The sequence below is a fragment of the Paraburkholderia caribensis genome, from assembly GCF_002902945.1.
GTDB classification, from domain to species: domain Bacteria; phylum Pseudomonadota; class Gammaproteobacteria; order Burkholderiales; family Burkholderiaceae; genus Paraburkholderia; species Paraburkholderia caribensis.
The window spans coordinates 461,373-922,745 of the sequence record NZ_CP026101.1 but is presented as its reverse complement, the minus strand read 5'-3'; the positions used below and the strand labels follow the sequence as shown (position 1 = coordinate 922,745).

Sequence of the window (461,373 nt, the reverse complement as noted above, 5' to 3'; positions counted from 1 at the left end):
GACCACGCATGCGATGGCGCCGTCGGCCTCGAATCGGTGTATTGCCTCGGTCAATGCGCGCTGTCGCCAGCAATGATGATCAACGGCGAGTTGCACGCCAAAGTGACGCCGCAGAAGTTCGACGCGCTGCTCGCAGCGGCGATGAAACGTGTGGAGGAAACGGTATGACGCGCATCTACGTTCCCCGCGATTCGTCGGCGCTGGCGCTCGGCGCGGACGCACTTGCCACGGCCATCGTCGCTGAAGCGAAAGCACGCGGCATCGAAATCGAACTCGTGCGTAATGGATCGCGCGGGCTGCTGTATCTCGAACCGCTCGTCGAAGTGCAGACAAGCGAAGGCCGTATCGGCTACGCGAATGTCGAAGCCGACGATGTGAAGTCGCTGTTCGACGCGGGCTTTATCGAAGGCAAGGCGACGCACGCGAAGCATGTCGGCGTCGTCGACGAGATTCCGTATCTGAAGAAGCAGCAGCGCCTGACGTTCGCGCGCATCGGTATCACCGACCCGCTTTCGACCGACGACTACATCGCCAACGGCGGCATCGTCGGCCTGTACAACGCACTCGCGATGTCCGGCGACGCCGCCGTCGACGCGCTGATCGAATCCGGCCTGCGCGGCCGCGGCGGCGCCGCGTTCCCGGCCGGCATCAAGTGGCGCACGGTGCGCGCCGCCAGGGCCGACCAGAAATACATCGTCTGCAACGCGGACGAAGGCGATTCGGGCACGTTCTCCGACCGCCTCGTGATGGAAAGCGATCCGTTCGTGCTGATCGAGGGGATGATCATCGCGGGCATCGTGGCGGGCGCAACCGTCGGCCATATCTACGTGCGCAGCGAATATCCGCATTCGATCGCCACGCTCGAAGCCGCTATCGCCAAGGCGCGCGCAGCCGGCTGGCTGGGCGACAGCGTGCTCGGCTCGGAACATCGCTTCGAGCTGTTCGTCGCGAAGGGCGCGGGCGCCTATGTGTGCGGCGAGGAAACGGCGCTGCTCGAATCGCTCGAAGGCAAGCGCGGCATCGTGCGCGCGAAGCCGCCGCTGCCTGCGCTCGAAGGCCTGTTCGGCAAGCCGACCGTGATCAACAACGTGATCACGCTCGCCACGGTGCCGATCATCTTCGCGAAGGGCGCGGCGTTCTACAAGGACTTCGGCATGGGCCGCTCGCGCGGCACGCTGCCGTTCCAGGTCGCGGGCAACGTGAAGCGCGGCGGTCTGGTCGAACTCGCGTTCGGCTGCACGCTGCGCGAACTGATGTTCGACTACGGCGGCGGCACGGCAAGCGGCCGTCCGGCGCGCGCGGTGCAGGTGGGCGGCCCGCTCGGCACGTATTTGCCCGAGAGCCAGTGGGACATCCCGCTTGACTACGAGGAATACGCGAAGGTCGGCGCCGTCGTCGGTCACGGCGGCTTGGTGATTCACGACGACACATCGAATCTCGCCGATCTCGCGCAATACGCGATGCACTTCTGCGCGCTCGAATCGTGCGGCAAATGCACGCCATGCCGGATCGGCTCGACGCGCGGCGTCGAAGTGATCCAGCGGATTCGCAATGGCGACACGTCGACGAAGCAGGTGCAACTGCTGCGCGATCTGTGCGACACGATGGTGTCGGGTTCGCTGTGCGCAATGGGCGGCATGACGCCGTTCCCTGTCGTCTCCGCCCTCGACCATTTCCCCGAAGACTTCGGTCTCGAAACCGCCATTCCGAAAGCGGCAGCTTGACCACGGAGCCCAACATGTCCGATCCGATCACCTTCAAATCCGGCGGCTGCGGCTCCGGCAACTGTGCCTGCAAGGCGGGCGCGCTGCGCAACGAACGCGGCCCGATGGACGATACCGATTACGGCACGCCGCTGCGTCATTCCGACGTCGACGTGACGCTCGAAATCGACGGCCAGACGATCTCGGTGCCCGCGGGCACGTCGGTGATGCGCGCCGCCGCCGAGGCCGGCGTCAACATCCCGAAACTGTGCGCAACCGATTCGCTCGAACCGTTCGGCTCGTGCCGTCTGTGTCTCGTCGAGATCGAAGGACGGCGCGGTTATCCCGCGTCGTGCACGACGCCCGTCGAAGCGGGCATGAAGGTCCGCACGCAAACGGACCGTTTGCAGGGCCTGCGCCGCAACGTGATGGAGCTGTACATCTCCGATCACCCGCTCGACTGCCTCACCTGCCCTGCCAACGGCAATTGCGAACTGCAGGACATGGCGGGCGTGACGGGCCTGCGGGAAGTGCGCTATGGCTTCGACGGCGCGAACCACCTGAAGGACAAGAAGGACGAGTCGAACCCGTACTTCACGTACGACCCATCGAAGTGCATCGTCTGTAACCGCTGCGTGCGCGCCTGTGAAGAGACGCAAGGCACGTTCGCGCTGACCATCTCCGGACGCGGCTTCGAATCGCGCGTCGCCGCCAGCGAAAGCCAGCCGTTCATGGACTCGGAATGCGTGTCGTGCGGCGCCTGCGTCGCCGCGTGCCCGACCGCGACGCTGTCGGAAAAGAGCATCGTGATGCTGGGCCAGGCCGAGCATTCCGTCGTGACGACCTGCGCGTACTGCGGCGTCGGCTGCTCGTTCAAGGCCGAGATGAAGGGCAACACCGTGGTGCGGATGGTGCCGCACAAGAACGGCCAGGCGAACGAAGGCCATGCGTGCGTGAAGGGCCGCTTCGCATGGGGCTACGCGACGCACAAGGACCGCATCAAGAAGCCGATGATCCGCGCGAAGATCACCGATCCGTGGCGCGAAGTCAGCTGGGAAGAAGCGCTGAGCTACGCGGCGTCGGAATTCCGCCGCATCCAGGAGAAGTACGGCCGCGATTCGATCGGCGGCATCACGTCGTCGCGCTGCACGAACGAAGAAACGTATCTGGTGCAGAAGCTGGTGCGCGCCGCGTTCGGCAACAACAACGTCGACACCTGCGCGCGCGTCTGCCACTCGCCGACGGGCTACGGCCTGAAGACAACGCTCGGCGAATCCGCCGGCACGCAGACGTTCGCTTCCGTCGATAAATCCGACGTCATCATCGTGATCGGCGCGAACCCGAGCGACGGCCACCCGGTGTTCGGCTCGCGCCTGAAGCGGCGTGTGCGGCAGGGCGCGAAACTGATCGTCGTCGATCCGCGCCGCATCGACATCGTCGATACCGCGCACGTGAAGGCCACGCATCACCTGCAACTGCGTCCGGGCACGAACGTCGCGCTGGTCACGTCGCTCGCGCATGTGCTCGTCTCGGAAGGCCTGCTCAACGAGGCGTTCATCGCGGAGCGCTGCGAGACGCGCGCATTCCAGCACTGGCGGGATTTCGTCGCGCTGCCGGAGAATTCGCCGGAGATGATGGAAAGCGTGACGGGCGTGCCGGCGCAACAGGTGCGCGAAGCCGCGCGCCTCTACGCGACGGGCGGCAACGCGGCGATCTACTACGGCCTCGGCGTGACGGAACACGCGCAGGGGTCGACCACCGTGATGGGCATCGCGAACCTCGCGATGGCGACGGGCAACATCGGCCGCGAAGGTGTGGGCGTGAACCCGCTGCGCGGCCAGAACAACGTGCAGGGCTCGTGCGACATGGGTTCGTTCCCGCACGAACTGCCGGGCTATCGCCATATCAGCGATACGGTGACGCGCACGCTCTTCGAAGGCGAATGGGGCGTGACGCTGCAGCCGGAACCGGGCCTGCGCATCCCGAACATGTTCGATGCGGCGCTGCACGGCAGCTTCATGGGCCTGTATTGCCAGGGCGAAGACATCGTGCAGTCGGACCCGAACACGCAGCATGTGGGCGCGGCGCTGTCGTCGATGGAATGCATCGTCGTGCAGGACATCTTCCTGAACGAAACGGCGAAGTATGCGCACGTGCTGCTGCCGGGCTCGACCTTCCTTGAAAAGGACGGCACGTTCACCAACGCCGAACGCCGCATCTCGCGCGTGCGCAAGGTGATGCCGCCGCTCGCCGGCTACTCGGATTGGGAAGTGACGATCCTGCTTGCCCGCGCGCTCGGCTACGAGATGAACTACACGCATCCGTCGCAGATCATGGACGAGATCGCGCGTCTCACGCCGACTTTCCACGGCGTGTCGTACGAGAAGCTCGACAAGCTGGGCAGCATCCAGTGGCCGTGCAACGAGAACGCGCCGGAAGGCACGCCGACCATGCACATCGACGAGTTCGTGCGCGGCAAGGGCAAGTTCGTGATCACGAAGTACGTCGCGACGCCGGAGAAGGTCAACCAGAAGTTCCCGCTGATCCTGACCACGGGCCGTATTCTGTCGCAGTACAACGTCGGCGCGCAGACGCGGCGTACGGAGAACTCGCTGTGGCACGACGAGGATCGTCTGGAGATTCATCCGCACGACGCCGAAGATCGGGGTATCAAGGACGACGACTGGGTCGGCATCGAATCGCGCGCGGGTTACACGGTGTTGCGCGCGAAGGTGGCGGACCGGATGCAGCCGGGCGTCGTCTACACGACGTTCCACTTCCCTGAGTCCGGTGCGAACGTGATTACGACGGACAGTTCCGACTGGGCGACCAACTGCCCCGAGTACAAGGTAACGGCCGTGCAGGTGATGCCCGTCGAGCAGCCGTCGCAATGGCAGAAGGAATACTCGCGCTTCAACGACGAGCAGTTGGAGCATCTTCGCAAGCGCGAACTGGCTACGACTTCCGGTAAATGAGGCAACGCAATGGACGCACATAACCTGGTCGACATGGCGAACCGCATTGGCGATTTCTTTGAGTCGATGCCGGACCGCGATGAGGCAATCGACAGTATTGCCGATCATATCCGGCGGTTTTGGGAGCCGCGGATGCGGCGCTCGATTCTGGCGACGCTTCACGCGAATCCTGAAGGTGTCGAGCTGGAACTGCACGAAATGGTGCGTGAGGCGCTGGTGAGGCATCGCGAGGATTTGACGCCGAAGGCGGCGGCGGCCGCTTGAGGGGCGGTGTTTGCCGGTGCCGGGCGGCGGGGTTCACGTTGTAGCAACAGCAGTTGGGCGTTCGTGTCGGGAGCGATGCGGACGCTTTTTTTCGTTCATCTGTTTGGGTTTGGGTTTGGGTTTGGGTTTGGGGGTTGCTGGCGGTGGCTTTGCGCTGGCATCCGCGATTCGTTAGCTTGCTTCACGCGTCGCCCCTGTGCGGGGCGGCACCTACTTTTCTTTGCCGCCGCAAAGAAAAGTAGGCAAAAGAAAGCGGCTCACACCGCCAGCGCTAGTTCTTGCCTGAGGGCCCCCAAAGGTTCTTACGCTTCACACGGCAATCACGTCATTCGTGTTCGTTGCAAGCGCGCTGAATGAGCGCCTCACCCGCTTCACACTCCCGCGTCGCAGCACGCCGCGCCAGACAGCCCACCGCCGCCCAGGTGGCAAACTGTGTGTCGGCCTTCGGTGCTCCACACGCTTCACTCCGGACCGATAGCGCACGCGTCCCACCCGGTAAGAGCGCCACCCTTTACGACGCGACAACCTACACACAGTTTGCCACCTGGGCGGCACATACCATTCGCTGCCGCCTGCACGAGTGCGGGTAATTGAAGCGGGTGAGGCGTTCATTCGAAGCGTTGGCAACGGGCAGCAACCGGGGCGCTGGCGTGCGAAGTGTGGGGACGTTGGGGGCCCGTGGGCAAACGTCAAGAATTGGCGGTGTGAGCCGCTTTCTTTTGCCTACTTTTCTTTGCGGCGGCAAAGAAAAGTAGGTGCCGCCCCGCACAGGGGCGACGCTTGAAGCTAGATAACGAATCGCGGATGCCAGCGCAAACACTAGCAAACCAAAACCGTCCGCCCCAAAAGTCACAACGCAAACACCGCCACAAAAGCAAATCACGATACCAACCAGTACAACAACAAAAACAAAAACAAAAACCCATCACCCCCCCGCCGGCTCAACCGGCGCACCCTTCGCGAACCACGCTTCACAATGCCGCAACAGCCCGTTCAGATCAGAACCAGGCCTACCGCGCGCACACACATATCCATCCGGCCGCACCAGATAAAACGAAGGCCGCGTACGCCCGAACGATTCGCTCAGCGACGGCCCGCCGCCCTCGCCGTTCGCATCCGACACCCGCCACACGCGCACCGCGCCCGGCAGCAACTCTTCGACAGCGGCAGCAAAACGCTCGAGATCCGCAGCACGCACAGGCTTGCGATGCAATGACAACATTTTGCCGTTGCCCATGCCCGGTTCCTCCGGCGGATCGACGAGCAGAAACAGCGAGAAGAACGCCGGGTCGTGCAAATCGAAAATACAGCCGATCCCCGGCGCGCGTCCCAACGGTCCATCGACGACATGCACGAGCGCATCGGGTGCACGTTCGCCCGCACGCGGCCCGCCGTCGAGTATGCGTTCCAAAGTCAGAGGCGAGCGCCGGTATTGAATCGACAGTTCGCTGACAGTGAGACGCGCGGCATCGCGCAACGGCCCCAGTGCGGCAAGCACCGGCATCACGCGCTCGCGCAGCAATTTCAGCGGCCCGTGGTCCGCTTCCGCCATGTGCGTAACGAAACTCGTCTGCCGCAGCACGTCGCGCTCGATCGGGTGACGTTCGAGATGGTACGTGTCGAGCAGCCGGTCAGGCGCGTCGCCCTTCAGCACCCGCGCGATTTTCCAGCCGAGATTGAACGCTTCCTGAATGCCCGTATTCATTCCCTGCGCGCCCGCAGGGCTGTGCACGTGCGCAGCGTCGCCCGCGAGGAACACGCGCTGCGCGCGCAGTTGCTCGACCATGCGGCTGTTCAGGTGAAAGTACCCGGACCAGGAAAGGCTGCTCAGTTCGACGGGATGATGAATGCGGCTCTTCGCAATCAGCCGGCATTCGTCAAGCGTGGGCGCGGGAATCGACGCGAGTGGCGCCAGATCGCCGCGCGGCGCGGCCTCGGCCGGTTCGCGGTCCGGCATCGCGGGATGATCGGCAATCAGCCGATGCCGGCCCTTGCCCATCGGAAAGAGCGCCGCCAGGCCCGCGCCCGACGCGAAGATATGAAACTCGTCTTCGGACCAGCCGGTATCCGCTTCGATGTCGGCAAGCAGGAAGGTCTGCTCGAAGGTCTTGCCCGCGAAGCTCATGCCGAGCCGGTGACGAATCGCACTGTGCGCGCCGTCGGCGGCGATCATGTACGACGGATGCAGCGTCTCGATATGACCGTCCGCGCGTTGCAGCGTTGCGTTGATGCCCGCCGAGCCTTGCGCGAACATCGTCAGCTCGACGCCGCGTTCGACCTGCACGCCAAACGTCGCGAGATGCTCGGTCAGCAGGCGCTCGGTCACGGACTGATCGAGAAACAGCAGATACGGATAGCGCGTTTGCAGCGGATCGAAATCGAGCCGCGTCAGCCGCTGCCCGTTCGAATACAGATTCGCGGTGCGCGCGCGATGACCAAGTTCAAGAAACCGTTCGACGAGGCGATGTTGCTCCAGCAGTTCGAGCGTGCGCGCCTGAATGCCGATCGCGCGCGAATGCGGGTCGGGTTGCGGCGCCTTGTCGATGAGCCGCACGGGCACCTGGGCGCGCGCAAGACTCATGGCTGCCGCCAGCCCCGTCGGCCCCGCGCCGACGATCAGCACGGGCGGTACGTCGAAGGAAGCACCCGTCATGCAGACCTCCGCAGTCGGACATGCTCGCTAGTGTACGCCGAGCGTTCCGCTCGCAGCCGTGCGGCCGACGACGCGCCGCATCAATCCCGCATCGCCCGAGCGGCATATCGCTCAGTGCGCGTGCGGCGAATGATCGAGCGAACAGCGGTGCTGCGTCGTGCCGATGTCGACCTGCAGCGTCGCGTGGTGCATGTCGAACTCCGCGCGCAGCGTGCCGACGATTCCGTCGATCACCTTGTCGCCGGGATGGCCGTCCGGAATCACGAGATGCACGGACAACGCGTTGCCCGTCGTCGACAGCGCCCACACGTGCAGGTCGTGCACGTCGGTAACGCCCGGCTGCGCGGCGAGGTACTCGCGAATCTTCTGCAGGTCGACGCCGGGCGGCACGCCGTTGAGCGCGAGCTTGAGGGAATCGCGCAACAGGCCCCACGTGCCGTAGACGATCACGGCAACCACCACGATGCTCATCACCGGGTCGAGCCACGTCCAGCCGCTGAAAAGGATCACAAGGCCGCTGATTGCGACGGCGGCCGAGACGGCCGCGTCGGCAACCATATGCAGAAACGCGCCGCGAATGTTCAGGTCGCTTTCCTGGCCGCGCATGAAAAGCCACGCCGAGAAACCGTTCACGAGCATCCCGACGAGCGCGACGATGAACACGTCGAGGCCCGCGACAGGCGACGGATGAATCAGCCTCCCGACCGCTTCCGCGACGATCACGCCGCACGCGAACAGCAGCAGCCCGGCATTGAGCAGGCTGGCGAGAATCGACGAGCCGCCCAGGCCGAACGTGTAGCGCGCGGAAGGCCGACGCGTCGCGAGCCAGGTGGCGCCCCAGGCGAGCAGCAGGCCAAGCACGTCGGAGAGATTGTGTCCGGCGTCGGCGAGCAGCGCGGTCGAATTGGCCAGCACGCCGTAGATCGCCTGCACGACGACGATCGTGATGTTGAGCGCGACGGCAAGCGCGAACGCGCGTCCATGGCCCGACGCGGGCGCGTGATGGTGATGATGACCATGCCCGTGATGATGGTCGTGCGCTGCCTTGCGGCTCGCCTCGGGCGCGTGGTCGTGGTCGTGGTCGTGCGCCGGGTGATCGCACGCGTCCGTGTGCACATGCGCGCCGGACTTCGGCTGATGCTGCGCCGTCGTTTCGCTGGTCTGATGGGCGGTGTATTTCATGCGTGGTCCTGCGTGAGGTCGGCGGCGGATTCGCTGACGGGCTCCGCGACGTGCTCGAGCATGTCGGTCAGCATGCCGCTGATGTGGCCGTCGGCGGCGACGTAGAAAACCTGCTTGCCCTGCCGCTCCGCGCGTACGATGCGCGCCGCGCGCAACAGCCGCAGATGATGGCTGACGAGCGAAGGCGACAGACTCAGCGATTCGGCGATCGCGCCCACCGCGCGCCGCTCGTCCACGCACGCGAGCACGATGCGCAGGCGAGTCGGGTCGCCCAGCAGGCGGAACAGATCGGCGATCTGTACGACACGGTCGTCGGCATTCAAAGAGAGCACGGTAGACATGGAGGGCACCCGTATCGACGCAGCGTCGATACACACATATGAACAGATGTTCATATGTTATTGAGCAACACTGCCCGCGTCAAGTCGGGGGGCATGCGCCGAGTATGGGAAAATGCGGGTTTTCCTGCATCACACCCTCGCCTGCGTCATGCATCCAGTTTTCGACCGCGCCTACAGCGCGCATCGCGATGGACGGCTCGCCGACGCCGAGCGCGACTATCGCGCCACGCTCGAACTCGATCCCGTCCACGTCGATGCGCTGCATCTGCTTGGCGTGCTGCGCCATCAGCAAGGCCAGCACGAAGAAGCGGCCGACCTCGTGCGCCGCGCCGCGGATTTGCGCCCGCAGGACGCCGCGCTGCAACTGAACCTCGGCAACGCGCTGAAGGCGCTCGGCCGGCTCGACCAGGCAATCGAACGCTTTCGCAATGCGCTGACGCTCGCGCCGACGTTTCCGATGGCGCATTACAACCTCGGCAATGCGTACGCGCTCGCCGGGCGCCACGAAGACGCCGTCGACGCGTTCCAGAAATCACTGCGCCTGCAGCCGATGGACGCGTCGTCGCACGTCAATCTCGGCAATGCGCTGCACGCGCTCGGCCGGCACCGCGAAGCCGTCGATTCGTTCCGGCGCGCACTCGAACTGCGGCCCGGCCATGCCGGCGCGCACAACAACATCGGCATGGCGCTCAATGCGCTCGGCTCGACCAAGGAGGCAATCGCGCATTTCCGGGCGGCGCTCAAGATCGAGCCGCGCTTCGTCGCCGCCCGCTTCAACCTGGGCAATACGCTGGACGCGACGGGACAGCACCATGAGGCCGTTGCGGAGTTCGAAGCCGTCCTCGCACTGCAGGCGAACCTGCCGCCCGCGCTATTCGGCCTCGGCAACGCGCTCGCCTCGCTCGGCCGTCACGAAGAAGCGCGGCCGCGTTTCGAACTCGCCGTGGGTCACGACCCGAACTTCGCGCTCGCGTGGCTGAGCCTCGGCGCCGCCCATCATGCCCTCGGCGCGTACGACGCCGCCCTGCGCGCGTTCGAACAGGCGCTGCGGCTGCGGCCCGATCTGCCGATGGCGCATATGAATCGCGGCGTGACGCTGCTCACGCTCGGCGACTTCAAGCGCGGTCTGCCCGAATACGAATGGCGGCTGGAAACCGCGCCGCTTCCGCCGGACGCGACGCCGCTGCCGCGCTGGAACGGCGAGCCGATTGCCGGGCGTACGCTGCTCGTGCACGCCGAACAGGGTTTCGGCGACACGCTGCAATTCGTGCGTTTCGTCGAGGTGGTGGCCCAGCGCGCCGCGCGCGTCGTGCTCGAAGTGCAGCCACAGCTACTGTCGCTGCTCGGACCGACGGCGCAACAATGGCGCGTCACGCTGATTGCGCAAGGCGCGCCGCGGCCCCGCGCCGACCTGCAATGCCCGCTGTTGAGCCTGCCGCTCGCGCTCGGCACCGAACTGGACACGATTCCGGCGCGCACGCCGTACCTGAATGCGCCTGCCGCATCGCGCCGCGCCTGGCGAGGCTCGCTCGGCGGCCACGCGAAGCGCAAGATCGGCCTTGCGTGGTCGGGACGCGCACAGCGTCAGGAAAACCGCTCGCTGCCGCTGGCCGCGCTCGAACCGCTGTTCGCGCTCGACGGCATCGACTGGATCGTGCTGCAGCCCGCACTCGGCGACGACGAACGCGCCGCGCTCGACGCCCATCCGCGCGCGAAGAACATTCATCGCTTCGATGAGCGTATCCGCGACTTCGCGGATACGGCGGCGATCATCGAGCGACTCGACGCCGTGGTGTCGGTCGACACGGCCATCGCCCACCTGGCGGGCGCGCTCGACAAGCCGCTCTGGCTGATGCTGCCGTTCGCCGCCGACTGGCGCTGGTTCACGCGCGAAGCGCGCAGCCCGTGGTATCCGTCGGCGCGGCTCGTGCGGCAGCCGCGGCCCGGTGCGTGGAAGGAAGTCGTCGAAGAGGTTGCGGCGGCGCTGCGCAGCTGAGCGCCGGACTTCGTCGAAGCCGTCGGTCAAACAAAAAACCCCCGCACACATGCGGGGGTTTTCATTTTCAGCTTCGGAACCGGACGAGGCCGGCGCCAGGCGCAACGCCCCTTACGCCGTCCGATACTGGTTACGCGCTTCCGGCGTGCGATACAGCACGAGCGTCGCGATCAGGCCGCACACGGCCGCCACGCTCATCCACAGGCCGGGCGCTGCCTTGTTGCCCGTCGAGTGGATCAGGTACGTCGCGATCGCGGGCGTGAAGCCGCCGATCGTCGTCGCGAGGCTGTATGCCAGCGAGAAGCCCGCCGTGCGCACGTCGGCTGGCATCACCTCCGTCAGCGCGACGACCATGCCGCCGTTGTAGCAGCCGTACAGGAACGAGAGCCACAGCTCGACCATCAGGAGGCGCGCGAACGACGGATCGGCGACGAGCCATTGCACGGCCGGATACGACGTCAGGATCGTGAGGATCGTGAACGTCAGCAGCACGGGACGGCGGCCGACGCGATCCGAAATCGCGCCCGACACAGGCAGCCAGATCAGGTTCGATACGCCGATGCAAACCGTGACGATCAGCGTGTCGATCGACGAAAGTTTCAGCACTTCCTTGCCGAAGGTCGGCGTGTACGCCGTGATCATGTAGAACGACACCGTCGTCATGATGACCATGCCCATGCCGCCCAGCACGACGCCCCAGTTCTGCAGCATCGACGAAAAAATCTCGCTGACGGAGGGACGATGCTTCTTCGCCAGGAACTCTTCCGTTTCCTTCAGCGAGCGGCGAATGATGAACAGGAACGGCACGATCAGACAGCCGATCAGGAACGGCACGCGCCAGCCCCATGACGTCATCTGGTCGGCGGGCAGTATGCGGTTCAGCACCACGCCGATCAGCGCGGCGAACACGACGGCCACTTGCTGGCTGCCCGATTGCCACGAGCAATAGAAGCCCTTGTTGCCCTTGGTCGCGATCTCCGACAGATAGACCGACACGCCGCCCAGCTCCACACCCGCCGAGAAGCCTTGCAACAGACGCCCGATCAGCACGAGCACGGGCGCGAGCACGCCGATCGTCGCGTAGCCCGGGATCGACGCGACGGTGAGCGTGCCAAGCGCCATCAGCGCGAGCGTCAAGATCAGCCCCTTGCGGCGGCCGTGGTGATCGATGTACGCGCCGAGCACGATCGCGCCGAGCGGACGCATCAGGAACCCTGCGCCGAACACCGACAGCGACAGCATCAGCGATGCGAATTCATTGCCGCTCGGAAAATACGTCTTCGCGATCGCAGCGGCGTAATAGCCGTAGACCATGAAGTCGTACATTTCCAGGAAGTTGCCGCTGACGACGCGGAATACCGTACGAACCTTGGATTCGTCCGTCGCTACTTGAGCATGGGATGCAGTTGCCATGACTTTCTCGAAATGGGCCCGCTGACTGCAGGAACAGACAGCGCTGGGCAGTTCAAACGATCCGCCGGAATGGCGCGGATGCCCGGTCCGGCTCGGCCGGGTCGCGTCTGCGCCCGTCAGGACGCGGCGCTTTACGTGGGCGCGGTATTCTCATGCGGCAGATGCTGTCGAGATATCAGGGTAAACGTGATATTTCACTTACAACATGCGCCTGCCGTGATAATAACGTTACTCTGGAGGGTGCGCATTTAATACAATTTGCTTACGATAGCCCTCTTCCAAGAAAATTCTTCCGACGCGGTTTTCGACTGGCAAGCCGCGCCAGGTGACGCCGGGCGACATGCGCCGTATCGTGACTCTCTTGCCGCGTGCTGGCGGCCGATCCGTTGCTTTCTACCGCGCCATACCGCCGCAATGTCCGATTCCGCTTCACTGCCCACGCTTTCGCCCCTCACGCTGCGCCCCGCGACCGAGGCCGACGCCGATCTCATCGCCGCCATCCATAGCGCGAGCTGGCAGGCGACCTATCGCGGGCTGCTGCCGGACGCGTTTCTGAACGGCGAGGTCGCGCAGGAGCGAGCGTCGTACTGGCGCGCGCGGATGTCCGCGCCGGGCGCCGAACGGCGGATCGTGCTGGTCGCGGTGCGGGCGGGCGAGCCGATCGGCTTCGTGTGCGTCGAACGTCAGCCGGATTCGCCATGGGGTGTGCTGCTCGACAATCTGCACACGCTGCCCGCGCATCAGGGGATCGGTGCAGGCAAGCTGCTGATGCGCGCCGCGCAGGACTGGGCCCGCGAGCATGGCGAGGCGCAGCTGTATCTGTATGTGCTGGAAGGCAATGCTCCTGCAATCGCATTTTACGAACGGCAGGGCTGGCAGTTCTCGGGCGCCGAGCCTGATCATATGGGCGGCGTCGATATCACTGCATTGAGATATGTCTATCGACTGGATCGCGAATCGACACATTATTAAGATTACTAAATATTTAGGATTTATCTGATCGTTGAGTCGGCAACCGTCTGCCACGATAACGCGACCCAACGCCTCGACCGGGCCGTGAACGTGCGTTGCGTTCACATCTGCTGTCGTCCGCCGCTTCGAGGCCAAACACGCGAACAAGAACGAGGCGAAGACCGTGTCGACATCCCCACTCACACTCGTAGTCGGCGAAATAAGAATGCCGCGCCTTCGCCCACTTGAGCTGGTATCTCGCTCGCTTGGCCGCGAATGGTCGCTGCTGCCGCCCAATGTCAGCTTCCGTACCGAACTGAAGGCGCTGTACGCCGCGATGCTGCGCACGTTCTGCCTGAGTTCCGACGCGATCCGCGCCCTGTGCCGCTGGGATCCGCAAAGTCTGCGGCAGCAACCCGATATCAAGGCTGGTCCGGGTCCTGCCGGCAAGCCCAGCCCGACTCCACTGGGCATGCGCCATCCGACCCGCGCGCCGGCTCGGCAGGGCCGTCAACCGAGCACGCTTGCGGCTGGCGCATGCGTGATCGGTGGCGTGGCCGCGATTGCGTGGCTGATGGCGAACCATCCACGACAGCCTGCGTCGCCAACCCTCGCCGCCGCGCCCGATGTAACGCTCCACGCCGCCGCGGATCATGATGGAAGCGTGCACAGCCGTTCCGGCAATATCGGACGCCAGGCGGATGCGCCCGTCGCGTGGAATCGCGCGCGCGGCGATCTGACGGCGCGTAAGCCGGGCGCAAGCGCGGCGATCGCCACGTCGGGCAATGACGCGGGGCGCGCCTCCTCCCCTCCCGCCGTGCCCGCAACGACGGCGACCTCGAGAGCTTCCGCTTCGCCCGCTGCCAGCCACGACACGCCTGCTATACAAGCGTCGCGAACCACCGCTGAACGCGCGATGCCCATCGCTCCGCGCGCTGTCGATGCCTATGCAAGCGTCCCGCCGAAGAGCGCAAAGCCATCCCGCGCCGATCATGCTGAGCGAGACATACGCAAAGCTAACTCCACGAAGCGCGAGCGCAACGAGTTCGTCGCTACGAGCGCGCGCCGCCTTCCCCATGCGGTCGCGCACACGCTGGACATCGCGCCGCCTCACGGCTCGCATGCGACTTCGGACTGGCATGCACCGTCGGAAACACGGCTTTCGGCGGGATATCGCGCGCGTCCCTTGCCCTCTGTTGCAGGTGACTACTCTCCTCTCGCGCCCTCGGCGCGCCTGAGCGGCGACTATGATTCCGTCACGATGTCGGCGGGCACGCATGTGCGGGACGCCGCACCCGTCGCGGTCCGCCAGGACCGCGTGAACACCAACAGCACCGAGTGGATGAACCACATATCCCAGCGGCGCGTGACCGAAGTGCCCGATAGCTTTTCAAAGTAAGTCCGCGAGCGTCGGGCAATCCGAATCAGTCTCAAACAAAAGGGCTGAGTTCAGTGAAATCCTGGACTCAGCCCTTTTCTCATTCCCTTCAAACCACAACGCCGCGTTGCCCTCGCGACCCGGCGAACGCGATCACCGGGCCGGCAGCCCTGCCTCCGCCTGACGCTGCAACTGCAGCACCTGCTGCTGCAACTGACGCAATTGCACCTGGGCCTTGTCCTTTTCGTCACGCAACGCGAGCGTCTCGTCCTGCGTCTGCCGCTGATAGTCCGCGACCTTCGCTTCCTGCGCACGCGCCACTTCGATATCCGCTTGCAGCCGTTGCGCACGCGCCTGCGACTCGCCGATCACCCGCTCGATCGATGCCTTCTGCGCCTGCAACTGAGCCCGGCGAATCTCGACGTCCGCGAGTTGGGCCGTTTGCCGCACGAAGCCGGTATAGATGGATTCGGCCCGCGCCTGGTCGGATGTCCTGATGACGCGCCAGAAGTGCTTCTCCTGAAACAGCGCGACGTAGTACGTCATGCTCTGCGCGTGGAAGAACATCGAAGCGCCATAGCCGCCGTTATACGTGGTGCGCATTTCCGTCAGACCGCCGTCGTGGATCAGTTGCATCAGATCGGCGACATCGCCTTGTACGCTGCCGCTTGCGTCGAGGTTCGCGTCGAGTCCGGGTGCACTGCCCGCAGTGTCGGCGGAGCCGGCATCGTTTTGGGCGTCCGGCGTTCCGGCGGGTGCGCCTTTCGCCGCGCCCGCGCGCACGACGCCCGCTCCCACTGCCGCCTTGCCGGCCGCCTGTGCAACGCCGCCATGCATGAGCGCGCAAGCAAGCGTGAGCAATACCGTGCGGCGCAGATCCAAGGGGTACTTCATACGTCGATACTCCATGCGTATCCAGAAACAGCCTCGGATTATCGCGCGGAATACGCCCTTTCTGACGCGCTACGACAGGACTTTAAATCGAGATGAACGGACAACTAAGCAATACAACACGCAACCGCAAAAGTTCGTAAAAACGACTGTTGTTTTCTCATGCGATTGGGTTCGCAACCAGGTGCCGCGCAGCCTTGCGACAAACAGAAACGAAAAACGCGAGCGAGCCATCAGCGGCCCGCTCGCGTCAGATCGAAGGCGTGGCAATCAGAAACGCGTTTCGCGCGCGACCCGCAGGAACGTATCGAGCAACGGCGTGCAATCGAGCAGTTCGGGACCGCCCGCGCGGTGGAACTCGGGGTGCCACTGCACACCCATCACGAACGGCGCGCGCCGGTAGCGCACGGCTTCGATGATGCCGTCGTTCCCCGACACCGCCTCGATGTTCAGATCGCGTCCCAGCTGGTTGACCGCCTGGTGGTGGATCGAATTGACGATCGCTTCGCGCCGTCCGGGGAACATGTTGACGAGCGTCGAGCCTTCGGGGAAATGAATCGAATGTCGATGCTGGTCGTAATGCTCGTTGACGTGGATACCCGCCGTCGGCACATCCGTCGCGATGTCCTGATACAGCGTGCCGCCGAACGCGACGTTGATCAATTGGCAACCGCGGCACACGCCGAGCACCGGCTTGCCCGACTCGATGAACTCGTGCAGCAGTTCGAGTTCGTACATGTCGCGCACGCGATCGCCGGGCCATTCGGGACGCGTCGCCACCTCAGCGTACGACTGCGGCGACACATCGGCGCCGCCTTGCAGCAACAGACCGTCCAGATGCTTCGCATAGTCGCGCAGGCGGATGTTGCTCGGATGCAGCATCCCCTGATGGCCGACCGTCGGAATCATGAAGACGAGCACGTCGCGCGACATCACCCAATGCGCGATCGACTCCTCCAGATATTGCAGCGTCTTGCCGCGCAGGCCTTTCGCACCCGGCTCCGGGTGAAAGATCCGCGCCGACACGCCGATGCGCAACGTGCGCTGCGTGATCCGGCGGCCCGCGCGGTCGAAAATCTGCCGCGCGCGCGCCGCGACGATGCGTCCGAATACGGACCACGCGGAGTCGTTGTGCTTCAGATAGGCAGGCGGCCCCGGCGGATACGCACTGGCCGGTGGCGGATTGGACGCGCCGAAATCCGGCGCCGAGCCGAAGCCCGGGGGCGGAGCGCCGCCGGTTTTACCCGACGCGCCAAGCGTGCCATCGGGCTCGCCGTACGGCTCGCCGCCCGCAGGCGCCTTGGCGGCAGCGTCCGCCGCGCCAGACGCCGCGCTCGCGGCAGGTGCGCCAGCCGTCGCTGCCGTCGCCGCCGCCCGCTCCGCATTCGACACCACCGATTGCACCCGCGCCGCCGCTTCCTGTTGCGCGGCGGCCTGCGCAGCGGCGTTCGTGCGCGCCTGCTCCGCGTCGCTTCGCTGCGCGGCGGCCGCGTTCTCGGGCGTCACGTTGGAGGCGCTTTCGGGGGAGTCGGTGGAAGCGGCTTCTTTGGCTTCCCGTGCGGGAGTGGGCGTCGGCGCGGGGGCCGAGGGCGTCGATGAAGGGGCCGGTGACGATGGCGACCCGGCTGCGCCGGGTTGGCTCGTCGAAGGAGAGGGTGTGCCGGGTGTACCGGCGTTATCGGAGTTGTTCTCGCTCATGACTGTTTGACAGACGCGTCTTCGCGCGTGAACGATTAGACATATCTCATTATCCGCCTCGCGCCCCGCATGGGCAAACCAGCACACAATTCGTCACATCAGGACACAACATGCAACCTTGCGCGAACGTGTCTCAATCGGCGTGACGCGGACGTGCGGCATCATGGATCGGGCTGCTCGTCGAAGGTTTCGCGCAGCGCGATCTGCATCGTCGCGTGAATCCGCACGCACCAGCGCCACAGCAAGGTCAGCAGCAGCGCGGCGACGACCAGCACGGCGACCAGCAGGCCCGTCGGCGGCAGGATCGTGCTCGACAGTGCCGCGACGAGCAGAAACACGCCTAGCATCGAAACGACAGGCACGAGGTCCGAAATGGCGTAGCGGATCGCGCTCGTGAAGCGCCCCGCCTTGGCCGGCTGTACGCTGATTTCAGCCAGCAACAGCGCAAGCGACTTGGTCTTCCGGTAGACGGCAACAAGAAACGGCAGCGAGACGAGCAGCGCCGCGCTCCACAGCACGACGCGCTGCATCGGCTCGGACGGCAGCCATTTCTCAATGAATCCACTTCCGTAAGGCGCTCCATAGGATGCGCCCAGAAAAATCGCAGCGACGATCGCGAGATTGACCGCGATTTGCAGAATGATCCGCCTCGTGAGGCCGAACACGGTCGGCTCGCCCGAAGCCGGCCGCAGACTGCCGAGCCATTGCCCGTACATGCCGAACACGTTGGCGAGCGTGCGCGGCATCGCGCGGCCCAGGCGCTGCGTGAGCGGGTCGGCGGCGCGGATCAGGTACGGCGTGAAGAGCGTCGTCAGCGCGGAGACGGCGACGGCAATCGGATAGAGGAACGCGCTCGTCACTTTCAGCGTGAGACCGAGCGACGCGATGATGAACGAGAACTCGCCGATCTGCGACACCGTCATGCCGACGCGCATCGCCGTGCGCCCGTCCTTGCCCGCGAGGAAGGTGCCGAGCCCGCACGAGACGATCTTGCCGAGAATCACCGCGATCGTGATGACGGCGATCGGCCATGCGTAGTCGACCAGCACGGCGGGGTTGAGCATCAGCCCGATCGTCACGAAGAAGATCGCCGAGAATGCATCGCGCAGCGGCGCGATCAGATGCTCGATGCGGTGCAGGTGGCGCGACTCGGCCATGATCGCGCCGATCAGGAACGCGCCGAGCGCGATGCTGTAGTCGAGCTTGACGACCAGCAGACAGAACGCGAAGCAGAAACCGAGCACGGAGACGAGCAGCATCTCGTCGCTTTGCGACTTTGCGACGTAGTTGAGCGCGCGCGGCACGACCAGAATGCCGACCACCAGCGACACCGTCATGAACAGCAGCAGTTTGCCGAGCGTGACGAACGCGACGCCCGCCGACAGCTCGCCCGTCTGAGCGATGCCCGACAGCAGCACCAGCATCGCGATGGCGAGAATGTCCTCGACGATCAGAATGCCGAACACCAGTTGCGCGAAGCTCTCGCGCTTGAGACCCAGCTCGGAGAGCGCCTTGACGATGATGGTGGTGGACGAAATAGCGAGAATCGCGCCGAGAAACAGCGAGTCCATCGAACTCCAGCCGAACGCGCTGCCGATCTCATAGCCGATCCATAGCATCAGCACGATCTCCGACAGCGCGGCGACGATGGCCGTCGCGCCGACCTTGAACAGCTTGCGCAAGCTGAACTCGAGCCCGAGCGAGAACATCAGGAACACGACGCCGAGTTCGCCGAGCGTCTGGATGGTCTGCTCGTCGTGAATCAGCTGGAAGGGTGGCGTGTAAGGCCCGATGATCACGCCCGCGGCAATATAGCCGAGCACCACCGGCTGTTTCAGGCGATGGAACAGCACGGTGACGACGCCGGCGAGCGCCATCACGACTGCCAGATCCTGAATGAAGCCGATACCGTGGTGCATAGTCTTGTTCCTTACAAAAAGTAATCCAGAACGCGATGGTAACGCACGAACGGTTAAAAACCATTTAGCGAAGCACGAAGAACGAATACCAGCCCAGGCGTTCGGCGAAACTCGCGCCGCGTCGTTCGCTTTTGATCCATTCACGCCGATCGCGCCCGACGCGTCACAATACGGTTCTCGACTGCCCACCTTCGATCTCACGCCATGACCACCGCCACGTCACCCGCCGCGTCACCCGATTCAACGCCCTTCCCGCCGCTCGCCCAGCTCGCCGCCGATCTTGCCGCCGGCCGCACCACCAGCCGCGCGCTCGTCGAAGCGGCGCTCGAACGCATCGCCGATCCCGCCGGCCAGGGCGCCGCCGTTTTCGTGCGGGTCGACGCCAGCAACGCACGAGCCACGGCCGACGCGCACGACCGTCTGCGCGCGGCGGGCACCGTACTGTCGCCGCTCGCGGGCATTCCCGTGTCGGTGAAGGATCTGTTCGACATCGAAGGACAGGTGACGCGCGCCGGCTCGAAAGTGCTCGCGGATGCCGCGCCCGCGACCTCGGACGCCCCTGCCGTCGCGCGGCTCAAGCGCGCGGGCGCGGTGATCGTCGGACGCACGAACATGAGCGAATTCGCGTTCTCCGGCATCGGCCTCAACCCGCACTACGGCAATCCGCTGTCGCCGTACCGGCGCGGCGTGAAGGGCGACGAACGGGTGTCGGGCGGATCGTCGTCGGGCGCGGCGGCGTCGGTGGCGGACGGCATGGCGGCCGTCGCGCTCGGCAGCGACACGGGGGGCTCACTGCGCATTCCTGCCGCCCTGTGCGGCCTGACCGGCTTCAAGCCGACCGCCGACCGCGTGCCGAAGCAAGGCGGCGTGCCGCTCTCGCCGACGCTCGACGCCTTCGGTCCGATCGGCGCGACGGTCGCATGCTGCGCGCTCGTCGACCGGATTCTCGCCGGGCTGGAGCCGGTCGTCCCGGCTGCGCGGCGGCTGGAAGGCGTGCGTCTCGGCGTGCTGAACCATTTCGTGACGGACGATCTCGAGCCGGAAGTCGCGCAGGCCTACGACGCCGCGCTGAAGCATCTGGAGGCGGCGGGCGCGATCGTCAGCGACGTGCGCTTTGCGCCGCTCGACCGTCTCGCCGCGATCAACCGCTTCGGCTTTTCGCCGATCGAAGCTTACGCGTGGCACCGGCCGCTACTCGAAGCGCAGCGCGACGCGTACGATCCGCGCGTGCTCGCGCGCATCCTGAAGGGCCAGCCGGCGACAGCCGCCGACTATCTCGACCTGCTGGCCGAGCGCGCCGCCGTACTGGCCGAAGCGCATGCGATGTGGCAGCGCTTCGACGCCGTCGTCGCGCCGACGGTGCCGATCGTGCCGCCGCGCGTCGCGGGCCTGGTCGACGACGACGAAGCGTTCTTCCGCGCCAACGGCCTCGTGCTGCGCAACCCGAGTGCGTTCAATTTTCTGGACGCTTGCGCGATCTCGCTGCCCTGCCATCCGCGTGGCGGCGCGCCTGTCGGGCTGATGCTGGCCGCCGCGCCGCACGCGGACGACGCGTTGCTGGGAACAGGACGGGCCGTCGAAGCGGTACTGAATACGATTCGCTGAGATTTGTTGACATGGGCGGCGCCACATGCGGGGGCATCGGCATGCGCCGCGTGCTTCGGCTAGAATCGCCGCACCTTTTACCGAACTTCCACCGCTAGCAGGATCATGATTATCGACAACGTTACATTGCGCCGCGAGCGCAGTCTGCTCGTTCTACTCGGTTTGGTCTGTCTCGCGCTCGTTGGGGGCGCGCTTTATCTTCAGTTCGTCGAGCATGAAGATCCTTGCCCATTGTGCATTATCCAGCGCTATTTCTATCTGCTGATCGCGATCTTCGCGTTTCTCGGCGCGCGGATTCGCGGCTGGACGGGCGTGAGGCTGCTCGAACTGCTGGCGCTTTTGTCGGCGCTCGGCGGGCTGGTGACGGCCGCCCGGCACGTGTATGTGCAGTCGCATCCGAACTTCAGCTGCGGGTTCGACGCGTTGCAGCCGATCGTCGATGGTCTGCCGCCCGCTCACTGGCTGCCTGGCGTGTTCAAGGTCGCGGGGCTGTGTGAAACGCCGTATCCGCCGATTCTCGGGATTTCCCTGCCCGGCTGGTCGCTGATCGGGTTTGTGGTGGCGTTTGTTGCGCTTGCTTTTAGTCTTTGGCGGAATCGCCGGGCACGGTAGAGGGTGTCTTTCGGTTGGAGTTGTTGTGGTGCGGGCGTTGCCGGGTGGTGTTTCGGTTTTTGCGCTCGCATCCGCGATTTGCTTTTACTTTCGCTGGCATCCGCGAATTGTTAGCGTTGTTTCACGCGGCGCTGTGCGGGGCGTTCGCCTTTGCGCTGGCGTCCGCGTTTTGTTAGCGCGCTTCAGGCGTCGCCGGTCGGTGTTTTGGGCTTTGCGCTGGCATCCGCGATTCGTTAGCTTGCTTCACGCGTCGCCCCTGTGCGGGGCGGCACCTACTTTTCTTTGCCGCCGCAAAGAAAAGTAGGCAAAAGAAAGCGGCTCACACCGCCAGCCCTTGTTCTTGCCTGAGGGCCCCCAAAGGTTCTTACGCTTCACACGGCAATCACGTCATTCGTGTTCGTTGCAAGCGCTCTGAATGAGCGCCTCACCCGCTTCACACTCCCGCGTCGCAGCACGCCGCGCCAGACAGCCCACCGCCGCCCGGGTGGCAAACTGTGTCTAGGCTTTCGCGCCATACGCGCACCACTCCGGACCGATAGCGCACGCATCCCACCTTGTAAGAGCGCCGAGCCATACGACGCGACAACCTACACACAGTTTGCCACCTGGGCGGCGCATACCATTCGCTACCGCTGGCCCGGGTACGGGTAATTGAAGCGGGTGAGGCGTTTGTTCGAAGCGTTGGCAACGGGCAACAACCGGGGCGCTGGCGTGTGAAGTGTGGGGACGTTGGGGGCCCGTGGGCAAACGTCAAGAATTGGCGGTGTGAGCCGCTTTCTTTTGCCTACTTTTCTTTGCGGCGGCAAAGAAAAGTAGGTGCCGCCCCGCACAGGGGCGACGCTTGAAGCACGCTAACAATACGCGGATGCCATCCGCAAACACCAGCAAACCAAAACCAAACCAAAACCAAACCACAACTACTTACACACTTCAAACCCCCGCCCCACAAGGCTCCGCACGGAAATTCCCACATTCACAGGGCACCACGCCCGCCCCCTTCATGACGACCACCGAATAACCCCCATTCACCCGGGGAAATATTTTTAGGACAAAGTGGTGTTATGTTCGAGCATGGATGGCGATCTACGTGCGCGAGGCCGGCTACGGCGCGACCCCATGCGTAACGCGCGCCCGGTCCGCAATGTCTTCAGGATTCGCCGTGACAACGCAAACCATCCGCTTCTATCACCAGGGAACCGTCCGCGAAATCAGCGGCGCGCCCGCTTCGCGCACCGTGCTCCAGCACCTGCGTGAAGACCTGCGCTGCACAGGCACCAAGGAAGGCTGCGCGGAAGGCGATTGCGGCGCTTGCACGGTCGTCGTCGGCGAACTGGATTCGCGCGGACAACTCGCGCTCAAAGCCGTCAACGCGTGCATCCAGTTCCTGCCAACCCTCGACGGCAAGGCGCTCTTCACGGTCGAAGAGCTGCGCGCCGCGAGCGGCACACTGCATCCCGTTCAGGAAGCGCTGGTCGACTGCCACGGCTCGCAGTGCGGGTTCTGTACGCCCGGCTTCGCAATGTCGATGTGGGCGCTGTACGAGAACCACCCCGCAGGCGCCGGCCTGCCGACCCGCGACGAAATCAACACCGCCCTCTCCGGCAACCTGTGCCGCTGCACCGGCTACCGCCCGATCGTCGAAGCGTCGCAGAAAATGTTCGACGAGCAGCAGTATCCGCGCGTCGCGCTGGACCGCGCCGCCGTCGTCGAGGCGTTGCAATCGATCCAGCGAAACGACACCTTCGAATACCGCGCGCCCGACACGCGCGGCACCGACTACGGCACGCCCGCTTTCTTCGCCCCCGTCACGCTCGACGCGTTCGCCGCGCTGCGCGCGCAGCATCTGCATGCGCGGCTGCTGGCGGGCAGCACCGACGTCGGCCTGTGGGTCACGAAACAGTTCCGCGATCTGGGCGACATCCTGTATATCGGCAATGTCACCGAGCTGAAGACGATCGAACGCGACGCGCAGACGCTGACAATCGGCGCGGCCGTGTCGCTGGAAGACGCGTATGCCGCGCTGACAGCCGACTATCCCGAACTCGCCGAATTGTGGACACGCTTCGCGTCGCTGCCGATCCGCAATGCGGGTACGCTCGGCGGCAACGTCGCGAACGGTTCGCCGATCGGCGATTCGATGCCGGCGCTGATGGCGCTCAATGCGCTCGTCGTGCTGCAGCGCGAGCGCAAGACGCGCACATTGCCGCTCGACGCGTTCTACGTCGGCTACCAGAAGACGGCGCTCGAACCCGGCGAGTTCGTCGCGGCGATCCGCGTGCCGCGCCCCGCGCCGGATCTGCGCTTTCGCACCTACAAGGTCGCGAAGCGCTACGACCAGGACATCTCGGCCGTGTGCGGCGCGTTTGCGCTGCGCATCGTCGATGGCGCGATCGCCGATGCGCGCATCGCATTCGGCGGCGTGGCCGCGACGCCGAAGCGCGCGCAGCACGCCGAAGCCGCGCTCAAAGGCGCGGCGTGGGACGCCGCCACCACGCAACGCGCGATGGACGCGCTCGCCGCCGACTATCAGCCGCTCACCGACATGCGCGCGACCAGCGCCTATCGACTGAAAGTGGCGCGCAATCTGCTGTGGCGCTTCCATCTGGAAACACGCGACGCCAATCCGCTCGCGCTGTGCGACGTCAATGCGTTCGCATTCGACACAGCCGCGATGCCGGCCGCGGGCGCACAGGAGCAGAGGCCATGAACAAGCAGACGGAAGCCTTCGTTCATCACGCGTCGCTTGCCGCACACGACGCACAGGCTGCCATCGGCGTGCCGCTGCCGCATGAATCGGCGACGCTGCACGTGAGCGGCGAAGCGACCTACACCGACGACATCCCCGAGCTGGCGCAGACGCTGCATGCGGCGCTCGGCTTGTCGCGGCACGCACATGCGCGCATCGTGTCGCTCGATCTCGATGCCGTGCGCGCGGCACCCGGCGTCGTCGCCGTGCTGAGCGCCGACGACATTCCCGGCGAAAACAACTGCGGCCCCGTGCTGCACGACGACCCGATTCTCGCCGACGGCGAAGTGCTTTATCTCGGCCAGCCCGTCTTCATCGTCGTGGCGCAAAGCCATGAACTCGCGCGGCGCGCGGCGGCATTGGCGAAAAGCGACGACGTCGTGCGCTACGAGCCGCTCGAAGCCGTGCTTACTGCCGCCGAAGCGAAGGCGAAGAAGCAGTACGTGCTGCCGCCGCTGCATCTGAAGCGCGGTGCGCCTGCGGAGAGGATCGCGCAGGCACCGCACCGGATCGCAGGCACGTTCGAAGTCGGCGGCCAGGAGCAGTTCTATCTCGAAGGCCAGGTCGCGTATGCCGTGCCAAAGGAAATGGACGGCATGCTCGTCTATAGCTCGACGCAGCATCCGAGCGAGATGCAGCACGTGGTCGCGCATATGTTCGGCTGGCCGACGCATAGCGTGATGTGCGAATGCCGGCGCATGGGCGGCGGCTTCGGGGGCAAGGAATCGCAGTCGGCGCTGTTTGCGTGCGCGGCGTCGCTGGCCGCGCACCGCTTGCGTCGCCCCGTGAAACTGCGCGCCGATCGCGACGACGACTTCATGATCACGGGCAAGCGTCACGACGCGATCTACGAATACGAAGCCGGCTTCGACGAGGACGGCCGTATTCTCGGCGCCCGCGTCGAGATCGCGTTGCGCGCGGGGTTTTCGGCGGACCTGTCGGGCGCCGTCGCGACGCGCGCCGTGTGCCACTTCGATAACGCGTACTACCTGTCGGACGTGGACATCGTCGCGCTGCCGTGCAAGACGAACACGCAGTCGAACACCGCGTTTCGCGGCTTCGGCGGCCCTCAGGGCGCGCTCGTCATGGAAGTGATGATGGACGGCATCGCGCGCGAACTGAAGCGCGATCCCCTCGAGGTGCGCCGCGCGAATTTCTATGGCATCGACACGCGCAACGTGACGCCATACGGCCAGACCGTCGAAGACAACGTGATCGCGCCGCTGACGGATGAACTGATCGAGTCGAGCGACTACACAGCGCGGCGCGCGGCGATTGCCGCGTTCAACGCCTCGAGCCCCGTGCTCAAGCGCGGCCTCGCGTACTCGCCGGTGAAATTCGGCATCTCGTTCAACGTGCCGTTCCTGAATCAGGCGGGCGCGCTCGTGCACGTCTACAAGGACGGCTCAGCGCTCGTGAATCACGGCGGCACCGAAATGGGCCAGGGACTGAACACGAAGGTCGCGCAAGTGGTCGCGAACGCATTCGGCCTGCCGCTCTCGCGCGTGCGCGTGACGGCGACGGATACATCGAAAGTGGCGAACACATCGGCCACCGCCGCGTCCACAGGCAGCGACCTGAACGGCAAGGCGGCCGAAGCCGCCGCGCACGCCATCCGGGAGCGCCTCGCGGTGCTGGCCGCGAAAGAACTCGGCGGCGAAGCGAAGGACGTGACCTTCGAAAACGGTGAAGTACGCGCGAACGGTGCGGCGATGCCGTTTGCACAACTGGTCGGCGCAGCGTATCTCGCGCGCATCCAGTTGTGGTCCGACGGTTTCTATGCAACGCCGAAAGTGCATTGGGATGCGAAGACGCTGACGGGCCATCCGTTCTACTACTTCGCTTATGGTGCGGCGGTATCCGAAGTCGTGATCGATACGTTGACGGGCGAATGGAAGCTCGTGCGCGCCGACGTGCTGCACGACGCAGGGCAGTCGATCAATCCCGCCATCGACCTCGGCCAGGTGGAAGGCGCATTCATCCAGGGCATGGGCTGGCTCACGACGGAAGAACTCTGGTGGAACCGCGACGGCCGTCTGATGACGCACGCGCCGTCGACGTACAAGATCCCCGCCGTCAGCGACACACCCGCCGCGTTCAACGTGAAGCTGTACCACAACCCGAACGCGGAGCCGACCGTGTTCCGCTCGAAGGCCGTCGGCGAGCCGCCGCTGTTGCTGCCGTTCTCCGTGTTTCTCGCGATCCGCGATGCCGTCGCGGCCACCGCGCCCGATGCACCGCACGCGCCTGCACTGCGCGCGCCCGCGACGCCCGAGGCCATCCTCGATGCGATCGATGCGCTGAACACAAGCGCGCCTGTTGCAACAATCGCCGCAGTGGCCAGTCCAACTTCGCAGGAACCTGCGGGCGCGGGCACGACCGCCTAGCAATACACATGTGTGGAAGTGCCCGCGCGGCACGACCGCAACGCACACAAGATCAACCGGCTGCGCGGCCAACCCGCGCGGCCCCGTATGGAGAATTGCCGGATGCATGCCTGGCTCACCGATCTGCAGCAACTGCTCGCGCATGGCGACGCCGTCGTGCTCGTGACGGTCGCTCGCGCCGAAGGTTCGGCGCCGCGCGATGCCGGCACGAAGATGATCGTCACGCGCGATTCCGCGCGCCATACGATCGGCGGCGGGCATCTCGAATGGAAAGCGATCGAAAGCGCGCGACGGGTGTTGCGCGACGGCATGCGCGCGCCGAACATGCGGCGGCTCGAACGCTTCGCACTCGGACCGAGCCTCGGCCAGTGCTGCGGCGGCGCTGTCGTGCTCGCGTTCGAGCGGCTCGACATCGGCGACCTCGGTTGGGTGACGTCGCTGGCCAAACGCGTGGCGGCAGGCCAATCGACAGTGCGTAGCGTATCATTCGGCCCCGCACCCGATGCGGTGATGCTGTCCGATCCGGAACCGGGCGTCGAAAGCGCCGACTGTCTGCTGTGGGACGGCGCGGGATTCGACGACAGCAGCGCGCTGCTCACCGAAACCATCGCGCCGCGCGACTTCCCGGTGGTACTGTTCGGCGCGGGGCACGTGGGCGCCGCGCTCGTGCGCGTGCTAGCAACGCTGCCCTGCCACGTGCACTGGGTCGACGAACGCGATGCGCAGTTCCCGGCGCCCGATACGCTCGGCGCGACGAACGTGACGATCGAAGCGAACGACGCACCCGACGAAGCGATCGACAAGGCTGCGCCGCACACGTACTTCATCGTGATGACGCACAACCACGCGCTCGATCTCGATCTGGCCGAGCGCATCCTGCGGCGCGGCGACTTCGCGTTCTTCGGCATGATCGGCTCGCATACCAAGCGCAAGCAGTTCGAGCACCGGCTTGCCGCGCGCGGGTTCGATCCTGCCGCGATTGCGCGGATGAAATGTCCGCTCGGCGTGGACGGCATCGTCGACAAGTCGCCGGAAATCATTGCGATTTCGGCGGCGGCGCAACTGCTGCAGGCTGTCGAGGCCAACGCGGCACACGCGGCGCAGACGGCCTGAACGTCGAACATGCATCGAACGCATTGGGGGACGTCCGACCAGCCATCGGGCGTTGAATACATCAACCGATAACCCGAATCATTGACCGACCATGACGACAACCACACTTTCCCCGCTAGCTCACAAGACGAACGGCGCACCGAAGGCCGAGCTGCACATTCATATTGAAGGCTCGCTCGAACCCGAATTGATCTTCAAGCTTGCCGAACGCAACGGCGTGAAGCTCGCGTACGACTCGATCGAAGCGCTGCGCGCCGCGTACGCGTTCACCGATCTGCAGTCGTTTCTCGACATCTACTATGCGGGCGCGAGCGTGCTGCTGAAGGAAGAAGACTTCTACGACATGACGATGGCCTACGTCGAGCGCGCGCTCGCGGACAACGTCGTGCATACGGAAATCTTCTTCGATCCGCAAACGCATACGGAACGCGGCGTGCCGATTGCGACCGTGGTCGCGGGCATCGAGCGTGCGCTGGCTGAAGCGGAAACACGCGGTCTGACGAGCAAGCTGATTCTGTGCTTCCTGCGGCACCTGTCGGAAGAAGATGCGCTGGCAACCTTCGACGAAGCGCTGCCGTTGTTCGACCAATACAAACACCGGCTGATCGGCGTCGGTCTCGATTCGTCGGAGCGCGGCCATCCGCCGTCGAAGTTCGAGCGCGTGTTCGCCAGGGCTCGCGACAAGGGCCTGAAGCTCGTCGCGCACGCGGGCGAAGAAGGCCCGCCGTCGTACATCTACGAAGCGCTCGACCTGCTGAAAGTGGACCGCGTCGATCATGGTGTGCGCAGCATCGAAGACCCGGCGCTCGTCACGCGGCTTGCCGACACGCGGGTCGCGCTGACGGTGTGCCCGCTGTCGAACCTGAAGCTGTGCGTGTTCGACGATCTGACCAAACACACATTGAAGGCGCTGCTCGACAAGGGCGTTGCCGTCACCGTGAATTCCGACGATCCCGCCTATTTCGGCGGCTACGTCAACGAAAACTACCTTGCGACGATCGATGCTCTCAAGCTCGACGACAGCGAGGTGTACACGATCATCCGCAACAGCTTCGAAGCGTCGTTCGTGACGCCTGCGGAGCGCGACGCGATGATCGCCAGACTCGATGCGCACTGGCGCGCATCCGCTTGATCCCCGCTTGATCTTATAGTTCGGAGACGGTTTCACCATGACTCAAACAGCTTATCGCGCGCAACTGCTGACGTTCAACGGCGACCCTGCGCAATCGTCCCATGCTGCCGTGTTCAACGAAGACGGCCTTCTGATCGTCGAAGACGGACATGTCGTCGCGGCGGGCGCGTATGCGTCCGTCGCTGCGCAGCTCGCGCCCGCCACGCAGGTGATCGAGATGCGCGACAAGCTGATCGTCCCCGGTTTCATCGATACGCACATTCATTATCCGCAGACGGACATGATCGCGTCGCCCGCGCCGGGGCTGTTGCCGTGGCTCGACACGTACACGTTCCCGACCGAGCGCGGTTTCAGCGACGCCGGCGTTGCGCAGGACACAGCGCGCTTTTTCATCGACGAACTGCTTGCGTGCGGCACGACGACGGCACTCGTTTACTGCACGGTGCACAAGCAATCGGCGGATGCCTTGTTTACTGAAGCGCAGCGGCGCAATGTGCGGATGATCGGCGGCAAGGTGCTGATGGACCGCAACTGCCCGGAGTTTCTGCGCGACACGGCGCAATCGGGCTATGACGACAGTGCCGAGCTGATTGCGCGCTGGCACAACAAGGGACGTCAGATGTACGCGCTGACCCCGCGTTTTGCTCCGACATCGACGCAAGCGCAACTCGAAGCGACGGGTGCGCTGGCGAAGCTGCATCCCGATGTGTTCATTCAGAGCCATGTTGCGGAGAATCATGACGAAGTGAAGTGGGTGGCGAGTCTTTTTCCTGGCCATCGCAGCTATCTCGACATCTACGATCACTATGGGCTGTTGCGCCCGCGTGCCGTGTATGGGCACTGTATTCATCTCGATGCTGAGGACCGCCGGCGGATGGCCGAGACGCGTGCCGTTGCGGCGCATTGCCCGACGTCGAATCTGTTTCTTGGAAGCGGCCTTTTTGATTTCGACAAGGCTGGGGAATCGGGTATGCCTGTAGCGCTGGCGACCGACGTCGGCGGGGGTACGTCGTTCTCCATGCTGCAGACCATGAATGAAGCGCATAAGGTTGCGCGGTTGGGTGGGCATCATTTGACCGCTACGCGGATGTTCTGGTTGGCTACTGCTGGCGCGGCAGAAGCGCTTGATCTTGCCGATCGGGTCGGGACGTTGAGGCCTCGGGCTGAGGCGGATTTTGTGGTGCTTGATCCTAAGGCTACGCCGTTGTTGGCGCGTAGGACTGCGCGGACTGAGTCGCTGGAGGAGCTGTTGTTTGCGTTTGCCCTGCTTGGGGATGATCGCGCTGTGTTTGAGACTTATGCCGCTGGGCAGTGTGTGCATCGGCGTGATGATGGCCGGCAGCATGTGGCTGGGAAAGCGCGTATCGCAGCTTGAGGTTTTTTTTGTCTGCGACGCTTTGGGTGGTCTGGCTGTTTTTTGCGCTGGTGTCTGCGGTTTGCTTTTGCTTTTGTTTTTGCTTTCGCTTTCGCTTTCGCTTTTGCTTTTGCTTTTGCTTTTGCTTTTGCTTTCGCTTTCGCTTTCGCTTTCGCTTTCGCTTTCGCTGGCATCCGCGATTCGTTAGCTCGCTTCAAGCGTCGCCCCTGTGCGGGGCGGCACCTACTTTTCTTTGCCGCCGCAAAGAAAAGTAGGCAAAAGAAAGCGGCTCACACCGCCAGTGCTAATTCTCGCCTGAGGGCCCCCAAAGGTTCTTACACTTCACACGGCATCCACATGACCCACGTTCGTTGCTAACGCTCCTGCCGTGCGCCTCACCCACTTCACGTTCCCGCGTCACGGCACGCCTTGCCGCGCAGTCCACCGCCGCCCAGGTGGCAAACTGTGTGTCGGCTTTCGCGCCATACGCGCACCACTCCAGACCAATAGCGCCTGCGTCCCACCCTGTAAGAGCGCCAAGCCATACGACGCGACAACCTACACACAGTTTGCCACCTGGGCGGCACATACCATTCGCTGCCGCCTGACCGGGTACGGGTAATCGAAGCGGGTGAGGCGCGCATTCAGCGCGCTGGCAACGCACACAAACAAGGGCGTTGCCGTGCGAAGTGTGGGGACGTTGGGGGCCCGTGGGCAAACGTCAAGAATTGGCGGTGTGAGCCGCTTTCTTTTGCCTACTTTTCTTTGCGGCGGCAAAGAAAAGTAGGTGCCGCCCCGCACAGGGGCGACGCGTGAAGCACGCTAACAATTCGCGGATGCCAGCGCAAAGACTAAAAACACCAAACCGCGACGCGCGAAGCACACTAACAATTCGCGGATGCGAGCGAAAAGTCAAACGCCCAACGTCGCCAGACAAAAACCAAACCAAACCCAAACCCTAAACCTTGCACACCTCATGCAACGCATTCAACCTACGCCCAGGATCAGCAACAAAAGGATTCGTCTCATCCCACGCATACCCGGCCAGCACGGCGCTGATCATGCGCCGAATCCCTGGCGTCTGTTCGGGATAGAAGATGATGTCCTGCAACTCGCCCGTATACCAGCGCTCGACGAAAGCCCGAAACGTATCGATCCCCTTACGCAGCGGAACATCATAAGCAGACTGCCAGTCAACACACTCGCCAGCAAACTGACGCACAAGCGTCCCAACCGCAAGATGCGCGGAGCGCAAAGCAATCGTCACGCCCGATGAAAACACCGGGTCCAAAAACTCACCCGCATTCCCGAGCAATGCAAACCCCGGCCCATGCAGCCGCTCGACATTCGCCGAATACCCGCCAATATGCCGCACAGGCATCAAAAACGGCGCATTGCCGATCAGGCGATTCAAAGTAGGCTCACTCTGGATCAACGCCCGCAGCTTCCCCTCACGCTCGGCCTCGGGCAAATCGAGAAACGCAGCCTCCGACACGCATCCCACCGACGAGCGCCCGTTCGCCAACGGAATCATCCAGTACCACACATCGCGATGCTCGGGATGCACGGCCACCGTGATCTTGTTGCGGTCGTGCGCGTCGACAGGAATGCCATCGCGCACATGCGTGAAGATGGCCGCACGCGTCGGCATGCGCGTCGGCGCCTCGAGATTCAACAACCGCGGCAGCACGCGCCCAAAGCCGCTGGCGTCGAGTACGAAGCGCGCCTGCACCCGATACGCGTTGCCCGCTTCGTCAGATACATCCAGCACGGGCGCATCGCCCGTCTTCATCGCGTGCACCGTGTGGCCAAAGCGCACGTCGGCACCTTGCTGCACCGCGCAGCGGATCAGCAGATCGTCGAACGTCGCGCGCTCCACCTGGTAGGTCGTGCCCCAGCCTTCCGAATGCTTGTCGCGAAAGTCGTAAGCGCACGACTGGTCGCGATACACGAAGTGCGCGCCGTTCTTGTACTGAAAGCCCGCTTCGACAACGGCCTGAAGCATGCCCGCCTCTTCGAGGTAAGCCATGCTCTGCGGCAACAGGCTTTCGCCAATCGAGAAACGCGGAAAGTGCTGGCGCTCGAGCACGAGCACGGAACGCCCCGCCTTGCGCAACAGCGCCGCCGCAACGGCACCCGACGGCCCCGCTCCGACGATCGCCACGTCCACCGACGCATTCATCGACGAATCCATATTCATTGATCTTCCTTCACATAACGTATTGCGCACGCAACGCTTTCCATCCTTACCAGCGATTACAATGTCGCACAAATATCCAGATCAAAAACCAGCTAAAGACCATCACCGACCGGGGAATAACGTGCAGTCCACCGAATCATCCAGCGTGACGGGCCGCGTAGCGAACAACGTACCGCACGGCGTACCCTTCGTACCGGAAACAGCGTTCGGCGTCTGGTTCCTGCGCACCCATACGTGGGAGCATCACGTGCTGCGCGTCGCAATCAACGACCTCAAACGCCTGATCGATACGCCACTACCCGCTACACCCGTCATCGTCGACGTCGGCTGCGGACAGGGCATTTCGTTCCGGCTGCTCGCGCAAGCGTTCAAGCCGCAACACATCATCGGTATCGATTTTCATGAGCCGTCGCTCGAACTGGCCAGGCAGGCCGCGCAAGTTTGCCGGCAGCATGCCGACACCCGCGCCACCGCAATCGACGTGCTGCACGGCGACTGCGCGAACCTGCCGCTGCCCGACGCGAGCGCCGACATCGTGTTCTGCCATCAAACCTTCCATCATCTCGTCGAGCAGGAACGCGCGCTCGGCGAGTTCCGCCGGGTCCTGAAACCGGGCGGCGTGCTGCTGTTCGCCGAATCGACGGATGCGTACATCAAGTCGTGGGTGATCCGCCTGCTGTTCCGTCATCCGATGCATGTGCAGAAAAGCGCCGACGGCTACCTCGACATGATCCGCCGCAGCGGCTTCACGTTCGGCGCGCACAACGTCTCGCTGCCGTATTTGTGGTGGAGCCGCGCCCGAGACTTCGGCCTGCTCGAACGTCTGCACATCTACACGCCGAAGCCCGGCAAGCGGCGCGAAACGCTCGTCAACGTCGCCGCCGTCAAAAACGATTGACGGCATCGGGCGGCTGCATCGCAGATCGGCGCTGCAACCGCCCACAGCATCTAAACCGTTACTTCTTCAGCGTCACCACATCACCCTTCAACGCAACGCCAGCAATCACCGCGCCCGCACCGCAGGTGAACTCCGTTGCGCTCTCGCGCACTTCGTTCTTGTAGTTGCTCTTGATGTTGATGACGGCGTTGCCGCCTTCCTTGCGCGCGCGATCCTGCAGTTCGATCACGGCCGACAGGAACACGTGCTGGCATGCCGTCTCGTCGCTCTTGCCGAACGCGTTGGTCTTCTTGTTCGTCGCGAACTCGCCGAAACTCTTCACGACGCCCGGATGCTTCTGCCCCGCGAAATACAGCGGGATATCGTCGCCGACTTTGCCCGGCTCGCTCGCAAGCGCGGCGGCGACGGGATAGCTCTCGACGCTGTCGCGCGCAAAAGCGTGCGAGGCGACGCAGGCAACGACAGATGCACAGATCAGGTGACGCTTCATGGTGATTCCCCTCGTGGTTGGAATTGTTATTGCGTTTCGAGCATCACGACATCGCCGCGCACCGCGAGCGTCGATCCATTCAGGCTCGCGCCGCAGGTGAACTCGGTCGAAGAGGCCGATTCGTTATGCTGAAAGCGCGTCCTGATGTCGACGACGGCGTTCGCGTGTTGCGTGCGCGCATAGTCACGCAGTTCCTGCACGGCCTTTTCCAGCGCAATACTGCAGTTGGCCTCCGGGCTGTTTTCCACTTTGCGCAGCACGCGTACGGCAAATTCCTTGTTGCCGAACGACTGCTTGACGGGCGCATGCGCCTGGTCGCCGAAGTAAAGCGCGACGTCTTGTCCGTTCTGCGTCTTGACCGCGGCCGGCATCGGCAGCGATTTGATTTTGGTCGTGCAACCCGCCTGCGTGAGCACGACGGCCGCCACCAACCCCAGTGCGATTTTCGTTTTCATTGTTCGAATTCCCTTTTTAATGTTTATTCTGCGTACTACTGCTTGCTTCGCTTGTCTGCTTGCCTGTAATTGAGCCCGACAGGCGGCGGTCAAATCCTTGCGAACATCAGGCTCGCGCAACTGCCGCCAAAACCGAACGACATCGACAACGCACTATTCACGTGCGCTTCGCGCGTCGCCTGCACGAGCGGCATGGACTGCGCGAGCGGTTCGAGATGCTCGACGCCCGCCGTCCCTGCGATAAAGCCGTCACGCATCATCAGCAGCGTGTAGATCGCTTCGTGCGCGCCGCATGCGCCGAGCGGATGCCCCGTCAAACCCTTCGTCGACGAAAACGGCGGCACGTCATCACCGAACACCGCTCGTAGCGCGCGCAGTTCTTCGACATCGCCGAGCGGTGTCGATGGTGCGTGCGCGTTCAGGTAGTCCGGGCGCGTCTCCGCCTCGTCTAGCGCCGCCTGCATCGCACGCGCGATGCCGTGCGCGTGCGGCGTCACCATGCCCGCGCCATCGGTGCCGTGGCCAAAGCCCGTCACCTCCGCGTAGATGCGCGCGCCGCGCGCCAGCGCATGGTCGAGCGCTTCGAGCACGAGCACGCCGCCGCCCGATGCGATCACGAAGCCGTCGCGCGCGGTATCGTACGGACGCGACGCGCGCGCGGGCGTATCGTTGAAATGGCGCGACAACGCGTGCATCGCGTCGAACATCAGCGTCATGTTGTCGTGCAGGCATTCGCTGCCGCCCGCGAGAACGATCTGTTGACGCCCCGTCTGAATCAGCTGCATTGCCTGGCCGATCGCGAGTGCCGACGTCGTGCAAGCCGACGACGGCGAATACGTGACGCCCTCGATGCCGAACACCTGCGCGACATTCGCCGACGCCGTGCTGCTCATCGCCTGCGGCACCGTGTACGGCGGCGTTTTCTCGACGCCGCGCACATGCGCGACTGCCATCGCCTCGTCGTACGCCGACATCGTGCCAACGCCCGAGCCGATCACGGCGCCGACGTCCGGCGAGCGCAGCAACGCGAGATCGAGGCCCGCGTCGTCAATCGCCTTGCGTGCCGCGTGACAGGCAAAGCGCGCCGTGTCGCCCATGAAGCGTTCGAGCTTGCGTTCGAACGGCGGCTCCCCCGCCACCGACGCCACGCCCGCGACCTGCGTGCCGAATCCGCGCTCACGCCACGCGTCGATGCGCGTGATGCCGCTGCGCCCCGCGCGCAACGCGTCGCTCACGTCGTCGAGCGTATTGCCGATGCACGACACGATGCCCATGCCCGTGACGACCACCCGCTGCAAGCCTCGCGACCCTGGCAAACGCCTCATCGGATGCGCCTGAAAATCAGCGACGTATTGATGCCGCCAAACGCGAAGTTGTTGCTCATCACATAGTCGGCGTCGATGCTGCGCGCTTCGCCCCGGATGTAATCGAGCGGCGCGCACGCAGGATCGACTTCCGTGAGATTGAGCGTCGGCGCGTACCAGTTGCGCTTCATCATCTCGATCGTCCACCACGCTTCGAGCGCGCCGCACGCGCCGAGCGTATGGCCGACGTAACTCTTCAGCGACGAAATCGGCATGCGCTCGCCAAAGGTTTGCGCCGTCGCCTGGCTTTCCGCGACGTCGCCGCGATCCGTCGACGTGCCGTGCGCATTCACATAAGCAATCGCGTGCGCGTCGAGCTTTGCGTCTTCCAGCGCGAGCTGCATCGCGCGCGCCATCGTGGCCGCCGTCGGCTGCGTCATATGCGCGCCGTCCGAATTGCAGCCAAAGCCGACGATCTCCGCATGAATCGTCGCGCCACGTGCCTTCGCATGTTCGTACTCTTCGAGCACGAGCGTCGCCGCGCCCTCGCCGACCACCAGACCGTCGCGCTTCGCATCGAACGGACGCGGCGTCAGATGCGGCTCGTCGTTGCGCGTGCTGGTCGCATAGAGCGTATCGAACACAGCCACAGCGGGCCCCGACAGTTCTTCCGCGCCGCCCGCGAGCATCAGTGTCTGCTTGCCCGTCGCGATCGCTTCATACGCGTAGCCGATCGCCTGACTGCCCGACGCGCACGCCGACGAGGTCGGCACGATGCGGCCTTTCAGGTCCCAGAACAGGCTCACGTTGACGGCCGTGGTGTGCGGCATCATCTGCACGTAGCTGTTCGATGTGACGTTGGACATCGAGCCCGTTTCGAGCATCGTGCCGAAGGCGCGGATCGGTTCGACCGAACCCGACGACGAACCGTACGCGACGCCCATGCGGCCGTCCTTGATCGATTCATCGTTCGCGAGGCCCGCGTCGGCGAGCGCCAGTTCGCTCGCGCGCACCGCGTACATCGACACCGCGCCCATTGCGCGCGTCTTCTTGCGCGGCCAGTCGGCGGGTTGCACGAACGCGGGCAGCGGCGCCGCAAGACGCGTATGCAGCGACTCGAAGTAGTCCCATTCCGGCATGCGCCGCACTGCGTTGCGGCCCGCCTTCAGCGCGGCTTCGATCTCGTCCCAGCGGCTGCCGAGCGCCGTGACGCCACCCATGCCCGTAACGACGACGCGCTTCATCAGATCATCCCGCCATTGACGCCGATCACCTGGCGCGTCACGTACGACGCCGCATCCGACATCAGGAAGCTGACCGCCGCCGCGACTTCAGCCGGTTGCCCGACGCGGTTCATCGGCACGGTCTTCAATGCATGTTCGAGCGGCATGTCGTCGAGCATGCCCGTTTCGATCAGCCCCGGCGCCACGCAGTTGACCGTGATGCTGCGCGACGCGAGTTCGACGGCGAGCGCCTTGGTCGCGCCGATCAGCCCTGCTTTTGCCGCGCTGTAGTTGACCTGTCCGCGATTGCCCATCACGCCCGACACCGACGCGATCGTCACGATGCGGCCGCCCTTTTTCGCGCGGACCATCGGCATGGTCAACGGATGCACGACGTTATAGAACGCGTCGAGACCCGTTTCGATCACGACATCCCAGTCTTCGTCGGTGAGCGCGGGAAAGGCCGCGTCGCGCGTCACGCCCGCACTGCACACGATGCCGTAGTACGGGCCGTGTGCAGCGATATCCGCCTCGAGCACTTCCCGGCAGACGGCGCGCTCGCGCACGTCGAACTGCAGCACGCGCGCCGAGCCGCCCTGCGCCGCGATGCCCGCCGTGACGGCCTCGGCTTCCGTGCGGCCCGTGCGGCAATGAACGGACACCGCGAAACCATCCGCCGCCAGTTGATAGGCAATCGCGCGGCCGATGCCGCGGCTGGCGCCCGTAACCAGAACTCGCCGGCTCATGAACTGATACTCCCTTCGATGAACGTGTGAAAATCGCCCGGTTGATAGACCTTGATGACGGCGTCCGCGTAACGTGTGCCGTCGTGATCGATCGTGCATTCGTAGGCGCTGTGGCCTGCGTCGCTGCGCAGCACTTCCTGCACGTCGATCGTCAGCCGCGCGTCGCGCGCAAACGCACTCACATGCGCCTGGTAGCTGCGCGTGCCGAGCAGCACGCCGGGGCGCGCGCGGCCGCCCGCACGCATCGCCAGCAGCGCCACGTGCGCGGCCACGCCCTGCGCCATCAGCTCGATGCCGATCCATGCAGGCATCGCGCCGTCTTCGTCCGCGTACCATGCGTCGCCGCGCACGGTCGCGTACGCCGTCAATGCTTCGTCGCCGCACGCACTCACCCCGTCGACCAGCAGCATCGTGCCGCGATGCGGCAGGATCGTGTCGATGGGGGGAAAGGCTTCGCTGGTCTCAGGTGTGGCCGTCATATCGTTATGTTCGTTGCTGCGTGCGTTCGCGCGGTTCAGCGCGCCAGGATCAGGCTGACGTTGCTGCCGCCGAACGCGAACGAATTGCTCATCACGTAGTGCGCGCCGTCGCGTGGAATGCGCCGCTCGTCCTGCACGAGATCGAGTTCGGGCAACGCCGGATCGGCTTCGCCGTCCCATTGATGACGCGGCATCGCCACGTCGTCGCGGGCGAGCATCAGCCAAGCAAAGCCGAGCTCCGTGGCGCCCGCCGCGCCGAGCTGGTGCCCCGTGAGCGGCTTCGTGCCGCTCGCGGGCACGCCGTGCGCGAAGACGCGCGACATCAGATGCGCTTCCATGTCGTCGTTCTTGCGCGTGGCTGTCGCATGCAGATTCACATACGCAATCGCCGACGCCTCGACGCCCGCGTCCCGCAACGCCTCGCGCAGCGCCAGTTCGCCGCCGACGCCCTGCGGGTCCGGCGCGGACACATGATGCGCGTCGCTCGATTCGCCCGCGCCCGCCAGCCGCACTTCGCCTTCGTCGCGCGTCATCAGGAACACGGCTGCGCCCTCGCCGACGTTGATGCCGTTGCGGTTGCGGCTCATTGGATTGGTGCGCGTGACGCTGGTCGATTCGAGCGACGCGAAGCCCTGCACCGTCAACTCGCACAGCGTATCGACCCCGCCGACGATCATCGCGTCGCATACGCCCAGCTGCAGTAAACGGCGCGCCGACACGAATGCTTTAGCGCTCGACGTGCAGGCCGTCGAAATCGTGAACGCGGGCCCGAGCACATTCAGCGCGGCGGCTGCGAATGGCGCGGCTGTGCCGATCTCCATCTGCCGGTAGTTGAAGTCGTCGGGCAGCTCACCCGCTTGCGCCTGGTGCACGAAGGCGACCTCGGCCGCGTCGATACCCGACGTGCTCGTGCCGAGCACGACGCCGATGCGCTGCGAGCCATAACGCTCGCGCGCCGCCTCGATCTGCGGGCGAATCTGTTCGAGCGCCGCAAGCAGCATGCGGTTGTTGCGGCAATCGAAGCGTTTGAGCGCCGCGGGCGGTGCGATATCGAGCGGCGTCGACACGCGGCCGACGAACTGATCGCCGATGCCCGTGTGCATCAATCCCATGCCGGGCGATTGCGCGGCTTCGAGCGCGGGCACGATCGAAGCGACGTCGCCACCGAGCGCATTGACCATGCCGAGCGCATGCAGATAAACAGGGGGCAGCGTCATGCAACTCTCCTTCTTCCGGGCGGCATGCCGATCGGCGCAAGCAGCACCGATACGAGAATGCCGAGCGCCAGCGTGGCGCCAAAACTCTTCAATGCGGGCATCGCGCTCAAGCCGAGCATGCCGAACGACAGCAGCGTGGTCGCCGCCGACAGCAGCACGCCCGTCCACACCGCGCCGAGATCGGCGTGATCGCGCAGGCAGCCTTCGCGCAGGAATACCGCATAGTTTGCGCCGACGCCGAGCACGAGCATCAGCGCGAGGCAGTTGAACAGATTGAGCGGCACGCGCGCGTAGCCGAACGCGGCGAGCGTCACGCCGATGGCGAGCAGCACGGGCAGCGTCGTCGCGATGCCGCCGCGCGGCGTGTAGCGCACCATCAGCAGAATCAGCACGAGCAGCAGCGCGCCCGCGAGCCAGATGCCGCTGTCGATGCGATAGGCGCCGAACAGCTTCGACACGCTCGCGGCCTTGTCGACGAACACGACGCCATCGACGGAATGCGCAGCTTTGATCAACGCGGCGACGTTTTGCGGCGTCACGCGCTGCGGAATCACGATAGCGGCGTAACCATGCTCACCGCGCGCGTCCACGGCACCCAGCCACAAATGACGGTACGGTTGCGACCAGGGCGCGGCGAGCCAGCGCTCGACCGTCAAAGGCGCTGGATTCGATTTCGCGTAAGCCGCGAGCCAGGCATCGGCGACTTCGTCGCGAAAGCCCGCCTGCAGCAGCATCGAACGCAGCGCGGCGGGATCGTCGAATACGTGCTGCGCGAGCACGTTGCGCGCGCCGGCCTGGCGTTGCGCCGACGGCACGAATTGCGTCACCGATTGCCAGCCATTCACGGCCTGCGCGCCGCTCAACGCATCGAGCTTCGCGCCGAGCGCTTCCGCGCGCTGCAACACGGTTTCCTGCGACGGCCCGCGCACGACGAAGAACTGCGCGGTGTTGTCGACGCCGATCGCATTGCGCACCTGATCTTCCTGCGCGACCAGCGCGGGATCGCGCTGGATCAGCAGATGGATGTCGTCGTCACTGGTGAGGCGCAGCCAGCCGGGAATCGCGATCAGCACGAGCACGCCCGCGACGATCCACGCCCGCCGCCCGCCGATGACCGCGTGCCAGCGTTCGAGCAGTGTCGCGGCGCGCAGGAACAGGCGCCGCTGGGCGTGCTTCGGTCCCTTGACGAGCAGCACGGGCAGCAGCCACAGCACGGACGCGAATGCCGTGCAGATACCGGCGATCGCAAAGCACGCGATCTGCTTGAGCGCCGGGAACGGCACCCACGCGAGGATCGCGTAACCGAGCAGGCTCGTCGCAAGCGCAACGGTCAGCGCGGGCCGCACCGAGCGTGCGCCCTGCCGCGCGTTCCAGCCACGCTGTGCGCCGAGGTAGACGACGAAATATTGAATCGAGTAGTCGACAGCCTCGCCGATCAGGCTCGCGCCGAACACGAGCGTCAACAGATGCAGCTTGCCGAACACCAGCATCGTGACGGCGAGCGCGCAAACAATGCCGAGCGCCGTCGACACGAAACCGAACAGCAACAGTCGCGGCGAACGGAACACCCACAACATCAGCAGCGCGATGCCGCACGCGGACGCCACGCCGATCAGATGCACTTCGCGCTCCGACGCGCTGCGCGCCGATTCCGCGTAGAACACAGCGCCCGTGCGCGCAATGCTCGCATCGGGGTAACCCGTCTTCAGCGACGCTTGCGCCTGCGCAACGGCCGACAGCACCGCGCGCTGGGTTTGCGATTCGTACGCGGAACCGGGCAGGGTCGTGACGACGAGCACGCTCGTCAGGTCGCCGCGCTGCGCGACGAGCATGTTGTCTTCGAGATCGAGATTCGAGGTGGCGAGCGGCAAGCCGCTCAGGAAGTGTTCGAGCCAGCCGAAGGGATCGTCGGCGAGTTGCGTGGCGAGCGGGCCGCGCACCGGGTTGTAGAGGCGCTGCAGCAGCGCATCGTGCAGCGACGCCGTGTTACTGGCAATCGCGTCGCGATCTTCGCGCGTCAACAGGCCGAAGCGATACGGCATGTACAAGCCGCCGATCTGCGACATGTCGAACGGCGGCAACTCCGCCGTCACCGACGCGAACGCGCCGCTCTTCTGCAACGCCGCGCCGAATTGTTTCGCCGCCGCTTTTGCGCGCGCGTCGTCCTTGTCCGTCACCAGAAACACCGTGCGATCGCCGAGCGCGTTGGCGAGCGTATCGACGGCTTTTTCAGCGACGGGATCGGCTTCCGTCGCGGGCAGCAGCGCGAGCAGATTCGTCTCCAGCGGCGACGGCCCCATGAAACGGAAGACGCAGTACAGCGAAGCGACGAGCGCGAGCGCGAGCCATGCGGCCCGGATGCCCCACAACTGCGTCTTGGTCCACTGTCGCGCCATCAGCATCATTGTGCTCCAAGCAGCGTGCGCTCGCCGGGCGAGAGATCGTTGATCGCTTCGCTCTTCGCGAACTCGATCTGCGTGACGTCGCCGTTCGCCAGCGCGATACGCAGCGTCTGCAGGAACTCGCCGCCCGTCATCTGCAAGCCCTTGATGGACTGCGCAAGCTGCGGCTGGTTCGGCTTCAGTTCGAGCTTCCATTGCGACGGCGTGCCCTGCGCGTCGACATCGAACTGCGAATAGAGCGCGGAAAGATCGCCGCCCAGCATCGCGCGCATCATCTTCGAGACTTGCGCGACACCACGCACACCCTGTGCGCTCTTCATATTGACGCGCTTGCCGTTCGCGTCGACTTCGCTCACGCCTGCGTCGGTGATCACATACGTCGCCTTGTACGGCGTATCGACGCGCCAGATCACGCCGCGCTCCCGGAAGAAAACGAGCGTGCCCGTGCTCACCAAAGGCTGCTTCATGGCGGACAGCGTCTGCGTCTGCGTGAACTGCGCGCGTACACCCTTCGTTTGTGCGAGACGGGACGCGACCTGCGAAACGAGCGCGGCGTTGCTGTTCTGCGCCTGAGACTGCGTCTGCTGTGTCGCAGCGTATGAATTCACGCCCGCCACGGCAAGCAACGCAGCGATCAATGCGGCGCGTAGTGTCAACGTGACCATGCGTGCTCCAGCTTTTCGAACACGACAGGCGGCGACACGAACTGCGTTTCCTGCGTCGCGGCCTCGATCGCGACCTGGATCGTGTAGCCCTTCGTCAGCCGCGTGCCCGTGGCGCAATCGACGATTTCATAGCCTATTTTCAGGCGGTTTTCGAATTCGAGCAGCTCCGTGCGCACGTCGATGCGCTGCCCATACGTCGCGGGCCGTACGTACTTCAGATGTGCCTCGACGATCGGCCACAGATAACCCGACGCCTGCATCTCGCGGTAGTCGTAGTCGAATGCGCGCAACAACGCGGCGCGGCCGATCTCGAAGTACTTCAGATAATGGCCATGCCAGCAGACGTTCATCGCGTCGACATCATGAAACGGCACTTCGACGATTGCACTCGCCTTCAACGTCTTGCCCTGGTGGCGCTCATTCATGATGCGCGCCTCCTTCAACCAGCGCGCAATCGGCAATGCGCGCCGTCAACGCGCGCAGATCGCTTTCGAGCGCACGGTCTTCGTCGACGAACGGCGACATCGCGGCCACCTCTTGAGCGAATGCACGCAGCGGCGCGGGCACGTTCGTCTCACCGTTGATGCGCACGCGCAACTTCAGCGCCTGCACGGTGGCGAGCGTATGCGCGGCTGCGACCTGCTCCGTCAGTTCGAGCACGCGCAGGCAATCGCGCGCGGCGATCGTGCCCATGCTGACCTTGTCCTGGTTGTGCGCTTCCGTCGAACGCGAAAAAACGCTGGCGGGCATCGTATGTTTCAGCGCTTCCGCCGTCCACGCCGACGACGAAATCTGCACCGCCTTGAAACCGTGATTGATCGGCGCGCGCGCCGGGGTCGCCCCCGTCAGGTTGCGCGGCAAGCCGTTGTTGAACTTGTCGTCGACGATCAGCGCAAGCTGCCGGTCCATCAGATCCGCGAGATTGGCGACGGCCGTTTTCAACGCGTCCATCGCGAACGCGATATGGCCGCCGTAGAAGTTTCCGCCGTGCAACACGCGCTCGCCGTCCGGGTCGATCAGCGGATTGTCGTTCGCGCTGTTCAGTTCGTTCTCGACGTCGCGCCGAACCCACGACAACGCATCGACCGCCACGCCGATCACATGCGGTGCGCAGCGGATCGAATAGCGATCCTGCAGGCGATGGCCCGGCGTATCGTCGCGGCCCGCCAGGTCCGCGCGTATCCATGCAGCGGCTTCGGCCTGGCCTGCGTGCGGCTTCGCTTCGAAGATCATGGCGTCGAAATGCGCGGCGCGCCCATCGAGCGCAACCGTCGACAGCGCCGTCAAACGCGACGCAAGACGCGCGAGATGTCCGGCACGCGCAAACGCGAGACACGCGAGGCCCGTCATCACGGCCGTGCCGTTCATCAGCGCGAGACCTTCCTTCGGCGCGAGCGTCAGCGGCGCGTGGCCGAGCTGCGCCCACACGCCGGCGGCATCGCGCAGCGTGCCGTCGAACATCACCTCGCGTTCGCCGACGAGGGCAGCCGCCACATACGACAGCGGCGTCAGATCGCCGCTCGCGCCGACCGAGCCTTCCGAAGGAATACGCGGCAGCACGCGATGGTTGATCAGATCGGCGAGCCGTTCCAGCAGCACCGGCCGCACGCCCGAAAAGCCGTATGCCAGCGAGTTCAGACGCGCGGCGATCACGGCGAGCGCTTGCGCGTCGTCGAGATACGCGCCCATGCCGCAGCCGTGATAGCGCGTCAGTTGCAGCGGCAAGGCTTCGACGAGTTCCATCGGCACATCGACGACGCACGCATCGCCATAGCCCGTGTTCACGCCGTACACCGTTTCGCCCGCGGCGAGATGACGGCGCAGAAAATCCGCGCCGCGCTGAATGCGCGAACGCCACGCCGGGTCGCCGCTCAGCGCGACAGTGGCGCGCCCCTTCGCAATCGCGACGACCTCTTCGATCGACAGCTTGCGCCCGCCGACCACCACCGCACGCGGCGTTGCCGTGCGTGCGGCGCGCGCGTGCGTCTCGTCGATCAGATCATGTTCCGACATTCGCGTCTCCGTGCGGGATGCCACTCGTTATCGTCTTTCGGGGACGCGCCCAGAAATCGAAGAAATTGAACCATTGATAAGGCGCCTTGCGGCAATAGTGTTCGAGGCGCGACGCATAGCGCTGCGCCCAGGCCGCGATATGCTGCGCGCGTTCGCGGCGCGGCAGTTCGATGCGCTCGGCGAACGGCTCGAAGTACAGGCGGTAACGCTCGCGATTTCGCTCGTCGCGCTCTTTCAGGCAGAAGAACAGATACACCGGGCAGCCGAGCGCATGTGCGAGCACATACGGCCCTTGCGCGAACGGCGCCGTCGCGCCGAGAAATTGCGCGTCGGTGGTGCGGCCCGACTCGCGCGCGGGCACGCGGTCGCCGACGATCACCAGCAGTTCGCCCGCGTCGATGCGCTCTTGCATCATCATCGACGTCTCGGGTCCGAAGTCGCTGACCTGCACGAGCCGTTTCGCGAACTCGCTGTTCGCCGTCGAGAGCACGCTGTTGAAGCGCTTCGCGTGCTCGGTGTACACGATGGCCGTGACCTTCGCATGGCCGCCGTTCGCGGCGAGCGCGCGCGTCATTTCGAGGTTGCCCAGATGCGCGCCGATCACGAGCGCGCCGCGGCCGCTCGCGACCAGCGCATCGAACGCGGACGAATCGTCGAAGATCACGTCGTTGGAATCGATGCGGCCCGACCAGGCGGCGAGCTTGTCGAGACCCGATTGCGCGAAGGCCAGCATCTGCCGGTAAGCGGAACGCCAGCCCGGACGCGGCGTGCGCTCGCCTTGCGCAGCCTGTTCGAGATGCGTGAAATACGTGCGCGACGCAGAGCGCGCGGCGCGGCCCGTCATCAGAAAGTACGCGACGATGGGATGCAGCCACAATGCGGTGAAGCGCATGCCGAACAGTTTGCAACTGAGCGCAAGCAGCGTCATGCCGAGGCGGCTGCCGCGCTCGGCCATGCGCCACCATTTCGCGTTGTCGCCATTCCCATGCGAAGCGGCGGACTTGCGCGGCATGAACTTGTGCGCGAGCAGCAGCGGCAGACGCAACAGCATGCCGCATACGAGGCGCGTATGACTCGCGCTGATGCGCACGTTGTCCCACAACACGTCGAAGTGCGACACGCCGTCCATCGCGTACGTGACGCGCGTCGGAATGGCGCGGAACGCGAGACGCCGCCAGTACAGCCGCACGAGAATCTCGATGTCGAAGTCCATGCGGGTCGGCAGATCCACGCTGTCGATCAGCGCGCACGCCGCTGCGAGCGGATAGAGACGAAAGCCGCACATCGAATCGCGGATCGTCAGCGACAGCGTTTCGATCCACACCCAAACATGCGTCAGATAGCGGCCATAAAGACGCGACTTCGGCACGCTCTCGTCGTAGACCGGCCGCCCGAGAATCACGGCGCCCGGCTCGGCGCGCGCGGCAGCGAGGAAAAGCGGCACATCGTTGGCGTCGTGCTGACCGTCCGCGTCGATCTGCAACGCGTGTGTGTAGCCGGCGCGCTTCGCCGCGCGCAGTCCCGCCATCACGGCCGCGCCCTTGCCGCCGTTGACGGGCAGCCGCAGCAGCGTCATCTGCTCGCGACGCTGGCAAGCGAGCTCCGCGAGCACGGCTTGCGTCGCTTCATCGCTGCCGTCGTCGACGACGAAGATGGGCAGGCCGTGCACGGCCAGACGCTCGACCGTGCCGCCGATCGCGTCCTTGTGGTTGTAGATCGGAATGACGATGCACGCGCTGAAACCTGCGTCGCTCATGCGCGCTCCCGATACACGATCACGCCCGACGCACTGTCGCGGCCTTCGACGCGATACGCGAACTGCACGCGCCGCCGCGCGGCATCGTGCGACAGCTTCAGGTCGAGCACGGCGCCCGGCATCACGGGCGCGGTGAACTTCAGGCGGTCGACGGATTCGATCTCGCGCACGCCCGTCACGTGCGCGGCGGCAAGGCGGATCGCCCAGTCGAGCTGCACGACGCCGGGAAGAATCGGCAGGCCGGGAAAGTGGCCTTCGAAATGAACGAGTGTGGGCGGCACGCGCAGTTCGTAGTGGACGTCGTCACCGTTACGCGCTTCGGACAGCAGTTCGAAGCCGTCGTCGCGCGGCTCGAAAGCCGCGGCCACGGCTGCGGCGGGCAGCTTGCCGCGCGCGTCGAACGGCAACCCAATGCGAAAGCGCCAGTGACGCGGCAGCACGACCACGTCGAAGTAGGCGGCGAGATGGCGGCGCAAGGTCTTCGCGAGCGCGACGCGCCCCTCGTGGCGTAACGCCGCGCCGCCTGCATCGTTGAGCGCGACCACCGCGCCCAGACGTTCGCGCGACGCACCCGCGAGCGGCACCACGGCCGCCTGCGCGACGTACGGATGCAGCGCGAGACGCGCCTCGACTTCGGGCAGCGACACGCGCTTGCCATCGAGCTTGATCACGCGATCGAGGCGTCCTTGCAGCCGGAAGCGGCCGCCGTCGTCGAACACGATGGCGTCGTCGGTGCGATGCCAGGCGTCATGCCCCAGATGCGGCGAGCGCACCTTCAGCGCCCCGTCTTCACCGCGCTGAACGTCGACGCCATTCATAGGCTGCCATGCCGACGTCTCGTTCTGACGTCGCCACGCAATACCGCCCGTTTCCGTGCTGCCGTAGATTTCGACGGGCGCGCTGCCGAAAGCGGCCGCGTATTGCGCGGCCGCTTCTGCGGAAAGCGGTCCGCCCGACGAGAAGAACGCGCGCGGCACGGGCGTCAATGCCGCGAAGCCGGGCATCGCGGGCCAGCGCGACAATTGCGCGGGCGACGACACGACCACGGCCGCACCGCATTGCTCGATGCGCGACTGCACCTGCAGCGGCTCGATACAGACGGCGCGATCGAACGCGCGGCCGGCCGCGAGCGGCCACATGACGCGAAACAGCAAACCGTAGATGTGATGATGCGGGACGCTAGCGAGCATCGTCGCCTCGCCGGCCAGTCCGCCCCACTCGCGCTCCAGCGTCTGCACTTCGGCGTCGAACTGCGCGAGCGTCTTGTGGATCGGCTTCGGCGTGCCGCTGCTGCCCGACGTATAGAGCGTGAGCGGCGCGTCGGGATCGATGGTTAACGGCGTTTCGGCGCATGCCCGCGTGGCGGCATGCGCGCCGACGTCGGCGTCGGTGAGCACGGCGTCGTAGGCGTCGGCGAGATCGGCGAGATAGCCGGGTGTCGCGTTCGCCGGAATCACGGGCGTCTTGCCGCAGGCGAACAGCGCGAATAGCGCACAAGCGAAATCGAATGGATCGTCGATGCACAGCGCGTAGCGGTGCGCCCGCGTTTCACGCAGTTGCAAGGCGATGGCGAAAACGCGCGCGCGAAACGCGGCGAAATCGATGGTCCCGTTTGCCTCGTCGTCGCGACAGACGGGCACGTGCCCGGCGCGCTCGCACGACAGCAGTTCGTGCAGCGCGATCATGCCGCCTCCGAACGTCGCACGCGCGGCAGGATCACGAGATATCGCCACGCAATTTCACCCGCCAGCAGCAGACCGATCAGACCGTACGCGATCGCGCCGTTATACAGCGACCACGCTTCGCGCGGCCAGTAGAGCGCCGTGTAGAGAGAGAACACGCCATTCGCGAGGAAGAACGCGCACCAGATCTGCGTCACGCGGCGCGTGTGGCGGATCGCCGGCTCGCTCAGATCGGGCGTGCCGATGCGCGCGAATTTTTCGACCATCGTCGGGCCGTGCAGGAGCGTTACGCCGAACGCGATCAGCAAACCGAGATTCACCAGCGACGGGTAGATGCGCAGCAACAGTTCGCTATTGGTCCACACGATGGCCGCGGACGCGATGCTCAGCATGAAGGCCACGGCCCAGTCGACCCGCGTGAGCTTGCGCAGCGACGCACCGAACGCGCCCGTGCCGGCGCAGCGCTGCAGCCACAACAGCGCAAACAGCAGGCAGCCGACGAAGCGCGGCGCGTCCCAGAACCACGCACACAGAATCACGGCGGGATACGCGAGCTTGGCGAGCACACCCAGCGCGAAGCTTGCCCAGCTACGCGGGCGCTCGCCGTCGTTCGCTGGCTGCACGGCCGCTGGCATTGCAGCCTGCGCCTGACTTTCGTCCGGGGCGCCCGGCGCGTGCGAACGTTGCGCGTGCATCAGCCCTGCGCCGCGAGCAAGGACTCGACAGCCGCGATCACGTCGCCGACCGTGCGCACCGACTTGAACTCCTCGGGCTTGATCCGGCGGCCCGTCATCTCCTGCAGCTTGATCGCGAGATCGACGGCGTCGATGCTGTCCAGATCGAGTTCTTCGAACAGGTGCGCTTCAGGTGTCACGCGTTCGGGCTCGATGGCGAAGTTCTCTTTGAAGATGGCGCGGATGCGCTCAAGGATCTCGGTGTCGGTCACGGTCATTCCCCTTTCTTTGTGGTGTCGCCCGATTCATGCGCAAGCTCGCGCTGGCTCGCCACCAGCGCTGCAAGCGAATTGATCGAGCGGAAGTGCTCTCGCGTGCGTTCGTCATTCGCCGCGATCGTCAATTGGTAGTGTTTGCGCAGCACGATGCCGATTTCGAGCGCGTCGATCGAATCGAGACCGACGCCGTCGGTATCGAAGAGCGGCGCGTCGTCGTCGATGTCGGCGGGCGTCAGGTCTTCCAGATCGAGTGCTTCGATCAGAAGCTGTTTAATTTCAAGCTTTAAAGAATCCATAGTCGAACAGATGCTGGGTGATGTGTGCTTCGATGGCGCTCGTCACCGTGCGAGCAGCCAGCGCGGGCGGTTCGTCGTGCGCCGCGAGCGCATCTGCGCCGAGCGGCTCGAGCACGTTGACGCGCATGCGGAACGCACGCTCGGGCACGTTGTACCAGCGCATGCCCTTGGTAAATGCGGGTGGATCGCAATCCATCAGTACCGGCAGGATCGGCGCGCCGGACTTGAGCGCCATGTGCGCGAAACCGCGCGAAAACGCATGCATCCGGTTGCGCGCCGGGCTGCGCGTGCCTTCCGGAAAAATGATCATCGTGTAGCCGCGCTGCAGTTGCCGCGCGCCCGCTTCGACGAGATCGAGCGGATCGGCGTTGCTCACATATTCGGCCGCGCGCACGACGCCCCAGAAAAACGGGTTGCTCCAGTGCGCGCTCTTGACGACGCAGCACGCGCGCGGCGTCAGCGACAGCAGCACCATCACGTCGAGCCACGTCGGATGATTCGCGACCACGATGGCCGGCTCGTTGTGCTTGCGGCGCAGCGCAGCGACGCCGTGCGTGTCGAGCTCCATCACGCCGGCCCACTTCAGCACGGCGACGAGCGCGCGAAAGAACGCGTGAATGATCGCGGTGATCGCGCGCTGCTTCGACGTGCGATCCGGCCAGATCCACGCGATCGGAAACAGGATCAGCGAAAAGCCGAGTCCGCAGATGCCGAACGCCGTGAATGCAAGCGCCGTCGCGACGAGGCGCCAGTGATAGTCAAGCCACGGCTTCATCCCAGCTCCATTCCCAGACCGCGTATTCGCCACGCCATTGCGCAGCGGCATGCGTGTCGAGGCAGTGATGCACAGCCTGACTTTGAGTTGCAAAGAGAGTACCCGCGCCTTCGGGCGGCGCATTGCCGTCGGCCACGGCCGTGCGCGAGCAGGACAGACGGCCCGCCGCTGCTTCGTCCAGCAGGATCGCGACCGCGCCGCCCTGCACTTCCTCTTCGATCGTGCCGTAGCCGGGATCGGCCGGTTCATCGGCGTAGACGAGCAGCACGGGCGTCGAGGGATTGGTGGCGTATTGCGCGTGCGCTTCGAGCAGCGCGTAGCCGAGCGTCTCGGCACCGGCGGACAGCGCGCTCGCGGCCGTGCGGTCGCCGCGCGAAATGCCGAACACGCCCGTCATCGCGTTCAGCACGGAAAGACTGAATGCCGTCGGCGAGACGGGCTCGCCCGCGCTGATGTTGCGCAGAATGTCGGTGGTGCGGCGCAGCTCGCCGTGGCGCGACGCGAACACGATGCGCACGTTGGGCTGATCGGCGGCGCAGTCATGCGCGACTTTCAGCGCGATGCGCGACAGCGTGCTCAGGCGACGCCGCACCATCGGCTCGATAAAGCCAATATCGGGTGCGGCGGCTGCGACGGCAGGCCAGGAAGACCAGCGAGCAACCGGAATAGTCCAGTGCAGATCGGGCATATCGGTGTTCGCGCGTGAAGGCTGCTGACGCCAGAGGCGCGCTCGCCATCGACAGCACGTGAAGCGCGCTACTTCGAGGCGAGGCGCTACGCCAGTTCGGTGAGTCCACTTTTATTTTAAGGAGTCACCCAAATAACGGCACGCAGCGGTGATTATTTAGGGGCGGGACGCCAAAACGGGGTTTCGTCTGGTCATTACGTAGACCGCCCGAAATGATACCGAGCATTCTGGCCGAAATCAGCCGGAAAAGACGTATCTATCTGTATCCGTCTCTTGCACGCGACGGAAGCGTTCCCACACCTTCAGCGGCCCGTCCGGCCGGCCTCCGCCCAGCCCGAGCACCGGCTGGCATGCCAGAGATTCGCGCGGTTTGTAACGCTCCTGCGTGTCGGCAGCGCGCGACAAATCCGTTAAAAAGCGACAATCGCGCTTGATTTTGCAATGACTTGCTGCAAGCAATCCAAAGGGGTGCGTAAGTCACGCGAAATCTTCGCTTTCGCGCAAGCCTCCGTGCTATACTCCGCCCCTCATTGGGGAGTAGCCGCCCCGCGTCATGCCCGCGCTACGGTCCAGCTTCTGGCCGGCGAGCGCAGCGTGCGTGACCTGCGGGGGCGCCTGTCAACAGACTTGGCCGTATGGCCATGGCAGACGCAGCCTCTGGCCTGGCGAGACCGATGATCCACCACCGCCGCTTTAGGGCCCGGCGCGTTGTGGGTCGTCGCTCGCACACATCTCGGCCCGGGGAATCTATCAAAACGTGGAACAAGCCTTTCTGATCTCGACGGGCGCAGTCGCGCTGGCTGAAATCGGCGACAAGACCCAACTGCTGTCACTCGTCCTCGCCGCCCGCTACCGCAAGCCGCTGCCCATCATTCTCGGTGTCCTCGTCGCGACGCTGATCAATCATGCCGGCGCCGGCGCGCTCGGCGCATGGCTCGGCTCGCTCGTCACGCCGACCGTGATGCGCTGGGCGCTGGCGGCGTCGTTCATCGGCATGGGCTTGTGGATTCTCGTGCCCGACAAGCTCGACGACGCCGAAGCGAATACCAATCGCACGCACTTCGGCGTGTTCGGCGCAACCGTGGTCACGTTCTTCCTCGCTGAAATGGGCGACAAGACGCAGATCGCCACGGTCGCGCTGGCCGCACGCTTCCATGACTTCTTCGGCGTGGTCGCGGGCACGACACTCGGCATGATGCTCGCGAATGTGCCGGCGATCCTGCTCGGCGACCGCTTCGCGCACAAACTGCCGACCAGGCTCGTGCACGGCATCGCTGCCGTCATGTTCGTCGTGCTCGGCGCGATGGCGTTGATGGGTATCGGCGTCTGACCGTCGGCCGGGTCATCCGGCACTCGCCCCTGTCAAGGTAACGGCCGCATCGCTTGCGCGATGTGGCCGTTTTTTCATGGAAGGCGCTTCCTGGAAGCGCTTATTGAACGGTCTTGACACCCGAGGCCGGCACGGGCGGCGCGGCATTGCCCGCCGCCATTTCGTTCGAGATTCCGCCCTTTCCGTCGACGGGCAGCTTGACGGTGCGCACCACGCCGTTGCCCAACGGGAAATCGGACATCGCGCTGCGGGCAAGATACGGCATCGCGGCAATCAGCGAAGACTGCTCGTCCGTGTTGCGCGCGGTCACGTTGTAGAGTTCCTTGCCCGTCGCGCGATCCGTGATGCGGATGCCGAGCAGATGCGTGTACACGGGATAGCTCTGGTTCACATAGCCTCCCGAATACGGGCCCCACGGACCCCATGGACCCCACGGGTCGAACGGACGGCCCCAGTAGTAAGGACCGGGCCACGCGCTGTAGTAATAGGCGGGCTGCGAGACCGTCACGGTATCCGAGCGCATGCCATAGGCGAGCGCGACCAGATAGTGCGCTTCGCGCTCATCGGTCTGCCGGAACGCATGCGTGGCGAGTTCGTTTGCGACGATCTGTTCGTAGGTGGCCTGTTCGAGACTGTTCTTCTGCTCAGCCGTGCGCGAGAACGCGTAGGTGCGCGTCGCGTCGCTGCCGCTCCAGTCGGAAAAGGCCGTCACCTGCGACGTCACATAGGTCGTGCAGCCCGCCAGCAGCGTGGCGAACGCCGCGAGCACGAGTGCGGCGTGGCGGGTCAATCGGTCGAGCTTCATGGTCGTCCTCGTTGGTATCGTCGCTCGCGCCTGCCGCGCGAGCGGCCCGATAATACGCTGACCGGACAAGACGGTAAAAAGTTCTATCCGCACGATCGGCCGAGGCTTTGTACAATGGTCCGATCACCCGGCGCACCTCTGCCAGTATGTACATAACGCGCCGGCTTCGAGCTTATTCCCACACGACACCATGGCCGATACCGAAACGCCTCAAGTGATCCGCCGCGCCGACTACGCGCCGCCCGCTTTTCTCATCGATACCGTCGCGCTCGAGTTCGATCTCGTGCCCGAGCGTACCGTCGTCAGGAATACGATGCGCATCCGCCGCAATCCCGACGCGGTGCGCGCCACCCATCTCGAACTGATGGGCGAGGCACTGCAGTTCGTCGAAGCGTCGATCGACGGCAAGCCGTATGCCGATGTCCACGCGCACGAACACGGCCTCACCGTCGACAACGTGCCCGATTCGTTCGAGCTGACGCTGACGGGCATCTGCAATGCCGCGGCGAACACGACGCTGTCCGGCCTGTATGTATCGAGCGGCAACTTCTTCACGCAATGCGAGGCCGAAGGCTTCCGGCGCATCACGTGGTTCCTCGACCGCCCGGACGTGATGGCGACCTACACGGTCACGCTCCGCGCCGACAAGGCCGCGTACCCGGTGCTGCTGTCCAACGGCAACCTGCTCGAACAGGGCGACCTGCCCGACGGCCGCCACTTCGCGCGCTGGGAGGATCCGTTCAGGAAACCGAGCTATCTGTTCGCGCTCGTCGCGGGCAAGCTGGTCGCGCTGGAGGAACGCGTGAAGTCGAGCTCGGGCAAGGAAAAGCTGCTGCAGGTCTGGGTCGAGCCGCACGATCTCGACAAGACCCGTCACGCCATGGATTCCCTTATCCACTCGATCCGCTGGGACGAAGAGCGCTTCGGCCTGGAACTCGACCTGGACCGCTTCATGATCGTCGCCGTGAGCGACTTCAACATGGGCGCGATGGAGAACAAAGGCCTCAATATCTTCAACACGAAGTATGTGCTGGCCAATCCCGAAACCGCGACGGACACCGACTTCTCCAACATCGAAGCCGTGGTCGGCCACGAGTACTTCCATAACTGGACGGGCAACCGCGTCACCTGCCGCGACTGGTTCCAGCTGAGCCTGAAGGAAGGGCTAACCGTGTTCCGCGACCAGGAGTTTTCCGCCGACATGGCAAGCGGCGGCAGCGCGGTCGAGAATCAGGCGGCACGCGCGACCAAGCGTATCGAAGACGTGCGCGTGCTGCGTCAGATGCAGTTCGCCGAAGATGCCGGTCCGATGGCGCACCCGGTGCGTCCGGAGAGCTACGTCGAGATCAACAACTTCTACACGATGACCGTCTATGAAAAGGGCTCGGAAGTCGTGCGGATGTATCAGACGCTGTTCGGGCGCGAAGGCTTCCGGCGCGGCATGGACCTGTATTTCAAGCGCCACGACGGCCAGGCCGTCACCTGCGACGACTTCCGTCACGCAATGGCCGACGCGAACGGCCGCGACCTCGCGCAGTACGAGCGCTGGTACAGCCAGGCCGGCACGCCGCGCATCACGGTCGACACGCACTATGACGCATCGCAAAAGCGCTACACGGTGACGCTCACGCAGGGCTACGGCGATGCCGCCGCGGCCGCGCGCGAAACGCAAAAGGGCCCGCTGCTGATTCCGTTCGCGATCGGCCTGATCGGCGAGGACGGCAACGACATGCCGCTGCGCCTCGAAGGCGAGGCGTCGGCGTCGCCGCACACCACGCGCGTGCTCGAATTCACGGAGAAGGAACAGAGCTTCACGTTCGTCGATGTGGCCGAAAAACCGCTGCCGTCGCTGCTGCGCAATTTCTCGGCGCCCGTCGTCGTCGAATACGACTACACGGCCGACGAACTCGCGTTCCTGCTCGCGCACGACAGCGATCCGTTCAACCGCTGGGAAGCCGGCCAGCGCCTCGCGACGCGCGAGCTGCTGACGCTCGCCGAGCACGCGGCAACGGGCAAGGCGCTGGAGCTGGACGATACCGTCGTCGCTGCGTTCGGCCGCGTGCTGAACGACGAGACGCTGTCGCCCGCGTTCCGCGAGCTCGCGCTGATGCTGCCGTCGGAAGCGTATCTCGCCGAACAGATGGACGAATCGAATCCCGCCGCCGTACACAGCGCGCGGCAGTTCGTGCGCAAGCGTCTGGCGTCGGCGCTCAAAGGCGACTGGCTCGCGGTTTACGAACGGCATCAGACGCCGGGCGCCTACGAACCGACGCCTGAAGCAGGCGGCCACCGCGCGCTGAAGAATCTGGCGCTCGCCTATCTCGCCGAACTCGACGATCCCGCCGACGCCGTGCGTCTCGCGAAGGCGCAGTACGACGCGGCAAACAACATGACGGACCGGGCAGCGGCGCTATCCGCGTTGCTGACGGCGGCTGCGTCGAACGGCGGCGCGGCAGCCGCCGATGCGCTCGACGACTTCTATCGCCGCTTCGAGAACGAGCCGCTCGTGATCGACAAGTGGTTCGCGCTGCAGGCGATGCAACGCGGCACGAAAGCACGGCCTGTGATCGAGATCGTGCGCAAGCTGATGGCGCATCCCGCGTTCACGCTGAAGAACCCGAACCGCGCCCGCTCGCTGATCTTCAGCTTCTGCTCGGCGAACCCGGCGCAGTTCCACGCGGCGGACGGCTCGGGCTATGCGTTCTGGGCCGAACAGGTGATCGCGCTCGACGCGCTCAATCCGCAAGTCGCGGCGCGCCTTGCCCGCGCGCTGGAACTGTGGCGCCGCTTCACGCCTGCGCTGCGCGACCAGATGCGCGCGGCGCTGGAAAAAGTCGCCGCGCAGGCGAAATCCCGCGACGTGCGCGAAATTGTAGAGAAGGCTCTGGCCTGATCGTCTGGATGGTTCCGCTGCATGCAAAAGCCGGCACATGTGCCGGCTTTTTTTCGCCTGTTTGGCGCGATGCAATTTTTCCTACGCCATTCTGCCGACTAGTTGCACGTCGCTGTTGCGATCACACTGAACGTGTTCATCTGATGGTTTACGTTTAACATGACACGTTATACACTTCCCGTGATCTCTACCTTTAACGACAAAGAAACGGCGGCCGTCTTCAACGGCGTGTTCGCGCGGTCGCTGCCACCTGAAGTACAGATCTCCGCGCGCCGCAAGCTCCTGTTGATCGATGCCGCAGCGGACATCAACGACATGTTCGTGCCGCCCGGCAACCGGCTCGAACTGCTGCAAGGCGCGCGCAGCGGGCAATGGAGCATCCGCATCAACGCGCAGTGGCGCATCTGCTTCCAGTACATCAACGGTGACGCGCTCAATGTCGAGATCGTCGACTATCACTGAATCATGGGAAACCATCATGGCCATCAAACGCTCTGAACTCGACAAGCTCGACTTCTCCGACGTTTCCACCGGCGAACGCATGCCACAAGCAACGCCTGGCGACATCCTGCGCGAGGAGTTTCTCGAACCGCTCGGCATGTCGGCCCACGCGCTGTCCATTGCGCTGCGCGTGCCTGCGCCGCGCGTCAACGACATCGTGCGCGGCAAACGGGCCATTTCGTCGGAAACCGCCCTGCGACTGTCGTGCTTTTTCAACAATAGCCCGCTCTTCTGGCTCAATCTTCAGATCGCGTACGACCTGCGGGTTGCAATTGCAGAATCGGGCGAACAAATCAAGCGCGAAATCGAGCCGCTGCCGCCGTCGCGCCGGCCCAGGCATCCGCAGTTGTCGCGCGAGCAGCTCAAAGCCGCCGAAGACGCAGCGGCCGCGACGCGCAGGGTTGCGGCGTCGCGTTGACGCATTCGTCCCGTCAGGAAGCACGACGGGAGCGCGGCTTCGGGCGGCGATTTTTTAAAGTCACGGAACCCGCACATCGAAAGGTTAAAATCAGGGAATTCCCAAGCCTCTCCGGAGTACTGCAATGTCTTTGCAACGTCGTACCACCCTTACGAAGTACCTGATCGAGCAGCAGCGCGAGAACAACAATCTGCCTGCCGATCTGCGCCTGCTGATCGAAGTCGTTGCGCGCGCGTGCAAGGCCATCAGTTATCACGTCAGCAAGGGCGCCCTCGGCGATGCGCTGGGCACGGCCGGCAGCGAAAACGTGCAGGGCGAAGTACAGAAGAAGCTCGACATCCTGTCGAACGAAATCCTGCTCGAAGCCAACGAATGGGGCGGCAACCTGGCCGGCATGGCATCGGAAGAGATGGAACAGTTCTTCCCGATTCCCGCGAACTATCCGAAGGGCGAATACCTGCTCGTGTTCGACCCGCTCGACGGCTCGTCGAACATCGACGTCAACGTGTCGATCGGCACGATCTTCTCGGTGCTGCGCTGCCCTGACGGCCAGCAGCCCACGGAACAGTCGTTCCTGCAAAAGGGCACGCAGCAGGTCGCGGCGGGCTACGCGGTCTACGGCCCGCAAACCGTACTGGTGCTGACCACGGGCAACGGCGTGAACTGCTTCACGCTCGACCGCGAACTGGGCTCCTGGGTGCTCACGCAAAGCGACATGCGTATTCCTGTCGAGACGCGCGAATACGCAATCAATGCGTCGAACCAGCGTCACTGGCTCGAGCCCGTGCAGCAGTACATCGGCGAACTGAACGCAGGCAAGGACGGTCCGCGCCAGTCGGACTTCAACATGCGCTGGATCGCATCGATGGTCGCCGACGTGCACCGTATCCTGAACCGTGGCGGCATCTTCATGTATCCGGCCGACAAGCGTGACCCGTCGAAGCCCGGCAAGCTGCGCCTGATGTACGAAGCGAACCCGATGGCGTTCATCGTCGAGCAGGCTGGCGGCGCGGCAACCAATGGCGAGAAGCGCATTCTCGACATCCAGCCGAAGAGCCTGCATGAGCGCGTCGCGGTGTTCCTCGGCTCGAAGAACGAGGTCGATCGCGTGACCCGCTACCATCTCGAAAAGAAAAGTTGAGAAAAGCACTTGCGTGCCGATACAGAGCACTCTATAATCTTGCTTCTTCGTTGCTGACGAACTAAACGAAAGCAACAAAGGCGCCGGAATAGCTCAGACGGTAGAGCAGCGCATTCGTAATGCGAAGGTCGGGGGTTCGATTCCTCTTTCCGGCACCAGCAGATTCAACAAAAAGCCCAGTCCTCGTGACTGGGCTTTTTGCTTTTCTCCACCGCTCACATACGTCCGGCGTGCATCACGCCGTTCATCCCAATACCGACCGGGCAATCACCGTCCGCTGAATCTCGGACGACCCCTCGTAGATACGCAAGATCCGCGCATCGCGCACGTAACGCTCCAGTGGCATCTCGCGCGTGAAGCCGTATCCGCCATGCATCTGCAACGCGGCATCGGTGACGAACGCAACCATCTCCGACGCATAGAGCTTCGCCATCGACGCATCCTGTGTGAACGCCTCTCCCGCCGCGCGCTTCGCGGCGGCCTGCAAGGTCAGCAGCCACGCGGCTTCGAGCCGCGTCTTCATGTCCGCGATCGTCCATTGCAGACCTTGCCGGCCCGACAGCGGCTCGCCGCCGACCCGCCGCTCTTTCAGCCAGCCAGTCGCCGCCGACAACGCCGCTTCCGCAATCCCGATAGACGTTGCGGCCACGTCGAGCCGGCTGTTGTCCAGCACTTTCATCGCCGTACGAAAGCCGCTGCCCTCCACGCCGAGCCGGTTCACAGCAGGGACGAAGCAATCGAGCGCCACTTCGTGCGCCGGCGCGCCGCGAATGCCCATGAGCTTTTCGGCGGGCGCAACATCGACGCCGGGCATATGCCGGTCGACCACGAAAGCGCTGATACCGCGCGCGCCTGCGTCGGGATCGGTCTTCGCATACACGACGATGAAACCAGCCGCATCGGCGTTCGAGATGAAGTGCTTGACGCCCGTCAGCCGATAGCCGTCGCCTTCGCGCGTCGCGCGCGTCGCCATGTCGGCGGGGTTGGAACCGGCGCGCGGCTCGGTCAGCGCGAACGCGCCGAGCTTGTTGCCGCTGGCCGCGTCGGGCAGATAGCGATCGCGTAGCGCATCGTCGCCGCCGATCAGGATCGAGTCGGTTGCGAGGTAGTGCGCGCCGATCATCGACGAAGTCGACGCGCAGGCCTTCGCGATCTCCACCAGAGACAGCACGATTGCCACCGGCGACGCCTCGACGCCGCCCCATCGCTCCGGCAGATTCATGCCCATCACACCAAGTTCCGCGAGTTGCGCGACATAACGCGTGGTCGGCAGCTCGTCACGATCGACTTGCGCGGCGCGCGGCGCAAGTTCGCTTTGTGCGAAACGCGAGATCGCATCGGCAATCTCCAGGTCGCCGTCTTCGATGCCCAGCCGCTTACGCATGATCTTGCTCCTCGTTGCGATTCACATCACCCGCGCGGACCACAGGAACGCCGAACGCGCCGCGCTCGCGCAAGGACACGATGTCGTCGGCGTCATAGCCGAGTTGCCGCAGCAGCGCGTCCGCGTGTTCGCCGAGCCCCGGCGCAGGCGACACGCAATTGGCCCCGTACGCGGAGAACTTGACCGGCTGCGTCGGCACACGCTTCGTGTGTCCGTCTCGCCGTACCTCGGTCAGCAAACCACGATGCGCAGCGTGATCGCTTTCGAGCGCCTCATGAAGGTTGCGAATCGGCGCGACGGGAAGGCCTGCTGCGCCGAGCACGTGATTGACCTCATCGACGGTGAGCGCCGACGACCACGTCTCGATCGTCGCGCGCAAATCGGCTTCGTGACGGCAGCGCGACGCGTCGCTGGCGAAACGCGGATCGGCGGCGAGGTGCGGCGCGCCGATCGCGTGCGCGAAAGCCGAGAAGAGCTTGTTGTTCAACACCGCGACGACATAGAAGCCGTCGGCTGCGCGATACGCGCCGAACGGCGCCGACGACGGATGCCGGTTGCCCACGCGGCGCGGCGCGATTCCCGTCGCCGCGTAGCGCGCGACGAGCGTCGCGCTCAAGCCGAGCGTCGCGTCGAACATCGACACGTCGACATGCGTGCCCTTGCCGCTCTTCTCGCGCGCGAGCAATGCGGCGAGCACGCCCCACGACGCGAACAACCCGCTGACGACATCCGACACCGACTCGCCGATCATCGTCGGCGGTCCGTCCGGCGAGCCCGTGGCATCCATCAACCCGCACATTGCCTGCAGGATGATGTCGTAGGCAGGACGATGCGATTCGGGACCCGTCTGCCCGAAGCCCGACACGCTCGCATACACGAGCGACGGATTGGCAGCGCTCAAGTCCGCGTAGCCGATGCCCAACCTCTCCGCGACGCCCGGCCGGAAATTTTCAACGACGACATCGGCGTCCGCGCATAACGCGCGCGCGAGTTCACGGCCCGCGTCCGTTTTCAGATCGAGCACGATGCTGCGCTTGTTGCGGTTCATCGCGGCGAACAGGCCGCTCTCGCCGTCTGCCGCAAACGGGCCGACTGCACGATAGTCGTCGCCCGAAGGCGGCTCGATCTTGATCACATCGGCGCCGAGATCGCCGAGCAGCGCGGCGCAATAGGGGCCGGCCAGCACGCGCGAGAAGTCGATTACGCGCAGGCCTTCCAGCGGCAGATTCGAACGTTGCATCGAATGCTCCTTTCAGCAGAGATTGCAACGATTCTCGGCGGCCTAGCCTATCAAGTAAAATATGGAATCAAACTAGCACCTATAGGATTTCCTGATGCGTGTCTCGTTGCGGCTTCTGCGTTATTTCACGGCGGCGGCCGAGACGGGCAGCACCACGGCCGCGGCAAAACTGCTGAACGTATCGCAGCCGTCTATTTCCGTGGCGATTCGCGAACTCGAAGCGCTGTTCGACGACACGCTGTTCACCCGCGAATCGGGCGCGAAGATGACGTTGACACGCTTCGGCGTACGCAAGCTGGCGGAGGCGCATCAGTTGCTGAACGCCGCCGCGTCGTTCGAGGCCGACGACAGCGGCGACGCGGCAGCGGGCGAAGTGCAGATTGGCGTATTCAGCACGATCGCGCCTGTTTATCTACCCGAATTGCTGCGCATCGCGCGCGCACGCTTCCCGGATCTGTCGATACGCTTCATCGAAGGCGATCTCATGCAGCTCGAAGACGCGTTGCGCAGCAGCCGTATCGAACTTGCGTTGATGTACGACGTCGGCTTGCCCGCCGATATCGAGCGCGAATGTCTCGCGGAACTCCGCCCCTACGCGCTCGTGCCGGCGCAATCGAAGCTCGCGAAGAAAGCCGGCAGGCTATCGCTGCACGACCTCGCGAAAGAACCGCTCATCCTGATCGATCTGCCGCACAGCCGCGAGTTTCTGATGGCGCCGTTCTGGCAATGCGGGCTTGCGCCCGAAGTGCGCTATCGGGCGACATCGCTGGCACTCGTGCGTGGGATGGTGGCGAACGGGCTCGGCGTTTCGCTGCTGATTACCCAGGGCGACCAGACCATGGGGGCGGGCGCGATCGAGCGGCCCATCCGCGAAGAAACCATTCGCCAGCCGCTCGTGATTGCGCGGCCCGCGCGCGCGTCGCGCACGAAAGCGTCGGAACTCGTCGCGCAATGCATGCGCGACGCGGTCGACGCCGCGCTCGCCAGGCGCGCGGGACAAGGGAACAAAGCGGCGAGCAAGGCGGCAAGCTCGCGCCGCCGCGCGCCGTCGCTCAGATAGCGCACTAGCGATGCCACGCGTCGAGCGTCGCGGACTGCAACAACCCGCTCGACGCCTGACGCGCGCCATGCGCGTCGATCAGCAACGTGCGCGGCATCTCTCCACGCCAGTTGGGATCGAGCGCACGGCGCAGCTTCTCGGGAATCGCCTCGGCGTTCGCGTAAAGCACCGTCTGCGGCGGCAGCGGCAGCGTCGCGAGCACCTGAGACAGCGCGGCCGCGTTGTCGTCGATCGAATCCATCGCGATCATCGTCAGGCGCACGTCCCGATGCTTCTTCTGCCATTCGACGATGCGCGCCGTATTCTCGCGGCAATAGCTGCAATCGAGCGACCAGATTTCGACGATCTGCGGCCTGCCTCGAGATGCGGCAAGCACCGTATCGACGTCGGGTGCGCGCAGCGGCTTGAGATCGACGGCCTGCGCGTTGAAAGCCATCACACACGCCGCCAGCGCCATGAAGATTCGCTTCATTTACTTGGCCTCCTCGACGGGCACGAGCATGTAGCCGTCGTTCTGCGTGCGCCACGACAGATAGACGCGGCCGGCGTCGTCGAGCAACTGCGGGTTGTCGCTGCCGCCCGCCGTCTGCGCGAGCGTGCGCGCCGCGCTCCAGTGCGCGCCTTCGTCGTCGGAGCGGCGCAGCATCAGGCGCATCGTGTCGCCGTCGAAATCCTTCCACGCGAGCCACAGCGTCTTGCCTCGGGCGATCAACGCCGCGTGCGACGCCTGCCCGTCGGGCTTGCCCGTGTCGCCGAACGCCCACGGCTCTCCGAGCGGCTTGCCGTCGGCGGAAAGGCGCGAATAGTAGACATCGGCGCGTCCATTGACGACGCTGAACCACGCCATATGGCGCACGCCGTCCGGCGTGATCGCGAGCGCGGGGCCGTGATCGGGGCAGGCTTCCATATGCCATCCGGAGAACGTCGCGCGGATCGGCACGACGGGCTGCTGCGCGTCGGCGGGCAGCACGGCGAGTGCGTGATCGCGGATCTGGCCTTCGAACACGTTGCGCCACATGGCCTGCACGCGGCCTTCGCTGTCGAGCGCGAGCGCGATGCGGCAGCACTCGCACGTGTGGTCGGCGACCTTGCGTTCGGGCTGGAACGTCTGCCCGCCGTCCGTCGATACCGCGAAGTAGACAGCCGCGCCGTCGTACGGCTTGCCGGCCTGTTTCGCCAGCGTCAGATCACGCTTGTCGATCCACGAGACGAAGATGCGCCCTTGCCCGTCGACGATCAGCGAATCGAAGCGATGCGTGATCGGCTGCCGGTCGCCGTGCACGGTGGCAGGCACGCTCCACGTCGCGCCGCCGTCCGTCGAGCGCGAGAAGCGGACCATGCCTGTGTACGGCGCGTCGAGCGGCATCGACCAGGTCACGTAGATCGTCTTCGCGTCGGGGCTCGCGGCGATCTTCGGACGATTCTCGGCGCTCGTGTAGATCGGCTCCGGCATCGCGTTGACCGTGACGGGCGGCGACAGCGTGCGGCCCCGATCGTCCGAATGCGCGACGACGACGTGTTCTCCCTCCACCCACGCAACCCACAGGCGATGCTTCGCGTCGAACGCGGCGCCCGTCGCGAGCGGCGTTTTCGCGGGCCTGGCCGCGGCGGCATTCATGTTCATGCCGCCCATGCCGTCCTTACCGCCCTTACTGCCCTTACTGCCCGCCGTCTCCATCTGCACGCCGTGCGCGGCGTGTGCTTCGCCCGATGCGTCGTGCGCCATCAGCGGCTGCGTCAACGAGAAGCCAACGGCCCACACGGCCGCCCGCTTTCTTAAAGCATCCATTTGAGTTCTCCGTAGAAGGTGCGGCCCGGATACGGGTGAAAGACGTAGTAGCGGCGGTCCGTGACGTTGTCGATGCCAACCGACGCGAGCCAGTGCTTGCCGACCTGATAGCGCGCCTTCAGATCGATCACGAAGAACGAACTGGTGCCGCCGTAGACGTCGGGATTGATGTCGCTGTTGTCGAGCGTGTTGTACTGGCGGCCGGAGTAGCGCAGTCCCACGCTGCCCTGCCACTGCTGCGTGAAGTGGTAGTTCGCAAGCAGGTTGGCCCGCACCACGGGAATGCGCGGGAAACGCTTGCCGACATACGACGGGTTCGCGGCGTCGGCGAGAATCTTCGAGTGGGTCGCCGTCACGTTCGCGTCGAGATCGAGCCCGTGCAGCAGCACGTTTTGTCCGGAAAAAGCGAGTTCGACGCCGCGCACGCGCACGCGGTCGACGTTCGAGATGTTCGTGACCGTGGTCGAACCGCTGACGGTCGTCTGGCTATAGATCGAGTCGCGCAGGTCGCTCTGGAACACGCTCGCCCGCACCACACCCACGCCGACATCGCGTTCCGCCGTGAAGTCCCAGTCGATCGCCTTCTCCGGCTTCAGCCCAGGATTGTTATTGACGATCGCGTTGTTCGAGATCGTCCCCTGGAACAACTCGGCGACGCTCGGAAAGCGCGTGCCCGTCGCAAACGACAGACGGAACAGCCAGTCTTGCGTCGCCTGCCATTGCACCGACGCTTTCGGCGACAGCGCGTTCGCGCTGCGGTCCGCGTAGCCGAAGGTCGATGAGCCGTTGCCGAGCGCGCCGTCGTACGCGACCCAGCGCTCGTAGCGCAGGCCGAGCGTCGCGAGCCAGCCGGGCGCGAAACGCCATGCGTCCTGGCCGTACAGCGCCTGGGTGCGCGTGTCGCCGCGATAGGTGCTGGCGAGCGTCGACGGCGAGCCGTTCAGCCAGTCGGGCGTGTTGTACGTCTCGTTGCGCAAGAAGTAGTTGTCGAAGTGATAGCCGACCGTCAGCGCATGGCCCGCATACAAGGGCGACTCCGCTTTCAGGTCGAAGGTGCGCCAGCCGGTGCCGTCGCCGTAGAAGATCGTGCCGGGGCCGCCGCCGTATGCGGCGGGCGGCGCGGTCGTCGACGAACGCAGCGTATCGCGCGACACGTCGTACGCGGACACGATGCCCGAGAGCTTCCAGCCAGAATCGAGCCGTCCGTTCAGGCCGAGCGCGTAGAGCCAGTTCTCCTGATCGCCGTTGGCGGGCGAGAACGCGGTCGGCGAGATCGTGTAGTTCTTCCCGCCGATGGTCACGTTGCCCCCATAGACGGGGTTGCCCGCGGCATCCGTCAGGAACGTATCCGACCGATCCTTATAGTGGTTTTCCCAGTGCCCGAGCGTGAGCGTCGCGTCGACGTGGTCGGTGATCGCGTAGCCCATGCGCACGCTTTCGTTGATCTGCTCGGTGCGCTCCATCGTCTGGGCACCGACGATCACGCGCGGCTGACCGTTCGGGCCGATGTCGGTGGCCGCGCCCGTCACCGCGACGGGCGCGCCGAGCTTCGCGTTGTACGTGCTGCTCGGGCTCGCGTACTGCATCGGCTGGCTGTTGTTCTCGAGACGGTCGAGCGTCAGGGAATACCAGAAGCGGCCGACGCGGTCGGCGATATGCGCCGTCTGATGATTGCCGCCGAAGCTCTTCGAGAAGCCGTACGCGTCGTCGTAATGCTGCGTGAAAAGCTGAGTATCCAGCGACGCCTCGAGCTTCTCCGGCTTGCGCGTGGTGATCTGCACCGTCGAGCCGATCGAGTTGCCCGGATATAGCGCCGAGAACGGGCCGTACAGCACTTCGACCTGCCCGATGTCGTCAGGCGCGATCAGCGACCAGCGCGGCGGATACGCGTAGCTCGAACCCAGCAGGTTCGATAGCAGCAGTCCGTCGGCATAGACGAGGCCGCGCGCGCTCTGCAACTCGTTGAAATCGCGGCCGGCGAAGACCGCGTTGCGGTCACCCGTGAAGCGCTTGCGCACCATCACGTTCGGCGCGTACTTGAGCGCGTCTTCCGTGTTGACGATGTTGCGCGCGTCGATCTGCTCACGCGTGACGGTCTCCACGACGCCGGGCGTGCCGGGCGCGAATGCGGGCGCGGCGCGCGCGGCTGTCACGCTGACGGCCTGCAATGTGCTCACGGGTCCCGTCAACGAATTGGCGGAGTTGTTCGTTACAGAAGGATGGGAGACCGAAGTATCGGACGCCGGGCGGCCGATGATGGCACGATCGGTCGTACTTTCGTCGGCCCAGGCGGGTTGAACGGCGAACACTGCCGCGCACGCAAGCGATAGTCGCGTGCGTGCGGACAGCGCAGCGTAAACGATGCGCATATGAGTCCTGTGGACGTGATCGAAGGCGCCATGCCGGCCTGAATGTCGACGCGCTGCGCCGCGTGAGGAACACGGGCAGACAACGGTGCTCGGGACAGGAGGCGCGCATGGCGGCCCGCCGCCCGCTACGTCATGACGACGTCAGAGGCGGGCAAACGGGCTGGCTGAGACAGCTTCAGATCGACGGGACAGGGGTGGGGCGCGAGGTTGTGCGACGCGCACGCTGCGGCGCACAAAGACGGCTTCGGGCTCGATGGCTTGCGAGTAAGCAAGCGTGCGTGCGGAAGGGACGACGAACGGGACGCTGCCGCCCAGCGCGAAGTTGGCGGCAAAGCCCGGACAGTAGACACAGTGGGGAACGACGAGGTGCGTCTTCGACGTGTCGTCGTGCGAACCATCGAGATCGATGACGACGTTCTGCGCACCGGCTGCGTGACAGAGCTCGACAGACAGCGGGCCTTGCGCACCCGGAGCACGCGCATAGCCGATGACAGGCGACAGTACATTGAGTACCAGCGCCAGCCATACGAGACTGATCCAGCGTGTCGAACGTGTCATCGCTACTTGAAAAAGTGAGCGCGCAGTATAGCAAGCAGGCGGGAGACAGTCTTTAGACGTACTGCAATACAGACAATCGTCAAATTCTAAACAAGGCGCTTCAATCCCTGGGAGCGTGTGCCGTTAAAGCAACAAAGAGCGCGCCAAAACATCAGCTGTATGCGGCAGCGCTAGTGCACGACGCGCGCCGAGGGACATAATGAATTCGTAAAGGAGAACCATCATGGATAGCAGACCGCCAAAGATTCCGACCCCCGACAAGGTGTTCAGCCCGGATCCGGAACCTGCAGGCGTTGAGTTTCTGGGCGCGGAACTGCCCGAGCACGTTCGCGCGTTCTTTGACGAACAACGCAAGTTGTGCGAGCCGAAGTAACGATCGACCTGTGCATTGCAGCATCGGGACACGCAGGAATGCATGCGCAGTGCTGCTGAACGTCTACGCGCTTCCTTCATCGAGGCGCGGCGTCGGTGCGCGCCCGTGTTCTGTGTTGGCCCGCCGCTGATTTCGTTCTGCTGAGCGCCGTTGCCGATGCGTCATCGTGTCGCGCGTGCTCACGTTCCGTTCCACCTCGCCTCTCCTTCGCTCGGCCAGCGCGTGTTGCGCATGCATGGCGCATCTTTCCGCGCTTCGTCTATTCTTCTGTCTTTTCCCTTTCTCGAATGCGGCCGCGTGCTGCATCAAGCTCAATGACCCGTCCGAATTTCACCGGTGCGCTTGGCGCGATCCTGTTTGCTTCCGCCCTCGCCTTCACGCCGGGAGCCGCCCGCGCCGACGGCGACGACACCGCGCTGACGAATCTGATTGCACTGGCGTCGCAGCGCCTGGCGCTGGCCGAGCCTGTCGCGCGTTACAAGTGGGCGCATCATCAGCCGATCACCGATACGCCGCGCGAACAGGCCTTGCTCGCCGACGTCGAAAAGCGTGCAGCACGCGCGGGCGTAGACCCGGCGTTTGCGCATGAATTCTTCCAGGATCAGATCGATGCGAGCAAGGAAGTGCAGAACGCACTCTTCGACACGTGGCGCGCCAGCCGCCCGCCCGAAGGCGCGGCGCCGGATCTCGCGACGAGCCTCAGGCCGCAGCTGGACAAGTTGACGCAGTCGTTGATCACCGCGCTGGCGCGCGTTCAGACGCTGCGCGCGCAGGACGATTGCCCGACGCGCGTCGCGCGCGGCATCGACAACTGGAAGTCGCTCACCCGCTACGACAACACGCGCAACGCCGCGCTGACGCGCGCGCTCGGGCACGTGTGCGAATCGGGCGGCGTGGGAGCGACGGGCTAGGCTGCGTCGGCGGGCGCCGCTGCGGGGATCACGCTTGCAACGGTCTCCGCGGCCTGACGGCTGAGCGGCAACACACTCAGCCCGCGCGCGAGATGCGACTGCAAAACGCGCCACGTCGACAGCTCGAACGCGCCAACGACGCTCGCGGCGAGCAGCGTCGATGCCTCGGCCAGCGAGGGCGCGTGTCCGAGGTAGCGCCATTTATCCACCACATGGAACACGCGCGCGCCATCAGCCGCATCGCGCTCCTCGAACGCGATCGCACCGTCGTAAGGCCAGGGGGCGTCGGCGGGATCGGCGCGGCTCACGCGCGGCACGCGGTTATGCGGCGGGCGGAGCGCCGCGATCATTTGCGCTTCGGCAAGCAGCGCGCCGATTTCCCCGCCCGTGCCACGCCACTCGACGCGGCGCACCTGCTGCGCGAGCTTCAATTCTTTCGACGAACGGCGCTCGCCCGTCAGATGGGCACGCAGACGCTGGCGCACGCGCACACTTCGTCCGACGTAGAGCGGCGCGTCGTTCTCGTCAAAGAACGCGTAGACGCCGCAACCGGCGGGCGCGGTATCGAGCAGATCTTCCGTGATGTCGCCCGCGAGCCGGAACCGGCGCATGGTCTTATCGATTTGCGCGCGCAGCACGTCGACGGGAACGAGGCCGTGCAGCCGCTGCCAGAACTGCCAGAGCAGATCGGCGTCGGCAAGCGCGCGGTGCCGGTCCGACGGCACAAGCGCATGCCGTTCCACGAGCGCATCGAGGCCGTGACGCTTTTCGGCGGGAAAAAGCGCGCGCGACAGACGTACGGTGCACAACATGTCGGGATTGAACGCGTAGCCCGCGTGCTGGAACTCGCTGCGCAAAAAGCCTCGGTCGAAATTCGCGTTGTGCGCGATGAAGAGCTTGCCGTCGAGTCGCGCGAAAAGATCGGCAGCGATGGATTCGAAGGTGGGCGCGCCGCGCACCATCGCGTCGGTGATGCCCGTCAGCTGCTGGATGAAAGGCGGGATTGGCTGGCCAGGATCGACGAGCGTGGTCCAGGTGGATGCGCCATCCGGCCCCAGTTCGACAACGCCGATTTCGGTGATCCGATGAGCGCCGACGGAACCACCCGTCGTTTCCAGGTCGACAAAAACGATCGGCACATCGAGGGCCGGATCAGACAGAAGCAATTCAGACATGTGGGGAGACTGTGCAATGCATAACTCTGCACAAGTATGCACTATCGGCGGCGGGCGTTGCTCGGGCAATCTCAAGCAGTGGGATAGGACGGACCATCGGTAAAGCGGCCGGCGGGAATATGTTTATTCGATTGGACGATCATAAATAAATCATCAATCAGGGATTACACGAATATGACATATTGATGTCCAACCGAGGAAAACTCGCGGAAATTTTCGAACCGCATTTTTCCTCGCCCTACCGGAAGCGGATTAACTCCGAATTGCGGCAATAAAAAACCCTCGCGAACGAGGGTTTATCCTAAGAGCCAGCGGCTCAACCGCGCATTACAGCGGCTGGATGTTCGCAGCCTGCTTGCCCTTGGGCCCAGCCTTCACCTCGAACGACACGCGCTGGTTCTCCTTCAGCGACTTGAAGCCGTCTGCACGGATTTCCGAGAAATGCGCGAAGAGGTCCTCGCCGCCCGCATCGGACGTGATGAAGCCGAAGCCCTTAGCATCGTTGAACCATTTGACGATACCAGTTTCCATGTTCCACTTTCCCTCAATTTGATAAGACAGGCGATGCTCTTAATGCCGATTACGATTCACGATTCCGCAAACCGCAATATATGCACGATGCACAATCAGGGTTCCGCTATCGAAAATCCAGCAAGGCCATTTATAAAGGGAAGCCGATAGGGGCGTCAAGCGGTTTCAAATCAAAAACTGGATATACATCAAACGCGCTGTTAAAGCGGATATAGCGGCATCAATTATTCAGCCAATTCATAATTTTAACCGGTCTGAATTGCCGATCCGATTTGTCTAACAATAGCCTGTCAGAAATCTTTTCCTAAATGTAACAAAACGTGTCATTCGTAAGTGTTTCCACGACTTGTTAAGGTGATCTGTCAAACGCAACATTTCAACCAGCAGTTTGAAATCGGAGAAATGTCATGCTGTTTGATTCCCTTCGCCGTATCGCCGCACAACTGTTTCAATCAACGAAGGGTGCGCCGCCTTCCGAAACGCCTTCACAACGCCCGTCCCTGCTCGAGTTCGACCCGATGTGGCACGGCGATCACTGGCAGAACCTGCTGTCATCCCCAATGGACGCACGTCATTATGTGATCGAAGATTGGAGCCTGACGCCGGGACTCGAATTCGCTCCCGTCGGTCCGGATGGAAAGCTTCAATAAGCGAACCCGGAAGCAGGGCAAAAAAGGTAAAAAAAAAGCGCGACTCTTGTGAAGTCGCGCCGACAAAGGTTTGGAGATCTTTTTCGTCAACGAAAAAGTCTGCTTCGAAAAGCAGAGATTTCAGTATAGCGTTCGTTGTCGATTTGATTAGCTTCGACTCTCGCAATCTACTATTGCAGAGCTGACAACAATCGCTATTCAACGATTTTTGCGTTGTTTTCGCACGTCATTTCATGTCGTAATTGAACAACGCGCAAAGGTTGACACTTGGGGCTGGCACGAGCCAATCGGCCGCAAAGCCTTTATCAATAAGGCTTTCAGTCTCCATCCCGATAATTTCCTATCACGTAATACTTTATTGCTGATTTCGGAACGGCCAACGGGCGGGTCACGTCTCTACACTTTGCCTACCCGGAAACGAACGCACGTCGGTCACCGTGCGTTGTTCACGCGACTTTGCCTCTCGCAGCATTCGCGTGAAGTTTCCTTCAAGCCTGGGTTTCCAAAACCCATCCTGTTCTCGGAGTTACAAAGATGAAAAAGACTCTCATGGTCGCCGCCCTGTCGGGCGTATTTGCAACGGCAGCGCACGCACAGAGCAGCGTCACGCTGTACGGCCTGATCGACGCCGGTATCACCTACACGAACAACCAGCACGGCCACAGCAACTGGCAAATGACGAGCGGCTCGGTGAACGGCAGCCGTTTCGGCCTGCGCGGCGCTGAAGACCTCGGTGGCGGCCTGAAGGCGATCTTCACGTTGGAAAACGGCTTCGGCATCAATGACGGCACGATGAAGCAAGGCAGCCGTCTGTTCGGCCGTCAGGCATTCGTTGGCCTGGCAAGCGACCAGTTCGGCGCTGTGACCCTCGGCCGTCAATACGACAGCATGGTCGACTACGTTGGTCCGCTGTCGCTGACGGGCACGCAATACGGTGGCACGCAATTCGCACACCCGTTCGACAACGACAACCTGAACAACTCGTTCCGCGTCAACAACTCGGTCAAGTACCAGAGCGCGAACTACGCGGGCTTCAAGTTCGGCGCGTTGTACGGCTTCTCGAACCAGGCTGACGGCTTCGCGAACAACCGCGCATACAGCGCTGGCGCGTCGTACAGCTTCGCAGGCTTCAACCTCGCTGCTGCTTACCTGCAACTGAACAGCAACGGCGCAGCAAGCGGCGCGGCGTTCAACTCGGGTGGCGCAGTGTCGAGCGACAACACGTTCTTCGCTGGCCGCCAGCAAACGTGGGGTGCAGGCGCAAACTACACGTTCGGCCCGGCAACGGCTGGCCTCGTGTACACGCAAACGAACCTGTCGAGCCTGAACGGCATCGGCCAGGGCGCATCGGGCGTGTCGGGTGGTGTCGGCCTGAACGGCTCGAGCGCTCACTTCCAGAACTTCGAAGCGAACGCACGTTACGCGCTGACGCCGGCTCTGAGCATCGCTGGCTCGTACACGTACACGCGTGCAAGCCTGGAAGGCCAGCGTCCGCACTGGAACCAGTTCAACCTGCAAACGGCATACGCGCTGTCGAAGCGCACCGACGTGTACCTGCAAGGCGAATATCAGCAAGTCAGCGAAAACGGCTTGGGCATCAATGCCAACATCAACGGTCTGGGCGCGAGCTCGGGCAACGAGAAGCAAGTTGCTGTGACGGCTGGTCTGCGTCACCGCTTCTAAGCATCAGAAGTACTTGCAGCATGAAAAAGGCGCCGCTTGCGGCGCCTTTTTTTCGTCCGGACTCCGGCGTTCTGCCGGACTCGCTTCGCGCAGCATTCGCCTGCGCGTTCTTAGACGGTACAGGCCTCAGGCCTCCTCTTCCTCACGCGTCGGATACGCCACGTCGAGCACGTCGATCGGCTGCGGCCCGGCAGGCGTATGCAATATCACCTGATCGCCGACCTTCGCCTTCAGCAGCGCACGCGCAATGGGCGAAATCCAGCTCACGTGGCCTTCATCCAGATTCACCTCGTCGATGCCTACGATCCTCACCTTATGCGTCTCGCCGTCTTCCGTCGCGTATTCGACAGTCGCGCCGAAAAACACCTGATCGGTGTTTTCCTGCCGGCTGCTGTTCACCACTTCAGCGAGATCGATGCGCTTGGTGAGAAAGCGGATACGCCGGTCGATCTCGCGCAGCCTCCGCTTGCCGTAGATGTAATCGCCGTTCTCCGAGCGGTCGCCGTTCGACGCCGCCCACGACACCAGCTTCACGACTTCCGGCCGCGCCTCGTCGATCAGGTGCAGCAACTCGTCGCGCAGACGCCGATAGCCGGCGGGCGTGATGTAGTTCTTCGCGCCCGCCGGCATGTCGGGTTGCGCGGCTTCGAGATCGTCGTCGTTCTCGTCAGTTGATTCTTTGACAAAGGCTTTATTCATGGTGGTTCAGCGTTGAAGCGGACATCCGGATCTCCAGCCTACATGATACGGCTACTGTCACAAATTTCCCGGGCGCCCCTTCCCTTTTTCCGAGACCTTGCTATAATCTCATTTCTGCGTGCGGCTGTAGCTCAGTTGGATAGAGTACTTGGCTACGAACCAAGGGGTCGTGGGTTCGAATCCTGCCAGCCGCGCCACTTTTTTACGAGGGCCTTCCTCCGGGAAGGCCCTTTCGTTTCACCGAGGTGTACGCAAAGCGGTATGTGCGTCGCCCGAGCAGTTCAAGTTTAGCGTGCGGCTGTAGCTCAGTTGGATAGAGTACTTGGCTACGAACCAAGGGGTCGTGGGTTCGAATCCTGCCAGCCGCGCCACCCATGAAGGGCCTTCCATCCGGAAGGCCCTTTGTCTTTTCCCCTCCCGCTTTTCGTCTCTTCTCTTCGGCGGCGAACCTTCCAGGCGACACCGAACAGCCCGTTGCTTCAGCGCGGCGCCGACTTGATATCGCCAATCTCACCATCCGGTTTCGGCAGTTCGTTCTCGATGCCCAGCGGCGACGTCTGCTCGCCGATCGGCGTCGCCCGTGGGCCAAACAGCGACTGCGGCTGGCGGAGAACGTCGTCGACGGTATCGCCGAACTGGCTGAGGACAAACGCCCTCAGAAGCGCGATCCGCAACGATTCGCCATGCGCGGACACCGTGCGGTGGCCACCCTCGAAGTCCGCGACGCAATGTGCAGCGCCGTCGCGCGTGCGATCGCGCACTTCGAGCCGCTGCGCGCGCTCGAGCACGACGGCCGCCGCCTCCCATGATGTCGACGGCGTAAAGCGCCCATCCCACGGGCGGCCACGATCGTTGCCGCGAATCGAGACGACGCGCCCGCTGTCGGTAAAGTAGATTTCGCGCACGAAGTCGTGCAGGCTGCGGGCGACCCAGTAGTCGAGCGCCAGATCGGAGAGATCAGCTACGTTCATCGCGTTGTTCCTGTGGACAGGCAAAGGCGGAGCGTCATCGTGCCAACTATGTGCAAGCGACGCGCCCGCCTCTCAACTTCGATTTCAGTAATCGGCGCGCTCGCGGTCGATCCGCATGCCGCCGTCGTGATGACGATGCCCTTCTTCGCTCGGCCGTTCGCGCGCGATGCGCATCACGTCGAGATTGGTCCGCACGCGGCGCATCACGTTGGCCAGATGCACACGGTCGCTGACCTGGATGACGAAGCGCAACACCGTCGATTCCTGCGACTGATCTTCATCCATCGCAATGTGAACGATGTTCGCGTCGGCGGACGTGATATCCGCGGCAACGCGTGCGAACACGCCCTTCGTATTCTTGACCAGCACCTTGACCGCGACATCGAACAGGCGGCCGGGCTGCGGCGCCCATGCGACGTCGATCCAGCGGCCCGGGTCGCGCCGGTGAATGCGCTGCGCGACGCGGCAATCGGTGGTGTGGATGGCCATGCCGAGGCCGATGCCGATGTAGCCCATGATGTCGTCGCCGGGAATCGGGCGGCAGCAGGCCGACAACTGCACCGACATGCCTTCCGTGCCCGTGATGACCACGGGCGGCGCAGTCGACGTGCCATGTTCGCGCGGGTGATCGTCGTCGCCGTCGTGGCCCTCGCGACCGTTCATCAGCACTTCGATCCGCTTGGCCATCACAGCCGCCACACGCCTGCCCAGACCGATATCCGCGAAGATTTCCTGACGGTTTTTGTTGCCCGTCCACAGCACGAGCTTGTCCCACACTTCCGGCGTGACGTCGGAGAGCGCGAGGCCATAGCCCTTGAGCGACTGATCGACTAGACGTTCGCCCAACTGCACCGACTCGTTCAGGCGCATCGTCTTCAGATAGTGGCGAATCGCGGTGCGCGCCTTGCCGGTGCGCACGAAGCCGAGCCACGCAGGGTTTGGCTTCGAATACGGCGCCGTGATCACTTCGACGATATCGCCGCTCTTCAACTCGGTGCGCAGCGGCAGCAGTTCATTGTTGATCTTCACGGCGACGCACTGGTTGCCCAGGTCGCTGTGGATCGAATACGCGAAGTCGAGCGCCGTGGCGCCGCGCGGCAGCGCCATGATTTTCGACTTCGGCGTAAACACGTAGACGGCATCCGGGAACAGGTCGATCTTCACGTGTTCGAGGAATTCGCTCGAATCGCCGACTTCGCTCTGGATGTCGAGCAGCGACTTGAGCCACTGATGCGCGCGCTTTTGCACGTCGTTCAGATCGGCGCCGCCGTTCTTGTACAGCCAGTGCGCGGCGACGCCCGCTTCCGCGATCTCGTGCATCTTGCGCGTGCGCACCTGGAATTCAATGGGCGCGCCGAACGGGCCGACCAGCGTGGTATGCAGCGACTGATAGCCGTTGACCTTCGGGATCGCGATGTAGTCCTTGAACTTGCCCGGCACCGGCTTGTAGAGCGCATGCAACGCGCCAAGGCAGGTGTAGCACTCGAGCGGGTTCTCGACGACCACGCGGAAGCCGTACACGTCCAGCACCTGAGAGAACGACAACTGCTTGTCGCGCATCTTCTTGTAGATGCTGAAGATGGTTTTCTCGCGGCCCGTCACTTCGGCATCGAGCTTCGCGTCCGAGATGGCGCGCTGCACAGACTCGAGAATCTTGCCGACCACTTCGCGGCGATTGCCGCGCGCAGCCTTCACCGCTTTTTCGAGCGTCGCGTAACGGTGCGGATTGAAGTTCGCGAAGCTCAGGTCCTGCAGCTCGCGATAGGTATTGTTCAGGCCGAGCCGGTGCGCGATGGGCGCATAAATATCGAGCGTTTCGCGCGCGACGCGGCGGCGCTTTTCCGGCGGCACGGCGCCGAGCGTGCGCATGTTGTGCAGCCGGTCCGCGAGCTTAACGAGGATCACGCGCACATCACGCGCCATCGCGAGCAGCATCTTGCGGAAGTTCTCCGCCTGCGCTTCCTCGCGGCTGCGGAACTCCATCTTGTCCAGCTTCGACAACCCGTCGACCAGTTCCGCGACCTTCGGGCCGAACCGCTCCGCGAGTTCGGTCTTGGTCACGCCCTGGTCTTCCATCACGTCGTGCAGCAGCGCCGCCATGATCGACTGCGCGTCGAGCTTCCAGGCCGCGCACGTTTCCGCGACGGCAACCGGGTGCGTGATGTAGGGTTCGCCACTTTGACGGTATTGCCCGAGGTGGGCTTCGTCGCTGAAGTGGAAGGCCGCCTTGACCTCTTTGATCTCTTCCGGGCTCAGGTAGTCCGAAAGCGCAGTGGTCAGCTTGGCGATGGAGACGACGTCATGCCGGCGCGGCTGCTCCGGCGTGGCGGTCGGTCCGAACAGATGACGAAACGATTGTTCGAGGACCGCGTCGATGTACTTGCGTGCAGACGATGGCGAGTCGCTATCGTGTTCGTGGGCAGCGTGGTCCACTTCCGTGGCGGATGGCGAGGGGTCGGTGCTCATGGTCGCCTCCGTGTCGATAGTGCCGTCTGCACGCATGGGGTTGAGTTACATGACGATCAAACGTTGAAGCGCGCCTTAGACGGGCACCTTCTTCAGCATTTCGACGCCAACCTGGCCAGCCGCGATCTCACGCAACGCGACCACCGTGGGCTTGTCGCGGCTTTCGATTTTCGGCGTGTGGCCTTGAGCGAGCTGACGTGCGCGATAGGTCGCGGCAAGCGCCAGTTCGAAGCGATTCGGGATCTGTTTCAGACAGTCTTCGACGGTAATGCGGGCCATGTTGAAAATTCCTTCTCTGTATGTTGGTTATTCTACCTTATGTCCTTCCGACCTCGCCCGTATCACGCGTGCGGCAAGTGAATGCCGAGCTGCATGAAGAGGTCCGTGTGGCGCGCGTATTGCGATGCGAAGCGCGAGCGCGTCGCCGACACGAGGCATTGCAGTTCCGCGAGCGCGCGGTCGAAGTTTTCGTTGATCACGACGTACTCCGCTTCCGCCGCGTGCGCCATCTCGCTGCCCGCTGCGAGAAGGCGTCGCGTGATCACGTTCGGCTCGTCCTGGCCGCGCTTTTTCAGACGCTCTTCGAGCGCTTCGAGCGACGGCGGCAAGATGAAAATCTCCACAGCATTGCGGAACTGCTTCTTCACCTGCTGCGCGCCCTGCCAGTCGATTTCGAGCAGCACGTCATGGCCGCTTTTCATCTGCTCTTCGATCCACACGCGCGAGGTCGCGTAGTAGTTGCCGTGCACTTCCGCGCTTTCGAGAAACTCGCCCGCGTCGTGCCGTTGCAAGAAGTCTTCGACCGTCGTGAAGTGATAGTGCTCGCCGTCCTGCTCCTTCGGACGCGGCGGGCGCGTGGTGTACGAAATCGACAGACGGATCGCCGGGTCGCGCGCGAGCAGCGCGTTGACGAGCGTCGACTTGCCGGCGCCCGACGGCGCGACAACCATGAACAGGTTGCCGGGATAGACGCCTGCGTACGGATTGCGCGGCGCGCTGCTTTCGCGTTTGGTTTCGGTCATGCTGGTGAGACTCCCGTTACTCCAGGTTTTGTACTTGTTCGCGCATCTGTTCGATGAGCAGCTTGAGCGTCATCGACGAATCCGCGAGTTCCTTCGCGGCCGCTTTCGAGCCCAGCGTGTTCGCTTCGCGGTTCAGCTCCTGCATCATGAAGTCCAGACGCTTGCCGACCTTGCCGCCCTTTTGAATCACATGGCGCGTTTCGTTCAGATGCGCGGTGAGGCGCGACAGTTCTTCCGCGATGTCGATGCGAATGCCGTACATCGTCACTTCCTGACGGATGCGCTCGGCGATCTCTTCGCGCGACACGATCGTCGCCGACTGGTCCGGCGCGGCGATGCCGAGTGCTTCCTGCAACCGCTCGACGATCTTCTGCTGATGCCTGGCGATCAGTTCCGGCACGAGCGGCGTGATCTTCGTGACGATCGCTTCCATCTCGCTGACGTTGTTCAGCAGCATGGTCGCGAGTTGCGCGCCTTCGCGGCCGCGCACGTCGATCAGATCGCCGATTGCCTGTTTGCCGCATTCGAGCACGGCATCGCGCAGCACTTCCGGCGACACACCGCTCTCGGCGAGCACGCCAGGCCAGCGCAAAATTTCGCCCGTGCGCAGACGGCCCGCGTCCGGAAACGATTCGAGCACCGCGCGCTCCAGCGCAGCGAGTTGCGCGAGCGCGTCGCGATTGAGCGCGCCCGCGTTCGCCGACTGCTCGCTGCGCTGCAGGTTGATACGGATATCGACCTTGCCGCGCGACAGCTTGTTCATCAGCATTTCGCGCAGCGTCGGCTCGCAGACGCGCACGTCTTCCGGCATGCGGAAGTTGAGGTCGAGAAAGCGCGAGTTCACCGTGCGCAATTCGACGGACACGCTGATGCCGCCATTGCCCGTTGCCGCTGCGAGTTCGCGCGTGGCGCTCGCATAGCCAGTCATACTGTAGATCATGATGGGTCTCGCGATTGTGGCCGCGCGAACATCGCATCGCACGACCAGGGATTCGAGTCGCCCGGCGTTTACGAGACGCGAGGCGGAGAACGCGCATTATCCCATTTTTACCGGCGACACCTGCCGGAAGCGGCCTTCGGGTAAGCCCGGGCAAACGGCTTGCGCAACGCATTGGCCGGCGCGCTGGCAGTCAGCGCGCCCGGCGCGGCGCATCGGGTTGAGGCGCGCGGGCGGCGGCGGCGCGATCGGCGGTAAAATTGCGGTTTGCTTCCGCCTTCTCTTCCCCTCCATCCCCTTCAATTCCGACGATGAACGACACCACGAAACGCCCCAGCGGCCGCGCCGCCGATCAGCTGCGCGACGTGCGCATCACGCGCCATTACACGAAGCACGCGGAAGGCTCCGTGCTGGTCGAATTCGGCGATACCAAGGTGATCTGCACGGCGAGCGTCGCCGAAAGCGTGCCCGCGTTCCTGCGCGACCGCGGCCAGGGATGGCTGACGGCCGAATACGGCATGCTGCCGCGCGCGACGCACACGCGCAGCGACCGCGAAGCCGCGCGTGGCAAGCAGACGGGCCGCACGCAGGAAATCCAGCGTTTGATCGGCCGGGCGCTGCGCTCGGTGTTCGATCTCGAACGGCTCGGCGCGCGCACGATCAATATCGATTGCGATGTGATCCAGGCCGACGGGGGCACGCGCACGGCGAGCATCACGGGCGCCTTCGTCGCCGCGCACGACGCCGTCGCGAAGCTGCTCGCGACCGGCCGCATCGAAACCTCGCCGATCAACGATTACGTCGCGGCCATTTCCGTCGGCGTGTTCGACGGCCTGCCCGTGCTCGATCTCGACTACGACGAGGACTCGCAGTGCGACACCGACATGAACGTCGTGATGACGGGCGACGGCGGTTTCGTCGAGATTCAGGGCACGGCGGAAGGCGTGCCGTTTTCGCGCGACGAAATGAACAAGCTGCTCGATCTGGCGCAAAGCGGCATCAGGACGCTGATCGACAAGCAAAAGGAAGCACTGGAGTTGAAGGGTGACTGATCGAAAAGACAACGCGCTGGGCAGGATCGTGCTCGCGTCGAACAACGCGGGCAAGCTGCGCGAGTTCGCGGCGCTGTTCGGCACAGCGGGCATCGAGCTGATCCCGCAAGGCGCGCTGAACGTGCCGGAGGCGGAAGAGCCGCATCCGACCTTCGTCGAGAACGCGCTGACGAAGGCGCGTCATGCATCGAAGCTGACAGGTCTGCCCGCCATCGCCGACGATTCCGGCTTGTGCGTGCGCGCATTGCGCGGCGCGCCTGGCGTGTATTCGGCGCGTTACGCGCAACTTGCGGGCGGCGAGAAAAGCGACGCGGCGAACAATGCGCGCCTCGTCGAACAACTGAACGGCGTGAGCGATCGCCGCGCGTACTACTTCTGCGTGCTCGCGCTCGTGCGCCACGCCGACGACCCGGAGCCGCTGATCGCCGAAGGCCGCTGGCACGGCGAGATGCTCGATGCGCCGCGCGGCGCGCATGGCTTCGGCTACGATCCGTACTTCTTTTTGCCCGCGCTGAACGCGACGGCAGCCGAGCTCGCGCCCGCGTTGAAGAACGCGAGCAGCCACCGCGCGATGGCGTTGCAACAGCTGTTCGCGCGGCTGAAGGAGGAGCAGTGAGCCACGCATCCACGACGGCAGCCGGCGTGATCAAGGCCTTCACGTCGCCCGGCAGCATCCGTCTGACCTCGCTGCCGCCGCTCGCGCTTTATGTGCACTTTCCGTGGTGCGTGCGCAAGTGTCCGTACTGCGACTTCAACTCGCACGAGTCGAAAGGCGGCGCGTTTCCCGAGGATGATTACCTCGACGCGCTGCGCAGCGATCTCGAACAGGCGCTGCCGCTCGTGTGGGGACGGCAGGTGCATACGGTGTTCATCGGCGGCGGGACGCCGAGCCTGATGTCGGCGAAGGGGCTCGATCGTCTCCTGTCCGACGTGCGCGCGCTGCTGCCGCTCGATGCCGACGCCGAAATCACGCTCGAAGCGAACCCCGGCACGTTCGAAGCCGACAAGTTCGCGCAATTCCGCGCAAGCGGCGTGAACCGCCTGTCGGTCGGCATCCAGAGCTTCAACGAGACGCATCTGAAGGCGCTCGGCCGCATTCACGACGCGGCGCAGGCGCGCCATGCCGTCGAGGTGGCCGCGAACACATTCGACAACTTCAATCTCGACCTGATGTTCGCGCTGCCGAAGCAGACTCTCGCCGAATGCCAGGCCGACATCGAGACGGCGCTGTCGTTCGCGCCGCCGCATCTGTCGCTGTATCACCTGACGCTCGAGCCGAACACGTTGTTCGCGAAGTTTCCGCCGCCGCTCCCCGATGACGATTCGTCCGCCGACATGCAGGACTGGATTCACGAACGCACGCGCGAAGCGGGCTATGAGCGCTACGAGGTGTCGGCGTATGCGAAGCCCCATCGGCAGAGCAAGCACAACCTGAACTACTGGCGCTTTGGCGACTATCTCGGCATCGGCGCGGGTGCGCATACGAAGCTGTCGTTTCCGAACCGCATCCTGCGGCAGATGCGTTACAAGCATCCCGCGACGTTCATCGAAGAGGCGCGTTCGGGCAATGCCGTGCAGGAAGAGCATGAAGTCGGCGCACGCGATCTGCCGTTCGAATTCATGCTGAATGCGCTGCGGCTGGTGGAAGGGTTTCCGGTGCATCGGTTCATCGAGCGCACGGGTCTGCCGATGACATCGATCGAGCCGGCGTTGCTGGAAGCGGAGCGTCGCGGGCTGATCACGCGCGACTACGAAAAGATCGCGCCGACGCCGCTCGGCCAGGCATTCCTCAACGATCTTCAAGGGCTGTTTTTGAAGGATTCGTGAGCGGGCTCGTGGTTTGTTGCCCGACGGCGTGGCGTTCCAGGTTACAATTTCGGGCTCGGAGGGTTGGCAGAGCGGTTGAATGCACCGGTCTTGAAAACCGGCGAGGCTTTACGGCCTCCGTGGGTTCGAATCCCACACCCTCCGCCAGATACTTTCTTCAGCTTGCCTGCGACTCGATCTCTAACGAGTCAAACTCAACCGCAAGCTCCGCCCCGCACGTCGAGCAAACCTGCGCCACGACTCCCGGCTGCTTGTCGGTCCATCGTTCAGCCTTCGCGAGTCTGTGCTGCGCTTTCTCGAATCGCGGCATGCCTGGCGCGAGGATTTCGATCGCATAGACGATATTCTGAAACGCGAGATTTTCGAGCACGCATCGACGCGTCCCAACGAACGACACGGATGCGCGTCGATGTTGCAGAGTCAGGCCTAGCGTCAGCGTCTCCCGCTCTTTCGATAAGATTGTCCATGTGGAGATTTACGAAGCGGGAATCGAAACAGGTTCGCGCATTACCGCACCCCCTTTGCAAAATATCGTCAACGCGCTGCCCGCGCCAACGCCATGCCCCACGCATGCGCGCCACCGCTCACATCCGTAGCAACGCTCATTGAATCGCAACACGCATCGTCTACGATGAAGATACATCTCGCGTGCGAGTTATTGTGATGTCTACCCTCTCGCTTCCCGGCCGCATCAACCCAACATTCAGGCGAACAGCGGCACTCGCCTTCGCGCTGCTCTGCGCAGGCTGCAACTTCACCGTCACGCCGCCGGAGCGACCCGCGGTCGTCACGCCACCGCCCGCCGCGATCAACAGCCTGACACTCGATCAGTACCGCTCGGTCGTCGCGCAACGCATCATCGAACGCAATCCGTCGTATGTGCTGCGCGGCAATCCGCAGGCGATGCTACGCTCGCTCGTCGTCGTGTCGTTCATCGTGGATCGCAATGGACAGATCGTCGCATCGAACGTCTATCGCACGAACGGCGACGACGAAGCGGAGAGCACGGCGCTCGCGACCTTGCGACGCTCGGCGCCCTTGCCTCTGCCGCCGCCGAAGCTGCTGAACGCCAAGGGCCAGGTGGAAATGTTCGAAGACTGGCTCTTCAACGACAACGGCAAGTTCCAGTTGCGCACGTTCGCGTCGCCGCAGGCACAAACGATCGATTGAAAACTCGCCCGGTGCGCCAGGGGTTTCCGCGAAAGCAGCGGCTCGACCACCATTGTTCGGCTGCCTGCCGCGAGCGCAAATCGAAGCGAACCGAAGCGCATCTGAACGAAACGGAAGCGGACACAACCGCGAACCGAACCGCTCCTACGAAGCCGCAAGCAACAACACCCGGCGCGCGCCTTGCTGTGCGCCGCCCGCCCTCGCTATAATTTTTTAAATATCCGCCGGAATCTCCGGCCATCGCTGCGTGCCGCGCGCCCACCCGCCCGCCGCGCGCAGCGCGACCGTCACGTTGCCGCGCCACCCGCGCGCGCGTCCGCCCGGTTTGCATCGTGCCTCGCTTTCGCGCCGCTTCAGCCGTTCCGACGGCAACGCAACGCGCGCAATCCCGTCAGCACGTTGCAAGCTGTCGACTCGTTGCACACGCAACGTCTCGCGTAGCAGGTTCGCCCGCACCGCTGTTCGCCACGATGTGGGCACAATGGCGCGCGCACCCGCTTCGCCCCGCGCCTAGACGCATATACAGACGCACAAACGCACGCCGCCCGCCCCGCGGCTGCGTCACGACATTTGGAGACCCTGCATGTCCACATCGCCCCTTTCCAGCGCACAGCCCGGCGCAGACCGAAAGAGCAGCGCTTCGCGCGTGATCTTCGCGAGCTTCATCGGCACCGCGATCGAGTTCTACGACTTCTACGTCTACGCAACAGCCGCCGCGCTCGTCATCGGCCCGGTGTTTTTCCCGCACGGCTCGGCGACGGCGCAAGCCCTGTCGGCGTTCGTCACATTCGGCATCGCGTTCATCGCGCGGCCAATCGGCTCGTTCCTGTTCGGCCACTTCGGCGACCGCATCGGCCGCAAATCGACGCTCGTTGCGTCACTGCTGGTGATGGGCCTGTCGACGACGCTGATCGGCTTCGTCCCCGGCTACGACTCGATCGGAAGCCTCGCGCCGATCCTGTTGTGCGTACTGCGCTTCGGCCAGGGCATCGGCCTCGGCGGCGAATGGGGCGGCGCCGCCCTGCTCGCAACCGAGAACGCGCCGGCAGGCAAGCGCGGCTGGTTCGGCATGTTCCCGCAACTCGGGCCGTCGATCGGCTTTCTCGCCTCCAACGGCCTGTTCTTCGGCCTCGCGCTGTCGCTGTCCGACGAACAGTTCCGCAGTTGGGGCTGGCGCGTGCCGTTCATCGTCAGCGCGGTGCTGGTCGCGCTTGGCCTGTACGTGCGTCTGAAAATCGCGGAAACGCCGGCGTTCCAGGCAGCGATCGACCGTCAGGAGCGCGTGCGCGTGCCCGTGGCGACGCTGCTCAGCCGCCATCTCGGTCCCGTGCTGCTCGGCGCATTCGCAATGGTCGTCTGCTACACGCTGTTCTATATCTCGACGGTGTTCTCGCTGTCGTACGGCGTGTCTGCGCTGCATATCTCGCGTCAGAGCTTCCTCGGCATGCTGTGCGTCGCGGTCGTCTTCATGGCGCTCGCGACGCCGCTGTCCGCATGGGCCAGCGACCGCTTCGGGCGCAAGCCGGTGCTGATCGTCGGCTGTATCGCCGCGATCCTGTCGGGCTTCACGATGGCGCCCTTGCTCGGCAGCGGCTCGATGCCGCTCGTGCAACTGTTTCTCATCATCGAGCTGTTCCTGATGGGCGTCACGTTCGCACCGATGGGCGCGCTGCTGCCCGAACTGTTCCCGACCAACGTGCGCTACACGGGCGCCGGCGTCGCGTACAACCTGGGCGGGATTCTGGGCGCATCGGTGGCGCCCTACATCGCGCAGATGCTGGCGGCGAAGGGCGGCCTGTCGTGGGTGGGACTGTACGTGTCCGCTGCCGCCGTGGTGAGCATGGTCGGCGTGCTGTGCATGCGCGAAACGCGCGACACGCGGCTGATGTAATTCATCGGCTGCAGGCGTAAGCCGAAAGCGAAACGGCCCCGGCGCGATGCACTGCGCCGGGGCCGTTTTTATTTTGTGAGCCTGTTGGAGAAGCGTGAGTCCGTACGAACGAGAGCCGGGAAACTCCCGTGCTTGCCGCCGTTTTCACGTAATCATGCTGCACGGGGAGGCATCGATGAACTTTCGTTTAGGCGACGCGGATATCGTCATCATCGCGCTGGCGCTGCCTGGCTCGCTGCTGCTCGCGCTGCGCTTCAGGCCGGTGAGCTGGAAGGGATCGTCGTCGAAACGGTGGCCGCCAATCTGGCCGCGATCGCCGCTGTTGTCGCTTTCGAAGTGCTGATGGCCTGAGCGGCCACCAGCATCCATTGCCCGATCAGCGATAGTAGTAGCCGTGATGGTGATAGCCACCACCGTCCGGCACCACGATACAGCCGCTCAGCGATGCCGCCAGCAGCGCGCCCGTCGTCAAAGCCAGGATCAAGCGTTTCACGTTTTTTCTCCCTTTCGAGTCAGTATCGTTTTATTCGAGCGAACCCCGAATGACCTCGATTGAACACGAACCCGACGGCGGCGGCCGTTGCAATTTGTAAGCATCGGCTGTGCTTGTGTTACAGGCGGCGAGCGCCGCGCTGCGCCTCGAACGCACGCGATGACGGGCGCGCGGCACGAGAAGACGCCAGGCAAAACGCATGAAGGCCGCCTGGAGAGCCTTGGCGGGAGAAGCTACGACAGAATGGGAGTACGTTGCGACGCGAGGGCCGGCGAGGCGCGCGGCACGCGCCCCTGAAAGCAAAAAGAAAAGCGACAGTTTTAACAGGCGTGTAATACGCGCAATGACGATTGCGAGCGCATCGAGCGAATCTATCGTCAGATGCCGCCGGCAAACGGCCGACGCGAATCCCGCGCGAAGCATCGCCGCAAAATTCGAAAAAGATCGAAATTGGTTTGAACTTGTTCACATCCGCGCGGTCTCTACGAATGTTGTACAGGTTTGTTCTGCAGGTTTCCTCTCGGTCCGCGCGCTTCAGGCGCGGGCTTTTCAGAGGCGCCTCGCGACGGCGTCCGAAATTGGACGATTGCGCGTGCGCCTCTTTTCTTTTTTCTCTCCGCTCCGCCCGCTTTCCCTGCCGGCCTCAGGCCGCGGCGACCGATTGCCCCTGCCCGCCGAGACCGGGCGGGGCGGCGTGCACGTGATCGATGGCGGCCAGCGCCTCGGCGACGGGCGGCACCGAATTGCCGTCCCCAATCGAAACCGACCGGAACGGCACGTTGTTCTCAAATGTTTCCCGCGACGTGGCGATGAAGATCATCACCGTGCGCTTGCCGAGCGCGTGCGCCAGATGCACGAAGCCCGTATCGACGCCGATCACGAAGTCCGACGCAGCGATCACCTGGGCGATTTCGGTCACGCTTAGTTGCGGCAGCAGTTCCGCGCCTTCCACCTGATCGACGATCGCGAGCCCCTCGCTGCGCTCCGCCTGCGACCCCCACGGCACGACGACATGAAAGCCCCGCCGCACAAGGTCCCGCGCGATGGCGATCCAGTGCGCCGCCGGCCACTTCTTGTCGTCCTTGGATGCCGCGTGGAACAACATCGCCAGCGGGCGTCCGCCCGTATCGACGAGCGGCCTGGCCGGCGCGGGAATATGCAGGTTGTAGTCAGGGGGATTGTCGAGCGGATAACCGAGCGCCGTGCTGACGGTCTCGCGCATGCCGCTCCACGCATTGCGATCGCGCGGCGGCGCGAACCGGCCCGTATAGGCAAACGCGGCGCCGCGCTCGCCGAGATGCTGGTTGCCATATCCGAGGCGCTTTCGCGAACGGGACAGGAACGAGATGATCGCGCTCTTGTAGACGCCGTGGATATCCAGCGCGACATCGTAGCGATACGCACGCAGTTCGGCGATCGACTGCCAGATCGCCTTGAAATCCGACCAGCGGCGCGCCTTCTTGAAGCGGCGCAGCGGCGCGCACAGCACACGGTCGGTGCCGGGGTTCCAGCGGGCGATCTCGGCGAACGATTCGTCGACTGCCCAGTCGACCTCGACGCCGGGAAACGCGCGCTTCAGATCCGATACGATCGGCTGAGCCTGTATCACGTCGCCCATGGAGGTGACTTTGACGATGAGAATTCGCTTCATTGATGGCCCGTGTTGTGGCTGCTATGGCTGCTCGCTGGCAATCTGCAATTTTAGCCGACCGCTCCGACAATTGCCCGCAAAATGGGCAGCGTCGAATCTTGCCGGACCTGCGCCGTAGTTACCAGACGTTACTTCCCTTGACAGGCCGCCGCCCGCCGCCCGGTCGTTCGGGCAGACATCCGGCCCGTTTTCGCCGCGCCGCCGCCCGCGAGGCGACTATAATTTTGCCATTTCCCAGCCCGACTCCCCATGTCACGGACACCCCTGCTGTCCTCGAGCATCGGCCGGCGCGTACGGCGCCTGTGGCCTCAGTACGGCATCTTCTGGCTGGGCGCGATCGCCGTCGGCCTCACGGCCGTCTTCTACGCGCGGCTGATCGACTTCGGTTACAACGCTTTCCTTCATCTGCAAAACGAGCACCGGTGGCTCACGCTGTTTTTGACGCCCGCCGTCGCGGCGCTGTCCGTCTGGCTCACGCGACGCCTCTTTCGCGGCGCCGAAGGCAGCGGCATCCCGCAGGTCATTGCGACGCTGCATTCCAACACCAGCGCCGCCGGCATGCGGCTGCTCACGTTTCCCATTCTGCTCGGCAAGATTCTGGTGTCGTTTCTCGCGATACTCGGCGGCTTCACGATCGGACGCGAAGGACCGACCGTGCAGGTCGGCGCAGCGCTGATGTTCAACCTGCGCCGCCTCTACCCGCGCTCGAACGCGCTGATCGAACGCCAACTGGTGCTGGCGGGCGCGGCGGCCGGTTTGTCGGCGGCCTTCAACACGCCGCTCGCGGGCATCGTGTTCGCAATCGAGGAACTCACGCGCAGCTTCGAGGCTCGCGCCAGCGGCGTGCTGATCACGGCCATCATCATCGCCGGGATCATCGCGCTTGGGCTGAACGGCAACTACACGTACTTCGGCACGATCGACATCGGCACGCATTTCCCTGATTCGCTCGCGGTGGCCGTCGTCATCACGGGCATCGTGACGGGTATCGCGGGCGGCGTGTTCGGCTGGCTGCTGCTGAACACCGGGCGCTGGATGCCCGCGCCGCTGCTCAGCCTGAACAACGAGCGGCCTGTCGCGTTCGCGGCGCTGTGCGGACTGGCCATTGCGGTGATCGGTCTCGTGTCGGGCGGCACCACCTTCGGCAGCGGCTACGCGGAAGCGCGCGGGCTGCTGTACGGAACCGAGCATCTGTCGGTGTTCTATCCGCTGCTGAAGATGGCGTCGATGATCGGCTCGTATCTGCCGGGGATTCCGGGTGGCATCTTCGCGCCATCGCTGTCTATCGGGGCGGGCTTCGGCAACGTGCTGCACATGGCCTTCAGCGACATGCAGCTGCCGATGCTGATAGCGCTCGCCATGGTCGGCTATCTCGCGGCTGTCACGCAGTCGCCGATCACCTCGTTCGTGATCGTGATGGAGATGATCAACGGCCACGCGCTCGTCATCTCGCTGATGGCGACGGCGCTCATATCGAGCCGGATATCGAGCGTGTTCGCGCCGCCGTTGTACGAAGCGCTGGCGCAGCGCTATATGACGCCAATGACGCCCGCCGCTCCCGCGCCTGAGCCTTCCACTGCGGCGCCTTCAGTCGAAGAAGAGCGCCGTGACGAAGAACGGCCGGCCACGCGCAGCGAAGCAAAAGACTGAACTTGCGGCAGACTGGCTTTCGCCATTGCCGCCCGAAAAAATCGGGCGCGTCCCGCAGAGACGCGCCCGACCTCCCACAATCGTCAGTACACGACGACGCCGACCGGATGGTAATACACCGGACGTGCCGGTACGACGACGCAACCGGCCAACGTGACCGCCAGCACGGCGATCGCGAGCAAGGTCCTTTTTCTCATTTGACGACTCCCTTGATGGTTGCGATAAAGCGCGCTCTCGGGCGCGTTCGGAGAACGGGCGGATGGCCGCGCGCGATGCCGTCAACACGCGCCATCAGAGCCCGCTGGTTGGATTCACCCGGGCGTCACGCCCAGTGGCCTTGCACCCAGCGCCAGTTCGGACCATGCGCGACCCAGTGGCCCGGCACCCAGTGATAGCCGACCCGCTCGGCCTGCCAGTGACCCGGCACCCACACGTAGCGGCCGTGGTCCCAGCGCCAGTGGCCCTTGTCCCACGCATAGCCCACGCGCGGCGCGGGCACGGCTTCGAAGCGCTCGACAGGCGGCGCGGACGGCGCCACGACGATCACTTCCGCAGCCGACGCCGACCCCGCGGCGGACAGACCGGACACCACGAGCACAGCGGAAGCTGCGAGCAGACGAATCGACTTGTTCACGTTTTCACCTCTTGTGTCAGCACCGAATGACGGCGTTGTCCGTTCAATGCGCGAGGTGACGAAAGGGCTGACAGCGGAGGTGTTACCGCATGCCCTCAAGTGCAACGGATTATTTCGGGAGGAACGACGGGGAAGAATCCGCGGAGAGTGCGCAGCGAATGCGCGCACGAAAACCGATGGCACAGCAAGGCGCGCCACCCGACAACGGCGACGCGCGTCACGCTACAGAAGCTACAGACCGTTCAAGCCTGCGGAATCTCGATCTTGACCTCGAGCACTTCGAGGTCGTCGTGTCGTTCGAGATTGACGCGGATATCGTCGTCCGAAATCTTCACGTACTTCGAGATCACGGCGACGAGCTCACGTTGCAACGCGGGCAGATAATCGGCGGGCGCTTTGCCGCCTACGCGCTCGTGCGCGATGATCAGCTGCAGGCGCTCCTTCGCTATCGACGCGGACTTCTTCTTCTCGCCCAGCAAAAACGAAAGAATCGACATCACGTGCGCCCCCCTTACTTGGTGCCGAAGAGGCGCTGCAACAGGCCCGGCTTCTGGTAATCGGTAAAGCGAAGCGACTTCTGCTCGCCGAGGAAACGCGACACGACGTCTTTGTACGCTTCGGCGACATCGGTGCCGTCGAGGTGCACAGCAGGCAAGCCCTGGTTCGACGCATGCAGCACGGCTTCCGACTCCGGAATCACGCCGATCAGGTCGATGCGCAGGATTTCCTGAATATCGGTGAGCGACAGCATCTCGCCTTCGCTCACACGCTTCGGGTTGTAGCGCGTGATCAGCAGATGCTCCTTGATGGGCTCCTTGCCTTCGATCGCGCGCTTGGTCTTCGACGACAGAATGCCGAGAATACGGTCCGAGTCGCGCACCGACGAGACTTCCGGGTTAGTCACGATCAGCGCTTCGTCGGCGAAGTGCATGGCGAGCAACGCGCCCGACTCGATACCCGCCGGCGAATCGCAAACGATGTATTCGAAGTCCATCGCGATCAGGTCGTTGATGACCTTCTCGACGCCTTCCATCGTCAGCGCGTCTTTATCGCGCGTCTGCGATGCCGGCAGGATGAACAGGTTCTCGCACTTCTTGTCTTTGATCAGCGCCTGGTTCAGGTTGGCTTCGCCCTGGATCACGTTGATCAGGTCGTACACCACGCGGCGCTCGCAACCCATGATGAGATCGAGATTGCGCAGGCCCACGTCGAAATCGATCACTGCCGTTTTCGCACCACGCAACGCAAGCGCGGAAGCGAAACTCGCGCTCGTGGTCGTCTTGCCTACGCCACCCTTGCCCGAAGTCACCACAATGATTTTTGCCATTACCCTTTACCTTGTGTTCGTCTATTCGTCTATTGAGTCCGGCGGGAGTTCCATCGCGCAGCGCGCGCTCTGCATGCGCGGCGCACGCGTCAGGTGAGCCGCAGCGGTTCGATCATCAGCTTTTCATCTTCGAGCCAGATCTGCACCGGCTTGCCGTGAACGTCGGCAGGCAGCGGGTTCTCGGTCGTCCGGTAAATACCCGCGATCGAGATCAGTTCCGGTTCGAGACACGTGCAGAAGATGCGCGCGTCGTGATTGCCGTGCACGCCCGCCAGCGCGCGGCCGCGCAACGGCGCGTAAATATGGATGTTGCCTTCCGCGATCACTTCGGCGCCGTTGCTCACCATGCCGAGCACGACGAGATCGCCCTTCGCGTAAATGCGCTGACCTGAACGCAGCGGCTTGTCGACCACCATCGTCTGCGCCGAGGTGCCGATGCGTACGGGTTCCGCCGCAGCCGACCCGGCCTGCTCCGGCTCGCGCGCGGCAGCATCTGCAGCGGGCGCCGTGTCGGTCTTCGCCGTGGCCGCAGCCTTTGCTTGGTCGCCGCCTGCGTCCGGGTTGCTCTTGCTGACACGAGCGTCACGCGCGTCGCGCGCATCGAGCAGCGGCAGCCCGGCTTCGTTCGCCCACGCGTGCTGCGCGCTGTCGGCGACGACGCCGATGGGGCGCATGCGTACGCTGTCCAGCAGCTTCGCGATATCCGCGAGCGGCACGCGCTCGTTTTCCGCGAGACGGCGCACGTCGATTGCGACCGTGTCGTTCGCGAAGAATTCGGGCGTCGCCTCGAAGCGCCGGGTCAGCTCGGCACGCATCTCATCGAGGTTGGTCGTCTTGACGACAAACAGCAATGTGTCGACCGCGCCACTGCGCAGTTCAAAAAATGGCGATTTCTTCGGCGACATAGCGTTCGGCAAAAAATTTTGCGTATTTTACAGGCGTCCTGGCGAACGGTGAGCATTTTTGCCAATAAGTCTTCACGCGACAGGAAAATGCCGCGTGCGTGCTGGTCCAGGCCGGACGGATCGACAAAAAGTGGGAAGGATGCGGTCAGGACAGGCGCCCAGGAAACGCCCGAAAACGGCGAACGGCGAAGGAAGCGCTTAACCGGCCTGGCCGTTCGCCGCGTCGTCCGATGCCGTTTCTTGCGGCACGTGCCGCACGAGCAGCGTCTGGAACTGGTCCGGCGCGCGCGCAATACGCTCGTGCTCGCCCGTCGGGCCGAAGCCAAGGCGCTCGTAGAAGCGCATGGCGTTACGGTTCTCGTCGGCGATCCAGGCGTAGATTTCGGTGGCGCCCGCGCCCGCGAGCCACCCGCTCGCCGTGTTGACGAGCAGTTCGCCGCCGCGCAGATGCCGCACGGCGGGCGCGACCCACAACTCGCTGACGAACGCGCGATGCGAGGGCGCGTCCTCGAAGCAGGCGCCGATCAGACCGGCAGGATGCCCTTCCGTGTAAAGGATGAACGATGTCGAGGTGGCCGAGGCGGCGTGCCGCGCGGCCGTTTCTTCGAACGTGGACGCATCGGCCGACAGCGCTTCTTCCAGCGTCTCGCCGAATGCGTAAGGCGCTTCGCGCAGCGAGGCGGTACGAAGCTCGCGGAAGACGACGCCCTGATCGGCTGCGATACGGCGAACGGTCAGTGAAGGACTCATGCGTTCGAAAATCCCTTAAATCCCTTGTGTCATCCGGGTGAAGCGCTAGCGCGTAGCTTTAACCGAACCGACGCGTGAGTCAAATCTTTAATTCGGCGCAGTGCGACCCAGCGCGCATGGGTTGACAGGCGGCTGCAAAACCGGCACACGCGAGGCAGGGCATTTTGCATCGCATCCCTGCGCGAGCGGCCGCGAGCGCATTGAGCGCCGTCAGCTTGCTGGCCGCTCCGGCACGCCGTCGCGCTTCATGGCGGCGCTTCATGGCGGCGCTTCATGGTCGCGCTTCAGGGTGCCTCGTAGCGCCCCGTGCCGTCGGGCCACGGCGTGAGCAGTTCGTAGCCTTCATCGGTGACGGCGACCATGTGCTCCCACTGCGCGGACAGCGAGCGGTCCTTGGTCACGACCGTCCAGCCGTCGCGCATCACCGACGTGCCGGCGCGGCCCGCGTTGATCATCGGCTCGATCGTGAACACCATGCCCGGCTTCAGGCGCACGCCTTGCCCCGGCTGACCGTAGTGCAGCACCTGCGGGTCCTCGTGATAGACCTTGCCGATGCCGTGCCCGCAGTAATCGCGCACGATCGAAAAGCCTTCGCGCTGCGCGATCTTCTGGATTGCATGACCGACGTCGCCGAGCGTCGCGCCCGGCTTCACCTCGCGGATGCCCGCGAGCATCGCCTCATACGTCGTGTCGATCAGCTGCTGTGCGACCGTGCTCGGCTCGCCGACCGTGTACATGCGGCTCGTGTCGCCGAAATAGCCGTCCTTGATGACGGCCACGTCGATATTGATGATGTCGCCGTCCTTGAGGATCTCGCCGCGATCGGGGATGCCGTGACACACGACGGAATTGACCGACGTGCAGACCGTCTTCGGAAAACCCATGTAACCGACGTTCGCGGCAATCGCCTTCTGCGTGCCGACGATGTAGTCGTGGCAGATCGCGTCGAGTTCGCCCGTCGAGATGCCGGGCTTCACGTGCTCGCCGATCATGGCAAGCACGTCGGCGGCGAGCCGGCCTGAGATGCGCAGGCGCGCGATGTCTTCGGGAGTCTTGTAGGTGATGGCCATGTCGGTAAAGCGTTGGCAGCAGGCATGGCACGACATATCGTCGTGCGACGGGCGCATCTGGCGGGCATCGCGCGCATCCGGCGCAGTTCGCCCGGTACGCGATCGCCCTCGACGCAAGCCATGCAGCCGTGCGTGCGGTTGTCGATCAGGCCATTGTACAGAGTCTGCCCGCCCAGCCCGTTTAGACCCGCAGCGCGTCTGCTGTTCAAGCTGCGGCTCAACCCGGCGGCGCGCTCCGGATCGCCGCCGCGATGTCGCGGCTCACGGCGGCGAGCGCCCGGCTGTGCGCCGCGACGAGCGCGGCGTCGTCCGCGCCCTGCACCGGCTCGCGTATCGTCGAACGGCCTGTCAGCAATGCCGTGCGGCCCGTCACGCGCACGGTCCACAGCGCGTCGACGGCGACCGCCTCGCCGGGCATCGAATCGAACCGCAAGATGTCGACGCGTACCCGGCACGCTTCCGTGCCCGCCACCGTCTGCGACGACACGGAAACGCGCGGCGAGCCGAGCAGCCGCGTCAGGTCGGCGGCGATCACGGCGGCGACGCCGCTCCTGAGCGGCTCGCCCCAGCGCGCGAACTCGTTGAGCTTGACTTCGTTGCCCGACATGCGCGTGACGAGCTGTGGCCGGTCGACCAGATCCGGCACCGTCACGGGCCCGACCACGACCGACACCGGCATCGGCGCGCCCGCGCTTTCCAGCGTCGCGTCGGGGCTCAGCGTATAGAAGTTCGAGCGCGGCGAACTGCACGCGGCCAGCACGGTCATGGCGGCGGCGACGCAAACGCATGCGCCGGGCGGGAGCATCGATCGCTTCACTTTGCGTCCTCCTGTTTGCCTCGCAGCAGCGCTTCGGGATGGCGCTGCAAATAATCCGAGAGCGCGCGGAACGACGCCGCCGTGCGCGCGAGTTCGCGGATCGCGTCGCTCGTGTCCTGCTGCAGCGTCGAGTCCGGCGCAAGCGCGCTATTGGCCGAATTGAGCGTGGCCTGCGCCGCCGACAACGTGCTCTTCGCCTGCGGCACCACCTGCGTATTGAGACTCTGCATCAGCGTGCCCGCATCGGCGAGCGCCTGCTGGGTGTTCTTGCCGATCTGCTCGAGCGGCAGTTTGTCGATGCGCGCGACGATCCGGTTGATCGACTCCTGCAGCGATTGCAGGCCGCTCGGCTCAGTCGGCAGCTCGGCGGGCGTGCGGCTCCAGTCGACGCTCGCCTTCTGCGCATGCGGGAAGAAATCGAACGAGACGTACAACTGGCCTGTCAGCAGGCTGCCCGTTTTCAGCTGCCCGCGAAAACCGCGCGACACGAGGAAATCCGCGATCTCCTTCGGATCGCGCGCGGCGCGCCCTGCCCCGGACTTGCCGTCCGCATACCGCGACGTGAAGCGCTCGGGATAGAACTTGATCTCGACAGGAATGCTGATCTGTTTCGTGACGGGATCGAAGCGCGTGTAGATCGCCGACACTTCGCCGAGCACGATGCCGCGAAAATCGACGGGTGCGCCCACCGTCAGGCCGCGCACCGATTCCTTGAAGTTGAGCACATAGGTATCAACGATCCTGTCCTGCACCTTCATTGCATCGGCACGCGTCGCGAACAGCGTGAACGGCGTGCGCGTCGGCGCTTCGGGCTCCGACAGCGACGCCGCGGGCGTTTCGAACGCGAGCCCGCCGATCAGGATCGACACCAGCGACTGCGTGTTGATCTTCACGCCATCCGTGCCGAGCGCGACATCGATGCCGCCCGCTTCCCAGAAGCGCGAATCGCTCTTCACGTAGCGGTCGTACGGTGCGTTCACGAAGATATGCAAGGTGATGCCGCCGCCGTTCTTGTCGAGTTCGTACGACGTCACCTGCCCGACGCGCAGGCGGCGGAAATAGACGGGCGAACCGACATCGAGCGAAGCCAGATTCGACGCATTCAACACGAATTCGCGCCCGGGCACGTCGCTCGCGAACACGGGCGGCACTTCCAGCCCGGTGTAGTCGCGCCGCTCCTGCTTCCCACGTCCGACGTCCATGCCGATGAACGCGCCTGACAACAATGTGCTGATGCCCGACACGTTGCCGCCCGTCACGCGCGGCCGCTCGACCCAGAAGCGCGTGTCGTCGACGAGCATGTCGGTGGCGTCGCGCGTCAGTTCGGCCGTGGCGACCACCGTCTTGTAGTCCTTCGACAGCGCAACCCGCTTCACGACGCCGATGTCGACATCCTTGAACTTGATCTTGGTCTTGCCCGCTTCGAGCCCTTCGCCTGTCTTGAAGCTGATCGTGATGGTCGGCCCCTGCGACAGCACCGCCTGCACCGCGAGCCAGATGCCGACCAGCACGGCGACGACGGGCACCAGCCAGATCCACTGGATGTGCCAGCGCTTGCGCGGCACGGCGACGGCGTCGGGCAGGTCGGGCGGCCGGCTCATTCCGTTTTCCTCGCATCCCAGATGAGCCGCGGATCGAACGACATGGCGGCGAACATCGTCAGCACGACGACCGCGCCGAATGCGATCGCGGCAGGACCGGCGCGCACGGTGGCGAGCGCGTTGAACTGCACGAGCGCCGTGAGCACGGCGATCACGTAGATATCGAGCATCGACCACCGCCCGACCAGTTCGACGAGCCGGTAGATGCGCGCGCGCTGGTCCGGCTGCCAGGTGGAGCGGAAATTGGCGGAGATCGCCAGAAAGCCGATCGCGAGAATCTTCAGCATCGGCACCGCGATGCTCGCGATGAAGACCAGCACCGCGAGCGGCCACGAACCCGAGGTCCACAGATACACGACGCCGCTCATGATCGTGTCCTTCTGCGCACCGAACAGTGAGCTCGTGTCCATCACGGGCAGCACGTTCGCCGGGATGTACAGGATGATCGCCGCGATCAGGCAGGCCCACGTCCGCGCCAGGCTGTCGGGCTTGCGCAGATGCAGATGCGCGCCGCAGCGCGGGCAATGTGCGGCATGCGCCGGCAGGTGCACGGCGGCATGCACGTTCGCAGCGTCGCGCTCGTCACGGGTTTGCGCGGGCGCAGCGCGCGTCAGCAAGCCGCAGTCGTGGCAGACACACAGGCCGCACCCCGCCGCCGTCGCGGCAGGAAACGGCGTGTCGCTGTCGAACGCGGGGCCGGCATCGGGCACGCCTTGGAGGCGCGACCACAGATCGCGCGTATCGAACGCGGAAGCGGCCGCCGCGAGCAGTAGCATCAATGCGCCGAACGACCACAACGCGGGCCCCGTCACCACCGCCGCGATATGCGAGAGCTTCACCAGCGCGACGAGCAGGCCGAGGATCAGCACCTCCGTCATGCCCCACTCCTGCGCGACCCGCAGCAAGCGGAACACGGCATCGGCGTGATACGGCGTGCGCCCGAGCCGCAACGGCAACAGCAGCCACACGAGACCAAGCGCCTGGCACGCGGGCATCAGCATCGTCGTGATGAAGATCAACGCTGACAACGGCCACATGCCGTCCTGGTATAGCACGCGCACCGCGCCGAACATCGTCGTTTCGACGAGATCGCCGTTCACCGACAGACCGACGATGGGAAACGCGTTCGACACGATCCACAGCACGCAGGCGGCAAGCGCATAGGCGAGCGTGCGATCGAGGCTGTTCGCGTGACGCCGGTACAGCGTCGCGCGGCAACGGCAGCAGCGCAGCACGCCTTCGGGCGGCACGGTGCTTTCGCGCTGCAGCAGATCGCATTCGTGACAGGCGATCACCGGCGTGCGCGTCGCGTGGCCGAGATACGCGGACGCCGTCTCGCTCATTTCGCACCCTGCGCGGCCGCGTCGCCGCCATGCTGCGCGGCCTGGGTGGTCATGCTTTCGGCCGTGACGACCCAGCCGCCGCCCATCGCCTTGTACAGGTTCACATACGCCACCAGCACGCCCGCCTGCGTCTGCGTCTGGGTCAGCTGCGCGTTGAAGAGACTGCGCTCGGCATCGAGCACCTCGATATAGCTCGTATAGCCGCCTTCATAGCGCAGCCGCGCGAGGTGCGCATAGGTCGCCAGCGCCTCGACCTGCCGACCCTGCACGTCGAACTGTTCGCGCACCTTCTGCGACGAGATCAGCGCGTCGTTGACTTCCTGGAACGCGACCTGGATCGCCTTGCGGTACGCGTACAACGCCTGCTGCTGCACCGCCTCGGCCTGCTTCACCTGTCCGACGATCGCCCCGCCTTCGAAGATCGGCTGCGCGACCGAGCCCGCGAACGACCACACGCGCGCGGGCCCCGTAAAGAGCTTCGAGAACTGCCCGCTTTGCGTGCCGAACAGCCCCGTCAACGAAATCTGCGGGAAGTACAGCGCCTTGGCCGCGCCGATCTGCGCATTCGCCGCGACCAGATCCTGCTCGGCCTGCCGCAGATCGGGACGGCGCTCCAGCAGGTCCGAGGGCAGCCCCGCCGGCACGGCGGGCGCCGCGAGTTCGGCGAGCGCGCGCCCGCGCAGGATATCGCCCGGATTGCGCCCGAGCAGCACCGAGAGCGCGTCTTCCTGCTGCGCGATCTGCGCCTCGATCTGCGGAATCACCGCGCGCGACGCCTCATACTCGGACTGGCTCTGCGCGAGCTCCATCTGCGAGACCTCGCCGCCCTTGAAGCGCAGCTCGAACACATGCACGGATTCGGCGCGGCTCGCCGTGGTCGCCTTCGCGATCTCCAGCTGCCGGTCGAGACTGCGCAGGTTGATATACGACGACGCCACCGACGACACCAGCGTCAGCACCGTGCCGCGCTTCGCCTCTTCCGTGGACAGCAGGCTCGCGCGCGCCGATTCCGTCAGACGCCGGTTGCGGCCGAAGAGGTCGATTTCCCATGACGCCGAGAGCGCCGCCGTGTACGTGTTGAACACGGGGTTCTGCACGTTCGCGAGCAGCGGCGAGGATGACGTCGAGATCCGCTCGCGTCCGGCATCGAAGCCCGCGCCGACCTGCGGAAACAGCGCGGCGCGCGTCGTCACGAACTGGCCGAGGAACTGGTCGACGCGCGCGGCGGCGATCTTCACGTCGTTGTTGTTCGCCAGCGCGGTCGTGATCAGGTCGTCGAGCACCGGGTCGTCGAACTGCTTCCACCATTCGGTGTTGGCGATGTCCGCCGCATAGTTGTCGGGGAAGCGGTAGGTGGCGGGCACGTCGAGCGGCGGGCGCGAGTAGTCCGGCCCGAGCAGGCAACCGCTCAGGGCAAGCACGCAGGGCACACAGAGAACGAGGGCGCGGCGCATGTCAGTCATCCTCGCGCGGTGCGGACGGGTTCGTCGTCGGCCCACCGCCCACTGTGGGGCCGCCCGCCGACGGCGGCACCTTCGGCTCGCCCGACGTTGGCCCGGCGCCCGATCCCGGCGCAGAAGGCGGCGCATCGCCAGCCTTCTTGGCCTTCTTCTTCTCCGAGCGCTCCGACATGGTCTCCAGCACATAGAAGAACATCGGGATGAAGAACACGGCAATCGCCGTGGCCCCGAGCATCCCGCCGATCACCCCCGTGCCGATCGAATGCCGGCTGTTGGCCGACGCGCCCGTCGCGATCGCCAGCGGCACGCAGCCCAGGATGAACGCCAGCGACGTCATCACGATCGGCCGCAGCCGCTCCTCGGCCGCCGTCATCGTCGCGTCGAACACCGACTTGCCCGCCTCGCGGTTGAGCACCGCGAACTCGAAGATCAGGATCGCGTTCTTCGCCGCGAGCGCCACCAGCATCGTCAGACCGATCTGGAAATACACGTCGTTGTTCAGCCCGCGCAGCAGGATCGCCAGCAGCGCGCCGAACAGCGCGAACGGCACCGCCATCAGCACGCCGAACGGCAGGCTCCACTTCTCGTACTGCGCCGCGAGAATCAGGAACACCATGATCAGACCGAACACGAACACGAGGCCCGAGGTGCCGCCCGACTGCTTCGCCTCGAACGCCTCGCCGCTCCAGGCGATGCCGTACTCCGAGGGCATCTGCGCGCCCACCTCTTCGAGCGCGCTGATCACCTGGCCGGATGCGTAGCCGGGCGCCGCGTTGGCCGTGATCTTCACGGCCGGGAAGTTGTTGAAGCGCGTGATCAGGTCCGGCCCCGTCACGTAGCGCGAGGTCACCACCGACTTCAGCGGCACCATGCTGCCGTTCGCGCTGCGCACGAAGACCTGCGTCAGGTCGTCGGGCTTCAACCGGTACGACGGCTCGGCCTGCAGGATCACCTGCCACAGCCGGCTCGAACGGTTGAACTGCGACACGTACAGCGAGCCGAACATCGTCTGCATCGCGCTGTAGACGTCCTGGACGGGCACGCCGAGCGTCTCGGCCTTGTCGCGGTCCACGTCGACCAGCAGCTGCTGCGAGTTCGCATTGAAGGTCGACGTGACCCCCGTCAGCTCGGGGCGCTGCTTCGCCTTCGCGACGAAGTCGTCGACGACGGCGGCGAACTGCGCGATCGTCGCATCGCCCTTGCTCTGGATCCACATCTCCGTGCCGCCCGTGGTGCCCAGCCCCGGAATCGACGGCGGATTGAGCGGCACGACGATGCCCTCGCGGATCTGCGAGAGCGTCCTGTATGCATCGACGAGCACGGCGCGCGCGTTCTGGGTGCGGATATTGGCCGACGAATACCGGTCCTCGAAGCTCTTGAAGCCGACGAAGAACGTCGACGAGTTGTTCTTGTTCTGGCTGTCGAGAATGCTGAAGCCATCCACCGTCGTGATGCTGCCCACGGCCGGCTGCTTCATGAAGTACTCGGACACGCGGTCCGACACCTGGCCCGTGCGATCGAGCGACGCGGCATCGGGCATGATCACGGCGCCCAGCAGATAGCCCTGGTCCTCGGGCGGCAGGAACGCGGTGGGTATGTCGCGCATCATCACGACGGCCAGCGCGATCATGCCGGCGAACAGTAGCAGCGCGACCACGAAGCGCCTGATGATCAGGCGCACGGCGCGCGTATAGCCCGCCGTCATGCGCGCGAACTGGTTGTCGAACCAGCGGAAGAAGCCCTTCTTCTCGTGATGGCCGGGCTTGAGCAGCAGCGCCGCGAGCGCCGGCGAGAGCGTCAGCGCGACGATGCCCGAGATCACCACGGAGATCGCAATCGTGATCGCGAACTGCTTGTACATCTGGCCGGTGATGCCGCCGAGAAACGCCACGGGCACGAACACCGCGCACAGCACCAGCACGATCGCGACCACGGGGCCCGCCACTTCGTCCATCGCCTGCTTGGCGGCCGTCTTCGGATCGAGCCTGTTCACCGTCATGTTGCGCTCGACGTTCTCGATCACGACGATCGCGTCGTCGACCACGATGCCGATGGCGAGCACCATGCCGAACAGCGTGAGCATGTTGATCGAGAAACCGAGCGCCTCCATGCCCATGAAGGTGCCGACGATCGACACGGGCACGGCCAGCACGGGGATCAGGGTGGCGCGCAGGCTCTGCAGGAACACGAACACGACGATCACCACCAGCACGACGGCCTCGAAGAACGTGTGCACGACGTCCGTGATCGACGCGCGCGTGAACTCGGTGGTGTCCATCGCGATTTCGTAGTCGATGCCCTCGGGGAACGACTTCTTCATCTCGGCGAGCGTGGCGCGCACCTGCTTCGAGACATCGAGCGCATTCGCGCCCGGCTGCTGGTAGACGGCGATCACGGTGGCGGGCTTGCCCTGGAAGCGGCTGCGGATCGAGTAGTCCTTCTGCCCCAGTTCGGCACGGCCGATGTCCTTGAGCCGCACGATCGCCGCGCCGCCGCTCTGCGCGCGGATGATGATGTTCTCGAACTCGGAGGGCTCGGTGAGCCTGCCTGTGGTGGTGACCGCGAACGACTGTTCGACGGGATTGCCCGTGGGCGACTGGCCTAATCGTCCCACGGCGAATTGCTGGTTCTGGTTGGCCACCGCGCGCTGCACGTCGGCGGCCGTGATGCCCAGCTGCGCCATGCGGTCGGGGCGCAACCAGATGCGCATCGCGTAGTCGGGCGTGCCGAAGATGCTCGACTGGTTCGCGCCTGGGATGCGCTTGAGCGCATCGAGCACGTAGACGTTTGCGTAGTTGGCGATGTAGGTGGCGTCGTAGCGCTCGGTGGGCGAGTAGATCGCGATCACCATCATGAATGCCTGCGACTTCTTCTGCACCTGCACGCCCTGGTTGGTGACCGACTGCGGCAGTTGCGGCAGCGCGAGATTCACGCGGTTCTGCACGTCGACCTGGGCGAGTTCGGGGTTGGTGCCGATCTGGAAGTAGGCGTTGATCGTCAGGTTGCCGGTGGAGGAGCTCGACGAGCTCATGTAGATCATGTTGTCCGCGCCGTTGACCTGCTGCTCGATCGGCGCGGCGACGTTGTTGGCCACCACGTCGGCGCTCGCGCCGGGGTAGGTGGCGGAGATCGTGATCTGCGGCGGGGTGATGTCGGGGTACTGCGCAGTGGGCAGCGCGAGCATGCACAGCGCGCCGCCCAGTGTGATCACGATCGAGATGACCGAGGCGAAGATCGGCCGGTCGATGCAGAAATGGGAGATGTTCATCGGGTCGGGGTGCGCCGGATGGCGTCGGTCGTCATCGGGTCGTCGGGGCGGTCATGGGCTGGGGCGCGGCTGCGTCTGCGCCAATGTCGCGGCCGGTGCGGACGCGGCGGCGGCGCTCGCTGCGGGTGGCGCGGAGGCGGGCGTGCCAGGCGTGCCCGGCGCACCCGGCGCCGCGCTCACCACCTTGATGTGCGCATCCGACGACACACGGATCGCGCCATCGACCACCACGCGCTCGCCCGCCTTCAGCCCTTCGTTGACGAACCAGTCGTCGCCGTGCCAGTCGCCGACGTCGACCACGCGCTGATGCGGCTTCGAGTCCTGGTCGAGCACCCACACGAAGTGGCTCTTCGCGCCCTGCAGCACGGCGCGCTGCGGCACCAGCACCGCATTGGGCCGCACCGCCCCCGAGACCTTCGCGCGCACGAACTGGCCCGGCTTGAGCGTGCCCTTCGGATTGGCGAACACCGCGCGCACGAGGAAGGTGCCCGTCTGCTGGTTGAACGCGGGGTTCGCGAAGTCGATGCGGCCCTGCTGCGGATAGACCGAGCCGTCGGCCTCGATGATCGTCACGTCGAACTGGTTGTTGGCCGGAAAGCGCAGCAGGCCCTTCGCGATCTGGTCGCGGTAGCCCAGCAGTTCGTTCTCGGAGATGCTGAAGTTCACCCACATCGGGTCGAGCTGGTAGACGTAGGTGAGCAGGCCCGACTGGTTCGGCGTCACATAGCTGCCGTCCTGCACGCGCGCGAAGCTGGAGAGGCCCTTGAGGGGCGAACTGATCGTGCAGTAGCTCAGGTTCAGCTCGGCCGTGCGCACCTCGCCCTGCGCGGCGATCACGGCGGCTTCGGCCTGCTTCTCGTTGCCCGTGGCATCGTCGAGGTCTTTCTTGCTCAACGCGTTCTGCGCGGCCAGCGGAATCACGCGGGCGAGGTTCTGCTTGGTGACTAGCAGGCGCGCCTGCTGCTGCGCGAGCGCGCCCTTGGCCGACTGCAGCGCGGCCTCGAACGGCTTCTTGTCCATCACGAACAGCACCTGGCCTTCCTTGACCAGCGAGCCTTCCGTGTACATGCGCCGCTCGAGAAAACCGTCCACGCGGGCGCGGATTTCCACCTCGCGCGAGCTTTGTGTCTGCGCGGTGAACTCGAAGTCGACGGGGGTTTCCTGCTGATGCACCGTCACGACGGTGACCTCGATGGTCGGGCGTGGGGGCTCGGTGGGGGCTTTTTTGCAGGCGGTGAGGCACAGCGCGGATGCGAGCGCCGCCACCAGCGGCCAGCGTGACGCCCGCGACACAGCGCGGCCCCTATGCGGCATGGCAGCCGGACCCGCCCCGGACATGCCCACGTACGATCGACAATTCATCGCGCGGCTCCGTTCGATCGCCATGTCATTGCGCCGTATAGCCGCGTCCCGTCATGCAGGCAGCGACGGCGCGGTTCCACGTAGCCATCTGCTGCGATGCCTGCTGCTGCGTGGCCTGCTGCTGCTCCTGAGCAGCGGCAGCCTGACGGCGTTGCCGCGCGCCGCCCGCCATCGTGCCCGCGATCGCGCCCGCCGCCGCGCCTTTGCCCGCGTCGCCCGCGATCGCGCCGATTGCCGCGCCGCCCGCTGCACCGCGTGCCGCGCCACCCAGGCGCTGTCCCGACGGTCCCGGCGGCGGCGGCTGATTCGCGGCGTTCTGCGCGAGCGCGGCAGGATTGACGCCCGTGTTCTGCGTCGCCCAGTTGTGGCACTGCGCCGTGTCGTCAGACTGCTTCTGCTGGCTTTGTCCCTTGGCGGGATAGAAGATGGGTTGTTGTGCCGTTGCGGCATCGGCGAGCAGCAGCGTCGTAGCGAATATCAGCGTCTTTCTAAAGGCTTGTTTCATGATGAATCTTCCCAAGCGATACGGTTGCGTCCGTCGCGCTCTTATTGCGCGCATCGCGCGGCGGACAAATCCAGATGCGCGTCACCCGGCCTGGTGAGGCTGATGCGTCCAGTGTGGAATCCAGCCAGGTCGAAAACAATTGGACCTTGGTCCAATAAGCCATTCGGGGCAATGATCTTGCGCAAGCACATGGGCTCGCTCCCATGCCAGACTGTCCTGCTGGCTAGCGGCCGTTGCGTCATAGTGGCGCAGCGATGCCGAGCACGGCGCACACTGTCCTGATGAAGAGCACATCGTTGAAGGGCTTGCGCAGATAGGCCTTTGCGCCCGCCGCGAGCGCGGCTTCGCGCACGCCGGCATCGTCGTGGGCGGTGATGAAAATGACGGGCACGGCGCTGCCGGCCAGTCGGCGCTGCACCTCGATCCCGTTGGCGCCGGGCATCTGCACGTCGAGGATCGCGCAGTCGGGATGATACGAAGGCGTGGCCGACAGCACATCGAGAAACTCGTCGCCACTCGTGTACGTATCGGCTGCGATCCCGACGGAGCGCAACAGACGTCTGATCGCCCTGCCCACCGACGCATCGTCGTCAACCACGACGACGAATGGTTTGTCTGTGCCCATTCTGATTAGCCCATTGAGCCGCGACGCCCACGCAAACGGTGCGCGGACGTCTCAGCAATAGACTATGAGACTGCGGGCGTCGGTGGTATTGGACCTTGGTCCCGTATCCGGCCAGAGGCCGGCTTGCGCGCAGCGGCGGAGGAATCGGCTGGCAGCGGCTCGGCTAAATGGTTCGCCGTGCGGGCGTGGTGGGGGGGGTGGTGACGGCCACCTTGTCGGCGATGCGCACCAGTTCTGCGAGCGAACTCACTTCCATCTTCTGCATCACGCGCGCGCGATGCGCCTTGACGGTTTTCTCGACCGTACCGAGTTCGCAGGCCACTTGCTTGTTCAGGCGGCCGAGCACGACGAGATTCATCACTTCGCGCTCGCGCACCGTCAGGCGCCCGACGCGGCTGCGCAATTCTTCCAGTTCGTGGATCGACTTCGACACCTCGACGGAACGCGCCAGCGCCAGGTCGATCGCGCGCAACAGGTCGTCGTCGCGAACAGGCTTGGTGAGGAAATCGGTCGCGCCGGCCTTGATCGCGCCGACCGTCATCGCGATGTCGCCGTGGCCTGTCAGAAAGACGATAGGCAGACGGGCGTCGAGCTCGCGCTGCAACTCGAGTCCGCTCAGATCGGGCAATTGCACGTCGAGCACCACGCAAGCGGGCGTGCGCTCGCCACACGCATGCCCGAGGAATTCGCGCGCCGAGCCATACGCCTCGACCTCATGACCTGCCGACCTGACGAGCCGCGTGAGCGCGCGGCGCACGGACGGGTCGTCGTCGACGACGTAGACGAGTGCGGCCGCTTCGCTCATGACGCCGCCTGCGCCACGCCAGCGTTACTCGCATCGCGCGATGCGGGCAGCGCAACATAGAACGTCATGCCCTGGTCGAAATTGTTCTCGGCCCACAGGCGGCCGCCGTGTATCTGCACGATCGAGCGGCTGATCGACAGCCCGAGGCCCAGGCCTTGCGGCTTCGACGTGACGAACGGCTTGAAGATGCATTCGAGCTTGTCCGCCGTCTGCCCGTGTCCGCGGTCGCGCACGGCGATGCGCACCCGCCTTCGCCGTCGGGTCGCGCAAAGAGCGCCACCACGCGGTCGGACGCGCCGCACTCGCTGACGGCATCGAACGCGTTGAGCAGCAGGTTGAGTAGTACCTGCTGCAGTTGCACCTTGTCCCCGCGCACGGGCGGCAAGCCATCGTCGATCACGTGCGACACGTGGATGCCCCGCGCGACGGCATCGCCATGCACGAGGAGCGCGACGTCGCGCAGCAGTCCGCCGACATCGAGATTCGCCAGTTGCTGCTGCTCTTCCTTTTTCACGAAGGCGCGCATCCGGCGGATCACTTCGCTTGCGCGGCCGCTGTCATCGACGATGTCCTTCAGAATGTCGCGCACTTCGGCAAGGTCGATCGGCGCCTGGTCCATGAACCGCTGCGCGGCCTGGCCGTTGCTGAGGATCGCCGTCAGCGGCTGGTTCAGTTCGTGCGCGAGCGATGCGGCGAGCTCGCCCATCGTCGATATGCGCGTCAGATGCGCCAGCTCGCGCCGATTGCGTTCGAGTTCGAAGCGCTCCGTCATGTCGGTGATGAACGCGACAGTCGCGATGCGCCCTTCATAACGGATCGCGCTGGCGGCGATTTCGGCGGAAAACTCGCTGCCGTCACGGCGGCGGGCGCGCAGACTGCGCGTGCTCGTTCCGGCCGAACGGCCCGGGTGCGCGGCGCCCGCGCGGTGCTCGTGCGAAAGCGCCGGCGCAACGAGGCCGACACATGCGCCTGCCAGCACGCCGCGCGGGTAGTCGAAGAGACGTTCGGCCTGCGCGTTGGCGAGGACGATCACGCCATGTTCGTCGAACACGACAGACGCCACGGGCAGGCATTCGATGATTTCGGCTAGCTCGTTCGTCGCGCCGGGCCGCGGACGCACAAAACTGAAAAAAGCGCCTGCGCCTTGCAAGGTTCTGCTGCGCGCAATCTGATTCGTCACGCGATGGAGCATCGTCGATGCTGACGCGCCGTTGCGCATATGCACGAATGTCCCTGCGCGCTGCGGCGCGATACGGCGCGGATGCAGCGACCACCAGACAACGATTGCAGCCACCGCGACTGTCAAAGCAGAAATAGCGATGTGCATGGCTTACCGTTCCTCAAGACGTTCGCACTCGAACCGCGACGACCACGTGCGCGCGCCTTCATTGTTGTTAGCAACGCAACCGGGCGACGGCGCGCGAATCGGGCGCGCGACGCCTCTGCCTCTACGCATGAAACCGTGACAACGTCTTGTTGTGATGCATCTCGTCGACCGACGAGCTTAATGATGTGCTGCAAACAAAAGGCAATGTAATCGCCGTTGATAAAACAATGGAATCTTCATATGGACTGCGAATATTCAATATCATTTTTTCGTTAATTATCGCGGTCGATTCTTCACTCTTCCGCATCAACAGGAGGAAAAAAATGCAACTTCATCCTAGGCAGAAAGTAAGGCTTAGTAAAGCTTCACGGCGGTCATTAACGAAAAACTACTTGCAGTCGTCAGTTTTCGCATTGGCCTTGTCGGGCAATGCTTATTGAAGCAAGCGTTTTAATGGCAGGGTTTGATGCGCAACCCGAAATAATCCTAGGTGTATTTAATTATCTCGGGCTGCTTTGGGATCTGACGTCGCGCCTGGCGCTCAGGCAAAATCGGACGAGCCTGGCGGCGGAACGCCCGGCGGCGGGTCGTCGTCGCCTATCGGCTCGGCCGGATTCGTATCGTCTGTCTTTGGCTTTTCTGGCAATGGCTGATCGAGGCCTGGCTCGATGGGTGTGGGAATTGCATCGCCGATCGGCTTGTTGAGTTCGTTCGGCGGAATTTCGGCCGGGTCTCTCGGCTCGGTGGTCTCTTCTGCCTTGGGGTTCGTCATTGTGGACTCCATCATGGTTGACAGATGGTCCATACGGCGCAACAACCATACCAATGGAACGGCGGGCAAGGGTTGGAGAGTAGTCAGACGCCCGCGACGCTTGAGCGACGCTCCATGCGCGGGAGAACATGCGCCAATGCACCCGTGCAAAAGACGAAGCGCAAAGACGTGTGCGTAGCGCGAACGCGTTGTAAATTGCGACGCCCCGCTTCGCCTATTGACGATACCGGCTCTTAAAAGAACCGCCCAAACGAAAACAGGCCCCGAAGGGCCTGTTTTGCTTTGCATCTGGCGGAAAGGGTGGGATTCGAACCCACGGTACAGCATAACTGTACACCGGATTTCGAGTCCGGCGCATTCGACCACTCTGCCACCTTTCCAGATTCTTTGACTTACCAGCAAGTGGTCTTGTCACGTCACACTAAGCGGGTCGCTGCTTGCGTGAGACGAAGATTATAGAACAGCTGTTTTCGAATTCCAAGCCCTTTTTCGCAGAAACTTGAAGAGGACTTGGATCGATCCGAACAGACCAACTTCGCTCAGGCTGCCGCCTTCACTTCCAGGCGTTCGACGCCACCCAGATACGGCCGCAACGCCGCCGGCACGGTTACCGAGCCGTCCGCGTTCTGGAAGTTCTCCAGCACCGCGACGAGCGTCCGGCCGACCGCCAACCCGGAGCCGTTGAGCGTATGCACGAGCTCGGGCTTGCCCTGCGCATTGCGAAAGCGGGCCTGCATCCGGCGCGCCTGGAACGCTTCCGTGTTCGAACAGCTCGAAATCTCGCGATAGGTGTTCTGTGCCGGCAGCCACACTTCGAGGTCGTAGGTCTTCGTCGCCGAGAAGCCCATGTCGCCCGTGCACAGCGTGATCACGCGATACGGCAGTTCGAGCTTCTGCAGGATCGTCTCCGCGTGCGTGACCATCTGCTCCAGCGCGTCATACGACGTTTCCGGCGCAACCACCTGCACCATCTCGACCTTGTCGAACTGATGCTGACGGATCATGCCGCGCGTGTCGCGGCCGTACGACCCTGCTTCCGAGCGGAAACACGGCGAATGCGCCGTGAGCTTGATAGGCAGTTCGTTTGCATCGACGATGCTCTCGCGCACCGTGTTAGTCAGCGAGATTTCCGACGTCGAGATCAGATACTGCGTGACCGTGTTTTCGCCACCACCCTTTTCGACGCGGAACATGTCGTCGGCGAACTTGGGCAACTGGCCCGTGCCGAACAGGATTTCAGGATTGACGATGTACGGCGTGTAGATTTCCGTGTAGCCGTGCTGCTGCGTGTGCGTGTCGATCATGAACTGCGCAAGCGCACGGTGCAGACGCGCGATCTGTCCGCGCAACATCGTGAAGCGCGCGCCCGACAGCTTCGCGCCCGTCTCGAAATCGAGACCGAGCGGCGTGCCGACGTCGACGTGATCCTTCACCTCGAAATCGAACTCACGCGGCGTGCCCCAGCGGCGCACTTCGACGTTCCCCGCTTCGTCGTTGCCGACGGGAACGCTTTCGTGCGGCAGATTCGGCACGCCGAGCAGCAGGTCGGACAGACGCGTCTGGATGTCTTCCAGTTGCCCCGCCGACGCCTTCATCTCGTCGCCGAGTCCGCCCACTTCGGCCATCACCGCCGACGTGTCCTCGCCCCGCCCTTTCATCGCGCCGATCTGCTTCGACAGACTGTTGCGCTTTGCCTGCAGCTCTTCGGTACGGGTCTGGATGGCACGGCGTTCGGCTTCGAGCGCGGAGAAAGCCGCGACGTCGAGGGTGTAGCCGCGATCGGCGAGGCGTTTCGCGACGCCGTCGATGTCTTTGCGCAGCAGCTGGATGTCAAGCATGGGAAGGGGCGACAGTTCGTTGTATGAATGGGCGATTTTAGCGCACCGGCGCGGCTGGCCGGCGGCATTGTCGGGTCAGGCGCAACGCGCGGCTCAGCTTTTCTTCCGGTTCTCGCTGCGCCATTGCGCATCGAGGTCGGCAAGGCGCGACAGCTTCTCGCCGATCTTGCCTTCGAGCCCGCGCGGCGTCGGCTGATACCAGTTCGGATCGCGCATGCCATCGGGCAGATACGTTTCGCCCGCGGCGTAGGCGTCAGGTTCGTCGTGCGCGTAGCGGTATTCGTGGCCGTAGCCGAGTTCCTTCATCAATTTCGTCGGCGCGTTGCGCAGATGGACGGGCACGGCGCGCGACTGGTCCTTGCCGACAAAGCTGCGCGCCTGGTTGTAGGCGTTGTAGCCCGCGTTCGACTTCGGCGCGACAGCCAGATAGATCACTGCCTGCGCAAGCGCCAGTTCGCCTTCAGGCGTGCCGAGGCGTTCGTACGTTTCGGCGGCGTCGAGCGCGATGCGCGCGGCGCGCGGATCGGCAAGGCCAATGTCTTCCCACGCCATCCGCACGATGCGCCGCGCCAGGTAGCGCGCGTCGGCGCCGCCGTCGAGCATGCGGCAGAACCAGTACAGCGCGCCGTCTGGATTGCTGCCGCGCACCGACTTGTGCAAGGCGCTGATCTGGTCGTAGAACGCGTCGCCGCCTTTATCGAAGCGGCGCAGGTTTTCCGACAGCGCGCTGGCGAGCAGTTCGCCGTCGATGTCCGTCTTTTTCTGCTGCGCCGCCGCGCGCGCGACGATTTCCATATTGTTGAGCAGCTTGCGGCCGTCGCCGTCCGCGGAACCGATCAAGGCGTCGCGCGCTTCGTCCGTAAAGGTGAAGCCGCCCAGTTCCTTCTGCGCGCGGTCCAGCAGTTCGCGCTGCTCGTCGGCGTCGAGGCTCTTGAGCACGTAGACGGCGGCCCGCGACAACAACGCGCTGTTCACCTCGAACGAGGGATTTTCCGTGGTCGCGCCGACAAACACGAACAGCCCCGACTCGACGTGCGGCAAGAACGCGTCTTGCTGGCTCTTGTTGAAGCGATGCACCTCGTCGACGAACACGAGCGTCTGATGACCGTTGGCGCGATGGATCTGCGCGGTTTCAACGGCTTCGCGGATATCCTTCACGCCCGACAGCACCGCCGACAGCGCGATGAACTGTGCGTCGAACGCGTCGGCCATCAGCCGCGCGAGCGTGGTCTTGCCGACGCCCGGCGGGCCCCAGAGGATCATCGAGTGCGCTTCGCCTGACTCGAACGCGACGCGCAGCGGCTTGTTCGGGCCGAGCAGATGCTTTTGCCCGATGACATCATCTATGGTGCGGGGCCGCAGGCGCTCGGCGAGCGGAACATTGGCGCGGGTTTCTTCGAACATGGCGTTTTGAGGATAATCTCGGCTTTTCGGGTATAAACCGTCACGATGCATAGCATGCAGCACCGGGCGCGCGACGGCCTGGCCCTGAACGGCATGCAACCGCGCGAAACCGTCATCCGGCGGGCTGCGGCGCATGCAGAGTTGTGCATTATGACAGCCGCCGCGTGGCGAGGCCCGCGGCGAACGTTATAGGCTGTTTCTGATGGGCGGTCCGCAAGACGCGTACCGCACGAGCCGGACAAGAAGGCCGAACGCACGCACGGCCGACACGACAACGACAGACAGACAGACAGACAGGAAAATTTCGATGGTTCAGGATCCAATCGCCGGCGAGTCCGGTTCGACCTACGCGCCGCTCACGCCGGTGCCGGACTCGCGCCGCGCGTTCAAGACAGGCGACGCGTTCGCGCTATGGTTTTCGCTCGGCATCGGGTTGCTGGTCGCGCAGGCGGGCGCGCTGCTGGTGCCCGGCCTGTCGTTGCCGCACGCGTTGCTGGCGATCCTGATCGGCAGCGTGATCGGCGTCGTGCTGCTCGCGCTCGCGGGCGTGATCGGCACGGACACGGGGCTGGCCGCGATGTCGTCGCTGCGCCCGACGCTGGGCGTGCGCGGCGCGTCGATTCCCGCCGTGCTGAACATGATCCAGCTGGTCGGATGGGGCTCGTTCGAAGTGATCGTGATGCGCGATTCCGCCGATGCGCTGTCGAAGCAGGCGTTCGGCTTCTCGGCGCCGCTGATCTGGACGGTGATCTTCGGCGTGCTCGCCACGCTGCTCGCGATCAGCGGCCCGCTTTCGTTCGTGCGGCGCTTTCTGCGCTCGTGGGGCATCTGGCTGTTGCTGGCGGGCGCCGCGTGGCTCACCTATGCCGTTCTCGCGCAGCACGATCTCGGCGCGCTGATGCGCCGTCCGGGCAATGGCGAGATGCCGTTCGGCGGCGCCGTGGATCTGGTGGTCGCGATGCCGCTGTCATGGCTGCCGCTGATCGCCGACTACACGCGCTTCGGCCGTAAGGCGGGCGAGACGTTCCGCGGCACGATTCTCGGCTACGGCATTGCGAATATCTGGTTCTACGCGCTCGGCGCGGTGTACGGCCTTGCGGCGGGCGGCGGCGACGCGCTGCTGACGACGGCGCTCGCGCAGGCGGGCGGCGGCCTCGCGCTGCTGCTGGTGTTGATCGATGAAATCGACAATGCGTTTGCCGACGTGCACTCGGCGGCTGTCTCGACGGGTACGTTCTGGACGCGCGCGAGCGTGCCGCTGCTGTCCGCTGCGTTCGGCGCGCTGTGCACGCTGATCGCGCTGATCGTGCCGATGGCGAAGTACCAGAACTTCCTGCTGCTGATCGGTTCGGTGTTTGCGCCGCTGTTCGGCGTGGTGCTGGTCGATCACTTCATCGTGCGCAAGCGGCGCATCGAAGCCGCCGCGCTCGCCGATACGCAAGGCCGCTACGGCTTCTCGGGCGGTTGGCACGTGAGCGCATTCATCGCGTGGGCGGTCGGCATCGCCGCGTATCAGGCGATCAACCAGTGGCTGCCGAATCTCGGCGCGACGCTGCCGGCGTTGGTGATCGGCGCGCTCTGTTATCTCGCGCTGGTGTCGACGCGCAAGCAGGCCTACGCTTAAGCGCCTCGCTGCTTCAGGCCGGCGTGCGTTCGCGCGCCGGCCATTGCCCGAGCGCAATTCTCACGCGCTCTATCACTTCTTCCCAATTGCCTGGCTGCGTCTGACGGAACAGTCGCGTACGGGGATACCACGGCGTATCGTCGCGATCGTGCAGCCAGCGCCAGCAACCGTCGTAGCGCGACAGAATCCAGGTCGGCCTGTTCAGCGCGCCCGCCAGATGCGCGATCGATGTGTCGACGGTAATCACGAGGTCCAGTTGCTCGATGATCGCCGCCGTGTCGGCGAAATCCTGCACGTCGTGCATCGGATCGAGCGGACGCAGTTCAGGCGGCAGCGTGTCGATTTGCGGCTGCGTGGTCTTGCCTTTTTGCAGGCTCACGAACGTGATGCCTGGCACGCGCAGCAATGGCAGATAGGCGCGGGCATCGAGCGAACGGCGAGCGTCGACTTCGCTGGCGGAAGGCTGGTGTGGACGCGGATCGCCGGCCCATACGAGGCCGACTTTCGGACCTTCCGGCAACCGTCCTTCCCAGCGCGACCGGCAATTCGGCGGCACGCTCAGATACGGCAGCGACGCCGGAATGCTATCGAGCGTCGTGCCCATCCGATGCGGCAGGCTCATCGTCAGACACCAGTAATCATGAGGCGGCGTGACGTGCGGATCGTTCGGAATGCATGCATCCACGCCCGGCATCCGTTCGATCAGGCGCCGCATCCCCGGCTGGCACGCGACGGTCACTTTCGTGGCGCCGAGGCGCTTGAGCATCGGGAAATAGCGGCAAAACTGGAGCGTGTCGCCGTAACCCTGCTCTGGCCACACGACAATGGATTTCCCTTCGAGCGCTTCGCCTTGCCATTGCACGAACGGTAGCGCCGGGCGCCTGACGAAGTCGGCTTTCCATGCGTCGTCGTAACGGCATTCGAAAAGTTGCCAGCCTTCGACGAATTGCCCCGTCGCGAGCAACAGATGCGCGAGGTTCAACCTGGCTTCGAGCATCTCGGGCTTGCACTGAAGCGCTTGGCGATAAAGCCCTTCGGCCTCGCGATACTGCTTTTGCGTCTGAAGCACGATACCCAGGTTGAAGCATGCGTTAGGAAGATCAGGCTTGATGGCAAGCGAGCGCCGGTAGCACATCCCGGCTTCCGGCAGGCGGCCCTGAGCCTGGAGCATCGCGCCAAGATTGTTGTGCGTCTCGGCGTGGTCCGGATTGAGATCGAGGCCGCGTCGATAGGCAGCTTCCGCTTCGTCCACGCGCCCCAGCGACTCCAGCAACCGGGCGAGATTGATATACGCGCCCGCGTGCTCAGGGTCCGTCTCGATGGCTTGTTTGTGCGCCTGTTCCGCTTCGCCGGGACGACCGAGCTGGCGCAGCACGACGCCGAGGTTGTTGTACGCATCGGAATGCGTCGGATCTATCTGAATCGTGCGACGCAGATAAGCCTCTGCGTCGGATGCGCGGCCGAGTTCAAGCGAGCATCCGGCAGCGAGATTCATCATGCGCGCGTCGGGTCGATACGATTCGATCGACGGTTTCAGCAGCGCGAGGCCCGCTTCGAAGCGTTTGTTTTCATAGCAGTCGACGGCTGCCAGAAACCGTTCGTCCGACGTCGTCGTGCTTGCGGCTGCAGACTGCTCTGCAAAGAGTCTGAGTTGCTGCGCGACGCGTTCAATCACATCGTCCCATTGACCAGGACGCGTCTGACGAAACAGCCGCGCGTTCGGATACCAAGGCGTGTCGTCACGCTCATGCAACCAGCGCCAGCAACCGTCGTAGCGCGACAGAATCCACGTCGGCTTGTTCAGCGCGCCCGCCAGATGCGCGATCGATGTGTCGACGGTAATCACGAGGTCCAGTTGCTCGATCAGCGCCGCCGTGTCGGCGAAGTCTTGCACGGCGCACATCGGATCGAACGGGCGGAGTTCCGGCGGCAGCGCGTCGATTTGCGGTTGCGTCGTCCTGCCCTTTTGCAGGCTGATGAACGTAATGCCCGGCACGCGCAGCAAGGGCAGATACGCGCGGGCATCGAGAGAACGGCGGCGGTCGACCGCGTTGATTGCCGGTTGATCGGGGCGCGGATCGCCGGCCCATACGAGCCCTACCTTGACGTCGCCGCCGGGCACATGCCCCTGCCATCTCGCCGCACGCGCCGGCGGCACCCGCAGGTAAGGCGTCGCGCCCGGAATGGTCGCGAGCGTCGTGCCCAGACGATGCGGCAGGCTCATCATCAGACACACAAAATCGTGTGACGGAATGTCATGCTCATCGTCCAGCGGAATGCACGCGTCCACACCTTCGATCGTCTCGAACAGACTCTGCAACGCGGGCGAACACGCGATGCTCAGCTCGGCGAGCCCGCGCGCCTTGAGCATCGGCAGATAGCGGCAGAACTGGAGGCTGTCGCCGTGTCCCTGCTCGGGCCACACGAGCAACGACTTGCCAGCGAGCGGCTCGCCTTGCCAGATCGGAAATTCGACGGGCGGCGGAGCAATCTTGCGCTGCGGCCACGCGGGATCGTAACGCGTTTCGAACAGCGCCCACCCTTCTTCCAGACGCCCCACGTTGAGCAGCAGATGCGCGAGGTTGATCTTCACCTCGTAGTAATCAGGCTGAAGCGCGAGCGCTCGACGGTATGAGGCCTCTGCTTCGACGAAGCGATGCTGCATCTTGAGCACGACGCCCAGGTTGAAGTGCGCGCTGACGTCGTTCCGATTGGCAGCCAGCGCGCGTTTATACGCAGCCTCTGCTTCGGTAACGCGCATCTGATCCTGGTACAGCACGCCAAGATTCACATAAGCATCGCCGTTGCCAGGCTGAAGTTCGAGCGCATGCAGATAAGCGGATTCTGACTCGTGCGGACGGCCGAGTTCTGCATAGAGCCGCCCGAGGTTCACATAAGCACCCGCGTGCTTCGGAGAGATGGCCAGCGCGTTGCGAAAGCACGCCTCGGCTTCGTCCAGACGACCTAGTTCCTTGAGCGCGACGCCCAGGTTGTTGTGTGCATCGCAGTAATCCGGCTTGACGGCGATCGCGCGACGCCAATACGTCTGCGCATCGCCCAGACGATCCAGCGACAAGCAGCATGCGGCGGCCAGGTTGAGAAACTGCGGGTCAGCGGGTTGCATCGTCAACAGCGGTTCGAGCACAGCCAACGCTTCGTTGAACCTGGCCTTGCCGTACAGCGAGACCGCGGCTGAAAAGTGATCGACTGCGGCCTCGGAATTCTGAAAATCGCCGTACATGACTTGACCCTGCGAGAGACGTATTGAGATAAAGCACTCGGGGGGCGCGTCTTTACGATTTATCCAAGAATTTCGGTGGAAAGCGCGCCGGAACCCCTTGCAGCGTACCGTTGCGGGCAGTCAGTCTCTAGCTCACTAGTCTTAAAAATGCTGGCGGATCGCCGAATTGCGGCGCGCGGCGATCAGAAAGCACAACGCCCATAACGGACGTTATGGGCGTTGTCTTGTGCGATGCCGCGAACCCTCCTGCTGCTGCATGCGGCGCCATGCAGGCGCCTGAAAGCGGGATGACTTACCGCGTAGCCGGCCGGTATTCGACGCCCGGCAGCACACACAGCAGTTCAAACGCGAGATTCGCGCCAAGCAGCGCCGTGGTGCCGAACGGATCGTACGGCGGCGCGACTTCCACCAGATCGCAGCCGACGATATTCAGGCCGCGCGCGCCGCGAATGATTTCGAGCGCCTGCGGCACCGTCAGACCCGCGATCTCCGGCGTGCCCGTGCCCGGTGCGAAAGCGGGATCGATACCGTCGATATCGAACGTGATGTAGACGGGGCCGTCGCCCATCTGCTCGCGCACGCGCGACATCAGCGGCACCAGCGATTGATTCCAGCACGCCTCGGCCTGCACGACCTGGAAGCCTTGATCGCGGCACCAGTCGAAGTCCTCCGCCGCGTAACCCGTGCCGCGCAGACCGATCTGCACGACCCGGTCGCAATCCAGCAGGCCCTCTTCGACCGCACGGCGGAACGGCGTGCCGTGCGCGATCTTTTCGCCCATCATCGTGTCGTTGACGTCCGCGTGCGCGTCGACGTGAATCAGACCGACCTTGCCGTACTTGCGATGAATGGCGCGCAGGATCGGCAGCGCGATCGTGTGATCGCCGCCCAGCGTGATCGGCTTCGCGCCGTGTTGCAGGATTTCGTCGTAAGCGCGCTCAATCCGGCCGATCGAATCCAGCAGGTTATACGGATTGATCGCAACGTCTCCGATATCGGCCACGCGCAACGAGTCGAACGGCGCGGCGCGCGTCGCCATGTTGTACGGGCGCAGCAGCACCGATTCCGCGCGAATCTGACGCGGGCCGAAGCGCGCGCCCGTGCGGTTCGACGTCCCCAGATCGAACGGCACGCCGACGAAACACACGTCGAGCCCTTCCGCCGACCCGACATTGGGCAGCCGCATCATGGTGGCGATCCCGCCCGAGCGCGGCATCGCGTTGCCCGACAGAGGCTGCGGCCGCTCAGTGAGGTCCGGGGAAACGAAATTCGAAGAAGTATTCATCGTGGTTCGCCAATGAAAGGCACAGTGTCTTATAAAAGCGTTGGATCCAGCCGCCGCAAGGCGCGCGAGGCCGGGGCATTTCTTATTTTTGTGCAGTTCCGGCGAAGATAAAATGCCAACAGAAAAAACTTCACATCGATTCGCACCGATGTATTCTGCCGTATGTTCTCGCAACTCACCGATCTAGACCTTCGCCTGATCCGCGTATTCCTCGCCATCGTGGACGCGGGCGGGGTTTCGCCCGCGCAGGCTACCTTGAATGTAGGTCAATCTACGATCAGCACCCAACTATCGACGCTCGAAACCCGCCTGGGTTACCGGCTGTGCGAGCGCGGGCGCAGCGGATTTAGCCTGACCGCGCGAGGCGAACAGTTTGTCGAAGCGGCGCGCGCGCTGCTTTCCGCCGTCGATGCGTTCGGCGCGCAGGCGCGAAACGTCGGACGAAAGCTGGTCGGAACACTCGGAATCGGGATGATTGGACACACGCCGGTGTCGGAAAGCGCGCGAATCAGCGATGCAATCGCCCGCTTTCGCGCCCGGGACGAATCTGTGCGTTTCTCAATCCTCGTGCGCTCGCCGGGCGAACTCGAAGAATTGCTGCTGAGCGGACGGATTCAGATCGGCATCGGATACTTCTGGCATCGCGTGCCGTCGCTTGAATACACGGAGATTTTTTCCGAGGAGCAGCTTGCGTATTGCGCGAAGGGGCATCCGCTTTTCTCCCAGGCGGGCAATGTTTCCCCCGCCGACGCCGCGCAGCATGAATGGGCGTGGCGCAGTTATCCGCTGCCCGAAGCCGAAGCGTCGACGACGCCGCACAACGTCACCGCCGTTGCCGACAACATGGAAGCCGTCGCGATGCTCGTGCTGTCGGGACATCACCTCGGCTATCTGCCGGGGCATTTCGCCGCGCCGTATGTGAAGGAAGGTTTGCTCGCCGCGCTGAACCCGCAGCAGATGGGCTACCGCGTCGCGTTTCACATGGTCACGCGCATGCGGCAGCACCGGACGGAAATCGTCGATGCGTTTATCGACGATATGAAGGCCGCGCATCCGTCGCCCGGCCTTCAAGCGTGAACGAGACGCTTAGCCGTTGATTACGTCGGCGCCCTTCGGCACCGTGAACTTGAATGCGTCGGCGGGTAGCGGCGGGTTCTTCTGGATGTTCGAGAATTTCAGCAGCGTCACGTTGCCGAACACGTCGTGTAACTCCATTGCTTCGAGGTTGCCGTCACGAAAGCCGATGCCGACGCGCTGGAATTGCGTGTCCTTCGACTTCGGAATCAGTTCGAGCCAGTCGATGCCCGCCTTCACGCCCGCGTCCTTCAGGTTGAAGTTCTTGTCGAGATCGTTGCTGCCGAACAGGATCGCCGCCGGACTCGCGCCGAGCGCGCCGCCCAGCTTGCGCACGGTCACCTGGTTCAGGTCTTTGTCGTAGACGTAGAGCTTGTCGCCGTCGGCCTGCAGCAGTTGCGCGTACGGTTTCTCATACGCCCAGATGAATTTGCCCGGACGCGCGAACGTGAACGTGCCACTCGACACCTTGTTCTGCGACGCGCTCTGCGTCGACAGCACGCCGCTCGCCTGCTGCTGCGCGTTGCTCGGCGCCCGCACTTCCGTTTGCACGAATTCGCCGCGCGCCGAATGGACTTGCGACACGAACTGCTTAAGTTGGTCCGTACCGCCTGCGAATGCATGCGACGCGACGAGCATCGACGCGCCGAAAGCCAGCGTGCGCATCAGATTGCCAAGACGGGTCTTAGACCCAACGATTTGCAGCATATTGTTTTCTCCCTTAACCAGACCGAAGCGTGTGTGAATCAGAGCAGCGGCAGCGCTCGACGCGTGCCGCTGTCCGTCACCAGTCGCATGAATGGAGCGCCGGATATCAATCCGTCTCGCGCGCCGGCACCAGAATTTCGCGGTTGCCGTTCGACGACATCGCCGACACCAGCCCCGACTGCTCCATCTGTTCGAGCAGACGCGCGGCGCGGTTGTAGCCGATGCGCAGATGCCGCTGCACGAGCGAGATCGACGCGCGGCGGTTCTTGACGACGATTTCGACCGCCTGATCGTACAGAGGGTCGGACTCGCCGCCACCCGCGCCGGTTCCCGACGCGTCGGCCGAGCCTTCGTCGCCTTCGCCCGACACGCCGCCTTCGAGCAGCCCTTCGATATAGTTCGGCTCGCCCTGTTCCTTGAGTTTCTCGACGACGCGATGCACTTCGTCGTCGGACACGAACGCGCCATGCACGCGAACGGGCAGACCCGAGCCCGGCGGCAGATACAGCATGTCGCCCATGCCGAGCAGCGATTCCGCGCCCTGTTGATCGAGAATCGTGCGCGAGTCGATCTTCGACGACACCTGGAACGCCATCCGTGTGGGCACGTTGGCCTTGATGAGGCCGGTGATGACGTCGACGGACGGACGCTGTGTCGCGAGAATCAGGTGGATGCCCGCCGCGCGCGCCTTCTGGGCGATACGTGCGATCAGTTCTTCAACCTTCTTGCCGACCACCATCATCAGGTCAGCCAGTTCGTCGATCACGACGACGATATGCGGCAGACGCGACAGCGGTTCCGGTTCGTCCGGTGTCAGGCTGAACGGATTCGGAATCTTCTCCTCGCGCTTCGTGGCTTCGTCGATCTTGTTGTTGAAGCCCGCGAGGTTTCGCACGCCGAGCTTGCTCATCAGCTTGTAGCGTCGTTCCATTTCGGCGACGGTCCAGTTCAGCGCGTGACCGGCCTGACGCATGTCCGTGACGACAGGACACAGCAGATGCGGAATGCCCTCGTAGACGCTCATTTCGAGCATCTTCGGATCGATCAGGATCATTCGCACCTGATCCGCGCTCGCCTTATACAAGAGCGAGAGAATCATCGCGTTGATACCGACCGATTTGCCCGAACCCGTCGTACCCGCAACCAGCAAGTGCGGCATCTTCGCGAGGTCCGCGCACACCGGCTTGCCGCCGATGTCCTTGCCGAGACCCATCGTCAGCGGCGAGCCGGCGTCGGCGTAGACGGCCGAGCCGAGAATCTCAGACAGCCGCACGGTCTGACGACGCTGGTTCGGCAGTTCGAGCGCCATGAAATTCTTGCCCGGAATCGTTTCGACCACACGAATCGACGTTAGCGACAGCGAGCGCGCCAGGTCCTTCGCGAGGTTCACGATCTGGCTGCCCTTCACGCCGATAGCCGGTTCGATTTCGTAACGCGTGACCACAGGACCGGGATAAGCCGCAACCACGCTCACATCGACGCCGAAATCCTTCAGCTTCTTCTCAATGAGGCGCGAGGTGAATTCGAGCGTATCGGCGGAAATGGTTTCTTGCGACGCGGGCGCGGGATCGAGCAGCGAAATGGCCGGCAGCGTGGAATCGCCGGGCAAGCTGTCGAAGAGCGGCACCTGGCGTTCTTTCTCGACGCGCTCGGACTTCTCCGGTTTCGTCACGGGCGGCACGATCACGACGGGCTCGTGTTCTTCGATCTTCACGCGGCTCTGCACGACCTTGCCTTCGCGCTTCACGGCAGCCGCTTCGCCGAGCTTGCGGTCGCGGCCCGCTTCACGGCGCAGCTTGGCCAGCGTGACACCGTTGATGATCGAATCGCCAACCCGCTCGCACACCGACAACCACGAGAAGCGGAAGTACAGCGACAAGCCAATGCCCAGCGCGATCAGCAGCGCCAGCGTGCCGCCCGTGAAGCCGAGCGCATGCGAGACACCCTTCGCGACCGCCTCGCCGACCACGCCGCCCGGCGCGCGCGGCAACTGCACTTTCAGCGACCACATGCGCAGCGCCTCGATGCCGTCGCAGGCGAGCAGCACCAGTACGAACGCGAACACGTCTGCGAGCCAGCTGTGGTCGCGCGGCGCGTCTTCGTCGGGTTCTTCGTGACGCGTGATGCGCTTGTAATTCGCCGAAATGCGGCGCGCGATCAGCACGATCCACCACCAGGCGGACAGGCCGAAAAGCAGAAGGAAGATGTCGGAGGTCCAGGCGCCGACGCGGCCGGCCCAGTTCGAGATGTGATCGACCTGCGCTGCGTGTGTCCAGCTTGGGTCGCGGCGGCTGTAGCTGATCAGCGCCATCACGAGGAAAACGCCGAGCGCCACCTGAAGAATCCAGCGGATTTCGGTGAAAAGGCGCGACATGCGATGAGGCAATGCCTGCGCGTTCGCGGAATAGGGAGCTTTTGCCATTGAGCCTGTTGCGTGTGCGGCCTGCAGCGGTTTCAGGTGCCGGTCCTCTCGGGGCCGGTTCCCGTTGCCCTTCAATTCACCGTCGGGACCGATCCCGGTGCCGACGCGTTGAGCCGAATCCTGCCGGCAAGCCGCCTGTCGTTCGTCGGCGACTATTGTAAACGCACTGTTGCGCGCAAGGCTGTAAATGACAGTAACGTTGGCCGAACGGCCAGGAATGTCGTAATTCCCATACGTTTTGGGGCAAAACGCGGGCGTTTTGGGCCGGTTTTGGTGCTGAAACAGGGGTTAGGCGGTCGGCGTCGACTATCGGTTTGATCGTAAAGCTTCATGAAGCAGCCGCCAGCCCCGCCCTTTATAATACGGCGCTGATACCCATCTAACGTGTCAAGCAGGTTTTCCGGCTCGACGCCAGTACCGCCGGTCATGGCAGCCGTGTTTCAGCCGCCGACCGACGCTTTTTACGGATTTCGATCATGCCAGCTTCCCCGACCAAACACGCGAAGGTTCTGATTCTCGGTTCCGGCCCTGCCGGTTACACGGCGGCCGTCTATGCGGCGCGCGCCAACCTGTCGCCCGTGCTCGTCACGGGCCTCGCGCAAGGCGGCCAGCTGATGACCACGACGGACGTCGAAAACTGGCCCGCCGACGCCAACGGCGTGCAAGGTCCGGAACTGATGGCGCGCTTCCTCGAACACGCCGAGCGCTTCAACACCGAAATCATCTTCGACCACATCCACACGGCCAAGCTCAATGAGAAGCCGATCCGCCTGATCGGCGATTCGGGCGAGTACACGTGCGATTCGCTGATCATCGCGACGGGCGCGTCGGCGCAATATCTCGGCCTGCCGTCGGAAGAACTGTTCATGGGCCGCGGCGTGTCGGCATGCGCGACCTGCGACGGCTTCTTCTACAAGCAGCAGCACGTCGCCGTGGTCGGCGGCGGCAATACGGCGGTAGAAGAAGCGCTGTACCTCGCGGGCATCGCGAAGAAGGTCACGGTAATCCACCGCCGCGACAAGTTCCGCGCCGAGCCGATCCTGATCGACCGTCTGCTGGAGAAGGAAAAGGAAGGCGTCGTCGAGATCAAGTGGAACCACACGCTCGACGAAGTGAAGGGCGATGACGGCGGCGTCAACGGTCTGCGCATCAAGGATGTGAAGACGGGCGCGACCACGGATATCGAACTGCAAGGTCTGTTCGTCGCGATCGGCCACAAGCCGAATACGGATATCTTCGAAGGCCAGTTGGAGATGAAGAACGGCTACATCATCACGAACGGCGGCTTGACGGGCAATGCAACGGGCACGAGCGTGCCGGGCGTGTTCGCGGCAGGCGACGTGCAGGATCATGTGTACCGTCAGGCGATCACGAGCGCAGGCACGGGTTGTATGGCCGCGCTGGATGCGCAGCGTTATCTGGAAAGCATCCACGAGTCGATCGGCGAACGCGCGATGAGCGCTGAAGCCGAGCGTTGATCGTTGTTGACGCGTCCGGGTTTGCCGGGTTGTTTCAGCAGAACGGCGGACGCGGATCGGTAGAATAGCGGCAAACACCTGTTTGCCGCGGTTGTTGAGATTGTTTTGACGTTGGAAGGGCCGCGGCGGATGTCGGCGGCCCTTTTTGTTTTGTGTTCACACGGGTTGCCGTGGGTGATTGTCCGTTGTCCGCTTCGAATCATCGTCTGATCGCTATGCCTAAGAATCTGCCCCATCCGAGCGAACCGAAACGGCCGCGTATTGCGGCGGCTACTCCTGCTAACGATGATTCGTCGGCATTGTCTGGTGCTGGGTCGTCTTCGGCTTCGGCTTCATCGAAAAAGCCGTTGGTCGAGTCTGGTGCTGGCTTGGCTGGGCTTGGCGGTCTGCGCGACGCCTTGAAAGGCGCTTCTCAACGCGCTCAACGTCAAAAGGCGGCGGCAGCGCAAGCATCGCGTGAGGCGGCTGCCGATGCCGATATGTTCCGGCGTGAGATCGGCGAAGTCGCGCCGCTCGGCGCGAAACCGCGAGCGACTGTACCTCGTACGCCGCCCGCGCCTCTCCCCGTTCAGACGAAACTCGATGAAGAAGCCGTGCTGCATGAGGCGATCTCCGATGAGTTCGATCCTGAAGTCTTGCTCGACACCGATGAGTCGCTTTCTTATTGTCGGCCGGGCGTGAGCCAGGAAATCGTTAAGAAGCTTCGGCGCGGTGCCTGGATTGTGCAGGCGCAGCTTGATCTGCATGGGATGCGTCGCGAAGAAGCGCGTGAGGCGCTGTCCGAGTTCATTCGTGAATCGAGCAAGCGCGGGTTGCGGTGCTTGCGGGTGATTCATGGGAAAGGGCTTGGGTCGATTGGGAAAGAACCCGTGCTCAAGGGCAAGGTGCGCGCTTGGCTCGTGCAGAAGGAAGAAGTGATCGCGTTTTCTCAGGCGCGTGCGCATGATGGGGGCGCGGGTGCTGTGCTTGTGCTGTTGCAGCCTGGGTCGGTTGGTTCCGGGTCTTCCTCTTCGTCGTCTAGCAAAGTCTGAGAAGGCTTTTCAACGATGCATCCTCGTCTCACTCTCGCGCTTGCCATCATGGAAGCGCTGGCTATTTTCGCCTACGCAATCTCAGGGTTCATCGAAGCTCGTACCAGACGGCTCGATGCTGTTGGGACTTTTCTTGTGGCGATGGCGACGGCTTTTGGCGGTGGGACGGTTAGAGATATTTTGCTCGATCGGAGGCCGTTCTATTGGGTCGAGCATCAGTGGTATGCGATTCTGATTTTTGTTCTCTCGTTTTTTGCGCCGTTTGTGCTGAAGGCTTATACGCGGGTTTTCAATGAGCGCGTGTTGCTGGTCGCGGATGCGGTGGGGCTTGGGCTGTTTAGTATTTCGGGGACTTCGCTCGCGCTCGATGCACAGATGCCCTGGTTCGTGGCTTCGATGATGGGCGTCGCCACCGGCGTGTTCGGCGGGATTATTCGGGATGTGATTTGTAATGAGGTGCCGTTGATCTTGCGGGATTCCAGGCCGTATGCGACTTGTGCGTTGGTGGGGTGTTGGGTTTATCTGCTGCTTGATTACATCAACTTTGATACGGTCTACAGCGTTTTGATTGCTACGGGGTTCATTCTTGTGGCGCGGCTGGTGACGTTTAAGTTGGATGTGCGGTTGCCGCATTGAGAGAAACCGTACAGTTTGAGTCTTCGCGACGGACCACAAGTGAATGACGGCACTCGCGATGCGATGCCGTCTTCTGAAATCACTGTTATTGCGACTCCACATATTCTTGAAGAATCGCCGCTAACAAGAGAACCGCCCGACACTCGCTTCCAAACGGGTGAGCGGGCACATGACAAGGTTGGAAGACCGGAATCGCACACCGGCGAGCCTCGCGGCTCCCCTACCACGGCCCGCCCATAGACGTGCTGAGGCAAATGCTCGGACCCGCTTGCGCGGGCCTTTGCAGTGATGCGACTAGCAGGCTTCCAAACCCGGCCACCTTTGTTTAGGTAGCAATCCAAAGTATATGACTGCCTGCCAACCGCCATTTCACCTGCACAAGCTAAACCAGAGCCCCAAAAACCAGAAGGCCCCGAGCGCATCTTAAACGCTCGGGGCCTTCCCCAAAACAACTCAACTACAACAATTAACTTTAAGCAATCCGCGCTTCAGTCTTAGGATCAAACAGAACCGCCTTAGAAACATCGAACATCAGCGACATGCCTTGATCCGGTTGCGGATTTGCGCTCGGGTGGACGCGGCTAACGATACGCTTCCCATTCACCTGCGCAAACACCAACGTATCCGGTCCAGTCGGCTCGATCACATCGACCTTAACGTCGATCGCTTGCAGCTTGGCGTCGTCAGCGTTATGAGCATTGCGAGCATCGGTAATGCGTTCAGGGCGCAGACCCAAAATCACATCCTGCCCGATATGCGACTTCACAGCGCCATCGAAAGGCAGATTCAGCACCGATCGCTTCACACCCGTATCGAGTTCAAGCCCAACGCCCGAACCTTGCTCGACAACCTTACCTTGAATGAAGTTCATCGGCGGCGCACCGATAAACCCAGCCACAAACAGATTCGAAGGCGAATCATAGATCTCTTGCGGCGCCCCAAACTGCTGAACAACACCATCCTTCATGACGGCGATACGATCGCCCAAGGTCATAGCCTCGATCTGATCGTGCGTCACATAAACGATGGTCGTACCCAGGCGTTGATGCAGCAGCTTGATTTCCGAGCGCATCTCGATCCGCAGCTTGGCATCGAGGTTCGACAACGGCTCATCGAACAAGAACATAGCCGGATCGCGAGCCAAAGCCCGCCCCATCGCCACCCGCTGACGCTGGCCGCCTGACAACTGCCCAGGCTTCCGATCCAGCAAATGCTCGATCTGCAACAGCTTCGAAACACGAGCCACAATCTGATCCTGCTCGCCCTTCGCGACCTTCCGGATATTCAACCCGAAAGAAATATTCTCGCGCACCGTCATCGACGGATACAGCGCGTACGACTGAAACACCATCGCGATATCGCGATCTTTCGGCGACAGGTTGTTCACCGTCTTGCCGCCGATCTGAATATCACCCTTCGTCACGGTCTCGAGACCGGCGATCATGTTGAGCAGCGTCGACTTACCGCAGCCCGAGCCGCCGACGAGAATCAGGAACTGACCGTCTTCGATGTCGATATTGACACCCTTCAGGACAGGCACCCCGTTCGGGTAGGTCTTGTACACGTCACGGATGGAAAGGCTTGCCATGCTGTGAATCCTCTAGTCTCTGTACTGCGGATGCGTCGCTAGCTGGCGACGCGAGCCGGATACCGTTGAGCACCGCCGCCCACGCCAACGCGCAAGCAGCGGCCTACACAAAATTAACCCTTCACCGCGCCCGCCGTCAGGCCGCGCACGAAATAGCGGCCGGCGATCACGTAGACGAGCAGCGTCGGCAGTGCCGCGATGATCGCGCCCGCCATGTCGACGTTGTATTCCTTCACGCCCGTCGACGTATTCACGAGGTTGTTCAGCGCCACGGTGATCGGCATCGAATCGACGCCGGAGAACACGATACCGAACAGGAAGTCATTCCAGATCTGCGTGAATTGCCAGATCAGGCACACCATGAAGATAGGCAGCGAGATCGGCATCATGATCTTCGTGAAGATCATGAAGAACCCCGCACCGTCGATACGCGCCGCCTTCACCAGTTCCGCCGGCACGCTCACGTAGAAGTTGCGGAAGAACATCGTCGTGAACGCGATACCGTAGACCACGTGCACCAGCACCAGCCCGCCAATCGTGTTCGACAGGCCGAAGTAGCCTTGCACGCGCGCCATCGGCAGCAGGATCGCCTGGAACGGAATGAAGCAGCCGACCAGCAGCATCGTGAAGAACGCATCCGCGCCGCGGAAACGCCAGTGCGTCAGCACATAACCGTTGAACGCGCCGATGATCGACGACAACAGCACGGCCGGAATCACCATCTTCACCGAATTGAAGAAGAACGGCTGCATGCCTTCGCAACGCACGCCCGTACAGGCTTCGCTCCACGCTTTGATCCACGGCGCGAAGGTCCAGTGCGTGGGCGGCGTCAGCAGGTTGCCGCTGCGCAGCTGGTCGATATCCTTGAACGACGTCGACAGCATCACGTACAGCGGGAACAGGAAGTACAACGCAAACAGAATCAGCGCCGCATAGATGACAACGCGGCTGATGTTCATCTTAGGCTGCATTGCGCGTGCTCCTCGATTCAAGGTACATCAGCGGCACGAGCACGGCCACGACGGTTGCGAGCATCATCATCGACGACGCAGCGCCGACGCCGAGTTGCCCACGGTTGAACGAAAACGTGTACATGAACATCGCGGGCAGCGACGACGACGTGCCCGGACCGCCCGCCGTCAACGCGACGACGAGGTCGAAGGTCTTGATCGTGATGTGGCAGAGAATCAGCAGCACCGAGAAGAACACGGGGCGCATGCTTGGAATCACGATCTTGCGGTAGATAGTGGGCAGCGTCGCGCCATCCACCTGCGCAGCCTTGAAGATCTCGCTGTCCACACCACGCAAGCCGGCGAGGAACAGCGCCATCACAAAACCTGTGGATTGCCACACGGCCGCGATCACGACGCAGAAAATCGCCTTGTCGGGGTCGCCCAGCCAACCGAACGAGAAGCTCGTCCAGCCCCAGTCGTTCAGCACTTTCTGGAAGCCGAGATCGGGGTTCAGAATCCACTGCCAGGCCGTGCCCGTCACGATGAACGACAGCGCCATCGGATACAGGAACACCGCGCGCAATGCGCCTTCGTTGCGAATCTTCTGATCAAGCAGGATCGCGAGGAACAGACCCAGACCGACGCAGATCGCGATAAACGGAATACCGAACCAGCCAAGGTTCGCCGCCGACGTCCACCAGACGTCGTTATCGAACAGTTCGACGTACCGGTCGAAACCGGCGAAATCGTAACGCGGCATCAGTCGCGACGTAGACAGCGACAGATAACCCGTGATGAGAATAAAACCGTAGACAAAGACCAGGCTGATAACAATGCTGGGAGACAACACCAGCTTCGGCATCCAGCGGTCGGCCAATGCCGCCATCGGCGACACGCGTGCTGTTGACGCCGTGCCTTTTGCGTTTCCGCTAATAGAAGCAGTCACAACTTGACTCCTGGAACTGTGCCGTCAGGCATCAGGGGAAGACACCGGAACGGCAGAGGCGCGGTGATGCATTGCACCATGCATCGCACCATCGTCGTCCGGCGCGCATGGATCATTCAAGGCCATACGCGCCGGGCGTTCTGCTACAACTGTGCTACGACTGCCTTACTTGGTCTTCGCAGCCTTCGCGAGTGCAGCAACGGCCGTCTTGGAGTCCTGATTCGAGTTCATGAACTTCGTCACGACGTCCGAGATTGCGCCTGCTGCTGCGTCCGGCTGAGCCATGCCGTGAGCCAGCGACGGCACGTAGCCGCCCGACTTGATAGCCGTCTGTTCATCAGCGTAGGACTTCTTCGCGCAGTCGTCGAATTTATCCATCGACACACCCAGACGAACCGGGATCGAGCCCTTGTACAGGCTGAACTGTTCCTGGAATTCCGGGCTCATGATGGTCTTCGCGAGCGCGAGCTGGCCCGGCGTTGCTGCCTTTTGGCCCTTCTGCTGGAAGAACACGAACGAGTCGACGTTGAACGTGTACGACTTCTCCGTGCCCGGAACGGCTGCGCAGATGTAGTCCGAACCGGACTTCTTGTTCGCGTTCGCGAACTCGCCCTTCGCCCAGTCGCCCATGAACTGCATGCCGGCCTTGCCGTTGATGACCATTGCCGTTGCCAGGTTCCAGTCGCGGCCCGTGCGGCCGCTGTCGAAGTAACCCTGGATCTTGCGGACCGTGTCGAACACCTGGACCATCTTGTCCGAGGTCAGCGTCTTCTGGTCGAGGTCGACGAGCGCCTTCTTGTAGAAGTCCGCGCCTTCCGACAGCACGACGTCTTCCCACAGCGTCAGGTCTTGCCACGGCTGGCCGCCCATCGCGATCGGCTGGATGCCGGCTGCCTTCATCTTGTCGGCGACAGCGAAGAACTCGGTCCACGTGGTCGGCACCTTGCCGCCCGCCTTGTCGAGCGCTGCCTTGTTGATGTACAGCCAGTTGACGCGGTGCACCGAGAACGGCGCCGCGACGTAGTGGCCGTCTGCGTGAATGATCTTGTCGATTTCGGGCGGCAGGTTCTTCTTCCAGTCACCCGCGACGGAGTCGATGTTCACGAGCACGCCTTGCGATGCCCAGTCCTGGATCAGCGGACCCTTGATCTGAGCCGCGCTCGGCGCGTTGCCCGAGATCACCTGGGTCTTCAGTGCCGTCATGGCCGCTGCGCCCGCACCGCCTGCCACCGCGAAGTCCTTCCACGTGTAACCCTGCTTCTGCAGGTCGTCCTTCAGCACGCCGACAGCCTTCGATTCGCCGCCCGAGGTCCACCAGTGCAGCACTTCAACCGATTCGGCCGCCTGTGCCGTGGCGACGCCACACATCAGACCTGCGGCGCACAGGGCGCCCATGATCGCACGGAATTTCATTGCTTATCTCCTCCAGACACCTGAACTAAAAACGAGTGGCCCCTGATGTCACCAGGGTGTGATGGTTGGTCAAACAGGCAATGCGATGGACGGTCGAGCGTCGGGCAGGCACATGGTGATGTGGTTGTGCCGGCGTGCCGAGGTTCGGCCGCGTGACGCTCAAGAGATGAGTGATTTGCGATGCAAGAACTGTCTCCTCTTTTGATTTTTGCCTGCTCCGCCTTCTGACTGCGGCGCGTTGCAGACTCGAGGTGGTCCGCGCACGTCATTCGCTGAAAACGCCTGTCTCCGCCATGCTGCGCCGCACTCGGAGAGCACTCTGGCGCATGCCGGAACGCGTTGTCCATTAACATGCAGGGAAGCTACGTGCACCCGCGAAAAGGCGCTTGTTCACAAGCCCCGCACGCTTTTTTCATCGAATTCACGTTACCTCTTGATTTGGATTGTAGTTAAACTACAATTCAGTGTCAAAAAATATTTTATCGGACTACGGGCGCCTTACAGGCCCATCGGATATCCCACGGAGACGCATGCAAACCGACTCTAGCTTCACCTTCGTTCTCTTCGGCGGAACTGGCGATCTGTCGATGCGCAAGATTCTCCCTGCTCTGTATGAAGCGCACCGTGCAGGCATGCTCGCGGCGGGCGGCAAGATCGTTGCCGTTGCGCGTCATGAGGAAGACCGTGCGAGTTATCTGCAATGGGTCAATGAACACGTGAAGGCGCATGTCGCGAAGAGCGGCGTCGATGAAAACGCGTGGGCGAGCTTTGTCGATCGCATCGAGTACGTGAAGCTCGATCTCGGCCGCGCCGAAGACTTCGTCAAGCTGCGCGATGCGCTGCAAGATCACTCCGGTACGCGCGTGTTTTATCTGGCCACGGGCCCGTCGCTGTTCGTGCCGATCTGCCATGCGCTGGCGTCCGTCGGCTTGAACGAGAATGCGCGCATCGTGCTGGAAAAACCGCTTGGCTACGATCTGCGTTCGTCGAATGCGATCAACGACGCCGTCGGCGAGATCTTCAGCGAAGAGCAGATCTACCGTATCGACCACTATCTCGGCAAGGAGCCCGTGCAGAACCTGCTGGCGCTGCGCTTCGGCAATGCGCTGTTCGAGCCGTTGTGGCGCCGCGAGTGGGTCGAGAGCATCCAGATCACGATTGCTGAAGAACTCGGCGTCGAAGCGCGCGGCGACTTCTACGACAATACGGGCGCGTTGCGCGACATGGTGCAGAACCATTTGCTGCAACTGCTTTCGATCGTCGCGATGGAACCGCCGCATTCGATGGATTCCGATTCCGTCCGCGATGAAAAGCTGCGCGTGCTGCGCGCACTGAAGCCGATCGATCCGCGCGATATCAGCAAGGTCGCCGTGCGCGGCCAGTATCACGCGGGCGTCATTCGCGGCACGTCCGTGCCCGCGTATGCGACGGAACCCGGCGTAAAGCCGGACAGCACGACGGAAACGTTTGTCGCGCTGAAGGTGGAGATCGAAAACTGGCGCTGGGCGGGCGTGCCGTTCTTCCTGCGCACGGGCAAGCGGCTCGCTGATCGTGTCGCGGAGATCGTCGTGAATTTCCGCGCGGTGCCGCATTCTGCGCTCGGCGCGTCGGCGTTGCGCGCGGGCGCGAACCGTCTGGTGATCCGCCTGCAACCGAACGAAACCATTCGCCTCTATTGCCTCGCGAAGAAGCCGGGCGAAGGGATGAACCTGTCGAGCGTCCACCTCGACCTCGCCTTCGACCAGTTCTTCAAGGAAGGCCAGATGGAGGCGTATCAACGTCTGCTGCTCGACGTGATCAACGGACGCCTTGCCCTCTTCGTGCGTCGCGACGAGCAGGAAGCGGCATGGAAGTGGGTCGAGCCGATCCTCAACGAATGGGCCGCGTCGGGCAAGCCGAAGCCTTACGCGGCGGGCACGTGGGGGCCTGCCGCCGCGAGCGCGATGCTTGCGCAGCACGGCACCTGCTGGCTCGAAGAAGAGAATTGAACCGGCGTAAGTGGCGTTTGAGCGGCGCGTTTTGTTTTGTCCTGCGATGATCGATGTCCGGTTCGTAGCGCGCCGTAGGAAGTATCGGTTGAACACAGCATGAATCGCCGCACTGGTCCTGGATCGAAGGACCGTTTGCGGCCGCAGCGGGACACGTCGACGCCGGCTTCTATCGGGAACCGCCGTCGCCCCGCAGCAATTCAGATCAAACAAAGAAAGCAGCATGGAGGAGAAGTGATCGAGCTTCACGCTTTCGACGACCCGCGCGCCCAATCCGACGCGCTGGCGAAGGCGGTCGGCGACGCGTTACATGCGTCGCTCGCCGCCCGTGCGAGCGCCACCCGCGCCCGCGCGACGACGCTTGCCGTGTCCGGCGGCACGAGTCCGCGTCCGTTTCTGCAAACCCTGTCCGCGCAGCCGTTCGACTGGAAGCGCATTGCGGTGACGCTCGTCGACGACCGCTGGGTGCCTGAAACCGACGCCGCCAGCAACGCCCGCCTCGTGCGCGAGACGCTGTTGCAGCATGCCGCGCGTGAGGCCGCCTTTCTTCCGCTCGTGGATACGACGCAATCGCTCGACGCCTGCGTTGCCGCGTTGAACGGCGAAGTCGCGAGCGGCGATCGTCAGCTGCCCGATATCGCCGTGCTCGGCATGGGCGAAGACGGCCACACGGCATCGATTTTCGCGGACGCGCCCGAATGGGATCACGCAATCTCGACGGCCGAGCCGTTCGTCGCCGTGCATCCCGGCGCCGCGCCGCATGCGCGCGTGAGCTGGTCGATGTCCGCCTTGAAGAAAATCGACCGGTTGTTTCTGTTGATCGCCGGTCAGAAAAAGCTCGACGTGCTCAATGCCGCCGCAGCCGCCCAACAAAAAAATGCCATCTCGACGTTGGCGAACGACAAGGGAGTGAGACTCGATGTCTACTGGTGTGCAAACTAAGACTGTCCCCGGCGCGGGCCAGCACGCCGACGGACCGAGGCTGCTTGCCGACATCGGCGGCACCAATGCGCGCTTCGCGCTTGAGACGGGTCCTGGCGAAATCACGCAGGTCCTGGTCTATCCCTGCGCGGACTATCCGGGTGTCGCAGAGGTCATCAAGAAGTATCTGAAGGACAGCAAGATCGGACGCGTGAATCATGCGGCGATTGCGATTGCGAACCCGGTCGATGGCGATCAGGTGAGCATGACCAATCACGACTGGACGTTTTCGATCGAAGCAACGCGCCGCGCGCTGGGCTTCGATACGCTGCTGGTCGTCAACGACTTCACGGCCTTGGCAATGGCACTGCCGGGTCTCACCGATGCGCAGCGCGTGCAGGTGGGCGGCGGCGCGCGTCGTCAGAACAGCGTGATCGGTTTGCTCGGGCCGGGCACGGGCATGGGCGTGTCGGGTTTGATTCCCGCTGATGACCGCTGGATCGCGCTCGGCAGCGAAGGCGGCCACGCAACGTTCGCGCCGATGGACGAGCGGGAAGACCTCGTGCTGCAGTACGCGCGCAAGAAGTGGCCGCATGTATCGTTCGAGCGTGTGGCGGCCGGCCCCGGTATCGAAGTGATTTATCGCGCGCTGGCTCAACGCGACAAGAAGCGCGTGCCCGCGACGCTCGAAGTATCGGAGATCGTGAAGAAAGGCCTTGATGGCGACGCGCTCGCGGCCGAAACGATCGATGTGTTCTGCGGCATTCTCGGCACCTTCGCCGGCAATATTGCGGTGACGCTTGGCGCACTGGGCGGCATCTATATCGGCGGCGGCGTCGTGCCGCGACTGGGCGAAGTGTTCGCGCGCTCGTCGTTCCGCCAGCGCTTCGAGGCGAAGGGCCGCTTCGAGGCGTATCTGAAGAACGTGCCGACTTATGTGATCACGGCGGAGTATCCGGCGTTTCTCGGTGTTTCGGCGATTCTCGCGGAGCAGTTGTCGAACCGTGCGGGTGGCAGTTCGTCAGCGGTGTTCGAACGGATTCGCCAGATGCGCGATGCGCTGACGCCCGCCGAGCGACGCGTCGCGGATCTCGCGTTGAATCATCCGCGTTCGATCATCAACGACCCGATCGTCGATATCGCGCGCAAGGCCGACGTGAGCCAGCCGACGGTGATCCGCTTCTGCCGTTCACTGGGCTGCCAGGGCTTGTCCGATTTCAAGCTGAAGCTGGCGACGGGTTTGACGGGTACGATTCCCGTCTCGCACAGCCAGGTTCATCTTGGCGATACGGCGACGGACTTCGGCGCGAAGGTGCTGGACAACACGGTGTCGGCGATTTTGCAGTTGCGCGAGCATCTGAACTTCGAGCACGTCGAGGCGGCGATCGATCTGCTGAACAGCGCGCGGCGCATCGAGTTCTATGGGCTCGGCAACTCGAATATCGTCGCGCAGGATGCGCACTATAAGTTCTTCCGGTTTGGCATTCCGACTATTGCCTACGGCGATCTTTATATGCAGGCGGCGTCGGCTGCATTGCTCGGTAAGGGTGATGTGATTGTCGCTGTGTCGAAGTCCGGACGTGCGCCGGAACTGCTGCGTGTTCTGGAAGTCGCCATGCAGGCGGGCGCCAAGGTGATTGCGATTACTTCGAGCAATACGCCGCTGGCGAAGCGCGCGACTGTTGCGCTGGAGACGGATCATATCGAGATTCGCGAGTCGCAACTGTCGATGATTTCGCGCGTTCTGCATCTGTTGATGATCGATATTCTTGCGGTTGGGGTGGCGATTCGCCGCGCCGCGCCGGCTTCTGAGGTCAGTGCTGCTGTGACTAAGGCCCGCAAGGGCTCGGATGAGGATACGTCGGCTGTGCTCGACTGGCTGAGTCATGGGGCGGCGGCTTCGCCGCGGGATTGAGGTTTTTGGTTTTTTTTGCCTGCGGCGCTGAGGGTTCGTTGTTGGGGGTTCTCGCGGTGTAGGCGGTTGGACCTTTTTGCTTTGGCGCAGGCATTTCGCGGTGCGTTCTCGTGGCGCGAGTGGTGCTTTTTTGCTGGCTCGGCCTTAGCGTGGGCATTGCGCGGTTTGTCGTGCCGAGGCGCGTGTTGTTCTTCGTTTTTTTGCCTTTTGCGCTGGCATCCGCGTTACGTTAGCGTGCTTCACGCGTCGCCCCTGTGCGGGGCGGCACCTACTTTTCTTTGCCGCCGCAAAGAAAAGTAGGCAAAAGAAAGCGGCTCACACCGCCAATTCTTGACGTTTGCCCACGGGCCCCCAACGTCCCCGCACTTCACATGGCAACGCACCGGTTCGCGTGCGTTGCCAACGTTCTCTCTGTACGTCTCACCCGCCTCATATACCCGCGTCACTGCACGCCGTTCCAGAAAGTCTGCCGCCGCCCAGGTGGCAAACTGTGTGTCGGCCTTCGCGCCATACGCGCATCACTCCGGACCGGGTAGCAGGATTGGTGTTTCTGATAAGAGCGCTAACGTGTGAGGGGCTACAACCTACACACGGTTTGCCACCTGGGCGGCACATACCATTCGCTGCCGCTTGCCCGGGTACGGGTGCCTGAAGCGGGTGAGGCATCTGTTCGAAGCGTTGGCAACGGGCACTACCAAGGGCACGGGCGTGTGAAGTGTGGGGACGTTGGGGGCCCGTGGATAAGAAAAAGCGCTGGCGGTGTGAGCCGCTTTCTTTTGCCTACTTTTCTTTGCGGCGGCAAAGAAAAGTAGGTGCCGCCCCGCACAGGGGCGACGCATGAAGCGAGATAACGTCACGCGGATGCCAGCGAAAGCAAAGACCGACACACCGAACGGCGACGCGCAAACCACAAAACACAGCAGATGCGCCAGAACACCAACCCAACCCGCGCCGCGAAAACCTCTCAACGCCGCGAATGCCACCTCAAAACCAACCCCCTCCCCACAAAACACAACGACCCAGCGACAGCAATCGTAACCCCCATCCCTTGCGGCGACCCGTCATGCCAAAGCCCAACGGCAAAACTGGACAAAGCCCCGAGTGCAAGCTGCATAGCGCCAAACACCGCCGCCGCCGCGCCGGCATTCCGCGGATAGCGATGCATGAGATCCGTCGTGCAATTAGCCGACAGCAAACCGACCACGCCGACCACAAAGAACAACCCGGCGACGATCGACCACAATCCGCCCCACCCTGTCAGACACATCAGCGCGACGAACAGCGACGCAACGAAGCTGATGGTCGCAGCCGCCGAAATAACAGGCAAAGGCCCAGTACGTCCGACAACCCGCGTGTTGATGAAATTCCCAAGCATGATGCCCACGATGTTCAGCCCGAACAGAAACCCGTAATGCTGCGCGGACACATGAAAGTATTCGATGTAAACAAACGGCGTAGCCGTGATGTAAGCGAACATCGACGCGAACGCCATGCCGCCGCACAGCATGTGCCCCCACGTGACGGGGTCTTTCAGCAACGTGCCGTACGCGGCGAATGATTGCAGCACCGCCCCATGTGCGCGCTTCTCGCGAGGCCACGTCTCGGGAACACGCAAGAACGCAGTAACGGCGCAGACCGCGCCAAAAATCGTCAGCGCGACGAAGACGACACGCCAGCCGCCAAGCAGCAACAATTGCCCGCCAATCAAAGGCGCCAGCAACGGCCCGATCGACGTGACGATAGCGAGCATCGACAAAACGCGCGCCGCGTCGCTCGGTCCATGCGCATCGCGGGCAATCGCGCGCGCCAGCACCGATGCCGCACCCGCACCGAGCGCCTGCAAGAAGCGGAAAGTAATGAGCGCGCCAATTGACAGCGACATCGCGCAGGCAATTGTAGCCAGCGTGTACATGATGATGCCGCCGAGCAGCACGGGACGCCGCCCATACGCATCGGACATCGGACCGTACAGCAACATGCCGATCGAGAAGCCCAGCATGAAGCTGGTCAGCGTGCTCTGCGCGGCGCCCACGCTGACGCTGAACGCCTGCGTGATGGACGGCAGGCTGGGCAGGTACATATCGATCGAAATCGGCCCGCACGCGGCAAGCGCGCCGAGCAACAGAATCAGCCGGGCATCCGGCCGGGATCTGACGTCCTGAGACATGGAATTCCATTGAGAAGCAGCGCACGATGACCGGCCGATGCTCGGCCCAACGGACCGCGCCGCGCTGCGGATACGGCCCCCGATTGTACCCGACGCCCGCCATCGCCCCGCCCGCCGCCCACGCCGGGCTTTCCTCGCCTGATCGGTTAAGCTGGCCGTCCGTTCCTTCGATACCGACATCCGACCCAGATGACTGCCTTTCTGCTGATCTGGAGCCCGAAGAAGTGGCCGTGGCCCGAGTTGCCGGACGTCGCCAGACGCGTCGCGGCCGGCGAAGCCGTCACCGACGTCTGGGGCTGCGGCTTCTCGCGCAGCATCCTGCCGGGCGACCGCGTGTTCATCCATCGCGTGACGCTGGAGCCGAAGGGCGTGTTCGCGTCGGGCTACGTGACCCGCGCGCCGTACGAAGTGCCCGACGCGACCAAAAAGCGCGGCTACCGGCTGTGCGTCGATTTCGTCTACGACTATCTGGTCGACGCACATCATGAAGTCGTGATCGCACGCGACGAATTGCGCAAGCATCCGTTCTCCGTGCAGATGTGGGACGCCCAAACCTCGGGCATCTCGATCAAGCCGATGGCCGAGGGCGCGCTCGAAAAACTCTGGATCGAACGCACCGGCAAACGTGCGCGGCCCGTAATCGCGCCGCACGCGGACGCGCCCGCCACGTCGACCAAAGAGCAAGCCTCGCACGCGTGGAGCGCGGCGAACAGAGCCGCTGCCGGCAAGCGCGCGGCGCGGGTCGCGATGTACTTCAGTTCGCCCAAACGGCCCAATAGCACGCCCGGCGACGGCGAAGGCAATGGCGGCGGCGACCCCGGCGACACCTGAGCGCAATACCCGGCGCGTCGCCGCACGGCACGGCTCGCGGCTGACCGCACACGACTCCGGTACAATTTCGTGAGGTCATTCCCAGGCTCGCGCGAATGCTGCGCGCTTCGCGGCAAGCCTTTGCACCGCATCGATATCGCCCTTGTACCGCATTCGCGCCCGTCATAGCCGCCCGACGCGCGAGCCCAACCCAAGCAGGTCCAACGCTCATGTCCAGCAATCAAGAACTCTTCGACCGCGCCCAGAAAACCATTCCGGGCGGCGTCAACTCGCCCGTGCGCGCCTTCCGTTCGGTCGGCGGCACGCCGCGTTTCATCGAGCGCGCGCAAGGCGCGTACTTCTGGGACGCCGAGGGCAAGCGCTATATCGACTACATCGGCTCCTGGGGACCGATGATCGTCGGCCACGTGCATCCCGAGGTGCTGGAAGCCGTGCAGCGCGTGCTGGTGAACGGCTTCTCGTTCGGCGCGCCGACTGAAGCCGAGATCGAGATAGCCGAGGAAATCTGCAAGCTGGTGCCTTCGATGGAACAGGTGCGGATGGTGTCGAGCGGCACGGAAGCGACCATGAGCGCGCTGCGCCTTGCGCGTGGCTTCACGAACCGCAGCCGCATCGTCAAGTTCGAAGGCTGCTATCACGGCCACGCGGACAGCCTGCTCGTGAAGGCTGGCTCCGGCTTGCTGACGTTCGGCAACCCGACCTCGGCGGGCGTGCCCGTCGATATCGCGAAGCACACCACCGTGCTCGAATACAACAACGTCGCCGCGCTCGAAGAAGCGTTCAAGGCATTCGGCAACGAGATCGCTTCCGTGATCGTCGAGCCGGTGGCGGGCAACATGAACCTCGTGCGCGCGACGCCGGAGTTCCTCGGCGCGCTGCGGCGCCTGTGCACCGAATACGGCGCAGTGCTGATCTTCGACGAAGTCATGTGCGGTTTCCGCGTCGCGCTGGGCGGCGCGCAAGAACTGTATGGCATCACGCCGGACCTCACCTGCCTCGGCAAGGTGATCGGCGGCGGCATGCCGGCGGCGGCCTTCGGCGGACGGCGCGACATCATGGCCCATCTCGCGCCGCTGGGCGGCGTGTATCAGGCGGGCACGCTGTCGGGCAACCCCATCGCCGTCGCTGCTGGCCTCAAGACGCTGCAACTGATCCAGGCGCCGGGCTTCTACGACGCGCTGTCGCGCCAGACCACCCGCCTCGTTCAAGGTCTCACGCAAGCCGCGCGCGAAGCCAAGGTGCCGTTCGCGGCGGATTCCGTAGGCGGCATGTTCGGCCTGTATTTCTCGGAATCGGTGCCGGGCAGCTTCGCGGAAATCTCGCGCTGCGACGTGCCGCGCTTCAACACGTTCTTCCACAAGATGCTGGATGCGGGCGTCTACTTCGCGCCGTCGGCGTATGAAGCAGGCTTTGTGTCGAGCGCGCATGACGACGCGATCGTCGACGCCACCATCGAAGCCGCGCGCGGCGCATTCAAGTCGCTCGCCTGAACCACTACGACGAAATACTGAACGGATAACCCGAAGCCGATGTTTTCGCAGAACGATTTCGTCCACATGGAACGCGCGCTGGCCCTCGCCTGGCGCGGCCTGTACACGACCGACCCGAATCCGCGCGTCGGTTGCGTGCTGGTGAAGAATGGCGAGGTGATCGGCGAAGGCTACACGCAGCCTGCCGGGCACGATCACGCGGAAATCCAGGCGCTCAAGGACGCGCGCAGCCGCGGCAACGATACGCGCGGCGCGACCGCCTACGTGACGCTCGAGCCGTGCAGCCACTTCGGCCGCACGCCGCCGTGCGCGAACGCGCTGATCGAGGCGAAGGTCGCGCGCGTGGTCGCCGCGATGGAAGATCCGAACCCGCGCGTGTCGGGACGCGGCCTGACGATGCTGCGCGAAGCAGGTATCGAAGTGCGCTGCGGCCTGCTCGAAACGGAAGCGCGCGAACTGAACATCGGTTTCGTCTCGCGGATGATGCGCGGCAGGCCGTGGGTGCGGATGAAGGTGGCAGCGTCGCTGGATGGCCGCACGGGTTTGCCGTCGGGCGAAAGCCAGTGGATCACGGGCGAAGCGGCGCGCAACGACGGGCATGCGTGGCGCGCCCGCGCGTCGGCGATCCTGACGGGCATCGGCACCGTGAAGGAAGACAATCCGCGCATGACCGTGCGCGCCGTCGATACACCCCGCCAGCCGCACCGCGTGTTGATCGACAGCCAGCTGGAAGTGCCGCCCGAAGCGCAGATTCTGGCCGGCGCGCCGACGCTGATTTTCTGCAGCACGCTCACGCCCCTGCTCGAAGAGCGCGCCGCCGTGCTGCACGACCGCGGCGCCGAGATCGTGCCGCTCGCGAACGAGAACGGCAAGGTCGATCTGCCGCGCATGCTCGAAGAGCTCGCGAAGCGCGAGGTCAACGAACTGCATGTCGAAGCCGGCTACAAGCTGAACGGCTCGCTGTTGCGCGAAGGCTGCGTCGACGAGTTGCTGGTTTATCTCGCGCCAAGCCTGCTCGGCAACGAATCGATGAGCATGTTCAATCTCGCCGCGCCCGGCTCGCTGGATGTGCGCACGCAACTCGAATTTCATGCCGTGGACCGGATTGGCAGTGACGTGCGGATTCTCGCGCGCCTGCTGCCGACGCCGCCTGCGCACTGACCGATAGATAGAGGACACGACACGATGTTTACGGGAATCGTCGCGGCTGTCGGCCGCATTGCAGCGATCAAGCCGCTCGGCAACGAACCGGACGCAGGCGTCCGCCTGACCGTCGAAGCGGGCGGCCTCGATCTCGACGACGTGCAACTGGGCGACAGCATCGCAATCCAGGGCGCGTGCATGACCGTGATCGACAAAACGCCGGCTTCTTTCGACGTCGACGTGTCACGCGAAAGCCTGAACCGCACGGTGGGCCTCGGCGACACGGGCGAAGTGAACCTCGAAAAGGCGCTGCGCTCGCACGATCGTCTTGGCGGCCATATCGTCTCGGGCCATGTGGACGGGCTCGGCACGGTGACGCGCTTCGCGCGCGTGGGCGAATCGCACGAACTGCGCGTGCTGGCGCCGCGCGAGATCGGCAAGTACCTCGCGTACAAAGGCTCGATCACCGTGAACGGCGTGAGCCTCACCGTGAACTCGGTGACGGACCGCGACGACGGCTGTGAATTTTCGATCAATCTGATTCCGCATACGGTTGAAGTGACCACGCTCAAGGCCTTGAAGGAAGGGACGAGGGTCAATCTGGAGATCGACCTGATCGCGCGGTACGTGGAGCGGATGCTCAACGCACCGAAGTAGTCTCGCGCCACTCTTCGCGGCTGAACATTCGTCCGGACGGCATATGCCGTTCGGACGGGCGACTTGCGGGGCGGCGTGGCGTAAAATACGCGCTTTCCCAAACTTCTCGCCAACATGACCCTCGCCTCCACCCTTGAAATCATCGCCGAGCTCAAAGCGGGCCGGATGGTGATTCTTGTCGACGAAGAAGATCGCGAAAACGAGGGCGACCTCGTCATCGCAGCGGAATTCATCACGCCGGAAGCGATCAACTTCATGGCGCGTTACGGCCGCGGCCTGATCTGTCTGACGCTCACGCAGGAACGCTGCAGGCTGCTCAACCTGCCGCTGATGACGCACCGCAACGGCACGCAGTACGGCACGGCGTTCACCGTCAGCATCGAGGCTGCAGAAGGCGTCACCACGGGCATTTCGGCGGCGGACCGCGCGCATACCATCGCCACGGCCGTTGCGGCAAACGCGCGCACCGAAGACATCGTCCAGCCGGGCCACGTGTTCCCGATCATGGCGCAGCCGGGCGGCGTGCTGGTGCGGGCGGGCCACACCGAGGCCGGATGCGATTTCACGGCGCTCGCGGGCCTCACGCCCGCTGCCGTGATCTGCGAAATCATCAAGGACGACGGCACGATGGCGCGCCTGCCCGACCTGCTGACGTTCGCCGAAGAACACGGCCTGAAGATCGGCACGATCGCCGACCTGATCCACTATCGCAGCCGCACGGAATCGATCGTCGAACGCGTCTGCGAACGCACCATGCAAACCGTGCACGGGCCGTTCCGCGCAGTGATGTATCTGGACCAGCCGAGCGGCCAGCCGCACATGGCGCTGGTGCGCGGCACGCCCACGCCGGACCGCGAAACCATGGTGCGCGTGCACGAGCCGCTCTCGGTGCTGGATCTGCTGGAAGTCGGCACGTCCACGCACTCTTGGACGCTCGACGCCGCCATGAAGGAAATCGCCGCGCGCGATCATGGTGTGATCGTGCTGCTGAACTGCGGCGACTCGAAGGAACACATGATCGACGTGTTCAAGGCATTCGACGAAAAGAGCCGGGCCGAGGCGCTCAAGCGCCGCCCGGTGGACTTCAAGACGTATGGCATCGGCGCGCAGATTTTGCGCGAACTCGGTGTCGGCAAGATGCAGGTGCTGTCGAACCCTCGCAAGCTGGGCAGCATGTCCGGCTATGGGCTCGAAGTCACCGGCTTCGTGCCGATGCCGGGCAGCGCGGCCGAAAAGCCGCAAAACTGCTGAACGCATCAACTGCTTTCACGACCAGTTTTCGCCCAGTTCCCGCGTATCTGCGCTCAACCAACACACTACGGATCTCACATGGAAATCGGACAATATCAACCGAATCTCGACGGCGACGGTCTGCGCATCGGCATCGTCCAGTCGCGCTTTAACGAACCCGTCTGCAACGGCCTCGCAGACGCATGCATCGAAGAACTCGAACGCCTCGGCGTGACGGGTGAAGACGTGCTGCTCGTCACCGTGCCGGGCGCGCTGGAAATCCCGCTCGCGCTGCAAAAGCTCGCTGAAAGCGGTCAGTTCGACGCGCTGATCGCGCTCGGCGCGGTCATCCGCGGCGAGACGTATCACTTCGAACTCGTGTCGAACGAAAGCGGCGCGGGCATTTCGCGCATTGCGCTCGACTTCGGCACGCCTATCGCAAACGCCGTGCTGACGACGGAAAGCGACGAGCAGGCGGTCGCCCGCATGACCGAAAAGGGTCGTGACGCGGCGCGCACCGCTGTCGAAATGGCAAACCTCGCGGTCGCGCTCGAACAGCTGGACGGCGGCGACGACGAGGAAGACGAAGACGAAGACGACGAAGAGGAACGGGCATGAAGAGCGCACGCCGACGCTCCCGCGAACTGGCCACGCAGGGGCTTTATCAGTGGCTGCTGTCGGGTTCGCCGGCAGGTGAAATCGACGCGCAGTTGCGCGGTGCCCAAGGTTACGACAAGGCCGACCACGAACATCTGGACGCGATCCTGCATGGCGTGATCCGCGATTCAGAAGCCTTGTCCGCGGACCTCACGCCCTGCCTCGACCGCCCGATCGACCAGCTGTCGCCCGTCGAGCGCGCCGTGCTGCTGGTGGCCGCGTACGAGCTGAAGAATCACGTCGACATTCCGTATCGCGTCGTCATCAACGAGGCAGTCGAACTCGCGAAGACCTTCGGCGGCTCCGACGGCTACAAGTACGTGAATGGCGTGCTCGACAAGCTGTCGGTGAAACTCCGCGAGGCGGAAACGCAGGCGGCCGGCCGCAAGCAGTAAGCGCGCCCAACGCGCGTAGCTGGCTTCAGATGTTGGCGATGCAGGCGGGTCCGGCGTTACGCGGGCCCGCCTTTGTTTTTTGCGCCGCTTTGCGCGCGCTTTTGTATTGAACTGGACTCATCGAATGAACAGCGTGACCGAACCTCTCGTGAAACTGGCCGCCCGCGTCGACGCCATCCAGCCGTTCTATGTGATGGAGCTGGCGAAGCAAGCGGCACTGCTGGAGCGCGCCGGGCGCGACATCATCCATATGGGCATCGGCGAGCCCGATTTCACCGCGCCGGAACCCGTGATCGAAGCCGCGACGCGGGCGCTGCGCAGCGGCGTCACGCAGTACACGAGCGCACTCGGCATTCACCCGCTGCGCGAGGCGATCGCCGGTCATTACAAGTACGCGTATGGTCTGGACATCGATCCCGCCCGAATCGTCGTGACGGCAGGGGCTTCGGCGGCGCTGTTGCTGGCGTGCGCGGCGCTCGTCGACCGCGACGACGAAGTGCTGATGCCCGACCCGAGCTATCCGTGCAACCGCCATTTCGTCGCCGCCGCCGAGGGCAAGCCTGTGCTGGTGCCAAGCGGCCCGGCCGAGCGCTTCCAGTTGACGGCCGATGACGTCGAGCGCCTGTGGAACGCGCGCACGCGCGGCGTGCTGCTCGCCTCGCCGTCGAATCCGACGGGCACGTCGATCGAGCCGGCAGAGCTGAAGCGCATCGTCGAAGCGGTCCGCGCGCGCGGCGGCTTCACGATCGTCGACGAGATTTATCAGGGCTTGAGTTATGACGCGCCGCCCGTGTCGGCGCTGTCGTTCGGCGAGGATGTCGTCACCGTCAACAGCTTTTCGAAGTACTTCAACATGACGGGTTGGCGGCTGGGCTGGCTCGTGGTGCCGCCCGCGCTCGTCGGCGCATTCGAGAAGCTCGCGCAGAATCTGTTCATCTGCGCGTCGGCGCTTGCGCAGCACGCGGCGCTCGCCTGCTTCGAGCCGGATACGCTCGCGATCTACGAAACGCGCCGGCTGGAGTTCAAGCGCCGCCGGGATTTCATCGCGCCCGCGCTCGAATCGCTGGGCTTCACGGTGCCCGTCATGCCGGACGGCGCCTTCTATGTCTATGCGGACTGCCGCAGCGTCGCGCATCCCGCCGCCGGGGACAGCGCCGCGCTGACGAGCGCGATGCTGCACGACGCGGGTATCGTGCTCGTGCCAGGCATGGACTTCGGTTCGTATCAGCCGCGCGAGTATATCCGGCTGTCATATGCGACGGCGTATTCGAAACTCGAAGAGGCTGTGGAGCATCTGCGGAAGCTGTTCGGCGGGTAAGTGCGCGGCGGCGGTGCCCGCGCACCGCTGAAAACTAGCCTCAAGGCGTAAGAAAACTCGCCATCGAACAAAAAGGGCACCCGAAGGTGCCCTTTTCTCTTATGCAACCAGCGTGTTCGAACTCGATCAGGCGCCCAGTTCAGGCTGCTGCGCCGCGTGCTTCGCCGCATTCGCGCTTGCGTCATCTTGTTCCGCGCCCGTCACGGGCGTTGCGGCGCTCAACGGGTGGCCGTCGAGCGTCATCTGCACGCGCTTGTTCGCACCGTTCGACGCGGCGGCTGCCGGCGACGAGGTCGAAGCCGTCACCGTCGACGGAGCCTGCGGAGAGTTGATCGGCACCTTGCGGCCACGCGCGATATCGCGCAAGCGCGTGCGCTCGGCCATCACCTTCGCGCCGTAACCGCCGTCGTCCTGGGACGTCGAGCCGACGTACAGGCGCAGACCGCCCGGCAGCGAGCCGCCACGCGCGATGCAATCCTTTAGCACGATCGCGCCGACCTTGATGTTCGCGAGCGGTTCGAGCGCCGCGCTCTGGCCGCCGAAGTAGCGGAACTTGTCCGAGTGAACCGTGGACATCACCTGCATGAGGCCCTTTGCGCCCACGCCGCTTTCCGCGTACGGGTTGAAGCCCGACTCGATCGCCATCACGGCGAGCAGCAGCAGCGGATCGAGGCCGACTTCGCGGCCGGTGTCGAATGCAGCCTTCACGAGTTCGCTGACGGGCTCCTGAGCGACGCGATAGCGCCGCGCGATGAAGGTCGCGACGAGGTCCTGCTCGCGGGTGGAAACCAGCACGCGGTCGTCGCGGGCGTCAGGCGACACGCGTTGCGACGGAATCATCGAAGCGATCGTGCCGACGCTGGGCAGCGTGCGCGGGTCGAGGCCGTTGAGCGCAGCCGAAGAAAGCCCGGTGCTCACGCCCGTACCGGACGGCGCCGTGAAGCTGCTGTTGTCGCTGGCGACGTTGTAGCCGGCGTCAGCGGCGGCAGCCGCCGTGTTGGGGTTGTCCGCCGGGCTCGACGAGATGGACGAGCTCGACAGCGTATCGTCTTGCGGCGCCGCGTTGCCGCGCTGTTGCGGCGCAAACGACGGCAGCGGGTTGCCCTGCAGCAGACGGGCGGGGCCAGCCTGCACGGCGGCCGTAATGAAGGGCATCAGCCGCGTTGCCAGCGTCAGGCGCCAGCTCGGCATCAGCCACAGCGTGAGCGCGAACAGGACTGCAAACCCGCCAACCACGCTGAAAAGATGATGACTTACACGCGTCCCTTGACGCAGCGCGCCGCGCATGACTTGCGCGATCCGCTCGTTGGGACGCCACGATAACCAGGCGTTCATTCAGATCTCCCATGTTGCTGGCTTTCGCGAACACCGAAAAAAAGACCGGCTGGACTACTGTTCGAAAGAGCCAAGACGCCGCCTGCTCTGGTTAAGGCGACAACGACGTCGGGAAAACGGCAAAAAGTACCGTTGGGGAGCCAAAACCTTAAAAAGGGCCGCCTGCATGCCGAAAAGGCACGCACACGATGGCTCCCACGCGAAAAACCAGCGTCGATATGCGCTGGTGGAGACTACATTTGACCGTCAATACCGAGCAGGGGCGGTAAGAGCGACGCGTAGCGTCTGAAGGACCGGGGGACGGTGGTAAAAACTATCAATTCCCTGCAACCAATGTGTCCGGATTCTAGCAGGGTTTTATAGATCGTCAACACTATAGAATGTCAAAACTATAACCAATTGTAATAATGAACACTGTTCAGACCGCCGAATCCCCCTGCGCAAGGGGCTTTCCGGCCGATTGGCAAATTCGGTATTCAACGTGCGCTTCCTAACGCAGGTAAAATCGACAATCCGTTCGGGCCGCTTGTTGGTCGGTTGATGTCACCGCGCCGCCCGCTTCGCCACCGTTTTCAGCCCTTGCATGGCCGCTTCACGGCTGCCAGACCGGACCGATGAAATACAAAGACCTGCGCGACTTCGCGAGCCGCCTCGAAACGCTCGGCGAACTGCGCCGAATCTCGCAAAACGTGTCGCCTATCCTGGAAATGACCGAGCTGTGCGATCGCGTGCTGCGCGCGGGCGGGCCCGCGCTGTTGTTCGAGTCGAAGCAGACTCATGCGTTCCCGGTGCTCGGCAATCTGTTCGGCACGCCACGGCGCGTCGCGCTCGGCATGGGCATCGATACCGCTGCGCAAGGCGCCGCCGACAGCGACAGCGCGGCGCTGGAGTCGCTGCGCGATGTCGGACGGCTGTTGTCCGCGCTGAAGGAGCCGGAGCCGCCCAAGGGCCTCAAGGACGCTGGCAAGCTGCTGTCGCTCGCGAAGGCCGTGTGGGACATGGCGCCGAAGACGGTGAGCGCGCCGCCCTGTCAGGAAATCGTCTGGGAAGGCAATGACGTCGATCTCGCGAAGCTGCCCATCCAGACCTGTTGGCCCGGCGACGCAGGACCGCTGATCACCTGGGGGCTGACCGTCACCCGCGGGCCGAACAAGACGCGGCAGAACCTCGGCATCTATCGTCAGCAGGTGATCGGGCGGAACAAGGTCATCATGCGCTGGCTCGCGCATCGCGGCGGCGCGCTGGACTTCCGCGAGTTCGCGCTGAAGCACCCCGGCAAGCCGTATCCCGTCGCCGTGGTGCTCGGCGCCGATCCCGCGACGATCCTCGGCGCGGTGACGCCCGTGCCCGACACGCTGTCCGAATACCAGTTCGCCGGCCTGCTGCGCGGCGGACGCACCGAGCTGGCGAAGTGCATCACGCCCGGCGTCGATACGCTGCAGGTACCCGCCCGCGCGGAGATCGTGCTGGAAGGCTTCATCTACCCGCAGGAAGGCGCGTTGGCGCCCGCGCCCGCAGGCGCGCCGCCGCGTCCGTCGAAAGGCGCGAGCGCCGCTTACGAGCACGCGCTCGAAGGGCCGTATGGCGATCACACCGGCTACTACAACGAGCAGGAGTGGTTCCCCGTCTTCACGATCGAGCGCATCACGATGCGCCGCGACGCGATCTATCACTCCACTTACACCGGCAAGCCGCCCGACGAGCCCGCCGTGCTTGGCGTCGCGCTGAACGAGGTGTTCGTGCCGCTGCTGCAGAAGCAGTTCACCGAGATCACCGACTTCTATCTGCCGCCCGAAGGCTGCAGCTACCGGATGGCCATCGTGCAGATGAAGAAGAGCTATCCGGGCCACGCAAAGCGCGTCATGTTCGGCGTGTGGAGCTTCCTGCGGCAGTTCATGTACACGAAGTTCATCGTGGTCGTCGACGAGGACGTGAACATCCGCGACTGGAAGGAAGTGATCTGGGCCATCACCACGCGCATCGACCCGACGCGCGATACCGTGCTGGTCGATCGCACGCCAATCGACTATCTGGATTTCGCGTCGCCCGTCGCGGGACTCGGCTCGAAGATGGGGCTCGACGCGACCAACAAATGGCCCGGCGAAACCGACCGCGAATGGGGTCGCCCAATCGTCATGGACGATGCCGTGAAAGCGCGCATCGACGGACTGTGGAGCGAACTCGGTCTGTGAGTCGAGCAAGGTTTCAATAACAACAAATCATCAACACGGTTGGACGGATGCATAGCTTGTCGATGTTGTCGGATGGTTTTTTTCTGTCGTTGTCGTTGTGCCTCGATATCGGTCTCGTCAACGTCGCGATCATCTCGCTGACGTTGTTACACGGCTTCAGACCGGGCTTCTGGCTCGGCCTCGGTTCCTGTTTCGGCGATCTCATCTACGCGGCCCTCGCGCTTGCGGGCATGGCAGCGCTGCTGCAATTCGAATCGGTGCGCTGGGTCGTATGGATCGGCGGCGCGGCGATCCTGCTGTTCCTTACGTGGAAGATGGCACGCGAGGCGCTGGTTCCCGCCTCGGCGCCGCCCGTCGAAGGCGAAGCCGATGCCGCCACGCCGCATCTCGATCCCGCGCGCGGCTTCCTGCGCGGCGTGCTGCTCGCCGTCTCGTCGCCCAGCGCGATCCTGTGGTTCGCAGCCGTCGGCGGGGCGCTGATCGCCAAGGCAGGCGCGACGACGGTGACGACCGCGCCGGTATTCCTCGGCGGCTTTTTTTTCGGCGGGCTGTGCTGGACGCTTTTCATCTGCGGACTGGCGAGCCACGGGCGCAAACGCGCGGGCACGGGTCTGCTGCGCATCTGTCACGTGCTATCCGCGCTGTTGTTTGCTTATTTTTCGTACAGCGTGATCGTCAATGGCTACCACGACCTGATCGTTCAGACTGCGCACGCAGCAAGCTGATAAGAAGCGTCATGGCCGCGAGGCGATCGGCCCGTGAAATGCAAACGGCGCAACGCGGCGATCAGCCGGCGTTGCGCCGTTTTTCCATTCGACTTGCGTAGCGCCGTTGGGCTACGCAGCCAGAACATCAATAGCGGTAATACGGACGGCCGTAATAGCCGTGACGGTAATAAGGCCGGTGGTAGCCGTAGTACCCGCCAACGACGACAGGCGGCGGCGCATAAACCACGGGCGGCGGCGCGTAGACCACCGGCGGCGGCGGAGGCGCGTAATACACAGGCGGCGGCGCGGCATACACGGGATACGCGGGCACACCGATGCCGATACCAACCGACACATGAGCCTGCGCCGCAGTGGCCATGCCCACCCCGAGTGCGGCAGCAGCGATAAACGGAATGATCTTCTTCACTTGTATTTCTCCTGGCGGCTCGGCTATCACTGCCGGGTCGCATGACGGACATGCTCTGAATTCAATGTATCGAAAAAGCCTGCATGGCGTTGTCTGCATTTGTTGCAAATTGCAATTACCGTAAAGCGGCCGGTCGGTCAGCGCCCTCTTTGTATTGGTCAGATGATGCAGATCATCGCGAAAATCAAGGGCTTGGCCGCCGGTTGGCGGCAGATCGGGCGTCCCCACCGTCCCTGCCAGTCGGGCCTCGCGCGCTTTGGTAATGTTTATTTACAAATTTACCAGTCTGCGTTGCGGGCACGCATCAGTCGCAGCTAAAAGGCCGGAAAGCGCCGCGCAAGCGAAAAACGCCCGGCGCGTGGCCGGGCGTTTCGTATGTTCGGCAATGAAATGAGCGTCAACCGACTTTCACATAAGTGAACTCGCGCGTGACGTTGGGCGGCACATAAGCGCCGCTGATCTTGACCCGAGGCGTAAGACGCTTCTTCTGATCCCACCAGCGACGGCGTTGGGAATGTGTGAGGAACCGCAAGTGCTTTCGGTAAGCAAAGATGCTCATCGTAACCTCCCGATTCTGACTGCGAGACATTGAAAACCAAGGTGACTGCCAATCCACTCCTACGGAAATCCTGAAGCAGTTTTCGCGCCTGTTTGCCCGTGCTGCCACGACCATGCGTGGCGAGCGCCCCTGAAAGCATCAGTTGACCGCGAAACGCGCGTCGGCATGCGCCCAAACCACCTGCGGAAACCGCCAGTTCGCGCCCTGGATTTATTGGAGCGCGATACTCGAGCTTCCTCGTTCAGTCCCGTCGGGAGCAGGAACCATGTCCCAGCCTTCCCTGCCGCGCCTCGGCTTCGTCGGCGCGGGCCGGATTGCGCGCTGCCTTGCGCCCGGCTTCGCACGCGCCGGATATCCCGTCACGGCCATTGCGAGCCGCTCGCCCGAATCGGCACGGCGACTCGCCAGTCAGATCGAATCCTGCGCCGCGTATGACGATCCTCAGCGGGTCGTCGAGTCGGCGGACATACTCTTTTTAACCGTCCCCGATGACAGCATCGGTTCGACAGCGAACACACTCGCGTTTCCCGCCCGCGCGGCGCCCGGCAAGGAAGCCTGGGCCGTCGTGCATTGCAGCGGTGCGTCGCCCGTCGAACTGCTTGCCCCGGCGCGGGACCAGGGCGCGTCGATCGGCGGTTTTCATCCACTTTACCTGTTCAGCGGCGATTTGACAGATGTCGATCGTATCGCCGGGTGCTCGGTGACGATCGAGGCCGACGGCGCGCTCAAGGACGCGCTGACGGCACTCGCCGCCGCATTGCGCTGCCATCCGCTGTCGATTCCCGCTGGCGGGCGGCTTCTGTACCACGCGGCGGCCCACTATGCGGCGAGTTTCGCCTTATGCAGTCTGGCTGAGAATGTGAATCTGTGGCGCAAGCTCGGCTTCGACGAACACGACGCGCTGCGCGCGTTGCTCCCGATGATGGCGGGCACGCTCGAAACGGCGCGCGACCGGGGCCTTGCCAACGCGCTCGCGGGACCGGTTTCGCGCGGCGACCTCGGCGTGGTGGAAAAGCAACTGTCGCTGATGGAGGAACTCGGCGGCGATCATGGCGTGCTGTTCGGACTGATGTCGCGACGCGCGGTCTCGCTCGCGCGCCAACGCGCGACGCCGCCCGCCGCCGTGGACGCCATCGGCGCGGCAGTCGAGCGCTCGCTGACCCGCACCCTCGAAGGCGCGGCGAAAGGTGCAAGCGCCGAGTAAGCCGTGATAATGTGACGTCCGGCATGAGCGGGCCGTCATGTCTGCCGTCCCTGACGGGGCGCGGCGGCACGGACGGCCCGCCGGCAACGCTGGACCACCACGCGGGCAACGGTACGCAGCAGGCGCACGACGCCTTCCTGCGCATCGCGACCAATCGACGAGAACGCACAATGATCAAGGTCAGCATCCTCTATCCGTATCGAGAAGGCGGACGTTTCGACGTCGACTATTACTGCGGCACGCACATGCCGCTCGCCGCGAAGCTGTTCGGCGCGGCGCTCAAGGGCTGGTCGGTCGATATCGGCATCAACGCCGGGCCGCCGGGCTCGCCGCCGCCGTTCGTGGCGGCAGGCCATTTTCTGTTCGATACGACAGACGCATTTTATGAAGTCTTCAAACCCGCCAGCGACACATTGCTCGCCGACATTCCGAATTACACGGACGGCGGCAACGGCAAGATCCTGATTAGCGAGGTCAAGGTCGCGGTCTAGCGCCGCGACGGGCGCGCACAGCCATTCTGACGAGGCGCGCAAAGCACGTCGCGCGCTCGATGTTTTCAGCCGTCCGCCGGCCCGCCGGCGCCATGCGTCCCGCCCCACGGGACGTTTTCTGAAGGAAAGGACCCACGATGTTCGGCGATATCGCCCGTTTTCTGCTCAATACCATTTTCACGCTGTTCGGCGCGGCGCTGCTGCTGCGCGCCTGGCTCCAGTTCATCCGCATGCAGCCGTACAACCCGGTGTCGAGCGCGGTGATGCAGGTGACCAACTGGCTCGTGCTGCCGCTGCGCAAGATTATTCCCAGCACGCGCGGGATCGACTGGGCGAGCATCGTCGCCACGCTGCTCACGTCGTTCGTGTATGTCGTGCTGATGGTGGCGATCGTCGGCGTCGATCCGCTCGGGCTGATGCCGTCGCTGCTGATCGTCGCGCTGCTGACCGTGATCAAATGGGCGCTGAACCTGCTGATCTGGCTGACCATCCTGATGGCGCTGCTGTCGTGGCTCAACCCGCGTTCGCCCGCCATGCCGATCCTGTATCAGTTGACGGCGCCGTTTCTCGATCCGCTGCGCAAGATCATGCCGCGCCTCGGCGGCATCGATCTTTCGCCGATCCTGCTGTTCGTGATCGTCCAGGTGTTGCTGATGGTCGTGACGCGCGCAGCGGTATCGCTGACGCTGTTCGGCATCTGAACGGGCCGGCGGCGCGCCGGGTGCGCTGCGCATCCGGCAATTTGCCCAAAGCCGCCGAAACCGCGTAAAATAGCGCGCTCTGCGGGCGTCGTATAATGGTAATACCCTAGCTTCCCAAGCTAGAGCCGTGGGTTCGATTCCCATCGCCCGCTCCACTTTCAGCCGCTCCCTCTGCCGCAGCACGCACTGGCGGAGAGATCAGGCGGAGAAGCCAGCGTGAGAGCCGCCTCCCTGAAGGCGGCTTTTTTATAGCGTGCGTCCTGCCGCGAATGTCAAACGACGCTCGAACGACGCGCCCTCACGCGCAGCCGTTTCCCGCCGCCACTCATGTCTTCATCACGATGATTCACGATCCGAACGAAGCCGGTCTGCCGCGCAATCCTTCCGGGCTTTCCAGCGACAACCCCACTGAACGGCCCGAAACCACCGACGCCACCGCGCCGGACAACGCGCTGCACCTGCGCCGCATCCGCAGCTTCGTGACGCGCGCCGGCCGCGTGTCGACGGGACAGCGCCGCGCGATGGACGAACTCGGCCCGCGCTTCGTCGTGCCCTACACGCCGGGGCAGCCTGATTGGGACGCCGTCTTCGGGCGCCGCGCGCCGCGCATTCTGGAGATCGGGTTCGGCATGGGCGCGACCACGGCCGAGATCGCGTCGCACCGCACCGGCGACGACTTTCTCGGCGTCGAAGTGCACGAGCCGGGTGTCGGCGCGCTGCTGAAGCTGATGGGCGACCAGAACCTGTCGAACATCCGCATCATCCAGCACGACGCCGTCGAGGTGCTCGAAAACATGATCGCGCCGCAGAGTCTGGACGGCGTGCACATCTTCTTTCCGGACCCGTGGCATAAGGCGCGTCACCACAAGCGCCGCCTGATCCAGCCGAAGTTCGTCGCGCTGCTGGTGTCGCGCATGAAGCCGGGCGCGTACATTCATTGCGCGACCGACTGGCAGAACTACGCGGAGCAGATGCTCGAAGTGCTCGGCGCCGAGCCCGCTTTGGAGAACACCGCCGATGGCTACGCACCCCGCCCCGACTATCGTCCTGTGACGAAGTTCGAGAAACGCGGCCTGCGCCTCGGGCATGGCGTGTGGGATCTGATTTACAAACGCCGCCCGAATAGCTGAAGCGCAACACCCGCTTCAGAAACAGAAACGGCCTGCGGTTCGCGAACCGCAGGCCGTTTTCACATCTGCCAGATACCCGGCAGAGCGGCAAGCACCTCAATCCGCCCAGCTCAACCCGCCGCTGTAGCCAATCAGCAGGATCAACAGGCCGAAGCCGATCCGATACCAGGCAAACGCGCTGAAATCGTGCGCCGCGATGTAGCGCAGCAGCCACCGCACGCATGCAAACGCGCTGACGAACGCCGCCAGAAAGCCGATCGAGAAAAGTCCGAGCGCATCCGTCGACAGTTCGTGCCAGCCCTTGTGCAGCTCGTAGACGGTCGCGCCGAAAATGATCGGGATCGCGAGGAAGAACGAGAACTCGGTCGCGACGCGCCGGTCGAGCCCGAACAGCATGCCGCCGATAATCGTCGAACCCGAGCGCGACATGCCGGGAATCAGCGCGAAGCATTGCGCGAGGCCGACCTTCAGCGCGTCGAGCGGGCTCATGTCGTCCACCGAATGCACGCGCGCCTGGACGTCGGGACGGTTGCGCTGCCGCGACTCGACCCAGAGAATCAGCACGCCGCCCACCACCAGCGCAAGCGCGACGGGCACGGGCGAGAACAGCACCGCCTTGATCGACTTCTCGAGCAGCAGACCCAGCACGATGGCCGGAATCGTCGCGATGATCACGTTGAGCGTGAAGCGGCGCGCCTCAGGCCGTGTCCCGAGCCCCGACACGACGTCGACGATGCGCTGACGGAACTCCCAGCACACGGCGAGAATCGCGCCCAGCTGGATCACGACATCGAAAGTCTTTTCCTGCGGCACATCGAAGTTCAGCACGCTGCCCGCGACGATCAGGTGACCCGTGCTCGAGACCGGCAGAAATTCGGTCAAGCCTTCCACGACGCCGAGAATCAGCGCCTTCAACGTGAGTATCCAGTCCATCCGTGGCCTTTTAGCTTGGAGTTGGTAGGCGATGCACAGCCGCGTCAGCAAGGCTGGTGCGGCCGTCCGGCCACGCGTATGTCACTTTTCGACGATCTGCACGCGTATGCCGTTTGTAAGGACCGTGATTGTACCGGGTTCGTAGTTCACTCCGGCAAATTGAAGCTGCTCGGGCTTGAATGTGTAGACGGGATAGTTGGCCAGCAGCTGGGTGGCCATCAGCGCCGCGGCCGCGTTGATCTGCTGCGCGTAGACCTGCGCGTTGCCGTCGACGCTGACGTTATCGACATTGGGTGAGCGCAGCACGACGGAACGGCTCTGCGGATCGTATTCGAGCTGGCTCGACAGCGTGAGCACACCGCTCACGGGTTGCTGCAGGAACGGACTGGCGAGCCGCGCATCGACCCGCACCGACACGCGGTTCGTATCGGGCAGCAAGCCGACGACTGGATTGCTCAACGCCACATCGAGCACCTGCGACACCGTGCGCTGATAGGGAAACTTGCGCTGGACGGCGTCCTGAACCTGCTTTTGCGAAAACGTGTAGTGATCCGGAATAAACGGAAACGTCGACGTGGCGCATGCGGCGAGCGGCGCCGTGATGCTCGCGGCCGCGCAGACGGACAGCGCGGAAATCAGAAAGCGGCGCCGTGCGGGCGCAGCGGTTTGGGTCATGCGGATTCTCCTGTCGGCCATGCGCGATGGCCGCTGTGAAACGGCGCGCGCCGCGTCGGTGTTGCCTGTTTTCCGGACCCGACCGGTCCGCGCCGGAGGCCGTACGGGACCGCGTCGGCGCACGGATTCGAGTGACTGTTTTCCGGCGGATGATCTGTGCCACAAGCCTGCGCCGCGATCACGGCCGCGTGTCGGCCTCCAGACGCGCGAGCCAGACGAGCGCCTCGTCGCGCGAGCCGCCGCACATTTCCGCCTGCGGCTGTAGACCCGAGCAGCAGGCCGGACGTTCCGGCTTGCCGAAAATCGCGCAGCGCAGATCGTCGCCGAGCTGCACGCAGCGCACGCCTGCGGGCTTGCCGTGCGGCATGCCCGGAATCGGGCTGGTGATCGACGGCGCGATACAGCACGCGCCGCAATCGGGGCGGCACGCGTGATCCGCGGTCGCGGACGGCGGTTGAGACAAAGGGACGGACACTACGCACTTCCTGAAACATGAACACGCTAAACAGCGGATCAATCGGTCGATAGCTTGACGCTGATCAAACCATCATTGTGCCATCTGCCGAGTGCGACCTTTTTACCCGATCTCGCGCGCACGTGCTCCCGTACACTCATTTGAGCTCAACCCACGCACGCGCGGCGCCTGCCCGGTTCGACCGGGCGTCACTGCGAGCCGCATCCAAAGCGGCTTGCGCATCGTCCGGCGGGCGTCTGGAGACCGATCCGATGAACACCGCTCCTTCCGGCCCACGCTTCCCCTCGGCGGATTCGCTGTTCCGCCCCGACCTGCTCGCCAAATACAGCGCGAACGGCCCGCGCTACACGTCCTATCCGACCGCCCTGCAGTTCCACGACGACTTCCCGCTCGACCACTATCGCCGCGCGGCCGCCGACAAAGGCGCGACGGAAACCGACCTGTCGCTGTACTTCCACATTCCGTTTTGCAACACCGTCTGCTTCTACTGCGGCTGCAACAAGGTCGTGACGAAGAACCGCGCGCGCTCGGCGCCATATCTCGCGCGGCTCAAGCGCGAAATCGCGTTGCAGGCGTCGCTGTTCGATACCGCGCGGCCCGTCTCGCAACTGCATTGGGGCGGCGGCACGCCGACGTTTCTGTCGCACGACGAAATGACGGAGCTGATGGCGACGACACACGAGCACTTCCTGCTGCGCAGCGACGCCGAAGGCGAGTTTTCGGTCGAAGTCGATCCGCGCGAAGCGTCGCCGAAGACCATCGTGCATTTGCGCAATCTCGGCTTCAACCGCCTGAGTCTGGGCGTGCAGGACTTCGATCCCGTCGTGCAGCGCGCGATCAACCGCATCCAGCCGCTCGAGATGACGGCCAGCGTGATGTGCGCCGCCCGCGCAACGGGCTTTCATTCGATCGGCGTCGATCTGATCTACGGGCTGCCGTATCAGACGGTCCGCAGCTTCAGCAGGACGCTCGACACGATGCTCGAACTCGCGCCCGACCGGCTTTCCGTGTTCGGCTACGCGCACATGCCGCAGCTCTTCAAGATGCAGCGGCAGATGGATGCGTCCGCGCTGCCCTCTCCCGCCGAGCGGCTCGCGCTGTTACGGCTCGTGGTCGAACGCCTGACGGGCGCGGGTTATGTCTACATCGGCATGGACCACTTCGCGCTGCCTACCGACGAACTCGCGCGCGCCCAGGCGCGACGCACGCTGCATCGGAATTTCCAGGGCTACAGCACGCGCGCCGAGTGCGATCTGATCGGCTTCGGGGCATCGTCGATCGGCAAGGTCGGCGATGTCTACGCGCAAAACGCGAAAGACCTGACGGGCTACGCGGCCGCCATCGACAAAGGCGAACTGGCGATCCAGCGCGGCGTGCGCCTGAGCGCCGACGACCGGCTGCGCCGCGACATCATCACGCAACTGATGTGCAATCTCGAACTGCGCTTCGACGAGTTCGAAGCTGCATACGGCATCCGCTTCCATGATGCGTTCGCGCCGGAACTGGAGCGGCTGCGCGCCTTCGAGGACGACGGTCTGGTGAAGATCGGCGCACGGCGGCTGGATGTGGAACTCGCCGGGCGGATGCTCGTGCGCAACATTGCGATGGTGTTCGACCGTTATCTCGGCCAGCAGGCGATGCAGCGCTTTTCGCGGACCGTCTGAACCGCATGGACGGGTCGGCTTGCCCGCTGACGGGTTTTCCGCCATAATCTGCGTCTTCGCTTGGCGTCAAAGCCGTGCGAGACAGCCTGCAAAGGCCGCAACACAAGCCCAGGTGGTGAAACAGGTAGACGCAGGGGACTCAAAATCCCCCGCCGCAAGGCGTGCCGGTTCGAGTCCGGCCCTGGGCACCAGAATTCAGCTTCACACGAACCCGCGTTCATCGTCAGATGCCGCGGGTTTTGTGTTTTCTGGCCGCGCGCCGTGCCCTTGTGCCCCGTGCTTGTAAAAAAGCCGGATCGCCTCACGGCCAATCCGGCTTCTGTCTGATCGGAAGCGTCAGGCGCGCGTCAGCGCCCGCCCGCCACGCCCGCCAACTGATGCGCAGCCGCACGCCTGCGTTTCACGACATAGCCGATCCACATCACGAAGAGCCACACTGGCACCAGCAGCACCGACACGTTGAGTCCTGGCGTCATCGCGAGAATGACGAGAATCATCGCCATGAACGCAAGACAGATCCAGTTGCCGACCGGGAACCATAGCGACCTGAACACGAGCGTCTCGCCCTGCGCGAGCATCGCGCGACGCGACTTCAGATGCGTGAGGCTGATCAGCGACCAGTTCAGCACCAGCGCGGCGACCACCAGCGCCATCAGCACGTCGAGCGCCTTCGCGGGAATCAGGTAATTGATGATCACGCAAGCAAACGTCGCCACCGCCGACAGGCCGATCGCCATGTACGGCACGCCCCGCCCGTCGACCCTGAGCAACGCGCGCGGCGCATTGCCCTGCTCGGCGAGACCGTACAGCATGCGGCTATTCGCGTAGACGCCGCTGTTGTACACGGACAATGCCGCCGTCAGCACGACCACGTTGAGCACGTTCGCCGTCAAACCCGCGCCGATCTGCGAAAAGATCATCACGAACGGGCTGCCGCCTTCCGCCACCTGATTCCACGGATACAGCGACAGCAATACCACCAGCGAGAGGATGTAGAAAATCAGAATTCGGTAGATCACCTGATTCACGGCCTTCGGAATGCTCTTTTGCGGATCGTCGGCTTCCGCGGCCGTGATGCCGATCAGTTCCAGCCCGCCGAACGAGAACATGATCACGGCGAGCATCATGAAGAGGCCGTGGAAACCGTACGGGAAGAAGCCGCCCTTGCTCCACAGGTTCGAGATCGATGCCTGCGGACCGCCATGCCCGCTCAGCAGCAGATAGCCGCCGAACACGATCATGCCGATCACGGCCACGACCTTGATGATGGCAAACCAGAACTCGGTCTCGCCGTACGCCTTTACGTTCGCGAGGTTGATCGCGTTGATGATGACGAAGCACACGAGCGCCGACACCCACGCCGGCACTTCCGGCCACCAGAAGTGCACGTAGGTGCCGACGGCCGTCAGTTCGGCCATGCTGACGAGCACATACAGCACCCAGTAGTTCCAGCCCGACAGGAAGCCGGGGAAATCGCCCCAGTACTTGTACGCGAAATGGCTGAACGAGCCCGCGACGGGTTCCTGCGCCACCATTTCGCCGAGCTGCCGCATGATCAGAAACGCGATGAAGCCGCCGATCGCGTAGCCGAGAATCATCGACGGCCCCGCCGACTTCAATACGCCCGCCGAGCCGAGAAAAAGCCCCGTGCCGATCGCGCCACCCAGCGCGATCAGCTGGATATGCCGGTTCTTCAGGCCACGCTTCAGGCCGTCATGCTGCTGTCCGTTGCTCAAGATGTCTCACTCCACTGCATTGAATACGCACTGCCCGGGCAGAACCCGTCCGGAAAAGCCGTAAATTGTACCCTTCGACGTAGTGCCCACCTATCGGGCAGACCCGGCGCGGTCCGCGTCGTGACGCGCTGCGCCTGCACTAGCGCCGCCGCGACAGATTTCCACGCAACCGCCAAACCGTTGCTCAACGTGTCCGAAAACTCCGTGTGATAGCGGTTGTCACCCTGACCCGCGTTCGGTATGTTCCCAGAATCCCGTCCAGCCGATGGAGTCGCCATGTCGCCGAAACGTCTGCTCTATGCCGTTCTCCTTGGCGCTTGCATCGCCACAACCGGCGTGTTCGCGCAGACGGGACAACCCGCGCCGCAAGCAGCGCCGGCGGCGGCGCCCGCCGCACCTGCGCCGGATATGCCGCCCGCTCCGCCCGCCCCCTCCGCCGCCGAGCCTGCACCGCCGCCGCCCGCAGCAGCGCCGGCCCCCGCGCCCCGCCCCGCCCCCGCCGCTGCCGCGCCGCCGAGCGGCCCGGTGCAGAACATCGTGCTGGTGCACGGCGCGTTCGTCGACGGTTCGAGCTGGAACGGTGTGATCGCGCGGTTGCAGAAGAAAGGCTATCGGGTTGCGTCGGTGCAGATTCCGCTGACGTCGCTCGCCGACGACCTCGCCGCGACGAAACGGGTGCTCGCCCAACTATCTGGTCCGACCGTGCTGGTCGGGCATTCGTGGGGCGGCGTGGTGATTACGGAGGCCGGCTCGGGACCGGACGCGTCGAAGGTGGTTGGCCTCGTCTACGTCTCGGCCATCGCGCCGGACGTCGGCGAGTCGGCCGTCGATATTTTGAAGCGCGGCCCGCAGATGCCCGCCAGCTCGGCAATGATCAAGGACAGCACCGGCTTTCTGTGGCTCGATCCCGCGCGATATCACAGCGATTTCGCCGCCGACGTGCCCGAAACCCTGACGCGCGTGCTGGTCGCCGCGCAGCAGCCAATCGCGGCCAAAGCCTTCGAGGAACGCGCAACGCAAGCCGCCTGGCGCTACAAACCGTCGTTCTACCTCGTGACGTCGCGCGACCGCGCCGTGTCGCCGGAAATCCAGCGCTGGATGGCGCACCGGATCGGCGCGACGATCGTCGAGACGCCGTCGAGCCATCTGGTGCCCGTCGCGCATGCGGGCGCGACGGCAGATGCAATCGACCGTGCAGCGAAGGAGTTCGGCAAGGAATGACGGCCGTGCGTCGCGAGCAGCGTCACGGCGACGGCACTGCGGCACAGTCGGGAATCCGCGCCAGCCGCGCCGCCGGCGAAATCACGATGATCCACGCCTGCACCGCAAAGCCGAGCGCGGCCGCGACCAGACAGGCGTCCATGCCGAAGCGGGCGCTGATCGTCGCGCCGAGCAGCGCGCCCACCGGCCGCGCGCCGTACGTCGCCGTGCTGTTGAGCGCCGACACACGGCCCATCATGCCCGCGGGCGTGATTGCCTGACGCAGCGTCGTCGAGCCGACCGTCCATAGAATCGGTCCCGCCCCCAGCAGAAAGAAGCTCGCCGCCGCGAGCCAGAACGACGGCGCGGCAAGCGTCGCGACCATCACGAGCGAAGCAGCCAGTCCGCAAAACGGCCCAACCAGCAACATGCGCCCGAACGTCATCCGCCGCGCGACGAAGGGCGCGGCGAGCGCCCCGCACACCATGCCGATGCCGAACGCGCCCAGCGTCGTGCCAATGGCCGACGCGCTCAAACCCAGCCGATGCACGGCATAAGGCACATACACCGCCTGCAGCGTGAAAAACCCGATGTTGAAGAACACGGCCGTCGCGAGCATCGGGCGCAGCAGTGAGTCGCCGAACACGAATCGCGCGCCGTCGCGCAACTCGACCATGAAATGACGCGTAGCCGTCGTCACGCGCGGCGGTTCATGCAGGCCGGCCAGCAACGCGGCCGCGAGCGTCGACAGGGCCGCCGCGCATCCGTAAGCCCAACCCGCGCCGATCCCGCCAACCAGCAGCCCGCCAAGCGCCGGCCCCGCCGAATACGCGACGCTGCGCGCCAGCTCGATGCGCCCATTCGCCACAGGAAGCGCAGCGCGCGACACGAGTGCAGGCACCAGCGCCGGCGCGGCGACGCTGTACGCCACCGTGCCCGTCGCCGCGAGAAAGCCGAGCACGGCGAGCAACGGCAGCGTCAACGCATGCGCCAGCACGAGCAGCAACACGCTCGCCATCGCCAGCGCGCGCACGCCTTCCGACACCGCCATCAACGCGCGGCGCGAGCGGCGGTCGGCGTAGACGCCGAGCGGTATCGACAGCAGCAGGAACGGCAGGGTCTGCGCCGTTTGCAACAGCCCGGTATCGCGCGCGGTCGCGCCGAGCGCGAATACGGCGACGAGCGGCGCGGCGGCAAGACTGATCTGCTCGGCGGATTGCGCGATCAGGTTGGACCACGCCAGCTGCTGGAACGGCGCGGGCAATAGCGCGCGGGATGAGAAAAACGGCAAGGGAAAGCGCATCGGCAGCCTCCGTGACGCGATGACGAAAAACCCATCGTCACGGTTTCAGCCGATCGTTACGCTCCGCTTCTTGCTCTGTGATTCCATCAGACAACGACGTGCCGCAGACGCGGATCAAGGCGCGTATGACGACGCCATGCCGCTTTCCAGCCCGTGATCGAGCGTCGTGCGGATCAGCGCGAGTCCGCGCGCGAGCGCATCGAGCGAGACCGCGCCGCTCATGCACACGCGGATCGCGTGCGGCGCGGCATTGCGGCCAATCACGAAGCTGTCGGCTGTTTTCACCAGCACCCCTTCCTGGCGCAGCGCCGCTGCGAATTCCGCCGCGCGCCACGGGTCGGGCAGCGGCAGCCACAGGTGCGAGCTGGTTGCCGCGCGCCGGTAAGCGACGCCTTCCAGCGCTTCGTCCGCGATCGCGTGCTCGGCGTCGATGCGCGCGCGCTGCAACGCGTTGAGCCGGTCCATCTCGCCGCTTTCGATCCAGCGCGACACGATCTCGGCCATCAGCGGTGCCGTCATCCAGCAGTCGCTGCGGATCACAGCGGCGACCTTCGAGCACCACGCGCTAGGCGCCTGCAGATAGCCGACCCGCAACCCCGGCGCAACCGACTTCGACAGCCCCGCGATCAGGAACGCCTGTTCCGGCATGCGCACGGCGAGCGGCTCGGGCGGCGCTTCCATCAGCATCGCGGGAACGATGTCCTCGATCAGCAGCACGCTGTGACGCTGCAGGATTTCCGCGACGGCGTCGCGCCGTTGTTCCGACATCGTCGCCGTCGTCGGATTGTGGATGGTCGGCACGCAGAAGATCGCGCGCGGATGCAGCGACTTGCACGCGAGTTCCAGCGCGCCGGGCACCAGCCCTTCCTGATCTATCTCGACGCCGACCAGATGCAGCCGCAGTTGCCGCGCGAGCGCGATGATGCCCGGATAGCTGACCACCTCGGCCAGCACGGTGTCGCCCGGACGCGTGACGGCGCGCAGCACCGACGCCAGTGCATGCTGCGCGCCCTGCGTGACGAGCACGCGAGCGGCGCTCGCCGGACTGCCCGCGCGGCCGAGCCAGGCGGCGCCCGCGAGCCGGTGGCGCATCGAGCCGGCTTCGGGCGCGTATTGCAGCAGTTCGGCTGCGAGGCGCTGGTCGGTGGCGATCCCGGCGAGCGTCGTGCACAGCGCCGCCGCCTCTTCCGTCGACTGCGGCACGTTCTGACCCAGGTCGATCAGCGGCGGCGCGCTGACCACGCCGGTACGCAGCGTCCCGTAGCCGCTGGCAGCGGGCGGCAACTCGCGCGAACGCGCCTGCGCGACATACGTGCCGTCGCCGACGCGCGCGTTCGCGAGGCCCTGCCGCTCCAGTTCGGCATAGGCGCGGCTGATCGTGCCCGTCGTCACCTTCAGTTCGCCCGCAAGCGAACGGTGCGGCGGCAACTTCTCGCCGGCGGGCAATTGCCCATTGAGGATGGCCTGCGCGAACGCGCGGGCAATGACCTGATATTTCGGTTCGCTGCCCGCCTCGATTCGTGGCAGCCAGGCATTCATCGCCATGTTGCGACGGTCTCCGGAAGTTCGTTGAGTTGTGTCACTCGATGATACGCAACGCATATCTCGGAATTGGATGCAGTCATTTACTTTTATTGAAGCGATTGAGTTGCCCGCGCCACATTCATAGCATGGCGTCATTCTTATCCCATTCGAGACGCATTGCGCAGCACATTGAATGCCGCACTGCGTCAATTCAGGAGGAGACGCCTGATGGATCGTGAAGCAAGCGAGGCCGTGAACCGCCTCGCGCAAACGGCCCGCATCACCCGGATCGACATAACGCAGCATCAGCTGGTGCTCGATCCGCCCTTCCCCGCCTCGTGGGATAGCCAGCCGCGCCGCAAATTTCCCGCCACGATCGTGCGCGTGCACGACGACGCCGGCCGGGTCGGCATCGGCTCCGGCGACGCGATGTACGGCTTCGCCGACTACCAGCATCTGTTCATCGGCAGCGATCCGCTCGACCTCGCGCGCCACAGCGCCGTGCTCGACAACATCGGCTTTCACGCCGGCCGTCCGTGGCCGCTCGATATCGCGCTGTGGGACCTCGCCGGAAAAATTCGCGGGCAGGCGTGCTGGCGGATGGCGGGCGGACGCAGCAACCGGATTCGCGCGTACGCGTCGAGCGGCGTGCATCGCCGCCCCGACGAGATGGCGCGCATGGCGCTGCATGTCGTCGAACGCGGCTTTCCGGCGCTCAAGATCCGCTTCGGGCGTCCGCAACTGAAAGACGATCTCGCCGTGCTCGCCGCCGTGCGCGAAGCCGTCGGCGACCGGCTCGAACTGATGGTCGACTGCAACCAGGGCTGGCGCATGCCGTGGGACACGGCGGCGCCGTGGACTTTCGACGAAGCGCTCGCTGTCGCGCGCGAACTGGAAAAGCACAATGTCTACTGGATGGAAGAGCCGCTGCATCGCGGCGACTACGACGGCATGGCGCGGCTGCGCAAGGCGGTGTCGCCGGCATTGCGCATGGCCGGCGGCGAGATGACACGCGAGCGCTACGAGTTCGATCAACTGCTCGCGCGCGATTGCCTCGATGTGTTCCAGCCGGACGTCGCGTGCTCGCTCGGCATGGAAGGGCTGCGCAAGCTCGCGCAAGCCGTCGAGGCGCACGGCAAGGTCTTCACGCCGCACACGTGGGGCAATGCCATCGGCCTCGCTGCGAACCTGCATCTGACGGCGGGCGCCGCGAGCGCGCCGTTCATCGAATTTCCGTACGACCCGCCCGAATGGTCGATCGCGCGCCGCGACTTCATGCTGAAAAGCCCGATCGATATCGACAGCGAAGGCTGGATCACGCTGTCCGACGCGCCGGGCCTCGGTCTTTCCATCGACGAAATGATCCTCGCCGCGACGCTCGGCTCCAGTAGCACATACGGCTGACGCCTCGGCCCAAAAGGCGCTCGACGACAGCGCCAGACATCCAATCACAATCGGAGACACACCATGCAGATCAGATCCCTGATGCGCACCGTCACGGTCGCGCTTGCCGCCGGCGCGTTATGGCCCGCCGCCGCTCACGCCGGCGCCTGGTGCTCGGCGGGCAAACCCGTGCGCTTTGCGGGCGTCACGTGGGAAAGCGGCTCGTTCACGTCGGAAGTGCTGCGCTTCATCACGGAGAAAGGCTACGGCTGCAAGACGGACACGATTCCAGGCAACACGGCCGCGACGGAAACGGCGCTGTCGCGCGACGACCTGCAAGTGTGGTCCGAACAGTGGACGGGCCGCTCGGAAATCATCGCGAAAGCGGTGAACGACGGCCGCGTGAAGCTGCTCGGCGACACGCTGCCGGGCGGCACCAACGAAGGCTGGTTCGTGCCCGAGTATGTCGTGAAGGGCGACGCGAAGCGCAACATCAAGCCCGTTGCGCCGAACCTCGCGTCCGTGACCGATCTGCCGAAGTACAAAGGCGTGTTCGAAGACGACGAAGAGCCCGGCAAAGGCCGCTTCCTGAACTGCCCGTCGGGCTGGGACTGCGAGCGCGTGAACCGGCGTCTGTTGAAGACGCTGAATCTCGACGATTCATACACCGACTTCCGCCCCGGCACGGGCGCCGCGCTCGATGCCGCGATCGAATCGGCATATCAGCGCGGCAAGCCGATCCTCTTCTACTACTGGGAACCCGCCGCGCTGATGGCGAAGTACAAGTTCGTCCAGCTGAAGATGCCCGCGTTCAACCAGAAGTGCTGGGACACACTGCGCGCGGATAACAGCACGTCGCAATGCGCGTCGTCGTATCTCGTGTCGCATCTGAAGGTCGGCGTATCGACGCCGTTCTATCAGGCCGAGCCGCAACTGATGGACACCTACTCGAAAGTCAGCTTCCCGATGGACTTCCTCAACAAGACCATCCTCGACATGACGAGCAAGAAGATCGACGGCCCGACGATGGCAAGGCAGTTCCTGCGCGATCACCCTGACATGTGGAGAGCATGGGTGCCCACCGACGTCGCGCAAAAGGTTCAGGCCGCGCTGGCTGGCTGATATCGACACCGACGCGTCATGACGCACGGGAGGGTTTCAACATGAATTCGATCTTTCTACATCTGTCGATCGCCGACTGGGTGAACGACCATGTGCAATCGTTCGTTGCCGCGTACGGCGACAGCTTCCACGACTTCAGCACGGCGCTGTTGCGCTACGTGCTGGTGCCGCTCGAAGGCGCGCTGCGCGCGACGCCCGCCTGGGCGATCCTGATCGCTGTCGGCCTGCTCACGCTGAACGCGACGCGGCGCATCGGCATTGCGGCCTTTTTCGTGCTGCTGCTGTATGTGATCGGCTGCTTCGGTCTGTGGGACAAGCTGATGCAGACGCTCGCGCTGATGCTGGTCGCGACCGTGCTGTCTGTCGCGCTCGGCGTGCCGCTTGGCATCTGGGCGTCGCGCAGCCCGTGGATGCGGCGCGTGCTGCTGCCCGTGCTCGACATCATGCAGACGCTGCCGAGCTTCGTGTATCTGATCCCCGTGCTGATGCTGTTCGGCCTCGGCAAGGTGCCCGCGATTCTCGCGACGATCATCTACGCGCTGCCGCCGCTGATCCGCCTGACCGATCTCGGCATCCGTCATGTGGATGCGGATGTCGTCGAAGCGGCGCGCGCCTTCGGCACGACGCGCTGGCAGTTGCTGGTCAACGTGCAGTTGCCGCTCGCGCGTCCCAGCATCATGGCGGGTATCAACCAGACCACGATGATGGCGCTGTCGATGGTGGTGATCGCGTCGATGATCGGCTCGCGCGGACTCGGCGAAGACGTGCTCGCCGGCATCCAGACGCTCGATATCGGCAAGGGCATGCAGGCGGGCATCGCGATCGTGATTCTCGCGATCGTCATCGACCGGATCAGTCAGGGCTACGGGCAGGACCGCCGCACGCGCAGGCTCGTCGCGCAGCGCCGCAAGGCGAAGGCGGCGTCGCGCGTTCCCTATCGGAACGCGGGCGCGCCGCGTGAAGACGGCGCGCCGGCGGCAGCCAACGAAAACGCCACGCAGCGCGGCCTCGAAGCCCGCACGGCGGACTGACGGAGGGCATGGACATGTCATCGATCGAAGTGAAGAACGTGTACAAGCTCTTTGGCCCGGAAGCCGGTCACCGGCGCGTGCTCGACCTGCTGAAGAGCGGCCGCAGCAAGGCTGAAGTGCTCGCGCAAACGGGCTGCAACGTCGGCCTGAACAACGTGAGCCTGCATATCGGTTCGGGCGAGATTTACGTGATCATGGGTTTGTCGGGTTCAGGCAAGTCGACGCTCGTGCGCCACTTCAACCGGCTGATCGAGCCGACGGCGGGCGAGATCGTGATCGACGGTTCGGACGTCATCAAGCTCGACCCGCACGGTCTGCGCGAATTGCGCCGCTACAAGGTCAGCATGGTGTTCCAGAACTTCGGCCTGCTGCCGCATCAGACCGTGCTCGACAACACCGCGTATGCACTGCGCACGCGCGGCGAGAGCAATGCGGAAGCGAACGAGAAGGCGCGCATGTGGCTCGGCAAGGTCGGGCTCGACGGGTACGGCGATCATTATCCCGATGAGCTGTCGGGCGGCATGCGGCAACGCGTCGGTCTGGCGCGCGCGCTCGCCGCCGATACCGACGTGCTGCTGATGGACGAAGCCTTCTCCGCGCTCGATCCGCTGATCCGCACGGAAATGCAGGACCAGCTTCTGCAACTGCAGGCGACGCTCAACAAGACCATCGTGTTCATCACGCACGATCTGGACGAAGCGCTGCGCATCGGCAACCGCATCGCGATTCTGCGCGACGGCACGCTGGTGCAGGAAGGCACGCCGAACGAGATCCTCACGAAGCCCGCCGACGATTACGTGGCGCGCTTCGTCGAGCGGCGCTCGGGCGCGCACTAAGTCTGGTCGTGCGCTGACGCTGGCGGGGCAAACCAGGGCGGCGGGTAAAATGCAGGCAATGACGGCGTCCTTCGCAACGAAGGACGCCGTCGACGTTTGATGCATCGCTGCTCGTGTCCGCCCTTCTGCCCGCTCCAATGAATCTCGAAAGCGTTCTCTTTTCCCAAGGTTTCGGTTCGCGCCGCCAGTGCCGCGCATTGATCGCGGACGGCCGCGTGTCGGTCGGCGGCGCGACGCTCGCCGATCCCGACGCCGACGTCGATACCAATGCGCTGGCGTTCGAAGTCGACGGCGCGGCCTGGCCTTATCGTGAGCGCGCATACATCCTGCTCAACAAGCCTGCGGGCTATGAATGCTCGCGCGATCCGCAGCATCATTTGAGCGTGTTCAATCTGTTGCCCGCGCAGTTTGCGACGCGCGGCGTCCAGTGCGTGGGCCGGCTCGATCAGGACACGACGGGCCTGCTGCTGCTCTCAGACGACGGCCAGTTCGTCCACGCGTACACGTCGCCGAAACGCAAAGTGCCCAAGGTCTACCTCGCGACGACCCGTCATCCGCTCGACGACGCGCAACTCACCGCATTGCGCGAAGGCGTGCTGCTGCACGGCGAAGCGAAGCCGATCGCGGCCGTCGCCGCTCATGCGCGCGGCGAACACGCGCTGGAACTCACCGTGCTGGAAGGCAAATACCATCAGGTGAAGCGGATGGTCGCGGCGGCGGGCAACCGTGTAGAGGCGCTGCATCGCGAGCGGGTCGGTGGGCTGGCGTTGCCGGCTTCGCTCGCTGAAGGCGCGTGGCAATGGCTCGATGAAGCCGACCTGGGCGCATTACGGAACGGGTAAACGATCAATGCCCGCCCCGCCTCGTCTCAAGCCATTGAGACTACGTGGGATTCCGAACAAAAGCGCCACAAAAACCTTGCAGAACGCTGCGCCGCAGCATGCTTGCTCCGAACGCCCGTCCTATACTCGGATCAACAAAGATTACAAAGCAGGCAAGGAGGCGCCATGGTCATCTACGGCAACCTGGCGGTTTCATACGCGATGATCGCGTTCATCGGGCTCGGGCTTTTGCTGATTGGCGGCGTGCTGGCCGTCATGCATCGTCGGCACAGGTACGAGCCGAATCTGCTCGCTGCGCTGATCGGCGCGTTCTTCTGCTTCCTGTTACTGGAAGCGCTACCTGCCCTCACCTGATCGCTGCGTTTTCCGTTATGGCTTGTCTGGGCGCGGCTGCGTGCGGCTCGGGCACGCCACCGTGCGCAGAAAGTCGTCGACGCTCGGATAGCGCAATCTGAAACGCAACTCGCGCTTCAGCCGCGTGTTGACGAGCCGGCGCGACTCGCGCATGAACGACAGCATCATCTCGCCGAGCTGCTGTTCTGCTTCGTCGCGTGCAATGCGCGGCGCGTGCTCGATGCCGAATGCATCCGCCACCCGGTCGAAGTACTCGCCCATTTTCAACGTCGTGTCGTCGGACGCGTGGATCACGCGCGACGGTCGAGCGTGCGTCGACATACGCAGCAGGATCGCGGCGAGATCGTCGGCGTGGATGTGGTTCGTGTAGACGTCGTCGGCATCGACGAGCGCTGGCGTGCGTTTTTCCAGCCGCGCGAGCGGCAGCCGGTTGCCCGCGTAGATGCCCGGAATGCGCGCGATGCTGGCCGTGATCGCACGTCGCGCCGCCGCGCGCCGCAATTGCGTCTCCGCCGACACGCGGCGTTTCGCGCGCTCGTTGGCGGGCGCGACAGGACGCGTTTCGTCGAGCCACGCGCCGCCGCAGTCGCCATAGACGCCCGTCGTGCTCGCATAGACCACGCGCGAACGCCGGCTCGGCCGATGCCCGGCCCGCGAAGCCGGACACCCCCCGTCGGGTACAATACTAGATGTTTTGCGCGCACGAATGCCGTGCTGCGCGCGCCGCAAGCGCCCCGTCGCCAGATGACGGGCACGCCGGGCACGCGGCGCAGTCAGCGTGGCGATCAGCGCGCGCGTGCGCGTGTCGGCCTCGCCCATTCTTTGCGGAGGCGCGAGATGCAGGACGGTCGGCGCGAGATGGGCAAGACGAGCCAGGCTCGCGCGCACGTCGAGATCGCCGACAATCGGCGTGACGCCCGCCGCGCGCAGTTCGTCGCGGCGCTCCGCGTGACTGGTGAGCGCACAGAGGCGTGCGCGTCCTTGCAGTTGCCGCACGCAGCGCATGCCGACATCGCCGCAACCGACGATCAGCACGCGCGGTCTGCGCAATTTTCGTGTCGCTTTCATCGTGGACGCATTGTAGCCGCGATCCACGACACGCATTGGTTACCGACTTTCTGTATTCGAAGACTGAACGACTTATGGCATTCAACGTAACGCTCCGGCAAAGCGGCCGGCAGTTTCAGGTGGAACCCGACGAACCCGTGCTGACAGCCGCCCTTCGCCAGGGTATCGGCCTGCCGTACGGCTGCAAGAACGGCGCATGCGGCTCGTGCAAGGGTGCGGTGGTCGGCGGCGAGGTCGAGCAGCGTGCGCATTCGTCGTCGGCGCTGTCGAACGATGAGAAGACACGCGGCCTCGCGCTGCTGTGTTGCGCGACCGCGTGCACCGACCTCGAGATCGACATCCGCGAAGTGACGGGCATCGGCGACGTGCAGATCAAGAAATTGCCGTGCCGTGTGAGCGCCATCGAGCGCAAGGCCGACGACGTCGTCGTGCTGAAACTGCAACTGCCCGCGAACGAGCGCCTGCAATATATGGCGGGCCAGTACCTGGAATTCATCCTGAAGGACGGCAAGCGCCGCAGCTATTCGATGGCGAGCGCGCCGCACGCGGACGGTCCCGTCGAACTGCATATCCGCCACATGCCGGGCGGCGCGTTCACGGACCACGTCTTCAACACGATGAAGGAGCGCGACATCCTGCGCTTCGAGGCGCCGCTCGGCACGTTCTTCCTGCGCGAAGAGTCGGACAAGCCGATCGTGCTGCTCGCGTCGGGCACGGGCTTCGCGCCGCTGAAGGCGATCGTCGAGCATGCGGTGTTCAAGAACATCACGCGCCCGATGACGCTCTACTGGGGCGCGCGTCGCAAGAAAGACCTGTACATGATGGAGCTCGCCGAGCAATGGGCGCGCGAGATTCCGAACTTCAAGTTCGTGCCGGTTCTCTCGGAACCGGATGCGGACGACGCATGGACGGGCCGCACTGGCTTCGTTCATCGGGCCGTCATCGAAGATCTGCCAGACTTGTCGGCGTATCAGGTGTATGCGTGCGGCGCGCCGGTGATGGTCGAGTCGGCGCAGCGCGATTTCACGCAGCATCATCGCCTGCCGGAAGACGAGTTCTATGCGGATTCGTTCACGAGCGCAGCCGATCTCGCGAACCCCGTCTGATCGTTGCGCCAGCACGCTTCACTTCTGAGAACGGCCGGCAGTGCGTAGAGACATGCAAATTGCAGGTTTACACGGGCGCCGGCATTGTCGTATTCTTTCGCGCATGAACCGCATCCAGTCCGAACTTCGACGTCGCCGCTCGCTGCTCCCTTAGGGGCGCCGCTGGCTTCGTCACGGATTCGCGCGAACAACGCGCACGCAGTTCGAATCATGAAAGCCACGGCATGCCGTGGCTTTTTGTATTTCTGCCTTACCCGTCGTGCTTTTTTCTTTCCGTTGCTGGGCCATGTTGTCCGAGGCGGTTTTTCATCCCTGTTTGCCTGGAGCCTGTAGCCATGAACTTCAATGAGTATCCGATCGATTCGCTGATGTACATCACGAACCGGCCCGAAATCGTTTTCACGCACGGCAAGGGCTCGTGGCTCTACGACAACACCGGCAAGCGATATCTGGATTTCATTCAGGGTTGGGCGGTCAACAGCCTGGGCCATTGCAACGACGGCGTGATCGAAGCGCTGACGCAGCAGGCGCGCACGCTGATCAATCCGTCGCCCGCGTTCTACAACGAACCGATGGCGAAGCTCGCGGGCCTGCTTACGCAGCACAGCTGCTTCGACAAGGTGTTCTTCACGAACAGCGGCGCCGAGGCAAACGAAGGCGCGATCAAGCTGGCGCGCAAGTGGGGCAAGAAGTTCAAGGGCGGCGCATACGAGATCATCACGTTCGATCACAGCTTCCACGGCCGCACGATCGCGACGATGTCCGCAAGCGGCAAGCCGGGCTGGGACACGATCTACGCACCGCAGGTGCCAGGCTTTCCAAAGGCTGACCTGAACGACATCGCGTCCGTCGAGAAGCTCATCAACGACAAGACCGTCGCCGTGATGCTGGAGCCGATCCAGGGCGAAGGCGGCGTGATCCCTGCATCGCGCGAGTTCATGCAGCAACTGCGCGCGCTGACAACGAAGCACAACCTGCTGCTGATCGTTGATGAAGTACAGAGCGGCTGTGGCCGTGCGGGCACGCTGTTCGCGTACGAGCTGTCGGGTATCGAGCCGGACGTGATGACGCTGGCGAAGGGTATCGGCAGCGGCGTGCCGCTTGGCGCGCTGTTGTGCAAGAAGCATGTCGAGGTGTTCGAAGCGGGCGACCAGGGCGGCACGTACAACGGCAATCCGCTGATGACGGCGGCCGGGTATTCGGTGATCTCGCAGTTGACGGCGCCTGGCTTTCTCGATGGCGTGAAGGCGCGTGGTGAATATCTGCGCACGAAGCTGCTGGAACTGTCTGCCGAGCGTGGCTTCGAGGGCGAGCGCGGCGAGGGTCTGCTGCGTGCGCTGCTGCTTGGGAAGGATATCGGCAACCAGATCGTCGAGAAGGCGCGTTTGATGCAGCCGGATGGGCTGCTGCTGAATGCCGCGCGTCCGAATCTGCTGCGTTTCATGCCTGCTTTGAACGTGACGACGGAAGAGATCGATCAGATGATGGCGATGTTGCGGTCGATTCTGGATACGCTGTGATTGACGCTTCGTCCATGTCGATTCGCGTGTTCGACGCGGGCGACACGGATGCCGTGATCGCGCTGTGGCTCGAAGCGTTTCCTGAGTATCAGGATGCGAGCCGGCCGCAGCGTAATCCGCATCTGTCGATCGCCAACAAGCTGGCTACGCAGCCTGAACTGTTCTTTGTCGCCGTGAAGGATGGGGGCATCGTTGGAACTGTGATGGCTGGGTATGATGGGCATCGGGGCTGGCTGTATTCGCTTGCGGTCGGGGCGGCGTCCAGGCGCCTTGGGATTGGCACTGCACTTGTGCGGCATGCGGAAGCGGCGCTCGCCGCGCGCGGGTGTCCTAAGGTCAATCTTCAGGTGCTGAGCGCAAAGGCTGATGTGCAGGCCTTTTATGAGTCGCTGGGGTATGTTGCTGATGCCGTGGTTAGTCTTGGGAAACGGTTGGGGGCGGTGGCTTAGGTTTGGGTTTTTTTGGGTTTTTTTGGGTTTTTTTGGCTTCGCCTTCGCTTCTTCTGGCAGCCGCGTTATGCCTTCGCGATTCACACGTCGCCGTTCGCCGTTCGGCGTTTCGGCCTTTGCGCTGGCATCCGCGTTACGTTAGCTCGCTTCACGCGTCGCCCCTGTGCGGGGCGGCACCTACTTTTCTTTGCCGCCGCAAAGAAAAGTAGGCAAAAGAAAGCGGCTCACACCGCCAGTGCTTGACGTTTACCCACGGGCCCCCAACGTCCCCATCCTTCACACACCAGCGCCTTGGTTGGTGCCCGTTGCCAACGCTTCGAACAAACGCCTCACCCGCTTCAATTACCCGTACCCGGGCCAGCGGCAGCGAATGGTATGTGCCGCCCAGGTGGCAAACTGTGTGTCGGCCTTCGCGCCATACGCGCACCACTCCGGACTGAAAAGCGGGGACGGTGTTTCTTGCAAGAACGCCGAGTTGTGCGGCGCGCCGACCTACACACAGTTTGCCACCTGGGCGACGGAGGACTGTCTGGCGTGGCGTGCTGTGACGCGGGTATATGAAGCGGGTGAGGCGTACATAGAGAGCGCTGGCAGCGAAGGCGAACAGATATGCTGCCGCGTGAAGTACGGGGACGTGGGGGGCCCGTGGGCAAACGTCAAGCACTGGCGGTGTGAGCCGCTTTCTTTTGCCTACTTTTCTTTGCGGCGGCAAAGAAAAGTAGGTGCCGCCCCGCACAGGGGCGACGCCTGAAGCACGCTAACGTAACGCGGATGCCAGCGCAAAGACCAAAACACCGAACGGCGACGTGTGAATCGCGAAGGCATAACGCGGACGCCAAAAGAAGCAAAGGCGAAGCCAAAACCAAAACCCAACCCCACGACAAAACAAAAAAGGCCACACGCCTGAACGTGCAGCCCTCCCTGCTAAAACAAAAAAAACCAACCGCGAAAGTTACTCGCCGAGATACGCGGCCCGCACCTTCGGATCATCGAGCATCTGCTTGGCGTCGCCAGACATCGTGACAGTACCTGAATCCATCACATAACCACGGTCAGCCGCCTGCAGCGCAAGCCGAGCATTCTGCTCAACGAGCATGACCGTGATGCCTTCCTTGGAAATCTCGCGCACCACTTCGAAGATCTTCTCGACCATGATCGGAGACAAACCCATCGACGGCTCGTCGAGCAGCAACAGCTTCGGCTTCGAGATAACAGCACGCGCCATCGCCAGCATCTGCTGTTCACCGCCGGAGAGCGTACCGGCCAGCTGAGTAGCACGTTCCTTCAGGCGAGGAAAGAACCCGAACATCCGCTCGACGTCCTTCTTGATGCCTTCGGTATCGCTGCGCAGATAAGCACCCATCTGCATGTTCTCGACAATCGACATGCGCGCGAAGATCCCGCGCCCTTCCGGCACCATCGCGAGGCCGCGCTTCAAAAGCTCATGCGGCGGCACGCCCTTGATCGACTGCCCCATGTACTCGATATCGCCAGCCGAGTACGGCTTCAGGCCCGTAATGGCCTTCATGGTCGTCGTCTTGCCCGCGCCATTCGCGCCGATCAGCGTCACGAGCTCGCCCTGCGCGATCTCCAGGTCGACACCCTTGACGGCCTGAATGCCGCCGTAGTTGACCTGCAGGCCCTTGATTTTCAACATTGCCGTAGCCATCAGTGGACCCCCGCACCCAGATAAGCCTCGATCACCTTCGGGTCCTTCTGCACGTCGTGCGGCAGACCTTCAGCGATCACCTTGCCATAGTCGAGCACTGTCATCCGGTTGCACAGGCCCATCACCAGTTTCACGTCGTGCTCGATCAGCAGGATCGTCTTGCCGTCCGCACGAATCTTGTCGAGCAGCTTCGTCAGTTCGACCTTCTCCGTGGCGTTCATGCCGGCGGCCGGTTCGTCGAGTGCGAGCAGCTTCGGATCGGTCGCCAGTGCGCGCGCGATCTCCAGACGGCGCTGGTGACCGTACGACAGGTTGCGCGACGTGTAGTCCGCATACTGCAGCACGCCCACGTATTCGAGCAGTTCCAGCGCGCGTTCCTTGATCTCGCGCTCTTCCTGGCGCTCAGCCGGCGTCTGGAACACGGCGCCAAGCAGGCCGTGCTTCGTGCGCACGTGACGGCCGACCATCACGTTTTCCAGCGCAGTCATCCCGCCGAACAGACGGATGTTCTGGAACGTACGCGCGATGCCCGCCTTCGCCACCTGATACACAGCCGTCGGCGTGTAAGGCGTGCCGTCGAGCTTGAACTCGCCCGAGTCCGGCGTGTAGAGACCGGTAATCACGTTGAAGAACGTGGTCTTGCCGGCGCCGTTCGGACCGATCAGACCGTAAATCGTGCCTTCCTCGATCTCGAGGCCGACATCCGACAGCGCCTGCAAACCGCCGAAGCGCTTGTTCACGCCCTTCACGGACAGACGGATTTTCTTGTCGCTCATGTTTTCTGCTCCCCTGTCGGTTAAGCGCGCACCGGCTTCTTGTTGCTGCGCTTCGCAATCTTCGCGATCTTGTCTTCGTGCTTCGGCGACGGCCACAGGCCTTCCGAGCGGTACAGCATGATCAGCACCATCGCGAGTGCGTACACGAGCTGACGAATCACTTCCGTATCGACGATTTCATGACCGAAGATCAGGTGTTGCAGCGGACCCATCGTCGAACGCAGGAATTCGGGCAGCACGGCGAGCAGCACCGCGCCAAGGATCACGCCCGGGATATGGCCCATGCCGCCCAGCACCACGCAGGCCAGCACGACGATCGATTCCGGCAGCGTGAACGATTCTGGCGACACGAAGCCCTGGAACGCGCCGAACATCGCGCCCGACAGGCCGCCGAACGACGCGCCCATCGCGAACGCCAGCAGCTTCACGTCACGCGTGTTGATGCCCATCGCCTTGGCGGCGATTTCGTCTTCGCGGATCGCCGCCCATGCACGGCCGATACGCGAGTGCTGCAAACGCGTACACACCCAGATCACGAACAGCGCGCACAGCACGAACAGGTAGTAGTACGAGTACACCGACGGAATCGTCAGGCCGAACAGCGAGTGCGTCTGCGAGAGGCTGAAATCGCCGACGTGAACGGGGTCGATGCCCGTGATGCCTTTCGGGCCGTTCGTGATGTTCGCCGGACGGTCGAGGTTGTTCAGGAAGATCCGCACGATTTCCCCGAAGCCCAACGTCACGATCGCGAGGTAGTCGCCGCGCAGACGCAAAGTCGGCGCACCGAGTATCACCCCGCAGATCGCGGCGACTGCCATCGCGCACGGCACGATAATCAGGAACGGCACGTGCAGGCCGCCCGGCGCGAGATGCGCGATCCATTCGAACTGCGACGACAGATGCGGCGAGCTCAGCAACGCTGCCGTGTACGCGCCGACCGCATAGAACGCGATGTAGCCCAAATCCAGCAGGCCGGCAAAGCCGACCACCACGTTCAGACCTAGCGCGAGCATCACATACAGCATCGCGAAGTCGAGCACGCGGACCCAGTAGTTGCCGCCGGCCGTGCCGATGACAAAGGGCGCTGCGATCACGAACACGGCGGTGATGATGCCCACCGTCAGCGTCTTCGTCAGGTTCCGTTCAGGGATGAGCGTCGTGGACGGCTCGATCGGTTGAATTGAGGTCATTATGTTTGCTCCTTACCCTTGCGCCCGTTAGGCACGATCCGCGACACGTTCGCCCAGCAGGCCCGACGGACGGAACACCAGCACGATGATCAGCACGATGAATGCGAACACGTCCTGGTAGTTACTGCCGAACACGCCACCCGTGAGGTTGCCGATATAGCCGGCGCCCAGCTGTTCGATCAGACCGAGAATCACGCCGCCCACCATCGCGCCGCCGAGATTGCCGATACCGCCCAGCACCGCTGCCGTGAACGCCTTCAGGCCGGGGATGAAGCCCATGTAGAAGTGCGCGTTGCCGTATTCCGACGCGATCATCACGCCCGCCAGCGCTGCGAGCGCCGAGCCGATCATGAAGGTCGCCGAGATCACGAAGTTCGGGTTCACGCCCATCAGGGAAGCGACGCCCGGGTTCTCGGCGATCGCGCGCATCGCGCGGCCGAGCTTGGTCTTGTGCACGAGGAGCAGCAGGCCCGCCATCACGAGGAACGCGACGACGATGATCACGATTTCAGTCATCGAGATCACGGCGCCAGGCGTCGTATCGGTGGCCTTGATCACGTTCAGCGGATCGGTCGGCAGCAGCTGCGGGAACGGCAGTGGGTTGCGCGACCAGATCATCATCGCGAGCGTCTGCAGCAGGATCGACACGCCGATCGCGGTGATCAGCGGGGCGAGACGCGGCGCCTTGCGCAACGGCCGGTACGCCACCCGCTCGATCGTGTAGCCCACTACCGCGCACACGACGGCCGCGATGACCAGCGCAATGCACAGCGTCGGCACGTTGCCGAGACCGGGGAAATGATTCTGCAACACGCCGATGGCCGAGAGCGCGACCATCGCGCCCACCATCAGCACGTCGCCGTGCGCGAAGTTGATGATGCCGAGAATGCCGTACACCATCGTGTAGCCCAGTGCGATGATGGCGTAGACGCTGCCAAGCACCAGTCCGTTGAGAACCTGCTGGATGAAAATATCCATTTAATGCTCCTTAGCCCGTGCGACTGGATTCACGCTCTTCATCTGCCGGTTGGCCCTGATGCTTCACGTAAATCGCAACGGCACTGCGGGTACTGATGTAAAAGACCGGTAAGGGTTATCTTCGTCGAGCGTCTGTAGCCACTGGGTTGCAGCGGCCCGCGCGCTCGACGCGGATGCAAAAACGGCACCGTCGGATGGTCCGGTGCCGTCAGGCTGTACGTCCCGTCATTACATCTTCACGACGTCGAGGACCGCTTTCTTGCCGTCCTTGAAGTCGTAAAGCGTAATCGCGCCTTCTTTCAGGTCGCCCTTGTCGTCGAATGCGATGTGACCGATTACACCTGTGTAGTCAGTCGAGGGCATCGCAGCGAGCACCTTGGGCGGCTCGATCGAATTGGCGCGCTTCATTGCGTCGACGACCACGTATACAGCGTCATACGTGAACGGCGCGTAAATCTGCACCGGCGTGTGGAAGCGTGCGTCGTACTTCTTTTCGAAGTCCGCTCCCCTTTCCATCTTCGAAAGCGCAAGTCCTGCTTCCGAACACACGAGGTTCTGGACGGCACTGCCCGCCAGTTCCCCCACCTTGTCGGTGCACACGCCGTCGCCGCCAAGGATTTTTGCCCTGATTCCGAGCGCCGCTGCCTGTTTTGTGAACGGCCCGCCCGTTGCATCCATGCCGCCGAACATGATGGCGTCCGGCTGGGCACTTTTAATCTTTGTGAGGATGGCCCGGAAATCCGTGGCCCGATCATTGGTCGCCTCGCGCGCAACGATCTTTGCGCCACCCGCTTCCGCCGTCTTCGCGAATTCGTCAGCAAGACCCTTGCCATACGCAGTCGCGTCGTCGACCACGGCGATCCGTTTCGCGCCGAGTGACTTCGTCGCGTAGTTCGCCAGCGCCGGACCTTGCTGCGCATCGGTCGCGACGACCCGGTAGGTCGTCTTGAAGCCTTGCTGCGTATAGGCCGGATTCGTCGAGGATGGCGATATCTGCACAATGCCCGCGTCGCTATATATCTTCGAGGCCGGAATCGACACACCGGAATTCAGGTGCCCGACTACGGCAACTACACGATCGTCCACCAGCTTCTGCGCGACCTGCGTGCCCGTTTTCGGATCGCCCGCATCGTCCTGCGCGTCGAGTTGCAGCTGGATCTTGCGGCCGTCGATGGTCAATCCCTGCGCGTTGATCTCTTCAATGGCGAGACGCGCCCCGTTTTCATTGTCCTTACCCAGATGCGCAATGCCGCCCGTCAATGGGGCCGCATGACCGATCTTCACGACAGTCACGTCGCTCGCGCTCGCCGCCGACACTGCCACCGCCGCCGATGCACTCTTGTCCGCCTCGCCTTCGTTCTTTTTGCTGCACGCGGTCAACATCGCAACCGCGGCCGCGATGGACACGGCACAAGCAAACTTGACTCGCATTAAATAGGTCTCCTGCGCCTTGCTAAATCTGGCGTTCCGAGGCGCTCAAGCCCTGAGAACGCGCGCATTGTAACTCCAATTTTGCGACGGGCAATATTGTTGGAAGCGCAGGGTTTTCCTGCATTGCAACCGTGCTGTGAGGCCCTTACCCGCCCATCATCGCAACCGGGTTGCGCCAGTTTTTCGTGCATCAGTTGCACCACCGCTGACGCCTTGCAGCATCAGATGTTGCAGACATTTCGCTGCGAGCCTGATGCTGCGGACTTCGGCACATCCTTCCGTCTCAATATTATGTTAGTCGGCAGATGCACCGTATTTGTGCGTACGTTTGCGGATTACGGCAATTGTCTGCAGTAAAACGGGGCGCGATCGGCGTTCAGCGTCCAAATTACGCCCCGGAAAACAAAAAGAATGTTCGCCCCGACACCGTCCCTTGATTGTTTTTCGATGATATGGCACCGTTTTTAAGGGTAGTTCTCGTGGGCAATGGCAATAAAAAAGCGCGCCCGCGGCGCGCTTTTTTAGTTGGGGACAGGTCGTCAGGCGGGCAAACCGAGCCCGCGCGGCAACGGAAACGCAATGTTTTCCTCGATGCCTTCCAGCGCACGCACGTTGCGCACGCCCAGTTCGCGCAGACGGCCGATCACGGCCTGCGCCAGTGCTTCCGGCGCCGACGCGCCCGCCGTCACGCCGATGCGGCGCTTGTCGGCGACCCACGCGGGATCGATCTGATCCGGCGAGTCAACCATATAGGCAGGCACGCCGAGCTTTTCGGCCAGCTCGCGCAGCCGGTTGGAGTTCGAACTGTTCGGGCTGCCGACGACGATCACCACATCGCATTGCGGCGCCATGAACTTGACGGCGTCCTGGCGGTTCTGCGTCGCGTAGCAAATGTCCTGCTTCTTCGGTTCCTTGACGTTCGGATACTTCGCCTTCAGCGCGGCAATGATCTGCGCGGCGTCATCCACGGACAGCGTGGTCTGCGTCACGTAGGCGATGCGCTCAGGGTCGGCGAGCTGAAGCGCCTGCACGTCCTCGATATCCTCGACGAGATACATGCCCTCGGCCGTCTGTCCCATTGTCCCTTCGACTTCGGGGTGGCCCTTGTGGCCGATCATCACGATGTCGAAGCCTTCCGCGCGCATCTTCGCCACTTCGATGTGCACCTTGGTGACGAGCGGGCAGGTCGCGTCGTACACGCGTAGACCGCGTTCATCGGCCTCAGCCCGCACGGCCTTCGACACGCCGTGCGCGCTGAAGATCACCGTGCTGCCCGACGGGACTTCTTCGAGTTGCTCGATGAAGATCGCGCCCTTCTTGCGCAGATCTTCGACGACATACGCGTTGTGAACGATTTCGTGACGCACGTAGATCGGCGAACCGTACAGCTTGATGGCGCGTTCGACGATCTCGATCGCCCGATCGACGCCGGCGCAGAATCCGCGCGGCTGCGCAAGCAGGATTTCAGCTTCGGCGAGTGTCGTGTCCGTGATGCTCATGTTTACAGGATCCCGATGATTTTGACTTCGAACGTCAGCGCCTGGCCGGCGAGCGGATGGTTGAAATCGAAGAGAGCCGAGGTTTCACCCACTTCCTTCAGCACGCCGGCGTAGCGACCGCCACCCGGCGCATTGAATTCGACGAGATCGCCCGGAGAAAAATCCTCGCCGATCATCGCGTTTTCGCGCAGCGTTGCCAGCGACACGCGCTGGATCAGCTCCGGATTGCGCGGGCCGAAACCCTGACCCGGCTCTAGCTGAAAGGTCGAGTGGTGGCCCACCTTCAATCCCAGCAGAATGTCTTCCAGCGGCGGCGCCAACTGGCCCGCGCCGAGCAGCAGCGTAGCGGGTTTGTCATTGAAGGTGCTGACGATCTCGGCGCCATCGGCAAGCGAAAGCCGGTAGTGAAGTGTGACGTGCGAACCGGGTTTCACTTCGGAGATGTCGATGATGCTCATGCGGTACTCGTTCGGTCGTGGCGCGCGGCGCACAAACGCAGCGGCGCGGGTCGCGCGCATGGCGGCGGGCCCGTGCCATGCCGGGGGCGCCGTGCGCAAAGGATCTATTGTAAGCCACATATCCCGAGCCGGCTGGAACGTTGCTGCGCAGCGCTTTGTCGCCGCGTCATCCGAATTTCGAAGGACATTGCCATGACCGACACGATAATCATGCCGCACTTTGCGGCAGAAAAGCCTCCGACACGCCGCCCGCAGCCGCCGTGGCCAACCCGCGACATGCCGCGCGAGCGGCTGCTCGAGGCAGGTCCGGCGGCGCTCTCCGACACCGAACTCGTCGCGCTCGTGCTGGGCTCCGGGCTTCCCGGCCACAACGTGTTCGACGTCGCGTGCTCGCTGCTGGAGCGCTTCGGCTCGTTGCGCGCGATGCTCGACGCGACGCCAGAAGATCTGGACGGCGTGCGCGGCGTGGGCCCGGCCAAGCGCGCGCAACTGCTGGCGATCATGGAGATGGCGCGGCGCGCGCTCGCGGAAAAGATGCGCGAGCGTCCGCTGATCGATTCCCCCGAATCCGTCGAGGACTATTTGCGGCTGTTGATCGGCTCGCGGCCTTACGAGGTGTTCATCTGCCTCTTTCTGGACACACGGCACCGGCTGATCCGCTCGGAAGAAAACTCGCGCGGGTCGCTCACGCGGATGGCCGTCTACCCGCGCGAGATCGTCCGGCGCACCCTGTCGGTCAATGCGGCAAGCCTGATCGTCGCGCACAATCACCCGTCCGGCGCCGTCAAGCCGAGCGCCAGCGACCGCCAGCTCACGCGCGTGCTGCGCGACACCCTTGCGCTGATCGACGTGCAACTGATCGACCATCTGGTGATCGGCGCGAACGAGACATTTTCTTTCGCCCGCGCGGGCTGGCCGTGAGCCGCTGCGCAACGCAGACGGCTGCGTTGCGCATCTGTCCTGTCCGTCGCAAATAAGGTTTGATAGTTCAGCTCTTTTTCTGCTAGAATTTCGGTTTGCCTCTTTCCAACCCCTGTTCCGAAGCCTCAAGGCCTTTCCGGAAAGCGAGAGATTAAGTCGGCTACGGCTTGGTTCTTATGTTTTCCCGGGAAACTTCACGGCGTTCCGAACTCAGAATTAGCGTATTAGGAGTGCTCTCATGGCACGCGTATGCCAAGTAACTGGGAAAGCGCCGATGAGCGGCAACAACGTTTCCCACGCGAACAACAAGACCAAGCGTCGTTTTCTCCCGAACCTGCAGAATCGCCGTTTCTGGGTTGAAAGCGAAAACCGTTGGGTGCGCCTGCGCGTCTCGAACGCCGGCCTGCGCCTGATCGACAAGAACGGTATCGACACCGTGCTCGCTGACCTGCGCGCACGTGGCGAAGCCTAAGGAGTAAATCATGGCCAAGGGCGCACGCGACAAGATCAAGCTGGAATCGACCGCTGGTACGGGTCACTTCTACACGACCACGAAGAACAAGCGCAACATGCCGGAAAAGATGGAGATCATGAAGTTCGATCCCGTCGCCCGCAAGCACGTGGCGTACAAGGAAACGAAGATCAAGTAATCTGGTCTTCTTCCTGTCGAAAAAGCCCCGCATCATGCGGGGCTTTTTGTTTTTCGGCTACCCGCTTCGCGGCTGCCCTGTTCACAATCCCCTCCTCTTCCGGCGCGCGCAATAGTCTAGGCCGTTCGGTCAGCTTTTCCTCGGCGGTCTCAACGCGTATGCTGTTCGGTTTCCCAATCGAACGGTCGTGGCGGCGCTCGCCGCACCGGCCGCGCAATACGACGGAGAGAGGAGATGAATTTCGATGTAGCGATTGTCGGCAGCGGACTCGCCGGATTGAGTGTCGCGTTGAATCTCGCGCAGACGCGGCGCGTCGCCGTGATCGCCAAGCGTTCGCTGACCGACGGCGCCAGCGACTGGGCGCAAGGCGGCATCGCCGCCGTGCTCGACTCGGCGGATAGCGTCGAGAATCACGTCGACGACACGTTGATCGCCGGCGGCGGCCTATGCGACGAAGCCGCGACGCGCTTTATCGTCGAGCACGGCCGCGAGGCGATCCAGTGGCTGATCGACCAGGGCGTGCCATTCACGAAAGACGACGCCGCGGAGCTCGGCTTTCACCTGACGCGGGAAGGCGGCCACAGCCATCGGCGCATCATCCATGCCGCCGACGCCACGGGCCACGCTGTCGTCGCAACGCTGAGCGAGCGCGTGCGGCAGCATCCGAACATCACGCTGCTCGAAGACCACTACGCGATCGACCTGATCACCTCGGACCGGCTCGGCCTGCCGGGACGTCGCTGTCACGGCCTGTACGCGCTCGATCTCGCAAGCGGCCGCACCGTCACCATCGAGGCGCCGCATACCGTGCTCGCGACGGGCGGCGCGGGCAAGGTGTACCTGTACACGACCAACCCCGACACCGCGACAGGCGACGGCATCGCAATGGCCTGGCGCGCGGGCTGTCGCGTGTCGAACATGGAGTTCATCCAGTTTCACCCGACATGTCTGTTTCACCCTTACGCCAAGTCCTTCCTGATCTCGGAAGCAGTCAGAGGAGAAGGCGGCATTCTTAAGCTGCCCGACGGCACGCGCTTTATGCCCGCTCACGACGAACGCGCCGAACTCGCGCCGCGCGATATCGTGGCGCGCGCGATCGACTTCGAGATCAAGAAGCGCGGTATCGACTGTGTGTATCTCGACATCAGCCATCAGCCGCCGGAATTCCTGCGCGAACACTTCCCGACCATTCTTGCGCGCTGCCTCGAGTTCGGCATCGACATCACGAAAGAGCCGATTCCCGTGGTGCCGGCGGCGCACTACACATGCGGCGGCGTCGTCACGGATCTCGCCGGGCGCACGGATCTGTCGGGGCTTTACGCCGTCGGTGAAACGTCGTGCACCGGCCTGCACGGCGCGAACCGGCTCGCGAGCAATTCGCTGCTGGAGTGCCTCGTGATCGGTCGCTCGGCCGCGCAGGCAATCGAAGACGAAGGTTTCGGCGCGGCCGTGCATGCGCCGCTGCCCGACTGGGATGAGAGCCGCGTGTCCGACCCCGACGAAGAAGTTGTCGTCGCGCACAACTGGGACGAACTGCGCCGCCTGATGTGGAATTACGTCGGTATCGTGCGGACGGACAAGCGGCTCGCGCGCGCGAAACACCGGCTGACCTTGCTGCGCGATGAAATCCACGAGTACTACGCGAACTTCAAGGTGAGCCGCGACCTGCTGGAACTGCGTAATCTGGTCGACGTCGCGTCGCTGATCGTCGAAAGCGCGCGTTCGCGTCGCGAAAGCCGCGGGCTGCACTACAGCCGCGACTGGCCGAACGCGCTGCCCAAAGCGCTGCCAACCGTGCTTTCGCCGGAGCGCGTGCCGAACCGCAACGTGTAGCCGTCGCACGTCGCGCATGAAAAAGGCCATCGCCGGTCCGACTGGCGATGGCCTTTTGCTTGAATCGTTCAGCCGCGGCGTATCAAACGATGCGCATCGAAAAATCTGTCGCCCGCACGTCCTTGGTCAACGAACCGACTGACACGCGATCGACGCCCGTCTCGGCAATCTGCCGGATCGTGTCGAAGTTCACGCCACCCGACACTTCGAGCACCGCGCGCCCTGCCGTGATGCGCACGGCGTCGCGCATCATGTCGAACGAGAAGTTGTCGAGCAGAATCGACTGTGCGCCATGCGCGAGCGCCGATTCCAGCTGATCGAGCGTTTCGACTTCGATCTGAATCGACACACCCGCGTTCAGCGCGAGCGCCGCCTGCATCGCCGCGCCGACGCCGCCCGCCGCCGCGATGTGATTCTCCTTGATCAGGATGCCGTCGTAGAGCGCGAGACGCTGGTTCGCGCCGCCGCCCACGCGCACCGCGTACTTCTGCGCCAGACGCAGTCCGGGCAGCGTCTTGCGCGTATCGAGCACGCGCGCGCGGGTATGCGCGATTGCGTCGGCGAATTTGCGCGTCGCGCTCGCCACGCCGGACAGCATCTGCAGGAAATTGAGGCCGTTGCGTTCAGCCGTCAGCAGCGCGCGCGCCGGGCCGCGCAGCGTGCACACCACGGAATCCGCGGCCATGCTGTCGCCCTCGCGATAACGCCATTGCACTTCTATGCGCTTATCGACGCGGCGCATCACTTCGTTGAACCACGGTACACCGCACAGCACGGCCTCCTCGCGCACGATGATGCGCGCGTCGCGCATTTCGTCGGCGGGCACGAGCAAGCCCGTCAGGTCACCGCTGCCGACGTCTTCCGCAAGCGCATCGCTGACGTTGCGCGCGATCGCGGCAGCAAACGCTTCACCGTACTGCGCCTCGATTTCCGCGAAGAGCGGCGAGACAGCGTCCTTCAACTCCAGTTGGTCGTTCGCGCCCATCAAGCGGCTCCAACGTTCGAGAACAGCGCCGTATCGCGCGCAAGATCGCCGCTTGCCTGCACGCGCTTCTTGTGACGCGCAGCGAAATCGAGCATCCGGTCGATCGGCAGACGCGCGCGCGCGCCGAGCGACGGGTCGACGAAGATTTCGTTGTGGCCGCGCTCCAGCACATCCGCGAGATTGCGCAAGCCGTTCATTGCCATCCACGGACAATGCGCGCAGCTCTTGCATGTCGCGCTGTTGCCCGCCGTAGGCGCTTCGATGAAGGTCTTGCCTGGCGCCGCGAGCTGCATCTTGTGCAGGATGCCGAGGTCCGTCGCGACAATGAAGTGCGTCGCGTTGCTGTTCTTCGCGGCGTCGATCAGTTGCGTCGTCGAGCCGACCACATCGGCCTGCGCGACCACGCTTTCCGGCGACTCGGGATGCACGAGCACCTTCGCGTCCGGATATTCGGCGCGCAGCAGATCGAGTTCGACGCCCTTGAATTCGTCATGGACCAGACACGAGCCTTGCCACAACAGCATGTCGGCGCCCGTCTTCTTCTGGATATAGCTGCCCAGGTGACGGTCCGGCGCCCAGATGATCTTTTCGCCGCGAGCGTGAAGATCCGCAACGATTTCCAGCCCGATCGACGACGTCACCATCCAGTCGGCTCGCGCCTTCACCGCTGCACTCGTATTCGCGTAGACGACGACCGTGCGGTCCGGATGCGCGTCGCAGAAAGCGGAAAATTCGTCGACAGGACAGCCGAGGTCGAGCGAACAGGTCGCGTCCAGATCGGGCATCAGAATGCGCTTGCTCGGGCTCAGAATCTTCGCGGTTTCGCCCATGAATCGCACGCCGGCAACGACCAGCGTCTGCGCGTCGTGATCGCGTCCGAAGCGCGCCATTTCAAGCGAATCGGCCACGCAACCGCCCGTTTCATCCGCAAGTTCCTGCAGTTCCGCGTCGACGTAATAGTGCGCGACGAGCACCGCCTTTTCACGCTTGAGCAAGCCGCGAATACGCTCCTTCAGCGCGAGCCGTTCCTGCGTCGACGGCGCGTCGGGCACCTTTGCCCAAGCCTGCCCCACACCGCAGGCCGCGCCTTGCGGACGGTCATACTCGACGCTCCTGATCGCCTGATTCATGATCTCCTCTGCCCTTCTGACTCCGCCGCCGACAGCCATTTCGGCGGCCCAAAAAGAAAAACCCCGCCAACGCGGGGTTTTGTGACGTAACGAAAGTTTAATGGATTTCGTCGCGTATCAGGCGTAGCGCCGCAGGCGCATCGCAAATTCCTGTAGGGCCTTGATGCCGCTTTGTTCCGCGCGGTGACACCAATCTTGCAATTGCACCAGCAGTTGTTCGCGCGATGCGTTCGAACGCTCCCACATGGCGGCCAGTTCATTGCGCAGTTCGATGTACGTGCGCAATTTCTGGCTGTTCGCGAAAATCTGCGGCAACTGGCGACGCTGCGGTTCGTCCAGACCCGCCTCTTCCTTGTGGAACCAGCCACGCGCGCCGCGCATCAATTGATACTTTTCGCGCGCGCCCACTTCCTTCAGATGCGCGAGTTCCTGACGGTAAGCGCGCTTGATCGCCTTCGCGTAAGTCGCCATTACTTCATAGCGGTTCGCGAGCACGGCTTGCAGCGTGTCCTGATCGAGCACGAGCTTGCCCGAGGTCAGACGCGGCGTCGGTGCGATCTTCTTCACCTTGGCAAGACGGAACGCCGACATGATACGGATATACATCCAGCCGATATCGAACTCGTACCACTTGTTCGACAGCTTCGCGGACGTCGCGTACGTGTGGTGATTGTTGTGCAGCTCTTCGCCGCCGATGATGATGCCCCACGGAATCAGGTTCGTGCTCGCATCCGACGAATTGAAGTTGCGATAACCCCAGAAGTGTCCGAGACCGTTGACGACGCCCGCCGCCCAGAAGGGAATCCAGATCATCTGCACAGCCCACACGCTCAGACCGACGATGCCGAACAGCGCGACGTCGATGACCATCATGATGCTCACGCCGAGGATCGGGTACTTCGTGTAGACGTTGCGCTCGATCCAGTCGTTCGGCGTGCCGTGGCTGAACTTGCGCATCGTTTCTTCGTTCTTCGCTTCCGTGCGATACAGCTCGGCGCCTTCGAGCAGCACCTTCCAGATGCCGCGCGTCTGCGGGCTGTGCGGATCTTCTTCGGTCTCGCATTTCGCGTGGTGCTTGCGGTGAATCGCAGCCCACTGACCCGTGAGCATGCCCGTGGTCATCCACAGCCAGAAGCGGAAGAAGTGGGCCGCAACGGGATGCAGATCGAGCGCGCGGTGCGCCTGGCAGCGGTGCAGATAGACAGTGACGCCGATAATCGTCACGTGCGTGACGGCGAGCGTCCACAACACGATTTGCCACCACGAGAAACGCAGTGCGCCATGGGCAAGGAAATCAAGCAAGGAATTCAACAAGGCCATTTACCTAGGAACGGAAGACATTCGCAGAAGGATACAACGGCGGATGTCAAGAAAGTGAAAGCAACCAGTTAGTTAGGACGATATTCTACGCGAACGGTTCCAAGTGTCTGTAACAAAAAAGGAAATTGTTGTGCTGCATCAACCGCTTGCCGCTGATAACGGGGCAGGATTCGCGTGAATTTGCCCGCCGGGCCCCCTTATCAGGCGGCCCCGCCAGATTCGGTCGCGGCGCGCCCGGTCATTGTTACCGCCTGCGACACGATGTCGCTGGAGCCTGCGACGATGCGCACTTCGCGCTGCGCATACGGAATCGCGATCCCATTCTCCGAAAAGAGCCGCCAGATGTTGCGGTTCACGTTCGAGCGCACGCCGGACGTGCCCGTCGCCGCGTCCTGAATCCAGTAGCCGAGTTCGAGATTGATGCCGTCCGGCCCGAAGCCGGCCAGATAAGGCGTCGGCGCCGGATCCTGCAGCACGCGGTCGACGTTTTGGGTGGCCTCGACGAGCAGCGCCATCGCCTTTTCGACGTCGGTCGAATACGAGATCTGGAGCGTCGCCTTGGCGTTGCCGCGCGTCAGGTATGACGATTGATTCTGTACGACATCGGTGATCAGCTTTTCGTTCGGAACCAGCGTTTCGATCCCATCGAGCCCGCGCACCACCGTATAGCGCGTACGGATCTGCGTGACCATGCCTTGCAGCCCGCTCACGTTGATCGTGTCGCCGATGCGCAGCGACCGGTCGATCAGGATGATGAAGCCCGACACGTAGTTGCTCGCGATCTTCTGCAGGCCGAAACCGAGACCCACACCGAGCGCGCCGCCGAATACGCCGAGCACCGTGATGTCGATGCCGACCAGCGACAGGCTGATCAGGACGGCCCCGAGTATCAGCAGCGCCCGGCCGACGCGCGACAGTACCACTTTCAGGTTCGCGTCGAGCGCGCCCGAGCGCATCAGCCGGTCTTCGAGCGCCGCGCCGAGCCACATCGCGACGATCATCGTCACGCAGACCCACAGCAGCCCGGACAGCAGCGACAGCAGCGTCACATGCGTATTGGCGATCCTGAACTGCACGCTCGCCATCCACTTGAGCACGTCGTTCTGGATACCCATCACGGTCAGCACCATGCCGACCCAGACGATCAGCGACACGACCTTTTCGACCAGCGACAGCCACGTATGCGCGTTGCCGTCGCGGCCGAACACGCGCCGCGCGAGATAGAACACGATGTAGATCAGCCCGATGCCGAACAACGGCACCAGCGCCAGATCGAGCAGCGAAGTGTGGATGAACTGCCCGACGATCGCCCGTGCGATCCACACGAGCACGCCGCCCAGCAGCGGAAAGAGCGCGCGGTTGAGCGCCTCGGCGCCGAAGCGCAGCGCGCCGTAGCGGGTTTCCCGCTTTGCATCGAGCGCGCGGCGCATGAGCCGCGCGAGCAGATACGCAAACGCGAGCGTGCCGAGCAGCACGCCGACCTGCCAAAGAATCACGGGCTGGCCGAAGTCGCGCACGACGTCGCCCAGCATGTGGAAGAAGAGATGGTTTTGCATGATGTTTCCAGCGGCTGGCGTTTCCAGCGGCCGGCGCGGCGCTCACAAGGCGCGCGCCGGCCGGACCAGCTCAAGCCCGGCCGTTCGCGTGGCGGCCCTTAGCCGCGGCGTTCCAGCACGGCCGCGAAGAAGCCGTCCGTCGCATGACGATGCGGCCAGAGCGACAGGTAATCGCCCATTTCCAGTTCGATGCGCTGTTCGGCGAGCACGTCGCGCGCAGGCACCAACGCGAAATCCGGGTGATCGGCGAGAAACTGCTGTACGACACCTTCGTTTTCCGCGTCGAGGATACTGCACGTCGCATAGACGAGGCGGCCGCCCTTCTTCACGAGACGCGCTGCGCTCGTCAGGATGGACAGCTGCTTCGGCGTCAGTTCAGCGATCGATTCCGGCGACTGGCGCCATTTCAGATCGGGGTTGCGGCGCAGCGTGCCGAGGCCGCTGCACGGCGCATCGACCAGCACGCGGTCGATCTTGCCCGCGAGCCGCTTGATCTTCGCGTCGTGTTCGCTGTCTATCAACACCGGGTTCACGTTCGACAGCCCGCTGCGCGCAAGGCGCGGCTTGAGTTTCGCGAGGCGCCGGTCGGAGATGTCGAATGCATAGAGACGGCCTGTCGAGCGCATCATCGCGCCGAGCGCCAGCGTCTTGCCGCCCGCGCCCGCGCAGAAGTCGACGATCATCTCACCGCGCTTGGGCGCGACCAGCGAGCACAGCAACTGGCTGCCCTCGTCCTGCACTTCGAGCCAGCCGTCCTGGAACGCATCGAGCTTCGTGAGCGGAGGCTTGCCGACCACGCGGATGCCGAACGGCGCGAACGGCGTCGCACCCGCCTCGATGCCCGCCCTCGACAGCGCGGACAGCACTTCGTCGCGGCTCGCCTTGATCGGGTTCGCGCGGAGATCGAGCGGTGCCGGGTAGTTCAACGAGGCGGCCAGGTGCGCGAGTTCCTCGGCTTCGAAGCGCTTGCTGAGCGCCTGGTAGATCCAGTCGGGAAGATTCAGGCGGGTGCGCAGCGGCAAGCTCTGCGGATCGATCTTCGACACGTGCTCGAGCCATGCGTTTTCCGCGTCCGACATGAACGGCTTCAACGCCGTGCGGCCCGCCGTCTGCATCAATCCGAGCAGCGTGAGGCGGCGAGTAGGACTGCCCGTGCCGCCTTCCGCCAGGTGCGCAAACTCCATCCGGCGACGCAGCACCGCGAATACCGCTTCCGCGATTACGCCGCGTTCGCCGTGACCGAGCTTCGGATGCGCTCGGAAAAAGCGGCTGGTCGCTGCATCGGCGGGGCCGGTGAATTTGAGAACGTCGGCGAGCAGCGTCTCGGTTTGTCCAATCAGGAATCCATGCAGTTTCATTCGCCCTCCCTGGCGGTGTTCTGGCTTGTTGTGTCAAGGAAGAGCCATTGAGGCTCAGGTGGCGTTACGGTGACGCGCAGGCCGTCGACGGCAATCCGCCCTTCGATGAACCAGCGCACTGCACGCGGATAAATGACATGTTCGGTTTCGAGCACGCGCGCGGCGAGCGTCGCGGCGTCGTCGCCGGCCAGCACGGGCACGGCCGACTGCAGGACGATCGGCCCGTGATCGAGCGTCGGCGTGACGAAATGGACCGACGCGCCGTGCAGCCGCACGCCGGCGTCGAGCGCCTGCTGGTGGGTCTTGAGGCCAGGAAAGCTCGGCAGCAGCGACGGATGCACGTTGATCATGCGCCCAGCATAACGATTGACGAACGCGTCGGTCAGCACGCGCATGAACCCGGCGAGCACGACGAGATCGGGCGCGAAACCGTCGATCTCGCGCGAGAGCGCGGCATCGAAGCTGTCGCGATCGGGAAACTGGCGATGGTCGACGACCTTCGTGGCAATACCTTGCGATGCCGCGAAATCGAGCCCGGCGGCATCGGGACGGTTGGCAATCACGGCGGCAACACGTGCCGGCCAGCCTTCGCTCGCGCAGGCGCGCACGATGGCTTCCATGTTGCTGCCCCGTCCGGAAATCAGAATGACGAGATTTTTCATTGGCGGATTTTATCATTCGGCCAGGCCCCGATCCGCGCGCCGGCGCCGTGTGGCGCCCTGTGCGTTTATAATCGATTGTTTTGCGGCATCCGGCCCGCTCAAATCCTTCGCCTCTATCGTGAGAGTCTTCCGCGGTCTTCCCAATGCCGAAAGCCGTGCGCCGTGCGCACTGACCATCGGCAACTTCGACGGTGTCCACCGCGGGCATCAGGCGCTGCTCGCCCGCGTTCGCGAGGCTGCAGACGCGCGCGGCCTGCCCGTCTGCGTGATGACCTTCGAGCCGCATCCGCGCGAGTTCTTCAATCCCGCCAGCGCGCCGCCGCGCATCGCGATGCTGCGCGACAAGCTCGAAGCGCTGCGCATGAACGGCGTCGACCGCGTGGTCGTCGAGCACTTCAACCATACGTTCGCCAGCCAGTCGCCGGATACGTTCGTCGAGCGGATCATCGTCAACGGCCTGCATGCGCGCTGGGTGATGATCGGCGACGACTTCCGCTACGGCGCGAAGCGCGTGGGCGATTTCGCGTCGCTGAAGGCGGCGGGCGAGCACTACGGCTTCGAGGTCGAGCAGATGGCCACGGTCGCCGATCCGTCCGGCGCACGCATCTCCAGCTCGGGCGTGCGCACGTCGCTGATCGCGGGCGACCTCGATTCGGCGCGCGCCGCGCTCGGCCGCGATTACCTGATCAGCGGCCACGTCGTGCACGGCCTGAAGCTCGGCCGCGACCTCGGCTTTCCCACACTGAACCTGCCCATCGCACACAAGCGTCCCGCGCTGTCGGGCATTTTCATCGTGCGCGTGCATGGCATCGCGGACCAGCCGCTGCCGGGTGTCGCGAGCCTCGGCTTGCGCCCCACTGTCGACGACTCCGGCCGCGTGTTGCTCGAAGTGCATCTGCTCGACTGGCATGGCGACGCGTACGGCAAGCTGGTGCGCGTCGAGTTCCTGAAGAAGCTGCGCGACGAAGAAAAGTTCGTCGATCTCGAAACGCTGACGGCCGCGATCGCGCGTGACGTCACGAACGCCCGCGCATGGTTCGAGGCAATCGGCGACGCGCCGGGCAGCCGTTCCACTGGCTTCGCCACGTCGGCCACCGATCGAATTAGATGACCGTCGCGGTACGTGCGCAGCGCTTGCGCGAACCACGTACCGTCCGCCGCGCATCGACGGGCGCCGCACGCAGCATGTGCAACGGCCCGCGTCGCGCGCGACGCAGGGCGCCGCACGGCGCCATCCAGGTCATCGCGCATGCCGCGCCCTAACACCGTATTCACCGCTACCTCACCATGAGCAACAAGAAAGCCGATTCGAAACCGCAGGCCCGCTATCCCGTCAACCTGCTGGACACGCCCTTCCCGATGCGCGGCGATCTGCCCAAACGCGAGCCGCAATGGGTCAAGGACTGGCAGGAGCGCAAGGTCTACGAGCAGATCCGCGCCGCCTCCAAAGGCCGCAAGAAGTTCATCCTGCACGACGGCCCGCCGTATGCGAACGGCGACATCCACCTCGGCCACGCGGTGAACAAGATCCTGAAGGACATGATCGTCAAGGCGCGCAACATGGCCGGCTTCGACGCCGTCTACGTGCCCGGCTGGGACTGCCACGGCATGCCGATCGAAATCCAGATCGAAAAGCAGTTCGGCAAGTCGCTGCCCGCCGCCGAAGTGATGCAGAAGGCGCGCGCCTACGCGACCGAGCAGATCGAGAAGCAGAAGGCGGGCTTCCGCCGTCTGGGCGTGCTCGGCGACTGGGACAACCCGTACAAGACGATGAACTTCGCGAACGAGGCGGGCGAAATCCGCGCACTCGCGAAGATCATCGAAAAGGGCTATGTGTTCCGCGGCCTGAAGCCGGTGAACTGGTGCTTCGACTGCGGCTCGGCGCTGGCGGAAGCGGAAGTCGAGTACAAGGACAAGACCGACCCGACCATCGACGTGCTGTTCACGTTCGCCGAGCCCGAGAAGACGGCGCAGGCGTTCGGCCTCGCGTCGCTGCCGCGCAACGAAGGCGGCATCGTGATCTGGACGACCACGCCGTGGACGATCCCCGCCAACCAGGCGCTCAACGTGCACCCGGAGATCGTGTACGCGCTCGTCGATACGCCGCGCGGCCTGCTGATCCTCGCTGAGGAGCGCGTCGAAGACTGCCTGAAGTCGTATGGCGTCGAAGGCAAGACCATCGCGACGGCACCGGGCGCGAAGCTCGCGAACCTGCGCTTCACGCATCCGCTCGCGTCCGCGCATCCGTCGTACAAGCGCACATCGCCCGTGTATCTCGGCGACTACGTGACGACGGAAACGGGCACGGGCATCGTGCACTCGTCGCCCGCATACGGCGTCGAAGACTTTATTTCGTGCAAGGCGCACGGCATGGCCGACTCGGACATCATCAGCCCGGTCATGGGCGATGGCCGCTATATCGAATCGCTCGCGCTGTTCGGCGGCCTGTCGATCTGGGACGCGAACCCGAAGATCGTCGAAGCACTCGACGAAGCAGACACGCTGCTGCGCACCGAAAAGTATCTGCACAGCTATATGCACTGCTGGCGCCACAAGACGCCGATCATCTATCGCGCCACGTCGCAGTGGTTCGCCGGCATGGACATCAAGCCGAACGACACCGACAAGACGCTGCGCGAAACGGCGCTCGAAGGCATCGAAGCGACGGCGTTCTATCCGTCGTGGGGCAAGCAGCGCCTGTTCGCGATGATCGCGAACCGTCCCGACTGGACGCTGTCGCGTCAGCGTCAATGGGGCGTGCCGATGGCGTTCTTCGTGCACAAGGAAACGGGTGAGTTGCATCCGCGCACACTCGAACTGCTCGAAGAAGTCGCGAAGCGCGTCGAAGTATCGGGCATCGAGGCATGGCAGACGCTCGATCCGCGCGAACTGATCGGCGACGACGCGAACCTGTACGAAAAGAACCGCGACACGCTCGACGTCTGGTTCGACTCGGGCACGACGCACTGGCACGTGCTGCGCGGCTCGCACAAGGACGAACTGCAGTTCCCGGCCGACCTGTACCTCGAAGGATCGGACCAGCATCGCGGCTGGTTCCACTCATCGCTGCTGACGGCGTCGATGCTCGACGGCCGCCCGCCGTACAACGCGCTGCTCACGCACGGCTTCACCGTCGACGGCGAAGGCCGCAAGATGTCGAAGTCGCTCGGCAACGGTATCGATCCGCATGAGGTCGCGAACCGGCTGGGCGCGGAAATCATCCGTCTGTGGATTGCATCGACCGACTATTCGGGCGAACTGGCAATCTCCGAAGAAATTCTCAAGCGCGTGACGGAAAGCTATCGACGCATCCGCAACACGCTGCGCTTCCTGCTCGCGAACCTGTCGGACTTCGACTTCGAGAAGAACGCGCGCCCGGTTAGCGAGTGGCTGGAGATCGACCGTTATGCGGTCGCGTTGACGGCCAATCTGCAAGCAGACGTCCTGTCGAACTACGACAAGTACGAGTTCCATCCGGTCGTCGCGAAACTGCAGACGTTCTGCTCGGAAGACCTGGGCGGCTTCTACCTCGACGTGCTGAAGGACCGCCTGTACACGACAGCGCCCGATTCGAACGCGCGCCGCTCGGCGCAGACCGCGCTGTACCACATCGCGCACGGCCTGCTGCGCCTGATGGCGCCGTTCATGTCGTTCACGGCCGAGGAAGCGTGGAAGGTGTTCCAGCCGAACAGCGAAACCATCTTCACTGAAACGTATCACGCCTATCCGGAAGTTCCGGAAGCAGCAACGCTGCTCGACAAGTGGACGCTCCTGCGCGCGGTGCGCAGCGACGTGACGAAGGCGCTGGAAGAAGCGCGCGTCGCGAATCAGATCGGTTCGTCGCTGCAGGCGGAGGTCGAAATCCGCGCGAGCGGCGCGCGTCATGACGCGCTCGCGAGCCTCGGCGCCGACCTGAAGTTCGTGCTGATCACGTCGGGCGCGACGGTCGTGAAGGTGGACAGCGAAGCGGAAGAAGGCGTCGACGTGATCACGTCGAAGTATCTGAAGTGCGAACGCTGCTGGCACTATCGCAAGGAAGTCGGCGAGAACGCCGAGCATCCCACGCTCTGCGGCCGCTGCATCAGCAATCTGTTCGGCAACGGCGAAACGAGGAGCGCGGCATAATGTCCAGAACGCTGTCGAAACCCGCGGGCGGCTCACTCGCGCCGTGGCTGGGCGTTGCGGTGATCGTGATCCTGTTCGACCAGTTGACGAAGATCGCGGTGGCGAAGGTGTTCGCGTACGGCTCGTCGCATGCCGTCACGCCGTTCTTCAACCTCGTGCTCGTCTACAACCGCGGCGCAGCCTTCAGCTTCCTCGCGATGGCGGGCGGCTGGCAGCGCTGGGCATTCACCGCGCTCGGCGTCGCGGCGGCGCTGCTGATCTGCTATCTGCTCAAGCGGCATGGCAATCAGAAGCTGTTCTGCACGGCGCTCGCGCTGATCATGGGCGGCGCGATCGGCAACGTAATCGACCGCCTCGTGTATGGACACGTGATCGACTTCCTCGATTTCCATGTCGGCACGTGGCACTGGCCGGCTTTCAACCTCGCCGACAGCGCGATCACGATCGGCGCGGCGTTGCTGGTGTTCGACGAACTGCGGCGCGTGCGCGGCGCGCGCTGACATAACAACACACGGTGTGCGGCGCAGTGATGGCCGCCTACGCCGCTCACGCAGTCTTGCAGTACGAAGCCGGCGCGCTTCACCGATGCGCCGGCCATCACGTCTTGTCGGAGGCATCAGTTGGCCACAGAACTCGCCGGAAAACACATCGTCCTCGGCATGACAGGCGGGATCGCCTGCTACAAGATCGCTGAACTCACGCGTCTGCTGGTCAAGGCGGGCGCGACCGTCCAGGTCGCGATGACGGAAGCAGCGACGCAATTCATCACCCCCGTCACGATGCAGGCGCTGTCCGGCCGCCCGGTCTACACGAGCCAGTGGGACGCGCGCATCGCGAACAACATGCCGCACATCGATCTGTCGCGCGAAGCCGACGCGATCGTAATCGCCCCCGCCTCCACCGATTTCCTCGCCAAACTCGCGCACGGACTGTGCGACGACCTGTTGTCCACGCTGTGCATCGCGCGGGATTGTCCGCTGCTCGTCGTGCCCGCCATGAACCGCCAGATGTGGATGAACCCGGCGACGCAGCGCAACGTCGCGCAGTTGCGCGCGGACGGTATCGAACTGCTCGGCCCGGACTCGGGCGCGCAGGCGTGCGGCGAAGTCGGCGACGGGCGCATGCTCGAACCGGAAGCCGTCTATGAGGCGATCGCGTCGTTCTTCACGCCCAAGGTGCTGGCCGGCCGCCGCGTGCTGCTGACGGCGGGCCCGACCTTCGAGCCGCTCGACCCCGTGCGCGGCATCACGAACCGTTCGAGCGGCAAGATGGGCTTCGCGCTCGCGCGCGCGGCGCAGCAAGCGGGCGCGGACGTGCACCTCGTCGCGGGCCCGGTCGGTCTGGACACGCCGTGGGGCGTCTATCGCGAGGACGTGCAGACGGCACAGCAGATGCACGACGCCGTGATGCGCGCGGTGCCCGACTACGACATCTTCATCGGCGTCGCCGCCGTCGCCGACTGGCGCGTCGATCACGTCGCCGAGCACAAGATCAAGAAGACAGCCGATCACGCGATTCCGTCGTTCGCGTTCGTCGAGAATCCGGACATTCTGGCTTCCGTCGCGAAGCTGCCGCACCCGCCGTTCTGCGTCGGCTTCGCGGCGGAAAGCGGCGATCTCGACGTGCACGGCGAACAGAAGCGCAAACGCAAGAACGTGCCGCTGCTGATCGGCAACCTCGGCCCGCAGACGTTCGGGCTCGACGACAACGAAGTCGTGCTGTTCGAAGCCGCCGGCACGACGAAGCTGCCACGCGCGGACAAGCAGACGCTCGCGCGTGCGCTGATCGCGGAAATCGCGAAGCGCCTGCCGGATGCGAGCGTGATCGGTTGAGTGCGTCGCGCGGATTGCCGCGCTTCGTCACAGTGGATCGCCGCGCTCGAATGCAATCTTTCAGCTAACGCCATGGTGCTGTCATGACCCTGCTCTCCGTCCTCGACCAGACACCCGTGATCGACGGGCATACCGTGGCCGACGCGATCGCCGCGACGGTCGAACTCGCGCAACTCGCCGACGACCTCGGCTACACGCGCTACTGGTGCGCCGAACATCACGGGCTGTACGGCGTGTCGAACCCCTGCCCGGAAGTGATGCTTGCTCGCCTCGGCAGCGTGACGAAACGTATCCGCATCGGGTCGGGCGGCATCATGCTGCCGTACTACAGCCCGTTCAAGGTCGCCGAGCAATTCCTGATGCTCGAAGCGCTGTTCCCCAACCGCGTCGATCTGGGCGTCGGCCGGGCGCCGGGCGGCGATATGCGCACCGCGCAGGCGGTCGCGGCGGGCGACTATAACCGCGGCGAACTGTTCCCGCAGCAGGTCGCCGACCTCGTCGCGCTGATGAGCGGCACGCTGCCGTCCGATCATCTCGCGCACGGCGTGCTGCTGCAGCCGCAAGTGGAGACTCGCCCGCAACTGTGGGTGCTGGGCTCCAGCGATTTCGGCGGGATGCTGGCCGCGCAATTGGGCATCCGCTTTTCATTCGCGCATTTCATCAATGCGCATTTCGGGCATGCTGTCGCGCACGCGTATCGCGAACGCTTCAAGCCGGGTCACGAGCAGAAGCCGTACCTCGCAGCCGCCGTGTTCGTGATCTGCGCAGACACGGAACAGCAAGCCGCCGACCTCGAAAAAGCCGTCGATCTGCGCCGCGTGCAGATGGCCTATGGGCTGAACGAGCGGGTTCCTTCCATCGCACAGGGTCTCGCGCAGGAATACGGCGAGCGCGAGCAGCTGATCATCGACCGGGAAAAACCGCGCAGCATCATCGGCACGCCGGAGTCCGTCACGCAACGGCTGCACGCATTGCAGGAACAGTTCGATGCCGATGAACTGATCGTGCTCTCGGTCACGGGCAGCTATCGCGCCCGGCTGCGCTCGTATGAACTGCTTGCCGAAGCGTTTGAACTCGGCAAGTCATGAATCGATCACAGCGGCCCGTCGTCATGATGCGCGCCGCTACTTCTTCAACCTCTCACGGAACTGCATGAAACTCGACCTGAAGATTCTCGACTCGCGCATGCGCGAACAACTTCCCGCCTACGCCACGCCGGGCAGCGCGGGTCTCGACCTGCGTGCGTGCCTCGATGCGCCGCTGACGCTCGAACCCGGTCAAACGGCGCTCGTGCCGACCGGCCTCGCGATCCACGTCGCCGATCCCGGCTACGCGGCGCTGATCCTGCCGCGCTCGGGTCTCGGCCATAAGCATGGCATCGTGCTCGGCAATCTGGTCGGCCTGATCGACTCGGACTACCAGGGCCAGTTGATGATCTCGACGTGGAACCGCGGCACGACCACGTTCACGCTGAATCCGATGGAACGGCTTGCGCAGCTGGTGATCGTGCCCGTCGTGCAGGCGACGTTCAATATCGTCGATGAGTTCGAGACGAGCGATCGTGGTGAGGGCGGCTTCGGCAGCACCGGCAAACACTGAGGCAGCGCTCAGTTTCCGTTGCGCGAGCATCAAAACAAAAACGGCGTGGGTTTTGAAACCCACGCCGTTCTTTTTTGCTTCGGACGATTCGACGCTTAGTCGACTTCCACCGCTTCCGGATTCGGATTGCGCGGCGGCGTGGAGTTCTCGTCGAACGTCAACTGGACCTTGTCGTCCGCATCGACGTCGACCGTCACGCGGCCACCGCTCATCAGCTTGCCGAACAGCAGTTCGTCGGCCAGCGCACGACGGATCGTGTCCTGGATCAGACGCTGCATCGGACGCGCGCCCATCAGCGGATCGAAGCCGTGCTTCGCGAGATGCTTGCGCAGCGCGTCGGTGAAGAGCGCGTCGACCTTCTTCTCGTGCAGCTGATCTTCCAGTTGCATCAGGAACTTGTCGACCACGCGCATGATGATTTCTTCATCGAGCGAGCGGAAGCTGATCGTCGCATCCAGACGGTTGCGGAATTCCGGCGTGAACATGCGCTTGATGTCGGCCATTTCGTCGCCCGACTCGCGGCGCGTCGTAAAGCCGATCACCGACTTGCCCATCGCTTCGGCGCCCGCATTCGTCGTCATGATGATGATGACGTTGCGGAAGTCCGCCTTGCGGCCGTTGTTATCCGTCAGCGTGCCGTGGTCCATCACCTGCAGCAGCACGTTGTAGATATCCGGATGCGCCTTCTCGATTTCGTCGAGCAGCAGCACGCAGTGCGGCTTCTTCGTCACGGCTTCCGTCAGCAGACCACCCTGGTCGAACCCGACGTATCCCGGCGGCGCGCCGATCAGCCGGCTCACCGCGTGACGCTCCATGTACTCCGACATGTCGAAGCGGATCAGCTCGATGCCCAGCGTGAACGCCAGTTGCCGCGCGACTTCCGTCTTGCCGACGCCCGTCGGGCCGGAGAACAGGAACGCGCCGATCGGCTTGTCCGTCTTGCCGAGGCCTGCGCGCGCCATCTTGATCGAAGCCGACAGTGCATCGATAGCGGGGTCCTGACCGAACACGACGGCCTTCAGATCGCGGTCGAGCGTCTGCAGCTTGCTGCGATCGTCCTGCGACACGCTCTGCGCCGGCACGCGCGCGATCTTCGAGATGATTTCCTCGATCTCGCTCTTGCCGATCGTCTTCTTCTGCTTCGACTTCGGCAGGATGCGTTGCGCCGCGCCCGCTTCGTCGATCACGTCGATCGCCTTGTCGGGCAAATGACGATCCGTGATGAAGCGCGCCGACAGCTCAGCCGCCGCCGACAGCGCACCCGACGAGTACTTCACGCCATGGTGCTCTTCGAAGCGCGACTTCAGGCCGCGCAGGATCGCCACCGTCTGCTCGACGGTCGGCTCGGTCACGTCGATCTTCTGGAAACGACGCGACAATGCTGCGTCTTTTTCGAAGATGCCGCGGAATTCCGTGAACGTGGTCGCGCCGATGCACTTGAGCGTGCCCGACGACAGCGCCGGCTTCAGCAGATTCGACGCGTCCAGCGTGCCGCCCGAAGCGGCGCCCGCGCCGATCAGCGTATGAATTTCGTCGATGAACAGGATCGCGTTAGGACGTTCCTTCAGTTCCTTCAGGACCGTCTTCAGGCGCTGTTCGAAATCGCCGCGATACTTGGTGCCGGCGAGCAGCGCGCCCATATCCAGCGAATAGACCTGCGCATCCACCAGAATGTCGGGCACTTCGCCGCGCGTGATGCGCCATGCGAGACCTTCGGCGATCGCCGTCTTGCCGACGCCGGCCTCACCGACCAGCAGCGGATTGTTCTTGCGGCGGCGGCACAACACCTGAACGACGCGCTCGACTTCCGGCTCGCGTCCGATCAGCGGATCGATCCGGCCGTCCTTCGCCATCTGGTTCAGGTTCTGCGTGAACTGCGCAAGCGGCGTTTCCTTTTGCGCAGCGGCTTCGTCCGATTCCGCGTTCGCATCCGTCGACTTCGCAGCTTCGGAGCTGTTGGTCTTCGCGATGCCATGCGAAATGAAATTGACGACGTCCAGACGCGTCACGCCCTGCTGCTGCAGGTAATACACCGCGTGGGAATCCTTCTCGCCGAAGATCGCCACGAGCACGTTCGCGCCCGTCACTTCCTTCTTGCCGTTCGACGTGGACTGGACGTGCATGATCGCGCGCTGGATCACACGCTGGAAACCCAGCGTGGGCTGCGTATCGACGTCGTCGGTGCCCGGAACGGTCGGCGTATTGTCGTGAATGAAGTTGCGCAGGTTCTGACGCAGGTCTTCGATGTTGGCCGCGCATGCGCGCAGCACTTCGGCCGCCGTCGGATTGTCCAACAGCGCCAGCAAAAGATGTTCGACCGTAATGAACTCATGCCGCGCCTGGCGCGCTTCCATGAACGCCATGTGCAGGCTGACTTCCAGTTCCTGGGCAATCATGCTTCCTCCATCACGCACTGCAGCGGATGCCCTGCCTGCCGCGCGTGGGTAACGACTTGCTCGACTTTGGTCGACGCGATGTCCCGCGTGTAGACCCCACAAACTCCCCTGCCTTCGCGATGGACCTTCAACATGATCTGCGTTGCGGTCTCACGATCTTTATTGAAATATTCCTGCACGACCATCACGACGAATTCCATCGGCGTGAAATCGTCATTCAACAACACCACCTTGAACATGGCGGGCGGTTTCAGCTTTTGATCCTGCCGCTCCAGTACGGTGTTGTCCTGCTTGTCCGGGATAATCGCCATACACCCATTCTAAACAACTCGGACAGGCCCGCAATCCTGTCAAAACCCGACCGGCTGGCCGGACATCGGTTCCCTCCGGCCCTGTGGAGCAGCCTCTCGTGGGTGCGCTCTGCGCCGGGCCGCGTGCGGTGGCGGCCCTCCGGTAATTCTGCATTGCAGCTTGATGACTGCAGTCGGATCGAGTATCGCACAACCCGGGCCAGCAAGCTGACGACACGCCAACCCTGCCATCCGCTGCTTCCCCACTGAACTGCATGTGAGTCGATTATGCGACTTTTCAAGACGCGCCGCTTGCGCCACCGCACATAAGAAAAGCGGGAGAAACCCTGGAAATTGGTTCTTTACAACGAAGAAATGGGCGTCTCAAAATTTTCTTGACACTCGAATAAAGAGACTCAACAATCAAGCTGGCACTTTTTTCAACAAGCCGTTTATACGAAAAAATGCCGTTGGTGAGCTTGTGAGGAGGGACGACTGCACTCCGTGGTCGTTGAGCTTTTCGAGGGCTCGTGGCAGCTTTTGAGTTACAGGGGAAGTTGGTATGGCAACTGGTACGGTCAAGTGGTTCAACGACGCGAAAGGTTTCGGATTCATTACGCCCGACGAAGGCGGTGAGGATCTGTTTGCACACTTTTCGGCTATCCAGATGAACGGTTTCAAGACCCTCAAGGAAGGCCAGAAAGTTAGCTTCGAGGTCGTTCAAGGCCCGAAGGGCAAACAGGCATCGAACATTCAGTCCGCAGCCTGATACGTTCGGTCCGCAGCCTTGAAAACCCGGCTCAATGCCGGGTTTTTTCGTTTCTGACGTGTGCAATGCCTCTATCGATAACTACGGCAGGAATCAGACGACCTTGAGGGTTGCCATCATGCCGAGATCCTCGTGTTCCAGTATGTGGCAATGGAACATCCGCTCGCCGGCGTCGTGCTGTACCGTCGCGATGCGCACGGTCTCGCCGGGCTGCACGTTGACGGTATCCCGCCATGCGAGAAACGGCTCACGCGTGCTCGTGCCGCCCCGCTCCCGCCCGATCACCTGAAACTGCGTGCCGTGCAGATGGAATGGATGATCCATGTCGGTGCGATTCTCGATCGACCAGACTTCGACTTCTCCGCGCCGGCTGGTGAGTGCGATGCGCGACGGGTCGAAAATCGCGCCGTTGATCATGAACTGCATGCCGGGCGGCATCGCCGACATCGCTGCGCCGGGACGGTGCATGGCCGCCATGTCCATAGCCTCGGTGAACACGACGGATTTTTGCGGAACTTTGTCGGCTGCGGCGTCAGCGGATAGCAACGGCGAGATTGGACGCAGCGTCGGCGGCACGGCGCGCGCCGCGGTGGGCGAGCCCGGCACGAAGCGCACGTCGGCGAGCGGCCTGGCGGGGTCGGCGGGCAGGCTTTTACCCTCCGTCATCGTCATCTTGCGACGGTCGTATGCGGCAGCGGTGAGAATCGCCGCCGACGCTGCCGCACCCGCGCGCACGATGATCTCGGCGCGTTCGCCCGGCGCGAGCAGCAGTTCCGTCAAGCCGTCGCGCGGCTGGTCGAGCAGACCGCCATCGGTGCCGACCTGCGTGAAGGTGTGCTCACCCTCGCCGCCCAGCGACAATCTCAGATAGCGCGCATTGCACCCGTTCCACAGACGCCAGCGCTCGTCCTGCGCGACCTCGATGCACGGACGGCGCGCGCCGTTCACCAGCACGAACTGCCCTTCGCGGCCGTTCATCCAGTCCATCATGTCGTTCGGCGCGATGGAGGCGTCGCTTGCCAGCTTCAGGTCCGAGAAGAACAGGTGCCGCTCGGGAAATGCGGCGAGCGGATCGTCCGCGGCACGCACGACGATCGGCCCGGCCAGCCCGCGAAACACCTGTTCCGCCGACATCATGTGCGGATGCGGGTGATACCAATAGGTGCCGGCGCTGCCTGGCGGCAGCGTGAATCGATAGACGTGCGACGCGCCCGGCGCGACAGGGTTGGTCGGATTGCCGTCCTGATCGGGCGGCACGGGCAGACCATGCCAGTGGATCGTGGACGGCTGCGGCAGACGGTTGACGAAGCGGATTTCGACGGTGTCGCCTTCGCGCGCCTCGATGAGCGGGCCGACGATCGGCCCTTGCGCGGCGTCGCCGTACAGCCATAGCGACGTCGAATGTCCCGGCATCAATTGACGGCGCACGGGTTGCGCGACGAGCGTGGCGCGAAACACGCCCGGCACGCTGCTCTCATTCGCGAGCTTGCGCAATGCGGCAAGCGGCGCGCCGGCGGGCAGCGCCGTTTCGGGCGCGAGCTTCGGGGTTGCGTGGGCGGCATGCGAGTTGGCGGCATGTGTCGACGACATGCCAGGCATGTCGTCCATATCGCTCATGCCGGACATGCCGTGCATCGAGTGCTGCGCGAAGACATTGCGCGCGAAAAGCGATGCGAGGGCAACGCTCAACGTGCGGGCGAGAAAATCCCTGCGGATCATGGATCGATTCCTTCTGATGCGGCGCGGCAATGCGGTTGCGGCGACGCATCGAACGTGTGACGGAAGCGAGCGTGACGGATTCAGTCACGCATCGGATGCTTGTGCGCTATTTGAATGAGCGCCGGCATGAAGCCGTCACGCGATGGGCGGCCGCACGGGCGGTGCGCGCGTGACGCCTGCGCGCGCGGGGTCGCTACCGGCGCCCGGCACATCCAATGACGCGACCCGCGTCGCCACGCCGACGTTCGACAGCAGTGCGCCGCAATGCACGCCGCACGCGCTCATGCAGCACAGCGAATGGCTGCGATGGCAAGAGGAATCCGAGTCGCGCGGGTTCGTCGACATAGCGCGATGCACCGCATTCGTATGCATGCTCATCACTGGCGGCGAGGCATCGTGATGATGCTCGCACGCCGACGCGCCCTGCATGCCGAGCAAGGCGAGCGTCAACACGATGAAGATACGCCACAACGATTTCATGCCTGTCTGTCGATGCGAACGGGTGCGAGGTGCAAAGGAAGTGAACCGATCATAACGCAGCCACGTTGCCGCGCGGATGACGAAAGCTCAAAACAAAACCCCGGCTTGCTCGCGCGCGCCGGGGTTGCGTTGAAGATGGATGCGCTACGCGGCGCTCACATGTTTTCGATCATCACCTGACCGAAGCCCGAGCACGACACCTGGGTCGCGCCTTCCATCAGGCGCGCGAAGTCATACGTCACGCGCTTGGACAGGATCGACTTTTCCATCGACTTCAGAATCGCATCCGCCGCCTCCGTCCAGCCCAGATGGCGCAGCATCATCTCCGCCGACAGAATCTCCGAACCCGGATTCACATAGTCCTTGCCCGCGTACTTCGGCGCCGTGCCGTGCGTGGCTTCGAACATCGCGACCGAGTCCGACATGTTCGCGCCCGGCGCAATGCCGATGCCGCCGACCTGCGCGGCCAGTGCGTCGGAGATGTAGTCGCCGTTCAGGTTCAGCGTCGCGATCACGTCATATTCGGCGGGACGCAGCAGGATCTGCTGAAGGAACGCATCGGCGATCACATCCTTCACGACGACGTCGTTGCCCGTCTTCGGATTCTTCACCTTCATCCACGGGCCGCCGTCGATCAGTTCCGCACCGAACTCCTTTTGCGCGAGCGCATAGCCGTAGTCACGGAATGCGCCTTCCGTGTACTTCATGATGTTGCCCTTGTGCACCAGCGTGACCGTGCGGCGATCGTTGTCGAGCGCATACTGGATCGCCTTGCGTACCAGACGCTCGGTGCCTTCGCGCGACACCGGCTTCACGCCGATACCCGACGAGTCCGGGAAGCGGATCTTCTTCACGCCCATTTCCTCGCGCAGGAACTGGATGACCTTCTTCGCCTCGGGCGAGCCCGCCGGCCATTCGATGCCCGCGTAGATGTCTTCCGAGTTCTCGCGGAAGATCACCATGTTGACCTTCTCCGGCTCGCGCAGCGGCGACGGCACGCCTTTGAAGTACTGCACGGGGCGCAGGCACACGTAGAGGTCCAGTTCCTGGCGCAGCGCAACGTTCAGCGAGCGGATGCCGCCGCCGACGGGCGTCGTGAGCGGACCCTTGATCGACACGATGTAGTCCTTCACCACCTGCAGCGTTTCTTCCGGCAGCCACACGTCGGGACCATACACTTTGGTCGCCTTCTCGCCCGCGAAGATTTCCATCCAGTGGATTTTCTTCTTGCCGCCGTAGGCCTTGGCGACGGCTGCATCGACGACCTTGATCATCACGGGCGTAATGTCGACGCCCGTGCCGTCTCCTTCGATGTACGGAATGATCGGCTGATCGGAAACGTTGAGCGAGAAATCCGGGTTGACGGTGATCTTGTCACCGTCAACCGGAACCGTGATGTGCTGATACGCCATGATCGGACTCCAGTGATAGCTGTACTGTGAGAACAGGTTGGAAATGCGAAACCGGGGCGCCCCTCTTGCGCGCGACGCGGTGCCGCGCCGATTCGAGTGCTGATGCCAGATACCGATGCAGCAAGCGGCCAGGCGGCTATTCTAGCCCACGTCGGCGCAAGGCCGCCCTCGGGACGTGCACGTATGCCGGCGCGCCGGCGGGATTGCGCGATAAGGCAGGCGTCATCTTATGTCTTATATAAGACATAAGACATGTTCAAACGCATTATGCTTTAAGATCTCGCCATTCGCTACCCGGCGCGGCCGTCGAGACTCGCAGCGCGCATCGACGCTCTGGCTGCGATCGCGCGGTTGACGCATCCGCCATTCGCCTCGTTCACGCATGACTCTGCTCGCTCTCAACAAACCCTTCGGCACGATCTGCCAGTTTTCCGCGCACGAAACGCGCGCGTCGCTGGCCGATTGGGTCAAGATGCCCGGCATCTATCCCGCAGGGCGACTCGACTCCGATAGCGAAGGGCTGCTGCTGCTCACCGACGACGGCGCATTGCAGGCGCGCATCGCGGAGCCGCGGCACAAGCTGGTGAAGCGATACTGGGCGCAAGTGGAAGGCGCACCGGCAGACAGCGATCTGAAGGCGCTCGCGCGCGGTGTCGATCTCGGCGACTATGTGACGCGCCCCTGCCGCGCGGAATTCGTCGAACCCGGCGAAGCGCTATGGGCTCGCACGCCCCCCATTCGATATCGCGCGGCCATTCCGACCACGTGGATCGAACTGTCGATCACTGAAGGCAAGAACCGCCAGGTGCGCCGCATGACGGCGGCCATCGGCTTTCCGACGTTGCGTCTAGTGCGCGTCGGCGTCGGTGCGCTCGACATTTTTTCGCTTGGATTGCAGCCGGGCGAAAACATCGAGCTACCTTCACGCGCGCCCTGGGAAGGTTTCACACGCTCGTGAATGCGTCCGCGAAAAACCGCTCGATATTCCGCTAAGCCGTTGTATCGGCATGCGTTTTTTATTCGATTGCGTCATTTGAAAAAAACGCGCGAAAAGCGCTGAAAAGCAGCAATCTGCGACGCGTTATCACATTCGCAAAAATTCCTGAAAATTTTCGTCAACCGCGTCGCGCGTTCATGCGTTAGTCGACGCAGATGCCGATGAAGCTGTCCGGCATTCAGCCTCAAGAGCCTTGGTACAAGCCGCTCCAACGACGTGTATGAAGGTGTCTGAACGCTCGCAGCCGCAAAGAAAAATTTCTTCGATGCGGATGTCAACCGAAAGGTGGACGGCACGTTTAACGACATGACTCAACCTGATCGGGTCATTGGGTTAATTAACTAAAGCTGAGGATTCGCAAAATGAACAAACTGATCGCCGCTCTGGTCGCTGGCCTCTTCGCAACGGCAGCATTCGCACAAGCTTCGGCACCGGAAGCAGCTTCGGCAGCTCCGGCAGCAGCAGCTTCGTCGCACAAGGCAACGAAGAAGGTTTCGCACAAGAAGTCGCACAAGAAGGCAGCAGCGCCGGCAGCAGCTTCGGCAGCTTCGGAATAAGTTTGTTGCAATAACGCAGTCAAGAATCAAGCAGTTTTGCCGTTCTTACGGCGTTGAAAGGCAGATGGCCATAAGGCTCTCTGCCTTTTTGTTTTTGACGCGCTCGCGTAACATGCGCGGATCATATTCAGCAAGGAGCCATGTCGTGCGATTTTCATTGCGCTCGTTGATCGCGCGCTTCGCGATTGCAGTTGCATTGCCTGTTGCCGCATTGTCGGCCGTGTCGCTCGCGGCCATGTCCGCGCAAGATGCGCATGCACAGCAGATGCCGCAGGGCGCAAAACAACCCGGCGACTTTCCGCGCGCCAGGCTCACGGCGGGCATGTTCGTCATCGACGCCGCCGTCGCTGCGAACGATGCGGACCGCGAGCAAGGTTTGATGTACCGCACGCAACTCGCACCGAACGAAGGCATGCTCTTCGTGTTCGGCGAGAACGCCGTGCATTGTTTCTGGATGAAAAACACGCTGATCCCGCTGTCGATCGCATTCATGCGCGCGGACGGCACGATCACCGACATCGATGAGATGCAGGCGGAGACCACCAACAACCATTGCCCGAAGAACAACGGCGTCTACGCGCTGGAGATGAGCAAGGGGTGGTTCACGTCGAAGGGCATCAAGCCCGGTATGAAGATGCAGGGACTGCCGGCGCCGCAATAGGCGAACCCGCCGCCACGCACGATCCGGATGGAAGCCGGCGCAGCCGCAAGGCGCGCCGGCTTGTTTTTTATCCTTCGCGCCGCAACGTATGGCGGGCGCCAGCTCCGGCGGCTTCTGGCAGGATTCCTGCAAAAGCCGGGGCGACACGCTATTCTTATAGTCTCACCAGCAGCACCGAGATCGTCCGGGCCGCGCAGCACAATGCCAGCAGAAGGCCCGGCGCCAGCCACCGGCGCGCCAACACATGGAGGTTCACGTGCCCCGCAAGACTCCTATCGAGCGATACCGGAACATCGGTATCAGTGCTCACATCGATGCCGGCAAGACCACCACCACCGAACGCATTCTTTTCTACACCGGCGTGACCCACAAGATCGGCGAGGTTCACGACGGCGCGGCGACGATGGACTGGATGGAACAGGAGCAGGAGCGCGGCATCACCATCACATCGGCGGCCACGACAGCCTTCTGGAAAGGCATGGCGGGCAATTATCCGGAGCACCGGATCAACATCATCGACACGCCGGGTCACGTCGACTTCACGATCGAAGTCGAACGCTCGATGCGCGTGCTCGACGGCGCGTGCATGGTCTACGACTCGGTCGGCGGCGTGCAGCCGCAGTCCGAAACGGTGTGGCGCCAGGCGAACAAGTACAAGGTGCCGCGCATCGCGTTCGTCAACAAGATGGACCGCGTCGGCGCCGACTTCTTCCGCGTGCAGCGCCAGATCGGCGACCGCCTGAAGGGCGTCGCGGTGCCGATCCAGATTCCCATCGGCGCGGAAGAGCATTTCCAGGGCGTCGTCGATCTGGTGAAGATGAAGGCGATCGTCTGGGATGACGAGAGCCAGGGCATCAAGTTCACGTACGAAGAGATCCCCGACAACCTCAAGGACCTCGCGCACGAGTGGCGGGAAAAGATGGTCGAGGCGGCGGCGGAATCGAGCGAAGAACTGCTCGAAAAGTACCTGACGGATCACGAGAGCCTGACGGAAGACGAGATCAAGGCGGGCTTGCGCAAACGCACGATCGCCAACGAAATCGTGCCGATGCTGTGCGGCAGCGCGTTCAAGAACAAGGGCGTGCAGGCGATGCTCGATGCCGTGATCGACTATCTGCCCTCGCCTGTCGACGTGCCCGCGATTCTCGGCCACACGGAAGACGACAAGGAAGCGGAGCGTCATCCGAGCGACGACGAGCCGTTCTCCGCGCTGGCGTTCAAGATCATGACGGACCCGTTCGTCGGTCAGCTGATTTTCTTCCGCGTGTATTCGGGCGTCGTGAATTCGGGCGACACCGTGTACAACCCGGTGAAGGAAAAGAAGGAGCGCCTCGGCCGCATTCTTCAGATGCACGCGAACGAGCGCAAGGAAATCAAGGAAGTGCGCGCGGGCGACATCGCGGCGGCAGTCGGTCTGAAGGAAGCGACCACGGGCGACACGCTGTGCGACCCGAACAACATCATCATTCTCGAACGGATGATTTTCCCGGAGCCGGTGATCTCGCAGGCTGTCGAGCCGAAGACGAAGGTCGACCAGGAAAAGATGGGCATTGCGCTGAACCGTCTCGCGCAGGAAGACCCGTCGTTCCGCGTGCAAACGGACGAAGAGTCTGGGCAGACGATTATTTCGGGCATGGGCGAACTGCACCTGGAAATTCTCGTCGACCGGATGAAGCGCGAGTTTGGCGTCGAGGCGACGGTGGGCAAGCCGCAGGTCGCGTATCGGGAGACGGTGCGCACCAAGGTTGAAGGTGTGGAAGGCAAGTTCGTGAAGCAGTCAGGCGGACGCGGGCAGTACGGGCATGCCGTTATCACGCTCGAGCCCGATCCGGGCAAGGGTTATGAGTTCGTCGATGCGATCAAGGGCGGCGTGATTCCGCGCGAATTCATTCCGGCTGTCGACAAGGGCATTCAGGAAACGCTCAAGGCAGGCGTGCTGGCGGGTTATCCCGTGGTGGACGTGAAGGTCACGTTGACCTTTGGTTCGTACCATGACGTCGACTCGAATGAAAACGCGTTCCGCATGGCTGGTTCGATGGCGTTCAAGGATGCGATGCGCAAGGCGAAGCCTGTGCTGCTTGAACCGATGATGGCGGTTGAAGTGGAGACGCCTGAGGACTTCATGGGCAATGTGATGGGCGATCTTTCTGGCCGGCGCGGCATCGTGCAGGGCATGGAGGATATTGCCGGCGGCGGCGGCAAGCTCGTGCGTGCCGAAGTGCCGCTTTCGGAGATGTTTGGGTATTCGACGTCGTTGCGGTCGCTTACGCAAGGGCGGGCTACCTATACGATGGAGTTCAAGCATTACGCTGAGACGCCGAATAATGTCTCGGAAGGGATTATTAATTCGAAGTCCAAGTAGCCGGTTTGGTTTGGTTCGCTCTGGCGCGAAGGCCTGTTCCTGTTGGGATGGGCCTTTTTTTTGCTGTTCGGTGACTTGGATTTGGTTTGGTTTGGCTTTTGCTCGCCGCCGCGTTGTGGTGTTTGTTCGTCGCCGGTCGTGTGTTTTGATCTTTTTGCTGGCATCCGCGATTTGTTAGCGTACTTCAGGCGTCGCCGTTCGTGTGTTTTGATCTTTTTGCTGGCATCCGCGAATTGTTAGCTCGCTTCACGCGTCGCCCCTGTGCGGGGCGGCACCTACTTTTCTTTGCCGCCGCAAAGAAAAGTAGGCAAAAGAAAGCGGCTCACACCGCCAATTCTTGACGTTTACCCACGGGCCCCCAACGTCCCCACACTTCACACACCAGTGGCCCTGGTTGGTGCCCGTTGCCAACGCTTCGAACAGGTGCCTCACCCGCTTCGATTACCCGTACCCGAGCAAACGGCAGCGAATGGTATGGGCCGCCCAGGTGGCAAACTGTGTGTAGGTTGTCGCGTCGTATGGCTTGGCGCTCTTACAGGGTGGGGCGCATGCGCTATCGGTCCGGAGTGAGGCGTGTGAGGCACTACGGCCTACACACAGTTTGCCACCTGGGCGGCGGTGGACTGTCTGACGCAGCATGCGGAAACGCAGGTGCGTGAAGCGGGTGAGGCGCGCATTCAGAGCGTTGGCAACGAACGTGGGTCACGTGATTGCCGTGTGAAGCGTAAGACCCTTTGGGGGCCCTCAGGCAAGAATTAGCGCTGGCGGTGTGAGCCGCTTTCTTTTGCCTACTTTTCTTTGCGGCGGCAAAGAAAAGTAGGTGCCGCCCCGCACAGGGGCGACGCGTGAAGCGAGCTAACAATTCGCGGATGCCAGCAAAAAGATCAAAACACACGACCGGCGACGGACAAACACCACAACGCGGCGGCGAGCAAAAAAAACCCTACGTCGCCAGCCGATCCCAAACCCCGTCCCCCACTCAAACTTTTGTCCATGCAAGAATAACTGATCGACCAGGAAGCAGAAAGCCGAAAGCAGGAAACAGAAAGCCCCGCAAGCGCCCGGCAAGGAGACAATCCATGAGCCACGACCACGACCACAACCACACCCCCCAACCCCCAATCAACTGGCGCGACCACGGCGTCAAAGTCATCAAGGGCGACCAGCTCGACACCAACACCCCGCAAACCCCCGGCATGAACCGCGCCGCCGCGATCAACGCCGCGCGCGCCGGCGCTCAGAAGCTATGGGCGGGCACCGTGACCATTCACCCGAATGCGAAAACGGGCGCCCACCACCACGGCGCGCTAGAAAGCGTGATCTACGTCGTCCGCGGTCACGCCCGCATGCGCTGGGGCGAGCATCTGGAATTCACCGCCGAAGCCGGCCCCGGCGACTTCATCTTCGTGCCGCCGTATGTCCCGCATCAGGAAATCAACGCCAGCACCGACGATCCCCTCGAATGCGTACTCGTGCGCAGCGACAACGAAGCCGTCGTCGTGAACCTGAACATCGACGCCGTCGAACAACCCGAAACGGTCTATTGGGTCGACCCGATCCACAAGCACCCGCACGATCATTGACCCACCGCAAACCCAGGTCCAACGCCCGTATGACGCCGACCCTTTCGCTGCGCCCCCGCCTCGTCACACTGTATGCCGCACTGGTGAGCGCCAACCTCGCCGCGTGGGCGTGGGCGCTCATCGCGTTTCGCGACTATCCGCTGCTGCTCGGCACCGCATTGCTCGCCTACGGCTTCGGCCTGCGGCATGCCGTCGACGCCGACCACATCGCCGCGATCGACACCGTCACACGCAAACTGATGCAGGAAGGCAAGCGGCCGCTCGGCGTCGGACTGGCATTTTCGCTCGGACATTCGACCATCGTGATCGTCGCCACCGTCGGCATCGCGTTGACCGCCCTGTCGCTGCATGGGCGCTTCGAGGCCTTTCATGCCGTGGGCGGGACGATCGGCACGATGGTGTCGTCGGTCTTTCTGCTCGTGCTCGCAGGCGTCAACCTGGTCATCCTGCGCGACGTGTGGCGCCGCTACCGGCACGTCCAGCAAGGCGGAGAACTGACGCACGAAGACGCCGCGCGCGGTGCGCCCGCCGGTCTGCTGTCGCGCGCGCTCAAGCCCCTGTTCCGGCTCGTCACGAAGAGCTGGCATATGTACCCCGTCGGCGTGCTGTTCGGCCTCGGCTTCGACACGGCGACGGAAATCGGCCTGCTCGCCATCGCCGCCGCCGAAGCAGGCAAAGGCCTGCCGCTCTACTCGATCCTCGTGTTTCCCGCGCTCTTCACGGCAGGCATGACGCTCGTCGATTCGACCGATAACGTGCTGATGGTCCACGCCTACAGCTGGGCCATGGACGACCCGAAGCGCAAGCTCTACTACAACGCGAGCATCACATTCGTGTCGGCCGTGGTCGCGATCGCGATCGGCGGCATCGAGGCACTCGGCTTGCTCTCTGACAAGCTCGGACTCAGCGGCGGCGCATGGGACGCGGTGGCCGCCGTCAACGAACGCTTCGGCATGCTGGGCTATGGCATCGTCAGCCTGTTCATGCTGTGCTGGGTCGGCTCGGTTTTGTTTCATCGCTGGCGCAAGCCCGCGCCGCTCGGCCAGTAACACCGCCGCCCGGGCGCCGGAACCGCCGCCCCAGCGCACCGCCCGTTGCAGGCATGCGCCGCGCCGTTGTGCGCACGACACAACTGCCGCCGGGAATCGTATGAAGGCAGGCGCGCGCGGCCGCGAATGCTCCCAATCCAGAGGCAATCGCTTACACTGAACCCGCATCAACGCCGCACTACCACCGCAGCGCCTCGCAACAGCACGCGTGGCGTCCCAACAGAACGGATCGGACCACCATCGATGAAGAATTCCGCGGACCCGCGTTTTGCGCCTCGCCCGGCAGAAGCACTCGATCTGGAGGCGGCACGCCGCAGCGCCGACGCCCACGGCAATCACGCCATCGACGAATTTCTCGCCGGCCGCCTGACGCGCCGCGAACTGCTGCGTTATGCGAGCGTGATCGGCATGTCGCTTGCGGGCGGCGGATTGCTCGCGCCGCGCGGCGCTCGGGCGCAAGGCGCGGCGGGCGCCAACGCGACGATCCGGGTCGCGCATCTCACGCCCACGGGCGCCGTCGATCCGATGACGGTCACCGACTCCGCGAGCCTCTGCCTGCTCAATCAGACCGGCGAATTCCTGATCGACGACGACGGCGAGAAGCAGACGCTCAAACCCGTGCTCGCGCTGTCGTGGAAGCCGAACGACAAGGGCGATGTGTGGACCTTCAAGCTGCGTGAGAACGTGAAGTTCCATGACGGCCAGCCCTTCACCGCGAAGGACGTCGCCGCAACCTTCGACCGCCTCGCCGACCCCGCCGCCGGCTCGGCCGCGCTTTCGACACTCAAGGGCGTGCTGTCGAAGGGCGGCACGAAAGTCGTCGACGATCACACGGTCGCATTCCATCTCGACGCGCCCAACGGCAACTTCCCGTACTACGTTTCGTCGGACAACTACAACGCCGTGATTCTGCCCGCGAACTATGCGGGCAACTACGAGAAAACCTTCATCGGCACCGGGCCGTTCAAGCTCGAAAAGTACCAGGCCAAAGTCGGCGTGTCGTTCGTGCGCAATCCCGACTACTGGGGCGAAAAAGCGCTGCCGCAGCGCGTGCAGTTCACCTTCTACGCGGACCAGCAGGCGCAGATTCTCGCGCTGCAAGGCCATCAGGCCGACGTGATGCCGACGTTCACGGTGCAGGGCGGCCAGGGGTTGATCAACAATCCCGAGTTCAAGGTGGTCGGCGTGAAGTCGAGCGCGCACCGGCAGATTCACATGCGCGTCGACAGCCCGCAGTTCAAGGACAAGCGCGTGCGCCAGGCGCTCGCGCTGTCGCTCGATCGCGACGTGATCGTCAAGGGACTCTTCAAGGGCCGCGCGCAGCCCGGCAACGACAGCCCGTTCGCGCCCGTGTTTCCGTCGTCGGATGCGGGCGCGCCGCAGCGCAAGATCGACGTCGCGAAGGCGAAGCAGCTGCTCGCGCAGGCGGGCGTGCCGAACGGTTTCGACGTGACGCTCACGACCGAGAAGTTCATGGAGATTCCCGACCTCGCCGTCGTCGTGCAGAACTATGCGAAGGCCGTGGGCATCCGCATCAACCTGAAGGTCGAGAGCCAGTCGCAGTACTACGGCTCGGGCACGCCTGGCAAATCGGACTGGCTCGACTCGCCGCTCGGCATCACCGATTACGGCAGCCGCGGCGTGCCGAACGTATTCCTCAATGCACCGTTGACGAGCACGGGCACATGGAACGCCGCGCACTTCAAGAACCCGCAGTACGACAAGCTGGTCGCCGATTATGTCGCCGCGCTCGATATCGCCGCACAGAAGAAAGTGTCCGCGCAGATCCAGACACTGCTGCTCGACGAGACGCCCGTGATCTTCCCGTTCTTCTACGACCAGTTGATCGCCGCGCGCAAGCAGTTGAACGGCGTGCGCTTCACGGCCATCGCGCAGCTGTATTTCGATCGCGCGACGCTCGCCTGATTGCGCACCACGCTGCGAGCAAGGAACATCGATGTCGACCACGGTTTCCGCTTCCATCGCTCGTGGCCCGCGCGGCAGCGCAATGCGCGTCTTGCGCTTCATCGGGACGCGTGTCGGGCTGTCGTTGATCACGCTGTGGCTGCTGTCGGTGATCGTGTTCGCGGGCGGCCAGCTGCTACCCGGCGATATCGGCCGCGCGATACTCGGCCCGCTCGCCGATGCGCGCGCAGTGGCCGCGCTCAATCATCAACTCGGCGCGGATCGTCCTCTGCTTACGCAATACACGCAGTGGATCACGCACTTCGTGCAAGGCGACATGGGCCTGTCGTACACGTATCGCGAGCCGGTCGCGTCGTTCGTCGGCAGTGCGCTGGCGAACTCGGCGAAGCTCGGATTTCTGGCGTTCATCGTGGTGGTGCCGCTCGGCATCGCGGGCGGCGTATGGGCCGCGATGCACGCGGGACGCTGGCTCGACCGCACGATCAGCATCGTCGGCCTGTCGGCTACCGTCGTGCCCGAGTTCGTGTCGTCGATCGTGCTGATACTCGTGTTCGGCGTGTGGCTGCAATGGCTGCCCATCGACGCAACGTATCCGCCCGACGCGGCCATCTTCACGCAACTGAAGCATCTCGTCCTGCCCGTCCTGCCGCTCGTGTTCGTGTTCTTCGGCTACATCGCGCGGATGGCGCGCGCGGGCACGGTCGAGGCGCTCGACGCCGACTACACGCGCACCGCGATCCTGAAGGGATTGCCGCCGCATATCGTGATCGGCCGGCACGTGCTGCGCAACGCCTTGCTGCCGACCATCACCGTCGCGGCGACGCAGCTCGGCTACATGATCGGCGGACTGGTCGTCGTGGAGACGCTGTTCCACTATCAGGGCATCGGCTCGCTGATCTACAACGCAGCGAAGTCCAAAGACTTCCCGATGCTCGAAGGCGGCGTGCTGACCATCGGCGTGGTCTACACGGTCGCCAATCTCGTCGCCGATGCGCTATACGTGCTGCTCAATCCGCGCTTGCGCGTAGGGAGCGCCGAATGAGCACGACGGCTTCGCCTCCGCCCTCGTCGAACACGCCCGCACCCGCCGCACCGCGCGCGCGAGACACACGCTACGACACGCTGCGCGTGCTGCTGCGCTCGCCGACCTTCGTCGTCGGCGCGGCGATCGTGCTGTGGTGGATCGTCTGCGCGATTGCGGGGACATGGGTCGCGCCGCTCGATCCCTACGCGTCCGATCCTCTGAATTCGCTCGCGCCGCCCGCGGCAGGCCACTGGTTCGGCACCGATCAGCTGGGCCGCGACGTGCTGTCGCGCGTGATCGTCGGCGCGCGGGACATTCTCACCATCGCGCCGCTCGCAACGCTGCTCGGCACGCTGGCGGGGACGGCGCTCGGCCTCACGGTCGGTTACTTCGACGGCTGGGTCGACAACGTGATCGGACGCGCGATCGATGCCGTGCTCGCGCTGCCGCTCGTGATCGTCGCGCTGCTCGCGCTGGCCGCGGTGGGCGCGTCGAACCTCACGGTGATCCTCGTGATCGGCATCACGTTCACGCCAATCACCGCTCGCACCGTGCGCGCGGCCGTGTTCGCCGAACGCCATCTCGACTATGTCGCTGCGGCCCAGCTGCGCGGCGAGAACGCGTTCTACATCATGTTCGCGGAAATCCTGCCGAACGTGCTGCCGCCCATCATCGTCGAAGCGACGGTGCGTCTCGGCTATGCGATCTTCGCGGTCGCCACGCTGTCGTTCCTCGGCTTCGGCATCCAGCCGCCTTCCGCCGACTGGGGCCTCGCGCTCTCCGAGTCGTACACGCTGATGGCGGGCGGCGCCTGGTGGACCGTCGTGTTCGACGCAGCCGCGATTGCGTCGCTGGTGGTCGGCGTGAACCTGATCGCCGATGCTGTCCAAGGAGCCGTCGACGGATGAACGGTCCCTCTTCGCCTGCGCCGCCCGCTTCGTTTCCCGCCTTCGATGTATCGAAGAGCGAGCGGGCCGACGCGCTCACTATCGTCGGGCTGACGGTCGCGTATCGCACGCGCGGACGCGAGCGCGAGGTGCTGCAAGACGTGTCGTTCCGCATCAGGCGCGGTGAATCGTATGGGCTTGTCGGCGAATCGGGCTGCGGCAAGTCGACGGTCGCGATGGCGACGCTGCGCTATCTGGCGCGCAATGGGCGTGTAAAGGCGGGACGCATTTCGATTGCGGGCAAGGAAGTGCATTCGCTCGACGCCGCCGCGTTGCGCGAATTGCGTGCGAACAGAATATCGATGGTCTATCAGGACCCGTCGCGCGCCCTCAATCCATCGCTGACGATCGCGCGCCAGGTGGCCGAAGCGTTCGAGGCATCCGGCGCGACTAGCGAAGATGCGCTGAAGCAAACGGCCGACATGCTGCGCAAGGTGCGCATCGCCGAGCCCGAGCGCGTGATGGACAGTTATCCGCATCAGCTGTCGGGCGGCATGCAGCAGCGCGGCGTGATTGCGATGGCGCTCGCGTCGAAACCCGCGCTGCTGATTCTCGACGAACCGACGACAGGCCTCGACGCGACGGTCGAAGCCGAAGTGCTCGATCTCGTCGCGCAACTGCGCGACGAGTTCCACACAGCCGTGCTGTTCATCAGCCACAACCTCGCGGTGATCGGCCGGATGTGCGAGCGCGTCGGCGTGCTGTACGCGGGCAAGCTCGTCGAAGAAGGCGCCACGCAAGACGTGTTCGCGCGGCCGCGCCATCCGTACACAGTCGGCCTGTTGCGCTGCCTGCCGACCGTCGGCCGCAGCAAGGACACTGACCGGCTCGACACGATTGCGGGCAGCCTGCCGCAGCCGGGTTCCGTCGCGCAGGGCTGCATCTACGCGGAGCGCTGCCGTCTCGCCGACGACCGCTGCCGGCGCGAAGCCCCGCCGCCGTATCGCGTGAGCGCGCGGCATGGCGATCAGATGTCGCGCTGCCACTACCACGAGCGCGCGATGGAACTGCCGCGCCTTACGTCCGTCGATGCGCCCGCTCAAGCTTTCGGCAACGCAGGACATGCAGCACGCGACGCCTCGCCCGTGCTGCGCGCGGAAAACGTCTCGAAGACATTCCACGTCGGGGGCGCGGCGCTGCGCGCTGTCCACGATGTATCGCTCGAACTCGCGAAGGGCGAGACGCTGGGTCTCGTCGGCGAATCGGGCAGCGGCAAGACGACGCTCGCGAAGTTGCTGCTCGGCCTCGTATCGCCCGATGCGGGCAGCGTGATCGAACTCGACGGCACGCCTTTGCCGGCACGCGTCACGCATCGCAACGACGAACAGGTGAAGTCGCTGCAGATCGTGTTCCAGAATCCCGACTCGGCGCTCAATCGCGCGCACTCGGTCAGACGGCTGATCGGGCGCGCGTTGTCGCGCCTGTCCGCGCTGCGCGGCGACGCGCGCGAGGAAAGACTGGCGTCGCTGGCGCAGGCTGTCAGGCTGCCCGACCGTTATCTGGGCTCGCGCACACGGCAACTGTCGGGCGGTCTGAAGCAGCGCGTCGCGATTGCGCGCGCGTTCGCGGGCGATCCGCGCATCGTCGTCTGCGACGAGCCGACTTCCGCGCTCGACGTGTCCGTGCAGGCCGCGATCCTCAATCTGCTCGCCGATCTGCAGCGCGATCGCAGCGTGAGCTATGTGTTTATCTCGCACGATCTGAATGTCGTGCGCTACCTGTCCGATCGCATCGCGGTGCTGTACGTCGGCCGCCTGCTGGAGATCGGGCCCGCGTCGGCCGTGTTCGGCGGCCCGCATCATCCTTATACGGAAGCGTTGTTGTCGTCGGTGCCCGCGCTCGACCCGCACGATAGCGAAGCACCGCATGGCGCGAAGCCGCAGCGCATCCGCCTTGCCGGCGAACTGCCGAGCCCCGCCGCGCCGCCTTCGGGTTGCGTGTTTCATACACGCTGTCCGCGCAAGCTGGGGGCGATCTGCGAGCAGCAGGACCCGCCCTGGGCCGATGCCGGCGACGCGCATCGCATCCGCTGCCACATCCCCGTCGACGAATTGCGCGTGCTTCAGCGCCGCAACTGATCCCCTGCCCCGGCGCCGCATGCTCGCGCGCTGAAACGAAAAATCGCGTGATTCGAGGCCTGCGTTTCAGGTCCGAAACGTTTTTTGCGCGTTTCGATGCGCGCGCAACGGAGCGGTCACGCGAATGCCACGCGCGGCGGGCGTTCGCGCCCAATGGCATGTTTATCGCTAAATCACGCTCACGCATGGGGTTGCGTCGGGATCGACAAACCCTCGGCAACGCTGCTTCGCGCCGTCACGACGAACGGCGAAACGGCGCGCAGAACGGACAGTCGATCCCGCGTCGGGCGGATGAAGCGTCAGCGCATCTGCCTGGCCATGTGGGGCTCGCACGCGGCCCGGCGCCGACAGTCAACGATAACAACGGGCGCCGGGCACATCAGAAGCCGCAGGCAGCGGATGACAGGCAGGGCGCATCGCGCGCGACATGACGTCGAAAACGGCGCGCGCCGCGAACCTGAAGAGCGACGAAAGCGCCGCCCGCCGCCGATCGGCTCAGCGCGTGCAATACGAACAAACGGGACAAGCGACAAGCAGTGAATAAGAAATGACGGCTTGCGGGGGTCGTCGTTTCCTCGGGAGAGGTGCGATGAAGAACAAATCATTTGATACGTACTACTACAAGGTTAAACGGGGTACGGCAACCTTCGTGGTTGGCGCGGGGACTTTGCTGGCGGCCCAGTTCGTTCAGGCCGCATCCGCGGACGACGTGATTCCGAAGTGGATCGTCACAGCCGATGCTCCGCTGCCTGCCAGCGGGGCGTCGGCTGCGATGCAACCGGCACAGGACGGTACGGCATCGACGGGCGTGGAGTCCGGCACGACCACGGCAGCCGACGATGCGGCGTCAGTGTTTCTGCTCAACACGTGTATTGGTAACGCTGGCAACTGCGCGCCCAACGGCGGACGTGGCAGCGGTGCAGGCGCGAGCGCGGGCGCGGCTGCCGCTGGGTCTTCGGGTTCGTCGGCTTCGGGCGGCGCGGCTTCGGGCGGCGGCGGGTTTGGAGCGGCAGCAGGCCCGAGCGGCAATTCGAGCGGCGGTGGGCATGGCGGTGGTAGCGGGAATGGTGGTGGCGGCGGTGGTGGCGGTGGTGGTGGTGGTGGTGGCGGTGGCGGTGGCGGTGGCGGTGGCGGTGGCGGTGGCGGTGGCGGTGGCGGTGGCGGTGGCGGTGGCGGTGGCGGTGGCGGTGGCGGTGGCGGTGGCGGTGGCGGTGGCGGTGGCGGTGGCGGTGGCGGTGGCGGTGGCGGTGGCGGTGGCGGTGGCGGTGGCGGTGGCGGTGGCGGTGGCGGTGGCGGTGGCGGTGGCGGTGGCAGCGGTGGCGGCGGTGGTAGTGGCAGCGGCGGTGGTAGTGGCGGTTGCGGTTGTGGTGGCGGCAGCGCCGGCGGCCCAGGTGGTGGTTTCGGCGGTGGTTTCGGTGGCGGCTTCGGCAGCGGCGGCTTCGGCAGCGGCGGCTTCGGTGGCGGCTTCGGCAGCGGCGGCTTCGGCAAAGGTGGCGGCTACGGCGGTGGATCAGGTTCAGGCGGCGGTCACGGCGGCGGCAACGGACACTGAGATCGAACGGACGGCGGGCCCCGCGCCGTCCCCATACGACGACAACCACGCCGCACGCCGACGCTTCCTGGCCGGCGTTGGCGGTGACGTTCCGATCCCCCGGTCGAACGTCACCGCTCGGGCAGGGAACGCCGTTGACGGTAACGCTGGCAAGGCGTTAGCGACACGAACCGACGCGTCGCCGAGCTCACGGCAAGCAGCAACGACAAGAGCGGTCCGGCAAAGCAGTCGGAAAACGCATCGGAACCAAACCGCCCTGCTCGCCTCATATCTATTCAACGTTCGATATGAGGCCTTCTACATGCAACGACACTTCCCCCGCCCCGTTGCACGCATTGCTTCGGGCGTGCTGCTAGCTGCGTTGATGGCTGGCGCATCGCTAGCCCATGCGCAGAATGCAACCCAAACGGCAGCGCAAGCCCAAACATCGCCTCCCGTCGACCCCACCTTCTCCGCGTGGTCGCTTGCGCAGTCCTGCCAGCAGAAGTCCGATAACGTCGCGCACGGCCAGTGTGTCGGCGCGATCCGCGGCATCATCCACGGCTACCAGTACGGCGTGCTGTTCCTCAGCCAGCGCACGTCGCTCGCAGCGAAAGAAACCCAGCGCGTGTCATTGTGTCTGCGCGACGTCCCCGTCTCGACGCTCGTCGACGAATTCGTGCAGGACGCGAGCCAGGTCAGCGCCGATTCGCTCAAGCGCACACCCGCTGAAGTTGCCGTGCTCGGCTCCGTGCACATGCATCACGCGTGCGACTGATCAGCCGATACAACCGCACAAGCGCCGCATGCTCACAGCATCTCGAGCGGCCGCTTGCTGCGGGGCGGACGAAAATGCGCATCGATAGCGGCAAGATCGTCAGGAGAGAGCTGCAGATCGAGCGTGCGGCGGTTGTCACGCACGTGCTCGATGCGCCCTGACTTCGGAATCGCGCACACATCGGGTTGCTGCAGCACCCACGCCAGCGCGACCTGAACCGCCGATACGCCATGCGCGCCAGCGATATCGTCGAGCGGCGAGCGCCTGGGCAGGCGCGCATGATCGACGGGGCTGTACGCCATGGCGGGCATCTTGCGGCCCGCGAGCCACGGCAGCAGATCGAACTCCGGCCCGCGCCGCGCAACGTTGTAGAGAATCTGGTCGGTCGCGCAGGCGTCGCCGTGCGGCACGCCGACCAGCTCTTCCATATCGTCGACATCGAAATTGCTCACGCCCCAGTGGCGTATCTTGCCGTCGCGGCGCAGCGCTTCGAAGCCCGCCACCGTTTCGTCGAGCGGCACCGAACCGCGCCAGTGCAGCAGATACAGATCGATGCGATCCGTATTCAGGCGCTGCAACGACTGTTCGCACGCATGCTGCACGCCGCGCTTGCTCGCGTTGTGCGGATAGACCTTGCTGACCAGAAACACGTCTTCGCGCAAACCCTGCAACGCTTCGCCCAGCAGCGATTCCGTCGCGCCTTCGCCGTACATTTCGGCCGTGTCGATCAGCGTCATGCCGAGCTCGATGCCGCCGCGCAACGCCTCGATTTCGGCCTTGCGGCGCGACGGATGCTCGCCCATCTCCCACGTGCCCTGCCCGAGTTTCGGAATGCGCTCGCCGTCAGGCAGCGTCACGCTGGGGATGTCCTTCGTCATGATTGCGTCCTCGCAGATGATGTCGTGAAGAAGCGCCGCGTCGCAGCGCCCAACGCGACGAGTGTAGCGCTTCGTCGCGGCGTGCATCGGCGTCCCGGCAAAACCCCGCTATAACGTGGGGCGCCGATGACATAGAATTGCCGCTTGCCCTACTTGCGTCCGTCACATGAACCCAGCCTCGGAAGACCGTTGGCGCGATCTGCGCCCGGACCCGGAAAACGATACGCCGCTGTATCTTCAGCTCGCCCGCAAGCTCGGCAGTGCGATCCACGAGAACCGCTGGAACGCAGGCGAAGCGCTGCCGTCGGAGCGCGTGTTGTCGGATGCGCTCGGCGTGTCGCGCATCACGGCACGCAAGGCAATCGCGCTGCTCGTCGAACAGGGCTTGATTCGCCGCTCGCAGGGCGCGGGCAGTTTCATCACGCCACGCTATGAAGATCCGCTGTCGCGTCTGTCGAGCTTCAGCGAAATGCTGCGCCGGCGCGGCTTCACGCCGAGCTCGCAATGGCTGTCGCGCGAAATCGTGCCCGCCAATCGCGATGAAGTGATCCAGCTTGGCCTGTCGCCTGCAGCTGCCGTCACGCGGTTGCGCCGCCTGCGTCTCGCGGACGGCATCGTGATGGCCGTCGAAAATTCGACGTTCCCCGCTTCCGTCATTCCCGACCCGCAGGCCATCGGCGATTCGCTGTACACGTATCTCGAACAGCGCGGCTTGACGATCGTGCGCGCGTTGCAGCATTTTCGCGCGGTCAACGCGAGCGACGAGATCGCGCAGCAGATGAGCATCGCGCCGAACGACGCGCTGCTGCTGATCACGCGCGTCGGCTACACGGCCGACCAGCGCGCCATCGAACTCACCGACACCTACTGCCGCAACGACTACTACGACTTCGTCGCCGAACTGCGCAAGTAGGCGCGAGCTTCAGTCCTCCCAGCGCGGGGCGTCGGAGCCAATGGGCACGGGCGGCCGCGCATAGAATGCGGGTGTCTGCGACATCCGCTCGGCAGGCGCCGCCGCCCGCACGCGGCCAAACGGCGAATCGACTTCGTGCAGACCGTCCTGCACGTCGTCGTACCTGACATCGGGCAGACGCCAGCCCGCTTCGATCTGTCCCATCGATTGCAGCCAGCGGCCCGTCTGTGCCAGCGACAGCCGCACATGCCAGCTGCCGCCCTCCTGCGCGCGCCGCGCCAGCGCAACCATCGCGCCGAATGCGGCGAGATAACCCGTCGCGTGATCGAGCGCCTGACACGGCAGGTGCTTCGGCCCGTCGACACCCGCCGCGCGGCTCTCCGTGTAGGCGATGCCGCTTGCCGACTGCACGAGACTGTCGAAACCGCGCCGCATCGCCCACGGTCCCGCGTGCCCATACGCCGAGATCGACACGCAGACGATGCCGGGCCGCAGCCGTGCCAGGGTTTCAGGATCGAAGCCGCGCGCGGCAAGCGAGCCGGGGCGATACGCCTGCAAGAACACGTCTGCTTGTGCGGCCAGCGCCTGCAATTGCCCGCGCGCCGCGGCGTCGCGCAGATCGAGCGTCGCGGAGCGCTTGCCCCGCCCGTTGTCGATCACGAGCGGCGCGATATTCGGCAGATGCGGGCCGTTGATCAGCAGCACGTCGGCGCCATGTTGCGCCAGCGCGCGCCCCGCGACGGGACCCGCGATGATTCTCGACAGATCGAGCACACGCGTGCCTGACAGCGGTCTCAGCGCGTCGCCGCGGCCTGGCGCTTCTGGCGGCGCATCGCCGATCCGCTCGATCTCGAACAGCGGCAGATTGGCAATCGCCTTCGCCTGATCGAGCGTCGCCCATTCGCGCGGCGAGCGGATCAGCGCGGCACACAAGCCGGCGTCGGCGAGTGTCTGATCGAGCTGCGCGCCGTCCCAGCCGCGAATCGCCTCCGCCACCGCGCCGGGATCGGCGTCGCAGCCGAGCACCTTCAACACGCCGTGCAGATGATGCGGAAAGTTCGTGTGCAACTGGACCCAGCGCCCGTCGCGCGTTGCGTAGAAGCCGGTGACGGGGTGGCGCAGTTCCGGCGGCAAGCCATCGTTCACGCGCAGATAGCGCTCGCTGCGAAATGCGATCAGCGCGCGCCGCACGCTCACGTCGACATGCTGCATGCGGCCCGTGCGCAGCCTGAAGCAATCGGCGGCGGCGAGCGCCATCGCCGCAATCGACGCACTCGCGAGCGTCCCGACGCGAAACACCGAGGGCAAGGCCGGGTCGTCGCCTTCGATCGACATGTAATCGAGCAAGGCCGGATCGCAACCGGCAACGGACCAGAGATGATCGAGAGCGAGCAGGGGCGTCATGATGGTCTGGCTTCCTGAAGGAGAAAGACGTGACCCAGTCTAGTTTTGCGCCTCGCCATGATCAATCTTGATTCATATAATCAATATATATTCATTTCTTTGGCTTTCCAGCGCCGATATGTCCAACGCAATATCCGCCCCACGCTATCTGTCCGCCGACGAGGCCGCCACGATGCTCGGCATCAGCGTCACGACGCTCTACGCCTACGTGAGCCGCGGCATGTTGCGCTCCGCGCCGGACGCAAACAGCAAGCGGCGGCGCTACGACGCGGACGAAGTACGCCGCCTCGCGCGCCGCAAGGAAGATGGCAAACGCGCGGGCAAAGTCGCACAAAAGGTGCTGGATTGGGGCGTGCCCGTGCTCGAATCGTCGATCACGCTGATCGCGGACGGCAAGCTGTTGTATCGCGGCCGCGATGCGATCGAACTCGCGCGCACGGCGACCCTCGAGGAAGTGGCGGCCTTGCTGTGGGAATGCAGCGCGCGGCGCATCGCCGATGCGCCCGCCGCGCCGCTTGGCGCCGCGCAATGGTCGGCGTGGCTCAAGCTGTGGAGCGACAGCGCGCCGCTCGATCGCGCGCTCGTGCTGCTGCCTGCCGCCGCTGCGCAGATGCCGCGTGTCTGGGCGCTCGGCCGCGATGCGCAGCTCGACAATGCCTGCGCGCTGATCCGGCTGATGGCGGGTGCGATGATTTCGACCGCGCCGTCGAACGAACCGCTGCACAAGCAGCTCGCCGCCGCGTGGGGCGTGCGCAACCGCGCGCAGATCAATCTGCTGCGCGCGGCGCTCGTCGCGTGCGCGGATCACGAGCTGAATGCGTCGACCTTTACGGTGCGGTGTATCACGTCGACGGGCACGCATCTGTTCGGCGCGGTCGCGGGCGGGCTCGCCGCGTTATCGGGACCGAGGCACGGCGGGGAAACGGCGCGCGTCGCCGCGTTGTTCGACGAAGCCGCGCGCGCCGCCGATCTCGACCGCTATCTGGCTACGCGGCTCGCGCAGCACGAGCAGAGCGCGCCGGGGCCCGTGATCTCCGGGTTTGGTCATCCGCTGTATCCGGACGGCGATCCGCGTGCCCGTCTGCTGCTGGAACTGCTCGATGAATGTGCGCCCGCCCGCTCGCCGTTCGCCGACGTGCAGCGGCTTGCGCGCGTCGTACGCGACACCACAGGCGCCGAGCCGACCGTCGACTACGCGCTCGCGGCCATCGAACGGGTGCTCGGCCTGCCCGCCGGCGCGGCTTTCACGCTCTTCGCGGTGGGCCGCGTGACGGGCTGGATCGCGCACGCCATGGAGCAGACCAGCGACGGCCGCCTGATCCGTCCGCGCGCCAGGTACATCGGCGCGTACGAAGTGGACTGATTCAACGACTCGCGCTTCAGGCGGTGAGCAGCCAGCGCGGCATCCACGTCCAGCGTGGCGCGCGCCGCCGCTCGACTTTCACCGTGTCGGCCGGGCCGCTCGCTACCGTCAGCGAGAGCCGCACGCCGTCCCGCCCCGCGCTCAGCCACGCGAGCGCGCCGCGCTTCAGTTCGAACGACTCGCCCGCTGCGAGCCAGTAATCCTCGGCGTCGCCTTCGACGGTCAGCCAGAGTTCGCCCGCCAGCACGTTCACGGCAAGCGGCTGCGCGACCCGCCAGGCGCTTGCCGGCTCGCCGTGTTCGAGTTCGAAAGTACGGATTTCACGCATCGCAGTGCTCCTTGAAGTGCTTTTTCGCTTGCATCCATTATTGTCGTGCGATGATGACTGTCACATGCACAGTGCTGAACAGTTTCAAAAGAACTGTACAGCCAGAAAACCTGACAGTTGTCGGCGCTTCGACCATGACAGACCGTGACGGACGGCTGGCGAAGCGCGCGAAAGAGGCGCGAACAAAAGCGCCAGGAAAGGCAAGCCATGAAACTCGACATTGAACTGAACCGCGAAAACGGCGTGCCGCTCACCGAGCAGATCGTCAGCGGCGTACAGGACTGGATACGCTCGCGCACCGCGCATCCCGGCGCGAAACTGCCGTCGATCCGCCAGTTCGCCACCGACAACGACATCAGCCGTTTCCCCGTGATCGAGGCCTACGACCGGCTCGTCTCGCTCGGTTATCTGGATTCGCGGCCGGGTTCCGGCTTTTACGTGGCCGAACGGCACCGCGCCGCAATGGGTTGTCAGGGTGCGTCCGACCCGCGCCGCGCCGAAGACGAATCGACCCACATCCTGCAACAGTTCAATCATCCGGGCGAATCGCTGAAGCTCGGCAGCGGCTTCATTCCCGAGGCATGGCGCGACATGGACAGCCTCGCGCAGGCGATCCGCCACGTGTCGCGCACCGACGGCGCCAGCATGATCGATTACGCGACGCCGCTCGGCAACGCGACACTGCGCGAACTGCTGCAAGGACGCATCGAGCAGCTCGGCATCGAGGCGCAGGCGTCGCAGATCCTGATCACGTTCGGCGCGAGCCAGGCGATGGACCTGCTGATGCGCTACCTGCTCAAGCCCGGCGACACGATCTTCGTCGAGGACCCGGGCTACTACAATTTCAACGGCCTGCTGAAGCTGCATGGCGTGAATCTCGTCGGCATTCCGCGCACGCGCACGGGCCCCGACCTCGACGCGATGCAAGCGCAGTTGCAGCAGCATCGCCCAAAGCTCTTCTTCATCAACTCGGTCTTTCACAACCCGACAGGCACGACGATCGCGCCGCCCATCGCGTTCCGCCTGCTGCAACTCGCGCGCGAGCACAACTTCAAGATCATCGAAGACGATATCTACGCCGACTTCCAGACCGAGCCCACCGACCGCCTCGCCACGCTCGATCAGCTGGAACACGTGATCTACATCGGCGGGCTGTCGAAGACCTTGTCGTCGTCGCTGCGCATCGGTTATGTGATCGCCGATCACGCCACCATCAAGGATCTCGCCGACATCAAGATGCTGACGAGCATCGGCGGCTCGCGCTTTGCGGAAGCCGTGACCGTCGCGTTGCTCGAACGCGGGATGTACCGCAAGCATCTGGAAAGATTGCGCCGGCGCATGCGCGATGCGCTCGGCGCGACCGTGCAGACGCTCGAAATGAGCGGCTGGCAGGTATTCGAGAATCCGCAGGGCGGCAAGTTCGTGTGGGCGCGCGTGCCGCATGTCGAGAATGCGGAGCGGCTTGTCGAGTGCGGCGCGCCGCTCGGCGTGACGGTGGCGCCCGGCAGCTACTTCCGGCCGAACGCGGAGCCGAGCCCATGGATACGCGTGAACGCCGCGTTCGCGAACGATCCGCGGGCGCGGGCGTTTTTCGAGGCAGCGGTTCAGTTGAAGCCGTAACGCAGCCGTCAGGCGCAACGCTCGCTGCCGATGCGGGCGGCGGCACCGTCCGCCGCGCTTTTTCCTTAGAATGTGGGCTCCCCCGCCCAGCCGCCCTGCCCTGTCTTCATGTCCGAATCGACCGAACCCGCATCGCCCGCCGCGAGCGCCCGCACCGCGACCACCGCGCCGACCGCCCGCTCGTTGACGGTGATGCTGTGGATAGTCGCGACGGGCTTCTTCATGCAGACGCTCGATTCGACGATCGTCAACACCGCGCTTCCCGCGATGGCGAAAAGCCTCGGCGAATTGCCGTTGCGCATGCAATCAGTCGTGATCGCGTACTCGCTGACGATGGCCGTGATGATTCCCGTGTCCGGCTGGCTCGCCGACAAGCTCGGCACGCGGCGCGTGTTCATGAGCGCGATCCTCGTCTTCACGGTCGGCTCGCTGCTGTGCGCGAATGCGCAGACGCTCACGCAACTGGTGACGTATCGCGTGCTGCAGGGCGTGGGCGGCGCGATGCTGCTGCCCGTCGGCCGCCTTGCCGTGCTGCGCGTGTTTCCCGCCGAACGTTATTTGCCCGCGCTGTCGTTTGTCGCAATTCCGGGGCTGATCGGTCCGCTGATCGGCCCGACGCTCGGCGGCTGGCTCGTCAAGATTGCATCGTGGCACTGGATCTTTCTGATCAACGTGCCCGTCGGCATCGCAGGCGTGATCGCGACGTTCATCTTTATGCCCGACAGCCGCAACCCCGATACCGCGAAGTTCGACATCAAAGGCTATGTGCTGCTGATCGTCGGCATGGTGTCGATCTCGATGGCGCTCGACGGGCAAACCGAATTCTCGATCCAGCACGCGACCATGCTGATGCTGCTGATCCTTTCGCTAGGCTGTTTCGTTGCCTACGGATTGCATGCGACGCGCGCGACCAACCCGATCTTCTCGCTCGAGCTGTTCAAGATCCACACCTTCAGCGTCGGCCTGCTCGGCAACCTGTTCGCGCGCATCGGCAGCGGCGCGATGCCGTATCTGATCCCGCTGCTTTTGCAGGTGAGCCTCGGCTACAGCGCGTTCGAAGCCGGGCTGATGATGCTGCCCGTCGCCGCGGCGGGCATGTCGTCGAAGCGCCTCGTCACGCGGCTCATCATGAAGTACGGCTACCGGCGCGTGCTCGTGTCGAACACGGTGCTGGTCGGCCTCGCGATGGCGAGCTTCTCGCTGACGAGCGAGCATCAGCCGCTGTGGCTGCGCCTCGTGCAGCTCGCCTTCTTCGGCGGCGTCAACTCGATGCAGTTCACCGCGATGAACACGCTGACGCTGAAAGACCTCGGCACGGGCGGCGCGAGCAGCGGCAACAGCCTGTTCTCGCTGGTGCAGATGCTCGCGATGAGCCTCGGCGTCACCGTCGCGGGCGCACTGCTGACTACCTTCACGGGCCTCATGCCGCGCGTCACGGCGGCCAACTCGCTGCCCGCCTTTCACGCGACCTTCCTGTGTGTCGGGCTGATCACGGCGGCGACGTCGTGGATCTTCGCGCAGCTGTCCGCCGATATCCGGCAGCCCGTGAGGCGCGCCGATCCGCAGGAGCGCACGTGACAGTGCAAGCCCGTCGTGCGGCGCGGGCGGAACCTTAACGGGGCGCGCGCCGCACCATCGATGTGCGCATCGCTCACTGCGCGCATGACAGCATCGGCTGTCCCGGCGCAAAATCGATGCAACAGCGGAGGGAACCGCGCAAAACCCGCCGCAATCCGCGCAATACAGGTCCAAGGCGGGCCAGGGCCCTGGCGCATCCTCATGCGCATGTTTCTTGCTGCCCTATCCTGTAAACTTGAAACTTTCGCGCAATTCGCGCGCCCCGCCTCGCTTCTCAACCGATGACCGACACGATGAGCATGATCGAACTCGATCCTCCCGGCTTCCAGCCTCCGCGCCCCGTAGCGGGCGACGAAGGCTCCCGCCGCACCGTCCGGTATGGCGGCTATACGGTTTTCAGCGTATTTCAGCCGGTTTTCTCGGTGTCGCACCGGCGCGCGATTGGCTATCACGCATCGCTGCGCGCGCATGACGAGAACGAAAAGCAGGTGCCGTCGGCCGAAGTCTTCACGCAGGCCGCGCGGCGCGGCGATCTGCTGGAACTCGGGCGCCTCGCCGAATCCTTGCACCTGGGCAACTTCAACGCGTTCGACAGTCACGACGAATGGCTCTTCCTCAGCCTGCATCCCGCCGCGCTGATGGACACGAGCTATGGCGACGCACTGCTCGCGGGCCTTAAGGCGCTCGGTCTGCCGCCGCAGCGCGTGGTGCTCGAAGTGTCCGAGCAGGCGGGCGGCGAAACGACGCGCTTCGCGGAGATCATCGACGCGCTGCGCAAGTCGGGCTTCCTGATCGCGCTCGACGGCTTCGGCGCGAAGCATTCGAACATCGACCGCGTGTGGAACCTGCGGCCCGATATCGTCACGCTCGACCGCTGCATCCTTGCGCAAGCCAGCGAGCACTCGCATATCGAGCGCGTGCTGCCCGGCATCGTGTCGATGCTGCATGAATCGGGGCAACTGGTGCTGATGGGCGGCCTCACGACGGAGCGCGACGCGCTGATCGCACTCGAATGCAATGTCGATTTCGTGCAAGGCACGTTTTTCGCGGCGCCGAGCGTCGAGCCCGTCGCGCGGCAGGCGACCGTGAGCCTGATGGATAAACTCTCGGCGGCACTGCGCGAACGCGTGGCCGCACGCGAGTGCGCGCAATCCGAGCGCCTCGCGCCGTTCGTGACAGCGCTGGAAACCGCTAGCGCACAGCTCGTCGATGGCCAGCCGATGGCCGAGGCGACCGCACCGCTGCTCGAACTGCGCGAAACCGCGCGTTGCTTCCTGCTAGACGGCTCGGGCCGCCAGATCGGCGACAACGTGCTGCCGCAAGGCCGCGCCTCGCAGCGCGCCAAGCGCTTCCGGCCGCTGTTGCATTCGGAAGGCGCGAGTTGGGAGCGCCGTCCGTATTTCATCCAGGCCGTGCGCGCGCCCGGTCAGGTGCATCTGACGCCGCCGTATCTATCGATCAATGAGGCGCACCTGTGCGTGACGGCGTCGATCGCGGCGGAAACCGCACGCGGCATGCAGGTGCTATGCGTCGATATCAACTGGGAAGTGGCCGCGCATCGTAATTGACGCGGCCTGGCTGCTGACGGGCCGCAGCAATTGCAGGACGGCCGCGCGTCCGAACACGCGCGCCGCGCTCGCCAGCCGCAGCGTGCCCGTCACGATGCGCAACGCAACGATGCGCTCGTCCTCGCCGATCGAAATGTCGAGCAGCGCGTCGATTTCGCCGTCGCGCATCAACGCCACGGCTCGCATCCCGTTCATCGTCACCGTCTCCATCTGGTCGCCGCGGCTGCGCATCGACAGCGTGGTCGCTGCCTGTTCCGCCGTCGCGACGGCGTCGACCGGTTCGGCCGCGTCGCTCATGACGCTCGGCACCTCGCAGAAGAGCCGCACCAGCCCCGCGCGATCCTGCGCCTCCATCGCCGCCCGCAGGCGCTCGACAATGCGTGCGTGCGCGGCGGGATCGGCGCGCTTCGCAGGCACGCCTTCGCGCTGCAAGCGCGCCCGCGCGCGATGCACCATCTGCCGGCAATTCGCGGGCGTCTTCGCAAGAACCTTCCCGATTTCCGCGTAGTCGCAATCGAAGGCCTCATGCAGCACGAATGCTGCGCGCTCCTCGGGCTTCAGCCGTTCGAGCAGCAGCATCACGCCATACGACATCTGCACGGCCTGCAAGGCGAGGTCTTCCGCCGACGGCGCGAGGCTTTCGATCCACGGTTCCGGCATCCACCCGCCCGAACGCGTCGCGCGCTCGATCTGCAGATGACGCAGCCGGTCGATCGCGAGATGTGTCGCGATGGTCGTGAGCCATGCGGCCGGCGAGCGCACTTCGCGTGGATCGGCGGCGTGCCACTTGAGCCACGCGTCCTGCACGATGTCTTCCGCTTCCGCCCGGCTGCCGAGCATCCGGTACGCGAGCGCGAAGAGCCTCGCGCGCATCGCCTCGAAATCCGCGGACTTCTCTCTGTTCATTTCCATGCGAGCCGCTCCTGTGGCGTTGGTGGCGTTGATGGCGTTGTCTCCCGGTTGACGGGCCAGCCGCCCGCGATGTGACACGTCGGCGCAAAAATTCTTTTGTCACGTCCTGCCGCGCGTTCGCGTCATGCGACTGGAACCCGCCTTGTGCGGGCCTTTCACGGGTCCTTTCAGTCCATCAGCGAGGAACGCATGCATCGACATTTCCCTTCCCCGTCCGCGTCCGGCTTCAATCTCGTGCCGACCGTCATCGAGCAATCGGGCCGCGGCGAGCGCGCCTACGACATCTATTCGCGCCTGTTGCGCGAGCGGATCGTGTTTCTGGTCGGCCCCGTCAACGACCAGTCGGCGAGCCTGATCGTCGCCCAGTTGCTGTTTCTCGAATCGGAGAACCCTGACAAGGATATTTCTTTTTACATCAACTCGCCGGGCGGCTCGGTCTACGACGGCCTCGCGATCTTCGACACCATGCAGTTCATCAAGCCCGACGTGTCGACGCTCTGCACGGGCTTCGCGGCCAGCATGGGCACCTTCCTGCTCGCGGCGGGCGCGCCCGGCAAGCGCTTTGCGTTGCCGAACGCGCGCATCATGATCCATCAGCCCTCGGGCGGCGGCCAGGGCACGGCGTCGGATGTCGAGATACAGGCGAAGGAAGTGCTGTATCTGCGCGAGCGCCTGAACAGCGTGCTCGCGGAAAGAACGGGCCAGAGCATCGCGCAGATCGAGAAGGACACGGATCGTGACAACTTCATGTCAGCGGACGCGGCGAAAACCTATGGCCTCGTCGACGACGTGCTGACGACGCGCGTGCCCGCTGTTGCCGAAGCGGCGCACGCCGCGACGTAGCGCTTTCTTCTCGCGCTCAACGCAGGCGCGAGGCGAGATACGACGAAACGACCAGCTTGTACTCGTCGACCAGCGCCTTGCGATCTTTCGGTTTCGCGGCCGCGTACAGCGGATTCAGGCTTTTCACGACCTGCAGCGCGACCTCGGCGACGCGAAACGCGTCGTCGTCCGATAACGACGGGCTGTAGCGCTGAAACAGCTCGGCGAACCGGCTGCGCAGGCGGTTGCGCGCCGCCGCGTCGCGCCGGAAGTTCAGCGTCACCGACAGCAGCGGCAGATACGCGGGCCGCGCGCCGATGAAGTCGATCATCAGCGCGAAAAGGCGTTCGACCAGTTCATCGACGCTCCATTCCTGCGCCGCTTCGCCCAGCGCGCTCCATTGCGCGTCCATTTCGTCGCCGTAGCGCGTGCGCAGCGCGAAAACGAGCGCATCCTTGTTCGGAAAGTATTGATAGACGGCACCAATGGACGCGCCCGCGCGTTCGGCGATCGCCGTCATCGTCGCGGCGTCGAAACCGCGCTCCGCGATCACGTCGCCTGCGGCGTCGAGCAGCGCATCGACACGCTTTGCCGCGCGCTCCTGCTGGGGAATGCGCCGCACTTTCGGATTATCTGAGGCGAGACTCATGTTTATCGCTTATCATGACATGAGGGCATCCTCACATATAGGTGACATATGGCGCAAGCGCTTTCCATCGATCCACGCAGCACGGCCATCGTGCTGATCGATCTGCAGCACAGCAACGTGGGGCGGCAACTGGTGCCGCATTCCGCCGCCGATGTCGTCGCGCGTTCCGTGCGCGCCGCCGATGCGCTGCGCGCAGCGGGCGGCACGGTCGTGTTCGTGCGCGTCGATGTCGCGCAACTGCTGTCGCTGCCCGCCGATGCGCCGCTGCGACCGCGCGACGCGCCCGCTCCGCCGCCGCAGGCATCGGACCTGGTGCCCGAGTGCAATATCCAGGCTGGCGATCTCGTGGTGACGAAACGTCAGTGGGGCGCGTTTTACGGCACCGATCTGGAACAGCAATTGCGACGCCGTCACATTCGCACGATGGCGCTGACGGGCATCGCGACGAACTTCGGCGTCGAGTCGACGGCGCGCGCGGCCTTCGACCAGGGCTACGAGCTGATCTTCATCGAAGACGCGATGTCGGGCCTGTCGGGCGACACACATGCGTTTCCCATCGAGCATATCTTCCCGCGCATGGGCTTCGTGCGCTCGACCGAGGAATTCGTCAGCGCCGTTGCCGAAACAGGGGCGTTCGGCGGCGCCTGAGCACGTTGCAGACCGATCGCCGCGCAAAACCTCGATTGACGCCGCGTTGTGTGAGACGATCGAGCCTGCACTTCATTGGAGAAGCATATGGCGTCATCCCAGGATACCGTCAGCATGGCGCTGTTCTGCGATTTCGAGAACGTCGCGCTCGGCGTGCGCGACGCGAAATACGAAAAATTCGACATCAAGCTCGTGCTCGAGCGGTTGCTGTTGAAAGGCAGCATCGTCGTGAAGAAAGCGTACTGCGACTGGGACCGCTACAAGGGCTTCAAGGCCGCGATGCACGAAGCGAACTTCGAGCTGATCGAGATTCCGCACGTGCGGCAATCGGGCAAGAATTCCGCAGACATTCGCCTCGTCGTCGATGCACTCGACCTCTGCTATACGAAATCGCACGTCAATACATTCGTCATCATCAGCGGCGATTCGGATTTTTCGCCGCTGGTGTCGAAGCTGCGCGAAAACGCGAAGCAGGTGATCGGCGTCGGTGTGCAACGCTCGACATCGGACCTGCTCACGGCCAACTGCGACGAGTTCATTTTCTACGACGATCTCGTGCGCGAGAACCAGCGCGCCGCGGCGAAGCGCGACAGCGCCAAGGCCGCGCAGCAGGCGGCGCAACAGGCAACGAAACGCGCATCCGACGGTGAAAAGCGCAAGGAAGACCTGGAAACCCGCAAAACGAAGGCGATCGAACTCGCTGTGCAGACCTTCGATGCACTCGCGTCGGAGCGCGGCGATAGCGGCAAGATCTGGGCATCGGTGCTGAAGAACGCGATCAAGCGCCGTAAGCCCGATTTCAACGAGACGTACTACGGTTTCCGCGCATTCGGCAATCTGCTCGAAGAAGCGCAGTCGCGCGGGCTGCTCGAAGTGGGCCGCGATGAGAAGTCGGGCACGTTCGTGTATCGCAGCGCGTCGTCCGGTGCCGCTGCGCCAGTGGAAATCGCGAGCCCGCGCGAGTCCGCCGATGAATGGGCAGCGATGCCCGCCGCCGCTGAGATCGTCGATCTTGAAGAAGCGGCTGTCACGGCTTCCGTCGAAGAGCTCGTCCCCGCAGACGAAGCGATCGAGGCTGTGCCGCCTGCTCACGCGGACAACGGCAAGAGCGACACGCGCCGCAAGGGACGCGGCACGCGCAAGCCCGCTGCAAAGCGTGCAAGGAAGAAGACGGACCACGCGGAAGCGGCCGATGGCGCAACGGATGCGCCGCCAGCTGCGGATACGCAGCACGTGGCGGAACCGGTCGCGGCATCGGCGGCACACGCGCCTGGGCCCGAAGCGGAACATCCCGCAACGGAGGCACCCGCCGCGAAGAAGAAGCCCTCGCGCAAATCGACGGCGCGCAGCCGCCGTCCGCGCAAAACCGAGTCAGCGAACGACGCGGAGTGAATGAGGCCTCAAGTGAAAAACGCCGCTCGTTCGAGCGGCGTTTTGCTTTGCGGACCTCACAGCACGCGTCACATGTTCGGATAGTTCGGACCGCCGCCGCCTTCGGGCGTGACCCACACGATGTTCTGCGTCGGGTCCTTGATATCGCAGGTCTTGCAGTGCAGGCAGTTCTGCGCGTTGATCTGCAGCCGGTCTTCGCCTTCTCCCGTCCTGATGAACTCGTACACGCCCGCCGGGCAGAAGCGCGCTTCCGGACCGGCGTAGGTTGGCAGATTTAGCATGATTGGAATGCTCGCGTCCTTGAGCATCAAATGCGCAGGCTGATTCTCTTCGTGATTCGTGTTCGAGATGAACACCGAGGAAAGACGATCGAACGTGAGCTTGCCATCTGGCTTCGGATACTCGATTGGCTTGCACTGCGAGGCCGGTTTCAGCATCTCGTGATCCCAGTGCTGGTGATGCAGCGTCCACGGCACGTTGCCGCCCAGCAGCTTCTGTTCGATGCCGACCATCAGCGTGCCGAGATACAGGCCCTTGCTCATCCACTGCTTGAAGTTGCGGGCTTTGTGCAACTCAGTGTGCAGCCATGATGTGCGGAACGACTCAGGATAAGCCGTCAGTTCGTCGCTTTGGCGACCTGCCTGTACGGCGTCGAAGGCGGCGTCGGCGGCGAGCATGCCGGTCTTGATCGCCGCGTGCGAACCCTTGATCCGCGATGCGTTCAGGAAACCCGCGTCGTCGCCGACCAGCGCGCCGCCGGGGAAAGCGAGCTTCGGCAGCGACAGCAAGCCGCCCGCCGTAATCGCCCGTGCGCCGTACGACACGCGCTTGCCGCCTTCGAGGAACGCACGAATCGACGGATGCGTCTTGTAGCGCTGAAATTCCTCGAACGGCGACAGATACGGATTCGAATAACCGAGGCCGACGACAAAACCCACCATCACCTGGTTATTGTCGATGTGATACAGGAACGAGCCGCCGTAGGTCTGCGTATCGAGCGGCCAGCCAGCCGTGTGGATCACCAGACCCGGCTTGTGCTTGGCCGGATCGATTTCCCACAGTTCCTTGATGCCAATACCGTAGACCTGCGGGTCGGCGCCGTCGCGCAGCTTGAACCTGTCCGACAGCTGGCGTCCGAGATGCCCGCGCGCGCCTTCGCAGAACAGCGTGTACTTCGCGTGCAGCTCCATGCCGAGCTGGAAGTTTTCGGTCGGCTCGCCGTCCTTGCCGATGCCGAGATTGCCCGTCGCGACGCCTTTGACGGAGCCGTCGTCGTTGTAAAGCACTTCAGCGGCCGGAAAGCCCGGAAAAATCTCGACGCCCAGCGCTTCGGCCTGCTGCCCGAGCCAGCGCGTAACGTTCGCGAGGCTGATCACGTAGTTGCCGTGATTCTTGAAATTGTCCGGCAGCGCCCAGTTCGGCACCGCTTTCGCGCCCGTTTCGGAGAGAAACAAAAAGCGGTCTTCCGTGACTTCGACGCTCAAAGGTGCGCCCTTGTCTTTCCAGTCGGGGAACAGTTCACCAAGCGCGCGCGGGTCCATCACCGCGCCCGACAGAATGTGCGCGCCAATCTCCGAACCCTTTTCGAGCACGCAGACGCCAATCTCGACGCCTTGCTCCACGGCTCGCTGCTTGAGCCTGATCGCAGCAGCCAGCCCTGCCGGGCCGCCGCCGACGATCACCACGTCGTATTCCATCGACTCGCGCGGACCCGCGAGTGCTTCATTCGGAAGAGTTTCGTTCGACACTGCGTCGCGTCTCCATATCGCTGTTATCGGCTCGGTTCAACACGCGCTGGCCCGACCAGACGCGAGCGTCCCGGGTGGACGCCGCCCGCGTCTTCACGTGCGCCAGCAACGCCCGAAAGTACGCGATCACAGCGGTTCGCATCCCACCTGTTTCGGGTGGTGCCGCCCGAGCGACGGCCGCCGTACTGTGACTGTCAATACGCTGCCGGCCGTCTTTCCCGAACGCGCCGCCAAGCACGACGAATCAAGGAGACAAACATGCTGATCTGGCAAACCTGCGTCCGGGGTCGCTCATGAACCATCCAACCGCCCTGCCGCCGCGCGCGGCCTGGACTCTGGCGCTCATGCTGGCCGGTCTCTACACGGTCAATTTCCTCGACAAGGTCGTGCTCGGCATGGTCGCCGTGCCGCTGATGGCCGAACTGCATCTGTCGCCAGCGGAATTCGGGGTGGTCGCGGGCAGCTTCTTCTGGCTCTTCTCCGTATCGACGATCGTCGTCGGCTTCGCATCCAACCGCATTTCGGCGCGCTGGCTGCTGCTGGCCATGGGCGTGAGCTGGGCCGTGATTCAGGTGCCTCAGGCACTCGCCACCAGCGCGCTCGCCATCCTCGTGTGCCGCGTGATACTCGGCGCCGCCGAAGGCCCCGCGTTCTCGACCTCGGTCCATGCAATCTGCAAGTGGTTCCCCGACCACAAGCGCAGCCTGCCCATCGCCGTCGTTAGCCAGGGCGCCGCGCTCGGGCTGCTGCTCGCCGGTCTGCTGATCCCGCTCGTCACGCGCAAATGGGGATGGCGGATGAATTTCTTCGTGCTCTGCGGTATCGGTCTGGTGTGGAGCATCGCGTGGCTCTATATGTCGCGCGAGCGCGGGCAACGCAACGCGGATACGCAGGCGGCCGCATCCGGAACGGCGCGCGAGGACGGCCACGCGCCCGCCCGCCTTCCCTACCGGACCATCCTCACCGATCCGTCCATTCTGTCGATCTTCCTGCTCGGCTTCGCCGCGTACTGGATGCTCGGCCAGAACCTGACCTGGCTGCCGAGCTACCTCGAAAAAGGACTGGGCTTCGACGGCATCGACGCGGGCCGCTGGTTTGCCGTCGTGATCGGTGTCGCGTCGCCCGTCAATATCGGCCTGAGCTGGCTGTCCGAGCGGATGCTGGCACGCGGCGCGACGACGCGCGTCGCGCGCGCGCAGTTGCTGAGCGTCGTGGCAATGGTCGCGGGCGCTCTGTTCTTCGCCGTATCGGCGCTCGATCTGCCGCCCGTCGGCAAAACGCTGCTGTTCGCGCTCGCCGGCGCGCTGCCGACGCTCTGCTTCCCGCTAGCGCCCGCCCTGCTCGCCGAAGTCGTGCCTGAAAGCCAGCGCGGCGCAGTCGTCGCGATCTACACGGCCCTCGCGAGCCTCGGCGCAGCGGTGGCGCCGGCTGTCATGGGCCGCTTCGTCCAGGGTGCCGGGCACGGGACCAGTCACGCATATGAGAACGGCTTCATGATCGGCGCGGCGCTGTTGTTCATCGCGGCGCTCGCAGCGTTGCGCTGGCTTCATCCCGAGCGCTCGAACCGCGCGCTGAGCCGCCAGCTCGAGCCCGTCTCCGCGTGACGCGATGGCTGCCGCGCAACGCCCTAGCAACGCTTCCCGTTCGAGAGCCCTGGCTCGCACGCGGCGGGGCGCTCAAGAATACCTGCCGCGATTTTGCGCGTCGTCGTGGGTGACGAAAGGCCCGCTCCGAGCCGATGCGAGATGAAACGAACGCGACGCAGCGACCAGAAGACCGCGAGCACCGCCGACAATTTCCCGCCGACTCACCTGCGGCGGCCAACGTTGCCGCCCGCATCGGCTACCCAGCAAGGAGACATCATATGCACGCAAACGTCCAGGCCGTCAGGCCGGCGCAAAACGAAGCAGCCAGCGAAGTCTGGCCGTTCGAAGTCGAGCGCTGCACGCCCACCATCGGCGCGGAAATCAGCGGCATCGACCTGCGCGAGCCGCTCGACGATGCAACCTGCGCGGCGCTGCGCCGCGCCGTGCTGAAACATAAGGTCATCTTCTTTCGCGACCAGAACATCACGGCCGCGCAACACGTTGCGTTCGCGCGCCGCTTCGGCCAACTGGAGATCCATCCCACGTTTCCGCATCACCCCGATCATCCCGAGCTCGTGATCCTCGGCCGTAACGACGCGAAGCGCGGCCGCGAAAACCTCTATCACAGCGACGTATCGTGGCGCGAAGTGCCTTCGATGGGTTCGATCCTGCGCTGCGTGCAATGCCCCGACGTAGGCGGCGACACGTTGTGGATCAACATGGTCGCGGCCTATGAAAACCTGCCCGACGACGTCAAAGAGTTGGTCCAGAATCTCGCAGCCGCGCATGAATTTTTGCCGCTGTTCGGCATCGTGGTGCCCGAAGACCAGCACGACGAGATGCGCAAGAAGTTTCCGCCGGCCATTCACCCTGTCGTGCGCACGCACCCGGAAACGGGCGAAAAGATCCTCTACGTGAACGAGGCGTTCACGACGCATATCGTGAACTACGGTCATCACACCGTTGCGCGCTATCGCTTCGGCTTCGACTTCAAGCTCGCAGAAATGGAACTGCTCCAGTATCTATACCGCCAGGCGCAGGCGCCGGAGTATCAGGTGCGTCTGCGCTGGAGAGCGAACACGATCGCGTTCTGGGACAACCGCTCGTGCCAGCACTACGCGGTGCAGGACTACTTCCCCGCCGTGCGGCACATGATGCGCGCGACGGTCGTCGGCGATCGCCCGGTTTGAAGCCTTGCAGGGAGAACAACAGATGAAGACACTCAACAGGTTCTATATCGATGGCCGCTGGGTCGAGCCATCCGAACGCGGCAAGGTGATGGACATCGTCAGTCCATCGCTGGAAACGACGATAGGCCAGCTCACGCTTGGCTGCGCGCACGACGCGGATCATGCCGTCGCCGCCGCGCGCGCCGCGTTTCCCGCGTGGTCGGAAAGCTCGCGCGAAACGCGCATTGCGTTGCTCGAACGCATTGCGTTCTGCTATCGCGAGCGGCTCGGGGAGCTCGCGCACGCGGTCTGCGAGGAAATCGGCGCGCCGGCAACGCTGTGCAAAACCTTGCAGGCGCCCATCGGCCTCGCGCATCTGCAGGCCACCATCGACACGCTGCGCCACTTCGAGTTCGAAAGCACGCGCGGCAAGAGCGTGGTGCGGCGCGAAGCGATCGGCGTCGCTGCGTTGATCACGCCATGGAACTGGCCGCTGAACCAGATCGTCGCGAAGGTCGCGCCTGCGCTCGCGGCGGGCTGCACCGTGGTGCTCAAGCCGTCCGAGCTTGCGCCGCTCGACGCCGTGATCTTCGCCGAAATCATGCACGACGCGGACACGCCCGCTGGCGTGTTCAACATGATCTTCGGCGAAGGGCGCGAAGTCGGCGCGCGGCTGTCGTCCCATCCGCATGTCGACATGGTGTCGATCACGGGTTCGACGCGCGCGGGCGTCGAGGTGGCCATCAGTGCGGCGCCGACCGTCAAGCGCGTCGCGCAGGAACTGGGCGGCAAGTCGCCCTTGCTGATTCTCGACGACGCCGATCTGCAAGCCGCCGTGACCACGGGCGTCGCGCAATGCATGGCAAACTCCGGGCAAACTTGCGTCGCACCGACGCGCATGCTCGTGCCGCGCGCGCGTTACGAAGAAGCGGTGACGATCGCCGCTGCTGTCGCGAATGCCATTCCCGTCGGCGATCCGTCCAACGAGGCGACGAAGATGGGCCCGCTCGCAAATCGCGCGCAGTTCGACAAGGTGCAGCGCATGATCGGCTTGGGCATCGAGGAAGGCGCGCGCGTCGCGGCGGGCGGCCCGGGTCGTCCGGCGGGCCTCGAACGCGGCTTTTACACGAAGCCGACCGTGTTCGCCGATGTGCGCAATCAGATGAAGATCGCGCGCGAAGAAATCTTCGGCCCGGTGCTGTGCGTCCTGCCTTATGACGACGAAGCCGATGCGATCGCGATCGCCAACGACAGCGACTATGGCCTTTCCGCCTATGTCGCTTCGAGCGATCTGGAACGCGCGCGGCGCGTCGCCACGAAACTGCGTGCTGGCTCCGTGCGCATCAACGGCGCGATGCTCGACGTCACCGTGCCGTTCGGCGGCTACAAGACCTCGGGTAACGGGCGCGAGTACGGCGCGGAAGGGCTCGCAGAATTTCTGGAGTGCAAGTCGGTGACGGCGTAAGCCGCCTGCACGTCCAGAACAGAACGGGAGATGACGTGATGCGCCATCTCCCGTTTTCGTTTTTTGCGACGCTTTTTACGACGCTTTTACGACGGAACGCGCCGGCCGACGGATCGACCGGCTGTAACGCCGACCTCAGAAGCGGTGCGTCATGCCCGCCACCCCGAGAATCTGCTTCGATCCATCCGCTGCCGAGACACCGGGCCAGCTCATGTTCGCAATGCCGTTGTTCTTCATATAGCCCGCGCGCATGTAGACGCTCGTGCGCTTGGACAGGCTGTGATCCGCGCCGACCTGGATGCCGAGCGTGTTGTCGTGCACGCCGCGCACATTGCGATAGATGCCTGCGACCTCGATCACGTCGGCGGATGTCGCCTGGATGGTCGTGCCCAGTTCCATGATGCTGTACGGATGCACCAGCGACGACAGCGCGCCTACCGGCCCGACGCCGGGCACCGTCACGATCTGGCCGCTGCTGGGCGTCTTGACCTGGTTGTATGCGTAGTTGAACTGCAGGTTGACGATACCGAAGCGGTATCCGAGCGCGCCCGTGTAGTGCGCCGTCGACACGAGGTTGAACGTGCTCGCCGGCAGCGGCAGCCCCGCGGCCGTCTGTCCGAGCGAGACCGCCTCCCGTCCGCCGTGCTGGAACTGGTACGCGAGCGCCGCATACAGCCCGGCGCCCTGATAGGTCAGCGCGATATCGAACATGTTGCCCGTCGTCATCGCGATCGGCTGGGACGTGGTGGCCTGGAACGCGTACATCGCGTAAAGCTTCATGCCCCACATTTCCGGCGACTGATACATGACCGAGTTGCTCTGCCGGCCCGACACGTATTGCGTCGCGAGCGTCGCGCGGTCGCGCACGCCGGCGAGGTCGGCGGCCGCGATCGGCGACAGCACTTCGTTGCCGCGAAACGGATCGGTCGGATAGACGGCCCAGAAGCTCGGCTGATACTGACGGCCGAACGTCAGTTGCCCGTAGTCGTCGTGCTTGAGCCCCACCCACGCCTGCCGGTAGAACAACGCCGTCGAATCCGCAAAGAAGGTGCCATTGTTGGCGTTGAAGCCGTTTTCGACGGTGAACGCCGCCTTTAGCCCGCCGCCCAGATCTTCGACGCCTTTCAAACCGAACTGCGAGCCCGCCGAGCCGCCGCTGCGCTCCGAAAACGAATGGTTGCCGGGCACGTAGGCCGAGCCCGGCCCGCTTTTGGTTCCCGCGCCGCTATTCAGGTACTGGCCGAACACGTCGACCACGCCGTAGAGCGTCACACTCGACTGCGCGGCGGCGCCGCCCGCGGCGAATGCCAGGGTGGCACCCAGCACCCCTTTACTGATGAAACGCATGCACTGTCTCCTCACATTGTCTCCGCATGTTGCGGACATGGTTCTGCACGATCGCGCCGAAGCCGGTTCTCCCGCCTGGCAGACCGAAACGATGGTTCGTTCGCTGGCTTGTCGCTGGCTCATGGTTGCAGGCGCCTGCGGACGTGGCGCCCACCCGAATCGAGTAGGAACGGGAATACCCCGACTGAAACGCCACCACCCAAACGAGGTGGCCGCGTGCGCGATGCGACCGTCTACGCTGAGGCGTCATCCTGTTCGCGGACTTTTCTGGTCCGCTTTTCTTGCCCACCTGCCGGGAGCCCAATCGCCATGAACGATCCAGCCGCGTGCAAACCCACCCGGCGTCTGCTGCACACGCGCCACATCGTCTGCAACGGATACGAGCGCAGCGACGGACTGTTCGACATCGAGGCGCGCCTCACGGACATCAAAACCGACACGGCTGACCTGCTCTACAAGCAGGTCCCCGCCGGCGAGCCGCTCCACGATCTGTGCATCACGCTCACCATCGACGCTGCGGGCCTGATCCGGCGCGCGAGCGCATCGACGGATACGGGCCCTTCGCCGTACTGCGCGCAGATCAACGCGGCCTATGAAAGTCTCGTGGGCGTGCGAATCGCGGCCGGTTTCAGGAAGCAGGTGAAAGAGCGCGTCGGCGGCAAGCACGGCTGCACGCATCTGACGGAGTTGCTCGGCCCGCTTGCGACCACCGCGCTGCAGACGCTGATGGGCGCACGTCCCGGCGCCAGCGACGCCGAAGCGCACATTGCGCAGATGATCGATACCTGCCACGCCTGGCGCGCCGACGGCGAAGTCGTGCGCTTCGTACGCGAACGCCGAAGCGAAGTTTCGGGCAACGGCGGATCGGCTATCGATGTAAAAAAGGCGGCAATCGTCGCACGGTCTCTTTCAGACGTGAAATGATATCGAGCAAAACATTCGCCGATTTATATTGAGATAGGAGACGCGGATCGCGCACTACCGCAACGCTGCGCGACCTCCTATCGGTATCGCCCCGAAGCGGCGCTTGATCTGCACTGCGATAGAATGACCCGTCATTTTTTGTCTTCCCAACGGCCATTACCGATGGCGCGGGAGACACGAGGCGCAGGTCGATATGCCGCAGAATTCCCGCTCTGTTTCCGCTTGCCGACGCGACGCCGGCACCGATGAATCCGGCGTCCACCTCCGCCTGCTTCCCCCGCGCAATGCGGCGCGTGTCGTCGCGCGCGAACGGCTGCTCGCCCAACTGCGCGACGCGCGCCGCATGCGCTGCATCGTCGTTCAGGGACCGGCCGGCTCGGGCAAGACGACGGCTCTCGTCGCCTGGCGCGAAGCGATGCTGCCGCTCGGCTTCGATATCGCGTGGCTGACTTTCACGTCGGACGACGACGATCCCGCCGTCTGCCTCGGCGATCTGGTCAGCAGCCTCAGCCAGGTGAATCCGTCGATCTGCAAGGAAGCCGCGCTGCTCGGCGGACGCGGAATGGACGAAGAAGCCGTCGAGCGCACGGTGATTGCGCTCGTCAACGGCATCGCGCGCCACCCCGCCGAACTCGTGCTCGTACTCGACGATGTGCATCATCTCGCCAACGCGCGCAACCATGAAGCGCTCCAATGGCTGCTCGATTACGCGCCCGCGAACCTGCATATCGTGTTCGCGTCGCGCACCATCCCGCCGCTGTCGTTGGGCAGGTTGCGCGACCAGGGTCTGGTGCTCGAAATCGACATGCGCGATTTGCGCTTCACTGCCCAGGAATCCGAAGCCTTTCTGAAAGCGCAGATCGGCGATATTTCCACGAAGGACGCGCGGCGCCTCCACGAACTCGCCGATGGCTGGGCGGCGGGACTGCAGCTATTCGCCATCCGCGCCAAGCGCAACCGGCAAGCGCCGGGCAACACCGCATCGGCGGACATGCAGGCGCAATTGCACCTTCACGATCCGCGCGCATTCGCCGATTACTTCGAGCGGGAAGTGTTGTCGCGGCTGTCGCCTTCCGAGGTCGAGCTGCTGATCCGCATGTCAGCGTGCGCGCGCATCTGCGGACCGCTGTGCGTCGCGCTGGTGGGGAGCGAGCAGAATCCCGCCGACGTGCTCGCGCTGCTCGCGCGGCTGGAGAGCGACAACCTGTTCGTCGCGCCCGTCGAGTCGCAGGACGCGGCAGTGTGGTACCGGCTCAATCCACTGTTTCGCGAAACGCTGCTCGAACGTTTCGGCGCGCGCAGTGAGCGTTACCAGCGCGACGTGCACCGCGCCGCATGGGCCTGGTTCCGCGCGCACGGCCACGCGGACGAAGCCGTGCGCCATGCGCTGCTGGCGGGCGAACCGGGCGCGGCCGCGGACCTCGTGCTCGCCGTTGCGCGCGAGTTGCAGGTTGGCGGCGAGTTGCGCAAGGTGGTCGCGCTGATCCGCATGCTGCCCGTCGCGGAAATTCAGGCGCGCCTCGGTCTGCGTCTGTGGATGGCGCATCTGCATCTGTACGCACGCGATTTCGCCGCCTGCGAGACGACGGTCGCGAGCCTGCAAGGCGACATCGGCCACGCCGATCCCTCGCTTCAATACCGGCTCACGCTGCTGCAGGCCGCGCTGGCCGTGCAGCGCGACGACACGGACGGCGCGATGTCGATCCTGCCGCGCCTGCTCGACGCGCCGGCCGAGGCGGACGGGCTGATCGTCGGCGCGCGCAACAATATTCTCTCGTGGCTGTACATGCATCGCGGCCAATATGCGGACGCGCGACGCATGCAACTCGACTCGCCGCCCATCCTGTTCGACGATGCGCCGCTTGTCGGCACGAGCGCGGGCACGTTGAACGGACGCTGCTTCGTCGGCTTCAGCTATGCGCTGGAAGGCAAGTTCGTCCAGGCCGAGCGCATCTGCCGCGACGTGCTGTTCGAAGCCGACTCGCGCGGCAGCCCGGCCGCCGAGGCGAGTTGCCTCGCGGCGGCGCTGCTCGGCGAAGTGCTGTACGAATTCAACGAGCCCGACGCGGCGCGCAAGCTGATCGAAGGCCGCGTCGACGTGCTGGAACGCGTATCGGTGCCCGATTCGGTGCTGCGCGTGCATACCGTGCTGGCGTCCGTGCACTGGCTGGCGGGTCATCATCTCGATGCCATGGCCTATCTCGAACGGCTCGACGAATACGCATCCCAGCACGGGCTGCTGCGCCTCGTCGCGCACGGCCTTGCCGAGCAGGTGCGCCATCATCTGTCCATCGATCATTTCGATGCCGCCGAAACCGCGCTCGCACGTCTCGATACGCTTGCCGCGCGGGTTCCGCCCGAGCGCGCGAGTACGCTGACGGCCGTGGCAGCGCTGACGGATCAGGCGCATGCCGACTGGTGCGTCGCGCACGAAGACTTCGAGGCGGCTGCCGTGCGGCTGCAACCGCTGATCGCGCTGTGCGAAGAGCGCGGCTGGCAACGCCATGCGGCGCGCTATGAGATGCAGGCGGCCGTCGTTGCGGCGCGCCTCGGACGCACGGCTGCGATGCATAAATTCGTGTTGTCGGCGTTGCGGCGCGGTCACCGCCTCGGCCTCGTGCGCACGCTGCTCGACGCGGACCGTGGCGCGCTGGACGTGATTCATGCCGTGCTCGACGCGACGCCGGAAGATCCCTTGCTGCGTTTCTACGCGTCGCGGCTGGATGCGGCGCATGAGGCCGCCGGGGCCGGGGCCGGACGGTGCGCCGCGCCTGTCGATGCGCGCGGCAATATGTCGACAGGCGCCGAACTGCTGAGCGAGCGTGAAGCAGAGGTCGTGCACCTGCTCGCGCAGGCGCTGCCGAACAAGAAGATCGCGCGCACGCTCGGTTTGTCGCCGGAAACCGTCAAATGGCATCTGAAGAATATCTACGGCAAGCTCGGCGTATCGAGCCGTGACGAAGCCGTAGCGCGGGTGCGCGACTTCGAGCTGGGACGCGCGTCGGCCGAGACCGTACGCTGACGGCGCAGCACGCGCGACCCGCCACCTGCTTGCGGGCCTTCATCCTTATCGACGCCGCCACCCGGCACGGGTGGTTTTGCACGTAGCGTCTGCCACTACGCTTGGATACAGGTCAGCCGCGCGTCGACACGCCGGCAACCTTCACGACAAAACGCGGATGCGCGGCGCTCATCACGCAGTCCAGCAACCATGTTGCACAAGGCAAGCGTAGGGCGCCAAAGCGCCCCGCCGGCCATCGCTGACATAGGAGACAAGGCGTCATGATGACGGTCACCCCTACTCAACCGGCGGCAGCGTCCTACCGTCCCGTTCGCATTCCCGAGCGGCGCACGGTGGTCGAACGTCGCGCGGACGGCACGCTGATACTGCGTTCGGCCACGCCGCCGCCCGACATCGCCGAAAAAAGCTTCGCGGATTTCATCCCCGCGTGGGCCGCCCAGCGTGGCAACAAACCCGCGTTCCGCGAACGCGACGCGCGCGGCGAGTGGCGTTCACTGAGTTGGGCCGAACTGTGGCGGCAGGTCCAGCTCGTCGGTGCGGCGCTGCTCGAGCTTGGCCTCGATCACGATCAGCCGCTGATGCTCCTGTCGGGCAACTCGATCGAGCAGGCGGTGCTGCTGCTCGCCGCCGAGTATGTCGGCGTGCCCACCGCGCCCGTCTCGCCCGCGTATTCGACCGTCAGCAAGGATTTCGCACGCCTCGCCGGCGTCGCGACACTCGTGCCGCCCGCCGCGCTGTTCGTACAGGACACGGCGCCGTATGAGCGCGCGCTTGCCGCCCTCAGCTCGGCTACGACGACCGTTATCACGGTTCGGGGCGTGCGCCCCGGCGTGATCGCCTGGGCAGACCTGATCGACGAAGATCTCACGCCGCTACAGATCGCCAAGGTCGCAGCCGCGCACGCGTCGATCCGCGCCGACGACACCGCCCGCGTGCTGTTCACTTCCGGTTCGACAGGCACGCCCAAAGGCGTCGCGCTGACGTACGGCAACTTCCGCGCGGTCGCCGCCTACTATGCCGACAACCTCGGCTGGCTGCGCGAGACCGAGCCCGTGTTTCTCGACTGGCTGCCGTGGCACCACGGGCTCGGCGGCGTGTTGAACCTCGGGCGTTCGATCCAGTTCGGCGCGGCCCATCATATCGACGACGGCCGGCCGCTGCCCGGCATGATCGAACGCACGGTGCGCAATCTGCGCGACGTGTCGCCCACTATCTTCACGAGCGTGCCGTCCGCGTGGACCGTGCTCGCAGGCGAACTCGAACGCGACCCGGCGCTTGCGCGCAAGCTGTTCGCGAATGTGCATTTCTTTGGCTACGGCGGCGCGAGCCTGCCCCGCGATATATGGGAGCGCATCCAGCGCGTCGCGGAGCAGACCATCGGGCAGCGTATCGCGTTCTGCACGGGCCTCGCCTGTACCGAAACGAGCGGCATGGGCACCTACTGCGGCCGCGCGAATGCGGAAAACGGCAATATCGGCACGCCCGTCCCTGGCGCCGAGGTGAAGCTCGTACCGCTCGAAGGCGACGACGCGCGCTACGAGATCCGCATGCGCGGACCGCACGTGTTCGGCGGCTATATCGCGCATCCGGAACTGACGGCGGCCGCCTTCGACGACGACGGCTTCTTCCGTCTCGGCGACGCCGTGCGTCTCGTGAATACCGACGATCCGTCGCAAGGCATGATGTTCGCCGGCCGCGTCGTCGAAGACTTCAAGCTGACCAACGGCACATGGGTGCGTACGGGCGCCGTCCGGCTCGCGCTGCTGGAGCGCTGCTCGCCGCTGCTGACGGATGCCGTGATCTGCGGACACGATCACGATTATCTCGCCGCGCTCGCCTGGCCCAATGTCGCCGCGTGCAGGAAGCTCGCGCCGGAACTCGCGACACTCGATGTCGCGGCGCTCGTGCAGCACCCCATCGTCGTCGACGCGCTGAGCGAGTGTCTGCGCGCGCAGGCAAGCAGCGGCTCGAGTCTGCGCATCGAGCGCGTGATGCTGATGGCCGAGCCGCCGTCCATCGACGCCAATGAGATCGCCGACAAGGGCTACGTCAACCAGTCGGTGACGCGCGCGCGACGCGCGCATTTCGTCGAACAGCTTTTTCAGACTCCGTCCGCCGGGCACATCGCCAGCGCGCAGTAACGATCCGCAAAAGGCCTACGCCTTCATTCGAACAGGAATATTTAGTCATGCAAATTACCAGAACCGTCTTCCGCGACGATCACGAAATGCTGCGCACCAGCGCGCGGCGCTTTCTCGAACGCGAATGCGTGCCGAAGCAGGCCGAGTGGGACAAGGCGGGCAAAGTCGACCGCGAAACGTGGCTCAAGGCGGGCCGCGAAGGTCTGCTGTGCCTCACCTTGCCGACGGAGTACGGCGGCGGCGGCGGCGACTTCGGCCACGCGGCCGTGCTCAATGAAGAGATCAACCGCTCGGGTGTCAGCGGCCTGGGCTTTTCGGTGCACTCCGACATCATCGCGCCGTATATCGCGCGGCTCGGCAATGAAGAACAGAAAGAACGCTGGCTGCCGAAAGTCTGCTCCGGCGAAGCCATTCTCGCGATCGGCATGACCGAGCCGGGCACGGGCAGCGACCTGAAAGCGATTCGCACGACGGCGATCCGCGACGGCGACGAGTACGTGATCAACGGCAGCAAGACTTTCATCAGCAACGGGCTGAATGCCGATCTCATCATCATGGTCTGCAAGACCGATCCGAACGCGGGCTCGAAGGGCGTGAGCCTGATCGTCGTCGAAGCGGACCGCGACGGCTTCCGGCGCGGCCGCAAGCTCGACAAGGTCGGCCAGCATGCGCAGGACACGGCAGAACTGTTCTTCGACAACGTGCGCGTGCCCGTGTCGAACCGTCTCGGCGAGGAAGGCAAGGGCTTCGCGTACCTGATGGCCGAACTGCCGCAAGAGCGTCTGTCCATTGCAATCGGCGCGGCTGCCAAGCTGGAAGTCTGTCTCGATCACACGATCAACTACGTGAAGGATCGCCGCGCGTTCAATCAGACCGTGTGGGACTTCCAGAACACCAAGTTCAAGCTGGCCGACATCAAGGCGCAGGCCTCGGCCGTGCGTCTGCTCGTCGACCACTATCTCGCGGAACACGTGCGCCGCCGCCTGACGCTCGAAGAAGCCGCGATCGCCAAGCTGTTCGCCACGGAAACGCTCGGCAAGGCGCTCGACGACATGGTGCAGCTGCACGGCGGCTACGGCTACATGCTCGAGTACCCCGTCGCCCGCGCGTTCGCCGATGCGCGCGTGATGCGTATCTATGGCGGCACGAGCGAGGTCATGCGCGACCTCATCTCCCGCAAGCTGTGATCCCACACGTCAATCGAACATCCATTCAGAAGGAGCAGTGACATGACTCGCAATGTCTTCGTCGCCGGTGTCGGCATGATTCCGTTCAAAAAGCCGGGCACCAGCGATACCTATGACGTGATGGGCGCGAACGCGGTGCGCGATGCGCTCGCCGATGCAGGTATCGGTTATGGCGACGTGCAGCAGGCCTACGCCGGTTACGTGTACGGCGATTCGACCTCCGGTCAGAAAGCGCTCTATCACGTCGGCATGACGGGCATTCCCGTCATCAACGTGAACAACAACTGCGCGACGGGCTCGTCGGCGCTGTTTCTCGCACGCCAGGCCGTCGCGAGCGGCGCGGTCGATTGCGCGCTCGCCGTTGGCTTCGAGTACATGGGGCCGGGCGCGCTCAAGTCCGTGTGGACCGATCGCGCCAGCGCGCTCGAACGCGCGCTCGACATGACGGATCAACTGGTCGGCCGCCCCGAAGGGCTGAGCAACGCGATTCGCCAGTTCGCGGGCGCCGGCATGGCGCACATGAAGAAGTACGGCACGAAGCTCGAAACGTTCGCGAAGATTCGCGCGAAGGCGAGCCAGCACGCGGCGCGTAATCCGTTCGCCGTGTTCCGCAACGTCGTGTCGACGGAAGACGTGCTGGCCTCGCCGATGCTGTGGGACGGCGTGCTGACGCGTCTGATGGCCTGTCCGCCGACCTGCGGCGCGGCTGCCGCGATCATCGTTTCCGAAGAATTCGCGCGCAAGCGCGGGCTGCATACCGACGTGACGATCGCGGGCCAGGCGCTCACCACGGATCTGCCGAGCACGTATGAGGCGCGCGACATGATCCGCGTGGTCGGTTTCGACATGACGCGCGACGCCGCGAAGAGCGCGTATGAGCAGGCGGGCATCGGCCCGCAAGACATCGACGTGATCGAACTGCACGACTGCTTCGCGCAGAACGAGCTGCTGACGTACGAAGGGCTCGGCCTGTGCGCGGAAGGCGACGGCGCGAAGCTCGTCAACGACGACGACAACACGTATGGCGGCAAATGGGTGGTCAATCCGTCGGGTGGTCTGCTGTCGAAGGGACATCCGTTGGGCGCGACAGGTCTTGCACAGTGTTTCGAGCTCACGCAGCAGTTGCGCGGCAAGGCGGATGCGCGCCAGGTCGAAGGCGCGCGGGTCGCGCTCGCGCACAACGTCGGGCTGGGCGGCGCGTGCGTCGTGACCGTCTACAAGGCGGCGCGCTGAGACCGCTTGAAGCGGCCGCCTTCACGGAGCATTCGACATGATCGACAAAAAATTTATCGGCAAGGTGTTGCCGCCGTTTTGCGCAGTCGCCGAAGCAGGTCAGTTGCGCCTCTTCGCAAAGGCGACGGGCGAGACCAATCCCGTGTATCTGGACGAATCGGCGGCGCGCGACCTGGGGCATCCCGCCCTGCCGTTGCCGCCTACGTTTCTGTTCTCGCTGGAGTTTCAGCAGCCGGATACGAGTTGGCGCGACGAGCTGGGTATCCAGATGTCGCGCGTCCTGCACGGCGAGCAGTCGTTCACGTACCACCGCCTTGCGCATGCGGGCGATGTGCTGCGCTTCGAAAGCCGCATCGCCGACATCTACGACAAAAAGAACGGCGCGCTCGAATTCGTCGTGCGCGAAACACGCGTGACGAACCAGCAAGGCGAGCATGTCGCCGATCTGCGCAGCGTGCTCGTGCAACGCAACGGCTAACGGAGAACGCCTATGAACAGCCGGAAATTCGACGACGTGAAGATCGGCGACACGCTGCCGCCGCTGACGCTCGAACCCGTCAACCGCACGACGCTTGCGCTCTTCGCGGGCGCGTCGGGCGATCACAACCGCGTGCATATCGATACCGACTACGCCCGCAAGGCGGGCATGCCCGACGTATTTGCGCACGGGATGCTGTCGATGGCTTATCTCGGCCGGCTGCTGACGCGCTGGGTCGATCAGCGGCAGTTGCGCGAGTTCGGTGTGCGCTTTGTCGGCATCACGCATCTGGGGCATCAGGTGACCTGCACGGGCCGCGTCGTCGACAAATTCGAAGCCGACGGCGAAGGGCGCGTGAAGCTGGAGATTCAGACGGCCAATCAATACGGCGAGCCGCGCGTAGTCGGTGAGGCCGTAATCGCGCTTTGATGCGGCGCTTTATGCAGCGCTTTGATGCAGCGCTTTGAGCAGCACTCGGACCCGCGCTTCGACGCGATCCGACCTACACAGGAGAACAGCAAATGGGAAAGCTTGACGGCAAGGTTGCCCTCGTCACGGGCTCGGGACGCGGCATCGGTCGCGCAATCGTCGAGAAGTTCGCGAACGAAGGCGCGCGCATCGTGGTCAACGACCTCGACGCCGATCCGGCGCACGAAACGGTCGAAGCCTTGAAGAAGATGGGCGTGGAAGCCGTAGCCTGCGTTGGCAACGTGACCGCGCCGGATTTCGCGGATCGCTTCGTCGGCACCGCGCTGAAGGCATTCAAGGGTATCGACATCATCGTCAACAACGCAGGCTATACGTGGGACGACGTGATCCAGAAGATGAGCGACGAGCAGTGGTACGCGATCATCGACTGTCATATGACGGCGCCGTTTCGCATCCTGCGCGCCGCGTATCCGCATGTGAAAGCGCTGCACGCCGCCGACAAGGAAGCGGGCCGCGAGGTGTATCGCAAGATCGTGAACATTTCGTCGGTGTCCGCACTGAACGGCAATGCTGGCCAGATGAACTATTCGTCGGCGAAAGCGGGCGTGATCGGCATGACGCGGGCATTGGCGCGCGAATGGGGGCGTTTCAACGTCAACGTCAACTGCGTGGCGTTCGGTCTGATCCACACGCGGATGACTTCGGCGGATGCGCATGCGGGCGCAACGGTCAATATCGACGGCCGCGATATTCGCGTGGGACTGAATCCCGACATGCTGAAGTCGCACGCGCAGCGCAATCCCCTCGGACGCGGCGGTACGCCGGAAGAAGCGGCTGGCGGCGTGTATCTGTTCTGTTCGCCCGAGTCCAATTACATCACGGGGCAAACCATCGCTGTGGCGGGAAATCTGCAGTAGCTGTGTTGCGTGGAAGCCCGGCCGTTCACCGGAACCGGCCGGGCTTTTTGAGGGCGTCTCCGTTGTGGAGACGCCTTTTTTTATTGCTTCGCTCCGTGAGCAGCCAGCGACGCGACAGCCGCCGCCGGCAACGCCTTTAGATCGACGAAACCAGCTTCGGCACCGCATCGAATAGATCGGCTTCGAGACCGTAGTCAGCGATGCTGAAAATCGGCGCTTCCGGGTCCTTGTTGATCGCGACGATCACCTTCGAGTCCTTCATCCCCGCCAGATGCTGGATCGCACCCGAGATGCCACAGGCGATATACAACTGCGGCGCGACGATCTTGCCCGTCTGTCCGACCTGCCAGTCATTCGGCGCGAAACCTGCATCCACCGCAGCGCGGCTCGCGCCGAGCGCGGCGCCCAGCCGGTCGGCGAGCGGCGTCAGCACTTCGTCGAAGCGCTCGCTGCTGCCGAGCGCACGGCCGCCGCTCACTACGATCTGCGCATCCGCGAGTTCGGGCCGCTCGCTCTTCGCCACCTGCCGCTCGACGAACGTCGAAAGGCCAGCGTCGCTCACGGCATCGATGGCTTCGATCTGCGCGCTGCCGCCTTGCGGCGACGCCGCGTCGAAGCTCGTCACGCGCACGGTCAAGACCTTGATGGCGTCGCCGGAGCGCACGGTCACGAGCGCATTGCCCGCGTAGATCGGGCGCTCGAACGTATCAGCGCTCACCACGCGCACGATGTCCGAAATCTGCGCGACGTCGAGTAGCGCCGCGACACGCGGCGCGACGCTCTTGCCCATACTCGTCGCAGGAAACAGGATGTGGCTGTAGCGCGCGGCGACGTGCATCACCTGCGCGCCCAGGTTCTCGGCGAGACCGTGGGCGAGTTGCGTTGCGTCAGCGACCAGCACGCGCGATACACCCTCGATGCGCGCCGCCGCGTTTGCCGCGTCCTGCACGCTGTGTCCCGCGACCAGCACATGCACGTCGGCGCCGCATTGCAGCGCGGCCGTCACGGTGCACAGCGTGGCGCTTCTGATCGATGCGTTGTCATGCTCGGCAACCACCAGCACGCTAGTACGTTCAGTCATATTTGTCTCCTCACAGTACCTTGGCTTCCGTTTTCAACTTCGCGACGAGCGCGGCGACGTCGGGCACTTTCACGCCCGCACCGCGTTGCGGCGGCTCGGCGGTCTTCAGCACCGTCAGCCGCGGCGCGATATCGATGCCGAGTTGTTCGGGCGTCGTCGTATCGAGCGGCTTCTTCTTCGCCTTCATGATGTTCGGCAACGTGGCGTAGCGGGGCTCGTTGAGTCGCAAGTCGGAGGTGACGACAGCGGGCAGCGCGAGACGCACGGTTTCCAGTCCCCCGTCGATCTCGCGCGTCACGATCGCGAACGAACCGGCGATCTCGAGCTTGCTTGCGCACGTTGCCTGTGGCAGGCCCGCAAGCGCAGCGAGCATTTGCCCCGTCTGGTTGCAATCGTTGTCGATTGCCTGCTTGCCGAACAACACGAGTTGCGGCTTTTCCCTGTCGACCAGCGCATTGAGCAGCTTCGCGACGGCGAGCGGTTCGAGTTCGGCATCCGTTTCGACGAGAATCCCGCGATCCGCGCCGATCGCCATTGCGGTGCGCAGCGTCTCCTGACACGCAGCCACGCCGCACGACACAGCGACGACCTCGCTCACGATGCCCCGCTCTTTCAGGCGGACGGCTTCTTCGACGGCGATTTCGTCGAACGGATTGATGCTCATCTTCACGTTGGCGAGATCGACGCCCGAACTGTCGGACTTCACACGCACTTTCACGTTGAAGTCCACCACGCGCTTGACCGCGACGAGTGCTTTCATCTGTTGTCTCCTGTCGTTCGATTAACCTGCCGATGCGTCAGACTCGAAACCGAGCCCGCAAGCCGCCATCCGTTCGATAGCGGCGGCGTCGAAGCCCCAGTCGCGCAAGGCGCGCAAGCCGCCCTGCCCGCGCTGCGGCGCGGGTCTGTCGATGCGCGACGGGGTGGCCGAAAAGCGCGGCGCAGGTGCGGGCTGCACGACGCCCGCCACTTCGACGAAGCTGCCGCGCGCACGATGCTGCGGGTGATCGGGCGCCTCGGAAAAGCCGAGCACGGGCGCGACGCATGCGTCGCTGCCATCGAATGCCGCGCACCATTCGTCGCGCGTGCGTGCAGCGAATGCCGCGGCGAAGGCTTCGCGCAGAACCGGCCAGCCGCTGCGATCGTGCTGCTTTGGAAGGCCGGCATCCGCGAGGCCGAGCTTGTCGAGCAGTTGCGCGTAGAAACGCGCTTCGACTGCGCCGACGGCCATGTAGTGGCCGTCGCGCGTGCGATAGCTGTCGTACCACGGCGTGCCGCCGTCGAGCAGATTGCTCGCGCGTTGCTCGCGCCAGTTGCCCGACGCGAGCAAGCCCCAGATCACCGCGCCGAGCTGCGCCGCGCCTTCCGTCATTGCCGCATCGACGACCTGGCCCGATCCGCCGCGCTGCACGCCGAGCAACGCCGACACGACGCCGAGCGCGAGCAGCATGCCGCCTCCGCCGTAATCGCCGACCAGATTCAGCGGCACGACGGGTGCGCCATCAGCCGGTCCGATGCCGGACAACACACCGGACAGCGCGATGTAGTTCAGATCGTGGCCGGCGCGCGCCGCGAGCGGGCCTGTTTGACCCCAGCCCGTCATGCGTCCATAGACGAGCTTCGGATTGCGCGCGAGGGCCTCGTCCGGGCCGAGTCCGAGCCGCTCCATCGTGCCGGGCCGATAGCCTTCGATCACGACATCAGCCCGCGCCATCAGATCGAGCGCCGCTGCCGCCGATGCAGGCTGCTTCAGATCGAGCGTGACCGAGCGGCGCCCGCGGCCTGTGACGTCGATGCGCTTGCCGTTGGTTTTTGGCCCGAGATCGTCGGGCGCAGCAGGCCTGTCGATGCGCAGCACGTCCGCGCCCATATCGGCGAGCAGCATCGCGCCGAAGGGCCCGGGACCGATCGCCTCGAATTCCAGCACTCTGATTCCGTTCAAAACGCCCATCGTCCATCTGTCTCCATGGAAATGCGGCCCGGCGACGGGTGCCGGCCGGGCCTTGCTGTCGATTTGTGAGTGTCGGGGCGGCAGAGTGCCCCTTGATCGTAGTAGGCCCTAGCGGGCAGCGGACAGGACCACCCCGAACGGGTGGCGAAGGGAGTGCGCGCTTTGCGAGCATTGCCGCAATTCATTAATTAATTCGGATGGCGAATTAATCGAAACCAAAAAGAAAAAGCCCTCACAAGTGAGGGCCTTTCTTTCATTCGCTCTACGCTTGCCGGTTTTTCAAACGCTTACCGGATTACGCAAAGACTTACGCGAAGTTCTTTTCCGCGAAGTCCCAGTTCACGATGTTCCAGAATGCTTCGACGAACTTCGGACGCGCATTGCGGTAGTCGATGTAGTACGCGTGTTCCCACACGTCGATCGTGAGGAGCGCCTTTGCGTCCGTGGTCAGCGGCGTCGCGGCGTTGCTCGTCGACACCAGATCCAGCGAACCGTCTGCCTTCTTCACGAGCCATGCCCAGCCCGAGCCGAACGTGCCGACTGCCGTCTTCGTGAATTCTTCCTTGAATTTGTCGAAGGAGCCCCACTTCGCGTTGATCGCTTCCGCGACCTTGCCCTTCGGCGCGCCACCACCTTGCGGCGACAGGCTGTTCCAGAAGAACGTGTGATTCCAGATCTGCGCGGAGTTGTTGAAGATACCGCCCGACGACTTCTTGACGATCTCTTCCAGCGGCAGGTTCTCGAACTCAGTGCCCTTGATCAGATTGTTCAGGTTGGTCACATAGGTCTGATGGTGCTTGCCGTAGTGAAACTCAAGCGTCTCTTCCGACATGTGCGGAGCGAGCGCGTTCTTCGCGAACGGCAGCGGCGGGAGCGTATGTTCCATGGTGCTATTCCTTTGTATCTGTTTATGGGGAGTCTGCGGATAACGCTGTGGGAGCACTCGATTGTAGGCGACTTGGAATAACCCCGCAAACGCAAGCCCTTTATGGTCTGCATTGCGAAAACGCGCTGCGCGGGCAGCGTAATTAATGCTCGCGCAGCGGCCTTTCACCTGTCGTATGAAGGTCAAAACTACTGTGCCCAACGGTGCTTCAGAACACGATTAAAAGCCATCCGTAAGACGCGGCTGAACATCCGACAGCGCGATATCCGCCGAGCCTTCAGCGAGGTGAACGGTCATGCGGCGGCCCGGTTTCAGTGCCGATGGCGCGCGCACTGCGCGGCCGTTTTGCGCATCGAGCAAGGCTGCGTAGCCGCGTTCGAGCGTGCGTTGCGGGCTCAGCACTTCGAGCCGCGCGGCAAGCGTTTCCACGCGCGCAATGTGTCTTTCATGTTGACGCAACAATGCGCGCTCGAGCCGCTCGGCAAGGCCGCTCACTTGCGAACGATGCAGCGAGAGATCGGGACGCCAGCGCTGCCAGCGCATCTGCACGAGCGCGAAACGACCACGCGCATCGCGCACGGGCCGCGCCCCCGCCGACGCGAGCCGCACGCTCAGCTGCTGCAAATGCGTGCGTTGCCGCGCGAGCCTTTCGGCCGGCGACACGAGACGCCGCGCGAGCCAGTCGAGCTGCTGCGCGCGCCGCTCCATCATGCGGCCGAAGCCGCGCGCAAGTGTGGCGTGACGATGATCGAGCTCGCGCAGCAGCAGCACGCGTTGCGGGCTGACGAGTTCGGCGGCGCCCGTGGGCGTGGGCGCGCGGACGTCGGCGGCGAAGTCGGCGATCGTGAAGTCGGTTTCGTGACCGACACCGCTCACGACGGGCACCTCGCTCGCCGCAATCGCACGAGCCAGCACTTCTTCGTTGAAAGCCCACAGGTCTTCGATCGAGCCGCCGCCGCGGCACACGATCAGCACGTCCACTTCACCGCGCCGGCTCGCCATCTCGACCATCGCGGCCAGCTTCGCGCTGACGCCCGCGCCCTGCACGGGCGCCGGATAGACGATCACGGGAATGTGCGGCGCGCGGCGCGCCAGGGTGGTCAGCACGTCGCGCAACGCGGCCGCCTGCAACGACGTGACAATGCCGATCGCGCGTGGATGCGCGGGCAGCGCGCGCTTGCGTTCCGCGTCGAACAGACCTTCCGCTTCGAGTTGCGCCTTCAGCCGCAGGAACGCTTCGTACAGACGACCCTGCCCCGTACGGCGCACGGCCTCGACATTCAGTTGCAGTTCGCCGCGCGGCTCGTACATCGTGACGAGCGCGCGCACTTCGATCTTGTCGCCTTCGCGCGGCGTGAACTCCGCGTATTGCGCGCGGCCGCGGAACATCACGCAGCGCATCTGCGCCTGCGCGTCCTTGATCGAGAAGTACCAGTGCCCGCTCGCGGCGCGCGTGAAGTTGGACACTTCGCCCGACACCCAGACGAGCGGGAACGAGCGTTCGAGCATCGTGCCGATCGCGCGGTTGAGTACCGAGACGGGAACGACGGCATCGCCGCCCGCGCCGGCGGACGACGAGAAAGGACTTTCGGAATTCATGCGAGGAATGGTTTAAACAGGCCGGACAGACGATAGACCGATCGGCCAGCCAGGTCCAGCGCGTTCTAAACCTCTTTCGCCGGATTGTTAAAAGTGTCCACATGTCGGGAGGGCCATCGAGAGCGCACTCAAAAGCGCCCCCAGAGCCCACTTAATACCATTTAACTCGTTGATTTTTATCATATTTTTACTTCTTAAAAGTTCCCATCTACCGAGCCGATGCTTGCGCGACGGCCCTCCCGACAAATTGCAAGGCACGTTCTCCACAAAGTTATCCACAGGCTATGGATAAAGCATTGGTCGTGCGAGATCGATGTGGGGTGGCCTTTCCGACTTGCAGCTAACGCCGCTCGCGCGCTAGAGTGCCGGGTTCTGGCGGAATCTGTCGGACGCGGCGAGCGCGCCTGCGCGAATGGATTTCGCCGTCGCGCTCATGCTGCTGACGGCCGTCGTCGTCCGCGTTCCATGGTTTCCCGTCGTTCCCCTGATCTTTCAACCGTCGGTGCGCAACCGACCGCCCGGAGATGCCTGCTGATGCTCGCCCTGTCCGTCCTGTCTGACGCACCGCGCACGCCGGCCGCCCGCCGATGAGCGAATTAGCTTCCCGTATCGAAGCGCGCATCGCGCGCGAGTGGCAGCAGCGCGGTCCGCTCGCGTGGGCGATGACGCCGTTCGCCTGCGTGTTCGGCGCGGTTGCGCTCGCGCGCCGCTCGGCGTTCAGGCTCGGCTGGCTGAAGTCGGTGCGTGTCCGCGTGCCCGTCGTGGTGGTCGGGAACGTGACGGTCGGCGGCACGGGCAAGACGCCGACGGTGATCGCGCTCGTACAGGCGCTGCGCAGCGCGGGCTTCACGCCGGGCGTGGTGTCGCGCGGCTACGGCGCGAAGATCACGCTGCCGACGCTGGTCACGCCGACGTCGAAGGCATCGCAGGCGGGCGACGAGCCGCTCCTGATCGCGCGCCGCACGGGTGCCCCCGTGTTCGTCTGCCCCGATCGCGTCGCCGCCGCGGAGGCGCTGTGCAAGGCGCATCGCAACGTCGACGTGATCGTCAGCGACGACGGCTTGCAGCACTACCGTCTGGAGCGCGACGCGGAGATCGTCGTGTTCGATCACCGGCTGGGCGGCAACGGCTTCCTGCTGCCCGCCGGTCCGTTGCGCGAGCCGCTGTCGCGCGAGCGCGACGCGACCCTGATCAACAATCCGTATGAACGCGCGCTGCCGCCCTGGCCGAATACCTTCTCGCTGGAACTCGCGCCCGGCGATGCGTGGCATCTCGACAATCCGCGCCTGCGCCGCCCGCTGGCGCAGTTTGCCGGCGAGCGCGTGCTTGCGGCGGCGGGCATCGGCGCGCCCGAGCGTTTCTTCGCGACGCTGCGCGCAGCGGGCCTTTCGCCGCAGACGCGCGCCCTGCCCGATCATTACGCGTTCAGCACGAATCCGTTCGTCGACGTCGACGCCGACGCGATCCTGATCACTGAAAAGGATGCGGTAAAATTAGGGTCCTGGCACGATGCGCGGCTCTGGGTCGTCCCCGTCGAAGCCACGCTCGATCATCGCCTCATTGCACTCGTTGTGGAGAAAGTCCGTGGACGCTCGCCTGCTTGAAATTCTCGTTTGCCCGATCTGCAAGGGCCCGCTCAGCTACGACCGCGCCGCGCAGGAGCTGATCTGCAACGCAGACAAGCTCGCCTATCCGATCCGCGACGGCATTCCCGTGATGCTGGTCGACGAAGCGCGGCAAACGGTCGAAGGCACGCCCGTCGATCTCAACCCGGGTTCCGTCGCCTGAGCGCCGCAGCGTGTACGCGGTGCGTCGAGCCGCGCGCTGCACGCCGCCACTGAACACCTACCCCGCGCCGCCGATCAGGCGGCGCGTCTTTCTCGGCCCGCACAAGGCCTGACGTCACGCTTCCGATGAACGACACCCTGCACACTCCGCCCTTCATCGCCGTCGTCCCGGCGCGCCTCGCGTCGACGCGCCTGCCGAACAAGCCGCTGGCCGATATCGGCGGCAAGCCGATGGTGGTGCGCGTCGCGGAACGCGCGCTCGAGTCCGGCGCGCAGCAGGTGCTGGTCGCGACCGACGCGCAATCGGTATTCGACGTCGCGCGCGCGCATGGCATCGACGCGATGATGACGCGCGCCGATCATCCGTCGGGCACGGACCGTCTCGCGGAAGTGGCGGCGCACTATGGCTGGAGCGACGACACGATCGTCGTCAACGTGCAGGGCGACGAGCCGCTGATCGATCCGGCGCTGGTGCGCGGCGTAGCGTCGCACCTCGCTTCGACGCAAGGCTGCGCGATCGCGACGGCTGCGCATCCGATCCACGAGCCCGCGGACGTGTTCAATCCGAACGTCGTCAAGGTCGTGCTCGATGCACGCGGCGTCGCGCTGTACTTCTCGCGCGCGCCGATTCCATGGGCGCGCGACGCCTACCAGCCGCATTGGCCAAATGTCGCGCGGATGCCCGCTCCGCCTGCACCCGCTGCCGTGTACCGGCATATCGGGCTGTATGCGTATCGCGCGAAGTTCCTCCGTACTTACCCGAGTCTGTCGATCTCGCCGATCGAGCAGGCCGAAGCGCTCGAGCAACTGCGGGCGATGTGGCACGGCGAGCGTATCGCGGTGCTCGTCACGCATGACGCGCCGCTGCCGGGCGTCGACACGCCTGACGATCTGGCCCGTGTACAGGCGTTTTTCGGGTCGTCGGCGTAAGAAGCCATGGCATAATCGATCGTTCGCGCGATTCACCCGATATCGATGCGCGTTGATCGATATCACTATTCGCCCGTTTTTTATCCGCCTGTTTTGCCGTTTGCTTCGCAGCGCCCTTCATTGCGTGCAGCGCGAAGCCGGCAGCGAAAAGCTGCCCGGCCATCACAGCGGCAACGAAGAATCAAGAGCGTCGGCCGCGGCATCCACTGACTCGCGGCGCGCCACACAGAATTGACATAGATCTGGAGATATCAAATGCGTTTGATCCTGTTGGGCGCACCTGGCGCGGGCAAGGGCACCCAAGCCAACTTCATCAAGGAAAAGTTCGGCATTCCGCAAATTTCGACGGGCGACATGCTGCGCGCCGCCGTCAAGGCAGGCACGCCGCTTGGCATCGAAGCGAAGCGCTACATGGATGCGGGCGAACTCGTCACGGATGAACTCATCATCAATCTCGTGAAGGAACGTCTGCAAGACTGCGATTGCGAGAACGGTTATCTGTTCGACGGCTTCCCGCGCACCATTCCACAAGCGGAAGCGATGAAGAACGCGGGCGTGGCCATCGACTACGTGCTGGAGATCGACGTGCCGTTCGACGAGATCATTACGCGCATGAGCGGGCGCCGCATGCACCCGGCGTCGGGCCGCACGTATCACGTGAAGTTCAATCCGCCGAAGGTCGAAGGTGTCGACGACGTGACGGGTGAGCCGCTGATCCAGCGGGACGACGACAAGGAAGAGACGGTGAAGAAGCGCCTCGACGTGTACGTTGCTCAGACCAAGCCGCTGATCGAGTACTACAACAACTGGGCGCAGAAAGGCGATCCGTCGTCGCCGCTCAAGGCGCCGCAATATCGGCGTATCTCGGGCTTGGGTTCCGTCGATGAAATTCGTGCGCGTGTGTTTGAGGCGCTGAAGTAAGTTTTTTTGTCTTGCGACGGTGGGGTGGGTTGCCGGTGTTTGCGCTGGCATCCGCGATGCGTTAGCTCACTTCACGCGTTGCCCCTGTGCGGGGCGGCACCTGCTCTTTGGTTGTCGGCGACGCCGGATTGTTTGCTCTTGTTTGCGCTGGCATCCGCGTGTTGTTAGCGTGCTTCACGCGTCGCCCCTGTGCGGGGCGGCACCTACTTTTCTTTGCCGCCGCAAAGAAAAGTAGGCAAAAGAAAGCGGCTCACACCGCCAGTTCTAGTTCTTGCCTGAGGGCCCCCACAGGGTCTTACGCTTCACACGGCAACTTGCTTGTTCATGCCCGTTGCCAGCGCTCTGAATGTGCGCCTCACCCGTTTCACACTCCCCCACAACAGCGTGCCGCGCCAGACAGTCCACCGCCGCCCAGGTGGTGTACTGTGTGTAGGTTGTCGCGTCGTATGCGTTAGCGCTCTTGCAGGGTGGAGCGCATGCGCGATCGGTCTGGAGTGGTGCGTGTGAAGTACAGGAAACCTACACACAGTACACCACCTGGGCGGCGCATACGATTCGCTGCCTCCCGCTGTGCTACGGGCGATCGAAGCGGGTGATGCCTCTCTTCGAAGCGTTGGCAACGGGCAATGACTCGTGCGTTGCCGTGTACAGGACGGGGCCGCTGGGGGCCCGTGGATGAGGACATGGGCTGGCGGTGTGAGCCGCTTTCTTTTGCCTACTTTTCTTTGCGGCGGCAAAGAAAAGTAGGTGCCGCCCCGCACAGGGGCGACGCTTGAAGCACGCTAACAACACGCGGATGCCAGCGCAAACACGAGTAAACGATCCGGCGTCGCCGACAACCAAAGAGTAGGTGCCGCCCCGCACAGGGGCAACGCGTGAAGCACGCCAACAACACGGCGATGCCACCGCAAACACGGCCAAACAATCCGGCGTCGCCGACAACCAAAGAGTAGTTGCCGCCCCGCACAGGGGCAACGCCTACGAACCAAAACCACATCGCGGATGCCACCGCAAAACAAAACACTACCAAACCCCAACCACCTGCGCCGTTTGACGCACAGAATCGACCCGTTAAAATCGTCCAGCGACAACTATTCCAATCACGCGATCAACGCATCCATCAAGGAGAAGACATGGACATCAAGAACAACGTGTTCCTGGTCACAGGCGGCGCGTCCGGCCTGGGCGCCGCAACAGCGCGCCTGTTCGCGCAGAACGGCGGCAAGGTCGTGCTCGCGGACCTGAACCACGAAACAGGCACGGCTCTCGCACAGGAACTCGGCGGCGTGTTCGTCAAATGTGACGTGAGCCGCGAAGACGACGCCGTGCTCGCCGTCGAAGCCGCGACGAAACTCGGCGCACTACGCGGTCTCGTCAATTGCGCGGGCGTCGCGCCCGCGATGAAGACGGTCGGCAAGGACGGCCCGCATCCGCTCCACTCGTTCGCGCGCACGGTGTCGATCAATCTCGTCGGCACGTTCAACATGATTCGCCTCGCGGCCGCCGAGATGGCGAAACTCGAACCGAATGCGCTCGGCGAACGCGGCGTGATCGTCAACACAGCGTCCGTCGCGGCGTTCGACGGACAGATTGGCCAGGCCGCGTACGCGGCGTCGAAGGCGGGCGTCGCCGGCATGACGCTGCCGATCGCGCGCGACCTGTCGCGCAACGCGATCCGCGTCATGACGATTGCGCCGGGCATCTTCGAAACGCCGATGCTGCTCGGCATGCCGCAGGAAGTGCAGGACGCGCTCGGCGCGATGGTGCCGTTTCCGCCGCGCCTGGGCAAGCCGGACGAGTATGCAATGCTCGTCAAGCAGATCTTCGACAACCCGATGCTCAACGGCGAAGTGATCCGTCTGGACGGCGCGATCCGCATGCAGCCGAAGTGAGCGCGGCTCGCGTCGTGAAGCGAGCGCGCACGACGCTCAAATGAAAAACGCCTGCGTATTCGACCACGCAGGCGTTTTTGTCTGAAGCAGCGGCTCGGACCCGCGTCAGTCGTGATCGTCGTGTTGCGTGCGCTGCCGCAACTCGTGCAACTGCGATTCGACGACGGTCGCATCGTCCGCATCCGGGCGGTCGCCGAGATACCGTTCGAGATCTTCGAGCGCCGGCCGCAGGTAATCGAGCCGCGCATACGCAAAGCCGCGATCGCGCACTTCCTCGATGCTTTCCGGCAGCAGGATCACGAGTCGCTGCTGCACGGCAAGCAGCCGCTGCCAGCGCTCGGTTTGCAGATACGTCGCCTTCAGGTTGCGCAGCATGCGCGCGACAATCTCGCGGCGAGTCGCCGGTTGCAGCAGCATGCGAAGCGCGCGGCTGACCGATTCGCCCGCCTTCGCCACATAAGGTTCGAGCATCTCCACCATCTCCGCTTCCGACAGCGGATGACCCGTGGTCGGATCGATCATCGCGTCGCCTTCGGGCAGCGTGACGCGCAGCAGAAAGTGCCCCGGAAACGATACGCCGCGCACGGGAATATCCACCTGCGATGCCATCTCAAGATACAGCACCGCCAGCGAGATCGGAATGCCGCGCCGGCGCTTGAGCACCATGTTCAGATGGCTGTTGTCGGGGTCGTAATAGTCGTTGACGTTCGCCGCGAAACCCAGTTCGCGAAAGAAGTAGCGGTTCAGAATGCCGACGCGCTGCTGGATGTCGGCGTCGTCGGGAATGCGGCGTTTGACGCGCAATGTGAGCTCGTCGATCTCGGCGAGCACGGCTTGCAGATCGAGGTCGGGATAGGCGTCTTGCGCGAGCGAGAGCGCCGCCTCCGTGAGTGGAAGGCCATCGTCCTCGGCGACAAGCGCGCTGAAATAGTCGAGAACCCGGGTCATCGTGATCACTTCGCTCGCCTTCTGAAGTACGCGTATTTGAAGCCCATCGCCCAAAGCATACCGAAATATAGCGCCGCGAACAGCACGAGGCACGCTGCAAGCAACACCATGCGCCGCAACGGCTCGACGTGCATGCCGATCCAGTCGAAGCTGATGGCGAACCAATGCATCACGCCCGCGAGCACGAGGCACGCGCCGACCAGTTGCACGAAAAACACCGACCAGCCCCGCGACGGCATGTAGATGCCGCGCCGCCTTAAGCCAATGAACAGACACAGCGCATTGACGCAGGCGCCAAGGCCGATCGACAGCGTCAGGCCCGCATGCGAGAAGATCGGCACGAACACATAGTTGCTCAACTGCGTGACGATCAGCACGCCGACGCCAATCTTCACGGGCGTCTTGATGTCCTGCTTCGCGTAAAAACCGGGCGCGAGAATCTTGATCAGGATGATGCCGATGAGCCCGATGCCGTATGCGGCCAGCGCGCGTCCCACCATCACCACGGCATTGCCGTCGAACTTGCCGTAGTGGAACAGCGTCGCCGTGAGCGGCTCGGCGAAGAAGAACAGCGCGACGGCGCTCGGCGCGGCGAGCAGGAACGTCACGCGCAAGCCCCAGTCGAGCAGCGCGGAGTATTCGTGCGTATCGGCGTCGACGTGCGCTTTCGACAGGCTTGGCAGGAGGATCGTGCCGAGCGCGACGCCGAGCAGCGCCGTCGGGAATTCCATCAGACGGTCGGCGTAGTTGATCCACGACACGGCGCCCGGACCGATGTGCGACGCGATATTCGTGTTGATGATCAGACTGATCTGCGCGACGGAGACTGCGAACATCGCCGGCAGCATCTTCGCGAGCACCCGTTTGACGCCGCGATGCGCGAGCGCCTTGAGCGGATTGAGGCCGATGCGCGGGATCATGTCGATCCGTTTAAGGCCCGGCAGTTGCACGACGAACTGTGCGATCCCGCCCGCGATCACCGCCCACGCGAGCGCGTACACCGGCACCTTCATCAGCGGCGCGAAGAACACGGCGGCGATGATGAACGCGACGTTCAGCAGCACGGGCGCGAACGCCGGCAGCGAGAAGTTCTTGTACGTATTCAGCACGCCCGACGCCAGCGACGTCAGCGAGATGAACACGATGTAAGGGAACATGATCCGCGTCATCGACACGGCGAGCGTGAACGCCTGGCCATCGCTGCGCAGCCCCGACGCGACCACCAGCACGACCCAGGTCGCACCCGCCACGCCGAGCAGCGACAGAACGGCGAGCGCCCACGCGAGCACGGTCGAGGTCGCGTCGACCAGCGCCTTCGTCGCGTCGTGGCCTTGCTGGTTCTTGAACTCGGCGAGGATCGGCACGAAAGCCTGCGAAAACGCGCCCTCCGCCGAAATGCGGCGCAACAGGTTGGGAATGCGGAACGCGACGTAGAACGCGTCGGTGTATTGGCTTGCGCCGAATGCGCGGGCGATCAGGGTCTCGCGGGCCAGACCGGTCACGCGCGAAAGCAACGTGAAGCCGCTGACCGTCAGCAGGGCTCGGAATAGATTCATGGGGCGCTTATTATACGGGGCCGTCCAGGGCGGTCAGCATGTCAGGGGCATGATTCGTGGCAATTCGAAGCGTTTGGGACCGATTTGCAGCAAAGACGTTCGATTTGACGACGAATTTGTGAAGAAATGTCTCGTCCGAAGGGGGCCGCTTGCACGCAATTCCCTGCCTTCACAGCGCTGCCCCAATGCAAATGCACACCCGCCGCGCCGCCTCGCGTGGACTCGCCTGAGGGCCGCCGCGCCGCGCGGTTGCCACGTGCCTGATTTTGTTGCTATAATCGCCGGTTTCGAAGCTCGCTCAGCCTTTTGCCTCACCTGCCTTGTTCGAATTCAGGGCAATCCGAGCCGGAACGAGCGGGATTTCAAGTAGTTCTCAGTCGTTTGTCTATTTTGCGCCCTTGAGCAATCGCTCTCAGGGGTTCGATCTAAAAGCAGCGCCTGCCTTCGTATGAAAGCGGGCACTGGAAACAGGAACAGGATAAGGAACCGTCATGGCTAACTCCGCACAAGCACGCAAGCGCGCCCGTCAAGCCGCCAAGGCAAACTCGCACAACTCGGCGCTGCGCTCGAAGTACCGCACGGCTGTCAAGGCTGTCCGCAAGGCAATCGAAGCCGGCGACGCAGCGCAAGCCGCTGAAATCTTCAAGGCATCGGCAAAGACGCTGGACATCATTGCCGACAAGAAAATTGTTCACAAGAACAAGGCAGCTCGCCATAAGAGCCGCCTCGCTGCAGCCGTCAAGGGTCTGCAAGCGCCCGCAGCGCAGTAAATTTACGAATCCGGCGGCTCGCTCACGCGGGCTGCTTCCTGTTTCCGCTGCGTCATGAAAGCCCGCTTTTGCGGGCTTTTTTGTTTCTGCGCGCAGCCTCAGATGCGCGGACGCAAACGCGGACGCAAAAAAACCCGCCGATGCGGGTTCCATTGTTCACTTCCCTGCCAATGCCGCGAAACGCGGCGCCCAACGAAAGCTACTTGGATTTGCGAGCCTCATGCTCCAGTGGAAGTTCGCAGGCCTCGGTGACGAGCAGGTCGTTGTCTTTTGCGAAGTTCATCACGAAGTCGAACGCCATCGGCTCGATGTCCCGCAACCGCGAATCCAGAATCACGACCTTCACGTCGCCGATCAACGTAGGGCGAACGTAATGTGAATACTGAAGGCGGGCATTCGGCCCTTTCGCGCCCGGACCGTAACACGACATCACGCCTGCCAGCCGCTCCGACCAGTCGCTTGGACGGAACTTTCGCCCACTCGACGTGATGCCTTGAATGAAATATTCGGTTGGGGGTGTGTCGGCCATGTACGAAACCCTGAGTGACTGCCCAGCGATCTGCCGGTAAAGAGCCCGCGAAGGATGTTGCCAGAAAACGCTGTCGGAATACGTATCGCGCCACGCGAACCGGCAGCAAGCCTGCTGTTCGTTTGTCGCGAAAAGCCAGCGAGGGCACCTTGGGCAGCAGCCATGACGGCACACTGCGCAGTGCGTACCAGAGGTACGCCAGCGCGTGCGCGAAAGCCGTGTCCTGCAAGCGTGGAGCCTGCCCGCCGGGCTTTGAGAAAACTCCGAGATTATAGCGCAGCGAGGGTTTTTCCGCACCGCACCCAAGCCCCCTGAAACAGTCCTTTGCAACTGCCGACAAGTCGGACACGCGTTCCGGCTGACTCGTCAAAACATTCAAAATCCTTTATGCTGGACCGAGTTACCACAAACAACGGCGGCCCAGTCCGGCACTTTCGCCCGGCTGAATCCGCCGTATTTGTTTCATGACCGCCAAGAAAATCCGCCACTATCTGCAGTTCAACGATTTCTCGCTGGATGACTACGAGTACGTGCTCGAACGCGCGCGCATCCTGAAGCGCAAGTTCAAGAACTACGAGACGTATCATCCGCTGCACGACCGCACGCTCGCGATGATCTTCGAGAAGAACTCGACGCGCACGCGCCTGTCGTTCGAAGCGGGCATCTTCCAGTTGGGCGGTCACGCCGTCTTCATGAGCACGCGCGACACGCAACTCGGCCGCGGCGAGCCGATCGAAGACGCCGCGCAGGTCATCTCGCGGATGGTCGACATCATCATGATCCGCACCTTCGGCCAGGACATCATCCAGCGCTTTGCGGAAAATTCGCGCGTCCCCGTCATCAACGGTCTGACGAACGAATATCACCCGTGCCAGGTACTGGCCGACATCTTCACGTTCTACGAGCATCGCGGGCCGATTCGCGGCAAGACGGTCGCGTGGGTCGGCGACGCGAACAACATGCTGTACACGTGGATCGAAGCAGCGCACATTCTCGGCTTCAAGCTGCGCCTGTCCACGCCGCCTGGCTACAAGCTCGACCGCGCGCTGGTAGCCGCCGAAAGCGCGCCGTTCTACGAAGAATTCGACGATCCGAACGAAGCCTGCAAGGGCGCCGACCTCGTCACCACGGACGTCTGGACCAGCATGGGCTTCGAGGCTGAAAACGAAGCACGCAAGAAGGCGTTTGCGGACTGGTGCGTCGACGCCGACATGATGTCGCGCGCGAACAAGGACGCCCTCTTCATGCACTGCCTGCCCGCGCATCGCGGCGAGGAAGTGAGCGCCGAGGTGATCGACGGGCCGCAGAGCGTCGTGTGGGACGAAGCGGAAAACCGTCTGCACGTGCAGAAAGCGCTGATGGAGTTCCTGCTGCTCGGCAAGCTGAATCACTAAGCTTTCCGACAGACCGATCAAACGACAATCGCCGGCTCGAAGCCGGCGATTGTCGTTTCAGGCGCGGCACAAACCGCTCACAGACAAACCGGCTCCGCTTCCAGGTCGACGCCGAACCGCTGCGCGACATCCTGCTGAATGGCCTTCGCAAGCGCCAGCACCTCTGTCCCGCTCGCGCCGCCGTGATTGACGAGCACGAGCGCCTGCCGCTCATGCACGCCCGCCGCGCCCATCGTGCGGCCTTTCCAGCCGCACCGGTCGATCAGCCAGCCAGCCGCGAGCTTCACGCGGCCATCCGCCTGACGATACGAGACGATCTCCGGCTCCTGCGCCTGCAACGCGTCGAACTGCGCCGCCTCCACGACGGGATTCTTGAAGAAGCTCCCCGCGTTGCCCAGCGCGAGCGGATCGGGCAGCTTCGCGCGCCGCACCGCGACGACGGCATCGAAGATCGCCTGGGGCGAAGGCGTCGAATCGCCGAGGCCGACGGCCGCAAGCTCGCGCGCGATGTCAGCATATCCCGCGCGCGGCACCCACGCCTTCGGCAGCCTGAACGTCACGGACACGATCACGAAGCGTTCGCGCCCTTCCTGCTTGAAGAAGCTGTCGCGATAGCCGAAACGGCAAGCGCCCGCATCGAGTTCGATGGCTTCGCCCGTGGCCAGTTCGATTGCGCGCAGCGACACGAAGCGCTCGCACATCTCCAAGCCGTATGCGCCGATGTTCTGGATCGGCGCCGCGCCTACCGTGCCCGGAATCAGCGCGAGATTTTCGAGGCCGGGCATGCCCTCTGCGAGCGTCCACGACACGAATTCGTGCCAGTTCTCGCCCGCGGCCGCTTCCACGTACCATGCATCGTCGTCTTCGCGGATCGACTTGCGGCCGCGCAAGCCGATCAGCAGCACGAGGCCGTCGAAATCGCCCGTCAACACGACGTTGCTGCCGCCACCCAGCACGAGCCGCCGCAAGCCCGCCGTGCGCGGATCGCGCACGGCCGCAAGCAGTTGCGCCTCGCTTTCGATACGGCATGCAAGCCGCGCGCGCACGTCGAAACCGAACGTGTTGTGCGGCTTCAGCGGGAAGTCGGGGATGAACGAAATGGGATCGGACTGGGACATCAGGCGTTCTGGCAAGCGCTCAGGAAACCCGCGCGGCGTGGACACGGTCCGCGCGAGCCTTGGGCAAATAGGGAAGGCGTCGGTAAAATGACACCGGTCCGTGATTATAGCGAGTGCGTCGTGCGCAGCCTTGCGCACCACACGCTTTGAAACAAATGGGAGAAAGCAATGCCATCGTTTGACGTCGTCTGCGAAGCCAACATGATCGAGGTGAAGAACGCCATCGAGCAATCCAACAAGGAAATCTCGACGCGCTTCGACTTCAAGGGCTCGGACGCTCGCGTCGAGCAGAAGGAACGCGAACTGACCGCGTTCGCCGACGACGAGTTCAAGCTCGGCCAGGTGAAAGACGTGCTGGTGTCGAAAATGGCCAAGCGCAACGTGGATGTGCGCTTCCTCGAGTACGGCAAGATCGAGAAGATCGGCGGTGACAAGGTCAAGCAGGTCGTCACCGTGAAGAAGGGTGTGTCCGGCGATCTCGCGAAGAAGATCGTCAAGCTCGTGAAGGACAGCAAGATCAAGGTTCAGGCGAGCATTCAGGGCGACGCGGTACGCGTGACGGGCACCAAGCGCGACGATCTGCAAAGCGTGATCGCGATGCTGCGCAAGGACGTGACCGACACGCCGCTCGACTTCAACAACTTCCGCGACTGATTCTCCCGCCCAGGTGCTCGCCGTCCTGCCCCGCCGAGAATGACAGCGGGGCAAGCAGCGTAGCTTCGCCGCCCCGCCCGCTGCGGGCTCAGTGCTTGTTCGAAGCCGCCCGCGCCGCCGCTTCCGCCTTCTTCTTGTCGCCGATGCGGCTCTCCTGCCCCGCGACGAGCTTGGCGATGTTCGCGCGGTGACGCCAGATCAACAGCGCGCTCATCGCGACGATCGCCACCGCGATCACGTTCGCGCCGAACAGAAAGCCGTCGAACAACGGCGCGAAGATCGCTGCGCACAGTGCAGCCAGCGACGAATAGCGCGTGAAGAACGCGACGATCAGCCAGGTTGCCAGCGTCGCGATGCCGAGGATGGGATTGATTGCGAGCAGCACGCCTGCTGCCGTCGCAACGCCCTTGCCGCCCTTGAAGCGGAAGAAGACGGGATACAGGTGGCCGACGAATACGGCAATTGCGGCAATTGCGACGGACGTGTCGTCGAGCCCGAAGTGCGCCGAGAAATGTCCCGTGAGCCACACGGCGAGCCAGCCCTTGAACGCGTCGCCGAGCAACGTGAGGATCGCGGCCTTCTTGTTACCGCTGCGCAGCACGTTCGTCGCGCCGGGGTTCTTCGAGCCGTACGAGCGCGGATCGGCGAGTCCCATCGCGGCGCTGACGATCACGGCAAACGATACCGAGCCGATCAGATAGGCCACGACGGCGACAATCAGGTTTTCCATGTTCGAACTCTTATCAATGTCGGAAAGCGTACCAGGCGACGCTGGTCTCCATGCGCCGCATGCGCAACACGCGCCAACGCAACGGCGCACATTCTACCGAACCCTTCAGCTGCCTCCACAGGTCGGTACAACGACGGCGCGCGTCATTCGACGATCGCGCATTGAACCGGCTTCGCGTGCAGCAGCGACGTCACCACGGCGGGCTCGATGCTGACCAGAAAGCCGCGCCGCCCGCCGTTGATGAAGATCCTGTCGAGTTCGAGTATGGTCGATTCGACGTACACGGGCATCGCCTTCTTCGTGCCGAACGGCGACGTGCCGCCGATCATGTAACCCGAATGACGGCTCGCCACTTCGGGCTTGCACGGCTCGACACGCTTCGCGCCGATCTGCCGCGCCAGGTTCTTGGTCGACACGGTGCGGTCGCCGTGCATCAGCACGATCAGTGGCTTCGCGCTTTCGTCTTCCATCACCAGCGTCTTGACGACCTGATGCTCGTCGACACCCAGCTGCCGCGCCGATTCGGCCGTGCCGCCGTGGTCGACGTAGTCGTACGGATGCTCGCCGAACGCGACCTTGTGGCGGCGCAGAAACTGCGTGGCGGGGGTCTCGGAAACGTGTCTGGATTTGCTCATCGGCGCATTGTAATGGCCGCGCGACACGACGGCCATTGGCCGAACGGCCAATTGCGCGGGCTCCGAGGCTATGGCACGATCGTTCGGAATTGTTCCGGTGCAATGGAATCCAACAGCGGCTCGCGTAGAGATCGCGTGCTTTGCAAGGGACGGGAGTAAGCGCTAAAGCGCTAACTCCCGTCGACAAAGGAGACATCGTTGAATCCTGGCCAACACTCGCATGACGGCGCGCAGCATGTCGACGTTGCCGCGCTGCTCGCCGCGCTCCCCGAACGCATCGCCGATATTCCCAGACTCATCGCCGGGCGTGATCCGCAACATGCCGCGCTGATCGAAGACGACCGGCAACTGACGCGCGCGCAACTCGTCGAAGCCGTCGATGCCGTCGCCGCCCTGCTCGCCGAACAAGGCGTGCGCGCCGGCGACCGCGTGATGATCGTCGCGGAGAACAGCGTCGTGCAGATCGTGCTGCTGTTCGCGGCGGCGAAGCTCGATGCCTGGGCGCTGGTGTCGAACGCCCGGCTGTCGGCGGCGGAACTCGATGCGATCCGCGCGCACGCGCAGCCGCGTCTGGTCGCGTATGCCGTCGAGGCATCGCCCGATGCGCGGCAGCACGCCGAGCGCCACGGCGCACAGCGGGCCCGGCAGGTCGCGGTGGACATCGGCGGTTGGTCATACGCGCTCGACGATGAAGCGCAAGTGGAGCCCGTCGAACCCGCCAGCGACCGCCAATGCGCCGCGCTGATCTACACGACGGGCACGACGGGCTCACCCAAAGGCGTGATGCTGTCGCACCGCAATCTGCTGTTCATCGCGGCGATGTCGAGCACGCTGCGGCGCGTCGATGCCGACGACGTCGTCTATGCGGTACTGCCCATCTCTCATGTGTACGGCCTGGCTTCCGTGTGCCTCGGCAGCCTGTATGCGGGCGCGACGCTCAGGCTCGCGGCGCGCTTCGCACCGGACGCCGTGCGCCGCGCGCTCGCCGAAGAACGGGTGTCGATCTTCCAGGGCGTGCCCGCGATGCATGCCAAGCTGCTCGAATATCTGCACGCGCAAGGCTCGCCGTGGTCCGCGCCGCGCCTGCGCTTCGCCTACTCCGGCGGCTCGCCGCTCGACGCCGCACTGAAGTCTCGCGTCGAAAGCGTGTATGGCGTCGCGCTGCACAACGGCTACGGGATGACCGAAAGCAGCCCCACCGTCTCCCAAACGATGATCGATGCACCGCGGACCGACTGTTCTGTCGGCCAGGCCATTCCTGGCATCGAAGTGCGGTTCGTCGGACTGGACGGCGTCGACGTCGCGCAAGGCGAAGTCGGCGAGCTGTGGGTACGCGGGCCGAACGTGATGCTCGGCTATTACCGCAATCCGCAGCAGACGCAGGCGGCCGTCACCGTGGACGGCTGGCTCAAGACAGGCGATCTCGCACGCCAGGACACGGACGGCGCGCTGCATATCGCCGGACGCAGCAAGGAACTGATCATCCGCTCGGGTTTCAACGTGTACCCAGCCGAAGTCGAGCATGTGCTGAATGCGCATCCCGAGGTCGTGCAGTCGGCCGTCATTGGCCGCGCGGTCGAAGGTAACGAGGAAGTGATCGCGTTCGTCGAACTGACGGGCGGCGCCAAGGTCACGCCTGTCGATCTCGCCGCCTGGTGCGAGGCGCGCCTCGCGCCCTACAAGCGGCCCGCCGAAATCAAGGTGCTCGCCGCGTTGCCGGCGGCGTCGACGGGCAAGATTCTCAAGCACCGCCTGCGCGATCTGGCGTGAGCGCGCACGCACAAGCCTGACGGTCAGCCGCGCGGATGATGCGCGGCGTGCAGCGTTCTGAGCCGCTCGCGCGCGACGTGCGTGTAGATTTGCGTAGTCGAGATATCGGTGTGGCCGAGCAGCAGTTGCACGACGCGCAGGTCCGCGCCGTGATTCAGCAGATGCGTCGCGAACGCATGACGCAGCGTATGCGGCGACAGCGGCGCATGCACGTGCGCCGTCATCGCGTGGCGCTTGATGATGTTCCAGAACTGCTGGCGCGTCATGCCTTCGGCACGCGCTGTGACGAACAGCGCGTCGGCGGCACGCTGGCCGAGCAACGCGGGGCGCGACTCGCGCAGATACCGCTCGATCCAGCCATGCGCCTCTTCGCCGAACGGAATCAGCCGCTCTTTCGAGCCCTTGCCCATCACGCGCACGACGCCCTCGTTCAGGCCCACTTCCACCGTCTTCAGCGTGACCAGCTCGCTGACGCGCAAGCCGCTTGCGTACATCAGCTCCAGCATCGTGCGGTCGCGCAGGCCCAACGGCGTCGTCACGTCGGGTGCGCCGAGCAGCGCTTCGACCTGCGCTTCCGTCAGCGTCGACGGAAAACGCGGCGGCTGTTTGGCCGAACGGATGCGCAAAGTCGGGTCCGCCGACGCCCGATGCTCGCGCACGGCCCATGCGTAATAACGCCGGAATACAGACAGACGCCGGTTCGCCGAGGTCGACTTGTCGGCCGAGCGTGCGGCGCTGTACGCCGTCAGATCGGCTTCGCGCGCCGTGTCGAGCGACGCGCCGCGCGCGCTCGCGAGCCATTCGGAGAACAGCCGCAGGTCGCGGCGGTACGCGTCGAGCGTGTTGCGCGCGAGGCCATGTTCGAGCCACAGCGCGTCGCAGAACGCGTCGATCGACGCGCCGCTCGTCAGCAGCAATGGCGACGCGGACTGCGCGTCATCGGTCAGCACATCAGTCATGCGTAGGGTACGCCCTCGTGTTTGAGTAGCCAGCGTTTGACGTTGCGATAGTAGCCGTCGCCGCCCGTATGCGCAAAGCCGCCGATGCCGCCCGCGCCGACCACGCGGTGACACGGAATCACAATCGGAAAGAAGTTCGATCCGCACGCCTGGCCGACCGCGCGCGGCACGCTGCCAATCTGCTTCGCCAGTTGCCCGTAGGTGAGCACGACACCGGGCGGAATCTCGCTGATCGCTTTCCACACGCGCCGCTGGAACGGCGTGCCGATGTCGGCGAGCGGCAGATCGAAGCTGGCGGACGCGTGCTCCAGATAATGTTCGATCTGCTCGACGGCCTGCCTGGCGAGCGCCGAATCCGGCGCGACGTTCGCAACCGAATCGGGCAGGTAGACGATCTCGCGCACCGCCGCTCCTTCCAGGCGCACGCCGATCTTGCCGAACGGTGCATCGATCACTGCGTTGAACATGATGTGTTCACTCCTCTCATTCGATCGGCGCGCTCACGCCGCTTCCAGTGCCCATTCGACATGCTCGCGCACGAGCGGCGAAGGGTCGCCGGCACGCTGGCGCAGCGCGTCGACGATGGCCGCGCGGGCATCGGCGGAAAGCGTGTCGCGCGCGGCACGCAACGCGTTGCCCATGCCGACGGCGAGATTGCGCAGCCAGCACTCGTAGCCGATCCGGCGGATCGCGCTGCCCTGCATGCGCGTGTCGAAGTCGCTTGCGGTCCAGCCGAACAACTCGACCAGCGACGCGCGATCCAGTCCGTGACGCACGTCGAAATCGGCGACGGGCGCGGCCTGCGCAAACTTGTTCCACGGACACACGAGCTGGCAATCGTCGCAGCCATACACACGATTACCGATCAGCGGCCGCAAATCCTGGGGAATGCTGCCCTTCAGTTCGATCGTCAGATAGGAGATGCAACGCCGCGCGTCGACCTGATAAGGCGCGACGATCGCCCCCGTCGGACACGCGCCGATGCAGCGCGTGCAGCTGCCGCAATGCGCGCCGGGCGTTTCGGGCGCGCTTTCGGGCGACGTGTCGGCATCCGTCGGCAGCGGCACGTCGACGAAGATTTCGCCGAGGAAGAACAGCGACCCCGCATCGCGCTGCAGCAGCAGCGTGTGCTTGCCGCGCCAACCCGTGCCCGCCTTTTGCGCAAGCTCCACTTCGAGCACGGGCGCCGAATCGGTGAACACGCGAAAGCCGTACGGCCCGATCTCCGCCTCGATCCGCTCAGCCAGTTGCTGCAAGCGGTTGCGCATGACCTTGTGATAGTCGCGGCCTCGCGCATAGATCGACACGACGGCCGCTGCCGGGTCGTCGAGACGCGTGCGTTCATCGAGACGCCAATCGTGTTGAACGTCGGCGACTGCACTTTCATCGCCCTTTCGGGCCCCTGAAGAAGCCGGCAAATAAGCCATGCGAACCGAGATCACGCGTCGCGTGCCGGCCACAAGCTCGGCCGGCCGCGCACGTTTCATCCCATGTTTGGCCATATAATCCATCTCGCCGTGGCAACCCGCGTCGAGCCAGGCTGCAAGGCCCGCTTCAGCGTGCGACAGATCGATATCGCTGATGCCGACCGCGCCGAAACCCAGTTCGCGTCCCCAGCCCTTGATACGCGAAGCAAGCGCAGCCAGTTGCGCTTCATCATAGTGACGCGTGGCGGGTGCTTCATCATTCGTCGTTTCGAGCGGCGAAAGTGGATCGCGATGTGGGTCCGACATGGAATGCTGCTGGCCTTGGTTCATTACGTCATTTTACGAGAATGCCCGATCACACCGGTCCCGCGAATCGACCTTCCGCTGCCGTCCTGCTCGAGCGCCAGTTTGCGCTGGCGGACGAAGCCGCGACGATGGCATTCGGCGAGCGCTTCGCGCATGCGATCGACGGCGTGCGCAGCGAAGCCGGCGCGACGGGCCATCACGCATTCAACGGTCTCCAGGTGCAACTGCACGGCGACCTGGGCGCCGGCAAAACGACGCTCGTGCGCGCCACCTTGCGCGCGCTCGGACATACGGGCCGCGTGCGCAGCCCGACCTATACGCTCGTCGAACCTTATGCGGTCGAACGGCCGGATGGGGAACTCGAGCTGTATCACTTCGATCTCTACCGTTTCACCGATCCGGCCGAATGGGCCGACGCAGGCTTTCGCGAATACTTCGACAGCGGCGCTATCTGCCTCGTCGAATGGCCGGAACGCGCGGGCAGTCTGCTGGGCGTGCCGGATCTCGTCTTCTCGCTCGACGTCGACGGCGATGGCCGCATGCTGATCGCCCGGGCGTATAGCGAACCAGGAAAGGCATGTCTCGAAAGATGTTGATCAAACCGTTCCGCTCGATCGAATCGGCGGCCACCGCGACGCATAACTGGCGCCGCCGGCAGATTCTTCGCGCGGGCGCTTCCACGCTCGTCCTTGGGCTTGTCGCACCGCGTCTGGCGTGGGCGCAGTCGGTGCTGGGCGTGCGCGTGTGGCCCGCGCGCGACTATACGCGTGTGACCATCGAGTCCGACCAGCCGCTGCAGAACACGCAGCAGTTGCTGCAAGGGCCCGACCGGCTGGTGGTCGATCTGAACGGGCTCGATCTGGATCAGGCGTTGAAGGACCTCGTCTCGAAGATTGCGCCGAACGATCCGCAGATTCAATCCGTGCGGGTCGGGCAATATCAGCCGCATGTCGTGCGGATGGTGTTCGATCTCAAGGGCTCGGTGAAGCCGCAGGTATTTACGCTGCCGCCCGTGGGCACGTACAAGTATCGTCTGGTGTTCGACCTGTATCCCGCCGTCGCGCCCGATCCGCTGATGGAACTGCTCGCCCAGTCGGAGCGCAAGCAGCAGCAGCTGGATGAAAACGCTGCGCCGAACGCCGCACCGCCCGCTGCCACGCTGAGCGGCCCGTCCGCGCCGCCTGCCGACAACACCGACGCGTTCTTCGAGAAGTACGCGCAGAACAACACGCCTACGTCGCCCTCGCCCGCGCCGCGTCCGCCCGTGCATACGGCGCCGGCGCCCGCGCCGCACATTCCGTCGAAGCCCACGCCGACACCTGTGCCGCCCGTCATCGCGCGCAACAACGACGCCGATGCGGACAACGACGGCGACAACGGCGACGACGCCTACAAGTTCACCAACCCGAAGAAGGGCGGCAACACGGTGCGCCTGTTGACGGTCGCAATCGACCCGGGCCACGGCGGCGAGGACCCTGGCGCGATCGGCGGCAGCGGCACGTATGAGAAGCACGTCGCGCTCGATATCGCGAAGAAACTGCGCGCGAAGATCGATGCGCAGCCGAACATGCGCGCGATGATGACGCGCGACGCCGACTTCTTCGTGCCGCTGAACGTGCGCGTGCAGAAGGCGCGGCGTGTCGGCGCGGACCTGTTCGTGTCGATTCACGCTGATGCGTTTACCACGCCGGAGGCGAGCGGCTCTTCGGTGTTTGCGCTGTCGGAGCATGGCGCGTCGAGCGCGGCCGCGCGCTGGATGGCGAACAAGGAGAACTCGTCGGATCAGATTGGCGGCATCAACATCAAGTCCGCCGATGCGAGCGTGAATCGCGCGTTATTCGATATGTCGACGACCGCGCAGATTCGCGATTCGATGCGGTATGGCACTTTCGTGTTGAAGGAGATTGGGGGGATCAACAGGTTGCATAAGGGGTCTGTTGAGCAGGCTGGCTTTGCCGTGTTGAAGGCGCCCGATATTCCGTCGATTCTTGTTGAGACTGCCTTTATCAGTAACCCGGATGAGGAGCGTCGTCTGAATGATGATGCGTATCGGGAGAAGATGGCTAGCGCGATTATGACCGGAATTAAACGGTATTTTGCGGCTAATCCGCCGCTGGCTAAGAATCGGATGACTTGAACTGGCGTTTCTTTTGTCTGCGACGCTGGGTGGCTTGCTAGTGTTTGCGCTGGCATCCGCGGTTCGTTATCGCGCTTCACACGTCGCCCCTGTGCGGGGCGGCACCTACTTTTCTTTGCCGCCGCAAAGAAAAGTAGGCAAAAGAAAGCGGCTCACACCGCCAGCCCATGTTCCTGCCTGAGGGCCCCCAAAGGGTCTTACGCTTCACACGGCAATCACGTGACCCACGTTCGTTGCCAACGCTCTGAATGCGCGCCTCACCCGCTTCACGCCCCCACTTTTCAGCATGCCGCGCCGGACAGTCCACGGCCGCCCAGGTGGCAAACTGTGTGTCGGCTTTCGCGCCATACGCGCACCACTCCGGACCGATAGCGCACGCATCCCACCCGGTAGGAACGCCACCCTATACGACGCGACAACCTACACACAGTTTGCCACCTAGGCGGCCCATACCATTCGCTGCCGCTGCCCTTTGTACGGGAGTCTGAAGCGGGTGAGGCGCCAGTTCGATGCGTTGGCAACGCACACGAACAAGGGCGTTACCGTGCGAAGTGTGGGGACGTTGGGGGCCCGTGGGCAAACGTCAAGAATTGGCGGTGTGAGCCGCTTTCTTTTGCCTACTTTTCTTTGCGGCGGCAAAGAAAAGTAGGTGCCGCCCCGCACAGGGGCGACGCCTGAAGCACGCTAACAATTCGCGGATGCCAGCGCAAACACTAGCAAGCCACCCAGCGTCGCAGACAAAAAAACAGCAACTCACCGCGCGAGAGAAAACCTCTCCACCACCCACCCACCAAACACATTAACCCCAAGCCCGACCATCACCAAAACCGCGCCCGCAATCTGCGCACCCGACAACGACTCACCGAGCAACACCGAAGCCGACGTCAGCCCAACAATCGGCACGAGCAACGAAAACGGCGCGACCTGCCCAGCCGGATATCTCGACAGCAGCCGGCTCCAAAGCCCATACCCAACCAGCGTAGCCACAAACGCGAGATAAACGATCGCGAACACCGACGAAGCGCCGATGCCTGTCAATGCTGCCTCGATCCGCTGCGGCCCTTCGAGCACATACGACAGCACGAAGAACGGCACAGGCGGAATCAAACTGCCCCACACGACCAGACCCACCAGATCGACCTTACCGACTTTCTTGGTGACGATATTACCGAGCGCCCACATCACGGCCGCGCACAGCGTGAGAACGAACCCGGCAAGCGTCATCGCGGCCCCGCCCTGCATACCGATCACAGCAAGCCCGATCGCCGCGACAACGAGCCCGAGCACGTTCTGCAAACGAAAGCGCTCATGCAAAAACAAAGCCGCAAACAGGAGCGTAAAGAACGCCTGCGCCTGCAGTACCAAAGACGCCAGCCCGGCAGGCATGCCGACATACATCGCCGAAAACAGAAACGCGAATTGCCCGAGCGAGATCGTCGCGCCATAGGCAATCAGCCAGCGCCACGGCATCCGCGGCCGTTTGATAAAGAACACAGCGGGAAAAGCGGCGAGCGTGAAGCGCAGTGCGCCGAGCAGCATCGGCGGCACGCCATGCAGCCCAACCTTGATCACGACAAAGTTCACACCCCACGCCACGACGACGACCAGCGCCAGCAGCAGGTCTTTTGGTGACATCTGCATTCCTGTTTTTGCCTGTATCAGAGCATGAGAGTGTAGCCGAGCGGCGGCGGATGCACTGCCCGCTTCGACCGGGACGAATCGTTCTGCGACCCAAGCCCTCCGACACATGCAACCGGCACGGGCAGTAAAATGATCCGTCCTGTCCCCACCAGCCGAGCCCGTCATGCCCTCATCGATCAAAGCGGTTCTCAAGCCCCACGTCCGCGACATCGGCAATCTGGCCGTGCGGCGCGTGCTGCCCGCCATGGCCGCGCGTCTCGTCGGCCCGTTCATCTTCTTCGACCACATGGGCCCCGCCACGCTGCCCGCCGGCACCGGGCTCGACGTGCGCCCGCATCCGCATATCGGACTCGCGACCGTCACCTATCTGTTCGAAGGCGCGATCATGCATCGCGACAGCCTCGGCTCCGAACAGAAGATCGTTCCCGGCGACGTCAACTGGATGACGGCAGGACGCGGCATCGTTCATTCCGAGCGTACGCCCGAACCCGACCGCACGAATGGCTCGACGGTACACGGCATCCAGACCTGGGTCGCGCTGCCGCTCGCCGACGAAGACGTCGAGCCGTCGTTCGAACATCATGCGGGTGCCACGCTGCCGGAAATCGAGCGCAACGGCGTCACGCTGCGCATCATCGCGGGCACGTCGTTCGGCAAGACGTCGCCGGCGCGCACCTTCTCCGGCACGCTGTATGCCGCCGCGCATTTCTCGCCGGGCAGCGTGCTCGCGCTCGAACCGGAGCACGACGAACGCGGCGTGTATCTCGTCGACGGCGACCTGTCGCTCGACGGCGAGCCGCTCGAAGCCGCGTCGATGGCCGTGCTCACGCCCGGCGAAACCGTGACGCTCGCCAGCGCGCAAGGCGCGACGGTGATGCTGCTCGGCGGCGAGAAGCTGGACGGCGAGCGCTTCATCGAATGGAATTTCGTCGCGAGTTCGCGCGAGAAGATCGAGCGCGCGAAGCTCGCGTGGACGAACCAGGAAATGGGCAAGGTGCCCGGCGAGACCGAATGGATCCCGCTGCCCGAGCGCAAGCCGCGCTAGACTGGGAGACATCCGCGGGGAGCGGCGCAGCAGCACCATAGGCCCGATCAGGCCTTGCATTGAAACGACTCAGGCCGCCCCCATATATCCCGCGTACCGATCCAAGGAAGAGATAGCAATGGACACCACCCTCGCCACTTTCGAAAAGGACGTCATCAGCGCATCGATGCTCGCGCCCGTACTCGTCGACTTCTGGGCGCCGTGGTGCGGACCGTGCAAGACGCTCGGCCCGATGCTCGAAAAGCTCGAAGCCGAGTACGAGGGCAAATGGCGGCTCGTGAAGGTGAACGTCGACGAAAACCAGGAACTGGCCGCGCATTTCCAGGTGCGCAGCATTCCGCACGTCGTCGCCTTCGCGGACGGACGGCCTGTCGATCAATTCATCGGCGTGCTGCCGGAAGGCCAGTTGCGCCAGTTCCTCGACCGTCTCGTGCCGGACGGCGCGGAAGCATCGCGCGCGCAAGCGGCGATTGCGATCGCCGAAGGCCGCCGCGAAGATGCGTACGACGCGCTGAAGGCGGCACTCGCCTATGACCCGGGTTTCGACGAAGCACGGCTCGATCTGATGGAACTGCTGCTCGAAGACAACCGCACCGAAGAAGCACAGAAGGAAAACGATCTGCTGTCGCCTAAAACGACGCAGGGCATCGACGCGCGCTACAACGCAATCAAGACGCGGCTCGATGCCGTCGACGCCGCCGCCGACCTGCCGCCCACGGATGCCCTCGAAGCCGCCGTCGCCAGCAATCCCGACGACCTCGAAGCGCGCTTCGATCTGGCCAGCGCGTTGATTGCGCGGCGCAAGTACGACCCGGCCCTCGAGCATCTGCTTGCCATCGTCACGCGTGACCGCACGTTCCGCGAAGACATCGGCCGCAAGACGATGCTGTCCGTGTTCGATCTCGCTGCGCATCAGCCGGAACTGGTGGCGAAATGGCGCCGCAAGCTGAGTGCGTCGTTGAACTGATCGTTTTCGCCCCACCATGAAAAAACGCGGCCATGTGCCGCGTTTTTTTCTTTCAGGCGAAGCCGCCTCAGCCGTTGCGCTTCAGGCCGCGCTCTTCGCCAGCGCGCGCAGCACGTGCGCCACAGCCGCGAAGCCGAAGCTCGCCGTCACGCACACGCTCGACCCAAAGCCCGCGCAGTTCAATCCCACCGGGCCATGATGACCGGGCGACGTCGTGACGTGCTCGGCTTCTTCGTCGATATCGCACACAGCCGCTTCGGGATAGATCAGCGGCTCGTCGGAATACACCGCGCTCACCTTGAACTTCGCTTTCGGCCCGCGCGGAAAGCCATGTTGCTTGCGCAACTGGCCGCGCACTTTCGACAGCAGCGGGTCCTGAATGGTCTGCGCGAGATCGTCGATACGGATCCGCGTCGGATCGAGCTGGCCGCCCGCGCCGCCGACCGTGATCAACGGCTGCTTGTGCTCGACGCACCACGCGATCAGCGCCGTCTTCGTGCGCACGCTGTCGATTGCATCGACCACGTAGTCGAAGCCGCCGCCCAGTACCTTGTCGAAGTTGTCCGGCTCGATGAAATCCTCGATCACGCGCACCTCGCACTGCGGATCGATCAGCCGGATGCGCTCGGCCATCGCATCGACTTTCGGCTTGCCGTAGTTGCCGTCGAGCGCGTGAATCTGCCGGTTCGTGTTGCTCTCGGCGACGTTGTCGAGATCGATCAGTGTGATCCGGCCGATCGCCGTGCGCGCGAGCGCTTCCGCCGCCCACGAACCGACGCCGCCAATGCCGATCACGGCAACGTGCGCGCGCTCGAACGCGGCCAGCGCCGGCGCGCCGTACAGGCGCGCGACGCCGCCGAAACGCCGGGCGCGGTCGGCGGTTTCATGCGCGCTGGAGTCGGTAGTAATATCGGAATGCTCGGTGACGAGAGGCGTGGACATGATGGGTAGCTTCGCGGATTCGGACTACGGCATTGCGATATCCTGCGGATATCTGCATGCGTTCAACCCGCTATTTTGCCTGATCGCGACGGCACACGCCCGCGGATCGCGGCGTCGGGCGCTTCAACGCGCTGCCCGCACGACACGCCTCAACGCAGAAAACTTTGTCCTTCGCTATACTGGCCCCACACTGTAGCGCTTGCATAAAAACATGAGCACTCTTGCCGATCTCCGCAAAAACTATTCGCTCGGTTCGCTGGACATTGCCGACGCCGACCCGAACCCGTTCCGTCAGTTCGACGTATGGTTCAAACAGGCTGTCGACGCGCAACTCCCTGAACCGAACACGATGACGCTTGCGACAGTCGACCCGCGCGGCCGGCCTTCGGCGCGCATCGTGCTGATCAAGGGGGTCGACGAACGCGGGTTCGTGTTCTTCACGAACTACGAGAGCCGCAAGGGCCTCGAACTCGCGCAGAACCCATACGCAAGCCTGCTTTTCTACTGGATCGAACTCGAGCGCCAGGTGCGCGTCGAGGGCACCGTCGTCAAGACGAGCGACGCCGAAAGCGACACGTACTTCGCATCGCGTCCCGTCGGCTCACGCATCGGCGCATGGGCGTCGGAGCAAAGCAAGGTGATTGAAAGCCGTGCCGCTTTGGAAGCGCGGGAACGCGAATTCATTGCACAATACGGGGACAATCCGCCCCGGCCCCCGCACTGGGGCGGCTACCGCCTGATTCCCGACGCAATCGAATTCTGGCAAGGACGGCCCTCACGTCTGCACGACCGGCTGCTCTACACGCGTAGCGGCAGCGCCGACTGGACGATCGCCCGTCTGTCGCCCTGACACATCAATACACCGGCGCGCGGCCCGTCCTGCTTCACGCATGACGCGTCGCGCCGACGGCAGAATCGCGTGCGCGCGGCTCGACATCAAACAGCGCGGCCAAGGCCGGCTCGCGCGCTGCGCACTGTGGTTCGACAGGCTTTGCTTTGATTCATTGGACACGGAGAAATCACATGTTCTGGGAGAAGAAGCTGGCGCAGTGGGTAGAAGAAGTAAAAACGAAGGCCAATCTTCCGGCGCGCCTGGTGCTATGGGATGGCCAGCAACATGACTTCGGCACGTTCGCCGCGCCGCAGGTCACGCTGAAAGTGAATAGCGCGTCCGCGCTGCCGCTTTTGCTCGAACCGAGCCTGGACAATCTGGGCGAGGCGTACGTGAAGGGCAAGATCGACATCGAAGGCAAGCTGTCGGACATCATCGACATCAGCTATTCGCTTGCGCGCAGCACGGTCACGAATGCGAGCAAGCTCGCGCGCGTGCGGCGCTATTTCAATCACACGAAAACCTCGGACAAGAAGGCGATCCAGTATCACTACGACGTCTCGAACGAGTTCTACAAGCTGTGGCTCGACGAGAACATGGTGTACTCGTGCGCGTATTTCGAGAACGGCGACGAAGACCTCGCCACCGCGCAGATCAAGAAGATCGATCACATCCTGACGAAGATCCAGGTGCAGCCGGGCCAGCGTCTGCTCGACATCGGCTGCGGCTGGGGCGCGCTCGTGCTGCGCGCGGCGCAGAAGTTCGGCGCGAAGTGCGTGGGCGTGACGCTGTCGCAGAACCAGTTCAATCTCGCGACGCAGCGCGTGAAGGACGCAGGACTCGAAGGCCAGATCGAAATCCGCCTGCAGGACTATCGCGACGTGCAAGGGCAGTTCGACCGCATCACGAGCGTCGGCATGTTCGAGCACGTGGGCCGCAAGAACCTGCCCGGCTACTTTCAGAAGATCCACGACCTGCTCACCGACGACGGCATCGCGATGAATCACGGCATCACGTCGACCGATTACGACAGCGGCGAAACAGCGCTGGGCGGCGGCGAGTTCATCGACAAATACGTGTTCCCCGACGGCGAGCTGCCGCATATCAGCCTCGCGCTCGAATCGATGCAGCGTGGCGGGCTCGAAGCTTTCGACGTTGAAAGCCTTCGCCGTCATTACGCGCGCACGCTCGACATCTGGGCCGAGAACTTCGAGGCAAGAGCGGCCGAAGCGAAGACACTCGTCGAGGACGAGAAATTTCGCATCTGGCGCGTGTACCTCGCGGGCTGCGCGTATGCGTTCGAGAACGACGACGTGTCGATCTATCAGGTGGTATGCCGCAAGGCTGGCCGCAGCGCCACGACGCTGCCCTGGTCGCGCCGCTTCATGTACGAGAAGGCGCTGTAGAATCGCGGGCTGTTCCCGCTTCGGGTCCGTTGCGCTCATGCATCGGCCCGGAGCGGACGTCGTTCATCCGCGTCAGCGCAACGTCTCTCGTAACGGATCGATGGAAGAAGAAGCGGCACCCGACGCGCCCGACGGCACCGTGCAACTCGACATGTTCGGCAATCCCGTCGAGCAGGCGGCGGTCGCCGTTGCCTCTGCGCCCAACGCTTCGTCCGAAACGGCGGCCGCGACCGGCGAAGCGCCGCCGAAAAAACGCCGCGCCCGCGGCGTCCTCGCCGCGCCGCCTTCCGAACAGCTCACGCAGCTCGCCAGCCAGTTGCCGCCGCAAGTGCATCTCGGCACCTCGACATGGTCCTTTCCGGGCTGGAAAGGCATCGTCTACGGCGACGACTACAGCAACAGCAAGCTGTCGCGCGACGGCCTCACCGCTTACGGCGCGCATCCGCTGCTGCGAACGGTGAGCATCGACCGCTCGTTTTACGCGCCGCTCACGCTCACCGACTATCTGCGTTACGCGCAGCAGGTGCCGGACCATTTTCGCTTCATCGTGAAGGCGCCCGCGCTCGTCACCGACGCCACGGTGCGCGCCGAGCGCGGCGAGCCGGTATCGGAGAATCCCTGCTTTCTGAACGCGCAACTGGCCATCGACGAATTCGTGCGGCCTTGCATCGACGGCCTGGGCGCGAAGGCGGGGGCGCTCGTGTTCCAGTTCTCGCCGCTGCCCAATGAAATGCTCGCGCGGCCGGCTCTCTTCGTCGACCGGCTGACGGCCTTCCTGGCGGCGCTGCCGCCGCTCGAAGGCGATACCTGCTACGCCGTCGAAATCCGCGATGCGTCGTTGCTGACGCCGCGCCTGATTCGCGCGCTGAAGGCGACGGGCGTGCGGTATTGCGTCGGCATTCACGCGCGGATGCCCGATCCGTCGCGGCAGGCCGCCGCGCTCGCGATGCTGGATGACGCGCCGTCGGGGCCGCTGATCGTGCGCTGGAGCCTGCACGGCGGCTTCAAGTACGAGCAGGCAAAAGCGAAGTACGAACCGTTCGACAAACTCGTCGACGAAGACCCCGACACCCGCACCGCGCTCGCCGAACTGGCCGCACGTTACGCGATTGCTGGCCAGCCGGTGCTGATCGCCGCGAACAACAAGGCCGAAGGTTCCGCGCCGCTGACCTGCGTGAAGCTCGCGGCGCAAATCGCGGCTGCGTGCGAACGGCTGCGCGCCGCGCAACAAGAAAACGCGGCGCAGTCCGCTTAGGACCTGCGCCGCGCAAACGGTTACTTCAGGTTACCTCACGCGCGGAAATCAGCCCGCGCTCACGCTCCGGCCTTGATCCGATGCGCGAACTTCTGCCGGAACTTCGCCACCTTCGGCGCCACGACGAACGCGCAATAGCCCTGATCCGGATGCTGCGCGAAGTAGTTCTGGTGATACGCCTCGGCAGGAAAATAGTTGCCGTCGAGCGGCAGCACCTGCGTGACGATCTGGCCGTCGTAGATGCCTTCGGCGCCGATCTCGCGGATCGCCTGCAGTGCCGTCTCGCGCTGCGCGTCCGAGTGGGTGAAGATCACCGACCGGTATTGCGTGCCGACATCGTTTCCCTGACGGTTGAGCTGGGTCGGATCATGGATCGCGAAGAAAATATCGAGGATCTCGCGGTACGTAATGCGCGCCGGATCGAACTCGACGTTGACGACTTCGGCGTGCCCGGTGTCGCCGTCGCACACCTGCTCGTACGACGGATTGTCGACCTGCCCGCCCGCATACCCCGATTCCACCGACGTCACCCCATCGACGCCCAGATACACCGCCTCCAGACACCAGAAACACCCGCCGCCCAGCGTGGCGGTCTCGACTGACTGACTCATGCTCGCTCCTTGAATTGGCTCACCGCGACGCTTGCGTTCCGGACAAAACGTCTGGACAAAGCCGCGTCGGCTCACCGCAGTCACTGTGGACACCCGATGCTTCACCGCATCCGACCGGCCAATACTCCGCCCTTTTCGGTATTCATGCTGCCCGCACGCACCATCCGTACCATGCAGCAGCCCTTGTCCCGCCACGCGCTCGCGCCTGGCCCTCTGCGATTGCAGTTAAAATTGGGACAATTCGCCAAATTTCTACATGACCTTCGAACCGTTTTTTTTCCTCTGGTCGCTGCATGAAGCGGTCCGTTCGCCAGCATGCCCCCGCCGATGAAGCGCGCCAACCCGCCCAATTTCGACAACGACGCTTTTCGCCGCGCGCTCAGCCAGTTTGCGACGGGCGTCACCGTCATTACGACACGCGCGCCGTCGGGCGCGTTGATCGGGATCACGGCCAGTTCGTTCAATTCCGTCTCGCTCGCGCCGCCGCTCGTGCTGTGGAGTCTCGCGACACGCTCGGCCTCCATGCCCGTGTTCCGCTCGAACAGTCATTATGTCGTCAATGTGCTGGCCGCGACGCAGCTCGATCTGTGCAAGCGCTTCGCCACCGTCAAGGGCGACCGCTTCGAAGGGGTATCGCATGCGGCGGGCGACACGGGCATGCCCGTGCTCGACGGTGCGCTCGCATGGTTCGAATGCCACAACCGCAGCCGCTATGACGAAGGCGACCACGTGATTTTTGTCGGCGAGGTGGAGCGCTGCGGCGTCCACGATCGGGCGGGGGAAATCGAGCCACTCGTCTTCCACAACGGCGATTTTCACGGCCTGAAACGGCTCGGCTGACACGCCGGCGCCGTTGCATGTGGCGAGAAAGGCGGGTTTTCCTCGCCCGCCCGGGCGGCGCTGGCTAGCCAGGCTGTTGCGCCTTCGAGCTCGTTACCAGCGCGACGGGCACGCCCGAGTCTTCCTTCAGCGTCTGCAGCACGATGTTCGAGCGGATGTCCAAAACGCCCGGCGCCTTGTACAGACGGCTGAGCACGAAATCCGAATAGTGCTTGAGATTGTGGGCGAGCACCCGCAGCAGATAATGCGTCTCGCCCGTCACGACGAACGCGCCGACCACTTCCGGCCAGTCACGCAGCGCGTCGGCGAAGCGCTCGTGCCAGTTTTCCTGGTCGTTGCGCATCGATACCTGCACGAACGCTTCCAGTTCAAACCCCAGCACTTCGCGGTTCAGGCACGCGCGATAACGCTCGATCACCCCCTGCTCTTCCAGCAGGCGCAAGCGCCGCAGACACGCGGACGGCGAAAGCGAGATGCGCTCCGCCAGATCCAGATTGCTGATTCGTCCTTCGTGCTGCAGCACCGTCAAGATACGGCAATCGGTGGCGTCCAGTGAGATCGCGTTCATTTTCGGTCTCCCTTTCCCGTTTGCCTCAAATTATGTTCCAAAGGGGGCGAAATAAACAGTTTTTTTAGCAAGCACATTTCGTCTGATGCCGCCTATCATCCAAAGAAGGTTGCAGAACAACGGCGCTAGCATGAGACGAGAGTAGGACGCTCAGGCATGCACTGTGGTCAATAGGAGACGCATGGACACGCTTTGGGACATCACGCCCGCCGTCGATACGGCGACGCCCGTCTGGCCGGGCGACACGCCCGTGGGCATCGAGCGCGTGTGGCGGATGGAGGCGGGCTCGCCCGTCAACGTCGCGCGGCTGACGATCTCGCCGCACACGGGCGCGCACACTGACGCGCCGCTGCACTACGACGCCGATGGCGCTGCGATCGGCGCGGTGCCGCTCGATGCGTATCTCGGCCGCTGCCGCGTGATCCACTGTATCGGCGCGGCGCCGCTGGTGAGTCCGGAGCATGTTGCCGCGTCGCTCGACGGCGTGCCGCCGCGCGTGCTGTTGCGCACCTACCGCGCAGCGCCCGTCGACAGATGGGACAGCGCTTTCTGCGCAGTCGCACCCGACACGATCGATCTGCTCGCCGCGCACGGCGTGAAGCTGATCGGCATCGATACGCCTTCGCTCGATCCGCAGGAATCGAAGACGATGGACGCCCATCAACGCATCCGCGCGCATCGCATGGCGATTCTCGAAGGCATTGTGCTCGATGCCGTCGCGCCTGGCGACTACGAGCTGATCGCGCTGCCGCTCAAGCTGACGACGCTCGACGCCAGCCCGGTGCGCGCCGTGCTGCGCGCGCTGCCTGAACCACGACATTCCGCTTGAACACACTCTTTCGACTGAACGAACATCATGAATCAACGTGAAGAAGCACTCGCGCTCGATGCAGCCGACCCGCTCGCGCCGTTGCGCGACCAGTTCGCGCTGGCGCCGAACGTCATCTATCTGGACGGCAATTCGCTCGGCGTGCCGCCAGCCGCGGCCGCGCAGCGCGCACAGACGGTGATCGGCGCCGAATGGGGCGAAGGACTGATCCGCAGCTGGAACACGGCCGGCTGGTTCTCGCTGCCGCGGCGTCTGGGCAGCAAGCTCGCGGCGCTGATCGGCGCGGCGCACAACGAGGTCGTGGTCACCGACACGATTTCGATCAACCTGTTCAAGGTGCTGTCGGCGGCGCTGCGCATGCAGGACAAGCGCGACCCGAAGCGCCGCGTGATCGTGTCGGAGCGCTCCAACTTTCCGACCGATCTGTACATCGCGCAAGGGCTGATCAAACAACTGGATCGCGGTTACGAGTTGCGGCTCGTCGACGATCCGTCCGAATTGCCCGCCGCGATCACCGACGACGTCGCCGTCGCGATGATCACGCATGTCAACTACCGCACCGGCTATATGCACGACATGGCCGCGCTGACGAAGCTGATCCACGACAAGGGCGCGCTCGCGCTGTGGGATCTCGCGCACTCGGCGGGCGCCGTGCCTGTCGATCTGAATGGCGTTGGCGCGGATTGCGCCGTCGGCTGCACCTACAAGTATCTGAACGGCGGTCCGGGTTCTCCGGCGTTCGCGTGGGTGCCGCATCGTCATCAGAGCGACTTCGAGCAGCCGTTGTCGGGCTGGTGGGGGCATCGCGCGCCGTTTGCGATGGACCCGACCTACGCCGCCGACGACGGCATCGGCCGCTTTTTGTGCGGCACGCAGCCGATGGTGTCGATGGCGCTCGTCGAATGCGGGCTCGACATTTTTCTGCAAACCGACATGCAGGCGATCCGCAAGAAGTCGCTTGCACTGACGGACCTTTTCATTGAACTGGTCGAAACGCGTTGCAAGGAATTTCCTCTCACGCTCGTGACGCCGCGCGCGCATGCGCAACGCGGCTCGCATGCGAGCTTCGAGCATCCGCATGGTTATGAAGTGATGCAGGCGCTGATTGCGCGCGGCGTGATCGGCGATTATCGCGAGCCGCATGTGTTGCGTTTCGGCTTTACGCCGCTGTACACGCGCTTTGTCGATGTATGGGATGCCGTCGAGCATCTGCGGCACGTGCTGGAACACGAGATCTGGCGTGCACCTGAATTTGCCGCACGCGGCGCCGTGACCTGAGGAGCGCGCGATGACCGACCACATGAAGATGACGGAAGACAAGCCCGTGCAAGGCTGCCCGTTCGGGCATGGTGGCACGCCGACGCCGCGCGAGACGCACGGTTCGCACATGGCCGTCGACGAGGGCGAAGGCTGGCACGACGCGCAGCTCGATTTCTCGAAGTCGATGAGCTATGGCGATTATTTGTCGCTCGGTTCGATTCTGCATGCGCAGCATCCGTTGTCGCCGGATCACAACGAGATGCTGTTCATCATTCAGCATCAGACGAGCGAGTTGTGGATGAAGCTTGCGCTGTATGAGTTGCGTGCGGCGCTTGCTTCAGTGCATCGAGACGAGTTGCCGCCGGCGTTCAAGATGCTGGCGCGTGTGTCGCGGATTCTTGAGCAGCTTGTGCAGGCGTGGAATGTGTTGTCGACGATGACGCCTTCGGAATATACGTCGATGCGGCCGTTTCTTGGCAGTTCATCGGGGTTTCAGTCTTATCAGTATCGTCAGCTGGAGTTCATGCTCGGGAATAAGAATGAGCAGATGCTCAAGCCTCATGCGCATCGTGCCGATGTGTTTGCCGAAGTGAAAGCGGCACTCGAGGCGCCTTCGTTCTATGACGAAGTGGTTCGTTTGCTGGCGCGGCGGGGGTTTGCCATTGATGCCTCACGGCTGGAGCGTGACTGGACGCTGCCTACTCAACACGATGCTTCGGTTGAAGCCGCCTGGCTTGAGGTTTATCGGAATCCTTCGCAGCATTGGGAACTGTATGAGATGGCTGAGGAACTCGTCGATCTCGAAGATGCCTTTCGGCAGTGGCGGTTTCGGCATGTGACTACTGTTGAGCGGATTATTGGGTTTAAGCAAGGCACTGGTGGGACCGCTGGGGCTCCGTATCTGCGGAAGATGCTTGATATTGTGTTGTTTCCTGAGCTTTGGCATGTGAGGACTTTGCTGTAGGTTTTTTTGTTTTTGTTTTTGTCTTTGTTTTTGTCTTTGTCTTGCGACGCCGGGTTTAGTTTTGCGCTGGCATCCGCGATTTGTTAGCGTGATTCACGCGTCGCCCCTGTGCGGGGCGGCACCTACTTTTCTTTGCCGCCGCAAAGAAAAGTAGGCAAAAGAAAGCGGCGGGCCTATCCGTCATTTTGTGGGCGAGGCATATCATGAGAGGTAAAAGTCATGGATATGCCAATGAAGAAGAAACGCACGGTGGCGTCTCAGGCAGCGGCCCGAGGGCCGCTGCCTGAACTGCCCAAAGCACTGCTGGACGAGCTGGTCAAGGGGCCGATGACGCCGACCGAGGTGCAGGATCTGATGCTGGCGTTTAACAAGGCGATTATCGAACGCGCGATGGGTGCGGAGATGAATCTGCATCTGGGGTATCCACCGGGCGAATCCAAACCCGCTGGCCAGGCCAACGAGCGCAACGGCGCCAGCCGCAAGACGGTCATCACCGATCGTGGCGTCGTCCGGGTCGAGTTGCCGCGCGACCGCGACGGCAGCTTCGAGCCGATCCTGATCCCCAAACACGAACGCCGCTTCACCGGCTTTGACGAGCGCATCATCGCGATGTACGCGCGTGGCATGAGCGTGCGCGAGATCCAGGCCTTTCTGGCCGAGAGCTACGGCACCGAGGTGTCGCCCGATTTCATCAGCTCGGTCACCGACGAGGTGATGGCCGAAACGCTGGCCTGGCAGAACCGTCCGCTCGAGACGATGTATCCGGTGGTCTTCTTCGACGCGTTGCGGGTCAAGATCCGCGATGACGGTGTGGTCAGCAACAAGGCGGTGTATCTGGCTCTGGGCATTCAGGCGGACGGCCAGCGCGATGTGCTGGGCCTGTGGATTGAGCAGACCGAGGGCGCGAAGTTCTGGCTCAAGGTGTTCAACGAACTCAAGACCCGCGGCTGCCAGGACATCCTGATTGCGGTCGTTGACGGCCTGAAGGGGCTGACCGACGCGATCGGCGCAGCTTACCCGAAGACGGCGGTGCAGACCTGCATCGTGCATCTGATCCGCAACAGCCTGGAATACGCTGGCTGGAAGGACCGCAAGGCTGTCGCCCAGGCGCTGCGTCCGATCTACGCAGCTGCCAGCGAAGAGGCAGCGAAGCAGGCTCTGCAGGCCTTTGCTGATGGGCCATGGGGCGCGAAATACCCGACTATCGTGCAGTCCTGGCAGCGCGCCTGGGAGCACGTCACGCCGTTCTTCGTGTTTCCACCCGAGATCCGGCGGGTCGTGTACACCACGAACGCCATTGAGAGTCTGAACATGCAGTTGCGCAAGATCATCAAGACCCGCGGTCACTTCCCCAATGACGAGGCTGCAATCAAGCTACTCTGGCTGGCATTGCGCAACGTCCTGGCCAAAAACGTGCGCTCAGCCTTCGACTGGAAGTCAGCCATGAACCAGTTTGCTATTCTGTTTGGCGATCGATTTACGCAGGCGCGCGGCTAACGATTCCTTTAACCGCCTCGCCCACAAAAATGCGGACAGGCTCAAAGCGGCTCACACCGCCAGCACTAATACTTGCCTGAGGGCCCCCAAAGGTTCTTACGCTTCACACGGCAACCACATGATCCACGTCCGTTGCTAACGCTCTGAATGAGCGCCTCACCCACTTCACGCACCTGCGTGTCAGCATGCCTCACCAGACAGTCCACGGCCGCCCAGGTGGCAAACTGTGTGTAGGCTTTCGCGCCATACACGCATCACTCCGGACTGGGTAGCACGATTGGTGTTTCTGGTAAGAGCGCTAACGTATGTGGTGCGACAACCTACACACAGTTTGCCACCTGGGCGGCGCATACCATTCGCCGCCGTTTGCCCGAGTACGGGTAATCGAAGCGGGTGAGGCGCTCATTCGAAGTGTTGGCAACGGGCACCAACCAGGGCCACTGGTGTGTGAAGTGTGGGGACGTTGGGGGCCCGTGGGCAAACGTCAAGAATTGGCGGTGTGAGCCGCTTTCTTTTGCCTACTTTTCTTTGCGGCGGCAAAGAAAAGTAGGTGCCGCCCCGCACAGGGGCGACGCTTGAAGCAAGCTAACAATTCGCGGATGCCAGCGAAAACATAAATCGGCGGATGCCAGCGCAAAGCGAAAAGCGCAAAACCCAAATCCCAGCGTCGCAGACAAAAACCAAACCCCAAAATTCACCTGGCGGTATAACCGCCATCAACCGGCAAAGCCACCCCACTAATCATAGAAGCCGCTTCGCTAAGCAAAAACAAAATCGGCCCAGCAACTTCCCGCGGTTCAGCGAACCGCTTAAGCGGAATAGCCTGGAGCGCGGGATCGCGCTTGGAAGGCTCGCTCCATGCCTTCACCGCCATCGGCGTCAAAGTGACCGTCGGATTAACGCTATTCACGCGAATCCCATACCCTCCAAGCTCGACACACAAAACCCGCGTAATCGCATCCATCGCAGCTTTAGAAGCGCAATAACTCAAATGATCCTCAAGCCCAACCAGCGCCGCCTGGCTAGAAACATTCACGATACTGCCCGCGCGCTTCGCATCGATCATCGCCCGCGCAACATGCCTCGAAACCAAAGCCGCGCCGCGAGCATTAACGTTCATCACCGAATCAAAACTGGCGCCCGTAGTATCAATAGCGCGTTCAAGCATCGCCGTGCCCGCACAATTCACCAGCCCATCGAACACATCGAGCGACGCAAGCGCCTCATCAATCGCAGCCTCATCTCCGACGTCGAGCACAAGAGGCTCGCACCCCGTCTCCTCCGCAAGACGAGCCAGCTCGCCAACGTTGCGCGCTGCCGCAACAACCTGCGCACCACTCGCGCACAACATCTCAACAGTCACGCGGCCAATGCCGCTCGATGCGCCCGTCACGAGTATCGAGCGCCCGGAAAAATCGAAGGTCGTCTTCATTTCGCTTGCAGCCGATGCATGACCGGCTTCAACGCCGGATACAGGTCCGTATAAATGCCAAAGCGCTCCGCGTACACCGCCTGCCGCGCAGGCTCCGGCTTCGCGCGCTCGATCAGCTTCACCCAGCCGCCGCGCGCCGTTTCCTGCGAAATCAGCTTCGTGCCGTACGCGGCAAGCAGCGCCGCGCCCATCGCCGCTTCCACGTCCTGCTCGATCGTGTAGACGGGAAAGCCCGTGATGTCCGCAATGATCGACATCCACAGGTCCGAATGCGCCGCGCCGCCGACGACGATCAGCTTGTCGTCGAGTGACTTCGCGCCCTTGCGCCCCGCGACGATGTTGTGCTGCAACGCGTACGCAACGCCTTCGAGCACCGCGCGATACAGATGCGCCCGCGTGTGATACAGGTTCAACCCGACAAACGCGCCGCTCGCCTTCGCGTCCCACACCGGACTGCGCTCGCCCATCAGATACGGCAGGAACATCACGCCATCCGAACCCGCCGGTAACTGCGCGGCGTCCTCCTCGAGCAGTTGATGCGCGTCGCCATTCGGCAAGGCTTTCGCCGCTTCGATTTCCGCATGGCAGAACTGCTCGCGATACCACGTCACCGACGCGCCCGCCGTGATCGCGCCGCCGAACACATAGATATCCTGCAAGCCGTTGAAGACGTGCGGCATGCTGATCAGGCCATGATGCGCGTCGACACTCTGGTTGATATAGCCCCAGCACATGCTCGTGCCGATCATCGCGACATGCTGGCCGGCGCGCGTCACGCCGGCCGCATACGTGGCCATCGCCGCATCGACGCCGCCCGCGACGATCGACGTGCCCGCTTCGAGTCCAAGCTGCTCCGTCCATTGCGACAGCAAACCGCCCACTACATCCGACGATTCCACCAGATGCTCCGGCATCATCGTCGCGGGAATGCCGAGCATGTCGAGCGCCTCGTCGGACCAGTCGCGCTTCGCGATGTCATACACGCCGCCGATGTTGCCCGCGGAACTGTGATCGACAGCGACTTCGCCCGTCAGCAGATGGATCACATAGGCATTCGGCGGCAGGAAGAAGCGCGTGTTCGCCCACACGTTCGGCTCGTTGTCGCGCAGCCACAGCATCTTCGTGTAGCCGTAGTAGCTGTCGACGCCATTGCCCGTGATCGCATACAGACGTTCGAGATCGACGTTCGCTCGCACCGCTTCGACCTGCGCCGTGGCGCGGCGGTCCATCCAGATCAGGCACGGATACAGCGGCTTCATGTCGCTATCGACGGGGATGCCCGAGCCGCCGTACAGACTGCTCACGCACACGGCCTTGATCGCGTTCGACGCGATGCCCGCCTCACCCGCCTTCGCCACGCAGCGTGCGATACATTCGACCACGGCTTTCATCCATACGGTAGGCCATTGCTCGGCCCACAAGGGTTTCGGTGTGTCCGGGTGATAGCCACTCGAATGCTGCGCGACGATTGCGCCGCTCTGGTCGACGAGCACGGCCTTCGTGCTCTGCGTGCCGATATCGACGCCGATGACGTAATTCATAGTGTCTCCGTGTGCGCGCCTCGAACGACGCGCACTGTTCATTTTTTCGGACTATCGGGCCGGCTTCATCAACACCTTGATCGAGTCGAGTGAATTCGCGACCCTGATCGCTTCGTCCCACTCTTCGAGCGAAAAGCCATGCGTGACGATGCCTTTCGATGTGACGAGCCCGCGCGCCAATAGATCGATAGCAATCGGGTAACAGTAAGGGCCCAGATGCGCGCCGCGCACGTCGAGTTCCTTGCGGTCGCCGATGATCGACCAGTCCATTGTAGTCTCCGCGCCGAACACGGAAAACTCGACAAAACGCCCGAGCTTGCGAATCAGGTCCATGCCCTGATTCACGCCCGCCGGCACGCCCGTCGTTTCGATGTAGACGTCGCAGCCGTAGTTGTCCGTCAGCGATTTGACGATGGCCAGCGCGTCGTCGTTCTTCGGATTGATCGTCACGTCCGCGCCGTATTCGCGCGCAAGCGCCAGCCGCTCGTCGACGAGATCGATCACGACCAGCTTCTTCGGCGTCTTCAGGTGCGCAACCTGCGTCATCATCAGACCCAGCGGCCCCGCGCCCGCGATGACGACCACATCGTCGAGTTGTATGTCGCCGCGATTGACGGTGTGAATCGCACACGCGAGCGGCTCGATGATCGCGGCATCTTCGAGCGAGATGCCATCGGGAATCTTGTGGACGATGGCCGTCGGCGGAATGCGCATGTATTCGGCCATGCCGCCGTCCGCGACTTCGCGCTGAAAGCCGAAGATGTTGTGCACTTCGCACATCCAGTACTGGCCGGATTTGCAATAGCGGCATTTTCCGCACGGCACGATCTGTTCCGCGATCACGCGGTCGCCTTTCTCCACGCCAAAATGTTCGGCCGCGCCTTCGCCGATTTCTTCGACGTAGCCGAAGAATTCATGACCCGGAATCACGGGCGCTTTCACCCACGGACTCGGGCCGCCCCAGAACATTTTCGCGCCGGAATGGCACTTGCAGTCGCTCGCGCAGATGCCGCACGCGGCGATACGGATCACGAGTTCATGTGCGCGCGCCAGCGGCTTTGTCACGCGTTCGACGCGATAGTCTTCCGGCGCGTGACACACGATCGCCGTCATGCTTTTGCTGTTGTCCTGAGTGGTCATTGCCTTGCCTTGCGATAAATGGAAACAGAGGAATAAGCGATTGATTTCACTTCTTGCGTTCGCGGCTGATGTAAATCGCGAGCAGGATGATTCCGCCCTTGATCACGTTCTGCACGTACGGATTCACGCCAACCATGTTGAGGCCGTTGTTCAGCACGCCGAGCAGCAGCGCACCGATCAGCGTGCCGATAATCGAGCCGCGTCCGCCCGAGATCGATGTGCCGCCCATCACCACGGCCGCAATCGCATCGAGTTCGAAGCCGACGCCCGCATTCGGCTGGCCGCTCATCAGGCGCGATGTGAGCACGACGGCTGCGAACGACGACGTCAAACCCGCCAACGTGTAGACAATCAGCTTGACCCGCGCGACGCGCACGCCGGACAGGCGCGTCGCCTGCTCGTTGCCGCCGATCGCGTACACATAGCGGCCAAACGGCATGCGTTCTAGCAACACCCATGCGATCGCGTAGATCACCAGCATGATCAGCACGGGCGCCTGAATGCCTAGCACCTTGCCGCTGCCGAAGAAGCCGACCCAGTCCGGCAGGCCGTCGATCGGATAACCGCCCGTGTAGATCAGCGCGAGGCCACGCGCGATACCCATCGTCGCCAGCGTCACGATGATGGGCGGCATGCCCGCGAACGCGACGAAAAACCCGTTCGCAAAGCCGAAACCGAGCCCCACCGCAATGCCGATCGCGATCGCCGCGACGCCGTTCAGGCCCGCCACCATCAGCCCCGCCGCGAGCGTGCCCGACAGCGCCATCACCGAGCCGACGGACAGGTCGATGCCGCCCGTCAGGATCACGGCCGTCATGCCGACGGCAATGATCGCGTTGATCGACACCTGGCGCAGCACGTTCTCGAGATTCGCCGCGGACAGAAAACTGTCGCTGGCGAACACCATCACGATGCACACGACAAGCAAGCCGATAAACGGATAGAACAAGGTTGAGCGTTTGATGCTCGCCCAGTTCAGGTGAAACGGCGCACCCGGCGTATCGGATGCGACTGTCGAGGTCTTCGGAGAAGTGTCAGGCGTGTTCATGCTGTGTTGCTCCACGAGTTGCAGCCGATGCACCAGCCGTTGCATAAGTCATCACGGCATTCGATTCGATCTGGTCGCCTTCGAGAATCGCTTCGATGCGCCCTTGCCGGAACACGGCGACGCGGTCGCACATGCCGACTATCTCCGGCAGTTCCGACGAAATCATGATGATCGAGTAGCCGCGCGCCGTGAGTTCGCGCATCAGCAGATAGATTTCCGCTTTCGCGCCGACGTCGATACCGCGCGTCGGCTCGTCGAAGATGAGGATGTTCGTGTGATGATTCAGCCAGCGCGCGATCACCACTTTCTGCTGATTGCCGCCCGACAGCGTCGCGACTTCGGTGTGCATCGTCGGCGCCTTCACGCCGACGCGCTTCATGATGTCGGCAGTAGCCTTCGCTTCGCTGCGGTGATCGATGAAGAAGCGGCCCGTGCGGTACTTGCCGAGGTTGTTGATCGAGATGTTCTGCCTGATCGAGAACGATGTGATCAGCCCCTCCGTCTTGCGGCTCTCGGGCAGAATGCCGATGCCCGACTTCAATGCATCGGCGGGATCGGACAGGTTCGCCGCCGCGCCGTTGATGCGGATGTCCTTCACATGCGCGGCATCCGCGCCGATCACCGCGAGCGCCGTCTCCGTGCGGCCCGAGCCGACCAGTCCCGCGAAGCCGAGAATCTCGCCTTCGCGTAACGTGAAGCGATTGATCGGCCCGTCCTTGTGCAACTGCAATGCGTTTACTTCGAGCACGGCTCTCGCATCGGCGGGCAATGCGGGCTTCGGCGGAAAGCTGTTTTCGATCTTGCGTCCGACCATCATCTCGACGAGCCGGCTCACGTCCGTCTTTGCGACATCTGTCATGCCGACATACTGGCCGTCGCGCAACACGGTGATGCGGTCGCACACTTCGAAAATCTCTTCGAGGTGATGCGAAATGAAAATCATCGCGACGCCTTGCTGCTTCAGATCGCGCATGATGGTGAACAGATGCTCGGCTTCGGCCGGGGTGAGCGTGGCCGTCGGCTCGTCGAGAATCAGGATGCGCGCATTCAGCGACAGGGCCTTGCCGATTTCGACGAACTGCTGCTGCGCGACCGACAGTTCGCGGATCGGCACGGACAGATCGATCGCGACGCCGAGCCGCGCGAAAATCTCCGCCGCCGCGCGCCGCATCTTCGCGCGATCGAGCATGCCGAACCGGGTGCGCAACTCGCGGCCGAGAAACATGTTCTCGACGGCATTCAGATACGGGATCAGGCTGAACTCCTGAAACACGATGCCGACGCCCGCCGCGACGGCATCGTGATAACTCGTGAAGTGCCGTTCCTGTCCGTCGATCACGATCGTGCCGTCGTCGGGTTGATAAATGCCGCTCAGAATTTTCATCAACGTCGACTTGCCTGCGCCGTTTTCGCCGAGCAACGCGTGAATCTCGCCGCGCGCAATGTCGAGATGAATGCCTTGCAGCGCCTTCACGCCCGGAAAGCTCTTCGTGATGTTGTCGAGTTTGAGAATCGTGTCCATCGCGTTTCCTCTGCGTTTCATGGGGTCATGCGGGACACGCCCGCTTTACCCCATGCGCAACACGTCGCTTACCAGCTGAAGCCCTTCGCGTTGTCCTTGTCGACGAGCTTCACGTCGACGGGAATCGTCTTCGGCACATTGGCGCCCCACTTCTTGGCGAGCGCCACGCCGATGGCGAGGCGAATCTGGTCGCGCGGAAATTGCGCGGACGTTTCGATGAACTTCGAATTCGGCTTCTGCAGCGCGGTGATCGCTTCCGGCGCGCCATCGACGCTGGTCAGCTTGATGTCCTTGCCCGACGATTCGATCGCGGACAACGCGCCCATCGATCCCCCGTCGTTCACGCTGAAGATGCCCTTCAGGTTCGGATGCGCCTGGATCATGTTCTCGGTGACGGACAGCGCCGTCGCGCGTTCCTGCTTGCCGTTCTGCGTATCGACGATCTTCACGTTCGGGAACTTCGCGAGCGCCGCCTTGCAGCCGCGCACGCGTTCGAGAATCGGCACGACGGGGATGCCGTCCAGAATCGCCACTTCGCCGCTGCCGCCAATGGCTTTCGCGAGGTATTCGCACGACATCTGGCCGGCGTCGAAATTCTTCGAGCCGACGAACGAATCGACAGGACCGTTCGCATTCGCATCGACGGCGACGACCACGGCGCCCGCCTTCTTCGCCGACGCCACGGCGGATTGAATGCCCGTCGAATCGGTCGGGTTCACCAGCAGAATGTCGATCTTCTTCTGCAGCATGTCTTCGACGTCGCTCACCTGCTTGCTCACGTCGTGATGCGCGTCGGTGACGACGACCGTCGCGCCGATTGATGCGGCCGCATCGTTCAACGCCTTCTGCATCGTCACGAAGTACGGGTTGTTCAGTTCCTGGAACGTCATGCCGATCTTCAACGGCGCGGCTTCGGCGGCGGGCGCCAGGAGCGGCGCGCCGAGCATCACGGCGGCGAAGGTCAGCGTGGCGTGCAGGCGCAGCGTGCGCGACTGAAGCGAAGTGTTGTGCGTCATGGCTTGTCTCCGTTTTTGAGGATGAGTGCGCCCCTCACGCGGGTTCAGTGCGTGATCGGACGATGAAGCGGTGAACTACAGAAACGCTAGAGAAAGTGCCCTAGGTCGTCGCGAGCGGCGAGCCATGAGGCGGATACGCCGCGGGCGCGGCGCGCGGCTGGCCGTGCGTATGACTGGGCGTCTGCGCGGCCGGCACGATCGAAGGCGCGTTGGCGATGCCCTTGCCGAGCGCCGCCGCTGCTTCCGAAGCGGCGCGGCTCGCGTCGTTCAGTTGCTGGAAGCGGCGGAACTTCGACGGGGCCATGCCTTTCGCGGTGAGAAACTGCCGGTTGAAGTTCGACAGATTATTGAAGCCGACCTTGTAGCAGATGTCGGTGACGCTCAACTCGTCGTCCATCAGCAACTGGCACGCGAGATTGATGCGCATGCGGTTCACGTATTGCACGAACGGCAGGCCCGTATGACGGCGGAAGTAGCGCGAGAACGCGCTCACGCTTTGCCCCGCGAGTTGCGCGAGATCGGATTCGCGTAACTCCGATGCGAGGTTCTTGCCGATATACGACAGCACGTGATTGATGCGCGTCGACGCGTAGCCGGTCGGATCGATCTGATAGGCAGGGCTCGCGAGCAGTTCGCGGTCGCTCGCGTTCAGCAGGATTTCCATCATCGACAGAAACAGCACGATGCGGCGCAGGCCGCGCGCGTCGAGCAGTTCCATGAAGAGCGGCTGGATCAGTGCGCTGGTCTGCGGGCCGAACGACACGCCGCGCCGCGAATCGGCGAGCAGCGCTTCGAGCGTGCGCCACTCGGGAAAGCTCTCCATGCAATGCGCGACGAAGTCCTGGCCGAACTGCACGACGAGATTGCGCTGCGCGATCGTCACGCCTTCGGGCACTTCGCTGACCCAGTTGTGCGGCAGGTTCGGCCCCATCAGCACGAGATTGCCCGGCGCGAAGCCGCCGATGTAATCGCCGACGAACATCTTGCCCGTCGTCGCGACGATCAGATGGATTTCGAATTCAGGGTGGAAATGCCAGCGCACCGTGCGGTACGGAAAGCCGTGATACCACGCTTTGAACGACTCGTCGCGGCGCACGCTGACCAGTTCGAGATCGGGTTGCACGTCGGTCTCCTGTAGCCGCGGCTCAGACGCAGGTTCGCGCATCGAGCGCGGGTTCCGCGCGGCGGCCATGCCAATCGGCATGTCGATGCGCGTGCAACCAGGTAACCGCAGTGACGATGTCCTTCATCTGCCTTCCTCCTGTGTCTGCGCCCAGCAGCGCGAACTCAAGGCTCGCGGCGTGAACGTGTTTTGTTGCTCTTGTTGTGTGTACCGAAAGTTAGACCCATGACGCAACGGCGGCCACTAGAAATGAGACCGCCGACCGATACTTTTTTGCATTCGGGTTAGTCCTGGCCTCTGCGCTGTCAAATTTGATGCAACGCAACAGCCATGCGATTGCTTGCGGGGCCGCATTCCGCGCCTGTCGCGTGCGCTGGAGAAGCCCGTCCCACCGCGCTGCGCCACGAAAAGCGGCGCGCAGTGCCTTGACTTTCAATCGGCCGAATACGATCATTAGTTCAAATGCGGAGCAAATGCTCTCATATTCTTCCGACATCGGCTCACAACGCCGGGACACCTTCTAGACTTATCTCAAGGAACGCACGCGAAAGACCGTGCGCATTTAGGAGACACATATGAACAGCGGCCAAGGCAGCGGCGCAAGCAAGCAGGTGATCCTGCATATCGGCGCGGGCTCGTTTCATCGCGCGCATCAGGCCTGGTATCTGCACCGGCTCAACGAAACGCGCAAGCCCGGCGATCCGCACTGGTCGCTGACCGTCGGCAATATTCGCAGCGACATGAACGCCGTCGCCGAAGCGCTCGCCGCGCAGAACGGCGTCTACACACTGGAAACCGTTACGCCGCAAGGCAAGCGCGCGTACGAGACAATCCGCTCGATCGAACGTGTGGTGCCGTGGTCGCAGAATCTCGATGCGCTCGTCGAAGCAGGCGCCGACCCCACGTGCAAGATCGTCGCGTTCACCGTCACGGAAGGCGGTTATTACCTCGACGAGCACGACAAGCTCGACACGGCCAACCCCGACCTCGCCGCCGACCTGAACGGTGCGCGCACCACCATCTACGGCGCGCTCGCCGCGATTCTCGAAGCGCGCATGCAGCGCAATGCGGGCGCCGTCACGCTGCAGACCTGCGACAACCTGCGCAGCAACGGCGACCGCTTTCGCGCGGGCATGACGCAGTTCCTCGAGCGGCGCGGCGCGGGCGAATTGCGCAAATGGTTCGATGCGAACACCGCGTGCCCGAATTCGATGGTCGATCGCATCACGCCGCGTCCCACGCCCGACGTGCGCGAGCGCGTGAAAGCAGCCACCGGCTTCGACGACGCTTGCCCGGTAATGGGCGAATCGTTCATCCAGTGGGTGATCGAGGATCACTTCATCGCTGGAAGGCCGGCGTGGGAGCAGGTCGGCGCCGAGCTGGTCGAATCGGTATTGCCGTACGAGGAAGCGAAAATCCGCATCCTCAATGCGACGCATAGCTGTATCGCGTGGGCGGGCACGCTCGTCGGTCTTTCGTATATTCACGAAGGCACGCTCGACGCCGAGATCCGCCAGTTCGCGCACGACTATGTGACGCAGGACGTGATTCCATGTCTCACGCCGAGTCCGCTCGATCTCGCGAAGTATCGCGACGTCGTGCTCGAACGCTTCGGCAATCCGTATATCCAGGACACGAATCAGCGCGTCGCCGCCGATGGCTTCTCGAAGATTCCAGGCTTCATTGCGCCGACGCTGTCCGAGTGCTTCGAGCGCCACGTCGAGCCGAACGCGACGGCCATGCTGCCGGCGCTGTTTTTCCGCTTTCTCGACAGGTGGCAGCAAGGCAAGCTGCCGTACACGTATCAGGATGGCGTGATGGACGAAGGCGTCGCGCGCGGTTTCTTCAGCGCCGCCGATCCCGTGCAGGCGTTCTGTGCGGACAGGCTGCTGTGGGGCAGCATGGCGGGCACGGCGTCGCTCGAAAAAGTGGTGCGTTCGGCCGTCGGCCGCGTCGATGCGTGGCTCGCAAAGCGCAACGGCTAGGCGCATTCATCCCGGCTCGTTCTGCACATGACAACCCGGCCGCGCATGGCAACACACCACGCGCGGCCGATCCCATTGAGCGCCGTATCCGATGGCTGCGATACATGCGATGCGTCAGGTCTTTTGCGCATGGCATCGCACGCGGCATGCGGCTAAAGTAGCGCATCTCCTACCGACGAAGGTTTCGCGCCCATGTATCTCGGCATCGACCTCGGCACGTCCGAAGTAAAAGTTCTGCTGCTCGCGTCCGACGGACGCGTGGTCGGCACGGCGGGTTCTCCGTTCACCGTTTCGCGTCCGCATCAGCGCTGGTCGGAGCAGAATCCGTCCGACTGGTGGCAAGGCACGCGCGCCGCGCTCTTCGCGCTGCGCGACCGCTACCCGGAGCAGTTCGCGCAGATTCGCGGCATCGGGCTGTCGGGACAGATGCACGGTGCCGTGCTGCTCGACAATGAAGACCGCGTGCTGCGTCCCGCGATCCTCTGGAACGACATGCGCGCCGTCGAGGAATGCGATGAGTTGCTCCGGCGCGCGCCGGATCTGCATCGGATCGCCGGCAATCTGGCGATGCCCGGCTTCACCGCGCCGAAGCTGCTGTGGGTGGCGCGCCACGAGCCGGAGATCTTCCGGCAGACCGCCTGCGTGTTGCTGCCGAAAGATTATTTGCGTCTGCAACTGACGGGCGACAAGGTCTCCGATCCGTCCGACGCCGCCGGCACGCTCTGGCTCGACGTCGCGCAGCGCGACTGGTCCGATACGCTGCTCGCCGCCTGCGACCTGAACCGCTCGCACATGCCGCGTCTGGCGGAAGGCAGCGCGCCGTCGGGCATGCTGCGCCCGGAACTCGCGCGCGAGCTCGGCTTGCGCGAACCCGTCGTGGTCGCGGCGGGCGGCGGCGACAATGCGACGAGCGCAATCGGCATCGGCGCGACGCAACCGGGCGACGGCTTCGTGTCGCTCGGCACGTCGGGCGTGCTGTGCGTGATCGGCAACAGCTTCCGCCCGAACCCCGAATCGGCTGTGCATGCGTTCTGTCATGCGATCCCCGACCGCTGGCATCAGATGAGCGTGGTGCTGTCGGCGGCGAGCTGCCTGCGCTGGGTCTGCAAGCTCACCTCCACCGACGAGCCGACGCTGCTCGCCGAAGTCGAAAAGCTGCCCGACGACGCGCTCGCGACTGCGCCGTTGTTCCTGCCGTATCTGTCGGGCGAACGCACGCCGCACAACGATCCATATTCGCAAGGCGTGTTCTTCGGCATGACCCACGCGACCGACCGCGCCCTGCTCGGCTATGCCGTGCTCGAAGGCGTGACGCTCGCGCTGACGGACGGCCTCGACGCGCTGCGCGCGGCGGGCACCGAAGTGAACGCGCTGTCGCTGCTGGGAGGCGGCGCGCGCAGCAACTACTGGGCGCAACTGCTCGCCGATTCGCTCAACACCACCACGCGCAAGCACGGCGGCGGCGAAACGGGCGCCGCGCTCGGGGCGGCGCGTCTGGGCTGGCTCGCGGCGGGCGGCGATCCGGCGAAGGTGCTGACCAAGCCGCCCGTCGAAATCGAATTCACGCCGGACGCGCGGCGCCATGCGATGCTGCGCGAGCGGCTCGCGGGTTATCGCGCGCTGTACCGGCATGTGAAGCCGCTGTTCGTGCCCGCGCCCGAAGCGGACGGGGCTTGAACGCATGAACCACCCGTGAAGACTGCGATGAATGTCCTCGGCATGCAGCGCACCAGATCGCCCGATACGGGCTTCCTGGTGACACATCGACGTCGTACGCACTAGCGCCATTCAGACCGACAACATCGTGCCCAAGTCCACTGAAAAGCTCGATCTCGCAACGCGCGCCGCCTGGCTCTACTACGTGGCCGGCAATACGCAGAACGAGATCGCCGAAAAACTGCAGGTGTCGCGGCCCGTCGCGCAACGGCTCGTCGCGTTCGCCGTCGAGAAGAACCTGATTCGCGTGCGCGTCGATCATCGGCTGGCGGACTGTCTGTCGCTCGCCGATCAGCTATCGAAGCGCTATGGCCTGTCGATGTGCGAGGTCGTTCCCGTCGACAATGACAAGCCCGAAGAAATCGACCGCAAGCTCGCCGTCGCGGGCGCGCAGGTGATGGAACGCTACCTCGGCGAAGAAAAGCCGATGGTCGTCGCTGTGAGCAGCGGCCGTACGCTGAAGGCCGTCGTCGATCAGGTCGGGCAGCTGGAGCGGCCCCAGCACCGGCTGGTGTCGATGGTCGGCGCGATTGCGCAGGACGGCTCGTCGAACCGCTACGACGTCGCGCTGCATATCTCCGAGAAGACGGGCGGCAAGCACTTTCTGCTGCCTGCGCCGTTGATCGCGGACAGCGAAGCGGAACGCGCGCAATGGTGCAATCACCGTCTGTACCGGATCGTCGAATCGCTGTCGGGCGACGCGGATGTCGCGTTCGTCGGGATCGGCAATATCGGGCTGCGTTGCCCGCTGCATGAAGACGGCTTCATCACGTCGGATGAAGTGGAAGAACTGGTGTCGCTCGGCGCGGTGGCCGAACTGCTCGGACTGCCTATCGATGCGAACGGCGCGCGCGTCGAGTCGCCGACCGGGCGCCGCGTGACGAGCCTGCGGCTCGATTCGCCGCCGAAGCGTCCCGTGATCGGCTTCGCCGGAGGCGAACGCAAGCGCAATGCGGTGATTGCCGCGTTGAAGGGCGGCTGGCTGTCGGGGCTCGTGACCGACGAGTTGTGCGCGCGGGCCGCGCTGAATCACGGCGCAGGTTAGCCGCGCGCCCGCGCGCGGTTCGCTTGCGCTAGAGCGCTTCGAGCGCGCTGCGCAGCGCTTCGACGACGGGCGACCAGTCGCCTAAAACCTGTTGCCGAAAAAGCCGCGCGGTCGGATACCACGGGTTCGTCTCGCCCGATATCATCCAGCGCCAGTCTGCCTGCTGCGGCAGCATCACCCAGACCGGCTTGCCGAGCGCGCCGGCCAGATGCGCGACGGATGTATCGACGGTGATGACGAGATCCAGTGACTGGATCACGGCTGCCGTCGTGTAAAAGCTGTCGAGCGACTGGCCAAGCGCGCAGATCGGCCAGCGCTGCGCAACGCCATCGAGTTGCGTCTCCGGCGCGCCCTTCTGCAACGCGAACCATGCCAGGCCGCCGACCGACGCAAGCGGTTCGAGCGCCGCGAGCCGCGCCGAACGGTAGACATCGAGGTAATGATCCGGATTGCCCGCCCACACCAGGCCGATTTTCTTGCGCGACCCCGCGGCCTGTTCGAGCCGCGCGCGCCATGCGGCGACCTGCGTGTCATCGACGGACAGGTACGGCGCCGCGCCCGGAATCGCGTCGTCGTTCAGCCATGCGGGCACGCTCATCATCGGGCAGTAGTAGTCGTAGACGGCACCTCGGGGCAACGCCGTCAACACATCGTTCACACCGCGCACGCGGGCAAAGAGCGGCGCCAGTTCCACACTGGTCCACACATCGACGGTTGCGCCCATGTCGTGCAGCACGCTCGCATAACGAATGAACTGCAACTGGTCGCCCGCACCCTGTTCGCGCACTAGCAGAAAGCGCTTGCCTTCGACGGTCTCGCCCCGCCATTCGGGCATCTCGCACTTCGGGTAATCGCGCAGCCCGCTCGGCGTCGTCTTGCGATACTCGTAATACGCCCAGCCCTTGCGGAAATTTCCGCGCCGCAGCTCCGACATGCCTAGCAACTTGTGAGCATTCGAGAGATCCGGCGTGAGTTCGATGGCACGCCGTAAGTGATGATCCGCTTCGTCGTAACGCGACATGCAGGTCAGCGTGAACGCGACGTTGTTGTGCAGCGTCGGCGAATCGGGCATGACTTCCAGCGCGCGATAGTATCGGGCGAGCGCATCGTCGAACTTCAACTGGCCATCCGTTGCAAACGCGATCCCGAACAGCGCGTGCGGATTTTCCGGTTCCTTCTGCAAGGCGCGTTCGAAGCATGCTTCGGCTTGCGCATGGCGGCGCACGGCGTTCAGCGTCAAGCCGAGACCCAGCAGCACGCGCAGATCATCGGGAGCGTAACGTGCGGCGGATTCGTAGGCGGCCACGGCTTCATGTGGACGGGAAAGAACTTCGAGCACATCCGCGCTGCCGAGCAGCGCGTCCAACAGGTCGTGTTCGATGGCAAGCGCGCGCTGGAAGTGGCTCAGCGCTTCTTCAGGCCTGGACAGGCGCCGCAGCGCCTTGCCCAGGTTGCAGTGCGCGAGCGCATCTTGCGGCGCGCATTCCACGGCTCTTCGAAAAAAACTAGCGGCGCCTTCGTTGTCGGCGCGCGAAAGCGCCGCGATTCCGCGATCGTTCAGACAGTCCGCGTCGTCAGGCCGAAGCGCCAGTGACGCATCGAAGCATGTGATTGCGCGTTCGATATCCGTGCGCTGCAAGTGCAGCACGCCGAGCATATAAAGCGTGTTTGCGTCGTCGGGCTGTGCGTCGACTAGCGCGCGATACGCCTGTTCAGCGCGATCGAGCTGGCCGGCGCGATGCAGCGCGAGCGCGTGATCGACAGCCGGTGTCGGGACGGCTTCTTGAGGTGTGGGAGCGGCAGCGTTGTGCATGGCGTCTTGAGTCGGCCGAACACGCGGAGTCTCGCGATCATGGTAGCAATCGCGCGGATGACATGTTCGGGGCAATGGACGGGAGAACCGACAGAACCCACCTGAAGAACCGCTCAGGTGCGCGCTGTCAGACGATGCACAATTTTGATATGAGATAGGCGGCAGAGATATCGGAGAAGTCCGAGTCTGCAAAAGGAAAGGCGCCGTTGCAAAGCTTGCAACGGCGCCCTGGTCGAGCGGCGGATCAGGCCGCGAGCACTTCGACGATCTTGCGATGGAACGCCTGTCCGTCGCTGTCGAACAAATGGCAGTGATCGGGCGTCGCGCCGACCCGGATCGTCCCGCCCTTCTCATGCCGCTCGAGCGGCGGAATACGCGCGATCAGGCCGTCCGGTGCAACGCTGCTTTCGGCGTACAGATACGCTGCATCGCCGAGCGATTCGATAGCCATCACGCTTGCCGATACGCCGTTGTCGGGCAGATCGAGATGCAGATGCTCGGGGCGAATGCCGACCGTCACCTTGTCGCCTTCTTTCGCGCGGCCCGGCTCGACCAGCACGAGCTGCGTCTCGCCCGTTTCGTACCTGACGAGCACGCCGCTCGCCGATATCGACTGCACGACGCCTTCGAGGAAATTCATCTTCGGCGATCCGATGAAGCCCGCCACGAACCGGTTTGCCGGCGCGTGATACAGCATGTTCGGGCTGCCGACCTGCTCCAGATTCCCCGCCGACAACACGACGATCTTGTCGGCGAGCGTCATCGCTTCGACCTGATCGTGCGTGACGTAGATCATCGTGGTCTTCAGCTCGTCGTGCAGGCGCGCGAATTCGAGGCGCATCTTCACGCGCAGCGCGGCGTCGAGGTTCGACAGCGGTTCGTCGAACAGAAACACCTTCGGCTTGCGCGTGATCGCGCGGCCGATCGCCACGCGCTGACGCTGACCGCCCGACAGCTGCTTCGGCTTGCGTTCGAGCAAGTGGTCGATATGCAGAATCTTCGCGGCGTTGCGCACGGCGGCGTCGATCTCCGGCTTCTTCGTGCCCGCGAGCTTCAGGCCGAACGCCATGTTGTCATACAGCGTCATGTGCGGATACAGCGCGTACGACTGGAACACCATCGCGATGCCGCGCTTGGCGGGCGGCACGTCGTTCATGCGTACACCGTCGATATTCAGGTCGCCGCCCGAAATGTCTTCGAGGCCGGCAATCATCCGCATCAGCGTGGACTTGCCGCAGCCGCTTGGGCCGACGAACACGACGAACTCGCCGTCCTGGATGTCGAGGTTGATGTTGCGCATTACCTCGTTGTCGTCGTAGGCCTTTCTGATGTTGCGCAGAGTTACGCTTGCCATGATGTGTCTCCGGATTTCCGTACTACGTTTAATCGTTTCGCCGATGCCGTCATGCCACCGTCACGCGCTGCAACCATCGCGCGGCCAGTTCCGGCAATTGCGTCATGCCGTCGAATACGTGTTGTGCGCCCACGCGGCGCAGCGCGCCGATCTGATCCTCGCTCGCATGACCGCCGCCGATGAATCCATACACCGTCATGCCCGCTGCCGTCGCCGCCGTCACGCCCGCCACGCTGTCCTCGATCACGAGGCACGCTTCCGGGTTCACGCCGAGCCCGCGAGCGGCGGCGAGATAGACGTCGGGCGCCGGCTTCGGATGCGCGACGGAATCCGCGCAGAACAGCCGGTCGCCGAAATGCTTCACGAGGCCGGTGCGCGCCAGCGCCGCTTCGACATACGCGCGAAAGCTGTTGCTCGCGCAGGCCTTCGTCAACGGAATGCTCGCGAGCGCGATCTCGATGCCGTCGACCATCGGCGCCTTGACGGCCGCCCGTTCGACTGCGCTGCGAATCGCTTCGACGTCGACTTCGGCAAGCGTCCGGCCCAGCGCCGATGCCGTGCCTGCCAGCACGCGTTCCGTGCGCAGGCCGAGCAACGGCATCACGACGGGCGCGACGTCCGTACCGGGCCAGCGCGCTTCGAGTTCCTCGACGAGGACCGCGGCCGCGACGGCTTCGCTGTCGATCAGCACGCCGTCGCAATCGCAGATGAGCGCGAGCTTCGCCTCTGTTCTGATCTCCGTCACTTCACCGCCCCGAAGGTAAGGCCACGCACCAGCTGTTTCTGCGACACCCAGCCGACGATCAGGATCGGCGCTACCGCCAGCAGCGACGCCGCCGACAGCTTCGCCCAGAACAAGCCTTCAGGACTCGAATACGACGCGATGAACACCGTCAGCGGCGCGGCGTTCGAACTGGACAGGTTGATGCTCCAGAACGCCTCGTTCCACGACAGGATCACCAGCAGCAGCGCGGTCGATGCGAGCCCCGGCAGCGACATCGGCATCAGCAGATAGACGATTTCCTGCCACGTCGCGGCACCGTCGATGCGTCCCGCTTCGAGAATGTCGCGCGGAATTTCCGCGAAGTACGTGAACGACATCCATACCGCGATGGGCAGGTTGATCAGCGTGTAGACGATCACGAGGCCGCTGACGGTATCGAGCAATCCGCTGTTCTTCCACAGCAGATAGATCGGCACCAGCACGCCGACGGACGGCATCATCTTCGTCGACAGCATCCACAGCAGCACTTTCTGCGTACGCCGCGTCGGGAAAAACGCCATCGCGTAGGCGCACGGCACGGCCAGGATCAGGCACAGCAGCGTGACGCCGACCGAGATCAGGATCGAGTTCCACGCGAAGCCGAAGTAATTGCTGCGCGCGAACACTTCGCGGAAGCTTTCGAGCGTCGGCATGAAGAACAGCGACGACGCGTAAGCCTGTTGCTCCGTCTTGAATGCTGTGATCGTCATCCAGAAGATCGGGAAGAACAGCAACAGCGCAATCAGCCACGCAAGGATGCCCGGAATGCTGCGTCGGACGACGGCCAACGGCGAGTTCGTTTTCGAAAGACTCGTCGTAACAGGTGTAGCGGCAACCTGGCTCATTTTTCGTACTCCCCTTTCAGGTTCTTCGCGAGCATGCGCACGAGGAAGAACGACACGATATTCGCGAGCACCACGGCGAGAATCCCGCCTGCCGATGCAAGGCCGACGTCGAACTGTTGCAGGCCGAGCGCGTAGATCAGGTACGACAGATTGGTGGTCGCGTTGCCCGGGCCGCCGCCCGTCGTCGTGTAGATTTCAGCGAAGATCGACAGCAGGAAAATGGTTTCCATCATCACCACGACCGCGATCGCGCGTTTCAGGTGCGGCAGCGTGATGAAGAAGAACATCGAGAACGGACCCGCGCCGTCGATCTTCGCGGCTTCCTTCTGTTCCTGGTCGAGTGACTGGATCGCCGTGAACAGAATGAGGAACGCGAACGGTAACCACTGCCACGAAACGATGATGATCACCGCGATCAACGGATAGTCGGCGAACCAGTCGATCGGCGTCATCCCGAGCGCACGCATGCCTTGTGCGATCAATCCGTACACCGGATGCAGGATCATGTTCTTCCAGATCAGCGCGGAGACGGTGGGCATCACGAAGAACGGCGCGATGGCGAGCAGCCGCGCGACGCCCTGCCCGTAGAACTTGCGGTCGAACAGCACCGACAGCAGCACGCCGCCGACCACAGTGATCACCAGCACCGAAATGATCAGCTGCATGGTGTGCAGGATCGACGGGCCGAAGGATGGATCGCTGGCGAGAAACGTGTAGTTATCGAAACCGGCGAATCCCTTCACATCCGGATTCAGCAGGTTGTAGCGCGAGAACGAAAACCAGATCGTCATCGCGAGAGGTATCGCCATCCATAAGACGAGGACGCCTACGGACGGCATGGCGAGCCAGCGCGCGTGCGCGGCCTTGCGCTCTTCGCGCTCGTGTTCGGTTTGGGGATGGGCATGCATGAGGGGTAGACGCAAGTGTTGACGCATGATGGACCACCTCTTCGGTAGTGCGCGGTCCGCGGGGCATGCGGCACGCTGTGCTGCCAGGGTCCGGCTGACGATGCGCTGTCAGCCGGCGCTTTCCATCTGTTCCGGCTTACATACTTCGAGGCGGCGATTCAGCTGCTGGACACGCCGTCCGCATGGTGACCAGGCAGACGGCATGACATCAGGCCTCGACGCTACTACGCTTACTTCTGATAGCCGGCCTGCTTGACGGCGCGATCCGCCGTCGCGTTGCCGGCTGCCAACGCCTGATCGACCGTCATCTGGCCTGCCACCGCGCCTGAAATGCTCTGACCGACCACCGTGCCGAACGACTGGAACTCGGGAATGCCGACGAACTGCACGCCCGTGTACGGCACCGGCTTCAACGTCGGATGATCGGGATCGGCGGTTTCGATTGCCTTCAGCACGAAGTCGCCGAACGGCGCGGCCTGCTTGTACTCGGGGCGCGCGTAGGTCGACTGACGCGTGCCGGGCGGCACCGAGGCCCAGCCCTCATCCTTCGCGACGAGCTCGATGTACTGCTTCGAAGTCGCCCACGTGATGAACTTCTTCGCCGCGTCCGCCTGCTTGGACGACTTCGGAATCGCGAGCGCCCACGCCCACAGCCAATGCGAGCCCTTCGGCGTCACGGCAGTCGGCGCAGCTGCAAAGCCGACCTTGTCGGCGATCTGCGATTGCTGCTTGTTGTAGAGAATGCCGGCGGCAACCGTCGCGTCGATCCACATCCCGCACTTGCCCGACGACATCAGCGTGAGGTTCTCGTTGAAACCGTTCGAGCTGGCTCCCGGCGGCCCGTTCTTCTTCAGCAGATCGACGTAGAACGAAATCGCCTTCTTCCATTCGGGCGTCGTCAGCTGGGCGTTCCACTTCTCGTCGAACCAGCGGCCGCCGAATGTATTCACGACCGTCGTCGCGTAGGCCATGTTCTCGCCCCAGCCCGCCTTGCCGCGCAGACAGATGCCGTAGACACCGTTGGCCTTGTCCGTCAGCTTGTCGGCGAACTGCGCGATCTGCTCGTAGGTCGGGTTGTCGGGCATCTTCAGGCCCTTCGCCGCGAACAGATCCTTGCGGTAATACGTCATCGAGCTTTCGACGTAGAACGGCAGCGCGTACAGCGAGCCGCTGTACGAGAGGCCGTCGCGCGCCGTTTTCACGACGTCGTTCAGGTCGTAATCGGCGGGCAGGTTGGTGAGCGGCGTGAGCCAGCCGCGCTTGCCCCACTGCGGCGTTTCATACGCGCCGATCGTCATCACGTCGAACTGGCCGCTGCCCGTCGTGATGTCCGTCGTGGCGCGCTGACGCAGCACGTTTTCTTCGAGAATCACCCAGTTGAGCTTGATGTCGGGATTCGCTTTCTCGAATGCCGGCGACAGCTTCTTCAACTCGATCATGTCCGGGTTGTTCAACGTGGCGATCGTGACGGTCGCCGCGTTCGCGCTGAACGCGGCGAATGCGAGGGCCGCAGCGCCGAATGCGTTGAGCGCGGGTTTGCAGGTGGGTTTCATCGTTTGTCTCCTTTATTCGTACTTGCGTTTTGGTACTTGATCGATACGTGTCCGGCGTGTGCGGTTGAAGGTTGAATGACGCCGCAGCGCGGATGCCGGTGAATGAGTGACGGTCAGCTCATCCAGTTGCCGCCGTCGACGTTCAGGGTTTGCGCGGTGATGTAATCCGCATCCGAAGACGCGAGGAACAGCGCCGCCCCCGTCAGATCCGCGGGCAGCCCCATCCTGCCCAGCGGCACCGCCTCACCGACGAGACGCTTCTTCTCGCCCAGCGGCCGGTTCTCGTAACGCGCGAAAAGCGCATCGACCTGTTCCCACATCGGCGTATCGACGACGCCCGGTGCGATGCCGTTCACGTTGATCTTGTGCGGCGCGAGCGCCAGCGCCGCCGACTGCGTGTAGCTCAGGACGGCCGCCTTGGTCGCGCAGTAATGCGACACGAGCGCCTCGCCGCGGCGGCCCGCCTGCGACGACATGTTGATGATCTTGCCGCCGTGGCCCTGGTCGACCATGCGCTGTGCGACGGACTGCAGCAGAAAGAACATGCCCTTCACGTTGACCGCGAAGAGTTTGTCGAAGATGTCCCAGGATTCGTCGAGCAGCGGGCGCATGTCGAACAGTGCCGCGTTGTTGAAGAGAATGTCGATCTGGCCGAAGCGCTGCACTGTCTGCTCGACGATGCGCGCGATGTCTTCGCGCTTCGTGACGTCCGCGCTGATTGTCAGCACCCGGTCGCCGTCGGTTTCGCGCAGTGCGTGCGCGAATTCGTTGGCCGGCTTCAGGTCCACCAGCACGCAGCGCGCGCCCTCGTCGAGATAGCGGCGAGCCACCGCTTCGCCGATACCGCTCGCGGCGCCCGTCAGAATCGCCACCTTGCCTTGCAGTCGGGCTGTCACAACCTGTCTCCGGTTCGTTTGATTCTTCGATTCAGCCTGAGCTAACGCCCGGCGATCGAGCAATTGCTCTCGTAGTGATCGAATGATCGGATACGAGTCCGGTCATGTCAAGGCGCGCCGCGCAATTTCGATGGTGCAGCGCGGCAGCGGCGGAATGCGCGCCTCCGGTGTTCCTTCCTAAGAATCGGCGATGACTTTGCAACCGGCAATGACATTTTTTCGAGATACGTTATATCATTGCGCCTTCGTTCAATCCGACGCTGTCCGGAGTTCGCACCATGGCCCGCTCATCCGATGCTCATGTTCATCCCGCCACCCGTTCCGCGGATCAGCCCGCCCGTCTCGCGCGCAAGCTTGCGCGCGCCGATGCGCTCGCCGCCGAGCGCGGTCTTGCGCTGACGACGCTGCGCCGCCAGGTCTATGCGTTGATCGCGCAGAGCGAGCGGCCCGTCGGCGCCTACGATCTGCTGGCCGCGCTGGAACCGCAGCGCGGCCGCGTGCCGCCCACGACCGTCTATCGCGCGCTCGACTTCCTCGTCGAGCATGGCTTCGTGCATCGGATCGAATCGAAGAATGCGTTTTTCGCGTGCTGCCAGATGGGCGAGCCGCACCAGAGCCAGTTCCTCATGTGCGATTCATGCGGCGAAACCGTCGAGATTCCCGGCGACGGGCTGGCCGCGCAGTTGGCGGGCAGCGCGCCCGTGCATGGATTCGAAGTGCATCACCAGGTCGTCGAGCTGAGCGGGCTGTGCGCGGCCTGCAAGCACGTCCATCCCTGACCAGAACAACCCGTTCCATCCAACCCAGACGTCTCTCAGGCAACAGGTCATCCCGATGAAGAAAAACAATTCGATGTGGAAGTTTCTGATGCGCACCGTCGCTTCGACGGTTTTCGTCTTTGCATCCGGCCAGGCCGCGCACGCGCAGGACACGAAGATTCCCGTGGTCGCCGCGGAGAATTTTTACGGCGATGTCGTGCAGCAACTGGGCGGCGACCGCGTCGACGTGACGAGCATCCTCAGCAATCCGGACCAGGACCCGCATCTCTTCGAAGCCAGCCCGAAGACGGCGCGCGCCTTGCAGCACGCGAGCCTTGTCGTCTACAACGGCGCCGACTACGATCCGTGGATGGCGAAGCTGTTGAACGTGTCGAAGAACGACAAGCGCAAAACGATCGTCGCGGCAGAACTCATCGGCAAGAAAAGCGGCGACAATCCGCATCTGTGGTACGACCCGTCGACGATGCCCGCCGTCGCACGCGCGGTGAGCGCGGCGCTCGCGTCGGCTGATCCCGCGCACAAGGCGGCGTATGATGCGAACCTCGCGAAGTTTCTCGACTCGCTCAAGCCGATCGCCGACAAGGTCGCGGCGCTGCGCGGCCAGTATGCGCACGTGAGCGTGACGGCGACGGAGCCGGTGTTCGGCTACATGTCGGATGCGATCGGCCTGGACATGCGCAACCAGCGCTTCCAGCTGGCCACGATGAACGACACGGAAGCGAGCGCGTCGGATATCGCCGCGTTCGAACGCGATCTTCGCGAGCGACGCGTGCGCGCGTTGATCTATAACAGCCAGGCAACCGAGGCGCTCACAAAACGCATGCTGAAACTCGCGCAGCAATCGCATGTGCCGACGGTGAGCGTGACGGAGACACAACCGGCCGGCAAGAACTACCAGCAATGGATGCTGGCGCAACTCGATGCGCTCGGCAACGCGCTCGCCGCAGGCAGCGCGAACAAGGGAACGACTCAATGAACATGTCGTCGGGCAACGCGCCCGTGCTCGAACTGGATCGCGTGACGCTCGAACTCGGCGACCGGACGATCCTGCGCGACACCAGCTTCACGATCCGCCAGGGCGAATTCATCGGCGTGCTCGGGCCGAACGGCGCGGGCAAGACGACGCTGATGCGCTCGGTGCTCGGCCTCGTGCCGGCGGCGAGCGGCACCGTGCGCGTGCTCGGCGAGCCGGTGGTGCGCGGTAATCCGTCGATCGGTTACATGCCGCAAACGCGCAGCGCGCTCGCGGGCCGTCGCGTGCGTGGCCGCGATTTCGTTGCGATGGCCGCCGACGGTCATCGCTGGGGCCTGCCGCATGCGGACGCGAAGGCGCGCGCCGATGTCGAGCGCGTGCTGGAGCTGGTCGGCGGCACGGCGCTGGCTGCGCGTCCGTTGTCGGAGCTGTCGGGCGGAGAGCGGCAACGTCTGCTGCTCGCGCAATGCCTGCTCGGCAATCCGCGTCTGCTGCTGCTCGACGAGCCGCTCATCAGCCTCGATCCGCATCATCAGAAAACCGTCGTCGAACTGGTGAAGCGCGTGCAGCAGGAACTCGGCATCGCCGTGCTGTTCTCCGCGCACGAACTCAATCCGCTGCTGCATGCGCTCGACCGCGTGCTGTATCTCGGCAATGGCGTCGCTGCCCTGGGCACCGTCGATGAGGTCATCACGAAGCCAGTGCTGTCGCGCCTGTACGGCTCGACCATCGACGTGATGCGCGTGAACGGCCGCATCTTCGTCATGTCGGGCGACTTCGACGTCGAGAAGCACGACCACGAGCACGAAGACGACGACCATCAGCATGGCGAGCCGCATGGTCACGGGCATTCGCATGGTCACGCGCATGGGCAAAAGCACGCCCATCATCACGCCTCAAGCGACGGACACACGCACGATGTTTGAATACGATTTCATGGTGAACGCCTTTGCGGCGTCAGGGATTGTCGCGGTGCTGTCGGGCATCGTCGGCTACTTCCTGGTGATGCGCGGGCAGACCTTCGCGGGGCACGCGCTGTCGCACGTCGGGTTCACGGGCGCGACGGGTGCCGTGCTGATCGGCGTGTCGCCGATCTGGGGGATGATCGGCTTCACACTCGCGGCGGGCGTCGGCATGGGCGCGCTGGGCGAAAAGCTCGCGGGGCGCGATGTCGCGATCGGCGTGGTGCTGTCGCTGGCGCTGGGCTTCGGCTTGCTGTTTCTGCACTTCTTCACCGCGTACGCGACGCAAGTCACGGCGTTGCTGTTCGGCAACGTGCTCGGCGTGAGTTCGTCGACGCTGGTGGTGCTGGCCGTGCTCGGCGTCGTCAGTCTGGTTGCGCTGGCGGCGATCATGCGCCCTTTGATGTTTGCTTCGTTGCAGCCGGAGCTGGCCGAGGCGAAAGGCGTATCGCTGCGTCTCGTGTCCGTGCTGTTTCTCGCGATCGCAGCGCTGGCAGTCGCCGCGTGCACGCAGATCGTCGGCGTGCTGCTCGTGTTCACGCTGATGGTCGGACCGGCGGCTGCGGCGCAAAACCTGTCGACACGCCTTTCCGTCGGACTCGTACTCGCCGCGCTGCTCGCGCTCGCGCAGGCGTGGGCCGGCGTGACGCTCGCTTTCTATACCGACTGGCCGACCAGTTTCTGGATCACGCTGCTCGCGGCGCTGGTCTACGGCGCGAGCTTGCTCGTGCAGCACATGCGCCGGTGATGTGGGTTTGGTTGGTTTTGTTTTTTGCTGGCATCCGCGATTCGTTATCGCGCTTCACGCGTCGCCCCTGTGCGGGGCGGCACCTACTTTTCTTTGCCGCCGCGTAACTATTCAGCGCTTGTAAACTGCTACCAGGATGTGCATAGTGAGGGGCATGACGAAGATGCCCGACATCAAGGAGCTGACACCGGAGCAGAAGGACGCACTTATCATTGATCTGGTGAGGCGTCTGAACGAGCTCGAGGCAAAGCTTGAGAAGGACAGTCATAACTCCAGCAAGCCGCCGTCAAGCGATGGTCCGAAGCGCAAGCCAAAGTCATTGCGTAACACGAGCGACGCTAGGCCGGGCGCCCAACCGGGGCACAAAGGCAAGACGCTCAAACGCGTCGCGCAAGCCGATCACATCGAGATTCACCCGGTGGCGCGGGTATGCGATAAATGTGGCAACCGCATCGCGGCAGCCAGCGTGGCCGTGTTGCCCGAAGGCCGCCAGGTGATTGATCTGCCGCCCACGCGCTTTGAGGTGACTGAACATCGCGTGCAGATCGCACAGTGCCGCTGCTGCGGCAAGCAGCATTCGGGGGCATTTCCCAAGGGCGTGAGCCAGGCGGTTCAGTACGGCCCCCAGATTCGCGCCGCAGCCGTCTATCTGACGCAATACCAGCAGTTGCCGGTTGCGCGCACCGCCCAGGCGCTGGAAGACCTGTTCGGTTTGCATGTGAGTACGGGAACCGTCCAGCACAGTATTGATCAGGCCGCGCAGTTACTGGCGCCGTGCGTTGATCAGATCCAGCAGGCGCTACGCGGGCAACCCGTCGTGCATTTCGATGAGAGCTGCATGCGCGTGGGGCGTGAGTCCCACTGGCTGCATGTCGCCTCGACGCACGCGTTGAGCTGGTATGGCGCGCACAGCAAGCGCGGCAGTCAGGCGCTGGACAGCTTCGGCATTCTCCCCGGCTTTACGGGAGTCGCGGTCCATGACGGCTGGCGGCCGTATGCCGGCTATGAGTGTGAGCATGCGCTGTGCAATGCCCATCATCTGCGTGAACTGGTGTTCGTCCTGGAGTCCACGCAGCAACCCTGGGCACAGCAGATGATTGACCTGCTTCGCCAGGCAAAGCGCGAGGTCGAACTCAGTCGGGCTTCAGGAAACAACATGCTGAGCCCGGCGCGCCAACGCTATTACACACGGCGCAGCCGCGCCCTGATCGCCCGGGCGCGCAAGCTCAATCCACAGCAGGCGCGTGAGCCCTTGCGCCAGGAACGTCGCGGCAGGATCAGGCAAAGCTTTACCTGCAACCTGCTCACACGGCTTCACAAGTATGCCGATGAGGTGTGGCGCTTCATTGCCGATCACCGCGTACCGTTCGACAACAATCAGGCCGAACGCGATATCCGCATGCCCAAACTCAAACAGAAGATTTCCGGGTGCTTCCGCTCGGAATCGGGCATGGAGGCGTTCTGCACGATCCGCTCCTACCTTGCCACCTTACGCAAGCAGAACCGTTCGCTGATCAACGCGCTGGCGTTAGGCTTTGCCGGATTCGTCGTTTCACCTCTGGTTACCGCTGAATAGTTACGCCGCCGCAAAGAAAAGTAGGCAAAAGAAAGCGGCTCACACCGCCAGTTCTTGTTCTTGCCTGAGGGCCCCCAAAGGTTCTTACGCTTCACACGGCAACCACGTGACCCACGTCCGTTGCCAGCGCTCTGAATGAGCGCCTCACCCGCTTCACGCAACTGCGCTTCAGCACGCCGCGCCAGACAGTCCACCGCCGCCCAGGTGGCAAACTGTGTATAGGCCGTAGTGCCTCGCCCGCCTCACTTCGAACCGATAGCGCGCGCGTCCCACCCGGTAGGAGCGCTACCCTGTACGACGCGACAACCTACACACAGTTTGCCACCTGGGCGGCATATACGATTCGCTGCCGCTTGCCCGGCTACGGGTATTTGAAGCGGGTGAGGCGTTGATTCGGAGCGTTGGCAATGGGCAGCAACTGGGGCGCTGGCGTGTGAAGGGTGGGGACGTTGAGGGCCCGTGGACAAACGTCAAGAATTGGCGGTGTGAGCCGCTTTCTTTTGCCTACTTTTCTTTGCGGCGGTGTACAGACTGGAGACATGGTTGACACATGTACAGAGACATCGCTGACACATGATGGTCAGGGTTTTGCTGCCTTCAGGTCAAGTTTTGCGACCCGCTGATGGGCGAACCAGATGTCAATCACACCGTCTTCGTCCTCGCTCGGGCGGGCGGCCACCTGCAGCCCCTTGAGTGCGATCGAGAGCTTCAGTTTCTCGCCGCGCACGCGCACCACGCCGCTTGAGTTGACCCGTAAAACCGCGTCGCCGCAGCGGTATTCGGGCTCTGGCAGCCGCCCAGGCATCCTGCGCAGGCTGCACGCGTAGCGGGTGAGCGGCACCGCCATTCCCAGTGCCTCGTGCGGACGCTCGGTGTTGTACACCTGCCGCCAGCGATCCAGTTCCCGCTGCACGTGCTCGTGCGTGGTGAACGCATGCCGCTGCAACACTTCGGCCTTCAGCGAGCGGTGAAACCGTTCATCCTTGCCGTTGGTCTGCGGGTGATACGGCCGGCTATAGCTCACATGGATGCCCAGCCGGATCAGCCAGACCGCGAGCTCGGTGAGCTGGCCCGGCGCGCTGGGCGAGCCCCATGGCGCGCCGTTGTCGGTGTTGATGCACGAAGGCAGCCCGTAGCAGCGGAACGCCCGCTCCAGCGCTTCCTGCACGACCTGCGTGGTGGTGCGCGAGCAGGCGCTCAGCACGACGTTGTAGCGCGAGTGGTCATCGATGACCGTCAATGGCGCGCAGCGTCCGCTCTCCAGGGTCGGGAAGTCACCCTTGAAGTCCATCTGCCACAGCGAGTTCGGATACTCGTGCTCGAAGCGCTGCCAGTGCTGGCGCTGGCGCGACGCCTGTTCATCGATGAGCCCGTGACGGCGCAGGATCTCAGTGATCGTGGCGGGCGCGGGAATCTGTGTTTCGCCCAGATCGCGCAGGCGCTGGGCGATCTTGCGCCCGCCCCAGCCGTGCGCCTGGCGCATTTCGAGCACCCGCGCCTCGATGGTCTGCGCTGAGCGTTTGGGACTGTGATGCGGGCGGCGGGAGCGGTCGGCCAGGCCCTTGATGCCTTCCGCCCTGTGACGGGCCAGCCACTTGTAGCCGGTCTGGCGGGTGATCGTGTATTTGCGGCACAGTTCGCTGAACGCGAGCGCCTGTGTGGCGGCCTCACGGACGAAATCTTCGCGGCGATTCATGATGTCTTTTACATCCCAGGGCATGGTTGAAAATCCGGGCGTTTGATTACCCGAAAGTGTCAACGATGTCCCTGTACACCTGTCAGCGATGTCTCCAGTCTGTACACGGCGGCAAAGAAAAGTAGGTGCCGCCCCGCACAGGGGCGACGCGTGAAGCGAGATAACGAAACGCGGATGCCAGCGAAAGCGAAAGCGATAGCAACCCCACCCCCTCACCCCAACAACACCTTCGCGTGATGCGCGAGATGATCCTCGATGAACGTCGAAATGAAGAAATAGCCGTGGTCGTAGCCTTCGTGCCGACGCAGCGTGAGCGGCTGTCCAGCCGCCTTGCACGCGGCTTCGAACACGTCGGGATTCAACTGCTGGGCAAGAAACTGGTCGGCCATGCCCTGATCGACCAATATCCCTTCCGCAAACTTGCGCGTCGCCTTGCCCACCAGTTCGCTCGCGTCGTATTGCTTCCACGCCTCGCGATCCGCGCCGAGATACCCGCTGAACGCCTTCTCGCCCCACGGGCAGCGCATCGGCGCAGCAATCGGCGCGAATGCCGACACCGACCGATAGATGTCCGGATTGCGCAGCGCGAGCATCAGCGCGCCATGGCCGCCCATCGAGTGGCCGAAGATGCCGAGCCGCCCGCCATCGACAGGCAACTCATTGGTGACCGTCTCGCGCAATTCGTCCCGCACGTACGAGTACATCCGGTAGTGCTTCGACCAGGGCGCCTGCGTGGCGTCGACATAGAAGCCCGCGCCGACGCCGAAGTCCCACGCGTCCGTCTCGCCCGGCACGTCGGCGCCGCGCGGACTGGTGTCCGGCGAAATCAACGCGATGCCGTGTTGCGCAGCGAAACGCTGCGCGCCAGCCTTGATCGGAAACGTTTCTTCGGTGCAGGTCAGCCCGGCAAGATAGAACAGCGCCGGCACCTTCTTCTGCGATGCCTCTTTTGGCAGGAAAACCGAAAAGCGCATCGGCAAACCGATTGCCTTCGACTCATGCCTGTAGATACGCTGCGTGCCGCCGAACGACGCGTGCGATTCGATCAGTTCGAGCATCGCGCGACTCCTTTAATAGATGACGACCGAGCGGATCGACTCGCCCTTCTTCATCAGGTCGAAGCCTTCGTTGATCTGGTCGAGCTTCAGGTGATGGGTGATCAGGTCGTCGATGTTGATCTTGCCTTCCATGTACCAGTCGACGATCTTCGGCACGTCGGTGCGGCCGCGCGCGCCGCCGAACGCCGAGCCCTTCCACTGACGGCCCGTGACCAACTGGAACGGCCGCGTGCTGATTTCCTCACCCGCCGCTGCCACGCCGATGATGAACGACTGGCCCCAGCCCTTGTGCGTACATTCGAGCGCCTGGCGCATCAGGGTGGTGTTACCGACGCATTCGAACGAGTAGTCCGCGCCGCCGTCCGTCAACTGGACGATGTGATCGACGACGTTCTCGACTTCCTTCGGGTTGATGAAGTGCGTCATACCAAACTTCTTCGCGAGTTCGACGCGGCCCGGATTGATGTCGACGCCGATGATCTTGTCCGCACCGACCATTTTGGCGCCCTGGATCACATTCAGGCCGATGCCGCCCAAGCCGAACACGACGACATTCGCACCCGCCTCGACCTTGGCCGAATAGACGACAGCACCGACACCCGTCGTCACGCCGCAGCCGATATAGCAGACCTTGTCGAACGGGGCATCTTCGCGGATCTTCGCCACAGCGATCTCCGGCACGACGATGTAGTTCGAGAAGGTGGACGTGCCCATGTAGTGGAACAAAGGCTTGCCGTCGAGCGAGAAGCGCGACGTCGCATCGGGCATCAGGCCCTTGCCTTGCGTCGAGCGGATCGCCTGACACAGGTTCGTCTTGCGCGACAGGCAGAACTTGCATTGCCGGCACTCGGGCGTGTAGAGCGGAATGACGTGATCGCCCTTCTTCAGCGTGCCGACGCCGGGTCCGACATCGACTACGACGCCTGCGCCTTCGTGGCCGAGAATCGCCGGGAAGATGCCTTCCGGATCTGCACCCGACAGCGTGTAGTAGTCGGTGTGGCAGATGCCCGTCGCCTTCACTTCGATCAGCACTTCACCCGCGCGCGGACCTTCGAGGTCGACCTCTTCGATCGTCAACGGTGCGCCTGCCTTCCATGCGATTGCTGCTTTCGTCTTCATCGTGAATGCTCCTGTAGTTCCTTAAACCCCTCAACCCGTTTCCTGAAGCCGAGCCTTGAATCTGTCCACCGCTGCCGTGAAACGCGGCGGCCCGGATTGTCGCCCATGTTCGCGCGCCGCGCTGTGGACATGATCGCGCAAATACAAGGCGCGTGAATGGCACGCCGCGCCGCGCGATTGTCCTCATGCGACGGCGCATGGCGAGCGCACGTCATGCGGACGGCGACGCGAACCAAGGTTCGACGCGGCCATACAGATCGATAAAGCGCGCATAGCGCGCGGCGAGTTCCGGCTCGTCACGCGGCCCGGCGACGCGCGTCGCGGCGGGCGCGAGCGCTGCAAGATCGCCGGTGTTCCAGTGACCCGCCGCGATGCCGCCGAGCATCGCGGCGCCACGCGCCGCCGCGTTCGGACAATCGACAGCATGCAGTTCGACTTGCAACGCGTCGGCGAGCAACTGCCGCCAGCGCGCATCGACGGACCCGCCGCCCGCGAGACGCAACGCTGGCACCCGCGCGCCGCTCTGCCGGATGGCGTCGAGTCCCGCCCGCAGCGAAAACGCGACGCCTTCGAATGCGGCGCGCATCATCGCGCCGCGCGATGTGCCGAGCGCAAGGCCAAGCCATCCGCCGCGCGCGGCCGGGTTCAGCCACGGCGTGCGCTCGCCCGTCAGATACGGCAAGAACGTAAGGCCCGGCGCTGCATCGAACTCGAACGCATCGCGATATGCGTCATTCCATTCATACGACAGCCAGCCGCGCACGGCTTCGAGCGCGACGCCGACGTTTTGCATCGCGGCCATCCGATACCAGTGATCAGTCGCGGCCCGATAGCGATGCAGACCTGGCGCGGCATCGGGTTCGTCGTTGGCCAGCACGAGAATCTGGCCGCCCGTGCCCGTGGTGAGCAGCGCGTCGCCGTCGTTTGCAAGGCCGCTGCCGAACGCCGCGCACGGCGTGTCGCCGGCACCCGTGGCAAGCACGATACCCGCGCGCAAGCCAAGCGCATTGGCCGCTTCAGCGGACAGCGTGCCGGACGCGGCATACGACGCAGCGAGCGGCGCGAACCAGTCGCGCGGCAACCCGAGCCGCTCGAGCAACGCGTTGTTCCACGCGCCGGATGAATCGGCAAGCGCAGTCGCGCAGGCATCGGAGGGATCGGTTGCGATCGTGCCACCTAGTCTGAAGCGTAGCCAGTCTTTCGGTTGCAAGGCCCAGCGCGCTGCGTGCATCGATTCCGGCTCGTGCTGCTCGACCCATCTCAGCAGCGGGCCGGCCATGCCGGGCGCGACCGGGTTGGGTTGCGGCGCGGGCCATGCATCGAGCAGGGCCAATGCACGCGTGTCAGGCCAAAGCATCGCGGGGCGCACGGCCTTGCCTTGCGCGTCACTCAGCACGACGCCATGCATCTGACCGGAAAAGCCGACCGCGCGCACGGCGCTGCGTTGTGCTTCGGGAAAACGCGATGCCGCTTCGCATAGCGCGCGCCACCAGACCTGCGGATCGATTTCCGCCCAGCCGGGGTGCGGTGTATCGATAGCATAGGCGACGCTCGTCGCGCATTGCTCGCGGCCTTCGTCGTCGACGATCGCGAGTTTCAGCGAGCCTGTGCCGAGATCGATGCCAAGAAAGGACATGAATGCGATGCGTTGAATAGGTGGTTGCTGTGGACGTTATGCACGCGGGCGCCTGCTTCACGCTGACCGGGCGGCGGACGATCATTTTCACATGCCTCGGCCCATCGTCGCGGGTTAACCCACCCCAAAACAGGCGCGCCCCGAAAACGCATTATGTGCGAACCGCAATACACATCATATGGGCACGCGTACGTCGCGACGGCGCGCCGTATTGATGAAATTCCCGCAAGCCACCACGGCATAAGGGCTTCCGGCAAATTTCTCCAAGCTCGCATAACGGAGCCGTTCCAAATCTGGTCCACGCATATCGCCCCGGCAAAGGTTGAAATAGGAAGCAGTGGTCTTGTCGCGCTTTTTCGTCCCGCATACCTTGGAGTCATCCCAAAACCAGATGTGGAGAGAGACAAGATGCACTCGAACACGGTTCATCCGTGCGACGAGCGACTGCCCTTCGGCCAGTTGCTGACGCTCGGCATTCAGCACGTACTGGTGATGTACGCAGGGGCCGTCGCCGTGCCACTTATCATCGGCAGCGCGCTCAAACTGCCGAAAGAGCAAATCGCCTTTCTCATCAGCGCCGACCTCTTTTCCTGCGGTATCGCCACACTCATCCAGACACTCGGTCTGTGGATTTTCGGCATCCGCCTGCCAGTCATCATGGGTTGCACGTTCGCCGCCGTCGGCCCGATGATCGCGATCGGCACGAACCCCAGCCTTGGCATACTGGACATTTTCGGATCGACCATCGCGGCGGGTGTGATAGGCATCATCGCCGCGCCGATGATCGGCAAAATGCTGCGCTTCTTCCCGCCCGTCGTGGTCGGCGTGGTGATCTCGGTAATCGGGCTTTCGCTGATGGAAGTGGGTATTAACTGGGCGGCGGGCGGCGTCGGCAACCCTGACTACGGCAATCCCGTCTACCTCGGGCTGTCGTTCGTCGTGCTCATGCTGATTCTGCTCATCAACAAGTTCGGCAAGGGCTTCGTCTCCAACATCTCGGTGCTGCTCGGTATCGTGGCCGGCTTCGTGATTGCCGCGCTGCTGGGCCGCGTGAACATGGAAGGCGTGACGAGCGCGCCGTGGGTCGGCTTCGTGATGCCGTTTCACTTCGGCTTGCCGCACTTCGATCCGCTTTCGATCGCGACCATGGTTACCGTGATGTTCGTCACGTTCATCGAGTCGACGGGGATGTTCCTCGCGGTCGGCGACATGGTGGAGCGGCCCGTCAATCAGAAGACGCTCGTGCGCGGCCTGCGCGTGGACGGTCTCGGCACGCTGATTGGCGGCGTCTTCAACTCGTTCCCGCACACGTCGTTCTCGCAGAACGTCGGCCTGATCGGCGTGACGGGCGTCAAGAGCCGTTTTGTCTGCGCGATGGGCGGCGTGATTCTCGTGCTGCTCGGCCTGTTCCCGAAGATGGCCCAGGTGGTCGCGTCGGTGCCGTCGTTCGTGCTGGGCGGCGCAGGCATTGTGATGTTCGGGATGGTGGCGGCGAACGGGATCAAGGTGCTCTCGAAAGTCGACTTCGTGAAGAACCATCACAACCTCTTTATCGTCGCGGTCAGCATTGGCCTGGGTCTCGTGCCTGTCGTCTCGCCGCACTTCTTCGCGAAACTGCCTCCCGCGCTGTCGCCGCTTTTGCATAGCGGCATTCTGCTGGCGTCGGTTTCGGCCGTCGTGCTGAACCTGATTTTCAACGGCGTGAAGGGCGAACGCGCCGCGACTCGCGATATTCGCCGTGCCGGCCACGACTTCGACGGGCGTGGCGGCAAAGACGACGCCATTCCCGGCGACGAAATGCTGCGTGCCGCCGACATGCACTAGCCGAAAGCCATAGCAATCCCTACCGCGTGCGCATGACCTCGAGTCGTGCGCACGCCGTCACCCCGCCGCACTCCCCCGCAAGACCATCAGGCGACCAGGTTGTTGAAGTGTCGCGTCACCTTCGGCTCCAGGTTGCGAGCCTCCTTCATCAGATTGAGCTGTTTCGCCGATCTCGCGACTTCGAAGACCTCCGGCGCGATATCGTAATCGCCACGATCGTGCATCCATTCGAGCACGTCCGACAGATGCCACACGGACGTGCTGCCCTCGTGGACAGGCGCGGGGAATTCCGTGGCATGCGATTGCATCAGCTTGCGCATGTTCTGGCGCGACACGCCCGCCACTTCCGCGACATCCGTCAGCCCGACGAAGTCCGGCGCGGCCTCGACCAGCTGCGCCGTGGGCACTGCGCGAAGTACGTCCTTCAACGCACTCACGAGTGCATGCGTCGCGCTCTTCGCCTCGCGTGCGAACGCAAGTGCAAGCCGCCCCGGTTGACCGACACCCACGGTGGCATCGTCGCAGCCCTCGGCCGCGAGACGCTCGACGATCTCGTCGAAATCGCAGTCTTCTGCGCTCAGACGGTACTTCAGCGTGAAGGTGTATTCCATGTTTGCTCCTTTTCCTTCTCTGGTTGCTGCTCCTGTTGCTGCCCGTGCTGATCCTGCTCGCGAGCGCGCCGGTTTGATTCGGCGATCACCCGCAAAGAGATGACCTTCTGACGATGCGGCGCACAGTTCTCGACGATGCGACGTAACGTTCTTGCGTGACCGGTTGCATTGCGCGGTGTGCACCAGATACTGGCAATGCAGAACTCGCCGCATCTGCAATCGGTGTCGTTGTATGGGCAATACATGCGCCCCCACGCGTGCCCGGTACCTGAACCAGGCACGACGCGCCAGCCGTTCGCTTGCGCATGGCCGAGCGCCGACTCGATTTCCTTCTTCGAATGACTTCGACGACTCATCAGTAACTCCAGTGTAAAGCGCCCTCAATAAGTTGTCAATTGACAACCACGTTACGGATCATCAACCTTGCCAGATCCGTACGTGATGCTAACGGCTAACCATGCTCTAAAACGATCTGGATAACTAAACTGGCCATCTGGACAAGGCTTGTAGGAAGACGGGCTCAAAAAAAAACGCCACGGCATGCCGTGGCGTTTTTTTACTGCAGGAAGGAATAGCGATGGTCGTTCGAATCGGGGCGTTCAGCCAGCAGCCGCCGCTGCCGAAGCAGCAACCGGCGCGCTCGCTGCGCCATAGTCGACGGGTGCGTCGGCGGGACGCGGCTGTTCGCCCGCGCGCTCGATCCATCCGCCGCCCAGCGCCTTGTACAGATCGACGAGGTTCGTCAGACGCTGCATGCGCGCCGTGATGAGCGACTGCTGCGACGAATACAGATCGGTCTGCGCGGTCAGCACGGCGAGATAGCTGTCCACGCCGTTCCTGTAGCGCAGGTCCGACAGATCGAGGCGACGCTGTTCTGCAAACGTATTGCGCTCGAGCGCCTTGATCTGCTGGTCGTATGTGCCGCGCGCGGCGAGCCCGTCGGCCACTTCGCGAAAGGCCGTCTGGATCGCCTTCTCGTACTGCGCGATCTGGATGTTCTTCTGCACCGTTGCGAGATCGAGATTCGCCTTGTTCTCGCCGCCTTCGAAAATCGGAAGTGTGATCTGCGGCGCGAAACTCCACGCCGCCGAGCCCGGCTTGAACAGCCCGCCGAGCGTCGGGCTCAGCGTGCCGAAGCTGCCCGTCAGCGAGACGCGCGGGAAGAACGCCGCGCGCGCCGCGCCGATATTCGCGTTCGCCGCGAGCAAGTTCTGCTCGGCTTCGGCGATGTCGGGACGGCGCGTCAGCAGATCCGACGGCAGACCGGCGGGAATGTCGGTCAGCAAGTCCTGGTCGTTGAGCGCGAGACCGCCCGGAAGATCGGGCGGCAACGGCTCGCCGACCAGCAGAACGAGCGCATTCTCAGACTGTGCCCGCAGACGCGCTTGCGCCTGCAGATTCGCATTCGCCTGCTCGACGACCGTCTCAGCCTGACGCAGATCGAGTTCGGAGCCCGTACCCGTGTCGTACTGCAGCTTCGTGATGCGATACGACTCTTGCGCGTTCTTGAGCGTGTCCTGCGTGACCTTCAGCAGATCGTCATAGGCGAGCACGGTCAGATACTGATCCGCCACCGATGCAACCAGCGCGATCTCCGCCGCCTTGCGCGCCTGCGCCGTCGACAGATACTGCGCCAACGCCTGGTCCTTCAGGCTGCGGATGCGGCCGAAGAAGTCGATTTCCCACGAAGCGTTCAGACCGACCGAATACTGATTGGAGATCGTCTGGTTGAGGAACGACAGATTTTTCGGCGTGCGCGATTTCGACTGTGACGCGGACGCGTCGAGCGTCGGCATCAGCGCCGCGCGCGCGATCTGATACTGCGCGCGCGAAGCCTCGATGTTCAGCACCGACACGCGCAGATCGCGATTGTTCTTCAGCGCGATCTCGATCAGCTGCTGCAGGCGCTGATCGACGAAGAAGTCGCGCCAGCCGATGTCGACGGCTGCCTGACCGCTCGCCGAGCGCGCACCTGCACCAGACACCGGCTGCGTCGCGTAGACGCCTTCGCTCGGGAAGGCGCCCGACACGGGCGCGGCCGGCTGGTGGTACTTCGGCTCCATCGTGCAGCCCGCTGCGACGAGCGCGACGGCCACTGCCATCAAAGAATATTTAAGCATCTCAATGTCCTTAGCTGGCGTTGCCCGGGCCGCTGCCACCCTGCGGGTCATGCGGATGGTGCTCGTTGTAGTGCTTCATCGCTTCGTCCGGGTCTTCCTTGTCGCCGGTGAACTTCGCGCGAATGACGACGAAGAACATCGGGATCATGAAAATTGCGAGGAAGGTCGCCGTCAGCATACCGCCGATCACGCCCGTACCGATCGCGTGCTGGCTTGCCGAGCCCGCGCCGTTGCTGATCGCGAGCGGCAGCACGCCGAGAATGAACGCCAGCGACGTCATCAGGATCGGGCGCAGCCGCAGACGCGCCGCTTCCAGCGCCGCTTCCACCGGCCCCATGCCTTCGCCCTGCTGCAACTCGCGCGCGAACTCGACGATCAGAATCGCGTTCTTCGCGGACAGACCCACGGTGGTCAGCAGACCGACCTGGAAGAACACGTCGTTTTCCAGCCCGCGCAGCGTCGCGGCGAGCAGCGCGCCCAGCACGCCGAGCGGCACCACCATGATCACCGAGAACGGAATCGACCAGCTTTCATACAGCGCGGCCAGACACAGGAACACGACGAGGATCGAGATGCCGTAGAGGATCGGCGCCTGCGAACCGGACTGCCGTTCCTGGAACGACAGGCCCGTCCATTCGTAGCCGATACCCGCCGGCAGCTTCGCCGCGAGCGCTTCCATCGCCGTCATCGCCTGACCTGTTGATTTGCCCGGCGACGCCTGCCCCTGGATTTCGACGGCCGAGATACCGTTATAGCGCTCGAGCTTCGGCGAACCGTAGGTCCACTGGCCGCTTGCGAACGACGAGAACGGCACCATCGTGCCCGCCGAGTTGCGCACGTACCAGTCGTTCAGGTTTTCCGGCGTCATGCGGAAACGCGGGTCGGCCTGCACGTACACCTTCTTGATCCGGCTATCCGTATCGAGGAAGTTGTTCACGTACTGCGACGCCCACGCAATCGAGAACGTCTGGTCGATGGCCGACAGGCTCACGCCCTGCGACGCCGCCTTCTCGTGATCGATCGAGACCTTGAACTGCGGCGTGTCGTTCAGCCCGTTCGGACGCACCTGCGCGAGCATCGGGTCCTTGCCGGCCATGCCGAGCAGCTGATTGCGCGCCGCCATCAGCTTGTCGTGACCGAGACCTGCGCGGTCCTGCAGTTCGAAGTCGAAGCCCGACGCCGTACCCAGTTCGGGAATCGACGGCGGATTGACCGGGAACACAGTCGCGTTCTTGTAGCCGACGAAGTGCATGAACATCCGGCCCACCAGCGCCTGCACCTTCTGGTTCGCATGCTGGCGTTCCGCGTAGTCCTTCATCCGCACGAACACGAGACCCGCATTCTGGCCGCGGCCGGCGAAGCTGAAGCCGTTCACGGTGAAGGTCGATTCGACGATGCTCTTTTCATCGTTCAGCAGATAGTCGGACACGTCCTTCAGCGCGCGCGCCGTGGTTTCCTGCGTCGAGCCCGACGGCGTCTGCACCAGCACGAACATCGTGCCCTGGTCTTCATCCGGCAGGAACGACTTCGGCAGACGCACGAACAGCAGACCCACCGCGACGATCACCACCAGATAGATGATGAGCCAGCGGCCCGAGCGCTTGATCACGTGGTGCACGCCCGAGTGGTACTTGTCGCGGCTCTTGTCGAAGTTGCGGTTGAACCAGCCGAAGAAGCCCTTCTTCTCTTCGTGATGGCCCTGCGGAATCGGCTTGAGAATCGTCGCGCACAGCGCCGGCGTCAGAATCAACGCGACCAGCACGGACAGCACCATCGCCGCGACGATGGTCAGCGAGAACTGACGGTAAATCGCGCCGACCGAGCCGCCCGAGAACGCGACGGGCACGAACACGGCAGACAGCACCAGCGCCACGCCGATCAGCGCGCCCGTGATCTGGTCCATCGCCTTGCGGGTTGCCTCGCGTGGCGACAGCCCCTCCTCGGACATCACCCGCTCGACGTTTTCCACGACCACGATCGCGTCGTCCACCAGCAGGCCAATCGCGAGCACGAGACCGAACATCGACAGCACGTTGATCGAGAAGCCGACGGCGCTCATGATCGCGAACGTGCCCAACAGCACCACCGGCACCGCGATCGTCGGGATCAGCGTCGCGCGCAGGTTCTGCAGGAACAGGTACATGACCAGGAACACCAGCACGATACCTTCGAGCAGCGTCTTGACCACTTCTTCGATCGACAGTCGCACGAACGGCGTCGTGTCATAGGGATACTTCACGACGAGACCGTGCGGGAAGTATTTCGACAACTGGTCGATCTTGTCGCGCACGGCCTTCGCCGTCGCCAGCGCATTTGCGCCCGTCGCCAGCTGGATACCGAAGCCCGCCGTCGGCTGACCGTTGTACTTGGTGTCGAAGTTGTAGTTTTCGCCGCCCAGCTCGATGTGCGAAACGTCCTTGAGACGCACCTGCGAGCCGTCCTGGTTGACCTTCAGCAGAATGTTGCCGAACTGCTCGGGCGTGGTCAGCAGCGTCGCCTCGCTGATCGTCGCCTGCAGCAGCTGGCCCGGCACCGACGGCGTGCCGCCGAGCGAGCCGCCCGCCACCTGGACGTTCTGTGCCTGCAGCGCGGTTTGAACATCCACCGGCGTGAGGCCGAAGTTGGTCAGCTTGTTGGCGTCGAGCCAGATCCGCATCGCGTACTGCGTGCCGAACAGCGTGACCGTGCCCACGCCGTCGATACGGCTGACGGGGTCCTGTACGTTCGACGCGACGTAGTTCGCGAGGTCGTACTTGTTCATGCTGCCGTCGGTCGAGACGAACGCCATCACCAGCAGGAAGCTGCTGCTCGACTTCGTCACCTTCGTGCCGAGCTGCTGCACCGCTTGCGGCAGCAAAGGCGTGGCGAGCTGCAGCTTGTTCTGCACCTGCACCTGCGCGATGTCGGGGTTGGTGCCCGCGGCAAACGTCAGCGTGATGGTGGCCGTGCCCGAGTCGTCCGAAGTCGATGACAGGTACAGCAAGTGGTCGAGGCCGCTCATCTGCTGCTCGATGACCTGCGTGACGGTGTTTTCAACCGTCTTCGCCGATGCACCCGGATACGTCGCGCTGATCTGCACGGCCGGCGGCGCGATGGTCGGATATTGCGCGACCGGCAGCGTGAAGATCGACGCCAGACCCGCCAGCATCAGAATGATGGCGATCACCCACGCAAAGATCGGGCGATCGATAAAAAACTTTGCCATGAAGCAGGCTCCCTTTGTTTTTACGCGCCCGATGCAGCGGAGGCGGCGGCTGCGCCGCTAGCTGCCTGTGCGCCGGCCGGAGCCGCCGCGGCTGCGTCCGATGCGGGCGACGGCGGCAGTTGTGCCGGCACGGCCTTGGCCGTTGCACCCGGACGCACCTTGTCGACGCCGTTCACGATCACGCGGTCGCCCGCATTCAGGCCGCCCTCGACCACCCAGTACTGGCCGTACGTTGCCGTGGCCTGCAGCGTGCGCAGCTCGACCTTGTCTTCCTTATTCAGAACGAGTGCCGTCGGCTGGCCCTTCTGGTCGTGCGTGACGCCAATCTGCGGCACCAGCAGCGCGTTTTCGTTGACGCCTTCCTCGATGCGCGCGCGCACGAACATGCCCGGCAGCAGCACGTGGTCCTTGTTCTGGAAGATTGCGCGGATCGTCACGGAGCCCGTGGCCTGATCGACGGTCACGTCGGTGAACTGCAGCTTGCCCTTCTCCGAATAGACGCGGCCGTCTTCGAGCACCAGTTCGACCTTCGCGGCGTCCGGACCCGTGGTCTTCAGGCGGCCCTGCTGGATTTCGCGGCGCAGCTTCAGGCCCGCGAGGCTCGACTGCGTGACGTCGACGTAGACGGGATCGAGCTGTTGCACGGTCGACATCAGCGTCGCCTGGCTCGCCTGCACGTATGCGCCCGGCGTGACCTGCGAGATGCCGACCTGGCCCGTCACGGGCGAGACGACATCCGTGTAGCCGAGGTTGATCTGCGCGGTATCGACGGCGGCCTTGCCGGCCGCGACGTCGGCGGCCGCCTGGCCTTCGGATGCGACGGCATTGTCGTAGTCCTGCTTCGACACCGCGTTCGCCGCGACCAGCACCTTGTAGCGATTGGCCTGCGCCGTGGTGGAGACGAGGTTTGCCTGCGCCTTGGCGAGCGACGCTTTCGCGTTGTTCAGCGTCGCGATGTACGGCGCCGGATCGATCTTGTACAGACGCTGACCGGCCTTGACCTGCGTGCCTTCCGTGAATTCGCGGCGCAGCACGATGCCGTCGACCCGCGCGCGCACCTGCGCGACGAGGAACGCACTGGTGCGACCCGGCAATTCGGTGACGACGGGCACGGCTTGCGGCTGGACCGTGACGACGCCGACTTCAGGCGTTTGAGGCGGAGGTGCTGATTGTTTTTGTCCGCATGCTGCCAGCATTACGGCAGCCGTCGTGGCAGTGAGTAAGCGGAATGGAACCCGTTCGACGCGCATGGAGCGACCTCTGTCAAAGACTGAGAAGGAAAAAGTGCGTGCATCTCTCTCCGGAGAAGGCTGCGCAAATTGGCGTCTCGAAGACGCCATGACCGGACGCTCACGAATGCGTTTCCTGCGGGTGCATTCACTGCGAAATGCGCCAAACCGGGAAATGCCGCACCGCGCTGCTCATGTCTTGAGACAGCGCAAAGATGCTTGCAAAGACAACAGTGACGGATATTAACCGTTCACCCAAACGTAAGCCATCCGATCGATGGGGTGCTATTATATATACATTCATGAATGCACGTAAAAGTGCGTTCAACCGGTAAAAAGGGTTTCCTCCGGAAGATCTGCCAGGCATTAACGTGCGCATGAAATGATCTTTATCAGGCGCGTTTAAAAACGTCAGGGGAAACCCCGCATTTATTGCAGGGCAATACAAATGGTCCGTCGCACCAAGGAAGAAGCGCAGGAGACGCGCACCCGCATCCTCGATGCAGCAGAACGGGTGTTTGCGGAAAAAGGCGTGTCGCGGACTTCGCTGGCCGACATCGCGCAGACGGCGGGCGTCACGCGTGGCGCCATCTACTGGCACTTCGCCAACAAGGGCGAGCTCTTCACGGAAATGTTCGACCGCGTGCTGCTGCCGCTCGACGAACTGAAAGCCGCGTCCGTCGATCCGAACGAGGCCGATCCGCTCGGCCGCCTCGTCGAGATCTGCACCGTCTGTCTGCGCGACACCGCGAACGACCCGCACCGCCGCCGGGTGTTCGACATCCTGTTTCACAAGTGCGAGTTCGTCGAAGAGATGGGGCCCGTGATGGCGCGCTACCAGAACACCATGCGCGAGGGCCTGACGAACATTCAGACGTGTATGCGCAACGCGATCTCCAAAGGGCAGTTGCCTGCCGACATGAACGTGCCCGTGGCGGCGTCGATGGTGCACGCGTTCATCAGCGGATCGTTGAAGGACATGCTGTTCGTGCCGGAAGTGCTGGACTTCGGCCGGCACGCGCGGCAGATGGTCGAAAGCATGATCGATGCGTTGCGCAGCCCGGCGCTGCGCATGGGCGCCTGAACGTATTCACGCTGGACGTCACAGCGGCGCTCAGCCCGGAAAGCCGATGCGCCGCATGGGCCGCCGGCAAGCCGGCCGCCCTTTTTCCTTCATTTCCGGCTCGCTCAGGCGGCCGTCTTCGCTCGCGCCTTCTGGTTCGATGCGTAGATCGAGCCGCGTTCCAGCTGCCCGCCCGACTGCACGGCGCCGATCCATTGCTGCGTGCTCGCGACGGCCGCGAAGCGCGACTGCAGCACGACGCTGAATACGCGATGGATTTCCTCGGCGCTCGCCAGACCGGCGCTGTTTTCATACGGCACGGAACCCGTCGCGTCGTGCAGGAACTCGACGGCGAGGCCCATGTGCAGCGCGTGAACGATCGTCGATGCGTCGCAGTTGTGCGTCATGTAACCGACCACGGTGAGCGTGTCGATCTCGCGCGCCGCGAGCCAGTCCGCCAGATCGGTGTCGGTGAAGGCGCTCGGCAGCGCTTTCTCGATGTGGTGATCGTACTTGCGCGATGCGACCACGTCGTGCAGTTCCGCGCCTTCGCTGCCGCGCGCGAAGATCGGCGAGCCGGCCGGCGTGAAGTTCTGCACGACGACCACGGGAATCTGCGCGGCGTGCGCCGCGTCGATTGCGCGGCCGATGTTGGCGAGCGAGGTCTGCACGTCCGGGTATTCGATCGGCAGGTCGCCCGTCACGTATTCGTTCTGGACATCGATGACAATCAGGGCACGGCGGGGCGTCGGCATGGCAACTCTCCTGGATGGTTGAAGTCGGCGGCCGGCGGTTGCAGCCGCAATGCACGCATTGTTCGCGTTCCGCCCATCGCGCGACAGTGACCCGAATGACAATTTTCGCTAGGATTGGGCCATTCGCCATTTCGAACGGGAGGCCGCGATGGCCCGCTCCGCTGTCCGAGCCGCTGCAACCTCCGCATCAATGGCTGCGTCAAAGCCGGCGAAGCCGCGCGCATCCAGCGCGAGTCCTGATCGCCAGCCAACGCAGACGTGCCGCAGCGCCCCGAACACACCGCATGTCGTCGCGGCCGTCGCCTTCGACGGTATCAGCCCGTTCCATTTGTCCGTGCCCTGTGTCGTGTTCGCCGAGGACCGCAGCGACGGCGGCGTGCTCGGCTTCGAGTTCCGGGTCTGCTCGATCGACCCCGGCCCGCTGTCGACGACAGCCGGCTTTTCGATCGCCGCAACGCACGGTCTCGACGCGCTCGCCGACGCCGATACGATCATCGTTCCCACCTGGCGCGATCCTGACGAAGCACCGCCCGCAGCGCTGCTCGATGCGTTGCGCGCCGCGCACGCACGCGGCGCGCAACTGGTCGGCCTGTGTCTCGGCGCCTACGTGCTCGCCGCCGCGGGCCTGCTCGACGGACGCCCGGCGACCACGCACTGGGCATGGGCCGCCGACTTCGCGCGGCGCTTTCCGGGCGTGAAGGTCGATCCGCAGGTGCTGTATGTCGACGACGGCGACATCCTCACGTCGGCGGGCACGGCGGCGGGGCTCGATTGCTGCCTGCATGTGGTGCGCAAGCTGTGCGGCGCGCAAAGCGCGAACTACATCGCGCGGCGCCTCGTCGTGCCGCCACATCGCCAGGGCGGTCAGGCGCAATACGTGCAGCAGCCCATGCCGCCCGACCTGCGCGGCAACCGCTTGTCCGCGCTGCTCGACTGGGTGAACGGCACGCTCGACACGCCGCACACCCTCGATTCCCTGGCCGGGCGCGCCGCGATGAGCCGCCGCACCTTCACACGTCACTTCAAGGCAGCGACGGGAACGACCGTGAGCGCCTGGCTGCTTGGGCAACGGCTCGCGCGCGCGCAGCAACTGCTCGAAAGCACCGACGAGTCGGTCGAGTCGATTGCGGGAATGGCGGGGTTCGGCTCGACGGCGTCGCTGCGCCAGCACTTCACCGACGCGTTCAGGACGTCGCCGTCCGCATGGCGCAGAGAGTTTCGCGGTGTGTGAACCGCCGCGCGCATAGTGAAGTGAAGGTAACGGCTAGCCTTGCGTGAAATACCGCGCGACGTAGAGCAGCAGCGCGACGAAGAAAATCATCGCCGCCCACGCCCAGTTCGGCAGCACATGTGGATCATGCTCATGATGCAGGCCGTGCAGCAGCGAATGCGCGGCGCGGCCGGTCAGCGTACTGCCTTGATGATGATCGTGCAGCCGCGCACGGCGCGCCACGCCGGAAAGGCTGATTGGCCGCAGAAACACGTGCTGGCGCCGCCCTTGCGTGCCCGTCGCGCGGTTCGGCCCTTTGCCGTGCTTCGCCTGGACGACCGCGCAGAATTCGGTGAAGAAGTCGTCGGCCAGTTCGTGCAGCGCGTTTTCGATCTGCCGCGCGGGCAGTTGCGCGAGCGGTCCTGTCGACGTCGCCCACACCGAATAGTCGATGCGCGTGCTCGGCCCGCGACCGGGAAGATGCAGATGAAGATGATCGTCGGTGCGCAGCGACACGTCGATCTGGCCGCGCAGCGAGCCGACGCCCTCGGCGCGCGCCTTGAAGTTGAGCGTGCGATGCGGCTTTGCGCTGTTCGCGCCATCCTCGCTCGCGACATGGGCGCGTATGTGATAGTGCGCGCGCAGCGGACCGAGCGGCACGGTCATCGTCAGCAGATATTCGCCGCCCTGGAGCCGGCGCAAGGACTCGCAATTGTCGAGACTCGCGCGCAGCAACGCGAGATCCTGCAGCGCGTCCCAGACTTCGGACGGCGCCAGCGGCACTCTCAACGCGTCGTTCAATTCCATGGCAGCCTCCCCGATAACCGTGCGACCGCGGGATCAGGATGTCTGATCGATGCGGTCGACACGCGATGCGTGAAACGCAAGATACCCCGCGATCTGCTTCACCCCTTCCAGAGGGTTTTCATAGCTCCAGACTGCACACTCGATCGTCTCGTCTTCCGTCCGCAGATGGTAGTACGACGCTTCGCCCTTGAACGGACAGTGCGACGTGTGAGCCGATCGTTCGAGCCGCGCCATGTTAACGTCGGCCCGCGGGAAATAAAACACGTCGGGACAGCCTGTTTCGCACAGCGTGAACCCGGCATGCGTGTCCGCGAACGTCACGCCCTGGTGGATCACCCGTACGCGATGCTGGTTGGGCCTGATGGAAATCGTATGCCCCGCTTCGGCGTCGCCTCCGTGCGCTGGCGCACCGCGGGATGCATGGCCGCCGTGCCCGGCACTGCCGTTGTCCGCGTCTTCGGCGCTTCCGCCGGATGGGGCATCGTTCATGTGATCCGCTCCGCTGCTCGCACGTTCGCGCACGCTCCGGTCAGCGGGCTCAACCGCCAGTCCGGCTCTCATCGCGCGCCGCGTCGTTGTCATTATGCGGTGCGCGTCTCCCGGGCCGCGCAGCGTCGGCTCCGAAACGCCGAAGCCACGGAGCGTGTCCGTGGCTTCATTATTGACCAAACACGCCGCGATTGCGCGGCCTTCGTTGGCGCATCGGGTCTCTACCGATTGCCGCCGCGTGCGCGTTGCGTCGCGGCCACTGCAAGCGGCGCGGCGGCCGATCGATGCGCGAATGCCTGCCTCGTCGCGCCCGGCGCCCGTCGGCTTTCTGCGCGTTTCTTTCGCGTCGCTTACTGTGTCTTCCAGTAGAACGCGGCCTTTGCCGTACCCTTCGCCGGAATGGTGATCGGCTTCGACTGATCGTTTTCCTTGTACGCCGCATGCACGGTGTAGCGGCCCGGGCGCAGCTTGACCAGCATATACGGCCCCCGCGACGTGGTGTCGAGCACGCTGCCGCCATGTGCATCGACGATCTTCACCTTTACATCGGCGAGATAGTCCGAACCGGGGCCCGTGAAGCGCAGCGACAACGGCCACTGGCTCTGCGCGGAGAGCAGCGCCTTCGATTCATCGAGACCGACGCCGCCCGAGGTGTACGACACGTCGCCCTGTTGCTGCACTTGAGGCAGACCTTCGCCATTGACGTTGCCCGCACTGGTGCTATCGGTGGTGGTACCGCCCGTGACTTCGCTTGCCTGCTGCGCGTACGCGCCGCCAGACAGGCCGAATGTGAGAACTGTCGCTGCCGCAACCGAAACGGCGCGGGCGACGATACGACGATGAGTCATTGCGTGGCTCCTTATGGGGCAAACCTGAACGGTTCTAACGCATAACCGTACGCAATCTGTATGCCCATCCCGCCCCATCAACGCCCACAACGAAACAGGCCCGAAAATCGGGCCTGTTTCGTTCGCAGCGCGCTCAGTGTGCAAGGCGCGAACCTTCCATTTTTTCCATCACCGGCAGCTTTTACCGGCCGGCGCCGGTGGCGCGGCCGGCACGCCGGCATTTGCCGGATCAGCCGAGATCGACGGGCACGAAAATCTGCGAGTTGTCGCGCTGGATCAGCAACGCGATGCTATTGCCCGCTGCCGACACCGCCTGCTTCAACTGGTCGATGTTCGATACCGACCGCCCGTTGACGGCCAGAATCACGTCGCCCGGCTGGATGCCGGCGCTGGCTGCCGCGCCGCTCGCATCCTGCACCAGCAGACCGTGCGACACGGACGCGCCGCTCTTTTCCTGCGGCGTGAGCGGACGCACCGCGACGCCGAGCCTGCCTTGCACCTGCGCCGGGCCGCTTTCGTCATTCGACGCAACCTTCGCGTCCGACAGCGAGCCGATCGTCACCTTGAGATCCTTGGTTGACTTGTCGCGCCATACCTGGACGTTGGCCTGCGTGCCCGGCGTAATGCCCGCGATCTGCGACGGAAGCGCTGAAGAATCCGTCACATCCACGCCGTTCACCGACAGGATCACGTCGCCCGGCTGCAAGCCTGCCTTCGCGGCCGGACCGCCCGGGTCGACGGAACTCACGAGCGCGCCTTGCGGCTTCTTCATGCCGAACGAATCCGCGAGCGTCTGGTTCACGCTCTGCACGGCGACACCGAGCCGGCCCCGGCTCACGTGGCCCGTTTTGACGAGATCGTCCTTGACCTTCATCGCCTCGTTGATCGGGATGGCGAACGAAAGGCCCTGGAAGCCACCCGTCTGCGAATAGATCATCGAGTTGATGCCGATCACTTCGCCTTGCAGATTGAACAGCGGGCCGCCCGAGTTACCCGGATTCACGGGCACGTCGGTCTGGATGAACGGCGTGTAGTTCTCGTCAGGCAGCGAGCGCGACTTCGCGCTGATGATGCCCGACGTCACCGTGTTGTCGAAGCCGTACGGCGAGCCGATCGCGACGACCCACTGGCCGACCTTGCTCGAGCGCGGATCGCCGATCTTCACCGTCGGCAGATCCTTCGCGTCGATCTTCAGCACGGCGACGTCCGACTGCTTGTCCGCGCCGACCACTTTTGCCTTGTACTCGCGCTTGTCGGTGAGCTTGACGGTCACGACGTTCGCGCCGTCGACAACGTGCGCGTTGGTCAGCACATAGCCGTCGCTGCTGATGATGAAGCCCGAGCCGAGACTCGCGCTCGGACGGTCGCCGTCATCGCCGCCGCCGCCATTGGGGCCGCCCGGCATCTGGCCGAAGAAATGACGGTAGAACTGATAGAACGGATCGCTCGGATCGATGGGAAGCTGACCGCTGTTATTGCCATTGCCGCCGCGCATCGCCGTCTGCTTCACGACGTGCTTCGCGCTGATGTTGACGACGGCAGGCCCATACGTTTCGACGAGGCCCGAGAAATCGGGAATGCCCGTTTTCGCCGCGGCTTCCGCGGGCATCATCGCGGCGGCCGCGGGCGAGATCACCTGGGGCGCTGGCACGTCGCGATGCCCCGCCACGTAGCCCGCCGACAATGCGATAACGACGGCCGCTGCAACGGCGCTACGGGTCAGTATTTTTGCTTGCATCGTGTACTCCTGATTGGGAGAGTTGACTCTATGATGAGTCGAAGAGTACGTGGCGTCGCTTAAATCAATCTTAAACAATGCCAACTCGATGAAAGCCTCGCGCAAACCCGTGCCGGGCGGGCGATTCAGAAGCGCACGTTGACCCGCAAACCGCCTGACGCAGAGTCGTCGAGTGTGACGCTTGCGTGATGCTGTAGCGCGATGCGCCGCACGATAGCGAGACCGAGGCCGCTGCCCGCAACGTCGGTACGCGCGCGATTCGCTCCTGCGCCGACGCGGTAGAAGCGGTCGAAGACGCGGTCGCGTTCATCGGGCGGAATGCCGGGTCCGCTGTCGGCGATCTGCACGAGCGGCCGGCCATCTTCGACGCGCAGGCAGACATCGACACGGCCGCCCTCCGGCGTGTATTTGGTCGCGTTGTCGATCAGGTTGTTGAGCATCACGCGCAACGCTTCTGCGTCGCCGGTGACGGTTGCGGGCTCGCTAGCCTCGATGCCGAGATCGACGCCGCGCTTCTGCGCGAGGGGCAGATGAGCAGTCACGCATTCGTGCACCAGCGCGTCGAGATCGACACTGCCCGTTGCGGCATGACCATCCGGCTCGGAACGCGCGAGCGCGAGCAGCTGCTCGGCAAGACGCGTCGCGCGCGTCACGCCCGCCTGCAGATCGTGCAGCGCTTCGCGGCGCTCGGTTTCGTCATGCGCGCGCGCCACCAGTTGCGACTGGATCTGCACGGCGGCGAGCGGCGTGCGCAGTTCGTGGGCGGCATCGGCGACGAAGGCTTTTTGCGTATCGAGTGCAATGGCAAGCCGTTCGAGCAGGCCGTTCAATGCGCGCACGAGCGGCTGCACTTCGAGCGGCAAGCGAGAATCGGGCAGTGGATCGAGCGCTTCGGGATGACGCGTGTCGAGCGCGCCCGTGACGCGCCGCAAAGGCGCGAGCCCACGCCCGACCACGCCCCACACCGCGACGCCCATCAGCGGCAGCAGCACGATCAGCGGCCACAGCGTGCGCAGTGCGACGTTTGCCGCGAGCCGGTTGCGCACTGACAGCGGCTGCGCGAGCTGCACCACGTTGTCGCCGACGATCGCCCCATACACGCGCCAGTCGCCGCGCTCGGTGCGCTCCGTCGAAAAGCCGAGTTCGGCGCGCGGCGCGAGCGGTGCACGCGGATGCGAGTAGTACATCAGCACGCCGTTGCGATTCCAGATCTGCAGCACGATGCCTTCGTCGCCTGTATCGCGCGAGCTGAGCACTTGCGAGAAAGGCTCGGCGGGCAGCGCGGCGGCGATTTCCTGCAACTGGTAATCGAACAGTTCGTTGGCTTCGGCGAGCGCCTGACGGTAGATCAGCCAGCCCGCAATGCCGACGCCGAGCAATACGATAGCGAGCAGCCAGAACAGCAATTGACGGCGAATCGAACGCATCGTGTCAGGCTTCCTTGGCGATCATGTAGCCGAGACCGCGCACGTTGCGTATCAGTTCCGCGCCGAGCTTCTTGCGCAGCGCGTGAATGTAGACCTCGACGGTATTGCTGCCGATCTCCTCGCCCCAGCCGTACATCTTCTCTTCGAGTTGACTTTTCGACAGCACCGCCCCCGGGCGCGCGATCAACGCGGCGAGCAACGCGAACTCGCGCGCGGACAGCGCGACGGGCGCGCCGTCGAGCGTCACCTGATGCGAGGCGGGATCGAGCGTGAGATTGCCGTGGCGGATCGTCGATTCGCTGCGTCCCGACTGGCGGCGAATCAGCGCGCGCATCCGAGCGCCGAGTTCGTCGAGATCGAACGGTTTCACGAGGTAATCGTCGGCGCCGGCGTCGAGTCCTTTCACGCGGTCCGCGACGGCATCGCGTGCGGTGACGATCAGCACGGGCAGTTGATGGCCGCGTGCACGCAGCGTGCGCAGCACGTCGAGGCCGTCGCGCTTGGGCAGGCCGAGATCGAGCAGGACGAGATCGTAAGGCTGGCCGGCGACGGCGTTTAGTGCGGATTCGCCGTCCTGCACCACGTCTACCGCGAAGCCTTCGCCGCGCAGTGCCTTGCGCACGCCTTCGGCGATCATTCGGTCGTCTTCAACGAGAAGTATGCGCATCGCTGTTTATCCGCTCCGGCGGTTCGGGCGCTCGTGGCCCGGTTATGTGTTTTCAATGCCAGCATTCTAGCGCTCAAGGTTTTTTTTGCTGCGCTGGGTGGAGGGTATGGGTTTCGTTTTTGCCTGATTTTGGTTGTTTTGCGATGGTGGGTCGGGTTTACAGGTTTTTGCGCTGGCATCGGCGATGCGTTAGCGTGCTTCACGCGTCGCCCCTGTGCGGGGCGGCACCTACTTTTCTTTGCCGCCGCAAAGAAAAGTAGGCAAAAGAAAGCGGCTCACACCGCCAGTTCTTGTGTTTGCCTGAGGGCCCCCAAAGGTTCTTACGCTTCACACGGCAATCACGTGACCCACGTTCGTTGCCAGCGCTCTTGCTGAGCGCCTCACCCGCTTCACGCTCCCCCGCCACGGCACGCCTTGCCAGGCACTCCACCGCCGCCCAGGTGGCAAACTGTGTGTCGGCCCTCGGTGCTCCACATGCTTCACTCCAGACCGATGCGCACGCGTCCCACCCTGTAAGAGCGCTAACGTGTACGTCAGGAAAACCCACACACAGTTTGCCACCTGGGCGGCACATACCATTCGCTGACGCCGGCTCATGTACGGGTTTTTGAAGTGGGTGAGGCGCTCATTCAGCGCGTTGGCAACGGCCATCAACTAGCACGTTGCCGTTTGAAGCGTGGGGACGTTGGGGGCCCGTGGGCAAACGTCAAGCGCTGGCGGTGTGAGCCGCTTTCTTTTGCCTACTTTTCTTTGCGGCGGTGTACAGACTGGAGACATGGTTGACACATGTACAGAGACATCGCTGACACATGATGGTCAGGGTTTTGCTGCCTTCAGGTCAAGTTTTGCGACCCGCTGATGGGCGAACCAGATGTCAATCACACCGTCTTCGTCCTCGCTCGGGCGGGCGGCCACCTGCAGCCCCTTGAGTGCGATCGAGAGCTTCAGTTTCTCGCCGCGCACGCGCACCACGCCGCTTGAGTTGACCCGTAAAACCGCGTCGCCGCAGCGGTATTCGGGCTCTGGCAGCCGCCCAGGCATCCTGCGCAGGCTGCACGCGTAGCGGGTGAGCGGCACCGCCATTCCCAGTGCCTCGTGCGGACGCTCGGTGTTGTACACCTGCCGCCAGCGATCCAGTTCCCGCTGCACGTGCTCGTGCGTGGTGAACGCATGCCGCTGCAACACTTCGGCCTTCAGCGAGCGGTGAAACCGTTCATCCTTGCCGTTGGTCTGCGGGTGATACGGCCGGCTATAGCTCACATGGATGCCCAGCCGGATCAGCCAGACCGCGAGCTCGGTGAGCTGGCCCGGCGCGCTGGGCGAGCCCCATGGCGCGCCGTTGTCGGTGTTGATGCACGAAGGCAGCCCGTAGCAGCGGAACGCCCGCTCCAGCGCTTCCTGCACGACCTGCGTGGTGGTGCGCGAGCAGGCGCTCAGCACGACGTTGTAGCGCGAGTGGTCATCGATGACCGTCAATGGCGCGCAGCGTCCGCTCTCCAGGGTCGGGAAGTCACCCTTGAAGTCCATCTGCCACAGCGAGTTCGGATACTCGTGCTCGAAGCGCTGCCAGTGCTGGCGCTGGCGCGACGCCTGTTCATCGATGAGCCCGTGACGGCGCAGGATCTCAGTGATCGTGGCGGGCGCGGGAATCTGTGTTTCGCCCAGATCGCGCAGGCGCTGGGCGATCTTGCGCCCGCCCCAGCCGTGCGCCTGGCGCATTTCGAGCACCCGCGCCTCGATGGTCTGCGCTGAGCGTTTGGGACTGTGATGCGGGCGGCGGGAGCGGTCGGCCAGGCCCTTGATGCCTTCCGCCCTGTGACGGGCCAGCCACTTGTAGCCGGTCTGGCGGGTGATCGTGTATTTGCGGCACAGTTCGCTGAACGCGAGCGCCTGTGTGGCGGCCTCACGGACGAAATCTTCGCGGCGATTCATGATGTCTTTTACATCCCAGGGCATGGTTGAAAATCCGGGCGTTTGATTACCCGAAAGTGTCAACGATGTCCCTGTACACCTGTCAGCGATGTCTCCAGTCTGTACACGGCGGCAAAGAAAAGTAGGTGCCGCCCCGCACAGGGGCGACGCGTGAAGCGAGCTAAGGCATCGCGGATGCCAGCGCAAAAACCTAGAAAACCGGACCAACCCCCACAAGCCACCCCGCACCCCACCTCAAATCATTTTTTCTCGACCCCATAGCAACTCTCTACAATGAGCGCTTTCGCGCACCGCGACTTCACCGCGCACCGTGCTTGCATATACCTTTCCGCGCCGCGATTTCACCGCCGATTCCGTCCCTTCATGCCGCTCGCTTTCCTTTCACTAGCCTCGTCGTATGCCTGCTCGCTCGGGCGTCGTTTCAAATCGCTGACTTCAGCTCACGCTGAGCCGGCGGCTGCACTCCACACGACAACACGCGCCGCCGCCGTCCTGTTCGCCTGCGCCGCGCTCGCCGTCGCCGCGCCCGCCGAGGCGCGCAAGAAAGCGCAGCAACCCGCCGTCAACGTCACCACCGTATTGCCGCCTGCCGTGATGGCGGGCCTGCAGCGCGCCCATGTGCCGCTGTCATCGATCAGCGTGGTCGTCGAGAAGGTCGGCGACCGCACGCCCGTGCTCGCGCTGAACGCCGGCAAGCCGATGATGCCCGCCTCGACGATGAAACTCGTCACCACCTACTCCGGTCTGTCGCTGCTCGGCCCCGACTACCGCTGGAAGACGACGGCGTACGCGCAAGGCAACATCGACGGAAACGGCGTGCTGCACGGCAATCTGTACATCCAGGGCACAGGCGACCCGAAGCTGGTGCCCGAAGAACTGATCGACCTCGTCCAGAAGATTCACAAGGCGGGCATCACGGGCATCGACGGCGCGCTGGTGCTCGACAAACGCTTCTTCGACCCCTCCACGCGCGATTTGCCCGCCTTCGACAGCGACGTCAATTCGCCCTATAACGTCGGCCCCGATCCGCTGCTATACGCGTTCAAGTCGCTGTCGTTCACGATGTCGCCGTCCGAGGACGGCAAGGTGCAGATCGACGTGCTGCCCGCGCTCGCGCAATTGCAGATCGACAACGAATTGCGCGCGACGCGCGGCCCGTGCCGCGGCGAGCTGGTGACGCCCGCCGTCACGCCGGCGGCGAACGGCGTGGTCAATGCGTCGTTCATCGGCGACTATCCGCTGCGCTGCGGCGAGCGCACCGTCAACGTGGCCGTGCTCGATCACACCACGTTCTTCGCGGGCGGCTTCCTCGCGCTGTGGCAGCAGACAGGCGGCACGTTCAACGGAACGACGCGCGAAGGCCCCGTCCCCATCGACGCAAAACTCGTCGCGACGCATCAGGGGCCGATGCTGTCCGACATCGTTCGCGACATCAACAAGTTCAGCAACAACACGATGGCGCGCAATCTTTTTCTGACGATCGGCGCCGTCATCAACCGCCCGCCCGCGACGCCCGCGAAGTCGGCGGAAGCCATCGAATCGTTCCTGCATCGCAGCGCAATGCCGATGGAATATCTGAGCCTCGACAACGGCTCGGGCCTGTCGCGCGACGAGCACATCACCGCGCTCGCGCTCGCCGATCTGCTGCAAAGCGCGAACGCCAGCCCCGTCGCGCAGGTGTTCGTCGATTCGCTGCCTATCGTCGGCGTGGACGGCACGATGCGCAACCGCCTGACGTCGAAGCCCGTCAACGGCAACGCGCACATCAAGACAGGCACGCTGCGCGACGTGCGGGCGATCGCAGGTTATGTCGCATCGTCCGATGGGCAGAGCTATGTCGTCGTCAGCCTGATCAACGACCCACACGCGGAAGCGGCGCGCGCCGCGCATGACGAACTGCTCGAATGGGTGTATCAGGGCCCGTCCGCGATACTCGCCAGCACCGTCGCGCCGGCCACGACAGAAGCCGCGGACGAGCCGCGCCGCAAGATCAGGAAAAACCCTCAGAAGCGCGGCGCGCACTGAGGATTCCTTCTATTGAAGCGGTGCGCGACGCGCCGCGAGGCGTTGTACGCTGTCGGGCAGTATGAAAAAGGCGCAGACAAACAGGCATGACGGCGCGCGCGACAGGCGCCGCATGATGAACAGCGCCGCATTCAAACAATAAAGACAATGCCGGCCTCCCCGAGGAGGCCGCAGGGACCCTCGGAGGGAGACGTCAATGCAATTCGATGCCGAATTGCTTCTGCTCGCCATGGCGCCGATCTTTCTCGCGTGCATCGGCTGGGAGGCGTGGCGCGCGCAGCGCATGCAGCCCGAAGCGCGCATGTACGGCTGGCGCGACACGTTGTGCAATACCGCGCTCGCGCTGATGCACCAGGGCGCCGACAAGCTCGCGTGGCTGTTCGTCATCCCCGTCTATGCGTATTGCTACGAGCACTACCGGCTGCTCGACTGGCATGCGGGCTGGGTGTCGTTCGCGGTGCTGTTCGTCGCGCAGGATCTGCTCTACTACGTATTTCACCGCTGCAGCCATCGTGTGCGCTGGTTGTGGGCCGCGCATGTCGTGCATCACTCGTCCGAGCGGATGAATTTCTCGACGGCGTTTCGCCAAAGCCTCATGTATCCCGTCGCGGGCATGTGGGTCTTCTGGATTCCGCTCGCGTTTCTCGGCTTTCCGCCGAAGCAGATCGTCGGCATCGTGCTGATCAACCTGGGCTTTCAGTTCTTCGTGCATACGCAGTCCGTCGGCAAGCTCGGCTGGTTCGAATACGTGCTGAACACACCGTCGATCCATCGCGTGCATCACGCGCGCAACGACCGGTATATCGATCGCAACTATGCGGGCGTGCTGGTGATATGGGACCGCCTGTTCGGCAGCTATGTCGATGAAGATCCGAACGAGCCGCCCGTGTATGGCATCGTCGAGCCGCTTCATACGTATAACCCGCTGAAGGCGACGTTTCATGAATGGGCTTCGATGGCGCAGGACGTCGTGCGGGTGCGCGGCTTGCGCAACCGGCTGAGCGCGCTGTTCGCGCCGCCCGCGTGGGCCGCGCAGTATCACGCGAGCCTGCGCGGCGGCGAGCTTGCGCCGGATGCTGCCGGACGCGCATCGCAGAACAACAACGCGGCCGTCCAGACGCCGCGATAACAGGGAAGGCTTTGCAGGTTCGTCGCCGCGTCCAGACGACGCCTGCATCAGATGGCTCACGAGACACAAGGCTCAGGCCAGATACATACGAGGAGATAAGGACCTTATGAAGCAAGCATCAAACAACACGGGCATCGTGCGCTACGCACGCATCGCCGTCGCGTGCGCGGCATTCGCCACGCTCGTCGCATGCGGCGGCGGCAGTGACAACAACAATAACAACAACGCGAGCGCCACGCCTGCGGGCGGGGTCAAACTGCAGGTGGTGTCGTTCGGGGACAGCCTGTCGGATGTCGGCACGTATTCGCCCGTGATCACCTCGAGCTTCGGCGGCGGACGCTTCACGACGAACCCCGGCGAGGTGTGGACGCAGAAGGTCGCCGAGTACTACGGCGACACGCTGACGCCGGCCTTTGTGGGCGGCTTCGGCAAGCCGCTCGCGGCAAATGGCGGCTTCGGCTATGCGCAAGGCGGCTCGGATGTGTCGCGCGTCGACGGCAACGGCTACGCGCCGAATAGCCAGGCCGCGACCACATGGCCGGTGACGCGGCAGGTTCAGCAATACCTGACTGACCACGGCAGCTTCAATTCGAATCAGCTCGTGCTGATCAACGGCGGCGCCAACGATATCCTGCAAAACCTGTCCGCGATGCTGACGTCGATCTCGACGCAGGTTGCGGCCAATCCGACTCAGGCTTCGCAAATCGTGCAGTCGGTCGCGGTGAGCACGGTCGGCCCGATGGCGCAGACGCTCGTGGCGCAGATCGGTACGATCCTCGCGAAGGGCGCAACGCATGTGGTCGTGATGGACGTGCCCGATATCGGCAAGACGCCGCTGGCCGCGCAGCTTGCCACGCAGTTGGGGTCGGCGCAGGTTCCCACGCTGATCTCGGGCATCGTCGCTACCTATAACGGCGTGCTGCAGCAGGCGCTGGCAGTGGCCGGCCTGTCGACCAAGGTGGTCTTCGTGTCGACCAGCGGCTGGCTCACGCCGCTGCTCGCCAATCCGTCGGCGCAAGGCTTCAGCAACACCACGGGCACGGCCTGCAACATCACGCAGATGGCCGCGAACGCAACGGCGTATGCAACGGCGAACCCTTCCGTGCTGGTCGGCGGCATGACGGCTGCGCAGTATGGCCAGCAATTCGCGTCGTCGCTGTTCTGCTCGCCGAATACGCTGACGGTCGCGGGCGCGGACCAGTCGTATGTGTTCGCCGACACGATCCACCCGACGACCCACGCGCATGCCGCGTTTGCGACATACGTCGAAGGCAAGATCGCCGCGACGGGTCTCGGCAAGTAAGCGGCATCCGGCGGGGTTGCCCCCGCTGTTTCCGGCTTCGCTCGATGTGAAAAAAGCCCGGCTCTCAAGAGCCGGGCTTTTTGCTTGCGTGCGTCTGCTTTCGCGACTGCGTTTGCGCTCACGCGAGATGCGTGCCGCGCGCGCGGCTCTCAGGCGTCGTGCGCCTCGAATGCCGCGGCCGCGCGTCCCAGCCGGTCGTTGACGGCGATCCACTCGATCGTATCCGGCAATTTCTCGATCAGTATCCGCGACACATTCGCGCGATCCAGCGCGCGCAGCAGGCCGTACAGATCGCGCGCATACAGATGCGGATCTTCCGGCGCGGCGACGAAATGCACGCCCTCCGCGTCCGCCCAGCGCCCTGCACGCGACACACGCGCAACCAGCGCAACGCGTTCGCCGGGCGCGCGCGCGGCCAGCAGCGGCTCGAGCACGTCGAACGGCAGCAGCGCGAGCGGCGTGCGCGGCGCATAGTGCGCCTTCAACGTGCCGGAAGCACGCGGCGCGCTCGCGTCCGAGCCGTCGGGCAAACGCGGCATTTCACCGAGCACGTCGGCGATGTCTTGCGGCGTGACGTGCCCCGGCCGCAGCAACGCAGGAAAGCCGCGCGACAGATCGACGATCGTCGATTCGATGCCGACATCCGACGATCCGCCGTCGAGCACATGAATCGCATCGCCGAATTCCTCGCGCACATGCTGCGCCGTGGTCGGGCTGACGTGACCGAAGCGGTTCGCGGACGGCGCCGCGACGCCGCCATGTCCATTACGCAACGCGCTGAACGCCGCAAGCAGTGCCTGCGCAACAGGATGCGACGGACAGCGCAAGCCGACCGAATCCTGCCCGCCGCTCACCGCCGCCGGAATATGCGCGGCGCGTTTGAGAATCAGCGTCAGCGGACCCGGCCAGAAGGCGTCGATCAGGCGCTGCGCATCGGACGGCAATTGCTCGACCCAATAATTCGGATCGCCGCCCGGCGCCAGATGCACGATCACGGGATGATTCGCCGGCCTGCCCTTCGCCGCGTAAATGCGCGCAACCGCGTCAGGACTTTCGGCATCGCCGCCCAGCCCGTAGACAGTCTCCGTGGGAAACGCGACGAGTTGCCCGGCATCGAGCAGCGCCGCGGCACGCGCGATCTCGTCGGCGCCGACGCTCGACGTCACGTCGGCAGGTTTCGTTTGATCCGGCATAAAGGCTCGTGCTCAGCTCGTCGGGATATGCAGCAGGCGCGCGCAATCGCGGGCGGCCGCGCGCGCGTGCTCGAGCGTCGCGGCGGTGAAGTTCACGTGGCCCATCTTGCGGCCGGGACGCGCGTCTTCCTTGCCGTATAGATGCAGACGCGCTTCCGGCATCGCCGCGACTTCGTGCCACGGCGGCGTGACAGCGGCAGTGGGCCGCTCGCCCTTCGCGTTGACGGGGAACCACACGTCGCCGAGGATGTTCAGCATCACGGCGGGCGAATGCTGGCGCGTATCGCCGAGCGGCATGCCTGTCATGGCCCGCACCTGCTGTTCGAACTGGCTCGTCGCGCAGGCGTCGACCGTGTAGTGGCCGGAGTTGTGCGGACGCGGCGCCATTTCGTTCGCGACGAGCGTGCCGTCTTCGAGAATGAAGAACTCGACGCACAGCACGCCGACATAGCCGAGCTTGTCCGCGATCTGCAGCGCGGCCTGCTGTGCCTGCTCGACGAGCGTCGCATTCGCGTCGGGCGCGGGCACGATGGTATGCGACAGCACGCCGTTGCGATGGGTGTTCTGCGCGAGCGGATACACGGTCGAGCAACCCGTCGCGCCGCGCGCGATCAACGCCGACACTTCGAACTTCAAGGGCAAACGCTTTTCGAGCACGCAAGGCACGCCGCCCAGCGACGCATGCGCCGCGCGCACTTCGGCCGCATTGCCGACCCGCACCTGCCCCTTGCCGTCGTAGCCCATGCGCGCTGTCTTGAGAATACCGGGCAGCACGGCTTCGAGCGCGGCGTCATCCAGCGCGGTGAGCGCGTCCGACGATTCGATCACGACATGCGGCGCCACCGGCACGCCCGACGACGCGATGAAGCGTTTCTCCGCAATGCGATCCTGCGCGACGGCGACGCAACGCCCTGCCGGGCTGACGAACGTGGTGCGCGCAAGGAAATCGAGACTTGCGGCGGGCACGTTCTCGAACTCGGTCGACACCGCCGCACACAGCCGCGCGAGTTCGGTGAGGGCCGCTTCATCGTCGTAGGCGGCGCGCAGATGGCGATCCGCGACGGCGCCCGCCGGACTGGTTTCGTCCGGATCGAGCACGGCGACGCGATAGCCCATTGCCTGCGCGGCGAAGCAGAACATGCGGCCGAGCTGGCCGCCACCGACCATGCCAAGCCATGCGCCGGGCAGAATCGGTGATACCGGAGTGTTGTCTGGATTCATCTTGATGGTCGGTCGCGGCCGATGTGGGGTCGGCCGGGTGAAACATTGAACTGCGACATTGAGCTACGACATTCAGCTACGACACTGAGCTACGACGTCGCACGGCGACGTCTCACTGGTAAGCGTTACAGCGGCGGCAGCGTCATTGCATGCGCCGCCTGGTTCTGGCGCACGCGGAACGCCGCGAGCTTCTCCGCATATTCCGGCGACGTGCCGGACAGCAGCGACACCGCGAACAGCGCGGCATTCGCAGCGCCTGCTTCGCCGATCGCGAACGTCGCGACGGGCACGCCCTTGGGCATCTGCACGATTGAATGCAGCGAATCGACGCCCTTCAGATACTTGCTCGCAACGGGCACGCCCAGCACGGGCACCGTCGTCTTCGCCGCGAGCATGCCCGGCAAATGCGCCGCGCCGCCCGCGCCCGCGATGATCGCGCGGATGCCGCGTTCGCGCGCGCTTTCAGCATAGGCGAACATTTCGTCCGGCATGCGGTGCGCGGACACGACCTTCGCTTCGTACGGCACGCCGAATTCCTGCAGGATCGCGACCGCATTCTTCATGACGTCCCAGTCGGAACTGGAACCCATCAACACGCCGACGAGCGGCGCGTTGTGCGTATGTGCTGTCTGGACTTCACTCATCTTGCCTGTTTTCCGTATGCGTGGCGCTCAGGCCAGTTTCTGGCCCGTCAAGCGCTCGAGCGCTTCCTGGTACTTCTCGGCCGTTTTCGTGACGACTTCGTCCGGCAGCTTCGGCGCGGGCGGCTCTTTCTTCCACGGCTGGGTTTCGAGCCAGTCGCGCACGAACTGCTTGTCGAACGATGGCGGGTTCGTGCCGACCTGGTACTGATCCGCCGGCCAGAAGCGCGACGAATCCGCCGTCAGCGCTTCGTCCATCAGGTACAGCTGGCCCTTGTCGTCCAGACCGAATTCGAACTTCGTGTCGGCGATGATGATGCCGCGCGTGGCCGCGTAGTCGGCTGCTTCCTTGTACAGGCGGATCGAGATGTCGCGAATCGTCGCCGACAGTTCGGTGCCGATGCGGCGCTCCATCTCTTCGTATGTGATGTTTTCGTCGTGGTGGCCCATTTCGGCCTTCGCTGCCGGCGTGAAGATCGGCTCGGGCAGCTTTTGTGCGTTCTGCAGGCCTTCCGGCAACTGCACGCCGCACACGGCGCCCGTCGCCTGATAGTCCTTCCAGCCGCTGCCCGCCAGATAACCGCGCACCACCGCTTCGACGAGAATCGGCTCGAGGCGCTTGACCACGACCGCGCGGCCCTTCACCTGCTCGACCTCGTCAGGCGCGACGACCGTTTCGGGCGCGACGCCCGTCAAATGATTCGGCACGACGTGCGCGAGCTTGTCGAACCAGAAATTCGCCATCTGGTTCAGCACGCGACCCTTGCTCGGAATCGGCTCGCCCATGATGACGTCGAACGCGGACAGACGGTCCGTCGTGACGATCAGCAGCTGGTCGTTGCCCACCGCGTAGTTGTCGCGGACCTTGCCGCGGCCGAGCAGCGGCAGCGAGCGGAGCGTGGATTCGTAGAGGGTAGACATCGTCGTGATTCACAAAAATGGGGCAAACACTGCCCGGAACAAAAGGGAAACGCCGTTCCCCTGATCATGCGGGAACGGCGATCTGACGACAACCTGGCCAGATGGCCAGCTGCGTACTACTCGAACAATGCGCAAACAACGCGCAGACAACCGCAAACAGCGAGCAAACGGGCGCCGCACGGCGCCCGCGCGCCGCTTAGCGAACGACTTGCGCGAGCTCGCCCGCCTTGTACTTCTCAGCGATCTTTTCCAGCGAGACCGGCTTGATCTTCGACGCCTGGCCTTCGCAGCCGAACGCCAGATAACGGTCCACGCACACCTTCTTCGCGGCTTCGCGAGCCGGCTTCAGGTAGTCGCGCGGATCGAACTTCGACGGGTTTTCCGCCATGTAGCGGCGGATCGCGCCCGTGATGGCAAGACGCAGATCGGTGTCGATATTGACCTTGCGCACGCCGTACTTGATGCCTTCCTGGATTTCCTCGACGGGCACGCCGTAGGTTTCCTTCATGTCGCCGCCGAATTCGCGGATTTCCGCCAGCAGTTCCTGCGGCACCGACGACGAACCGTGCATCACCAGGTGCGTGTTCGGAATGCGCTGGTGAATTTCCTTGATGCGTTGAATGGACAGGATATCGCCCGTCGGCTTCTTCGAGAACTTGTACGCGCCGTGCGACGTGCCAATGGCAATCGCCAGTGCGTCGCACTGCGTGAGTTTCACGAAGTCCGCCGCCTGCTCGACGTCCGTAAGCAGTTGCTCGCGCGTCATCGTGCCTTCCGCGCCGTGGCCGTCTTCCTTGTCGCCCTTCATCGTTTCCAGCGAACCGAGCACGCCCAGTTCCGCCTCGACCGTCACGCCGATCGAATGGGCCGCTTCGACGACCTTGCGCGACACATCCACGTTGTACTCGTACGACGCCACCGTCTTGCCGTCGGCTTCGAGCGAACCGTCCATCATCACGCTCGTGAAACCGCTGCGGATCGCGGCCATGCAGACTGCCGGCGACTGACCGTGGTCCTGGTGCATCACGACGGGAATGTGCGGATACGACTCCACAGCCGCTTCGATCAGATGGCGCAGGAACGGCTCGCCCGAGTACTTACGCGCGCCAGCCGACGCCTGCATGATCACGGGCGCATTGACCTGATCCGCCGCCGCCATGATGGCCTGCACCTGCTCCAGATTGTTTACGTTGAATGCCGGAAGGCCATAACCGTGTTCGGCGGCATGGTCCAGCAGTTGACGCATTGATACGAGAGGCATTGATTACTCCATAGATTGAAACGAAATCTGTGCCGACGGCATCTATTTATGCAATTTCGTGCAATTTTATCGCGAAGCAGACCGTGTCCCGAGCGCCCTCTCCCAAACTGGGGTACGCCGCCTCTTTCGGGGACACGGCACTCTGCTTCACGCGTGCCGTTCAGCTGCGCCGTTTCCGGCTTGCCGGGTTTGCGTGCCTTGACTCGCTCTGACGGCGGTTTATGGCTGGCCGATCTGACGCTGTCAGACCGGCTCGCCGACCCGCACGATCTTCAGTGTGTTCGTGCCGCCCGCCTGGCCCATCGGCTCGCCGACCGTCAGCACCACCATGTCGCCGCGCGCCGCGTAACCCTTGCCGACCACCACTTCGAGGGCCTGCGCGAGCGCGATGTCGCGGTCGCTGCTGGTGTCGAGGTGCAGCGACGTCACGTTGCGGTAGATCGCCATGGCGCGCTCGCTGCCCGTACGGGGCGTGAGCGCGAAAATCGGCACATGCGTCCAGTGACGCGACATCCACAGCGCCGTCGAACCCGATTCGGTCAACGCGACGATCGCCTTGGCGCCCAGGTGGTAAGCGGTGAACAGCGCGCCCATGGCGATCGACTGGTCGATGCGCGTGAACGTGCGGTCGAGGAAATCCTTGTCCAGTTCGACATGCTCGGACTTCTCGGCTTCGACGCAGATGGCGGCCATGGTTTCGATGGTCTGCACCGGATACTTGCCCGCCGCCGATTCCGCCGACAGCATCACGGCGTCCGTGCCGTCCAGCACCGCGTTCGCGACGTCCGACACTTCGGCGCGGGTCGGCACGGGTGCGTGGATCATCGACTCCATCATCTGCGTGGCCGTGATGACGAACTTGTTGGCGTCGCGCGCCATCTTGATCATGCGCTTTTGCAGCGCGGGCACCGCCGCGTTGCCGACTTCGACCGCGAGGTCGCCGCGCGCGACCATGATGCCGTCCGACGCATCGAGAATGCCTTGCAGCGCCGGGATGGCCTCGGCGCGCTCGATCTTCGCGATCATCTTCGGCTTGATGCCATACGGCGCGCCCGCGATATTCGCGAGTTGACGCGCCATTTCCATGTCCGTCGCGTTCTTCGGGAACGACACGGCCACGTAGTCCGCGCCGAGCGACATCGCCGTGCGGATATCTTCCATGTCCTTCGCGGTCAGCGCAGGCGCCGTCAGGCCGCCGCCCTGGCGGTTGATGCCCTTGTTGTTCGACAGGTCGCCGCCGATCTTCACGACGGTATGAATCTCGTTGCCGATCACGCGCGCAACGCTCAGCACGATCAGGCCGTCGTTGAGCAGCAGCGTGTCGCCGGGTTTCAGGTCGCGCGGCAGGTCCTTGTAGTCGAGGCCGACGCGGTCGTCGTTGCCGAGCTCGCACTCGGCGTCGAGGATGAAGGTATTGCCGGCGACCAGCGTGGTCTTGCCGTTTTCGAACTTGCCGACACGAATTTTCGGGCCTTGCAGGTCAGCCATGATGCCGACCTCGCGGCCTGCCTGCCGGGCCGCTTCACGTACGAACTCCGCGCGTTGACGATGATCGTCGGCGGTGCCGTGCGAGAAGTTGAGACGCACCACGTCGGCGCCCGCCTGAATCATCTGCAGCAAGATGTCCTGCGTGCTGGATGCGGGTCCGATGGTTGCGACAATCTTGGTGGCGCGATGCATGAGTCTCCTCGTCTGGATGGGATCGCTGGGATGAACGTTGGGAGTCGGATGCGGAGGCTGCGCAACGACCGGTGCTACATGGGGTGGTGCGCCGTTCGTTCCCTTCGAACCTTGAAGGCCCGGCGTCGAATCGTGGGGGACTGCTGCGATATCTGCTGCCCGCGGCGCGTCACGCGCCGTGAGTCGAGATGCATCGGCTTCGGTGTTTGAGGCGAGAGACACCGTTGCACTTGAAACGGCTGCCGTGTCCGCGTCATGTTGCGCGACATCGATCACAGCCAGTTCGGTATTCTGATCTTCGGCAACGGCTGCGGTCTGTGCCACTGGCGCGTTGCCGGAAAGTTGCGAGGCCGCCGCTTGGGCGCCCTCGGGTTGCAGCGCTTGTGCGGAGCGCGCTGCGCGCTCCCCTGCCGCTGCCGTGCGCGACGCGTTGCGCGTCTTCTGAGGCTTGTTGGGGGAGCGCGTCGCCATTATCAGGCCCGCGATTCCAGCACAGCGACTGCGGGCAGCTTCTTGCCCTCGAGGAACTCGAGGAAAGCGCCGCCGCCTGTCGAGATATAGCTCACCTTGTCGTGGATGCCATATTTGGCGATGGCCGCGAGCGTGTCGCCGCCGCCTGCAATCGAGTACGCCGACGACTTCGCGATGGCTTCCGCAAGCGTCTTCGTGCCGTTGCCGAACTGGTCGAACTCGAACACGCCGACCGGGCCGTTCCAGACGATCGTGCCGGCCTTTTCGAGCTGCGACGCGAGCGCCTTCGCTGTTTCCGGTCCGATGTCGAGGATCAGGTCGTCGTCCTGCACATCGGCAACCTGCTTGATTTCGGCCTTGGCGGCGGGCGAGAACTCCTTCGCGGTGACCACGTCCGACGGAATCGGCACCGATGCGCCGCGTGCCTTCGCGGCTTCGATGATGGCCTTCGCTTCTTCGACGAGATCCGCTTCGGCCAGCGACTTGCCGATCTTCAGGCCAGCCGCCAGCATGAACGTGTTCGCGATGCCGCCGCCGACGATCAGCTGATCGACCTTGTCGGCCAGCGACTTGAGAATGGTCAGCTTGGTGGACACCTTCGAGCCCGCGACGATTGCCACCAGCGGACGCTTCGGTGCGCCGAGCGCCTTGCTGAGCGCTTCGAGTTCGGCCGCGAGCAGCGGGCCCGCGCACGCCACCGGCGCGTACTTCGCGATGCCGTGCGTGGTCGCTTCGGCACGGTGCGCAGTGCCGAACGCGTCGTTCACGTAGATGTCGCAAAGCTTCGCCATTTTCTGCGCGAGCTCGTCGGAATCCTTCTTTTCGCCCTTGTTCACGCGGCAGTTTTCGAGCAGCACGACCTGGCCCGGCGCGACGTTCACGCCGTTCTCCACCCAGTTCTGCACCAGCGGCACGTCGCGGCCGAGCAGTTCGGCGAGACGCTTCGCGACGGGCGCGAGCGAGTCTTCGGGCTTGAAGTCGCCTTCCGTCGGGCGGCCCAGGTGCGACGTGACCATGACGGCCGCGCCCGCGTCCAGCGCGGACTTGATGGCAGGCACGGAAGCGCGGATGCGGGTGTCTTCGGTGATGTTGCCGGCGTCGTCCTGCGGCACGTTCAGGTCGGCGCGGATGAACACGCGTTTGCCGGATAGTTTGCCTTCGGCGATCAGATCGGAGAGACGCAATACCTGTTTCATGATTGATATGCGAGTTGATTGGAAGGCGGTGCGGACGCTGCGCGAACAGCCAATCGAGAACGGTGCCGGCAGGTTCGCGCGTGTTCCGGGAGACAGCCATTTTAACCGATCGACGGACCGATCTAAGCCCGTCCGAGCGAATCCCAGTATTTGCCGGCTGCAGCGGGCGTTGCGCGATATTGCAGCGCAACATTCACACGCGCGCCGGCGACCGCCTTCAGAAAATCAGCCGCAGCGCCGTGAACACCAGCATCCCGACGACGATTGTGCCGAGCATCGTCCGCCGCCACAGGAACCACGCGAGGCCCGCGAGCGTGCCGTACAGCTCGTGATTCGACAGCGCGATGGACACGCCGCTGTCCGTCACGAGCACGTCCGGCACGACGACAGCCGCCAGCGCCGCCGCGGGCGCGTAACGCAGCATCCGTTGCGCGCGCTCCGGCAGCACCGTGCGCTCCCCTCCGATCAGAAACAGCGCGCGTGTCAGCGCTGTGACAAACGTCATGCCGATAATCGCGAGCCAGATCTGCAGCGTGCTCATCGCGAATCTCCCGAATGTCCCGGACGTCCCGCTGTTTCCGTGTGGTTGCGGATGCGGCGCAGATCGGCGCGCTCGATCAGCGCGTCGGCGGCGGTGCCCGCGAGGATCGCCGTGATCACGGCGAGCGGCAGCGCGAGGCGATACGGCAGATCGAATGCGACCAGCGCGACGATGCCCGCGACGCTCACGGCCGCCAGCGTGGAGCGCGACGAAATCGCCGACACCATCACGGGAATCAGCGCGAGCGTGCCCGCGAGCGAAAGACCCCAGTTATCGGGAAAGAGGCTGGCCAGCAGAATGCCGATGATCGACGAGACCTGCCACGACAGCCAGCTCGAGACGGCCATGCCCCAGAAATACGCTTCCTTGCCGGGTACATAGCCTGGCTGGAAGGCTTTCTTCTGGAACAGCAGATAGATGACGTCGCCGTTGAAATAGCCGACCAGCAACCGGCGCCACAGCGGCAGATAGGAAAAATGCGGTGCGAGGCCCGCGCTGAAGATGACGAAGCGCGTGTTGACCATCGCGGCCGTCAGCAGGATCGTCCAGACGGGCAGCTTGGCGAGCATGAGCGGCAGCACGGCCAGCTGCGACGAGCCTGCGTAGACCAGCAGCGACATCGCGAGCGACTGCGGCACGGTCATCACCGACTTGCTCATCGCGATGCCCGTCACGAGGCCCCAGGAGAAGATCGCCATCAAGGTGGGCGAGTAGGCGCGCGCGCCATCACGGAAAGCGCGGCGGTCGAGATCGGACAAACGAGCGAGCATGAGGCGAATGCAGCGCGGCGCGACGAGCGCCACGATGGCAGGGGGTCAGCGCCAGATCGTGTAGCAGCCGCTGGCGCATCCGGTTAGTTTTCAGCGACCGCCGGATTATAGCGTCCGGGGTGCCCGCAAATGCCCGTTGATTGTGCAAAAGACGCTAAAATATCGCTTTTCGCCGCGTGGCCCGAACGCATCTGTCGTGGTTGCGCCACGCGCCGAAACCGACGCCTCAGTCGAACGTCATAAGCGACGTCACGATCAAACGTCACAATCCGAACAACCCGCGACCCCGCGAACCCGCACTGCCAGGAGAATCGTATGTCAATGGCCGACCGCGACGGCAAGATCTGGATGGATGGCAAGCTCATCGACTGGCGCGACGCCAAGATCCACGTCCTCACCCATACGCTGCACTACGGCATGGGCGTCTTCGAAGGCGTGCGCGCCTACAAGACGGCTGACGGCGGCACGTCGATCTTCCGTCTTCAGGAACACACCAAGCGCCTGCTGAACTCGGCCAAGATCTTCCAGATGGACGTTCCGTTCGACCACGAAACGCTCGCCGCAGCACAGCGCGAAGTGGTCCGCGAGAACAAGCTGGAGTCGTGCTACCTGCGCCCGATCATCTGGGTCGGCTCGGAAAAGCTGGGCGTGTCGGCCAAGGGCAACACCATCCACGTCGCGATCGCCGCCTGGCCGTGGGGCGCCTATCTTGGCGAAGACGGCATCAAGAAGGGCATCCGCGTGAAGACCTCGTCGTTCACGCGCCATCACGTGAACGTCTCCATGGTCCGCGCGAAGGCGTCGGGCTGGTACGTCAACTCGATCCTCGCGAACCAGGAAGCCACGGCCGACGGCTACGACGAAGCGCTGCTGCTCGACGTCGACGGTTATGTGTCGGAAGGCTCGGGCGAGAACTTCTTCCTCGTGAACAACGGCAAGCTGTACACGCCCGACCTCTCGTCGTGCCTCGACGGCATCACGCGCGACACGGTGATCACGCTGGCGAAAGACGCGGGCATCGAAGTGATCGAAAAGCGCATCACGCGCGACGAAGTCTATACGTGCGACGAAGCGTTCTTCACGGGTACGGCCGCCGAAGTCACGCCCATCCGCGAACTCGACAACCGCACGATCGGCTCGGGCACGCGCGGCCCGATCACGGAGAAGCTGCAATCGGGCTTCTTCGACATCGTGAACGGCAAGAGCGCGAAGTACGCGCACTGGCTGACGAAGATCTGAATCCCGGCGGGCGCGTCGCAGGCAGAAAGCCGGACGCGCCCGCCTTGTGCATACAACGAGAAAGTCCCTATGAGCGAAATCAAGGAAATGCCGCTGGTCGAACTGTCGGCGAAAGATCTTCCCGCGTATTGCCCGAACCCGTCGATGCCGCGCTGGAGCAACCATCCGCGCGTCTTTATCGACGTGACGCACGGCGAAGCGCGCTGCCCCTACTGCAGCACGCGCTACAAGCTGCGCGACGGCGAAGTGATCAAGGGTCACTGATCCGCTGCACTGCTTGTCTGCCGCATGGGCTGCGGCCGCGCATCGCTGAATCGGGCAGGCGGAAGGCGGAACTTCCCGCCGCGCGCGCCGATATAGCCTGGGCTGCAGTCCACATTCCCTGACAACCCGGCACCGCGCGCCTCGTGCGCGCGGCGCCTTATTTTCGACATCGGAAACTCACCCTGATGCGTCGCGCGTTGGTTATCGCACCGAACTGGATCGGTGACGCATTGATGGCGCAGCCGCTGTTTGCGCGCCTCGTGAAATTGCATCCGCGCATCGCGATCGATGCCGTCGCGCCCAGCTGGGTCGCGCCCGTGCTCGAACGGATGCCGGAAATCCGCGATGTCTACGCGACCGATCTCGCCCACGGCAAGCTGCAGATGCTGCGCCGCTGGCAGCTTGCGAGCGATTTGCGTGACGTCGGCTATGACGCGGCTTACGTGCTGCCCAATTCGCTGAAGTCCGCACTGATTCCGTGGATGGCGGGCATTCCGCTGCGCATCGGCTACACGGGCGAAAGCCGCTACGGGCTGTTGAACGTGCGGCACGCGAACCCGCGCAAGGACGCGCGTCCGCCGATGGTCGGCCAATACGCGGCTCTCGCTTACGCGCCCGGCGCGAAAGTGCCCGAGGATCTGCCGCCGCCGCGGCTCGACGCCGACCTGAACGAAGCGTCGCGCGTGTCGACGCGCTTCAATCTGGACACGCGTGTGCCGCTGCTGGTGTTCTGCCCCGGCGCGGAGTACGGCCCGGCCAAGCGCTGGCCGCCCGAGCATTTCGCAGCGCTCGCGCAGATGGTCGGCCAGTCGTTCCCGTACACGAAGATCGTCGCGCTCGGTTCGCCGAAAGACGCGCCCATCGCCCAGGCCATTGCCGACCGCGCGCCGAACGTGCGCAACCTGTGCGGCCAGACGGCGCTGGGCGAGGCCTGCGCGCTGATCTCGCGGGCGAGCGCCGTCGTCACCAACGACTCCGGGCTGATGCACGTCGCAGCCGCGCTGCGCCGACCGCTCGTGGCCGTGTACGGATCGACCGATCCGCGCCACACGCCGCCCTTGTCGGACCTCGCAAAGGTACAATGGCTGCATCTCGAGTGCAGTCCGTGCTTTCAGCGCGAATGTCCGTTGGGCCATCTGAACTGCCTGCGGCAACTGAGTGCCGAACAGGTATTCGACGATCTGCGTGGAATGTTGCTCGCGCAACGCTGAGCGTCGAAGGGCCTGCTGTGCTCGCGGGGCGACGTCCCGCGCCGCCTGCAGCGTCATGCCCGCGTCTTGAGGCGCGAGCATGCTGGCGAATGGCCTGCTGCACATCACTGACCGCAACCGCGCGCCTTGCGCGCAAGAGACTGACGAGCTATGCCACGTTTTGCCCACATCTTCGAAGCCGCTGCGGACACGTTGAATGCCTATTACCAGGCAGTCGCGGAGGTCAATCTCGACAGTTTGATGGGCTTGTGGATCGACGAGGAATTTGTCAGTTGTATCTGCGCCGACGGCTCGCATCTGCATGGTCTCGACGCGATCCGCTCGGGGCTGACCGTTCAGCTCGAAGCGCAGCCGGTGTCGATCGAGCCGCTCGACATCCGCGTTTACGACAGTCTCGGCACCGTCGTCTACGCGATTGCCGAAGCGCACCGGCCCGCCGACCCGGCCGCCGTGCCGGCGATGATCTTCACCACCTATGTGATGGTCCATGAGCGCGGCGAATGGAAAATCGCGCATATTCATGCGAGTGCGATGCCGAACGAAACTGCCTCGCAGTTTGCTGCCAAAATGAGACATGGTCAGGGCGCGCTGCACTGACGCGCCCCGCGAGACCAGCTTGACGGAAGTCCCGGCGAAACCATGACCCGGGGCTTCGACTGAATACCGGTGTTGGCATGAGCACGACCCACGACAATAACGCTTCTTCCAGACCGGCCCTCGATACAGCCGCGGCTGCCGTTGAGGCTGCTGTGGGCACGTCGGTCGAAGCGACCGTCGACATGCTGTACCGCGCCCCGCTCTGGCTTCCCAATAGCCACATCCAGACCATCGTTCCCGCGCTGTTCGGCCGCCGCCCCGAGGTGACCTACCGGCGCGAGCGTTGGGATACGCCGGACGGCGATTTCATCGATCTCGACTGGCTGGTGTCCGATCCGCTCGCGGCCTCTCCCGCCGCCGCCGACGCGCCGCTGTTCGTACTCTTTCACGGACTCGAAGGCAGTTCGGACTCCCACTACGCGCGCACCTTGATGGCAAGCGCCCAGCTGCGCGGCTGGCATGGCGTCGTGCCGCACTTTCGCAGTTGCAGCGGTCCGATGAACCTGTTGCCGCGCTTCTATCACCTCGCCGACAGCAACGAAGTCGATTGGGTGCTGCGGCGGCTGCGCGAGCAGCATCCGGGGCCGATCGTGGCTGCCGGCGTGTCGCTGGGCGGCAACGTGCTGCTGCGCTGGCTCGGCGAGCGGCGCGAGGACGCGGAGATCATCGCGGCGGCCGCGGCGATCTCCGCGCCGCTCGACGTGCACGCGGGCGGCCGCGCGCTGTCGCAAGGCTTCGGGTTGATCTACACACGCAGCTTCCTGAAGACGCTCAAGCTGAAGGCGCAGCAAAAGCTCGAACAGTATCCCGGCCTCTTCGATCTGAACGACATGCTCGCCAGCCGCACGATGCACGCGTTCGACGAGGTCGTGACGGCGCCGTTGCACGGTTTTCGCGACGCGGACGACTACTGGACGCGTTCGACCACGCGCCCGCTCCTTCCCGAAATCACCGTGCCGACGCTCGTGCTCAACGCCCGCAACGACCCGTTCCTGCCGGGCGCGGTGCTGCCGTCGTGCAGCGAGGTATCATCGGCGGTGGAACTCGATCAACCGGAGCATGGCGGACACGTCGGCTTCATGACGGGCCCCTTCCCCGGCCGGATCGACTGGCTTTCGCGCCGGGTCTTCGGCTACTTCGACCCGTTCACGCGACATGGATGACATCGTCAAGCAGGCATTGGCCAAATGGCCGAACGTGCCGCATTGCACCGGCTGGCTGCTGCTCGACCGGCGCGGCAACTGGCGTATGCGCGACGAAGCGGCGCAAGCCGCAGGCGCGCCCGGTGAGCCGATCCGGCATACGGCCCTGCTCGGCTTCATCAACCGCAACTACGAAGCCGACGAGACAGGCCAATGGTTCTTCCAGAACGGGCCGCAGCGCGTGTATGTCGAACTCGGCTACACACCTTTCGTCGTGCGGCTCGCCCGTGACGACGGTAGCGAAACACTCATGTTGACGGATCAGGGCGGCGCAGCGTTCGAGCCGGCTGCTGCGTATCTGGACGACGAAGGCGGCATTCTCTTCATCGATCGCTCCACGCCCGCGCGTACCGCCGTGCTGCACGACCACGATCTCGATCTTTTCTCCGAGCACGCGGATCTTGCGAGCGACGGCCAAAGCGGTGCCTTCCGCTGGCGCGACGGCGAGGTCTTGAAGCTCGAGCCCTTGCGCAAGGCCGAGGTCGAAAAGCGCTTCGGATTCGTCGCAAGTCCGGCGGCGCGTGTCGCTGCGCGCGGCCTGCCCTCGCCTTAAGCCAACCGCTAGCTGCTGCTCTTCTCGTCTTCGCGCTCTTCCTTATAGCGCGCCTCGAACTCATGCAGGCGCGCGTCGATCGTCGCGAGGTCGTAGTAGCCGACCGACTTGATGTCGCGTGCTTCCTTCAACTGCCGGATCGCCGACGGCCAGGCGCCTTCCAGCGCGAACTTCTCCGCGAGCGCGCGATGCTGCGTCAGCGCATCACCCGTGCCGACGCTCGCCTGCGCAAGGTAACGCCACCAGACGGGCTGCTGCGGATCGGCGCGCGTCTCGCGCTGGGCCTGCACCTGTGCTTCGCCGAAACGGCGTGCGGTGAGCAGCGTCTGCAGGCGCATCTCGATGGCCGCGTGAGATTGCGGCCAGCGCTTTTGCGCGATTTCCGCGAGACGCACGGCTTCGTCGTTGCGGCCGGCGCGCCGGGCGATGTCGACCGCGAGCACGTCGAGGCTCGGCGAACTGCGCGAAGGATCGCCTTCGGCGCGCTCGTTGGCGTCGAACGCGGCGCGCGCCGTCGCCAGCGAAGCCGAAGCGTCGTCGTAGCGCTCGAGCAGCATCTGCGCGTACGCGATGCCGTACCAGTTGCCCGCCACGTTCAGCGCGGTACGGTCTTCGACTTCGGAGCGCATCCGTGAGATGTCGTCCGCGTATTCGCTGCGTGAGCGGTCCTGCAGCACGCGCGCCCGTGCGCGCACGAACGCATATTCCGACGACTGGCGCGGCTGCCGGTAAGGTGCGCGGCGCGCGCGGTCGGACATATCGGCGATCCGCTCGCCCGTCAGCGGGTGCGTGCGCGCGTAGGCGGGCGCGCCCGCGTCGCTCATCGACGCGCGGTCGAGCCGCTCGAAGAACGACACCATTCCATACGGGTCATAACCCGCGCCCGCGAGCATCTGGAAGCCGACCCGGTCGGCTTCGTGCTCGGCCGCGCGCGAGAAACGCAACTGGCTGTCGACCGCATAGGCCTGCCCGCCGATGGCGATCGCGCTGCCCAGATCGCCGCTATGCGCGAGGACGCCCGCCAGCACGCCGAGCAACATGCTCGCGAGCGCCGCGTAGCCGCTGTGCTCGCCCGCCGTGATCATCCGCGCGATGTGCCGTTGCAGCACGTGACCCATTTCGTGTCCGACGACGGACGCGAGTTCCGATTCCGTCTGCGTCGCAACGATCAGCCCGGTATTCACGCCGATGAAGCCGCCCGGCAACGAGAAAGCGTTGATCTGCGCGTCGCGCATCGCGAACAGATCGAAGTCAGGACGATAGCCGCCGATGAACTGCGCGCTCGCGGCCGCGGCGAGCTTCTCGGAGATCGAGTTCAGATAGTCGCGCACGAGCCAGTCGTCGATATAGTCGGGATCGGCGCGGACTTCGCGCATCACACGTTCGCCGAGCTTGCGTTCGGCTTGCGGCGTGAGCGAGCCACCCGAGCCATCGCCGAGATCGGGCAACTGCTGGGTCGACATGGGCGCGCGCAGGCTCGCGTTGCCGCCGGGGTTACCCGCGAAGCGCGACTGCGCGCCGCCGTAGAGACCGAACACGCCTGGTGCGATGTCGGGCGGCACGGCTGTCGCGCCGTACGTGTCGAGCGGCCCGGTGACGAGCGGCAGTTCCGACAGGTTCGACGGCTGCGCGATGATCGCGGGCGGGACGGCGAGCGTGACGGACAACAATGCAGCGAGAAACCGTTTCAGACGCATTGCGGACGATGGGCGAAATCGAAAGCGGCGTAAGGTGCCGGAAGAAACAGGCCTTGTTTTCGATTGTACCGGGTGCGGTGGGCGCTTCGGCTCCCAGTCGGTGCGTGGATGGCGGGTTGCCCACAATCAGGCATCCGCACGCTTTGTGCGCTATCGTGATTCTTCGCCGTCCCGCGCCCGACTGCCCCGGGACGCTCGCGCTGCTATGATAGGCGCCCTCTGAAGGAGCCAACCATGCCCGAACTCACTCATTTCGACGCAGCCGGCCAGGCGCATATGGTCGACGTAGGCGGCAAGGCGGAGACGAAACGCATCGCGGTCGCGCGCGGCACGATCCGCATGCTGCCCGCCACGTTCGACCTGATCCGCAAAGGCGAAGCGAAGAAAGGCGACGTGATCGGCATCGCGCGCATCGCCGCGATCCAGGGCGCGAAGCGCACCGCCGATCTGATTCCCTTGTGTCATCCGCTGGCGCTCACCCGCGTTGCCGTCGATTTCGAGCTGGACGAGTCGGGCCCTGCGGTGCATTGTCGCGTGCAGGTCGAGACGCTCGGCAGAACGGGGGTCGAGATGGAAGCGCTGACGGCCGTGCAGGTCGGGCTGCTGACGGTCTACGACATGTGCAAGGCCGTAGATCGCGGGATGACCATCACCGATGTTCGAGTGCTTGAGAAACACGGCGGGAAGTCGGGAGATTGGGTGGCGGAGTGAGGTTTTGCGGCGCGCCTGCGTAGCTTGCCTGTTAAGGGTTCCCCACTCTCGCTGAAGCGGCGGCGCGTCCGACGCGCCGCCTTCGTACTTGACGGCCGAGGCATCAATCCTCGTCGTCGCCCTCTTCGTCATCGCTATTGTTGATGTCCTTCGGCGGCGTGCCGTACTTCTTCATCAGTTCCGCCTTGAACGCCCCCAGCGTCTTCTGCTGATCGCACAAATCGTACAGATAGGCGAGCTGCGAAGGCCAGTCATGCAGTTCCTCGGCGAAGATCTTCAGACGGTCGACGGTATCGAACGCACCGTTGGTGTCGCCGCTCAACGCCTGCAACACCGCGTAACGGCGCAGCACCGTTTCGCCCGGCAACAGCGCCATCGCCTGGCGATGCATCGCGAGCTTGTGCGGCAGATCCTGCGAGTTCATCGGCAAGAGCGTCGCCATCCCGTACTCGCCCCACGCGCCGAACAGGAACGACGGGTCTTCACGATACTGGTCGAACGGACGCGAGCCGTAATACAGCACTTCGGAACGCGCATAGTCGCGGTAGATCGGATACAGCGCAGCCAGTCCGCCGAACACGATCACAAGGAACGCGCCGAACGACATGCCGCCCGGAATCAGCCGCAGCGGCTTCGTGTCGAGCAGGCCGATCACGAACATCGCCGGCAGCAGGAAGAACATGTACTGCTGCGGATACTCGACGAGCGCATGCATCACCAGCACGCCGATCAGCGCGAGACCGAACACGCGCGCGGCCGTATGCGGCGCACGCACGACGCGCACGAACCAGGCAGCGAGACCGAGCAGCACGATACCCAGTCCGATCAGCCCCGTCTTAGCCAGCAAATCGATAAAGATGTCGTGCGAGTTATTGGCAATCTCGACGCCGCCCAGCGCTTTCGCAAGATCGTACTGGTAGCGCGGAAATTCGCCCCAGCCGACACCTAGCAACGGATGCGTGCGGAACATCGTCCAGCCGTACTTCCACAGCGCGAGGCGCGGTGCAATCTGGCTCGAATCCTTCATGCGCTCGGCAGCGGACTGGGCCAGACCGAGATCGTAGTGAACGTTCGCCCAGCGGATCGCCGCATTCACCGCGAAGAACAATACGGCGAGCACGACGGGAATCAACCACTCGCGGTTGCTGCGGCGGCGCGACGGATTGCGGCGCTGTTCGGCAAACGCCATCCAGAACCCCGCGACGACGATCACGCCCATCTGCAGCCACGGTCCGCGCGACACGGTCAACGCCAGGCCGCCCGAAAAGATCGCCGACACGAGCAGCCAGATGAACACGTTGATGCGCCGCGTCTGCACGAGGTACATCGCACCCGCCGTTGCGAACGCGATGTATGTTGCAAGGTGATTGGCCTGCGCCATGTTGCCGAACGGCCGGCGCTCGGTCAGCACGCTGTAGGCAACCACGAGCGGCGTCACCTTGACCTCGAGGTGAAACAGCTGGATGGTTTGGCAGAACACCGCGAAGAGGCCGCCCACGACCAGCGCGAACGCCGCCACCGTGAACGCGTTTTCCGTCAGATTCGCCCGGCTGAAACCAAAGCCGGCGTGCGTGGCCATGAACGCGGCAAGCAGGAAGCCGGCGCCGAGCCAGTTCATCGACGGTTGCGCGACTGGTAGTACGAGCGACTGCGCGACCAGCACGAGCCCGAACCCGAGCGGCACGAGCGCGGCAACGGGCGACGCGAACGCGACGCGCGGCCGTGCCGTCGACACCAGAAACGCGATGCCCGCGCCCAGCAGCAGATAGAGCGACAGCGCCGTGAACTCGGCGTAGAAGGTCGGAATCGGATACGTGTGGTTGACCACTGCATACGGCAGGATCAACGCACACGCCAGCAGGAACAGTGAAAGATAGCGTGCGAAGGGGGTGGGCATGAGTAACCGGGGACGTCAGGTAGGGTAGCCCCCCTTCCTTGCGGAAGAGGGGCCCCCTAGGAACCGTACGTGCGAGTTTCCCCGCATACGGCTCGAGCCTACATAGTTCTTATACAAAGCCCCGTTAGTGCAGCAACGGAGCCGGCTTAGCTACGACAAGTTTACCAACGTGCACTTGCCGGTGGCAGTCCGGGTGAAGCAGAACCCTGTTCGACAGAGCGTCTGAACCGCCATGCATCCGATACTCCAGATGATGGTCGTGCCAGCCAGTCTCGTCGGTCAGGGCACAGCCACAGTGCGCACACCGCCCGCTCTGTGACATATACAGCGAACCCCATTGCTTCCGGTAGCGCATCGAATCCCACATACGCTCCTGCCGCAGATGCTCGCCGTACTGCTCCCACACGAGATCGAAGGGATTGAATTCCCCCTTGACCTTCTTGTGGCGCCTGATTTCCGTACCGCTGATTTGGTACAACTCAAGCAGCCCCTTACTACCGTCTTCGCGAATGACAGGAGCAGCGAACACCCAATGCCGATTACCAACGGAGTGAAAGTACTTCCGCCTCACCCAGTCGGCGTTCTTGTTTGGATGCCGCCGCTTGGACCACCGCCAGAGCCGCTGAAACACCAACGACTCCATGCGGCTGTACGCCTGCTTGGCCACTACAGGGCAGTGATATTGCGCCCAGCCCCGTAGTATCGGATTGAGCAGGCGGATTAACTCCTCCTGCTTGACCGCCTTATGACCGCTGATCGTATCCGCCACCTTGCGATAGAACGTCTGCACGTTCTTCTTGCTTGGCTTGATGAGTAGCGTTCCCGAGTACTTCCGGAAGTTCCACCCAAGGAAATCAAAGCCTTCGTCAATATGCACGATCCGTGTCTTCTCCTCCGATAGTTGCAATCCCCGCACTTCAAGGAAGGCTTCTATCCAAGGCCTGACTTCGCGTTCCAGTATCTCTTTCGAGTCGCCGGTAATGACGAAGTCGTCCGCGTATCGCACCACATTCACTTTCAGCTTCTTCGCCTTCCCGAGTCCAAATTTCGCAGTGAGCCGCGCAATCAGTTCACGTTCCAGCCCGTTCAACGTCACGTTTGCCAGCGTCGGAGAGATGATGCCTCCCTGCGGCGTACCGGCCATCGTCGCCTGCAGCTGCCCTTTGTAAATCAGGCCAGCTTTCAACCATTTGCGGAGGATCACCCTGTCCATCGGGACATTGCTTTCCAACCACTTGTGGTTGATGTGGTCAAAGCATCCTTTGATGTCCGCTTCAAGTACCCATTGCGCTGATCTGCGACGGGCCATGACAACGAAAATCTGAGACATGGCATCAGCCGTCGAACGGTTAAGCCTGAACCCATAAGAGTTCGGGTCACTCGTCGACTCTGCTACCGGCTCCAAGGCCAGCAGATACAGGGCTTGCATCGCCCTGTCCCGCATGGTCGGAATGCCCAAAGGGCGCTCCTTCCCATTGGCCTTGGGGATAAAGACCCTCCGTAAAGGCAGAGGCCTATACCCGAGCCGCTTCAACCTGCCGACGGCTTCCCATCGGCTCTCAGGCGAATCCCATAGCTCGCGATCGACTCCAGCCGTTCGCGCACCCTGATTCTGCGTAACACGTCGCACCGCATACAACTTTGCGGACAACGTGCGGGTCAGCATCCGTTGCAGGGCTTTCACCCTGCGCCAGTCACCTTCCCGCGTCGCCTTCGCAATTCGAATCTGCATCCCTCGCACGTTCCGTTCAACCCGACGCCAATCTACGGCGTGCCAGTTGTCAGGCGCGTGGGAAAGCGCAGATCCGGTCTTTCGACCAGATACTTTCATGCTGCTCTCCTACCTTGGATTAGATCCCCGGCAGAAGGCGCATCTCCCCCAGCGGGGAAGACACACCCCGCTGGGGAACAACAGAAACCTCAATATGAGCGCATGCACTCATATCTCGGACAGAAACCACAATACGGGCGCATGCGCCCGCATCTAACCAAGTTACAGAGGGTAGTCAGCCGCCCTGCGACGGTAGACCAGACGGAAGTCTGCCCGCTTATCGCGTAGGGTAATGTCCCAACCCCTATCCGGACCATTACAGCCCGGCATTCGCTTTTTCCGTCCTCCCATACCTGCACAATCAACAGCGTCCCTTGCGGTTCGCCTGCCAGCCTGACCGCGCTGGCAACCATACAGGCTTACCACGTTCCCGGCATGTCACACGACTGACGTAGGTTCTGCCTCTTCCCCGGTGGCTGAGTGACGACGTAATCCGACGGTTGAGCGGATTAACCAGCCACGTACCTTTTGGTTAGAGCCCAATGTTCAAGCAGCTTTGGCTCCTCAGTGCTTACGAGGTTTATCAGCAGTTCACTTACATTAACCATATCAGCCAGCCTTGCTCCTCAACCCCCTTGCTGCTGGGAGTCTCCAGACCGTCTCCTCGCGGAAGCGGCCCGCCCGAAACCTCCGGGGGCTACGTTGTCAGAAGAGCTTCACACCCCACCGTTGCCAATGACGCATGTCTTCCTAGGCTACTGCTGGTCGTACAGCAGGTTCACTCCCTCGCCCAAAACCGCTGGCGAGGTAGAACAATGACACCCCGAGCTTTCGCTCGTATCGCGTAACGAACCCCTAGCCCGAAGGCGCGGGAATTACATACTCCAACTCCGCTTTGTCAGCGGAGATGAAGCCGCTGACGGGGCGGAACCTGACGGTAATCAGGTCAATGCAATGCGATGGCCGGCGAGACGTACGACCGGACATCGCTTTGGCGATCTCGGCATACCCCACCGGGTTCGCTGTCGTTACAGAAGTGCAGAGACAAACGGGCTTCGTGAGGCCCACATTGCACTTTTCGCAGCTGGTCAGACTCTTAAAGACGTCTCCAAACACCGCTAGTCGATGTCCCTTACGTTGGGACTGCCCGGACACGAGCGTGCGTGTCGCACCAACCGGCGCACTATACAAAAAAATCCTTACGCTGTGCGCCGGCTCGGCGGAAATAACCCGGAATCCGGCCGCAGCATGGAAACTTTTGCCGCGATCTTTGATGCGGGTTCGGTTTATACCTGGCTCATGCCGGACTCATGCCCGGTTTACGTCGTGACATCCCCACGCGAGCTTAGCTGCGGCATTCGGGCGGCGCGAGATTTCCCGGCAGGGTCGGTGCATCGGCGGGCAACGGTCCTGCTCCCGGAGCCGGCAACGACGAAGCAGCCTTGCCGCCTGCGAAGCATTCCCACGTGATGGTCCCTTTCTGCGCCGCGCCTTTCGTCAGCGCGACGCGGGCTGTGGGCGTGTCGGCGCTGTCGGGCGCGGACGGCACGAACACGATGGTGTTCGCGCCTTCGTCCGACACGCGCGCCGTGAACGCGACGGTAATCTGGCCAGTGTCGTCGTCGATATGGATGGACTGCACGTTGCGCGTGGCGGGCGGCGACGTATAGCCGCTGCCAAACGCGTTGCCGCTGCCGGCGTTCTCGCCGACGGTCAACTGCGCCGCCGACGCCAGCGACAATCCTTCGCCGACGCGGCTGCGCGCGAGATAGTCCTGATACGCGGGAATCGCATACGCGGCGATCACGCCGACGATGGCCAGCACGATCATCAGTTCGATCAGTGTAAAGCCCCACCAGCGCCTGACGCGGGCGAGCGGGCCAAGCCGCGGGCGCGGCGCGTGGGCGCGCAGCCAGGGCGCACAAAACGTGGACAACGAAGCAACGGCAACGATAGCGGTCATCTGCAGACTCCTCAAAACGAAAGCGCCTGTCCCGGGAATCAGGACAGGCGCTTCGATCGTAGCGAGCCGCGAATCGCGCGGGCAGTCGGCCGAATGGCTAATGGTGCACGGGCGGATGGATCGGTAAAGTGACTGCGGTCAATGCGTTCCAGGCGGCGTATTGCCCGCAATGCGGCTGGCGTTGCGACGCTTGAGCGCGTAGCCGAGGATCACGACGAACAGCGCGCAAGCGATGCTCATGCCGTACTCGGCAACAGGCGTATCGAGCACGGGCCAACGGTCGCCCGCCGGGTCGTTGACGATGAGCCCGCCCGCGATCCAGCCGAGCAGCGCGCCACCCAGCGTAATGACGACGGGGTAACGGTCCAGAAGCTTGAGCACGAGCTGGCTGCCCCAGACGATCAGCGGAATGCTGACGATCAGCCCGAACACGACGAGGGCGATGCGGTGATGCGGTTCGGCAGCCTCGGCAGCGCCCGCGATCGCGATCACGTTGTCGAGGCTCATCACGGCGTCGGCCACGATGATCGTCTTGATGGCCGTGACCAGCTTGTCGGCGGGTTTGACATTCGCGTGCGCATCGGGCGCGGGCGCGAGCAGGCGCACGCCGATCCACAGCAGCAACAGGCCGCCCGCGAACTTGAGCAACGGCACGTCGAGCAGCGCGACGGCAAACGCAATCAGCGCGACGCGCAACAGGATTGCGCCCAGCGTCCCCCACAGCACGCCTTTCGTGCGCTGCGCGGGCGGGAGGTTGCGGCAGGCGAGCGCGATCACGACTGCGTTGTCGCCACCCAGCAGGATGTCGATGACGATGATCTGGAAGACGGCGCCCCAATGGAGCGTGGTGAGGAATTCGAGCATGGAAAGCAGGATAGAAGGTAGCGAAAGCGAACGGCAACAAAAAGCGAGGCAGCAATTGCTCGCTCCCTCGCTTGTCGTCGCGTCTTACGAAAGGCCTTCGTAAGAGTATCAAAAAACGTCAGCAATAGCCGACGTTTCTTGAGCTTATCGCAACACTTCTTACAGCATCGCCTTCAGAAGACGCGCCATTTCCGACGGGTTCTTCGTGACCTTGATACCGCATGCGTCCATGATTTCCAGCTTGGCATCTGCCGTGTCCGCACCGCCCGAGATCAGCGCGCCGGCGTGGCCCATGCGCTTGCCCGGAGGCGCCGTGACACCGGCGATGAAGCCAACCACCGGCTTCTTCATGTTGTCCTTGATCCAGTACGCAGCGTTCGCTTCGTCCGGACCGCCGATTTCGCCGATCATGATCACGGCGTCCGTATCCGGATCGTCGTTGAACATCTTCATGACGTCGATGTGCTTCAGACCGTTGATCGGGTCGCCGCCGATACCGACTGCCGACGACTGGCCGAGGCCGATCGCCGTCAGCTGGCCGACTGCTTCATACGTCAGCGTGCCCGAACGCGACACGACGCCGATGCGGCCCTTGCGGTGGATGTGACCCGGCATGATGCCGATCTTCAGTTCGTCCGGCGTGATCGTGCCCGGGCAGTTCGGTCCGAGGAGCAACGTCTTGCGGCCTTCGCGGCGCATACGGTCCTTGACTTCGATCATGTCGCGAACGGGGATGCCTTCCGTGATACAGATCGCGAGATCGAGATCGGCTTCGACGGCTTCCCAGATTGCAGCAGCGGCGCCTGCGGGCGGCACGTAGATGACCGAGACGGTCGCGCCCGTTTCTTCCTTGGCTTCCTTCACGCTAGCGTAGATAGGAATGCCTTCGAAGTCTTCGCCAGCCTTCTTCGGGTTCACGCCCGCGACGAATGCTTCGCGGCCGTTTGCGTATTCACGGCATGCGCGCGTGTGGAACTGACCGGTCTTGCCGGTGATGCCCTGCGTGATGACCTTGGTGTCTTTGTTGATCAGAATCGACATGTATTGACCTCTGTTCGTTTGGTGGCGCGCTCAACGCGTCCCGCGCGGCAAATAGCGTTTGCCCGCGACGCTCGCGCGCCGCCATTCGTAATCCGGTGATATGCGCCGGGGCGATCAGGCCTTGCCTGCGGCAGCCGCGACAACCTTCTGCGCAGCTTCTTCCATGCTGTCTGCCGAGATGATCGGCAGGCCGGAGTCGGCCAGCATCTTCTTGCCGAGGTCTTCGTTCGTGCCCTTCATGCGCACGACGAGCGGCACTTGCAGATCGACCGCCTTCGAAGCCGCGATCACGCCTTCCGCGATCACGTCGCAACGCATGATGCCGCCGAAGATGTTGACGAGAATCGCCGTCAGGTTCGGGTTCTTCAGCATCAGCTTGAACGCTTCCGTGACCTTCTCGGTCGTCGCACCACCGCCGACGTCCAGGAAGTTCGCCGGCTCGCCGCCGAACAGCTTGATCGTGTCCATCGTCGCCATCGCCAGACCGGCGCCGTTCACCAGACAGCCGATGTTGCCGTCGAGCGAGATGTACGCGAGATCGAACTTCGACGCTTCGACTTCAGCCGGATCTTCTTCGTCCAGATCGCGGTAAGCGACGATTTCCGGATGACGGAACAGTGCGTTCGAATCGAAGTTGAACTTGGCGTCCAGCGCGATAACCTTGCCGTCGCCCGTCAGGATCAGCGGGTTGATTTCGGCCAGCGATGCGTCCGTTTCCCAGAATGCCTTGTACAGGCCTTGCAGGATCGCGCGCGCTTGCGGGATCGATGCGTCGGGCACGCCGATCTTCTTCGCGAGATCGTCTGCTTCGGCGTCTTTCAGACCCGTCGACGGATCGACCGCGATCTTGTGGATCAGCTCGGGCGTCTTTTCCGCGACTTCTTCGACGTCCATGCCGCCTTCGCTCGACGCCATCACGACGATCTTTTGCGAAACGCGATCGATCACGAGACCGACATACAGTTCCTTCTTGATGTCAGCGCCTTCTTCGATCAGCAGGCGATTCACCTTCTGGCCTTCCGGGCCCGTCTGGTGCGTGACGAGTTGCATGCCGAGGATCTGGTTCGAGTACTCGCGAACCTGGTCCAGCGACTTCGCGACCTTCACGCCGCCACCCTTGCCACGGCCACCCGCGTGGATCTGAGCCTTGACGACCCACACCGGGCCGCCGAGCTCTTCAGCGGCCTTGACCGCATCGTCCACCGAGAAGACCGGCTTGCCGCGCGGTACCGCGACTCCGAATTTCCGCAGGATTTCCTTACCCTGGTACTCGTGAATCTTCATGCGTGATTCCCTTCAGTCTGAGAGTTGGATTGAACTTCGCTTCCGGCTGGACCGCTTACTCGGGACGCGCCGTCTTCACGGCCTGTCCGTCGGGTGCGGCATCCGCGCGATCCGCTGAACGCGGCGCGTGGCCGTACCAGCGCGGATAAAACTGTCGCACCGCCTCACCGTCGAACCGCAGCGCATGGCAGCGGCCCAACTGGAATGGCGGTTTGTCGTTTGATTGCTCGCTCGCCTGTTCGCTTGCTTGCCCGCTTGAAGCGTTGTCTTGGGCGTCTTGTCCCGTGCTGCCCTGCGTGCCTCGGGTTGAACCGTCTGCCGATCCACTGCGTGAACCTGCGTGCTCCTCGCTTCCTGGCCTGCCTTTGTCGGTATTCCACACGTCGCCCGCGAACGCCTGGATGGCGGCAGTCGGCAGAACTGCGCACAACTCGGTGAGATGCGTGCAACCTGTCGTGCCGGCCAGCAAACGGGCAGCATCGCGACGAAAGTTTTGCAACAGATTGAGCCCGATGAGGGCGCGATAGGCGGGATTGGAGGCTTCACACAGACCGGGATACGGAACCCAGTCGGACGACGCTTCAGCGTCGACGACATTGAGCTTGCGATCGATCGTGATGCGGAGCCAGAGTTCATGGATCGGCGAGCCGTTCGGCCGGACACCCGACGCAAGCGCCACGTCACGTGGCTTGTCGTCGGTGAGGCATGCCTCGATATCCCACAGGCCATCTTCACGCTCGTATGCGTCCGCTCGGATTGCGCGGCGATGGCGCAACTGTCGGGACACTGGCGGGGAGAGCGGCATGCGAGAACAAAGGCCGGATTTAAGAACCGTTGAATTTTAGCATACTGGGTATTTGAGACCGCCCGAAGCCCGCACAGGCTTGATGGGAGAGGGTTTTAGCGATCTTGAGGATGGCGTTTCGGCGAGGCGTTTCGTGCAGTGCGTCATTTTCTTGCGCGCCGCACGCTGCCCTACTCGGACGACCACTCTTCGTCGATACCCTTGAGAATCTTCCCGATGATTCCCTGAGAAAAACCTCGTGTGGCAAGAAAGCGCGCCTGCTTTGCGCGCTCGCTGGGCGTTTCGGGCAACGTGCCAAACTTTTTGCGCCAGACGGCCTGAGCCCGCGCAAGTTCGGTTCCACGCAACTGCGCGCTCACCTCTTCGACCAACTCCTGTCCGACCGAATGACGCTTGAGTTCATTGACGATGCGGCCCGCGCCCATGCGCGACGCACGCCGATTCAGCAGGCTTTCCGCGAAACGGGAATCCGACAACCAGCCTTCGCTTTCGAGCGAGTCCAGCAATGCGTCGATTGATTCGCCCTCTTCCGCGTACGGCGAGAGCTTGCGCGACAACTCCGCGCGACTGTACTCGCGGCGCGAAAGATAGCCGAGCGCACGGCCTTTGAGAGAGCGCGCGGGACGTTGTGAAGCGCGGGTCGCTGTATCGGCGGGTTTGCCGGGTTTGCCTTCGCCTGGCTGGCGACGCGAGCGCGTGTAGGTGACTTCTACGCTACCGGCATCCGCATCCGGGCGTTCACGCGAAGCGGGAGTCAGGCCCGCGGCACGATCGTGAGCATCGAACGATTCGAATGGATCGAAGCTGTCGGATGAGCTGTCGGACGACGAGTCGTTTGAAAACGATGCTGATCGAGAAACAGACGGGCTTGAAGATGAGCGTGACGACGATTCGAATACATCGTCGTCACGCGGGCCGCCCGTGCCGCGTCCTGCGCCCGTAGTCGAGGAAGCAGAGCGACCCTTGTGTATCACGCGACGATTACTCCTCTTCGCCCACTTCCTCGTCGGCGCTGACGGCAGCGCCCGCCGGCATGGCATTCACGCCCAGCGATTCACGGATACGGTTTTCGATCTCGCGTGCAATGTCCGGATTCTCGCGCAGGAATTCACGCGCGTTGTCCTTGCCTTGGCCAATGCGTTCGCCGCTGTAGCTGTACCAGGCGCCCGCCTTGTCGACGATCTTGGCCTGCACGCCGAGGTCGATGATTTCGCCCTGACGCGAGATGCCTTCGCCGTAGAGAATGTCGAAGATGGCTTCGCGGAACGGCGGCGACACCTTGTTCTTCACGACCTTCACGCGCGTTTCGTTGCCGATCACTTCGTCGTTCTTCTTGATCGAACCGATGCGGCGAATGTCGAGACGCACCGATGCGTAGAACTTCAGCGCGTTACCACCCGTGGTGGTTTCCGGGTTGCCGAACATCACGCCGATCTTCATACGGATCTGGTTGATGAAAATCACGAGGCAGTTCGTACGCTTGATCGTGCCCGTCAGCTTGCGCAGCGCCTGCGACATCAGACGCGCCTGCAGACCCGGCAGCGAATCGCCCATTTCACCTTCGATTTCGGCCTTCGGCACCAGCGCCGCAACCGAGTCGATCACGATCATGTCGATCGAACCCGAACGCACCAGCGCGTCCGCGATTTCGAGCGCCTGTTCGCCCGTGTCTGGCTGCGAGACCAGCAGGTCGCTGACGTTCACACCGAGCTTTTGCGCGTATTGAATATCAAGCGCGTGTTCCGCGTCGATGAACGCCGCCGTGCCGCCGATCTTCTGCATTTCGGCGATGACCTGCAGCGTCAGCGTGGTTTTACCCGACGATTCCGGCCCGTAGATTTCCACCACACGGCCACGCGGCAGACCGCCAACGCCCAGCGCGATGTCGAGGCCCAGCGATCCCGTGGAGACCACCTGGATATCTTCGACTGCCTCACCCTGGCCGAGCCGCATGACCGACCCTTTGCCGAACTGCTTTTCGATCTGCGCAAGCGCGGCCGCGAGTGCCTTGCTCTTTTCCGCAGTCAGTCCAGCCGAGCCTTTCTTGCTTTCTTCCATGAATCGTCCTTTGCTATGATGAACGGCGTCTGAGGCAGGTGTGCAGGCCGTTGTAAACCCGGTTCGACCAACCAGCACGCTAAACGCAGACACTGTATAAAAAAACAGTAGTCTTGGCAAGCCCGATTCACATGCGGACGTCCACATGTGCAAACGGACAACACCGACTACCAACAAATTTTTCGGAGACGCTGTGCGCCGGAGCGCCCCGGTGCCGGCCGGGCAGGGCGCATCATGCGAATTCTCATTGCCGAAGACGACAGCATACTCGCGGACGGTCTCGTCCGATCACTCCGCCAATCGGCATACGCCGTTGACCATGTGAAGACGGGAGCCGAAGCGGATACCGCGTTGTCGATGCAGACTTTCGACCTCGTCATCCTCGATCTCGGACTGCCGAAAATGTCCGGCCTCGAAGTACTGCGTCGCCTGCGCGCGCGCAATTCGAACGTGCCCGTACTGATCCTGACGGCAGCCGACAGCGTCGACGAGCGCGTCAAAGGCCTCGATCTCGGCGCCGACGATTACATGGCCAAGCCCTTCGCGCTGAACGAGCTCGAAGCCCGCGTGCGCGCCCTCACGCGCCGCGGCGCGGGCGGCGGCCCGACCGTCGTCAAGCACGGCTCGCTGTCGTTCGATCAGGTCGGCCGGATTGCCTATGCCAATGAGCAGGTTATCGATCTGTCCGCGCGTGAGCTAGGATTGCTCGAAGTCCTGTTGCAGCGGATCGGGCGGCTGGTATCGAAGGAACAGCTGGTCGATCACTTGTGCGAATGGGGCGAAGAGGTCAGCAACAACGCGATCGAAGTCTACGTGCACCGGCTGCGCAAGAAGATCGAACCGAGCGGCGTGCGCATCATCACCGTGCGCGGGTTGGGTTACTGTCTGGAGAAGGCCGCGCCGCAGACGCCGGCGCAGCAGTCCGAGCCGTCCGACGCGCCCGCTGCCATGCCCGCAAGCCACTACTTCAAGTAAAGGCGTTCCATGTCCGTCCGCGCACCGCGCGCCACGGCGCACGCGGCGGATCTCGACGAAGTCCGCGACGCGCGCTACGCGAATCCTTTCGCGCCGCCCGATGAATCCGAGGCGGCTGCGGAGACGCGTCCGCGTTCGCTGTTCGGCGAAATCCTCGACTGGATGCTCGCGCCGTTGCTGCTGCTCTGGCCGATGAGTCTTGCCGTCACTTATCTGGTGGCGAAATCGATTGCGAACGGACCGTTCGATCGCGCGCTCGAAACCGACGCCTACGTGCTCGCGCGGCAGATTCACCCCGTCAATGGCATCGCCGAACTGACGCTGCCCGATTCGACGCGTGATTTTCTTCGTGCCGACAATATAGATAGCGTGTTCTATCAGGTGCTCGGCACGCGTGGCGAGCTGGTCGCGGGCGACCGCGACATGCCGCTGCCGCGTGAGGAAGACCGGCCTCAGCCGGGCATCGTCGAATTTCGCGACGACATGCTGCGCGGCAACGACATTCGCGTCGCGTACACGACCGTCGAGTTTCCGCAGACGCCAGGCGCGCAGCCGGTGCTCGTGCAGGTAGCCGAAACGCTCGACAAACGCAGCGCGCTCGCCAACGACATCATCAAGGGCGTGATCCTGCCGCAGTTCGTGATCCTCCCGCTCGCGATCCTGCTCGTGTGGTTCGGGCTGTCGCGCGGTCTCGCTCCGCTGCACGCGCTACAGGCGCACATCCGCGCGCGGCGCCCCGACGACCTGTCGCCGCTCGAAGCACGCCGCGCGCCGCCGGAAATCGAGCCGCTGGTCACGTCGTTCAATGATCTGCTGACGCGTCTCGAACAGAACATGGAACTGCAAAAGCGCTTCATCGCCGATGCCGCGCATCAGATGAAGACGCCGCTTGCGGGCTTGCGCACGCAAGCCGAGCTGGCGCTGCGGCAGGAGGCGTCGGCGGAAGTGCATCGCTCGCTCGAGCAGATCGCGACGAGTTCGGAGCACGCCGCGCGGCTCGTCACGCAGCTGCTTGCGCTCGCGCGCGCGGAAAACCGCATGTCCGGCCAGATATTCACGCCCGTCGAGATTGGCGACGTTGCCCGCAGCGCCGTGCGCGACTGGGTCCAGCCCGCGCTCGCCAAGCAGATGGATCTCGGCTACGAAGGCCCGGAATCGCCCGACGAGGCGATTGAAGTAGAAGGCAACCCCGTGATGTTGCGCGAGATGCTGTCGAACCTGATCGACAACGCGATCCGCTACACGCCCGCCGGTGGACGGATCACCGTGAGGGTGCGGCGCGACGATGCGGCCCGCATGGCTCATCTGGAGGTCGAGGACACAGGCCTCGGCATTCCGGCCGCCGAGCGCGAACGCGTAGTCGAGCGCTTCTACCGCATTCTCGGGCGCGAAGGCGACGGCAGCGGGCTGGGCCTCGCGATCGTCCGCGAAATCGCGACCATGCACGGCGGCACGCTTTCGATCGAGGACAACGTCTATCAGACGTCGCCGCGCCTCGCCGGAACGCTGGTTCGTGTCAGTTTGAGGATGATGGACCCTGTACGGGACTTACCCTAATCCGTCAGTTTCACGCATTTCTGTCAGCCATCACATCACACCGGTTTCGTCGCCATAAGCCCCGTGATAGCCGACATTGCACGCATTAAGCCCGACATTCCGCGATTTCCGACACTCTTAAACAAACCCTTCCCGAGTCAGAACGCCGTAAGTTTCCGCTCCAATAATCGCTAGACGGACCCGCCCGACCTGGCGAGCCGCGACTTATATCAATACTGGAGACGACATATGGCTACCGTAAGCGGGCAAATCTCGCACGCGCCGATGACGAAAGAAGAGAAACGGGTAATCTTCGCGTCATCGTTGGGGACGGTTTTCGAGTGGTACGACTTTTACCTGGCCGGCTCGCTCGCGGCTTTCATTAGCAAGAGCTTTTTCTCAGGCGTCAATCCGACGGCTGCGTTCATCTTTACCCTCCTCGGCTTCGCAGCCGGCTTCGCGGTGCGTCCGTTCGGCGCGCTGGTGTTCGGGCGGCTCGGCGACATGGTCGGGCGCAAGTACACGTTCCTGATCACGATCGTCATCATGGGCCTGTCGACCTGCGTGGTCGGCTTCCTGCCGGGCTATGCGGCGATCGGCATGGCGTCGCCGGTGATCTTCATCGCGATGCGTCTGCTGCAGGGTCTCGCCCTGGGCGGCGAGTACGGCGGCGCCGCGACCTACGTCGCGGAACACGCGCCCGCCAACCGGCGCGGCTTCTACACCGCGTGGATCCAGACGACGGCGACACTCGGCCTGTTCCTGTCGCTGCTCGTCATTCTCGGCGTGCGCACGGCAATGGGCGAAGACGCATTCGGCACATGGGGCTGGCGCATTCCGTTCGTTGCATCGCTGGTGCTGCTCGGCATCTCGGTGTGGATCCGGATGCAGCTGCACGAGTCGCCGGCTTTCGAGCGCATCAAGGCTGAAGGCAAGACGTCCAAGGCACCGCTGTCGGAAGCGTTCGGCCAATGGAAGAATCTTAAGATCGTGATTCTGGCTCTGATTGGCGTGACGGCTGGCCAGGCAGTTGTCTGGTACACGGGCCAGTTCTATGCGCTGTTCTTCCTGACGCAGACGCTGAAGGTCGATGGCGCTAGCGCGAACATTCTGATCGCGATCGCCCTGCTGATCGGTACGCCGTTCTTCCTGTTCTTCGGTTCGCTGTCCGACCGGATCGGCCGCAAGCCGATCATCATGGCGGGCTGCCTGATCGCGGCGCTGACCTACTTCCCGCTCTTCAAGGCGCTGACGCACTATGCGAACCCGGCGCTCGAAGCCGCGACGCAAAAGTCGCCCATCGTCGTGATCGCGAATCCGGACGAGTGCTCGTTCCAGTTCAATCCGGTCGGCACGTCGAAGTTCACGAGCTCGTGCGACATCGCGAAGAGCGCGCTGTCGAAAGCCGGTCTGAACTACGACAACGTGGCGGCACCGGCGGGCACGCTCGCACAGATCAAGGTCGGCGACACGACGATCGATACCTATGACGGCAGGGCCGCCGACGCCAAGGACGCGGGCAAGGCGTTCGACAAGAACCTGGGCACCGCCCTGAAGTCGGCCGGCTATCCGCCAAAGGCCGATCCATCGCAGCTCAACTGGCCGATGACGGTTGTGATCCTGACTATCCTCGTGATCTACGTGACGATGGTGTACGGGCCAATCGCGGCGATGCTGGTCGAGATGTTCCCGACGCGGATCCGCTATACGTCGATGTCGCTGCCGTATCACATCGGCAATGGCTGGTTCGGCGGCTTCCTGCCGGCGACGGCATTCGCGATCGTCGCTGCGAAGGGCAATATTTACTCGGGGCTGTGGTATCCGATCATCATCGCGCTGGCGACCTTCGTGATCGGCCTGCTTTTCGTGCGGGAGACCAAAGACTCCAATATTTACGCTCAGGACTGAGCGCGGCGTAGGTGATCTGGAGTTCTCGCAAAAAGTTGTCGCGCGGGGGTTGACAGCCCCCGCCGGCATCTTCATAATCTCGCTTCTTTCGGCGAATTAGCTCAGTCGGTTAGAGCGACGGAATCATAATCCGCAGGTCCGGGGTTCGAATCCCTGATTCGCCACCAGCTTCAAAAAAAGCCGCTGTTTCTCACGAAACAGCGGCTTTTTCATTTCCAGCTCGGTCCCAAACTTAGCCTCGAAAATTCGAAGACCGCGCAACCAGCCCAGACTAACGCGCCCTCGTCACTTATCGACGATCCTCGTCAAATTCCCTCGCACCTTCTGCAGCAACGAAATCAGCTGCCTGGTTTCCTCCTCGGTCAATCCGCTCAGCCCTTCGGCCGCGACCTGATCGCCGACCCGCTTGGCTTCATCCAGCGTCCGCTCCGCCTTCTCCGTAATCCTGATCTGCTTCTCGCGCCGGTCGCGCGGATTGCCCACCCGCTCGATCCAACCGCCCTCCTCCATTCGGTCCAGCAACCGTCCGGCCGAGATAGGCGCGACTTCCAGCAGGTCAGCGAGCCGCGCCTGGTTGATATCGCCGTAAAACGACAGGTACGCGAGCGCCCGGCACTGCGCGCGCGTCAGATCGATCGACAGCCGCGCGAGGTCGTCGAACCGCTTGCCGACCAGCCGGCCGACATCCGAAATGAGAAAGCCGAAGCGCTCGTCAAAATGGGTTTTCATCGCGCGATTATACGAAGCGGCGCGCCACGCCAATTTCCCCAAAGCGCGCAATACGCCCAAAACCCGCAGCGTACAACGGACTCCGGGAAACTCAGCGTATGCATAAGAATCGTCGGCCGATACAATAAGCATGCTTACTATTTATAAGACCCCCGCCTCATGGCCTCCGATTCGCCGGCAACAAAGCCCGCCGTCGAGCTGAACCGTCCGATGATCACGATCGCGATCATGCTCGCGACGCTGATGCAGACGCTCGACAGCACCATCGCCAACGTCGCGCTGCCGCATATGCAGGGCACCTTGTCGGCATCGCAGGATGAGATCACGTGGGTACTGACGTCCTACATCGTGGCCGCCGCGATTGCGACGCCGCTGACAGGCTGGCTGTCCGACCGACTGAGCGTCAAGCGGCTGCTGATGTTCGCAGTGGGCGGCTTCACGATTGCATCGGCGTTGTGCGGGCTGTCCGAAACGCTGACGCAGATCGTCGCGTCGCGGCTGCTGCAGGGCATCTTCGGCGCCTCGCTCGTGCCGCTGTCGCAATCGATCCTGCTCGACATCAATCCGCGCGAGAAACAAGGTCAGGCGATGGCCGTGTGGGGCATGGGCGTGATGGTCGGCCCGATTCTCGGCCCGACGCTCGGCGGCTGGCTCACCGACAGCTACAACTGGCGCTGGGTGTTCTTCATCAACGTGCCGATCGGCGCGTTCGCGCTATTCGGCATACTGACCTTCCTTCCGACACGCGAGCCAAAGCATGACGCGAAGTTCGACGCATTCGGCTTCGCAACGCTGGGGCTCGCCATCGGCGCATTGCAGGCGATGCTCGACCGCGGCGAACAGCTCGACTGGTTTGGCTCGCATGAGATCGTGATCGAAGCACTGATTGCGGCGATCAGTTTCGCGTTCTTCATCGCGCATACGGCGACCGTCGGCAAGACGTCGTTCTTCAAGTACGAACTGCTGAAAGACCGCAACTTCGCGACGGGTACGTTTTTCATCTTCATCATCGGCGCGGTGATGTACGCGACACGCGCGCTGCTCCCGCCGATGCTGCAGAACCTGATGAACTATCCCGTCGCGACGACGGGTCTCGTGACGGCGCCGAGCGGCGCGGGGACGATGATCGCAATGCTGTTCGCGGGACGCCTGCTCAAACATGTCGACGCACGCCTGATGCTGGTCGCGGGCTTCGTCGTATCGGCGTTCGCGCTGTGGCAGATGATGCAATACACGATCGTGCTCTCGGAGTCGGATATCGTGTGGCCCGGCGTGATCCAGGGCTTCGGCCTGGGTCTCGTATTCGTGCCGCTGAGCGCGCTGACGTTCTCGACGCTGACACCCGCACTGCGCGCCGACGGCACCGCCACGTATAGCCTGATGCGCAATATCGGCAGCAGCATCGGCATTTCGATCGTGCAGACGCTGCTTACGCGCAACACGCAGGTCTCGCATTCGGATCTGGCCGCGAACGTGACAGCGTTCAACCCCGTGGTTGCGCCGATTCTCGCAACGGGTTCGCGCATGGACATGGCCGTGCTCGATGGGTCGATCACGCAGCAGGCCGCGATGATTGCGTATCTGAACGACTTCAAGCTGATGTTCGTCGCGACGCTGGCCGTGATCCCGCTCGTGCTGCTGATTCGCCCGTCGCGCAAGGCGCCTGACGAATCCGTCGCGCACGCAGCGATGGATTGAGCCGTACGCTTGTCAGCCCGCGCGAGGCCGCGTCAACCTTCGATGCGCCCGCGCGTCACGCCAAGCAACGAAGCCATCGCGTCACGCGCGCGGGGCGCATCGCGATCGCGGATCGCCTCGAATACGGCCGAATGCTCGGCCAGCGACGCATTGAACACATCGGCGCGCTTCGCGTTCAGGCGCAATTGCGCTTCCAGCGTGCGTTCGATCAGCGTGCCGAGTGGGATCAGCAGTTCGTTGCTGCACGCGGCGAGCACGCTCAGATGAAATTGCAGATCGGCGCGTACCCACTCGTCGACATTGCGCGCCGCGAGCATCGCTGAATGCGCGGCGTCGAGCGAGGCGAACGTCGCGTCGCTATGCGATGCGGCGGCAAGCGCAGCCGCGTACGGCTCGATCATCTCGCGCATTTCCTGCAGCTTGAGCGCGAAGTCCATCGCGGGCGCCACGCGCGAATACCAGTCGAGCACATCCACATCGAGCAGATTCCAGGCGGGCTTCGGACGCACGCGCGTTCCCACGCGCGGCCGTGATTCGATCAGCCCCTTCGATGTCAACGTGCGCAGCGCTTCGCGCAGCACTGTGCGGCTGACGCCGAACGTCTCCATCAACTCCGCTTCGCGCGGCAGGATGGATTCGGGCGCGTAGTCGCCGCGCAGAATGGCTGTGCCGAGCAGATACGCAACGCGGCCGTGCAGATCTCGCTGAATGTCGGTTCTCCTGATGCTGATTGTGGGTCCATCTTGCGCCTTGCACCGTGCGACCGGTCAAAGCGGACCGCCCGCGATTATCGGCGATCGGGTCGGCGAAACCCATCGTCGCGCGACAAAACCCTTTTACCAAATAATACTATTAATAGTATTTAAAGGTGATTTTGTTGTAGGATGTGGCTCCTCAACTGCCGTACCGCCAGCGTCCAATTACCGGGACGAACGGGCGCGCTGCGGCCATCAACTGCAATCGGCTTTGCAAGCAAAGGAGACGCTCCCGCCATGAAGATCACCAAAATCGAGACATTCATCGTTCCGCCGCGCTGGTGCTTCGTGAAGATCGAGACCGACGAGGGCATCGTCGGCTGGGGCGAGCCGGTTGTCGAAGGCCGCGCGCATACGGTCGCCGCCGCAGTCGACGAACTCTCCGACTATCTGCTCGGCAAAGACCCGCGCAATATCGAAGACCACTGGCAGGTCATGTACCGCGCCGGCTTCTACCGCGGCGGCCCGATTTCGATGAGCGCGATTGCAGGCGTCGATCAGGCGCTCTGGGACATCAAGGGCAAATTCCACGGCGTGCCCGTGCATACGCTGCTCGGCGGCCAGGTGCGCGAGCGTATCAAGGTGTATTCGTGGATCGGCGGCGACCGCCCGAGCGACGTCGCCAACAATGCGCGCGCCGTCGTCGAGCGCGGCTTCAAGGCCGTGAAGATGAACGGCTCCGAAGAGTTGCAGATCATCGACACCTTCGACAAGGTGCAGGGCGTCATCAACAACGTCGCGGCCGTGCGTGAAGCGGTCGGCCCGAACGTGGGCATCGGCGTGGACTTCCACGGCCGCGTCCACAAGCCGATGGCGAAGGTGCTCGCGAAGGAACTCGATCCCTTCAAGCTGATGTTCATCGAAGAGCCCGTGCTGTCGGAGAACGTCGAGGCACTGCGCGACATCGTCAACCAGACGAGCACGCCGATCGCGCTCGGCGAGCGTCTGTACTCGCGTTGGGACTTCAAGCACATTCTCGCGGGCGGTTACGTCGACATCATCCAGCCGGACGCGTCGCACGCGGGCGGCATCACCGAGTGCCGCAAGATCGCGTCGATGGCGGAAGCCTACGACGTCGCGCTGGCGCTGCACTGCCCGCTCGGTCCGATCGCGCTCGCCACCTGCCTGCAGATCGACGCCGTCAGCTACAACGCGTTCATCCAGGAACAGAGCCTCGGCATCCACTACAACCAGGGCAACGATCTGCTCGACTACATCAAGAACCCGGAAGTCTTCAAATACGAAGACGGCTTCGTGTCGATCCCGCAAGGCCCGGGTCTCGGTATCGAAGTGAACGAGGAGAAGGTGCGCGAAATGGCGAAGGTAGGCCATCGCTGGCGCAACCCGGTGTGGCGTCACGCGGACGGCAGCGTCGCCGAGTGGTGAGCGGCGACATGCGATAGCGCGATACCACGGTAGCGCGATATCGCACATGAAACACAAACGCCGCCTTCGGGCGGCGTTTGTCATCTGACAACCCGTAGCGTCTTCGAAGGCGTTACGGCGGCATGCCGCGCGCGCAGCGTATCAGTAACGTTACACAGTTGACGCGCGACGCCTTCCGGCGGCTTGCACGGCGCTGGCGCTCGCCGCGCAAGCCCTTGCCGGACAGGCGTTCCAGCCCGACTCTTCCGCGCCTCCGAACGCCTGGCTCACTCCTTGCTCAATGGGATGCAAACAACCATTCGAACAGGGGGCTGTCATGGGCGAATTCCTTCCCGACTATCTGATCCGCGAACAGGCCGCGATTGGCGCACTGGTCGTGTTCGGCGTGCTGCGCGTGATCGGCGCGGTGCTCGCGTTCCAGCGCGGCTGGCGCATCTCGACGGTCGAGCGGTGTTTCATCGCTGCGGCATTCATCTATTGCCTGCCGCAGTTGCTGGACCTGCTTACGCACATGACGAGTTCCCACGCGGCCGCAGCGGAGCTCGAAGGCAAGGTGGCGGGCTGCGCGATCGGTCTGTTCTTCGCGCCCGTCGTCGGCCACAAGCTCGGTTACGAATGAGCGCTTGCCGCCAGCGACGGGCGCGACCCGCGTGGCCGCGCTCAGCCGAGCGCCGCGAAGCCGGGCACGCTATGCGACAGCACGGCGGCCGCCGCGAAGATGCCGAGCATCGCGAGCGCTTCGAGGTACAACAGGTTGACAAACGTGTGCGCGTCCATCGTCGATGCCGTGCGACGCAAGCGCGGCAAAGCGGAAAAGCGGTTCAGTCCGCCTAGCACCAGCGCCAGCGCCACCAGCGCGAGCTTGAGCATCAGCACGTGACCCCAGGTACTCGTTTCGATTGCGAGGAACGAGTTGCCCGAACCCCGCGCCGCGTTGAACACCCCCGAAAGCAGCACGAACACGACGGCAACGAGCGACACATTCGACAACTGCGTCGCCGTGCGGATCAGCACGCCGCGCGCGATCGACGTGCCGAGCGCAGGCAGCACCGAGAGCCCGGCCGCGAGCACGAGGCCGCCCCACACCGACGTCGTGAGCACGTGCAGCGTGTGCATGCCGATGGCCGCCGACGCCACGCCCGCATCCGCGGCGTGTCCGAGCGTCGCCTTGCCGCCCGCAATCGCGATCACGGCGAGCCACAGCAGCGCGTTGCGCAACACATTGGTCTGCCGTGCGAACGACACGAGCAGCAGCACCAGCGCGCCAGCAAACGCGACGCTCCAGCCGAAGCCGACGTGCGTTTGCGACAACATCGTCGGCACGACGCTGAACGCTTCCGGCAAGCGCACGCCCGCCATCTCGGCTGCCTGATAGAGGAGCCAGCCGAGATCGGCCAGCACCAGCACGATCGCGGACGCCTGCATCGACCGCTGCGCGCGCAACCAGGCGGGACGCGCGGGCGCGATCTTCGCCTGCGCGTCGTTGGCGAGCCACGCGCCGAGCAAGGCCGAACCGACGGCAAACGCAAACGCGACGTTCATGAGCGCGGCCATTGCGACCTGCCCGATCCACAATCCGTCGACTCTCATTTGACGCTGAAGGCGTAGCTGCCCTTCGTCCGATGTCCGTCTTCGGCGACAGCCGTCCATTGCACCGTGTAGCGCCCCGGCGCGAGCGGTTGCAGCGCGAGATGCATGGTCTTCGTGTCCTGCGGATCGACCTGCGAGGCTGCCGGCGCAACGGGCTTGTTGTTGGCATCGACGAGTGTGAGTTTGCTGAATGCCGGTTCGAGCGGCTCGCTGAAGTGGATCGTCACGGCCGCGGGCGCGGCGACTTCAGCGTCCGGCCCGGGATCGCGCGACGTGGGCGTCGCATGGGCAAAGGCGTTCGACGCGACGGCGAGCAATACGCCGCACGCCGCGAGCCAGCGAAGCGGCAAGCGAAAAAACAGGGAGAAGGTCATAGGCTGGCTGTAGATGGAAAACGCGGGGACGGTCGGGATAGTACGCTTCGATGTTTCGCGGCCCTGTCAGTTCAACCGCGAGCTCGACAGAACGGTGCAAAGGTCCGAAGCGAAGCGCCCTACACGAATTCGCTCAAAACTGGAACATCGAGAGGCAACAAAGCGACAACGACCATCGATGCAAAATGCGCAATCTTAAATTAGTTGGAAGCGCTACCGCCAGGCCAACACTCAACCAGAGGCCGCCAGGAACGCGAAAGATGACGGCGAATTGCGTCAACTTGTCGCATTGGGCGTGTCGCTCGGGCGCGTCAGGCATGAAGTTCGTCGCATGTGGCAAATAGTCACCATTACCCATCGATGATAGAATGCGAGGTCGCTGCGCACCGTCCGCCGCATTCATCGCGCTGCACACACCGATCCGTTCGAAGTTCGGCCAGGCCCCCGATAATGATGGAGTTACGCGTGTCTTCAAGACGCATTTTTCGACCGCTGCTCGCCCTGTTGCTGATCGGGTGTGCAGGCATATCTGGCGCTGTACAAGCGCAAACCCAGCCTAAAGCTCCGGACACGATGGAAGCGCGCGTGCAAGGCTGCACGGCGTGTCACGGTTCGAAAGGTCAGGGCACGGACAACGACTATTTCCCGCGTCTCGCCGGCAAGCCGGCCGAGTACCTGTACAACCAGTTGAAGAACTTCCGTGAAGGCCGGCGCAAGTACCCGCCGATGAACTACCTCGTCACGTATCTCTCCGACGACTACCTTCACGACATTGCAACGTACTTCTCGCAGCAGCGTCCGCCGTATCCGACGCCGTCGAAACCGACGGTCGCCGACTCCGTGCTCACGCGCGGCAAGGAAATCGTGCTGAACGGCGACGCGTCGAGGCAGATTCCCGCTTGCGCGGCCTGCCACGGCAAGGCGCTGACGGGCATGGAACCGGCTATCCCGGGTCTGGTCGGCCTGCACATGGACTACATCAGCGCACAGCTGGGCGCATGGCGTTCGGGTTCGCGTCACGCAATCGAGCCTGACTGCATGCACACGATCGCCACGCGCCTGACGGACGCCGACGTGAACGCAGTCGCCGCGTGGCTGTCCACGCAGCAGGCGCCGCAGAACCCCGTGCCGGCACCCGCCAAATCGTTGAAGACTCCGCTTGCCTGCGGCAGCGAACCGCAATAAGGCACCGGGAGAGACAAACAATGAAACGCAAGTCTTTGTTCGCGCTTTCGGCTGTCGTCGTGGTAGCGGCTGCCGCGCTGGTTCCCGTCCTGTGGTCGGGCAGCGACTATCTGCACAACGGCACCGCCGTCGCAGCCACACCGGCAGACCAGGCTGCATTGATCAAGAAGGGCGAATACCTGGCCCGCGCCGGCGACTGTATCGCTTGTCACACGGTGCGCGGCGGCAAGGAATTCGCCGGCGGCCTGCCGATGGCCACGCCGTTCGGCACGCTGTTCACGCCTAACATCACGCCTGACGACCAGTACGGCATCGGCAAGTGGTCGCAGGACGACTTCTATCGCGCGATGCACACTGGCCGCTCGAAAGACGGCAGCCTGCTCTATCCGGCCTTCCCGTTCACGAGCTACACGAAGGTCTCGCGCGCCGACGCGGACGCGATCTACGCGTACCTGCGCTCCGTCCCGCCCGTCGCGGTGCCGAGCCGTCCGCACGAACTGAAGTTCCCGTTCAACAACCGCAACCTGCTGATCGGCTGGCGCACGCTGTTCTTCCGTGAAGGCGAGTACAAGGCGGACCCGACCAAGTCGGTGGAATGGAACCGCGGCGCGTACCTGATCGAAGGCCTCGGCCACTGCGGCATGTGCCACACGTCGATCAACGCGATGGGCGGCCCGGTGAACTCGGCTGCGTTCGCGGGCGGTCTGATCCCGCTGCAGAACTGGTATGCGCCTTCGCTGACGTCGAACAAGGAAGCCGGCCTCGGCGACTGGGACATCAAGGACATCTCCGATCTGCTGAAGACAGGCGTGTCGCAACGCGGCGCGGTGTTCGGTCCGATGGCTGAAGTGGTTCACAACAGCTTGCAGTACATGTCGGACGAAGACATCCATGCGATGTCGACATACCTGAAGACGATTCCGCAGAAGGACGAAGCGCCCGAACATCTGCAACTGGAGACGTCGCAACAGTTCGGCAGCGAACTGTTGAAGCAAGGCCAGAAGATCTACGCTGACAACTGCGCGAAGTGCCATGCGGAGAACGGTCTCGGTATGCCCCCGTCGTTCCCGCCGCTCGCGAACAATCAGTCGATCCAGATGCCGTCGGCCGTGAACCCGATCCGCATGGTGCTGAACGGCGGTTATCCGCCGAGCACGGGCGGCAATCCGAAGCCGTATGGCATGCCGCCGTTTGCGCAAGCGCTGTCGAATCAGGAAGTGGCAGCCGTTGTGACGTATATCCGCCAGTCGTGGGGCAATCACGGCACGGCTGTGTCGCCGCAACAGGTCTCCGATCTGCGTTCGGCGCCGCTCGACTAAACGTCGTCTGAGGGTTCAGGGCGCGGCCTGCGATAATCGCGGCCGCGCCCTTCGCTTTTTTCCGGGGCGTGGCTTCGGCGTTGATCGGCGTCGAAGACATCCGGCCTATCGGGCGTATAACGTTGGTCCCGTGTTGATTGTTGGATGAGATGGGCATCATGCAGGAGGAAGTGCCGTGCAAATCGGGGAGCGTCTGAACAGCATCACTCACCTCGTCGGCGCCGTGCTGTCGGTGGCGGGGCTCGCGACGCTCGTGACGATGGGCGCGCTCGACGGCGATGCGTACAAGGTCGTGAGCTTCAGCGTCTATGGCGCGATGCTCTGCGTGCTGTACGGCATCTCGACGATGTATCACAGCGTGCGTAGTCCGCGTCTGAAGGCGATCTTGCAGAAGTGCGATCACTCTGCGATTTATCTGCTGATCGCGGGCAGCTACACGCCGTTCACGTTGGTCACGTTGCGTGGTCCATGGGGATGGTCGCTATTCGGGGTAAGCTGGGGGCTGGCCGCGCTCGGAATCGTGCAGGAACTGACGCTCGGGCGACGCACCCGCAGCGTATCGATGGTGCTGTATGTGCTGATGGGATGGCTCGCGCTCGTTGCCGTCCGTCCGCTGGTCACTGCATTGCCGGCCGCAGGTACGGCCTGGCTGCTGGCGGGTGGAATCATCTATAGCGCAGGCATCTACTTCTTCATCAACGACGAGCGCATCCGGCATGGACATGGCATCTGGCACCTGTTCGTACTCGCCGGCAGTCTGTGTCAGTTCGTCAGCGTCGCGCGTTATGTCGCATGAGGCGCATGACGGCGGATGCAACTTAATGCCAGTCGACGTGTCTGCATAGCTCGTCGAGCAATTCGGCACGCATCTCGCGTGCCGCCGATTTCTCCGTAAGCGGTGAGTGTCGGGCGAGCGATCATGCGAGTCGCCCGCAAACGCGCCTTCTGGCCGCGTTCGACACCGTTTGCACAATTGCATTGCAAAGAGTTTTTATGTCTTTTGATTCTCTCGGCTTGTCCGAACAGTTGGTCCGCGCAGTCAACGAACTCGGCTATACATCGCCGACCCCGATCCAGCAGCAAGCCATTCCCGCCGTGCTCAACGGCGGCGACCTGTTGGCCGGCGCCCAGACGGGCACGGGCAAAACGGCTGGCTTCACGCTGCCCATCCTGCAACGTCTTCTCACCATGCCGCCCGCGCCCGGCGGCAAGCGCGTCGTACGCGCGCTGATCCTCACGCCGACGCGTGAACTGGCCGCACAGGTCGAGGAAAGCGTGCGCGCTTACGGCAAATATCTGAAGCTGAAGTCGACCGTGATGTTCGGCGGCGTCGGCATCAACCCGCAGATCGACGCGTTGCGGCGCGGCATCGATATCGTCGTGGCGACGCCTGGGCGTCTGCTCGACCACATGCAGCAGAAGACTATCGACCTGTCGCATCTCGAGATTCTCGTGCTCGACGAAGCCGACCGCATGCTCGACATGGGCTTCATTCACGACATCAAGCGCGTGCTCGCGAAGCTGCCGCCGAAGCGCCAGAACCTGCTGTTTTCGGCAACGTTCTCCGACGAGATCAAGGCGCTCGCCGATGGCCTGCTCGATTCGCCCGCGTTGATCGAAGTCGCGCGCCGCAACACGACGGCCGAAACAGTCGCGCAGAAGATTCACCCGGTGGACCGCGACCGCAAGCGCGAGATGCTCACGCATCTGATCAAGCAGCACAACTGGTTTCAGGTGCTGGTGTTCACGCGCACGAAGCACGGCGCGAACCGTCTCGCCGAGCAGCTGACGAAGGACGGCATCAGCGCGCTCGCGATTCACGGCAACAAGAGCCAGTCGGCCCGTACCCGCGCGCTGTCGGAGTTCAAGAACAACACGCTGCAGGTGCTCGTCGCCACGGATATCGCCGCGCGCGGCATCGATATCGACCAGTTGCCGCACGTCGTCAACTTCGATCTGCCGAACGTGCCGGAAGACTACGTGCACCGCATCGGCCGCACGGGCCGCGCCGGCGCGACGGGCGAGGCGGTGTCGCTGGTGTGTGTCGACGAGCTTCAACTGCTGAAGGACATTGAGAAGCTGATCAAGCGCGCCGTGCCGCAAGAAGTGATCGCGGGCTTCGAGCCGGACCCGAATGCGCGGCCCGAACCGATCCTGCGCCGCGGCCAGGGCGGCGGCGGTGGCGGCGGCCGTCAGCCGCGCCAGGGCCAAGGGCAAGGGCAGCGGCAAGCTCAGGGGCAGCAAAAACGCGAAGGCTCGGGCAGCGCGAACAACGGCGCATCGCGCGGCGGCCAACGCGCTTCGGGCGACAAGCCGAAACAGCAAGCCAAGCCGCAAGGCGCCAAGCCCGCGCAGGCGCGTACCGATGGCTCGCGTCATCAGGACAAGCCGCGCGCCGTCGCGCATGAAGGCAATACGCATGCTCCGCACGCACCGCGCAAACCGCACAGCACCAATCCGGGCGCATTGCTCGGCGGCGGCGGCAAGCCGCGCTCCGGCGCGCCACGCGGCGGCGAGCGCGGCAACTGACGCGACACCGCGGACGCCCGTCAGTTTCAATGCGGGCGTCTCGTACTTGTCCGGCTGCTATCTGCCAGCCGCCGCGCCGCCGGCGGCTTTCTTCAGGTACTCGATCTGCAGCGTCCAGCGCTCGAGCACCGCATCTCTCCCCTCTTCAAGGTCGAACGTGATGCCCGCCGTCAGGCGCGCATAGCGCACGCGATGCGCTTCGCCGGATTCGATCGATCCCGCGAAGCACGCCAGGCCGGCCGCATCCGCGCTCAACGGCGTGAGCGCGAGCTGAATCTGATAGAACGCCTCATCGAACACGAACGTCAGCGCCGCACGGCCACTGCGGGCAATCGCCTGCGCAGCGCGCGACTGCGGCCATAGCGCGACGCATAGCGTGCGCGAGTCCGGCGCGTACAGTTCGCCGATGCCGAGCAGCGACGTACGCAAATGCGCGCCGCTCCCGTCGACGGTCAGCAGCGACGCCGTAAAGCCGACTTTCGATGCGAGCGCCGAGCCGTCGAATAGCGCGCGCAATTCGACCGGCCATTCATCGAATATCTGTTGATCGAGTGCGCGGTTTTGCTCCGCGGATGCTGTCATGGATGATTCCTCCGTCGTAGGCGGGCTCGCGCGCGGCGTCCAGCACAAATGCAAATGGCCCGCCTGAAGGCGGGCCATTCATGCGTCAACAGCGCAGGCCTTCGACGCCCGGCTGCGCGCCACCACGCTCAGCGGAAAAAAACGTGCTGCGTGATCTTCGCGAGCGGGTAATGGACACCGGGCTGAATCTTAGCCGGCAAATCGAGCGGCTTGAGCAGCATCTTCACACACATATCGGCCGACAGGTTGTGCCGCACGAGCTTGTTCACGCGCGCAGCCTTGTCACGGTTATACACGGGATCGTTGACGCGCTCAGGATAGCGGATCGCGAACACATGACGCAGCGCGATCTCCGAGTCTTCGTTCTTGATCTCCATTACGCGCCGCATCAACGCGCCGAGCACCGCGAGCCGGCCATTGCCCTCGATCTTGTTGTACTTCTTGAAATACTTGAAAAAGTGCTTGTAGTGGCGGACCTCGTCGGTGCGGATGTTGTCGGTGATTTCCTTCAGCACGGGCTCGTCCGAACACACGCCGATGGCGCGATACAGCGTAGCCGTGCCCGTCTCGACGACACAGCGCGCGACCATTTCCAGCGCGCGGGTCTTCTCGAAGTCTTCCATGTTGCAGGTCTTCGAATACTCTTCGAAGAAGTTGTGAAACGCCGTATCCCAGTCGAACTCGGGCCACACGTGCGCGATGTACGCCTTCAGCGCGCGGCCGTGCTGCATCTCTTCGGGCTCCCACTCGTTGTTGAGCCACGCCGACACCTCGGGATCGCCATTGAAGAACCTGCTCAGATTGCTCGTGTAAAGATCCGTACCGCTTTCGATAAACGAGGCAGCGCAAAGCAGTAACAAGAGGTCTTCATTGGCGACCGCGCGTTGACGGTCGATGCGATTGAGATCGATGTCTTCGATGCGCCAGGGCATCACGTGACCAGCCTCGTTGTGCATAAAAGTTCACTCCGAAAACCGTAGCGCCTCCTGCGCGGGCTGAACCGCGCCTATCCCGGTTCGACCGCCGCCCTCGACGGCTACAGTGCCTTGCAACATTGAATTTTTATCTTCATCTTAGACGCTGCTCTGCAAATTCGCAGACAACACAGCAGAGACCATGCCGGATCGACGCAGTTCCGCCCGAACCTTGATTGATCGTGCGCATGCACAAAAGACTACATATGTGATGATTCGAACACCCTGGCAGGCGGGAAAACCGCACGATAAAGCTGCATCGCGCAGGTGCCTTACGCTTCCTTTCGACTACCGCGGCGGCGAAGCGAAAAAATCCGAACACAAACCAACGACGGCGAACACAACGAAGGTCTTACAATACGGCCAAGCCAACCTTCGCCCGCTCCAGGTGCGGCGCTCACAAAAACATCATGACACGAGACCCCCGCCTCACGCTTAACGCACGTCAACAGGAACTGCTGGAGTGGGTGCAACGCGACGGCTTCGTCACGGTCGACGATCTGGCCGCGCACTTCGACGTGACGCCGCAGACGATTCGCCGCGACGTCAACTGGCTCGCCGACATGAATCTGCTGCGCCGCTATCACGGCGGCGCGAGTCTGCCGACCAGTTCAGAGAACGTCTCGTACAGCGCGCGGCAGCGGATGTTCCATGACGAGAAACGGCGCATTGCGGCGCTGGTCGCCACGCACATTCCCGATCAGGCGTCGCTCTTCATCAATCTCGGCACGACGACGGAAGAAGTCGCGCGCGCGCTGAACCGGCATCGCGGGCTGCGCGTGATCACGAATAATCTGAACGTCGCGAGCATGATGAGCGGCTACCCGGATTGCGAGGTGCTCGTGACGGGCGGGATCGTGCGTCCGTGGGACAAGGGCATCGTCGGCGAACTGACCATCGACTTCATCCGCCAGTTCAAGGTCGACTTCGCGATCATCGGCACGTCGAGCATCGAAACGGACGGCACGCTGCGCGACTTCGACACGCGTGAGGTGCGCGTCGCGGAGGCGATCATCGAACATTCGCGCACCGTCTTCCTCGCCGCCGACCATTCGAAATTCGGCCGCCCGGCGCTCGTGCGCCAGGGGCATCTGAACCAGATCGACTCGCTCTTCACCGACGCGCCGCCGCCGCCCGACATGACAGAAACGCTGACAAACGCGGGCACGCAGGTCTTTATTGCCGAGTGAGTTCGGGCGTGGCCTGCCACGCACCGGCTGACGGGTCCGAAGCGTCGCAAGTCCGTTTCCGCCATGCTGCACCGCACGCAAAACCTACAGTGAAATCAAGGATTTGCCGCGCCCACCGGACCGCCTCTTTCACGCGGCGCTGTCAACGGGAAAATTTACGCGGGTCCATTTGGACTTCCGGCCGCCATTGACTACACTCCAGTTCCCCAACGTCCTTAAACGTCCCTGGACCGAGCGGCATGCATTGGACATGGGGTGAAGCAAGCATAACTTCAGGCCTGATCCGCGGGATTCGCCGTCCGCTGGATCCTCCGTCTGCCGGCAGGGCCGTCGGCGGGCGCAAAGGCCACCCGACTACGCTTGACATGGAGAGAAACGATGCTGAGTCCGCATGAATTCGCCACGTTGTTGCTTGTCAAGGACGCCCCTAACCAGGTCGATATGGAACGCGAAGAACTCGACGCACTGCTCGAACGGCAGCTCGTGGAGCTCGAAAGACTGGCCTCGGGCTTGCAACAATGGCGCATCACGGAATCGGGAGACACGGCTCTTCGCGCGATCAAGCGCTTTTCCTGACTGGCAATCGAGCGAAAATCGAGCGAACTTAACGCGCTTGCCAGTCATATCACTGCGGCCGTCGGCGTGTTCGCAACGGACACGCGAAAATACGGACGCCTGGACGGTCACGCGGCTTGCCCGCCTGGCCGTCTTTATGTTTTCAGGCTAGCCAGCCCCGTCATCTTCGAACGGCGCGCCCGCACGCCCCGATCGCGGCCTCAGCCGCTGCGCAGCGTCGGATCGACGGCGGCGCGCCAGCTCAGCGCCTTCACACGCTGAGCGTTGAAGAACTCCACCCACTGACTGCGCACCTGAGGGTCCGTGCTCCCGCCCTGTGCGGCGTAGCGCTGCGCCAGCGCCGTCTGGAAGGCGCAGTAATCGGCCTTCGACAACCCGCCGCGCCTGTTCGCCACATACGCATCGAATAGCGTCACGTAGACGGATTGCGCGTCGCTGCCGTAGTCGGCGGGCTCACTTCCGCACATTGCCTGCAGATCCGCGAACGACGGCGCGCCCAGCGTTCCGTTCAGGCTCGGCGTGCTGACACATCCCGACAGCACCGCCGCGATCGATAGCGCCGCCGCGCCCGTTTTCCAGAGTCCACGCATGAAGTTCACCTCGTATTGCCGCAATCCGGCCCGTTGCCGGAAGTATCGTCCGCGCGCGGCAAACGTGCCACCGGCGCGCCGAATCGCGCACCAATCCAAGGCGAGTCGAACTTTACTTTTTCGAATATGTTCATTAAAGTTTCGAAAACGAACATTACGACTTCACATCAACCCTACTTTTTCTCCGTCAGGGGCATTCCGGGTGACGCAAGATTCCATTTTCGACCTGCTCGTCGTCGGCGGCGGGATTAACGGCGCCGGCATCGCGCGCGACGCGGCGGGCCGCGGCCTATCCGTGCTGCTGTGCGAACAGGACGATCTCGCTGCGCATACATCGTCGGCCAGCACCAAGCTGATTCACGGCGGCCTGCGCTATCTGGAATATCGCGAGTTCGGGCTGGTGCGCAAGGCGCTGCAGGAACGCGAGACGTTGCTGCGCGCCGCACCGCACATCATGTGGCCGCTGCGCTTCGTGATGCCGCATATGCCCGACCTGCGGCCGGCGTGGCTGATCCGCGCCGGTCTCTTTCTCTATGACCACCTCGCGCGCCGCGAACTGCTGCCCGGCTCGCGCGGCATCGACATGCGCAAGCATCCGGCGGGCAAACCGCTGATCGACTCGATCAAACGCGGCTTCGTCTATTCGGACGGCTGGGTCGACGATGCGCGCCTCGTCGTGCTGAACGCGCTGGACGCGCAGGAGCGAGGCGCGACCATTCTGACGCGCACCAAGCTCACCGGCGCGACGCGCGTGAATGGCGAATGGCATGCGCAACTGCTGCGCGCGGACGGCTCCACGCTGGCCGTGCGCGCGCGTTCGATCGCGAACGCCGCTGGTCCGTGGGTCGGCGACCTGCTGCGCGGCCCGCTTGCGCGCGAAGCGAACTACAGCGTGCGGCTCGTGAAGGGCAGCCACATCGTCACGCGTCGCCTGTTCGAGCACGATCACGCGTACATCTTCCAGAACCCGGACAAGCGCATCATTTTCGCGATCCCTTACGAGCGCGATTTCACGCTGATTGGCACCACCGACCTCGAATACAAGGGCGATCCGTCGAAGGTCGCGATCGAACCGTCCGAAACGCAGTATCTGTGCGACTCGATCAACCGTTACTTCAAGCAGCACATCGCGCCGCGCGACGTGTACTGGACGTACTCCGGCGTGCGTCCTTTGCTGGAGGACGAGAACGCCGACAACCCTTCCGCAGTGACACGCGACTATCGGCTCGAACTCGATGCGCCCGCAGGCGAGGCACCGCTACTGTCAGTGTTCGGCGGCAAGATCACGACGTTTCGCAAGCTCGCGGAAGAAGCCGTCGACGATCTCGCGGGCGTCTTGCAGCACGACAAGCCGACCTGGACAGCGGGCGCGCCGCTGCCGGGCGGCGATATCCCGCACGCGGACTTCGAGCGCTTCGCGTCGCAGTTCGCGCAACAGCACGCATGGCTGCCTGCCGCACTCGCACGCCGCTATGCCCGTGCTTATGGCACACGGGCCGAACGCGTGATCGGCGGCGCACGCTCGCTCGCCGATCTCGGGCAGCAGTTCGCGCCTGGCCTGTATGAGGCGGAACTGCGCTATCTGCGCGAAACCGAATGGGCGACGACCGCGCGCGACGTGCTGTGGCGCCGTTCGAAGCTCGGCCTGCATGTCGAGCCCGGCATGCTCGAAAGCGTCGCGCGCGACATCGACGCATGGTTCGCCCGCGCGACGACCAGGCAGCACGCCTGACGGGCGAATGCGCGCAAACATGCAGCAGGGCGCGGCGATTCCGCCGCGCCGCCGCGCATGCAACAATCCGCGCAGGCAGTTTATTTCGCGTGAGCTGAGCGCGCCGCCGCGCCGGTCCGACAAAAACGCATGGAGATGAGACGATGCAGGATCAGTACATCCTGGCGCTAGACCAGGGCACCACCAGTTCGCGCGCGATGCTGTTCGATCGCAAGGGCAATGTCGTCTCGGTCGCGCAGAAGGAATTTCAGCAGATCTATCCGCATCCGGGCTGGGTCGAGCACGACCCGCAGGAAATCTGGGCGACGCAGGCGGGCGTCGCAGCCGAAGCCGTCACGCATGCCGGCCTGAACGGCACGTCGATTGCCGCGATCGGCATCACGAACCAGCGCGAGACGACGATCGTCTGGGATCGCGAAACGGGCCATCCCATCTACAACGCGATTGTCTGGCAGGACCGGCGCACGGCCGACTTTTGCGATCAGTTGAAGGCGCAAGGTCTCGAACAGACATTCCGCGCGAAGACCGGCTTGCCGATCGATTCCTACTTCTCCGCCACGAAGATCCGCTGGATTCTGGACAACGTCGACGGCGCGCGCGAAAAAGCCCGGCAAGGCAAGCTCGCGTTCGGCACGGTCGATAGCTGGCTGGTGTGGAATTTCACCAAGCATGAGTTGCACATCACCGACGTGACCAACGCGTCGCGCACGATGCTCTTCAACATCCACACGCTGCAATGGGACGACGAGCTGCTCGACGCGCTCGACATTCCGCGCAGCATGCTGCCGGAAGTGCGTCCGTCGTCGGAAGTGTATGGGCCGACCAAAACGACCGTGTTCGCGTCGAAGATTCCGCTGGCGGGCATCGCGGGCGACCAGCACGCCGCGCTGTTCGGCCAGATGTGCACGCGCTCGGGCATGGTGAAAAACACGTATGGCACCGGCTGTTTTCTGGTGATGAACACGGGTACGAAGCCGATCGAATCCAGCAACAATCTCGTCACGACGATTGCCTGGCAGATCGGCGATCAGGTCAACTATGCGCTCGAAGGCAGCATCTTCATCGCGGGCGCTGTGGTGCAATGGTTGCGTGACGGCCTGGGCATCATTCGCAGCGCGTCGGAGATCGAGGCGCTCGCGCGCGGTGTCGAACATTGCGACGGCGTGTACCTCGTGCCTGCGTTCGCGGGCCTCGGCGCGCCACACTGGAATGCGCGCGCTCGCGGCACGCTGTTCGGCGTGACGCGCGGCACGACGTCCGCGCACATTGCACGCGCGGCGCTGGATTCGATCGCGTATCAATCCGTCGACGTGCTCAAGGCGATGGAAGCCGACTCGGGCATTCATATCGACGAACTGCGCGTGGACGGCGGCGCATGTGCGAACAATCTGCTGATGCAGTTCCAGGCCGACATTCTCGGGGTGGATGCCGTGCGCCCGCAGATCAGCGAAACGACGGCGCTCGGCGCAGCGTATCTCGCGGGACTCGCGACGGGCTACTGGAAGGACATCGACGAATTGCAGAGCCAGTGGAAGCTCGAGCACCGCTTCTCCCCGTCGATGCCGGGCGATCAGGCGAAGGCCTGCCTCGACGGCTGGCAACGGGCGATTCGCGCGGCGAAGGCGTGGGCCGACGCGCCCTGAGTTGACGCACGTCCGTGCGCGCGTGTCGCGCAACCCGCCCGGCGCGCGCCGGGCCGCAATGCACGTATCATGTCGCTTTCGGCGCGTAGTGTGCCTTGCGTCCTGCCTCTTGCGGGCTGCGCTTTTGTTTCATTTTCCGCATGATCGACCATCTCATTTGCGACTGCGACGGCGTGCTCGTCGACAGCGAAGTCATCGCCGACCGCGTGATGCACGACACGCTCGCCGCCACTTTTCCCGCGCTCGATTTCGACGAGATCTGCAAGACCGCGTTTGGTCAGCAGACTTCGCGATTTCTCGAGAGTGTCGAAGCGGCCTTCGATATCGAACTGCCCGCTGATTTTTTGCAGACCGTCGAGGCCAATGTCGAAGCGGAGCTTGCGTCGTCGCTGTCCGCGATTAGTGGCGTGCGGGATGCACTGCTGCGCGTGTCGCTGCCTGCTGCTGTCGTGTCGAATAGCCGGATGATGCGTGTGAGCGCGTCAGTGCGCCGCGCCGGGCTGGCGGAGATTTTCGGGCCGCGGGTGTTTAGCGCCGAGCAGGTCGCGCGGCCGAAGCCTTATCCAGATGTGTATCTGTTTGCTGCGCAGCGGCTGGGGGTCGAGCCGTCGCGGTGCATTGTGGTTGAGGATAGCGTCGCGGGGCTGAATGCCGCGCGGGCGGCGGGGATGATGACGATTGCTTTTGTTGGGGCTAGTCATATTCCTCATGGCTATGCCGATGTGCTGCGGAATATGGGGATCACGCGGATCATGCAGCATATGGATGAGTTGCCGTCCATTGTCGAGGCGGGGATGCGGGGGGAGTTTGGAGGGGTGCAGTCGTAGGTCGTTTTTTTGTCTGCGACGCTTTGGGGTTGGCGTTTTTGCCTTTTCGCTCTGGCATTCCGCGTTTTGCTTTTGCTTTCGCTGGCATTCGCGATCTGCCTTTTCGCTGGCATCCGCGATGCGTTAGCGTGCTTCACGCGTCGCCCCTGTGCGGGGCGGCACCTACTTTTCTTTGCCGCCGCAAAGAAAAGTAGGCAAAAGAAAGCGGCTCACACCGCCAGTGCTAATACTTGCCTGAGGGCCCCCAAAGGTCCTTACGCTTCACACGGCAACCACGTGACTGATGTCGGTTGCCAGCGCCCTGAACAGGCGCCTCACCTGCTTCGGACACCCGTACTTGCGCAAGCGGCAGCGAACGATATATGCCGCCCAGGTGGCAAACTGTGTGTAGGTTGTCGTACCGCACAGCTTAATGCTCTTACCAGAAACACCAATCCTGCCACCCAGTCCGGAGTGAAGCGTGTGGAGCACCGAGGGCCGACACACAGTTTGCCACCTGGGCGGCGGCAGACTGTCTGGCACGACGTGCTGTGAAGCGGGAGCGTGAAGCCGGTGAGGCGTACAGAGGGAGCGTTGGCAACGCACGCTAACCGGTGCGCTGCCGTGTGAAGTGTGGGGACGTCGGGGGCCCGTGGACAAAGGTCAAGCACTGGCGGTGTGAGCCGCTTTCTTTTGCCTACTTTTCTTTGCGGCGGCAAAGAAAAGTAGGTGCCGCCCCGCACAGGGGCGACGCGTGAAGCACGCTAACGAATCGCGGATGCCAGCGAAAGCAAAGGCAAATCGCGAATGCCAGCGAAAACCCGAGCAAACCCAACCAACCGCGCGCAAACGCAAAAACCTCCAGACCACTTGCGCAGCAAACCCCAAAACCAAAAACCCAAAACCAAAAAAACCTCAAACCTCGCAACAAGCCTCCCGCGCGAAGGCCATCGCGCGCCGAAACTCGACCAATTCTGCGATAGTAAGCATAGGCATATCGTGCCGAGCGGCGAAACGCTCGACATCAACACCTCGCATCATCGTGCCATCAGCGTTCATCAACTCGCACAACACCCCAGCGGGCTTCAGCCCCGCCAACGTCACGAGATCGACGGTCCCTTCCGTGTGCCCGCGCCGCGCCAGCACGCCGCCCGGCATCGCGCGCAACGGATACACATGACCCGGACGCACAATATCCGCAGGCTTCGCGTCATCAGCAATCGCGGCACGAATCGTCGTGAGCCGGTCAGCGGCAGACACCCCCGTCGACACACCTTCGCGTGCCTCGATCGACACCGTAAACGCCGTCGTATTGCGACTTTCGTTGTGAGCCGTCATCGGCGGCAATTCGAGCGCGCGTACCCTGTCGTCAGTCAGGCACAGACACACAATGCCGCTGCACTCGCGGATAAAAAGCGCCATCATCTCGACACTCATGCGCTCCGCCGACATGATGAGGTCGGCTTCGTTCTCGCGGTCGTGATCGTCCTGAAGCACTACGGCACGGCCCTCGCGCAAGGCGTCGAGCGCAGCGGCGATGCGCGGCGGTATGGGTTCGGTGGCAAGAAGGGGAAGATCGGCGGACGCGTCCTCGGCAACGACAGACGGCGCAGGCCAAACGAATGCAGCAGATGTAGATACTACGGACATGTGAAACGCTCCTCGCAAGAGTGTGGGCGAAAAACGTTTCAGGGCATTGCAAACAGACAAACGCGTCCCGCGAGCCGCAAACGGCTGCCATGCAACCAATGGACGATGCATTCGCGCGCCGCTCGCAACGAGCAGCACGGCAGCGGCCGTTCCGCACGAGACCAAGGCAAAGCGCACACACGCGCTAACCCGGTCGACAGGAGACTCAGATGACTATCTGCACATCTTCTTCCATCCGGACTCTAACCGTCGGCTCTGGCCTCTCACCAGATCTGCTGACCCTGCAAACTCGAACTACAACGCAGGCGCTCGCGGGCTCGCAGACTCACGCTTCGACCATGCCAAAGCGCGCCGCCTGCATACCGCCGGTGGGGAATTTCGCCCCGCCCTGAAGACGTACTGATTACCGGATCGATCCGGCTCGCGAAGCATACAACAACCACGCGTGGCGTGCAGCCAGCGCATGCTTCATGTTTCAGCCTTCGGAATGCGCATGCGCGAGCGGCGCATCATGCGGTACATCCCAGCGCGGCGGCGTTTCCGCATTCACGGTCACGCGAAACGCGCGCGCTTCCGTGTCGCCGGGATTGCGCAGGCTGTGCGGCTGGTCAGCGTCGAAGACGATCGAGTCGCCCGTCGCCAGCAACTGGCGGCGGTCGTGCACGCTGACTTCGAGTGTGCCCACGCTGACGACGAGATTCACCGTCGTCCCCGGCGCGCGCCGCGTGCCAGGCTCGGTATGCAGCGGCGCGATGCGCAACTCGTGAAACTCGGCGGTCGACGGCTCCGCATCGGGGTGCAGCGCGCGTGTCCAGTAACGCCCATTCGACGTGACGACGCGCGCCGAGCGATCCGCCGGCAAATGCTCGAAGCCGTTCACAGCATGTTGGCGCAGGAATGCCGCGACCGACACCTTCAAGGCCGCCGCGACCTTGCACAGCACCTTGATCGACGGCACGCTGCGCGCCGATTCGATCTGCGCGAGCATCGCGCGCGACACGCCCGACGCTCGGGCCAACGCATCGAGCGACAACTGACGCTCCGCGCGCAACCGCGCGAGGTTCACGCCGACGCGGTGTTCGAGCGCGTCGAAATCCGAGGAACGCGTATCGTCGTGGGCATGGGCTGCGTCGTGACCTTCGGACGCGCGGTCGCGCACGAGCGCAAGCGGTGACTGCATGATGACCTCCAGAAGCCCCGCATCGGTGCGGAGCAAGCACTAGTGGAGGCAAGACTAGCACCCGGTTTTCGCGCGCCCAACGAAGTTATCTTCACACTGTTATCACGATCGCAGAGGACCCTTATGCGCTGGCGTGCGATGCGTTCAGCACGCAGCGCCGGCGGTAGCGCGCGTTGCCGGGGACGCGGAATTCATCGGCACGAGCCGCAAAAACAGATGCCCACGCATGGCGGCGTGGGCATCGAAGACATCATCTGAAGCGCCAGTGCGCAGTCGCCGGACTCAGACCCGCTCGCGCACGTCCCCCGCGACGACAGCGGCAGGCGCATCCATCCGCGCCGCTACCCATGTCAGCGCCAACGCAGCCAGCGCGACGAGCGCCGCGACGTAAGGCAAGGCGTCGAGTCCGTAACCGTGGCTGATCGCCAGCCCACCCAGCCACGCGCCGCCCGCGTTGCCCACGTTGAACGCACCGATGTTGAGCGTCGACGCAAGATTCGGCGCTGCCTTCGCCTTCTCGACGACGCGCATCTGCAGCGGCGGCACGGTCGCGAACGCTGCGATTCCCCAGATGAACACCGTGACGGCGGCAGCAATCTGTGAATGGCTGGTGTGCGCGAATACGGCCATCACCACGGCGAGCGCGATCAGAATGCCCATCAGCGACGGCATCAGCGACCGGTCCGCCAGCTTCCCGCCGATCGTGTTGCCGACCGTGAGGCCGACGCCGAACAGCACCAGGATCAGCGTGACGCCGTGCGGCGTGAAGCCGCTCACCTGCTCGAGAATCGGCGCGATGTAGGTGAACACGACGAACACCCCGCCGAAGCCGAGCACCGTCATCGTCAGCGCGATCCACACTTGCGGGTCCTTCAGCACGCGCACTTCGTGGCCGAGACCCGCCGGCCCCGTGTCATGGCGATTCGGCACGAGCGCCGTCACGCCCGCGAGCGACAGCACGCCGAACGCGGCGACGATCCAGAACGCGACGCGCCAGCCGAACATCTGGCCGATGAACGTGCCGAACGGCACGCCGAGCACGTTGGCCAGCGTGAGACCCGTGAACATCAGCGCGATCGCGCTGGCCCGCTTTTCCTGCGGCACCAGAGACGCAGCCACCACCGCGCCGATGCCGAAGAACGAGCCGTGCGCGAACGACGTCACGACGCGCGCGATCATCAGCACCGGGTAGTCGGAGGCGATCGCGCACAGCACATTGCCGACAATGAACACGCCCATCAGCAGTTGCAACGCCAGCTTGCGCGGCATCTTGCTGGTGACGACGGCAAGCAGCGGCGCGCCGACGGCCACGCCGAGCGCATAGCCGCTGACGAGCAGCCCGGCGGAAGGAAGCGAGACGGCAAGATCTTTCGCCACATCGGGCAGCAAGCCCATGATGACGAACTCGGTGGTGCCGATGGCGAACGCGCTGATCGCGAGCGCAAGCAAGGGAATGGGCATGGAAAGCTCCAGACGACGATTCAAAAGGACGCGCGCCCGACATTGCGCGCCGCCGTCACGAACTCGATGACGACGGACGCCGCGAGCGCGACGAACAGTTGCACTTCACCCGAAAGCGGCACATCGGCGGTCTGATAAGCGACGCCGGCCTTGTCCAGCCGCGCGAGCAGCGCCTGCCACTGCGCGCCGTCGTCGAGACGGAACGCGAGGTGGTCGATGCGCGGCGTCACGCGGCCCGCGTGACCCGGCAACGTCGACTCGACGAGGTGGATCACCGGGCGGCCGTCGGCATAAAGCCAGTAACCGCCGACACCGAACGGCGGCCGCGCACCCTCCTCCAGCCCCACGACATCGACGAAGAACCGCCGGGTGGCGTCGAGATCAGGGGTGACGATCGTCGCGTGGTCGAGATGCATGATGCGGGCTCCGGGTAAACGCGAATGTTCGCGTTTTCAGGATCGGATTGTGCGCGAAGCTCGTCGATTTGATAATTGGCGTACCATTTGAAGGATTTTCAAACGGTGTCGAATAATGACCGACAACCTGGGTGACATCCGGCTATTCGTCGAAGCAGCGCAGCTGGGCAGCCTGTCGGCGGCGGGCCGCAAGCTCGGCCTCACGCCTGCGGCGGCCAGCGCGCGCCTCGCAAAACTCGAAGGCGGACTGAAGGCGCGCCTGTTCGAGCGCACGACGCGGCAGCTGCGTCTCACCGACGAAGGCCGTCTCTACCTCAACTGCTGCCAGCAGGCGCTGCGCGCCCTCGACGACGGAGAAGCCGCGCTTCAGGCCGGCCAGAACGCGGTGCGCGGCAAGGTGCGCATTTCCGCGACATCGGATTTCGGGCGCAATCTGCTGATGCACTGGCTCGACGAATTCAACCTGCTCTACCCCGATGTCACGTTCGCGCTGACGCTGTCTGATTCGCTACAGAATCTGGTGCAGGAAGACATCGACCTCGCCATCCGCTTCGGCGTGCCGCAGGACAGCTCGCTCGTCGCGCGCTGGCTCGCGCCGAATCCGCGCGTACTGTGCGCATCGCCGGAATACATCGCGCGGCGCGGCGAGCCGACAGATCCGCTGGACCTCGCGCGCTTCGACTGCATCGTCCTCGGCACTGCGTCGGGTCCCGTCAACGAATGGCGCTTCACGCGCGGCGCAGAGGCCGTCACGTACACGATTCCGCTCGAATCGGCGCGCGAAACCAACGACGGCGCCGTCGCCCGCGAATGGGCGTTACGCGGCTACGGCATCGTGATCAAGTCGATGTGGGACGTCGAAGCCGACCTGAAAAGCGACGGCCTGCGCGTGCTGCTGCCCGAATGGCGCTATCCCGATGCGCCGCTGCACGCGCTCTATCACCGCAACCGCTTCATGGCGCCGCGCGTGCGGGTGCTGCTCGATTTTCTCGCCGAGCGCTTCACCAGGGTGACGGGCGAACTGGAAGCGCAACTTGGCTTACCGCCGCACGGCGGCGCCCGAAAGACGCTCGCGCGCACGCGCAAACCGCCCGCCGGCACGGAAACCGGCGCATGAAGCCGGCCCGGCACGCTGTGCCGGCACGCCGCCAAAGCCCCACGCAGCAAAGGGCTATAATGTTGGACTACGCTGTAAAAACGCGTTCAGGGCGCTCCGGCGCCGCTTCGGACCCGTAGGCGGTCCGAGTCTCCGCGCCCCGGCGCCACGCGTTTTTTGTCTCTTCACCTTTTATTGACGCCCCCAGGTTAACCACTGCGACCGGCGAACACCCGATGACCAAGAAAGTTTATGTAAAGACCTTTGGCTGCCAGATGAACGAGTACGACTCCGACAAAATGGTCGACGTACTCGGTGCGGCTGAAGGCCTCGTCAAGACCGACACTCCCGAAGACGCCGACGTCATTCTGTTCAACACCTGCTCGGTGCGCGAAAAGGCGCAGGAGAAAGTCTTCTCCGATCTCGGCCGCGTGCGTGAACTGAAAGAAGCGAACCCGAATCTGCTGATCGGCGTGGGCGGCTGCGTGGCGAGCCAGGAAGGCGCGTCGATCGTCTCCCGCGCGCCTTATGTGGACCTCGTGTTCGGCCCGCAAACCTTGCACCGTCTGCCGCAGATGATCGACCAGCGCCGCGCGAGCGGCCGTCCGCAGGTCGACATCACGTTCCCGGAAATCGAGAAGTTCGATCACCTGCCGCCGGCGCGCGTCGATGGCCCGAGCGCGTTCGTGTCGATCATGGAAGGCTGCAGCAAGTACTGCAGTTACTGCGTCGTGCCGTACACGCGCGGTGAGGAAGTGTCGCGACCGCTCGACGACGTGCTGACGGAAATCGCCGGTCTCGCCGATCAGGGCGTGCGCGAAGTCACGCTGCTCGGCCAGAACGTGAACGCCTTTCGTGGCGCAATGACAGCCGGCTCGACCGAGATCGCCGATTTCGCCACGCTGATCGAATACGTCGCGGAGATTCCGGGTATCGAACGGATTCGCTATACGACGTCGCATCCGAAGGAATTCACGCAGCGCCTGATCGACACCTACGCGAAGGTGCCGAAGCTCGTGAGCCATCTTCATTTGCCCGTGCAGCACGGCTCGGACCGCATCCTGATGGCGATGAAGCGCGGCTATACCGTGCTCGAATACAAGTCGGTGATCCGCAAGCTGCGCGCGATCCGTCCGGACCTGTCGCTGTCGACGGACATGATCGTCGGCTTCCCTGGCGAGACGGAAGAAGACTTTGACAAGATGATGCAGCTCGTGCACGACATGAGCTACGACACGAGCTTCTCGTTCATCTACAGCCCGCGTCCCGGCACGCCCGCCGCGAATCTGCACGACGACACGCCGCGCGAAGTGAAGCTGCGCCGTCTGCAGCATCTGCAGGCCACGATCGAAGAAAACGTGCAGCGCATCAGCGAGGCGATGGTCGGCAAGGTCGAGCGGATTCTGGTCGAGCGCCCCGCGCGCAAGGACCCGAACGAACTCGCGGGCCGCACCGAGAACAACCGCGTGGTGAATTTTCCCGCGCCGGTGGAATCGCACGCGCGCCTGATCGGCCAGATGATCGACGTGAAGATCGTGCATGCGTATCCGCACTCGTTGCGCGGCGAACTCGTGATGGTTCACGACACCGCGCCCGCCACTCATTAAGCTGTAGCGCACCGACAGGACCTAACCCAAGCCTTGAAGACCACTCAGCAACATCTGGAATTCACTGCGCCGCGCGACGACAACGCGCGGCTTGCCAACCTCTGCGGACCGCTCGACGAAAACCTGCGGCAGATCGAGCAAGCGCTCGACGTCACGCTGCAACGACGCGGACACCGCATCAGCATTCGCGGGCGCGGCGCGAAAATCGCCCTCAATGCGCTCGAAAACTTCTACAACAGCGCGCGCGATCCAATCTCCGTCGACGACATCCAGCTTGCGCTCGTCGAAGCACGCCATCCGGGCAACAACGGACGCGCGGGCGGTAACGGTGAGACAGAAGCCGAAGCGCGTTTTCGCGGCGACCCGGATCATCCGTTCGACGAACCGGCGCATGAAGGCGTGGAGGACGAGGAAGAACTCGGTCCGAAGCTGTATACGCGCCGCGCCGATCTTCGCGGCCGCACGCCTGCGCAGCGCGAGTATCTGAAGCAGATCGTCTCGCACGACGTCACCTTCGGCGTCGGCCCGGCGGGCACCGGCAAGACGTATCTGGCCGTCGCCTGCGCCGTCGATGCGCTGGAGCGCGATCAGGTCAAGCGCATTGTGCTGACGCGCCCCGCCGTCGAAGCGGGCGAGCGGCTCGGCTTCCTGCCCGGCGATCTCGCGCAGAAGGTCGATCCGTATCTGCGTCCGTTGTACGACGCGCTTTACGATCTGCTCGGCTTCGACAAGACAGCGAAGATGTTCGAGCGCCAGATGATCGAGATCGCGCCGCTCGCGTATATGCGCGGCCGCACGCTGAATCACGCGTTCATCATCCTCGACGAGGCGCAAAACACGACGCCCGAGCAGATGAAGATGTTCCTCACGCGGATCGGCTTCGGCTCGAAAGCGGTCGTCACGGGCGACACGACGCAGATCGACTTGCCGCGCGGCCACAAGAGCGGGCTGATCGAAGCGCAGCGCGTGCTCGAGGACGTGCGCGGCATCGCGCTCACGCGCTTCACGAGCGCGGACGTGGTGCGGCATCCGCTCGTCGCGCGCATTGTCGAGGCGTACGACGCGGCGTCGAAGAAAGAAGCGGCCGCTGCCGAAGCCGCCAGCGCAGCGAAGTAACACGGACATGACCTGGACGAAGAACAACGCATGAGCCGCGCCCCGAAACTGTCGCTGAACCTGCAATTTCCCGCTGGAAAAGCGTGGCCCGAACACAAGACGCTGTTGCCGAAGGCAACGGTCGCCGCGTGGATCAAGGCCGCGCTCTTCGCGGACGCAGAGTTGACCGTGCGTTTCGTCGATGCCGACGAAGGCCGCACGTTGAACCGCACGTATCGCGGCAAGGACTACGCCACCAACGTGCTGACGTTCGCTTATGCGGAATCGGAAGACGATCCCGTCACGGGCGACCTGATTCTGTGCTGCCCTGTCGTCGAGAAGGAAGCGAGCGAGCAGGACAAGCCGCTCGAGGCGCACTACGCGCATCTGCTGGTCCACGGCACGCTGCACGCGCAGGGCTACGACCATGAGGACGAAGCGGAAGCCGAAGAAATGGAAGCGATCGAAACCGAGGTGCTCTGCAAGCTCGGCTTCCCCGACCCGTACGAATAAGGCTCGAAAGCAGGGATGTTGAGCCGGCATCGCCGCCTGGTCGATCGCGGGCTCTGACGAACTCCAGTCAGCCAACCGATCGAATCAACGTGAGCCAACCCCTTCCATCACCGACGCCGCGTCAACCGTGCCCCGACTATCCGCCGTCGCTCGGCGAATCACGGCTGTTGACGGACGATGAACTGCGCGCGTCGCTCGAATGCGCTCTGCGAGACTGGGATCGCACTAGCGACTTGTGGCTGTTCGGCTATGGGTCGCTGATCTGGAATCCCGGTCTGCCGACGGTCGAGGCGTTGCGTTCTCGTGTGCATGGATATCATCGCGGGCTGTATTTGTGGTCGCGTGTCAATCGCGGGACGCCGGAGCGGCCGGGGCTCGTGCTCGCGCTGGACCGCGGCGGATCGTGCAGTGGGATTGCGTTCAGGCTTGCTGCCGAGGGCGCGATGCCGCATCTCGAAGCGCTCTGGCGACGGGAAATGGCGATGGGTTCGTATCGTCCGGCGTGGCTGCCTTGCGTGCTTGCCGATGGGCGGCGCGTCGATGCGCTTGCGTTTGTGATGCGGCGGGATGTGGCCTCTTATACGGGCAAGCTGTCTGACGACGTTGTGAAAGCGGTGCTTGGGTGTGCTTCCGGGCGATATGGGACCACGCTGGATTATGTGAGTCGCACGGTTGAGGCGCTGCGGGAAAGTGGAATGCCAGATAGAGCGCTCGAGGCGCTGTTGGTGAGGTGTCGGTAGAGCGCGCATTTTGCGCGGGGTTGGTTGTTGCTGGGGTCCGGGTTTTGTTATTGCGCTTCACGCGTCGCCGTTCGTGCGTTTGGCCTTTTCGCTGGCATCCGCGATTCGTTATCTCGCTTCACGCGTCGCCCCTGTGCGGGGCGGCACCTACTTTTCTTTGCCGCCGCAAAGAAAAGTAGGCAAAAGAAAGCGGCTCACACCGCCAATTCTTGACGTTTGCCCACGGGCCCCCAACGTCCCCACCCTTCACACGGCAACGCCCTTGTCCGTGTGCGTTGCCAACGCTTCGAATGAGCGCCTCACCCACTTCAAACACCCGTACATGAGCCGGCGGCAGCGAATGGTATGGGCCGCCCAGGTGGCAAACTGTGTGTAGGTTGTCGCGTCGTATGGCCTGGCGCTCTTACAGGGTGGGACGCGTGCGCTATCGGTCCGGAGTGGTGCGCGTATGGCGCGAAAGCCTACACACAGTTTGCCACCTGGGCGGCCGTGGACTATTTGGCACGGCTTGGTGCGACGCGGGGGCATGAAGCGGGTGAGGCGCATCGCAGGAGCGTTGGCAACGAACGTGGGTCACGTGGTTGCCGTGTGAAGCGTAAGAACCTGTGGGGGCCCTCAGGCAAGAATTAGCGCTGGCGGTGTGAGCCGCTTTCTTTTGCCTACTTTTCTTTGCGGCGGCAAAGAAAAGTAGGTGCCGCCCCGCACAGGGGCAACGCGTGAAGCACGCTAACGAATCGCGGACGCCAGCGAAAAGGCCAAACGCGCGAACGGCGACGCCTGAAGCACGATAACAAAGCCCGGATGCCAGCAAAAAAAAGCAAACACAAACAGCCCACCCAGCGCCGCACACAAAAACCGCTAATTTTGACCACACGCCCCCCAACCCTCAGATATCAGTTAGGATAAAAGCGAGCGTTTTCCGCCGAAAACCGTCTTCCCCCGGTGAAACCGACGGGCCCAAACGGGAAAACGCCCTGCACCGCGCGGTGCCCCCGGACACGGTCCTGCCACGCACGTGGTGTATCCTTAACACTCTGCAACAGCGCGTCCAGCTTTCCGGGCGCACCACCATGAACGATTCGTATCCCAGTCGACGCCATACCAGCGACAAACCCCAGGAAAAACGCTCCCTCCTCGAGCGATTGACCGACTTCATCTCGCCCGAGCCCGATTCTCGCGGTGAACTTCTCGAAATCCTGCAGGACGCGCACGAACGCAATCTGATCGACGCAGATTCGCTGTCGATGATCGAAGGCGTCTTCCAGGTTTCCGAGCTCTGCGCGCGCGACATCATGATCCCGCGCTCGCAAATGGACGCGATCAACATCGCGGACGCCCCCGACGAATTCATTCCGTACATGCTGGAAAAAGCGCACTCGCGCTATCCCGTGTATGAAGGCAATCGCGACAACGTGATCGGCGTGCTGCTCGCGAAAGATCTGCTGCGCTACTACGCCGAAGACGAAGCCGACGTGCGCGGCATGCTGCGCCCCGCTGTGTTCATCCCCGAATCGAAGCGCCTGAACGTCCTGCTGCACGACTTCCGCGTCAACCGCAATCACATCGCGATCGTCGTCGACGAATACGGCGGCGTCGCGGGCCTGATCACGATCGAGGACGTGCTGGAGCAGATCGTCGGCGACATCGAGGATGAATACGATTTCGACGAAGAAAGCGGCAACATCATCGCGTCGCCCGACGGACGCTACCGCGTGCGCGCCCTGACCGAGATCGAGCAGTTCAACGAAGAGTTCGGCACGCACTATTCCGACGAGGAAGTCGACACGATCGGCGGCCTTGTCACGCACCACTTCGGACGCGTGCCGCATCGCGGCGAGAAAGTGAAGCTCGACGACCTGATCTTCGAAGTGCTGCGCGCCGACGCGCGCCAGATCCACATGCTGCTCGTGCGCCGCGATCCGCTCGCGGGGCAGCGCGAACGCGACGCCCAGCACGTGCAGACCTGATTCCCCCGTTTCCCTGAAGCCGACCACGCAAGAATGGCCGACCCGATCACTTCCCGTCTGCGCCGCGGCGTGACGTCCGACGCAGCCGATGCAAACATCGGGCGCGCCCGGACGTTGCCGTGGTGGCACTACCTCGCCGCCGCAGCCGCCGGCGCGCTCAATACGCTGTCCTTCGCGCCCACGCCGCACGGCGGCTGGCTCGAACTCGCGATCTTCGTTTTCTTCTTCGTGTGGCTCACGCGCACCACGGGCTGGAAAAGCGCGGCCCTCACGGGCTTCGCGTTCGGCTTCGGCAATTACGTGACAGGCGTGTGGTGGCTGTACGTGAGCATGCACTTCTATGGCGGCATGCCGGCGCCCCTTGCGGGCACGGCACTCGTGCTGTTCTCGCTGTATCTCGCCGTCTATCCGGCGCTTGCGGCAGGCGTCTGGTCGTTCTGCGCAGGACACGCGCGCAACGGCAAGCTCGTCGACGATCAGCCGTTTTCGCCGACCTGGCACGGCGCCTTTGCGTTCGCGAGTGCGTGGGCGATCGGCGAATGGCTGCGCGGCACGGTGTTCACCGGCTTTCCGTGGCTCGCGAGCGGTTACGCGCAGGTCGATGGGCCGTTTGCAGGATTCGCGCCGATTGTCGGCGTATACGGCGTCGGCTGGGTGCTGGCGCTAGCCGCCGCGCTGATCGCGCAGGCCGTGCTGCGTTCGCTCACAACGAAAAACGGTAACGCACCCGCTGCGCCACGCGCCACGCGCGTCGCGGTGCCCGCCGTCATCGCCGTCGCGCTAGTCGCAGCGGGCCTCGTCCTGCCGCTCGTTTCGTGGACGACGCCCGCCAACGCGACGCTGACCGTGCGCCTCCTGCAAGGCAACGTGAAGCAGGACATGAAGTTCGAAGAGTCGGGCGTGAAAGCGGCCATCGACGAATATCAGCGGATGATCACCGCAAAGCCCGCCGATCTCATCGTCACGCCGGAAACAGCCATCCCCGTGCTCGCGCAGGCGATTCCCCAGTCGTTCGCGCTGGCGGTGCGCAATTTCGCCGATTCGACGCATTCGTCGATCCTGTTCGGCGCAGTCGGCGGAACCATCACGCCGGAAGGACGCGTCGTCGATTACACCAACAGCCTGTTCGGCATCACGCCGGGCCAGCCGGGCGTGTTTCGCTACGACAAGCATCATCTCGTGCCGTTCGGCGAGTTCGTGCCGTGGGGCTTCCGCTGGTTCGTGAATCTGATGAACATTCCGCTCGGCGATTTCGCGCGCGGCGCGCCCGTGCAGAAACCGTTCGTCGTGCGCAACCAGCCAGTCGCCGTCGATATCTGCTACGAAGACATCTTCGGCGAGGAAATCGCGCGCACGGTCCGCGAGAGCGACATGCCGGCGGGCGTCCTCGTCAATTCGACGAATCTCGCGTGGTTCGGCGACACGATCGCGCTCGACCAACATCTGCAGATCGCGCGCATGCGCTCGCTCGAAACGGGCCGTCCCATGCTGCGCGCGACGAACACAGGCGCGACGGCCGCCATCGACGCGCGCGGCAACGTCATCGCGCGCCTGCCCACATTTACCCAGGGTTCGATCGAAACGACCGTGCAAGGCACGACGGGCTTCACGCCGTACGTGACGAGCGGCAACAACACGGTGCTCGCCGTATCGCTGCTGTTCCTCGCATTTGGTTTTGCGTTCGGTCCGGGCCGCGTTCGGTCGGGCCGCGATCGGTCCGGCGGGTCGAAAAAGAACGGCGACACGAACAACAACGCCTGACGTCAAAATGGACGGGGAGCGCAGCACAGAACGCACGCAAAAGCGCCACGACGCGCCCCCGTCGCATCGCCGGGCCCCAGAAAGTCTCAAGCCACCGGCAATCCGGTAAAATTCAGGGTTTTACAGCACTGGGCCGCGCAACCGGCCGGCTATGGAGCGGACGGCCAGCACGACCGGCGCGCCCCACGCCGCACGGTATCCGCGTCCTGCCTGAAAGGCACCCTTCAAGGCACTTCATGCTCACGTTTCAGCAAATCATCCTGACGCTGCAATCCTATTGGGACAAGCAGGGTTGCGCGCTGCTCCAGCCGATCGACATGGAAGTCGGCGCGGGCACTTCCCACGTCCACACGTTCCTGCGCGCGGTCGGCCCCGAGCCGTGGCGGGCAGCCTACGTCCAGCCGTCGCGCCGCCCGAAGGACGGCCGCTACGGCGAGAACCCGAACCGTCTGCAGCACTACTACCAGTATCAGGTCGTGCTGAAGCCGGCTCCGGAAAACATCCTCGACCTGTACCTCGGCTCGCTCGAAGCGCTCGGCTTCGACCTGAAGCAGAACGACGTGCGCTTCGTCGAGGACGACTGGGAAAACCCGACGCTCGGCGCGTGGGGCCTCGGCTGGGAAGTGTGGCTCAATGGCATGGAAGTGACGCAGTTCACCTACTTCCAGCAAGTTGGCGGCCTCGACTGCAAGCCGGTGCTCGGCGAAATCACGTACGGTCTCGAGCGTCTCGCGATGTATCTGCAGAAGGTCGAGAACGTCTATGACCTCATCTGGACCGAGTGGGAAGAACAAGGCCCGAACGGTCCTGAGATGCGCCGCCTCACGTATGGCGACGTTTATCACCAGAACGAAGTCGAACAGTCCACATATAACTTCGAGCACGCGAACACCGACCTGTTGTTCACGTTCTTCAACAGCTACGAGAGCGAAGCGAAGCGCATGATCGAAGTGCCGCTCGCGCTGCCCGCTTACGAACTCGTGCTGAAGGCTGCTCACACATTCAATCTGCTCGACGCGCGCGGCGCGATCTCCGTGACGGAGCGCGCGGCGTATATCGGCCGCATTCGCGCGCTGTCGCGCCTCGTTGCGCAGGCTTACTACGACTCGCGCGAAAAGCTCGGCTTCCCGATGCTCGGCAATCCCGTGCACGGCGTGCCCGGCCTCACCACCGACGAACAGGAAGCCGCGATGCCCGCTTGGGCGCCGCCGCTCAAAGCCGAACGCAAGATCGACCAGGACTGACGAGACCAAGAAGACATGACGCAATCCCATCAAGCCACCCTGCTCGTCGAACTGCTGACCGAGGAACTGCCGCCCAAAGCGCTAGCGCGCCTGGGCGATGCGTTCGCGGAAGGCATCGCGCAACGTCTCGCCGCGCGCGATCTGATCGAAGGCGAACTGTCGTTCGAGCGTTACGCCACGCCGCGCCGGCTCGCGGTCACGATCAAGAACGTACGCAGCGTCGCGCCGGAAAAACACGTGCGCGAGAAAGTGCTGCCCGTTTCCGTCGCGCTCGATGCGAACGGCCAGCCCACGCCGCCGCTCGCGAAGAAGCTCGCGGCGCTTGGTTTCCCCGATTTCTCGGTGAACGATCTCGAACGTGCGAACGACGGCAAGGCTGACGCATTTTTCCTGCGCTATGCGGCGCCCGGCGCGACGCTCGCCGAAGGCCTGCAGACGGCGCTCGACGAAACGCTCGCCAAGCTGCCCATTCCGAAGGTCATGACGTATCAGCGGCCGGACGGCTCGAACGTGCAGTTCGTGCGCCCGGTGCATCGTCTGACGGTGCTGCATGACAAAGAGGTCGTGCCCGTCACCGCGTTCGGCATCGATGCCGACGACACGACGCTCGGTCATCGCTTCCTGTCCGAAGGCTTCGTGCAGATCCAGCATGCGGATCACTACGCCGAAACGCTGATGCATCGCGGCCACGTCGTGCCGAATTTCTCGGACCGCAAGGAAACCATCCGCACGCATCTGCTCGCGCAGGCAAACGGCGACCAGGTCGTGATGCCCGAGTCGCTGCTCGACGAAGTGACGTCGCTGGTCGAATGGCCCGTCGTCTACGCGTGCACGTTCGAGGACGAGTTCCTGCAGGTGCCGCAGGAATGCCTGATCCTCACGATGCAGACCAACCAGAAATACTTCGCGCTCACCGACGCGAACGGCAAGCTGCGTTCGCGCTTTCTGATCGTGTCGAACATCGAGACGAAGACGCCGGCCGAGATCGTCGAAGGCAATGAGCGCGTCGTGCGCCCGCGCCTCGCCGACGCGAAGTTCTTCTTCGAACACGACAAGAAGAAGCCGCTCGCGGACCGAGTGCCGCAACTCGCGAACGTCGTCTATCACAACAAGCTCGGCTCGGCGCTGCAACGCGTGGAGCGGGTCGAGGCGCTGGCGGGCGCGATCGCGCAGATGACCGGCGCGGACGTCTCGCTCGCGAAGCGTGGCGCGCATCTCGCGAAGGCCGACCTGTTGACCGACATGGTCGGAGAATTCCCCGAGTTGCAAGGCACGATGGGCACGTACTATGCGCGCCACGACGGCGAGCCGGAAGAAGTCGCGCTCGCGTGCTCGGAACACTATCAGCCGCGCTTCTCCGGCGACGCTTTGCCGTCGACGGTAACGGGCACGATCGTCGCGCTCGCGGACAAGCTCGAAACGCTGGTCGGTATCTGGGGCATCGGCCTGCAACCGACGGGTGAAAAAGATCCGTTCGCGCTGCGCCGTCACGCGCTCGGCGTGCTGCGTATTCTGGTCGAAAAGCAAATGCCGATCGACCTCGTCGAACTGTTGCAGGTCACCTATGCGCAATTCGCAAACGTGCCGAACGTCGCCGATTCGACGCAAGCCATTTACGAGTTCTGTATCGACCGTCTGCGCGGCCAGTTGCGGGAACGCGGCTATTCGGCGGGCGAGGTGGATGCCGTGCTCGCGCTGAACCCGACGCGCTTCGACGACATCGTTGCGCGTCTGGATGCCGTGCGCGAATTCGCGGCGCTGGCGGAAGCGGCGTCGCTCGCGGCTGCGAACAAGCGCATTTCGAACATCCTGAAGAAGTCGGAAGGCGCGCACGCGAACGGCGTGCAGACCACGCTGCTCGTCGAAGCAGCCGAAAAGGCGCTGCATGCGCAACTCGAACAGGTTGCGCCGCGTGTGCAGTCGCAACTCGCCGAACGTCAATACACGGGCGCGCTGTCGGCGCTCGCCGCGCTGCGCGAACCCGTCGACACGTTCTTCAACGACGTGATGGTCAACGCGGAAGATCCGGCGCTGCGCGCGAACCGCCTTGCGCTGCTTGGCGCGCTCCATCAACAGATGAACTGCGTCGCGGACATTTCGCGTCTGGCAGCCTGAGCGACGCATCATGGGGACCGCAAAGAAACTGGTAGTGCTCGATCGGGACGGCGTGATCAACGCCGACTCGGACGCGTTCATCAAATCGCCCGACGAGTGGGTCGCGCTGCCCGGCAGCCTCGAAGCAATCGCGCGGCTCAATCAGGCCGGTTATCGCGTCGCGATTGCGACGAATCAGTCGGGCATCGGCCGGGGCCTGTTCGATATGGACGCGCTCAACGCGATGCATCTGAAGATGCATCGCGCGGCGGCCGCCGTCGGCGGGCGTATCGACGCCGTGTTCTTCTGCCCGCACACGGCCGACGACCACTGCGAATGCCGCAAGCCGAAGCCCGGCATGCTGAAGATGATCGCGGAGCGCTTCGAGATCGAACCGGAAGAGACGCCTTGCGTCGGCGATTCGCTGCGCGATCTGCAGGCAGGCGCCGCGCTCGGTTTCGTCCCGCACCTGGTGCTAACGGGCAAGGGCAAGAAGACACTCGAAGCAGGCGGCCTGCCTGAAGGCACGGTCGTGCACAACGACCTGCGGGCGTTCGCACTCGACTTTCTCGCCGAAGAACAAGAATGATGCGTGCGTAGCGCGCCCTCACTTCACTGACCACGCCGATGCGCTTCATTCGCTCGCTGTTGCTGCTGATCTTTTTTGCGGTCTTCACGATTCCCTACGCGACCGCATGCTTCATCGCGTTTCCGTTCATGCGCGCCGACAACCGCTACTGGATGGCTGTCGGCTGGTGCCGCACGACGCTCGCTGTGGTGCGCTGGCTGAACGGCATCCGCTACGAAATACGCGGCATGGAAAACCTGCCGAACGGTCCCGCCGTGTTGCTGTCGAAACATCAGTCCGCGTGGGAGACGCTCGCGTTTCCCGCGTTGATGCCGCGGCCGCTGTGCTACGTGTTCAAGCGCGAACTGTTGTATGTGCCGTTCTTCGGCTGGGCGCTCGGCATGCTGAAGATGATTCACATCGACCGGAAGGAAGGCAAGAATGCGTTTGCATCGGTGACGCGTCAGGGCGCGCGGCGCATGTCCGAAGGGGCGTGGGTCATCATGTTCCCGGAAGGCACGCGCACGCCGACGGGCAAGCAGGGCAAGTACAAGACGGGTGGCGCGCGCTTCGCGGTTGCGACGGGCGCGGTGGTCGTGCCCATCGCGCACAATGCGGGACGCGTGTGGCCGCGCAACTCGTTCATGAAATATCCGGGTATAGTCACAGTGTCGATCGGCAAACCGATCGACGCCACCGGGCTCACGCCCGACGAAGTGAACACGCGCGTTGAAACGTGGATCGAGGCCGAGATGCGTCGTATCGATCCGGCCGCTTATGGCGACGAGCAGAACACGCCCGCCGCCGCCCGTATCTGACGCGCCACGCTGCAATGCGCACATGCGCGCGTTGCAGCGTCTCAGCGCGAAGTGAGTCCGATGCAGAAGTCTTCCAAGCCGCAGCCTGCTGCGGCGCTCGATAGCCGGCAACTGGATCTGCCGCTCTTCGACGAGCCGGGCAAATCTGCCGCGCCGCCGCAACCCAAGTCCGCTGCTCCCCTCGCTCCCGACGGTTCGAAACTGCGCAGTGTCACGCTTGGTGCGCGCACGTTGCAATATGGGTTGAAGCGTTCGTCGCGTCGTTCGATCGGGTTTGCGATCGACAGCACGGGACTGACTATTACCGCGCCGCGGTGGGTCACGCTCGCTGATATCGAAACAGCGATCGCCGAAAAGCAGCGCTGGATTTTTACCAAGCTCACTGAGTGGCAGACGCGTACTGAGCAGCGCGTGATGCCGCGCGTTGACTGGAAAGACGGCGCTGAGTTGCCCTATCTTGGGCAGACTGTGCGCGTGACGCTTGCGGCTGCGAATGGTCAGCTTGTCTATGATGCCGCGGGGAATGTGCTTGCGTTGCCGCTGCCGGCGCAGGCTGATCCGCAGCAAATCAAGGATCGCGTGCAGGGCTGGTTGCAGAACGAGGCGAAGCGGATTTTTGGTGAGCGTCTTGTTGTGTATGCCGAGAAGCTCGGGGTTTCGTATCGGGCTTATGGGCTTTCTTCCGCCGCGACGCGGTGGGGTAGTTGTTCTAGCGATGGGAAGATTCGCCTCAACTGGCGGTTGATTCACTTTCCTTTGTCCGTTATTGACTATGTCGTCGCGCATGAACTCGCGCATTTGCGCGAGATGAACCATAGTCCTAAGTTCTGGCAGACGGTTGAGTCGATTTTTCCGGAATTTCGCGAGGCGAGGCAGACGTTGAAGCATCATCCGCCGGAGTTGTTGCCGACGTTGTGATTTGGTTTTGGTTTTTTTGGTTTTTTGGTTTTTGCGCGTGTCGCGCGGCCTGATTTCGCGGTGCGGTTCCTTTTTTTGCCTTTGCGTTGGCGTCCGCGATTTGGTTTTGCTTTCGCTGGCATGCGTGATTTGCTTTTGCTCTCGCTGGCATCCGCGATTCGTTAGCGTGCTTCACGCGTCGCCCCTGTGCGGGGCGGCACCTACTTTTCTTTGCCGCCGCAAAGAAAAGTAGGCAAAAGAAAGCGGCTCACACCGCCAGCCCTTGTTCTTGCCTGAGGGCCCCCAAAGGTTCTTACGCTTCACACGGCAACCACGTCACCCACGTTCGTTGCCAACGCTCTGAATGAGCGCCTCACCCGCTTCACGCCCCCGCTTTTCAGCACGCCGCGCCAGACAGTCTACCGCCGCCCAGGTGGCAAACTGTGTGTCGGCTTTCGCGCCATACGCGCACCACTCCGGACCGATAGCGCATGCGTCCCACCCGGTAAGAGCGCCAAGCCATACGACGCGACAACCTACACACAGTTTGCCACCTGGGCGGCACATACCATTCGCTGACGCGGACTCATGTACGGGTGTTTGAAGTGGGTGAGGCGCTCGTTCAGCGCGTTGGCAACGCACACGGACAAGGGCGTTGCCGTGCGAAGTGTGGGGACGTTGGGGGCCCGTGGGCAAACGTCAAGAATTGGCGGTGTGAGCCGCTTTCTTTTGCCTACTTTTCTTTGCGGCGGCAAAGAAAAGTAGGTGCCGCCCCGCACAGGGGCGACGCTTGAAGCGAGCTAACGAATCGCGGATGCCAGCGAAAGCAAAAGCAAAAGCAAACCGCGCATGCCAGCGAACACACTAGCAAACCACCCAGCGTCGCAGACAAAAAAACCAAAAACCCTTACGACTTCCGCTGAATAAACTCGATCTTATACCCGTCAGGGTCAGTCACAAACGCAATAACGGTCGTACCGTGCTTCATAGGCCCCGCCTCCCGCACAACCGTCCCACCTTGTTCCTTGATCTTGGCGCACGCGGCATACGCGTCATCGACCTCCACTGCGAGGTGCCCAAACGCATTACCCAAGTCGTACGACTCAGTATCCCAATTGTGAGTCAGCTCGATAACTGTGCCATCCTTCTCATCTTCATACCCAACAAACGCAAGCGTAAACTTGCCTTCAGGATAGTCATTGCGACGCAGCACTTTCATCCCGAGCAACTCGGTATAGAACTTGATCGAGCGGTCGAGATTGCCGACTCGGAGCATGGTGTGAAGAAGGCGCATGATGCACTCCAGTATTGTGTAGGGATGTCGAGGGCGTAAATGTACAGAAAAACAGAAAACGCCGCGCGCTCGCCGACGCAAAGTCAAAGTCAAGCCCGCGGTGTCCACACGCCCCATAGGCAAAACTTTAAAACAGATGCCGCAGCCCTGCCATCAGCCCGATCTGCGTGCCCTTCTGCGCCAGCCCGACACCATTCACACCCTGCAATTGCGCGCCAATCAGATCCCCGCGATACAGCGAGTAGTCGCCTTCCACATAGACATCCGTGCGCTTGGACAAACTGTAATCAGCAACGAGTTGATACTGCCACGCAGAACCATCCTGCGCCGGCGTCTTGCCGTCCTGCAATGTCCGCCACACATTCGCTGCAAAATGCCAGGCAGCGCCCACCTGCTGCGTAATCCCGCCCATTATCATTCGACGCCGTGAAAAGTCCGTGTACTTGAGCGCCGCAAGCACAGGCGCCGTAAACGGACCGTTCGCGAAATTGGAAAACCCCGCGTCGTTCTGATTGACGATATAGCCGAGCGCGAAGCGCGTCTGGTTCCACGTATACGACGCACCAAACGTCCAGGCTTTCGCCGCGCTGCCATTGACGGAGTCGCGCGACTCCTCATACGCACCGCCCAGGCTCACAGGCCCACCGCTTGGCGCGTAAGCCAGCGCCGCCCCATACTGCGAACCATACGACTGATGCCCAGCAACCCCGCCGAATGCATACCCGACCGACAACAACACGTCATGCGCACGCGCCTGATACTGCACCTGATTGCTCGTCCAGATGCCGCCCGACATCGTCACTTCCGGCTGGAAGCTGAAGTCGTAAGGAATCCACGGGTTGCTGCCATAGCCCCCAAACGTGATCCCTTCGATCAGCACGTTCGGCATCCGCCCAAAGATCAGCCTGCCATACGACGACGATTGCACGCCGATCTGCGCCTCGTTGAAAAACGGCAGCGTCGGATCGCTCTGACCACTGTTAATGTAGATACGGTTTTCGAGCTTGAAGAAGGTCGACCAGCCGCCGCCCAGGTCCTCGACGCCGCGCAACCCCCAACGGCTCTCCGACATGCCGCCGTTGCCGAGGCCAACGCTCGAGTCACCGTTCTTGTTCACGTGCGTCATATACCGGACGCTTTCGTCGACAATGCCATACAAGGTGACGCTCGATTGCGCGTGCGCCGTCGCGCACGTCAATGCGGGCGAAAGCGCCGCCCACGCGCAAAACCGCAGTCTCTTGCTCCCCTTCGTCATACCGTCTCCTGATCCATCCTGCATGCGTAAATGCGTGGGAATGTCTTAAAGCGGTGCGGCCTCGCTGGCGCGCAAATAGGCGAACGCAAGCAAGCGTAAGATTAATCTGTATGAAGAGTCGGGAAGATAAAAGAAAGCCCGCGTGTTGCGGGCTGTCTACAGTGGCCTTTGCAGATGCAACGAGCCGTCGTTGTGACTTGACTCGATGCGATTCTGGCTACTTCGGCGAAGCTGCCGATACGGCCTGGGCAACGGATACGTACTCCGCCACCGGCACGTCCTCCGCGCGGCGTTGCAGATCGAAACCGAGCGCGTCGAAATCGACGGCATCTCGATAGGCGGACAGCGTGTTGCGCAACATCTTGCGACGCTGTGAGAACGCCGCGGTGACGAGTTCGCCGAGCGTCGTTTGATCGACGGAAGGCAGTTCGTGCGGCGCGTAAGGAATCATGCGGACGATCGCGGAATCGACCTTCGGCGGCGGCTGGAACGATTCGGGCGGCACGTCGAGCAGCTTGTCGATCACGTAGCGGTACTGCAACATCACCGACAACCGGCTGAATGCCTTGGTGCCCGGCTCCGCGACCATCCGTTCGACCACTTCGTTCTGCAACATGAAATGCTGATCGATCACGCGGTCCGCAAAGGTGGCGAGATGAAACAGCAGCGGGCTCGAAATGTTGTACGGCAGATTGCCGACGATACGCAGCGTGGGCTTCTCGCCCGCGTCGGCGAGCGAGCCGAAGTCGAACGCGAGCGCATCGCCTTCATGCAATTCGAGTAGCTCGCCGAATTTCTTCTTCAGACGCCCGATCAGGTCGCGGTCCAGTTCGACGGCGTGCAGCGGCGCGTCGGGCGTCGCGAGACGCCCGATCAGCGGCTCCGTCAGCGCGCCCAACCCCGGTCCGATTTCGACCATGCGTTCGCCGCGTTGCGGACGGATCACGTCGACAATCGAATCGATGATGCCCAGGTCGACCAGAAAATTCTGTCCGAAGCGCTTGCGCGCGAAGTGGCCCTGGTGCTGTCTGCTTGAACTGTTGGACATCGATTAGAAGCTACAAAAAAATCATGCGGCGCGACGGTTGCGCGCCATGGAAACTGCGGTGTCGATCGCGGCGATCAGGCTGCCCGCATCCGCGCGGCCCGTGCCGGCGAGATCGAGCGCCGTGCCGTGATCGACCGACGTGCGGATGATCGGCAAGCCCAACGTCACGTTGATGCCTTCGCCAAACGTCGCGTATTTCAGAACGGGCAGGCCCTGATCATGAAACATCGCGAGCACGCAATCGGCTTCGTTCAGATAACGCGGCTGGAACAGCGTGTCGGCGGGATACGGGCCGCGCGCGTCGATGCCTTGCCCGTTCGCCTGTTGCAGCGCCGGCGAGATCACGTCGATTTCCTCGCGGCCGAGATAGCCGTTTTCACCCGCATGCGGATTCAGGCCGGTGACGAGAATGCGCGGCGCGGGCAGCCCGAAATGATGCCGCAGGTCATGGTCGATGATACGCAGCGTGTCGACGAGCCCGTCGACCGTCAACGCCGCCGACACGTCCTTCAGCGGCAGATGCGTCGTCGCAAGCGCGACGCGCAGCGGCCTTGCGCCCGTGCCCGCCAGCATCATCACGACGCGCGGCGTGTTGGTGCGCTCCGCCAGATATTCGGTGTGGCCGGTGAACGGAACGCCGGCGTCGTTGATCGTGCTCTTTTGCAACGGCGCGGTGACGATGGCGTCGAACGTGCCCGCGAGCGCGCCGTCGATCGCGGCATCGAGCAGGCCGAGCACGTACGGCCCGTTCTTCGCGTCGAGCTTGCCGGCCTGCGCGGGCGCGGCGAGCGCGTGATGCTGCGTGTCGATGCGGCGGCCCTGCTGCAAAGCCCAATCGATTCCGACAGCCTTGGCGCGCTCGGTCATCAGTCCGCTGTCGCCGAGCACCGTGAAATGCGCGTCGGGCCAATGCGCGCCCGCTGCGGCGAGCGCCTGTGCCGTCAGTTCAGGACCGACGCCAGCCGGCTCGCCCGTGGTGATCGCGATGTTCAGCGGTGCGTTCGAGGGCTGGGCAGCGGTCATGACGATTCCAGAGTTATTGCGCGGACGTACCCGTGATCGGGGTTGCCTTGTAATCGACATACGCCGTGTCGCGCAGTTCACGCAGCCAGTCGGCGTAGGCCTGTTCGGCCTTGCGCTGGCCGATGGCCTGGCGCGCGAGGTCCATCTGCTGCGAGACCGATCCTTCCGCTTCGCGGCGGCCCAGCACCTGGATCAGGTGATAGCCGTATTCGCTTCGCACGGGCTGGCTGATCTGATTGTCCTGCAGCGCGTTCATCGCACGTTCGAACTCGGGCACCGTCTCGCCCGGGCTGATCCAGCCGAGATCGCCGCCTTGCGAAGCCGAACCGTCCTGCGAATAGGTCCGCGCAAACTTGTCGAAATCGCCCTGGCCCGTCTCGATCTCCTGGCGGATTTCGAGCAGTTTCTGGCGCGCCTGCGGCTCCGACAGGCCGTCGCCGACGCGCAGCAGGATGTGGCGCACGTGCGTCTGCGTGAGCTTGGTCGAATCGGCGGAAGCCGCGCCCTGGCCCGAACGGCGGTCGACGAGTCGCACGATCTCGAAGCCGTCGTTGGTACGGATCACGGAGGGATTGACCTGGCCCGGACGCAGCGTCGAAGCTGCCGTCACGAATTCAGGCGGCAGTTTGGACGGCGCCTGAAAGCCCAGGTCACCGCCCTTCGATGCATCCGCCGCCTGCGAATTGGCCTTCGCGAGCTTTTCGAAGTTGTCGCCCTTCAACGCTTCCTGCAGCAGTCCATTCGCCTTCGCCTGCGCCGCTTCGATATCCGTCTGCGACGCGTTGAGCGGCGCCTTCAGCAGGATGTGCTCGAGGCGCAGATCGCTGGTCAGGCCGGCCGTCGGCCCGCGCTGGCTCGCGATGTAGTTCGCCACTTCCGCGTCCGACACGGTGACCTTGCTGTCCACTTCCTTCTCGCGCAGACGCGACAGGATCAGTTCCGTCTTCGCGTCGCCCATGAAGGTCGACCAGGGCACGCCTTGCGCCTCGATACGCGCGCGATACATTTCGAGCGGCATGTTGTTGGCCTGCGCGAGACGTTCGAGCGTGCGCTGCACCTGCGCGTCATCGACGGTGATGCCGTCTTCGCGCGCCTTCTGCAGCTGGATGCGCTCCAGCACCATCTGGTTGAGAACCTGCTGGCGCAGCTGATCGGCAGGCGGAATCGGCGCGTGCTGCTGGTTCAGCCGCTTTGTGATCAGGCCGACGCGCATGTCCAGCTCGCGCTGCGTGATCACGCCGTTGTTGACGACAGCCGCGATCGTATCGACCGTTTGAGCATTGCCGTTGCCGCTCAGCGCCTGCGCGTGCGCAGGCGCTGCCAGCAGAATGGAAGCGGCCGCAGCGAAGCCGGTCGCGAACGTTGCCAGGCGAAGCTTTTTCATGATTGCCACAGATACTCCAGTGATGTCGGGCACGCTCGGCCCGTCTTGTCTGTTCTGCGAACGACGCGGCATCGATCTGTCACCCGCGATCTGGTCACTCGCGACCCGCTGATTCGTGACCCGCTCATTCGTAATTGTTGAACTGCGATTCGGGCGGCGGCGGCGGCGGCGGCGGCTGATAGCCCGCCACGCTGGCGCGGAACGCGGACATCAGCCCGTTGTCGACGCTCGACAGCCCCTTGAACGTCAGCTGCGCGAGCACCCGCGTACCGGACGACGTACCACCCGTCGAGTTCACCCCGTTTGCATAACGCTGAAAACCTACGCCGAGCGTCCAGCAATCCGCGTCGTATTGCATGCCGAGAAGCGCGTCGACAACGCGTTGTGCTTTCAGGTCGTAGTTGATACGCCCTACGCCGAACACTCGGTGCATCAACGGCCACTGGCCCGAGATCAGCAACTGGTTGATCGGCTGGTTGTCCAGCGTCGTGTTGGCGCGCGTGTAACGGTAGCCGAGGTTGATGACCTTGCCTGCCGCCGGGCTGTACCCGAAACCAATGCTGGTCTTGACCAGCTGGTTGTTGTCCGCATTATATTGGAACGCCGTTTCCGAGGCGAAACCGGCGCCGAGCTTCAACGACGCGCCGAGTATCAGGTCCGAGTGTGTGGCCTGCTCCGACGCCTGCTGAGTCTGATCCAGCGTGACGCGCTGATCGCGGAAATAGTACTGCTGGGCGATCACGAAGCGCGCGCGCTCGTCGCCCGTCGCCGGGTTCAGGAAACGCGTAGTGATGGCGGCCGTCAGACGGTTCGCATCGGCGATCCGGTCGTTACCGACGAACGTGTTCGGCGTGAAGATTTCCGCAAGGCCGAAATCCGACTCAGCCGTATCGAACAGCGGCGCGAAGCTCTGGTTGCGATACGGCGTGTAGACGTAGTACAGACGCGGTTCGAGCGTCTGGATGAAATCCTGCCCGAACAGACGCACCGAGCGGTCGAAGATCAGCCCGGTGTCGAACGAGAACGTCGGTATCGACTCGGTGAAATTCTTCGGCTGGTTCGCGGGCGAGCCCGTGCCGATGTTGCTCAGGTCATACGACGCGAAGTGCCATTGCACCTTCGGCGTGACGAAGTAACCCGGACCGATGACGGAGTACGACAGGTACGGATTGAAGACGACGCGATCGCCTTCCGTCGCGTCCGCCGTCGTGATGCGAAAGCGCGTGTAGTCCGCTTCCGCGCCGAAGTCGAAGCCGCCGACGTTGTACTTCGCGTACTTCACGTTCAACTGCGGCTCGCGGCCGTAAGGCGCGGTGGACGGCGAAAGCGTCTGCCAGTGCTGTTCGCGCGCGAGCACGGACCACGGCCCGTTGTTGTACGTCAGCCCCGCTTCCTGCTGGTACAGCAGCTGCGTGCCGTTCAGGAACTGGTTCGTCGTCGACGCCAGGTCTTCCGGATAGGTGTTGTCCGAGACCTTGTTGTAGTAGATGTACCCGCCGAAGCCCGAACCGAAGTTCTGGTTGTGCTGGATATACAGCGCATACCGGTTCGTGTGGGTGATCTTGTCGTCGGGCAGATACTCGCCCGTGATCGAGCCGCTATAGGTCGGCGACAGATAGCGGAAGTTCGCCTGCAACTGCACGCCGCGCTTCGACAGAATGCGCGGCGTCACGGTCAGATCGCGGTTCGGCGCAATGTTGAAGTAGTACGGCAGCGCCAGCTCGAAGCCATTGGTCGAACTGAGCGATGCCGTCGGCGGCAACAGGCCGCTGCGCCGCGCACCCGACAGCGGGAACGACAGCCACGGGCTCGCGAACACGGGGACGCCCTGGAAGAACAGCACGCCGTTGTGCGCGACGCCGTCGTCGGCGCCCGTGTCGAAGTCGAACTCGCTGCCCTTGATGTACCACGCCGGATCTTCCGCGCACTGACACGCCGTATAGGTGCCGCGCGTGAACACCGAGCGCTCGTTGTCGAGCAGATCGACGCGCTCGGCACTGCCCGAACCGCCCGTCACCGTGAAGTGATATTTGGGCGTGGTCATGAAGCCTTCGCTCGACTCGATCTTCATGTGCGCTTCCGGGCCCGAGAACGTGGCCCCGTTGCCCGACAGGTGGACATTGCCGTAAGCATCGGCCATGTCCGTATCCTGATCGTAATGAAGCGCGTCGGCTTTCAGCGCCGAGTTCGTGCGGCGGACTTCCGCGGCACCTTTGGCCGCGATGTCCTGGTCGGCCGTGCCCGTGGTCGAGTCGCCCAGCACGAAGGTGGCGGGGCTCTGGCCGTTGGGTGCCGGATGTTCTTCGAGTTGTGGAGCCAGCCGCAGGCCCCACGGCGCGTCTATCGGCTGCGCCTGCGCCGCCTCTCCCGCCAGCTGCGCATGCGAAAGCGCGGGCAGCAGACCCGGCACGGCGACCAGCGCCGCTGCGAGCCGCCTTCTGCGCGGCAAGGCGTCAGAGGTGGAAGTGGTTCGGAAAAACTGTCTAGGCGGCATGTATCGTTTGGCGTATCGGCCCTGCTGTCAGTTCATGTGCCCGGTCATTAGTCACGAGTTGCCGCCTGTGCAATCGGGCATCGAATGCACAACTTTTGACGATTCATGCAGCGGTAAGGCGGGCGATCCAACGAGATGCGCGAGAACTGACGCGAGTCGCGTCAAAAAAGTCGTGGGGTATTATATGGCAAGACGTTGCCCACCCCGATTTTGTCACCGGCATTTCATGACGCTTTCCCCCGTATCTTCCCTTACATCCGCTTCTTCGACGGCGGACGCCCGGCTCGAGCTTCTCGGCGCCTGGCTGCAATCCCACGCTGGTCGCTACGGCCTTGACCTTGCCACACTGAAGCCCGCTTCCGCCGATGCGAGCTTTCGCCGCTACTTCCGCCTTGCGGGCAGCGGCGCGGAGCTTGTCGCCGGCGGCGCGACGGTGATCGCCGTCGATGCGCCGCCGCCCGAGAAATGCCGTGAATTCGTGCAGGTGGCGGGTTTGCTGGCCGACGCCGGCGTCCACGTGCCGCGCGTGCTGGAAGTCGATCTCGATGCGGGCTTCATGCTCGTCACGGATCTCGGCACGCAGTCGTATCTGTCCACACTGAAGCAGAGTAGTCCCGCCGAAGCCAAAACGCTGATGCGCGACGCGCTCGATGCGCTGATCCGCTGGCAGCTCGCCTCGCGCGAGGACGTGCTGCCGCCGTTCGACGAGGCCTTCCTGCGCCGCGAAATGGAGCTGATGCCGGAGTGGTTCATCGGCCGGCATCTCGGGCAGGAGGTGGATGAGAACACGCGCGGCGTGCTCGATCGCACGTTCGCGTTGCTGGTCGCGAGCGCGCGGGCGCAGCCGCAGGTCTTCATGCTGCGCGATTTCATGCCGCGCAATCTGATGATCGCCAGGCCGAATCCCGGCGTGCTCGACTTCCAGGATGCGGTGTACGGCCCGATCACGTATGACGTTGCTTCGCTGTTGCGCGATGCGTTCATCGGTTGGGACGAAGAGTTCGAGCTTGATTGCTTCGTGTACTACTGGGAACGCGCGAAAAAGGCGGGGCTTCCCGTCGATGCCGACTTCGGCGAGTTCTATCGACAGCTCGAATGGATGGGCCTTCAGCGGCACATCAAGGTGCTTGGCCTGTTCTGCCGGATCAACTATCGCGACGGCAAGCCGCATTACATGGCGGATCTGCCGCGTTTCATCGGCTATGCGCGCAAGGTGTGCGAGCGATACCGGCCGCTCGTGCCGTTCGCGAGGCTGCTCGACGACCTCGAAGGCCGCGCCGTCGACGTCGGCTACACGTTCTGACGGGTGAAGAACTTGAACAAAGCGATGATCTTCGCCGCCGGGCGCGGCGACCGGATGCGGCCGCTGACGGACGCGTGTCCGAAGCCGTTGCTGAAGGTGGGGGGCAAGGCGCTGATCGAATGGCAGATCGAGCGGCTGGCGGACGCCGGTTTTACGACGATTGTCGTTAATCATGCCTGGCTCGGCGCGCAGATCGAGGATGCGCTGGGCGACGGTTCGCGGTTTGGTGTCGAGTTGCGTTATTCCGCCGAGCATGAGGCGCTCGAAACGGCGGGTGGAATTGCCAAGGCGTTGCCGCTGCTGGAGGACTCAGGCGAGCCTGAGGTGTTCGTTGCTGTCGCGGGTGATGTGTACGCGGATTTTGATTATTCGACGCTGCGCGCGGCGGGTGCGCGTCTCGCGGCTGCGGATTTGCCCGGGATGCATCTGGTGATGGTGCCGAATCCTTCGTTTCATCCGGCTGGGGATTTTGTGCTTGCCAGCGATGGAGTGTTGGCGCTTGATGGCGCGCCGCGGTATACGTTTGGAAGCATCGGGCTTTATGACACGCGGATGTTTCGTGATCTCGCGCCGGGGACGCGGCGGGCCCTTTCGCCGTATTATCGTGAGGCTATTGCGCATAGGCGCGCTACTGGGGCGCTCTATACCGGGTTGTGGGAGAACGTTGGGACTCCGGCGCAACTTGTGGCGCTTGATGAGTTGTTGAAGGGGTAGGTTTTTTTCGTCTGCGACGCTTGGGTGGGGTGCTTGTGGTTTCGCTGGCATTCGCGAATTGGTTTTGCTTTCGCTGGCATTCGCGAATTGGCTTTGCTTTCGCTGGCATTCGCGAATTGTTATCTCGCTTCACGCGTCGCCCCTGTGCGGGGCGGCACCTACTTTTCTTTGCCGCCGCAAAGAAAAGTAGGCAAAAGAAAGCGGCTCACACCGCCAGCCCATGTTCTTATCCACGGGCCCCCAACGTCCCCACACTTCGCACGGCAACGCCCTTGTTCGTGTGCGTTGCCAACGCGCTGAACGAGCGCCTCACCCACTTCAAACACCCGTACATGAGCCAGCGTCAGCGAATGGTATGCGCCGCCCAGGTGGCAAACTGTGTGTAGGTTGTCGCGTCGTATGGCTTGGCGCTCTTACAGGGTGGGACGCATGCGCAACCGGTCCGGAGTGATGCGCGTATGGCGCGAAAGCCTACACACAGTTTGCCACCTGGGCGGCCGTGGACTATTTGGCACGGCTTGGTGCGACGCGGGGACATGAAGCGGGTGAGGCGCATCGCAAGAGCGTTGGCAACGAACGTGGGTCACGTGGTTGCCGTGTGAAGCGTAAGAACCTTGGGGGGCCCTCAGGCGAGAACATGGGCTGGCGGTGTGAGCCGCTTTCTTTTGCCTACTTTTCTTTGCGGCGGCAAAGAAAAGTAGGTGCCGCCCCGCACAGGGGCGACGCGTGAAGCAAGCTAACGCATCGCGGATGCCAGCGAAAGCGAAAGCAAAAGCAAAAACAAATCGCAGATGCCATCGCAAACGTGCAAAGGCACCCCACCCAAGCGTCGCAGACGAAAAAAGCCTCACCCCTCATCGCCAGGCAAATCCAAAACCTCTTCCGCGTGCGCAGCACGCTCCTGCTGCAAGGCCCACATCTGGGCAAACAACCCACCAACGGAAATCAGCTCAGCAAAAGTCCCGCGCTCGACGATGCGCCCCTTATCCATCACGATAATCTGCTCCGCATGCACAACCGTCGACAATCGATGCGCAATAATCAGCGTAGTCCGCTCACGAGCAATCAAATCCAACTCATGTTGAATAGCACGCTCTGACCGCGAATCAAGCGCCGACGTCGCTTCATCAAACAGCAACACAGGCGGATTCTTCAACACAGTCCGCGCAATCGCAACGCGCTGCTTCTCACCACCAGAAAGCTTCAACCCGCGCTCGCCGACAGGCGTCTCATACCCCTTGGGCAAGCTCTCGATAAACTCGTGAATATGCGCCGCCCGCGCCGCCGCGATCACTTCGTCACGCGTCGCCGAAGGCCTGCCATACGCAATGTTGTAATAAATCGTGTCGTTGAACAGCACCGTATCCTGCGGCACGATGCCGATCGACGCGCGCAGCGAATCCTGCGTCACATCGCGAATATCCTGCCCGTCGATGCGAATCGCACCGCCCGTCGCGCGATCCAGATCGTAGAAGCGAAACAGCAGCCGCGCGAGCGTCGATTTGCCCGAGCCGCTATGGCCAACCACAGCCGTCGTCGTGCCCGCAGCAATCGTGAAGCTCACGTCGTGCAGAATCGGACGCGCCGGTTCGTACGCGAAGTTCACATGCTCGAAGCTCACCTGCGCGCCGCCCACGACAAGCGGCAACGCATTGACCGCATCAGGCACTTCGCGCGCCGCGCCGAGCAGCGTGAACATGCGGTCCATATCCGTGAGGCTCTGCTTCAACTCGCGATACACGACGCCAAGAAAATTCAGCGGAATATACAACTGCAACATGAACGTGTTGATCAGCACGAGATCGCCGAGCGTGAGCCGCCCCGCCATCACGCCCTGCGTCGCGCGCCACAGGATGAACACGAGCCCCGTACCGATGATCGCCTGTTGCCCGAAGTTCAACGCCGACAGCGAATTCTGCGACTTGATCGCCGCCGCGCGATAGCGCTTCAGGTTCTCGTCGTAACGCTGCGCTTCCCATTCTTCGTTGTTGAAGTACTTGACCGTCTCGTAGTTCAGCAGCGAATCGATGGCGCGCGAGTTCGCGTTCGAATCGAGTTCGTTCATCGTGCGCCGGAAATGCGTGCGCCACTCGGTCACCTTCACCGTGAACGTGATGTACGCGGCCAGCGCGATGAACGTGACGATCGCGTAATACGCCTCGTACTTGACGACGAAGAACCCAAGCACGAGGCCGACTTCGACGAGCGTCGGCAGAATGCTGTAGAGCGAATACGAGATCAGTTGCGTGATGCCGCGCGTGCCGCGCTCGATATCCCGCGACATGCCGCCCGTCTGCCGCTCCAGATGAAAGCGCAGCGACAGCGCATGCAGATGCCGGAACACCTTCAGCGCCAGTTGCCGCACCGCGCTTTCCGTCACCTTCGAAAACAGGATTTCCCGCAGCTCCGTGAAGAGCGAAGTGGACAGTCGCACGACGGCATACGCGACCACCAGCAGCCCCACGCCGCCCAGCAGCACGACGGCGGGCGCGTTCGTCGCGCGGCCGAGCGCCGTCAGGTGCTGCACGGCAGCAAGACTGTCGACGATGCGCTTCATCACGATCGGCACGCCCAGATTGGCAACCTTCGCGCCGATCAGGCAGCTGAGCGCGAACGCGACGCGCCACTTGTACGTGGCGAGGTACGGCAGCAGCGAGACGATAGTTTGCCAGTCGTTGCGCGGTTGATTCGAAATCGGCGACGGTTCGGACGAAGCGGAAAAGCGACGCATGGTTCTATTGTGGGAATAGCCTGCACGCTTGACGCGTGACTCGTGGGGAACGTGACGGGCAAGTGCGTTCGACGAACCAAACGGCCTTCGGAACGCGACGCGCCGGCAATAAGCTCCAGCGGGCGCTTTCCCGTACAATTCCTGATCTGGCAATATTGTCGCAGAAGCCGGCTGGCGCCGCTTTCGCCGCGCTGACACTGGTCTTCCCGGTCATGCTGTGGTCGTGAGCGCCATCCCTGTCGCCTCAACTGAATTCATGGATGCCCCGATGACCCAGACTCTCAACCTCCCGCAGAAACCGTGCGCGCTGCGCGTCGTCCCGCAACCGTCGGATGCGAACGTCCATGGCGATGTGTTCGGCGGCTGGATCATGGCGCAAGTCGATATCGCCGGCTCGATTCCCGCAAGCCGCCGCGCCAACGGCCGCGTGGCGACCATCGCCGTCAATTCGTTCGTGTTCAAGCAGCCTGTGTTCGTCGGTGATCTGCTGAGCTTTTACGCAGATATCGTGAAGACGGGCAACACCTCGGTAACGATCGCCGTCGAGGTCTACGCGCAGCGCATGAGCCTCTCGGAAGAAACCGTGAAGGTGACGGAAGCGACCCTCACCTATGTCGCGACGGACAGCGACCGCCGCCCGCGCGCGCTGCCGGAACTCGACTGATTCCGGCAGGTCGCGCTCACCCAGCGCGCGGCCTTGTATGCCTCCATGAGAACCTGACTATCAGGCGTTCGCCGCGATCATCGCCGCCTTCTCGGCGCCCCGCTGCAACATGCCGGGAATCGCCTCGTGCGGCAGCGGCTTCGCGAAGAAGTAGCCCTGCATCTCGTCGCACGCACGCTCTTTCAGGAAGTCGAGTTGCGTCGACGTCTCCACGCCTTCCGCGATCACCTGCAGGTTCAGCGAGTGCGCGAGCGCGATGATCGCGGACGTGATCGTTTCATCGTCCGACGATTCGCCGATATCCGACACGAACGATCTGTCGATCTTCAACCTGTCCACCGGGAAGCGCTTCAGATAGCTGAGGCTCGAATACCCGGTTCCGAAGTCGTCGATCGCCAGACCGATGCCGAGCGCGTGCAGTTCGTTGAGCATCGACACAGCCTCTTCCGCGTTGCGCATGATGGTGCTCTCGGTCAGCTCGAGTTCGAGATACTGCGGATCGAGCCCGGTTTCCTCCAGCACCTGCATCACGAGCTTCGCGATATCGCGCTGCTGGAACTGCCGCGCCGACAGATTCACCGACACGCGCGCGGGCGGCAAGCCTTCGTCCTGCCATGCCTTGTTCTGACGGCACGCTTCGCGCAGCACCCATTCCGACAGCGGCCCGATCAGCCCGCTTTCCTCGGCGACGGGAATGAACTGCGAGGGCGGAATCAGCCCGACTTCAGGGTCGCTCCAGCGCACGAGCGCTTCCATGCCGACCACCTGCCCCGTTTCGATATCGACCTGTGGCTGATAGTGCAACAGGAACTCGTTGTCGCGCAGCGCGCGGCGCAGACGCCGCTCCAGGTTTAGCCGCGCGCCCGCGGAGACATTCATCTCCGGCTGATAGAACTGGAACGTGTTGCGGCCCATGTCCTTGGCGCGATACATCGCGAGGTCGGCCTTCTTCATCAGCGTCTCGGCGTCGTCGCCGTCCTGCGGGAACAGGCTCGCGCCCATGCTACAGCCAACGTACAACTCCGTGCCGTCGAGCCATACCGGCTCTGAAATCGACGCACGCACACGCTCCATCCACGCAATCAGCGACTGCTCGTCGACGGTATCCTTCATCACGATCACGAACTCGTCGCCGCCGTGACGCGCGACCGTATCGCTCGCCCGCGCGCAGCGTGCAAGACGGTCCGCCACCACCGACAGCAGCCGGTCGCCGACGCTATGCCCGAGGCTGTCGTTGACGTTCTTGAAGCCGTCGAGATCGATGAACACGACGGCCACGCCCTTGTGATGCCGCTGCGCGACGATCAGCGCATGCTGCAGCCGGTCGCGCAGCAGATTGCGGTTCGGCAGTCGCGTGAGGCTGTCGTAGTTCGCCTGATATTCGAGCTGTTCCTGATAGCGGATGAGCGCCGTCACATCGTTGATGACGGCGATGTGGTGCGTGGTTTGCCCGTTGGCGTCGGGCACGGGCGCGATATACAGCTGATTCCAGAACAGCACGCCGTCCTTGCGATAGTTGCGCAGCACCGCGCTCACTTCGCGGTTTGCCGCCAGCGCCTGACGGATCGCGGCAATGCCTTCCTGATCCCGGTCGTCGCGCTGCAACACACGGCAGTCCTGGCCGATCACTTCCTGCGGATCGTAGCCCGTGATGCGCTTGAACGCCGGGTTCACGTACTCGATCAGATTGCCTTCCTTCGAAGGCGCTGTAATCAGGATCGCATTGACGCTCGCATCGAGCGCGCGGCTTTGCAGGCGCAGCGCGAGGTCGGCGCGCTTGCGCTCGGTGATGTCGGTGTACGAGCCGAGCACGCCGATCACGCGGCCGTCGCTGTCGGTGAACGACAGCTTGCTCGTCACCGTCGTGCGATGCACGCCGTCGATCACCATGTCGGTTTCGTAGTTCATCTTCGGCACGCCGGAGGCCATCACCTCGGTGTCCTGCCGGCCGAGTTCGTCGGCGAATGCGCGCCACGGCATGTCCTCGTCGCGCTTGCCGATTACCTGCTCCGGGTAGGCCAGGCCCGCGTCGCGCGCGAACGCCATGTTGCAGCCGAGATAGCGCAATTCCTTGTCCTTCCAGAAAATGCGCTGCGGGATGTTGTCGATCACCGTTTCCAGCATCTGGTTCGAACGCTGTGCTTCGGCTTCGGCGTTGATCTGCTCGGTGACGTCGTCGGCGAGCACGAACAACGCGGGACGGCCCATGAAGGTCATCGCGTGATACGAGATGTCGACGCTGATCTGCGAGCCGTCCTTGCGCCGGTGATGCCAGATGCCCGCCATCGTGCGCGGGCCGCCCGGCGCCACGTCGCTGCGCTGCAAGTGCGATTCGAGCCGCGCGACCTCGGCATGCGGGCGGATCGCACGCACGGTCATCGAGAGAAATTCGCTCTCCGAGTAGCCGTATTGCTGCACAGCCGCCGAGTTGACCGCGAGAAAGCGCAGCGTGTCACGGTCGAAGATGTACATCGGCACGGGATGCTGCTCGAACAGCCCGCGAAAGCGCTCGTCGTGCCGATGCAGCGCCTTCGCGATGCGCAGCTTTTCGCGCGCGACATTTTCCCGCGCGCCGAATGTGTAGATCAGCAGCCCGCTGCCCGCGAGCATCGTTACGATCAGGAACAGCATCGCGTAGCGCGAATCGCGCATCGACGCGTCGAGCGCCGCCTTCAGCGACAGGTCTTCCTGCGCGCGCAACTGGTCCATCCGCGCCTCGAGCCGGTCGATTTCCATCCCGAGACGCGTATAAGTCTGCGCAGCCCAGGCGCGCGAGCCGTCCTGCTCAGGTGCAGTCGTTTTGGCGAGCGCGAGCGCGATATCCTGCTCGAGCCGCGAGCCGTTGGCGGTGAGCTGCGCGAGCGCGCCGGCCACGTTCGGCTGGTTCGCCAGTTGCTCGTGCAGCGCCTTGTCGATCTTCGCGAGCGACGCGGACATCGCCGACGCCGCATCGGCGGGCGCCGGCCTCGCCGAATCCTCGTAACGGCCCAGCACGCCGAGACCGTCTTCGAGCGTCGCGCGATAGGCTTCCAGATTCTGGCGGATAGCCGTCGAGCGGACCGTGCGGGCATCGGCGTCGCGCTGTGCGCAAATCTGCGTGTACGCGACGAAGGCGTTCGCGCCGACCGCCGCGGCGACGACCGCCAGATTGATCAGCAGCCGCTTCGATAGAAAAGAGATCATAGGTTCCGAACGTCGTTCGATCCTGCAGGCGGGGGCGCGCGGGAGGCCAGTCAGATGCGCGGTCACATGCTCCACGCACGGACGGCGCGGACGAACGAGGCGCAGCCGGGCGCAGCGCTTTACGCGCCAACCTTTGGATAACGGCAGCGATCGGAAGAGATTGAGGGTAAAAAGAAAAAATCTTGCGCCAGACTCAACCGGCGAGGCCAAATTCCTTCATTGCCGGCAAAAAATCATGGTTGCTCGCCGTCTTGCGCGACAGTTTGGCGAGCACATAGCGCTGAAACGGCTCCAGCCGCGCCCACTGCGCCGCGCCCGGCGCGGGAAGATTCGCGAGTTGCGCCTGATTCAGAACGGTATCCGGCACGACTGCAGTGTCGCGCCATGCCGGGTTATCCTCAGGCGTGAACCATTCAGGCTCGATGTTCGCGTGCGTGCGCATCATCTCGAACAGGGCGTGATCGAAGTTCGGCTCGATCGCGGTGTCGTCTTCCACGGGAAAACGCGCCAGCAGCACGCGGTCTTCGTGCGGCAGCATTTGCCATTGTTCCAACGAAATCCGCAGCCCGAAGCGGTCGAGATTGAATCGGACGACCATCGGGATGAATTTCAAATTCTCCGAAGATTCAACCTCGAAGTTGAACAGCAGGGGCGCATCATTGAGTCCCATGTCAGATTCCTCTTGTTCGGCGGCCAACGCGCTATGCCGGTCTGAGGTATTTTAGAACCATATTGGCGGCGCGGCGGCCTTGAGCCGGGTCGCAGCATTCTTCGTGCAGGAGTCAGCAGGTGAACGAACTGGATACGGGCGAACAACCGGGCATCGTCGAGCAGGCGGTGCGCCGGCACCGTGGCGGCGCGGTCGAGAGCGTCGCCGATCATGTCGGCCAGGAATGGCCTGTTGCGCTCGTCTTCAACGGCATTTCGCACGCGGTGATGATGTGCACACCGCGCGACCTCGAGGAATTCGCGGTGGGCTTTGCGATTTCGGAAGGGATTGTCGAGCGCGGCGCGCACATTCAGGACATCGAGGTCGAGTTCCGCGACGGCAAATTGCCGCATGCGGAAGTGCAGTTGACCGTCGTGCAGCAGGCCTTCGTGGCGCTGAAGGAGAAGCGCCGCGCGCTGTCGGGCCGCACGGGTTGCGGCGTGTGTGGAATCGAGAGCATCGATCTGCTCGATCTGGCGCCCGAGCGCGTGCCGGACACGGGCTTTCTGCAGCGCCTGGCGCCCGATGCGATCGCTCGCGCCGCGAAGGAACTGCCCGCCCACCAGGCGCTCACGAAGATGACGGGTGGCCTGCACGCGGCCGCGTGGTGTGACGCGACGGGCGCGATCCAGTATGCATTCGAGGACGTGGGCCGTCATAACGCGCTCGACAAGCTGATTGGGCGGCTGTCGCTGGATCGCGTGGATACGAAGGAAGGTTTCGTTTTTCTGTCGAGCCGCGCGAGCTATGAGCTGGTGCGCAAGGCGGCGCGCGTCGATATTCCGATGGTCGCGACGATTTCGGCGCCGTCTTCGCTGGCGATCACGATTGCGCGTGAGGCGAGCGTGCGGCTGGTGAGCTTCTGTCGCGAAGCGGGCTACGTCGATTACGACACGGTTTGACGCGGCCCGGCCTCTTCCCGGTTAGCTGAACTGGCGGAAGTCCGGCTTGCGCTTTTCGAAGAATGCCTTGAACGCTTCCTTGGCTTCGGGCGCGAGCAGCATCTTGGCGAAGTGCACGGCTTCGTCGGTCATCTGGGTCTGGATTTCGTGCTGCGCGGCGCGTTTCATTAGTTGCTTGGTCACGCGCAGCGATGACGCGGGCAAGGCGGCCAGTTTCTGCGCCTGCTGCAATGCGAACGCGTCGACTTCGGCCGCAGGCAGCAGGCGGTTCACGAAGCCCATGCGGTGCGCTTCTTTTGCGTCGAACGGTTCGCCGAGCATCAGTTTTTCCGCCGCCCCCTGATAGCCCGCGACGCGTTGCAGCAGCAGCGATGATGCGGCTTCCGGGCAAAGGCCGAGTTGCGCGAATGGCAGCGAGAAGGTCGCTGTGTCGGCGGCGTAGACGAGGTCGCAATGCAGCAGCAGTGTTGTGCCGATTCCTACGGCTGCGCCGGCTACTGAAGCTACCAGTGGTTTTTCCGCCGAGCTGATCGCGCGGAGGAACTGGAAGACGGGGGCGTTGTCGCTGACGGGCGGTTGCTTCATGAAGTCTTCGAGGTCGTTGCCGGCGCTGAAGATTCCTGCACTGCCGCGGATGAGCACCGCACGGGTGGCCGGGTTCTGTTGCGCTTCGGCCAGCGCGTCGGCCATCGTCTGGTACATCGCGGATGTGATCGCGTTTTTCTTTTCTGGGCGAGCGAAGGCGATTGTCAGCACGTCGCCGGTGTGGGTGGTTTCGATGTCCATTTGTGACTCCTCCAGGTTTTTGCGGGTTTTGCGGGTGGGGTTTGCAATGTGGTTTGCGCTTGGGATCCGCGGTTTGCTTTTGCTTTCGCTGGCATCCGCGATTCGTTAGCGCGCTTCAAGCGTCGCCCCTGTGCGGGGCGGCACCTACTTTTCTTTGCCGCCGCAAAGAAAAGTAGGCAAAAGAAAGCGGCTCACACCGCCAACATTTCTTCTTGCCTGAGGGCCCCCAAAGGTTCTTACGCTTCACACGGCAATCACGTCATTCCTGCTCGTTGCCAGCGCTCTTGCTGGACGCCTCACCCGCTTCACGCTCCCGCGCCACGGCACGCCTTGCCAGACAGTCCGCCGCCGCCCAGGTGGCAAACTGTGTGTCGGCCCTCGGTGCTCCACATGCTTCACTCCAGACCAATTGCGCACGCGCTCCACCCTGTAAGAGCGCTAACGTGTACGTCAGGAAAACCTACACACAGTTTGCCACCTGGGCGGCACATACCATTCGCTGACGCCGGCTCATGTACGGGTTTTTGAAGTGGGTGAGGCGCTAATTCAGCGCGTTGGCAACGGCCATCAACTAGCACGTTGCCGTGTGAAGCGTGGGGACGTTGGGGGCCCGTGGGCAAACGTCAAGCGCTGGCGGTGTGAGCCGCTTTCTTTTGCCTACTTTTCTTTGCGGCGGCAAAGAAAAGTAGGTGCCGCCCCGCACAGGGGCGACGCCTGACGCGCACTAACGCATCGCGGATGCCAGCAAAAGCAAATGCGAACCACCCTATAAACCAGCGCCCCGCAACCAACGCCCCCACGATTACTCAAACCCGCTCAATAATCCCAGCGGCACCCATGCCCGTCCCCACACACATGGTCACCATCCCATACTTAAGATTCCGCCGCCGCAGGCCATGCACAACAGTAGCAGCACGAATCGCCCCAGTCGCCCCCAGCGGGTGCCCCAACGCAATCGCCCCGCCAAGCGGATTAATCCTCGCCGGATCAAGCCCAAGATCGTTGATAACAGCCAAAGACTGCGCAGCAAAAGCCTCATTAAGCTCGATCCAGTCGATATCGTCCTGCTTGAGCCCCGCGGCCTTCAGCGCCGCCGGAATCGCTTCCTTCGGCCCGATACCCATGATCTCCGGCGGCACTCCGCGCACCGCGAAGCTGACAAACCTGGCCAACGGCGTCAGATTGAACTGCCTGAGAATCTTCTCCGACACCACGATCAACGCGCCCGCCCCATCCGACGTCTGCGAACTGTTGCCCGCCGTCACCGAACCCTTGTTCGCAAATACCGTGCGCAACTTCGCCAGCCCTTCCATCGACGTATCCGCGCGCGGACCTTCATCCAGCTTCACCTCACGCGTCTTCACCGTCACTTCGCCCGTCGCGAGATCGGGAAAACGCTCGGTGATCGTGTAGGCCGAAATCTCGTCGTCGAACTCGCCCGCCTGTTGCGCAGCAACCGCCTTGCGATGCGATTCGACCGAGAACTGATCCTGCTGCTCACGGCTCACCTTCCAGCGCTCCGCCACCCTCTCGGCCGTCAGGCCCATGCCATACGCAATGCCCACATCCTCGTTGCGATCGAAAATATGCGGCGACAACGACGGCTTGTTGCCCATCATCGGCACCATGCTCATCGATTCGCAGCCGCCCGCGATCAGCACGTCCGATTCGCCGACGCGAATGCGGTCGGCCGCCATCGCAAGCGCCGTCACGCCCGATGCGCAGAAGCGGTTCACCGTCACGCCGCCCACCGTGTTCGGCAAACCGGCCAGCAACGCCCCCATGCGCGCCACGTTCAAACCCTGTTCGGCTTCGGGAATCGCGCACCCGACAATCGCGTCTTCGATCAGCGATGTGTCGAGGCCCGGCACCTGCGCGACAGCCGAGCGGATCGCGTGCACCAGCAGTTCGTCCGGCCGCGTGTTCCTGAACATGCCGCGCGGCGCCTTGCCGATCGGCGTGCGGCTCGCGGCGACGATATATGCGTCCTGCAATTGCTTGGTCATTTGGTATTCCCTCTCGTCAGTTGCGCACCGGCTTGCCCGTTTGCAGCATGCCCATGATCCGTTCCTGCGTCTTCTGCGTGCCGAGCAACTCGACAAACGCACGACGCTCCAGCGCCAGCAGCCATTCCTCATCGACGAGACTGCCCGCTTCGACGTCTCCCCCACACACCGCTTCCGCGATGCGGCTCGCGATCAGGTAATCGTGCTCGCTAATGAAGCGGCCGTCGCGCATATTGACCAGTGAGGCCTTGATCGTCGAAATCGCCGAACGCCCCGCAACAGGCACCTGCGTCAAGCGCAGCGGCGGACGATAGCCCGCGGCTGCCAGCGCACGCGCTTCCTTCTTCGCCGTGTCGAGCAGTTCGAAGACGTTGAAAACGATCGTGTCGGACGGCTTCAGGTAGCCCATCGCGCGGGCTTCGAGCGCCGAGCCGGAGACCTTCGCCATCGCCGCGTTCTCGAACGACTTCTGCAGGAACTTGAGCAGATCACTGGTCGCGCCGACTTGCGACGCAGCCTCGGCGGCACGCAGTGCCGCCTCCTTGAGACCGCCACCCGCCGGAACGAGACCGACGCCCACTTCGACCAGACCGATATAGCTCTCGATGTGCGCAACGCGCTTCGCACTGTGCAGCACCAGCTCGCAACCGCCGCCGAGCGCGATGCCCGACACGGCCGCGACCACGGGCACGTTCGAATACTTCACGCGCAACATGCCTTGCTGGAATTTCTTCACGAACGGCTCGATGCCCTTCGCACCGCCCATCATGAACGCGGGCATCGCTTCTTCGAGATTCGCGCCCGCCGAGAACGGGCCGCCCGGCGCGCCGAGTTTCAGCGACGTCGGTTGCCAGATCACCACGGCCTTGTAGTCCTTCTCGGCCACGTCGATGGCCTGCGTGATGCCGTCGATCACCGACGGCCCGATCGTGTTCAGCTTGCTCTTGAACGACACGATCAACACGTCGTTTTCGCCCGCGCGATCATCAACCCATGCGCGCACGGCATCCGTCTCGAACACGGTCCTACCGTACGTCTTCGGATCGGCGCCCGTTTCGCCTGCGATAGGCGCACGGAACACCTGCCTGTCGTACACGGACAGCGACGAGCGCGGCACGAAGCGCTTTTCAGCCGGCGACCACGAGCCTTCGTTCGTATGCACGCCGCCTTTTTCGGCGACGGGACCTTCCAGTACCCACACGGGCAGCGGCGCATCCGACAACGCCTTGCCTGCCGCGATGTCCTCCTGCACCCACTCGGCGATCTGCTTCCAGCCCGCCGTCTGCCAGCCCTCGAACGGACCTTCGTTCCAGCCGAAGCCCCAGCGGATCGCGAGATCGACGTCGCGCGCGTTATCGGCGATCGACTCCAGATGCACGCCGATGTAATGGAACACGTCGCGGAAGATCGCCCACAGGAACTGCGCCTGTGGATGCTGCGATTCGCGCAACAGCTTCAGGCGCTCGGCGGGCGGACGCTTGAGGATACGGCCGACCAGTTCGTCCGCCTTCGCGCCGCCGTCGACATAGCTGCCCGTCTTCGGGTCGAGCACCTTGATCGCCTTGCCTTCCTTCTTGTAGAAGCCCGCGCCCGTCTTCTGCCCGAGCGCGCCCTGCTTCACCAGCCCGGCCAGCACGGCGGGCGTTTCGTAGACCGGGAAGAACGGGTCGTCGGCGAGGTTGTCCTGCATCGTCTTGATGACGTGCGCCATCGTGTCGAGACCGACCACGTCCGCCGTGCGGAACGTCGCCGACTTCGCGCGGCCGAGGCGGCTGCCCGTCAGATCGTCGACTTCATCGAAGCGCAAGCCGAACTTCTCAGCTTCCTTGATCACCGCGAGGATCGAGAAAATGCCGACGCGGTTCGCGATGAAATTCGGTGTGTCCTTCGCGCGCACGACGCCCTTGCCGACCACGCTGGTGAGGAACGTCTCGAGTTGGTCGAGGATTTCCGGGCGCGTCGCCGCGGTCGGGATCAGCTCGACCAGGTGCATGTAGCGCGGCGGATTGAAGAAATGCACGCCGCAAAAACGCGCCTTCAGTTCGTCGGAGAGACCGTTCGACAACTCGGTGATCGACAGGCCCGACGTGTTGCTCGCGAAAATCGCGTTCGGGCCGATATGCGGCGAGACCTTCGCGTACAGGTCGTGCTTCCAGTCCATGCGCTCGGCGATCGCTTCGATCACCACGTCGCATTCCGCGAGCTTTTCGATGTCGTCGTCGTAATTGGCGGGCTGGATGTATTGCGCGTCGTCCTTCACGCCGAATGGCGCAGGCGACAGCTTCTTCAGGTTGTCGATCGCCTTGAGCGCGATACCGTTCTTCGGGCCTTCTTTGGCGGGCAGGTCGAACAGCAGCACGGGCACCTTGGCGTTGATCAGGTGCGCAGCGATCTGCGCGCCCATCACGCCGGCGCCGAGCACGGCGACCTTGCGAATGATCAGATTGCTCACGTCGTTCCTCCGGGGTGTTATGCGGTGTCGCGAGTCGCCGCGCGCGGGCTTCGAAGGGCGGCGCGCGGCATAGGGGTGTGAGTGTGGCGGCGGCGCATGAATGACGGGCGCCGCCTCGCGATGGCTTTAGAACAGCGCTTCGTCGATTTCCATCAACGTCTTCGAGCCGGCGCGCGCGGCGCGGATCGTCGAGGCCGTTTCGGGCAGCAGCTTCGCGAAGTAGAAGCGCGCCGTGGCGAGCTTCGACTTGTAGAACGGATCGCCCGATGCTTCGTTGTCGAGTGCGATGCGCGCCATGCGGGCCCAGAAGTACGAGAACACCAGGTGGCCGACCGTGCGCAGATACGGCACAGCCGCGGCGCCGACTTCGTCCGGGTTCTGCATCGCCTTCATGCCGATTTCCATCGTCAGCTTCTGCACCTTGTCGCCGATATCCGCGAGCGGATTGACGAACTCCTGCATCTCCGGCTTGATGCCTTCTTCCTCGACGAAGTCCGTCACCAGCTTGCCGAACTTCTTGAGCTTCGCGCCCATGTCGCCGAGCACCTTGCGGCCCAGCAGATCGAGCGACTGGATCGAGTTCGTGCCTTCGTAGATCATGTTGATGCGCGCGTCGCGCACGTATTGCTCCATGCCCCATTCGGCGATGAAGCCGTGGCCGCCGTAAATCTGCATGCCCATGTTCGTGCCTTCGAACGCGTTGTCCGTCAGGAAGGCCTTGATGACGGGCGTCAGCAGCGCGACGAGGTCGGCGGCGTCCTTGCGCACGGATTCATCGGCGTGCGACAGCTCCTTGTCGATGTTCAGCGCGGCCCAGTAGGTGAAGGCGCGCGCGCCTTCCGCGTAGGCCTTCTGCGTGAGCAGCATGCGGCGCACGTCAGGATGCACGATGATCGGATCGGCGGCCTTTTCGGGCGCCTTCGGACCCGTCAGCGAGCGCATCTGCAAACGCTCCTTCGCGTAGACGAGCGAGTTCTGGTAAGCGACTTCCGTCAGCCCCAGACCCTGCATCCCGACACCCAGGCGCGCGGCGTTCATCATCACGAACATCGCGTTGAGGCCCTTGTTCGGTTCGCCGACCAGCCAGCCCTTCGCGCTGTCGAGATTGATCACGCACGTCGCGTTGCCGTGAATGCCCATCTTGTGTTCGATCGAGCCGCACTTCGCACCGTTGCGCTCGCCGGGGTTGCCGCTTGCGTCGGGAATGAACTTCGGCACGACGAACAGCGAAATGCCCTTCGTGCCTTGCGGTGCATCGGGCAGACGCGCCAGCACGAGGTGAACGATGTTCTCGGCGAGATCGTGCTCGCCGCTGGAGATGAAAATCTTGGTGCCGCTGATCGCGTACGAGCCATCGCCATTCGGCTCGGCCTTCGTGCGCAGGATGCCCAGGTCGGTGCCGCAGTGCGGCTCGGTCAGACACATCGTGCCCGTCCATTCGCCCGACACCAGTTTCGGCAGATACGCCTGCTGCAGTTCCGGCGTGCCGTGCGCGTGCAGACACTCGTACGCGCCGTGCGACAGGCCCGGGTACATCGTCCACGCCTGGTTCGCCGAGTTCATCATCTCGTACAGCGCGTTGTTGACGAACGCGGGCAAGCCCTGGCCGCCGAAGTCGGGATCGCAGCCGAGCGCGGGCCAGCCCGCTTCGACGTACTGGCGGTACGCTTCCTTGAAGCCCTTCGGCGTGGTGACGACGCCATCGCCTTCGTATTTGCAGCCTTCCTGGTCGCCGCTCTGGTTCAGCGGGAACAGCACTTCCGAGCAGAACTTGCCGGCTTCCTCGAGCACCTGGTTGATCGTGTCGGCATCGAGATCAGCGTGCTTCGGCATCTGTTTGATCTCGGCTTCGACGTTCAGCAGCTCGTGCAATACGAATTGCATGTCGCGCAACGGCGCGGCGTACTGTCCCATGAGTCTCTCCAATCAATCCAAAGGTGTTGGCTCGAGCTCCACTGCCAGCCTCCCCCGCCGTCTGGACCCATCCGATAAGGACCCACCCAGCCTCGCTAGCGGCTTGCGCTCTCGCTCTGATACGAAACAATCAGTTTTTCCAGCGCGGCCCATGTCAGGCGCACGGCATCGGGCAGATGCAGGAAGCGTGCGTCATGATGCAGGCCGAGCGTGAAGCTATACAGTTCGAAAAGCATCAGTTGCGGATCGGTGTCCGCGCGCAGATGCCCCTCTTCCATTGCCTGCGAAATGGCTCGCGTGAGCGCCGCGCGCCACATCGTGACGCTCGCGACCAGCTGCTCGCGCACCGCGCTTTCCGCGCGATCGTCATACTCGACCGCGCCGCTGATGTAGATGCACCCAGTCGTCACCTCCTGGATGCGCTTCTCGATCCAGCGCGAGATCATCGCGCGCAAGCGCGGCAATCCACGGGGTTCGCGCAGACTCGGGAAAAACACCTCGTCCTCGAAACGACGGTGATATTCGCGCACCACTTCGACCTGCAGATCTTCGCGCGACCCGAAATGCGCGAACACTCCGCTCTTGCTCATCTGCATGCGCTCGGCGAGAAGACCGATCGTCAGACCTTCCAGTCCGTCTCGGCTTGCCAGATCGAGTGCTGCATCCAGAATTGCGGCTCGCGTTTGTTCGCCTTTTCGCATAGCTGTGTACCGTCTGATTTGACCGAAAGAAAAATCGAACGGTCGTACCATTATTGGGGCCGACCGTCCGCGAAACAAGGAATTTATTAGAAACGGGTTTCTAACGACATTCTGATTTTCCGTCATCCGTCTATCAGACGAAGCGGAATTTTTAGAATCATTTGCCAGAACTGCTGGGAGTTGTCTCCGATTATTGATTATTATGAATCGGCTTTTGTCTGTCTTTTCTGAATCGGCTCTTAGTCGTAGCCGCCGACGGTCAGCAGCTTCATCGCGATCCGGTAGGTGTTGTACGCAATCCAGTTCAAGAGGCGCTCGCCCGCCGGGCGCGCTTCGTAATGCTTTTCGTCGATGCGGCGCGATTCGTCGAACGCTGCGAGGATCGACTGGCGCAACTGGTCGATCTCCGGGTGCAGCACGAGCACGACGTTCGCCTCGTTGTTCAGCATCAGGCTCAACGCGTCGAGATTCGACGAACCCACCGTTCCCCAGTTCGAATCGACCACGGCCACCTTGCCGTGCAGCATCGTCTTCTCGTACTCGGCGATCTTCACGCCCGCCTTCAGCAACGTGCGGTACAGGAACGGCACCGCGTAATCGAGCATCGCGAATTCCTTCCTGCCGATCACGAGGCGCACGTCGATGCCGCGTTGCGCCGCGTAGATCAGCGCGCGCCGCAGCTTGCGCCCCGGCATGAAATACGGATTGGCGAGCAGCACTTCGGTGCGCGCCTGGCCGATTGCGGTGAGATACGCCTTTTCGATTGCGCGGCGGTTGACGAAGTTGTCGCGCGCGACGAACGCGACGCACGGCTCGGCCATCGCGCGCATGTCGGCCGCACGGGCGCTGCGGCGCACGCGCACGAAGCGTTCGGTGGCGGCCTGCGGTGTCGCCCCGCCGACGGGCGGCGGCACGAGCGCCGGACGGTGGCCGATGCGGATGCGCTCCCACTGCACGTCGAATGCTTCGAGCACGTCGGCCACGACGGGGCCTTCCAGTTCGACGGCGAAGTCCCAGCGCGGGTAAGGCAGACGCGTGCCGTTCTGATCGTAGTCGTCGACGACATTGATGCCGCCGCAATACCCGAACTGATCGTCGACGACAGCGAGCTTGCGGTGCGTGCGCGAGAAGCCGAAGCGTCCGAAGATATGCGGGTTGTAGATGCGATGCTCGATGCCCGCCGCGTGCCAGTCATTGAACATCGGCAGGCGCTGGGTGCCGACGCCGTCGGTGATCACGCGCACGCGCAAGCCGCGCGTGGCGGCACGGATCAGCGCGTCTGAGACGGGACGGCCCGCGGCGTCGTCGCAAAAGATGTAGGTTTCCAGCACGACGTCGCTTTTTGCCGCGTCGATCCGTTCGATCAGCGCTGCAAAGTAGGACTCGCCCGCCGTGAACAGGCGCACCGTGTTGCCGGAACAAAAGCGATACCTGGACCAGTAGCGCCGGCCGGGCAAATGCCGCGTCAGCCGGTCGAAGCGGCGGACGTCGCCGCCGCTCATCGGCAACGCTCCTTCACGCGTTGCGGCAGCTGCAGGATCGCGTCGCGATTGGACCACGAGAAGCAGCGCCCGGCAGCCTCTTGCCAGGGAAGCCAAAGATGCGCGGTGTGCTCGAGCGGCGCCAGCGTCACTTCGAGACGCTGCGGCACCTGCAGGCTGAACCAGTGCTCGGTGTTGTGTGTGACGCCTGCCGCATAACGGTGACGCCAGGTCGGGAAGATTTCGAAGTCGATATGGTGATGCCAGTCGACGAGCGCCTCACGCGGCACGACTTCACCGCCGATCACGATGCCCGTCTCTTCCGCCACTTCGCGGATGGCCGTCTGCGCGATCGGCTCGTCGACGTGATCCTTCGAGCCCGTCACGGATTGCCAGAAGGCCTCCCGGTCGGCTCGCTCGATGAGCAGCACGTCGAGATCGGGCGTATGAATGACGACGAGAACGGATTCCGGAATCTTCGGCGGTTTCGGCATGGTGATAACGCGAGGCGCGGTTTTGCTGACGGGACCGCGCGATTGCATGTCGGACGGCAGAGCTTACAACGACTGTAACGCAAAAAGCGAAAAAGGCGCATGACGCGCCTTTTTCGCTGGATGTTTTGCGCGCACGTCGTTGTTTTAACGACGCAACCGCGCAAACGGTCACATTTACGCTTTCTGCTCGGGCTGACGCAGACGGATGTGCAGCTCGCGCAGCTGGCGCTCATCGACTTCGCTCGGCGCCTGCGTGAGCAAATCCTGCGCGCGCTGCGTCTTCGGGAAGGCGATCACGTCGCGGATCGAGTCTGCGCCCGCCATCATCGTGACGATGCGGTCCAGACCGAAGGCGATGCCGCCGTGCGGCGGCGCGCCGTACTGCAGCGCGTCCAGCAGGAAGCCGAATTTCGCGCGCGCTTCTTCGGCGCCGATCTTCAGCGCGCGGAACACCTTGCTCTGCACGTCTTCCTGGAAGATACGCACCGAACCGCCGCCGATTTCCCAGCCGTTCAGCACGATGTCATACGCCTTCGCGAGGCAGCGGCCCGGGTCCGTTTCCAGATATTCCAGGTGCTCGTCCTTCGGGCTCGTGAACGGGTGATGCGCGGCGACGTAGCGGTTTTCTTCTTCGTCGTATTCGAACATCGGGAAGTCGACGACCCACAGCGGCTTCCAGCCCTTCTCGACCAGACCGTTCGCCTTGCCGAACTCCGAATGACCGATCTTCAGACGCAGCGCGCCGAGGCTGTCGTTGACGACCTTCGCACGATCCGCCGCGAAGAAAATAATGTCGCCGTCCTGCGCGCCCGTGCGCTCGATGATCGCCGCGATGGCCGCATCGTGCAGGTTCTTGACGATCGGGCTTTGCAGGCCGTCACGGCCCTTCGCCACTTCGTTGATCTTGATCCACGCGAGACCCTTCGCGCCGTAGATGCGCACGAATTCCGTATAGCTGTCGATGTCGCCACGCGACAGCTCGCCGCCCTTCGGCACGCGCAGCGCCGCGACGCGGCCGTCCTTCGTGTTCGCCGGCGTGCTGAACACCTTGAAGTCGACGTCCTTCATCGCGTCCGTCAGTTCGGTGAACTCGAGCTTGACGCGCAGGTCCGGCTTGTCCGAACCGAAGCGGCGCATGGCTTCCGAATACGGCATCACGGCGAACTTCGCGTCCAGTTCGACGCCAATCGTTTCCTTGAACACGTGACGCGTCATGTCTTCGAACAGGTCACGGATTTCCTGCTCGCCCAGGAACGACGTTTCGCAGTCGATCTGCGTGAACTCCGGCTGACGGTCGGCACGCAGGTCTTCGTCGCGGAAGCACTTGACGATCTGGTAGTAACGGTCGAAGTTCGCGACCATCAGCAGCTGCTTGAAGAGCTGCGGCGATTGCGGCAGCGCGAAGAACTGGCCCGCGTTCACACGCGACGGCACGAGGTAATCGCGCGCGCCTTCCGGCGTGCTCTTGGTCAGCATCGGCGTTTCGATGTCGATGAAGCCGCGCGAATCGAGGTACTTGCGCACTTCCATCGTCACGCGATAACGCAGGCGCAGGTTGTGTTGCATCTGCGGACGGCGCAGGTCCAGCACGCGGTGCGTGAGGCGCGTGGTTTCCGACAGGTTGTCGTCGTCGAGCTGGAACGGCGGCGTCACCGACGCGTTAAGAACGTTCAGTTCGTGGCACAGCACTTCGATCTTGCCGCTCGTCAGGCTGGCGTTCGTCGTGCCTTCCGGACGGTTGCGCACGACACCCTTCACCTGGACGCAGAATTCGTTACGCACGCCTTCGGCCGTCTTGAACATCTCAGCGCGGTCCGGGTCGCAGACGACCTGAACGAGGCCTTCGCGGTCGCGCAGGTCGATGAAGATAACGCCGCCATGGTCGCGGCGGCGGCTCACCCAGCCGCACAGCGACACAGTTTGACCCAGCAGGTGTTCGGTCACCAGACCGCAGTATTCAGATCTCATCGACATGATGTTTGTCTTTCGTTTTGCATTGGTTGAACGGCGCGCGCCGCACCGTGTGACGGGCGGCGCAAGCCGGCATTACAGCGGCGGCTCGACAGGCGTGCGGCGCTCAGGCGCCGGCTGATTCGCGGGCGGAGCAACGACGCCCATCGAGACAATGTACTTGAGTGCGGCGTCGACGGTCATGTCGAGCTCGATCACTTCGCTTTTCGGCACCATCAGGAAGAAGCCGGACGTCGGGTTCGGCGTGGTCGGCACATAGACGCTGACGTGGTCTTCCTTGAGATGGTTGACGACGTCGCCGCCGGGGATGCCCGTCAGAAACCCGATGGTGTAGGACCCCTTGCGCGGATATTCGATCAGCAGCGCCTTGCGGAACGCATTACCGCTCGACGACAGCAGCGTGTCGGACACCTGCTTGACGCTGGTGTAGATCGGACCGACGACGGGAATGCGCGCGACGATCAGTTCCCACCAGCCGACCAGCTTCTGCCCGACGAAGTTCTGCGTCAATAGACCGACTACGAAAATGAAGGCGAGCGTCAACACGGCGCCAAGGCCGGGCAGGCGGAAGCCGAGCATCCGCTCCGGCTGCCACGACCGGGGCAGCAGCAGCAACGTCTGATCCATCGTGCCGATGATCAGGCCGAGCACCCACAGCGTGATGGCAAGAGGCACCAGCACCAGCAGGCCTGTCAGAAACACCGATTTGAGCGTCGTCTTTTTGGTCGTCATGTATACCGCCAGAAATCCGCGCGACTGCGTTGCGCGGCGTCTACGTCACCTTACGGTGGCGAAACTGCTAGGTGCCCGAGCTGCTCGCGGTAGCGGGAGCGGGTGACGCTGCCGGCGCCGCAGCCGGTGTGGCCGTGGACGCTTCGCTCCCGGACGAACCCGCCGCCTCAGGCTTGCTTTCCGTTTTGGACGCCGACGCGTCCGGGCCGCTGCTGGCAGCGCCGCCCGAATTGGTGGCCGAATTGCCACCACGGAAGTCCGTGACATACCAGCCCGAACCCTTTAGCTGGAAGCCGGCAGCGGTGACCTGCTTGCGGAAAGCATCGGTTCCGCACTCCGGGCATTGCGTCAACGGGGCGTCGCTCATTTTCTGGAGCACGTCCTTCGCGAATCCGCATGACTCGCAACGATAAGCGTAGATCGGCATGACCTTGTCCCTACTGAAAACTCTTTGAGCGCTTGCAAAGCCTTGAATTATAGCCGCAAACAATGGCACGCCCCGGAATTCGGGGTGGAACGGCCGACGCGGCGGCCACGCTTTAGCTGAGGGCGGCGGAACCGGGAATCAAGCCTTTGTTCCACCACGCCGGCGAAATGTCAGCCAGCGCTCGCGTCCGGCAAAGACGGAGATCGAGTCGCTGACGGGTTCGTCTTCCAGCAACTCGAAATGGGGCGATAGCAGCGCGTCGAGCTCGGCTCGCTCGATGATGAACGGCGGCCCTTTTGGCGAGCCGCCGCCGATGAAAAAGAATCCGGCGAGCAATCCGCCCGCGGGCAAGAGTTCGGCCATGCGCGCCAGCCAGGCCGCGCGTCGCGACGGCGGCAGCGCGCACAGGAATGCCCGCTCATAAATCCACCCCGGCTCGAATGGCGGCGTATAGGTGAAGAAGTCCGCCTGTTCGACGAGGCTCGCATGCGTGCCCAATTGGGCCCGGGCAGCTGCGACGGCGTGGGCCGCGAAGTCGATCGCGCGCAAGGTCCAGCCTTTCTCGGCGAGCCACCATGCCTCGTACGCGCTGCCGCAGCCCGGAATGAGCACCGGCATCGGCGCGTGCCGTTCGACGAACGCCTTGAACGCCGACGGCACGCCCGCCTGGTCCCACGGCGTGAAACCGCGTTCGAAGCGTTCGTCCCAGAAGCCGGGCGCGTTCGGATCGCGGCTCTCGAAATCGGGTGGCACGGGTGGAACGGTCGGCCTGGAGTCGCTCATCGGTACATCTCCTTAAACGCCGTCAATAGCCGCCGTACGCGATGGCGAGCCATGCGCGCGCCAGCACGGCGCCGACACCGACAGCCACGCCGAACATCAGCAGGCCTTGCAGCAGCCGGTTCGTGCGTTTCTGCTCCAGCAGAATCTGGCGGATGGTTTCGTCGTTGATGCCGCGCTGCTGCGCGTCGTGACGTTGCGCCAGCGCGTGATGAATCAGCCGCGGCAGCTGCGGCAGCGTCTTGCTCCACTGTGGCGCCTCGATCTTCAACCGCTCATACCATCCCTTCACGCCGATCTGCTCGTTCATCCAGCGCTCCAGATACGGCTTCGCGGTCTTCCACAGGTCGAGTTCCGGATCGAGCGAACGGCCCAGCCCTTCGACGTTCAGCATAGTCTTCTGCAGCAGCACCAGTTGCGGCTGGATTTCCACGTTGAAGCGGCGCGACGTCGAAAAGAGCCGCATCAGCACCTGGCCGAGCGAAATGTCCTTCAGCGCGCGATCGAAATACGGCTCGCAGACCGCGCGAATCGCGCTTTCCAGTTCTTCGACGCGCGTCGTGGGCGGCACCCAGCCGGACTCCAGATGCAGCGTCGCGACGCGGTGATAGTCGCGCTTGAAGAACGCGAGAAAGTTCTGTGCGAGATAGTTCTTATCGAAGTCCGACAGCGCGCCGATGATGCCGAAATCGAGCGCGATATAGCGGCCGAAATGCACCGGGTCGAGACTGACCTGAATGTTGCCGGGATGCATGTCCGCGTGGAAAAAGCCGTCGCGGAACACCTGCGTGAAGAAAATCTCGACGCCCTCGCGCGCGAGCTTCGGAATATCGACGCCCGCCGCCCGCAGCGTATCGACCTGGCTGATGGGCACGCCGACCATCCGCTCCATCACGAGCACGTTCGCCGTGCAGTATTCCCAGTACATCTCCGGCACGAGCAACAGATCGAGACCCGCGAAGTTACGCCGCAGCTGGCTGCCGTTGGCGGCTTCGCGCATCAGGTCGAGTTCGTCGTGCAGATACTTGTCGAATTCCGCGACCACTTCGCGCGGCTTCAGGCGCTTGCCGTCCGCCCACAGACGCTCCGCCCACACGGCGATGTCGCGCAGCAGTGCGAGATCGGAATCGATCACGGGCAGCATGTTCGGCCGCAACACCTTCACGGCGACCTGCTTGCCCGCGTGCTGGCCCGTCTTCAGGGTCGCGAAGTGAACCTGCGCGATCGACGCGCTCGCCACGGGCACGCGCTCGAAATCGTCGAAGATCGTATCGACAGGCGCGCCGAGCGACTTTTCGATAATGGCGATCGCCACCGCCGAATCGAACGGCGGCACCTGGTCCTGCAGCTTGGCAAGCTCGCTCGCGATGTCGGGGCGCAGCAGGTCGCGGCGCGTAGACAGCACCTGGCCGAACTTCACGAAAATCGGCCCGAGGCTTTCCAGCGCGAGACGCAGCCGCACGCCTGGCGGCTGGTCGAACTTCCTGCCAATGGTGGTGATACGCAGCAACATCCGCACGCGGCGGTCGTTGATGCGACTCAGCATCATCTCGTCCAGCCCAAAGCGGATGACGGTGAAGAAAATCTTGAGGAAACGCAGAAAACGCATGGTTGAGCCCGGTGACTAGCGCGTGCCGCGCGACGTGGCGGCGCCGCCCGGCGCATTGGCGCCGCGGGCTTCGACCTTCTGTTCGAGACGCTCGATGCGCTTCTCGACGCGCGCGAGCGCGTCGCGGGCGCGCGCCAGCTCGACGTTGAAGTCGTCGAGTGCGGTGCGGCGCACGAGTTGCGGGTTTTCGTCCAGCAGATATTCGGCCACCGATTCGAGCAGATTGCGGCCCGTGCGCAGCGCATGATCGCCGACCGTGCGCGCCACCGACGCGATCCGCCATGCGGGTCCGTCGCCGATCAGCTTCGCCAGATCCTCTTCCGGCTCCCAGCGCAGATGCTCGGCGAGCTTCGCGATGGCCGTCGCGAACTCGGCGTCGCCTTCGATCTTCACATGCTTCATCACGGCCGCCTGGCCGCCTTGCAGGAACGCGGGAACGGCGTCCGGCGGCACCGAGACGGTGACATCGAACGTGTTGTGCGCTTCGCTTTCGTCGACAGCGCTCAGATAGCCGTCTGGCTGCACCAGCAGGATCAGCGTGACGGGAGGACAGGACAGCCGCGCAATTTTGCCGGCGTATGGGGTGAGACGTTCGCGCGCCCACGTTTCGCGGGCGAGCAGATGGTTGACGGCAGCAGCGAAGGGCTTGGCGGCAAGGGTCATCGGCAGTGGAAAGAGAAAACCCGCGCCGGCGACTGCCGACGCGGGTTCCTATTGTAACGTCCGTTCGCTTCGAGCCTGACTCTGCCGAACGGCTAATCCTTGACGGGATCAGTGATGATTCGGCTGCTGGATGCCCGCGAGCAGCCAGCCTTCGCCGTTGCGCTTCGACAGGTTCCAGATTTCCTCGAACGGCTCCGCCGCGCCGCCCGACGTTTCGCGGATCAGGCCATGGAAACGCACGCTCGCGAGATGTTCGCTGCCGCGGTCTTCGACGCCCAGCAGATCGGCGTCCAGCTTCACGACGTCCGTCTGGTTCTTTTCGGCTCCGCGCGAACTCAGGTCGACCCGTACTTCGGCGAACATCTCGGGTGTCGTGAACTCGCGGATGTCGTCCATGTTGCCCGCGTCCCACGCAGCCTGCAGACGCACGAAGTAAACCTTCGCGTTGCGCAGGAACGCTTCCGTGTCGAAGCCTGCCGGAACGGCCGGCGCGGTGGCGATTTCAGGCGTGGTCAGCGGATTGCCCTGGGGCCCGAGGTACGAGCCGGCCGGCGGCGCCGTGTAGCGCGGCTCCTGCGTGTAACCCGTGCCGCCCGCGTTCAGCGTCGGCGCGCCGCCCGCGTAGGCCGGCCTCTGCGCGTCGCGCTTGCGGCCCGTGAACTTGCGGATCAGCCAGATAGCGACGAACGCGATCAGCGCGATCACGATCAGGTTCGACATCATGCCGGCGAACGCTTCGCCAAGACCGAAGTGCGACAGCAGCGCTGCGATACCCAGACCGGCCGCGAGACCGGCGATCGGCCCGAGCCAGCGCGAGCGGTTAGGCTGCGCAGCGGGCGTGGGCGGCGGCGTGGCGGGACGCTGCTGCTGCATGGCCTGCGACGGCGCACCCGGCGACTGCGAAGGCGCCGACTGCTGTGACGGCTGGGTGATGTTCGACTGACGCCCGATACTGCGGCCGCCGCCCATGCGTTTCGCTTCGGCGTCGAGCGAGGCCAGCGTACCGATCGAAATCAGGCCGACCATCGCGATCAGTCCGATTCTCCTCGCCCATGCCCCCTTAACCTTACAACGAGATGACAGATTCGAATCAGACATTTCTCCAATTTCCTTTTAAAAACGAGAAGTTAGGGAGATTAGTATTTCGTCCCTACATGCAAGGCTACCACGCCAGCTGACAAATTGTAATATTTGACGGCTTCGAGGCCAGCTTGTTCCATCATCGTCTTCAAAGTTTCCTGGTCCGGATGCATACGGATGGATTCAGCCAGATAGCGGTAGCTCTCGGCATCCTTCGCGAAGCGCTCGCCGAGCCACGGCAGCACCTTAAAAGAATAGACGTCGTACGCCTTCTTGAGCGGGTCCCAAACTTTCGAAAATTCCAGCACGAGCACGCGCCCGGCCGGCTTCAACACACGGCGCATTTCCGCGAGCGCCGCGTCCTTGTGCGTCATGTTGCGCAAGCCGAATGCCACGGTCACCACGTCGAAGTAGTTGTCGGGAAAGGGGATTTTTTCGGCGTCGCAAAGCAGCGTCGGGGTGATGATGCCCTTGTCGATCAGGCGGTCGCGGCCCACGCGCAACATCGATTCGTTGATGTCCGTGTGCCACACTTCGCCCGTCTCGCCCGCCTGCCTGGCGAAGGTCTTCGACAGATCGCCCGTGCCGCCCGCGATGTCGAGCACCTTGTAGCCGGGCCGCACGTTGGCCTGCGCGATCGTGAACGCCTTCCACGCGCGGTGCATCCCGCCCGACATCAGGTCGTTCATCAGGTCATAGTTGGAGGCGACCGAGTGGAACACGCCGGCCACTTTCTTCGCTTTTTCCTGTTCGTCGACTGTCTGATAGCCGAAGTGGGTTTTGGTCATCGCGCTTCGTCCTTTCGCGTATTCTTAAGAGATTGTTGCGCCGCATCAAGCGACGGGAAGGCCGGGAATCGTATCAGTGACTGTGGCCGTGCGCAGGGCCGGATACGGGCATCGGCGCATCCCGGTCGACGCCTGCTGCCTTGAGTTTGCCGAAATACTCGGCCCAGAGTTCGTCCTGGCGCGTCGCGAGGTCCCACAGCAAGTCCCACGAATAGATGCCCGTGTTGTGGCCGTCGGAGAAGGTTGGCTGCAGCGCATAGTTGCCGACGCCTTCGAGCGCCGTAATCGACACTTCGCGCTTGCCTGTCTGCAGCGTTTCCTGGCCCGGCCCGTGACCGCGCACTTCCGCCGAAGGCGAATAGACGCGCATCAGTTCGAACGGCACGCGGTAACTCTTGCCGTCCGCGTACTGCAATTCGAGCACGCGCGACACGGCATGAACGACGACGCCGGCGGGCACCGGCGTGTCGGGTTTCAATCCACTCATGATGACCTCAGACGAGAGCGTGTTCGATTTCGCCGCGTACCGCCTCGCGCAGCAATGTGGCCTGCGCGCGGCGCTGCGACAGCATCGCTTCGGAAACGGTGCGCTGGCGCGGCGCCCAGATGGGCAGCGGAAAATGCGCGTCGTTGGAGAACCGGGGGATCACATGCCAGTGCACGTGCGGCACCTGGTTGCCGAGACTCGCCAGATTCACCTTGACGGGTTGCAGGATGCGCCGGATCGCGCGCTCGACGGCATACACCGCGCGCATCACGCGGTCGCGCTCGGCCTCGCCCAGATCCGAAAACTCGGCGACATGCCTGTTCCAGATCACCCGGCAAAAACCGGGGTAGTCATGTTCGTCGGCGAGGACGACACGCAGCGTGTCGTCCTGCCACAGCACATCGCCACCGTCTTCACGGCAGAAGATACAGTCCATCGTCGTCCTCGAACGGAACCTTTATCGCGCCATTAGACCAGCACGCGCTCGATTCCGCCATTGTTCGCACGCTGCACATAGTCGGCCATCCAGTTCTCGCCGAGCACGTGTCGCGCGATTTCGACAACGATATAGTCCGCTTCGATATTCGCGTCTTCGTTGTAGCGCGACAGGCCTTGCAGACAGGACGGGCAGCTCGTCAGGATCTTGACGTCGGTCCCCGCGCCGTTCGCATCATTGGCGCCGTTCGGTTGCGGGCCGTCGCCCGCCTTCAGCACCGAACCCGGCTGCGCGTTCGCGCCCGCGTCGGCCACGACGGGAATACCGCGCAGCTTCGCCGCGCCCTTGCGGATTTCCTCTTCCTTGCGGAAGCGCACCTGCGTCGAAATATCCGGTCGCGTGACGGCCAGCGTGCCCGACTCGCCGCAGCAACGATCGTTCTTCTCGATCCTGTAGCCGTCCTTTTCAGAGCCCATCAGCTCGTTGACCAGCTTGACGGGGTCGATCGTCTTGATCGGCGTGTGGCACGGGTCGTGATACATGTAGCGCGTGCCCTTCACGCCGTCGAGCTTGATGCCCTTCTCCAGCAGGAATTCGTGGATGTCGATGATCCGGCAGCCCGGGAAGATCTTCTCGAATTCGTAGCCAGCCAGCTGGTCGTAGCACGTGCCGCACGACACCACCACCGTCTTGATGTCCAGATAATTCAGCGTGTTCGCGACACGGTGGAACAGCACGCGGTTATCCGTGACGATCTGCTCGGCCTTGTCGAACTGGCCCGACCCGCGCTGCGGGTAGCCGCAGCACAGATAGCCCGGCGGCAGCACCGTCTGCACGCCCGCTTCCCATAGCATCGCCTGCGTGGCGAGACCGACCTGCGAGAACAGGCGCTCGGAACCGCAACCGGGGAAGTAGAACACCGCTTCCGAATCGACGGTCGTGGCCTTCGGGTTGCGGATGATCGGGACGATCTTGTTGTCCTCGATGTCGAGCAGTGCGCGCGCCGTTTTCTTGGGCAGATTGCCCGGCATCTTCTTGTTGACGAAGTGGATCACCTGCTCGACCACGGGCGGCTTGCCCGTCGTCGCGGGCGGATGCGCCGTCTGCTTCTTGACGAGCTTCTTCAGCACGTCGTTGCCCAGGCGCTGCGCCTTGTAGCCGACGCCCATCATCGCGGTGCGCGCGAGATTGATGGTCTGCGGATTGGTCGCGTTCAGGAAGAACATGCCCGCCGCGTTGCCCGCGTTGAACTTCTTCTTGCCCATCTTGCGCAGCAGATTGCGCATGTTCATCGTGACGTCGCCGAAGTCGATCTTCACCGGGCACGGCGTCACGCACTTGTGGCAGACGGTGCAGTGATCGGCGACATCGTTGAACTCGTCCCAGTGCTTGATCGACACGCCGCGGCGCGTCTGCTCTTCATACAGGAACGCCTCGACCAGCAGCGAGGTGGCGAGAATCTTGTTGCGCGGGCTGTACAGCAGGTTCGCGCGCGGCACGTGCGTCGCGCAAACGGGCTTGCACTTGCCGCAACGCAGGCAGTCCTTCACCGAATCGGCGATCGCGCCGATATCGGACTGCTGCATGATCAGCGATTCATAACCCATCAGCCCGAACGACGGCGTGTACGCGTTGCGCAAATCCGCGCCTTCGAGCAGCTTGCCCTTGTTGAAGCGGCCATGCGGGTCCACGCGCTGCTTGTACGCGCGGAATTCGCCGATCTCGTCTTCCGTGAGGAACTCGAGCTTCGTGATGCCAATGCCGTGCTCGCCGGAAATCACGCCATCCAGCGAACGCGCGAGCTTCATGATGCGCGCGACGGCAACGTGCGCGTCCTGCAGCATCTCGTAGTTATCGGAGTTGACGGGGATGTTCGTATGAACGTTGCCGTCGCCTGCGTGCATGTGCAGCGCGACGAACACGCGGCCGCGCAGCACCTGCTTGTGGATGGCCTGCGCTTCGTCGAGGATCGGCTTGAACTCGCCGCCGTTGAAGATCTGGCGCAGTTCCGCGCGGATTTCCTGCTTCCACGACACGCGCACCGTGCGGTCCTGGACGATATGGAACACGTTCGCGTCCGGCTGATCGTCGACCCGGTCCGCGAATTTTTCCGCGAGCCCCGCATAGCCGAGTCCCACGAGATAGTGCTGCGCTTCACGCAACGACAAGTCGAGCTTGTCGCGCAGGAATTCCCAGCGCTTCTTCACATGGGCGAGCAGTTCGAGCGCCTGTTGCACGCGGTCTTCGAGCAATTCGGCGCTCGGAATTTCGTTCGCGTCGTCGCTCTTGCCGAGCGGCAGCTTGCCGCTCCTGAAGAACGCTTCGAGCGCGTCGACCAGTTGCAGCTTGTTCTTGATCGACAGTTCGATGTTGATGCGCTCGATGCCGTCCGTGTATTCGCCCATGCGATTGAGCGGAATCACGACGTCTTCGTTGATCTTGAACGCGTTGGTGTGCTTCGCGATCGCGGCCGTGCGGCTGCGGTCGAGCCAGAAGCGCTTGCGCGCCTCGGCGCTCACGGCGACAAAGCCTTCGCCGCTCTTGCCGTTGGCCATGCGGATGACTTCCGACGTCGCCGTCGCGACAGCGTCCGCATCGTCGCCGACAATGTCGCCGATCAGCACCATCTTCGGAAACGAATTGCGCTTGCTCTTGGTCGCATAGCCGACCGCGCGCAGATAACGCTCGTCGAGATGTTCGAGGCCCGCGAGAATCGCGCCGCCCTGCTTCGACGTTTCGAACAGATAATCCTTGATTTCGACGATGCTCGGAATCGCCTCGCGCGCCTGGCCGAAGAACTCCAGGCAAACGGTGCGCGTATGCGCGGGCATCTTGTGCAGCACCCAGCGCGCCGACGTGATCAGGCCGTCGCAGCCTTCCTTCTGGATGCCCGGCAGGCCGGCGAGGAATTTATCCGTGACGTCCTTGCCGAGACCTTCCTTGCGAAAACGCCGGCCTTCGATGTCGAGCGACTCGGTGCGCAGCAGCTTTTCGCCCGGCGCGTATTCGCCGTCGAACCACTTCAGTTCGAAGCGCGCGACGGGAATGTCGTGAATCTTGCCGAGGTTGTGATCGAGGCGCGTGACTTCGAGCCAGTTCCCTTCCGGGTCGACCATGCGCCACCACGCGAGGTTGTCGAGCGCCGTGCCCCACAGCACGGCCTTCTTGCCGCCCGCGTTCATCGCGACGTTACCGCCGATGCACGATGCGTCCAGCGAGGTCGGATCGACGGCGAACACATAGCCCGCCTGCTCGGCCGCTTCCGTCACGCGACGCGTGACGACGCCTGCGCCGGAGAAGATCGTCGGCACCTTATGCGCAACGCCGGGCAGTTCGGTCAATTCGACCGCGCCGAGTTGTTCGAGCTTCTCGGTGTTGATGACGGCCGAAAACGGCGTAAGCGGCACCGCGCCGCCCGTGTAGCCCGTGCCGCCGCCGCGCGGAATCACGGTCAGGCCGAGTTCGAAACACGCCTTGATGAGACCGGCGATTTCGGCTTCCGTGTCCGGCGTCAGCACGACGAACGGATATTCGACGCGCCAGTCGGTCGCGTCCGTCACGTGCGAAACACGCGCGAGGCCGTCGAAGCGGATGTTGTCCTTCTGCGTCTGGCGGCCCAGCACTTTGGTCGCGCGACGGCGCAGGTCGGCCATTTTCTCGAACTCGCCCGCGAACGCATCGACGGCGCGGCGCGCGGCGGCGACCAGCGTTTCGACACGTGCCGCGCGATCGACGCCCGCATCGTCGCCATGCTCGACGAGGTCGGCGCGGCGGCGCTTTTCGATTTCGGTCAGACGGTGATTCAGCGCTTCGATCAGCAGCGCGCGGCGCTTCGGGTTGTCGAGCAGGTCGTCCTGCAGGTAAGGATTGCGGCGCACGACCCAGATGTCGCCGAGCACTTCGTACAGCATGCGCGCCGAGCGGCCCGTGCGGCGTTCCGCGCGCAGTTCGTCGAGCGCGGCCCACGCCTCGTCGCCAAGCAGACGGATGACGATTTCGCGGTCGGAGAACGACGTGTAGTTG

General features: G+C 63.8%; 394 protein-coding genes, 8 tRNA genes, 1 pseudogene and 2 riboswitches (2 of these 405 running past the window's edge). Of the genes and pseudogenes, 187 read left to right on the top strand and 216 right to left on the bottom strand.

Annotation, left to right across the window (positions count from 1 at the left end):
- The 4 genes in view from C2L66_RS04085 to C2L66_RS04070 are tightly spaced (at most 14 nt apart) and all read left to right on the top strand, a layout consistent with a single transcriptional unit that may run on beyond the window.
- Positions 1 to 168: the 3' portion of an NAD(P)H-dependent oxidoreductase subunit E gene (locus C2L66_RS04085; RefSeq protein WP_054934065.1), read on the top strand. The gene continues 354 nt to the left of window position 1, outside the view; the window shows 168 of its 522 coding nt (coding positions 355-522); the start codon falls outside the window, past its left edge; the stop codon is at positions 166 to 168.
- On the top strand, positions 165 to 1,724 hold the full coding sequence (locus C2L66_RS04080; protein WP_060601828.1) for a formate dehydrogenase beta subunit: 1,560 nt from the start codon (positions 165 to 167) through the stop codon (positions 1,722 to 1,724). Before C2L66_RS04085 ends, C2L66_RS04080 begins: the two co-directional genes overlap by 4 nt.
- Before the next feature lie 14 nt (positions 1,725 to 1,738).
- Complete coding sequence (fdhF, locus tag C2L66_RS04075) at positions 1,739 to 4,678, top strand: formate dehydrogenase subunit alpha (RefSeq protein ID WP_054934092.1); 2,940 nt, start codon at positions 1,739 to 1,741, stop codon at positions 4,676 to 4,678.
- 9 nt (positions 4,679 to 4,687) lie between these two features.
- Positions 4,688 to 4,942: a formate dehydrogenase subunit delta gene (locus tag C2L66_RS04070; protein WP_054934063.1), complete on the top strand. Its 255-nt coding sequence runs from the start codon at positions 4,688 to 4,690 to the stop codon at positions 4,940 to 4,942.
- A gap of 925 nt (positions 4,943 to 5,867) precedes the next feature.
- Here C2L66_RS04070 and C2L66_RS04065 read toward each other — a convergent pair.
- From C2L66_RS04065 to C2L66_RS04055, 3 genes are all read right to left on the bottom strand, one after another.
- Positions 5,868 to 7,595, bottom strand: a complete 1,728-nt coding sequence (locus C2L66_RS04065; RefSeq protein ID WP_062915161.1) for an FAD-dependent monooxygenase — start codon at positions 7,593 to 7,595, stop codon at positions 5,868 to 5,870.
- Positions 7,596 to 7,706: 111 nt separating this feature from the next.
- The gene (locus C2L66_RS04060) at positions 7,707 to 8,777 is read right to left on the bottom strand and encodes a cation diffusion facilitator family transporter (RefSeq protein ID WP_060601834.1); all 1,071 of its coding nucleotides are present in this window, start codon (positions 8,775 to 8,777) and stop codon (positions 7,707 to 7,709) included.
- Positions 8,774 to 9,118 (bottom strand): ArsR/SmtB family transcription factor, encoded by a 345-nt coding sequence (locus tag C2L66_RS04055; RefSeq protein WP_054934060.1) that lies wholly within the window; start codon positions 9,116 to 9,118, stop codon positions 8,774 to 8,776. The genes C2L66_RS04060 and C2L66_RS04055 overlap by 4 nt, the downstream gene beginning before the upstream one ends.
- A gap of 148 nt (positions 9,119 to 9,266) precedes the next feature.
- Between C2L66_RS04055 and C2L66_RS04050 the strand changes: the two genes are divergently transcribed.
- Positions 9,267 to 11,114: a tetratricopeptide repeat protein gene (locus C2L66_RS04050; protein WP_060601836.1), complete on the top strand. Its 1,848-nt coding sequence runs from the start codon at positions 9,267 to 9,269 to the stop codon at positions 11,112 to 11,114.
- Positions 11,115 to 11,225: 111 nt separating this feature from the next.
- On the opposite strand, the gene tcuC is transcribed toward C2L66_RS04050, so the two are convergent.
- Positions 11,226 to 12,527, bottom strand: a complete 1,302-nt coding sequence (tcuC, locus tag C2L66_RS04045) for an MFS transporter (RefSeq protein WP_054934058.1) — start codon at positions 12,525 to 12,527, stop codon at positions 11,226 to 11,228.
- Positions 12,528 to 12,941: 414 nt separating this feature from the next.
- Here tcuC and C2L66_RS04040 point away from each other — a divergent pair, with 414 nt between their 5' ends.
- Positions 12,942 to 13,499, top strand: a complete 558-nt coding sequence (locus tag C2L66_RS04040; protein ID WP_060601838.1) for a GNAT family N-acetyltransferase — start codon at positions 12,942 to 12,944, stop codon at positions 13,497 to 13,499.
- A gap of 163 nt (positions 13,500 to 13,662) precedes the next feature.
- Entirely contained in the window at positions 13,663 to 14,877 is a 1,215-nt protein-coding gene (locus C2L66_RS04035; RefSeq protein ID WP_233444927.1) for a hypothetical protein, read from the top strand.
- Between the two features lie 132 nt (positions 14,878 to 15,009).
- On the opposite strand, the gene C2L66_RS04030 is transcribed toward C2L66_RS04035, so the two are convergent.
- The 3 genes from C2L66_RS04030 to C2L66_RS04020 form a co-directional block, all read right to left on the bottom strand.
- Positions 15,010 to 15,750, bottom strand: coding sequence for a DUF2968 domain-containing protein (locus C2L66_RS04030; RefSeq protein ID WP_060601844.1), 741 nt, complete (start codon positions 15,748 to 15,750; stop codon positions 15,010 to 15,012).
- Between the two features lie 267 nt (positions 15,751 to 16,017).
- Positions 16,018 to 17,445, bottom strand: coding sequence for a gamma-glutamyl-gamma-aminobutyrate hydrolase family protein (locus C2L66_RS04025; protein ID WP_060601847.1), 1,428 nt, complete (start codon positions 17,443 to 17,445; stop codon positions 16,018 to 16,020).
- Positions 17,446 to 17,606: 161 nt separating this feature from the next.
- Positions 17,607 to 19,364 carry a cation:proton antiporter gene (locus tag C2L66_RS04020; protein ID WP_060601849.1) on the bottom strand — a complete coding sequence of 586 codons (1,758 nt, stop codon included), beginning with the start codon at positions 19,362 to 19,364 and terminating at the stop codon, positions 17,607 to 17,609.
- 204 nt (positions 19,365 to 19,568) lie between these two features.
- Here C2L66_RS04020 and C2L66_RS04015 point away from each other — a divergent pair, with 204 nt between their 5' ends.
- The 8 genes from C2L66_RS04015 (at position 19,569) to C2L66_RS03980 (ending at position 30,521) form a co-directional block, all read left to right on the top strand.
- Positions 19,569 to 20,969: an amidase gene (locus tag C2L66_RS04015; RefSeq protein ID WP_060601856.1), complete on the top strand. Its 1,401-nt coding sequence runs from the start codon at positions 19,569 to 19,571 to the stop codon at positions 20,967 to 20,969.
- Between the two features lie 105 nt (positions 20,970 to 21,074).
- A complete protein-coding gene (locus C2L66_RS04010; protein ID WP_054934050.1) occupies positions 21,075 to 21,581 on the top strand; it encodes a disulfide bond formation protein B in 507 nt (168 codons plus the stop codon).
- 1,159 nt (positions 21,582 to 22,740) lie between these two features.
- Positions 22,741 to 24,288, top strand: coding sequence for a xanthine dehydrogenase small subunit (gene xdhA, locus C2L66_RS04005; protein WP_082670377.1), 1,548 nt, complete (start codon positions 22,741 to 22,743; stop codon positions 24,286 to 24,288).
- A complete protein-coding gene (gene xdhB, locus C2L66_RS04000) occupies positions 24,285 to 26,714 on the top strand; it encodes a xanthine dehydrogenase molybdopterin binding subunit (protein ID WP_060601864.1) in 2,430 nt (809 codons plus the stop codon). The genes xdhA and xdhB overlap by 4 nt, the downstream gene beginning before the upstream one ends.
- Positions 26,715 to 26,816: 102 nt before the next feature.
- Complete coding sequence (xdhC, locus tag C2L66_RS03995) at positions 26,817 to 27,827, top strand: xanthine dehydrogenase accessory protein XdhC (RefSeq protein WP_054934053.1); 1,011 nt, start codon at positions 26,817 to 26,819, stop codon at positions 27,825 to 27,827.
- A gap of 91 nt (positions 27,828 to 27,918) precedes the next feature.
- On the top strand, positions 27,919 to 28,959 hold the full coding sequence (locus C2L66_RS03990) for an adenosine deaminase (protein WP_054934047.1): 1,041 nt from the start codon (positions 27,919 to 27,921) through the stop codon (positions 28,957 to 28,959).
- Between the two features lie 37 nt (positions 28,960 to 28,996).
- Complete coding sequence (gene guaD, locus C2L66_RS03985; protein WP_060601866.1) at positions 28,997 to 30,334, top strand: guanine deaminase; 1,338 nt, start codon at positions 28,997 to 28,999, stop codon at positions 30,332 to 30,334.
- Positions 30,303 to 30,521 (top strand): hypothetical protein, encoded by a 219-nt coding sequence (locus C2L66_RS03980; RefSeq protein ID WP_103323680.1) that lies wholly within the window; start codon positions 30,303 to 30,305, stop codon positions 30,519 to 30,521. The genes guaD and C2L66_RS03980 overlap by 32 nt, the downstream gene beginning before the upstream one ends.
- 750 nt (positions 30,522 to 31,271) lie before the next feature.
- Here C2L66_RS03980 and C2L66_RS03975 read toward each other — a convergent pair.
- Positions 31,272 to 32,513 (bottom strand): NAD(P)/FAD-dependent oxidoreductase, encoded by a 1,242-nt coding sequence (locus tag C2L66_RS03975; RefSeq protein ID WP_060601867.1) that lies wholly within the window; start codon positions 32,511 to 32,513, stop codon positions 31,272 to 31,274.
- A 121-nt stretch (positions 32,514 to 32,634) separates the two neighbouring features.
- Here C2L66_RS03975 and C2L66_RS03970 point away from each other — a divergent pair, with 121 nt between their 5' ends.
- Positions 32,635 to 33,411, top strand: a complete 777-nt coding sequence (locus tag C2L66_RS03970) for a class I SAM-dependent methyltransferase (RefSeq protein ID WP_082670355.1) — start codon at positions 32,635 to 32,637, stop codon at positions 33,409 to 33,411.
- Between the two features lie 58 nt (positions 33,412 to 33,469).
- Here the strand turns inward: C2L66_RS03970 and C2L66_RS03965 are convergent, their stop codons facing one another.
- The 18 genes from C2L66_RS03965 to C2L66_RS03880 all read right to left on the bottom strand — a co-directional run bounded on the left by C2L66_RS03965 (position 33,470) and on the right by C2L66_RS03880 (position 50,554).
- The gene (locus tag C2L66_RS03965) at positions 33,470 to 33,901 is read right to left on the bottom strand and encodes a hypothetical protein (protein ID WP_054934040.1); all 432 of its coding nucleotides are present in this window, start codon (positions 33,899 to 33,901) and stop codon (positions 33,470 to 33,472) included.
- 26 nt (positions 33,902 to 33,927) lie between these two features.
- The gene (locus C2L66_RS03960; protein ID WP_054934039.1) at positions 33,928 to 34,356 is read right to left on the bottom strand and encodes a hypothetical protein; all 429 of its coding nucleotides are present in this window, start codon (positions 34,354 to 34,356) and stop codon (positions 33,928 to 33,930) included.
- 89 nt (positions 34,357 to 34,445) lie between these two features.
- Positions 34,446 to 35,681, bottom strand: coding sequence for a beta-ketoacyl-[acyl-carrier-protein] synthase family protein (locus C2L66_RS03955; protein WP_060601870.1), 1,236 nt, complete (start codon positions 35,679 to 35,681; stop codon positions 34,446 to 34,448).
- Positions 35,678 to 36,904 carry a beta-ketoacyl-ACP synthase gene (locus tag C2L66_RS03950; protein WP_060601872.1) on the bottom strand — a complete coding sequence of 409 codons (1,227 nt, stop codon included), beginning with the start codon at positions 36,902 to 36,904 and terminating at the stop codon, positions 35,678 to 35,680. The genes C2L66_RS03955 and C2L66_RS03950 overlap by 4 nt, the downstream gene beginning before the upstream one ends.
- A complete protein-coding gene (locus C2L66_RS03945) occupies positions 36,904 to 37,629 on the bottom strand; it encodes a 3-ketoacyl-ACP reductase FabG2 (RefSeq protein WP_060601877.1) in 726 nt (241 codons plus the stop codon). The genes C2L66_RS03950 and C2L66_RS03945 overlap by 1 nt, the downstream gene beginning before the upstream one ends.
- Positions 37,626 to 38,108, bottom strand: a complete 483-nt coding sequence (locus tag C2L66_RS03940; protein WP_054934035.1) for a hotdog family protein — start codon at positions 38,106 to 38,108, stop codon at positions 37,626 to 37,628. The genes C2L66_RS03945 and C2L66_RS03940 overlap by 4 nt, the downstream gene beginning before the upstream one ends.
- A 35-nt stretch (positions 38,109 to 38,143) precedes the next feature.
- Positions 38,144 to 39,325 carry a beta-ketoacyl-[acyl-carrier-protein] synthase family protein gene (locus C2L66_RS03935; RefSeq protein WP_054934034.1) on the bottom strand — a complete coding sequence of 394 codons (1,182 nt, stop codon included), beginning with the start codon at positions 39,323 to 39,325 and terminating at the stop codon, positions 38,144 to 38,146.
- Positions 39,322 to 41,727 (bottom strand): MMPL family transporter, encoded by a 2,406-nt coding sequence (locus tag C2L66_RS03930; protein ID WP_060602777.1) that lies wholly within the window; start codon positions 41,725 to 41,727, stop codon positions 39,322 to 39,324. The genes C2L66_RS03935 and C2L66_RS03930 overlap by 4 nt, the downstream gene beginning before the upstream one ends.
- Positions 41,727 to 42,392: an outer membrane lipoprotein carrier protein LolA gene (locus C2L66_RS03925; RefSeq protein ID WP_060601880.1), complete on the bottom strand. Its 666-nt coding sequence runs from the start codon at positions 42,390 to 42,392 to the stop codon at positions 41,727 to 41,729. The genes C2L66_RS03930 and C2L66_RS03925 overlap by 1 nt, the downstream gene beginning before the upstream one ends.
- Positions 42,380 to 42,817 carry an acyl-CoA thioesterase gene (locus tag C2L66_RS03920; RefSeq protein ID WP_054934043.1) on the bottom strand — a complete coding sequence of 146 codons (438 nt, stop codon included), beginning with the start codon at positions 42,815 to 42,817 and terminating at the stop codon, positions 42,380 to 42,382. The genes C2L66_RS03925 and C2L66_RS03920 overlap by 13 nt, the downstream gene beginning before the upstream one ends.
- Entirely contained in the window at positions 42,810 to 44,405 is a 1,596-nt protein-coding gene (locus C2L66_RS03915; RefSeq protein WP_060601883.1) for an HAL/PAL/TAL family ammonia-lyase, read from the bottom strand. The genes C2L66_RS03920 and C2L66_RS03915 overlap by 8 nt, the downstream gene beginning before the upstream one ends.
- Positions 44,392 to 46,161 carry a glycosyltransferase family 2 protein gene (locus tag C2L66_RS03910; RefSeq protein WP_060601885.1) on the bottom strand — a complete coding sequence of 590 codons (1,770 nt, stop codon included), beginning with the start codon at positions 46,159 to 46,161 and terminating at the stop codon, positions 44,392 to 44,394. Before C2L66_RS03910 ends, C2L66_RS03915 begins: the two co-directional genes overlap by 14 nt.
- Positions 46,158 to 47,846 carry an AMP-binding protein gene (locus C2L66_RS03905; RefSeq protein ID WP_060601887.1) on the bottom strand — a complete coding sequence of 563 codons (1,689 nt, stop codon included), beginning with the start codon at positions 47,844 to 47,846 and terminating at the stop codon, positions 46,158 to 46,160. Before C2L66_RS03905 ends, C2L66_RS03910 begins: the two co-directional genes overlap by 4 nt.
- Complete coding sequence (locus C2L66_RS03900) at positions 47,843 to 48,538, bottom strand: COG4648 family protein (protein WP_060601890.1); 696 nt, start codon at positions 48,536 to 48,538, stop codon at positions 47,843 to 47,845. Before C2L66_RS03900 ends, C2L66_RS03905 begins: the two co-directional genes overlap by 4 nt.
- Complete coding sequence (locus tag C2L66_RS03895; protein WP_007578129.1) at positions 48,538 to 48,789, bottom strand: acyl carrier protein; 252 nt, start codon at positions 48,787 to 48,789, stop codon at positions 48,538 to 48,540. The genes C2L66_RS03900 and C2L66_RS03895 overlap by 1 nt, the downstream gene beginning before the upstream one ends.
- Positions 48,790 to 48,791: 2 nt before the next feature.
- Positions 48,792 to 49,091, bottom strand: a complete 300-nt coding sequence (locus C2L66_RS03890; protein ID WP_035991241.1) for a phosphopantetheine-binding protein — start codon at positions 49,089 to 49,091, stop codon at positions 48,792 to 48,794.
- A complete protein-coding gene (locus C2L66_RS03885; protein ID WP_060601893.1) occupies positions 49,072 to 49,866 on the bottom strand; it encodes a lysophospholipid acyltransferase family protein in 795 nt (264 codons plus the stop codon). Before C2L66_RS03885 ends, C2L66_RS03890 begins: the two co-directional genes overlap by 20 nt.
- Positions 49,850 to 50,554 carry a beta-ketoacyl synthase chain length factor gene (locus C2L66_RS03880; RefSeq protein WP_060601899.1) on the bottom strand — a complete coding sequence of 235 codons (705 nt, stop codon included), beginning with the start codon at positions 50,552 to 50,554 and terminating at the stop codon, positions 49,850 to 49,852. Before C2L66_RS03880 ends, C2L66_RS03885 begins: the two co-directional genes overlap by 17 nt.
- Before the next feature lie 520 nt (positions 50,555 to 51,074).
- A riboswitch (yybP-ykoY riboswitch) is annotated at positions 51,075 to 51,254 on the top strand.
- 57 nt (positions 51,255 to 51,311) lie between these two features.
- Between C2L66_RS03880 and C2L66_RS03875 the strand changes: the two genes are divergently transcribed.
- Positions 51,312 to 51,884, top strand: coding sequence for a TMEM165/GDT1 family protein (locus C2L66_RS03875; protein WP_054934026.1), 573 nt, complete (start codon positions 51,312 to 51,314; stop codon positions 51,882 to 51,884).
- 100 nt (positions 51,885 to 51,984) lie between these two features.
- Here the strand turns inward: C2L66_RS03875 and C2L66_RS03870 are convergent, their stop codons facing one another.
- A complete protein-coding gene (locus C2L66_RS03870) occupies positions 51,985 to 52,689 on the bottom strand; it encodes a DUF4136 domain-containing protein (RefSeq protein WP_054934025.1) in 705 nt (234 codons plus the stop codon).
- Between the two features lie 190 nt (positions 52,690 to 52,879).
- On the opposite strand from C2L66_RS03870, the gene pepN reads away from it, so the two are divergent.
- From pepN to C2L66_RS03845, 5 genes are all read left to right on the top strand, one after another.
- Positions 52,880 to 55,582: an aminopeptidase N gene (gene pepN / locus C2L66_RS03865; protein WP_060601901.1), complete on the top strand. Its 2,703-nt coding sequence runs from the start codon at positions 52,880 to 52,882 to the stop codon at positions 55,580 to 55,582.
- 159 nt (positions 55,583 to 55,741) lie between these two features.
- Positions 55,742 to 56,044 carry a type II toxin-antitoxin system RelE/ParE family toxin gene (locus C2L66_RS03860; protein WP_060601904.1) on the top strand — a complete coding sequence of 101 codons (303 nt, stop codon included), beginning with the start codon at positions 55,742 to 55,744 and terminating at the stop codon, positions 56,042 to 56,044.
- A gap of 16 nt (positions 56,045 to 56,060) precedes the next feature.
- Positions 56,061 to 56,501 (top strand): HigA family addiction module antitoxin, encoded by a 441-nt coding sequence (locus C2L66_RS03855; protein WP_054934023.1) that lies wholly within the window; start codon positions 56,061 to 56,063, stop codon positions 56,499 to 56,501.
- A gap of 124 nt (positions 56,502 to 56,625) precedes the next feature.
- Positions 56,626 to 57,642, top strand: a complete 1,017-nt coding sequence (locus C2L66_RS03850; protein WP_035989922.1) for a class 1 fructose-bisphosphatase — start codon at positions 56,626 to 56,628, stop codon at positions 57,640 to 57,642.
- An 82-nt stretch (positions 57,643 to 57,724) separates the two neighbouring features.
- Positions 57,725 to 57,800 (top strand) — tRNA-Thr (locus C2L66_RS03845).
- Positions 57,801 to 57,886: 86 nt separating this feature from the next.
- On the opposite strand, the gene C2L66_RS03840 is transcribed toward C2L66_RS03845, so the two are convergent.
- Both C2L66_RS03840 and C2L66_RS03835 read right to left on the bottom strand, forming a co-directional pair.
- Positions 57,887 to 59,026, bottom strand: coding sequence for an acyl-CoA dehydrogenase family protein (locus C2L66_RS03840; RefSeq protein WP_060601906.1), 1,140 nt, complete (start codon positions 59,024 to 59,026; stop codon positions 57,887 to 57,889).
- Complete coding sequence (locus tag C2L66_RS03835) at positions 59,019 to 60,266, bottom strand: CaiB/BaiF CoA transferase family protein (protein ID WP_060601909.1); 1,248 nt, start codon at positions 60,264 to 60,266, stop codon at positions 59,019 to 59,021. Before C2L66_RS03835 ends, C2L66_RS03840 begins: the two co-directional genes overlap by 8 nt.
- A 94-nt stretch (positions 60,267 to 60,360) precedes the next feature.
- On the opposite strand from C2L66_RS03835, the gene C2L66_RS03830 reads away from it, so the two are divergent.
- On the top strand, positions 60,361 to 61,326 hold the full coding sequence (locus C2L66_RS03830) for a LysR family transcriptional regulator (RefSeq protein ID WP_060601912.1): 966 nt from the start codon (positions 60,361 to 60,363) through the stop codon (positions 61,324 to 61,326).
- A gap of 4 nt (positions 61,327 to 61,330) precedes the next feature.
- On the opposite strand, the gene C2L66_RS03825 is transcribed toward C2L66_RS03830, so the two are convergent.
- From C2L66_RS03825 to C2L66_RS03810, 4 genes are all read right to left on the bottom strand, one after another.
- The gene (locus tag C2L66_RS03825) at positions 61,331 to 61,798 is read right to left on the bottom strand and encodes a TlpA disulfide reductase family protein (RefSeq protein WP_060601916.1); all 468 of its coding nucleotides are present in this window, start codon (positions 61,796 to 61,798) and stop codon (positions 61,331 to 61,333) included.
- Positions 61,799 to 63,052: a sialidase family protein gene (locus tag C2L66_RS03820; protein ID WP_082670378.1), complete on the bottom strand. Its 1,254-nt coding sequence runs from the start codon at positions 63,050 to 63,052 to the stop codon at positions 61,799 to 61,801.
- A 50-nt stretch (positions 63,053 to 63,102) separates the two neighbouring features.
- Positions 63,103 to 65,484 (bottom strand): TonB-dependent receptor, encoded by a 2,382-nt coding sequence (locus C2L66_RS03815; protein ID WP_060601921.1) that lies wholly within the window; start codon positions 65,482 to 65,484, stop codon positions 63,103 to 63,105.
- 141 nt (positions 65,485 to 65,625) lie between these two features.
- Entirely contained in the window at positions 65,626 to 66,042 is a 417-nt protein-coding gene (locus C2L66_RS03810) for a DUF2946 domain-containing protein (protein ID WP_060601924.1), read from the bottom strand.
- Between the two features lie 223 nt (positions 66,043 to 66,265).
- Here C2L66_RS03810 and C2L66_RS41160 point away from each other — a divergent pair, with 223 nt between their 5' ends.
- On the top strand, positions 66,266 to 66,415 hold the full coding sequence (locus C2L66_RS41160) for a hypothetical protein (protein ID WP_035989898.1): 150 nt from the start codon (positions 66,266 to 66,268) through the stop codon (positions 66,413 to 66,415).
- Between the two features lie 314 nt (positions 66,416 to 66,729).
- Positions 66,730 to 67,326, top strand: coding sequence for a chorismate mutase (locus tag C2L66_RS03805; RefSeq protein ID WP_060601927.1), 597 nt, complete (start codon positions 66,730 to 66,732; stop codon positions 67,324 to 67,326).
- On the opposite strand, the gene C2L66_RS03800 is transcribed toward C2L66_RS03805, so the two are convergent.
- The gene (locus C2L66_RS03800) at positions 67,323 to 68,501 is read right to left on the bottom strand and encodes an exonuclease domain-containing protein (protein ID WP_060601931.1); all 1,179 of its coding nucleotides are present in this window, start codon (positions 68,499 to 68,501) and stop codon (positions 67,323 to 67,325) included. The two genes, C2L66_RS03805 and C2L66_RS03800, sit on opposite strands and share 4 nt — an antisense overlap.
- A 327-nt stretch (positions 68,502 to 68,828) precedes the next feature.
- Complete coding sequence (locus tag C2L66_RS03795) at positions 68,829 to 69,032, bottom strand: cold-shock protein (RefSeq protein WP_007578158.1); 204 nt, start codon at positions 69,030 to 69,032, stop codon at positions 68,829 to 68,831.
- A gap of 407 nt (positions 69,033 to 69,439) precedes the next feature.
- Between C2L66_RS03795 and C2L66_RS03790 the strand changes: the two genes are divergently transcribed.
- Entirely contained in the window at positions 69,440 to 69,682 is a 243-nt protein-coding gene (locus C2L66_RS03790) for a hypothetical protein (RefSeq protein WP_060601934.1), read from the top strand.
- A gap of 534 nt (positions 69,683 to 70,216) precedes the next feature.
- Positions 70,217 to 71,365, top strand: coding sequence for a porin (locus C2L66_RS03785; protein WP_054934012.1), 1,149 nt, complete (start codon positions 70,217 to 70,219; stop codon positions 71,363 to 71,365).
- A gap of 126 nt (positions 71,366 to 71,491) precedes the next feature.
- Here C2L66_RS03785 and greB read toward each other — a convergent pair whose 3' ends face one another.
- Entirely contained in the window at positions 71,492 to 72,064 is a 573-nt protein-coding gene (gene greB / locus C2L66_RS03780; RefSeq protein WP_054934011.1) for a transcription elongation factor GreB, read from the bottom strand.
- A 120-nt stretch (positions 72,065 to 72,184) separates the two neighbouring features.
- On the opposite strand from greB, the gene C2L66_RS03775 reads away from it, so the two are divergent.
- Both C2L66_RS03775 and C2L66_RS03770 read left to right on the top strand, forming a co-directional pair.
- A tRNA-Arg gene (locus tag C2L66_RS03775) sits at positions 72,185 to 72,261 on the top strand.
- 97 nt (positions 72,262 to 72,358) lie between these two features.
- Positions 72,359 to 72,435 (top strand) — tRNA-Arg (locus tag C2L66_RS03770).
- Positions 72,436 to 72,543: 108 nt separating this feature from the next.
- Here C2L66_RS03770 and C2L66_RS03765 read toward each other — a convergent pair.
- The 5 genes from C2L66_RS03765 to C2L66_RS03745 all read right to left on the bottom strand — a co-directional run bounded on the left by C2L66_RS03765 (position 72,544) and on the right by C2L66_RS03745 (position 77,463).
- Positions 72,544 to 73,035 (bottom strand): phage protein NinX family protein, encoded by a 492-nt coding sequence (locus tag C2L66_RS03765; protein ID WP_060601937.1) that lies wholly within the window; start codon positions 73,033 to 73,035, stop codon positions 72,544 to 72,546.
- An 84-nt stretch (positions 73,036 to 73,119) separates the two neighbouring features.
- Complete coding sequence (locus tag C2L66_RS03760) at positions 73,120 to 75,501, bottom strand: RelA/SpoT family protein (RefSeq protein WP_054934042.1); 2,382 nt, start codon at positions 75,499 to 75,501, stop codon at positions 73,120 to 73,122.
- Between the two features lie 75 nt (positions 75,502 to 75,576).
- Positions 75,577 to 75,780 carry a DNA-directed RNA polymerase subunit omega gene (rpoZ, locus tag C2L66_RS03755; RefSeq protein ID WP_006025620.1) on the bottom strand — a complete coding sequence of 68 codons (204 nt, stop codon included), beginning with the start codon at positions 75,778 to 75,780 and terminating at the stop codon, positions 75,577 to 75,579.
- A gap of 62 nt (positions 75,781 to 75,842) precedes the next feature.
- Positions 75,843 to 76,523, bottom strand: coding sequence for a guanylate kinase (gene gmk, locus C2L66_RS03750; RefSeq protein ID WP_035989876.1), 681 nt, complete (start codon positions 76,521 to 76,523; stop codon positions 75,843 to 75,845).
- Positions 76,524 to 76,539: 16 nt separating this feature from the next.
- Entirely contained in the window at positions 76,540 to 77,463 is a 924-nt protein-coding gene (locus C2L66_RS03745; protein ID WP_035989873.1) for a YicC/YloC family endoribonuclease, read from the bottom strand.
- Between the two features lie 308 nt (positions 77,464 to 77,771).
- Here C2L66_RS03745 and rph point away from each other — a divergent pair, with 308 nt between their 5' ends.
- The 5 genes from rph (at position 77,772) to C2L66_RS03710 (ending at position 81,509) form a co-directional block, all read left to right on the top strand.
- The gene (gene rph, locus C2L66_RS03735) at positions 77,772 to 78,512 is read left to right on the top strand and encodes a ribonuclease PH (RefSeq protein ID WP_054934009.1); all 741 of its coding nucleotides are present in this window, start codon (positions 77,772 to 77,774) and stop codon (positions 78,510 to 78,512) included.
- Entirely contained in the window at positions 78,505 to 79,128 is a 624-nt protein-coding gene (gene rdgB, locus C2L66_RS03730) for an RdgB/HAM1 family non-canonical purine NTP pyrophosphatase (protein ID WP_060601942.1), read from the top strand. The genes rph and rdgB overlap by 8 nt, the downstream gene beginning before the upstream one ends.
- A complete protein-coding gene (hemW, locus tag C2L66_RS03725) occupies positions 79,125 to 80,339 on the top strand; it encodes a radical SAM family heme chaperone HemW (RefSeq protein WP_060601944.1) in 1,215 nt (404 codons plus the stop codon). The genes rdgB and hemW overlap by 4 nt, the downstream gene beginning before the upstream one ends.
- Positions 80,340 to 80,396: 57 nt before the next feature.
- A tRNA-Ser gene (locus C2L66_RS03720) sits at positions 80,397 to 80,486 on the top strand.
- 516 nt (positions 80,487 to 81,002) lie between these two features.
- Positions 81,003 to 81,509 carry an energy transducer TonB gene (locus tag C2L66_RS03710; protein ID WP_054934006.1) on the top strand — a complete coding sequence of 169 codons (507 nt, stop codon included), beginning with the start codon at positions 81,003 to 81,005 and terminating at the stop codon, positions 81,507 to 81,509.
- 213 nt (positions 81,510 to 81,722) lie between these two features.
- Here C2L66_RS03710 and C2L66_RS03705 read toward each other — a convergent pair whose 3' ends face one another.
- On the bottom strand, positions 81,723 to 81,914 hold the full coding sequence (locus C2L66_RS03705; RefSeq protein WP_148654585.1) for a hypothetical protein: 192 nt from the start codon (positions 81,912 to 81,914) through the stop codon (positions 81,723 to 81,725).
- A 178-nt stretch (positions 81,915 to 82,092) separates the two neighbouring features.
- Here C2L66_RS03705 and C2L66_RS03700 point away from each other — a divergent pair, with 178 nt between their 5' ends.
- Positions 82,093 to 83,400 carry an MFS transporter gene (locus C2L66_RS03700; RefSeq protein ID WP_060601950.1) on the top strand — a complete coding sequence of 436 codons (1,308 nt, stop codon included), beginning with the start codon at positions 82,093 to 82,095 and terminating at the stop codon, positions 83,398 to 83,400.
- A 175-nt stretch (positions 83,401 to 83,575) separates the two neighbouring features.
- Positions 83,576 to 83,743 (top strand): hypothetical protein, encoded by a 168-nt coding sequence (locus C2L66_RS41155; protein WP_167352338.1) that lies wholly within the window; start codon positions 83,576 to 83,578, stop codon positions 83,741 to 83,743.
- Positions 83,744 to 84,536: 793 nt separating this feature from the next.
- Here C2L66_RS41155 and waaC read toward each other — a convergent pair.
- Positions 84,537 to 85,544, bottom strand: coding sequence for a lipopolysaccharide heptosyltransferase I (waaC, locus tag C2L66_RS03690; protein ID WP_060601956.1), 1,008 nt, complete (start codon positions 85,542 to 85,544; stop codon positions 84,537 to 84,539).
- A gap of 249 nt (positions 85,545 to 85,793) precedes the next feature.
- Here waaC and C2L66_RS03685 point away from each other — a divergent pair, with 249 nt between their 5' ends.
- Positions 85,794 to 87,194: a chloride channel protein gene (locus C2L66_RS03685; protein WP_060601959.1), complete on the top strand. Its 1,401-nt coding sequence runs from the start codon at positions 85,794 to 85,796 to the stop codon at positions 87,192 to 87,194.
- A 322-nt stretch (positions 87,195 to 87,516) separates the two neighbouring features.
- On the opposite strand, the gene C2L66_RS03680 is transcribed toward C2L66_RS03685, so the two are convergent.
- From C2L66_RS03680 to C2L66_RS03585, 21 genes and pseudogenes are all read right to left on the bottom strand, one after another.
- The gene (locus C2L66_RS03680; RefSeq protein ID WP_060601963.1) at positions 87,517 to 87,828 is read right to left on the bottom strand and encodes a YXWGXW repeat-containing protein; all 312 of its coding nucleotides are present in this window, start codon (positions 87,826 to 87,828) and stop codon (positions 87,517 to 87,519) included.
- Between the two features lie 242 nt (positions 87,829 to 88,070).
- Complete coding sequence (gene minE, locus C2L66_RS03675; protein WP_007583338.1) at positions 88,071 to 88,325, bottom strand: cell division topological specificity factor MinE; 255 nt, start codon at positions 88,323 to 88,325, stop codon at positions 88,071 to 88,073.
- Between the two features lie 14 nt (positions 88,326 to 88,339).
- A complete protein-coding gene (gene minD / locus C2L66_RS03670) occupies positions 88,340 to 89,155 on the bottom strand; it encodes a septum site-determining protein MinD (protein ID WP_054934000.1) in 816 nt (271 codons plus the stop codon).
- Positions 89,156 to 89,244: 89 nt separating this feature from the next.
- Positions 89,245 to 90,060: a septum site-determining protein MinC gene (gene minC, locus C2L66_RS03665; protein WP_060601964.1), complete on the bottom strand. Its 816-nt coding sequence runs from the start codon at positions 90,058 to 90,060 to the stop codon at positions 89,245 to 89,247.
- A gap of 198 nt (positions 90,061 to 90,258) precedes the next feature.
- Positions 90,259 to 90,810, bottom strand: coding sequence for a GNAT family N-acetyltransferase (locus C2L66_RS03660; protein WP_054933998.1), 552 nt, complete (start codon positions 90,808 to 90,810; stop codon positions 90,259 to 90,261).
- Positions 90,811 to 91,094: 284 nt separating this feature from the next.
- A complete protein-coding gene (gene map, locus C2L66_RS03655) occupies positions 91,095 to 91,880 on the bottom strand; it encodes a type I methionyl aminopeptidase (protein ID WP_054933997.1) in 786 nt (261 codons plus the stop codon).
- A gap of 217 nt (positions 91,881 to 92,097) precedes the next feature.
- Complete coding sequence (locus tag C2L66_RS03650; RefSeq protein ID WP_054933996.1) at positions 92,098 to 92,697, bottom strand: PqiC family protein; 600 nt, start codon at positions 92,695 to 92,697, stop codon at positions 92,098 to 92,100.
- Positions 92,694 to 94,298 (bottom strand): PqiB family protein, encoded by a 1,605-nt coding sequence (locus C2L66_RS03645; protein WP_060601967.1) that lies wholly within the window; start codon positions 94,296 to 94,298, stop codon positions 92,694 to 92,696. The genes C2L66_RS03650 and C2L66_RS03645 overlap by 4 nt, the downstream gene beginning before the upstream one ends.
- Positions 94,295 to 95,641 carry a paraquat-inducible protein A gene (locus tag C2L66_RS03640; protein WP_060601970.1) on the bottom strand — a complete coding sequence of 449 codons (1,347 nt, stop codon included), beginning with the start codon at positions 95,639 to 95,641 and terminating at the stop codon, positions 94,295 to 94,297. The genes C2L66_RS03645 and C2L66_RS03640 overlap by 4 nt, the downstream gene beginning before the upstream one ends.
- A complete protein-coding gene (locus C2L66_RS03635; protein WP_098021556.1) occupies positions 95,638 to 97,095 on the bottom strand; it encodes an efflux transporter outer membrane subunit in 1,458 nt (485 codons plus the stop codon). The genes C2L66_RS03640 and C2L66_RS03635 overlap by 4 nt, the downstream gene beginning before the upstream one ends.
- A 1-nt stretch (position 97,096) precedes the next feature.
- Positions 97,097 to 100,369: an efflux RND transporter permease subunit gene (locus C2L66_RS03630; RefSeq protein ID WP_060601976.1), complete on the bottom strand. Its 3,273-nt coding sequence runs from the start codon at positions 100,367 to 100,369 to the stop codon at positions 97,097 to 97,099.
- Between the two features lie 51 nt (positions 100,370 to 100,420).
- On the bottom strand, positions 100,421 to 101,683 hold the full coding sequence (locus tag C2L66_RS03625; RefSeq protein ID WP_060602778.1) for an efflux RND transporter periplasmic adaptor subunit: 1,263 nt from the start codon (positions 101,681 to 101,683) through the stop codon (positions 100,421 to 100,423).
- Positions 101,684 to 101,756: 73 nt separating this feature from the next.
- Positions 101,757 to 102,236, bottom strand: coding sequence for a glycine zipper family protein (locus tag C2L66_RS03620; protein ID WP_060601978.1), 480 nt, complete (start codon positions 102,234 to 102,236; stop codon positions 101,757 to 101,759).
- A gap of 238 nt (positions 102,237 to 102,474) precedes the next feature.
- Positions 102,475 to 102,861, bottom strand: coding sequence for a response regulator transcription factor (locus tag C2L66_RS03615; protein WP_035986027.1), 387 nt, complete (start codon positions 102,859 to 102,861; stop codon positions 102,475 to 102,477).
- Between the two features lie 163 nt (positions 102,862 to 103,024).
- Positions 103,025 to 103,666 carry a response regulator transcription factor gene (locus C2L66_RS03610; RefSeq protein ID WP_060601981.1) on the bottom strand — a complete coding sequence of 214 codons (642 nt, stop codon included), beginning with the start codon at positions 103,664 to 103,666 and terminating at the stop codon, positions 103,025 to 103,027.
- Positions 103,663 to 103,899, bottom strand: coding sequence for an ATP-binding protein (locus C2L66_RS41570; RefSeq protein ID WP_233444926.1), 237 nt, complete (start codon positions 103,897 to 103,899; stop codon positions 103,663 to 103,665). Before C2L66_RS41570 ends, C2L66_RS03610 begins: the two co-directional genes overlap by 4 nt.
- Before the next feature lie 326 nt (positions 103,900 to 104,225).
- Positions 104,226 to 104,858: pseudogene (locus C2L66_RS41565) on the bottom strand (PAS domain S-box protein); the annotation flags it as partial.
- Between the two features lie 676 nt (positions 104,859 to 105,534).
- Positions 105,535 to 105,765 (bottom strand): hypothetical protein, encoded by a 231-nt coding sequence (locus tag C2L66_RS03600; RefSeq protein WP_054933987.1) that lies wholly within the window; start codon positions 105,763 to 105,765, stop codon positions 105,535 to 105,537.
- Between the two features lie 289 nt (positions 105,766 to 106,054).
- Positions 106,055 to 106,145 (bottom strand) — tRNA-Ser (locus tag C2L66_RS03595).
- Between the two features lie 159 nt (positions 106,146 to 106,304).
- Complete coding sequence (gene serS, locus C2L66_RS03590; RefSeq protein ID WP_060601987.1) at positions 106,305 to 107,603, bottom strand: serine--tRNA ligase; 1,299 nt, start codon at positions 107,601 to 107,603, stop codon at positions 106,305 to 106,307.
- A 93-nt stretch (positions 107,604 to 107,696) separates the two neighbouring features.
- A complete protein-coding gene (locus tag C2L66_RS03585; protein ID WP_054933985.1) occupies positions 107,697 to 109,007 on the bottom strand; it encodes a replication-associated recombination protein A in 1,311 nt (436 codons plus the stop codon).
- Between the two features lie 307 nt (positions 109,008 to 109,314).
- Between C2L66_RS03585 and cytX the strand changes: the two genes are divergently transcribed.
- Positions 109,315 to 110,631, top strand: coding sequence for a putative hydroxymethylpyrimidine transporter CytX (gene cytX / locus C2L66_RS03580; RefSeq protein ID WP_054933984.1), 1,317 nt, complete (start codon positions 109,315 to 109,317; stop codon positions 110,629 to 110,631).
- Positions 110,632 to 110,644: 13 nt separating this feature from the next.
- On the opposite strand, the gene C2L66_RS03575 is transcribed toward cytX, so the two are convergent.
- On the bottom strand, positions 110,645 to 113,872 hold the full coding sequence (locus C2L66_RS03575) for a tetratricopeptide repeat protein (protein ID WP_082670357.1): 3,228 nt from the start codon (positions 113,870 to 113,872) through the stop codon (positions 110,645 to 110,647).
- 292 nt (positions 113,873 to 114,164) lie between these two features.
- Positions 114,165 to 115,157, bottom strand: coding sequence for an agmatinase (gene speB, locus C2L66_RS03570; protein WP_054933983.1), 993 nt, complete (start codon positions 115,155 to 115,157; stop codon positions 114,165 to 114,167).
- 162 nt (positions 115,158 to 115,319) lie between these two features.
- Here speB and C2L66_RS03565 point away from each other — a divergent pair, with 162 nt between their 5' ends.
- Positions 115,320 to 116,234 carry a LysR family transcriptional regulator gene (locus C2L66_RS03565; protein WP_054933982.1) on the top strand — a complete coding sequence of 305 codons (915 nt, stop codon included), beginning with the start codon at positions 115,320 to 115,322 and terminating at the stop codon, positions 116,232 to 116,234.
- Positions 116,235 to 116,243: 9 nt separating this feature from the next.
- On the opposite strand, the gene lolA is transcribed toward C2L66_RS03565, so the two are convergent.
- Positions 116,244 to 116,939 (bottom strand): outer membrane lipoprotein chaperone LolA, encoded by a 696-nt coding sequence (lolA, locus tag C2L66_RS03560; protein WP_060601988.1) that lies wholly within the window; start codon positions 116,937 to 116,939, stop codon positions 116,244 to 116,246.
- Between the two features lie 106 nt (positions 116,940 to 117,045).
- On the bottom strand, positions 117,046 to 119,361 hold the full coding sequence (locus C2L66_RS03555) for a DNA translocase FtsK (protein ID WP_054933980.1): 2,316 nt from the start codon (positions 119,359 to 119,361) through the stop codon (positions 117,046 to 117,048).
- Positions 119,362 to 119,837: 476 nt separating this feature from the next.
- Between C2L66_RS03555 and trxB the strand changes: the two genes are divergently transcribed.
- From trxB to C2L66_RS03540, 3 genes are all read left to right on the top strand, one after another.
- Entirely contained in the window at positions 119,838 to 120,839 is a 1,002-nt protein-coding gene (trxB, locus tag C2L66_RS03550) for a thioredoxin-disulfide reductase (RefSeq protein ID WP_054933979.1), read from the top strand.
- Between the two features lie 215 nt (positions 120,840 to 121,054).
- Positions 121,055 to 121,870, top strand: coding sequence for a Smr/MutS family protein (locus C2L66_RS03545; protein ID WP_054933978.1), 816 nt, complete (start codon positions 121,055 to 121,057; stop codon positions 121,868 to 121,870).
- Between the two features lie 15 nt (positions 121,871 to 121,885).
- Positions 121,886 to 122,506, top strand: coding sequence for a trimeric intracellular cation channel family protein (locus C2L66_RS03540; RefSeq protein WP_054933977.1), 621 nt, complete (start codon positions 121,886 to 121,888; stop codon positions 122,504 to 122,506).
- Between the two features lie 472 nt (positions 122,507 to 122,978).
- On the opposite strand, the gene C2L66_RS03535 is transcribed toward C2L66_RS03540, so the two are convergent.
- The 4 genes from C2L66_RS03535 to C2L66_RS03520 all read right to left on the bottom strand — a co-directional run bounded on the left by C2L66_RS03535 (position 122,979) and on the right by C2L66_RS03520 (position 127,406).
- Positions 122,979 to 124,094, bottom strand: coding sequence for an ABC transporter ATP-binding protein (locus C2L66_RS03535; protein ID WP_054933976.1), 1,116 nt, complete (start codon positions 124,092 to 124,094; stop codon positions 122,979 to 122,981).
- 113 nt (positions 124,095 to 124,207) lie between these two features.
- A complete protein-coding gene (locus C2L66_RS03530; RefSeq protein WP_176054276.1) occupies positions 124,208 to 125,065 on the bottom strand; it encodes a carbohydrate ABC transporter permease in 858 nt (285 codons plus the stop codon).
- Entirely contained in the window at positions 125,055 to 125,993 is a 939-nt protein-coding gene (locus C2L66_RS03525) for a carbohydrate ABC transporter permease (protein WP_054933974.1), read from the bottom strand. Before C2L66_RS03525 ends, C2L66_RS03530 begins: the two co-directional genes overlap by 11 nt.
- Positions 125,994 to 126,158: 165 nt before the next feature.
- Positions 126,159 to 127,406: an ABC transporter substrate-binding protein gene (locus C2L66_RS03520; protein ID WP_054933973.1), complete on the bottom strand. Its 1,248-nt coding sequence runs from the start codon at positions 127,404 to 127,406 to the stop codon at positions 126,159 to 126,161.
- 530 nt (positions 127,407 to 127,936) lie between these two features.
- On the opposite strand from C2L66_RS03520, the gene zwf reads away from it, so the two are divergent.
- The 3 genes from zwf to C2L66_RS03505 all read left to right on the top strand — a co-directional run bounded on the left by zwf (position 127,937) and on the right by C2L66_RS03505 (position 132,230).
- On the top strand, positions 127,937 to 129,394 hold the full coding sequence (gene zwf / locus C2L66_RS03515) for a glucose-6-phosphate dehydrogenase (RefSeq protein ID WP_060601991.1): 1,458 nt from the start codon (positions 127,937 to 127,939) through the stop codon (positions 129,392 to 129,394).
- A 234-nt stretch (positions 129,395 to 129,628) separates the two neighbouring features.
- Positions 129,629 to 130,336 (top strand): 6-phosphogluconolactonase, encoded by a 708-nt coding sequence (pgl, locus tag C2L66_RS03510; RefSeq protein WP_060601993.1) that lies wholly within the window; start codon positions 129,629 to 129,631, stop codon positions 130,334 to 130,336.
- Entirely contained in the window at positions 130,314 to 132,230 is a 1,917-nt protein-coding gene (locus C2L66_RS03505) for a bifunctional transcriptional regulator/glucokinase (protein ID WP_060601996.1), read from the top strand. Before pgl ends, C2L66_RS03505 begins: the two co-directional genes overlap by 23 nt.
- A gap of 964 nt (positions 132,231 to 133,194) precedes the next feature.
- On the opposite strand, the gene C2L66_RS03500 is transcribed toward C2L66_RS03505, so the two are convergent.
- Positions 133,195 to 134,397 (bottom strand): Bcr/CflA family multidrug efflux MFS transporter, encoded by a 1,203-nt coding sequence (locus C2L66_RS03500; RefSeq protein WP_054933968.1) that lies wholly within the window; start codon positions 134,395 to 134,397, stop codon positions 133,195 to 133,197.
- 189 nt (positions 134,398 to 134,586) lie between these two features.
- Here C2L66_RS03500 and C2L66_RS03495 point away from each other — a divergent pair, with 189 nt between their 5' ends.
- The 8 genes from C2L66_RS03495 (at position 134,587) to C2L66_RS03460 (ending at position 142,118) form a co-directional block, all read left to right on the top strand.
- Entirely contained in the window at positions 134,587 to 135,228 is a 642-nt protein-coding gene (locus C2L66_RS03495; protein ID WP_060601999.1) for a hypothetical protein, read from the top strand.
- Between the two features lie 209 nt (positions 135,229 to 135,437).
- Positions 135,438 to 136,718 (top strand): glutamate-1-semialdehyde 2,1-aminomutase, encoded by a 1,281-nt coding sequence (gene hemL, locus C2L66_RS03490; protein WP_060602001.1) that lies wholly within the window; start codon positions 135,438 to 135,440, stop codon positions 136,716 to 136,718.
- Positions 136,719 to 136,757: 39 nt separating this feature from the next.
- The gene (ribD, locus tag C2L66_RS03485) at positions 136,758 to 137,879 is read left to right on the top strand and encodes a bifunctional diaminohydroxyphosphoribosylaminopyrimidine deaminase/5-amino-6-(5-phosphoribosylamino)uracil reductase RibD (RefSeq protein ID WP_060602003.1); all 1,122 of its coding nucleotides are present in this window, start codon (positions 136,758 to 136,760) and stop codon (positions 137,877 to 137,879) included.
- A 24-nt stretch (positions 137,880 to 137,903) separates the two neighbouring features.
- Positions 137,904 to 138,518 carry a riboflavin synthase gene (locus C2L66_RS03480; RefSeq protein ID WP_054933964.1) on the top strand — a complete coding sequence of 205 codons (615 nt, stop codon included), beginning with the start codon at positions 137,904 to 137,906 and terminating at the stop codon, positions 138,516 to 138,518.
- 114 nt (positions 138,519 to 138,632) lie between these two features.
- Positions 138,633 to 139,769, top strand: a complete 1,137-nt coding sequence (gene ribBA, locus C2L66_RS03475; protein WP_042310510.1) for a bifunctional 3,4-dihydroxy-2-butanone-4-phosphate synthase/GTP cyclohydrolase II — start codon at positions 138,633 to 138,635, stop codon at positions 139,767 to 139,769.
- Positions 139,770 to 139,847: 78 nt separating this feature from the next.
- A complete protein-coding gene (gene ribH / locus C2L66_RS03470) occupies positions 139,848 to 140,366 on the top strand; it encodes a 6,7-dimethyl-8-ribityllumazine synthase (RefSeq protein ID WP_054933963.1) in 519 nt (172 codons plus the stop codon).
- Positions 140,363 to 140,800 carry a transcription antitermination factor NusB gene (gene nusB, locus C2L66_RS03465; protein ID WP_007749953.1) on the top strand — a complete coding sequence of 146 codons (438 nt, stop codon included), beginning with the start codon at positions 140,363 to 140,365 and terminating at the stop codon, positions 140,798 to 140,800. The genes ribH and nusB overlap by 4 nt, the downstream gene beginning before the upstream one ends.
- 124 nt (positions 140,801 to 140,924) lie before the next feature.
- The gene (locus C2L66_RS03460) at positions 140,925 to 142,118 is read left to right on the top strand and encodes a pyridoxal phosphate-dependent aminotransferase (RefSeq protein ID WP_060602006.1); all 1,194 of its coding nucleotides are present in this window, start codon (positions 140,925 to 140,927) and stop codon (positions 142,116 to 142,118) included.
- 126 nt (positions 142,119 to 142,244) lie between these two features.
- On the opposite strand, the gene C2L66_RS03455 is transcribed toward C2L66_RS03460, so the two are convergent.
- Positions 142,245 to 143,453: a transglycosylase SLT domain-containing protein gene (locus C2L66_RS03455; protein WP_060602009.1), complete on the bottom strand. Its 1,209-nt coding sequence runs from the start codon at positions 143,451 to 143,453 to the stop codon at positions 142,245 to 142,247.
- A gap of 614 nt (positions 143,454 to 144,067) precedes the next feature.
- On the opposite strand from C2L66_RS03455, the gene C2L66_RS03450 reads away from it, so the two are divergent.
- Together C2L66_RS03450 and C2L66_RS03445 are read left to right on the top strand one after the other, a co-directional pair.
- Complete coding sequence (locus C2L66_RS03450) at positions 144,068 to 145,645, top strand: UbiD family decarboxylase (protein WP_060602011.1); 1,578 nt, start codon at positions 144,068 to 144,070, stop codon at positions 145,643 to 145,645.
- A 47-nt stretch (positions 145,646 to 145,692) separates the two neighbouring features.
- Positions 145,693 to 146,370: a LysE family translocator gene (locus C2L66_RS03445; RefSeq protein ID WP_103323679.1), complete on the top strand. Its 678-nt coding sequence runs from the start codon at positions 145,693 to 145,695 to the stop codon at positions 146,368 to 146,370.
- Positions 146,371 to 146,497: 127 nt separating this feature from the next.
- Here the strand turns inward: C2L66_RS03445 and C2L66_RS03440 are convergent, their stop codons facing one another.
- Both C2L66_RS03440 and C2L66_RS41150 read right to left on the bottom strand, forming a co-directional pair.
- Complete coding sequence (locus tag C2L66_RS03440) at positions 146,498 to 146,779, bottom strand: hypothetical protein (RefSeq protein WP_054933970.1); 282 nt, start codon at positions 146,777 to 146,779, stop codon at positions 146,498 to 146,500.
- 397 nt (positions 146,780 to 147,176) lie between these two features.
- Positions 147,177 to 147,338, bottom strand: a complete 162-nt coding sequence (locus tag C2L66_RS41150) for a hypothetical protein (RefSeq protein ID WP_007735200.1) — start codon at positions 147,336 to 147,338, stop codon at positions 147,177 to 147,179.
- A 265-nt stretch (positions 147,339 to 147,603) separates the two neighbouring features.
- Between C2L66_RS41150 and C2L66_RS03430 the strand changes: the two genes are divergently transcribed.
- The 5 genes from C2L66_RS03430 to trmB all read left to right on the top strand — a co-directional run bounded on the left by C2L66_RS03430 (position 147,604) and on the right by trmB (position 150,864).
- On the top strand, positions 147,604 to 148,542 hold the full coding sequence (locus tag C2L66_RS03430) for a Rossmann-like and DUF2520 domain-containing protein (RefSeq protein ID WP_060602014.1): 939 nt from the start codon (positions 147,604 to 147,606) through the stop codon (positions 148,540 to 148,542).
- Between the two features lie 170 nt (positions 148,543 to 148,712).
- Positions 148,713 to 149,033, top strand: coding sequence for an EthD family reductase (locus C2L66_RS03425; RefSeq protein ID WP_054933969.1), 321 nt, complete (start codon positions 148,713 to 148,715; stop codon positions 149,031 to 149,033).
- 137 nt (positions 149,034 to 149,170) lie between these two features.
- The gene (locus C2L66_RS03420; protein WP_060602017.1) at positions 149,171 to 149,734 is read left to right on the top strand and encodes a YggT family protein; all 564 of its coding nucleotides are present in this window, start codon (positions 149,171 to 149,173) and stop codon (positions 149,732 to 149,734) included.
- An 81-nt stretch (positions 149,735 to 149,815) separates the two neighbouring features.
- Positions 149,816 to 149,889: transfer RNA gene (locus C2L66_RS03415), tRNA-Gly, on the top strand.
- 186 nt (positions 149,890 to 150,075) lie between these two features.
- Positions 150,076 to 150,864, top strand: a complete 789-nt coding sequence (trmB, locus tag C2L66_RS03410) for a tRNA (guanosine(46)-N7)-methyltransferase TrmB (protein WP_060602020.1) — start codon at positions 150,076 to 150,078, stop codon at positions 150,862 to 150,864.
- 96 nt (positions 150,865 to 150,960) lie between these two features.
- Here the strand turns inward: trmB and C2L66_RS03405 are convergent, their stop codons facing one another.
- The 3 genes from C2L66_RS03405 to C2L66_RS03395 form a co-directional block, all read right to left on the bottom strand.
- The gene (locus C2L66_RS03405) at positions 150,961 to 151,797 is read right to left on the bottom strand and encodes an undecaprenyl-diphosphate phosphatase (protein WP_054933956.1); all 837 of its coding nucleotides are present in this window, start codon (positions 151,795 to 151,797) and stop codon (positions 150,961 to 150,963) included.
- An 81-nt stretch (positions 151,798 to 151,878) separates the two neighbouring features.
- Positions 151,879 to 152,472 carry a DUF1439 domain-containing protein gene (locus C2L66_RS03400; RefSeq protein ID WP_060602023.1) on the bottom strand — a complete coding sequence of 198 codons (594 nt, stop codon included), beginning with the start codon at positions 152,470 to 152,472 and terminating at the stop codon, positions 151,879 to 151,881.
- A 178-nt stretch (positions 152,473 to 152,650) separates the two neighbouring features.
- Entirely contained in the window at positions 152,651 to 152,947 is a 297-nt protein-coding gene (locus C2L66_RS03395; RefSeq protein ID WP_054933954.1) for a YkgJ family cysteine cluster protein, read from the bottom strand.
- Positions 152,948 to 153,198: 251 nt separating this feature from the next.
- Here C2L66_RS03395 and hemN point away from each other — a divergent pair, with 251 nt between their 5' ends.
- Both hemN and C2L66_RS03385 read left to right on the top strand, forming a co-directional pair.
- Positions 153,199 to 154,611: an oxygen-independent coproporphyrinogen III oxidase gene (gene hemN, locus C2L66_RS03390; RefSeq protein ID WP_060602025.1), complete on the top strand. Its 1,413-nt coding sequence runs from the start codon at positions 153,199 to 153,201 to the stop codon at positions 154,609 to 154,611.
- 106 nt (positions 154,612 to 154,717) lie between these two features.
- A tRNA-Leu gene (locus tag C2L66_RS03385) sits at positions 154,718 to 154,802 on the top strand.
- A gap of 156 nt (positions 154,803 to 154,958) precedes the next feature.
- Here C2L66_RS03385 and C2L66_RS03380 read toward each other — a convergent pair.
- Positions 154,959 to 156,347 carry an amino acid permease gene (locus C2L66_RS03380; RefSeq protein WP_060602028.1) on the bottom strand — a complete coding sequence of 463 codons (1,389 nt, stop codon included), beginning with the start codon at positions 156,345 to 156,347 and terminating at the stop codon, positions 154,959 to 154,961.
- Between the two features lie 276 nt (positions 156,348 to 156,623).
- On the opposite strand from C2L66_RS03380, the gene C2L66_RS03375 reads away from it, so the two are divergent.
- Positions 156,624 to 157,568, top strand: coding sequence for an alpha/beta fold hydrolase (locus tag C2L66_RS03375; protein WP_060602031.1), 945 nt, complete (start codon positions 156,624 to 156,626; stop codon positions 157,566 to 157,568).
- A gap of 22 nt (positions 157,569 to 157,590) precedes the next feature.
- Here the strand turns inward: C2L66_RS03375 and C2L66_RS03370 are convergent, their stop codons facing one another.
- Complete coding sequence (locus C2L66_RS03370; RefSeq protein WP_060602034.1) at positions 157,591 to 158,850, bottom strand: MFS transporter; 1,260 nt, start codon at positions 158,848 to 158,850, stop codon at positions 157,591 to 157,593.
- A gap of 114 nt (positions 158,851 to 158,964) precedes the next feature.
- Positions 158,965 to 160,395 (bottom strand): aminotransferase-like domain-containing protein, encoded by a 1,431-nt coding sequence (locus tag C2L66_RS03365; RefSeq protein ID WP_060602037.1) that lies wholly within the window; start codon positions 160,393 to 160,395, stop codon positions 158,965 to 158,967.
- A 207-nt stretch (positions 160,396 to 160,602) separates the two neighbouring features.
- On the opposite strand from C2L66_RS03365, the gene C2L66_RS03360 reads away from it, so the two are divergent.
- From C2L66_RS03360 to C2L66_RS03335, 6 genes are all read left to right on the top strand, one after another.
- Positions 160,603 to 161,778, top strand: a complete 1,176-nt coding sequence (locus C2L66_RS03360; RefSeq protein WP_060602039.1) for a mandelate racemase/muconate lactonizing enzyme family protein — start codon at positions 160,603 to 160,605, stop codon at positions 161,776 to 161,778.
- A 63-nt stretch (positions 161,779 to 161,841) separates the two neighbouring features.
- Complete coding sequence (locus tag C2L66_RS03355; RefSeq protein ID WP_060602042.1) at positions 161,842 to 162,879, top strand: ABC transporter substrate-binding protein; 1,038 nt, start codon at positions 161,842 to 161,844, stop codon at positions 162,877 to 162,879.
- 41 nt (positions 162,880 to 162,920) lie between these two features.
- The gene (locus C2L66_RS03350) at positions 162,921 to 163,910 is read left to right on the top strand and encodes an ABC transporter permease (protein WP_060602044.1); all 990 of its coding nucleotides are present in this window, start codon (positions 162,921 to 162,923) and stop codon (positions 163,908 to 163,910) included.
- Positions 163,911 to 163,924: 14 nt separating this feature from the next.
- Positions 163,925 to 164,746: a quaternary amine ABC transporter ATP-binding protein gene (locus tag C2L66_RS03345; protein WP_082670380.1), complete on the top strand. Its 822-nt coding sequence runs from the start codon at positions 163,925 to 163,927 to the stop codon at positions 164,744 to 164,746.
- Positions 164,747 to 164,883: 137 nt separating this feature from the next.
- The gene (locus tag C2L66_RS03340; RefSeq protein WP_060602050.1) at positions 164,884 to 165,588 is read left to right on the top strand and encodes a pseudouridine synthase; all 705 of its coding nucleotides are present in this window, start codon (positions 164,884 to 164,886) and stop codon (positions 165,586 to 165,588) included.
- A gap of 165 nt (positions 165,589 to 165,753) precedes the next feature.
- Positions 165,754 to 165,942 (top strand): hypothetical protein, encoded by a 189-nt coding sequence (locus tag C2L66_RS03335; RefSeq protein ID WP_035986131.1) that lies wholly within the window; start codon positions 165,754 to 165,756, stop codon positions 165,940 to 165,942.
- 15 nt (positions 165,943 to 165,957) lie between these two features.
- On the opposite strand, the gene C2L66_RS03330 is transcribed toward C2L66_RS03335, so the two are convergent.
- Positions 165,958 to 167,010, bottom strand: coding sequence for a Rossmann-fold NAD(P)-binding domain-containing protein (locus C2L66_RS03330; protein WP_060602783.1), 1,053 nt, complete (start codon positions 167,008 to 167,010; stop codon positions 165,958 to 165,960).
- Positions 167,011 to 167,084: 74 nt separating this feature from the next.
- Between C2L66_RS03330 and C2L66_RS03325 the strand changes: the two genes are divergently transcribed.
- The 3 genes from C2L66_RS03325 to C2L66_RS03315 all read left to right on the top strand — a co-directional run bounded on the left by C2L66_RS03325 (position 167,085) and on the right by C2L66_RS03315 (position 170,085).
- Positions 167,085 to 168,116, top strand: a complete 1,032-nt coding sequence (locus C2L66_RS03325; protein WP_054933940.1) for a CDP-6-deoxy-delta-3,4-glucoseen reductase — start codon at positions 167,085 to 167,087, stop codon at positions 168,114 to 168,116.
- 335 nt (positions 168,117 to 168,451) lie between these two features.
- On the top strand, positions 168,452 to 169,636 hold the full coding sequence (locus tag C2L66_RS03320; protein ID WP_054933939.1) for an acetylornithine transaminase: 1,185 nt from the start codon (positions 168,452 to 168,454) through the stop codon (positions 169,634 to 169,636).
- A gap of 14 nt (positions 169,637 to 169,650) precedes the next feature.
- Positions 169,651 to 170,085, top strand: a complete 435-nt coding sequence (locus tag C2L66_RS03315; RefSeq protein ID WP_405083812.1) for a GNAT family acetyltransferase — start codon at positions 169,651 to 169,653, stop codon at positions 170,083 to 170,085.
- A gap of 952 nt (positions 170,086 to 171,037) precedes the next feature.
- Here C2L66_RS03315 and C2L66_RS03305 read toward each other — a convergent pair.
- From C2L66_RS03305 to C2L66_RS03275, 7 genes are all read right to left on the bottom strand, one after another.
- Positions 171,038 to 171,754 (bottom strand): ABC transporter ATP-binding protein, encoded by a 717-nt coding sequence (locus tag C2L66_RS03305; protein ID WP_012400004.1) that lies wholly within the window; start codon positions 171,752 to 171,754, stop codon positions 171,038 to 171,040.
- Positions 171,754 to 172,530, bottom strand: a complete 777-nt coding sequence (locus C2L66_RS03300; protein WP_054933937.1) for an ABC transporter ATP-binding protein — start codon at positions 172,528 to 172,530, stop codon at positions 171,754 to 171,756. Before C2L66_RS03300 ends, C2L66_RS03305 begins: the two co-directional genes overlap by 1 nt.
- 20 nt (positions 172,531 to 172,550) lie before the next feature.
- Complete coding sequence (locus C2L66_RS03295; RefSeq protein ID WP_054933936.1) at positions 172,551 to 173,720, bottom strand: branched-chain amino acid ABC transporter permease; 1,170 nt, start codon at positions 173,718 to 173,720, stop codon at positions 172,551 to 172,553.
- Positions 173,721 to 173,747: 27 nt separating this feature from the next.
- Positions 173,748 to 174,698, bottom strand: a complete 951-nt coding sequence (locus C2L66_RS03290; RefSeq protein WP_035986146.1) for a branched-chain amino acid ABC transporter permease — start codon at positions 174,696 to 174,698, stop codon at positions 173,748 to 173,750.
- A gap of 228 nt (positions 174,699 to 174,926) precedes the next feature.
- Entirely contained in the window at positions 174,927 to 176,129 is a 1,203-nt protein-coding gene (locus tag C2L66_RS03285; protein ID WP_054933935.1) for a branched-chain amino acid ABC transporter substrate-binding protein, read from the bottom strand.
- 539 nt (positions 176,130 to 176,668) lie between these two features.
- A complete protein-coding gene (gene ispH, locus C2L66_RS03280) occupies positions 176,669 to 177,628 on the bottom strand; it encodes a 4-hydroxy-3-methylbut-2-enyl diphosphate reductase (protein ID WP_054933934.1) in 960 nt (319 codons plus the stop codon).
- A gap of 2 nt (positions 177,629 to 177,630) precedes the next feature.
- Entirely contained in the window at positions 177,631 to 178,086 is a 456-nt protein-coding gene (locus C2L66_RS03275; RefSeq protein ID WP_035987541.1) for an FKBP-type peptidyl-prolyl cis-trans isomerase, read from the bottom strand.
- Positions 178,087 to 178,296: 210 nt separating this feature from the next.
- Here C2L66_RS03275 and radC point away from each other — a divergent pair, with 210 nt between their 5' ends.
- From radC to nadB, 4 genes are all read left to right on the top strand, one after another.
- Positions 178,297 to 179,007 carry a RadC family protein gene (radC, locus tag C2L66_RS03270; RefSeq protein ID WP_224100386.1) on the top strand — a complete coding sequence of 237 codons (711 nt, stop codon included), beginning with the start codon at positions 178,297 to 178,299 and terminating at the stop codon, positions 179,005 to 179,007.
- A gap of 238 nt (positions 179,008 to 179,245) precedes the next feature.
- On the top strand, positions 179,246 to 179,479 hold the full coding sequence (gene rpmB / locus C2L66_RS03265; protein WP_007586227.1) for a 50S ribosomal protein L28: 234 nt from the start codon (positions 179,246 to 179,248) through the stop codon (positions 179,477 to 179,479).
- 10 nt (positions 179,480 to 179,489) lie between these two features.
- Positions 179,490 to 179,657, top strand: a complete 168-nt coding sequence (rpmG, locus tag C2L66_RS03260) for a 50S ribosomal protein L33 (RefSeq protein WP_004185395.1) — start codon at positions 179,490 to 179,492, stop codon at positions 179,655 to 179,657.
- A 234-nt stretch (positions 179,658 to 179,891) separates the two neighbouring features.
- Positions 179,892 to 181,490, top strand: coding sequence for an L-aspartate oxidase (nadB, locus tag C2L66_RS03255; protein WP_054933931.1), 1,599 nt, complete (start codon positions 179,892 to 179,894; stop codon positions 181,488 to 181,490).
- Positions 181,491 to 181,572: 82 nt separating this feature from the next.
- On the opposite strand, the gene nadC is transcribed toward nadB, so the two are convergent.
- The 6 genes from nadC to purN form a co-directional block, all read right to left on the bottom strand.
- Positions 181,573 to 182,475 (bottom strand): carboxylating nicotinate-nucleotide diphosphorylase, encoded by a 903-nt coding sequence (gene nadC / locus C2L66_RS03250; RefSeq protein WP_060602059.1) that lies wholly within the window; start codon positions 182,473 to 182,475, stop codon positions 181,573 to 181,575.
- The gene (nadA, locus tag C2L66_RS03245) at positions 182,475 to 183,605 is read right to left on the bottom strand and encodes a quinolinate synthase NadA (RefSeq protein WP_060602062.1); all 1,131 of its coding nucleotides are present in this window, start codon (positions 183,603 to 183,605) and stop codon (positions 182,475 to 182,477) included. The genes nadC and nadA overlap by 1 nt, the downstream gene beginning before the upstream one ends.
- A gap of 117 nt (positions 183,606 to 183,722) precedes the next feature.
- On the bottom strand, positions 183,723 to 184,919 hold the full coding sequence (locus tag C2L66_RS03240) for a DesA family fatty acid desaturase (RefSeq protein WP_054933949.1): 1,197 nt from the start codon (positions 184,917 to 184,919) through the stop codon (positions 183,723 to 183,725).
- 206 nt (positions 184,920 to 185,125) lie between these two features.
- Positions 185,126 to 186,481: a mechanosensitive ion channel family protein gene (locus C2L66_RS03235; RefSeq protein WP_060602064.1), complete on the bottom strand. Its 1,356-nt coding sequence runs from the start codon at positions 186,479 to 186,481 to the stop codon at positions 185,126 to 185,128.
- Between the two features lie 98 nt (positions 186,482 to 186,579).
- Entirely contained in the window at positions 186,580 to 187,839 is a 1,260-nt protein-coding gene (locus C2L66_RS03230; protein ID WP_054933927.1) for an RsmB/NOP family class I SAM-dependent RNA methyltransferase, read from the bottom strand.
- On the bottom strand, positions 187,836 to 188,501 hold the full coding sequence (purN, locus tag C2L66_RS03225; RefSeq protein ID WP_060602067.1) for a phosphoribosylglycinamide formyltransferase: 666 nt from the start codon (positions 188,499 to 188,501) through the stop codon (positions 187,836 to 187,838). The genes C2L66_RS03230 and purN overlap by 4 nt, the downstream gene beginning before the upstream one ends.
- A gap of 118 nt (positions 188,502 to 188,619) precedes the next feature.
- On the opposite strand from purN, the gene C2L66_RS03220 reads away from it, so the two are divergent.
- From C2L66_RS03220 to dut, 6 genes are all read left to right on the top strand, one after another.
- Complete coding sequence (locus C2L66_RS03220) at positions 188,620 to 189,612, top strand: bifunctional riboflavin kinase/FAD synthetase (protein WP_054933925.1); 993 nt, start codon at positions 188,620 to 188,622, stop codon at positions 189,610 to 189,612.
- Positions 189,613 to 189,788: 176 nt separating this feature from the next.
- The gene (gene ileS, locus C2L66_RS03215) at positions 189,789 to 192,626 is read left to right on the top strand and encodes an isoleucine--tRNA ligase (RefSeq protein ID WP_054933924.1); all 2,838 of its coding nucleotides are present in this window, start codon (positions 189,789 to 189,791) and stop codon (positions 192,624 to 192,626) included.
- The gene (gene lspA / locus C2L66_RS03210; RefSeq protein ID WP_054933923.1) at positions 192,626 to 193,126 is read left to right on the top strand and encodes a signal peptidase II; all 501 of its coding nucleotides are present in this window, start codon (positions 192,626 to 192,628) and stop codon (positions 193,124 to 193,126) included. Before ileS ends, lspA begins: the two co-directional genes overlap by 1 nt.
- Positions 193,127 to 193,285: 159 nt before the next feature.
- Positions 193,286 to 194,458 carry a bifunctional phosphopantothenoylcysteine decarboxylase/phosphopantothenate--cysteine ligase CoaBC gene (coaBC, locus tag C2L66_RS03205; RefSeq protein ID WP_409372584.1) on the top strand — a complete coding sequence of 391 codons (1,173 nt, stop codon included), beginning with the start codon at positions 193,286 to 193,288 and terminating at the stop codon, positions 194,456 to 194,458.
- An 83-nt stretch (positions 194,459 to 194,541) separates the two neighbouring features.
- On the top strand, positions 194,542 to 195,546 hold the full coding sequence (locus tag C2L66_RS03200) for an LLM class flavin-dependent oxidoreductase (RefSeq protein ID WP_054933921.1): 1,005 nt from the start codon (positions 194,542 to 194,544) through the stop codon (positions 195,544 to 195,546).
- A gap of 64 nt (positions 195,547 to 195,610) precedes the next feature.
- Positions 195,611 to 196,057 carry a dUTP diphosphatase gene (dut, locus tag C2L66_RS03195; protein ID WP_054933920.1) on the top strand — a complete coding sequence of 149 codons (447 nt, stop codon included), beginning with the start codon at positions 195,611 to 195,613 and terminating at the stop codon, positions 196,055 to 196,057.
- Positions 196,058 to 196,152: 95 nt separating this feature from the next.
- Here dut and clpA read toward each other — a convergent pair whose 3' ends face one another.
- The gene (gene clpA, locus C2L66_RS03190; protein ID WP_035986179.1) at positions 196,153 to 198,453 is read right to left on the bottom strand and encodes an ATP-dependent Clp protease ATP-binding subunit ClpA; all 2,301 of its coding nucleotides are present in this window, start codon (positions 198,451 to 198,453) and stop codon (positions 196,153 to 196,155) included.
- Positions 198,450 to 198,764, bottom strand: a complete 315-nt coding sequence (gene clpS, locus C2L66_RS03185) for an ATP-dependent Clp protease adapter ClpS (RefSeq protein WP_007586255.1) — start codon at positions 198,762 to 198,764, stop codon at positions 198,450 to 198,452. Before clpS ends, clpA begins: the two co-directional genes overlap by 4 nt.
- Positions 198,765 to 199,305: 541 nt before the next feature.
- Here clpS and cspD point away from each other — a divergent pair.
- Positions 199,306 to 199,512, top strand: a complete 207-nt coding sequence (gene cspD, locus C2L66_RS03180) for a cold shock domain-containing protein CspD (RefSeq protein WP_007586257.1) — start codon at positions 199,306 to 199,308, stop codon at positions 199,510 to 199,512.
- A gap of 93 nt (positions 199,513 to 199,605) precedes the next feature.
- Here cspD and C2L66_RS03175 read toward each other — a convergent pair whose 3' ends face one another.
- The 3 genes from C2L66_RS03175 to icd all read right to left on the bottom strand — a co-directional run bounded on the left by C2L66_RS03175 (position 199,606) and on the right by icd (position 203,123).
- Positions 199,606 to 201,231, bottom strand: a complete 1,626-nt coding sequence (locus C2L66_RS03175; RefSeq protein WP_060602069.1) for a multicopper oxidase family protein — start codon at positions 201,229 to 201,231, stop codon at positions 199,606 to 199,608.
- 135 nt (positions 201,232 to 201,366) lie between these two features.
- Positions 201,367 to 201,711 carry a hypothetical protein gene (locus C2L66_RS03170; RefSeq protein WP_060602072.1) on the bottom strand — a complete coding sequence of 115 codons (345 nt, stop codon included), beginning with the start codon at positions 201,709 to 201,711 and terminating at the stop codon, positions 201,367 to 201,369.
- 155 nt (positions 201,712 to 201,866) lie between these two features.
- A complete protein-coding gene (icd, locus tag C2L66_RS03165) occupies positions 201,867 to 203,123 on the bottom strand; it encodes an NADP-dependent isocitrate dehydrogenase (RefSeq protein WP_060602075.1) in 1,257 nt (418 codons plus the stop codon).
- A gap of 382 nt (positions 203,124 to 203,505) precedes the next feature.
- Here icd and C2L66_RS03160 point away from each other — a divergent pair, with 382 nt between their 5' ends.
- The 10 genes from C2L66_RS03160 to C2L66_RS03115 all read left to right on the top strand — a co-directional run bounded on the left by C2L66_RS03160 (position 203,506) and on the right by C2L66_RS03115 (position 216,307).
- Positions 203,506 to 204,081, top strand: a complete 576-nt coding sequence (locus C2L66_RS03160) for a pseudouridine synthase (RefSeq protein WP_054933916.1) — start codon at positions 203,506 to 203,508, stop codon at positions 204,079 to 204,081.
- Between the two features lie 401 nt (positions 204,082 to 204,482).
- Positions 204,483 to 204,677, top strand: a complete 195-nt coding sequence (locus tag C2L66_RS03155; RefSeq protein ID WP_042310425.1) for a hypothetical protein — start codon at positions 204,483 to 204,485, stop codon at positions 204,675 to 204,677.
- A gap of 145 nt (positions 204,678 to 204,822) precedes the next feature.
- The gene (locus C2L66_RS03150) at positions 204,823 to 205,338 is read left to right on the top strand and encodes a DUF192 domain-containing protein (RefSeq protein WP_054933915.1); all 516 of its coding nucleotides are present in this window, start codon (positions 204,823 to 204,825) and stop codon (positions 205,336 to 205,338) included.
- 256 nt (positions 205,339 to 205,594) lie between these two features.
- Positions 205,595 to 207,700 (top strand): elongation factor G, encoded by a 2,106-nt coding sequence (fusA, locus tag C2L66_RS03145; protein ID WP_054933948.1) that lies wholly within the window; start codon positions 205,595 to 205,597, stop codon positions 207,698 to 207,700.
- A gap of 1,079 nt (positions 207,701 to 208,779) precedes the next feature.
- Positions 208,780 to 209,283, top strand: a complete 504-nt coding sequence (locus C2L66_RS03140; RefSeq protein WP_060602078.1) for a cupin domain-containing protein — start codon at positions 208,780 to 208,782, stop codon at positions 209,281 to 209,283.
- A gap of 29 nt (positions 209,284 to 209,312) precedes the next feature.
- Positions 209,313 to 210,332, top strand: coding sequence for a HoxN/HupN/NixA family nickel/cobalt transporter (locus C2L66_RS03135; RefSeq protein ID WP_060602081.1), 1,020 nt, complete (start codon positions 209,313 to 209,315; stop codon positions 210,330 to 210,332).
- Between the two features lie 243 nt (positions 210,333 to 210,575).
- Entirely contained in the window at positions 210,576 to 212,258 is a 1,683-nt protein-coding gene (locus tag C2L66_RS03130; RefSeq protein ID WP_060602083.1) for an ABC transporter substrate-binding protein, read from the top strand.
- A 31-nt stretch (positions 212,259 to 212,289) separates the two neighbouring features.
- Entirely contained in the window at positions 212,290 to 213,300 is a 1,011-nt protein-coding gene (locus C2L66_RS03125) for an ABC transporter permease (RefSeq protein ID WP_060602086.1), read from the top strand.
- On the top strand, positions 213,297 to 214,190 hold the full coding sequence (locus tag C2L66_RS03120) for an ABC transporter permease (protein ID WP_060602089.1): 894 nt from the start codon (positions 213,297 to 213,299) through the stop codon (positions 214,188 to 214,190). Before C2L66_RS03125 ends, C2L66_RS03120 begins: the two co-directional genes overlap by 4 nt.
- A complete protein-coding gene (locus C2L66_RS03115; RefSeq protein WP_060602092.1) occupies positions 214,187 to 216,307 on the top strand; it encodes an ABC transporter ATP-binding protein in 2,121 nt (706 codons plus the stop codon). The genes C2L66_RS03120 and C2L66_RS03115 overlap by 4 nt, the downstream gene beginning before the upstream one ends.
- A gap of 687 nt (positions 216,308 to 216,994) precedes the next feature.
- Here C2L66_RS03115 and C2L66_RS40525 read toward each other — a convergent pair.
- Positions 216,995 to 217,171 (bottom strand): hypothetical protein, encoded by a 177-nt coding sequence (locus C2L66_RS40525; RefSeq protein ID WP_158512160.1) that lies wholly within the window; start codon positions 217,169 to 217,171, stop codon positions 216,995 to 216,997.
- 989 nt (positions 217,172 to 218,160) lie between these two features.
- Between C2L66_RS40525 and C2L66_RS03095 the strand changes: the two genes are divergently transcribed.
- Positions 218,161 to 218,616, top strand: coding sequence for a hypothetical protein (locus tag C2L66_RS03095; RefSeq protein ID WP_054933914.1), 456 nt, complete (start codon positions 218,161 to 218,163; stop codon positions 218,614 to 218,616).
- Between the two features lie 32 nt (positions 218,617 to 218,648).
- Here C2L66_RS03095 and C2L66_RS03090 read toward each other — a convergent pair whose 3' ends face one another.
- The gene (locus C2L66_RS03090; protein ID WP_060602786.1) at positions 218,649 to 219,494 is read right to left on the bottom strand and encodes an aldo/keto reductase; all 846 of its coding nucleotides are present in this window, start codon (positions 219,492 to 219,494) and stop codon (positions 218,649 to 218,651) included.
- A gap of 166 nt (positions 219,495 to 219,660) precedes the next feature.
- Between C2L66_RS03090 and C2L66_RS03085 the strand changes: the two genes are divergently transcribed.
- Positions 219,661 to 220,407 carry a GntR family transcriptional regulator gene (locus C2L66_RS03085; RefSeq protein ID WP_035986207.1) on the top strand — a complete coding sequence of 249 codons (747 nt, stop codon included), beginning with the start codon at positions 219,661 to 219,663 and terminating at the stop codon, positions 220,405 to 220,407.
- A gap of 9 nt (positions 220,408 to 220,416) precedes the next feature.
- Here the strand turns inward: C2L66_RS03085 and C2L66_RS03080 are convergent, their stop codons facing one another.
- Positions 220,417 to 221,811, bottom strand: coding sequence for a CoA transferase (locus C2L66_RS03080; protein ID WP_060602097.1), 1,395 nt, complete (start codon positions 221,809 to 221,811; stop codon positions 220,417 to 220,419).
- A gap of 118 nt (positions 221,812 to 221,929) precedes the next feature.
- Here C2L66_RS03080 and C2L66_RS03075 point away from each other — a divergent pair, with 118 nt between their 5' ends.
- A complete protein-coding gene (locus C2L66_RS03075; protein ID WP_060602100.1) occupies positions 221,930 to 223,174 on the top strand; it encodes a citrate synthase family protein in 1,245 nt (414 codons plus the stop codon).
- 16 nt (positions 223,175 to 223,190) lie between these two features.
- Here the strand turns inward: C2L66_RS03075 and C2L66_RS03070 are convergent, their stop codons facing one another.
- A complete protein-coding gene (locus C2L66_RS03070) occupies positions 223,191 to 223,502 on the bottom strand; it encodes a DUF2917 domain-containing protein (protein ID WP_060602103.1) in 312 nt (103 codons plus the stop codon).
- 207 nt (positions 223,503 to 223,709) lie between these two features.
- Here C2L66_RS03070 and C2L66_RS03065 point away from each other — a divergent pair, with 207 nt between their 5' ends.
- A complete protein-coding gene (locus C2L66_RS03065; protein WP_060602789.1) occupies positions 223,710 to 225,122 on the top strand; it encodes an aminotransferase-like domain-containing protein in 1,413 nt (470 codons plus the stop codon).
- A 65-nt stretch (positions 225,123 to 225,187) separates the two neighbouring features.
- On the opposite strand, the gene C2L66_RS41420 is transcribed toward C2L66_RS03065, so the two are convergent.
- A complete protein-coding gene (locus tag C2L66_RS41420; protein ID WP_197496848.1) occupies positions 225,188 to 225,346 on the bottom strand; it encodes a hypothetical protein in 159 nt (52 codons plus the stop codon).
- Here C2L66_RS41420 and mdtD point away from each other — a divergent pair.
- On the top strand, positions 225,315 to 226,700 hold the full coding sequence (gene mdtD, locus C2L66_RS03060) for a multidrug transporter subunit MdtD (RefSeq protein WP_176956945.1): 1,386 nt from the start codon (positions 225,315 to 225,317) through the stop codon (positions 226,698 to 226,700). The two genes, C2L66_RS41420 and mdtD, sit on opposite strands and share 32 nt — an antisense overlap.
- A gap of 293 nt (positions 226,701 to 226,993) precedes the next feature.
- Positions 226,994 to 228,268 carry an EAL domain-containing protein gene (locus C2L66_RS03055; RefSeq protein WP_060602791.1) on the top strand — a complete coding sequence of 425 codons (1,275 nt, stop codon included), beginning with the start codon at positions 226,994 to 226,996 and terminating at the stop codon, positions 228,266 to 228,268.
- Here C2L66_RS03055 and C2L66_RS03050 read toward each other — a convergent pair.
- Positions 228,224 to 229,180: a sigma-70 family RNA polymerase sigma factor gene (locus C2L66_RS03050; RefSeq protein ID WP_060602109.1), complete on the bottom strand. Its 957-nt coding sequence runs from the start codon at positions 229,178 to 229,180 to the stop codon at positions 228,224 to 228,226. The two genes, C2L66_RS03055 and C2L66_RS03050, sit on opposite strands and share 45 nt — an antisense overlap.
- Positions 229,181 to 229,369: 189 nt before the next feature.
- Between C2L66_RS03050 and clpP the strand changes: the two genes are divergently transcribed.
- Positions 229,370 to 230,023, top strand: coding sequence for an ATP-dependent Clp endopeptidase proteolytic subunit ClpP (gene clpP, locus C2L66_RS03045; protein ID WP_054933897.1), 654 nt, complete (start codon positions 229,370 to 229,372; stop codon positions 230,021 to 230,023).
- A 16-nt stretch (positions 230,024 to 230,039) separates the two neighbouring features.
- On the opposite strand, the gene C2L66_RS03040 is transcribed toward clpP, so the two are convergent.
- The gene (locus C2L66_RS03040; RefSeq protein WP_060602112.1) at positions 230,040 to 230,651 is read right to left on the bottom strand and encodes a TetR/AcrR family transcriptional regulator; all 612 of its coding nucleotides are present in this window, start codon (positions 230,649 to 230,651) and stop codon (positions 230,040 to 230,042) included.
- A 48-nt stretch (positions 230,652 to 230,699) separates the two neighbouring features.
- Here C2L66_RS03040 and C2L66_RS03035 point away from each other — a divergent pair, with 48 nt between their 5' ends.
- Positions 230,700 to 231,299 carry an isochorismatase family protein gene (locus tag C2L66_RS03035; RefSeq protein WP_060602114.1) on the top strand — a complete coding sequence of 200 codons (600 nt, stop codon included), beginning with the start codon at positions 230,700 to 230,702 and terminating at the stop codon, positions 231,297 to 231,299.
- An 87-nt stretch (positions 231,300 to 231,386) separates the two neighbouring features.
- The gene (locus C2L66_RS03030; RefSeq protein ID WP_060602116.1) at positions 231,387 to 232,691 is read left to right on the top strand and encodes an NYN domain-containing protein; all 1,305 of its coding nucleotides are present in this window, start codon (positions 231,387 to 231,389) and stop codon (positions 232,689 to 232,691) included.
- Between the two features lie 68 nt (positions 232,692 to 232,759).
- On the opposite strand, the gene C2L66_RS03025 is transcribed toward C2L66_RS03030, so the two are convergent.
- Positions 232,760 to 234,388: an electron transfer flavoprotein-ubiquinone oxidoreductase gene (locus C2L66_RS03025; protein ID WP_060602794.1), complete on the bottom strand. Its 1,629-nt coding sequence runs from the start codon at positions 234,386 to 234,388 to the stop codon at positions 232,760 to 232,762.
- Positions 234,389 to 234,732: 344 nt separating this feature from the next.
- On the opposite strand from C2L66_RS03025, the gene C2L66_RS03020 reads away from it, so the two are divergent.
- The 3 genes from C2L66_RS03020 (at position 234,733) to C2L66_RS03010 (ending at position 238,659) form a co-directional block, all read left to right on the top strand.
- The gene (locus C2L66_RS03020; RefSeq protein WP_060602117.1) at positions 234,733 to 236,043 is read left to right on the top strand and encodes an MFS transporter; all 1,311 of its coding nucleotides are present in this window, start codon (positions 234,733 to 234,735) and stop codon (positions 236,041 to 236,043) included.
- Positions 236,044 to 236,303: 260 nt separating this feature from the next.
- Positions 236,304 to 237,215: a TauD/TfdA dioxygenase family protein gene (locus C2L66_RS03015; RefSeq protein ID WP_060602119.1), complete on the top strand. Its 912-nt coding sequence runs from the start codon at positions 236,304 to 236,306 to the stop codon at positions 237,213 to 237,215.
- A 22-nt stretch (positions 237,216 to 237,237) separates the two neighbouring features.
- A complete protein-coding gene (locus tag C2L66_RS03010) occupies positions 237,238 to 238,659 on the top strand; it encodes an aldehyde dehydrogenase family protein (RefSeq protein WP_060602121.1) in 1,422 nt (473 codons plus the stop codon).
- A gap of 135 nt (positions 238,660 to 238,794) precedes the next feature.
- Here the strand turns inward: C2L66_RS03010 and C2L66_RS03005 are convergent, their stop codons facing one another.
- A complete protein-coding gene (locus C2L66_RS03005; RefSeq protein ID WP_060602122.1) occupies positions 238,795 to 240,006 on the bottom strand; it encodes a porin in 1,212 nt (403 codons plus the stop codon).
- A gap of 309 nt (positions 240,007 to 240,315) precedes the next feature.
- Between C2L66_RS03005 and C2L66_RS03000 the strand changes: the two genes are divergently transcribed.
- The 8 genes from C2L66_RS03000 (at position 240,316) to C2L66_RS02965 (ending at position 250,337) form a co-directional block, all read left to right on the top strand.
- Positions 240,316 to 240,930, top strand: a complete 615-nt coding sequence (locus C2L66_RS03000) for a DUF2889 domain-containing protein (protein WP_060602125.1) — start codon at positions 240,316 to 240,318, stop codon at positions 240,928 to 240,930.
- A gap of 193 nt (positions 240,931 to 241,123) precedes the next feature.
- Positions 241,124 to 243,952, top strand: a complete 2,829-nt coding sequence (locus C2L66_RS02995) for a LuxR C-terminal-related transcriptional regulator (protein ID WP_060602127.1) — start codon at positions 241,124 to 241,126, stop codon at positions 243,950 to 243,952.
- A gap of 260 nt (positions 243,953 to 244,212) precedes the next feature.
- Positions 244,213 to 246,093: a feruloyl-CoA synthase gene (locus C2L66_RS02990; RefSeq protein ID WP_060602130.1), complete on the top strand. Its 1,881-nt coding sequence runs from the start codon at positions 244,213 to 244,215 to the stop codon at positions 246,091 to 246,093.
- A gap of 47 nt (positions 246,094 to 246,140) precedes the next feature.
- Positions 246,141 to 247,280, top strand: coding sequence for an acyl-CoA dehydrogenase family protein (locus C2L66_RS02985; protein WP_060602133.1), 1,140 nt, complete (start codon positions 246,141 to 246,143; stop codon positions 247,278 to 247,280).
- 42 nt (positions 247,281 to 247,322) lie between these two features.
- Positions 247,323 to 248,513 (top strand): lipid-transfer protein, encoded by a 1,191-nt coding sequence (locus C2L66_RS02980; protein ID WP_054933885.1) that lies wholly within the window; start codon positions 247,323 to 247,325, stop codon positions 248,511 to 248,513.
- A gap of 37 nt (positions 248,514 to 248,550) precedes the next feature.
- Complete coding sequence (locus C2L66_RS02975; RefSeq protein ID WP_060602135.1) at positions 248,551 to 248,991, top strand: MaoC family dehydratase N-terminal domain-containing protein; 441 nt, start codon at positions 248,551 to 248,553, stop codon at positions 248,989 to 248,991.
- A 12-nt stretch (positions 248,992 to 249,003) separates the two neighbouring features.
- Positions 249,004 to 249,420 (top strand): MaoC family dehydratase, encoded by a 417-nt coding sequence (locus C2L66_RS02970; protein WP_060602138.1) that lies wholly within the window; start codon positions 249,004 to 249,006, stop codon positions 249,418 to 249,420.
- 92 nt (positions 249,421 to 249,512) lie between these two features.
- Positions 249,513 to 250,337, top strand: coding sequence for an SDR family NAD(P)-dependent oxidoreductase (locus C2L66_RS02965; RefSeq protein ID WP_035986252.1), 825 nt, complete (start codon positions 249,513 to 249,515; stop codon positions 250,335 to 250,337).
- 136 nt (positions 250,338 to 250,473) lie between these two features.
- Here C2L66_RS02965 and C2L66_RS02960 read toward each other — a convergent pair whose 3' ends face one another.
- The 5 genes from C2L66_RS02960 to xseA all read right to left on the bottom strand — a co-directional run bounded on the left by C2L66_RS02960 (position 250,474) and on the right by xseA (position 255,854).
- Entirely contained in the window at positions 250,474 to 251,418 is a 945-nt protein-coding gene (locus C2L66_RS02960; RefSeq protein WP_060602141.1) for an electron transfer flavoprotein subunit alpha/FixB family protein, read from the bottom strand.
- A 10-nt stretch (positions 251,419 to 251,428) separates the two neighbouring features.
- A complete protein-coding gene (locus C2L66_RS02955) occupies positions 251,429 to 252,178 on the bottom strand; it encodes an electron transfer flavoprotein subunit beta/FixA family protein (RefSeq protein WP_060602144.1) in 750 nt (249 codons plus the stop codon).
- Positions 252,179 to 252,199: 21 nt separating this feature from the next.
- Complete coding sequence (locus C2L66_RS02950; RefSeq protein WP_060602147.1) at positions 252,200 to 253,369, bottom strand: CaiB/BaiF CoA transferase family protein; 1,170 nt, start codon at positions 253,367 to 253,369, stop codon at positions 252,200 to 252,202.
- 307 nt (positions 253,370 to 253,676) lie between these two features.
- Positions 253,677 to 254,255, bottom strand: a complete 579-nt coding sequence (locus C2L66_RS02945) for a superoxide dismutase (RefSeq protein WP_054933879.1) — start codon at positions 254,253 to 254,255, stop codon at positions 253,677 to 253,679.
- 219 nt (positions 254,256 to 254,474) lie between these two features.
- Positions 254,475 to 255,854 carry an exodeoxyribonuclease VII large subunit gene (xseA, locus tag C2L66_RS02940; RefSeq protein WP_054933878.1) on the bottom strand — a complete coding sequence of 460 codons (1,380 nt, stop codon included), beginning with the start codon at positions 255,852 to 255,854 and terminating at the stop codon, positions 254,475 to 254,477.
- Between the two features lie 587 nt (positions 255,855 to 256,441).
- Between xseA and lpxK the strand changes: the two genes are divergently transcribed.
- The 5 genes from lpxK to C2L66_RS02915 all read left to right on the top strand — a co-directional run bounded on the left by lpxK (position 256,442) and on the right by C2L66_RS02915 (position 261,384).
- Positions 256,442 to 257,458 carry a tetraacyldisaccharide 4'-kinase gene (gene lpxK / locus C2L66_RS02935; protein WP_060602150.1) on the top strand — a complete coding sequence of 339 codons (1,017 nt, stop codon included), beginning with the start codon at positions 256,442 to 256,444 and terminating at the stop codon, positions 257,456 to 257,458.
- Positions 257,439 to 257,642 (top strand): Trm112 family protein, encoded by a 204-nt coding sequence (locus C2L66_RS02930; RefSeq protein ID WP_007180583.1) that lies wholly within the window; start codon positions 257,439 to 257,441, stop codon positions 257,640 to 257,642. The genes lpxK and C2L66_RS02930 overlap by 20 nt, the downstream gene beginning before the upstream one ends.
- 125 nt (positions 257,643 to 257,767) lie before the next feature.
- A complete protein-coding gene (kdsB, locus tag C2L66_RS02925) occupies positions 257,768 to 258,571 on the top strand; it encodes a 3-deoxy-manno-octulosonate cytidylyltransferase (RefSeq protein ID WP_054933876.1) in 804 nt (267 codons plus the stop codon).
- Positions 258,572 to 258,826: 255 nt separating this feature from the next.
- Entirely contained in the window at positions 258,827 to 259,492 is a 666-nt protein-coding gene (adk, locus tag C2L66_RS02920; RefSeq protein ID WP_054933874.1) for an adenylate kinase, read from the top strand.
- Between the two features lie 1,133 nt (positions 259,493 to 260,625).
- Entirely contained in the window at positions 260,626 to 261,384 is a 759-nt protein-coding gene (locus C2L66_RS02915) for a 3-hydroxyacyl-CoA dehydrogenase (RefSeq protein ID WP_060602157.1), read from the top strand.
- 105 nt (positions 261,385 to 261,489) lie between these two features.
- Here C2L66_RS02915 and C2L66_RS02910 read toward each other — a convergent pair whose 3' ends face one another.
- The gene (locus C2L66_RS02910) at positions 261,490 to 262,332 is read right to left on the bottom strand and encodes a SirB1 family protein (RefSeq protein ID WP_060602797.1); all 843 of its coding nucleotides are present in this window, start codon (positions 262,330 to 262,332) and stop codon (positions 261,490 to 261,492) included.
- A 5-nt stretch (positions 262,333 to 262,337) separates the two neighbouring features.
- Complete coding sequence (murJ, locus tag C2L66_RS02905; RefSeq protein ID WP_060602160.1) at positions 262,338 to 263,888, bottom strand: murein biosynthesis integral membrane protein MurJ; 1,551 nt, start codon at positions 263,886 to 263,888, stop codon at positions 262,338 to 262,340.
- 491 nt (positions 263,889 to 264,379) lie between these two features.
- On the opposite strand from murJ, the gene rpsT reads away from it, so the two are divergent.
- The gene (gene rpsT, locus C2L66_RS02900; protein ID WP_012399948.1) at positions 264,380 to 264,658 is read left to right on the top strand and encodes a 30S ribosomal protein S20; all 279 of its coding nucleotides are present in this window, start codon (positions 264,380 to 264,382) and stop codon (positions 264,656 to 264,658) included.
- A 199-nt stretch (positions 264,659 to 264,857) separates the two neighbouring features.
- Here rpsT and C2L66_RS02895 read toward each other — a convergent pair whose 3' ends face one another.
- Positions 264,858 to 265,187, bottom strand: coding sequence for a DUF3579 domain-containing protein (locus C2L66_RS02895; protein WP_054929852.1), 330 nt, complete (start codon positions 265,185 to 265,187; stop codon positions 264,858 to 264,860).
- A 464-nt stretch (positions 265,188 to 265,651) separates the two neighbouring features.
- Here C2L66_RS02895 and argF point away from each other — a divergent pair, with 464 nt between their 5' ends.
- Positions 265,652 to 266,581, top strand: coding sequence for an ornithine carbamoyltransferase (argF, locus tag C2L66_RS02890; RefSeq protein WP_035986294.1), 930 nt, complete (start codon positions 265,652 to 265,654; stop codon positions 266,579 to 266,581).
- 77 nt (positions 266,582 to 266,658) lie between these two features.
- On the opposite strand, the gene murB is transcribed toward argF, so the two are convergent.
- Complete coding sequence (gene murB, locus C2L66_RS02885) at positions 266,659 to 267,699, bottom strand: UDP-N-acetylmuramate dehydrogenase (RefSeq protein ID WP_054929851.1); 1,041 nt, start codon at positions 267,697 to 267,699, stop codon at positions 266,659 to 266,661.
- A gap of 168 nt (positions 267,700 to 267,867) precedes the next feature.
- Here murB and C2L66_RS02880 point away from each other — a divergent pair, with 168 nt between their 5' ends.
- Positions 267,868 to 268,353 carry a YajQ family cyclic di-GMP-binding protein gene (locus tag C2L66_RS02880; protein ID WP_054929850.1) on the top strand — a complete coding sequence of 162 codons (486 nt, stop codon included), beginning with the start codon at positions 267,868 to 267,870 and terminating at the stop codon, positions 268,351 to 268,353.
- A gap of 88 nt (positions 268,354 to 268,441) precedes the next feature.
- On the opposite strand, the gene plsY is transcribed toward C2L66_RS02880, so the two are convergent.
- Both plsY and ybaK read right to left on the bottom strand, forming a co-directional pair.
- A complete protein-coding gene (gene plsY / locus C2L66_RS02875) occupies positions 268,442 to 269,083 on the bottom strand; it encodes a glycerol-3-phosphate 1-O-acyltransferase PlsY (RefSeq protein ID WP_060602162.1) in 642 nt (213 codons plus the stop codon).
- Positions 269,084 to 269,226: 143 nt separating this feature from the next.
- Positions 269,227 to 269,718 carry a Cys-tRNA(Pro) deacylase gene (gene ybaK / locus C2L66_RS02870; protein ID WP_054929882.1) on the bottom strand — a complete coding sequence of 164 codons (492 nt, stop codon included), beginning with the start codon at positions 269,716 to 269,718 and terminating at the stop codon, positions 269,227 to 269,229.
- Positions 269,719 to 269,916: 198 nt separating this feature from the next.
- On the opposite strand from ybaK, the gene C2L66_RS02865 reads away from it, so the two are divergent.
- Positions 269,917 to 271,488: a class I adenylate-forming enzyme family protein gene (locus tag C2L66_RS02865; RefSeq protein ID WP_060602165.1), complete on the top strand. Its 1,572-nt coding sequence runs from the start codon at positions 269,917 to 269,919 to the stop codon at positions 271,486 to 271,488.
- A 23-nt stretch (positions 271,489 to 271,511) separates the two neighbouring features.
- Here C2L66_RS02865 and xerD read toward each other — a convergent pair whose 3' ends face one another.
- From xerD to queG, 3 genes are read right to left on the bottom strand one after another with little or no spacing between them, the layout of a single operon-like run.
- Positions 271,512 to 272,447: a site-specific tyrosine recombinase XerD gene (gene xerD / locus C2L66_RS02860; protein ID WP_060602168.1), complete on the bottom strand. Its 936-nt coding sequence runs from the start codon at positions 272,445 to 272,447 to the stop codon at positions 271,512 to 271,514.
- Positions 272,444 to 272,914, bottom strand: coding sequence for a methylated-DNA--[protein]-cysteine S-methyltransferase (locus C2L66_RS02855; RefSeq protein WP_060602171.1), 471 nt, complete (start codon positions 272,912 to 272,914; stop codon positions 272,444 to 272,446). Before C2L66_RS02855 ends, xerD begins: the two co-directional genes overlap by 4 nt.
- A gap of 33 nt (positions 272,915 to 272,947) precedes the next feature.
- On the bottom strand, positions 272,948 to 274,180 hold the full coding sequence (queG, locus tag C2L66_RS02850; RefSeq protein WP_409372573.1) for a tRNA epoxyqueuosine(34) reductase QueG: 1,233 nt from the start codon (positions 274,178 to 274,180) through the stop codon (positions 272,948 to 272,950).
- 41 nt (positions 274,181 to 274,221) lie between these two features.
- Between queG and tsaE the strand changes: the two genes are divergently transcribed.
- Positions 274,222 to 274,776: a tRNA (adenosine(37)-N6)-threonylcarbamoyltransferase complex ATPase subunit type 1 TsaE gene (gene tsaE, locus C2L66_RS02845; RefSeq protein WP_054929844.1), complete on the top strand. Its 555-nt coding sequence runs from the start codon at positions 274,222 to 274,224 to the stop codon at positions 274,774 to 274,776.
- Entirely contained in the window at positions 274,758 to 276,317 is a 1,560-nt protein-coding gene (locus C2L66_RS02840; protein WP_054929843.1) for an N-acetylmuramoyl-L-alanine amidase, read from the top strand. The genes tsaE and C2L66_RS02840 overlap by 19 nt, the downstream gene beginning before the upstream one ends.
- A gap of 753 nt (positions 276,318 to 277,070) precedes the next feature.
- Here C2L66_RS02840 and C2L66_RS02835 read toward each other — a convergent pair.
- Positions 277,071 to 277,952: an EamA family transporter gene (locus C2L66_RS02835; protein ID WP_060602799.1), complete on the bottom strand. Its 882-nt coding sequence runs from the start codon at positions 277,950 to 277,952 to the stop codon at positions 277,071 to 277,073.
- A gap of 169 nt (positions 277,953 to 278,121) precedes the next feature.
- On the opposite strand from C2L66_RS02835, the gene C2L66_RS02830 reads away from it, so the two are divergent.
- Together C2L66_RS02830 and trxA are read left to right on the top strand one after the other, a co-directional pair.
- On the top strand, positions 278,122 to 279,003 hold the full coding sequence (locus C2L66_RS02830; protein WP_054929841.1) for a pirin family protein: 882 nt from the start codon (positions 278,122 to 278,124) through the stop codon (positions 279,001 to 279,003).
- A 118-nt stretch (positions 279,004 to 279,121) separates the two neighbouring features.
- Positions 279,122 to 279,970, top strand: a complete 849-nt coding sequence (trxA, locus tag C2L66_RS02825; RefSeq protein ID WP_054929840.1) for a thioredoxin — start codon at positions 279,122 to 279,124, stop codon at positions 279,968 to 279,970.
- 81 nt (positions 279,971 to 280,051) lie between these two features.
- Here trxA and tcdA read toward each other — a convergent pair whose 3' ends face one another.
- Positions 280,052 to 280,912 carry a tRNA cyclic N6-threonylcarbamoyladenosine(37) synthase TcdA gene (tcdA, locus tag C2L66_RS02820; RefSeq protein WP_060602177.1) on the bottom strand — a complete coding sequence of 287 codons (861 nt, stop codon included), beginning with the start codon at positions 280,910 to 280,912 and terminating at the stop codon, positions 280,052 to 280,054.
- A gap of 211 nt (positions 280,913 to 281,123) precedes the next feature.
- Between tcdA and pdxH the strand changes: the two genes are divergently transcribed.
- The 3 genes from pdxH to C2L66_RS02805 all read left to right on the top strand — a co-directional run bounded on the left by pdxH (position 281,124) and on the right by C2L66_RS02805 (position 284,405).
- Positions 281,124 to 281,762, top strand: a complete 639-nt coding sequence (pdxH, locus tag C2L66_RS02815) for a pyridoxamine 5'-phosphate oxidase (RefSeq protein WP_054929838.1) — start codon at positions 281,124 to 281,126, stop codon at positions 281,760 to 281,762.
- Between the two features lie 173 nt (positions 281,763 to 281,935).
- Positions 281,936 to 283,150, top strand: coding sequence for an SAM-dependent methyltransferase (locus tag C2L66_RS02810; RefSeq protein ID WP_054929837.1), 1,215 nt, complete (start codon positions 281,936 to 281,938; stop codon positions 283,148 to 283,150).
- 100 nt (positions 283,151 to 283,250) lie between these two features.
- On the top strand, positions 283,251 to 284,405 hold the full coding sequence (locus C2L66_RS02805; protein WP_060602180.1) for a DUF72 domain-containing protein: 1,155 nt from the start codon (positions 283,251 to 283,253) through the stop codon (positions 284,403 to 284,405).
- 59 nt (positions 284,406 to 284,464) lie between these two features.
- Here the strand turns inward: C2L66_RS02805 and msrA are convergent, their stop codons facing one another.
- Positions 284,465 to 285,016: a peptide-methionine (S)-S-oxide reductase MsrA gene (gene msrA / locus C2L66_RS02800; RefSeq protein ID WP_060602184.1), complete on the bottom strand. Its 552-nt coding sequence runs from the start codon at positions 285,014 to 285,016 to the stop codon at positions 284,465 to 284,467.
- Between the two features lie 327 nt (positions 285,017 to 285,343).
- Between msrA and C2L66_RS02795 the strand changes: the two genes are divergently transcribed.
- Complete coding sequence (locus tag C2L66_RS02795) at positions 285,344 to 285,856, top strand: flavin reductase family protein (RefSeq protein ID WP_054929835.1); 513 nt, start codon at positions 285,344 to 285,346, stop codon at positions 285,854 to 285,856.
- 64 nt (positions 285,857 to 285,920) lie between these two features.
- On the opposite strand, the gene C2L66_RS02790 is transcribed toward C2L66_RS02795, so the two are convergent.
- On the bottom strand, positions 285,921 to 286,424 hold the full coding sequence (locus tag C2L66_RS02790) for an Lrp/AsnC family transcriptional regulator (RefSeq protein WP_035986330.1): 504 nt from the start codon (positions 286,422 to 286,424) through the stop codon (positions 285,921 to 285,923).
- A gap of 181 nt (positions 286,425 to 286,605) precedes the next feature.
- Between C2L66_RS02790 and kynB the strand changes: the two genes are divergently transcribed.
- The 4 genes from kynB (at position 286,606) to C2L66_RS02770 (ending at position 290,974) form a co-directional block, all read left to right on the top strand.
- Complete coding sequence (gene kynB / locus C2L66_RS02785; protein ID WP_060602187.1) at positions 286,606 to 287,253, top strand: arylformamidase; 648 nt, start codon at positions 286,606 to 286,608, stop codon at positions 287,251 to 287,253.
- A gap of 27 nt (positions 287,254 to 287,280) precedes the next feature.
- Entirely contained in the window at positions 287,281 to 288,531 is a 1,251-nt protein-coding gene (gene kynU, locus C2L66_RS02780; RefSeq protein ID WP_060602190.1) for a kynureninase, read from the top strand.
- Positions 288,532 to 288,541: 10 nt separating this feature from the next.
- Complete coding sequence (kynA, locus tag C2L66_RS02775) at positions 288,542 to 289,477, top strand: tryptophan 2,3-dioxygenase (RefSeq protein ID WP_060602193.1); 936 nt, start codon at positions 288,542 to 288,544, stop codon at positions 289,475 to 289,477.
- A gap of 225 nt (positions 289,478 to 289,702) precedes the next feature.
- The gene (locus C2L66_RS02770; protein WP_409372583.1) at positions 289,703 to 290,974 is read left to right on the top strand and encodes an IS256 family transposase; all 1,272 of its coding nucleotides are present in this window, start codon (positions 289,703 to 289,705) and stop codon (positions 290,972 to 290,974) included.
- A gap of 694 nt (positions 290,975 to 291,668) precedes the next feature.
- Here C2L66_RS02770 and C2L66_RS02765 read toward each other — a convergent pair.
- From C2L66_RS02765 to C2L66_RS02735, 7 genes are all read right to left on the bottom strand, one after another.
- Positions 291,669 to 292,406 (bottom strand): SDR family oxidoreductase, encoded by a 738-nt coding sequence (locus tag C2L66_RS02765; protein ID WP_060602195.1) that lies wholly within the window; start codon positions 292,404 to 292,406, stop codon positions 291,669 to 291,671.
- The gene (locus C2L66_RS02760) at positions 292,403 to 293,947 is read right to left on the bottom strand and encodes an FGGY-family carbohydrate kinase (protein WP_060602198.1); all 1,545 of its coding nucleotides are present in this window, start codon (positions 293,945 to 293,947) and stop codon (positions 292,403 to 292,405) included. Before C2L66_RS02760 ends, C2L66_RS02765 begins: the two co-directional genes overlap by 4 nt.
- A gap of 51 nt (positions 293,948 to 293,998) precedes the next feature.
- Positions 293,999 to 295,087, bottom strand: coding sequence for an alcohol dehydrogenase catalytic domain-containing protein (locus C2L66_RS02755; RefSeq protein ID WP_054929826.1), 1,089 nt, complete (start codon positions 295,085 to 295,087; stop codon positions 293,999 to 294,001).
- A gap of 46 nt (positions 295,088 to 295,133) precedes the next feature.
- On the bottom strand, positions 295,134 to 296,135 hold the full coding sequence (locus C2L66_RS02750; protein WP_054929825.1) for an ABC transporter permease: 1,002 nt from the start codon (positions 296,133 to 296,135) through the stop codon (positions 295,134 to 295,136).
- Complete coding sequence (locus C2L66_RS02745; RefSeq protein WP_060602201.1) at positions 296,122 to 297,657, bottom strand: sugar ABC transporter ATP-binding protein; 1,536 nt, start codon at positions 297,655 to 297,657, stop codon at positions 296,122 to 296,124. Before C2L66_RS02745 ends, C2L66_RS02750 begins: the two co-directional genes overlap by 14 nt.
- 68 nt (positions 297,658 to 297,725) lie before the next feature.
- A complete protein-coding gene (locus C2L66_RS02740; RefSeq protein WP_060602204.1) occupies positions 297,726 to 298,673 on the bottom strand; it encodes an ABC transporter substrate-binding protein in 948 nt (315 codons plus the stop codon).
- 100 nt (positions 298,674 to 298,773) lie between these two features.
- Positions 298,774 to 299,796, bottom strand: a complete 1,023-nt coding sequence (locus C2L66_RS02735) for an AraC family transcriptional regulator (protein ID WP_054929830.1) — start codon at positions 299,794 to 299,796, stop codon at positions 298,774 to 298,776.
- A gap of 575 nt (positions 299,797 to 300,371) precedes the next feature.
- On the opposite strand from C2L66_RS02735, the gene dalD reads away from it, so the two are divergent.
- The 3 genes from dalD to C2L66_RS02715 all read left to right on the top strand — a co-directional run bounded on the left by dalD (position 300,372) and on the right by C2L66_RS02715 (position 304,542).
- A complete protein-coding gene (gene dalD, locus C2L66_RS02725) occupies positions 300,372 to 301,781 on the top strand; it encodes a D-arabinitol 4-dehydrogenase (protein WP_060602207.1) in 1,410 nt (469 codons plus the stop codon).
- Between the two features lie 192 nt (positions 301,782 to 301,973).
- A complete protein-coding gene (xylB, locus tag C2L66_RS02720; protein ID WP_060602210.1) occupies positions 301,974 to 303,458 on the top strand; it encodes a xylulokinase in 1,485 nt (494 codons plus the stop codon).
- A gap of 127 nt (positions 303,459 to 303,585) precedes the next feature.
- Positions 303,586 to 304,542 carry a sugar-binding transcriptional regulator gene (locus C2L66_RS02715; protein WP_035986357.1) on the top strand — a complete coding sequence of 319 codons (957 nt, stop codon included), beginning with the start codon at positions 303,586 to 303,588 and terminating at the stop codon, positions 304,540 to 304,542.
- A 28-nt stretch (positions 304,543 to 304,570) separates the two neighbouring features.
- Here C2L66_RS02715 and C2L66_RS02710 read toward each other — a convergent pair whose 3' ends face one another.
- From C2L66_RS02710 to C2L66_RS02680, 7 genes are all read right to left on the bottom strand, one after another.
- Entirely contained in the window at positions 304,571 to 306,355 is a 1,785-nt protein-coding gene (locus C2L66_RS02710; protein WP_060602213.1) for a tetratricopeptide repeat protein, read from the bottom strand.
- Positions 306,356 to 306,599: 244 nt separating this feature from the next.
- The gene (locus tag C2L66_RS02705) at positions 306,600 to 307,709 is read right to left on the bottom strand and encodes an ABC transporter ATP-binding protein (protein WP_060602216.1); all 1,110 of its coding nucleotides are present in this window, start codon (positions 307,707 to 307,709) and stop codon (positions 306,600 to 306,602) included.
- A gap of 49 nt (positions 307,710 to 307,758) precedes the next feature.
- Entirely contained in the window at positions 307,759 to 308,454 is a 696-nt protein-coding gene (locus tag C2L66_RS02700) for an HAD family hydrolase (protein WP_060602217.1), read from the bottom strand.
- A complete protein-coding gene (locus C2L66_RS02695; protein ID WP_060602218.1) occupies positions 308,451 to 309,317 on the bottom strand; it encodes a carbohydrate ABC transporter permease in 867 nt (288 codons plus the stop codon). Before C2L66_RS02695 ends, C2L66_RS02700 begins: the two co-directional genes overlap by 4 nt.
- A complete protein-coding gene (locus C2L66_RS02690) occupies positions 309,314 to 310,252 on the bottom strand; it encodes a carbohydrate ABC transporter permease (RefSeq protein WP_054929817.1) in 939 nt (312 codons plus the stop codon). Before C2L66_RS02690 ends, C2L66_RS02695 begins: the two co-directional genes overlap by 4 nt.
- 203 nt (positions 310,253 to 310,455) lie before the next feature.
- Entirely contained in the window at positions 310,456 to 311,778 is a 1,323-nt protein-coding gene (locus tag C2L66_RS02685; protein ID WP_054929816.1) for an ABC transporter substrate-binding protein, read from the bottom strand.
- 113 nt (positions 311,779 to 311,891) lie between these two features.
- A complete protein-coding gene (locus C2L66_RS02680) occupies positions 311,892 to 312,674 on the bottom strand; it encodes an L-iditol 2-dehydrogenase (RefSeq protein WP_054929815.1) in 783 nt (260 codons plus the stop codon).
- 278 nt (positions 312,675 to 312,952) lie between these two features.
- Between C2L66_RS02680 and C2L66_RS02675 the strand changes: the two genes are divergently transcribed.
- The 5 genes from C2L66_RS02675 (at position 312,953) to tnpC (ending at position 317,712) form a co-directional block, all read left to right on the top strand.
- The gene (locus C2L66_RS02675; protein WP_060602219.1) at positions 312,953 to 313,453 is read left to right on the top strand and encodes a Fur family transcriptional regulator; all 501 of its coding nucleotides are present in this window, start codon (positions 312,953 to 312,955) and stop codon (positions 313,451 to 313,453) included.
- A 55-nt stretch (positions 313,454 to 313,508) separates the two neighbouring features.
- Positions 313,509 to 314,429 (top strand): metal ABC transporter solute-binding protein, encoded by a 921-nt coding sequence (locus C2L66_RS02670; protein ID WP_060602222.1) that lies wholly within the window; start codon positions 313,509 to 313,511, stop codon positions 314,427 to 314,429.
- The gene (locus C2L66_RS02665) at positions 314,426 to 315,352 is read left to right on the top strand and encodes an ABC transporter ATP-binding protein (RefSeq protein WP_054929812.1); all 927 of its coding nucleotides are present in this window, start codon (positions 314,426 to 314,428) and stop codon (positions 315,350 to 315,352) included. The genes C2L66_RS02670 and C2L66_RS02665 overlap by 4 nt, the downstream gene beginning before the upstream one ends.
- On the top strand, positions 315,345 to 316,136 hold the full coding sequence (locus C2L66_RS02660; protein WP_060602802.1) for a metal ABC transporter permease: 792 nt from the start codon (positions 315,345 to 315,347) through the stop codon (positions 316,134 to 316,136). Before C2L66_RS02665 ends, C2L66_RS02660 begins: the two co-directional genes overlap by 8 nt.
- A gap of 154 nt (positions 316,137 to 316,290) precedes the next feature.
- On the top strand, positions 316,291 to 317,712 hold the full coding sequence (gene tnpC, locus C2L66_RS02655) for an IS66 family transposase (protein ID WP_054935262.1): 1,422 nt from the start codon (positions 316,291 to 316,293) through the stop codon (positions 317,710 to 317,712).
- Positions 317,713 to 318,292: 580 nt separating this feature from the next.
- On the opposite strand, the gene C2L66_RS02650 is transcribed toward tnpC, so the two are convergent.
- From C2L66_RS02650 to C2L66_RS02635, 4 genes are all read right to left on the bottom strand, one after another.
- A complete protein-coding gene (locus C2L66_RS02650) occupies positions 318,293 to 319,432 on the bottom strand; it encodes an IS481 family transposase (RefSeq protein WP_060600163.1) in 1,140 nt (379 codons plus the stop codon).
- Between the two features lie 188 nt (positions 319,433 to 319,620).
- Positions 319,621 to 320,466 carry an S-formylglutathione hydrolase gene (gene fghA, locus C2L66_RS02645; RefSeq protein ID WP_054929804.1) on the bottom strand — a complete coding sequence of 282 codons (846 nt, stop codon included), beginning with the start codon at positions 320,464 to 320,466 and terminating at the stop codon, positions 319,621 to 319,623.
- Between the two features lie 12 nt (positions 320,467 to 320,478).
- Complete coding sequence (locus C2L66_RS02640; RefSeq protein WP_007581381.1) at positions 320,479 to 321,585, bottom strand: S-(hydroxymethyl)glutathione dehydrogenase/class III alcohol dehydrogenase; 1,107 nt, start codon at positions 321,583 to 321,585, stop codon at positions 320,479 to 320,481.
- Between the two features lie 211 nt (positions 321,586 to 321,796).
- Positions 321,797 to 323,221 (bottom strand): xylulokinase, encoded by a 1,425-nt coding sequence (locus C2L66_RS02635; protein ID WP_060602225.1) that lies wholly within the window; start codon positions 323,219 to 323,221, stop codon positions 321,797 to 321,799.
- Between the two features lie 408 nt (positions 323,222 to 323,629).
- Between C2L66_RS02635 and C2L66_RS02630 the strand changes: the two genes are divergently transcribed.
- Positions 323,630 to 325,045, top strand: coding sequence for a nucleobase:cation symporter-2 family protein (locus C2L66_RS02630; protein WP_054929801.1), 1,416 nt, complete (start codon positions 323,630 to 323,632; stop codon positions 325,043 to 325,045).
- A gap of 86 nt (positions 325,046 to 325,131) precedes the next feature.
- Here C2L66_RS02630 and C2L66_RS02625 read toward each other — a convergent pair whose 3' ends face one another.
- From C2L66_RS02625 to C2L66_RS02605, 5 genes are all read right to left on the bottom strand, one after another.
- Positions 325,132 to 325,656, bottom strand: coding sequence for a helix-turn-helix transcriptional regulator (locus C2L66_RS02625; RefSeq protein WP_054929800.1), 525 nt, complete (start codon positions 325,654 to 325,656; stop codon positions 325,132 to 325,134).
- The gene (locus tag C2L66_RS02620) at positions 325,635 to 326,012 is read right to left on the bottom strand and encodes a hypothetical protein (protein ID WP_082670358.1); all 378 of its coding nucleotides are present in this window, start codon (positions 326,010 to 326,012) and stop codon (positions 325,635 to 325,637) included. Before C2L66_RS02620 ends, C2L66_RS02625 begins: the two co-directional genes overlap by 22 nt.
- Before the next feature lie 243 nt (positions 326,013 to 326,255).
- A complete protein-coding gene (locus C2L66_RS02615) occupies positions 326,256 to 327,776 on the bottom strand; it encodes an efflux transporter outer membrane subunit (protein ID WP_060602229.1) in 1,521 nt (506 codons plus the stop codon).
- A gap of 10 nt (positions 327,777 to 327,786) precedes the next feature.
- A complete protein-coding gene (locus tag C2L66_RS02610; RefSeq protein ID WP_054929798.1) occupies positions 327,787 to 330,981 on the bottom strand; it encodes an efflux RND transporter permease subunit in 3,195 nt (1,064 codons plus the stop codon).
- Between the two features lie 20 nt (positions 330,982 to 331,001).
- Positions 331,002 to 332,231, bottom strand: coding sequence for an efflux RND transporter periplasmic adaptor subunit (locus C2L66_RS02605; RefSeq protein ID WP_060602237.1), 1,230 nt, complete (start codon positions 332,229 to 332,231; stop codon positions 331,002 to 331,004).
- Between the two features lie 427 nt (positions 332,232 to 332,658).
- On the opposite strand from C2L66_RS02605, the gene C2L66_RS02600 reads away from it, so the two are divergent.
- Entirely contained in the window at positions 332,659 to 333,294 is a 636-nt protein-coding gene (locus C2L66_RS02600) for a TetR family transcriptional regulator (protein WP_060602240.1), read from the top strand.
- A gap of 104 nt (positions 333,295 to 333,398) precedes the next feature.
- Here the strand turns inward: C2L66_RS02600 and C2L66_RS02595 are convergent, their stop codons facing one another.
- Complete coding sequence (locus C2L66_RS02595; RefSeq protein WP_054929795.1) at positions 333,399 to 334,028, bottom strand: cysteine hydrolase family protein; 630 nt, start codon at positions 334,026 to 334,028, stop codon at positions 333,399 to 333,401.
- Between the two features lie 190 nt (positions 334,029 to 334,218).
- On the opposite strand from C2L66_RS02595, the gene C2L66_RS02590 reads away from it, so the two are divergent.
- The gene (locus C2L66_RS02590; RefSeq protein ID WP_227243580.1) at positions 334,219 to 335,259 is read left to right on the top strand and encodes a helix-turn-helix domain-containing protein; all 1,041 of its coding nucleotides are present in this window, start codon (positions 334,219 to 334,221) and stop codon (positions 335,257 to 335,259) included.
- 33 nt (positions 335,260 to 335,292) lie between these two features.
- Here C2L66_RS02590 and C2L66_RS02585 read toward each other — a convergent pair whose 3' ends face one another.
- The 7 genes from C2L66_RS02585 to C2L66_RS02550 all read right to left on the bottom strand — a co-directional run bounded on the left by C2L66_RS02585 (position 335,293) and on the right by C2L66_RS02550 (position 343,170).
- Positions 335,293 to 336,045, bottom strand: coding sequence for a CoxG family protein (locus C2L66_RS02585; RefSeq protein WP_035986404.1), 753 nt, complete (start codon positions 336,043 to 336,045; stop codon positions 335,293 to 335,295).
- Positions 336,046 to 336,078: 33 nt separating this feature from the next.
- A complete protein-coding gene (locus C2L66_RS02580; protein ID WP_054929811.1) occupies positions 336,079 to 336,534 on the bottom strand; it encodes a DUF427 domain-containing protein in 456 nt (151 codons plus the stop codon).
- 350 nt (positions 336,535 to 336,884) lie between these two features.
- Positions 336,885 to 337,382 carry a hypothetical protein gene (locus tag C2L66_RS02570; protein WP_060602242.1) on the bottom strand — a complete coding sequence of 166 codons (498 nt, stop codon included), beginning with the start codon at positions 337,380 to 337,382 and terminating at the stop codon, positions 336,885 to 336,887.
- A 229-nt stretch (positions 337,383 to 337,611) separates the two neighbouring features.
- Positions 337,612 to 339,120, bottom strand: coding sequence for a DegQ family serine endoprotease (locus C2L66_RS02565; RefSeq protein WP_060602246.1), 1,509 nt, complete (start codon positions 339,118 to 339,120; stop codon positions 337,612 to 337,614).
- A 125-nt stretch (positions 339,121 to 339,245) separates the two neighbouring features.
- The gene (locus tag C2L66_RS02560; protein ID WP_060602249.1) at positions 339,246 to 340,547 is read right to left on the bottom strand and encodes an ATP-binding protein; all 1,302 of its coding nucleotides are present in this window, start codon (positions 340,545 to 340,547) and stop codon (positions 339,246 to 339,248) included.
- Between the two features lie 4 nt (positions 340,548 to 340,551).
- A complete protein-coding gene (locus tag C2L66_RS02555) occupies positions 340,552 to 341,214 on the bottom strand; it encodes a response regulator (protein ID WP_035986417.1) in 663 nt (220 codons plus the stop codon).
- 816 nt (positions 341,215 to 342,030) lie between these two features.
- On the bottom strand, positions 342,031 to 343,170 hold the full coding sequence (locus C2L66_RS02550) for an IS481 family transposase (protein WP_060600163.1): 1,140 nt from the start codon (positions 343,168 to 343,170) through the stop codon (positions 342,031 to 342,033).
- 339 nt (positions 343,171 to 343,509) lie between these two features.
- Here C2L66_RS02550 and dacB point away from each other — a divergent pair, with 339 nt between their 5' ends.
- The 3 genes from dacB (at position 343,510) to C2L66_RS02535 (ending at position 347,603) form a co-directional block, all read left to right on the top strand.
- A complete protein-coding gene (gene dacB / locus C2L66_RS02545; protein WP_060602252.1) occupies positions 343,510 to 345,171 on the top strand; it encodes a D-alanyl-D-alanine carboxypeptidase/D-alanyl-D-alanine endopeptidase in 1,662 nt (553 codons plus the stop codon).
- 196 nt (positions 345,172 to 345,367) lie between these two features.
- Positions 345,368 to 346,300: a sterol desaturase family protein gene (locus C2L66_RS02540; RefSeq protein WP_060602255.1), complete on the top strand. Its 933-nt coding sequence runs from the start codon at positions 345,368 to 345,370 to the stop codon at positions 346,298 to 346,300.
- A 106-nt stretch (positions 346,301 to 346,406) separates the two neighbouring features.
- On the top strand, positions 346,407 to 347,603 hold the full coding sequence (locus C2L66_RS02535) for an SGNH/GDSL hydrolase family protein (protein WP_054929788.1): 1,197 nt from the start codon (positions 346,407 to 346,409) through the stop codon (positions 347,601 to 347,603).
- A gap of 149 nt (positions 347,604 to 347,752) precedes the next feature.
- Here the strand turns inward: C2L66_RS02535 and C2L66_RS02530 are convergent, their stop codons facing one another.
- From C2L66_RS02530 to C2L66_RS02490, 9 genes are all read right to left on the bottom strand, one after another.
- Positions 347,753 to 348,796, bottom strand: coding sequence for an L-threonylcarbamoyladenylate synthase (locus C2L66_RS02530; protein WP_054929787.1), 1,044 nt, complete (start codon positions 348,794 to 348,796; stop codon positions 347,753 to 347,755).
- Positions 348,797 to 348,808: 12 nt separating this feature from the next.
- Complete coding sequence (locus tag C2L66_RS02525) at positions 348,809 to 350,017, bottom strand: 5-(carboxyamino)imidazole ribonucleotide synthase (protein ID WP_054929786.1); 1,209 nt, start codon at positions 350,015 to 350,017, stop codon at positions 348,809 to 348,811.
- Between the two features lie 125 nt (positions 350,018 to 350,142).
- Positions 350,143 to 350,661 carry a 5-(carboxyamino)imidazole ribonucleotide mutase gene (purE, locus tag C2L66_RS02520; protein WP_054929785.1) on the bottom strand — a complete coding sequence of 173 codons (519 nt, stop codon included), beginning with the start codon at positions 350,659 to 350,661 and terminating at the stop codon, positions 350,143 to 350,145.
- 27 nt (positions 350,662 to 350,688) lie between these two features.
- Positions 350,689 to 351,579, bottom strand: a complete 891-nt coding sequence (locus C2L66_RS02515; protein WP_007581426.1) for a phosphoribosylaminoimidazolesuccinocarboxamide synthase — start codon at positions 351,577 to 351,579, stop codon at positions 350,689 to 350,691.
- A gap of 196 nt (positions 351,580 to 351,775) precedes the next feature.
- The gene (fba, locus tag C2L66_RS02510) at positions 351,776 to 352,840 is read right to left on the bottom strand and encodes a class II fructose-bisphosphate aldolase (RefSeq protein ID WP_035986436.1); all 1,065 of its coding nucleotides are present in this window, start codon (positions 352,838 to 352,840) and stop codon (positions 351,776 to 351,778) included.
- Positions 352,841 to 353,083: 243 nt separating this feature from the next.
- Positions 353,084 to 354,520 carry a pyruvate kinase gene (gene pyk, locus C2L66_RS02505; RefSeq protein WP_054929810.1) on the bottom strand — a complete coding sequence of 479 codons (1,437 nt, stop codon included), beginning with the start codon at positions 354,518 to 354,520 and terminating at the stop codon, positions 353,084 to 353,086.
- 473 nt (positions 354,521 to 354,993) lie between these two features.
- Positions 354,994 to 356,187, bottom strand: coding sequence for a phosphoglycerate kinase (locus C2L66_RS02500; protein WP_060602258.1), 1,194 nt, complete (start codon positions 356,185 to 356,187; stop codon positions 354,994 to 354,996).
- Positions 356,188 to 356,404: 217 nt separating this feature from the next.
- Positions 356,405 to 356,728, bottom strand: a complete 324-nt coding sequence (locus C2L66_RS02495; RefSeq protein ID WP_035986440.1) for an AzlD domain-containing protein — start codon at positions 356,726 to 356,728, stop codon at positions 356,405 to 356,407.
- Positions 356,725 to 357,498, bottom strand: coding sequence for an AzlC family ABC transporter permease (locus C2L66_RS02490; RefSeq protein ID WP_054929783.1), 774 nt, complete (start codon positions 357,496 to 357,498; stop codon positions 356,725 to 356,727). The genes C2L66_RS02495 and C2L66_RS02490 overlap by 4 nt, the downstream gene beginning before the upstream one ends.
- Positions 357,499 to 357,813: 315 nt before the next feature.
- Here C2L66_RS02490 and C2L66_RS02485 point away from each other — a divergent pair, with 315 nt between their 5' ends.
- From C2L66_RS02485 to C2L66_RS02460, 6 genes are all read left to right on the top strand, one after another.
- Positions 357,814 to 358,737: a branched-chain amino acid transaminase gene (locus C2L66_RS02485; RefSeq protein ID WP_054929782.1), complete on the top strand. Its 924-nt coding sequence runs from the start codon at positions 357,814 to 357,816 to the stop codon at positions 358,735 to 358,737.
- A gap of 69 nt (positions 358,738 to 358,806) precedes the next feature.
- On the top strand, positions 358,807 to 359,001 hold the full coding sequence (locus tag C2L66_RS02480; RefSeq protein ID WP_007590092.1) for a zinc-finger domain-containing protein: 195 nt from the start codon (positions 358,807 to 358,809) through the stop codon (positions 358,999 to 359,001).
- Between the two features lie 185 nt (positions 359,002 to 359,186).
- Positions 359,187 to 360,212, top strand: coding sequence for a lipopolysaccharide heptosyltransferase II (gene waaF, locus C2L66_RS02475; protein ID WP_054929781.1), 1,026 nt, complete (start codon positions 359,187 to 359,189; stop codon positions 360,210 to 360,212).
- A gap of 150 nt (positions 360,213 to 360,362) precedes the next feature.
- Positions 360,363 to 360,809: a nuclear transport factor 2 family protein gene (locus C2L66_RS02470; RefSeq protein ID WP_054929780.1), complete on the top strand. Its 447-nt coding sequence runs from the start codon at positions 360,363 to 360,365 to the stop codon at positions 360,807 to 360,809.
- A gap of 77 nt (positions 360,810 to 360,886) precedes the next feature.
- Entirely contained in the window at positions 360,887 to 361,972 is a 1,086-nt protein-coding gene (locus C2L66_RS02465; RefSeq protein ID WP_233444925.1) for a hydrolase, read from the top strand.
- Positions 361,965 to 362,564: a DUF2946 family protein gene (locus C2L66_RS02460; RefSeq protein WP_060602261.1), complete on the top strand. Its 600-nt coding sequence runs from the start codon at positions 361,965 to 361,967 to the stop codon at positions 362,562 to 362,564. Before C2L66_RS02465 ends, C2L66_RS02460 begins: the two co-directional genes overlap by 8 nt.
- An 8-nt stretch (positions 362,565 to 362,572) precedes the next feature.
- Here the strand turns inward: C2L66_RS02460 and C2L66_RS02455 are convergent, their stop codons facing one another.
- Positions 362,573 to 364,261 carry a M48 family metalloprotease gene (locus C2L66_RS02455; protein ID WP_060602266.1) on the bottom strand — a complete coding sequence of 563 codons (1,689 nt, stop codon included), beginning with the start codon at positions 364,259 to 364,261 and terminating at the stop codon, positions 362,573 to 362,575.
- A 234-nt stretch (positions 364,262 to 364,495) separates the two neighbouring features.
- On the opposite strand from C2L66_RS02455, the gene moaC reads away from it, so the two are divergent.
- Positions 364,496 to 364,972 (top strand): cyclic pyranopterin monophosphate synthase MoaC, encoded by a 477-nt coding sequence (gene moaC / locus C2L66_RS02450; protein WP_060602269.1) that lies wholly within the window; start codon positions 364,496 to 364,498, stop codon positions 364,970 to 364,972.
- A 103-nt stretch (positions 364,973 to 365,075) separates the two neighbouring features.
- On the opposite strand, the gene C2L66_RS02445 is transcribed toward moaC, so the two are convergent.
- From C2L66_RS02445 to recA, 9 genes are all read right to left on the bottom strand, one after another.
- Positions 365,076 to 366,869, bottom strand: a complete 1,794-nt coding sequence (locus tag C2L66_RS02445; protein ID WP_060602271.1) for a PglL family O-oligosaccharyltransferase — start codon at positions 366,867 to 366,869, stop codon at positions 365,076 to 365,078.
- A 124-nt stretch (positions 366,870 to 366,993) separates the two neighbouring features.
- The gene (ltrA, locus tag C2L66_RS02440) at positions 366,994 to 368,700 is read right to left on the bottom strand and encodes a group II intron reverse transcriptase/maturase (RefSeq protein WP_060602274.1); all 1,707 of its coding nucleotides are present in this window, start codon (positions 368,698 to 368,700) and stop codon (positions 366,994 to 366,996) included.
- A 1,285-nt stretch (positions 368,701 to 369,985) separates the two neighbouring features.
- Positions 369,986 to 370,603 (bottom strand): pilin, encoded by a 618-nt coding sequence (locus tag C2L66_RS02435; protein ID WP_054929775.1) that lies wholly within the window; start codon positions 370,601 to 370,603, stop codon positions 369,986 to 369,988.
- Positions 370,604 to 370,741: 138 nt separating this feature from the next.
- Positions 370,742 to 371,467, bottom strand: a complete 726-nt coding sequence (locus C2L66_RS02430) for a TerC family protein (protein ID WP_054929774.1) — start codon at positions 371,465 to 371,467, stop codon at positions 370,742 to 370,744.
- Between the two features lie 159 nt (positions 371,468 to 371,626).
- Positions 371,627 to 372,508, bottom strand: a complete 882-nt coding sequence (gene sucD / locus C2L66_RS02425) for a succinate--CoA ligase subunit alpha (protein ID WP_054929773.1) — start codon at positions 372,506 to 372,508, stop codon at positions 371,627 to 371,629.
- A 114-nt stretch (positions 372,509 to 372,622) separates the two neighbouring features.
- Complete coding sequence (gene sucC / locus C2L66_RS02420) at positions 372,623 to 373,792, bottom strand: ADP-forming succinate--CoA ligase subunit beta (protein WP_054929772.1); 1,170 nt, start codon at positions 373,790 to 373,792, stop codon at positions 372,623 to 372,625.
- A gap of 55 nt (positions 373,793 to 373,847) precedes the next feature.
- A complete protein-coding gene (locus C2L66_RS02415) occupies positions 373,848 to 374,597 on the bottom strand; it encodes a DUF2889 domain-containing protein (RefSeq protein ID WP_176052986.1) in 750 nt (249 codons plus the stop codon).
- 170 nt (positions 374,598 to 374,767) lie between these two features.
- Entirely contained in the window at positions 374,768 to 375,571 is an 804-nt protein-coding gene (recX, locus tag C2L66_RS02410) for a recombination regulator RecX (protein WP_060602277.1), read from the bottom strand.
- Positions 375,572 to 375,578: 7 nt separating this feature from the next.
- Positions 375,579 to 376,655, bottom strand: a complete 1,077-nt coding sequence (gene recA / locus C2L66_RS02405) for a recombinase RecA (RefSeq protein WP_054929770.1) — start codon at positions 376,653 to 376,655, stop codon at positions 375,579 to 375,581.
- Between the two features lie 234 nt (positions 376,656 to 376,889).
- On the opposite strand from recA, the gene C2L66_RS02400 reads away from it, so the two are divergent.
- The 4 genes from C2L66_RS02400 to C2L66_RS02385 all read left to right on the top strand — a co-directional run bounded on the left by C2L66_RS02400 (position 376,890) and on the right by C2L66_RS02385 (position 381,241).
- A complete protein-coding gene (locus C2L66_RS02400; RefSeq protein ID WP_007586121.1) occupies positions 376,890 to 377,630 on the top strand; it encodes a response regulator in 741 nt (246 codons plus the stop codon).
- Between the two features lie 9 nt (positions 377,631 to 377,639).
- Entirely contained in the window at positions 377,640 to 379,187 is a 1,548-nt protein-coding gene (locus C2L66_RS02395; RefSeq protein WP_054929769.1) for a sensor histidine kinase, read from the top strand.
- Between the two features lie 228 nt (positions 379,188 to 379,415).
- Positions 379,416 to 381,074 (top strand): MFS transporter, encoded by a 1,659-nt coding sequence (locus tag C2L66_RS02390; protein WP_054929768.1) that lies wholly within the window; start codon positions 379,416 to 379,418, stop codon positions 381,072 to 381,074.
- Between the two features lie 90 nt (positions 381,075 to 381,164).
- A tRNA-Met gene (locus C2L66_RS02385) sits at positions 381,165 to 381,241 on the top strand.
- A gap of 118 nt (positions 381,242 to 381,359) precedes the next feature.
- On the opposite strand, the gene C2L66_RS02380 is transcribed toward C2L66_RS02385, so the two are convergent.
- Positions 381,360 to 381,803: a MarR family winged helix-turn-helix transcriptional regulator gene (locus C2L66_RS02380; protein ID WP_060602808.1), complete on the bottom strand. Its 444-nt coding sequence runs from the start codon at positions 381,801 to 381,803 to the stop codon at positions 381,360 to 381,362.
- 159 nt (positions 381,804 to 381,962) lie between these two features.
- On the opposite strand from C2L66_RS02380, the gene C2L66_RS02375 reads away from it, so the two are divergent.
- Positions 381,963 to 383,501 carry a DHA2 family efflux MFS transporter permease subunit gene (locus tag C2L66_RS02375; RefSeq protein ID WP_060602280.1) on the top strand — a complete coding sequence of 513 codons (1,539 nt, stop codon included), beginning with the start codon at positions 381,963 to 381,965 and terminating at the stop codon, positions 383,499 to 383,501.
- Positions 383,502 to 383,533: 32 nt separating this feature from the next.
- On the opposite strand, the gene C2L66_RS02370 is transcribed toward C2L66_RS02375, so the two are convergent.
- Entirely contained in the window at positions 383,534 to 384,226 is a 693-nt protein-coding gene (locus C2L66_RS02370) for a FadR/GntR family transcriptional regulator (RefSeq protein ID WP_167352359.1), read from the bottom strand.
- 267 nt (positions 384,227 to 384,493) lie between these two features.
- On the opposite strand from C2L66_RS02370, the gene dgoD reads away from it, so the two are divergent.
- Positions 384,494 to 385,642, top strand: a complete 1,149-nt coding sequence (gene dgoD / locus C2L66_RS02365) for a galactonate dehydratase (RefSeq protein WP_060602284.1) — start codon at positions 384,494 to 384,496, stop codon at positions 385,640 to 385,642.
- Between the two features lie 316 nt (positions 385,643 to 385,958).
- Positions 385,959 to 386,261: a hypothetical protein gene (locus tag C2L66_RS02360; RefSeq protein ID WP_035986488.1), complete on the top strand. Its 303-nt coding sequence runs from the start codon at positions 385,959 to 385,961 to the stop codon at positions 386,259 to 386,261.
- Positions 386,262 to 386,302: 41 nt separating this feature from the next.
- Here the strand turns inward: C2L66_RS02360 and C2L66_RS02355 are convergent, their stop codons facing one another.
- Entirely contained in the window at positions 386,303 to 387,232 is a 930-nt protein-coding gene (locus C2L66_RS02355) for a CopD family protein (protein WP_054929750.1), read from the bottom strand.
- The gene (copC, locus tag C2L66_RS02350) at positions 387,229 to 387,606 is read right to left on the bottom strand and encodes a copper homeostasis periplasmic binding protein CopC (protein WP_060602287.1); all 378 of its coding nucleotides are present in this window, start codon (positions 387,604 to 387,606) and stop codon (positions 387,229 to 387,231) included. Before copC ends, C2L66_RS02355 begins: the two co-directional genes overlap by 4 nt.
- A 453-nt stretch (positions 387,607 to 388,059) precedes the next feature.
- Between copC and C2L66_RS02345 the strand changes: the two genes are divergently transcribed.
- The 4 genes from C2L66_RS02345 (at position 388,060) to C2L66_RS02330 (ending at position 392,639) form a co-directional block, all read left to right on the top strand.
- Positions 388,060 to 388,791 carry a c-type cytochrome gene (locus C2L66_RS02345; RefSeq protein ID WP_054929748.1) on the top strand — a complete coding sequence of 244 codons (732 nt, stop codon included), beginning with the start codon at positions 388,060 to 388,062 and terminating at the stop codon, positions 388,789 to 388,791.
- A gap of 20 nt (positions 388,792 to 388,811) precedes the next feature.
- Positions 388,812 to 390,110: a cytochrome c gene (locus C2L66_RS02340; RefSeq protein WP_054929747.1), complete on the top strand. Its 1,299-nt coding sequence runs from the start codon at positions 388,812 to 388,814 to the stop codon at positions 390,108 to 390,110.
- 175 nt (positions 390,111 to 390,285) lie between these two features.
- Positions 390,286 to 390,906, top strand: a complete 621-nt coding sequence (gene trhA, locus C2L66_RS02335; protein ID WP_054929746.1) for a PAQR family membrane homeostasis protein TrhA — start codon at positions 390,286 to 390,288, stop codon at positions 390,904 to 390,906.
- A 197-nt stretch (positions 390,907 to 391,103) separates the two neighbouring features.
- Entirely contained in the window at positions 391,104 to 392,639 is a 1,536-nt protein-coding gene (locus C2L66_RS02330; protein WP_060602290.1) for a DEAD/DEAH box helicase, read from the top strand.
- A gap of 57 nt (positions 392,640 to 392,696) precedes the next feature.
- On the opposite strand, the gene C2L66_RS02325 is transcribed toward C2L66_RS02330, so the two are convergent.
- Positions 392,697 to 393,221 (bottom strand): hypothetical protein, encoded by a 525-nt coding sequence (locus C2L66_RS02325; protein ID WP_054929744.1) that lies wholly within the window; start codon positions 393,219 to 393,221, stop codon positions 392,697 to 392,699.
- 128 nt (positions 393,222 to 393,349) lie between these two features.
- On the bottom strand, positions 393,350 to 394,177 hold the full coding sequence (locus C2L66_RS02320) for a ferritin-like domain-containing protein (RefSeq protein WP_007586158.1): 828 nt from the start codon (positions 394,175 to 394,177) through the stop codon (positions 393,350 to 393,352).
- 428 nt (positions 394,178 to 394,605) lie between these two features.
- Between C2L66_RS02320 and C2L66_RS02315 the strand changes: the two genes are divergently transcribed.
- A complete protein-coding gene (locus C2L66_RS02315) occupies positions 394,606 to 395,385 on the top strand; it encodes a DeoR/GlpR family DNA-binding transcription regulator (protein WP_035986506.1) in 780 nt (259 codons plus the stop codon).
- Positions 395,386 to 395,763: 378 nt separating this feature from the next.
- Entirely contained in the window at positions 395,764 to 395,961 is a 198-nt protein-coding gene (locus C2L66_RS02310; protein WP_007586164.1) for a hypothetical protein, read from the top strand.
- Positions 395,962 to 396,161: 200 nt separating this feature from the next.
- Here the strand turns inward: C2L66_RS02310 and C2L66_RS02305 are convergent, their stop codons facing one another.
- Positions 396,162 to 396,551 (bottom strand): hypothetical protein, encoded by a 390-nt coding sequence (locus tag C2L66_RS02305; protein ID WP_060602810.1) that lies wholly within the window; start codon positions 396,549 to 396,551, stop codon positions 396,162 to 396,164.
- A 202-nt stretch (positions 396,552 to 396,753) separates the two neighbouring features.
- Between C2L66_RS02305 and glpD the strand changes: the two genes are divergently transcribed.
- The 3 genes from glpD to C2L66_RS02290 all read left to right on the top strand — a co-directional run bounded on the left by glpD (position 396,754) and on the right by C2L66_RS02290 (position 400,753).
- Positions 396,754 to 398,283, top strand: a complete 1,530-nt coding sequence (gene glpD, locus C2L66_RS02300; protein WP_060602293.1) for a glycerol-3-phosphate dehydrogenase — start codon at positions 396,754 to 396,756, stop codon at positions 398,281 to 398,283.
- Positions 398,284 to 398,426: 143 nt separating this feature from the next.
- Positions 398,427 to 399,926, top strand: coding sequence for a glycerol kinase GlpK (glpK, locus tag C2L66_RS02295; protein WP_054929742.1), 1,500 nt, complete (start codon positions 398,427 to 398,429; stop codon positions 399,924 to 399,926).
- Between the two features lie 140 nt (positions 399,927 to 400,066).
- Positions 400,067 to 400,753, top strand: coding sequence for an HAD family hydrolase (locus C2L66_RS02290; protein ID WP_060602295.1), 687 nt, complete (start codon positions 400,067 to 400,069; stop codon positions 400,751 to 400,753).
- A gap of 894 nt (positions 400,754 to 401,647) precedes the next feature.
- Here C2L66_RS02290 and ribB read toward each other — a convergent pair.
- The 4 genes from ribB to C2L66_RS02270 all read right to left on the bottom strand — a co-directional run bounded on the left by ribB (position 401,648) and on the right by C2L66_RS02270 (position 405,439).
- The gene (gene ribB / locus C2L66_RS02285; RefSeq protein ID WP_054929740.1) at positions 401,648 to 402,382 is read right to left on the bottom strand and encodes a 3,4-dihydroxy-2-butanone-4-phosphate synthase; all 735 of its coding nucleotides are present in this window, start codon (positions 402,380 to 402,382) and stop codon (positions 401,648 to 401,650) included.
- A gap of 219 nt (positions 402,383 to 402,601) precedes the next feature.
- A riboswitch (FMN riboswitch) is annotated at positions 402,602 to 402,782 on the bottom strand.
- A gap of 75 nt (positions 402,783 to 402,857) precedes the next feature.
- Entirely contained in the window at positions 402,858 to 403,562 is a 705-nt protein-coding gene (locus C2L66_RS02280) for a helix-turn-helix domain-containing protein (protein WP_035987591.1), read from the bottom strand.
- Positions 403,563 to 403,844: 282 nt separating this feature from the next.
- Positions 403,845 to 405,023, bottom strand: a complete 1,179-nt coding sequence (locus C2L66_RS02275; protein WP_060602298.1) for an MFS transporter — start codon at positions 405,021 to 405,023, stop codon at positions 403,845 to 403,847.
- Between the two features lie 20 nt (positions 405,024 to 405,043).
- Positions 405,044 to 405,439, bottom strand: coding sequence for a VOC family protein (locus tag C2L66_RS02270; protein WP_060602301.1), 396 nt, complete (start codon positions 405,437 to 405,439; stop codon positions 405,044 to 405,046).
- Between the two features lie 115 nt (positions 405,440 to 405,554).
- Here C2L66_RS02270 and C2L66_RS02265 point away from each other — a divergent pair, with 115 nt between their 5' ends.
- The 12 genes from C2L66_RS02265 (at position 405,555) to C2L66_RS02210 (ending at position 419,860) form a co-directional block, all read left to right on the top strand.
- A complete protein-coding gene (locus tag C2L66_RS02265) occupies positions 405,555 to 406,556 on the top strand; it encodes a LysR family transcriptional regulator (RefSeq protein ID WP_060602306.1) in 1,002 nt (333 codons plus the stop codon).
- Between the two features lie 215 nt (positions 406,557 to 406,771).
- Entirely contained in the window at positions 406,772 to 408,142 is a 1,371-nt protein-coding gene (gene miaB / locus C2L66_RS02260) for a tRNA (N6-isopentenyl adenosine(37)-C2)-methylthiotransferase MiaB (protein ID WP_060602309.1), read from the top strand.
- A gap of 33 nt (positions 408,143 to 408,175) precedes the next feature.
- Positions 408,176 to 409,258: a PhoH family protein gene (locus C2L66_RS02255; protein WP_060602312.1), complete on the top strand. Its 1,083-nt coding sequence runs from the start codon at positions 408,176 to 408,178 to the stop codon at positions 409,256 to 409,258.
- Between the two features lie 30 nt (positions 409,259 to 409,288).
- On the top strand, positions 409,289 to 409,750 hold the full coding sequence (gene ybeY, locus C2L66_RS02250; RefSeq protein ID WP_060602315.1) for an rRNA maturation RNase YbeY: 462 nt from the start codon (positions 409,289 to 409,291) through the stop codon (positions 409,748 to 409,750).
- An 89-nt stretch (positions 409,751 to 409,839) separates the two neighbouring features.
- Entirely contained in the window at positions 409,840 to 410,490 is a 651-nt protein-coding gene (locus C2L66_RS02245) for a gamma-glutamylcyclotransferase (RefSeq protein WP_060602318.1), read from the top strand.
- A gap of 1,070 nt (positions 410,491 to 411,560) precedes the next feature.
- Positions 411,561 to 412,457: an HlyC/CorC family transporter gene (locus tag C2L66_RS02240; protein ID WP_035986532.1), complete on the top strand. Its 897-nt coding sequence runs from the start codon at positions 411,561 to 411,563 to the stop codon at positions 412,455 to 412,457.
- A 33-nt stretch (positions 412,458 to 412,490) separates the two neighbouring features.
- Positions 412,491 to 414,218 carry an apolipoprotein N-acyltransferase gene (lnt, locus tag C2L66_RS02235; protein ID WP_060602321.1) on the top strand — a complete coding sequence of 576 codons (1,728 nt, stop codon included), beginning with the start codon at positions 412,491 to 412,493 and terminating at the stop codon, positions 414,216 to 414,218.
- A 236-nt stretch (positions 414,219 to 414,454) separates the two neighbouring features.
- Positions 414,455 to 415,462, top strand: a complete 1,008-nt coding sequence (gene glyQ / locus C2L66_RS02230; RefSeq protein ID WP_082433758.1) for a glycine--tRNA ligase subunit alpha — start codon at positions 414,455 to 414,457, stop codon at positions 415,460 to 415,462.
- A gap of 15 nt (positions 415,463 to 415,477) precedes the next feature.
- Positions 415,478 to 417,577, top strand: a complete 2,100-nt coding sequence (glyS, locus tag C2L66_RS02225; protein WP_060602324.1) for a glycine--tRNA ligase subunit beta — start codon at positions 415,478 to 415,480, stop codon at positions 417,575 to 417,577.
- Positions 417,578 to 417,587: 10 nt separating this feature from the next.
- Positions 417,588 to 418,145: a D-glycero-beta-D-manno-heptose 1,7-bisphosphate 7-phosphatase gene (gene gmhB, locus C2L66_RS02220; RefSeq protein ID WP_054929732.1), complete on the top strand. Its 558-nt coding sequence runs from the start codon at positions 417,588 to 417,590 to the stop codon at positions 418,143 to 418,145.
- A gap of 38 nt (positions 418,146 to 418,183) precedes the next feature.
- Entirely contained in the window at positions 418,184 to 418,942 is a 759-nt protein-coding gene (locus C2L66_RS02215) for a lysophospholipid acyltransferase family protein (RefSeq protein ID WP_054929731.1), read from the top strand.
- A gap of 60 nt (positions 418,943 to 419,002) precedes the next feature.
- Entirely contained in the window at positions 419,003 to 419,860 is an 858-nt protein-coding gene (locus tag C2L66_RS02210) for a M48 family metallopeptidase (protein ID WP_060602328.1), read from the top strand.
- Positions 419,861 to 420,746: 886 nt separating this feature from the next.
- On the opposite strand, the gene gloA is transcribed toward C2L66_RS02210, so the two are convergent.
- From gloA to C2L66_RS02180, 6 genes are all read right to left on the bottom strand, one after another.
- The gene (gene gloA / locus C2L66_RS02205) at positions 420,747 to 421,133 is read right to left on the bottom strand and encodes a lactoylglutathione lyase (protein WP_054929727.1); all 387 of its coding nucleotides are present in this window, start codon (positions 421,131 to 421,133) and stop codon (positions 420,747 to 420,749) included.
- 127 nt (positions 421,134 to 421,260) lie between these two features.
- The gene (locus C2L66_RS02200; protein ID WP_060602331.1) at positions 421,261 to 422,388 is read right to left on the bottom strand and encodes a porin; all 1,128 of its coding nucleotides are present in this window, start codon (positions 422,386 to 422,388) and stop codon (positions 421,261 to 421,263) included.
- Between the two features lie 217 nt (positions 422,389 to 422,605).
- Positions 422,606 to 423,436: a 16S rRNA (adenine(1518)-N(6)/adenine(1519)-N(6))-dimethyltransferase RsmA gene (gene rsmA, locus C2L66_RS02195; RefSeq protein ID WP_060602333.1), complete on the bottom strand. Its 831-nt coding sequence runs from the start codon at positions 423,434 to 423,436 to the stop codon at positions 422,606 to 422,608.
- A gap of 21 nt (positions 423,437 to 423,457) precedes the next feature.
- On the bottom strand, positions 423,458 to 424,459 hold the full coding sequence (gene pdxA / locus C2L66_RS02190) for a 4-hydroxythreonine-4-phosphate dehydrogenase PdxA (RefSeq protein WP_054929724.1): 1,002 nt from the start codon (positions 424,457 to 424,459) through the stop codon (positions 423,458 to 423,460).
- 13 nt (positions 424,460 to 424,472) lie between these two features.
- Positions 424,473 to 425,852, bottom strand: a complete 1,380-nt coding sequence (locus C2L66_RS02185; RefSeq protein ID WP_176055587.1) for a peptidylprolyl isomerase — start codon at positions 425,850 to 425,852, stop codon at positions 424,473 to 424,475.
- Positions 425,853 to 425,967: 115 nt separating this feature from the next.
- Positions 425,968 to 428,337 (bottom strand): LPS-assembly protein LptD, encoded by a 2,370-nt coding sequence (locus C2L66_RS02180; RefSeq protein ID WP_054929722.1) that lies wholly within the window; start codon positions 428,335 to 428,337, stop codon positions 425,968 to 425,970.
- 226 nt (positions 428,338 to 428,563) lie between these two features.
- Here C2L66_RS02180 and C2L66_RS02175 point away from each other — a divergent pair, with 226 nt between their 5' ends.
- Together C2L66_RS02175 and murU are read left to right on the top strand one after the other, a co-directional pair.
- Positions 428,564 to 429,640 carry an aminoglycoside phosphotransferase family protein gene (locus C2L66_RS02175; protein WP_054929721.1) on the top strand — a complete coding sequence of 359 codons (1,077 nt, stop codon included), beginning with the start codon at positions 428,564 to 428,566 and terminating at the stop codon, positions 429,638 to 429,640.
- A 24-nt stretch (positions 429,641 to 429,664) separates the two neighbouring features.
- Positions 429,665 to 430,354, top strand: coding sequence for an N-acetylmuramate alpha-1-phosphate uridylyltransferase MurU (gene murU, locus C2L66_RS02170; RefSeq protein WP_060602813.1), 690 nt, complete (start codon positions 429,665 to 429,667; stop codon positions 430,352 to 430,354).
- An 847-nt stretch (positions 430,355 to 431,201) separates the two neighbouring features.
- Here the strand turns inward: murU and C2L66_RS02165 are convergent.
- The gene (locus tag C2L66_RS02165) at positions 431,202 to 433,085 is read right to left on the bottom strand and encodes an ABCB family ABC transporter ATP-binding protein/permease (protein WP_060602336.1); all 1,884 of its coding nucleotides are present in this window, start codon (positions 433,083 to 433,085) and stop codon (positions 431,202 to 431,204) included.
- Between the two features lie 268 nt (positions 433,086 to 433,353).
- Between C2L66_RS02165 and C2L66_RS02160 the strand changes: the two genes are divergently transcribed.
- The gene (locus tag C2L66_RS02160) at positions 433,354 to 433,749 is read left to right on the top strand and encodes an acyl-CoA thioesterase (protein WP_060602340.1); all 396 of its coding nucleotides are present in this window, start codon (positions 433,354 to 433,356) and stop codon (positions 433,747 to 433,749) included.
- A 60-nt stretch (positions 433,750 to 433,809) separates the two neighbouring features.
- Here C2L66_RS02160 and C2L66_RS02155 read toward each other — a convergent pair whose 3' ends face one another.
- Both C2L66_RS02155 and C2L66_RS02150 read right to left on the bottom strand, forming a co-directional pair.
- Entirely contained in the window at positions 433,810 to 436,932 is a 3,123-nt protein-coding gene (locus tag C2L66_RS02155) for a sensor domain-containing protein (RefSeq protein ID WP_054929710.1), read from the bottom strand.
- Positions 436,933 to 437,125: 193 nt separating this feature from the next.
- On the bottom strand, positions 437,126 to 437,602 hold the full coding sequence (locus C2L66_RS02150) for a nitrate reductase associated protein (RefSeq protein ID WP_035987597.1): 477 nt from the start codon (positions 437,600 to 437,602) through the stop codon (positions 437,126 to 437,128).
- 119 nt (positions 437,603 to 437,721) lie between these two features.
- On the opposite strand from C2L66_RS02150, the gene fdhD reads away from it, so the two are divergent.
- Complete coding sequence (gene fdhD, locus C2L66_RS02145; protein ID WP_060602343.1) at positions 437,722 to 438,543, top strand: formate dehydrogenase accessory sulfurtransferase FdhD; 822 nt, start codon at positions 437,722 to 437,724, stop codon at positions 438,541 to 438,543.
- 21 nt (positions 438,544 to 438,564) lie between these two features.
- Here the strand turns inward: fdhD and C2L66_RS02140 are convergent, their stop codons facing one another.
- The 18 genes from C2L66_RS02140 to C2L66_RS02055 form a co-directional block, all read right to left on the bottom strand.
- Positions 438,565 to 439,329, bottom strand: a complete 765-nt coding sequence (locus C2L66_RS02140) for an enoyl-CoA hydratase (protein WP_060602346.1) — start codon at positions 439,327 to 439,329, stop codon at positions 438,565 to 438,567.
- A gap of 806 nt (positions 439,330 to 440,135) precedes the next feature.
- Positions 440,136 to 441,335, bottom strand: a complete 1,200-nt coding sequence (locus C2L66_RS02135) for an acetyl-CoA C-acyltransferase (RefSeq protein ID WP_060602349.1) — start codon at positions 441,333 to 441,335, stop codon at positions 440,136 to 440,138.
- A gap of 16 nt (positions 441,336 to 441,351) precedes the next feature.
- Positions 441,352 to 443,787: a 3-hydroxyacyl-CoA dehydrogenase/enoyl-CoA hydratase family protein gene (locus tag C2L66_RS02130; protein ID WP_060602352.1), complete on the bottom strand. Its 2,436-nt coding sequence runs from the start codon at positions 443,785 to 443,787 to the stop codon at positions 441,352 to 441,354.
- A gap of 126 nt (positions 443,788 to 443,913) precedes the next feature.
- The gene (locus C2L66_RS02125; RefSeq protein WP_054929705.1) at positions 443,914 to 445,701 is read right to left on the bottom strand and encodes an acyl-CoA dehydrogenase C-terminal domain-containing protein; all 1,788 of its coding nucleotides are present in this window, start codon (positions 445,699 to 445,701) and stop codon (positions 443,914 to 443,916) included.
- A 95-nt stretch (positions 445,702 to 445,796) separates the two neighbouring features.
- Entirely contained in the window at positions 445,797 to 446,402 is a 606-nt protein-coding gene (locus C2L66_RS02120) for a TetR/AcrR family transcriptional regulator (protein ID WP_035986590.1), read from the bottom strand.
- Positions 446,403 to 446,641: 239 nt separating this feature from the next.
- On the bottom strand, positions 446,642 to 447,904 hold the full coding sequence (clsB, locus tag C2L66_RS02115) for a cardiolipin synthase ClsB (protein ID WP_054929704.1): 1,263 nt from the start codon (positions 447,902 to 447,904) through the stop codon (positions 446,642 to 446,644).
- A complete protein-coding gene (nudB, locus tag C2L66_RS02110; protein ID WP_060602816.1) occupies positions 447,901 to 448,377 on the bottom strand; it encodes a dihydroneopterin triphosphate diphosphatase in 477 nt (158 codons plus the stop codon). Before nudB ends, clsB begins: the two co-directional genes overlap by 4 nt.
- Positions 448,378 to 448,551: 174 nt before the next feature.
- The gene (aspS, locus tag C2L66_RS02105) at positions 448,552 to 450,351 is read right to left on the bottom strand and encodes an aspartate--tRNA ligase (RefSeq protein WP_054929703.1); all 1,800 of its coding nucleotides are present in this window, start codon (positions 450,349 to 450,351) and stop codon (positions 448,552 to 448,554) included.
- A 72-nt stretch (positions 450,352 to 450,423) separates the two neighbouring features.
- Positions 450,424 to 451,080, bottom strand: a complete 657-nt coding sequence (locus tag C2L66_RS02100; protein WP_035986599.1) for a DUF502 domain-containing protein — start codon at positions 451,078 to 451,080, stop codon at positions 450,424 to 450,426.
- A 67-nt stretch (positions 451,081 to 451,147) separates the two neighbouring features.
- The gene (locus C2L66_RS02095; protein ID WP_060602356.1) at positions 451,148 to 451,507 is read right to left on the bottom strand and encodes an FmdB family zinc ribbon protein; all 360 of its coding nucleotides are present in this window, start codon (positions 451,505 to 451,507) and stop codon (positions 451,148 to 451,150) included.
- A gap of 138 nt (positions 451,508 to 451,645) precedes the next feature.
- Entirely contained in the window at positions 451,646 to 452,290 is a 645-nt protein-coding gene (locus tag C2L66_RS02090) for a class I SAM-dependent methyltransferase (RefSeq protein WP_054929701.1), read from the bottom strand.
- Between the two features lie 22 nt (positions 452,291 to 452,312).
- The gene (ubiB, locus tag C2L66_RS02085; RefSeq protein WP_054929700.1) at positions 452,313 to 453,896 is read right to left on the bottom strand and encodes a ubiquinone biosynthesis regulatory protein kinase UbiB; all 1,584 of its coding nucleotides are present in this window, start codon (positions 453,894 to 453,896) and stop codon (positions 452,313 to 452,315) included.
- Positions 453,897 to 453,911: 15 nt separating this feature from the next.
- Positions 453,912 to 454,559, bottom strand: a complete 648-nt coding sequence (locus C2L66_RS02080; RefSeq protein WP_103323677.1) for a ubiquinone biosynthesis accessory factor UbiJ — start codon at positions 454,557 to 454,559, stop codon at positions 453,912 to 453,914.
- A gap of 108 nt (positions 454,560 to 454,667) precedes the next feature.
- The gene (locus tag C2L66_RS02075) at positions 454,668 to 455,657 is read right to left on the bottom strand and encodes a Tim44 domain-containing protein (RefSeq protein WP_103323676.1); all 990 of its coding nucleotides are present in this window, start codon (positions 455,655 to 455,657) and stop codon (positions 454,668 to 454,670) included.
- A 38-nt stretch (positions 455,658 to 455,695) separates the two neighbouring features.
- On the bottom strand, positions 455,696 to 456,427 hold the full coding sequence (ubiE, locus tag C2L66_RS02070) for a bifunctional demethylmenaquinone methyltransferase/2-methoxy-6-polyprenyl-1,4-benzoquinol methylase UbiE (protein WP_054929697.1): 732 nt from the start codon (positions 456,425 to 456,427) through the stop codon (positions 455,696 to 455,698).
- Between the two features lie 73 nt (positions 456,428 to 456,500).
- A complete protein-coding gene (locus C2L66_RS02065; RefSeq protein WP_054929696.1) occupies positions 456,501 to 456,914 on the bottom strand; it encodes a gamma-butyrobetaine hydroxylase family protein in 414 nt (137 codons plus the stop codon).
- A gap of 7 nt (positions 456,915 to 456,921) precedes the next feature.
- Positions 456,922 to 457,350, bottom strand: coding sequence for an HIT family protein (locus C2L66_RS02060; protein WP_054929695.1), 429 nt, complete (start codon positions 457,348 to 457,350; stop codon positions 456,922 to 456,924).
- A 32-nt stretch (positions 457,351 to 457,382) separates the two neighbouring features.
- Positions 457,383 to 461,373, bottom strand: the 3' portion of a protein-coding gene (locus tag C2L66_RS02055; RefSeq protein ID WP_103323675.1) for a DUF3683 domain-containing protein. Its footprint extends 86 nt past the window's final position; 3,991 of the gene's 4,077 nt are visible here — the last part of the coding sequence; its start codon lies off the right edge, out of view; its stop codon occupies positions 457,383 to 457,385.

Excerpts from the sequence above, each read along its gene's own strand:
- C2L66_RS04080 (WP_060601828.1), top strand. The coding sequence starts at position 165 with ATGACGCGCATCTACGTTCCCCGCGATTCGTCGGCGCTGGCGCTCGGC.
- fdhF (WP_054934092.1), top strand. The coding sequence starts at position 1,739 with ATGTCCGATCCGATCACCTTCAAATCCGGCGGCTGCGGCTCCGGCAAC.
- C2L66_RS04070 (WP_054934063.1), top strand. The coding sequence starts at position 4,688 with ATGGACGCACATAACCTGGTCGACATGGCGAACCGCATTGGCGATTTC.
- C2L66_RS04065 (WP_062915161.1), bottom strand. The coding sequence starts at position 7,595 with ATGACGGGTGCTTCCTTCGACGTACCGCCCGTGCTGATCGTCGGCGCG.
- C2L66_RS04060 (WP_060601834.1), bottom strand. The coding sequence starts at position 8,777 with ATGAAATACACCGCCCATCAGACCAGCGAAACGACGGCGCAGCATCAG.
- C2L66_RS04055 (WP_054934060.1), bottom strand. The coding sequence starts at position 9,118 with ATGTCTACCGTGCTCTCTTTGAATGCCGACGACCGTGTCGTACAGATC.
- C2L66_RS04050 (WP_060601836.1), top strand. The coding sequence starts at position 9,267 with ATGCATCCAGTTTTCGACCGCGCCTACAGCGCGCATCGCGATGGACGG.
- tcuC (WP_054934058.1), bottom strand. The coding sequence starts at position 12,527 with ATGGCAACTGCATCCCATGCTCAAGTAGCGACGGACGAATCCAAGGTT.
- C2L66_RS04040 (WP_060601838.1), top strand. The coding sequence starts at position 12,942 with ATGTCCGATTCCGCTTCACTGCCCACGCTTTCGCCCCTCACGCTGCGC.
- C2L66_RS04030 (WP_060601844.1), bottom strand. The coding sequence starts at position 15,750 with ATGAAGTACCCCTTGGATCTGCGCCGCACGGTATTGCTCACGCTTGCT.
- C2L66_RS04025 (WP_060601847.1), bottom strand. The coding sequence starts at position 17,445 with ATGAGCGAGAACAACTCCGATAACGCCGGTACACCCGGCACACCCTCT.
- C2L66_RS04020 (WP_060601849.1), bottom strand. The coding sequence starts at position 19,364 with ATGCACCACGGTATCGGCTTCATTCAGGATCTGGCAGTCGTGATGGCG.
- C2L66_RS04015 (WP_060601856.1), top strand. The coding sequence starts at position 19,569 with ATGACCACCGCCACGTCACCCGCCGCGTCACCCGATTCAACGCCCTTC.
- C2L66_RS04010 (WP_054934050.1), top strand. The coding sequence starts at position 21,075 with ATGATTATCGACAACGTTACATTGCGCCGCGAGCGCAGTCTGCTCGTT.
- xdhB (WP_060601864.1), top strand. The coding sequence starts at position 24,285 with ATGAACAAGCAGACGGAAGCCTTCGTTCATCACGCGTCGCTTGCCGCA.
- xdhC (WP_054934053.1), top strand. The coding sequence starts at position 26,817 with ATGCATGCCTGGCTCACCGATCTGCAGCAACTGCTCGCGCATGGCGAC.
- C2L66_RS03990 (WP_054934047.1), top strand. The coding sequence starts at position 27,919 with ATGACGACAACCACACTTTCCCCGCTAGCTCACAAGACGAACGGCGCA.
- guaD (WP_060601866.1), top strand. The coding sequence starts at position 28,997 with ATGACTCAAACAGCTTATCGCGCGCAACTGCTGACGTTCAACGGCGAC.
- C2L66_RS03980 (WP_103323680.1), top strand. The coding sequence starts at position 30,303 with ATGTGGCTGGGAAAGCGCGTATCGCAGCTTGAGGTTTTTTTTGTCTGC.
- C2L66_RS03975 (WP_060601867.1), bottom strand. The coding sequence starts at position 32,513 with ATGAATATGGATTCGTCGATGAATGCGTCGGTGGACGTGGCGATCGTC.
- C2L66_RS03965 (WP_054934040.1), bottom strand. The coding sequence starts at position 33,901 with ATGAAGCGTCACCTGATCTGTGCATCTGTCGTTGCCTGCGTCGCCTCG.
- C2L66_RS03960 (WP_054934039.1), bottom strand. The coding sequence starts at position 34,356 with ATGAAAACGAAAATCGCACTGGGGTTGGTGGCGGCCGTCGTGCTCACG.
- C2L66_RS03955 (WP_060601870.1), bottom strand. The coding sequence starts at position 35,681 with ATGAGGCGTTTGCCAGGGTCGCGAGGCTTGCAGCGGGTGGTCGTCACG.
- C2L66_RS03950 (WP_060601872.1), bottom strand. The coding sequence starts at position 36,904 with ATGAAGCGCGTCGTCGTTACGGGCATGGGTGGCGTCACGGCGCTCGGC.
- C2L66_RS03945 (WP_060601877.1), bottom strand. The coding sequence starts at position 37,629 with ATGAGCCGGCGAGTTCTGGTTACGGGCGCCAGCCGCGGCATCGGCCGC.
- C2L66_RS03940 (WP_054934035.1), bottom strand. The coding sequence starts at position 38,108 with ATGACGGCCACACCTGAGACCAGCGAAGCCTTTCCCCCCATCGACACG.
- C2L66_RS03935 (WP_054934034.1), bottom strand. The coding sequence starts at position 39,325 with ATGACGCTGCCCCCTGTTTATCTGCATGCGCTCGGCATGGTCAATGCG.
- C2L66_RS03930 (WP_060602777.1), bottom strand. The coding sequence starts at position 41,727 with ATGCTGATGGCGCGACAGTGGACCAAGACGCAGTTGTGGGGCATCCGG.
- C2L66_RS03925 (WP_060601880.1), bottom strand. The coding sequence starts at position 42,392 with ATGGTCACGTTGACACTACGCGCCGCATTGATCGCTGCGTTGCTTGCC.
- C2L66_RS03920 (WP_054934043.1), bottom strand. The coding sequence starts at position 42,817 with ATGAATGAGCGCCACCAGGGCAAGACGTTGAAGGCGAGTGCAATCGTC.
- C2L66_RS03915 (WP_060601883.1), bottom strand. The coding sequence starts at position 44,405 with ATGTCGGAACATGATCTGATCGACGAGACGCACGCGCGCGCCGCACGC.
- C2L66_RS03910 (WP_060601885.1), bottom strand. The coding sequence starts at position 46,161 with ATGAGCGACGCAGGTTTCAGCGCGTGCATCGTCATTCCGATCTACAAC.
- C2L66_RS03905 (WP_060601887.1), bottom strand. The coding sequence starts at position 47,846 with ATGATCGCGCTGCACGAACTGCTGTCGTGCGAGCGCGCCGGGCACGTG.
- C2L66_RS03900 (WP_060601890.1), bottom strand. The coding sequence starts at position 48,538 with ATGCACGCGCAACGTTCGCACGCGCCGGGCGCCCCGGACGAAAGTCAG.
- C2L66_RS03890 (WP_035991241.1), bottom strand. The coding sequence starts at position 49,091 with ATGGATTCTTTAAAGCTTGAAATTAAACAGCTTCTGATCGAAGCACTC.
- C2L66_RS03885 (WP_060601893.1), bottom strand. The coding sequence starts at position 49,866 with ATGAAGCCGTGGCTTGACTATCACTGGCGCCTCGTCGCGACGGCGCTT.
- C2L66_RS03880 (WP_060601899.1), bottom strand. The coding sequence starts at position 50,554 with ATGCCCGATCTGCACTGGACTATTCCGGTTGCTCGCTGGTCTTCCTGG.
- C2L66_RS03870 (WP_054934025.1), bottom strand. The coding sequence starts at position 52,689 with ATGAAGCTCGACCGATTGACCCGCCACGCCGCACTCGTGCTCGCGGCG.
- pepN (WP_060601901.1), top strand. The coding sequence starts at position 52,880 with ATGGCCGATACCGAAACGCCTCAAGTGATCCGCCGCGCCGACTACGCG.
- C2L66_RS03860 (WP_060601904.1), top strand. The coding sequence starts at position 55,742 with ATGACACGTTATACACTTCCCGTGATCTCTACCTTTAACGACAAAGAA.
- C2L66_RS03855 (WP_054934023.1), top strand. The coding sequence starts at position 56,061 with ATGGCCATCAAACGCTCTGAACTCGACAAGCTCGACTTCTCCGACGTT.
- C2L66_RS03850 (WP_035989922.1), top strand. The coding sequence starts at position 56,626 with ATGTCTTTGCAACGTCGTACCACCCTTACGAAGTACCTGATCGAGCAG.
- C2L66_RS03840 (WP_060601906.1), bottom strand. The coding sequence starts at position 59,026 with ATGCGTAAGCGGCTGGGCATCGAAGACGGCGACCTGGAGATTGCCGAT.
- C2L66_RS03835 (WP_060601909.1), bottom strand. The coding sequence starts at position 60,266 with ATGCAACGTTCGAATCTGCCGCTGGAAGGCCTGCGCGTAATCGACTTC.
- C2L66_RS03830 (WP_060601912.1), top strand. The coding sequence starts at position 60,361 with ATGCGTGTCTCGTTGCGGCTTCTGCGTTATTTCACGGCGGCGGCCGAG.
- C2L66_RS03825 (WP_060601916.1), bottom strand. The coding sequence starts at position 61,798 with ATGAAGCGAATCTTCATGGCGCTGGCGGCGTGTGTGATGGCTTTCAAC.
- C2L66_RS03820 (WP_082670378.1), bottom strand. The coding sequence starts at position 63,052 with ATGGCGCACGACGCATCGGGCGAAGCACACGCCGCGCACGGCGTGCAG.
- C2L66_RS03815 (WP_060601921.1), bottom strand. The coding sequence starts at position 65,484 with ATGCGCATCGTTTACGCTGCGCTGTCCGCACGCACGCGACTATCGCTT.
- C2L66_RS03810 (WP_060601924.1), bottom strand. The coding sequence starts at position 66,042 with ATGACACGTTCGACACGCTGGATCAGTCTCGTATGGCTGGCGCTGGTA.
- C2L66_RS41160 (WP_035989898.1), top strand. The coding sequence starts at position 66,266 with ATGGATAGCAGACCGCCAAAGATTCCGACCCCCGACAAGGTGTTCAGC.
- C2L66_RS03805 (WP_060601927.1), top strand. The coding sequence starts at position 66,730 with ATGACCCGTCCGAATTTCACCGGTGCGCTTGGCGCGATCCTGTTTGCT.
- C2L66_RS03800 (WP_060601931.1), bottom strand. The coding sequence starts at position 68,501 with ATGTCTGAATTGCTTCTGTCTGATCCGGCCCTCGATGTGCCGATCGTT.
- C2L66_RS03795 (WP_007578158.1), bottom strand. The coding sequence starts at position 69,032 with ATGGAAACTGGTATCGTCAAATGGTTCAACGATGCTAAGGGCTTCGGC.
- C2L66_RS03790 (WP_060601934.1), top strand. The coding sequence starts at position 69,440 with ATGCTGTTTGATTCCCTTCGCCGTATCGCCGCACAACTGTTTCAATCA.
- C2L66_RS03785 (WP_054934012.1), top strand. The coding sequence starts at position 70,217 with ATGAAAAAGACTCTCATGGTCGCCGCCCTGTCGGGCGTATTTGCAACG.
- greB (WP_054934011.1), bottom strand. The coding sequence starts at position 72,064 with ATGAATAAAGCCTTTGTCAAAGAATCAACTGACGAGAACGACGACGAT.
- C2L66_RS03765 (WP_060601937.1), bottom strand. The coding sequence starts at position 73,035 with ATGAACGTAGCTGATCTCTCCGATCTGGCGCTCGACTACTGGGTCGCC.
- C2L66_RS03760 (WP_054934042.1), bottom strand. The coding sequence starts at position 75,501 with ATGAGCACCGACCCCTCGCCATCCGCCACGGAAGTGGACCACGCTGCC.
- rpoZ (WP_006025620.1), bottom strand. The coding sequence starts at position 75,780 with ATGGCCCGCATTACCGTCGAAGACTGTCTGAAACAGATCCCGAATCGC.
- gmk (WP_035989876.1), bottom strand. The coding sequence starts at position 76,523 with ATGACCGAAACCAAACGCGAAAGCAGCGCGCCGCGCAATCCGTACGCA.
- C2L66_RS03745 (WP_035989873.1), bottom strand. The coding sequence starts at position 77,463 with ATGATCTACAGTATGACTGGCTATGCGAGCGCCACGCGCGAACTCGCA.
- rph (WP_054934009.1), top strand. The coding sequence starts at position 77,772 with ATGAACGACACCACGAAACGCCCCAGCGGCCGCGCCGCCGATCAGCTG.
- C2L66_RS03710 (WP_054934006.1), top strand. The coding sequence starts at position 81,003 with ATGTCTACCCTCTCGCTTCCCGGCCGCATCAACCCAACATTCAGGCGA.
- C2L66_RS03700 (WP_060601950.1), top strand. The coding sequence starts at position 82,093 with ATGTCCACATCGCCCCTTTCCAGCGCACAGCCCGGCGCAGACCGAAAG.
- C2L66_RS41155 (WP_167352338.1), top strand. The coding sequence starts at position 83,576 with ATGAACTTTCGTTTAGGCGACGCGGATATCGTCATCATCGCGCTGGCG.
- waaC (WP_060601956.1), bottom strand. The coding sequence starts at position 85,544 with ATGAAGCGAATTCTCATCGTCAAAGTCACCTCCATGGGCGACGTGATA.
- C2L66_RS03685 (WP_060601959.1), top strand. The coding sequence starts at position 85,794 with ATGTCACGGACACCCCTGCTGTCCTCGAGCATCGGCCGGCGCGTACGG.
- minE (WP_007583338.1), bottom strand. The coding sequence starts at position 88,325 with ATGTCGATTCTTTCGTTTTTGCTGGGCGAGAAGAAGAAGTCCGCGTCG.
- minD (WP_054934000.1), bottom strand. The coding sequence starts at position 89,155 with ATGGCAAAAATCATTGTGGTGACTTCGGGCAAGGGTGGCGTAGGCAAG.
- minC (WP_060601964.1), bottom strand. The coding sequence starts at position 90,060 with ATGTCGCCGAAGAAATCGCCATTTTTTGAACTGCGCAGTGGCGCGGTC.
- C2L66_RS03660 (WP_054933998.1), bottom strand. The coding sequence starts at position 90,810 with ATGAGTCCTTCACTGACCGTTCGCCGTATCGCAGCCGATCAGGGCGTC.
- map (WP_054933997.1), bottom strand. The coding sequence starts at position 91,880 with ATGGCCATCACCTACAAGACTCCCGAAGACATCGCGCGCCTGCGCATC.
- C2L66_RS03645 (WP_060601967.1), bottom strand. The coding sequence starts at position 94,298 with ATGAGCCGGCCGCCCGACCTGCCCGACGCCGTCGCCGTGCCGCGCAAG.
- C2L66_RS03640 (WP_060601970.1), bottom strand. The coding sequence starts at position 95,641 with ATGAGCGAGACGGCGTCCGCGTATCTCGGCCACGCGACGCGCACGCCG.
- C2L66_RS03635 (WP_098021556.1), bottom strand. The coding sequence starts at position 97,095 with ATGCGCCGCGCCCTCGTTCTCTGTGTGCCCTGCGTGCTTGCCCTGAGC.
- C2L66_RS03630 (WP_060601976.1), bottom strand. The coding sequence starts at position 100,369 with ATGAACATCTCCCATTTCTGCATCGACCGGCCGATCTTCGCCTCGGTC.
- C2L66_RS03625 (WP_060602778.1), bottom strand. The coding sequence starts at position 101,683 with ATGCCGCATAGGGGCCGCGCTGTGTCGCGGGCGTCACGCTGGCCGCTG.
- C2L66_RS03620 (WP_060601978.1), bottom strand. The coding sequence starts at position 102,236 with ATGAAACAAGCCTTTAGAAAGACGCTGATATTCGCTACGACGCTGCTG.
- C2L66_RS03615 (WP_035986027.1), bottom strand. The coding sequence starts at position 102,861 with ATGGGCACAGACAAACCATTCGTCGTCGTGGTTGACGACGATGCGTCG.
- C2L66_RS03610 (WP_060601981.1), bottom strand. The coding sequence starts at position 103,666 with ATGAGCGAAGCGGCCGCACTCGTCTACGTCGTCGACGACGACCCGTCC.
- C2L66_RS03600 (WP_054933987.1), bottom strand. The coding sequence starts at position 105,765 with ATGACGAACCCCAAGGCAGAAGAGACCACCGAGCCGAGAGACCCGGCC.
- serS (WP_060601987.1), bottom strand. The coding sequence starts at position 107,603 with ATGCTTGACATCCAGCTGCTGCGCAAAGACATCGACGGCGTCGCGAAA.
- C2L66_RS03585 (WP_054933985.1), bottom strand. The coding sequence starts at position 109,007 with ATGTTCGAAGAAACCCGCGCCAATGTTCCGCTCGCCGAGCGCCTGCGG.
- cytX (WP_054933984.1), top strand. The coding sequence starts at position 109,315 with ATGGTTCAGGATCCAATCGCCGGCGAGTCCGGTTCGACCTACGCGCCG.
- C2L66_RS03575 (WP_082670357.1), bottom strand. The coding sequence starts at position 113,872 with ATGTACGGCGATTTTCAGAATTCCGAGGCCGCAGTCGATCACTTTTCA.
- speB (WP_054933983.1), bottom strand. The coding sequence starts at position 115,157 with ATGAATACTTCTTCGAATTTCGTTTCCCCGGACCTCACTGAGCGGCCG.
- C2L66_RS03565 (WP_054933982.1), top strand. The coding sequence starts at position 115,320 with ATGTTCTCGCAACTCACCGATCTAGACCTTCGCCTGATCCGCGTATTC.
- lolA (WP_060601988.1), bottom strand. The coding sequence starts at position 116,939 with ATGCTGCAAATCGTTGGGTCTAAGACCCGTCTTGGCAATCTGATGCGC.
- C2L66_RS03555 (WP_054933980.1), bottom strand. The coding sequence starts at position 119,361 with ATGGCAAAAGCTCCCTATTCCGCGAACGCGCAGGCATTGCCTCATCGC.
- trxB (WP_054933979.1), top strand. The coding sequence starts at position 119,838 with ATGCCAGCTTCCCCGACCAAACACGCGAAGGTTCTGATTCTCGGTTCC.
- C2L66_RS03545 (WP_054933978.1), top strand. The coding sequence starts at position 121,055 with ATGCCTAAGAATCTGCCCCATCCGAGCGAACCGAAACGGCCGCGTATT.
- C2L66_RS03540 (WP_054933977.1), top strand. The coding sequence starts at position 121,886 with ATGCATCCTCGTCTCACTCTCGCGCTTGCCATCATGGAAGCGCTGGCT.
- C2L66_RS03535 (WP_054933976.1), bottom strand. The coding sequence starts at position 124,094 with ATGGCAAGCCTTTCCATCCGTGACGTGTACAAGACCTACCCGAACGGG.
- C2L66_RS03530 (WP_176054276.1), bottom strand. The coding sequence starts at position 125,065 with ATGCAGCCTAAGATGAACATCAGCCGCGTTGTCATCTATGCGGCGCTG.
- C2L66_RS03520 (WP_054933973.1), bottom strand. The coding sequence starts at position 127,406 with ATGAAATTCCGTGCGATCATGGGCGCCCTGTGCGCCGCAGGTCTGATG.
- zwf (WP_060601991.1), top strand. The coding sequence starts at position 127,937 with ATGCAAACCGACTCTAGCTTCACCTTCGTTCTCTTCGGCGGAACTGGC.
- C2L66_RS03505 (WP_060601996.1), top strand. The coding sequence starts at position 130,314 with ATGTCTACTGGTGTGCAAACTAAGACTGTCCCCGGCGCGGGCCAGCAC.
- C2L66_RS03500 (WP_054933968.1), bottom strand. The coding sequence starts at position 134,397 with ATGTCTCAGGACGTCAGATCCCGGCCGGATGCCCGGCTGATTCTGTTG.
- C2L66_RS03495 (WP_060601999.1), top strand. The coding sequence starts at position 134,587 with ATGACTGCCTTTCTGCTGATCTGGAGCCCGAAGAAGTGGCCGTGGCCC.
- hemL (WP_060602001.1), top strand. The coding sequence starts at position 135,438 with ATGTCCAGCAATCAAGAACTCTTCGACCGCGCCCAGAAAACCATTCCG.
- ribD (WP_060602003.1), top strand. The coding sequence starts at position 136,758 with ATGTTTTCGCAGAACGATTTCGTCCACATGGAACGCGCGCTGGCCCTC.
- C2L66_RS03480 (WP_054933964.1), top strand. The coding sequence starts at position 137,904 with ATGTTTACGGGAATCGTCGCGGCTGTCGGCCGCATTGCAGCGATCAAG.
- ribBA (WP_042310510.1), top strand. The coding sequence starts at position 138,633 with ATGACCCTCGCCTCCACCCTTGAAATCATCGCCGAGCTCAAAGCGGGC.
- ribH (WP_054933963.1), top strand. The coding sequence starts at position 139,848 with ATGGAAATCGGACAATATCAACCGAATCTCGACGGCGACGGTCTGCGC.
- nusB (WP_007749953.1), top strand. The coding sequence starts at position 140,363 with ATGAAGAGCGCACGCCGACGCTCCCGCGAACTGGCCACGCAGGGGCTT.
- C2L66_RS03460 (WP_060602006.1), top strand. The coding sequence starts at position 140,925 with ATGAACAGCGTGACCGAACCTCTCGTGAAACTGGCCGCCCGCGTCGAC.
- C2L66_RS03455 (WP_060602009.1), bottom strand. The coding sequence starts at position 143,453 with ATGAACGCCTGGTTATCGTGGCGTCCCAACGAGCGGATCGCGCAAGTC.
- C2L66_RS03450 (WP_060602011.1), top strand. The coding sequence starts at position 144,068 with ATGAAATACAAAGACCTGCGCGACTTCGCGAGCCGCCTCGAAACGCTC.
- C2L66_RS03445 (WP_103323679.1), top strand. The coding sequence starts at position 145,693 with ATGCATAGCTTGTCGATGTTGTCGGATGGTTTTTTTCTGTCGTTGTCG.
- C2L66_RS41150 (WP_007735200.1), bottom strand. The coding sequence starts at position 147,338 with ATGAGCATCTTTGCTTACCGAAAGCACTTGCGGTTCCTCACACATTCC.
- C2L66_RS03430 (WP_060602014.1), top strand. The coding sequence starts at position 147,604 with ATGTCCCAGCCTTCCCTGCCGCGCCTCGGCTTCGTCGGCGCGGGCCGG.
- C2L66_RS03425 (WP_054933969.1), top strand. The coding sequence starts at position 148,713 with ATGATCAAGGTCAGCATCCTCTATCCGTATCGAGAAGGCGGACGTTTC.
- C2L66_RS03420 (WP_060602017.1), top strand. The coding sequence starts at position 149,171 with ATGTTCGGCGATATCGCCCGTTTTCTGCTCAATACCATTTTCACGCTG.
- trmB (WP_060602020.1), top strand. The coding sequence starts at position 150,076 with ATGATTCACGATCCGAACGAAGCCGGTCTGCCGCGCAATCCTTCCGGG.
- C2L66_RS03405 (WP_054933956.1), bottom strand. The coding sequence starts at position 151,797 with ATGGACTGGATACTCACGTTGAAGGCGCTGATTCTCGGCGTCGTGGAA.
- C2L66_RS03400 (WP_060602023.1), bottom strand. The coding sequence starts at position 152,472 with ATGACCCAAACCGCTGCGCCCGCACGGCGCCGCTTTCTGATTTCCGCG.
- hemN (WP_060602025.1), top strand. The coding sequence starts at position 153,199 with ATGAACACCGCTCCTTCCGGCCCACGCTTCCCCTCGGCGGATTCGCTG.
- C2L66_RS03375 (WP_060602031.1), top strand. The coding sequence starts at position 156,624 with ATGTCGCCGAAACGTCTGCTCTATGCCGTTCTCCTTGGCGCTTGCATC.
- C2L66_RS03370 (WP_060602034.1), bottom strand. The coding sequence starts at position 158,850 with ATGCGCTTTCCCTTGCCGTTTTTCTCATCCCGCGCGCTATTGCCCGCG.
- C2L66_RS03365 (WP_060602037.1), bottom strand. The coding sequence starts at position 160,395 with ATGGCGATGAATGCCTGGCTGCCACGAATCGAGGCGGGCAGCGAACCG.
- C2L66_RS03360 (WP_060602039.1), top strand. The coding sequence starts at position 160,603 with ATGGATCGTGAAGCAAGCGAGGCCGTGAACCGCCTCGCGCAAACGGCC.
- C2L66_RS03355 (WP_060602042.1), top strand. The coding sequence starts at position 161,842 with ATGCAGATCAGATCCCTGATGCGCACCGTCACGGTCGCGCTTGCCGCC.
- C2L66_RS03350 (WP_060602044.1), top strand. The coding sequence starts at position 162,921 with ATGAATTCGATCTTTCTACATCTGTCGATCGCCGACTGGGTGAACGAC.
- C2L66_RS03345 (WP_082670380.1), top strand. The coding sequence starts at position 163,925 with ATGTCATCGATCGAAGTGAAGAACGTGTACAAGCTCTTTGGCCCGGAA.
- C2L66_RS03340 (WP_060602050.1), top strand. The coding sequence starts at position 164,884 with ATGAATCTCGAAAGCGTTCTCTTTTCCCAAGGTTTCGGTTCGCGCCGC.
- C2L66_RS03335 (WP_035986131.1), top strand. The coding sequence starts at position 165,754 with ATGGTCATCTACGGCAACCTGGCGGTTTCATACGCGATGATCGCGTTC.
- C2L66_RS03330 (WP_060602783.1), bottom strand. The coding sequence starts at position 167,010 with ATGAAAGCGACACGAAAATTGCGCAGACCGCGCGTGCTGATCGTCGGT.
- C2L66_RS03325 (WP_054933940.1), top strand. The coding sequence starts at position 167,085 with ATGGCATTCAACGTAACGCTCCGGCAAAGCGGCCGGCAGTTTCAGGTG.
- C2L66_RS03320 (WP_054933939.1), top strand. The coding sequence starts at position 168,452 with ATGAACTTCAATGAGTATCCGATCGATTCGCTGATGTACATCACGAAC.
- C2L66_RS03315 (WP_405083812.1), top strand. The coding sequence starts at position 169,651 with ATGTCGATTCGCGTGTTCGACGCGGGCGACACGGATGCCGTGATCGCG.
- C2L66_RS03305 (WP_012400004.1), bottom strand. The coding sequence starts at position 171,754 with ATGGCTACGGCAATGTTGAAAATCAAGGGCCTGCAGGTCAACTACGGC.
- C2L66_RS03300 (WP_054933937.1), bottom strand. The coding sequence starts at position 172,530 with ATGAGCGACAAGAAAATCCGTCTGTCCGTGAAGGGCGTGAACAAGCGC.
- C2L66_RS03295 (WP_054933936.1), bottom strand. The coding sequence starts at position 173,720 with ATGACCTCAATTCAACCGATCGAGCCGTCCACGACGCTCATCCCTGAA.
- C2L66_RS03290 (WP_035986146.1), bottom strand. The coding sequence starts at position 174,698 with ATGGATATTTTCATCCAGCAGGTTCTCAACGGACTGGTGCTTGGCAGC.
- C2L66_RS03285 (WP_054933935.1), bottom strand. The coding sequence starts at position 176,129 with ATGCGAGTCAAGTTTGCTTGTGCCGTGTCCATCGCGGCCGCGGTTGCG.
- ispH (WP_054933934.1), bottom strand. The coding sequence starts at position 177,628 with ATGAGCATCACGGACACGACACTCGCCGAAGCTGAAATCCTGCTTGCG.
- C2L66_RS03275 (WP_035987541.1), bottom strand. The coding sequence starts at position 178,086 with ATGAGCATCATCGACATCTCCGAAGTGAAACCCGGTTCGCACGTCACA.
- radC (WP_224100386.1), top strand. The coding sequence starts at position 178,297 with ATGCCGCACTTTGCGGCAGAAAAGCCTCCGACACGCCGCCCGCAGCCG.
- rpmB (WP_007586227.1), top strand. The coding sequence starts at position 179,246 with ATGGCACGCGTATGCCAAGTAACTGGGAAAGCGCCGATGAGCGGCAAC.
- rpmG (WP_004185395.1), top strand. The coding sequence starts at position 179,490 with ATGGCCAAGGGCGCACGCGACAAGATCAAGCTGGAATCGACCGCTGGT.
- nadB (WP_054933931.1), top strand. The coding sequence starts at position 179,892 with ATGAATTTCGATGTAGCGATTGTCGGCAGCGGACTCGCCGGATTGAGT.
- nadC (WP_060602059.1), bottom strand. The coding sequence starts at position 182,475 with ATGGGCGCGAACGACCAACTGGAGTTGAAGGACGCTGTCTCGCCGCTC.
- nadA (WP_060602062.1), bottom strand. The coding sequence starts at position 183,605 with ATGAATCAGGCGATCAGGAGCGTCGAGTATGACCGTCCGCAAGGCGCG.
- C2L66_RS03235 (WP_060602064.1), bottom strand. The coding sequence starts at position 186,481 with ATGCAAAACCATCTCTTCTTCCACATGCTGGGCGACGTCGTGCGCGAC.
- C2L66_RS03230 (WP_054933927.1), bottom strand. The coding sequence starts at position 187,839 with ATGAAACTGCATGGATTCCTGATTGGACAAACCGAGACGCTGCTCGCC.
- purN (WP_060602067.1), bottom strand. The coding sequence starts at position 188,501 with ATGAAAAATCTCGTCATTCTGATTTCCGGACGGGGCAGCAACATGGAA.
- ileS (WP_054933924.1), top strand. The coding sequence starts at position 189,789 with ATGAGCAACAAGAAAGCCGATTCGAAACCGCAGGCCCGCTATCCCGTC.
- lspA (WP_054933923.1), top strand. The coding sequence starts at position 192,626 with ATGTCCAGAACGCTGTCGAAACCCGCGGGCGGCTCACTCGCGCCGTGG.
- coaBC (WP_409372584.1), top strand. The coding sequence starts at position 193,286 with ATGACAGGCGGGATCGCCTGCTACAAGATCGCTGAACTCACGCGTCTG.
- C2L66_RS03200 (WP_054933921.1), top strand. The coding sequence starts at position 194,542 with ATGACCCTGCTCTCCGTCCTCGACCAGACACCCGTGATCGACGGGCAT.
- dut (WP_054933920.1), top strand. The coding sequence starts at position 195,611 with ATGAAACTCGACCTGAAGATTCTCGACTCGCGCATGCGCGAACAACTT.
- clpA (WP_035986179.1), bottom strand. The coding sequence starts at position 198,453 with ATGATTGCCCAGGAACTGGAAGTCAGCCTGCACATGGCGTTCATGGAA.
- clpS (WP_007586255.1), bottom strand. The coding sequence starts at position 198,764 with ATGGCGATTATCCCGGACAAGCAGGACAACACCGTACTGGAGCGGCAG.
- cspD (WP_007586257.1), top strand. The coding sequence starts at position 199,306 with ATGGCAACTGGTACGGTCAAGTGGTTCAACGACGCGAAAGGTTTCGGA.
- C2L66_RS03175 (WP_060602069.1), bottom strand. The coding sequence starts at position 201,231 with ATGATCCGCAGGGATTTTCTCGCCCGCACGTTGAGCGTTGCCCTCGCA.
- C2L66_RS03170 (WP_060602072.1), bottom strand. The coding sequence starts at position 201,711 with ATGAAATCGTTGTGGCGTATCTTCATCGTGTTGACGCTCGCCTTGCTC.
- icd (WP_060602075.1), bottom strand. The coding sequence starts at position 203,123 with ATGGCGTATCAGCACATCACGGTTCCGGTTGACGGTGACAAGATCACC.
- C2L66_RS03160 (WP_054933916.1), top strand. The coding sequence starts at position 203,506 with ATGACTCTGCTCGCTCTCAACAAACCCTTCGGCACGATCTGCCAGTTT.
- C2L66_RS03155 (WP_042310425.1), top strand. The coding sequence starts at position 204,483 with ATGAACAAACTGATCGCCGCTCTGGTCGCTGGCCTCTTCGCAACGGCA.
- C2L66_RS03140 (WP_060602078.1), top strand. The coding sequence starts at position 208,780 with ATGAGCCACGACCACGACCACAACCACACCCCCCAACCCCCAATCAAC.
- C2L66_RS03135 (WP_060602081.1), top strand. The coding sequence starts at position 209,313 with ATGACGCCGACCCTTTCGCTGCGCCCCCGCCTCGTCACACTGTATGCC.
- C2L66_RS03130 (WP_060602083.1), top strand. The coding sequence starts at position 210,576 with ATGAAGAATTCCGCGGACCCGCGTTTTGCGCCTCGCCCGGCAGAAGCA.
- C2L66_RS03125 (WP_060602086.1), top strand. The coding sequence starts at position 212,290 with ATGTCGACCACGGTTTCCGCTTCCATCGCTCGTGGCCCGCGCGGCAGC.
- C2L66_RS03120 (WP_060602089.1), top strand. The coding sequence starts at position 213,297 with ATGAGCACGACGGCTTCGCCTCCGCCCTCGTCGAACACGCCCGCACCC.
- C2L66_RS03115 (WP_060602092.1), top strand. The coding sequence starts at position 214,187 with ATGAACGGTCCCTCTTCGCCTGCGCCGCCCGCTTCGTTTCCCGCCTTC.
- C2L66_RS03095 (WP_054933914.1), top strand. The coding sequence starts at position 218,161 with ATGCAACGACACTTCCCCCGCCCCGTTGCACGCATTGCTTCGGGCGTG.
- C2L66_RS03090 (WP_060602786.1), bottom strand. The coding sequence starts at position 219,494 with ATGACGAAGGACATCCCCAGCGTGACGCTGCCTGACGGCGAGCGCATT.
- C2L66_RS03085 (WP_035986207.1), top strand. The coding sequence starts at position 219,661 with ATGAACCCAGCCTCGGAAGACCGTTGGCGCGATCTGCGCCCGGACCCG.
- C2L66_RS03080 (WP_060602097.1), bottom strand. The coding sequence starts at position 221,811 with ATGACGCCCCTGCTCGCTCTCGATCATCTCTGGTCCGTTGCCGGTTGC.
- C2L66_RS03075 (WP_060602100.1), top strand. The coding sequence starts at position 221,930 with ATGTCCAACGCAATATCCGCCCCACGCTATCTGTCCGCCGACGAGGCC.
- C2L66_RS03070 (WP_060602103.1), bottom strand. The coding sequence starts at position 223,502 with ATGCGTGAAATCCGTACTTTCGAACTCGAACACGGCGAGCCGGCAAGC.
- C2L66_RS03065 (WP_060602789.1), top strand. The coding sequence starts at position 223,710 with ATGAAACTCGACATTGAACTGAACCGCGAAAACGGCGTGCCGCTCACC.
- mdtD (WP_176956945.1), top strand. The coding sequence starts at position 225,315 with ATGCTGTGGATAGTCGCGACGGGCTTCTTCATGCAGACGCTCGATTCG.
- C2L66_RS41420 (WP_197496848.1), bottom strand. The coding sequence starts at position 225,346 with ATGAAGAAGCCCGTCGCGACTATCCACAGCATCACCGTCAACGAGCGG.
- C2L66_RS03055 (WP_060602791.1), top strand. The coding sequence starts at position 226,994 with ATGAGCATGATCGAACTCGATCCTCCCGGCTTCCAGCCTCCGCGCCCC.
- C2L66_RS03050 (WP_060602109.1), bottom strand. The coding sequence starts at position 229,180 with ATGGAAATGAACAGAGAGAAGTCCGCGGATTTCGAGGCGATGCGCGCG.
- clpP (WP_054933897.1), top strand. The coding sequence starts at position 229,370 with ATGCATCGACATTTCCCTTCCCCGTCCGCGTCCGGCTTCAATCTCGTG.
- C2L66_RS03040 (WP_060602112.1), bottom strand. The coding sequence starts at position 230,651 with ATGAGTCTCGCCTCAGATAATCCGAAAGTGCGGCGCATTCCCCAGCAG.
- C2L66_RS03035 (WP_060602114.1), top strand. The coding sequence starts at position 230,700 with ATGGCGCAAGCGCTTTCCATCGATCCACGCAGCACGGCCATCGTGCTG.
- C2L66_RS03030 (WP_060602116.1), top strand. The coding sequence starts at position 231,387 with ATGGCGTCATCCCAGGATACCGTCAGCATGGCGCTGTTCTGCGATTTC.
- C2L66_RS03025 (WP_060602794.1), bottom strand. The coding sequence starts at position 234,388 with ATGGAATACGACGTGGTGATCGTCGGCGGCGGCCCGGCAGGGCTGGCT.
- C2L66_RS03020 (WP_060602117.1), top strand. The coding sequence starts at position 234,733 with ATGAACCATCCAACCGCCCTGCCGCCGCGCGCGGCCTGGACTCTGGCG.
- C2L66_RS03015 (WP_060602119.1), top strand. The coding sequence starts at position 236,304 with ATGCACGCAAACGTCCAGGCCGTCAGGCCGGCGCAAAACGAAGCAGCC.
- C2L66_RS03010 (WP_060602121.1), top strand. The coding sequence starts at position 237,238 with ATGAAGACACTCAACAGGTTCTATATCGATGGCCGCTGGGTCGAGCCA.
- C2L66_RS03005 (WP_060602122.1), bottom strand. The coding sequence starts at position 240,006 with ATGCGTTTCATCAGTAAAGGGGTGCTGGGTGCCACCCTGGCATTCGCC.
- C2L66_RS03000 (WP_060602125.1), top strand. The coding sequence starts at position 240,316 with ATGAACGATCCAGCCGCGTGCAAACCCACCCGGCGTCTGCTGCACACG.
- C2L66_RS02995 (WP_060602127.1), top strand. The coding sequence starts at position 241,124 with ATGCCGCAGAATTCCCGCTCTGTTTCCGCTTGCCGACGCGACGCCGGC.
- C2L66_RS02990 (WP_060602130.1), top strand. The coding sequence starts at position 244,213 with ATGATGACGGTCACCCCTACTCAACCGGCGGCAGCGTCCTACCGTCCC.
- C2L66_RS02985 (WP_060602133.1), top strand. The coding sequence starts at position 246,141 with ATGCAAATTACCAGAACCGTCTTCCGCGACGATCACGAAATGCTGCGC.
- C2L66_RS02980 (WP_054933885.1), top strand. The coding sequence starts at position 247,323 with ATGACTCGCAATGTCTTCGTCGCCGGTGTCGGCATGATTCCGTTCAAA.
- C2L66_RS02975 (WP_060602135.1), top strand. The coding sequence starts at position 248,551 with ATGATCGACAAAAAATTTATCGGCAAGGTGTTGCCGCCGTTTTGCGCA.
- C2L66_RS02970 (WP_060602138.1), top strand. The coding sequence starts at position 249,004 with ATGAACAGCCGGAAATTCGACGACGTGAAGATCGGCGACACGCTGCCG.
- C2L66_RS02965 (WP_035986252.1), top strand. The coding sequence starts at position 249,513 with ATGGGAAAGCTTGACGGCAAGGTTGCCCTCGTCACGGGCTCGGGACGC.
- C2L66_RS02960 (WP_060602141.1), bottom strand. The coding sequence starts at position 251,418 with ATGACTGAACGTACTAGCGTGCTGGTGGTTGCCGAGCATGACAACGCA.
- C2L66_RS02955 (WP_060602144.1), bottom strand. The coding sequence starts at position 252,178 with ATGAAAGCACTCGTCGCGGTCAAGCGCGTGGTGGACTTCAACGTGAAA.
- C2L66_RS02950 (WP_060602147.1), bottom strand. The coding sequence starts at position 253,369 with ATGGGCGTTTTGAACGGAATCAGAGTGCTGGAATTCGAGGCGATCGGT.
- C2L66_RS02945 (WP_054933879.1), bottom strand. The coding sequence starts at position 254,255 with ATGGAACATACGCTCCCGCCGCTGCCGTTCGCGAAGAACGCGCTCGCT.
- xseA (WP_054933878.1), bottom strand. The coding sequence starts at position 255,854 with ATGAATTCCGAAAGTCCTTTCTCGTCGTCCGCCGGCGCGGGCGGCGAT.
- lpxK (WP_060602150.1), top strand. The coding sequence starts at position 256,442 with ATGAGCGAATTAGCTTCCCGTATCGAAGCGCGCATCGCGCGCGAGTGG.
- kdsB (WP_054933876.1), top strand. The coding sequence starts at position 257,768 with ATGAACGACACCCTGCACACTCCGCCCTTCATCGCCGTCGTCCCGGCG.
- adk (WP_054933874.1), top strand. The coding sequence starts at position 258,827 with ATGCGTTTGATCCTGTTGGGCGCACCTGGCGCGGGCAAGGGCACCCAA.
- C2L66_RS02915 (WP_060602157.1), top strand. The coding sequence starts at position 260,626 with ATGGACATCAAGAACAACGTGTTCCTGGTCACAGGCGGCGCGTCCGGC.
- C2L66_RS02910 (WP_060602797.1), bottom strand. The coding sequence starts at position 262,332 with ATGACCCGGGTTCTCGACTATTTCAGCGCGCTTGTCGCCGAGGACGAT.
- murJ (WP_060602160.1), bottom strand. The coding sequence starts at position 263,888 with ATGAATCTATTCCGAGCCCTGCTGACGGTCAGCGGCTTCACGTTGCTT.
- rpsT (WP_012399948.1), top strand. The coding sequence starts at position 264,380 with ATGGCTAACTCCGCACAAGCACGCAAGCGCGCCCGTCAAGCCGCCAAG.
- C2L66_RS02895 (WP_054929852.1), bottom strand. The coding sequence starts at position 265,187 with ATGGCCGACACACCCCCAACCGAATATTTCATTCAAGGCATCACGTCG.
- argF (WP_035986294.1), top strand. The coding sequence starts at position 265,652 with ATGACCGCCAAGAAAATCCGCCACTATCTGCAGTTCAACGATTTCTCG.
- murB (WP_054929851.1), bottom strand. The coding sequence starts at position 267,699 with ATGTCCCAGTCCGATCCCATTTCGTTCATCCCCGACTTCCCGCTGAAG.
- C2L66_RS02880 (WP_054929850.1), top strand. The coding sequence starts at position 267,868 with ATGCCATCGTTTGACGTCGTCTGCGAAGCCAACATGATCGAGGTGAAG.
- plsY (WP_060602162.1), bottom strand. The coding sequence starts at position 269,083 with ATGGAAAACCTGATTGTCGCCGTCGTGGCCTATCTGATCGGCTCGGTA.
- ybaK (WP_054929882.1), bottom strand. The coding sequence starts at position 269,718 with ATGAGCAAATCCAGACACGTTTCCGAGACCCCCGCCACGCAGTTTCTG.
- xerD (WP_060602168.1), bottom strand. The coding sequence starts at position 272,447 with ATGACTGATGTGCTGACCGATGACGCGCAGTCCGCGTCGCCATTGCTG.
- C2L66_RS02855 (WP_060602171.1), bottom strand. The coding sequence starts at position 272,914 with ATGTTCAACGCAGTGATCGATGCACCGTTCGGCAAGATCGGCGTGCGC.
- queG (WP_409372573.1), bottom strand. The coding sequence starts at position 274,180 with ATGTCGGACCCACATCGCGATCCACTTTCGCCGCTCGAAACGACGAAT.
- tsaE (WP_054929844.1), top strand. The coding sequence starts at position 274,222 with ATGCCCGATCACACCGGTCCCGCGAATCGACCTTCCGCTGCCGTCCTG.
- C2L66_RS02840 (WP_054929843.1), top strand. The coding sequence starts at position 274,758 with ATGTCTCGAAAGATGTTGATCAAACCGTTCCGCTCGATCGAATCGGCG.
- C2L66_RS02835 (WP_060602799.1), bottom strand. The coding sequence starts at position 277,952 with ATGTCACCAAAAGACCTGCTGCTGGCGCTGGTCGTCGTCGTGGCGTGG.
- C2L66_RS02830 (WP_054929841.1), top strand. The coding sequence starts at position 278,122 with ATGCCCTCATCGATCAAAGCGGTTCTCAAGCCCCACGTCCGCGACATC.
- trxA (WP_054929840.1), top strand. The coding sequence starts at position 279,122 with ATGGACACCACCCTCGCCACTTTCGAAAAGGACGTCATCAGCGCATCG.
- tcdA (WP_060602177.1), bottom strand. The coding sequence starts at position 280,912 with ATGTCCACGCCTCTCGTCACCGAGCATTCCGATATTACTACCGACTCC.
- pdxH (WP_054929838.1), top strand. The coding sequence starts at position 281,124 with ATGAGCACTCTTGCCGATCTCCGCAAAAACTATTCGCTCGGTTCGCTG.
- C2L66_RS02810 (WP_054929837.1), top strand. The coding sequence starts at position 281,936 with ATGTTCTGGGAGAAGAAGCTGGCGCAGTGGGTAGAAGAAGTAAAAACG.
- C2L66_RS02805 (WP_060602180.1), top strand. The coding sequence starts at position 283,251 with ATGGAAGAAGAAGCGGCACCCGACGCGCCCGACGGCACCGTGCAACTC.
- msrA (WP_060602184.1), bottom strand. The coding sequence starts at position 285,016 with ATGAGTCAGTCAGTCGAGACCGCCACGCTGGGCGGCGGGTGTTTCTGG.
- C2L66_RS02795 (WP_054929835.1), top strand. The coding sequence starts at position 285,344 with ATGAAGCGCGCCAACCCGCCCAATTTCGACAACGACGCTTTTCGCCGC.
- C2L66_RS02790 (WP_035986330.1), bottom strand. The coding sequence starts at position 286,424 with ATGAACGCGATCTCACTGGACGCCACCGATTGCCGTATCTTGACGGTG.
- kynB (WP_060602187.1), top strand. The coding sequence starts at position 286,606 with ATGGACACGCTTTGGGACATCACGCCCGCCGTCGATACGGCGACGCCC.
- kynU (WP_060602190.1), top strand. The coding sequence starts at position 287,281 with ATGAATCAACGTGAAGAAGCACTCGCGCTCGATGCAGCCGACCCGCTC.
- kynA (WP_060602193.1), top strand. The coding sequence starts at position 288,542 with ATGACCGACCACATGAAGATGACGGAAGACAAGCCCGTGCAAGGCTGC.
- C2L66_RS02770 (WP_409372583.1), top strand. The coding sequence starts at position 289,703 with ATGCCAATGAAGAAGAAACGCACGGTGGCGTCTCAGGCAGCGGCCCGA.
- C2L66_RS02765 (WP_060602195.1), bottom strand. The coding sequence starts at position 292,406 with ATGAAGACGACCTTCGATTTTTCCGGGCGCTCGATACTCGTGACGGGC.
- C2L66_RS02760 (WP_060602198.1), bottom strand. The coding sequence starts at position 293,947 with ATGAATTACGTCATCGGCGTCGATATCGGCACGCAGAGCACGAAGGCC.
- C2L66_RS02755 (WP_054929826.1), bottom strand. The coding sequence starts at position 295,087 with ATGACCACTCAGGACAACAGCAAAAGCATGACGGCGATCGTGTGTCAC.
- C2L66_RS02750 (WP_054929825.1), bottom strand. The coding sequence starts at position 296,135 with ATGAACACGCCTGACACTTCTCCGAAGACCTCGACAGTCGCATCCGAT.
- C2L66_RS02745 (WP_060602201.1), bottom strand. The coding sequence starts at position 297,657 with ATGGACACGATTCTCAAACTCGACAACATCACGAAGAGCTTTCCGGGC.
- C2L66_RS02740 (WP_060602204.1), bottom strand. The coding sequence starts at position 298,673 with ATGACGCACAACACTTCGCTTCAGTCGCGCACGCTGCGCCTGCACGCC.
- dalD (WP_060602207.1), top strand. The coding sequence starts at position 300,372 with ATGAACAGCGGCCAAGGCAGCGGCGCAAGCAAGCAGGTGATCCTGCAT.
- xylB (WP_060602210.1), top strand. The coding sequence starts at position 301,974 with ATGTATCTCGGCATCGACCTCGGCACGTCCGAAGTAAAAGTTCTGCTG.
- C2L66_RS02710 (WP_060602213.1), bottom strand. The coding sequence starts at position 306,355 with ATGCACAACGCTGCCGCTCCCACACCTCAAGAAGCCGTCCCGACACCG.
- C2L66_RS02705 (WP_060602216.1), bottom strand. The coding sequence starts at position 307,709 with ATGGCAAGCGTAACTCTGCGCAACATCAGAAAGGCCTACGACGACAAC.
- C2L66_RS02695 (WP_060602218.1), bottom strand. The coding sequence starts at position 309,317 with ATGAGCCAGGTTGCCGCTACACCTGTTACGACGAGTCTTTCGAAAACG.
- C2L66_RS02690 (WP_054929817.1), bottom strand. The coding sequence starts at position 310,252 with ATGCGTCAACACTTGCGTCTACCCCTCATGCATGCCCATCCCCAAACC.
- C2L66_RS02685 (WP_054929816.1), bottom strand. The coding sequence starts at position 311,778 with ATGAAACCCACCTGCAAACCCGCGCTCAACGCATTCGGCGCTGCGGCC.
- C2L66_RS02675 (WP_060602219.1), top strand. The coding sequence starts at position 312,953 with ATGGCCCGCTCATCCGATGCTCATGTTCATCCCGCCACCCGTTCCGCG.
- C2L66_RS02670 (WP_060602222.1), top strand. The coding sequence starts at position 313,509 with ATGAAGAAAAACAATTCGATGTGGAAGTTTCTGATGCGCACCGTCGCT.
- C2L66_RS02665 (WP_054929812.1), top strand. The coding sequence starts at position 314,426 with ATGAACATGTCGTCGGGCAACGCGCCCGTGCTCGAACTGGATCGCGTG.
- C2L66_RS02660 (WP_060602802.1), top strand. The coding sequence starts at position 315,345 with ATGTTTGAATACGATTTCATGGTGAACGCCTTTGCGGCGTCAGGGATT.
- tnpC (WP_054935262.1), top strand. The coding sequence starts at position 316,291 with ATGACGAAGATGCCCGACATCAAGGAGCTGACACCGGAGCAGAAGGAC.
- C2L66_RS02650 (WP_060600163.1), bottom strand. The coding sequence starts at position 319,432 with ATGCCCTGGGATGTAAAAGACATCATGAATCGCCGCGAAGATTTCGTC.
- fghA (WP_054929804.1), bottom strand. The coding sequence starts at position 320,466 with ATGCTCGAACTGATCGAATCGCACGCGTCGTTCGGCGGCACGCAGCGT.
- C2L66_RS02640 (WP_007581381.1), bottom strand. The coding sequence starts at position 321,585 with ATGAAGACGAAAGCAGCAATCGCATGGAAGGCAGGCGCACCGTTGACG.
- C2L66_RS02635 (WP_060602225.1), bottom strand. The coding sequence starts at position 323,221 with ATGTCCTTTCTTGGCATCGATCTCGGCACAGGCTCGCTGAAACTCGCG.
- C2L66_RS02630 (WP_054929801.1), top strand. The coding sequence starts at position 323,630 with ATGCACTCGAACACGGTTCATCCGTGCGACGAGCGACTGCCCTTCGGC.
- C2L66_RS02625 (WP_054929800.1), bottom strand. The coding sequence starts at position 325,656 with ATGGAATACACCTTCACGCTGAAGTACCGTCTGAGCGCAGAAGACTGC.
- C2L66_RS02620 (WP_082670358.1), bottom strand. The coding sequence starts at position 326,012 with ATGAGTCGTCGAAGTCATTCGAAGAAGGAAATCGAGTCGGCGCTCGGC.
- C2L66_RS02615 (WP_060602229.1), bottom strand. The coding sequence starts at position 327,776 with ATGCTTAAATATTCTTTGATGGCAGTGGCCGTCGCGCTCGTCGCAGCG.
- C2L66_RS02610 (WP_054929798.1), bottom strand. The coding sequence starts at position 330,981 with ATGGCAAAGTTTTTTATCGATCGCCCGATCTTTGCGTGGGTGATCGCC.
- C2L66_RS02605 (WP_060602237.1), bottom strand. The coding sequence starts at position 332,231 with ATGCGCGTCGAACGGGTTCCATTCCGCTTACTCACTGCCACGACGGCT.
- C2L66_RS02600 (WP_060602240.1), top strand. The coding sequence starts at position 332,659 with ATGGTCCGTCGCACCAAGGAAGAAGCGCAGGAGACGCGCACCCGCATC.
- C2L66_RS02595 (WP_054929795.1), bottom strand. The coding sequence starts at position 334,028 with ATGCCGACGCCCCGCCGTGCCCTGATTGTCATCGATGTCCAGAACGAA.
- C2L66_RS02590 (WP_227243580.1), top strand. The coding sequence starts at position 334,219 with ATGGCTGCGTCAAAGCCGGCGAAGCCGCGCGCATCCAGCGCGAGTCCT.
- C2L66_RS02585 (WP_035986404.1), bottom strand. The coding sequence starts at position 336,045 with ATGGAATTGAACGACGCGTTGAGAGTGCCGCTGGCGCCGTCCGAAGTC.
- C2L66_RS02580 (WP_054929811.1), bottom strand. The coding sequence starts at position 336,534 with ATGAACGATGCCCCATCCGGCGGAAGCGCCGAAGACGCGGACAACGGC.
- C2L66_RS02570 (WP_060602242.1), bottom strand. The coding sequence starts at position 337,382 with ATGACTCATCGTCGTATCGTCGCCCGCGCCGTTTCGGTTGCGGCAGCG.
- C2L66_RS02565 (WP_060602246.1), bottom strand. The coding sequence starts at position 339,120 with ATGCAAGCAAAAATACTGACCCGTAGCGCCGTTGCAGCGGCCGTCGTT.
- C2L66_RS02560 (WP_060602249.1), bottom strand. The coding sequence starts at position 340,547 with ATGCGTTCGATTCGCCGTCAATTGCTGTTCTGGCTGCTCGCTATCGTA.
- C2L66_RS02555 (WP_035986417.1), bottom strand. The coding sequence starts at position 341,214 with ATGCGCATACTTCTCGTTGAAGACGACCGAATGATCGCCGAAGGCGTG.
- C2L66_RS02550 (WP_060600163.1), bottom strand. The coding sequence starts at position 343,170 with ATGCCCTGGGATGTAAAAGACATCATGAATCGCCGCGAAGATTTCGTC.
- dacB (WP_060602252.1), top strand. The coding sequence starts at position 343,510 with ATGCCGCTCGCTTTCCTTTCACTAGCCTCGTCGTATGCCTGCTCGCTC.
- C2L66_RS02540 (WP_060602255.1), top strand. The coding sequence starts at position 345,368 with ATGCAATTCGATGCCGAATTGCTTCTGCTCGCCATGGCGCCGATCTTT.
- C2L66_RS02535 (WP_054929788.1), top strand. The coding sequence starts at position 346,407 with ATGAAGCAAGCATCAAACAACACGGGCATCGTGCGCTACGCACGCATC.
- C2L66_RS02530 (WP_054929787.1), bottom strand. The coding sequence starts at position 348,796 with ATGCCGGATCAAACGAAACCTGCCGACGTGACGTCGAGCGTCGGCGCC.
- C2L66_RS02525 (WP_054929786.1), bottom strand. The coding sequence starts at position 350,017 with ATGAATCCAGACAACACTCCGGTATCACCGATTCTGCCCGGCGCATGG.
- purE (WP_054929785.1), bottom strand. The coding sequence starts at position 350,661 with ATGAGTGAAGTCCAGACAGCACATACGCACAACGCGCCGCTCGTCGGC.
- C2L66_RS02515 (WP_007581426.1), bottom strand. The coding sequence starts at position 351,579 with ATGTCTACCCTCTACGAATCCACGCTCCGCTCGCTGCCGCTGCTCGGC.
- fba (WP_035986436.1), bottom strand. The coding sequence starts at position 352,840 with ATGCCTCTCGTATCAATGCGTCAACTGCTGGACCATGCCGCCGAACAC.
- pyk (WP_054929810.1), bottom strand. The coding sequence starts at position 354,520 with ATGCATCGCGCCACCAAGATTGTCGCAACCATCGGACCCGCATCCAGC.
- C2L66_RS02500 (WP_060602258.1), bottom strand. The coding sequence starts at position 356,187 with ATGAAACAGGTATTGCGTCTCTCCGATCTGATCGCCGAAGGCAAACTA.
- C2L66_RS02495 (WP_035986440.1), bottom strand. The coding sequence starts at position 356,728 with ATGAGCACGCTGCAGATCTGGCTCGCGATTATCGGCATGACGTTTGTC.
- C2L66_RS02490 (WP_054929783.1), bottom strand. The coding sequence starts at position 357,498 with ATGCTCGCTCGTTTGTCCGATCTCGACCGCCGCGCTTTCCGTGATGGC.
- C2L66_RS02485 (WP_054929782.1), top strand. The coding sequence starts at position 357,814 with ATGTCAATGGCCGACCGCGACGGCAAGATCTGGATGGATGGCAAGCTC.
- C2L66_RS02480 (WP_007590092.1), top strand. The coding sequence starts at position 358,807 with ATGAGCGAAATCAAGGAAATGCCGCTGGTCGAACTGTCGGCGAAAGAT.
- waaF (WP_054929781.1), top strand. The coding sequence starts at position 359,187 with ATGCGTCGCGCGTTGGTTATCGCACCGAACTGGATCGGTGACGCATTG.
- C2L66_RS02470 (WP_054929780.1), top strand. The coding sequence starts at position 360,363 with ATGCCACGTTTTGCCCACATCTTCGAAGCCGCTGCGGACACGTTGAAT.
- C2L66_RS02465 (WP_233444925.1), top strand. The coding sequence starts at position 360,887 with ATGAGCACGACCCACGACAATAACGCTTCTTCCAGACCGGCCCTCGAT.
- C2L66_RS02460 (WP_060602261.1), top strand. The coding sequence starts at position 361,965 with ATGGATGACATCGTCAAGCAGGCATTGGCCAAATGGCCGAACGTGCCG.
- C2L66_RS02455 (WP_060602266.1), bottom strand. The coding sequence starts at position 364,261 with ATGCGTCTGAAACGGTTTCTCGCTGCATTGTTGTCCGTCACGCTCGCC.
- moaC (WP_060602269.1), top strand. The coding sequence starts at position 364,496 with ATGCCCGAACTCACTCATTTCGACGCAGCCGGCCAGGCGCATATGGTC.
- C2L66_RS02445 (WP_060602271.1), bottom strand. The coding sequence starts at position 366,869 with ATGCCCACCCCCTTCGCACGCTATCTTTCACTGTTCCTGCTGGCGTGT.
- ltrA (WP_060602274.1), bottom strand. The coding sequence starts at position 368,700 with ATGAAAGTATCTGGTCGAAAGACCGGATCTGCGCTTTCCCACGCGCCT.
- C2L66_RS02435 (WP_054929775.1), bottom strand. The coding sequence starts at position 370,603 with ATGACCGCTATCGTTGCCGTTGCTTCGTTGTCCACGTTTTGTGCGCCC.
- C2L66_RS02430 (WP_054929774.1), bottom strand. The coding sequence starts at position 371,467 with ATGCTCGAATTCCTCACCACGCTCCATTGGGGCGCCGTCTTCCAGATC.
- sucD (WP_054929773.1), bottom strand. The coding sequence starts at position 372,508 with ATGTCGATTCTGATCAACAAAGACACCAAGGTCATCACGCAGGGCATC.
- sucC (WP_054929772.1), bottom strand. The coding sequence starts at position 373,792 with ATGAAGATTCACGAGTACCAGGGTAAGGAAATCCTGCGGAAATTCGGA.
- C2L66_RS02415 (WP_176052986.1), bottom strand. The coding sequence starts at position 374,597 with ATGCCGCTCTCCCCGCCAGTGTCCCGACAGTTGCGCCATCGCCGCGCA.
- recA (WP_054929770.1), bottom strand. The coding sequence starts at position 376,655 with ATGGAAGAAAGCAAGAAAGGCTCGGCTGGACTGACTGCGGAAAAGAGC.
- C2L66_RS02400 (WP_007586121.1), top strand. The coding sequence starts at position 376,890 with ATGCGAATTCTCATTGCCGAAGACGACAGCATACTCGCGGACGGTCTC.
- C2L66_RS02395 (WP_054929769.1), top strand. The coding sequence starts at position 377,640 with ATGTCCGTCCGCGCACCGCGCGCCACGGCGCACGCGGCGGATCTCGAC.
- C2L66_RS02390 (WP_054929768.1), top strand. The coding sequence starts at position 379,416 with ATGGCTACCGTAAGCGGGCAAATCTCGCACGCGCCGATGACGAAAGAA.
- C2L66_RS02380 (WP_060602808.1), bottom strand. The coding sequence starts at position 381,803 with ATGAAAACCCATTTTGACGAGCGCTTCGGCTTTCTCATTTCGGATGTC.
- C2L66_RS02375 (WP_060602280.1), top strand. The coding sequence starts at position 381,963 with ATGGCCTCCGATTCGCCGGCAACAAAGCCCGCCGTCGAGCTGAACCGT.
- dgoD (WP_060602284.1), top strand. The coding sequence starts at position 384,494 with ATGAAGATCACCAAAATCGAGACATTCATCGTTCCGCCGCGCTGGTGC.
- C2L66_RS02360 (WP_035986488.1), top strand. The coding sequence starts at position 385,959 with ATGGGCGAATTCCTTCCCGACTATCTGATCCGCGAACAGGCCGCGATT.
- C2L66_RS02355 (WP_054929750.1), bottom strand. The coding sequence starts at position 387,232 with ATGAGAGTCGACGGATTGTGGATCGGGCAGGTCGCAATGGCCGCGCTC.
- copC (WP_060602287.1), bottom strand. The coding sequence starts at position 387,606 with ATGACCTTCTCCCTGTTTTTTCGCTTGCCGCTTCGCTGGCTCGCGGCG.
- C2L66_RS02345 (WP_054929748.1), top strand. The coding sequence starts at position 388,060 with ATGGAGTTACGCGTGTCTTCAAGACGCATTTTTCGACCGCTGCTCGCC.
- C2L66_RS02340 (WP_054929747.1), top strand. The coding sequence starts at position 388,812 with ATGAAACGCAAGTCTTTGTTCGCGCTTTCGGCTGTCGTCGTGGTAGCG.
- C2L66_RS02330 (WP_060602290.1), top strand. The coding sequence starts at position 391,104 with ATGTCTTTTGATTCTCTCGGCTTGTCCGAACAGTTGGTCCGCGCAGTC.
- C2L66_RS02325 (WP_054929744.1), bottom strand. The coding sequence starts at position 393,221 with ATGACAGCATCCGCGGAGCAAAACCGCGCACTCGATCAACAGATATTC.
- C2L66_RS02320 (WP_007586158.1), bottom strand. The coding sequence starts at position 394,177 with ATGCACAACGAGGCTGGTCACGTGATGCCCTGGCGCATCGAAGACATC.
- C2L66_RS02315 (WP_035986506.1), top strand. The coding sequence starts at position 394,606 with ATGACACGAGACCCCCGCCTCACGCTTAACGCACGTCAACAGGAACTG.
- C2L66_RS02310 (WP_007586164.1), top strand. The coding sequence starts at position 395,764 with ATGCTGAGTCCGCATGAATTCGCCACGTTGTTGCTTGTCAAGGACGCC.
- C2L66_RS02305 (WP_060602810.1), bottom strand. The coding sequence starts at position 396,551 with ATGCGTGGACTCTGGAAAACGGGCGCGGCGGCGCTATCGATCGCGGCG.
- glpK (WP_054929742.1), top strand. The coding sequence starts at position 398,427 with ATGCAGGATCAGTACATCCTGGCGCTAGACCAGGGCACCACCAGTTCG.
- C2L66_RS02290 (WP_060602295.1), top strand. The coding sequence starts at position 400,067 with ATGATCGACCATCTCATTTGCGACTGCGACGGCGTGCTCGTCGACAGC.
- ribB (WP_054929740.1), bottom strand. The coding sequence starts at position 402,382 with ATGTCCGTAGTATCTACATCTGCTGCATTCGTTTGGCCTGCGCCGTCT.
- C2L66_RS02280 (WP_035987591.1), bottom strand. The coding sequence starts at position 403,562 with ATGCAGTCACCGCTTGCGCTCGTGCGCGACCGCGCGTCCGAAGGTCAC.
- C2L66_RS02275 (WP_060602298.1), bottom strand. The coding sequence starts at position 405,023 with ATGCCCATTCCCTTGCTTGCGCTCGCGATCAGCGCGTTCGCCATCGGC.
- C2L66_RS02270 (WP_060602301.1), bottom strand. The coding sequence starts at position 405,439 with ATGCATCTCGACCACGCGACGATCGTCACCCCTGATCTCGACGCCACC.
- C2L66_RS02265 (WP_060602306.1), top strand. The coding sequence starts at position 405,555 with ATGACCGACAACCTGGGTGACATCCGGCTATTCGTCGAAGCAGCGCAG.
- miaB (WP_060602309.1), top strand. The coding sequence starts at position 406,772 with ATGACCAAGAAAGTTTATGTAAAGACCTTTGGCTGCCAGATGAACGAG.
- ybeY (WP_060602315.1), top strand. The coding sequence starts at position 409,289 with ATGAGCCGCGCCCCGAAACTGTCGCTGAACCTGCAATTTCCCGCTGGA.
- C2L66_RS02240 (WP_035986532.1), top strand. The coding sequence starts at position 411,561 with ATGAACGATTCGTATCCCAGTCGACGCCATACCAGCGACAAACCCCAG.
- lnt (WP_060602321.1), top strand. The coding sequence starts at position 412,491 with ATGGCCGACCCGATCACTTCCCGTCTGCGCCGCGGCGTGACGTCCGAC.
- glyQ (WP_082433758.1), top strand. The coding sequence starts at position 414,455 with ATGCTCACGTTTCAGCAAATCATCCTGACGCTGCAATCCTATTGGGAC.
- glyS (WP_060602324.1), top strand. The coding sequence starts at position 415,478 with ATGACGCAATCCCATCAAGCCACCCTGCTCGTCGAACTGCTGACCGAG.
- gmhB (WP_054929732.1), top strand. The coding sequence starts at position 417,588 with ATGGGGACCGCAAAGAAACTGGTAGTGCTCGATCGGGACGGCGTGATC.
- C2L66_RS02215 (WP_054929731.1), top strand. The coding sequence starts at position 418,184 with ATGCGCTTCATTCGCTCGCTGTTGCTGCTGATCTTTTTTGCGGTCTTC.
- C2L66_RS02210 (WP_060602328.1), top strand. The coding sequence starts at position 419,003 with ATGCAGAAGTCTTCCAAGCCGCAGCCTGCTGCGGCGCTCGATAGCCGG.
- gloA (WP_054929727.1), bottom strand. The coding sequence starts at position 421,133 with ATGCGCCTTCTTCACACCATGCTCCGAGTCGGCAATCTCGACCGCTCG.
- C2L66_RS02200 (WP_060602331.1), bottom strand. The coding sequence starts at position 422,388 with ATGACGAAGGGGAGCAAGAGACTGCGGTTTTGCGCGTGGGCGGCGCTT.
- rsmA (WP_060602333.1), bottom strand. The coding sequence starts at position 423,436 with ATGTCCAACAGTTCAAGCAGACAGCACCAGGGCCACTTCGCGCGCAAG.
- pdxA (WP_054929724.1), bottom strand. The coding sequence starts at position 424,459 with ATGACCGCTGCCCAGCCCTCGAACGCACCGCTGAACATCGCGATCACC.
- C2L66_RS02180 (WP_054929722.1), bottom strand. The coding sequence starts at position 428,337 with ATGCCGCCTAGACAGTTTTTCCGAACCACTTCCACCTCTGACGCCTTG.
- C2L66_RS02175 (WP_054929721.1), top strand. The coding sequence starts at position 428,564 with ATGACGCTTTCCCCCGTATCTTCCCTTACATCCGCTTCTTCGACGGCG.
- murU (WP_060602813.1), top strand. The coding sequence starts at position 429,665 with ATGATCTTCGCCGCCGGGCGCGGCGACCGGATGCGGCCGCTGACGGAC.
- C2L66_RS02165 (WP_060602336.1), bottom strand. The coding sequence starts at position 433,085 with ATGCGTCGCTTTTCCGCTTCGTCCGAACCGTCGCCGATTTCGAATCAA.
- C2L66_RS02160 (WP_060602340.1), top strand. The coding sequence starts at position 433,354 with ATGACCCAGACTCTCAACCTCCCGCAGAAACCGTGCGCGCTGCGCGTC.
- C2L66_RS02155 (WP_054929710.1), bottom strand. The coding sequence starts at position 436,932 with ATGATCTCTTTTCTATCGAAGCGGCTGCTGATCAATCTGGCGGTCGTC.
- C2L66_RS02150 (WP_035987597.1), bottom strand. The coding sequence starts at position 437,602 with ATGGGACTCAATGATGCGCCCCTGCTGTTCAACTTCGAGGTTGAATCT.
- C2L66_RS02140 (WP_060602346.1), bottom strand. The coding sequence starts at position 439,329 with ATGGACATCGAAACCACCCACACCGGCGACGTGCTGACAATCGCCTTC.
- C2L66_RS02135 (WP_060602349.1), bottom strand. The coding sequence starts at position 441,335 with ATGACCAAGCAATTGCAGGACGCATATATCGTCGCCGCGAGCCGCACG.
- C2L66_RS02125 (WP_054929705.1), bottom strand. The coding sequence starts at position 445,701 with ATGGGACAGTACGCCGCGCCGTTGCGCGACATGCAATTCGTATTGCAC.
- C2L66_RS02120 (WP_035986590.1), bottom strand. The coding sequence starts at position 446,402 with ATGCGAAAAGGCGAACAAACGCGAGCCGCAATTCTGGATGCAGCACTC.
- clsB (WP_054929704.1), bottom strand. The coding sequence starts at position 447,904 with ATGAGCGGCGGCGACGTCCGCCGCTTCGACCGGCTGACGCGGCATTTG.
- nudB (WP_060602816.1), bottom strand. The coding sequence starts at position 448,377 with ATGCCGAAACCGCCGAAGATTCCGGAATCCGTTCTCGTCGTCATTCAT.
- aspS (WP_054929703.1), bottom strand. The coding sequence starts at position 450,351 with ATGTCGATGAGATCTGAATACTGCGGTCTGGTGACCGAACACCTGCTG.
- C2L66_RS02100 (WP_035986599.1), bottom strand. The coding sequence starts at position 451,080 with ATGACGACCAAAAAGACGACGCTCAAATCGGTGTTTCTGACAGGCCTG.
- C2L66_RS02095 (WP_060602356.1), bottom strand. The coding sequence starts at position 451,507 with ATGCCGATCTACGCTTATCGTTGCGAGTCATGCGGATTCGCGAAGGAC.
- C2L66_RS02090 (WP_054929701.1), bottom strand. The coding sequence starts at position 452,290 with ATGAGCGACTCCAGGCCGACCGTTCCACCCGTGCCACCCGATTTCGAG.
- ubiB (WP_054929700.1), bottom strand. The coding sequence starts at position 453,896 with ATGCGTTTTCTGCGTTTCCTCAAGATTTTCTTCACCGTCATCCGCTTT.
- C2L66_RS02080 (WP_103323677.1), bottom strand. The coding sequence starts at position 454,559 with ATGACCCTTGCCGCCAAGCCCTTCGCTGCTGCCGTCAACCATCTGCTC.
- C2L66_RS02075 (WP_103323676.1), bottom strand. The coding sequence starts at position 455,657 with ATGTCTGATTCGAATCTGTCATCTCGTTGTAAGGTTAAGGGGGCATGG.
- ubiE (WP_054929697.1), bottom strand. The coding sequence starts at position 456,427 with ATGACCAAAACCCACTTCGGCTATCAGACAGTCGACGAACAGGAAAAA.
- C2L66_RS02065 (WP_054929696.1), bottom strand. The coding sequence starts at position 456,914 with ATGAGTGGATTGAAACCCGACACGCCGGTGCCCGCCGGCGTCGTCGTT.
- C2L66_RS02060 (WP_054929695.1), bottom strand. The coding sequence starts at position 457,350 with ATGGACTGTATCTTCTGCCGTGAAGACGGTGGCGATGTGCTGTGGCAG.